The 461,373-nt window shown below is 39.1% G+C and carries 392 protein-coding genes, 7 tRNA genes and 1 pseudogene (1 of these 400 running past the window's edge); 230 read left to right on the top strand and 170 right to left on the bottom strand.

Features of this window, described 5'->3' with window-relative positions:
- Positions 1 to 296: 296 nt before the first annotated feature.
- The 9 genes from BKM32_RS03680 to BKM32_RS03640 all read left to right on the top strand — a co-directional run bounded on the left by BKM32_RS03680 (position 297) and on the right by BKM32_RS03640 (position 9,515).
- Positions 297 to 1,370, top strand: coding sequence for a rhodanese-related sulfurtransferase (locus BKM32_RS03680; protein WP_076662582.1), 1,074 nt, complete (start codon positions 297 to 299; stop codon positions 1,368 to 1,370).
- Positions 1,371 to 1,377: 7 nt separating this feature from the next.
- Entirely contained in the window at positions 1,378 to 2,622 is a 1,245-nt protein-coding gene (locus BKM32_RS03675; RefSeq protein ID WP_076662581.1) for a peptidase U32 family protein, read from the top strand.
- Complete coding sequence (locus BKM32_RS03670; protein ID WP_053976459.1) at positions 2,622 to 2,852, top strand: ferredoxin; 231 nt, start codon at positions 2,622 to 2,624, stop codon at positions 2,850 to 2,852. Before BKM32_RS03675 ends, BKM32_RS03670 begins: the two co-directional genes overlap by 1 nt.
- A gap of 152 nt (positions 2,853 to 3,004) precedes the next feature.
- Positions 3,005 to 3,883 carry a radical SAM protein gene (locus BKM32_RS03665; protein ID WP_253187393.1) on the top strand — a complete coding sequence of 293 codons (879 nt, stop codon included), beginning with the start codon at positions 3,005 to 3,007 and terminating at the stop codon, positions 3,881 to 3,883.
- A gap of 122 nt (positions 3,884 to 4,005) precedes the next feature.
- Complete coding sequence (locus BKM32_RS03660; RefSeq protein ID WP_076662579.1) at positions 4,006 to 5,181, top strand: regulatory iron-sulfur-containing complex subunit RicT; 1,176 nt, start codon at positions 4,006 to 4,008, stop codon at positions 5,179 to 5,181.
- A complete protein-coding gene (locus BKM32_RS03655) occupies positions 5,168 to 5,668 on the top strand; it encodes a gliding motility lipoprotein GldH (protein ID WP_076662578.1) in 501 nt (166 codons plus the stop codon). Before BKM32_RS03660 ends, BKM32_RS03655 begins: the two co-directional genes overlap by 14 nt.
- A 5-nt stretch (positions 5,669 to 5,673) precedes the next feature.
- Positions 5,674 to 8,007, top strand: a complete 2,334-nt coding sequence (locus BKM32_RS03650) for a penicillin-binding protein 1A (protein WP_053976455.1) — start codon at positions 5,674 to 5,676, stop codon at positions 8,005 to 8,007.
- A gap of 150 nt (positions 8,008 to 8,157) precedes the next feature.
- Positions 8,158 to 8,859 carry a CoA transferase subunit A gene (locus BKM32_RS03645; RefSeq protein WP_076662577.1) on the top strand — a complete coding sequence of 234 codons (702 nt, stop codon included), beginning with the start codon at positions 8,158 to 8,160 and terminating at the stop codon, positions 8,857 to 8,859.
- A gap of 2 nt (positions 8,860 to 8,861) precedes the next feature.
- A complete protein-coding gene (locus tag BKM32_RS03640) occupies positions 8,862 to 9,515 on the top strand; it encodes a 3-oxoacid CoA-transferase subunit B (RefSeq protein WP_076662576.1) in 654 nt (217 codons plus the stop codon).
- A 379-nt stretch (positions 9,516 to 9,894) separates the two neighbouring features.
- Here BKM32_RS03640 and BKM32_RS03635 read toward each other — a convergent pair whose 3' ends face one another.
- The 13 genes from BKM32_RS03635 to hemA all read right to left on the bottom strand — a co-directional run bounded on the left by BKM32_RS03635 (position 9,895) and on the right by hemA (position 23,451).
- Positions 9,895 to 11,586: an ABC transporter ATP-binding protein gene (locus BKM32_RS03635; RefSeq protein ID WP_076662575.1), complete on the bottom strand. Its 1,692-nt coding sequence runs from the start codon at positions 11,584 to 11,586 to the stop codon at positions 9,895 to 9,897.
- A gap of 3 nt (positions 11,587 to 11,589) precedes the next feature.
- Positions 11,590 to 12,303, bottom strand: a complete 714-nt coding sequence (locus BKM32_RS03630; RefSeq protein ID WP_076662574.1) for a 3'-5' exonuclease — start codon at positions 12,301 to 12,303, stop codon at positions 11,590 to 11,592.
- Positions 12,293 to 13,450, bottom strand: coding sequence for a serine hydrolase (locus BKM32_RS03625; RefSeq protein WP_076662573.1), 1,158 nt, complete (start codon positions 13,448 to 13,450; stop codon positions 12,293 to 12,295). Before BKM32_RS03625 ends, BKM32_RS03630 begins: the two co-directional genes overlap by 11 nt.
- A 36-nt stretch (positions 13,451 to 13,486) precedes the next feature.
- Positions 13,487 to 13,960: a methylated-DNA--[protein]-cysteine S-methyltransferase gene (locus BKM32_RS03620; protein ID WP_076662572.1), complete on the bottom strand. Its 474-nt coding sequence runs from the start codon at positions 13,958 to 13,960 to the stop codon at positions 13,487 to 13,489.
- A gap of 5 nt (positions 13,961 to 13,965) precedes the next feature.
- Complete coding sequence (locus BKM32_RS03615) at positions 13,966 to 15,039, bottom strand: CNNM domain-containing protein (RefSeq protein WP_076662571.1); 1,074 nt, start codon at positions 15,037 to 15,039, stop codon at positions 13,966 to 13,968.
- 215 nt (positions 15,040 to 15,254) lie between these two features.
- The gene (gene hemB, locus BKM32_RS03610; RefSeq protein ID WP_053976447.1) at positions 15,255 to 16,247 is read right to left on the bottom strand and encodes a porphobilinogen synthase; all 993 of its coding nucleotides are present in this window, start codon (positions 16,245 to 16,247) and stop codon (positions 15,255 to 15,257) included.
- Positions 16,248 to 16,260: 13 nt separating this feature from the next.
- Positions 16,261 to 17,304 carry a DUF4421 family protein gene (locus tag BKM32_RS03605; RefSeq protein WP_076662570.1) on the bottom strand — a complete coding sequence of 348 codons (1,044 nt, stop codon included), beginning with the start codon at positions 17,302 to 17,304 and terminating at the stop codon, positions 16,261 to 16,263.
- On the bottom strand, positions 17,295 to 18,197 hold the full coding sequence (hemF, locus tag BKM32_RS03600) for an oxygen-dependent coproporphyrinogen oxidase (RefSeq protein ID WP_076662569.1): 903 nt from the start codon (positions 18,195 to 18,197) through the stop codon (positions 17,295 to 17,297). Before hemF ends, BKM32_RS03605 begins: the two co-directional genes overlap by 10 nt.
- Entirely contained in the window at positions 18,187 to 18,726 is a 540-nt protein-coding gene (locus tag BKM32_RS03595; protein WP_076662568.1) for a GNAT family N-acetyltransferase, read from the bottom strand. The genes hemF and BKM32_RS03595 overlap by 11 nt, the downstream gene beginning before the upstream one ends.
- Positions 18,727 to 19,485 carry an EI24 domain-containing protein gene (locus BKM32_RS03590; RefSeq protein WP_076662567.1) on the bottom strand — a complete coding sequence of 253 codons (759 nt, stop codon included), beginning with the start codon at positions 19,483 to 19,485 and terminating at the stop codon, positions 18,727 to 18,729.
- A gap of 48 nt (positions 19,486 to 19,533) precedes the next feature.
- Positions 19,534 to 20,559: a uroporphyrinogen decarboxylase gene (hemE, locus tag BKM32_RS03585; protein ID WP_076662566.1), complete on the bottom strand. Its 1,026-nt coding sequence runs from the start codon at positions 20,557 to 20,559 to the stop codon at positions 19,534 to 19,536.
- Positions 20,560 to 20,618: 59 nt separating this feature from the next.
- Positions 20,619 to 22,196, bottom strand: coding sequence for a hydroxymethylbilane synthase (gene hemC, locus BKM32_RS03580; RefSeq protein WP_076662565.1), 1,578 nt, complete (start codon positions 22,194 to 22,196; stop codon positions 20,619 to 20,621).
- A complete protein-coding gene (gene hemA / locus BKM32_RS03575) occupies positions 22,189 to 23,451 on the bottom strand; it encodes a glutamyl-tRNA reductase (RefSeq protein WP_076662564.1) in 1,263 nt (420 codons plus the stop codon). The genes hemC and hemA overlap by 8 nt, the downstream gene beginning before the upstream one ends.
- A gap of 191 nt (positions 23,452 to 23,642) precedes the next feature.
- Between hemA and BKM32_RS03570 the strand changes: the two genes are divergently transcribed.
- The 8 genes from BKM32_RS03570 to BKM32_RS03535 all read left to right on the top strand — a co-directional run bounded on the left by BKM32_RS03570 (position 23,643) and on the right by BKM32_RS03535 (position 31,680).
- Complete coding sequence (locus tag BKM32_RS03570; RefSeq protein WP_076662563.1) at positions 23,643 to 24,563, top strand: helix-turn-helix transcriptional regulator; 921 nt, start codon at positions 23,643 to 23,645, stop codon at positions 24,561 to 24,563.
- Between the two features lie 2 nt (positions 24,564 to 24,565).
- Entirely contained in the window at positions 24,566 to 25,162 is a 597-nt protein-coding gene (locus BKM32_RS03565) for a hypothetical protein (protein ID WP_076662562.1), read from the top strand.
- A gap of 29 nt (positions 25,163 to 25,191) precedes the next feature.
- Positions 25,192 to 26,226 (top strand): ferrochelatase, encoded by a 1,035-nt coding sequence (gene hemH / locus BKM32_RS03560; RefSeq protein WP_076662561.1) that lies wholly within the window; start codon positions 25,192 to 25,194, stop codon positions 26,224 to 26,226.
- Entirely contained in the window at positions 26,226 to 27,575 is a 1,350-nt protein-coding gene (locus tag BKM32_RS03555) for an MATE family efflux transporter (RefSeq protein WP_076662560.1), read from the top strand. Before hemH ends, BKM32_RS03555 begins: the two co-directional genes overlap by 1 nt.
- Before the next feature lie 9 nt (positions 27,576 to 27,584).
- Entirely contained in the window at positions 27,585 to 28,133 is a 549-nt protein-coding gene (locus BKM32_RS03550; protein ID WP_053976435.1) for a CopD family protein, read from the top strand.
- A gap of 54 nt (positions 28,134 to 28,187) precedes the next feature.
- Positions 28,188 to 29,642, top strand: a complete 1,455-nt coding sequence (locus BKM32_RS03545; RefSeq protein ID WP_076662559.1) for an ATP-binding protein — start codon at positions 28,188 to 28,190, stop codon at positions 29,640 to 29,642.
- A 55-nt stretch (positions 29,643 to 29,697) separates the two neighbouring features.
- Positions 29,698 to 30,480: an enoyl-CoA hydratase/isomerase family protein gene (locus BKM32_RS03540; RefSeq protein WP_076662558.1), complete on the top strand. Its 783-nt coding sequence runs from the start codon at positions 29,698 to 29,700 to the stop codon at positions 30,478 to 30,480.
- 126 nt (positions 30,481 to 30,606) lie between these two features.
- Positions 30,607 to 31,680 (top strand): PA0069 family radical SAM protein, encoded by a 1,074-nt coding sequence (locus BKM32_RS03535; RefSeq protein ID WP_076662557.1) that lies wholly within the window; start codon positions 30,607 to 30,609, stop codon positions 31,678 to 31,680.
- Positions 31,681 to 31,759: 79 nt separating this feature from the next.
- Here BKM32_RS03535 and BKM32_RS03530 read toward each other — a convergent pair whose 3' ends face one another.
- On the bottom strand, positions 31,760 to 32,368 hold the full coding sequence (locus BKM32_RS03530) for a hypothetical protein (RefSeq protein ID WP_076662556.1): 609 nt from the start codon (positions 32,366 to 32,368) through the stop codon (positions 31,760 to 31,762).
- Between the two features lie 207 nt (positions 32,369 to 32,575).
- On the opposite strand from BKM32_RS03530, the gene BKM32_RS03525 reads away from it, so the two are divergent.
- Positions 32,576 to 33,448, top strand: coding sequence for an AraC family transcriptional regulator (locus BKM32_RS03525; protein ID WP_053976430.1), 873 nt, complete (start codon positions 32,576 to 32,578; stop codon positions 33,446 to 33,448).
- Positions 33,449 to 33,450: 2 nt separating this feature from the next.
- Here the strand turns inward: BKM32_RS03525 and BKM32_RS03520 are convergent, their stop codons facing one another.
- The 5 genes from BKM32_RS03520 to BKM32_RS03500 form a co-directional block, all read right to left on the bottom strand.
- Positions 33,451 to 34,104 (bottom strand): HD domain-containing protein, encoded by a 654-nt coding sequence (locus tag BKM32_RS03520; RefSeq protein WP_076662555.1) that lies wholly within the window; start codon positions 34,102 to 34,104, stop codon positions 33,451 to 33,453.
- A 66-nt stretch (positions 34,105 to 34,170) separates the two neighbouring features.
- Positions 34,171 to 35,160 carry an acyl-ACP desaturase gene (locus BKM32_RS03515; RefSeq protein WP_076662554.1) on the bottom strand — a complete coding sequence of 330 codons (990 nt, stop codon included), beginning with the start codon at positions 35,158 to 35,160 and terminating at the stop codon, positions 34,171 to 34,173.
- Between the two features lie 25 nt (positions 35,161 to 35,185).
- Positions 35,186 to 35,920: a 1-acyl-sn-glycerol-3-phosphate acyltransferase gene (locus BKM32_RS03510; protein WP_076662553.1), complete on the bottom strand. Its 735-nt coding sequence runs from the start codon at positions 35,918 to 35,920 to the stop codon at positions 35,186 to 35,188.
- Positions 35,921 to 36,010: 90 nt separating this feature from the next.
- On the bottom strand, positions 36,011 to 36,421 hold the full coding sequence (locus tag BKM32_RS03505; RefSeq protein WP_053977081.1) for a BrxA/BrxB family bacilliredoxin: 411 nt from the start codon (positions 36,419 to 36,421) through the stop codon (positions 36,011 to 36,013).
- 86 nt (positions 36,422 to 36,507) lie between these two features.
- Positions 36,508 to 36,915, bottom strand: coding sequence for a hypothetical protein (locus BKM32_RS03500; RefSeq protein WP_076662552.1), 408 nt, complete (start codon positions 36,913 to 36,915; stop codon positions 36,508 to 36,510).
- A gap of 121 nt (positions 36,916 to 37,036) precedes the next feature.
- Here BKM32_RS03500 and BKM32_RS03495 point away from each other — a divergent pair, with 121 nt between their 5' ends.
- Positions 37,037 to 37,807 carry a molecular chaperone DjiA gene (locus BKM32_RS03495; protein WP_053977080.1) on the top strand — a complete coding sequence of 257 codons (771 nt, stop codon included), beginning with the start codon at positions 37,037 to 37,039 and terminating at the stop codon, positions 37,805 to 37,807.
- Positions 37,808 to 37,811: 4 nt separating this feature from the next.
- Here the strand turns inward: BKM32_RS03495 and BKM32_RS03490 are convergent, their stop codons facing one another.
- Complete coding sequence (locus BKM32_RS03490) at positions 37,812 to 40,064, bottom strand: TonB-dependent receptor (RefSeq protein WP_076663041.1); 2,253 nt, start codon at positions 40,062 to 40,064, stop codon at positions 37,812 to 37,814.
- Positions 40,065 to 40,158: 94 nt separating this feature from the next.
- Here BKM32_RS03490 and BKM32_RS03485 point away from each other — a divergent pair, with 94 nt between their 5' ends.
- The 3 genes and pseudogenes from BKM32_RS03485 (at position 40,159) to feoB (BKM32_RS03475) (ending at position 44,036) form a co-directional block, all read left to right on the top strand.
- Entirely contained in the window at positions 40,159 to 40,812 is a 654-nt protein-coding gene (locus tag BKM32_RS03485) for a metal-dependent transcriptional regulator (RefSeq protein WP_053976423.1), read from the top strand.
- Between the two features lie 3 nt (positions 40,813 to 40,815).
- A complete protein-coding gene (locus tag BKM32_RS03480; RefSeq protein WP_083702077.1) occupies positions 40,816 to 41,841 on the top strand; it encodes a DtxR family transcriptional regulator in 1,026 nt (341 codons plus the stop codon).
- 2 nt (positions 41,842 to 41,843) lie between these two features.
- Positions 41,844 to 44,036 (top strand): annotated as a pseudogene (feoB, locus tag BKM32_RS03475) (ferrous iron transport protein B).
- 19 nt (positions 44,037 to 44,055) lie between these two features.
- On the opposite strand, the gene BKM32_RS03470 reads toward feoB (BKM32_RS03475), so the two are convergent.
- From BKM32_RS03470 to BKM32_RS03455, 4 genes are all read right to left on the bottom strand, one after another.
- Positions 44,056 to 44,190 carry a FeoB-associated Cys-rich membrane protein gene (locus BKM32_RS03470; RefSeq protein WP_076662551.1) on the bottom strand — a complete coding sequence of 45 codons (135 nt, stop codon included), beginning with the start codon at positions 44,188 to 44,190 and terminating at the stop codon, positions 44,056 to 44,058.
- A gap of 30 nt (positions 44,191 to 44,220) precedes the next feature.
- Complete coding sequence (gene feoB, locus BKM32_RS03465) at positions 44,221 to 46,320, bottom strand: ferrous iron transport protein B (RefSeq protein ID WP_076662550.1); 2,100 nt, start codon at positions 46,318 to 46,320, stop codon at positions 44,221 to 44,223.
- Positions 46,313 to 46,546, bottom strand: a complete 234-nt coding sequence (locus BKM32_RS03460) for a FeoA family protein (protein WP_076662549.1) — start codon at positions 46,544 to 46,546, stop codon at positions 46,313 to 46,315. Before BKM32_RS03460 ends, feoB (BKM32_RS03465) begins: the two co-directional genes overlap by 8 nt.
- A gap of 73 nt (positions 46,547 to 46,619) precedes the next feature.
- A complete protein-coding gene (locus BKM32_RS03455; protein ID WP_076662548.1) occupies positions 46,620 to 47,291 on the bottom strand; it encodes an SCO family protein in 672 nt (223 codons plus the stop codon).
- A 154-nt stretch (positions 47,292 to 47,445) separates the two neighbouring features.
- Between BKM32_RS03455 and BKM32_RS03450 the strand changes: the two genes are divergently transcribed.
- From BKM32_RS03450 to BKM32_RS03430, 5 genes are all read left to right on the top strand, one after another.
- On the top strand, positions 47,446 to 49,383 hold the full coding sequence (locus BKM32_RS03450) for a M1 family aminopeptidase (RefSeq protein WP_076662547.1): 1,938 nt from the start codon (positions 47,446 to 47,448) through the stop codon (positions 49,381 to 49,383).
- 71 nt (positions 49,384 to 49,454) lie between these two features.
- Positions 49,455 to 50,795: an RIP metalloprotease RseP gene (gene rseP / locus BKM32_RS03445; RefSeq protein ID WP_076662546.1), complete on the top strand. Its 1,341-nt coding sequence runs from the start codon at positions 49,455 to 49,457 to the stop codon at positions 50,793 to 50,795.
- Between the two features lie 71 nt (positions 50,796 to 50,866).
- Positions 50,867 to 50,940: transfer RNA gene (locus BKM32_RS03440), tRNA-Asn, on the top strand.
- 218 nt (positions 50,941 to 51,158) lie between these two features.
- A complete protein-coding gene (locus BKM32_RS03435) occupies positions 51,159 to 51,554 on the top strand; it encodes a DUF1398 domain-containing protein (protein WP_076662545.1) in 396 nt (131 codons plus the stop codon).
- Positions 51,555 to 51,747: 193 nt separating this feature from the next.
- Complete coding sequence (locus BKM32_RS03430) at positions 51,748 to 52,518, top strand: oxygenase MpaB family protein (protein WP_076662544.1); 771 nt, start codon at positions 51,748 to 51,750, stop codon at positions 52,516 to 52,518.
- 15 nt (positions 52,519 to 52,533) lie between these two features.
- On the opposite strand, the gene BKM32_RS03425 is transcribed toward BKM32_RS03430, so the two are convergent.
- Complete coding sequence (locus BKM32_RS03425; RefSeq protein WP_076662543.1) at positions 52,534 to 54,264, bottom strand: M14 family metallopeptidase; 1,731 nt, start codon at positions 54,262 to 54,264, stop codon at positions 52,534 to 52,536.
- A gap of 3 nt (positions 54,265 to 54,267) precedes the next feature.
- Entirely contained in the window at positions 54,268 to 55,905 is a 1,638-nt protein-coding gene (locus BKM32_RS03420; RefSeq protein WP_076662542.1) for a M14 family metallopeptidase, read from the bottom strand.
- Positions 55,906 to 56,031: 126 nt separating this feature from the next.
- On the opposite strand from BKM32_RS03420, the gene BKM32_RS03415 reads away from it, so the two are divergent.
- The 4 genes from BKM32_RS03415 to BKM32_RS03400 all read left to right on the top strand — a co-directional run bounded on the left by BKM32_RS03415 (position 56,032) and on the right by BKM32_RS03400 (position 59,920).
- Positions 56,032 to 56,108 (top strand) — tRNA-Pro (locus BKM32_RS03415).
- Between the two features lie 468 nt (positions 56,109 to 56,576).
- Positions 56,577 to 57,110 carry a hypothetical protein gene (locus BKM32_RS03410; RefSeq protein ID WP_076662541.1) on the top strand — a complete coding sequence of 178 codons (534 nt, stop codon included), beginning with the start codon at positions 56,577 to 56,579 and terminating at the stop codon, positions 57,108 to 57,110.
- A 140-nt stretch (positions 57,111 to 57,250) separates the two neighbouring features.
- A complete protein-coding gene (locus BKM32_RS03405) occupies positions 57,251 to 57,715 on the top strand; it encodes a (2Fe-2S)-binding protein (RefSeq protein ID WP_053991912.1) in 465 nt (154 codons plus the stop codon).
- A gap of 6 nt (positions 57,716 to 57,721) precedes the next feature.
- Positions 57,722 to 59,920 carry a molybdopterin cofactor-binding domain-containing protein gene (locus BKM32_RS03400; protein WP_076662540.1) on the top strand — a complete coding sequence of 733 codons (2,199 nt, stop codon included), beginning with the start codon at positions 57,722 to 57,724 and terminating at the stop codon, positions 59,918 to 59,920.
- Position 59,921: 1 nt separating this feature from the next.
- On the opposite strand, the gene BKM32_RS03395 is transcribed toward BKM32_RS03400, so the two are convergent.
- From BKM32_RS03395 to BKM32_RS03365, 7 genes are all read right to left on the bottom strand, one after another.
- On the bottom strand, positions 59,922 to 60,512 hold the full coding sequence (locus BKM32_RS03395) for an NTP transferase domain-containing protein (RefSeq protein ID WP_076662539.1): 591 nt from the start codon (positions 60,510 to 60,512) through the stop codon (positions 59,922 to 59,924).
- Positions 60,513 to 60,525: 13 nt separating this feature from the next.
- Entirely contained in the window at positions 60,526 to 61,548 is a 1,023-nt protein-coding gene (locus tag BKM32_RS03390; RefSeq protein WP_076662538.1) for an XdhC family protein, read from the bottom strand.
- Between the two features lie 323 nt (positions 61,549 to 61,871).
- Entirely contained in the window at positions 61,872 to 63,641 is a 1,770-nt protein-coding gene (locus tag BKM32_RS03385) for a DNA mismatch repair protein MutS (protein WP_076662537.1), read from the bottom strand.
- Positions 63,642 to 63,724: 83 nt separating this feature from the next.
- Positions 63,725 to 64,471, bottom strand: a complete 747-nt coding sequence (locus BKM32_RS03380; RefSeq protein ID WP_076662536.1) for a succinate dehydrogenase/fumarate reductase iron-sulfur subunit — start codon at positions 64,469 to 64,471, stop codon at positions 63,725 to 63,727.
- A gap of 10 nt (positions 64,472 to 64,481) precedes the next feature.
- Positions 64,482 to 66,494, bottom strand: coding sequence for a fumarate reductase/succinate dehydrogenase flavoprotein subunit (locus BKM32_RS03375; RefSeq protein ID WP_076662535.1), 2,013 nt, complete (start codon positions 66,492 to 66,494; stop codon positions 64,482 to 64,484).
- A 14-nt stretch (positions 66,495 to 66,508) separates the two neighbouring features.
- Positions 66,509 to 67,186, bottom strand: a complete 678-nt coding sequence (locus BKM32_RS03370) for a succinate dehydrogenase cytochrome b subunit (protein ID WP_053976399.1) — start codon at positions 67,184 to 67,186, stop codon at positions 66,509 to 66,511.
- 112 nt (positions 67,187 to 67,298) lie between these two features.
- Complete coding sequence (locus BKM32_RS03365; protein WP_076662534.1) at positions 67,299 to 68,168, bottom strand: hypothetical protein; 870 nt, start codon at positions 68,166 to 68,168, stop codon at positions 67,299 to 67,301.
- Positions 68,169 to 68,318: 150 nt separating this feature from the next.
- Between BKM32_RS03365 and BKM32_RS03360 the strand changes: the two genes are divergently transcribed.
- Positions 68,319 to 69,611 carry an aminopeptidase P family protein gene (locus BKM32_RS03360; protein ID WP_076662533.1) on the top strand — a complete coding sequence of 431 codons (1,293 nt, stop codon included), beginning with the start codon at positions 68,319 to 68,321 and terminating at the stop codon, positions 69,609 to 69,611.
- A 65-nt stretch (positions 69,612 to 69,676) separates the two neighbouring features.
- Here BKM32_RS03360 and BKM32_RS03355 read toward each other — a convergent pair whose 3' ends face one another.
- Positions 69,677 to 71,002 (bottom strand): aspartate kinase, encoded by a 1,326-nt coding sequence (locus BKM32_RS03355; protein WP_053976396.1) that lies wholly within the window; start codon positions 71,000 to 71,002, stop codon positions 69,677 to 69,679.
- A 107-nt stretch (positions 71,003 to 71,109) separates the two neighbouring features.
- Here BKM32_RS03355 and BKM32_RS03350 point away from each other — a divergent pair, with 107 nt between their 5' ends.
- The 3 genes from BKM32_RS03350 to BKM32_RS03340 all read left to right on the top strand — a co-directional run bounded on the left by BKM32_RS03350 (position 71,110) and on the right by BKM32_RS03340 (position 72,926).
- Entirely contained in the window at positions 71,110 to 71,766 is a 657-nt protein-coding gene (locus tag BKM32_RS03350) for a hypothetical protein (RefSeq protein ID WP_076662532.1), read from the top strand.
- Positions 71,767 to 71,823: 57 nt separating this feature from the next.
- Positions 71,824 to 72,600 (top strand): alpha/beta fold hydrolase, encoded by a 777-nt coding sequence (locus BKM32_RS03345; protein ID WP_076662531.1) that lies wholly within the window; start codon positions 71,824 to 71,826, stop codon positions 72,598 to 72,600.
- 62 nt (positions 72,601 to 72,662) lie between these two features.
- Positions 72,663 to 72,926, top strand: coding sequence for a hypothetical protein (locus BKM32_RS03340; protein WP_053976393.1), 264 nt, complete (start codon positions 72,663 to 72,665; stop codon positions 72,924 to 72,926).
- A 441-nt stretch (positions 72,927 to 73,367) separates the two neighbouring features.
- Here BKM32_RS03340 and thiL read toward each other — a convergent pair whose 3' ends face one another.
- Complete coding sequence (thiL, locus tag BKM32_RS03330) at positions 73,368 to 74,414, bottom strand: thiamine-phosphate kinase (protein WP_076662530.1); 1,047 nt, start codon at positions 74,412 to 74,414, stop codon at positions 73,368 to 73,370.
- Between the two features lie 175 nt (positions 74,415 to 74,589).
- Here thiL and BKM32_RS03325 point away from each other — a divergent pair, with 175 nt between their 5' ends.
- The 12 genes from BKM32_RS03325 (at position 74,590) to BKM32_RS03270 (ending at position 85,026) form a co-directional block, all read left to right on the top strand.
- Positions 74,590 to 74,919, top strand: coding sequence for an iron-sulfur cluster assembly accessory protein (locus BKM32_RS03325; RefSeq protein ID WP_053976390.1), 330 nt, complete (start codon positions 74,590 to 74,592; stop codon positions 74,917 to 74,919).
- A gap of 17 nt (positions 74,920 to 74,936) precedes the next feature.
- A complete protein-coding gene (sufB, locus tag BKM32_RS03320; RefSeq protein WP_053976389.1) occupies positions 74,937 to 76,385 on the top strand; it encodes a Fe-S cluster assembly protein SufB in 1,449 nt (482 codons plus the stop codon).
- Between the two features lie 54 nt (positions 76,386 to 76,439).
- Positions 76,440 to 76,847, top strand: a complete 408-nt coding sequence (locus BKM32_RS03315; RefSeq protein ID WP_076662529.1) for a hypothetical protein — start codon at positions 76,440 to 76,442, stop codon at positions 76,845 to 76,847.
- A 2-nt stretch (positions 76,848 to 76,849) separates the two neighbouring features.
- The gene (sufC, locus tag BKM32_RS03310; protein WP_053976387.1) at positions 76,850 to 77,602 is read left to right on the top strand and encodes a Fe-S cluster assembly ATPase SufC; all 753 of its coding nucleotides are present in this window, start codon (positions 76,850 to 76,852) and stop codon (positions 77,600 to 77,602) included.
- Between the two features lie 46 nt (positions 77,603 to 77,648).
- A complete protein-coding gene (gene sufD / locus BKM32_RS03305; protein WP_053976386.1) occupies positions 77,649 to 78,962 on the top strand; it encodes a Fe-S cluster assembly protein SufD in 1,314 nt (437 codons plus the stop codon).
- A gap of 102 nt (positions 78,963 to 79,064) precedes the next feature.
- The gene (locus BKM32_RS03300) at positions 79,065 to 80,279 is read left to right on the top strand and encodes an aminotransferase class V-fold PLP-dependent enzyme (protein ID WP_076663038.1); all 1,215 of its coding nucleotides are present in this window, start codon (positions 79,065 to 79,067) and stop codon (positions 80,277 to 80,279) included.
- A gap of 54 nt (positions 80,280 to 80,333) precedes the next feature.
- Positions 80,334 to 80,792: a hypothetical protein gene (locus BKM32_RS03295; RefSeq protein ID WP_076662528.1), complete on the top strand. Its 459-nt coding sequence runs from the start codon at positions 80,334 to 80,336 to the stop codon at positions 80,790 to 80,792.
- A gap of 37 nt (positions 80,793 to 80,829) precedes the next feature.
- Complete coding sequence (locus BKM32_RS03290; RefSeq protein WP_076663037.1) at positions 80,830 to 81,252, top strand: SufE family protein; 423 nt, start codon at positions 80,830 to 80,832, stop codon at positions 81,250 to 81,252.
- 1 nt (position 81,253) lies between these two features.
- A complete protein-coding gene (locus tag BKM32_RS03285) occupies positions 81,254 to 81,580 on the top strand; it encodes a DUF59 domain-containing protein (protein ID WP_053976383.1) in 327 nt (108 codons plus the stop codon).
- Positions 81,581 to 81,652: 72 nt separating this feature from the next.
- Positions 81,653 to 83,488 (top strand): ABC transporter ATP-binding protein, encoded by a 1,836-nt coding sequence (locus BKM32_RS03280; protein WP_076662527.1) that lies wholly within the window; start codon positions 81,653 to 81,655, stop codon positions 83,486 to 83,488.
- Positions 83,489 to 83,505: 17 nt separating this feature from the next.
- Positions 83,506 to 84,009, top strand: a complete 504-nt coding sequence (locus tag BKM32_RS03275; RefSeq protein WP_076662526.1) for a DUF2480 family protein — start codon at positions 83,506 to 83,508, stop codon at positions 84,007 to 84,009.
- A gap of 81 nt (positions 84,010 to 84,090) precedes the next feature.
- Positions 84,091 to 85,026, top strand: a complete 936-nt coding sequence (locus BKM32_RS03270) for a DUF3078 domain-containing protein (protein WP_076662525.1) — start codon at positions 84,091 to 84,093, stop codon at positions 85,024 to 85,026.
- 52 nt (positions 85,027 to 85,078) lie between these two features.
- On the opposite strand, the gene hflX is transcribed toward BKM32_RS03270, so the two are convergent.
- A complete protein-coding gene (hflX, locus tag BKM32_RS03265) occupies positions 85,079 to 86,305 on the bottom strand; it encodes a GTPase HflX (RefSeq protein ID WP_076662524.1) in 1,227 nt (408 codons plus the stop codon).
- Positions 86,306 to 86,415: 110 nt separating this feature from the next.
- On the opposite strand from hflX, the gene BKM32_RS03260 reads away from it, so the two are divergent.
- The 4 genes from BKM32_RS03260 (at position 86,416) to BKM32_RS03245 (ending at position 93,034) form a co-directional block, all read left to right on the top strand.
- Positions 86,416 to 87,354 (top strand): endonuclease/exonuclease/phosphatase family protein, encoded by a 939-nt coding sequence (locus BKM32_RS03260; protein WP_076662523.1) that lies wholly within the window; start codon positions 86,416 to 86,418, stop codon positions 87,352 to 87,354.
- 425 nt (positions 87,355 to 87,779) lie between these two features.
- Positions 87,780 to 90,158, top strand: coding sequence for a gliding motility-associated C-terminal domain-containing protein (locus tag BKM32_RS03255; RefSeq protein WP_083702076.1), 2,379 nt, complete (start codon positions 87,780 to 87,782; stop codon positions 90,156 to 90,158).
- A 33-nt stretch (positions 90,159 to 90,191) separates the two neighbouring features.
- Positions 90,192 to 91,100 carry a type IX secretion system membrane protein PorP/SprF gene (locus tag BKM32_RS03250; RefSeq protein WP_076662521.1) on the top strand — a complete coding sequence of 303 codons (909 nt, stop codon included), beginning with the start codon at positions 90,192 to 90,194 and terminating at the stop codon, positions 91,098 to 91,100.
- Positions 91,101 to 91,120: 20 nt separating this feature from the next.
- A complete protein-coding gene (locus tag BKM32_RS03245; protein WP_076662520.1) occupies positions 91,121 to 93,034 on the top strand; it encodes an OmpA family protein in 1,914 nt (637 codons plus the stop codon).
- A gap of 499 nt (positions 93,035 to 93,533) precedes the next feature.
- Here BKM32_RS03245 and BKM32_RS03235 read toward each other — a convergent pair whose 3' ends face one another.
- Positions 93,534 to 94,970, bottom strand: a complete 1,437-nt coding sequence (locus tag BKM32_RS03235; RefSeq protein WP_253187391.1) for a DUF5689 domain-containing protein — start codon at positions 94,968 to 94,970, stop codon at positions 93,534 to 93,536.
- 11 nt (positions 94,971 to 94,981) lie between these two features.
- Complete coding sequence (locus BKM32_RS03230) at positions 94,982 to 97,741, bottom strand: carboxypeptidase regulatory-like domain-containing protein (protein ID WP_076662518.1); 2,760 nt, start codon at positions 97,739 to 97,741, stop codon at positions 94,982 to 94,984.
- A 137-nt stretch (positions 97,742 to 97,878) separates the two neighbouring features.
- Between BKM32_RS03230 and BKM32_RS03225 the strand changes: the two genes are divergently transcribed.
- Complete coding sequence (locus BKM32_RS03225; protein WP_076662517.1) at positions 97,879 to 98,937, top strand: endonuclease; 1,059 nt, start codon at positions 97,879 to 97,881, stop codon at positions 98,935 to 98,937.
- 38 nt (positions 98,938 to 98,975) lie between these two features.
- Here BKM32_RS03225 and BKM32_RS03220 read toward each other — a convergent pair whose 3' ends face one another.
- Positions 98,976 to 99,410 carry a hypothetical protein gene (locus BKM32_RS03220; RefSeq protein ID WP_053990034.1) on the bottom strand — a complete coding sequence of 145 codons (435 nt, stop codon included), beginning with the start codon at positions 99,408 to 99,410 and terminating at the stop codon, positions 98,976 to 98,978.
- A gap of 113 nt (positions 99,411 to 99,523) precedes the next feature.
- Between BKM32_RS03220 and BKM32_RS03215 the strand changes: the two genes are divergently transcribed.
- A complete protein-coding gene (locus BKM32_RS03215) occupies positions 99,524 to 99,760 on the top strand; it encodes a T9SS type B sorting domain-containing protein (protein ID WP_076662516.1) in 237 nt (78 codons plus the stop codon).
- Between the two features lie 10 nt (positions 99,761 to 99,770).
- Here the strand turns inward: BKM32_RS03215 and BKM32_RS03210 are convergent, their stop codons facing one another.
- Both BKM32_RS03210 and BKM32_RS03205 read right to left on the bottom strand, forming a co-directional pair.
- Entirely contained in the window at positions 99,771 to 100,076 is a 306-nt protein-coding gene (locus BKM32_RS03210) for an antibiotic biosynthesis monooxygenase (RefSeq protein ID WP_076662515.1), read from the bottom strand.
- Positions 100,077 to 100,087: 11 nt separating this feature from the next.
- On the bottom strand, positions 100,088 to 100,819 hold the full coding sequence (locus BKM32_RS03205) for a YqjF family protein (RefSeq protein WP_076662514.1): 732 nt from the start codon (positions 100,817 to 100,819) through the stop codon (positions 100,088 to 100,090).
- Positions 100,820 to 101,072: 253 nt separating this feature from the next.
- On the opposite strand from BKM32_RS03205, the gene BKM32_RS03200 reads away from it, so the two are divergent.
- The 3 genes from BKM32_RS03200 to BKM32_RS03190 all read left to right on the top strand — a co-directional run bounded on the left by BKM32_RS03200 (position 101,073) and on the right by BKM32_RS03190 (position 104,260).
- Positions 101,073 to 102,626 (top strand): aldehyde dehydrogenase family protein, encoded by a 1,554-nt coding sequence (locus tag BKM32_RS03200; protein WP_076662513.1) that lies wholly within the window; start codon positions 101,073 to 101,075, stop codon positions 102,624 to 102,626.
- 190 nt (positions 102,627 to 102,816) lie between these two features.
- Positions 102,817 to 103,719, top strand: coding sequence for an OmpA family protein (locus BKM32_RS03195; RefSeq protein ID WP_076662512.1), 903 nt, complete (start codon positions 102,817 to 102,819; stop codon positions 103,717 to 103,719).
- Between the two features lie 16 nt (positions 103,720 to 103,735).
- Complete coding sequence (locus BKM32_RS03190; RefSeq protein WP_053976365.1) at positions 103,736 to 104,260, top strand: hypothetical protein; 525 nt, start codon at positions 103,736 to 103,738, stop codon at positions 104,258 to 104,260.
- Between the two features lie 248 nt (positions 104,261 to 104,508).
- Here the strand turns inward: BKM32_RS03190 and BKM32_RS03185 are convergent, their stop codons facing one another.
- Both BKM32_RS03185 and BKM32_RS03180 read right to left on the bottom strand, forming a co-directional pair.
- On the bottom strand, positions 104,509 to 105,642 hold the full coding sequence (locus tag BKM32_RS03185) for an ATP-binding protein (RefSeq protein WP_076662511.1): 1,134 nt from the start codon (positions 105,640 to 105,642) through the stop codon (positions 104,509 to 104,511).
- An 18-nt stretch (positions 105,643 to 105,660) separates the two neighbouring features.
- A complete protein-coding gene (locus BKM32_RS03180; protein WP_053976363.1) occupies positions 105,661 to 106,413 on the bottom strand; it encodes an SDR family NAD(P)-dependent oxidoreductase in 753 nt (250 codons plus the stop codon).
- A 311-nt stretch (positions 106,414 to 106,724) separates the two neighbouring features.
- Here BKM32_RS03180 and BKM32_RS03175 point away from each other — a divergent pair, with 311 nt between their 5' ends.
- The 15 genes from BKM32_RS03175 (at position 106,725) to BKM32_RS03105 (ending at position 123,450) form a co-directional block, all read left to right on the top strand.
- Positions 106,725 to 107,786, top strand: coding sequence for a DUF4382 domain-containing protein (locus BKM32_RS03175; protein WP_076663035.1), 1,062 nt, complete (start codon positions 106,725 to 106,727; stop codon positions 107,784 to 107,786).
- Positions 107,787 to 107,939: 153 nt separating this feature from the next.
- Positions 107,940 to 108,941, top strand: a complete 1,002-nt coding sequence (locus BKM32_RS03170; RefSeq protein WP_076662510.1) for a MoxR family ATPase — start codon at positions 107,940 to 107,942, stop codon at positions 108,939 to 108,941.
- Between the two features lie 97 nt (positions 108,942 to 109,038).
- On the top strand, positions 109,039 to 109,905 hold the full coding sequence (locus BKM32_RS03165) for a DUF58 domain-containing protein (protein WP_076662509.1): 867 nt from the start codon (positions 109,039 to 109,041) through the stop codon (positions 109,903 to 109,905).
- A gap of 15 nt (positions 109,906 to 109,920) precedes the next feature.
- Positions 109,921 to 111,624, top strand: coding sequence for a BatD family protein (locus BKM32_RS03160; protein ID WP_076662508.1), 1,704 nt, complete (start codon positions 109,921 to 109,923; stop codon positions 111,622 to 111,624).
- Positions 111,625 to 111,635: 11 nt separating this feature from the next.
- Entirely contained in the window at positions 111,636 to 112,640 is a 1,005-nt protein-coding gene (locus tag BKM32_RS03155; RefSeq protein WP_076662507.1) for a VWA domain-containing protein, read from the top strand.
- Positions 112,641 to 112,688: 48 nt separating this feature from the next.
- The gene (locus BKM32_RS03150; protein ID WP_076662506.1) at positions 112,689 to 113,726 is read left to right on the top strand and encodes a VWA domain-containing protein; all 1,038 of its coding nucleotides are present in this window, start codon (positions 112,689 to 112,691) and stop codon (positions 113,724 to 113,726) included.
- Positions 113,727 to 113,859: 133 nt separating this feature from the next.
- Positions 113,860 to 114,705: a tetratricopeptide repeat protein gene (locus tag BKM32_RS03145; RefSeq protein ID WP_253187390.1), complete on the top strand. Its 846-nt coding sequence runs from the start codon at positions 113,860 to 113,862 to the stop codon at positions 114,703 to 114,705.
- 36 nt (positions 114,706 to 114,741) lie between these two features.
- Positions 114,742 to 116,517, top strand: a complete 1,776-nt coding sequence (locus tag BKM32_RS03140) for a BatD family protein (protein WP_076662504.1) — start codon at positions 114,742 to 114,744, stop codon at positions 116,515 to 116,517.
- Position 116,518: 1 nt separating this feature from the next.
- The gene (locus BKM32_RS03135) at positions 116,519 to 117,277 is read left to right on the top strand and encodes a tetratricopeptide repeat protein (RefSeq protein WP_076662503.1); all 759 of its coding nucleotides are present in this window, start codon (positions 116,519 to 116,521) and stop codon (positions 117,275 to 117,277) included.
- 56 nt (positions 117,278 to 117,333) lie between these two features.
- Positions 117,334 to 117,636, top strand: a complete 303-nt coding sequence (locus BKM32_RS03130; protein WP_076662502.1) for a hypothetical protein — start codon at positions 117,334 to 117,336, stop codon at positions 117,634 to 117,636.
- A gap of 83 nt (positions 117,637 to 117,719) precedes the next feature.
- On the top strand, positions 117,720 to 119,312 hold the full coding sequence (locus BKM32_RS03125) for a SulP family inorganic anion transporter (RefSeq protein ID WP_053976354.1): 1,593 nt from the start codon (positions 117,720 to 117,722) through the stop codon (positions 119,310 to 119,312).
- Positions 119,313 to 119,318: 6 nt separating this feature from the next.
- The gene (locus BKM32_RS03120) at positions 119,319 to 120,110 is read left to right on the top strand and encodes a universal stress protein (RefSeq protein WP_076662501.1); all 792 of its coding nucleotides are present in this window, start codon (positions 119,319 to 119,321) and stop codon (positions 120,108 to 120,110) included.
- Between the two features lie 38 nt (positions 120,111 to 120,148).
- Positions 120,149 to 120,778, top strand: a complete 630-nt coding sequence (locus BKM32_RS03115; RefSeq protein ID WP_076662500.1) for a carbonic anhydrase family protein — start codon at positions 120,149 to 120,151, stop codon at positions 120,776 to 120,778.
- A 177-nt stretch (positions 120,779 to 120,955) separates the two neighbouring features.
- Positions 120,956 to 122,815: a SulP family inorganic anion transporter gene (locus BKM32_RS03110; RefSeq protein ID WP_076662499.1), complete on the top strand. Its 1,860-nt coding sequence runs from the start codon at positions 120,956 to 120,958 to the stop codon at positions 122,813 to 122,815.
- A gap of 8 nt (positions 122,816 to 122,823) precedes the next feature.
- Complete coding sequence (locus BKM32_RS03105) at positions 122,824 to 123,450, top strand: carbonic anhydrase (protein WP_076662498.1); 627 nt, start codon at positions 122,824 to 122,826, stop codon at positions 123,448 to 123,450.
- Between the two features lie 75 nt (positions 123,451 to 123,525).
- Here the strand turns inward: BKM32_RS03105 and BKM32_RS03100 are convergent, their stop codons facing one another.
- Both BKM32_RS03100 and BKM32_RS03095 read right to left on the bottom strand, forming a co-directional pair.
- On the bottom strand, positions 123,526 to 124,617 hold the full coding sequence (locus tag BKM32_RS03100) for an HmuY family protein (protein ID WP_076662497.1): 1,092 nt from the start codon (positions 124,615 to 124,617) through the stop codon (positions 123,526 to 123,528).
- A 13-nt stretch (positions 124,618 to 124,630) separates the two neighbouring features.
- Positions 124,631 to 126,763 carry a TonB-dependent siderophore receptor gene (locus BKM32_RS03095; RefSeq protein ID WP_076662496.1) on the bottom strand — a complete coding sequence of 711 codons (2,133 nt, stop codon included), beginning with the start codon at positions 126,761 to 126,763 and terminating at the stop codon, positions 124,631 to 124,633.
- Between the two features lie 73 nt (positions 126,764 to 126,836).
- Between BKM32_RS03095 and BKM32_RS03090 the strand changes: the two genes are divergently transcribed.
- From BKM32_RS03090 to BKM32_RS03075, 4 genes are read left to right on the top strand one after another with little or no spacing between them, the layout of a single operon-like run.
- On the top strand, positions 126,837 to 127,742 hold the full coding sequence (locus BKM32_RS03090; RefSeq protein ID WP_076662495.1) for a DUF6607 family protein: 906 nt from the start codon (positions 126,837 to 126,839) through the stop codon (positions 127,740 to 127,742).
- 4 nt (positions 127,743 to 127,746) lie between these two features.
- Positions 127,747 to 129,228 (top strand): ankyrin repeat domain-containing protein, encoded by a 1,482-nt coding sequence (locus BKM32_RS03085; RefSeq protein ID WP_076662494.1) that lies wholly within the window; start codon positions 127,747 to 127,749, stop codon positions 129,226 to 129,228.
- A gap of 12 nt (positions 129,229 to 129,240) precedes the next feature.
- Entirely contained in the window at positions 129,241 to 129,726 is a 486-nt protein-coding gene (locus BKM32_RS03080) for a DUF2271 domain-containing protein (protein ID WP_076662493.1), read from the top strand.
- A gap of 11 nt (positions 129,727 to 129,737) precedes the next feature.
- The gene (locus BKM32_RS03075) at positions 129,738 to 131,930 is read left to right on the top strand and encodes a PepSY domain-containing protein (protein WP_076662492.1); all 2,193 of its coding nucleotides are present in this window, start codon (positions 129,738 to 129,740) and stop codon (positions 131,928 to 131,930) included.
- On the opposite strand, the gene BKM32_RS03070 is transcribed toward BKM32_RS03075, so the two are convergent.
- A complete protein-coding gene (locus tag BKM32_RS03070; protein WP_076662491.1) occupies positions 131,927 to 132,466 on the bottom strand; it encodes a CvpA family protein in 540 nt (179 codons plus the stop codon). The two genes, BKM32_RS03075 and BKM32_RS03070, sit on opposite strands and share 4 nt — an antisense overlap.
- 110 nt (positions 132,467 to 132,576) lie before the next feature.
- Between BKM32_RS03070 and BKM32_RS03065 the strand changes: the two genes are divergently transcribed.
- From BKM32_RS03065 to BKM32_RS03030, 8 genes are all read left to right on the top strand, one after another.
- Positions 132,577 to 132,933, top strand: coding sequence for a hypothetical protein (locus BKM32_RS03065; RefSeq protein ID WP_076662490.1), 357 nt, complete (start codon positions 132,577 to 132,579; stop codon positions 132,931 to 132,933).
- Positions 132,934 to 132,968: 35 nt separating this feature from the next.
- Positions 132,969 to 133,988 carry a phenylalanine--tRNA ligase subunit alpha gene (pheS, locus tag BKM32_RS03060; RefSeq protein ID WP_053976341.1) on the top strand — a complete coding sequence of 340 codons (1,020 nt, stop codon included), beginning with the start codon at positions 132,969 to 132,971 and terminating at the stop codon, positions 133,986 to 133,988.
- 121 nt (positions 133,989 to 134,109) lie between these two features.
- Positions 134,110 to 134,610: a GbsR/MarR family transcriptional regulator gene (locus BKM32_RS03055; protein WP_053976340.1), complete on the top strand. Its 501-nt coding sequence runs from the start codon at positions 134,110 to 134,112 to the stop codon at positions 134,608 to 134,610.
- A 22-nt stretch (positions 134,611 to 134,632) separates the two neighbouring features.
- Positions 134,633 to 135,760 carry an efflux RND transporter periplasmic adaptor subunit gene (locus tag BKM32_RS03050; RefSeq protein ID WP_076662489.1) on the top strand — a complete coding sequence of 376 codons (1,128 nt, stop codon included), beginning with the start codon at positions 134,633 to 134,635 and terminating at the stop codon, positions 135,758 to 135,760.
- Between the two features lie 18 nt (positions 135,761 to 135,778).
- Positions 135,779 to 138,919, top strand: a complete 3,141-nt coding sequence (locus BKM32_RS03045) for an efflux RND transporter permease subunit (RefSeq protein ID WP_076662488.1) — start codon at positions 135,779 to 135,781, stop codon at positions 138,917 to 138,919.
- 4 nt (positions 138,920 to 138,923) lie between these two features.
- Entirely contained in the window at positions 138,924 to 140,339 is a 1,416-nt protein-coding gene (locus BKM32_RS03040; RefSeq protein WP_076662487.1) for an efflux transporter outer membrane subunit, read from the top strand.
- A gap of 17 nt (positions 140,340 to 140,356) precedes the next feature.
- The gene (locus BKM32_RS03035) at positions 140,357 to 140,950 is read left to right on the top strand and encodes a TetR/AcrR family transcriptional regulator (protein WP_076662486.1); all 594 of its coding nucleotides are present in this window, start codon (positions 140,357 to 140,359) and stop codon (positions 140,948 to 140,950) included.
- Positions 140,951 to 141,005: 55 nt separating this feature from the next.
- Positions 141,006 to 141,401, top strand: a complete 396-nt coding sequence (locus tag BKM32_RS03030) for a hypothetical protein (protein ID WP_053977074.1) — start codon at positions 141,006 to 141,008, stop codon at positions 141,399 to 141,401.
- A gap of 6 nt (positions 141,402 to 141,407) precedes the next feature.
- On the opposite strand, the gene BKM32_RS03025 is transcribed toward BKM32_RS03030, so the two are convergent.
- Positions 141,408 to 142,409 (bottom strand): NAD(P)H-dependent glycerol-3-phosphate dehydrogenase, encoded by a 1,002-nt coding sequence (locus BKM32_RS03025; protein WP_076662485.1) that lies wholly within the window; start codon positions 142,407 to 142,409, stop codon positions 141,408 to 141,410.
- Positions 142,410 to 143,034: 625 nt separating this feature from the next.
- Here BKM32_RS03025 and lysM point away from each other — a divergent pair.
- Positions 143,035 to 143,520, top strand: coding sequence for a peptidoglycan-binding protein LysM (gene lysM, locus BKM32_RS03020; RefSeq protein ID WP_053976334.1), 486 nt, complete (start codon positions 143,035 to 143,037; stop codon positions 143,518 to 143,520).
- Between the two features lie 42 nt (positions 143,521 to 143,562).
- On the opposite strand, the gene BKM32_RS03015 is transcribed toward lysM, so the two are convergent.
- The 3 genes from BKM32_RS03015 to mfd all read right to left on the bottom strand — a co-directional run bounded on the left by BKM32_RS03015 (position 143,563) and on the right by mfd (position 149,162).
- Complete coding sequence (locus tag BKM32_RS03015) at positions 143,563 to 144,867, bottom strand: TlpA disulfide reductase family protein (protein ID WP_076662484.1); 1,305 nt, start codon at positions 144,865 to 144,867, stop codon at positions 143,563 to 143,565.
- A 69-nt stretch (positions 144,868 to 144,936) separates the two neighbouring features.
- Positions 144,937 to 145,800, bottom strand: coding sequence for a DMT family transporter (locus BKM32_RS03010; RefSeq protein ID WP_076662483.1), 864 nt, complete (start codon positions 145,798 to 145,800; stop codon positions 144,937 to 144,939).
- Entirely contained in the window at positions 145,797 to 149,162 is a 3,366-nt protein-coding gene (gene mfd, locus BKM32_RS03005) for a transcription-repair coupling factor (protein ID WP_076662482.1), read from the bottom strand. Before mfd ends, BKM32_RS03010 begins: the two co-directional genes overlap by 4 nt.
- Positions 149,163 to 149,491: 329 nt before the next feature.
- On the opposite strand from mfd, the gene BKM32_RS02995 reads away from it, so the two are divergent.
- On the top strand, positions 149,492 to 149,923 hold the full coding sequence (locus tag BKM32_RS02995; RefSeq protein ID WP_053976329.1) for a TerB family tellurite resistance protein: 432 nt from the start codon (positions 149,492 to 149,494) through the stop codon (positions 149,921 to 149,923).
- Positions 149,924 to 149,973: 50 nt separating this feature from the next.
- On the opposite strand, the gene fbp is transcribed toward BKM32_RS02995, so the two are convergent.
- Entirely contained in the window at positions 149,974 to 150,987 is a 1,014-nt protein-coding gene (gene fbp / locus BKM32_RS02990; protein WP_076662480.1) for a class 1 fructose-bisphosphatase, read from the bottom strand.
- Between the two features lie 123 nt (positions 150,988 to 151,110).
- On the opposite strand from fbp, the gene BKM32_RS02985 reads away from it, so the two are divergent.
- The 3 genes from BKM32_RS02985 to BKM32_RS02975 are packed head-to-tail and all read left to right on the top strand — an operon-like array spanning position 151,111 to position 154,706.
- The gene (locus BKM32_RS02985) at positions 151,111 to 151,590 is read left to right on the top strand and encodes a GNAT family N-acetyltransferase (protein WP_076662479.1); all 480 of its coding nucleotides are present in this window, start codon (positions 151,111 to 151,113) and stop codon (positions 151,588 to 151,590) included.
- Position 151,591: 1 nt separating this feature from the next.
- The gene (locus tag BKM32_RS02980) at positions 151,592 to 152,842 is read left to right on the top strand and encodes an aspartate kinase (protein WP_076663034.1); all 1,251 of its coding nucleotides are present in this window, start codon (positions 151,592 to 151,594) and stop codon (positions 152,840 to 152,842) included.
- A 22-nt stretch (positions 152,843 to 152,864) separates the two neighbouring features.
- Positions 152,865 to 154,706, top strand: coding sequence for a lysophospholipid acyltransferase family protein (locus tag BKM32_RS02975; RefSeq protein WP_076662478.1), 1,842 nt, complete (start codon positions 152,865 to 152,867; stop codon positions 154,704 to 154,706).
- Positions 154,707 to 154,731: 25 nt separating this feature from the next.
- On the opposite strand, the gene BKM32_RS02970 is transcribed toward BKM32_RS02975, so the two are convergent.
- From BKM32_RS02970 to BKM32_RS02920, 11 genes are all read right to left on the bottom strand, one after another.
- Positions 154,732 to 155,184, bottom strand: a complete 453-nt coding sequence (locus tag BKM32_RS02970) for a TM2 domain-containing protein (protein ID WP_076662477.1) — start codon at positions 155,182 to 155,184, stop codon at positions 154,732 to 154,734.
- 100 nt (positions 155,185 to 155,284) lie between these two features.
- Positions 155,285 to 155,671 carry a VOC family protein gene (locus BKM32_RS02965; RefSeq protein WP_076662476.1) on the bottom strand — a complete coding sequence of 129 codons (387 nt, stop codon included), beginning with the start codon at positions 155,669 to 155,671 and terminating at the stop codon, positions 155,285 to 155,287.
- A gap of 17 nt (positions 155,672 to 155,688) precedes the next feature.
- Complete coding sequence (locus BKM32_RS02960) at positions 155,689 to 156,147, bottom strand: DUF1801 domain-containing protein (protein WP_076662475.1); 459 nt, start codon at positions 156,145 to 156,147, stop codon at positions 155,689 to 155,691.
- A gap of 77 nt (positions 156,148 to 156,224) precedes the next feature.
- Positions 156,225 to 157,160 carry a 2-hydroxyacid dehydrogenase gene (locus tag BKM32_RS02955; protein WP_076662474.1) on the bottom strand — a complete coding sequence of 312 codons (936 nt, stop codon included), beginning with the start codon at positions 157,158 to 157,160 and terminating at the stop codon, positions 156,225 to 156,227.
- 8 nt (positions 157,161 to 157,168) lie between these two features.
- The gene (mgtE, locus tag BKM32_RS02950) at positions 157,169 to 158,542 is read right to left on the bottom strand and encodes a magnesium transporter (RefSeq protein WP_083702075.1); all 1,374 of its coding nucleotides are present in this window, start codon (positions 158,540 to 158,542) and stop codon (positions 157,169 to 157,171) included.
- Positions 158,543 to 158,553: 11 nt separating this feature from the next.
- Positions 158,554 to 159,336, bottom strand: coding sequence for a 16S rRNA (adenine(1518)-N(6)/adenine(1519)-N(6))-dimethyltransferase RsmA (rsmA, locus tag BKM32_RS02945; protein ID WP_076662473.1), 783 nt, complete (start codon positions 159,334 to 159,336; stop codon positions 158,554 to 158,556).
- Positions 159,337 to 159,387: 51 nt separating this feature from the next.
- Complete coding sequence (locus tag BKM32_RS02940) at positions 159,388 to 159,714, bottom strand: DUF4286 family protein (protein ID WP_076663032.1); 327 nt, start codon at positions 159,712 to 159,714, stop codon at positions 159,388 to 159,390.
- Between the two features lie 170 nt (positions 159,715 to 159,884).
- On the bottom strand, positions 159,885 to 161,663 hold the full coding sequence (locus BKM32_RS02935; protein ID WP_076662472.1) for a tetratricopeptide repeat protein: 1,779 nt from the start codon (positions 161,661 to 161,663) through the stop codon (positions 159,885 to 159,887).
- Between the two features lie 394 nt (positions 161,664 to 162,057).
- Entirely contained in the window at positions 162,058 to 163,326 is a 1,269-nt protein-coding gene (serS, locus tag BKM32_RS02930; RefSeq protein WP_076662471.1) for a serine--tRNA ligase, read from the bottom strand.
- Positions 163,327 to 163,371: 45 nt separating this feature from the next.
- Positions 163,372 to 164,685: an HTTM domain-containing protein gene (locus BKM32_RS02925; RefSeq protein ID WP_076662470.1), complete on the bottom strand. Its 1,314-nt coding sequence runs from the start codon at positions 164,683 to 164,685 to the stop codon at positions 163,372 to 163,374.
- Positions 164,678 to 165,610: a bifunctional riboflavin kinase/FAD synthetase gene (locus BKM32_RS02920; protein WP_076662469.1), complete on the bottom strand. Its 933-nt coding sequence runs from the start codon at positions 165,608 to 165,610 to the stop codon at positions 164,678 to 164,680. The genes BKM32_RS02925 and BKM32_RS02920 overlap by 8 nt, the downstream gene beginning before the upstream one ends.
- A gap of 280 nt (positions 165,611 to 165,890) precedes the next feature.
- On the opposite strand from BKM32_RS02920, the gene BKM32_RS02915 reads away from it, so the two are divergent.
- On the top strand, positions 165,891 to 168,614 hold the full coding sequence (locus tag BKM32_RS02915) for a reprolysin-like metallopeptidase (protein WP_076662468.1): 2,724 nt from the start codon (positions 165,891 to 165,893) through the stop codon (positions 168,612 to 168,614).
- Between the two features lie 51 nt (positions 168,615 to 168,665).
- On the opposite strand, the gene pth is transcribed toward BKM32_RS02915, so the two are convergent.
- From pth to BKM32_RS02900, 3 genes are all read right to left on the bottom strand, one after another.
- Positions 168,666 to 169,232: an aminoacyl-tRNA hydrolase gene (pth, locus tag BKM32_RS02910; RefSeq protein WP_123812052.1), complete on the bottom strand. Its 567-nt coding sequence runs from the start codon at positions 169,230 to 169,232 to the stop codon at positions 168,666 to 168,668.
- Positions 169,233 to 169,370: 138 nt separating this feature from the next.
- Positions 169,371 to 169,982 (bottom strand): 50S ribosomal protein L25/general stress protein Ctc, encoded by a 612-nt coding sequence (locus BKM32_RS02905; protein WP_053976313.1) that lies wholly within the window; start codon positions 169,980 to 169,982, stop codon positions 169,371 to 169,373.
- A 12-nt stretch (positions 169,983 to 169,994) separates the two neighbouring features.
- Entirely contained in the window at positions 169,995 to 170,936 is a 942-nt protein-coding gene (locus BKM32_RS02900) for a ribose-phosphate pyrophosphokinase (RefSeq protein ID WP_076662466.1), read from the bottom strand.
- A 148-nt stretch (positions 170,937 to 171,084) separates the two neighbouring features.
- On the opposite strand from BKM32_RS02900, the gene BKM32_RS02895 reads away from it, so the two are divergent.
- Positions 171,085 to 171,166 (top strand) — tRNA-Leu (locus BKM32_RS02895).
- An 86-nt stretch (positions 171,167 to 171,252) separates the two neighbouring features.
- Here BKM32_RS02895 and BKM32_RS02890 read toward each other — a convergent pair.
- The 3 genes from BKM32_RS02890 to BKM32_RS02880 all read right to left on the bottom strand — a co-directional run bounded on the left by BKM32_RS02890 (position 171,253) and on the right by BKM32_RS02880 (position 175,345).
- The gene (locus BKM32_RS02890) at positions 171,253 to 173,457 is read right to left on the bottom strand and encodes a heavy metal translocating P-type ATPase (RefSeq protein ID WP_076662465.1); all 2,205 of its coding nucleotides are present in this window, start codon (positions 173,455 to 173,457) and stop codon (positions 171,253 to 171,255) included.
- 260 nt (positions 173,458 to 173,717) lie between these two features.
- A complete protein-coding gene (locus BKM32_RS02885) occupies positions 173,718 to 174,491 on the bottom strand; it encodes a DUF6090 family protein (protein WP_076662464.1) in 774 nt (257 codons plus the stop codon).
- Positions 174,492 to 174,538: 47 nt separating this feature from the next.
- Positions 174,539 to 175,345: a response regulator transcription factor gene (locus BKM32_RS02880; protein ID WP_076662463.1), complete on the bottom strand. Its 807-nt coding sequence runs from the start codon at positions 175,343 to 175,345 to the stop codon at positions 174,539 to 174,541.
- A gap of 285 nt (positions 175,346 to 175,630) precedes the next feature.
- Here BKM32_RS02880 and BKM32_RS02875 point away from each other — a divergent pair, with 285 nt between their 5' ends.
- Positions 175,631 to 176,086, top strand: coding sequence for a hypothetical protein (locus BKM32_RS02875; RefSeq protein ID WP_123812051.1), 456 nt, complete (start codon positions 175,631 to 175,633; stop codon positions 176,084 to 176,086).
- 170 nt (positions 176,087 to 176,256) lie between these two features.
- On the opposite strand, the gene BKM32_RS02870 is transcribed toward BKM32_RS02875, so the two are convergent.
- The 3 genes from BKM32_RS02870 to BKM32_RS02860 all read right to left on the bottom strand — a co-directional run bounded on the left by BKM32_RS02870 (position 176,257) and on the right by BKM32_RS02860 (position 178,689).
- Positions 176,257 to 176,451 (bottom strand): SdpI family protein, encoded by a 195-nt coding sequence (locus BKM32_RS02870; protein ID WP_076662461.1) that lies wholly within the window; start codon positions 176,449 to 176,451, stop codon positions 176,257 to 176,259.
- Positions 176,452 to 176,507: 56 nt separating this feature from the next.
- Positions 176,508 to 178,193: an RluA family pseudouridine synthase gene (locus BKM32_RS02865; protein WP_076662460.1), complete on the bottom strand. Its 1,686-nt coding sequence runs from the start codon at positions 178,191 to 178,193 to the stop codon at positions 176,508 to 176,510.
- Between the two features lie 88 nt (positions 178,194 to 178,281).
- On the bottom strand, positions 178,282 to 178,689 hold the full coding sequence (locus BKM32_RS02860) for a gamma-glutamylcyclotransferase (protein ID WP_076662459.1): 408 nt from the start codon (positions 178,687 to 178,689) through the stop codon (positions 178,282 to 178,284).
- Between the two features lie 158 nt (positions 178,690 to 178,847).
- Here BKM32_RS02860 and BKM32_RS02855 point away from each other — a divergent pair, with 158 nt between their 5' ends.
- The 7 genes from BKM32_RS02855 to BKM32_RS02825 all read left to right on the top strand — a co-directional run bounded on the left by BKM32_RS02855 (position 178,848) and on the right by BKM32_RS02825 (position 186,789).
- Complete coding sequence (locus BKM32_RS02855; RefSeq protein ID WP_076662458.1) at positions 178,848 to 179,246, top strand: DUF302 domain-containing protein; 399 nt, start codon at positions 178,848 to 178,850, stop codon at positions 179,244 to 179,246.
- Positions 179,236 to 179,535: a thioredoxin gene (gene trxA / locus BKM32_RS02850; RefSeq protein ID WP_076662457.1), complete on the top strand. Its 300-nt coding sequence runs from the start codon at positions 179,236 to 179,238 to the stop codon at positions 179,533 to 179,535. The genes BKM32_RS02855 and trxA overlap by 11 nt, the downstream gene beginning before the upstream one ends.
- Before the next feature lie 304 nt (positions 179,536 to 179,839).
- Entirely contained in the window at positions 179,840 to 180,226 is a 387-nt protein-coding gene (locus tag BKM32_RS02845; protein ID WP_053976302.1) for a hypothetical protein, read from the top strand.
- Positions 180,227 to 180,427: 201 nt separating this feature from the next.
- Entirely contained in the window at positions 180,428 to 180,844 is a 417-nt protein-coding gene (locus BKM32_RS02840) for a hypothetical protein (protein WP_076662456.1), read from the top strand.
- A 154-nt stretch (positions 180,845 to 180,998) separates the two neighbouring features.
- Complete coding sequence (locus BKM32_RS02835; protein WP_076662455.1) at positions 180,999 to 182,081, top strand: efflux RND transporter periplasmic adaptor subunit; 1,083 nt, start codon at positions 180,999 to 181,001, stop codon at positions 182,079 to 182,081.
- 21 nt (positions 182,082 to 182,102) lie between these two features.
- Entirely contained in the window at positions 182,103 to 185,345 is a 3,243-nt protein-coding gene (locus BKM32_RS02830; RefSeq protein ID WP_076662454.1) for an efflux RND transporter permease subunit, read from the top strand.
- Positions 185,335 to 186,789, top strand: coding sequence for a TolC family protein (locus BKM32_RS02825; protein ID WP_076662453.1), 1,455 nt, complete (start codon positions 185,335 to 185,337; stop codon positions 186,787 to 186,789). The genes BKM32_RS02830 and BKM32_RS02825 overlap by 11 nt, the downstream gene beginning before the upstream one ends.
- Before the next feature lie 100 nt (positions 186,790 to 186,889).
- Here the strand turns inward: BKM32_RS02825 and BKM32_RS02820 are convergent, their stop codons facing one another.
- Together BKM32_RS02820 and BKM32_RS02815 are read right to left on the bottom strand one after the other, a co-directional pair.
- A complete protein-coding gene (locus BKM32_RS02820) occupies positions 186,890 to 187,372 on the bottom strand; it encodes a hypothetical protein (RefSeq protein WP_076662452.1) in 483 nt (160 codons plus the stop codon).
- A 225-nt stretch (positions 187,373 to 187,597) separates the two neighbouring features.
- The gene (locus BKM32_RS02815; protein WP_076662451.1) at positions 187,598 to 188,047 is read right to left on the bottom strand and encodes a LexA family transcriptional regulator; all 450 of its coding nucleotides are present in this window, start codon (positions 188,045 to 188,047) and stop codon (positions 187,598 to 187,600) included.
- 179 nt (positions 188,048 to 188,226) lie between these two features.
- Between BKM32_RS02815 and BKM32_RS02810 the strand changes: the two genes are divergently transcribed.
- The 3 genes from BKM32_RS02810 to BKM32_RS02800 all read left to right on the top strand — a co-directional run bounded on the left by BKM32_RS02810 (position 188,227) and on the right by BKM32_RS02800 (position 191,115).
- Positions 188,227 to 188,817, top strand: coding sequence for a HupE/UreJ family protein (locus BKM32_RS02810; protein ID WP_053976291.1), 591 nt, complete (start codon positions 188,227 to 188,229; stop codon positions 188,815 to 188,817).
- A gap of 230 nt (positions 188,818 to 189,047) precedes the next feature.
- Complete coding sequence (locus BKM32_RS02805) at positions 189,048 to 189,482, top strand: dCMP deaminase family protein (RefSeq protein WP_076662450.1); 435 nt, start codon at positions 189,048 to 189,050, stop codon at positions 189,480 to 189,482.
- A gap of 40 nt (positions 189,483 to 189,522) precedes the next feature.
- Positions 189,523 to 191,115 carry a S41 family peptidase gene (locus BKM32_RS02800; protein WP_123812050.1) on the top strand — a complete coding sequence of 531 codons (1,593 nt, stop codon included), beginning with the start codon at positions 189,523 to 189,525 and terminating at the stop codon, positions 191,113 to 191,115.
- A gap of 4 nt (positions 191,116 to 191,119) precedes the next feature.
- On the opposite strand, the gene BKM32_RS02795 is transcribed toward BKM32_RS02800, so the two are convergent.
- The 3 genes from BKM32_RS02795 to BKM32_RS02785 are packed head-to-tail and all read right to left on the bottom strand — an operon-like array spanning position 191,120 to position 192,524.
- Positions 191,120 to 191,722 (bottom strand): NAD(P)-binding domain-containing protein, encoded by a 603-nt coding sequence (locus BKM32_RS02795; protein ID WP_076662448.1) that lies wholly within the window; start codon positions 191,720 to 191,722, stop codon positions 191,120 to 191,122.
- On the bottom strand, positions 191,722 to 191,925 hold the full coding sequence (locus tag BKM32_RS02790) for a hypothetical protein (RefSeq protein ID WP_053976287.1): 204 nt from the start codon (positions 191,923 to 191,925) through the stop codon (positions 191,722 to 191,724). The genes BKM32_RS02795 and BKM32_RS02790 overlap by 1 nt, the downstream gene beginning before the upstream one ends.
- An 11-nt stretch (positions 191,926 to 191,936) precedes the next feature.
- Positions 191,937 to 192,524, bottom strand: a complete 588-nt coding sequence (locus tag BKM32_RS02785) for a MarC family protein (protein WP_076663031.1) — start codon at positions 192,522 to 192,524, stop codon at positions 191,937 to 191,939.
- 125 nt (positions 192,525 to 192,649) lie between these two features.
- Here BKM32_RS02785 and BKM32_RS02780 point away from each other — a divergent pair, with 125 nt between their 5' ends.
- Positions 192,650 to 193,225: a DUF3109 family protein gene (locus tag BKM32_RS02780; RefSeq protein ID WP_053976286.1), complete on the top strand. Its 576-nt coding sequence runs from the start codon at positions 192,650 to 192,652 to the stop codon at positions 193,223 to 193,225.
- Here BKM32_RS02780 and BKM32_RS02775 read toward each other — a convergent pair whose 3' ends face one another.
- Both BKM32_RS02775 and BKM32_RS02770 read right to left on the bottom strand, forming a co-directional pair.
- Complete coding sequence (locus BKM32_RS02775; protein WP_083702074.1) at positions 193,226 to 195,217, bottom strand: tetratricopeptide repeat protein; 1,992 nt, start codon at positions 195,215 to 195,217, stop codon at positions 193,226 to 193,228.
- Position 195,218: 1 nt separating this feature from the next.
- Positions 195,219 to 195,953, bottom strand: a complete 735-nt coding sequence (locus tag BKM32_RS02770) for a LytTR family DNA-binding domain-containing protein (protein WP_053976284.1) — start codon at positions 195,951 to 195,953, stop codon at positions 195,219 to 195,221.
- Positions 195,954 to 196,649: 696 nt separating this feature from the next.
- Here BKM32_RS02770 and BKM32_RS02765 point away from each other — a divergent pair.
- Both BKM32_RS02765 and BKM32_RS02760 read left to right on the top strand, forming a co-directional pair.
- Positions 196,650 to 197,630 carry a ribonucleotide-diphosphate reductase subunit beta gene (locus BKM32_RS02765; protein ID WP_053976283.1) on the top strand — a complete coding sequence of 327 codons (981 nt, stop codon included), beginning with the start codon at positions 196,650 to 196,652 and terminating at the stop codon, positions 197,628 to 197,630.
- 207 nt (positions 197,631 to 197,837) lie between these two features.
- The gene (locus tag BKM32_RS02760; protein ID WP_076662446.1) at positions 197,838 to 200,315 is read left to right on the top strand and encodes a ribonucleoside-diphosphate reductase subunit alpha; all 2,478 of its coding nucleotides are present in this window, start codon (positions 197,838 to 197,840) and stop codon (positions 200,313 to 200,315) included.
- Between the two features lie 72 nt (positions 200,316 to 200,387).
- Here BKM32_RS02760 and BKM32_RS02755 read toward each other — a convergent pair whose 3' ends face one another.
- Together BKM32_RS02755 and BKM32_RS02750 are read right to left on the bottom strand one after the other, a co-directional pair.
- Positions 200,388 to 202,703, bottom strand: coding sequence for an inorganic phosphate transporter (locus tag BKM32_RS02755; RefSeq protein ID WP_076662445.1), 2,316 nt, complete (start codon positions 202,701 to 202,703; stop codon positions 200,388 to 200,390).
- A gap of 78 nt (positions 202,704 to 202,781) precedes the next feature.
- Positions 202,782 to 203,987: a porin gene (locus BKM32_RS02750; RefSeq protein ID WP_076662444.1), complete on the bottom strand. Its 1,206-nt coding sequence runs from the start codon at positions 203,985 to 203,987 to the stop codon at positions 202,782 to 202,784.
- 389 nt (positions 203,988 to 204,376) lie between these two features.
- Here BKM32_RS02750 and BKM32_RS02745 point away from each other — a divergent pair, with 389 nt between their 5' ends.
- Positions 204,377 to 204,730: a toxin-antitoxin system YwqK family antitoxin gene (locus BKM32_RS02745; RefSeq protein WP_076662443.1), complete on the top strand. Its 354-nt coding sequence runs from the start codon at positions 204,377 to 204,379 to the stop codon at positions 204,728 to 204,730.
- 73 nt (positions 204,731 to 204,803) lie between these two features.
- Here the strand turns inward: BKM32_RS02745 and BKM32_RS16540 are convergent, their stop codons facing one another.
- Positions 204,804 to 207,020, bottom strand: a complete 2,217-nt coding sequence (locus BKM32_RS16540; protein ID WP_076662442.1) for a hypothetical protein — start codon at positions 207,018 to 207,020, stop codon at positions 204,804 to 204,806.
- Between the two features lie 122 nt (positions 207,021 to 207,142).
- Entirely contained in the window at positions 207,143 to 209,953 is a 2,811-nt protein-coding gene (locus BKM32_RS02735) for a TonB-dependent receptor (protein ID WP_076662441.1), read from the bottom strand.
- A 180-nt stretch (positions 209,954 to 210,133) separates the two neighbouring features.
- Here BKM32_RS02735 and BKM32_RS02730 point away from each other — a divergent pair, with 180 nt between their 5' ends.
- Positions 210,134 to 211,477 carry a deoxyguanosinetriphosphate triphosphohydrolase gene (locus BKM32_RS02730; protein ID WP_076662440.1) on the top strand — a complete coding sequence of 448 codons (1,344 nt, stop codon included), beginning with the start codon at positions 210,134 to 210,136 and terminating at the stop codon, positions 211,475 to 211,477.
- 192 nt (positions 211,478 to 211,669) lie between these two features.
- Complete coding sequence (locus BKM32_RS16450; protein WP_157503105.1) at positions 211,670 to 211,840, top strand: hypothetical protein; 171 nt, start codon at positions 211,670 to 211,672, stop codon at positions 211,838 to 211,840.
- Here BKM32_RS16450 and BKM32_RS02725 read toward each other — a convergent pair.
- A complete protein-coding gene (locus tag BKM32_RS02725; protein ID WP_076662439.1) occupies positions 211,818 to 213,599 on the bottom strand; it encodes a 1-deoxy-D-xylulose-5-phosphate synthase in 1,782 nt (593 codons plus the stop codon). The two genes, BKM32_RS16450 and BKM32_RS02725, sit on opposite strands and share 23 nt — an antisense overlap.
- Before the next feature lie 59 nt (positions 213,600 to 213,658).
- Here BKM32_RS02725 and BKM32_RS02720 point away from each other — a divergent pair, with 59 nt between their 5' ends.
- Positions 213,659 to 214,108, top strand: a complete 450-nt coding sequence (locus tag BKM32_RS02720; RefSeq protein WP_076663030.1) for a nucleoside deaminase — start codon at positions 213,659 to 213,661, stop codon at positions 214,106 to 214,108.
- 68 nt (positions 214,109 to 214,176) lie between these two features.
- Here BKM32_RS02720 and BKM32_RS02715 read toward each other — a convergent pair whose 3' ends face one another.
- The 8 genes from BKM32_RS02715 to BKM32_RS02680 all read right to left on the bottom strand — a co-directional run bounded on the left by BKM32_RS02715 (position 214,177) and on the right by BKM32_RS02680 (position 225,056).
- Positions 214,177 to 214,368 carry a cold-shock protein gene (locus BKM32_RS02715; RefSeq protein ID WP_053976275.1) on the bottom strand — a complete coding sequence of 64 codons (192 nt, stop codon included), beginning with the start codon at positions 214,366 to 214,368 and terminating at the stop codon, positions 214,177 to 214,179.
- Between the two features lie 90 nt (positions 214,369 to 214,458).
- Entirely contained in the window at positions 214,459 to 214,689 is a 231-nt protein-coding gene (locus BKM32_RS02710) for a hypothetical protein (protein WP_076662438.1), read from the bottom strand.
- 3 nt (positions 214,690 to 214,692) lie between these two features.
- Positions 214,693 to 216,480 (bottom strand): chloride channel protein, encoded by a 1,788-nt coding sequence (locus tag BKM32_RS02705; RefSeq protein WP_053976273.1) that lies wholly within the window; start codon positions 216,478 to 216,480, stop codon positions 214,693 to 214,695.
- 46 nt (positions 216,481 to 216,526) lie between these two features.
- Positions 216,527 to 218,281, bottom strand: a complete 1,755-nt coding sequence (gene aspS / locus BKM32_RS02700) for an aspartate--tRNA ligase (RefSeq protein WP_076662437.1) — start codon at positions 218,279 to 218,281, stop codon at positions 216,527 to 216,529.
- Positions 218,282 to 218,367: 86 nt separating this feature from the next.
- Positions 218,368 to 221,904 (bottom strand): efflux RND transporter permease subunit, encoded by a 3,537-nt coding sequence (locus BKM32_RS02695; RefSeq protein WP_076662436.1) that lies wholly within the window; start codon positions 221,902 to 221,904, stop codon positions 218,368 to 218,370.
- Positions 221,905 to 221,914: 10 nt separating this feature from the next.
- Positions 221,915 to 223,087, bottom strand: coding sequence for an efflux RND transporter periplasmic adaptor subunit (locus BKM32_RS02690; RefSeq protein ID WP_053976270.1), 1,173 nt, complete (start codon positions 223,085 to 223,087; stop codon positions 221,915 to 221,917).
- Positions 223,088 to 223,116: 29 nt separating this feature from the next.
- Positions 223,117 to 224,451: a TolC family protein gene (locus BKM32_RS02685; protein ID WP_076662435.1), complete on the bottom strand. Its 1,335-nt coding sequence runs from the start codon at positions 224,449 to 224,451 to the stop codon at positions 223,117 to 223,119.
- Complete coding sequence (locus BKM32_RS02680) at positions 224,451 to 225,056, bottom strand: TetR/AcrR family transcriptional regulator (protein ID WP_053976268.1); 606 nt, start codon at positions 225,054 to 225,056, stop codon at positions 224,451 to 224,453. Before BKM32_RS02680 ends, BKM32_RS02685 begins: the two co-directional genes overlap by 1 nt.
- Before the next feature lie 122 nt (positions 225,057 to 225,178).
- Between BKM32_RS02680 and BKM32_RS02675 the strand changes: the two genes are divergently transcribed.
- Together BKM32_RS02675 and BKM32_RS02670 are read left to right on the top strand one after the other, a co-directional pair.
- Positions 225,179 to 226,153: a polyprenyl synthetase family protein gene (locus BKM32_RS02675; protein ID WP_076662434.1), complete on the top strand. Its 975-nt coding sequence runs from the start codon at positions 225,179 to 225,181 to the stop codon at positions 226,151 to 226,153.
- The gene (locus BKM32_RS02670; protein WP_076662433.1) at positions 226,153 to 226,503 is read left to right on the top strand and encodes a hypothetical protein; all 351 of its coding nucleotides are present in this window, start codon (positions 226,153 to 226,155) and stop codon (positions 226,501 to 226,503) included. The genes BKM32_RS02675 and BKM32_RS02670 overlap by 1 nt, the downstream gene beginning before the upstream one ends.
- On the opposite strand, the gene BKM32_RS02665 is transcribed toward BKM32_RS02670, so the two are convergent.
- Positions 226,500 to 227,045 (bottom strand): alpha-ketoglutarate decarboxylase, encoded by a 546-nt coding sequence (locus tag BKM32_RS02665; protein WP_076662432.1) that lies wholly within the window; start codon positions 227,043 to 227,045, stop codon positions 226,500 to 226,502. The two genes, BKM32_RS02670 and BKM32_RS02665, sit on opposite strands and share 4 nt — an antisense overlap.
- Positions 227,046 to 227,159: 114 nt before the next feature.
- On the opposite strand from BKM32_RS02665, the gene BKM32_RS02660 reads away from it, so the two are divergent.
- Positions 227,160 to 229,916: a 2-oxoglutarate dehydrogenase E1 component gene (locus tag BKM32_RS02660; protein WP_076662431.1), complete on the top strand. Its 2,757-nt coding sequence runs from the start codon at positions 227,160 to 227,162 to the stop codon at positions 229,914 to 229,916.
- 28 nt (positions 229,917 to 229,944) lie between these two features.
- On the top strand, positions 229,945 to 231,159 hold the full coding sequence (gene odhB, locus BKM32_RS02655; protein ID WP_076662430.1) for a 2-oxoglutarate dehydrogenase complex dihydrolipoyllysine-residue succinyltransferase: 1,215 nt from the start codon (positions 229,945 to 229,947) through the stop codon (positions 231,157 to 231,159).
- 690 nt (positions 231,160 to 231,849) lie between these two features.
- Here odhB and BKM32_RS02650 read toward each other — a convergent pair.
- Together BKM32_RS02650 and BKM32_RS02645 are read right to left on the bottom strand one after the other, a co-directional pair.
- The gene (locus tag BKM32_RS02650) at positions 231,850 to 232,473 is read right to left on the bottom strand and encodes a response regulator transcription factor (protein ID WP_076662429.1); all 624 of its coding nucleotides are present in this window, start codon (positions 232,471 to 232,473) and stop codon (positions 231,850 to 231,852) included.
- Positions 232,474 to 232,538: 65 nt separating this feature from the next.
- Positions 232,539 to 232,982, bottom strand: coding sequence for a TIGR02281 family clan AA aspartic protease (locus BKM32_RS02645; RefSeq protein ID WP_076662428.1), 444 nt, complete (start codon positions 232,980 to 232,982; stop codon positions 232,539 to 232,541).
- Between the two features lie 51 nt (positions 232,983 to 233,033).
- Between BKM32_RS02645 and BKM32_RS02640 the strand changes: the two genes are divergently transcribed.
- The 8 genes from BKM32_RS02640 to BKM32_RS02605 all read left to right on the top strand — a co-directional run bounded on the left by BKM32_RS02640 (position 233,034) and on the right by BKM32_RS02605 (position 238,233).
- Positions 233,034 to 233,801, top strand: coding sequence for a TatD family hydrolase (locus BKM32_RS02640; RefSeq protein WP_076662427.1), 768 nt, complete (start codon positions 233,034 to 233,036; stop codon positions 233,799 to 233,801).
- A gap of 1 nt (position 233,802) precedes the next feature.
- Complete coding sequence (locus BKM32_RS02635; RefSeq protein ID WP_053976259.1) at positions 233,803 to 234,834, top strand: asparaginase; 1,032 nt, start codon at positions 233,803 to 233,805, stop codon at positions 234,832 to 234,834.
- A 73-nt stretch (positions 234,835 to 234,907) separates the two neighbouring features.
- Positions 234,908 to 234,995 (top strand) — tRNA-Ser (locus tag BKM32_RS02630).
- A gap of 73 nt (positions 234,996 to 235,068) precedes the next feature.
- Positions 235,069 to 235,848 (top strand): MotA/TolQ/ExbB proton channel family protein, encoded by a 780-nt coding sequence (locus tag BKM32_RS02625; RefSeq protein ID WP_053976258.1) that lies wholly within the window; start codon positions 235,069 to 235,071, stop codon positions 235,846 to 235,848.
- A 22-nt stretch (positions 235,849 to 235,870) separates the two neighbouring features.
- Positions 235,871 to 236,320: a hypothetical protein gene (locus BKM32_RS02620; protein WP_053976257.1), complete on the top strand. Its 450-nt coding sequence runs from the start codon at positions 235,871 to 235,873 to the stop codon at positions 236,318 to 236,320.
- A gap of 2 nt (positions 236,321 to 236,322) precedes the next feature.
- Positions 236,323 to 236,925, top strand: a complete 603-nt coding sequence (locus BKM32_RS02615; protein ID WP_053976256.1) for a biopolymer transporter ExbD — start codon at positions 236,323 to 236,325, stop codon at positions 236,923 to 236,925.
- A gap of 21 nt (positions 236,926 to 236,946) precedes the next feature.
- Positions 236,947 to 237,429, top strand: a complete 483-nt coding sequence (locus BKM32_RS02610; protein WP_053976255.1) for a biopolymer transporter ExbD — start codon at positions 236,947 to 236,949, stop codon at positions 237,427 to 237,429.
- Positions 237,430 to 237,537: 108 nt separating this feature from the next.
- Positions 237,538 to 238,233, top strand: coding sequence for a porin family protein (locus tag BKM32_RS02605; RefSeq protein ID WP_076662426.1), 696 nt, complete (start codon positions 237,538 to 237,540; stop codon positions 238,231 to 238,233).
- On the opposite strand, the gene BKM32_RS02600 is transcribed toward BKM32_RS02605, so the two are convergent.
- The 16 genes from BKM32_RS02600 to BKM32_RS02525 form a co-directional block, all read right to left on the bottom strand.
- Positions 238,228 to 238,785 carry a hypothetical protein gene (locus BKM32_RS02600; RefSeq protein ID WP_253187388.1) on the bottom strand — a complete coding sequence of 186 codons (558 nt, stop codon included), beginning with the start codon at positions 238,783 to 238,785 and terminating at the stop codon, positions 238,228 to 238,230. The genes BKM32_RS02605 and BKM32_RS02600 overlap by 6 nt on opposite strands.
- Positions 238,786 to 238,963: 178 nt before the next feature.
- Positions 238,964 to 240,430 (bottom strand): RNA polymerase factor sigma-54, encoded by a 1,467-nt coding sequence (gene rpoN / locus BKM32_RS02595; RefSeq protein WP_076662424.1) that lies wholly within the window; start codon positions 240,428 to 240,430, stop codon positions 238,964 to 238,966.
- Between the two features lie 93 nt (positions 240,431 to 240,523).
- On the bottom strand, positions 240,524 to 241,957 hold the full coding sequence (asnS, locus tag BKM32_RS02590; RefSeq protein ID WP_053976251.1) for an asparagine--tRNA ligase: 1,434 nt from the start codon (positions 241,955 to 241,957) through the stop codon (positions 240,524 to 240,526).
- 239 nt (positions 241,958 to 242,196) lie between these two features.
- A complete protein-coding gene (locus BKM32_RS02585; RefSeq protein ID WP_123812049.1) occupies positions 242,197 to 242,514 on the bottom strand; it encodes a hypothetical protein in 318 nt (105 codons plus the stop codon).
- Between the two features lie 242 nt (positions 242,515 to 242,756).
- The gene (locus BKM32_RS02580; protein WP_076662422.1) at positions 242,757 to 245,150 is read right to left on the bottom strand and encodes an RND family transporter; all 2,394 of its coding nucleotides are present in this window, start codon (positions 245,148 to 245,150) and stop codon (positions 242,757 to 242,759) included.
- 73 nt (positions 245,151 to 245,223) lie between these two features.
- Positions 245,224 to 246,498, bottom strand: coding sequence for a hypothetical protein (locus tag BKM32_RS02575; RefSeq protein ID WP_076662421.1), 1,275 nt, complete (start codon positions 246,496 to 246,498; stop codon positions 245,224 to 245,226).
- A 63-nt stretch (positions 246,499 to 246,561) separates the two neighbouring features.
- Positions 246,562 to 247,119 carry a ribosome recycling factor gene (gene frr, locus BKM32_RS02570; RefSeq protein WP_053976248.1) on the bottom strand — a complete coding sequence of 186 codons (558 nt, stop codon included), beginning with the start codon at positions 247,117 to 247,119 and terminating at the stop codon, positions 246,562 to 246,564.
- Positions 247,120 to 247,169: 50 nt separating this feature from the next.
- On the bottom strand, positions 247,170 to 247,877 hold the full coding sequence (gene pyrH, locus BKM32_RS02565; protein ID WP_053976247.1) for a UMP kinase: 708 nt from the start codon (positions 247,875 to 247,877) through the stop codon (positions 247,170 to 247,172).
- A gap of 193 nt (positions 247,878 to 248,070) precedes the next feature.
- A complete protein-coding gene (tsf, locus tag BKM32_RS02560; RefSeq protein ID WP_076662420.1) occupies positions 248,071 to 249,045 on the bottom strand; it encodes a translation elongation factor Ts in 975 nt (324 codons plus the stop codon).
- A 91-nt stretch (positions 249,046 to 249,136) separates the two neighbouring features.
- Complete coding sequence (rpsB, locus tag BKM32_RS02555) at positions 249,137 to 249,907, bottom strand: 30S ribosomal protein S2 (protein WP_053977069.1); 771 nt, start codon at positions 249,905 to 249,907, stop codon at positions 249,137 to 249,139.
- A gap of 143 nt (positions 249,908 to 250,050) precedes the next feature.
- Positions 250,051 to 250,437 carry a 30S ribosomal protein S9 gene (rpsI, locus tag BKM32_RS02550; RefSeq protein ID WP_053976245.1) on the bottom strand — a complete coding sequence of 129 codons (387 nt, stop codon included), beginning with the start codon at positions 250,435 to 250,437 and terminating at the stop codon, positions 250,051 to 250,053.
- The gene (rplM, locus tag BKM32_RS02545) at positions 250,437 to 250,892 is read right to left on the bottom strand and encodes a 50S ribosomal protein L13 (protein WP_053976244.1); all 456 of its coding nucleotides are present in this window, start codon (positions 250,890 to 250,892) and stop codon (positions 250,437 to 250,439) included. Before rplM ends, rpsI begins: the two co-directional genes overlap by 1 nt.
- Positions 250,893 to 251,156: 264 nt before the next feature.
- Positions 251,157 to 252,242 (bottom strand): acyltransferase family protein, encoded by a 1,086-nt coding sequence (locus BKM32_RS02540; protein ID WP_076662419.1) that lies wholly within the window; start codon positions 252,240 to 252,242, stop codon positions 251,157 to 251,159.
- 11 nt (positions 252,243 to 252,253) lie between these two features.
- Positions 252,254 to 253,582: a sugar MFS transporter gene (locus BKM32_RS02535; protein WP_083702073.1), complete on the bottom strand. Its 1,329-nt coding sequence runs from the start codon at positions 253,580 to 253,582 to the stop codon at positions 252,254 to 252,256.
- A 21-nt stretch (positions 253,583 to 253,603) separates the two neighbouring features.
- Positions 253,604 to 254,326, bottom strand: coding sequence for a LytTR family DNA-binding domain-containing protein (locus BKM32_RS02530; RefSeq protein WP_076662418.1), 723 nt, complete (start codon positions 254,324 to 254,326; stop codon positions 253,604 to 253,606).
- Positions 254,323 to 255,363, bottom strand: a complete 1,041-nt coding sequence (locus tag BKM32_RS02525; RefSeq protein WP_253187386.1) for a sensor histidine kinase — start codon at positions 255,361 to 255,363, stop codon at positions 254,323 to 254,325. Before BKM32_RS02525 ends, BKM32_RS02530 begins: the two co-directional genes overlap by 4 nt.
- Positions 255,364 to 255,603: 240 nt before the next feature.
- On the opposite strand from BKM32_RS02525, the gene BKM32_RS02520 reads away from it, so the two are divergent.
- From BKM32_RS02520 to BKM32_RS02500, 5 genes are all read left to right on the top strand, one after another.
- A complete protein-coding gene (locus BKM32_RS02520) occupies positions 255,604 to 258,693 on the top strand; it encodes a SusC/RagA family TonB-linked outer membrane protein (RefSeq protein ID WP_076662417.1) in 3,090 nt (1,029 codons plus the stop codon).
- Positions 258,694 to 258,699: 6 nt separating this feature from the next.
- On the top strand, positions 258,700 to 260,289 hold the full coding sequence (locus BKM32_RS02515) for a RagB/SusD family nutrient uptake outer membrane protein (RefSeq protein ID WP_076662416.1): 1,590 nt from the start codon (positions 258,700 to 258,702) through the stop codon (positions 260,287 to 260,289).
- Between the two features lie 94 nt (positions 260,290 to 260,383).
- Complete coding sequence (nagB, locus tag BKM32_RS02510; protein WP_076662415.1) at positions 260,384 to 262,312, top strand: glucosamine-6-phosphate deaminase; 1,929 nt, start codon at positions 260,384 to 260,386, stop codon at positions 262,310 to 262,312.
- A gap of 69 nt (positions 262,313 to 262,381) precedes the next feature.
- The gene (locus BKM32_RS02505; RefSeq protein WP_253187384.1) at positions 262,382 to 264,361 is read left to right on the top strand and encodes a beta-N-acetylhexosaminidase; all 1,980 of its coding nucleotides are present in this window, start codon (positions 262,382 to 262,384) and stop codon (positions 264,359 to 264,361) included.
- 1 nt (position 264,362) lies between these two features.
- On the top strand, positions 264,363 to 265,226 hold the full coding sequence (locus BKM32_RS02500) for a BadF/BadG/BcrA/BcrD ATPase family protein (protein WP_076662413.1): 864 nt from the start codon (positions 264,363 to 264,365) through the stop codon (positions 265,224 to 265,226).
- On the opposite strand, the gene BKM32_RS02495 is transcribed toward BKM32_RS02500, so the two are convergent.
- The 3 genes from BKM32_RS02495 to BKM32_RS02485 all read right to left on the bottom strand — a co-directional run bounded on the left by BKM32_RS02495 (position 265,219) and on the right by BKM32_RS02485 (position 267,777).
- Positions 265,219 to 265,767, bottom strand: a complete 549-nt coding sequence (locus BKM32_RS02495) for a YceI family protein (protein ID WP_053976236.1) — start codon at positions 265,765 to 265,767, stop codon at positions 265,219 to 265,221. The genes BKM32_RS02500 and BKM32_RS02495 overlap by 8 nt on opposite strands.
- An 83-nt stretch (positions 265,768 to 265,850) precedes the next feature.
- Positions 265,851 to 267,143, bottom strand: coding sequence for a hypothetical protein (locus BKM32_RS02490; protein WP_076662412.1), 1,293 nt, complete (start codon positions 267,141 to 267,143; stop codon positions 265,851 to 265,853).
- 40 nt (positions 267,144 to 267,183) lie between these two features.
- Positions 267,184 to 267,777 (bottom strand): YceI family protein, encoded by a 594-nt coding sequence (locus tag BKM32_RS02485; protein ID WP_053976234.1) that lies wholly within the window; start codon positions 267,775 to 267,777, stop codon positions 267,184 to 267,186.
- A 174-nt stretch (positions 267,778 to 267,951) separates the two neighbouring features.
- Here BKM32_RS02485 and BKM32_RS02480 point away from each other — a divergent pair, with 174 nt between their 5' ends.
- From BKM32_RS02480 to BKM32_RS02470, 3 genes are read left to right on the top strand one after another with little or no spacing between them, the layout of a single operon-like run.
- Positions 267,952 to 269,052 (top strand): SGNH/GDSL hydrolase family protein, encoded by a 1,101-nt coding sequence (locus BKM32_RS02480; RefSeq protein ID WP_083702072.1) that lies wholly within the window; start codon positions 267,952 to 267,954, stop codon positions 269,050 to 269,052.
- 6 nt (positions 269,053 to 269,058) lie between these two features.
- Entirely contained in the window at positions 269,059 to 270,057 is a 999-nt protein-coding gene (mgrA, locus tag BKM32_RS02475; protein WP_076662411.1) for an L-glyceraldehyde 3-phosphate reductase, read from the top strand.
- Positions 270,050 to 271,417 (top strand): sialate O-acetylesterase, encoded by a 1,368-nt coding sequence (locus BKM32_RS02470; RefSeq protein ID WP_083702108.1) that lies wholly within the window; start codon positions 270,050 to 270,052, stop codon positions 271,415 to 271,417. Before mgrA ends, BKM32_RS02470 begins: the two co-directional genes overlap by 8 nt.
- Positions 271,418 to 271,453: 36 nt before the next feature.
- On the opposite strand, the gene BKM32_RS02465 is transcribed toward BKM32_RS02470, so the two are convergent.
- The 6 genes from BKM32_RS02465 to BKM32_RS02440 are packed head-to-tail and all read right to left on the bottom strand — an operon-like array spanning position 271,454 to position 279,708.
- Positions 271,454 to 272,761, bottom strand: coding sequence for a beta-mannanase (locus tag BKM32_RS02465; protein ID WP_253187382.1), 1,308 nt, complete (start codon positions 272,759 to 272,761; stop codon positions 271,454 to 271,456).
- 46 nt (positions 272,762 to 272,807) lie between these two features.
- Positions 272,808 to 274,355, bottom strand: a complete 1,548-nt coding sequence (locus BKM32_RS02460) for a glycosyl hydrolase (protein WP_076662408.1) — start codon at positions 274,353 to 274,355, stop codon at positions 272,808 to 272,810.
- Positions 274,356 to 274,359: 4 nt separating this feature from the next.
- Complete coding sequence (locus BKM32_RS02455; RefSeq protein ID WP_076662407.1) at positions 274,360 to 275,547, bottom strand: AGE family epimerase/isomerase; 1,188 nt, start codon at positions 275,545 to 275,547, stop codon at positions 274,360 to 274,362.
- Complete coding sequence (locus BKM32_RS02450) at positions 275,547 to 276,734, bottom strand: glycosidase (protein ID WP_371328770.1); 1,188 nt, start codon at positions 276,732 to 276,734, stop codon at positions 275,547 to 275,549. The genes BKM32_RS02455 and BKM32_RS02450 overlap by 1 nt, the downstream gene beginning before the upstream one ends.
- A 1-nt stretch (position 276,735) precedes the next feature.
- Positions 276,736 to 278,574, bottom strand: coding sequence for a sodium:solute symporter family protein (locus BKM32_RS02445; protein WP_076662406.1), 1,839 nt, complete (start codon positions 278,572 to 278,574; stop codon positions 276,736 to 276,738).
- A gap of 3 nt (positions 278,575 to 278,577) precedes the next feature.
- Positions 278,578 to 279,708 (bottom strand): glycoside hydrolase family 26 protein, encoded by a 1,131-nt coding sequence (locus tag BKM32_RS02440; protein WP_076662405.1) that lies wholly within the window; start codon positions 279,706 to 279,708, stop codon positions 278,578 to 278,580.
- 158 nt (positions 279,709 to 279,866) lie between these two features.
- Between BKM32_RS02440 and BKM32_RS02435 the strand changes: the two genes are divergently transcribed.
- The 7 genes from BKM32_RS02435 (at position 279,867) to BKM32_RS02405 (ending at position 291,756) form a co-directional block, all read left to right on the top strand.
- A complete protein-coding gene (locus BKM32_RS02435) occupies positions 279,867 to 280,745 on the top strand; it encodes an AraC family transcriptional regulator (protein ID WP_076662404.1) in 879 nt (292 codons plus the stop codon).
- Positions 280,746 to 281,096: 351 nt separating this feature from the next.
- On the top strand, positions 281,097 to 284,198 hold the full coding sequence (locus BKM32_RS02430; protein WP_216349592.1) for a TonB-dependent receptor: 3,102 nt from the start codon (positions 281,097 to 281,099) through the stop codon (positions 284,196 to 284,198).
- An 11-nt stretch (positions 284,199 to 284,209) separates the two neighbouring features.
- The gene (locus tag BKM32_RS02425) at positions 284,210 to 285,793 is read left to right on the top strand and encodes a RagB/SusD family nutrient uptake outer membrane protein (protein WP_076662402.1); all 1,584 of its coding nucleotides are present in this window, start codon (positions 284,210 to 284,212) and stop codon (positions 285,791 to 285,793) included.
- A gap of 10 nt (positions 285,794 to 285,803) precedes the next feature.
- On the top strand, positions 285,804 to 286,886 hold the full coding sequence (locus BKM32_RS02420) for a hypothetical protein (RefSeq protein ID WP_053976223.1): 1,083 nt from the start codon (positions 285,804 to 285,806) through the stop codon (positions 286,884 to 286,886).
- 51 nt (positions 286,887 to 286,937) lie between these two features.
- Positions 286,938 to 289,421, top strand: a complete 2,484-nt coding sequence (locus tag BKM32_RS02415; RefSeq protein ID WP_076662401.1) for a glycan-binding surface protein — start codon at positions 286,938 to 286,940, stop codon at positions 289,419 to 289,421.
- An 86-nt stretch (positions 289,422 to 289,507) separates the two neighbouring features.
- A complete protein-coding gene (locus BKM32_RS02410; RefSeq protein ID WP_076662400.1) occupies positions 289,508 to 290,713 on the top strand; it encodes a glycoside hydrolase family 27 protein in 1,206 nt (401 codons plus the stop codon).
- 32 nt (positions 290,714 to 290,745) lie between these two features.
- Positions 290,746 to 291,756, top strand: coding sequence for a LacI family DNA-binding transcriptional regulator (locus BKM32_RS02405; RefSeq protein WP_053976220.1), 1,011 nt, complete (start codon positions 290,746 to 290,748; stop codon positions 291,754 to 291,756).
- A 37-nt stretch (positions 291,757 to 291,793) separates the two neighbouring features.
- Here the strand turns inward: BKM32_RS02405 and BKM32_RS02400 are convergent, their stop codons facing one another.
- Positions 291,794 to 292,795, bottom strand: a complete 1,002-nt coding sequence (locus BKM32_RS02400) for a glycoside hydrolase family 5 protein (RefSeq protein ID WP_076662399.1) — start codon at positions 292,793 to 292,795, stop codon at positions 291,794 to 291,796.
- A gap of 427 nt (positions 292,796 to 293,222) precedes the next feature.
- On the opposite strand from BKM32_RS02400, the gene BKM32_RS16445 reads away from it, so the two are divergent.
- From BKM32_RS16445 to BKM32_RS02390, 3 genes are all read left to right on the top strand, one after another.
- Positions 293,223 to 293,390 carry a hypothetical protein gene (locus BKM32_RS16445; protein ID WP_157503100.1) on the top strand — a complete coding sequence of 56 codons (168 nt, stop codon included), beginning with the start codon at positions 293,223 to 293,225 and terminating at the stop codon, positions 293,388 to 293,390.
- Positions 293,391 to 293,640: 250 nt separating this feature from the next.
- Entirely contained in the window at positions 293,641 to 295,563 is a 1,923-nt protein-coding gene (locus BKM32_RS02395; protein WP_083702071.1) for a sensor histidine kinase, read from the top strand.
- A gap of 4 nt (positions 295,564 to 295,567) precedes the next feature.
- Positions 295,568 to 296,239 carry a response regulator gene (locus BKM32_RS02390; protein ID WP_053976217.1) on the top strand — a complete coding sequence of 224 codons (672 nt, stop codon included), beginning with the start codon at positions 295,568 to 295,570 and terminating at the stop codon, positions 296,237 to 296,239.
- A gap of 229 nt (positions 296,240 to 296,468) precedes the next feature.
- Here BKM32_RS02390 and BKM32_RS02385 read toward each other — a convergent pair whose 3' ends face one another.
- Positions 296,469 to 296,969 carry a DUF456 domain-containing protein gene (locus tag BKM32_RS02385; protein WP_076662398.1) on the bottom strand — a complete coding sequence of 167 codons (501 nt, stop codon included), beginning with the start codon at positions 296,967 to 296,969 and terminating at the stop codon, positions 296,469 to 296,471.
- 326 nt (positions 296,970 to 297,295) lie between these two features.
- Here BKM32_RS02385 and BKM32_RS02380 point away from each other — a divergent pair, with 326 nt between their 5' ends.
- On the top strand, positions 297,296 to 297,703 hold the full coding sequence (locus tag BKM32_RS02380; RefSeq protein WP_253187380.1) for a hypothetical protein: 408 nt from the start codon (positions 297,296 to 297,298) through the stop codon (positions 297,701 to 297,703).
- A gap of 10 nt (positions 297,704 to 297,713) precedes the next feature.
- Positions 297,714 to 298,208, top strand: a complete 495-nt coding sequence (locus tag BKM32_RS02375) for a hypothetical protein (protein ID WP_076662396.1) — start codon at positions 297,714 to 297,716, stop codon at positions 298,206 to 298,208.
- An 8-nt stretch (positions 298,209 to 298,216) separates the two neighbouring features.
- Here BKM32_RS02375 and BKM32_RS02370 read toward each other — a convergent pair whose 3' ends face one another.
- The 3 genes from BKM32_RS02370 to BKM32_RS02360 are packed head-to-tail and all read right to left on the bottom strand — an operon-like array spanning position 298,217 to position 301,031.
- Positions 298,217 to 299,098: a hypothetical protein gene (locus BKM32_RS02370; protein WP_076662395.1), complete on the bottom strand. Its 882-nt coding sequence runs from the start codon at positions 299,096 to 299,098 to the stop codon at positions 298,217 to 298,219.
- Between the two features lie 53 nt (positions 299,099 to 299,151).
- Positions 299,152 to 300,276 (bottom strand): glycosyltransferase, encoded by a 1,125-nt coding sequence (locus tag BKM32_RS02365; protein WP_076662394.1) that lies wholly within the window; start codon positions 300,274 to 300,276, stop codon positions 299,152 to 299,154.
- Positions 300,273 to 301,031 (bottom strand): hypothetical protein, encoded by a 759-nt coding sequence (locus tag BKM32_RS02360; protein ID WP_253187378.1) that lies wholly within the window; start codon positions 301,029 to 301,031, stop codon positions 300,273 to 300,275. Before BKM32_RS02360 ends, BKM32_RS02365 begins: the two co-directional genes overlap by 4 nt.
- Before the next feature lie 240 nt (positions 301,032 to 301,271).
- Between BKM32_RS02360 and BKM32_RS02355 the strand changes: the two genes are divergently transcribed.
- The 8 genes from BKM32_RS02355 (at position 301,272) to BKM32_RS02320 (ending at position 306,917) form a co-directional block, all read left to right on the top strand.
- Positions 301,272 to 301,910, top strand: a complete 639-nt coding sequence (locus BKM32_RS02355) for an outer membrane beta-barrel protein (RefSeq protein WP_076662392.1) — start codon at positions 301,272 to 301,274, stop codon at positions 301,908 to 301,910.
- 7 nt (positions 301,911 to 301,917) lie between these two features.
- On the top strand, positions 301,918 to 302,469 hold the full coding sequence (gene ruvC, locus BKM32_RS02350; RefSeq protein WP_076662391.1) for a crossover junction endodeoxyribonuclease RuvC: 552 nt from the start codon (positions 301,918 to 301,920) through the stop codon (positions 302,467 to 302,469).
- A gap of 37 nt (positions 302,470 to 302,506) precedes the next feature.
- Positions 302,507 to 303,643 carry a radical SAM family heme chaperone HemW gene (gene hemW, locus BKM32_RS02345; RefSeq protein WP_076662390.1) on the top strand — a complete coding sequence of 379 codons (1,137 nt, stop codon included), beginning with the start codon at positions 302,507 to 302,509 and terminating at the stop codon, positions 303,641 to 303,643.
- Positions 303,644 to 303,751: 108 nt separating this feature from the next.
- Entirely contained in the window at positions 303,752 to 304,498 is a 747-nt protein-coding gene (locus BKM32_RS02340; protein WP_076662389.1) for a cyclase family protein, read from the top strand.
- Between the two features lies 1 nt (position 304,499).
- Positions 304,500 to 304,847, top strand: a complete 348-nt coding sequence (locus tag BKM32_RS02335) for a DUF4260 domain-containing protein (protein ID WP_076662388.1) — start codon at positions 304,500 to 304,502, stop codon at positions 304,845 to 304,847.
- Positions 304,848 to 304,849: 2 nt separating this feature from the next.
- Positions 304,850 to 305,209, top strand: a complete 360-nt coding sequence (locus tag BKM32_RS02330; protein ID WP_076662387.1) for an MmcQ/YjbR family DNA-binding protein — start codon at positions 304,850 to 304,852, stop codon at positions 305,207 to 305,209.
- A 209-nt stretch (positions 305,210 to 305,418) separates the two neighbouring features.
- On the top strand, positions 305,419 to 306,246 hold the full coding sequence (locus BKM32_RS02325) for a hypothetical protein (protein ID WP_076662386.1): 828 nt from the start codon (positions 305,419 to 305,421) through the stop codon (positions 306,244 to 306,246).
- Positions 306,247 to 306,338: 92 nt separating this feature from the next.
- Positions 306,339 to 306,917: an alkylphosphonate utilization protein gene (locus tag BKM32_RS02320; RefSeq protein WP_076662385.1), complete on the top strand. Its 579-nt coding sequence runs from the start codon at positions 306,339 to 306,341 to the stop codon at positions 306,915 to 306,917.
- On the opposite strand, the gene BKM32_RS16440 is transcribed toward BKM32_RS02320, so the two are convergent.
- Positions 306,918 to 307,061, bottom strand: a complete 144-nt coding sequence (locus tag BKM32_RS16440) for a hypothetical protein (protein WP_157503095.1) — start codon at positions 307,059 to 307,061, stop codon at positions 306,918 to 306,920. It abuts the gene before it with no gap.
- Positions 307,058 to 307,909 carry an AraC family transcriptional regulator gene (locus tag BKM32_RS02315; protein WP_076662384.1) on the bottom strand — a complete coding sequence of 284 codons (852 nt, stop codon included), beginning with the start codon at positions 307,907 to 307,909 and terminating at the stop codon, positions 307,058 to 307,060. Before BKM32_RS02315 ends, BKM32_RS16440 begins: the two co-directional genes overlap by 4 nt.
- Positions 307,910 to 308,051: 142 nt before the next feature.
- Here BKM32_RS02315 and BKM32_RS02310 point away from each other — a divergent pair, with 142 nt between their 5' ends.
- The 6 genes from BKM32_RS02310 (at position 308,052) to BKM32_RS02285 (ending at position 315,049) form a co-directional block, all read left to right on the top strand.
- Positions 308,052 to 308,963, top strand: coding sequence for a dihydrodipicolinate synthase family protein (locus BKM32_RS02310; protein WP_076662383.1), 912 nt, complete (start codon positions 308,052 to 308,054; stop codon positions 308,961 to 308,963).
- A 1-nt stretch (position 308,964) separates the two neighbouring features.
- The gene (locus tag BKM32_RS02305) at positions 308,965 to 310,548 is read left to right on the top strand and encodes an aldehyde dehydrogenase (NADP(+)) (protein ID WP_076662382.1); all 1,584 of its coding nucleotides are present in this window, start codon (positions 308,965 to 308,967) and stop codon (positions 310,546 to 310,548) included.
- A gap of 1 nt (position 310,549) precedes the next feature.
- Complete coding sequence (locus tag BKM32_RS02300; protein WP_076662381.1) at positions 310,550 to 312,307, top strand: DUF885 family protein; 1,758 nt, start codon at positions 310,550 to 310,552, stop codon at positions 312,305 to 312,307.
- Positions 312,308 to 312,320: 13 nt separating this feature from the next.
- Positions 312,321 to 313,331, top strand: coding sequence for a 4-hydroxyproline epimerase (locus tag BKM32_RS02295; RefSeq protein WP_076662380.1), 1,011 nt, complete (start codon positions 312,321 to 312,323; stop codon positions 313,329 to 313,331).
- A gap of 10 nt (positions 313,332 to 313,341) precedes the next feature.
- Positions 313,342 to 314,589 carry an FAD-binding oxidoreductase gene (locus tag BKM32_RS02290; protein WP_076662379.1) on the top strand — a complete coding sequence of 416 codons (1,248 nt, stop codon included), beginning with the start codon at positions 313,342 to 313,344 and terminating at the stop codon, positions 314,587 to 314,589.
- A gap of 175 nt (positions 314,590 to 314,764) precedes the next feature.
- Positions 314,765 to 315,049, top strand: a complete 285-nt coding sequence (locus BKM32_RS02285) for a lipid asymmetry maintenance protein MlaB (RefSeq protein ID WP_053976194.1) — start codon at positions 314,765 to 314,767, stop codon at positions 315,047 to 315,049.
- Here the strand turns inward: BKM32_RS02285 and BKM32_RS02280 are convergent, their stop codons facing one another.
- Both BKM32_RS02280 and BKM32_RS02275 read right to left on the bottom strand, forming a co-directional pair.
- Positions 315,050 to 316,153 (bottom strand): DUF4407 domain-containing protein, encoded by a 1,104-nt coding sequence (locus BKM32_RS02280; RefSeq protein WP_076662378.1) that lies wholly within the window; start codon positions 316,151 to 316,153, stop codon positions 315,050 to 315,052.
- A gap of 228 nt (positions 316,154 to 316,381) precedes the next feature.
- Complete coding sequence (locus BKM32_RS02275; RefSeq protein WP_076662377.1) at positions 316,382 to 317,770, bottom strand: dipeptidase; 1,389 nt, start codon at positions 317,768 to 317,770, stop codon at positions 316,382 to 316,384.
- Positions 317,771 to 317,884: 114 nt separating this feature from the next.
- On the opposite strand from BKM32_RS02275, the gene BKM32_RS02270 reads away from it, so the two are divergent.
- Positions 317,885 to 317,966: transfer RNA gene (locus tag BKM32_RS02270), tRNA-Leu, on the top strand.
- Between the two features lie 268 nt (positions 317,967 to 318,234).
- Here the strand turns inward: BKM32_RS02270 and BKM32_RS02265 are convergent.
- Both BKM32_RS02265 and BKM32_RS02260 read right to left on the bottom strand, forming a co-directional pair.
- Entirely contained in the window at positions 318,235 to 318,792 is a 558-nt protein-coding gene (locus BKM32_RS02265) for an ImmA/IrrE family metallo-endopeptidase (RefSeq protein ID WP_076662376.1), read from the bottom strand.
- 57 nt (positions 318,793 to 318,849) lie between these two features.
- Positions 318,850 to 319,197, bottom strand: a complete 348-nt coding sequence (locus BKM32_RS02260; protein WP_076662375.1) for a helix-turn-helix transcriptional regulator — start codon at positions 319,195 to 319,197, stop codon at positions 318,850 to 318,852.
- Positions 319,198 to 319,688: 491 nt separating this feature from the next.
- Between BKM32_RS02260 and BKM32_RS02255 the strand changes: the two genes are divergently transcribed.
- The 7 genes from BKM32_RS02255 to BKM32_RS02225 all read left to right on the top strand — a co-directional run bounded on the left by BKM32_RS02255 (position 319,689) and on the right by BKM32_RS02225 (position 325,737).
- Entirely contained in the window at positions 319,689 to 319,943 is a 255-nt protein-coding gene (locus BKM32_RS02255; protein ID WP_076662374.1) for a hypothetical protein, read from the top strand.
- Positions 319,940 to 320,431: a hypothetical protein gene (locus BKM32_RS02250; protein ID WP_076662373.1), complete on the top strand. Its 492-nt coding sequence runs from the start codon at positions 319,940 to 319,942 to the stop codon at positions 320,429 to 320,431. The genes BKM32_RS02255 and BKM32_RS02250 overlap by 4 nt, the downstream gene beginning before the upstream one ends.
- A complete protein-coding gene (locus BKM32_RS02245; RefSeq protein ID WP_076662372.1) occupies positions 320,397 to 320,987 on the top strand; it encodes a Mov34/MPN/PAD-1 family protein in 591 nt (196 codons plus the stop codon). The genes BKM32_RS02250 and BKM32_RS02245 overlap by 35 nt, the downstream gene beginning before the upstream one ends.
- Positions 320,980 to 322,365 carry a ThiF family adenylyltransferase gene (locus BKM32_RS02240; protein WP_171971842.1) on the top strand — a complete coding sequence of 462 codons (1,386 nt, stop codon included), beginning with the start codon at positions 320,980 to 320,982 and terminating at the stop codon, positions 322,363 to 322,365. The genes BKM32_RS02245 and BKM32_RS02240 overlap by 8 nt, the downstream gene beginning before the upstream one ends.
- Before the next feature lie 357 nt (positions 322,366 to 322,722).
- Positions 322,723 to 323,808: an efflux RND transporter periplasmic adaptor subunit gene (locus BKM32_RS02235; protein ID WP_076662370.1), complete on the top strand. Its 1,086-nt coding sequence runs from the start codon at positions 322,723 to 322,725 to the stop codon at positions 323,806 to 323,808.
- Positions 323,798 to 325,063 carry an ABC transporter permease gene (locus BKM32_RS02230; RefSeq protein WP_076662369.1) on the top strand — a complete coding sequence of 422 codons (1,266 nt, stop codon included), beginning with the start codon at positions 323,798 to 323,800 and terminating at the stop codon, positions 325,061 to 325,063. The genes BKM32_RS02235 and BKM32_RS02230 overlap by 11 nt, the downstream gene beginning before the upstream one ends.
- Positions 325,063 to 325,737, top strand: coding sequence for an ABC transporter ATP-binding protein (locus tag BKM32_RS02225; RefSeq protein WP_053976189.1), 675 nt, complete (start codon positions 325,063 to 325,065; stop codon positions 325,735 to 325,737). Before BKM32_RS02230 ends, BKM32_RS02225 begins: the two co-directional genes overlap by 1 nt.
- Before the next feature lie 14 nt (positions 325,738 to 325,751).
- Here the strand turns inward: BKM32_RS02225 and BKM32_RS02220 are convergent, their stop codons facing one another.
- The 4 genes from BKM32_RS02220 to BKM32_RS02205 form a co-directional block, all read right to left on the bottom strand.
- Positions 325,752 to 326,741 (bottom strand): thioredoxin family protein, encoded by a 990-nt coding sequence (locus BKM32_RS02220; protein ID WP_076662368.1) that lies wholly within the window; start codon positions 326,739 to 326,741, stop codon positions 325,752 to 325,754.
- Positions 326,742 to 326,798: 57 nt separating this feature from the next.
- Positions 326,799 to 327,326: a hypothetical protein gene (locus tag BKM32_RS02215; RefSeq protein ID WP_076662367.1), complete on the bottom strand. Its 528-nt coding sequence runs from the start codon at positions 327,324 to 327,326 to the stop codon at positions 326,799 to 326,801.
- Between the two features lie 149 nt (positions 327,327 to 327,475).
- On the bottom strand, positions 327,476 to 329,911 hold the full coding sequence (locus tag BKM32_RS02210) for a DUF4982 domain-containing protein (protein ID WP_076662366.1): 2,436 nt from the start codon (positions 329,909 to 329,911) through the stop codon (positions 327,476 to 327,478).
- A gap of 12 nt (positions 329,912 to 329,923) precedes the next feature.
- The gene (locus tag BKM32_RS02205) at positions 329,924 to 331,066 is read right to left on the bottom strand and encodes an arabinogalactan endo-1,4-beta-galactosidase (protein ID WP_076662365.1); all 1,143 of its coding nucleotides are present in this window, start codon (positions 331,064 to 331,066) and stop codon (positions 329,924 to 329,926) included.
- Between the two features lie 124 nt (positions 331,067 to 331,190).
- Here BKM32_RS02205 and BKM32_RS02200 point away from each other — a divergent pair, with 124 nt between their 5' ends.
- From BKM32_RS02200 to BKM32_RS02180, 5 genes are read left to right on the top strand one after another with little or no spacing between them, the layout of a single operon-like run.
- The gene (locus tag BKM32_RS02200) at positions 331,191 to 332,189 is read left to right on the top strand and encodes a GntR family transcriptional regulator (protein WP_076662364.1); all 999 of its coding nucleotides are present in this window, start codon (positions 331,191 to 331,193) and stop codon (positions 332,187 to 332,189) included.
- A 12-nt stretch (positions 332,190 to 332,201) separates the two neighbouring features.
- On the top strand, positions 332,202 to 333,083 hold the full coding sequence (locus BKM32_RS16435) for an aldose 1-epimerase (protein ID WP_076662363.1): 882 nt from the start codon (positions 332,202 to 332,204) through the stop codon (positions 333,081 to 333,083).
- Positions 333,084 to 334,232, top strand: a complete 1,149-nt coding sequence (gene galK / locus BKM32_RS16430) for a galactokinase (protein ID WP_076662362.1) — start codon at positions 333,084 to 333,086, stop codon at positions 334,230 to 334,232.
- 12 nt (positions 334,233 to 334,244) lie between these two features.
- Positions 334,245 to 335,273, top strand: a complete 1,029-nt coding sequence (locus tag BKM32_RS02185; RefSeq protein WP_076662361.1) for a UDP-glucose--hexose-1-phosphate uridylyltransferase — start codon at positions 334,245 to 334,247, stop codon at positions 335,271 to 335,273.
- A gap of 16 nt (positions 335,274 to 335,289) precedes the next feature.
- Positions 335,290 to 337,881, top strand: coding sequence for a cellulase family glycosylhydrolase (locus BKM32_RS02180; protein ID WP_083702069.1), 2,592 nt, complete (start codon positions 335,290 to 335,292; stop codon positions 337,879 to 337,881).
- A 61-nt stretch (positions 337,882 to 337,942) separates the two neighbouring features.
- On the opposite strand, the gene BKM32_RS02175 is transcribed toward BKM32_RS02180, so the two are convergent.
- From BKM32_RS02175 to BKM32_RS02155, 5 genes are read right to left on the bottom strand one after another with little or no spacing between them, the layout of a single operon-like run.
- Positions 337,943 to 340,840 (bottom strand): alpha-amylase family glycosyl hydrolase, encoded by a 2,898-nt coding sequence (locus BKM32_RS02175; RefSeq protein ID WP_076662360.1) that lies wholly within the window; start codon positions 340,838 to 340,840, stop codon positions 337,943 to 337,945.
- 55 nt (positions 340,841 to 340,895) lie between these two features.
- Positions 340,896 to 342,707: a SusE domain-containing protein gene (locus BKM32_RS02170; RefSeq protein WP_076662359.1), complete on the bottom strand. Its 1,812-nt coding sequence runs from the start codon at positions 342,705 to 342,707 to the stop codon at positions 340,896 to 340,898.
- A 6-nt stretch (positions 342,708 to 342,713) separates the two neighbouring features.
- On the bottom strand, positions 342,714 to 343,769 hold the full coding sequence (locus tag BKM32_RS02165) for a SusE domain-containing protein (protein ID WP_076663022.1): 1,056 nt from the start codon (positions 343,767 to 343,769) through the stop codon (positions 342,714 to 342,716).
- Between the two features lie 12 nt (positions 343,770 to 343,781).
- Complete coding sequence (locus tag BKM32_RS02160; protein WP_076662358.1) at positions 343,782 to 345,362, bottom strand: RagB/SusD family nutrient uptake outer membrane protein; 1,581 nt, start codon at positions 345,360 to 345,362, stop codon at positions 343,782 to 343,784.
- Between the two features lie 11 nt (positions 345,363 to 345,373).
- Entirely contained in the window at positions 345,374 to 348,319 is a 2,946-nt protein-coding gene (locus tag BKM32_RS02155) for a TonB-dependent receptor (RefSeq protein ID WP_076662357.1), read from the bottom strand.
- Positions 348,320 to 348,548: 229 nt separating this feature from the next.
- Here BKM32_RS02155 and BKM32_RS02150 point away from each other — a divergent pair, with 229 nt between their 5' ends.
- From BKM32_RS02150 to BKM32_RS02040, 23 genes are all read left to right on the top strand, one after another.
- Positions 348,549 to 349,589, top strand: coding sequence for a LacI family DNA-binding transcriptional regulator (locus tag BKM32_RS02150; RefSeq protein WP_053977062.1), 1,041 nt, complete (start codon positions 348,549 to 348,551; stop codon positions 349,587 to 349,589).
- 133 nt (positions 349,590 to 349,722) lie between these two features.
- Positions 349,723 to 351,072 (top strand): MFS transporter, encoded by a 1,350-nt coding sequence (locus BKM32_RS02145; RefSeq protein WP_076662356.1) that lies wholly within the window; start codon positions 349,723 to 349,725, stop codon positions 351,070 to 351,072.
- Positions 351,065 to 351,721 carry a beta-phosphoglucomutase gene (gene pgmB, locus BKM32_RS02140; protein WP_076662355.1) on the top strand — a complete coding sequence of 219 codons (657 nt, stop codon included), beginning with the start codon at positions 351,065 to 351,067 and terminating at the stop codon, positions 351,719 to 351,721. The genes BKM32_RS02145 and pgmB overlap by 8 nt, the downstream gene beginning before the upstream one ends.
- The gene (locus BKM32_RS02135) at positions 351,718 to 354,027 is read left to right on the top strand and encodes a glycoside hydrolase family 65 protein (RefSeq protein WP_076662354.1); all 2,310 of its coding nucleotides are present in this window, start codon (positions 351,718 to 351,720) and stop codon (positions 354,025 to 354,027) included. The genes pgmB and BKM32_RS02135 overlap by 4 nt, the downstream gene beginning before the upstream one ends.
- A 48-nt stretch (positions 354,028 to 354,075) precedes the next feature.
- Positions 354,076 to 356,190: a glycoside hydrolase family 97 protein gene (locus tag BKM32_RS02130; RefSeq protein ID WP_076662353.1), complete on the top strand. Its 2,115-nt coding sequence runs from the start codon at positions 354,076 to 354,078 to the stop codon at positions 356,188 to 356,190.
- Positions 356,191 to 356,195: 5 nt separating this feature from the next.
- Positions 356,196 to 358,100: a glycoside hydrolase family 13 protein gene (locus BKM32_RS02125; RefSeq protein WP_076662352.1), complete on the top strand. Its 1,905-nt coding sequence runs from the start codon at positions 356,196 to 356,198 to the stop codon at positions 358,098 to 358,100.
- 92 nt (positions 358,101 to 358,192) lie between these two features.
- The gene (locus BKM32_RS02120) at positions 358,193 to 360,001 is read left to right on the top strand and encodes an alpha-amylase family protein (RefSeq protein ID WP_253187377.1); all 1,809 of its coding nucleotides are present in this window, start codon (positions 358,193 to 358,195) and stop codon (positions 359,999 to 360,001) included.
- Positions 360,002 to 360,004: 3 nt separating this feature from the next.
- The gene (locus BKM32_RS02115; RefSeq protein WP_076662350.1) at positions 360,005 to 361,663 is read left to right on the top strand and encodes an alpha-amylase family glycosyl hydrolase; all 1,659 of its coding nucleotides are present in this window, start codon (positions 360,005 to 360,007) and stop codon (positions 361,661 to 361,663) included.
- Between the two features lie 61 nt (positions 361,664 to 361,724).
- A complete protein-coding gene (gene msrA / locus BKM32_RS02110) occupies positions 361,725 to 362,273 on the top strand; it encodes a peptide-methionine (S)-S-oxide reductase MsrA (protein WP_076662349.1) in 549 nt (182 codons plus the stop codon).
- Positions 362,274 to 362,329: 56 nt separating this feature from the next.
- Positions 362,330 to 363,196, top strand: a complete 867-nt coding sequence (locus BKM32_RS02105; protein ID WP_076662348.1) for an acyl-CoA thioesterase II — start codon at positions 362,330 to 362,332, stop codon at positions 363,194 to 363,196.
- Complete coding sequence (locus BKM32_RS02100) at positions 363,193 to 364,422, top strand: NAD(P)/FAD-dependent oxidoreductase (RefSeq protein WP_076662347.1); 1,230 nt, start codon at positions 363,193 to 363,195, stop codon at positions 364,420 to 364,422. Before BKM32_RS02105 ends, BKM32_RS02100 begins: the two co-directional genes overlap by 4 nt.
- Positions 364,419 to 364,949: a DUF1697 domain-containing protein gene (locus BKM32_RS02095; protein WP_076662346.1), complete on the top strand. Its 531-nt coding sequence runs from the start codon at positions 364,419 to 364,421 to the stop codon at positions 364,947 to 364,949. The genes BKM32_RS02100 and BKM32_RS02095 overlap by 4 nt, the downstream gene beginning before the upstream one ends.
- Before the next feature lie 9 nt (positions 364,950 to 364,958).
- Positions 364,959 to 366,044, top strand: a complete 1,086-nt coding sequence (locus tag BKM32_RS02090) for a diphosphomevalonate/mevalonate 3,5-bisphosphate decarboxylase family protein (protein WP_076662345.1) — start codon at positions 364,959 to 364,961, stop codon at positions 366,042 to 366,044.
- A gap of 58 nt (positions 366,045 to 366,102) precedes the next feature.
- Positions 366,103 to 366,450, top strand: a complete 348-nt coding sequence (locus BKM32_RS02085) for a four helix bundle protein (RefSeq protein ID WP_076662344.1) — start codon at positions 366,103 to 366,105, stop codon at positions 366,448 to 366,450.
- A 36-nt stretch (positions 366,451 to 366,486) separates the two neighbouring features.
- The gene (locus BKM32_RS02080; RefSeq protein WP_053976165.1) at positions 366,487 to 367,416 is read left to right on the top strand and encodes a mevalonate kinase; all 930 of its coding nucleotides are present in this window, start codon (positions 366,487 to 366,489) and stop codon (positions 367,414 to 367,416) included.
- 12 nt (positions 367,417 to 367,428) lie between these two features.
- A complete protein-coding gene (locus BKM32_RS02075; protein WP_076662343.1) occupies positions 367,429 to 368,343 on the top strand; it encodes a geranylgeranylglycerol-phosphate geranylgeranyltransferase in 915 nt (304 codons plus the stop codon).
- Positions 368,344 to 368,387: 44 nt separating this feature from the next.
- Positions 368,388 to 369,227, top strand: a complete 840-nt coding sequence (locus BKM32_RS02070; RefSeq protein ID WP_053976163.1) for a pseudouridine synthase — start codon at positions 368,388 to 368,390, stop codon at positions 369,225 to 369,227.
- A gap of 320 nt (positions 369,228 to 369,547) precedes the next feature.
- A complete protein-coding gene (locus BKM32_RS02065) occupies positions 369,548 to 370,948 on the top strand; it encodes an arginine decarboxylase (protein WP_076662342.1) in 1,401 nt (466 codons plus the stop codon).
- Entirely contained in the window at positions 370,938 to 371,882 is a 945-nt protein-coding gene (gene speB, locus BKM32_RS02060) for an agmatinase (RefSeq protein WP_076662341.1), read from the top strand. Before BKM32_RS02065 ends, speB begins: the two co-directional genes overlap by 11 nt.
- Positions 371,866 to 372,846, top strand: a complete 981-nt coding sequence (locus BKM32_RS02055) for a deoxyhypusine synthase family protein (protein ID WP_053976160.1) — start codon at positions 371,866 to 371,868, stop codon at positions 372,844 to 372,846. Before speB ends, BKM32_RS02055 begins: the two co-directional genes overlap by 17 nt.
- 2 nt (positions 372,847 to 372,848) lie before the next feature.
- Positions 372,849 to 373,172: a hypothetical protein gene (locus BKM32_RS02050; protein WP_076662340.1), complete on the top strand. Its 324-nt coding sequence runs from the start codon at positions 372,849 to 372,851 to the stop codon at positions 373,170 to 373,172.
- Positions 373,173 to 373,369: 197 nt separating this feature from the next.
- The gene (locus tag BKM32_RS02045; protein ID WP_076662339.1) at positions 373,370 to 373,780 is read left to right on the top strand and encodes a VOC family protein; all 411 of its coding nucleotides are present in this window, start codon (positions 373,370 to 373,372) and stop codon (positions 373,778 to 373,780) included.
- A 2-nt stretch (positions 373,781 to 373,782) separates the two neighbouring features.
- Positions 373,783 to 374,562 carry an RMD1 family protein gene (locus BKM32_RS02040; RefSeq protein ID WP_076662338.1) on the top strand — a complete coding sequence of 260 codons (780 nt, stop codon included), beginning with the start codon at positions 373,783 to 373,785 and terminating at the stop codon, positions 374,560 to 374,562.
- Here BKM32_RS02040 and BKM32_RS02035 read toward each other — a convergent pair.
- On the bottom strand, positions 374,559 to 375,302 hold the full coding sequence (locus tag BKM32_RS02035; protein ID WP_253187375.1) for an alpha/beta hydrolase: 744 nt from the start codon (positions 375,300 to 375,302) through the stop codon (positions 374,559 to 374,561). The genes BKM32_RS02040 and BKM32_RS02035 overlap by 4 nt on opposite strands.
- Before the next feature lie 88 nt (positions 375,303 to 375,390).
- Complete coding sequence (locus BKM32_RS02030; RefSeq protein ID WP_076662336.1) at positions 375,391 to 376,203, bottom strand: purine-nucleoside phosphorylase; 813 nt, start codon at positions 376,201 to 376,203, stop codon at positions 375,391 to 375,393.
- A 155-nt stretch (positions 376,204 to 376,358) separates the two neighbouring features.
- On the opposite strand from BKM32_RS02030, the gene BKM32_RS02025 reads away from it, so the two are divergent.
- A complete protein-coding gene (locus BKM32_RS02025; protein WP_083702068.1) occupies positions 376,359 to 376,877 on the top strand; it encodes a peroxiredoxin-like family protein in 519 nt (172 codons plus the stop codon).
- Positions 376,878 to 377,017: 140 nt separating this feature from the next.
- On the opposite strand, the gene BKM32_RS02020 is transcribed toward BKM32_RS02025, so the two are convergent.
- Positions 377,018 to 378,847, bottom strand: coding sequence for a DUF885 family protein (locus BKM32_RS02020; RefSeq protein WP_076662335.1), 1,830 nt, complete (start codon positions 378,845 to 378,847; stop codon positions 377,018 to 377,020).
- Positions 378,848 to 379,100: 253 nt separating this feature from the next.
- Here BKM32_RS02020 and katG point away from each other — a divergent pair, with 253 nt between their 5' ends.
- Positions 379,101 to 381,374 carry a catalase/peroxidase HPI gene (katG, locus tag BKM32_RS02015; protein WP_076662334.1) on the top strand — a complete coding sequence of 758 codons (2,274 nt, stop codon included), beginning with the start codon at positions 379,101 to 379,103 and terminating at the stop codon, positions 381,372 to 381,374.
- Between the two features lie 65 nt (positions 381,375 to 381,439).
- On the opposite strand, the gene BKM32_RS02010 is transcribed toward katG, so the two are convergent.
- From BKM32_RS02010 to BKM32_RS01975, 8 genes are all read right to left on the bottom strand, one after another.
- On the bottom strand, positions 381,440 to 382,123 hold the full coding sequence (locus tag BKM32_RS02010; protein ID WP_076662333.1) for a methyltransferase: 684 nt from the start codon (positions 382,121 to 382,123) through the stop codon (positions 381,440 to 381,442).
- 18 nt (positions 382,124 to 382,141) lie between these two features.
- Positions 382,142 to 382,639 carry a DinB family protein gene (locus tag BKM32_RS02005; RefSeq protein ID WP_076662332.1) on the bottom strand — a complete coding sequence of 166 codons (498 nt, stop codon included), beginning with the start codon at positions 382,637 to 382,639 and terminating at the stop codon, positions 382,142 to 382,144.
- A 136-nt stretch (positions 382,640 to 382,775) separates the two neighbouring features.
- A complete protein-coding gene (locus BKM32_RS02000; protein WP_123812047.1) occupies positions 382,776 to 383,435 on the bottom strand; it encodes an outer membrane protein in 660 nt (219 codons plus the stop codon).
- A 128-nt stretch (positions 383,436 to 383,563) separates the two neighbouring features.
- Positions 383,564 to 384,133, bottom strand: a complete 570-nt coding sequence (locus BKM32_RS01995; protein ID WP_076662330.1) for a DUF4256 domain-containing protein — start codon at positions 384,131 to 384,133, stop codon at positions 383,564 to 383,566.
- A 79-nt stretch (positions 384,134 to 384,212) separates the two neighbouring features.
- A complete protein-coding gene (locus BKM32_RS01990) occupies positions 384,213 to 386,333 on the bottom strand; it encodes a T9SS type B sorting domain-containing protein (RefSeq protein ID WP_076662329.1) in 2,121 nt (706 codons plus the stop codon).
- Between the two features lie 192 nt (positions 386,334 to 386,525).
- Complete coding sequence (locus tag BKM32_RS01985; protein ID WP_076662328.1) at positions 386,526 to 387,038, bottom strand: TrmH family RNA methyltransferase; 513 nt, start codon at positions 387,036 to 387,038, stop codon at positions 386,526 to 386,528.
- Between the two features lie 235 nt (positions 387,039 to 387,273).
- Positions 387,274 to 387,444: a DUF1059 domain-containing protein gene (locus BKM32_RS01980; RefSeq protein WP_076662327.1), complete on the bottom strand. Its 171-nt coding sequence runs from the start codon at positions 387,442 to 387,444 to the stop codon at positions 387,274 to 387,276.
- Positions 387,445 to 387,538: 94 nt separating this feature from the next.
- On the bottom strand, positions 387,539 to 388,330 hold the full coding sequence (locus BKM32_RS01975; RefSeq protein ID WP_083702066.1) for a DUF2490 domain-containing protein: 792 nt from the start codon (positions 388,328 to 388,330) through the stop codon (positions 387,539 to 387,541).
- A 285-nt stretch (positions 388,331 to 388,615) separates the two neighbouring features.
- On the opposite strand from BKM32_RS01975, the gene BKM32_RS01970 reads away from it, so the two are divergent.
- Positions 388,616 to 389,170: a YceI family protein gene (locus tag BKM32_RS01970; RefSeq protein WP_076662325.1), complete on the top strand. Its 555-nt coding sequence runs from the start codon at positions 388,616 to 388,618 to the stop codon at positions 389,168 to 389,170.
- A 9-nt stretch (positions 389,171 to 389,179) separates the two neighbouring features.
- On the opposite strand, the gene BKM32_RS01965 is transcribed toward BKM32_RS01970, so the two are convergent.
- Positions 389,180 to 391,405, bottom strand: a complete 2,226-nt coding sequence (locus BKM32_RS01965; protein ID WP_076662324.1) for a BamA/TamA family outer membrane protein — start codon at positions 391,403 to 391,405, stop codon at positions 389,180 to 389,182.
- Positions 391,406 to 391,480: 75 nt separating this feature from the next.
- Entirely contained in the window at positions 391,481 to 396,547 is a 5,067-nt protein-coding gene (locus BKM32_RS01960; RefSeq protein WP_253187374.1) for a translocation/assembly module TamB, read from the bottom strand.
- Between the two features lie 146 nt (positions 396,548 to 396,693).
- On the opposite strand from BKM32_RS01960, the gene BKM32_RS01955 reads away from it, so the two are divergent.
- A complete protein-coding gene (locus tag BKM32_RS01955) occupies positions 396,694 to 397,305 on the top strand; it encodes a fumarylacetoacetate hydrolase family protein (RefSeq protein ID WP_076662322.1) in 612 nt (203 codons plus the stop codon).
- Positions 397,306 to 397,378: 73 nt separating this feature from the next.
- Here the strand turns inward: BKM32_RS01955 and BKM32_RS01950 are convergent, their stop codons facing one another.
- Together BKM32_RS01950 and BKM32_RS01945 are read right to left on the bottom strand one after the other, a co-directional pair.
- Complete coding sequence (locus tag BKM32_RS01950; RefSeq protein ID WP_076662321.1) at positions 397,379 to 398,302, bottom strand: L,D-transpeptidase; 924 nt, start codon at positions 398,300 to 398,302, stop codon at positions 397,379 to 397,381.
- A 12-nt stretch (positions 398,303 to 398,314) separates the two neighbouring features.
- Complete coding sequence (locus BKM32_RS01945; RefSeq protein WP_076662320.1) at positions 398,315 to 399,115, bottom strand: patatin-like phospholipase family protein; 801 nt, start codon at positions 399,113 to 399,115, stop codon at positions 398,315 to 398,317.
- A 174-nt stretch (positions 399,116 to 399,289) separates the two neighbouring features.
- Between BKM32_RS01945 and BKM32_RS01940 the strand changes: the two genes are divergently transcribed.
- The 3 genes from BKM32_RS01940 to BKM32_RS01930 are packed head-to-tail and all read left to right on the top strand — an operon-like array spanning position 399,290 to position 401,798.
- A complete protein-coding gene (locus BKM32_RS01940) occupies positions 399,290 to 400,042 on the top strand; it encodes an MlaE family ABC transporter permease (RefSeq protein ID WP_371328754.1) in 753 nt (250 codons plus the stop codon).
- Positions 400,039 to 400,806: an ABC transporter ATP-binding protein gene (locus BKM32_RS01935; protein ID WP_076662318.1), complete on the top strand. Its 768-nt coding sequence runs from the start codon at positions 400,039 to 400,041 to the stop codon at positions 400,804 to 400,806. Before BKM32_RS01940 ends, BKM32_RS01935 begins: the two co-directional genes overlap by 4 nt.
- Positions 400,803 to 401,798 carry an MlaD family protein gene (locus BKM32_RS01930; RefSeq protein ID WP_076662317.1) on the top strand — a complete coding sequence of 332 codons (996 nt, stop codon included), beginning with the start codon at positions 400,803 to 400,805 and terminating at the stop codon, positions 401,796 to 401,798. Before BKM32_RS01935 ends, BKM32_RS01930 begins: the two co-directional genes overlap by 4 nt.
- Positions 401,799 to 401,873: 75 nt before the next feature.
- Here the strand turns inward: BKM32_RS01930 and BKM32_RS01925 are convergent.
- Positions 401,874 to 401,949 (bottom strand) — tRNA-Phe (locus tag BKM32_RS01925).
- Between the two features lie 185 nt (positions 401,950 to 402,134).
- Between BKM32_RS01925 and BKM32_RS01920 the strand changes: the two genes are divergently transcribed.
- The 7 genes from BKM32_RS01920 (at position 402,135) to BKM32_RS01890 (ending at position 410,015) form a co-directional block, all read left to right on the top strand.
- Positions 402,135 to 402,863, top strand: coding sequence for a type III pantothenate kinase (locus tag BKM32_RS01920; protein WP_076662316.1), 729 nt, complete (start codon positions 402,135 to 402,137; stop codon positions 402,861 to 402,863).
- The gene (locus BKM32_RS01915; RefSeq protein WP_053976131.1) at positions 402,864 to 404,138 is read left to right on the top strand and encodes a hypothetical protein; all 1,275 of its coding nucleotides are present in this window, start codon (positions 402,864 to 402,866) and stop codon (positions 404,136 to 404,138) included.
- 25 nt (positions 404,139 to 404,163) lie between these two features.
- A complete protein-coding gene (locus BKM32_RS01910; RefSeq protein ID WP_076662315.1) occupies positions 404,164 to 405,546 on the top strand; it encodes a M48 family metallopeptidase in 1,383 nt (460 codons plus the stop codon).
- On the top strand, positions 405,547 to 406,134 hold the full coding sequence (gene lptC, locus BKM32_RS01905) for an LPS export ABC transporter periplasmic protein LptC (RefSeq protein WP_076662314.1): 588 nt from the start codon (positions 405,547 to 405,549) through the stop codon (positions 406,132 to 406,134).
- 53 nt (positions 406,135 to 406,187) lie between these two features.
- Positions 406,188 to 406,376 (top strand): hypothetical protein, encoded by a 189-nt coding sequence (locus BKM32_RS01900; RefSeq protein WP_053976128.1) that lies wholly within the window; start codon positions 406,188 to 406,190, stop codon positions 406,374 to 406,376.
- 6 nt (positions 406,377 to 406,382) lie between these two features.
- The gene (locus BKM32_RS01895) at positions 406,383 to 407,672 is read left to right on the top strand and encodes a hemolysin family protein (RefSeq protein ID WP_076662313.1); all 1,290 of its coding nucleotides are present in this window, start codon (positions 406,383 to 406,385) and stop codon (positions 407,670 to 407,672) included.
- A 192-nt stretch (positions 407,673 to 407,864) separates the two neighbouring features.
- Complete coding sequence (locus BKM32_RS01890) at positions 407,865 to 410,015, top strand: SurA N-terminal domain-containing protein (protein ID WP_076662312.1); 2,151 nt, start codon at positions 407,865 to 407,867, stop codon at positions 410,013 to 410,015.
- A 70-nt stretch (positions 410,016 to 410,085) separates the two neighbouring features.
- On the opposite strand, the gene BKM32_RS01885 is transcribed toward BKM32_RS01890, so the two are convergent.
- Together BKM32_RS01885 and BKM32_RS01880 are read right to left on the bottom strand one after the other, a co-directional pair.
- Complete coding sequence (locus BKM32_RS01885) at positions 410,086 to 411,015, bottom strand: GYDIA family GHMP kinase (RefSeq protein ID WP_076662311.1); 930 nt, start codon at positions 411,013 to 411,015, stop codon at positions 410,086 to 410,088.
- Between the two features lie 2 nt (positions 411,016 to 411,017).
- A complete protein-coding gene (locus tag BKM32_RS01880; protein ID WP_076662310.1) occupies positions 411,018 to 412,334 on the bottom strand; it encodes a hydroxymethylglutaryl-CoA reductase, degradative in 1,317 nt (438 codons plus the stop codon).
- 228 nt (positions 412,335 to 412,562) lie between these two features.
- Between BKM32_RS01880 and BKM32_RS01875 the strand changes: the two genes are divergently transcribed.
- The 3 genes from BKM32_RS01875 (at position 412,563) to BKM32_RS01865 (ending at position 416,880) form a co-directional block, all read left to right on the top strand.
- Positions 412,563 to 414,095 carry a peptide MFS transporter gene (locus BKM32_RS01875; protein WP_076662309.1) on the top strand — a complete coding sequence of 511 codons (1,533 nt, stop codon included), beginning with the start codon at positions 412,563 to 412,565 and terminating at the stop codon, positions 414,093 to 414,095.
- 40 nt (positions 414,096 to 414,135) lie between these two features.
- The gene (locus tag BKM32_RS01870; RefSeq protein WP_076662308.1) at positions 414,136 to 416,244 is read left to right on the top strand and encodes a peptide MFS transporter; all 2,109 of its coding nucleotides are present in this window, start codon (positions 414,136 to 414,138) and stop codon (positions 416,242 to 416,244) included.
- A gap of 87 nt (positions 416,245 to 416,331) precedes the next feature.
- Positions 416,332 to 416,880, top strand: coding sequence for a thioredoxin fold domain-containing protein (locus BKM32_RS01865; protein WP_076662307.1), 549 nt, complete (start codon positions 416,332 to 416,334; stop codon positions 416,878 to 416,880).
- A 5-nt stretch (positions 416,881 to 416,885) separates the two neighbouring features.
- Here BKM32_RS01865 and BKM32_RS16315 read toward each other — a convergent pair whose 3' ends face one another.
- The 6 genes from BKM32_RS16315 to surE form a co-directional block, all read right to left on the bottom strand.
- Positions 416,886 to 417,386 carry a hypothetical protein gene (locus BKM32_RS16315; RefSeq protein WP_083702065.1) on the bottom strand — a complete coding sequence of 167 codons (501 nt, stop codon included), beginning with the start codon at positions 417,384 to 417,386 and terminating at the stop codon, positions 416,886 to 416,888.
- Positions 417,387 to 417,442: 56 nt separating this feature from the next.
- Positions 417,443 to 418,924, bottom strand: a complete 1,482-nt coding sequence (locus tag BKM32_RS01860; RefSeq protein ID WP_083702064.1) for a ComEC/Rec2 family competence protein — start codon at positions 418,922 to 418,924, stop codon at positions 417,443 to 417,445.
- Positions 418,925 to 418,950: 26 nt separating this feature from the next.
- A complete protein-coding gene (locus BKM32_RS01855) occupies positions 418,951 to 419,451 on the bottom strand; it encodes a C40 family peptidase (RefSeq protein ID WP_076662306.1) in 501 nt (166 codons plus the stop codon).
- 131 nt (positions 419,452 to 419,582) lie between these two features.
- The gene (gene lpxB, locus BKM32_RS01850; RefSeq protein ID WP_053976118.1) at positions 419,583 to 420,695 is read right to left on the bottom strand and encodes a lipid-A-disaccharide synthase; all 1,113 of its coding nucleotides are present in this window, start codon (positions 420,693 to 420,695) and stop codon (positions 419,583 to 419,585) included.
- Positions 420,696 to 420,702: 7 nt separating this feature from the next.
- The gene (locus BKM32_RS01845; protein WP_076662305.1) at positions 420,703 to 420,987 is read right to left on the bottom strand and encodes a hypothetical protein; all 285 of its coding nucleotides are present in this window, start codon (positions 420,985 to 420,987) and stop codon (positions 420,703 to 420,705) included.
- A complete protein-coding gene (gene surE / locus BKM32_RS01840) occupies positions 420,980 to 421,756 on the bottom strand; it encodes a 5'/3'-nucleotidase SurE (protein ID WP_076662304.1) in 777 nt (258 codons plus the stop codon). The genes BKM32_RS01845 and surE overlap by 8 nt, the downstream gene beginning before the upstream one ends.
- 156 nt (positions 421,757 to 421,912) lie before the next feature.
- Between surE and BKM32_RS01835 the strand changes: the two genes are divergently transcribed.
- Both BKM32_RS01835 and BKM32_RS01830 read left to right on the top strand, forming a co-directional pair.
- The gene (locus tag BKM32_RS01835; RefSeq protein ID WP_076662303.1) at positions 421,913 to 424,099 is read left to right on the top strand and encodes a carboxy terminal-processing peptidase; all 2,187 of its coding nucleotides are present in this window, start codon (positions 421,913 to 421,915) and stop codon (positions 424,097 to 424,099) included.
- Between the two features lie 5 nt (positions 424,100 to 424,104).
- Positions 424,105 to 425,199 (top strand): ABC transporter permease, encoded by a 1,095-nt coding sequence (locus BKM32_RS01830; RefSeq protein WP_076662302.1) that lies wholly within the window; start codon positions 424,105 to 424,107, stop codon positions 425,197 to 425,199.
- 2 nt (positions 425,200 to 425,201) lie between these two features.
- On the opposite strand, the gene yihA is transcribed toward BKM32_RS01830, so the two are convergent.
- Positions 425,202 to 425,816, bottom strand: a complete 615-nt coding sequence (yihA, locus tag BKM32_RS01825; protein WP_076662301.1) for a ribosome biogenesis GTP-binding protein YihA/YsxC — start codon at positions 425,814 to 425,816, stop codon at positions 425,202 to 425,204.
- Between the two features lie 9 nt (positions 425,817 to 425,825).
- On the bottom strand, positions 425,826 to 426,590 hold the full coding sequence (locus BKM32_RS01820) for an alpha/beta fold hydrolase (RefSeq protein WP_053976113.1): 765 nt from the start codon (positions 426,588 to 426,590) through the stop codon (positions 425,826 to 425,828).
- Positions 426,591 to 426,970: 380 nt separating this feature from the next.
- On the opposite strand from BKM32_RS01820, the gene mraZ reads away from it, so the two are divergent.
- The 15 genes from mraZ (at position 426,971) to BKM32_RS01745 (ending at position 443,133) form a co-directional block, all read left to right on the top strand.
- Positions 426,971 to 427,438, top strand: coding sequence for a division/cell wall cluster transcriptional repressor MraZ (gene mraZ / locus BKM32_RS01815; RefSeq protein WP_076662300.1), 468 nt, complete (start codon positions 426,971 to 426,973; stop codon positions 427,436 to 427,438).
- Positions 427,425 to 428,321, top strand: coding sequence for a 16S rRNA (cytosine(1402)-N(4))-methyltransferase RsmH (gene rsmH, locus BKM32_RS01810; protein WP_076662299.1), 897 nt, complete (start codon positions 427,425 to 427,427; stop codon positions 428,319 to 428,321). The genes mraZ and rsmH overlap by 14 nt, the downstream gene beginning before the upstream one ends.
- A complete protein-coding gene (locus tag BKM32_RS01805; protein ID WP_076662298.1) occupies positions 428,318 to 428,635 on the top strand; it encodes an FtsL-like putative cell division protein in 318 nt (105 codons plus the stop codon). The genes rsmH and BKM32_RS01805 overlap by 4 nt, the downstream gene beginning before the upstream one ends.
- 58 nt (positions 428,636 to 428,693) lie before the next feature.
- Complete coding sequence (locus BKM32_RS01800; protein WP_076662297.1) at positions 428,694 to 430,649, top strand: penicillin-binding protein; 1,956 nt, start codon at positions 428,694 to 428,696, stop codon at positions 430,647 to 430,649.
- On the top strand, positions 430,649 to 432,112 hold the full coding sequence (locus tag BKM32_RS01795) for a UDP-N-acetylmuramoyl-L-alanyl-D-glutamate--2,6-diaminopimelate ligase (protein WP_076662296.1): 1,464 nt from the start codon (positions 430,649 to 430,651) through the stop codon (positions 432,110 to 432,112). Before BKM32_RS01800 ends, BKM32_RS01795 begins: the two co-directional genes overlap by 1 nt.
- 10 nt (positions 432,113 to 432,122) lie before the next feature.
- Complete coding sequence (gene mraY, locus BKM32_RS01790) at positions 432,123 to 433,364, top strand: phospho-N-acetylmuramoyl-pentapeptide-transferase (RefSeq protein ID WP_053976107.1); 1,242 nt, start codon at positions 432,123 to 432,125, stop codon at positions 433,362 to 433,364.
- Positions 433,365 to 434,696 carry a UDP-N-acetylmuramoyl-L-alanine--D-glutamate ligase gene (gene murD / locus BKM32_RS01785; RefSeq protein WP_076662295.1) on the top strand — a complete coding sequence of 444 codons (1,332 nt, stop codon included), beginning with the start codon at positions 433,365 to 433,367 and terminating at the stop codon, positions 434,694 to 434,696.
- A gap of 26 nt (positions 434,697 to 434,722) precedes the next feature.
- Positions 434,723 to 435,925 (top strand): FtsW/RodA/SpoVE family cell cycle protein, encoded by a 1,203-nt coding sequence (locus BKM32_RS01780; protein WP_053976105.1) that lies wholly within the window; start codon positions 434,723 to 434,725, stop codon positions 435,923 to 435,925.
- Positions 435,925 to 437,019: an undecaprenyldiphospho-muramoylpentapeptide beta-N-acetylglucosaminyltransferase gene (gene murG / locus BKM32_RS01775; protein WP_076662294.1), complete on the top strand. Its 1,095-nt coding sequence runs from the start codon at positions 435,925 to 435,927 to the stop codon at positions 437,017 to 437,019. The genes BKM32_RS01780 and murG overlap by 1 nt, the downstream gene beginning before the upstream one ends.
- Entirely contained in the window at positions 437,020 to 438,375 is a 1,356-nt protein-coding gene (gene murC / locus BKM32_RS01770) for a UDP-N-acetylmuramate--L-alanine ligase (protein ID WP_076662293.1), read from the top strand.
- Positions 438,365 to 439,084 (top strand): cell division protein FtsQ/DivIB, encoded by a 720-nt coding sequence (locus tag BKM32_RS01765; RefSeq protein WP_076662292.1) that lies wholly within the window; start codon positions 438,365 to 438,367, stop codon positions 439,082 to 439,084. The genes murC and BKM32_RS01765 overlap by 11 nt, the downstream gene beginning before the upstream one ends.
- 3 nt (positions 439,085 to 439,087) lie before the next feature.
- Positions 439,088 to 440,431 (top strand): cell division protein FtsA, encoded by a 1,344-nt coding sequence (gene ftsA, locus BKM32_RS01760; RefSeq protein ID WP_076662291.1) that lies wholly within the window; start codon positions 439,088 to 439,090, stop codon positions 440,429 to 440,431.
- A 30-nt stretch (positions 440,432 to 440,461) separates the two neighbouring features.
- Entirely contained in the window at positions 440,462 to 442,426 is a 1,965-nt protein-coding gene (gene ftsZ, locus BKM32_RS01755) for a cell division protein FtsZ (protein ID WP_076662290.1), read from the top strand.
- Positions 442,427 to 442,590: 164 nt separating this feature from the next.
- A complete protein-coding gene (locus BKM32_RS01750; RefSeq protein WP_076662289.1) occupies positions 442,591 to 443,040 on the top strand; it encodes a GatB/YqeY domain-containing protein in 450 nt (149 codons plus the stop codon).
- 19 nt (positions 443,041 to 443,059) lie between these two features.
- A tRNA-Arg gene (locus BKM32_RS01745) sits at positions 443,060 to 443,133 on the top strand.
- A 166-nt stretch (positions 443,134 to 443,299) separates the two neighbouring features.
- Here the strand turns inward: BKM32_RS01745 and BKM32_RS01740 are convergent.
- Positions 443,300 to 448,357, bottom strand: coding sequence for a BspA family leucine-rich repeat surface protein (locus BKM32_RS01740; RefSeq protein WP_076662288.1), 5,058 nt, complete (start codon positions 448,355 to 448,357; stop codon positions 443,300 to 443,302).
- 748 nt (positions 448,358 to 449,105) lie between these two features.
- Between BKM32_RS01740 and BKM32_RS01735 the strand changes: the two genes are divergently transcribed.
- Entirely contained in the window at positions 449,106 to 449,807 is a 702-nt protein-coding gene (locus BKM32_RS01735; RefSeq protein ID WP_253187373.1) for a zinc-dependent peptidase, read from the top strand.
- On the opposite strand, the gene BKM32_RS01730 is transcribed toward BKM32_RS01735, so the two are convergent.
- From BKM32_RS01730 to BKM32_RS01715, 4 genes are all read right to left on the bottom strand, one after another.
- Positions 449,804 to 450,844, bottom strand: coding sequence for a nucleotidyltransferase family protein (locus BKM32_RS01730; RefSeq protein WP_076662286.1), 1,041 nt, complete (start codon positions 450,842 to 450,844; stop codon positions 449,804 to 449,806). The two genes, BKM32_RS01735 and BKM32_RS01730, sit on opposite strands and share 4 nt — an antisense overlap.
- A 31-nt stretch (positions 450,845 to 450,875) precedes the next feature.
- A complete protein-coding gene (locus tag BKM32_RS01725) occupies positions 450,876 to 451,790 on the bottom strand; it encodes a hypothetical protein (protein WP_123812046.1) in 915 nt (304 codons plus the stop codon).
- 238 nt (positions 451,791 to 452,028) lie between these two features.
- Positions 452,029 to 452,211 (bottom strand): hypothetical protein, encoded by a 183-nt coding sequence (locus BKM32_RS01720; RefSeq protein ID WP_076662284.1) that lies wholly within the window; start codon positions 452,209 to 452,211, stop codon positions 452,029 to 452,031.
- Between the two features lie 64 nt (positions 452,212 to 452,275).
- Complete coding sequence (locus tag BKM32_RS01715; protein WP_076662283.1) at positions 452,276 to 455,848, bottom strand: T9SS type A sorting domain-containing protein; 3,573 nt, start codon at positions 455,846 to 455,848, stop codon at positions 452,276 to 452,278.
- Positions 455,849 to 456,362: 514 nt separating this feature from the next.
- Between BKM32_RS01715 and gmd the strand changes: the two genes are divergently transcribed.
- The 5 genes from gmd to BKM32_RS01690 all read left to right on the top strand — a co-directional run.
- Positions 456,363 to 457,481, top strand: coding sequence for a GDP-mannose 4,6-dehydratase (gmd, locus tag BKM32_RS01710; protein WP_076662282.1), 1,119 nt, complete (start codon positions 456,363 to 456,365; stop codon positions 457,479 to 457,481).
- 9 nt (positions 457,482 to 457,490) lie between these two features.
- The gene (locus tag BKM32_RS01705; RefSeq protein ID WP_076662281.1) at positions 457,491 to 458,447 is read left to right on the top strand and encodes a GDP-L-fucose synthase; all 957 of its coding nucleotides are present in this window, start codon (positions 457,491 to 457,493) and stop codon (positions 458,445 to 458,447) included.
- Positions 458,448 to 458,451: 4 nt separating this feature from the next.
- A complete protein-coding gene (locus BKM32_RS01700) occupies positions 458,452 to 459,843 on the top strand; it encodes a UDP-glucose 6-dehydrogenase (protein ID WP_053976091.1) in 1,392 nt (463 codons plus the stop codon).
- 221 nt (positions 459,844 to 460,064) lie between these two features.
- Positions 460,065 to 461,129, top strand: a complete 1,065-nt coding sequence (locus tag BKM32_RS01695) for an NAD-dependent epimerase/dehydratase family protein (RefSeq protein ID WP_076662280.1) — start codon at positions 460,065 to 460,067, stop codon at positions 461,127 to 461,129.
- 3 nt (positions 461,130 to 461,132) lie between these two features.
- A protein-coding gene (locus tag BKM32_RS01690) for an NAD-dependent epimerase/dehydratase family protein (protein ID WP_076662279.1) crosses the window boundary here: on the top strand, positions 461,133 to 461,373 show its 5' portion. It continues 830 nt past the right edge of the window; only the first 241 of its 1,071 coding nucleotides appear in the window; it begins with the start codon at positions 461,133 to 461,135; the stop codon falls past the right edge of the window.

Raw genomic sequence — 461,373 nt, 5'->3', positions numbered from 1 at the left:
ACTTTATAATTAGGGGAAATCTTGCTATGAAATTCTTTAAGAAAACAATTGTTAACACCGCATTGGGCGTTTCGGTTGCCATTACTTTTAATAGCAGCTGTAAAGCCGATGGAGGCTAACTCGGACGTATATTTTTGAGTTTAAACAACAAATAAAAAAGTATCAAATCGAGTTAGTCTGTAAAAAGCACTTTAGGCAATCTAAAGTGCTTTTTTCTTTGTTATGGCGCAATGATTTAAAAATAGTACCTTTGCGGCATTAAAATAAAATCTTTAACCTTAAAACATTAGTATAGCATGCAACTGTACAATAAATTAAGTGCTAAAGAGCGAGCGGAATTAATCGATCAGGCAGGTAAGAATCGATTAACGCTTTCTTTTTACCAATACGCGAAAATTCAAAATCCTCAAGAATTTAGAGATCAATTGTTTATTGTCTGGGACCGTTTAGAGGTCTTGGGTCGAATTTATGTGGCTCACGAAGGCATCAACGGACAATTGTCATTGCCAGCCGATCGTTTCAACGAGTTCAAGACACATTTGGATACCATTGATTTCTTGAAAGACATCCGATTGAATGTTGCTGTGGAACAGGACAATAAATCGTTCTTGAAGCTGAAAGTGAAAGTGCGCGATAAAATTGTTGCCGACGGATTGAACGACGACACCTTCGATGTAACAAACAAAGGAATTCACTTAAAAGCGGAAGATTTCAACCGCTTCATTGAAGACGAAAATACCGTGTTGGTAGATATGCGTAATCATTACGAAAGTGAAATTGGTCATTTTAAAAATGCGGTGACGCCAGATGTGGATACCTTTAGAGAATCGTTAGATATTATTGAAAATGATTTAAAAGATCATAAAGAAGATAAAAACCTTGTAATGTATTGTACTGGTGGGATTCGCTGTGAAAAGGCAAGTGCTTACTTTAAACATAAGGGGTTTAAAAATGTTTATCAACTTGAAGGTGGTATTATTGAATACACCCGTCAGGTGAAAGAACAAAACTTAGAAAATAAGTTTTTAGGTCAGAATTTCGTGTTCGATGAGCGTCGTGCCGAACGTATTAGTGATGACGTCATTGCACAATGTCACCAATGTGGAGAGCCTTTTGATGCGCATACCAATTGCGCTAATGATGCGTGTCACTTGTTGTTTATCCAATGTCCGAAATGTCAGGAAGAAATGGAAAACTGTTGTTCTACCACCTGTATGGAGATTAACAGATTGCCATACGAAGAGCAAAAGGCATTGCGTAAGGGACAGGGAAATAGTAACGATATCTTCAAAAAAGGGCGTGCCGACCACTTACCTTTCAAAAAGGATTTAAGAAACATTTTCGAGCATTTTAAACAAGAAAAAGCCTAGTTGTATTATGCAAAAGATTGAATTAATGGCCCCTGCAGGGAATTTTGAATCGCTGCAAGCGGCCCTAGATAATGGTGCAGATTCTGTTTATTTTGGTGTAGAGCAGCTTAACATGCGTGCTAGAGCATCTATTAACTTTACTTTGGACGACCTTCCAGAAATTTCCAGAAGATGCCAGGAAAAAGGTGTTAGAACTTATTTGACCTTAAATACGATTATTTACGATCACGATTTATCTATCGTAAAAACTTTGGTTAAGCGTGCCAAAGAAGCAGACATTACAGCTGTGATTGCCATGGACCAAGCTGTGATTATGGTGGCTCGTGAGTTGGGGATGGAAGTGCATATTTCTACGCAAATCAATATCACCAATATTGAAACGGTGAAGTTTTATGCCATGTTCGCAGACACTATGGTAATGAGTAGGGAGTTGAGTTTGCGTCAAGTAAAGAAGATTGCCGAACAAATTGAAAAGGAGCAAATCAAAGGCCCTTCAGGGAAATTGGTGGAGATTGAGATTTTTGGTCACGGAGCACTCTGCATGGCGGTTTCTGGAAAATGTTATATGAGTTTGCATTCGCATAATTCTTCGGCAAACAGAGGCGCTTGCAAGCAAAACTGTAGAAAGAAATATACGGTGGTTGATCAAGAGACTGGCTTCGAAATGGAATTGGATAATGAGTACATCATGTCTCCAAAAGACTTGTGTACCATCGATTTTTTGGAAGAAGTAATCGATGCCGGAATTACCGTGTTGAAAATAGAAGGTCGTGGACGAGCGCCAGAATATGTGGCCAATGTCATAAAGTGTTACCGTGAGGCGATTGATAGTATTGAAAATGGAACCTATTCCAAAGAGAAAGTAATTGGTTGGATGCAGGAATTGGAGAAAGTTTACAATAGAGGGTTTTGGAGTGGCTACTATTTAGGACAGAAATTGGGAGAATGGAGCAAAGGTTCAGGATCTCATGCGACTCAGAAAAAAGTGTATATCGGTAAAGGGGTGCACTATTATCCAAAAAGTAGCATTGGTGAATTTAAGATTGAAGCCTACGATTTGTCTTTGGGTGACACCATTTTAATTACTGGACCAACTACAGGTGCTAAGGAAATGACAGTGGACACTATGTTGGTTAACGATGAGCAGTTGGAAAAAGGTATAAAGGGAGATTCGGTAACCTTTCCAATACCCTTTAGAGTGCGTCCTTCGGATAAACTTTATAAGATTGTAGAAAATAAAGTTGAGGCTTAATGGTTGTTGTAACTCTTCAGAGAAATAAATGTATTGGTTGTAATTATTGTGTAGAATTGGCTCCTGAGCAGTTTCAAATGTCCAAAAAGGATGGGAAAACGGTGCTTTTGAGAAGTCAGGAGAAAAAAGGTTTTTTTACCTTAAAATCTCCAGACGAGGCTATTTTGGATCCTTGCGATCAGGCAGCAAAAGCTTGTCCCGTTAAAATAATTTCGGTAAAAAGCGTTTAAGTATTAATGTCTTAACTATCTTGCAGTGGATGGATTTTTACAAGCTATTGCAGTTAAATAGAAAGGTCAAATGTCATAGGGTAAAGTTTTTTGGGCTTTACTTACTGCATAAATTGAATAAGCGGTATTTGGCAGTGAATCTGGATCCTGTTATGGCATGTAATTTACGCTGTAAGATGTGTTATTTTACGGATGCTGATTATGTAAAGACGCTTAAAGGACAATTTAAGCCAGAGGAGTTGAAAGCTGTGGCAAAGGCAATTTTTGGAAGAGCATTGAAATTGCAGATTGGATGTGGAACAGAGCCTACTTTGTATAAAAATTTAGCGGATCTTGTAGCGCTGGGCAAGGACTATAAAGTGCCCTACATTTCCTTGACGACCAATGCTAATTTGTTGACAGAGGAAAAGATAGAAGAGTTGTTGAAGGCGGGCTTAAATGAGTTCACAATTTCTTTGCATGGCGTGACCAGGGAAACCTATGAAGGCTTTATGAAAAAGGCCAATTATGAAAAGTTTCATGATGCCTTTAAGGCTTTTGTCGAATTGAAATCTAAATATGATTTTAAGGTGCGTATCAATTATACTTTCAACAAGGATAATTTCTATGAGTTGCAGGAGTTTTTTGAACACTTCGATCCCAAGAGTTTTGATATTCTTCAAATAAGACCAATTCAAAAAATAGGGAATACCGAGTATAATGATTTTGACATCTCAACTTTGGTTGGGGATTATCCCAAGATTATTAAGGGAATTAAAGAAACCTGCAAGTCTAACGAGATTACACTTTTGGCTCCTGATGAATTATCTGTATTGGCAGGTGAGAACCAATCTAGTTTTATTTTCGACTATACATTTTGCTATATTTCTCCGAAGCAATTTTGGAAAGAGAGGTTTAATTGGCGTGAAGTGAGTTTTAATGACTTTTCCCGTGAAATAGGTTGGAGCTCAACGTTGTTGTCCAATGTTTTTAAGTCAAAAAAAACGTTAAAATCCCTCTCCAACAGACTGAATTATGAGATCGAGATTTAATTAATTCCCAATAAAAACAGTGATGTTTTTATGTCATTAGAATAATCTTATCTTTACATTTTAGAAAACAAATTATTAATCTCCATTTGCTAGTCTAGATTAGCAAATTATATATAAAATTTATGGGTTGTAACAGTTGCTCAACTGGTAAGGATGGTCAACCAAAAGGATGCAAGAACAATGGAACTTGTGGAACCGATAGCTGTAACAAGCTAACGGTTTTTGATTGGTTGTCCAACATGTCCCTTCCTCAGGGACAGGAACCTTTTGATGGGGTGGAAGTACGTTTTAAGAACGGAAGAAAACAGTACTACAGAAATACAGAAAATTTATCATTGAATATAGGCGATATTGTCGCTACACAAGCCCAGTCTGGGCACGATATTGGTATGGTAACGCTTACAGGTGAATTGGTTAGAATTCAAATGAAGCGTAAAAAAATAGATGTCAATAACCAAGATGAGGTTCTGAAGATTTACCGAAAGGCCAATCAGCGAGATATCGATGTGTGGTCTAAGGCTAGAGATAAGGAAGAGCCTATGAAGGTTAAGGCAAGGCAGTTTGCCATTGATTTGAAACTGAAAATGAAAATCTCCGATATCGAATATCAGGGAGATGCCAGCAAGGCGACCTTTTACTACACAGCCGAAGAGCGTGTAGACTTTAGGGAACTTATTAAGTTGTTTGCCAAAGAGTTTAGAACCCGTATCGAAATGAAGCAGGTTGGGTTCCGTCAGGAAGCTGCAAGACTTGGAGGAATTGGGTCTTGTGGACGCGAATTGTGCTGTTCCACTTGGTTGACAGATTTTAGGTCTGTAAGTACTTCCGCGGCAAGATACCAACAGTTGTCATTGAATCCGCTTAAGCTTGCGGGACAATGTGGAAAACTAAAGTGTTGTCTTAATTATGAATTGGATGCCTATTTGGATGCTTTAAAGGATTTTCCAAAAACTGAAATCAAGTTGTATACCGAAAAGGGTGTTGCCTTGTGTCAAAAAACGGATATTTTTAAAGGTGTGATGTGGTATGCCTATGAAGGCGAATGGATGCATTGGCATAAACTAACCGTTGAACAGGCCAATGAAATCATCGAAAAAAACAAGAAAAAACAAAAGGTTGCCAGCCTCGAAGAATACGCGGCAGAACTAGTGGAAGACACTAAAACCGAGTTTGAAAATGTTGTAGGACAAGATAGTTTAACAAGGTTTGATAGTCCAAAAGGCAAAAGAAAACGTAAAAATAATAAGAGGAAACCTAGAAGAAACAACAATAAGTCTCAAAATAATGCCAAAAAATAGTTATTGGTTAGTTCTTTTAATGGGCATACTGTATTTGTCATGCGATTCCAATCAAGTTTATGATGAGTACCAAACCGTACCCAACAAGTGGCATAAAGATGCTGTCATTTCTTTTAAGGTAACGCCTCCAGATTCGTTGAACAACTACAACCTGTTTGTAAACCTTCGAAATACTAGTGACTACAAGTACAGTAATTTGTTTTTGATTGTAGGAATGGAATATCCTAACGGAAAGATAACCAAGGACACTTTGGAGTATGCCATGGCGAAGCCTAACGGAGAGTTTTTGGGAACTGGATTTTCGGATGTTAAGGAAAATAAGTTGTGGTACAAAGGTTACGAGAGTCCTTTTGTCTTCGATGAATCAGGGGAATATACCATCAACATTCAACAGGCCATGAGAGAAAATGGTCATCTGGAAGGAGTAGAAGAGCTGGAAGGTATTACCGATATTGGTTTTAGAATAGAACACGCAAACACTAAATAATTATTATGGCTAAAAAGGCAACAAATAAGAAAAACGCAGCACCTGATTTTTCTAAGTATATCCGTTGGTTTTGGATTACTTTCACGGGCGGTTTGCTTTTTGTAGTGCTGTTATTTTTATTGGCATCTTTTGGGGTGTTTGGAGAAATGCCAGATCACACCGTATTGGAGAATCCTAAAACCAATTTGGCCACAGAAATCATTTCTTCCGATGGGAAAACGTTGGGTAAATTCTACTACAATGATAACAGAACACCTGTAGATTACAGTGAGTTGCCTCAGAATTTGGTAGATGCCTTAATCGCTACGGAAGATGCCAGATATAAAGAACATTCAGGAATCGATGCTATAGGTACGTTAAGAGCCGCTGTTTTTCTTGGAACTAAGGGAGGAGCAAGTACCATTTCCCAGCAGTTGGCCAAGCAGTTGTTTCATAAAAGGGAAAATGCCAATATCGTTGAGAAATTATCACAGAAGATAAGGGAGTGGATTATAGCTATTCGTTTGGAGCGTCAGTATACCAAAGAAGAAATCATGGCTATGTATTTCAATATCTATGACTTTGGTAACAATGCCGATGGTATCCGCAGTGCTTCCCGTATTTATTTTGGAAAGGAGCCTATTGATTTAGAAACTAAAGAGTCGGCCATGTTGGTGGGGATGTTTAAAAATTCTTCCCTATACAACCCAAGAAGGAATGAGGAAGGGGTAACCAATAGACGTAACACTGTTTTGGGACAAATGGTGAAATATGGATATCTTGATGAACAAGTTTCGGATTCCCTTCAGAAAACAGGTTTGGACTTAAACTATTCACCAGAATCGCACAGAGAGGGAATTGCTACTTATTTTAGAGAGTATTTGAAGCAATTCATGAAAGAATGGATTGCTGAAAATCCTAAGGCAGATGGCGAAAAATACCACCTTTATAATGATGGGTTGAAAATATATACTACGATAGATTCTCGAATGCAACAATATGCGGAGGATGCTGTGCAAAAACACATGGCAAGGCTACAGGCGGAATTTGATCATCAAAATACACCAGATCGTAACCCTACGGCACCTTTCTTGGATTTGAATAATAGTGAGATAGACGCCCTAATGAAACGTTCCATGAGACAAAGTGAGCGTTGGAGGCACATGAAGTATGATCTTAAAAAATCGAATGATGAAATTATAGCTTCTTTCGATGTCCCTACAGATATGAAAATTTTCTCATGGAGTGGTGAAATCGATACTATTTTGAAACCTATTGATTCCATGAGATACTATAAGTCATTCTTACATACAGGGATGATGTCCATGGATCCACAAACAGGTCACGTTAAAGCTTGGGTTGGTGGTATCAATTACAGGCATTTTCAATACGATCACGTAAAACAAGGGAAACGCCAAGTAGGGTCTACCTTTAAGCCATTTGTATATGCTTCGGCTATAGACCAATTACATTTGTCTCCTTGCGATACTTTACCAAATACACCAATTACCATTGAGGCCAATAAGTTTGGGAATCCAGAACCTTGGACGGCCAAAAACTCTGATGGTAAATACAGTGGTTTTATGACATTAAAGAATGCTTTGGCAAATTCCATAAATACCATTACAGCTAGATTGATGGACAAAATTGGACCGCAACCAGTAATCGATATGGCTAAAAATTTGGGAGTAGAGGAAGATATTTTGCCAGTTCCAGCCATTGCCTTGGGGACGCCAGATTTAAGTGTATATGAAATGGTTGCAGCGTACTCAACGTTTGCTAATAAAGGTGTTTATAATAAGCCTGTTATGGTAACGCGTATTGAGGATAAGAATGGCACAGTATTGTATCAGTTTACGCCAGAGTCTCGCGATGTGTTGAGTGAAGAGGTGGCTTATGTAACTGTAAATTTATTGGAAGGGGTAACACATGGTGGTTCTGGAACCCGTTTGAGAACTACAGGAGCCGATAAATACAGTGCAGCTTATCGCGAAATTATTACGGGCTACCCTTACGAATTTACCAATCCTATTGCAGGAAAAACTGGGACAACCCAAAACCAAAGTGATGGATGGTTTATGGGGATGGTGCCTAACTTGGTAACTGGTGTTTGGGTTGGTGCCGAAGATAGAGCGGCGCACTTTAAAACCATTACTTATGGTCAGGGAGCGGCTATGGCCTTACCTATTTGGGGGCTGTATATGAAGAGCTGTTATGCCGATGAGGACCTTGGAATTTCAAAAGAAGATTTTGTAAGACCTGAAGAGTTGTCCATCCGTGTAGATTGTAATGCTAGTGAAGAAGGTGAAGAAGCTGAGATGCTTTTGGAAGAAGATGAGGACCTTGGTCTCGGATTTTAATATTTTGGAATATTGACATTAAAACGCTTGAATTATTGTTGATTGCAAAATATTAGCTAAAAAATATTACTCTTATCAAAAAAAACCGAAGTTATTCTTTTTAGAATCGCTTCGGTTTTTTGTATTTTACCCCTATAAAATTCTTAGCAAATGATTAATAAAAAAGTAGCAAATGTGTCGGAAGCACTTGAGGGTGTTTCGGATGATATGACCTTTATGCTTGGAGGCTTTGGGCTTTGTGGTATCCCTGAGAATGCTATTGCAAAGTTGGTGGACCTTGGAGTGAAAGGGCTGACGTGTATTTCCAATAATGCCGGGGTTGACGATTTTGGCCTTGGACTTCTTCTTCAAAAAAAACAAATTAAAAAAATGGTGTCCTCTTATGTGGGTGAAAATGACGAGTTCGAGCGTCAGATGTTGAGTGGAGAATTGGAAGTGGAGTTAATTCCTCAAGGAACGCTTGCTGAGCGTTGCAGAGCTGCCCAAGCTGGGATTCCTGCTTTTTTTACACCTGCAGGATATGGTACTGAAGTCGCCGAAGGAAAGGAAACCCGTGAATTCAATGGTAAGATGCATGTATTGGAAAATGCTTTTAAAGCAGATTTCTCGTTTGTTAAGGCATGGAAGGGTGACGAGGCTGGTAACTTAATATTTAAGGGAACAGCACGCAATTTTAACCCTGTTATGTGTGGAGCTGCAAATATTACAGTGGCTGAGGTGGAGGAATTGGTTCCGGTAGGCACTTTAGATCCTAATGAAATACATATTCCAGGAATTTTTGTACAGCGTATTTTCCAAGGGGAAGTATATGAAAAGAGAATTGAACAACGAACCGTTAGACAAAGAGATTAATTATGTTAGATAAAACAGGAATAGCAAAACGAATTGCCAAAGAAGTAAAAGATGGCTATTATGTGAATCTTGGAATAGGAATTCCAACGTTGGTGGCTAATTATGTAAGACATGATATCCAAGTAGAATTCCAAAGTGAAAATGGTGTGTTGGGCATGGGGCCTTTTCCCTATGAAGGGGAAGAAGATGCCGATATTATCAATGCGGGGAAACAAACAATCACAACCTTGCCGGGAGCTAGTTTTTTTGACTCCTCTATGAGTTTTTCCATGATTCGTGGGCAACACGTAGATCTGACCATTTTGGGAGCCATGGAAGTCTCTGAAAACGGTGATATTGCCAATTGGAAAATTCCGGGTAAAATGGTGAAAGGTATGGGAGGTGCTATGGACTTGGTAGCCAGTGCCGAAAATATTATTGTAGCAATGCTGCATACCAATAAAGCAGGTGAATCCAAATTGCTTAAGGAGTGTACTTTGCCGCTTACGGGTGTAGGTTGTGTTAAAAAGATTGTGACTAATCTAGCGGTAATAGAAGTTACCGATAAAGGTTTTAAACTTTTGGAACGTGCACCAGGTGTTTCAGTTCAAGAAATTCAAAATGCAACCGAAGGGCATTTAATTGTGGAAGGAGAGATTCCAGAAATGCAATTATAGCATTTATAGATGTTTAGAGAAGCTACTTTATAAAGTAGCTTTTTTTTGATAGATACATTAAATTTGTAGGAAAAGTATTTTGTTTTAGGTGTAAATGTTAAAAAATAATGCGTTTTATCGATTTTTAATGTATTTAAACTGATTTTTAAAAAAAAATGTTTCATATTAGCTAAACCAAATCGAGACAAGGTAATTTACCAAGTCTATCATAAACTTAATTTATGGTTTGCCCCAAATTTATCATGAATTTATGCTTATGGAAAATGTTGCCCCAAATCTACCAAGACCTACTTATTTTGAAAACAGGATACTTACTGTAATTCAAAATACTTTAAGCCTACTTAAGAATATTTTTGCCCTAATTAAAAAATTATTCATGCTATAACCCCTTCGGGATGGCATGAATTAATTTTTTGGTGTATTCCCTTTTTGGATTGTTGTAAATTACATCGGCATCATCCAATTCTTCAATTTGTCCTTTGTTCATCACCAATAACTGATCCGACATATATTTTACCACAGCGAGATCATGAGAAATGAAAATATAGGTAAAGTTATAATTGGACTTCAATTCGTTAAGCAAATTCAGTACTTGTGCTTGCACAGAAATATCCAAGGCAGAAACAGATTCGTCACAAACAATCAATTTAGGCTGTAAGGCAATGGCTCTGGCAATCCCCACACGTTGACGTTGTCCTCCAGAAAATTCATGCGGGTATTTATAAAAGGATTCTTCTGTTAAGCCTACTTTTTCCAAAATTTCTAAAACCAATTGCTTTCTTTCCTTGTCGGAATTACCAATGTTATGTACTGTCATGGGTTCCATGATGGCCTTTCCAATAGGCATTCTGGGATTGAGTGAAGCAAATGGATCCTGAAAAATAATCTGTATGTCTTTTCTAAGGGCTCTAACCTGTTTCTTAGATAGTTTGTTGATGTCCGTTCCTCTGTAGAAGATTTCTCCCGAAGAGGCTTTGTCCAATAATAAAATGGCATTGCTCAAAGTCGATTTTCCGCAGCCGGATTCCCCAACTAGACCAAGGGTTTCACCTTCGTAAAGTTGAAAGCTAACATTGTTAACAGCTTTAAAGGCTTCAGGTTTTGAAAACCAACCTGATTTTGAAACATAGGTTTTGTTGAGATTCTTCACTTCCAATAAGGGCGTTTTGCAGTAAAGCTCTTTATGAAAAGCTTTTCGGTCTTCCGCAGAAATGATGCTGCTATCTACCAAATCATTAATGACATCCTTAATGGTCGGCAACCTTTTAAGGCGAACATCCAAGGATGGCTTGGATTGTAACAGGGCTTTAGTGTAGGTGTCTTTAGGTGCTGTGAATACTTCGTTGGCAATACCTTGTTCTACAATATTTCCTTGGTACATCACCAAAAGTCTATCGGCAATTTCGGAAACTAAGGACAAGTCGTGGGAAATGAAAATAATGCTCATTTTCTCTTCCTGCTGGAGTTGTTTCAACAAGAGAATAATCTCCTTTTGAACGGTTACATCCAAGGCGGTTGTAGGCTCGTCCGCAATTAATATTTTAGGTTTGCAGGCAATGGCCATGGCAATCATTACCCGTTGCTTTTGTCCACCTGAAATTTCATGAGGATAGGCATCATAAATGCGTTCTGGGAGCGGTAATTTCACTTTCTCAAAAAGAGATAAGGTTTCAGTTTTGGCTTCCGTTTTGGAAAGCGAGGTGTGCTGCAATAAAATTTCCAGAACCTGTTTGCCGCATTTCATGGATGGATTTAAGGAACTCATGGGTTCCTGGAAAATCATGGCAATCTCATTTCCTCTTATGTTTTGAAACTGTTTTGCAGGAAGCGTTGTTAAATCTTGACTGTGAAATAAGATGTGTCCATTGTTGACTTTTGAAATTTTTGGAGGTAACAATCCCATAAGGGCTAATGAAGAAACGGACTTTCCAGATCCCGATTCTCCTACGATTCCTAAAATTTCATTCTCAAACAAATCATAGCTGATATGATGTATGATTTCCTTTTCGGATTTATTGGATATAAAGGAAATGCTAAGCTCTTTTACAGATAAAAGGGGTGGTGTGGCCATGTACTAAACACTAATAATTTCATTGTCATGTAACAGTTCGTCGCCTCGCAATCGTAAAAATATTTGGGCTACGGCTACTGTATCTTTTTCGCAATAGGTGACAATTCTGTCAATATCATTTTCTTCGTAATACACTCGTCTTACTTCGCTGCCATCAATATCGTCTTTTGGTGATGGAATACCAAGAACATTGGTAAGCAGCTTAAGAGAGGTAAAGTGTTTGTAATCTCCAAATTTCCATAATTCCAAAGTGTCTAAATGGGGCACTTCCCAAGGCTTTTTGCCAAAAAGATTGAGTTTATATGGCAATTCAATGTTGTGGATGATCATTCGTCTCGCAATGTATGGAAAATCGAATTCCTTACCGTTATGGGCGCACAATACATGTTTGGGTTGTCCAAAATGGGTAGACAATAAGTTTTTGAAGTCCTGAAGAAGTTTAATTTCGTCCCCAAAAAATGAGGTGACCCGAAACTGTCTCATGTCTCCCTGAAAACTAAAATAGCCTACAGAAATACATACAATCTTACCGAATTCGGCCCAAATACCTGCGCGTTCGTAAAATTCCTCGGCGGTATATTCGTCCCGTCTTTGGTATTGCGATTTGGCATCCCACAAATATTGTTTGGTAGTGTCCAAATCTGAAAAATGTTCAGTTTCCGGAACGGTTTCAATGTCTAAAAATAATATGTTTTCCAGTGGTAGTTTAGAGATCATATCCTAACATGTTATAGGCTTCTTCTATGTAAATTGAAATATCATCAGTAAAAGTGGCTACAGCCGATCCATCGCCTTTTGAGTGTCCTAAGCGCACAATAATGATATTGTCATTTGGTTCTACAATCACGTACTGCCCAAGGTGACCTCGCATCATAAAAAAGTGCTTGTCCCCAACATCTTTTAACCACCAGCCATAGCCGTATTCAGGGCTTGCAGCAAATCTTGGGGTAATAGACTTTGCAATAAAAGCGGAGTCCAACACTTGTTGGCCATTCCATTTACCATGGTCTTTATAGAGTTTTCCCATTCGGGCAAAATCCTTTGCATTGGAGGCGATACAGCAATACGCCTTAACTAAATTATGGTCTTCGCTGTCTACTTGCCAAAGGGCTTGGTTTTCGCAGCCCAAAGGTTGCCAAAAACTTTCGGTGAGATAGTCGTATAGTTTCTTGTTGGTAGCTCTTTCAATTACCATTGCCAACAATTGGGTGTCGCCACTAGCATATTTATAAGCTTTTCCAGGTTCGTCTACAACTTTTAAGCCTGTAATTACTTTTTCCAAATTATCATCAAAATAGGCGCGAGTGGTAATGGAGAAGGGAGAGTAGTAAGCTTCATCCCAATTGGTGCCGGATGACATGCTTGACAGATCTCCAACAGTCATTTTTGCTGCTAAACCATCACAAAATTCTGGAACAAAATCGCAGACAGTTTGATCCAAACTTTTAATATAACCATCCATGATAGCCTTTCCCAACATAGCCGACACATAACTTTTGGCCATTGAGAAGGAATTACTTTGGGAGTTGCTGTGAAATCCATCAAAGTAGTCTTCAAACCAAATGCTATCATTTTTTATGATAACATAGGCTACACTACCATTTTCTTTATGGATGGTGCTTAAAAGTTCTGTGGCCTTTGCTGTGTTGTAATCTTTGTGATTTGGCCAAGGTTGAGGTAGGCCTTGATCAATGACCTTGTTATCAAATTCTTTATAATCGTTCAAGTAGGCAGTGGTATGCCCATTTAAATAAATGGTACGAAACGCTTTAATTAAATAATCGGTATCTGTGGCATACAATGCAATTACAAGGATACCGCATAGGATTGCTGTCCATTTAAGGAGATTTTTAAGGAATTTCATGAGAGCTAATTTAATAACTAAATATAGGAGAATTTTTTAAAAAAGGCGCTGTTGTTTATATTGGCTTTCGTGTTCCAAAAGCCATTGTTTCCTGCGTAATCCACCTGCATAACCAGTGAGGCTGCCATCACTTCCAATAACCCTATGACAGGGAATAATGATCCAAATGGGGTTTTTGCCATTGGCATTGGCCACGGCTCTTATAGCCTTGATGTCTCCCAATTGTTTGGAGAGTTCTAAATAGGAAGTTGTTTTTCCGAAAGGAATTGTTGCCAATTTATTCCAGACTGTTTTTTGGAATTCAGTGCCTTCTGGGTTTAGTTGAAGGTTAAATTGTTGACGCTTGCCATCAAAATATTCCTGTAGTTGATAAACGCAATCTTCCAAAGCTTCGGGAATAATATCCGTAAGCGTTTCGTCACTGTCTAAAATTGTAACCGTCGTAATGCCATCTTGGTCGCCAGAAATTTTTGCAAATCCCAAAGGGGTATTGATGATACAGGTGTCCATAAACTTTAATCTTCAATAAGTCCAAGGCGTTTGGCTCTATCTTCCCAACTTTTTCTGGCCAATAATTGCAAGTCGGCAATGTTGTCGCTTTCGTCCATAATTTCAAGTCCCAAAAGGGTTTCAATCACATCTTCCATAGTTACCAAACCACTTATAGATCCGTATTCGTCAACTACCAAAGCCATATGGTTTTTGCTTTCAACCAAGAGTTCAAAGAGTTTAGGAATAGGCATGTTCCTATTGATGATGATGATGTCACGCTTGATATCCGAAAGAATTTTGTCTCCATGGCCAAAGGCCATTTCTCTAAAAGCTTCGTCTTTAAGTACTAGGCCTGTAATATTATCTGCTTCGTTGGAATACACAGGGATTCTAGAAAATCGGATGTTTGAGTTTCTTTCGAAGAATTCTGCGACGGTTTCACTTTCATTTTCAATTTTCATGACGGTTCTTGGCGTCATGATATCTTTGGCCTGAACGTCCTTAAAGGTCAAAAGGTTTTTAATTACTTTACTTTCAGATTCCAAAAAGACACCTTCTTCCTCTGCTAAATTGGTCATGGCATGAAAATCTTCACGACTTAGAACGCTGCCATGATGCCCTTTACCTCCAATAAGTTTGGTGGTGAGTTGCAGTAGCCATAAAAGGCCAGTCCATTTTAAAGGAAAGATTAGGATTGTTAAGGCTTTGGCTGTAAAATTGGCCAGTTGCTTCCAATAGGTGGCACCAATGGTTTTAGGAATAATCTCCGAAACGACTAGAATCAAAAATGTCATGATAGCGGAAACCACGCCAACCGTATTTATTCCAAAAAGTTCAATTTTAAAGGGTAATTTTTCAGCTTGAATCCCTACCATCATAGCTCCTAATGTATGAGCAATGGTATTGAGTGTCAAAATGGAAATGAGAGGTTTGTCGACGTCCTTTTTTAAGTTTTCCAAGGTTTCAGCGTAGTGCTTCCCTTCCTGTTTTTTAATGTTGATAAAGGTTGGTGTTACGCTCAACAAGACGGCTTCCAAAATGGAACATAAAAAAGAGAAGAAAATGGATATGGTAGCCCAAAAAATTAATGCGCTCATAAAATGGCTTTCGTTTTACTCGATTCTCGAATTCATTTGTTTGGAACTCGAATTTTTGAATTACTACCTCGTGGTGACCCGCGAGGTAGTTCACTAATTTACGAAATCCAACGAGTTAAGCACATAAAATATGAATTTGTGTGATTTTATGACTTTCAAAAGAAAGGCCCTGGTCATTTCTAAAGTTGACCAGGGCCTTTATAAATTGAAGTAGTTTATCGATTTAAAATTTTTACCACATCCTTTGCAAAATAGGAAGCGATAATGTCGGCGCCAGCACGCTTGATGGCGGTAACCTGTTCCATCATCACGGCATCGTGGTCCAACCAGCCTTTTTCGGCAGCGGCTTTTACCATGGCATATTCCCCAGAAACTTGATAAACAGCCACAGGCACATCCACTTCATTTTTGATTTCGCGAACAATATCCAAATAGCACAAGCCTGGTTTTACCATCACGATATCGGCACCTTCATCGATGTCCATTTCGGTTTCTCGAATGGCTTCAAAGCGGTTGGCGTAATCCATTTGGTAAGATTTTTTGTCCTTTGGGATATCTATCATGTCCACTGGAGCGGAGTCTAAAGCATCTCTAAAAGGTCCATAAAAGGCGGAAGCATATTTGGCAGAATAGCTCATGATACCTGTATTGAAATAGCCTTCGTCCTCCAAAGCTTCCCTGATGGAAAGGATACGACCATCCATCATGTCACTTGGGGCCACAAAGTTGGCGCCAGCTTCGGCATGCGAAAGGCTCATTTCTGTTAGAATCTCTACTGTGTCATCATTCAAAATTAAACCATTTTCTATAATACCGTCATGGCCGTAAGAAGAATAAGGATCCAAAGCCACATCGGTCATCACCAACATGTCTGGGCAGGCATTTTTTACAGTTTTTACGGCGCGTTGCATCAAACCGTTTGGATTGATGGCCTCTGTACCTTTGTTGTCTTTTAGATTGTCAGGCACTTTTACAAACAATAACACCGATTTCAATCCTAGTTTCCACAACTCTTTCACTTCTTTTTCCAAAAGGTCCAAACTGTACCTGAAATAGTTGGGCATGGAAGGGATTTCTTCCTTCACATTTTTGCCTTCTACAACAAACAGTGGCACTAGAAAATCGTTGGGGGTAATTATGGTTTCGCGAACCAAAGAGCGTATGGCTTCATTGGTGCGCAGTCTTCTATTTCGTCTTAATGGGTACATTATGATTTGTGTTTTAAATTTTCAATTTTTTATTCATCTTATTCTGCATATCATCAGCAAATCCTACCAAAGATTTGGGTGCTTTAAAGCGATAACCTACAAATATTTGAAAATACGGAATATTGTCTGCTGCACGTGATGAGCTATCGGCCGAGTGGTTCAAAATTAAATAGCTGTAATGGGCTCCTAGGTATAAGTTGTCAATATCGTAGGTGGCGGCGGCTCTAAAATTCAATTCGGTCAATAAAGAGTTGAGGGCATCTTCTCCTTCCGATTTTGAGTGGTTCAACCCAATCCCGGCCGAAATACCACCGGACAGAAGAAGGTTATTTGTGGGAACATAATTGTAATAATAGGAAGGGGCAAAAGCAATATCAAAGGAATAGTAACTGAAATCAATATAGTCGCCAGTTTCAGTGCTATTGCCTTCCAAATTGAATTTTGAATAATAGTAGATAATTCTAGGAATGAAACTTCCGGTACTTTTCAATTGTTTTTCGTCCTGAGAAGTGATGGCTCTAAATGAAAAATTCTCATTCCATATATAGGATGTGGCACCTCCAATTTTAAAGTTTTTGGAATGTGGTAAGTAAACAGAAATATCATCACTATTATTAAACTTCAGGTAGAATCCTTTCTCTTTAAACAGTTCGAAGGTTTGCATGAAATGGTTTCCAAAGAAGGTCCTAAAACCTAAAGTGAACAGTTTGGAGTCTTCATTGTCCTTATTGGTCCCCATAAAATCGGGCGCAAAAGAGTAAGAGCCTGAAATACCTCGAAATGAAACTGAAGCTCCAATCCTGTTTTGTTTATTGGGTTCAAGATTGAAGAAATCATCCGAGTTGCGATCTTTGATTTTTAAGTCGTTGGATGTGTTTACATAAAAAGCACGTGCCGTAATCCTATTGGGGTAGGAGGCCTTGTATTCCGAAGCCTCTTTGTAAATAATGTTTGTGGCCGTAGTGTCCTGAACAATTTCTTCAGGAGTAATTTGGGCCCAAACAGAGGCTCCTGTAAGGCCTATCAAAAGGTTAAGTGTGCCTAATTTTAAACCCATGCTTTTGGTAGTTTTAAAACGGAGAGCAATGCTGCTTCCGGGCTGCCCTCTTCTGGATGGTGATCATATACCCATTGGACATGAGGAGGTAAACTCATCAAAATACTTTCTATACGACCGTTGGTTCGCAATCCGAACAAAGTGCCTTTGTCATGTACTAAATTAAATTCTACATAACGCCCGCGACGTATTTCTTGCCAAGTTCTGTTGGCTTCCGTATAAGGAAGATCCTTACGTTTTTCAACAATTGGTACATAGGCTTCCAAAAAACTATTGCCAACTTCGGTGACAAAATTATACCAATTTTCCATGCTCATTTCTTCTGTGGCTTTACAGTAGTCAAAGAACAAACCGCCAACGCCTCTGGCTTCATTGCGGTGGCTGTTCCAGAAATACTTATCGCATTTCGTTTTATATTCTTGGTAGAAGTCTGGATGGTGTTTGTCGCAGGCTGTTTTGCAGGTGTTATGAAAATGGATTGCGTCTTCTTCAAATAAGTAATACGGCGTTAAATCCTGTCCGCCGCCAAACCATTGATCCACAATTTCACCTTGTTCATTGTACATTTCAAAGTAGCGCCAATTGGCATGTACGGTTGGCACCATTGGACTTTTTGGATGTAATACCAAACTAAGGCCACAGGCAAAAAAATTGGCATCCTTTACACCGAAATAGTTTTGCATGCTCTCCGGAAGTTTGCCGTGAACCGCTGAAATATTCACGCCGCCTTTTTCAAACACATTACCGTTTTCAATGACTCTGGTTCTTCCGCCGCCACCTTCAGGGCGTTCCCAAAGATCTTGACGAAACTTGGCCTTGCCATCAATGGTTTCCAAAGTTGAGGTGATGCTGTCTTGAAGGTTTTGTATGTATGTATAAAATTTATCTTTCATTATGTATTTGGTAAAGTTCCATATCCAGCGGTCCTTTTGCGGTGGATATATAATCGTTTTCTAATGTTTTTGCCCATGAAAACCCACATCTTTTGGCCACATTAACACTAGGCGTGTTGCTATTGTGAACCAAGATGTTTAAGGTTTGAAGGCCAAGTGTATCAAAGGCAAATTCCATACAGGCTTTTAGGGCTTTGGCCATCCATCCGTTGCCCGTATAATGGCTCCCAAGGCAATAGGCAAATTCCCCTTCCTTTTGGTTCCAGTTAAGGTTTTTAAGAATAACCAATCCTGCAACTTTAGAGGTTTCCAAGTCTTTAATGGCAAAGGTGTATTCTGTTTGATTTTCTATGGCTTGCCTTTGTTGGGAGATATAGTCTTTGGAAGCGTCTTCCGAAATATTCTGCGCTAAGGTTTTGGGTAGATACAACTGAAAGCGCCTTCCGTTGGTAATCATCAGCTGGCTTAAGCTAGAAGCGTCTTCGGGTTTCAAAGTAGCCAATTCAAATGTGTCTTTTACCAAAACCATTTATTGTACGTTTTCTTTTGAATTATTTAGCTCCAAAAGTCTAACGGTTTCTTTGGAAGCTGCTGTTACTGAAAGTGGTAACACGATCATTAAGCCTAAAATAGGAATTAAAAGGCAAAGTAAAAACACAATTCCGTTTCCAATTGCGGTGCCTTTGTTCTTCTTTACAAATTGAATGCTCTCTCTGTAATTGAAATGCCGCTCCAAAGTGTAGTCCATATTTCCAAAACCGGCATAATAGGCTTGAATTAAAAAGAGTAACACAGAAGAAGCAATACCAATAACGGGGATAAAACCAATTAGAAGTACAGGAATAGTTAGTGTGAGTTCCTTAAAAAGGTTACGCAAGTTGATTTTAATACCTCGCGATAATTGCGAACCGAAAGAGCTTTTGTTGTTGCTTGGTAAGAGGCTATTGGCTATATGGGCTTCAATCCGTTCGGAAACGGGACTCATAAAAGGAGCTGAAAGGGCCATGACAATATGTTTGTAGAGTAATAGGCCGATTGCAACAATCGCCAACCCAATGAAGATTTCAAATAGATTTCTTAACCATGAAGTGGAATTCCAACTAGGGAAAATGCTCAGGATGTAGTCAAAAATATTATCTGATAGGCCATAAGCGGTCAAACCAATGCTAATGGCAGTCAAAAGACTGATGACAATTGGGATTGCAAAATATTTCCAAAGCCCAAGTTTTGAGATTAGAGCAAAGGCTCCAAAATAGGCTTGTATGGCTTTGAAAATATTTTTTAGCATCTATAAGTTGGTTCCTGTGCCAATTGAATTGGCAAGGTTTTTAAAGATCTATGCTTTGTATTCCTTTACAGCATCAATAAATGCCTTGGCATTATCTAATGGAATATTTGGCAAAATACCATGCCCTAGGTTGACAATATATCTGTCCTTTCCAAATTCATCAATCATTTGGTGTACCATCTTTTTGATGACGTCTGGAGGCGATAATAGTCTAGCTGGGTCGAAATTTCCTTGAAGGGTAATTTGTCCACCAGTTAAATAACGGGCATTTTTAGGAGAACAGGTCCAATCAACTCCAAGGGCAGAGGCATTGGATTGTGCCATTTCATGGAGGGCAAACCAACAACCTTTTCCGAAGGCAATTACTGGAGCGTCATCTTTCAAGGCTTCAATAATTTGATTGATATACTGCCATGAAAATTCATGGTAATCGGTTGGAGATAACATACCTCCCCAAGAATCAAACACCTGAACCGCGTTAACACCAGCTTTTACTTTTTCCTTTAGATAAGCAATAGTAGTATCGGTGATTTTTTGCAATAATTGGTGGGCTGCAATAGGATTGGTAAAACAAAATTCCTTGGCTTTGTCAAAGGTTTTGCTGCCTTGGCCTTGTACGCAATAGCACAAAATGGTCCAAGGAGATCCTGCAAATCCAATAAGAGGAATTTCGTCATTCAATAATTCTTTGGTGGCTTTTATAGCTTGGTAAACATAATCCAATGCTTCCGTCACATCTGGCACAACTACATTGTCCACATCTTTTTGGCTGCGAACAGGGTTAGGTAAGTATGGACCAAAATTTGGCTTCATTTGCACCTCGATGTTCATAGCTTGTGGAATCACCAAGATGTCAGAAAACAAGATGGCGGCATCCATACCGTAGCGACGAATAGGTTGAACCGTAATTTCGCTTGCCAATTCAGGAGTACGGCAACGTGTAAAGAAATCGTATTTTTCGCGAATTGCCATAAATTCTGGTAAATAGCGACCTGCTTGACGCATCATCCACACTGGTGGGCGTTCAACAGTTTCTCCTTTTAGGGCTCTTAAAAATAAATCGTTTTTTATCATGTTTATTCCGCTGAAAAGCGACTCTATTTAATTCAACTTTGTTAATTCAAACCTAAAGATTAGGCGTAATGTTCATTTACTAGTTCGATGACACTTTCTACAGTAGGAACCTTGGCGACACGAACATCCTTGAAATATTTTTGGGCTTCCTTGGCAGTGGTTTCTCCTATACAGAAAGCAATGCCGTTGGGTTTATTTTGTTGGATAAAACTTTCCACGGTTGAAGGGCTGTAAAACATAATACCTTCAATATTGTCCTCCACTTTTTCCGAATCGTAACGGGTTTGGTAGGCTTCAATTTCCTCTACCTTGATGTGGTTGTCCTTTAAAATGGTAGGCAAATCGTCCAATCTCAAATTGCTGCAGAAATAAGTAACCTCTGTACCGTCAATATAATCAACTAAATATTCGGCCAAGGTTTTTGCGTTTTTGGCAGCATGTGCTACAGGGCCTATTTTTTGTTCGATAAGGCGTTTGGTGCGGCGACCTACACAATAAATATTTTTAAAATTTAAGTCTTCCGAAGGGCAATTGGTAAGAATGGCATCTACGGCATTTTGACTCGTAATTACCACATTTTTAAATGGTGTTTTGAGTTTGCTTAGCGGAATTCTGTTGGGGTTGGTTTTGATGGCATCGTTGCTCTTTACAACCAAACTGTCGTTTAACAGAAACTGTTGATCTTCGGTTAGGGATTTGGTGGAATAGATATTGGTTTGCTTCCCTGAATGTTTAATGCCATCCATCAAGCGTTTGCCACCACGTTCAATAACATTTTCGGCACATTGCTGCGCTAAATCTTGATGTCTTCCTAATTTTACGGAACGGGAAACTTCAATTTTTTTGGTTCCGTCAGGACTTAATAAAACTCCAGTAAAACTGATTTCTTCATTTTTGATAGTTGCTAAGGCGCCAATTGGGGCAGAGCAACCTCCTTCTAAAACTCTTAAGAAATTACGTTCTATAGAGGTGCAGATTTCTGTTTCTTCGTGGTTGATCTCACGGCAGATTTCCAGAATGTCCTCATCTTTTTCCAAAGCAGTTACCATCACAGCTCCTTGAGCAGGGGCAGGAATCATCCAATCTAAATTGAGGGCGTTTTCGGGGCGAATTTGCAAACGGCCTAAACCTGCCGCCGCAAAAATGGCACCGTTCCAATCTTCGTTGTCTTCCAGTTTTTGAAGGCGTAAATTCACATTGCCTCGTAACCCAACTACAGTGTGTGTTGGGTAGCGGTTGAGCCATTGTGCTCTTCGACGTAAACTTCCGGTGGCAATAATACCTTCTCTATGCGAAAGAAATTCTTCGTTATGTTTAAAAACCAACATGTCCTTGTTGTTGCCACGCTTTAAAACCGCGGCTTGAACAATCCCATTTGGTAAAGCTGTAGGGACATCTTTTAAGGAATGTACCGCAATATCGATATCACCATTGAGCATGGCAATGTCCAATGTTTTGGTGAAAACTCCAGTAATTCCCAACTCATAGAGAGGTTTGTCCAAGACTAAATCTCCAGTTGATTTTACAGGAACAAGGACAGTTTTGTGGCCCAAGTGTTCCAGTTGGCGTTGTACAGTTTTGGCTTGCCATAGCGCCAATTGGCTATCGCGGGTACCAATGCGAATAATTTTAGACATGTTTTGTGGATTCTTCTAATTGAAACACCTTCTTAATTAATTCCAGGCTTTCATCAGTAGAAATGCCATCCTCTCTTAAATGATGCGCAAAGTGATTGGTAATCTTTTGAATGATATTGTTACTGATCAATTCGGCCTGTTCTTCATTGAAATTAGACAGCTTTTTACGTTGCGTGTCCAATTCTGCATTCTTAAAATCGGTCAGTTTTAGTTTTAGGGCCTTAATGGTAGGAGCAAATTTTCGGGTTTCCAACCAGGTGTTGAATTCCGCTTTTACTTCTTCAAGAATGGCCTCTGCTATTGGGATGTGCGCCTTTCTCTTCTCTAAAGTTTCATCCGTAATTTGGGAAAGGTCGTCCAAGTGAATTAAAGTGACATTGTCCAATTCGGTAACGTTGTGGTTCACGTTTCTAGGAATGGACAAATCCAAAATCAACAACGGTTTTTTGGTTTGAATCAAAAATTTGTCGACGGTCGGATTTTGAGCGCCAGTGGCTACAATCATAACGTCAGACGCGTTGATTTCTTCCTGTAAATTGGCGTAGTCTTTTACCAACAAATTAAACTTTCCAGCAATTTCCTGTGCCTTTGTTTTAGTTCTGTTGATAAGGGTGATGTGCTCATTTTTAGTGTGCTTCACTAAATTTTCGCAAGTGTTACGCCCTATTTTTCCAGTTCCGAAGAGTAAAATATTTCGGTTTGAAATATCTTCAATATTGTTCAAGATGTAATGTACCGAAGCAAAAGATACCGAAGCGGCACCTGATGAAATATCGGTTTCCGTTTTAATACGTTTACTGGCTTGGATTACAGCATTGATCAAACGCTCCAAGTATGAATTTAGCAAACCTACTTTTTTGGAGTCCTTGGCGCTAGACTTTAATTGACTGATGATTTCAAAGTCACCAAGAATTTGACTGTCCAAACCAGAACCTACTTTAAACATGTGGGCAATAGCTTCTTTGTTTTTGTAGATGTAGGCAACTTCCTGAAACTCTTCAACAGTTCCTTTGGTGTTCTCGCAAAGTAACTTAATAAGCTGGTAAGGATGCTCGGCAAAACCGTAAAGTTCAGTACGGTTACAGGTAGAGGTTACAATAAGGCTGTCAATGCCATTTGCCTTGGCTTGGGTATATAGCAATTGCTTACCATCATTATCCAAGCTAAAGTGGCCTCTTATATCTGCATCGGCTTTTTTGTAGCTTAAGCCAATGGCGTAAAAATATGTTGTTTTCGACTTAGTGTTGTATTCCATTAAATAACGTTGGAAATTCGGCAACAAAAATATATTTATGCAAATTAAAAAAATAACGCTAAAGGAACAATAAGTATCGCTGGTGGTTTTTTTGGCTTGTTTTTCGAATTAATGTAAATAATATCATACTTTTGCAGTTGAAACAACGTGTTTGACGAAGTTTGTTTAGAACAGGTCTAAATAGTTTTGAGATGGATTCGAGTTTTGACGCAGAAAAAAATATCGCCATAGGTTCTTTAAATACGGCCATAGATTCTTTTAATGAAGTAGAGATAGAAAAGGATTTTTATGTGCTGACCTACCAAAACGAAACCGATAAAGTGGTGACTCTTGAAAGGGAAATTGATAGTAGTTTTATTCAATTTCACTTTTGTTTAAAGGGCATTTGTAAGTTTATTTTCAATAATGGTCGTTATGCTTTGAATATCGAAGATGAAAATTCATTGCTTCTTTATAATCCACAACAGGATTTGCCTCTTCATATGGATTGCCAACCACAATCTTGGTTGGTTTCGGTGATTATTTCTATTAAAAAATTTCACGGATTGTTTTCTCAAGAAGCGGATTATATAACGTTTTTGAGTGAAGACAATAAGGATAAGAAGTACTATGATGACGGGAAGATTACACCGTCAATGGCCATTGTGCTTACCCAGTTGATTAATTTTAATCTTAATAATTCCATTAAAAATCTCTACTTCAAAGGAAAGGCTTACGAGCTTTTGAGCTTGTATTTTAACCGAAGTGAAGATGCCAATGTGGAGCAATGCCCATTTTTGGTAGATGAATCCAATGTCATCAAAATTAGAAAGGCTAAGGATATCATCATTTCCCGAATGACCGAACCGCCAACCTTACAGGAGCTTTCAGAGGAAATTCAGTTGAGTTTAAAGAAATTAAAGGAAGGCTTTAAAGAAATTTACGGAGATTCTGTCTATAGTTTTCTGTTTGATTATAAAATGGAAGTCGCTAGAAAGTTATTGGAGTCTGGTAACCACAATGTCAATGAAGTTGGTCTAAGGGTGGGGTACAGTACGGCGAGTCATTTCATATCTGCCTTTAAAAAGAAATACGGAACAACCCCCAAAAAATACATACAATCAATATTATGAACATGAAACACTTATTGCGAATAGCCATATTATTTATAAGTATCCTTGCTCAAGCACAATCGGATACAGAAGGTGTAAAAGTTGAGTTGCTGAAGTACTTTGATTATGTGGAAGCCAATAATTCCGATGGTGTGATTGGCTATATGCATCCTAAAGTATTTGAAACCATTTCCAAAGAGCAGATGAAGGCGGGAATGGATCAGATGCTACAGAATGAACAGATGAAAATCGAGTTTTTGAGTACGGAAATCACCAATATTTCAAAAATTATAACTCTTGGGGATAGTCAATACAGTCTTATTGATTATTCCAACGATATGAGAATGACATTTCTTTCCGTAGCAGATAAGTCCTTGGAAGAAAAACAGACCTTCATGGATTTTATGACGCCTACGATAGAAGAGCAGTTTGGAGAGGGCAATGTGAAGAAAGATGTAGAAACGGCTTCTTTGATAATTCATGTGGAAAGTAATATTTACGCTGTTAACAATGTTGACTTTGGTGGTTGGAAATTTTTGGCCAACGATCCAAATATGGCAACGGTTGTGAATGGAATCATTCCTGCGGAAGTGAGAAATGAATTGACAAAACAAAACTAAAATAGGTTAATAACGGCTTTATAGGATTTATGAAAAAGGGAATTTTACTTGTTAATTTAGGGTCGCCAGACAGTCCAGACCCAAAAGATGTGAAAAAATATCTTGGTGAATTTTTAATGGATGAACGCGTGATCGACGTTCCGCTTTGGGCAAGAAACTTGTTGGTAAAGGGCATTATTTTAAATACCCGTCCTAAAGCTTCTGCAGAGGCTTACGGTAAAATTTGGTGGGAAGAAGGTTCGCCGTTAATTGTGATCTCTGAACGCGTAAAGGCAGGAATTCAAAAGCAAGTAGATGCTCCTGTAGCTTTAGCCATGCGTTATGGAAGCATGACCATTAAAAAAGGCTTGCAGGAATTGGTGGATCAAGGAGTGGAAGAAGTGTTTATTGTGCCATTATATCCGCAATTTGCCATGGCAACTACAGAAACCATTTTGGTGTTGGCTGAAGAGATAAGAAAAGAGCACTTCCCGAATTTGAAATTCTCCGATTTAAAGGCGTTCTATAACCGTCCCGATTATATTGAGGTCCTTTCCAATAGTGTGGCGAGACATTTGGAAGGACAACCGTTTGAGCATTTATTGTTCTCATATCACGGAGTGCCTGAGCGTCATATTAGAAAAAGAGATGTCACCAAGTCTCATTGTAAAATTGATGGAAGCTGTTGTGCTACACCTTCCAAAGCCCATGAATTTTGCTACAGACACCAATGTTTGGAAGTGACGCGATTGGTTGCTGAAAAATTACAGTTGGCCGAAGGAACCTATTCTACTTCGTTTCAATCAAGATTAGGTTTTGATCCGTGGTTATTGCCTTATACTGATAGAACCATTGAGGCATTAGGTAAAAAAGGATTAAAAAGTATGGCCATTGTAACACCTGCCTTTGTGAGTGATTGCTTGGAGACTTTGGAAGAAATTGCCATGGAAGGAAAGGAGATTTTTGAAGAGATGGGGGGTGAGCATTTTACAACCGTGCCTTGTTTGAATGATGACAAAGAGTGGATTGACTTGTTGTCTAAATGGATGAATGAATGGCTAACATCAGAAACGGTTAAGGCGTAATGGCGAAAATTTCTGCCCAAGAATTAGGTTCGCAGCCTATTGGGAAATTGTTAATTAAACAGGCGGTTCCTGCGTCTATAGGTATTTTGGTAATGTCCTTGAACATTCTCGTAGATACCATTTTCGTAGGGAATTGGATTGGGCCAACGGCCATTGCCGCCATTAACGTGGTATTGCCGGTATCCTTTTTCATTGCGGCTTTGGGAATGAGCATTGGTGTAGGTGGTTCGTCCATTATTTCTCGAGCACTTGGTGCCAACGATCATGAAAAGGCACTGAAAACATTCGGAAATCAAATTACACTTACCTTATTGTTTAATGTTACGCTCGTAACCTTAGGGCTGACATTTGTGGATGGCATTATTCCTGCTTTTGGAGGGAAAGGAGCCATTTTTGATCCTGCCAAAGTGTACTATATCATCGTGCTGTATGGAGTGCCGTTTTTGGCCTTGTGCATGATGGGGAATACGGTGATTAGGGCGGAGGGAAAGCCTAAATTCGCCATGTATGCTATGATGATCCCTTCGGTTGGAAATTTGATTTTTGACTATATTTTTATCAACCTAATGGATTTGGGCATGGAAGGTGCCGCTTGGGCTACCACGGGCTCTTACATGCTTTGTTTTGTATTCATTATTTGGTTTTTTATGTCCAAAAATTCCGAGCTAAAGATAGGGTTGTTCCATTTTGGCTTGAATTCAAAAATTGTATCCGAAATAGGGTCTTTGGGCTTCGTGACTTTGGCTAGACAAGCTGTAGTAAGTATCACCTATCTGTTCATGAACAATATTCTATATAACCTGGGAGGGGAAGTTTCCGTCACAGCTTATGCCATTGTTGGGAGGATGCTCATGTTTGCTTTGTTTCCTGTTTTTGGAATTACCCAAGGGTTTCTGCCCATTGCAGGTTTTAATTATGGAGCATCCCAATTTGATAGGGTTAGAGAAACAATCAATACCGCCATTAAATATGCCATTCTGTTGGCGACGATTATATTTGTTGCTTTGATGGTATTTCCTGAGGCGATTACAAGATTGTTTACAGATGATGCTGAGGTACTCAAAGAAACGCCAAGTGATATGCGCTGGGTATTTGCTGCCACACCAATTATTGCCATTCAATTGATTGGGGCAGCCTATTTTCAGGCCATTGGTAAAGCAAGACCGGCCTTGCTATTGACATTGACTAGGCAGGGATTCTTTTTTATTCCCCTTATTTTAATATTGCCTAAATTTTTTGGCGAACTTGGGGTATGGATTTCCTTTCCAATTTCGGATGTTTTGGCAACCATTGTGACTGCTTATTTTCTACATATAGAAGTCAAAAAAACACTCATTAGTGAAACTTAAATAGCTGTTATGGAATACTACAACTACATCAAGGCGCTGCACCTTATTTTCGTGATTACTTGGTTTGCAGGGTTGTTCTATATCCCGAGATTGTTTGTGTATCAAATAGAGGCTTTTCATAAACCCTCGCCAGATAAGGAAATTTTGGGAGAACAATTGAAGCTTATGGCCAAACGACTTTGGAATATCATTACTTGGCCTTCTGCTATTTTAGCAACAGTATTTGCAATTTGGTTGATTGTTTTAATGCCAAGTTGGTTGCAGCAGGGGTGGATGCACGTGAAATTGGCTTTCGTGGTATTATTGATTATCTATCACTTAAAAACACATCAATATTTCAAACAGTTGCAACGCGATGAGGTGAAAAAAACATCCAGCTATATGCGTTTATGGAATGAAGGAGCGACCTTTATTTTGTTTGCGGTGGTGTTTTTGGTAATCCTGAAAAATGCCATGAATTGGATTTTTGGAGTTGTTGGCATTGTGGTGTTAGGAATCTTAATCATGTTGGGCTACAAAATCTACAAGAACATTAGAGCTAAAAATCCAAACGCGTAAACAAATCTGTTTTGGTGTGATTATTGTTATATTTATCGCACTAGAAAATTTCAAATGAAATTAAAAAAGCTTTCCCTTCGCGTCCGCATTTTCCTGGCCATGATTTTATTGGTGTTGATTGCTTCCATTCTTATTGTGGCGGTTACCGTGTACCAATACAATGAAGAGGCGTTGGACTACCATAGGGATCGCTTGGATAAAAAGGAGGAAAACATTAAAAGTAGTATTGATTTCACCATCAAGGAAACTACCTATCCCGTTACAACTGAAAATATTCCCAAAATTTTTAAGGACAAGATTTATGAAATTGCCGCTATTCACAAGCTGCAGGTAAACTTGTATGATTTGGAAGGAGGTTTGCTTAAAAGTTCCCGTCAGAGTATTTCCAACGATACTATCGCCAAATGTATCAATGCTGAAATTTTAAACACCTTGGCCAATACAGCCGAACACCGGCATGTGACAAAATACGTGGAAAACGGAAAGATCATCCAGTCTTCCTATACTTACATTACAGACCAGAAATTTAAGCCTTTGGGTATCCTGAATTTGCCATATATGGAAGACGACAAGTTTATGGATAAAGAGCTGTACGACTTTCTGGAGCGTTTGGTTTATGCCTATATTTTCATGATGTTGATTGCAGTGGCCTTGGCTTATTTGTTGTCAAAATACATTACGAAATCACTCAAGACCATTAGTGACAAGATTAACGAAACCCGACTTGAAAAACGCAACAAAAAAATTGACATAGAGTCTTCGAGTGAAGAGATAGTGACCTTGGTACATTCATATAATACTATGATTGACCAATTGGAGGAGAGTGCTGTAAAGTTGGCTACTAGCGAGCGTGAGCAGGCTTGGAGAGAAATGGCAAAACAGGTGGCTCATGAGATTAAAAACCCGTTAACACCTATGCGTTTGACTGTTCAGAATTTCCAAAGAAAGTTCGACCCGCAGGATCCTGATATCTATAAAAAGGTGAATGAATATTCCAAAACCTTGATTCAGCAAATCGATACCATGAGTTCCATTGCTTCCGCATTTTCAAATTTTGCCAAAATGCCTGCGCAGGAAAAGGAAACCCTTAATGTAGTGAAAATCGTAAAACTTGGATTGGATATCTTTAGTGAGGACTATATCATGTTTACTTCCGAAAAAGAAGAAATCATGGCTAAGTTTGATAGGACTCAACTCATCAGGGTGATTACCAATTTGGTGAAAAATGGGATTCAGGCCATACCAGATGAACAGGAGGAGAAGAAGATTGTAGTAGCTGTTTTAGACGATCATTCGAATGTAATTATTACCGTGGCTGATAATGGTCAGGGTATAACTGAAGCAAACAAACAAAAAATCTTCGAACCTAAGTTTACTACAAAGTCAAGCGGTATGGGACTTGGGCTTGCTATGGTAAAAAATATTGTGGAAACTTATAATGGAAGTATTACCTTTACCTCTGAAAAAGGAAAGGGCACTGTTTTTAAGGTGATTTTTCCTAAAGTATAACCTCTCTAGGCCTGTTGAGTTTTTTTAATGTTAGGCCTTTTTAATCTTCTTTACGATGAATTACGATAATATTATTTCTGAAGTAAATAATGGCATTGCCACTATTACCATAAACCGACCAAATAAGTTGAACGCTTTAAACAAAGCTACCATACAAGAACTACACGATGCTTTTAAGGAAGCAGATGACGACAATGGAGTTAAGGTTATTATCGTTACGGGCTCAGGAGAAAAAGCCTTTGTAGCTGGGGCCGATATTAGCGAATTTGCTGATTTTAGTGTAGCTCAGGGAAAGGAATTGGCGGCTAAAGGACATGAATTATTGTTCGATTTTGTGGCAAATTTATCCACTCCGGTTATTGCCGCAGTGAATGGTTTTGCACTTGGTGGCGGATTGGAGTTGGCCATGGCGGCACACTTTAGAATTGCCAGTAGCAATGCTAAAATGGGATTGCCAGAGGTGTCTTTGGGAGTAATTCCAGGATATGGTGGAACGCAAAGATTGCCACAATTGGTAGGGAAAGGACGTGCTATGGAAATGATCATGACAGCGGGAATGATTGATGCGCAAACTGCCTTGTCATATGGATTGGTGAATCATGTAACGGCTCAGGAGGAATTATTGGATTTGGCAGAGAGTATTGCTGCAAAGATCATGAAAAATTCTTCTGTGGCCATTGGTGCAGCCATTGCTGCCGTTAATGCTAATTATGAAGATGGTGTGAATGGTTTTGAACAGGAAATTCAGAAATTTGGGGAGGCTTTCGGTACGGAAGATTTCAAGGAAGGTACTACGGCGTTTTTAGAAAAACGTAAGGCCGAGTTTCCAGGAAAATAAAATTGATATTAAATAAGTTATAGAAAATGGGTTTGTTAAAAACCCATTTTTTATTTAACAGTTTTAGAGAGGCAATCTTCGTAAATTTAAAAACACTCGTTTTTATAACTCGGTTAATTATTACTTATGGATTCAAAGGCTATCATTAAAGGAAGAGGGGCGCAAGTAAATGTGTCCAATCGCTTTTTTGAGTTAAGCCATGAACTTCGTGATGATTTTTTGGAGTATTGTGCACAGGAGGGAGAGGCCGTTGATCCAAATAAAACAAGATATTTGGAGGTGTCCCCTAAAACCATTGTCAACAAGGTGGATAGCCCAGATGTAGGCATGGGCTATTCTATGAATATGTACCAAGGCTGCGAGCATGGATGTGTTTATTGTTATGCACGCAACAGTCACGAATATTGGGGCTATAGTGCAGGGTTGGATTTCGAGCGACAGATTTTGGTGAAAAAGGAAGCGCCTAAATTATTGGAAGCCTTCATAAAAAAGAAAAGTTGGAAGGCCCATACCATTGTGTTGTCTGGCAATACAGATTGTTATCAGCCTGCTGAACAGCAATTTGGAATTACAAGGAGGTGTCTTGGGGTTTTCTTAAAATATAAGCATCCAGTGGGCGTTATTACCAAAAATGCTTTGATATTAAGAGATCTGGATGTATTGCAGGAATTGGCCAAAGATAATCTGTTAGCTGTAAATATTTCCATTACTTCCCTTTCGGAAGAAACTAGGCGTATTTTGGAACCAAGGACGACCACTATTAAGAAGCGTTTAGAGACAGTAAAAGTATTGAGTGAGCATGGTATTCCTGTTAATGTGATGATCGCTCCAATTATTCCATCCATTAATAGTCACGAAATACTACCTTTGGCCAAAGCGGCGGCTGATGCGGGAGCTTTATCTATAGGGCATACCATTGTACGATTAAACGGTGCTATTGGGGAAATTTTTACCGATTGGATTAAGAAAACTTTGCCAGATGGGGCTGATAAAGTATTGCATCAAATTGAAGATTGTCATGGTGGTTCTCTTAATGATAGTAGATATGGTACACGGATGAGGGGTGAAGGGAAAATTGCGGAACAAATAAATGACTTGATTAAGCTGGCTCGAAATAAATACTTCAAGGATAAAAAAATGCCTGGTTTAAATCATGATCTTCACGAGCAATATAAGGATGGGCAATTAAAATTGTTTTAAAACGAAAAGAGCAGCCTTAAAGCTGCTCCCTTACTAACTAACATTCTAACATTATCTAATAATCAAACTTGTAAATGGGTTATATTTTCATGGAATGTGTAAATTCTCTACCTTCAGTAGTCACAACAATTCTATAATCCCCTTTTCTGCTTTTATCCAATTTGTAAATACGCTCTACCACTTTTTCGTTTTTAATGGTTTCAGAGTGGATAGATTCAAACTCGTCATCGTGGTCGTAAGAATCGTCATAGTAAATGTCTACTTCAACAGGAGTTAATTCCAAATCCAATTTAGAGAACATGATTTTGTTGCCTTCTACTCTAAAAATAGGCTTGTAGAATTTGGTCTCTTTTTGTTTGTTGAATTCCACTTCGTGGGATTGTACTTTAAATGGAATGATCTCAATGGCTACGTCCTTGTCTATTTCAAAGAAATAATTCCCGTTTGGAAGTTCTGTAAGGTCGAACAAGTTGGTATAAGTTCCAGAGCTTGTAATGGTTTCTTTATAAAGTACCAATCCGCTTAAATCTCTGATCATTAATTTTTGTCCCTGTTTTACATCTTCCAAAGTCAACATTGTTTTTTTTGCCGCCTTCATTTCTAAGGAAGAAATGTTTGTGTTCGCATAACCGCTCATGGCTGCAATTAATGCTACCATAAGGATACTGTTTTTAATTGCTCTTTTCATGACACATATTTTTTAAGTTATTTGATATTCCAAAAGTAGGCGCAATTTCAGGGGAGAAAAACATCAATTTTTTCCAATTTATATGTTTAATTAACATTAATGCGTGTGTTAAGAAATTATTAAGTTAATTTAGCATAGATAATAGTTAAAATGGCATATACGTTAGGTTTCCATTAATATTAATTTTGTATTTAAATTGCTGTTCCAATGAAAATTAAGCCTACATATGAGAAGGTAAGCCCTAGTTTTGGTAACTCTATACTTGTTAGCCAACATACTGAAGCCGCGACCAATAATAATGGGAAGTGGCATTTTCATCCAGAAATTGAATTGGTATATGTAAATCAAGGAAGAGGAAAGCGCCATATTGGTAATCACCTATCCTATTTTAACAATAGTCAATTGATTTTGTTGGGGTCTAATCTGCCTCATTATGGCTTTACCGATCGTTTAACCAGTAAGGGTTCTGAAACTATTATTCATTTTATGCCCGATTTTTTGGGAGATTTGTTTTTTCAGAAACCAGAAATGGCTGCTATCAATCAATTGTTGGAACGTGCCAAAAGTGGCATTCTGTTTAAACCGGATACTAAAAAGATTGTGGGGCCAAAAATTGAAAGCTTGATTGAATATGAAGGTTTCAATAGAATAATGAAGCTTTTGGAAATCTTAAATGATTTGGGTCTGTCTAAAGACTATACCTTATTAAACGTAGATGGGTTTGCTTTTGAAACGGAGCCCAAAGACAGTGACAAGCTCAATATTATTTTTAAATATATCAATAACCACTTTATGGCTCCTATTCCCTTGGAAGATATCGCAGATAGGGTGAGTATGACGGTACCTGCCTTCTGTAGGTATTTAAAAAAGGCCACTGGAAAGACTTTTACCAGATTGGTAAATGAATACCGAGTGGTGCACGCAACAAAATTATTGAACGAAAGTCAGTTGAGTATTGCCGATATCTGTTTTGAAAGTGGTTTCAACAACTTCTCACATTTCAATAAAACCTTTAAGGAGATTACTGGTAAAAGTGCCTCAAAATACCGTGCCGAAATCAAGCACGTTATTCAATATTAGACTTATTTTTCGCCATCCCATTCTGCATAGAATTGCTGTAAGTATGCTTCCATAAAAGCATGGCGCTGCTCTGCAATTTGTTTGCCTGTTTGGGTGTTCATGCGATCTTTTAGCAGTAATAGCTTTTCATAAAAATGATTGATGGAAGGCGCTGTGGAAGCTTTGTACTCTTCCTTGCTCATGTTGAGGTTGGGTTGAATTTCAGGATCGAACAGCTTTCGGTTTTTGAAACCTCCATAATTAAAGCATCGGGCGATCCCAATAGCGCCAATGGCATCTAGTCTGTCGGCATCTTGTACAACATCCAATTCAGGAGACTTGAATACCTGTGCTTCATTGCCGCCTTTAAAGGAAATATGGGAAATGATATTGACGACATGCTCAATTATAACAGAATCTACATTTTGATTGAACAGAAATTCTCTGGCAACTTTTGGTCCTAAGGTTTCATCACCGTCATAAAACTTACTGTCGGCAATATCGTGCAGTAAAGCACCTAGTTGTACTACGAACAAATCTACATTTTCGGTGTTGCCAATATGTACGGCATTGTTGTAAACTCTTAAAATATGAAACCAATCGTGTCCGCCTTCGGCTTTGGAAAGTTGTTCTTGGACAAAGGTTTTGGTGTTGGCAATAATCTGTTCTGTATTCATATGCTGTAAAACTAAAAATTCCTTCTAGAAAACTAAAAGGAATTTATATGGAGTTAGATTGGTTTATTATTTCAATGCTGCTGGCTCTACCCATTTAAATTGGTATGAGTTTTCTGGAACTCTCATACGCTCTGATAAACGCGTTAACCTTGCAGGTAACTTCATTAAGTAATCTCTTGCTTTTTCTGCCTCATCATTAAGATTGGTAATCTTATCGATTTCCCAACGTTTTATAAGCTTTTCTAATATTTCCACGTAATCTGTAGAGGTGTAAACCCCGATACGTTGTGCTGTATTCGAAAATTCTTCAAAAGCCGTAGAAATTTTATCTCCAGATTCTCTTAGGAAATGTGCTGGCATGGTGATTTTTTTCTTCATCATGTATTGAAAAGCCATCATCATTTGGCTAGGATCTACCTTAAAAATACGGTCCACAAAATCACAGTAAGCGTGGTGGTGACGCATTTCGTCTCCAGAAATGATTTTACACATTTTGGATAGTTGCTTGTTGCCTTTGTCTTTGGCAATCTTCGCTACGCGGTTATGTGAAATATAAGTTGCCAATTCCTGGAAACTGGTGTATAAGAAGTTTTTGTAAGGATCTCTATCGGTTCCAATGTCAAAACCATCGGCAATTAAGTATTGCGTGGTTTTTTCAATTTCTTTCATGTTTACGCGACCAGAAAGGTAAAGGTATTTGTTAAGCACATCTCCGTGGCGGTTCTCTTCGGCCGTCCAATGGCGCACCCATTTTCCCCAGCCATTACGCCCCACTTGGTCTACTCCTTCTACGTCCATTAACCAGGATTCGTAGGTTGGTAAGGCTTCTTCAGTAATCATGTCACCTACTAAAACTACCCAAAAATCATAAGGAAGTTCTTTGGATAATTCACGGATTTCTTCTACTTCTGAGAAAAAAGTGTCGGATTCCGAATCTGGCAAAAAGTCTGTTGGTTGCCAGATGGTTTCTATTGGGAGAAGGTACTTATCTATCAAGGAATCAACGTCTTTTTCCAAAAACTTCATGACTTCCAATCGTACATTTTTTAAAGACATAATAATATGTGTTAATTGTTTGGTGTTAAGGTTGAACGTGTGAGGTAATTGTGTGTTCTACGCTATCAATCAGCTCATCGGTATTTGCAAAGGTAGCGATTTTAAGAGGCTTATGCACCGTCAAGGTAATATTTGCTCCCAATCCCATAGGGAATTTACCGTAACGTAAAGTCTTCCAAGAGTTATTTATGGTTAGCGGCACTACTGTAGCTGTAGGAATATTTTTGATCAAAGTTTGTAATCCACGTCTTTGAAATGGTTTTGGATGCCCATTTTTACTGCGTGTCCCTTCTGGGAAAATAACCGCAGCATAGTTGGTTTCGTTGATGAATTTTGAAAAGTCACTAATGGCTTTAATGGACTGTCTAGGGTTTTTACGATCAATCAAAGCCGAACCTCCGTGTCGTAAATTGTAAGAGACACTAGGAATGCCTTTTCCCAATTCAATCTTACTTATAAACTTCGGGTGATGCTTTCTCATAAACCACATTATTGGCGAAATATCATACATGCTCTGATGGTTGGCCACAATGATAACGGGAGCATCAGTATCGATATTGTAAGGGTTGTTATAGGTAAAGCGGGTGCCAAGAATGTTCAAACAGCGTAACAAACAAAATTGAAGGATGTTTACGGTTTTTTCAAGGGTGTGGTAACCAAAAACACGGTGACTGATCCATAGGATGGGGTGGAATATCAAGAGTGTCAATCCAAAGGCAATAAAGTAAAGAACCGTTAGAGGGTATGCTAGGATTTTCATTTAGTAGCTAATAGGTTTTAAATTAAGGTCCAAAATTACACATAAAAAAACCACGCAAAAAGCGTGGTTTGCAATATTTGGAAAAGTTGTTTAGCAAAACTCGTTGTAGGCGTCCACAAGGTTTTCGGCAATCATTTCGGCCGGACGTCCTTCAATGTGGTGACGCTCTAGCATGTGTACCAATTCTCCATTTTTAAATAGCGCCATAGAAGGGGAGCTTGGAGGAAATGGAATCATATATGAACGGGCTTTGTCCGTTGCTTCTTTATCTACACCTGCAAAAACAGTTACCAAGTGGTCTGGGCGTTTTGCATTTTGCAAACTTTGTCTTGCTCCAGGTCTTGCATTGGCTGCGGCACATCCGCATACAGAATTTACTACCACAAGGGTGGTTCCTTCTTTTGCAATTGCAGCGTCTACAGCTTCTACGGTGTGTAGTTCTTCAAAACCAACTTTGGTTAAATCTTCGCGCATTGGTTTTACTAATTCTGCTGGATACATATGTTTAAGTTTTTTTGTTAAAAATTCATTCGATGCAAAGTTAATCAAAAATAGGGCAAAAAAGGCTTGGCAAATATATGTTCGTGTTAATCTTTGTTAAAGGTAAGGAGAAACCCATCGGCGGCAACATTGTCATCTAGAGTCATTTGGTTACTAGAGATGTTGAGCTGTCCATTCAGCATGTTTTCAACAGTAATATATTCTCTTTCTTCAGTGGTGCTTAGGTTATAACTGTATGTACCGGTGGGTAGTCCGTCATAAATAGTGTTCTCTGTATTGTTGTTGGTAACAGTTATGGTGGTGTTGGATGTATTGAAATCCCAAACAATGAGGCCCGGTTCAAATTCGTCATCTACACCAGCAAAGCCACCAGTAACTTTTACTAAGTTCCAAGAGCCTTCTAAAGTGTTGGTGTTGGCATTGTCATCGTCAGAATTGCAACAGGAGTATAAACTGCTGAAGAATAGGAGTGCAATTAAAAGTTGGGTTTTCATAAAGCGTGGTTGTGTGTTGTGATTTATAGATGATGAAAATGTCTAAAGGTTGCGTATTCCAAAGTAAAAAGCCTCAATGAAAAATTGCAAAATAGTATCTTTGGAATTCAAAACGAAACAGATGAGTTTTTCAAAATGGATTGGGGCTTCCTTGGGGTGGTCTATTGGTGGCCCAATAGGAGCTATTATTGGTTTGGCACTTGGCAGTATGGTGGATGCTGCGGTTAATGAAAATAGAGATACCTTACTGGGGGAAGGCAAGGGACGAAAAAGGCCTCAATATTCTACCGAAACACATACTAGGCCACAAACGCAATCGGGGGATTTTGAAGTGAGTTTGCTGGTGTTGGCTTCGGTAGTCATCAAGGCTGATGGCAAACAAGACCAACGTGAATTGGATTTTGTGCGCCAGCAGTTTGCCAATATGTATGGAAAAGAGCGTGCCAATCATGCTTTCAAACTTTTTAAAGGCATTAGCAAACAGAATATTTCTACACGACAGGTCTGCGGACAGATTTATAGAATGATGGACCATCCATCACGTTTGCAGTTGTTGCATTTTCTCTTCGGAATCGCCAAAGCAGATGGGCATGTTACCGAAGCTGAAGTCACGCAAATCTATACCATTTCGGGGTATTTGGGTATTAGTGCCCGCGACTTTGAAAGTATCAAGGCCATGTTCTATAACAGTACCGATAATGCCTATAAAATCTTGGAAATTGAGCAGTCGGCTTCTGTGGAAGAGATTAAGGCTGCGTATCGTAAAATGGCCAAAAAGTACCACCCAGATAGAGTGATTCACCTAGGGGAAGAGCATCGAAAGGGAGCAGAAGAAAAGTTCCGTCAGGTGCAGGAGGCCTATGAACAACTTCAAAAGGAGAAGGGGTTTTAGGTTCTTACTTTACATTAAATCTAACACCAATAAAGAAACGTCTGCCTTGATTAGGTGCAAAGACATAGGAGGGATCAAAAGTTAAAGCGTATGGGTTGTCTGCAGTTGGGACAACATTCCCGTCATTATCAAATGCTACGTTTTCATCAAACGGATCATGGGCTCTAGCGATAATAAACGGATTGCCTTTGTTTGGGGTCCAATTGAGAAGGTTTTTAATACCGGTATAAAATTCAAAATTAGTCAACCCGTCATAGGTAAGTTGAATATTTTGAATGCTCCATACGGGAGAATATGCACTTCTAGGGTCTAGGTCTCCCAATAATGGAAGCCGCATGGGACCATAGAGGTTTCCGGTATAATCCAAACTGAGGTTGGTTGGGTAATTTTTGTAGGTAAGCGCCCAGGTGCCTGAGAATTTTTCGGTTAGGATTTGCTCGATTTTTTGACCATCGCGCTGCTGGGAGACATCTTGAAAGGTGGCTCCTAAAAGCGCTTTTAAGCCACTGGCAAAGGAGGCGTCTATATTTATGCTAATTCCTTTTGAAGTGGCATATCCGTCTAGGTTTTTATAAATGATCTGATTGGGGTTACTGTCATAATCTGGTATAATGGCATTGGTAAAATAAGTGTACCAAATAGAGGTGTCGAAGTTGAACATCATATCGTTATTGGTGTAAAGTTTTTTGAGATAATTCAAGTTGATATTGAAGGAGCGTTCGGGTTTGAGCGTTTCTTCAATAATGACCTCTCGAGATCCCGTAAGGGCAGCGTGTTCCTCAGTAAATAAGTTGACAACCCTAAAGCCTGTGCCTGCATTTAAGCGAAGGATATCAGTGTCTGTAGGATTGAATTTGTAGGCAATTCTAGGTGTAAGAATGGAGCCGTGTCGATGGTCATAATCGTAGCGTAGGCCTAACAATAGTTTTTGTTTAGTTGCAATTTGAATTTCATCTTGTGCAAATACAGAAGGAATCAACACTTCGTCTGCTGTAATGGTGGCGGGCGTGTTGTCGTTGTAAAAATTATAACGGGCCGCTACACCAAATAATAAGTTGTGTTTTTGGAGTGGTTTGTCCCAAACCAATTGGGTAAATCCTATGTGTTGCTGCGCAAGGTAGGGCGAGTTCCCATACACTGAATTTTGATCGTGATCGGCATAAGAAAATTGTAGGTCGAGCAATTCGGTGGTTGGCAATTGATAATTTCCTAAAAGTTCAAAGCGTGTAGTATAGATGCTTTCTCCGTAGATTTCATCGCCTCCTCGGTAACTTTTATTCCATTGCATTTCACCGCCCCAACGGTCTTCATAAAAAAAACGTCCTGCAATAGACAATTGTTTATTGCTATTGCGTTTAAAATGCCATTTTTGAAAAACGGAAATCCGATCTTGTAGAGTAACATCGGTAAAATTATCGTGGTTGTTGTCAATAGGGTTACTGTAATTGTAATAGTTTGCTCCAGTGAGTAGCGATATTTTTTTGCCGAGATTTAATTTCAATCCCAAATCCAAATTAGACTCTCCCCAACTGGTTACAAAACCATCGGTGGCAATGGTTGAGGCTGAACTTGGATGCTTGGTGATGATATTGATAAGTCCTCCAACCGCTTCACTTCCGTAAAGGGATGAAGCGGGGCCTTTGATGATTTCAACCTGTTCAATCAAGGAATTTGGAATTCCGGATAGGCCATACACGGTAGATAAACCACTTACAATAGGCATCCCGTCGATAAGCACCAAAGTGTAAGGGCCTTCCAAGCCATTAATGTGAATATCCCCGGTATTGCAAACATTGCAATTGAGTTGAGGTCGTACACCATTCACATTTTGTAAAGCTTCAAAGATGTTGGGAGTTGGGTTTTTCTTGAGAAAAGTGGTGGAATAGACTTCAACAGGTACGGGGCTCTCCAATCGGTTAACAGGTTTTAGGGTGCCGGTTATGACTATTTCGTCCAAGGATTCGGTTTCTTCCAATTCAAAGGAAAGATGAAGGTCTCTGTCTTTTAATTCAATTTGTCTTTGTTGGGTTTTATATCCGGTAAAGGAAACAACTATTGTGTATGCGCCAGAAGGGATATTGTTCAATTGGTAAGTCCCTTTGTCATTGCTGGTAGTTCCTTTTGAAGTATTTTTTAAGTAGATGTTGGCAAAGGGTAATTGGACTCCGTTGGAAGTAATCACGCCGTTGATGTTATAGGTATGCTGGGCAGCTGCCGTTACAGTGAGAAGATATATAAGGATGATTGAGAGTCTCATGTTGTTAATTTCTGCAAAGGTAAACATAAATTTAGATAAGACTAAAAATTAATTTATATGAACAAAATCCTTATCTTTGTAAAAAATTAATAACATGTTAAGCCTTGCAGAGGAGAATTATTTAAAAGCTATTTATCATTTAGGGAAGTTTGGAACTATTTCTGTCAGTACCAATGCCATTGCCGAACAGATGCAAACCAAGGCCTCATCGGTGACGGATATGATTAAAAAATTGGCGGAAAAGGATCTGGTTATTTACAAGCGTTACCAAGGCGCCAAGCTGACTTCTGCTGGTAATAAAATAGCAGCTTCTGTAGTGAGAAAGCATAGGCTTTGGGAAGTATTCTTGGTGGAGCATCTCAGCTTTTCTTGGGACGAGGTGCATGAGGTGGCTGAGCAATTGGAGCATATCAAATCCGAAAAATTGATCAATCAATTGGATGCCTTTTTGGAATTTCCAACCCATGACCCTCACGGTGATCCTATTCCCGATAAAAATGGACAAATACAAAAAACAGACAAGGTGTTGTTGTCACAAATTGACGAGGCCGAGTCTTGTATGTGTGTGGGAGTAAAAGATTCTTCCAGTGAATTTTTGAAATACTTGGATAAACATAAAATTGCCTTGGGCACCGAATTGAAGGTGCTGTCCAAAGAGTCTTTTGATGAGTCCATGATTTTGGAAGTGCATCAAAAACCATTAAGTATTTCCAAAGTGGTTTCCAATAATCTGTTCGTAAAAAAATAGAGTATGAATGTAAGCGGGCCATTATTTAATCTGTTAGTGTTTTTAGGAGTGTTGGTCTTGGCATATGTGCTTTTTAGGCCAACTAAGGGATGGTTTTGGCTTGTTGCCAACAGTGTGAAAACGAACCAAAAGGTCATTACTGAAGATGTTTTAAAACAGCTCTATACCTTGGAAAACCAAGGAGAGCATATTTTAAAGAAGGAGGTTGTTAATAGTTTGCAATATAACGATAGTACTTTGGAAGGTGTCATTGCCACAATGGCTGAAAATGGATTGGTGGATGAACCAAGTCAAGGAGAAATTAGGCTGACTGCTTTAGGACGGGACTATGCCCTTAAGATTGTGAGAGTGCACCGTCTTTGGGAAAAATATTTGGCCGAGAAGACGGGGTTTGATAAAACTGAATGGCATGCCAGAGCCGAAAAGATGGAGCACCAATTGAGCCATGAGGAAACCAATGTTTTGGCTACGGAATTGGGAAATCCAATCTACGATCCGCATGGGGATCCTATTCCTTCGCATTCTGGGGAATATGCAGATATTGATGGAGCACATTTAAATGATTTGCCTGTGGATACCGTTGGTAAAATTGTTCATGTAGAAGATGAGCCAGAGGTGTATTACCGACAAATATTGGCAGAGAATATTCATATTGGTTCTGTCATCCGTGTGGTAGAAAATACTGATAGACGTGTGTTGTTTTACGCGGAAGGGGAAGAGTTTATCCTTGCGCCAGAAGTAGCGCGTAATTTGACCATAGAAGTGTTTGAAACCCAAGAAGAACTTGAGGAATTGGCTGTAAGGCTATCTGCTTTAGGAACTGGGGAAAAAGCTGAGATCTTGGGAATTTCAAAAGAATGTAGAGGTGATAGCAGAAGGCGTTTATTGGATTTGGGGTTTGTAAAAGGAACCCCCATTCAGATAGATTTGGTGAGTCCACTGCAGAACCCAAAGGCCTATTTGGTGAAGGGAACAACAATTGCTCTAAGGGATGATCAGGCGGCCAAAATTCTAATTAAAAAGATGTAAGGATGGGAAAGAATTTAGTATCGAGTGCTTGTGAAGTATGTCCACAATACAATCCGGATGGTTTGAAAAAGTTGGGAGTTAATGTCGAAAATACCGATTATGTGGTGGCTTTGGCAGGGAATCCCAATACGGGAAAGAGTACCGTGTTTAATGCCTTAACAGGTTTGCGTCAGCATACGGGGAATTGGCCGGGTAAAACGGTAACGAGGGCAGAAGGCGCTTTTGGATATAATGACAAAACCTATAAGTTGGTGGATCTGCCGGGAACCTATTCTTTGTTATCCACTTCAGAGGATGAGGAAGTCGCTAGGAATTTTATTCTCTTTGGAAAGCCTGACGTAACGGTGATTGTGGTAGATGCTGGACGTTTGGAGCGCAACCTTAATTTGGTGTTGCAAATTCTTGAAATTACCGATAAGGCAGTGTTATGTCTCAACCTCATGGATGAGGCCAAACGCAACCATGTAGAAGTGAATGAACGGGCTTTGGCCAAACGTTTGGGAGTTCCTGTGGTGGCAGCCAGTGCCAGATTCAACAAAGGAATTCCAGAATTGATTGATGTGATTTCACAAGTGGCCACAGGGAAGATTGCCTGTAAGCCCCATCGTATTACCAATGTTCCTAAACATATCAATGATGCCGTTAAAAAATTGAGTGATCAAATCAAGCAACGGTTCCCGAATGTTCCCAACAGTCGTTGGATTGCTTTTAGGTTGTTGGACGGTGACCAAAGAATTATTGAGGCCTTACGTGAAGGCGAATTTGAATTGCAATAATTGATGAAAGATAGCGTAGAAGATATTATAGAACTTTCCAACGATTTGCGTTGGAAAATGGGTGGTGATTTTCATGATCAAATTACCGAAAGTATTTATGCCGATGCCTCGGAAATTGTAGAGGCTACGGTGACCACCGATAGCAGAAAGGGACGTAACGCTGTAGATGTGACTATAGACAGGATTGTGACCAGCAGAAAATGGGGGTTTCCAATCATGTTTTTGGTGTTGGGGGTGGTGCTTTGGCTGACCATTATTGGGGCTAATTACCCATCGGGTTTACTGGCAGAATTGTTGTTGGATACCATTCATCCAGCCTTGAAAAGTGGGGCTGCCAGTTTGCATTTCCCATGGTGGCTAAGCGGTTTTTTAATTGACGGGGTCTACCTAGCTTTGGCGTGGGTTATTGCGGTAATGTTGCCACCTATGGCTATTTTCTTTCCCTTGTTTACGTTGCTTGAAGATTTCGGGTATTTGCCAAGGGTTGCCTTTAATTTGGATAATCTCTTTAAAAAAGCAGGGGCTCATGGTAAACAGGCTTTGACGATGAGTATGGGATTTGGCTGTAATGCAGCGGGTGTTGTGGCTACAAGAATTATAGATAGTCCACGTGAACGATTGATTGCGATTATCACCAACAACTTTTCCTTGTGTAATGGGCGCTGGCCTACACAGATTTTAATTGCTACTATTTTTGTGGGGGCGGTGGTGCCTAAAGCCTTGTCTGGAACTGCGGCGGTACTTTCTGTAATTGGGATTGCGGTGTTGGGAATGGCCTTTATGTTTACCAGTTCTTGGTTATTGTCCAAAACAGTCTTGAAAGGGCAGGTGTCTACCTTTAATTTGGAATTGCCTCCCTACAGACCACCGCGATTTTGGAAAACCCTTTATACCTCATTAATTGATAGAACCTTGATCGTGTTGTGGCGGGCCATTGTATTTGCAGCCCCTGCAGGTGCGGTGATTTGGTTGATTTCCAATATTATGATTGGGGAACATAGTATTGCCTATTGGATGATAAATTCCTTGGACGGTTTTGGATGGTTGATTGGTTTGAATGGGGTGATTTTGGTCGCTTATATTGTGGCAATTCCAGCCAATGAAATTGTCATTCCTACGGTTTTAATGTTGACGGTTTTGGTAACTGGAATGTCAGGTGGTGAAGGTGCTGGTGTCATGTTTGAACTAGACTCGGCCAATGCAACGGGGGAAATTTTAAAGACGGGAGGTTGGACCTTATTAACAGCCGTAAATTTAATGTTATTCAGTTTGTTGCACAATCCCTGTAGCACGACTATTTATACTATTTATAGGGAAACCAAAAGTGTGAAATGGACGGCAGTGGCCACCTTGATGCCTTTAATTATGGGGTTTGTAGTGACCTTTTTGGTAGCTCAGGTTTGGCGATTATTAACTTAAATTAGTCTAGAAAGATGGCTTAATGACAGCCACAATCATCCTTACCACAACTTTTAGTAGGGGCTTTTTTGGTCCAAAAGAACTTCTTGACCAAGAAAGCAACCGCCAAGACTAAGGCGGTAATGACTAATATGTTTTGAATAAGGGTATTCATGGTTGTTTAGTCTTTATTTTAGTGGCTCCCTTACTTAAGCACTTGGAAAGCGATTAGGGCTACTATATAGGCAAAACTACTCATTGCTGCCAATTGTAACGTGGGCCATTTCCAACTATTCGTTTCGCGTTTTACCACTGCCAAGGTACTCATACATTGCATAGCGAAAGCGTAAAACAGTAATAGGGAAATTCCTGAGGCAAAATTGAACAATGGCGTGCCCAAAATAGGGTTGACCTCGCCAGCCATTCGGTTTTTTATAGTGTCTTCCTCGTCGCTTCCTACACTGTAGATGGTGGCCAAGGTGCCTACAAATACTTCACGGGCAGCAAAGGAACTTACAATGGCAATACCAATCTTCCAATCATAACCCAAAGGTTGTATTAAGGGTTCAATGGCGCGACCAGTAAGGCCAATAAAACTGTGTTCTAATTTATAAGAAGCAATGTGTTGTTGCAGGGTTTCGGTATCCAAATTTTCTTTTGAATATTGAGAGGTCACAATGGCTTCTGCATTGTTGAAATCGTCACCTGGACCATAGGAGGCTAAGAACCATAAAATGATGGAGATGGCCAAAATAATTTTACCGGCACCAAATACAAAGCTCTTGGTTTTTTCAATCACCGTTAGGGCTACGTTTTTAAACAGCGGTAGTTTGTAATTGGGCATTTCAACCACAAAAAAGGAGCGGTTTTTAATTTTTAGGACCTTATTTAAAATGTAGGCGGCACCAATGGCAGCTCCAAAACCAATCAGGTATAACAGCATTAAGGTCATGGCTTGATAGCCCAATCCTAAAAAGCGGCCTTTTGGAATGACCAAAGAGATGATGATGAGGTATACCGGTAGCCTAGCTGAACAAGTGGTAAAAGGGGTTACTAAGATGGTAATCAAGCGTTCTTTCCAACTTTCAATATTACGAGTCGCCATAACCGCAGGGATGGCACAGGCAGTTCCTGAAATAAGAGGGACCACACTTTTTCCGCTTAACCCAAAACGGCGCATGATGCGATCCATAAGGAATACCACGCGGCTCATATACCCCGTTTCTTCCAAAATGGAAATAAAGAGGAACAAAAAGGCAATTTGTGGAATAAAGATGACAATTCCACCCAGTCCCGGAATAATGCCTTCGGCAATCAAATTGGTGAATTGTCCCTGTGGTAAATGGTCTTTGGTCCATTCGCTCATTGAGGCGAAGAGGCCATCGATAAAGTCCATTGGGATGCTGGACCAATCGTAGATGGCTTGGAACATCAATAGTAAAATCATAAAGAACACCACATAGCCCCAAACTTTGTGAGTAAGGATACGGTCTAGCTTGATGCGTAAATCTTTGGCGGTGGCCAAGTCTATGGTTTGCCCTTTTTTAAGGGTATTGTTTATGAATTGATAGCGTTTGATGGTTTCCTTCTGTTGAAGTCTTTTAAGATCGCTTTTACTTTTGGTTTTAAAATCGTCAAGAGCGTCTACTTCCTTTCGGCTCACGTTTCCAAAATTGACATCTTGGGTAATCACCAACCAAAGTTTGTAAAGTAATTGGTTAGGAAATGCCGATTGAAGTCTTGTAAAATAATCGGGGTCAATTTCGCTGGCGTTAAGACAAGGTTGTGTTGGTAAATCCCTGAAATTGGTGATGAGGTTTTTAAGCTCATCGATGCCTGTTTTTTTGCGAGTGCTTACCAAGGCAATCTTGGTGTTCAGTTCTTTCTCCAAAACATCGATATCCAATGAAATGCCCTTGTAAGCCATTCTATCGGCCATATTGATGACTAAAATGGTCGGGATTTCGAGGTCTTTGATTTGGGTGAACAAAAGCAGGTTACGCTTTAGATTTTCTACATCGCTTACCACCACGGCGACATCCGGAAAATCCTTGTCGTTTTTGTTTAACAAGAGTTCAATTACCACATTCTCATCCAAAGAAGAGGCGTTCAAACTGTAGGTTCCCGGTAAATCGATGATATGGGCTTTGACACCGCGTGGTAATTTGCAGACGCCTTCTTTCTTTTCAACGGTAATTCCTGGGTAGTTTCCAACCTTTTGGTTAAGCCCTGTAAGGGCATTGAATACGGAGGTTTTACCGGTGTTGGGGTTTCCTATTAAAGCGACATTGATCTGCTTACCCATTGGTGATCTCAATTAATATGTGTGTTGCGGTTTCTTTTCTAATGGCCAAATGCGATCCGTTGATATTTAGATATAAGGGGTCGGAAAAAGGGGCAACCTGTACCAGTTCTACCATATTTCCTGGTAAACATCCCATTTCAAGGAGTTTTAGGGGAATGTGTATGGAAGAGACATCGTTGATGATGGCGCTTTGTCCTCGTTTTAATTGTGCTAAAGTAACCTGCAAGCTTATTTAGATTTATTTTAAAGAAGCAAAAATAGGGCAAATATTCAGGGTAGAAAAATTGTGCCCTATAAAACTAATGGTATTCTTGTTTAAGGGTTTGGATGTCTTCCAGCAAGCGCTGGATGTCTTCCTGTTTGGTACCATCATAAAAACCACGAATCTGACGCTTTTTGTCGATGAGCATAAAATTCTCGGTATGGATCATGTCGTAGGCATCCCCATTGCCATCGGTTTTTACGGCAAGGTAACTTTTGCGTGCCAGTTCATAGATTTGTTTTTTATCTCCTGTAACCAAATTCCATTTGGCATCATTTACACCTTTTTTAAGGGCATAGCGTTTCAACTGTTCCACACTATCTATTTGCGGCGTTACCGAATGGGATAACAACATTACGTCGTTGTCATTTTTTGTGGCTTCTTGGATTTGCGCCATATGGTCTGTCATGATGGGGCATATGGTTTGGCAGGTGGTAAAAAAGAAATCCGCCACATAAATTTTGTCCTTATAGTCGTCTTGGGTAATTGTTTGCCCGTTTTGGTTGATCAGGCTAAAATCGGCAATTGTATGGTATTTCCTTTGGTGCTGAATGGAACTGTCGACCATTTCATAATTGACCATGGCGGGTTGAAATACAGGCAGTACTTTTTTAGGTTTCAGAATGGAATAAAAAATGGAAATCATGATAATGGAAAGTACCAAGAGGGCGATTCCAAAGTTTTTATAGGCTTTTAAAAAGGATAACATCAATAAGTCGTATTTGGGCGTTACCGTAAGATTTGAGAGCAAAAATACGACACAATCATAAGAAAATACTATTTTTAACAGCAATATTAGCCCGTTAAGACGCTGAGTTAGACTATGCGTCCAATCAGTTACAGTGCTATAAATTTTATTGCCAATGAAACGATTTTTACCCTTGTACTTTTTTTTAGGTTCCATCATGTGTTTTGCCCAAGATTTTGATGCCACCTTGAAAGAGATTAGTACCATGGAGGCTAAGGCAGCCCTTACCCAACTCATGTCGGTTTCCAGTGTTAATACGGGCAATTACGATTTGAAATACCATCGGTTGGAATTTACGGTTGATCCCCAAGTGGCGTTTATAGAAGGAGAAGTGACGACTTATTTTGAGGCCAAGGAAACCTTGACGCAAATTTATTTCGATTTAGTGGATGATATGGTTGTAACTGAGGTATTGAAGAATGGGGTGTCGCAGACTTTTACCCAAGACGCCAATGACGAATTGGTAATCACCTTATCGGAAACTATCAATGCAGGGGTATTGGATTCATTAACCATTAGCTATTCTGGTAATCCGGAGAATACTGGTTTAGGAGCATTTGAACAGTCCAGCCATAATGGAGATCCCATTATATGGACGCTATCTGAACCCTATGGGGCCAAGGGCTGGTGGCCCTGCAAGCAGGATTTAAATGATAAGGCCGATTCTTTGGATGTGTTTATTACCACGCCAAAATTCAACCCCAATAATGAAGCTTATATTGCTGTGGCCAATGGAGTGGAACAAAGTCAAGTGATGGATACTGAGACCAAGACGACCCACTTTAAACACCGTTACCCAATTCCAGCTTATTTGGTGGCTATGGCCGTGACCAATTATGAAGTGTATAACCATACTGTTGAAAATAACGGCGCTCCTTTTGATATTGTAAATTATGTGTACCCTGAAAATTTGGATTCGGCGCAAGTGAATACAGAGGTTACGGTAGATATCATGGAGCTGTTTACAGAGTTGTTTGAAGAATATCCTTTTGCCCTTGAAAAATATGGACATGCCCAATTTGGTTGGAGTGGTGGTATGGAACATACAACCGTTTCCTTTATGGGGAGTTTTGGAAGGAATTTGATAGCCCATGAGTTGGCCCACCAATGGTTTGGCGATAAGATTACTTGTGGTAGTTGGAAGGATATTTGGCTGAATGAAGGCTTTGCAACCTATTTATCGGGGTTGGTGATTGAAGATATGGATGAGCCTGCTGATTTTGTGACCTGGAAGGCTCAACGCGTCAACTCCATTACCTCGTTGCCGGACGGTGCAGTATACCTTTCGGATGCTGACACTTTGAGTGTAAATCGTATTTTTAGCAGCCGTCTTTCTTATAATAAAGGAGCGATGGTGTTGCATATGCTTCGTAAAAAGGTGGGAGATACCGATTTTTATCAAGGCTTAACCAATTATTTGGCCGATGAAGACCATGCCTATGCTTATGCCAAAACTGTAGACTTTATTGAGATTATGGAAACAGCCACAGGAGAAGACCTTACGGAGTTCTTTGACGACTGGGTGTATAATGAAGGGTATCCTACCTATACTTTAAATTGTTCCCAACCGACTGAGACAACATTCGAAATAGAAGTCAATCAAATTCAAAGCGACCCTAGTGTGTCCTTTTTTGAAGCGCCAGTGCCCGTCCGATTGATAGGTACACAAGGAGAAGTCTTGGATTTGGTGCTGGATAATACCAGTGATGGGCAAGTATTTACGGAATTGGTTGACTTTACCGTAAGCGAAGTGCTGTTTGATCCGGAATCGGACCTGATCAGTAAAAACGATAATGTCACCCTGGGTGTTGCCGATTTGGCATTGGCATCGCAATTGCGTTTATATCCTAATCCAACCAATGCGGTTTTGTATATTGAAAAACCTGATAATGTTGTTGTTGAGCAGGTGGATGTATACAATCCGTTAGGGCAATTGGTCTTAAAGAGTGCTGAAACATCCAGCATTGACCTGACACCTTATAGTGTTGGTATGTTTTTTGTGAAACTCACGACTAATAAAGGCATCATTAATAAATCGGTGTTAAAAAACTAGTGAAACCCCTACTGAATTTTCTAAATAGCACTAAAAGACTATTTTTGTTCCTTAAATTTTTATAGACATACATGGAATTTGTTATCAAGATCTCTCAATTTTTATTGAGTTTATCCCTACTTATCGTACTTCATGAGTTAGGGCATTTTATCCCAGCTAAATTATTTAAGACTCGCGTAGAGAAATTCTACCTCTTCTTCGATATAAAATTTTCACTGTTTAAAAAGAAAATAGGCGAAACCGTCTATGGTATTGGCTGGTTGCCTTTGGGTGGCTATGTAAAGATTGCCGGTATGATAGACGAAAGTATGGATACCGAACAAATGGCACAGGAGCCACAGCCATGGGAGTTCCGAAGTAAACCGGCATGGCAGCGTTTGATCATCATGTTGGGCGGTGTGACCGTGAACTTTATTTTGGCCTATGTCATTTATGTGTTTTTGTCCTTTGCCTTTGGTGATATAGATATCGATGCCAAGAGTGTACAGGACGGCTATGTGGTGACCAATCCAATCTTGACGGATTTGGGAATAGAGACAGGAGATAAGGTAGTCGCTATAAATGGGGAGCCTATACAATATGTGTCTGAAATACGTAGAAAAGTGATTTCCGCAGAAACTTTGACCATTGAAAGAAATGGGCAAACGAAAGAAGTGGCCTTGCCAGAAGATTTTTTAGGAAAACTTAGCGATGGGGAAAGCAAGAGCTTTTTTGGTTTGCGTTTTCCGTTTGTGGTAGGGAAATTGCCGGATACTTCCATTAATAAGGGAGCCGGATTATTGCCAAAGGATATCATTACCGAATTGAATGGGGTCCCATTAAAGTATTATGACCAGATTGAAAGTGTGGCAGGTCAGTTTAAAGGACAAACTGTTACCGCCGATGTGTTGCGTGAAGGGAAAACTATCCAGAAGCAATTACAAATTAGTCCTGAAGGTAAGATGGAAATCTTGGCAGGAGGGGATTTAAGTGATATTGAAGCGGCAGGTTATTACCATATCATTAAAAAAGAATATGGTTTTGGAGAGAGCTTTGGTGTAGGGTTTACAAAGTTCAAGGACCAAATCTCTGGCTATGGCGAGCAATTGAAAAAGATTTTCAATCCTAAAACAGGTGCCTATAAAGGTGTAGGAGGCTTTAAGGCTATTTATGATGTATTCCCGGATACTTGGAGCTGGCAGGACTTTTGGGCCTTGACCGCATTCCTATCCATTATGCTTGGTGTTTTGAATTTATTACCAATTCCAGCCTTGGATGGAGGGCATGTGATGTTTTTGTTGTACGAAATGGTTTCAGGGAGAGCGCCAAGCGAAAAATTCTTGGAGCGTGCGCAAATGGTTGGTTTCTTTATACTTATAGCGCTGGTTTTATTCGCGAATGGGAACGATCTTTTTAAAGCGATATTTAAATAAAAATTTTTTAAAAAAAGTTTGCGCGAATCAAAAAAAACCTCTTATATTTGCACTCGCAAAGCGAATAACACTCCTCCTTAGCTCAGTTGGTTAGAGCATTTGACTGTTAATCAAAGGGTCCTTGGTTCGAGCCCAAGAGGGGGAGCAAGCTTAGAGAAAGCCATCAGAAATGATGGCTTTTTTGTTTTTAGATTCGTTTATAAAGACTCCTCCCTTCTTAAATTTCTTCAATTCAAATTTCTTAAATTAGTGTAAGGTTCACAGACTGTTTCGTTTCCCAAATATTTTATAGGAGTATTTGAACCGCGCCTGATTGTTTGGGATAGAATAAGTTTCCTTAATAATATTTAATGAGATACTGAAATGTTTACAATAGAACAAATTCATGAAGCCTTTGGAAAGGTTAAAAGTGGGGCCGACTTTCCGCAATTTGTACAGGACCTCAAGGCCATTGGGGTGACGCACTACGATAATTTTGTGACAGATGGGCGTACCATATATTACGGGTTACAGGAGTTTACGCTTGATGCGTGTTCCAAATATCCTGAGCTACCGGTGAGTGAGGCAAGTTCTTCAGAAGCTTTGAAACAAGCACTGAAGATCCATCAGCAGGGGCAAACAGATTATCCTACCTTTTGCGAGCAGGCGGCCGCTGCGGGAGTTTACAAGTGGACGACCCATATGATAGAGATGAACGTTAGCTATTTTGATACCAAAGGTTCTCTATTGGTGGTGGAGAAGATTCCGGAAGTATCATAGCGCTGCAGGGTTTAAGACTGAAAGCTCTTTTGAGGTGTTTGAAATCATTGGCATCCTGAGGCGCTATTTCTTAATTTTTGGCTTCTGATGGAATTTAAGTGAGCTGTTTAGATGGGGTTTCTTACTTTTTGGACTTGCTTGTTATCCAATTCTCTTTCCAATATTCCGTACCTTAGAGTCTCAACACAAGGCTATGGACTATTTCGTTTCAAAAGCATCGGTGGTGCGGCGTATCTGGGGCAAGAGCGATACCATACTATTTATTTTTGCGGGAGCCTCTGCTGAGTTTGCCTTGAACAAGGCGGTGGATTGGCTGTACTTTACGGGGAAGTTGCCACAGGACCCTTTGGGGCGGTTGTTTTCTACGGTGGCCTATGCCCGTAACATTGTGTTTTCTTCAACGCCTGAGGCGCACCGTGCTATTGATACCATGAGGAACATCCACACAGCGGTGGAGCAAAGCCGTGGCGATACTATTCCAGATTGGGCCTATCGGGATGTGCTGTTTATGCTCATCTATTATTCTATTGCGGCCTATGAGCTGTTGGAGCGGCCCTTAACACCCGAGGAACAGGAAGAGGTGTATAACGTATTTTATAGGGTAGGCCTGCGTATGGGGCTTAAGGAACTGCCGCCCAATTATAAGGCTTGGTTGCCCGTGCGGGAAGAACATTTAAAAAACGATCTACAACAAAGTAGCTACACTAAGGATCTGTTTATGCAGTACCGCAAACACTTGGGCAATTTCAGATATCAAGTTTTGTTGGAAGCCCAAAAGTTGGTAGTGCCTACTCAGGTGAAACAGTTATTAGGGTTCAGGGATATTGCTTGGTTAAGACCTGCAGTGCCTATATACCAATTCAGTAGACATCTACATGTAGATGGACTTATCAAGAGCGTATTGCTTCCTAAAGCTTATAAGGCACAAATTAGCGCTATGGATATTTGGGCAGGGGTGTCCTAATACTATATTATTGGTTTATTTCACCCACTCCGCAAGGCCTCCTTTGGCAGAATTAACATTAATACGGTAGTTGCCGTTGCCGGAAACAATCCAACGTACTTTAACGGTTTCCATTCCTGGGATGTTGCTTACCTTGATTTTTTCCGGATGCTCCACTTGCTCGGTGACCTTGTTGAAATCTTCGTCGACTACTACCATACCGGCCACCACGTTTACCTTATCAATACTTACCCAATCTGGGCGCTCAATATTATACTTTAGGTCTTGGCTGGAGTGGGTAGGGATGAGGCGCTCGTTATATATAGTGGCGGTAATTTCCCTTAAACCATTGCCCAAGCTTTTTTCTGCCACGTCCGTCACGCTTAATTTCGGGGTGTGATAAGCATGGTAAATGGTGAAGGCCATATTCCTATGGGCATCCTGTTCCATTAGGAAACCTGGGTGTGCCCTGCCAAAGTTCTTTTTAAAACCGCCAATTTCTATGGTGCCATATTGGGGGTGTTGGTATTCTTTCCAATCTACAAAGGCATCGCCGAAAGTTAAGTATTGGTCCGCTTTTAATTCTTCCTCTCGGTTACCGCGACCTTCGTTTTTATGGAAATATAAGTAAGAGTTCATGAGCTCGTTGGAATAGCAGAAGATTCCCCTGCCGCCGTAAAACCAATCCAACTCGCCACCGAATACCGAGTAGAGGTCTTTGTATACTACCAGATATTTATAACCGGTAATGATTTCCTCGCCTTTATGGGCAATGGCATCGTAGATTTTCACGTCCGATTTGTTATAAGTATCCAAATCTTCTTCGGCTCCTGGGCCCCTTAAAATCATACCACCATAGTTGTGGTAGGTCTGTGCCCCTGCAATATTGGGATGGGACATGACAAATTCCATAATACTGCGGCTTTCAGGAAGGCTGAAAGGATACTTATAGGCACCCCGTTGGATATAGTCTGGTTGCCAGTTCCAGCCCCAATCCCTATTCGGGTCGTAATAACCAATGCCATCTTCGTTAACATCGCCATCGCCGTCGTTATCCAGTCCCTCATAGCCTAGAAATTCGTATTCCCCGCGTTGCTCGGGTTCTACCTTTATTAGGTGTTTTGGATTGAGAGGGTCTTTAATATAATTGCCATCGGGCGATTTGCGAATCATATAGGTAATGTGGTTGTCTCCATTGAGATCGTCATAACCATCCTCTCCTGCTTGTCCGTCCAAATCATTGTCCAACACAATCATTCCTGAACGGGGCGAATGTGGTGTGTTGGGTTCATTCATGAAGTTATTCCGCGCATCGGGATTGATGGTTGGGATGATGTAAAAGGTTTTGTCCTTGAGCAGTTGGTTGATAAAGTCCAATTCGCCAAACATTTCGGTGAGGTACCAAGCGGTATAGAGTGAAAATTCAGCCCCCTGTATTTCGTTGGAATGGATGTTCCCGTCTATATACATGGCTGGTTTTGTATCGGGGTCCCCTGTTTTAAAATCGGAAATGGTCAACATCAACATGTCCCTGCCTTGGTAGGACTTGCCAATACTGTGCAATTTTGCCAAATCTGGATAGGCCTGTGCTATCTGTTGCATAATGTCCCTAAGGCCCTCATAGGTGTAGTAGCGGTTCCAGCTTACCTGTACTTTGGGCTTATGGGGTGTGCCAATGGCCCTAAAAAACTTTTCCTGTGCTTGCCCGTACTGCAGGGCTGCCAGACATAAAACAATGCTAAGGGTGTTACGAACTATGGTCTTCATCTTTTAAAGTTTTAAGGCATTGGTTGCGTATGCTGTATGTGGGGCTCCTGCTGTAAGGGTGACATTTCCTGAGCCCTTAACAATCCAGGTTAGGGTCTTTTTTTCATAGGCCTTAAGATGGTCTATAAGCTGTGTAGGATTGCCCGCTACCAATTGTTCTTGGGGTTTGCTGATGCTTACCTTTAGCTTTTGTAGCCATCTGGATTTTGAACCCAATTGTGAGTGGGTGGGCAGTGGCGCATTGTTGTAGAGGTCGGCAGTGATGCGTACCAAGCCGCCATCCAGTTTTTGGGTGCGTACATTGTGCCATTCCAGTTTGGGCTGAAGTTTGGTAAATTCCACAATAAAATTGGTATGGCTTATGGCTATGCTATCTACCATTCTAAAGGGAGGTGTGGTGGTAGCAAAGGGTTTTAGTCCGCCTACTTCCACAGTTTGGTTGGGGAAGTCGGGGTGGGTAATGGGGTGCCAAGGCACAAATAGTTCCTGGAGCCCTTCCTGTTCGACCCACTTCATGACGTTCACTTCATAAGGCAGTGCGTCGTCTTTGTCTTTTTTCTCTTTGGAATCCCCGCCCTCTTTAGCTTCGGTTTTTATTTCTGGAATCCACCATGCGGGAGTGCTGAAACTAAACCTTCCGAAGTGAAAATAGGCCCATTGAAACAGGTCGCCACCAGTGCCTTGATTGGTCTGTTTATAAGGCTTCGCCTTCACATTGGCATTGTATAGGTCGGACACCATTTTATTCACGGTAGCATCTTCTTCCAAAATGGAGCTTATAATTTTTTTGTCATTGCCCTGTTTGTTATAAGCTAGTGGGGTAGACAGGTTGTTTTGGGGCCCAAAACAGATAAAGGCATAAATGTTGGGCTGGGTAAAGAGGTAGTCTATAAAGTAGCGGGTTTCCTTTTGCGAAGCGGCGTAATCGCCTGCAAAGGGTTCAAATATGGGGAATTTATAGGTGAAGGTTTTGTTGAAGGCAATGCCCTCGGCAGGGTCTTCGTTCCATTGGTGGTCCTTGTCGTTGTCAATCCCTTCGGTGTAGACCAAATAGGTTCCCGCTTCACCTTTGGCCCGGTCGGCCTTTACCAACATGCGGTTGTCTTCCGCAGCGGGAATGTAAGTACCCAAGGCGCTCTTTACACGCATTTGGGTGATGAGGCCATCCCCATTCAAATCCTCATAAGGGTCTTCGCCCTTGCTGCCATCGCGGTCGTGGTCTGATGTTACGGCATTGCCCAAGCGCTCATATTTTAGGGCAGCGTGGTACTGTGCATAGGCATCTGGCGACATGTTGGGGAACACATAAAAGGTGGTGTGCTCCAAAACGTTTGGATGGTCTGCCAATAAGCGTTCGGCAAACTGAAGGGCCAATTCTACCCCAAGCACATGAGGGCCCTCGGTACCGCCCACTATGACAATGCCCGGTTTTTGGTCTTCGTTGTCGCTTCCCAATGTCAACAGCCAGATATCTTGGTTGCCCTCGGTTTTTCCCAAGGAACTTAGGTTGGCATTCTTGCTGGATTTGGCAATGGCCTGAAGGCGTTTATGGATGTCGTTGTTGGTGGGATAGTCCTGCGCCATTAGGGCATGGCAAGTAAGGAAAAGGCAATAAAGGAGGCTTGCATAAAGGGTTTTCATAGGCCGCAAAGGATTGGTTACAAGGGTTTCGCTATTAAATGTAATAAATTTTGATGATTTTATGTTTTGAAGAGAAGGGGCAGTTGATTATTTTTGGTCGCTGATTTCAAAATCAACAGGTCACAACGGGATGTAGCGCAGCCTGGTAGCGTACTAGCATGGGGTGCTAGGGGTCGCTGGTTCGAATCCAGTCATCCCGACCAAGTGAAAGCCGAACTTATGTTTGGCTTTTTTGTTTTGTAGAGATTATAGAAGTTTTCATATTGCTTCTGTTCATTTTCTTTGCTCGTCCAAAGAAAACGAACCAAAAGAAAAGACGCCCTGTCAGTAGGCATTTTTGTGCTTCTTCCAGAATCCCAAAACCGTTCACAAATTCCTAAACTTGGTCCAAGGCTTCCCAAGTTCTTAACGGAATTTGCTCTCTATGCTAATGACAGGTTTTTCCGCCCATGGCGGAAGTGGGTTTTTAAACCACATTTCCCTCCAAACCATTCTACAGAAGCACCCTCGAGGGAAATACGAACCAAAGACAAGCCAAGCCTTAACAAGGGTTTAGTTTGTATGGATTGATGGAGGGCATTGTTGGGGTGCAGAGATGCGCTTAAATTCTGGAATTTTAAGTGTTGAAAAAATGGTTATATTGCCCTATAATTACAAACCAACCGCGTCTTATGGGCGCTTGCTTAACCCCTTTTATGGCCAGATGCCCCAATTGCAACCACAGTATTGGTTTGATGCCTACATGGTTTCTTCACGATCCCAAAATTAGGTTGCAATGTCCTTCTTGCAACACTTTTTTGAAATTGCAAAAAGCTTCTTTGGATGTGTTTTTCATGAGTTGTGTGGTGGTGTTTGTTGCGGTACTTAAAGGAACTGAGGACTGGTTGGATTCCGCTAATTCCGATCGTTTAATTCCTTTGGGGATTGGTGTGTTTTTACTCTTGTCCTTTTTGTTTTATCTGCAAGTGCGTTTGGAGTTGCATCCCAACCAAAGTACTAAGGAGGGGTATAGAGGGAGGACCGGAAAAGTGAATCGGTACCTGTTTTTGGACGATGAACGCGTAAGGTATTTAATGGGAAAGTTTGCCAACAGAACCAATGGTGAATTACGCCGCATCATGAACGATTCCTGTAGATTACCCGAAGCTCATGAAGCCGCTAGACAGGTATTGGCTGGAAGAAAGGGCAGTAGGAAGACATATTAACTTTCGTAAAGCCTACATTCCTCAATGTAAATCTACATTGCCGAACAATGTTACCATTCGTTAAAATTCTGCTAAGGCTTCCTAAAAACCGTTAAAATTTTTATAACTTTAATTCTTTAGCAATCACTAAACTGCACACTATGCCACAATACAGCTTGCACATAAATGGGGCCATACATCAGGTTGATGTGGACGCCGACACCCCCGTACTTTGGGTCTTGAGAGACCATTTGCAATTGGTGGGTACCAAGTACGGCTGCGGCATTGGGCAGTGCGGGGCCTGCACCATTCACTTAAACGGTAACGCGATACGCTCGTGTTCCTTGCCGGTTAGTGCTGTGGCCAATGAGGGCATGAAGCTTACCACCATCGAAGGACTTTCCAAAGATGGTACGCACCCGGTACAAAAGGCTTGGTTGGAAGTAGATGTGGCCCAATGTGGCTACTGCCAAGCAGGGCAGATTATGAGTGCTGCCGCCCTATTGGAGCGCAATCCCAATCCTTCCGAAGACGATATTCGCAATGCCATGACGGGCAATCTGTGCCGTTGCGGCACCTATACCAGAATCAATAAGGCCGTTGCCATGGCCGCCAAAGAACTATAAGCAGCCATGACACATATTAAAACCCATTTCAATAGACGTTCGTTTTTAAAGGTTTCCGCGGTGGGTGGGGCCGGTTTGATGCTGCAGTTCAGTTGGCTTTCGGGCTTGGCGCACAGTAGCAGCAATGCCGAAGCGGTTGAGGGCCTCTTCAATATCAACGCGTTTATTAGGATGAATGAAGACGGGACAGTGACCATCATGTCACCCAACCCCGAAATAGGACAGAACGTCAAGACCTCGATGCCGCTTATTGTGGCCGAGGAACTGGATGTGGACTGGGACCAAGTTCAGGTAAAACAGGCGCCCTTGGACACCGAAAAATACACACGCCAATTGGCGGGAGGGAGTCAATCCATCCGTCAAGGTTGGGATAGCCTGCGCATGGCGGGGGCTACCGCGCGATATTTAATGCTGGCTTCGGCAGCCAAACTATGGAACATGTCTCCCGATGAATTGGTGACCGATAAGGGTATGGTAAAACATTTGCCTAGCGGAAAAAGTATTGCCTATAAAGACCTCTTGCAGGAAGCAGCCACCATTGAAGTACCCGAAGAGGTGCCGCTAAAAGACCCTAAAGATTTTAAGTTGATTGGGACTTTTGTGAAGAACGTGGACGGCAAGGGCATTGTTACTGGGAAGCCCCTGTTTGGTTTGGATTATATGGAAAAGGGCACGGCCATTGCCATGATTGTGCATCCGCCCGCTTTTGGAATGCAGTTGGATGGCTTTAATGCCGACAAGGCCAAGAGTATGCCGGGAATTAAAAAGATATTTACCGTGAATACGGCTTTGGATAAGCCACAGTGGTCTGATGTGAATGCCTTTAATGAGCTCTTGGTAGTGGTAGGCGACAGCACTTGGCAGGTGATGAAAGCCAAAGAAGCCCTCGAGGTACGTTGGAAAACCGTAAGCACTTTGGAAGCCACTTCGGCACATTTGGACAGTTTTAGCAATGTATTTGATAAGAGTGAAGGAGAGGTAGGCCGTAAAGATGGCGACCCCGATGGGGTATTTGCTTCGGCAGATAAGGTGGTGGAACGTGGATATACTGGCGCTTTTTTGGCCCATAATACTATGGAACCCATGAACTTTTTTGCGGATGTTTCCGCAGATAAGGCACGATTGATTGGCCCGATACAAACCCCAGAACAGTTGCGGCAATCGGCTGCAATGTTGTTGAACATGCCAGAGTCCAAGATTTTTGTAGATATGACCCGTATGGGTGGCGGCTTTGGAAGACGCCTTTACGGGAACTTTGGTTTGGAGGCGGCCGCTATTTCTAAAGCTTATGGTGGCCCTATAAAATTAATCTATACCCGAGAAGATGATATGACGCAGGGAACCTACCGTCCGTCGTATCACATACAATACCGAGCCGCTTTGGACAAGAAGGGGAATCTAACCGCTTTTGAGGTGAAGGGATCTGGGATTCCTTCGAGTCCCTTGTTTCCGGATAGGTTTCCGGCAGGTACGGTAGAGAATTACAAGGCCACGCATTATGGTATTGATACCAATATTTCTACCGGGGCTTGGCGAGCACCAAGGTCCAATTTTGTGGCGGGAGCTGAACAGTCCTTTTTGGATGAAGTGGCGGAAGCTACGGGGAAAGATCCTATCGAGTTTAGGTTACAGTTATTTGATAGAGCCATCAAAAATCCGGTGGGTGAACGTAATGATTACGATCCTGAGCGCTATGCAGGCGTCCTGAAATTGGTACGCGAAAAGAGCAATTGGGGTACTAAATTGCCCAATGTGTACCGTGGGGTAGCGGCCTATTATTCGCATAATTCTTATGTGGCCCAAGTATTCGATTTGGAAAAGGTGGACGATGCCAATATTCGCATTAAAAAAGTGTGGTGCGCGGTAGATTGTGGGATTGTGGTGAACAAGGAAGGGGCCATTAACCAGATTGAGGGAGGTATCATTGACGGCATAGGCCATTGTATGTATAGCCAGTTGACTTTTGAAAAAGGGGCCACACAACAGCAAAACTTTGATGGGTATCATCTTATTAGAAACAATGAGGCGCCTTTGGAAATAGCCGTGTTTTTTGTGGACAATGGTATGGCACCTACAGGCCTTGGAGAGCCTTCGTTGCCTCCTGTGGCGGGAGCTTTGGCCAATGCGCTTTACAAAGCTACGGGCACACGTTACTACAGGCAACCCTATATGGTGGTGCCACAACAGCCTAAATTTGTGGGCTAGTTTACAGTTTTAAAATCTTTTGATAGGCTTTTGGCGTGTCTACATCCAAATTCTCGAAGTTGGGTGTCACTGCAATCACTTCCGATTGGTGTTCCTTAAGAATGCTTTTGGCACCGGTTTCTCCTTGTAATGACTTTAGCATTTCAAAATAGCGCTTCGGGAATAGGGCAGGAACGCCTATGGAAGTTCCGTAGTTGGTAGCTATAATGGAGGAAGGATGCTCTTGTGACGTTTTCAGCATTAAATTTAAATAGTCGGTGGTGACCAAGGGTTGGTCCGCTAAAGTGAAGAGTACATTGCTGACTGTTGGCAAGTATTGTGACAGATACTTTATAGCTACTGCAATGCTGCTTCCCATACCTTCTTTCCAATGTATGTTTTCTATAGGTATGACGTTATTCGGAAGCCCATGCTCTAAGATCTCTAGGCTATGGGCGCCCAATACACAAAAGGTGTGATTGGTTTGAGTGCTAAGCGCGGTCGTAAGGGCATGTTCTAAAAGCGTCGTGCTTTTGTAGGGCAACAATTGTTTGATTTGCTGCATGCGGCTTCCTTCTCCTGCAGCTAAAACGATGATGGCACTGTGTGACATAGATCTTGTAGTGTTAAGGATGGATATTCGGGAGATAGGAGCGAAGGGAGGGCACTTCCCGATGGCGCTTTACTGCAATGATTTCGCTTAGAATGGAAAGGGCAATTTCCTGCGGGGTGATGGCACCAATGGCAATGCCAGCAGGACTAAAGATAGTGTCCAAAAACTCCGAATCGATATCGGGTTGACGTTCTATGAGTTCATTGAGTAGCTTTTCCTTACGATGATGGGAGCCCAAAATGCCGATATAAAAAGGTCGGGTTTGGGACAGCTGTAACACAAAATGCAGATCGCGGGCATAGTTGTGGGTCATGAGCACAATGGCCGTATGCGCATCGATAGGCAGGGGCCATTGCTGCTCTGGGTTGAGGTGGTATATGTTGGAAACGCCTTGAAAATCTATGTCGTTCTTGGGGTCGTTAGGGGAGGCTATTAAAAGGACTTCCCAACCCAATTGGGCAGCTGCTTTACAAAGCTGTACGGCATCGTGTTCGGCACCAATAATAATCAAACGGGAGAGAGGGGTAAACTCTTGTTGAAAGCTGAGGTTGTCAGTTTGTAAGCTCACTTCATCTACGTCCGTCCTAAACCTTATGTGCGTACCATCTTCAAGCCTTAACACCGAACCAAACGAGGCATCTGTTTTGTCTTCCTTTTGAAAATAGGAAGTCCATTGCATGGGCCTACGTGTTGATAGTTCTTTTTGTATGGTTTTAAAAGCTGCTTCTGTGATGCTAAAGGGTTCCAAAAGAATGAAAAGAGTGCCTTCACAACCCAATCGGTAGCGGCCGTCATAGGTCATCACTTTGGGCATTCCCTTCTTAAACACCGATAGCGATTGCAGCACGACTTCCTTTTCCACACAGCCACCACTGACGGCACCTGTGATATGGCCGTTTTCATCAATGAGCATCTGTACGCCGGGTTTCCTGTAAGAGGAGCCGTCTAGAGCCACCACGGTTGCTAAGACGTGTTTTAGGTGCCTTTTTTGATTGCTATGGGTCTGTTCTAGGATGTTTTTGAATTCATGGGTCATCGTTTAAAAGTACGAAATCTTGGGGTAGGTTGAAAGGGATTTTGTGTGGTTCGTTTTTGTAGGATGCCTGTTCATTTTCTTTGCTCGTCCAAAGAAAACGAATCAAAAGAAAAGACGCCCTGTCAATAGGTCTTTGTGTTGTACCAACACAACCGGAAGAGGATTCCTAAATGTTCTCCAAGGCTTCGAACATTTTTAACAGAGCCCTCTTCCTAGACTTACGACAGGTTGTTCCGGCTTTGCCGGAAGTAGGTTTTAAAGTATTTTAGTAATGGGTGGATGTATTTTTTAATAAAGTTTATTATTGCTGTATTAAACGTGTACTACACAATCCCCATTTTCTGTAATAGGAAGCTGGCATTCATGTTTTGGCAGATGCCTTTTTTGAGCTTATAATCGAAAAATAGTTCGTTATTCACTATTTGGGCATCAAAGTAATAGTTGGCAACGGGGGACAATTCCTTCTCAATTTCACATAAACTTAAGTCGTGGGTGGCAATGATGCCCGTAGCATGGGTGGCTACGAGTTTTTCTACAAACTTGCGGGAGCCTATGGCTTTATCGGTGCTATTGGTGCCTTTTAGGATTTCGTCTAAGATTATGAAGTAAGGTTCGTTTTGGATCGCGTCTACGATATATTTTAATCTGGTCAACTCTGAAAAGAAATAACTGCTGTCATCGGTCAAGGAATCGGTGGTGCGCATGCTTGTAATCAACTTGATAGGGTGATAGCTGCTTTCTTGGGCGCATACCGGAAGCCCAACATTGGCCATCACGATGTGCAGGGAGACGGTACGTAGAAAGGTGCTTTTCCCCGCCATGTTGGCGCCAGTGACAATAATAAACTGTTGGTTGTTAATGATGAGGTCGCTTGTGATGCGCTTGTTGGCATCCAATAATGGGTGGCCCAAACCTGTGGCATGGATAAGGGATTGGTCCTGCACAATTTTAGGGTACACAAACTCAGGTTGATTAAAGGCGTAATTGGCCAAAGAGTTATAAGCTTCAAAAAAGGAAACGACGTCGAACCATTCTTTGGTCACTTCCTTATAAGTTGCAATCCAATGTTCAATATGGTAACTGTGCTTGAGGTCGGTTAAGAACAGACCGTTGCCAAAAATGGCGGAGATCAAATTGTTTCTATTATCCAAAGCATCGAGGTATCCAGACAATTGTCCAAATATGTCCGACGCCTTTTTATGATGGGATTGAATCTGTTCTTGTTTCTCGGTAAGGCATTTCGATTGGAACGTTTGCGCTTCAATTTGTTGCAATAATTGTGCATACTGACGAAACGTGTCTTTTACTTTATCGGTATGAGCGGCAAGTATGTTTATTTTCTTTAAATGACGTCCCGTGATCATGAGTCCTAATAACAACCAATAGCCACTGATGGACATGGGGATGAGCTTGAATACCGTTAATGCCAATAGCGCTAAGGATGCTATGCTAAAGGATATGGGAAGGTATTTTAATAGTTGGTTTGCAAAGGGTTTGTATTGCTGAAGCCAATTAATGATGTCCTTGTTTGGTGTTTCCACATGAATTAAGGAGGCTAAAGCCGCAAAGTTTTGACGCCATTCGGGGAGCTTGGTGAGTTCCTTAATGGCTTCTTGGCGTTTGGTGATGTTTTCAATGTTATTGGTGGTTAAGGTATTGGCCAAAAACTGTTTGCCTTCCTTGGTTTTAGTGCGGTTTATGGTTTGGAAGAAGGAACCTTTTCCAAAAAGGTCTATATCTAGGCTATAGGCATGGTGCGGATCTAGAAATTTTTCTCCAGTAGGCTGTTTGTCATAGTTGCCAGAGAGCATTTGCAATTCAGCTTCATTGATGTTGATCAAGGCTTTGGTTAAGGTACGCTGGCGTTTTAAATCGGTGTATTTGGATAGCAGGAATACAAATAGAATGGTTCCTATAACTCCTATTGTCAAGGCTATTTGCCATGTGCTGAAAGTAAAGTAAATGCAGGCGGTAGCAACCAAAAAGACCGTGAGGCGCAGAGAGCTTAAAGCTACTAATTTTTTATTGAATTGCCTTAAGTGATTTTGATGGTTTTCTAATTGGGTTTTATAGAAGGATGTAGGTTGTTTCATGGGTTGTAAATGAATGCTAAAGAAACAAAAAAAATCCTAAGCAGTACAGCTTAGGATTTTTAATATCAATCGCTATGAAAGGCTTATCCTTTTATAGTAGCTTTTAAGAATTCTCTGTTCATACGAGCAATGTTCTCTAATGAAATGCCTTTAGGACATTCAATCTCACAAGCTCCTGTGTTGGTACAGTTTCCGAATCCTTCTAAATCCATTTGTCTTACCATGTTCAATACACGGTCTGTTGCTTCTACCTGTCCTTGTGGCAATAAGGCATATTGAGATACCTTGGCCCCTACGAATAACATTGCAGAAGAGTTTTTACAAGTGGCAACACAGGCACCACACCCGATACAGGTGGCGGCGTCCATGGCTTCATCGGCAGCATGCTTAGAAATAGGAATAGCGTTCGCATCTTGCGTATTTCCAGACGTGTTTACCGAGATGTACCCTCCAGCTTGCTGAATGCGCTCAAAAGAAGTTCTGTCTACAACTAAATCCTTAATTACAGGGAATGCCGCAGCTCTCCAAGGTTCGATGGTAATGGTGTCACCGTCTTTGAACATGCGCATGTGCAATTGACAGGTAGTAACCCCACGGTCTGGACCGTGCGCTTCACCATTAATGTAGAGCGAACACATTCCGCAAATACCCTCACGACAATCGTGATCGAAGGCTACTGGCTCCTCTCCGGTGTTTACCAATTGTTCGTTCAAAACATCCATCATTTCAAGAAAAGACATATGCTCTGAAATATCAGTAACTTTATAATCGACCATTTGACCCTTTGCATTTGAGTCTTTCTGTCTCCAAATTTTAAGTGTTAAATTCATAATGTCAATCTTATTTGTATGAACGTTGTTTTAGTTCAATATCTTTAAATTCTAGTTCTTCTTTATGTAGTACTGCATCTGCTGGTTCTCCTTTGTATTCCCATGCTGCAACAAAGGCGAAGTCTTTATCGTTACGTTTTGCTTCTCCTTTTTGCTCACCGCTTTCTTCAACAGATTCTTCTCTAAAGTGACCACCACAAGACTCTTCTCTCATTAAGGCATCCTTAGCGAACAACTCACCCAATTCCAAGAAATCGGCCACACGACCTGCTTTTTCCAACTCAGGGTTCATTTCGTTAGCGTTTCCTGGTACTTTTACGTCTTTCCAGAATTCCTCACGAATTTGTTTAATTTCAGCCATGGCTTCTTTTAAACCTTGTTCGTTACGAGCCATCCCTACTTTGTCCCACATTACTTTACCAAGACGTTTGTGGAAGTGGTCTACAGATTTGGTTCCGTTATTATTGATAAAGAAGTTGATTCTGTCTGTAACAGCTTTTTCAGCTTCTTCAAACTCTTTAGAGTCTGTTGGGATTTTTCCGGTACGAATATCGTCAGCCAAATAATCTCCAATCGTGTATGGTAATACGAAGTAACCATCAGCCAAACCTTGCATTAAGGCTGAAGCTCCAAGTCTGTTTGCTCCGTGATCTGAGAAGTTGGCTTCCCCAATACAGTAACATCCAGGAATGGTCGTCATCAAGTTGTAGTCTACCCAAACACCACCCATGGTATAGTGGGTTGCAGGGTAAATCATCATTGGAGTTTTGTACGGATCTTCGTCAACGATCTTTTCGTACATCTGGAATAAGTTACCGTATTTAGCTTCTACGATTCCTTTTCCTAACTCGTATATTTTAGCCGCTGTTGGGTTGTCAATATTGTGAATTTTAGCCTGCTCCTTACCGTAGCGTTCTATAGCTGAAGCAAAATCCAAGTACACGGCTTCTCCAGTGGCATTTACACCGTAACCAGCATCACAACGCTCTTTTGCGGCACGAGATGCTACGTCACGTGGCACCAAGTTTCCGAAAGCTGGATAACGACGTTCTAAGTAGTAGTCTCTTTCGTCTTCCGATAAATCGGTAGGCTTCTTGCGACCTTCACGAATGGCCATGACATCTTCCATGTTTTTAGGTACCCAAATACGTCCGTCGTTACGCAGGGATTCCGACATCAAGGTCAACTTAGATTGGTAATCACCTGAACGAGGAATACATGTTGGGTGGATTTGCGTAAAACAAGGGTTTGCGAAATACGCTCCTTTTTTGTGGATTTTCCAAGCAGCCGTAGCGTTGGATCCCATAGCGTTGGTTGATAGGAAATATACGTTTCCGTAACCTCCAGAAGCAATTACAACCGCGTGTGCAGAGTGGCGCTCTATTTCACCGGTAATAAGGTTTCTGGCAATAATTCCTCTGGCCTTACCGTCTACAATCACCACGTCTAACATTTCGTGTCTGTTAAACATTTCAATTTTCCCACGAGCAATCTGTCTGTTCATGGCAGAGTAAGCTCCTAGCAATAACTGTTGTCCTGTTTGTCCTTTGGCGTAAAACGTTCTGGATACCAAAACCCCACCGAACGAACGGTTGTCCAACAATCCACCATAATCTCTAGCGAAAGGAACCCCTTGCGCCACACATTGGTCAATGATATTTGCTGATACTTCGGCCAAACGGTATACGTTCGCTTCACGAGAACGGTAATCGCCCCCTTTTACGGTGTCGTAAAATAATCTATAAGTAGAGTCACCATCACCTTGATAGTTTTTGGCGGCATTAATCCCCCCTTGTGCGGCAATGGAGTGCGCACGACGTGGTGAATCTTGGTAGGCAAAAGCCTTTACGTTATATCCTAATTCGGCTAAGGTTGCTGCAGCAGAACCTCCTGCTAAACCTGTTCCAACCACGATAACATCAATGTGACGTTTGTTGGCAGGATTAACCAAGTTGATTTTATTTTTATAGTCTGTCCATTTATCTTTAATTGGACCCTTTGGTACTTTTGAATCTAAAGCCATTTGTGTATTTAAGATTAATGGTTAAAGTGGTGGAATAAAGCGATAATGATAAATCCTAGAGGGATAATTACAGAGTACGCTTTCCCTATTTGTTGCATCGTTTTTTTACGTCCTGCAGTCGCTCCCATAGATTGGAAGGCCGATGTAAATCCATGTGCCAAGTGTAAGCCTAAAAGCACGAAAGCAATTACATAGGCTCCTACACGGATAGGAGATACAAATTTGTGTTGCAGTTCTTCAAAATAACGGTAGCTTTCACCATCTGGCAATAATCCAGACATATCGCCATGGATGTATTTTACGTTAAGTTCAGGAATCCAGAAGTCGATGAAGTGAAGCAAAATAAATGCTAACACGACAACACCACTGATGATCATGTTTCGGCTCATCCAAGTGGAATTGGCCGCACCATTGTTTTGTGCATATTTTACGCCAATGGCTTTTCTGTTTTTTAATTCCAATACAAACCCCATCACAAAGTGGAATACAACACCAAATATCAATACCGGTTGTAAGGCCAATTGCACCAAAGGATTTGTTCCCATGAAATGTGATAATTCATTGAATAAATCAGGACTAAAAAGTGATGTGATGTTTACCGCTAAATGAATTATTAAGAAAAACATTAGGAAGAAGGCCGAAAGTGCCATGGCCACTTTTCTTCCTATCGAAGATTTAAGAAATCCGCTCATTTTTTTGAAGTTAATTTTTATCGAACAAAGATACACTTCAAAAGAGATTTAGGCAAAGGGCTGTAGTTTAAATTAAGTATTTAGAATGATTTTAAACAGATTGAAAAGTCCCTTAATTTGATACCGTTGGGATTAAGCCTCTTAGGCCCATATCGACCACTTGTTCGCCAGCTGCGGGTTCATATTTTCCATCAAAATTTACTTCGTTCCACTCAAAACTGTTATTGATGGAAAATGATAGGGTAACTTCAATATCTTGTGTTTCGTTTCCGGTTATGGTGAAGCCTTCTTCAAACTCACCGGTTACTACACAAGATCCCTGTGGAATAGGAGAGGAATCGAACAATGGATTTGGGACTGTTGTGGCTCCTTCTGGGGCTTGCCCTTCAGAGGTGTAGCCTTCTACTTCAAAAGCCCAAAATCCTTGGAGACGGTTATCGTTTATATCAAAAGTACTGCCGTTCAAATTGAAGGAAGTGATGTAGGTGTTGTAGCCTACAAAACTTGCCAAAGTTCCTGTGTATTCTGCTCCATTTACAAGTAAATCAATCTCTCCTTCTTGGTAGGCTAAGGATACGCGCACCCATTCGTAAGTTCCTGAAGTAACTTGGCTTAGGGGAATGCTCAAAAATACATCGCCATCTGCGCCAAACGTAGCATTTTGAAAATCGATAGCATTGGCGCCTCCAGCCGTGGTTTCTGGGCCCATAAAAATGACTTCCCCTTCTCCTAATGGCGTATAAGGGTCTGGGGCAAATTCAATGTAATTGGCGCTCATTCGGCTGATGGTTGGAGATTGGGCTGCATTGCCCTCTGGGATGCTGGCGGGTTGTCCTAAATTGTTGAGACGTTCCTGGGTAGGATCGAATTTCAACTTAATAATTAGGTTGGGTTCAGTACTTTGGATGTTGTCGTCTTGGTCTTCGCTGCAGGATAGCATCATTGTAATTACAGCTAATATGCTAAGTTTTAAAAATTTCATAAGATTGGGGTTTTTTGTATATAACTCGAAAGCTTTAAAAATAGTATAATTTTTGAGAGTTGACTTAAGAGACTGCTATTTGTAACAAATGCTTATTAAGTTGATATCCTGATAGAATCTATTTACTTTTGTTATCTAAATTTTTATTTTATGAAATACTTACCTATAGATCGCGAATTGTTTATTAAAAACCGTAAAAACTTTGCCGCTCAAATGGAGCCTAAAAGTTTGGCGATTTTTAATTCCAATGATATTTACCCAATTAGTGCCGATAGCACCATGCCTTTTGAGCAGCACCGAGATATTTTTTATTTAAGTGGGGTTGATCAAGAGGAGAGTGTTTTGGTAATCTTTCCAGATTGTCCAAATCCTAAGAACAGAGAAGTGTTGTTTTTGAAAGAAACCAATGAGCATATTGCAGTTTGGGAAGGGGAAAAGTTGACCAAGGAAAAAGCGTTTGAAACTTCAGGAATTAAGACGGTGTATTGGTTGAAGGACATGGAAAAAGTGTTGTTTGAATTGATGACCCAATGCGATACGGTGTATATCAACACCAATGAACATTACAGGGCCAATGTTGAAACTGAAACACGCGAAGCTAGATTTGCCAAATGGCTTAAGGATAAATATCCTGCGCACCGCGTTGCCAAGAGCAATCCTATTTTGCAGCGTTTACGTTCCGTAAAAGATCCTGTTGAAATTGCCTTGATGCAAAAGGCCTGCGATATTACTGAAAAGGGATTCCGTCGCGTTTTGGATTTTGTGAAACCAGGTGTTTGGGAATTTGAAATTGAAGCTGAGTTTATGCATGAGTTTTTGCGTAACCGTTCCAAAGGTTTTGCGTATACGCCTATTATTGCTTCGGGTAACAATGCCAATGTGTTGCACTACGTTGAGAACAACCAAAAGTGTAAAGCTGGGGATTTAATTTTGTTTGACGTAGCTGCTGAATATGCTAATTATTCCAGTGACTTGAGTAGGACGATTCCTGTTTCTGGGAAATTTACCAAAAGACAAAAGGAAGTCTACAATGCTGTTTTGAAGGTGAAGGATGAGGCGACCAAATTATTGGTGCCTGGAACGCTTTGGGCGGAATACCATGTGGAGGTTGGAAAATTGATGACTTCAGAACTTTTAGGACTCGGTCTTTTGGATAAAGCCGATGTGCAAAATGAAAACCCAGATTGGCCAGCTTATAAGAAATACTTTATGCACGGTACCAGTCACCATATTGGTTTGGATACGCATGATTATGGTATTTTAACTGAGCCTATGCAACCAAATATGGTGTTTACTGTTGAGCCGGGAATTTATATTCCGGATGAAGGATTTGGAATACGTTTGGAAGATGATGTGGTAGTGCAGCCAAGTGGAGAACCATTTAACTTAATGGCTAATATTCCGATAAAAGCTGAGGAAATCGAAGACTTGATGAACCAATAATTGCTCATAATTTGAAATAAAAAAAAGGACGTTGAAAAACGTCCTTTTTTTGCTTTGAGATTTGGTTAGTCGACCATTTCAGTCTCAAAAATATAGCGGTTTAGTTTTCTTAGGGTTTCTATCTTGTCGCTGGTATTGATCAGTAACGAAATGTTATTGTTGCTACCACCATAGGCAATCATTCTGATGTTGACATCCTGAAGGATTTGGAACAATTTAGGCGTATCCGGATGGTATACGATATTGTTTCCAACGGCACATACAATCGTTCTGTATTCGTCTACTTCCACGGAAGAGAATTTTTCCAATTCCTCTACAATATGAGATAGGTTTGTGGTGTCGTCAATGGTCAAGGATACTGCAATTTCCGAAGTAGTAATCATGTCGATGGACGTTTCGTATTTCTCGAAAATTTCAAATACTTTTTTCAAGAAACCGTGTGCCAACAACATTCTGCCTGATTTGATTTTGATGGCGGTAATTCCGTCTTTAGCAGCGATGGCTTTGATGCCTTCACCGTGGATTTTATTTGTAATTAAAGTTCCGTAAGCGGCAGGTGCCATGGTGTTTTTTAATCTTACCGGAATATCCAAATCTCGTACGGGCATTACGGTTTGTGGGTGCAGGATTTTTGCGCCAAAATAGGCTAATTCCGCAGCTTCGTCAAAAGATAGGTTTGAGATGGCGTGGGTGTCCTGCACAAATCGAGGGTCGTTGTTGTGGAAGCCATCAATATCAGTCCAAATTTGAACTTCTTCAGCTCTTACGGCAGCACCAATAATGGTAGCGGTATAATCGCTTCCGCCTCGTTGTAGGTTGGCAACTTCTCCTTCGGCATCGAGACAAATAAACCCTTGGGTGATATAAATGTCGGCTTCTGGAAGTTCTCCTATAATTCTATTGAGGTTTTGTTTGATATAGAAGTTATCTGGCTCGTGTGCTTTGTCAATTCGCATGAATTCCAAAGCTGGAATCAATTGAGCGTTGATACCTTCTTGTCTTAGGAATTGTGTGAACAGGAAAGTGGATAACAACTCACCTTGCGATACAATAATATTGTATAGAAGTTCGCTATGTTTCTTTTCGGTGCAAGACAAAAGCAGTTCTATGACGCTAAGTATGTAAGCTTGTGCTTCAGAGGCTAGGGTGTCGTTTTGAAGTAATTCGGCAATAACATCTTGGTACTTGTCATTTAGCGCAGCAATTAATTGCTTTGCTTCACTGATGTTGTTGGCTTTTATAGTTTCTGAAATTTCCACCAAAGCATTGGTTGTTCCAGACATGGCCGATAGCACTACAACTTTTTTGTTGCCATCGTTAATGATATTTTTAACATTGGTCATGTTGGTTACAGAACCAACTGAAGTCCCTCCAAACTTTAATACTAACATAGTCTTATACTTTTTTTGATGGGGCAAAGGTATTTATAAAGTGCTGTTGTAGAATGAAAATAAAAATATTATGCTAAATTTGCACATCACGTTAAATAATTAACAAAATGAAAACTATTGCTTCCTGTGTCAGTGAATTGTTAGTGTCTCAACCTTTTTTGGAAGAGGCCTTAGCAAGGAATATTATTAATTATAGTGCCTTGGCTGAAGAATTGGTACCATCTGTAAGTGATATGCTGAAAAAGCCGGTGAAGTCAGGTGCTATCATGATGGCGTTGAGACGCTATAGTCCGCCGCAAAATTTGACTAATTCTGTGAAGTTGAAAAAAGTCTTGGAAGGTTTGGGAGATATTACCGTACGTTCTAATTTAACGGATTTTACCTTTCAGAATTCCAAAACGCTTATTCATAGTCACTCTAGGATTTTGGAGCATGTTGGATTGAATAGTAGTATTTTTTATGCCTTCACTAGGGGGATTCATGAAAGTAATATTATCATTTCCAGTTCTGAGGCATCTAACGTTGTGGAGTATTTTAGTGAAGAACAACAAATAGGAATGGTTGATCAATTGTCGGCAATCAGCATCAGTTTGCCGCAGGACAACTCTAGGGTGACTGGTTTGTACTATCAAATTTTTAAGAGGTTGGCTTGGGAAGGGATTTCCTTGTACGAGGTGGTTTCTACTACCAACGAGTTCACGGTGCTTATTGAGGATCATTTAATAGATAAGGCATTTTCTGTAATTAAGAGGTTGAAGGGGTGATTGTGTTGGTAAGTCAACTTGAAATAAGGTTATCTTTGCATTTAAATTATTGTAGATATGACGATTCAATATAAGGAGATTTCTGTGCATTTTGAAGTTTCTGGTGAAGGGAAGCCAGTGGTATTGTTGCATGGGTTTTTGGAGAATGCCAAGATGTGGCAGCATCTCACAAAAACTTTAAATTCCACTTGTAAGGTAATTGCTATTGATTTGTTGGGCCATGGTGAAACGGAATGTTTGGGTTATATCCATACTATGGAAGATATGGCCGAAATGGTATGTGCGGTTCTGGATTACCTGGGTGTTTCAGAGGCTACGGTCATTGGGCATTCCATGGGAGGTTATGTGGCGTTGGCTTTGGCAGATTTGTATCCTGATAAAGTGTCTGCAATGTGCTTGCTGAACTCAACTGCTGAAGCAGATAGTGAAGAACGACAGTTGAACAGGGGTAGGGCGGTAAAAGCTGTCAAGCAAAACTATAAGTCTTTTGTAAGCATGGCCATTGCCAATTTGTTTGCGGAAGATAATAGAGAGCGTTTGTCTGAATCTATAGCTCAAGTGCGTGCCGAAGCACTAAAAACACCGTTGCAAGGAATAGTGGCAGCTTTGGAAGGTATGAAAGTGAGGAAGGATAGGAGGGTGCAATTTGTAAATGGTTCTTATAAAAAGTTGTTGGTAATTGGTTTGAAGGATCCTGTTTTGGATTATGAAACTGTTATGGCTTATGTGGCAAATTCAAGCATTGAAGTGGTTGAATTTCCGGATGGGCATATGAGCTATATTGAAGATAAAGAGGAATTGGATTACAAAATATTGCAGTTTATCGAAAAATAGGTTATTTCAGCGAATTTAATTTGTTTTTTTCATTAAGTTTAACTGTCTCAAATTAAGCGATTATGAAAAAAACAACTAACCCTAATTCAGCAGCTAAATTATATTGTGGTGTTTTTGGCCATAATTATGAAGTGACCAAAAAGGTAACTATGCATGTAAAGGAATATACATGTAAATGCTGCAAAAGACAACTCACTACCGATAGCGATGGGCATTTAAGAGAACTCACTCCTAAGTATCAAGAGATAAATAGCTTATTGGAGCAAGTTTATACCAGACGCATGATGCGTATGCAGTCTAAAACTTTGGGATCTGCTGCTTACTAAGGAAAACTCTTTCTTTGCTTTTTAACTTTTAGTTGTTTTTCAATCTTCTTCCGAAAAACGATTTAAACTTTTATTTTGCTGATATTCAGTTATTTTTCGCTAGATATTTCATCTGCTTCTTTTGAAAGAAAAAACCTGTTAATTTATTAACGTTAAAGTGCTTGCTCAATTCAATTTTTTTACTAAGTTAGGAGTCCCTAATAATTAATTGAATAGCGCTTTGAAAACTTTAATTTGTAAACTTTTCGATCATCATTTTGTGATGAAAAAAGAGGTTACGCTCTATGTGAAAGAGTATGAGTGTAAGTTCTGTAAAAAACAAGTAACAACAAGTGATACTGGTACCCTGACACCATTGACCGATACCCGAAAGGAAATCAATGAATTGCTTGGTCAACTTTATGAAAAAAGGACCAAGCGAAAATTAGAGCATCACTGTTCTTAACTGTTTAGAGCATTCCATCCCTTTGCAATAATAGGGATTGCCTCTTCTCCACGCGTGATTAAATGCATGCCACGGCTTTCTTCGGTTATATAGCCAATAATCGACAGGTTAGGATTGGCCTTAATTTTAGGAAAGTCCTCTTGAGAAATCGTCATCAACAATTCGTAATCCTCACCGCCATTTAAGGCAATGGTTGTACTGTCAATTTCAAATTCCTCACAGGTAGAAATAACCTGCGGATCTAAAGGTATTTTGTTTTCGTAAAGTTCTACGCCCACTTTACTGTTTTTGCATAAGTGCATGATTTCTGAAGACAAACCATCGCTGATATCAATCATGGAAGTTGGTTTAACATCCAAGTCCTTCAATAATGTAACAATATCTTTTCTAGCTTCTGGTTTCAGTTGTCGCTCAATAATATAAGTGTAAGCGTCCAAATCTGGTTGGTTGTTTGGGTTCACCTCAAACACTTTCTTTTCGCGTTCCAAAACTTGAAGTCCCATATAGGCGCCTCCCAAATCTCCGGTTACTACCAATAGGTCGTTCGGTTTGGCGCCACTGCGGTATACAATATCTTCTTTGTTGGCAGTTCCAAAAGCAGTTACTGAAATAAGCAGGCCTTTGGTAGATGACGTCGTATCTCCGCCCACAACATCAATCCCGTAAATCTTGGCAGCCGTTTCAATACCGGCATATAATTCTTCCAAAGCTTCCAAAGGAAATCTGTTGGAAACAGCAATGGACACGGTAATCTGACTGGCCATGGCATTCATGGCATATACATCGGAAAGATTCACCATAACGGATTTGTATCCCAAGTGCTTCAATGGCATATAGCTCAAGTCGAAATGCACATTTTCCACCAATAAATCTGTGGTGATCACTACTTGCTGGTTGCCAAAATCGCAAACAGCGGCGTCGTCACCAATGCCTTTGATGGTAGATTCATGAGTGATTTTAAAGTTCTTGGTTAAATGGTCTATAAGTCCAAATTCTCCAAGTTCACTAAGTGGGGTACGGGCTTGATTCTTGTCTTCTATCATGCTGCAAATTTAAGGATAATTGGATGATTTGTGGAATCATTTTTAAGATAATGGACAGCGCCCTAGGGCATCAATAGTTTCTATAGACCTATTTGCTAATATAATGTTAGGTTCGCTTGATTAAGCCTACTTATATTGTATATTTGCAGTCTATTTAGATGTAATCTACATTATTATGATAAAAGTATCAGAAGCGGCTAAAAAGAAAGTTGTGGAATTAATGGCTGAAGATGGCTATAATTCTGCTACTGATTTTGTTCGGGTAGGTGTGAAAAGCGGAGGGTGTTCTGGTCTGTCTTACGACTTAAAGTTTGACAAGGAACAGCAAGGCGATGATAAGGTGTTTGAGGACAATGGTGTAAGAATCATCGTGGATAAAAAGAGTTTTTTATACCTGATAGGTACCACCTTGGAGTATTCCGGAGGTTTAAATGGAAGCGGTTTTGTATTCAACAACCCAAATGCTAACAGAACTTGTGGTTGTGGTGAGTCGTTTTCACTGTAAATTGAAGCGTAAAGAGAATGAGTAAGTATACTGAAGACGATTTAAGAGAAGAGTTAAAAACCAAAGAATACGAGTACGGTTTTTATACAGACATAGAGTCCGAAACCTTTCCCGTTGGATTGAACGAGGAAATTATTAGGGCTATTTCCAAAAAGAAAGAAGAGCCAGAGTGGATGACCGATTGGCGGTTGGAAGCGTTTAGAGCTTGGGAAGATATGGTAGAGCCAGAGTGGGCCAATGTTCACTATGAAAAACCAGATTTTCAGGCGATTTCCTATTATTCTGCCCCGAACAAAAAGGCGAAATATAATAGCTTGGATGAAGTAGATCCTGAGTTGTTGGCTACGTTTGAGAAGTTGGGAATTTCTTTGGATGAGCAAAAGAAATTGGCGGGTGTTGCTATGGATGTGGTTGTGGATTCCGTTTCGGTTGCGACTACTTTTAAAAAGACGTTGGCTGAAAAGGGAATTATCTTCTGTTCCATTTCCGAAGCTATTCAAGAGCATCCAGAATTGGTGAAAAAATACATTGGAACTGTCGTGCCACAAAAGGATAACTTTTATGCGGCATTGAACAGTGCTGTGTTTAGTGATGGTAGTTTCTGTTATATTCCAAAAGGTGTGAAGTGTCCAATGGAATTGTCTACCTATTTTAGAATTAACCAAGCAGGAACTGGGCAGTTTGAACGTACCTTGGTCATTGCCGATGAGGGGAGTTACGTAAGCTATTTGGAAGGATGTACCGCTCCAAGTAGGGACGAAAACCAATTGCATGCTGCGGTGGTGGAATTGATTGCTATGGACGATGCCGAAATCAAATATTCCACAGTGCAAAACTGGTATCCAGGAAACTCCGAAGGAAAAGGAGGGGTTTTCAATTTTGTGACCAAACGTGGATTGTGTGAAACCAATGCCAAGATTTCTTGGACGCAGGTAGAAACGGGTAGTGCCGTGACTTGGAAATACCCAAGTTGTGTATTGAAAGGGGATAATTCGGTAGGAGAATTTTATTCTATTGCGGTGACCAATAACTTCCAACAGGCAGATACTGGAACGAAAATGATTCACTTAGGTAAGAATACCAAGTCTACCATTATTTCCAAAGGTATTTCTGCAGGAAAATCCCAAAACTCCTATAGAGGTTTGGTTCAGGTGCATTCAAGAGCAGAAAACGCGAGAAACTTTTCACAATGTGATAGCTTGTTGATGGGTAATGAGTGTGGCGCCCATACCTTCCCATACATCGAAGCTAAAAATAAAACGGCTCAAATAGAGCACGAGGCCACAACCAGTAAAATTGGTGAAGACCAAATTTTTTACTGTAACCAACGTGGTATCGACACTGAAAAAGCGATTGCACTTATCGTAAACGGATTCAGTAAGGAGGTGTTGAACAAATTGCCAATGGAGTTTGCGGTTGAGGCCCAAAAACTATTGGAAATTAGTTTGGAAGGTTCCGTAGGATAAGCATTAGATTAGACTAGAAATTAAAAGTGTAACATCCAAAAAGTGAATTCATATATGAAAAACATCTTCACATTATTATGTATAGCCGGATTGGCTTTAAGCTGTAAAAACGAATCAAAGCCTGTTGAGGCAACTGGAGACGTGGTAACCGAAACTGCCCAAAAAAGTGACGGGTATGTGGAAATGACCGGCGAGTTTGTTTACTATGCCGATGCCGCTGTGTTGCACACGCCGTCTGAGGTTTATGCGGTTGTGATTAATGAGAAGATGCATGAGTTGGATGATATGGCAAAGGCCTATAAGGTAGAACCAACCGATTATGTAACTGTTCAGGTGAGAGGGGTGATTACTCCAAAACCGGAAGGGGAAGAAGGTTGGGACAACCGTTTTGATATAAAAGAAATTATTAAAGTTATGGCATCTAACAAGGAAAAGGATGTTATTAAATTAGGAGCAGAATAAGTATGTTAAAGATTACCAATTTACACGCAAGTGTTGAGGATAAAGGAATTCTTAGAGGAATTAACCTAGAAGTAAAACCTGGTGAAGTTCATGCCATCATGGGGCCTAACGGTTCTGGAAAAAGTACCTTGGCTTCGGTTATTGCAGGGAAGGAAGATTATGAAGTAGAAGAAGGCGAAATCCTTTTGGAAGGAGAAGCTATTGACGAGCTTTCGGCGGAAGAGCGTGCCCATAAGGGAATCTTTTTGTCTTTTCAATATCCTGTTGAAATTCCTGGTGTTTCGGTGACCAACTTTATGAAAACGGCCATCAACGAAACCCGTAAGGCGAAAGGCTTGGAAGAAATGCCAGCCAACGAAATGCTGAAATTGATTCGTGAGAAATCCGAATTATTGGAAATCGATAGAAAATTCTTGTCACGTTCCTTAAACGAAGGGTTTTCTGGAGGAGAGAAGAAACGTAACGAAATTTTCCAAATGGCTATGTTGGAGCCTAAATTGGCCATCCTAGACGAAACAGATTCAGGGTTGGATATCGACGCCCTTCGTATTGTTGCCAATGGGGTGAACAAATTAAAAAACAAGGACAATGCTGTGGTAGTTATTACGCACTACCAACGTTTGTTGGACTATATCGTGCCAGATTATGTGCATGTATTATATAAAGGTAGAATTGTAAAATCAGGAGGCAAGGAATTGGCTCATGAATTGGAAGAAAAAGGGTACGACTGGATCAAAGAAGAAGTAAACGCCTAAACTTGGAAAACCGTTGTTTTCTTACTGATTATTGAAGATTGAACCTATGGATTTAAAAGAAAAATTAGTTGCTTCTTACTTTGCATTTGAGGATAACCTCGAGGATCACTCACCTTTGCATGCCATAAGAAACAATGCTATAAAAATATTTGAGGAAAATGGCTTTCCTTCCAAAAAGGATGAGGCTTGGAAATACACGTCTTTAAACACGGTTTTAAAGCATGATTACAGCCTGTTTTCCAAAGGGGAAAAAGCGATAGAATACAAGGATATCAAACCGTATTTGATTCATGATATCGATTCGTATAAAATCATTTTTATCGATGGAAAGTATTCTTCGCATTTATCACAAACTACCCATGAAGGTGTAGATGTTTGCTTGATGTCGTCTGCCATTACCAAGCCAAAATACCGCTTGGTAATTGAAAATTATTTCAACAAGGCAGCCAAAGATGATAGCATGACGTCTTTGAATACGGCCTTTTCAAATGAAGGAGCCTATATTCATATTCCAAAGAATAAAATTGTTGAAAAGCCTATTCAAATTGTGCATTTTTCAACTGGTAACGAAGCGGCTTTAATGTTGCAACCTCGTAACTTGATTGTGGTTGATGAAAATTCACATGTTCAAATTATCGAGCGTCACCAAAGTTTGACGGACAACCCTGTGTTGACCAATAGTGTTACTGAAATTTTTGCCAATAAAAGAGCAATTGTAGATTATTACAAACTACAGAACGACAATGAAAATGCGTCTTTGATTGACAATACGTTTATCAAGCAAAAACAGGAGAGTCACGCGTCGGTGCATACGTTTTCATTTGGAGGGAAATTGACAAGAAACAACCTTAATTTCTTCCAACATGGAGAACGTATCGATTCTACCCTAAAAGGAGTGACCATCATTGGTGACAAACAACATGTAGACCATAGTACTTTGGTACACCATATTGAACCAAATTGTGAAAGCCACCAAGATTATAAAGGTATCTATGGCGACAATGCTACAGGGGTGTTCAACGGTAAGGTGATTGTTGAAAAAGAAGCGCAAAAAACCAATGCTTTTCAGGCTAACAACAATATTTTGGTGAGCGATAAGGCCACTATCAACACCAAACCACAGTTGGAGATTTTTGCAGATGACGTGAAGTGTTCGCATGGATGTACCATTGGAGCATTGGACGAGAGCGCGATGTTCTATTTGCGTTCAAGAGGAATTCCAGAAAAGGAAGCTCGTGCACTGTTGATGTACGCTTTCAGTAACAATGTATTGGATTCCGTTAAAATCCCTGAAATTAAAAAACGTATTACAAAATTGATTGCCAAAAAACTGGGTGTCAATATTGGATTTGACTTATAAAACAAAAATTAAGGGAAGGGCCAATATGTAAAACCCTTCCCTTTTTTGTTGAAATGGGTCAATGTTAGCCTATGGGCTATTATAAAAAGAGAGATCATTACCATGTTTAAAGTAGAAGCCATCAGACAAGATTTTCCCATTCTTAACCGTCAGGTGAATGGAAAACCTTTGGTGTATTTTGATAATGCCGCCACATCCCAAACACCGCAACAGGTGATTGATGTTATTGTTGATTATTACAGTCATTACAATGCCAATATTCACAGAGGAGTGCACAGTTTGAGCCAAGAGGCAACAGATAAATATGAGCAGGCGAGGCATACCATTCAAACACATTTTAATGCCAAACATCCCTATGAAATCATTTTTACTTCAGGGACCACGCATGGTATTAATTTGGTGGCCAATGGATTTTCTGCCTTGTTGAAGAAAGGAGACGAAATTATTGTCTCTGCCCTTGAGCACCACAGTAATATTGTGCCTTGGCAGATGTTGTGTGAGCGTACTGGAGCTACTTTGAAAGTGATTCCTATGAATGATGAAGGCGCTTTGGTGATGAGTGCTTTTGAAGAACTTTTAAGTGCGAACACCAAATTGGTGTTTGTTAACCATATTTCCAATGCTTTGGGAACTATCAACCCTATTGAAACCATTATTGAAAAAGCCCATGCGGTAGGCGCAGCAGTTTTGATTGATGGTGCTCAGGCATGTCCACATATAAAACCGGATGTTCAAAAATTGGATGTGGATTTTTATGTGGCTTCGGGACATAAAATGTGCGGACCAACGGGAGTGGGCATGCTGTATGGAAAAGAAGAATGGCTGAAAAAATTACCACCTTATCAAGGAGGAGGTGAGATGATTGCCGAGGTGACCTTTGAAAAAACAACTTATGCGGACTTACCTCATAAGTTTGAAGCAGGGACGCCAAATATTTGTGGAGGGATTGCCTTTGGAGCGGCCATAGACTATCTAAACGCGATAGGTTTTGATGACATTGCCACTTATGAACATGAGTTGTTGGAGTACGCCACTGAAAAATTGCTGGAAATTGAAGGTTTAAAAATCTATGGAACTTCCGAAGAGAAAACTTCAGTGATTTCCTTTAATTTGGAAGGTATCCACCCATATGATGTGGGAACTATTTTGGATAAAATGGGCATTGCAGTCCGTACAGGACATCATTGCGCACAACCGATTATGGATTACTTTAAAATTCCTGGAACGGTGAGGGCTTCCTTCGCTTTTTATAATACCAAGGAGGAAATCGATGCCTTGGTAGCGGGGGTTAAAAAGGCTAAAATGATGTTATCATAACCAATTTGGCTTCTTTTTTGTAATCATTCTATCGTAATTTAAAATTAGTTATCTGTGAATAAGCTATTGTTAGTTTTAAATCTTTTTGTGTTGTACAGCTGCTGTGGTACCAAAGCGCAGGCAAATGAAGAAGTCAAATTGCAAGAGCAAGAGAAGCACCAGTACATTGTTGAATATTCGGCGTTGACGCGAGGGGCTTACAAACGAATTGTATTGGAAGGCGATTTGTTGACTGTGCAACTGGATAGAGCTCAAGAGCTAAAAGTTGTGGAGTGTACCTCGCAAGAGTTGGCTTCAATTTATGCCTTGGTAGATAAAATAGACTTAAACGAACTGCAAAATTTGGAAGTACCCTCCAAGGCACATCAGTATGACGGAGCCTTGATTGCTGTTCTGAAAATCACTAATCAAGGAACCTTGTACCATAGTCCTTCTTTTGATCATGGTAATCCTCCAAAAGAAATCGAACCGCTTGTTCTTCAATTACTATCCTTGGCGGAAAAAGTTGAATAACGGCTAACTTTTGTATTTTTGTATGAAAATAAACGACGTGAGTATACAGGATATTCAAAATGACATTATCGACGAGTTCTCAATGTTTGACGATTGGGAAGAACGTTATCAATATATGATCGATTTGGGCAAGACCTTGCCATTAATCGATGAGCAATATAAAACCGATGACAATATCATTAAAGGTTGTCAAAGTAAGGTTTGGGTACATGCCCAATTGGAAGATGAAAAGGTGGTGTTTAGCGCCGATAGTGATGCTATCATCACCAAAGGAATCATAGCCATCCTTATTAGGGTGTTTTCAAACCAAAGCCCTTCGGATATTATTGCAGCCAATACCGATTTTATAGATGAAATCGGTTTGAAGGAACATCTATCGCCAACCCGTGCCAATGGTTTGGTGAGTATGATTAAACAATTAAAAATGTATGCTATAGCATACCAAACACAGTTAAACTAAGATGAGCGATACTACCATAGATACTAATGCCCTGGGAGAAAAAATTGTAAGGGTTTTAAAAACTATTTTCGACCCTGAAATTCCTGTAGATATCTACGAATTGGGGTTGATTTACGATGTTTTTGTGAATGAGGATTACGATGTTAAAATCCTTATGACACTTACCACTCCTAACTGTCCTGTGGCAGAAACCTTGCCTCTGGAAGTTGAGGAAAAGGTGAAATCTCTTAACGACGTGAAGTCTGCAGAGGTAGAGATTACTTTTGACCCACCTTGGTCACAAGAGTTAATGAGTGAAGAAGCAAAATTGGAATTGGGAATGCTGTAGCATTTCAATATTCATATAACTAAAAAGGACTTAATTAAGTCCTTTTCTTATTTTGTAACAAGATTTACACAAATGGCAAGACATAGACCCAAATCAATTAAGGATGAGGACAAAACCAGCATAAGGTCTTCCTTTAATGCTTTGGTGTATATTCCGCGTTTTTTTAGGGAAATTTGGAATGTCAACAAAAAGCTTTTTGTCTTGTCGGCTGTTTGCCGTTTGATAGGAGCCTTACTTCCCGTGGTCATTTTATGGGTGGGAAAATTGATTATTGATGAGATAATCTCCCAAACGACAATTGAAACCACCGATTATACTCAATTGTGGACCTATGTAGCTATTGAATTTGGCTTGGTAATCCTATCAGATTTCATTAGTAGGGCTATTTCCCTTACCGATGGTTTATTGGGGGATGAATACAATATTGCAACGTCTGTTACGATCATACAAAAGACTAATCAGGTAACCATTAGCCTACTTGAAGATTCGGAGTTTTATGATAAACTGGAACGTGCTCGTACCCAAACTACAGGTAGGGTAGGGTTGATGTCTAATGTGTTGGGACAAGCACAAAGCGCCATTTCCATTGCTACTTTGGTAGCAGGGCTTGTGTATTTTGAACCCTATCTGATTATTTTGTTGGTTCTGAGTATCATTCCTTCCTTTATTAATGAAGTGAGGTTTAGCCAACAGCAGTATTCTTTGGCTAGAAGTTGGACTTCCGAGCGTCGGGAATTGGACTATCTGCGGTTTATAGGGGCCAATGATAAAACGGCGAAAGAAATTAAATTGTTCGGCCTTACCGATTTTATCGTAGATCGATTTCGAAATCTTTCCGAAGAGTACTATCAGCTCAACAAAACCTTGGCCGTGAAACGATCGGCTTTGGGATTTCTGTTCAATGTTTTGGGATCTATAAGTTATTACGCAGCCTATGTGTTTATCATCTATCGTGTGTTGTCAGGGGTGATTACTTTGGGTGAATTAACCTTTTTATCAGGCTCTTTTAATAGGTTGATGAAGAATCTTCAGGAGTTCTTTTCAAGATTTACCCGTATTTCGGAGAGTGCCTTGTATTTAAAGGACTATTTCGATTTTATTGATATTTCAGTAGATGCCAATACTCAAGAAGATGTGCCGCTTCCTAAACATATTCAACAAGGTTTTGAATTTAGGAATGTCTATTTTTCCTATCCAGATTCAGAACATGAAATTTTAAAAGGTGTAAGTTTCACTTTAAAGGCAGGAGAAAAACTAGCTTTTGTTGGGCAAAACGGGGCAGGAAAAACGACGCTTACCAAATTGTTGCTGCGCTTTTATGAGCCCACTTCTGGAGAGATTCTTTTGGACGGTGTGAATATTAACAGGTTTAAGAAGGCGGATTATCAGCAATTCTTTGGGGTAATTTTTCAGGATTTCTTTAGATATGAATTCACGATTAAAGAAAATATAGCCATAGGGGATATTAAGGAACTTGGCAATCAAGAAAAGATTGAAAATGCAGCTCGATTAAGTTTGGCAAACGAAGTGGTGGAAGCTTTGAGCAAAGGTTACGACCAACAGTTGGGGAAACGTTTTGTGAGCGGTCAGGAGCTTTCTGGTGGGCAGTGGCAAAAAGTGGCCTTGGCAAGAGCCTATATGAAGAATGCGGAAGTGATGATTTTGGATGAACCTACTTCGGCTTTGGATGCCAAAGCAGAGAGTGAAGTGTTTGAGCGTTTTATTGGCTTAACCAAAGGAAAGACCAGTATTTTGATTTCGCATAGGTTTAGTACCGTACGGCAGGCCGATAGAATTTTGGTATTGGAAGAAGGCCGTGTGTTGGAAATTGGCACCCATGAAGAACTCATGGCACATCCAAAATTGTATGCCGAATTGTTTACCCTGCAAGCTGAAGGCTATCAATAAAAATGTAATTTTGCGTTATGGCAGATGAAATAATTAACCGCGTAGCCAATAGTAAATTGGTAACTATAGATTTGGAAGACTTTTATCCTAAAGGCGCTCGCGTGCTTTTTGATATCAAAGATTGGTTATTCCAAGAGTTGATTTTAAAGGAAAAGGACTTCCGTGAGCATGTAAAGCAACACGATTGGAGCCAATATCAAGATGGTTATTTGGCTTTGCATTGTTCCGTGGATGCCATTATTCCGTCTTGGGCCTATTTGTTGATTGCAACGCAAGCTTCTTCATATGCTAAAAAGGTGGTTGTTGGAAATCTTCAGGATTTGGAAACCTCTATTTTTCAAGAGATCGTTTCTCAAATGGAGGTAGAAGAATTTCGCGATAAACCTGTTATCATTAAAGGTTGTTCCAATAAGCCTATTCCAGAAACTGCTTATACCTTATTGGTTTCCAGGTTGAATGGGGTGGCCAAATCCATCATGTTTGGTGAGGCTTGTTCTACGGTGCCGCTATATAAAAAATAGACTTCCTGCGCTTTTATTCTAGGAGGGTTTCAGAAAAAACCTATTTTTGTAGGGTATAAACCCTTTTATAAAACAATCAAAATGAAGAAATTACTGTGTTCTTTAGCATTGTTAACCTATGCTATGGTTACCAATGCCCAGACCTTGGATGAATTGAAAGCGGAACAAAAGGCTAAGAAAGATTCTATAAGCGATATTCAAAAGCGAGTGGATGCATTGCAGTCCCAAATTGATGCCTTTCCAGGTTGGAAAATTGGTGCGTTTGGTGTTGTAGGAGGAAGCCTTTCCAGTTTTGAAAACTGGTATTCCCAAGGGACGCCCAATAACTCTTCAGGGAATTTTGGAGGTACAGTAAATGCCTATGCCAACTTAGATAGGGAGAAATACTTTTGGAAAAATGCCTTAAACCTTAATTTGAAATGGGTAAAACTTGATGACAAAGATGATCCAACAGATGATGATAGTTTTCAGCCTACGACAGATGTTTTTAATGTGACGTCTTTATATGGATATAAGATTGCAAAAAATTTGGCAGCTTCTGCCTTGATGGAGTATCGAACTACCATTTTGGACAATTTTAATGATCCTGGATATTTGGATCTTGGGGTTGGAGCTACTTGGACACCGATTACTGATTTGATTGTGGTGGTTCATCCTTTAAACTACAATATAGTGTTCAGTAAAGAGGACACGGTTTTCGAATCGTCTTTTGGTTCTAAAATTGTGGCTGATTATACTAGAAAACTTGGGCCTGTAGATTTTAAAACTAACTTTTCAGCTTTTTTGAGTTATAAAAGTTCGGATTTGTCCAACTGGACATGGACCAATTCCTTCACTTATACCTTATGGAAGAATATTGGAATTGGCTTTGACTTTGGGTTAAGAGGTAACAAACAGGAAGCCTTAAATTATGCGTTGCAGCAATATGATCCACTAGTTGATACTGAGCCTACTTTTGATAATGTAGATAATAAGTTACAAAGCTATTATACTTTAGGCTTGTCTTATAAATTCTAAGGGAGTTCAATATAAAATGAAAAGAGCGCTTATTTTTATAAGCGCTCTTTTTTTATTCTGTGGTGTCCTCGTAATTTTCGTCGTAATCTGGATAAAGAAAATGGTTGTAAGGAAATCTGGTAATGTGAATCTTTCTTACTTCATTATACACACGTTTCCGGAAATCTTCCAAATTCTCTTTGTTAGTGGCAGAAATGAATAAAGCATTGTCTCCAATTTTGCTCATCCAAGTGGTTTTCCACTCGTCTAGAGTATAGTTTACTTTGGTGCGTTCAGCAACTAAATCATTGTCATCAAAAGGTTCCGCTTCGTAGGCGTCAATTTTGTTGAAGACCATAATGGTTGGTTTGTCGGCACTATCTATTTCATCCAAAATTTTATTTACCGATTCAATGTGCTCTTCAAAATTTGGATGGGAAATATCTACTACATGTAACAGTAAATCAGCTTCCCTAACTTCATCCAAGGTACTTTTAAAACTTTCTACAAGTTGAGTGGGCAATTTTCGTATGAATCCTACCGTGTCACTCATCAAAAATGGTAAATTTTTAATCACCACTTTTCTAACGGTCGTATCAAGGGTGGCGAAGAGTTTGTTTTCGGCAAACACTTCACTTTTACTGATGACATTCATTAAGGTAGACTTTCCAACATTGGTATACCCAACTAGAGCAACCCGCACCATTTGCCCGCGATTGCCTCGTTGTACTGCCATTTGCTTGTCGATGGTTTTGATCTTGGCTTTTAAAAGTGCTATTTTATCCCTAACAATCCTACGGTCAGTTTCAATTTCGGTTTCCCCAGGACCACGCATTCCAATACCCCCTTTTTGGCGTTCCAAGTGGGTCCACATTCCTTTAAGTCGCGGGAGCAAGTACTCGCATTGCGCCAATTCCACTTGCGTTCTAGCGTAACTTGTTTGTGCTCTTTGGGCAAAAATGTCCAAAATAAGATTGGTTCTATCCAAAACTTTGCAGTTCAGAAGTTTGCTGATATTGCGCTCTTGGGCAGGGGAGAGTTCGTCGTCAAATATGGCCGTACCAATGTTATGTTCATTAATATAGTCTTGGACTTCTTCCATTTTTCCAGTACCTATAAAAGTACGTGGATTGGGCATGTCCATTTTTTGGGTAAACCTTGCTACGACTTCACCTCCGGCTGTATATGTCAAAAATTCCAGCTCGTCCAAATATTCTTTAGACTTTGCTTCATCTTGATCTTTAGTAATGATTCCTACCAAAACCGCTTTTTCAAGCGAAATGTCTTTCTTTTCTAACATAGATGTAAATAAAGTGCAAATTTACGCAATTGTGAGCATTTTACTTTTTATAATTTAAAGGTTATCTTTGGGAATACTTCTTGATATTTTATAAATCATTTCGTTTTATCATGCAACAGACCATAGCGTTTTACAATATTGAGAATTTATTTGACGTTGAAGACAATCCTTATACCAACGATGACGATTTTTTGCCTGCTTCTGATAGGCATTGGACGAAACGTCGCTATGAAAAGAAAATCTACAAAATAGGCTCGGCAATTGCCAAAATAGGAAAGCAGGAAACCAAGCATCCGCCAGCTATTGTGGGATTGGCTGAAATTGAAAATGATGGTGTTTTGGAAGACTTGATTCAAAGTCCCGATTTAAGGCGGTATGAATATGGTTATGTGCATTATGATTCTCCAGATACGCGAGGAATTGATGTAGCCCTTTTGTATAACAAAAAAGTTTTTGAGCTCTTGTCTTCCGAACGTTTTACGGTTTTTATTGAAGATGACTATGGTGTTCGGGATTATACCAGGGATATTTTGTTGGTAACGGGGCTTTTGGAAGGAGAGGAAATGCACTTTATTGTGAACCATTGGCCGTCGCGTAGGGAAGGAGAAACAAAATCGGCCTATAAGCGGATGGCGGCAGCCAATATGGTTATGGAAATTTTGGAAACTCTAAAGTTAAATTACGAAGATCCTAAAGTTATTATTTTTGGTGATTTTAATGATAATCCGGATAATGAGAGTATCCGTCATTTGGTGAAACACGAACTGCTTTTTAACCCCATGGAAACTTTGTTGGATCTGGATCATGGAAGTATCAATTTTGAATTCCATTGGAACCTATTTGACCAGATTTTATGTTCCATCAATTTTCTGGAAACAATACCTGGAAACCATAAGTTTGATTATGCCAAAATATTCAATGACAAGTTCTTGTCTCAATATAAAGGAAAATACAGTGGGCAGCCTTACAGAACTTATGTAGGGAAAAAATATATGGGTGGTTTTAGCGATCATTTTCCAGTGTATATTCTTGTTAAAAAAATCCTTTGATTACGTTAAAAATTCCGTTAACTCACTTTGTCGAAGATTAGCGCATTTAATCTATTATGCTAGTGTTAATGGTATGTTAAAGAACATTTTTTCTATATTCGGAATCTCAATTTCAGACTTAGTCAATTTTTTGAAATTTAATTGCTATTAATTCATTTGTAGATTCTATTGTAATGTATTTCTAATCAGTATTTTACTGGTTGGGTTTAAGTTCTTTTGATGTAAAGTATTCGATTTTTTTGTAACAACTTGTTGATTTTTAAAGAGAAGAATAATGTGGTCGCGAGGAGAAGAAATCTTAGTGTTTATTTGTTTTTTACGGCCTATTTTGTAAAAATTTCACATTAAGGATGAAGAGTTGTTAATTAAAATCTAATTATGTTATTTTAGCGGCAAAATTAACCTTCAACTATATACTTATATTTATGAGGAAGTTTATATACTTATCTATTTTTTTGTTTTTTTCATTAAAAATATCGGCACAGTTGGTGCCATCCTTTCATGGATCAGCTTCATCTTTGGGAGGAGAATGCTACAGGATTACAAATAATACTACAACTCAAAGAGGTGCGGTGTGGTATAATAATGTAATAGATCTTACTGGGGATTTTGAAATCATCTTTGATGCAAATTTTGGTGATAGAGATGCCGATGGAGCCGATGGGATGGCTTTTGTAATGAAAACCACTGCCGATGTTGAGTACGGAACGCCAGGTGGGGGATTAGGTTATGAAGGTCTTACCGGCACTTTAGCTGTTGAGTTTGATACTTGGAGAAATGGGAATCGAGATGATATAGATGAAGATCACTTGGCTCTTATGATGAATGGTGATACTTATCACACCAGCTCTAATAATCTTATTGGGCCTGTAGTTGCTTCGGCTACATCTGGCAATATAGAAGATGGTATGTATCATGAAGTTAAAATATCATGGAATGCTGCTACTCAAACATTTAGAGTGTTTTTTGATTGCGAAGAACGTATTACTTTTGAGGGGGATATAGTTACACAAGCTTTTGGAGGTGTTTCCAATGTGTATTTTGGATATACAGGTTCTACAGGAGCATCCTATAACGTACAGGAAATTTGTTTTAAATATGTATCCTTTTCAAATACATGGGGATTAGTGGACAGAGAAATTTGTTCAGGTGATAGTATTGGTAATATTAATGCTACTTACAGTGGAGCATCTGCCTATGCTTGGTCTCCTGCGGAAGGGGTGAGTGATGTAACAATTCCTAACCCTGTATTTACTCCTACAGAAGACACTACTTATACATTAACAATTACAGATAATTGTGGGGATACGTTAGCTGATAGTTTTGATGTAGTGGTACTTCCTTTGCCAACGGCTGATCTTACAGTAGCTGGTAATATTATTTGTGATGGTAATGATGCTGAGTTCTTTATTACTGGTGTAAATAATAATGAGGTAACTTATACCTTAAACGGTGGTGCAGAACAAACAATAAAGCTAGACGATACTGGAGCCGCTACAATAGTAGTACCAGCTCCAACAACAGCACAAACGTTGACACTTGTGTCTACAGATTCTCCAAATCCACCAGTTTCAGGGAATGGGTTGTCTGCTTCTGGGGGAGTAAATCCTGATAATACGGTAGGAGCTGTTGAAACTGTTGGCACTTTGGCGACCAATGCCAATTCTGCATATATTTCAACTACTGGTACTACCAATGAGTTGGTATTGGTGTTGGACGATATAGTTCCAGAAGGTTCGGAAATATTCATTAGTTCTGCGAAGAGAAATGGTACTGCGCAAATGGAAGTGACTGATGGTGTTAATTCTCAAATAGTTGATTCGGGAGTTGTACACGAACTTCATCTTGTTTCATTCATTACAGGGAAGGATACCAATACGCTTACATTTGTAGGGGTGAGTGGATATTATTGGATAGATGGTGTTGAATATACTTTTATACCACCTAGTTGTGTAGGAGATTTGTCAGCTTCAGAAACGATTTCGCTTTTACAATTGGACTCAGATATCCATTTGACGGATTATGTTTGTGATGACGAATCTAGAGATGGTATTGAGAGTTTTGATTTAACCTATTTGGAATCTGATATTTTAAGTAATGTAGATGCCTCAATGTTTGTAGTGTCTTATCATACTTCTTTGGATGATGCCAATTCTGGAGATGCTAGTATTAGCTTCCCTTATGAAAATGTAACAAACCCTCAAACAATTTATGTGAGAGTTGAAAGTACTTTTGATCCTGACTGTTATTATTTGGCTGATATTGAGTTGAAAGTGGAAGATATCCCTTATGCAACATTTGATAATGAAGAAACAGAATATGCATTTTGTGCAGGGGATGAAGAGCCTGTAGTAATGTCTTTGGATCTAGACGGATTTTCTGAATCTGATGTAACAATAGAATGGTACTCTGAAGACGAGGGACTTATTGCGGGAGAATCAGGTTTAAGTCTGTCTACAAATAGAGCAGATACTTATACCGCTGTAATTACTAGTAATACAGGGTTGTTAGGGTGTTCGTATGAAGTGTCAACAAATGTGGTTGCTGAAGTGTGCAAAATCCCAGAAGGAATTTCGCCTAATGGAGATACTGTTAATGAATACTTTGAGTTAAGTAGTTTTGGAGTGAAAAAGATTGAGATCTTTAATAGATATGGCACTTTGGTATATTCAAAACACAATTACACTAATGAATGGCGTGGGCAAACCAATGATGGTGAGGATCTGCCAGTAGGGACCTATTTCTATACTATGGAGTTTGGAGAGGGAGAGACACACTGTGGTTGGGTATACCTTAACAAATAATTTAACTAACCTAGAAACAACAAAACGAAACAGATGAAGAGAATATATGTAGCAATGCTTCTGTTGATAGGAGTACAGCTCTATGGGCAACAGGACCCACAATATACACAGTACATGTATAACATGAGTGTGGTAAACCCTGCTTATGCAGGATCCAAAGCTGAAACTTTAAGCTTGGGGTTACTTTACAGATCTCAATGGACAGGTGTGGACGATTCACCCCGTACAGGAACATTTTTCGCAAACGCCCCAATTGGGGGGAATATGGGCCTTGGGATATCGTTTATTAACGATCAGATTGGACCTGTGAAAGAGAATAATGTTTACGCTGACTTTTCTTACACCTTAAGATTGGGTGGTGAACATCGATTGGCATTTGGAATCAAAGCAGGGGCAACCTTCCATGATATAGGTTTGGCAGATTTGGAATTGACCGATGCTAATGACCCTTTCTTTAATGAAAATATCAACAGCGTTACACCAAATATAGGGGCTGGATTCTTTTATTATACAGATCACTACTATTTTGGTTTTTCTGTTCCTAACATGTTGAATTCTGTGCATCTTGATAGTGATGGTTACGAGCTTGGATCGGAAGTAAGTCACTATTTCTTAACGGGGGGATATGTGTTCCAACTTTCGGAGAATACAAAACTGAAGCCTTCTTTTATGGTGAAGTCGGCCTTTTCTGCACCGACATCCTTTGATGTTAATTTAAACGCATTGTTCTTCGAGCGATTTGAGGTTGGTGGTTCTTACAGATTGGATGATTCTTTTGCAGCATTAGTAAATTTTGCGATTACTCCAAATCTTAGGATTGGATATGCGCATGACTTTGTAACGTCTGATATCAAACATTATGCGAAATACTCTTCTGAGTTTATGTTGCTGTGGGACATAAACTTCGTGAAGAAAGTTTCAAGATCACCTAGATATTTCTAAAACTGGATAAGCCAAAAAAAATGAATAACATACATACATATATAACAATATTGATGATGGGAGGGCTTAGCATGAGCGCCCAGAACAATGATACTAAAAAAGCAGATGACCTTTATGCGAGGTTTGAATACATAGAAGCGGCAGATGCTTACGGAAAATTGGTGGAAAAGGGCAAAGGAGATGCTTATGTATACTCTCAGTTGGCAGAAGCTAATTATAACATCTATAACACAGAGCAAGCAGAGCGTTGGTATGCGATGGCAATTGAGGCAGGGAATCAAGATCCTGAAACAATCTACAAATATTCGCAAATGCTAAAAGCCAACGGTAAATACACGGAGTCCAATGCTCAAATGGCTAAGTTTGCCTCTTTGGCTCCAGGAGATGAACGTGCTAAAGCTTATCAATCTACGCCAGATTACATATCGGAGATCAAATCTACACGTAAAAGTTTTGAGGTACAGGATATGGATTTGAATACAAAGTATTCAGAATTTGGAGCGGTTCAGCATGGAGAGGATCTTTATCTTGTTTCTGCCAGAAATACAAAGCGTAAGATCTATGGCTGGAACGGAGAGCCATTTTTGGATGTTTATAGGTTTGCAAAGGCTGAAGACGGAACTTACAGTGAAGGTGAATTGTTGAGTAAGGAAATCAATACTAAATACCATGAGGGAACTGTATCTTTTTCCCCTGATGGAAATGCCATGTACTTTTCAAGGGAAAGCTTTTTTGAGAAAGTATACGAAAAGGAAGATCGTACTAAGATTAGTGTGATCCATTTGTTCCGTTCCAATAAGACGGAATCAGGATGGTCTCAAGCTGAAGGATTTCCTATTAATAGCGATAGCTATTCGGTAAAGGATCCAGCGGTGAGCCCGGATGGCAAGACTTTGTATTTTGCCTCTAACATGCCTGGTGGTATGGGTGGTTTTGATCTTTACCGTGCTGTGATAGAAGAGGACGGTACCTTGGGTGAACCGGAAAACTTAGGTAGTACTGTTAATACGGAAGGACATGAAGTCTTCCCATTTATGAGCAGTGGGGGAGATCTTTATTTTGCATCGAATGGTCATTTGGGACTTGGAGGTCTTGATGTGTTCTATACAAAATATGATGGAGCTGCCTTGGCTTCGGTGCGTAATCTTGGAGTTCCAGTAAACAGTAGTGGGGATGACTTTTCATTTACCATAAATGATGAGACAAGTATGGGGTTTGTATCCTCTAACCGTGCTGGAGGAAAAGGGAATGACGATGTTTACCAGGTAAGAAAAGTAGAAGAGCCTTGCGATACACAATTGATTGTAAAGATTACTGATGAGAAGACAGGTGATGTCATAGTTGGTGCCTTGGCTACTTTGTATGGTGTTAACGGTGCAGAAATGGGAAGTATGACATCGGATGAAGAAGGAATGGTATCTTTTAGTGTTCTTTGTGAAGCAGATACCGAATTGGGTGTAACCGCTACAAATTATATAGGAAAGAGAGTGTCGATCGAGGGAAGCCTTGAGAAGGAAGTTAGAGAGTCTGTTCAATTGGCACCTATTGAGGATCTTATTGTAGCGGACCAAGTGGTACTCAACCCGATCTACTTCGACTTCGACAAATCGAACATCACGGCACAGGCGGCCTTTGAGCTTGACAAGCTGGTACAGGTGATGACCAAGTACCCGGAGATGGTGATCTTGGCCACTTCACATACGGACAGCCGCGGATCTGAGGACTACAACATGTCACTGTCCGACAGACGTGCTAAGTCTACGGCACAGTACGTGATCTCCAAGGGCATCGACAAGAGCCGCATCACTGGAGAGGGCAAAGGGGAGACCAAGCCTAAGGTTGATTGTGGAGCAAACTGCACCGAGGAGCAGCACCAGCTGAACCGTAGATCGGAGTTCATCATCGTAAGCGGTGGACCTAAAACAGCAAACTAACCTAACTGAATAACTAAGTGTTAATTGAGCCCCGTCAGAAATGATGGGGCTTTTTTTATAAAACCTTTAGTAAAAGTATGGATACAAATAGAACTCCAATAGGGAGTAAACAAAGTATCCAGATGCTGTATTGCGGTATTTTGTTATGAATCACTTTAGCATTTTTTACACGTCTTTTCTTTCCGCTGTATTGGATCCAATTTTTGAAATAAAGAATGATGGCCAAAATACCAAACAATGTCCAAGCTTTATAGGATGACATGGTGTTTACTCGCATTTGACTTAAAAATTCTGAAAAGAAAACTCCCAGGAATAGTAGAAAGGAGCATTGCACGATAGTTAGATAGATGGTGCTGATGCGGGTTGCCTTGGTTTTGTGTTTTGTTTTTATGTGGTTAAAGGTGCTATAAAATAGTGCGTCGAAGAAAGTCATATGCGTTAGGTTTTAAACAAAAAAAAGCCGACTTAAAAGTCGGCCGAAAGATAGATATAGTTTTGTTTAGTTTGACGCAATGATGGATAAATCATCAATTTGATAGGCGCCATCCAAGGTGGTATCTGTTCCTGAACCTACCACTTTAAAGGCTACATATAAGGTTCCTGAATAGGAAGAAAGATCAATTAACCCGGAATCCACAAAATCATACCAGTCATCTGATTGCGAGGCAAAATTGGCACTTATAGGTTCCCAAGTTGCAGCAAGTACATCGGTGCCATTGTAGTTGGTGGAAACAAATAGTTCTATAGTGTTTTCAGGAGAATCCAAATGGTGTTGTGCCGTTTTAAAGTTTAAAAATTCATTGTCCTGGGCATCCATGTCGAATGCTGGTGTGACAACCCAAGCAATATTAACAGGACTTCCGGAATTGTAGGTGCTAAATTCAATATAGCCATTTCCTGAATAGGTTTTTTCTCTCCATTTATAATTGCCTTCTTCGTTGAAATTGGTCCATCCTTCAAAATCAAAGTTGGTGTTGTTGATAGCCGTTTGAAAGTCTTCTTCAAAGATTACTGTGAAATCCGAAGGGTCTAAAAGTGAACAACGCTCATCGTTTAGGTTAACGTCTTCAGTTTTATTTAAGGTCAATACCAAGGTACTTCCGTCAAAAGTTTTGTTTACAATTGCTGTTATTAAACCGTTTCCTGTGGGTAATAGGTCGTCTTTGAAATTGGCAAATGAACTTGTCTCTAGAGGAAAGGTGGCGTAACCAAAACCATCACAGGTTTGAAGGGTTCTTTTTGTGTCATAATCTTCAATAGGGTCGAAATAGGTGGCGCCTTCTAGGTTGTCTTCAAATTCTACATTGTCAACACTTATAAGCATTCCAATATTGTCATCGGATATTTGGGAAAAGGTCATTGCTTTAGGGCTAATGGTAGTGGTGTTTTGGGAGCGCAATAAATTAGTCTTGATTTGGTTTTCAGTAAGAGCTACCACAGTGGTCCCGTATTGATCGGTTTCTGTTTTGCCCCCAATGGTTGTGACACCATTGCCTACACGTTCTTCACCAATATATAAGCCTTTTAGATTGATGTAAACTTCTCTTCCTGGATTGAATTGATTATAGGAATCTACTCTGTTCAAAATTACTTTTAAGGCATTGCTAGGGTTTTCTGGAGCGTCTTGAATGAAGAATTCTTTATAAAAATTTCCGGTAAAGTCGGACGAGGTTACATAGCCTTTTATATAAATATCGGAAGTAATTTGTTCGATGACTTCTCCTTCTTGGTACATGGCTTTTACCGTTTCCATGGAAACTTCGGTACCATTTTCCAATAAAGTTTGTAGATTCTGGTTCTCTTCATTGCCAAGACTTGTTGGTACTGAAAAATCGTCATCTTGAACGCAGGAAGTTATAGTGGTTATGAAGGTGAAAACCGTTAAAAGCCTAAGGTATCTTTTCATTTCTGTACGGATTGCTAATTTATTTTTCATAGTTGTTTTTTTTAAAATCTGAAGTAAACATTTACAAAGTAGGTTGTGCCGCGACCGTACCAATATTTTGGTGAAAATACGGGTGTATCGTTACTGGCGTCCTCTTTTAACTCTTGGTAATTGGCGTTTCTTCCTTGTTCAAAACCACCAGTTTTATAGGTCTTGTTCAAAAGGTTGTTGATACTAGCAAAAAAGCCTATGTAATAATCATTGATTTTCCACGATTTACCTCCAATAAGGTTTACTACCATATAGTCGTCAAATCGTTCTCGTTTCAACAGTTGTTTGGCAATTTCTGGGTCGTAATCATTGAAAGGAAGGCCGTCGCTGTCCAAATAGAAGTTTCGGGTTCTAGTCAATGGGCTAATATCTACATAGGTGTTTGTAAAAAAGTTGGAAGTGGCTCCTACCCACCAATAATCTGGATCTCGATATTCAAATCCTAGGGAATAGGCTTTTTGTGGGCCTCCTGCTATTTTATAATTTTTTAGGTTGGATTGACCAAAATCAATACCGTTTTCATTGGTGAAACTTGAAGATGTTAGGTATAAATTTGGGTTGTTGTCGTAAGTGTATTGCCCTATGGATGCGACTCCCTTAAGCTTGATGGTTGGGGTGACTTGGGCTTCGATGCCAATTTCGGTGCCTAGGTGTTTTTTGTCAATTCCCTGTAGGATTTCCTGAACAAAGGCAGAGGAGTCATTGTCTTCAATTTCAAAACTGCTAATCCCATCGGCATAATAAAATGAGATTTCGTTGGCGTCTTCAATTTTGGTGTAGAAAGCAGTGATGCGAGCCTTAATAATTGGAGATCTAAAAATGTAGCTAGCATCAACAGAAGTTATTTTTTCTTCTTCAATACTTCTTACAACGGCATCGTTTTCACGGGCGTTGGAATAGGTGTTTCTCAATGAAGGCGCTTTGGTAATGTAACCAGCGTTAACATCCAATAAATGCTTTCCTGTAATTTTATAGGTGAATCCACCTTTGGCTCCAAAGCCATTAAAGGTGAGCTTTTCGCCTTTCCCGAGCGAGTTGTCCTGATAGCGTTCATGCTGCCAAAGGCCTTCACGTTGGTATGTGGTGGTGCTTAAACTTCCCGAAAGGTAGAAATCTATTTTATTGTATTTGAACAGTGCCTGGGTATATCCCGAAACCACAGAGGCCAAAAGGTTGTAGTTGTAGCGAATTTTTCCGCCTTCGCCCACAATTCTATCAGGGTTTTGAAGGTCATACTGAAAATTGTCAAAACTGTCCAAGTTTAAATATCCGGATCCTCCCAAGAGATCCATAATTTCTGCAAAGTTTTCCGAATTTAAATTTTTGTAGTCGATGCGGGCATTCAGTAGAATGTTCTCTGAAATCTCGGAAGAGAAAATGGAGTTCACCGTAAGTTGCTGGTCGTCGCTTCGGTCCTCATACAGCACATAAGCGTTTGGGGTGCCTATGATATTGTTGGTAAGGTTGGCGTCATAAATCCGGTTCCAATCTATTTGGCCGTTATTCAAGAAATTTTGTTCCAATTGGTAGGCGGTGTCGTAGTCTGGTCCGTCAGGATCTGCCAAGGCATAGCTTGGCAATAACTGATAATAGGTGGGACTTGGATTGGCGCCACCCGAATAATCCAATCTACTATTTCCTAACTTTCCAAATTGGTAAGCAATGTTGGTATTCAATTTGGTTTTGTCGCTAATGTCCCAATAATGATTCAACATAAGGATGGGCTCTACCACTTCCTTGATCCGCGAGTTGCGTTTTTCTCCATCGTGATAGCCCCAATACTCGTTGTATCTGATGTCTTTTAAATCGTAAACCTCCTGTGTGTTTGGTGATGATTTGCCTCTTCTGTTTGGGGCATAAATGGAAGTGAAATTAAGACTGTGCTTGTCGTTGATTTTCTTTTCAACAGACGCGAATATGGAATTGGCATCGTAAAATGTGGCATCCTGATAGCCTTCATTTCCCCAGCGTCTGCCCACAGATATGGCATAGGCCCAATCGCCTTTTACCAATCCTGAGGCGTATGTACCCATCACACGATGGGTGTAACTTCTGTTGGAAGAGGAATAGGTCACACGGCCACCTCTTCTATAGCTCGAGGCTCTTGTATTAATATTGTTAGTTCCTAAAATGCCACCAAATGTATAGTTGGAAGGCGCTAGGCCTGTTGTGAGTTCTTGGTTGCGGACCACGTCATTTAGTCCGCCCCAATTACTCCATTGCGGCCTGCCGTTGAAGAGTTTGTTCATTTCGATCCCGTTAATCAGTACCGAGCCATTCTCCGAATCCAAACCTCTTACCTTAAAAAAAGAGGAACTGAACTCAAAAGCAGCTGTACGTTGAAATACATCCTGTGAAGACTGTAGCAGGCCAGAAATATTGTCGGAAGCACTGGTGTCATCATTTAATTCGTCATCTGAAAGTGTGATAGTAAATAGATCGGCAGAATCTGAGACATCAATCGCCATAGTCATATCAGAGATGTCTACTGTTTTTCCGGTTTTGATAACAATGGGGTAGCGTTTGGTAATATACCCTGTCTTTTCAATTTTAAGGACTTGTTCTCCCAAAGGAAGGTTTTCGGAGAATTCAAAGGTTCCAAGGGCATCGGTTAGTGTAGTTTGTAGGCTGGATTCAATGGTAACGGTAACACCGGGGATGGGCTCAAATGTGGCTACGTCTTTTACGCTTCCTTTAACGAGGGTTTGTTGGGCAATCAATAAAATAGGAGAACAAATGGTAACAATGAGGGCAAGTAGTTTTCTTTTCATACTTATGGTTAGTGTTAAAATGCTCTTGTTTGTTAAGTAACAGTTATTTAAAGCTAACTAAAATACATTATTTATAAGAAATAAATAAATTTGAATTTGAAACTGTTAGATATTAATCAAAATATAACGTTCACTAAATGAAAAGTTTAAATTACTGGTTGTTTTTGCTGTTTTTAAGTGCATCATTGGTCATAACTGCCCAGGAAAAGAAGAAATTTAAAATCCACACGGTTGCCTTTTACAATCTGGAAAATCTCTTCGATACTATCAATGACCCGGTAAAGTTTGATGAGGCCAGCCCAATTTTGGAAATGAAAACTGATATCAAGGAGGTATATATGAAAAAGGTTCATAATATGGCCAGAGTGATTTCTGAAATCGGGACAGATATTTCCAATAATTCTCCTGTGATAATTGGCGTTTCCGAAGTGGAGAACCGTCAAGTTTTGGAGGATTTGGTAAACGATTCCTTGCTTATAGGTAAGGACTACGGAATTGTACATTTTGATTCGCCCGATGCACGGGGTATTGATGTGGCACTACTTTATCAAAAGGATGTATTTAGGCCGCTTCATGATGCTTCCTATGAATTGAAAATTTATGATGATGAGAGTCAGAAGCGGATTTACACCCGAGACCAATTGCTGGTGTCTGGCGAATTGGAGGGGGAACTGATACATATTATCGTAAACCATTGGCCTTCCAGACGTGGAGGGGAGGCCAAAAGTAGGCCGAAACGAGTTGCCGCAGCCAAATTGAATAAGCATATGATTGATTCTTTACAGTCTATAGATCCCTATGCCAAGATCATTACGATGGGCGATTTGAATGACGATCCTACCAATGCCAGTGTGAAAAAGGTGCTGAATGCCAAAGCCAATCGTGAGGATGTGCAGTTGAAAGGTATTTATAATCCGTATGAAGACCTGTTCAAAAAGGAGGGATTGGGAACCACTGCCTACCGTGATGCCTGGAGTTTGTTCGATCAAATATTGATGACCAAACCTTTAATTGAAAAGGATTATTCGTCGTTTAGGTTTTACAAAGCGGGAATTTTCAATAAAAACTATTTGACCAATAAGTATGGTCGGTATAAAGGTTATCCATTGCGGAGTTTTGCGGATGGAGGTTTTACCGATGGATTTAGCGATCACTTTCCTGTATATATCTATTTGATCAAAGAAGTAGCTGAATAAAAAAAAGGCGCCAATGAAAATTGACGCCTTTTTAATTTTTATAACCAGTTGCTCCAAGGGATTCTGGAGAGAATTAATATCAATCCTAAAGAATAAAAAATGGCTAAAGACTTGAATTTTGGTTTCGATGTCAATTTCTTTTTGTGTTTCGAGTAACCAATGGTGATAAAGGTTACCGCCAAAATGGCTACAAATGGATGTTCAACGGCCATAAGTCTGGATAGGCTGTTTAAGCCTCCCATGCCATTCATTTTTATGGTTTGCAATCCGTTGGGAGATACAAAGTATAAAATAAGCCCCAATAATAATTGAATATGGGTCACAATAAGCGTGAATAACGAGATTCTGAAATCTTTAGCAGAGAATTCTTTGTCGCTGAAAAATTTCATCAACGCATTAAAGGTTGCTAAAATTAAAATAATGAGAACCAGATAGGCCCAATATGAATGCAGAAATTTGATTGTACTGTACATTGTATGTATTTAAATAATTGGTTCAACAAATGTAAGCAATTTATAAATGGGAGGAGATTATGGTTTAATTTGAAATTGTGATTTTTCTTTGGGTTTGATTGTCAAATTTGTCCATGACACCAAATTTCGATGGACATAATGACCGTTTTGATTTGGTAGGAATTGAGTCTTTTTCGTCGTCTGAAGTTTATGTGTTTGATCGTTTCGGGAAATTGTTGGTGAGTTCCAAAAATACCTCTTTTGCTTGGGATGGCACCTATAACGATGCCCTAATGCCTACAAGCGATTATTGGTATTTAATCAAGATTGAAGGACAGGTTTTTCAAGGACATTTTACCTTGAAGCGATAATCAACATGTTTTAGAACTCGTATTCACGCTCTACCTTGCAGATTTTTACATTGAACCAGCTGTACCAATGGGTTCTCCCTTTGCGCTGAGCTACCAAATGTTCACTGTGTTGTTTCCATTGTTGGATGCTTTCTAAACTTTCCCAATAGCTAACGGTGATGCCTATGTCATTTCTGGAGCTGTCCATTCCCAAAAAGCCTGGTTGCTCTTTGGCCAGTTGTTCCATTTGTTGGCCCATTTCGGCATAGCCTTCAAGTGTGTTACTATGTTTGGAGGTGAAAATGACGGCGTAATAGGGCTGAAACTTTGTATTCATTTGATTTTGTATTAAGGGTGGGCAATGGGCAATTTACGTTTTCCCCAAGTTAATACCTGTACACCTTTGGAGTAGTGGCTTCGATTTGGAGGCGTCTTTAAAAACATATCGAATTTAGGGTAGTGGACCTCCAATTTTTTGACATTGAGAGTTTGAATGGGCCATTCCAAATGATGGACATCATAGGCGATTAGGTTGTCTCGATAATCCTGAAAAACGGCATAACGCTCCGTTAGCCAAATATCCGTCTCGTCTTTATAATTTAAATACTCGCCAAGCCGATATTCCACATCAAGGTTATTATTTTGTTTGGTGTTTTGTGAATGATAGCTATAATCGTTGCGCTTGATATTGGCATGTTGATAAGGGAACTTCGAAATCATTTTCAAGATACTGCAAGAGGACCTTTTGCTGCCTTCCATACTCAAAAAATAAACGCTTGGTTTTCCATGTCTTTTGACATAAGTACGAAGGTTGATTTCATGAAAATCGGAAATATGGGGTAATTTTGGAACACTCCTAACCCCAATATTGTTCATATCGAACGCTACCAAACTAAGCCATGCTTTTCCATTTATGGTATCTAATTCCAATCCTTGAGGGAGTAGTGGCTCCAATTCCTTAGGTTCGATTTCCCAATGAAAAAAAAGGGCCTTGTTCCATTCTTGATAGAATTTCCAAGGCCTTTTTGGTATGTTAAACGAGCGGTGTTTAGTGTGTTGTAATAGCTCTGTAGCTTTCATTTTAGTGTATTTTCAGAGGGATGTTGGTTCGAAATAGGCTTCCTTAAAAATACGGATTTATTTTGTTTTAACTTTTACATATTTATGGGATTTTAATTGATTTTGAGTGTCTTGTGTTCGGTTATCGTTAAGTGTTGGATTTGTAGTGAAAAAGCAAGAATCTTGATTGGCTGAGTTAGTTGTGTTTTATAAAAGCGACTTATTATTAGTATATTCGCAAAAAAGCAAACAAATAATTCAAAAATTTTAAATTATGCAGGCAGTTGCAATAGATTTCGGGATAGAAAAAGCCCTAGAGGAATTAGGGATAAAAGATATAAATGAAGGGACTTCCACAGGAACTCAAAGTTTTTCAAACGGTGATATTATTGGAAGTTTTTCCCCAGTAGATGGACAACTTATTGCCAAGGTAAAATCTACCACAAAGGACGATTATGAAAGGGTTATGGAGTCGGCAACTTCTGCTTTCAAAATTTGGCGCAGCACGCCGGCGCCTCAAAGAGGGGAGATTGTAAGGCAGTTTGGAGATAAATTGAGAGAGAAAAAGGAAGCGCTAGGAAAATTGGTGTCTTACGAGATGGGGAAATCGTATCAAGAAGGCTTGGGAGAAGTTCAGGAAATGATAGACATCTGCGATTTTGCTGTTGGTTTGTCGCGTCAATTGCATGGTTTGACTATGCATTCGGAACGTCCAGGACACAGAATGTACGAACAGTATCATCCTTTGGGAGTTGTTGGTGTTATTTCGGCCTTTAATTTTCCGGTAGCAGTTTGGTCATGGAACACTGCATTAGCTTGGGTATGTGGTGATGTGTGTGTGTGGAAGCCAAGTGAAAAGGCGCCGCTTTGTGGGGTGGCTTGCCAAAATTTGGCAGCTGAAGTTTTTGCCGCCAACAATTTGCCTGAAGGAATTTCCTGTTTGATAAATGGCGATTATCGCGTAGGGGAGTTTATGACTAAGGATACTCGTGTGCCTTTAATATCGGCCACAGGTTCTACCCGAATGGGAAAAATTGTAGCGCAGGAAGTGGCTGCTCGTTTAGGAAAATCTTTATTGGAACTGGGAGGAAACAATGCGATTATTGTAACGCCAGATGCAGATATTAAAATGACGGTGATTGGCGCTGTGTTCGGGGCTGTGGGAACTTGTGGACAACGCTGCACATCTACTCGTCGATTGATTATTCACGATAGTATTTATGATAAAGTGAAGCAGGCTATAGTGGATGCTTACAAGCAATTGCGAATAGGAAATCCATTAGATCAACACAATCATGTTGGGCCGTTAATTGATAAGGATGCTGTGGCCATGTATGAAGCAGCTTTGGACAAAGTGGTTGCTGAAGGTGGTAATATTTTGGTTGAAGGCGGTGTTCTTTCTGGCGAGGGTTATGAAAGTGGATGCTATGTAAAACCTGCGATTGCCGAAGCACAGCCAGAATTTGAAATTGTGCAGCATGAGACTTTTGCGCCTGTACTGTACTTGTTGAAATATTCTGGAGATGTTGAAAATGCTATTGAGATTCAAAATGGTGTTGCCCAAGGGTTGAGCTCTGCAATTATGACCAATAATTTGCGTGAAGCAGAACGCTTTTTGTCGGTTGCAGGGTCTGATTGTGGGATTGCCAATGTAAATATTGGAACTTCAGGTGCCGAAATTGGAGGTGCTTTTGGAGGTGAAAAGGAAACCGGTGGGGGACGAGAGTCTGGAAGTGATGCTTGGAAAGTGTATATGCGTAGACAAACCAATACCATTAACTATACTACTGAGCTGCCATTGGCGCAAGGGATTAAATTCGACTTGTAGAAGACGAACCATACTTAGAAAAGCTCCAATTAAAAATGGGGCTTTTTTTTGTTTAAAGCCGATTAGATTTACTTGTAAATAATTTCATCTGTTACCTTATTTTAAGTCAGAAAAATTTTCCTTGTTCATTTATGTTAAAAGTTGCTCAAAATTTAGTAATTTCAAGGTTAATTAATTAATCCTTAGCTAGATGAGTAAATTAACGTACCAACTCGGTATTCTGATTACAATCCTTCTTGGCGCATTTTTGAACTATTATTACTGTTGTGATAAGGTGGAGGAAATTGTGGTGGAAGAGATTGTTTCAGAACCAGTAATTGAACCAACCAAAAATCCATTTTTGGTTCAAGATGCCAATGGCAATTTGGATGTAAAGGTTAATGACAATTTTAACTTTAAGACATCGGAAATGACCATTTTAGAGCCACTTTCCGGAAAAGTTACAGACGGGGTGATGCAATTGTCGGCCTATTTGGCTGAAAATCCAGACAAGTCTGTTAGTATTACAGGGTATTACAATAGTGATGAAGTCAACCACACGGCCTACCCCAACTTAGGGTTAGCAAGGGCAGGAGCTGTCAAGAACTATTTTGTGTCCAAAGGAATTTCTTCACGAGTTATTGATACGCATGGCAAAATGTATGATGCCATGGTTCCTGATGCAGACAACATTTATTACGGTCCTGTGGAGTTTGCTGTGGCAACTACTGGGGATCATGGTGATTTGGATGCTTTGGCAGACGAGATCAACAGTAACCCTTTGGTGCTGTACTTTGGAATTGATGAGTTCGTCATTAAGCTAACCGAGGAACAGCGTGAAAAGTTTGCTAAAATCTCAAGATACCTTGACAAGGTGGATGGTGCCACTTGTACCATTGTTGGGCATACTGATACCACAGGTCCAGAAGATCACAACATAGTATTGGGTAAAGAACGTGCCGATTTTGCCAAAACTTATTTGGTAACACATCACATTCCAGAGGCTAAAGTCATGACTGAATCCAAGGGGTCTTCAGAACCTATTGCAGACAATAGTACTACCGAAGGGCGTGCTGCTAACCGAAGAACCATTGTAACTGTTAACAAACCATAAACCAAAAAGATAAATTATGAATATGTGTAGTTTAATTCCAATCATAGTCGGGGCCATTTGTGCCCTGTTAGGGTATCTGTTAGGCAAAATGCTAGGAAAAGGACCTGACAACACCGCTGAAATTCAAGCGTTGAAAAACAAGATTGCCGAGTTAGAGGGCAACCTGAAATCCTGTAAAGATAAACTAGGGGCCATCCAAATGCAGGATAGTCGTATGGCAGCTGCCATGGCGCATGCTGCTATGCCTTTTAATGCTGCGGAAGCCAAGGCAATCTTTGGCAAAGTTGTCAAAGAAAATGACTTGACTATTGTAGAAGGTATTGGTCCTAAAATTCAAGAGTTGTTTCATAAGCATGGCGTGCATACTTGGAAAGCACTATCGGAATGTAGTGTGCCAAAATGTCAAGAAGTATTGGATGATGGTGGTGAAGCCTATAAAATCCATAATCCAAAAACTTGGCCAAAACAGGCTTTATTGGCCTATGAAGGCAAATGGAAGGAACTTTTTGATTGGCAACAAGAACTTGATGGAGGCCTTTAAATAAATTAGAGTGGTGGGGCTGTATGATAAAAGCCGTTTCGATTTTCGAAGCGGCTTTTTTATTTTAAGAAAGTATTTGTTTAAAAAACAAAACCCTATTTCAATGCCGAACTTTTATCGGGAGAAATAGGGTATGTATTTAATTGATTAATAGCTAGGCTAAATTCGTGAAAAAGAAGTTGATGAATTGACGGAAATCTATAATTGGTATCAAAAAATGTATAATCGGTAAAGGTCTAAAAGACCATTTAACTGTACTTCACTTTTCTTAAAATCCGCATGGCATCTTTGTAGGAATCATAGATGCTTTCGCTGTATTGTCTTAAGTAAGGTTTGGCCTCGTTCAATTTGTCAATGGCATTGTGAAACAAGTTGAGATAGCAGATTAAATAGGTTTCAGGAAGGTTTCTTAGGTCGGCAAGTTCATTGGGTGTTAAAGTGAGTCCTTTTTTGAGTTTGGTCAATAAAGTGTTGTTGGTATTGTAGATGTGGTGCAAAACCTTTTTATCGAATTGGGGTGGCTGAAACAATAATTTGGCGTCTATATTGTAATTGGCGTTGTCCTCAAAACTGATAAGCGTTTCTTCCAAAGGGTAGTATCTGTAGGAGTTTTGAAGCCCTAACTTAACGTATTCAATGATTTTGAAACTGCTGTCGTCATAACTGATGGAAACCTCGTCTAGATTGGAAAAAAAAATCCGAACCTGCTCATTCACCAATTCAATATCTACTCTGGAAAAGAATATTTCCTCTTTAACCGTCTTTTTCTTTCCAGACCAGCATAATACGAAGTATTCCTTAAAAACCTTGTACTGCGGGTTGTAATCCTTGCGTTTGTTCATGAAGTCGAACACCCCATCCAAAGTATATTCAATATTGTTTTGGGAATGGTGCTCGATGGCCTCCACAATTTTAGAGTTGACATCTTTGATCTCAACATCGAAAACTTTGGGCATGCTCATGCTGCCTTCTCTAAAAAACACGGAGCCTCCGTAGTATTTCCAAATGTTTTTCCGTAGGGAAGTAATTTTTCCAATAGGCCTAATGGTTACCAAACCCACCACTTTGTTGTCTGGCAAATGAGGAAAAGGAATATTCTCATATTGCACGATGGGTGGGTTGGTTAAATAGGCGTTGATCAGGTTTTGAATCTTACTGTCATCAAAGAAATCCACTCCCCAGATTTTATTGTCTTCATCATCAACACCAATAACGATATACGAGTTGTTTTTGGGGTTGCTATTGGAAAGCGCGCAGATGTGCTTTAAAAATTTGGCCTTTCCTTCCTTTTGGCTAATATCGATTTTACGCTTTTTATCATAAAAACTGTTCTCGTCGTTATGTGCGAGAAGGTTTTTAATGAGTAGGCGCTTATTAATCATATAGCTGTTTCTTAAAGGTTATAGCTCTTTTTTAACGATGGTTGAGGAGGCTTGTGCAGTTGGAAACACCAATAAGTCTGCAACGTTGACGTGTGAAGGGCGTGATACTACAAAATAAATGATGTCGGCAATGTCTTCGGCCTGAAGCGCTTCAAATCCTTTGTAAACGGTATCCGCTACAGGGTCTCCTTTAAAACGCACTTGAGAGAATTCGGTTTCTACCATTCCTGGGTTCACGGCACTTACCTTAATGCCAAATTGGTTAAGGTCAATGCGCATTCCTTCCGTTATGGCCAATACGGCATGTTTGCTTCCGCAGTAAACATTTCCTTTGGGGTATACTTCTTTTCCCGCAGAAGAGCCAATGTTGATAATATGACCAGATTTGCGTTCTGTCATTCCAGGAATTACCGCTTTGCTCACATACAACAGTCCTTTCACGTTAATGTCCATCATAGCGTCCCAATCGTCTAAAGAGCCAGTTTGTATAGGGTCCAGTCCATGGGCGTTGCCTGCATTATTGATTAAAATATCGATATTTTTGAAATCTTCGGGCAAGGAAGCAATGGCATTTAAAGTGGCTTCTTTATCTCTTACGTCAAAGTTTAAAGTAATCACGTTGGTCTCTTTCTTAAGGGCTTCTTCAATAGTGTCCAAACGTTCTTGTCGTCTGCCGCATAATACCAATTGAATGCCGTTTTTGGCAAAAATATGGGCGGTGGCGCGTCCAATTCCGCTGGTTGCTCCGGTGATTAAAGCAGTTTTTTTCATTGATTTTATATTAACTAGGTAATTTTAGCGTTTATGATTTTAGATTATTGCAAAAATGCCTTTCCTAAATTGAGAAATGGCATAAATTTGCAAACTTTTTTGGCGGTACAGGCCTTTAAAAACAAACTAAAGTTACAGAAATGTGAAGGAATAAAGTAAGCTGAAGAAAGCTTATTTGTGAAGTTATGACTGTTTATGTTAAAATATTTCTGTAATCGATTGTTTTTTAGGAATGTATGGTCGGAATTTTGAGTTGAATAATCTAAAAGAAGGATATGCTGCGTATATATAGACAAAACCCCAAATTATTTATGAAGATTTTAAAAACATCCTTTTTATTATTTAGTGCTGTCATATTTTTTACCCTTTCAAATTGTAGTAGCGATTCCTCTACTGGAAATGGCGTGGAAGGCACCTCTTTTATTTCTGTTAAATTATCCGATGAACCTGGCGATTTTGATAACGTCTTTATAGATGTTCAAGATGTTATGGTGAAGGTGAACGATAACAGCGATGGCGAAAGCGGTTGGCAGAGTTTAGGTCCTATCAATGCTGGTGTTTACGACCTTTTGGAACTTACCGGAGGTATCAGTGTATTGTTGGTAGACAATTTTGAAGTGCCTTCTGGCATGTTGAATCAAATTAGATTGGTGTTGGGCGACGATAACACTGTGGTTATTGACGGAGTGACACATGACTTACAAACCCCAAGTGCACAACAATCTGGTTTGAAGATTAAGGTGGATGAAACCTTGGATCCCGGATTTACCTACGAATTCTTATTGGACTTTACTGTTGATGAATCTATTGTAATTGCTGGCGATTCAGGGAATATCAATTTAAAGCCAGTTATCTATGCCAGTGCAGAATATGCTTCTGGAATCATTGAAGGGATGGTTTCCCCATCCAATATTCAAGCGGTCGCTTCTGTTGAAGTAGATGGAAATATTATTTCGGCTTATACAGATGAAGAAGGCGTTTTCAATTTAAATGGCGTGCCTCAAGGAACTTATGACGTTACCATTACCCCTGCAGAAGGTTCTGGATATACGTATACAGTGGTTGAAGGTGTTGAAGTTATCAATGGCCAATATACAGATGTAGGTGTTATCAATTTGCCGTTAATGCCTGGAAGTATCGCGGGAACGGTTCTTAACGAAGGACTTTCCGCTACTGCCTCAGTAATGGTGGAAGGTGAAATGGTTTCTGCTTCAACTGATGAACTTGGAACCTTTTTGTTGGAAGGGATTCCAGCTGGAATATATAATGTTTATGTGGCGCCAGAAGAAGGTTCTGGTTTGGAAACTTCAGAATTTATAGAGATAGAAGTAATTTCAGGTGAAACAACCAACTTAGGGGACATTATGTTATAAAATGTTAGGAGCCTAATAAAAAATTGTTAAAGAGCAGCACAATCCGTGCTGCTCTTTGTTTTTTAACCTACAATTAACAGTTTGGCAGGAAAAATTTCAACAATTTGCAAGCCTCAATTAAGGATACTATATTCGAGTTTAAAAATAAATAGAATGGAACAAACAGGTACAATTGATATCGCGACCATCAATGAGAAAATTGAAAAAGAGAGTGCTTTTGTTGATTTGCTTACCCTAGAAATGAATAAAGTAATTGTGGGCCAGAAACATATGGTGGAACGATTACTTATTGGTTTATTGGGGCAGGGACACATTTTATTGGAAGGGGTGCCTGGATTGGCAAAAACGCTTGCCATTAATACGTTGTCCAAAGCTGTTCACGGTAGCTTTAGCAGAATTCAGTTTACTCCAGACCTGTTGCCTGCCGATGTGGTGGGAACCCTTATTTATAACATCAAGGAGAATGATTTCTCCATCAAAAAAGGACCAATTTTTGCCAATTTCGTGTTGGCAGATGAGATCAACAGGGCACCTGCCAAAGTACAGTCGGCTTTGTTGGAGGCCATGCAGGAAAAGCAGGTAACCATTGGTGATGAGACTTTTGTGTTGGACAAGCCGTTCTTGGTAATGGCTACTCAAAACCCTGTGGAACAGGAAGGAACCTATCCGTTACCGGAAGCGCAGGTAGACCGTTTCATGTTGAAAACCGTAATTGATTATCCTAAGTTGGAGGAAGAGCAATTAATTGTTCGTGCCAACCTAAAAGGTGCTTTTGAAAAAGTGAACCCTGTGGTATCTATCGAGCAGATCTTGAGTGCCCAAAAGGCGGTTCGTGAGGTGTATATGGATGAGAAGATTGAGAAATACATCCTCGACATCATTTTTGCGACCCGTTATCCAGAGAAATATAGATTGGCCGATTTGAAACCGTTGATTTCCTTTGGAGCTTCTCCTCGTGGAAGTATCAACCTTGCCACTGCCGCCAAATGTTATGCATTTATCAAACGCCGTGGGTATGTAATTCCTGAAGATGTTCGTGCGGTGGTTTATGATGTATTGCGCCATAGAATTGGAATTACTTACGAAGCCGAAGCAGAAAATATTACTTCCGTAGATATCATCAATAAAATTGTAAACGAAATTGAAGTGCCTTAGTCGGTGCCTTTATGAGATAGATTTTGTTTCGCAGCAAGGCCTTAGCCAAACTGTGACCAATATTTTATTTGCTGATTGCTAAATACTGTAGGCCAATATGGATACTAAAGAGTTATTAAAGAAAGTTCGAAAAATAGAGATTAAGACAAGACGTTTGTCCGATCATATTTTTGGGGGTGAATACCATTCTACCTTCAAAGGACGCGGTATGACTTTTAGTGAAGTACGGCAGTACCAATTTGGGGATGATGTAAGGAATATTGATTGGAATGTAACTGCACGTTACAACGAACCTTATATTAAAGTATTTGAGGAAGAACGTGAACTTACCATGATGTTGATGGTGGATGTTTCGGGTTCTGAGTTGTTTGGTACGGAACAGCAATTCAAAAACGAAGTGGTTACTGAAATTGCTGCAACCTTGGCCTTTTCGGCCACACAGAACAATGACAAGATTGGCTTGATTTTGTTCTCAGATGAAATAGAGCTTTTCATTCCGCCTAAAAAAGGAAGATCGCATGTACTGCGCATCATTCGTGAGCTTATCGAATTTCAACCAAAAAGCAGACAAACCAATGTGGTGGAAGCCTTAAAGTTCTTGACCAACGTCATGAAGAAAAAGGCCATTGTATTCATGCTTTCAGATTTTATTGCAGACGATTATAAACAGACCCTAAAAATAGTATGTGGTAAACACGATGTTACCGGAATTAGGGTGTATGATCAGCGCGAAGAGGAAATCCCAAATATTGGTATGGTGCAAATGCAGGACGAGGAAACGGGTGAACTGATGTTGGTCAACACACAATCCAAAACCGTACGCCGCAACTACTCTAAATTTTATCATGACAAGGTGGATTACTTTAGGGACAGTTTTACAAAATCTGGAGCAGGAACTATTGACTGCCGCGTAGATGAAAGCTATGTGAAAAAATTGTTGGGATATTTTAAAAGACGCGCTTAAAAAAGATAATAACCTATGAAAAACAGCCTCGGAATTATAAAATTGAACCTCAAAAAAGAACTGCAAGTTTTGGGTGTTTTGTTTTTGGTATTCGGTTTTACAAAGGTTTCATATGGTCAAGTAACTTCAACCGTAGATTCTACCAAAATTAAAATTGGGGAACAGATTACCTATAAAATTGCCGTAGAGGCCGATTCTACAGATTTGGTCGTGTTTCCAGAAGGGCAAACCTTTTCGCCTTTGGAAGTCATTCAATCTTATGAAATAGATACGACAAAACAGGATGCCAAATTCAACCTAATCAAGAAATATGGTTTGACCCAGTTTGATTCTGGGAGTTATATCATTCCAAAACAAAAAATTCTTATTGGCGACAAAACCTTTTTCACCGATTCTTTAAGAGTTGAGGTGAATACAGTCGTGGTGGACACCACCAAACAAGGTTTGTACGACATCAAGCCTTTTATGGAAGTGAAAGAACCATCTAGCAATTGGTGGAAAATCCTCTTGGCCATTTTGGGCATATTTGCTTTGGTAGGTGGTTTGCTATATTGGTTTTTATGGCGAAAAAAGCCATTGACCGAAGAAGAAAAAATAGCGTTGTTGCCGCCTTACGATCGCGCAAAAATGGCCTTGAAAAGCTTGGATGAAAGCGATTATTTGCAAAAGTCAGAATTGAAAGAATACTATTCTGAATTGACTTTCATCATTAGAAGGTATCTGGATGAAAAGGTTTATGACCGCGCTTTGGAAAGTACTACGGACGAGCTTATCGAACGTTTGTATTTGCTTAGGGAAGGCAACCAAATTTCCATAAGCAAAGAAGACATCCAAAACCTGGAAAGTATTTTGAAGCGTGCCGATTTGGTGAAATTTGCCAAGTCTGCTCCAGATGTGGCCTTGGCCGAAATGGATAGAAATACGATTGATTTGGAGATTGATCATGTAAAGGAATCCCTTCCAGAGCCTACCGAAGAAGAGAAATTACTGGATCAACAATACAAGGAAGAACAGGAACGCAAAAAGAAACGTAAAAAAGTAATCATTACGGTCGTTATTGCCTTCTTCTTGATGATGGCTACGGTTGTAGGACTTGGAATAAAATATGGATTTGCCTATGTAAAGGATACGGTTGTTGGTCATGAAAGTAAGGAACTTTTAGAAGGTGAATGGGTGAGTAGCGATTATGGCGTGCCGCCAATAAGCATTTCAACTCCTAGAGTATTGAAGCGCGTGGAGCTGCCGCTTCCAAAGGAAGCTCAAGGCTCGGTAAAAGTGACGGCATTTAGTTATGGAACCCTTTTGGATATGTTCAGTGTAATGGTTAGTACAACAGTGCTGCAACAACCACAAGGACAACAAGCTCAGGGAGCCGATCAAAGTGCTCCAAAGATTGACTTGGCCCAAGCCTCAGAAATGGCTATTGCAGGTATGGAACAAAAGGGTGCTAAGGATATTCTGGTGAAAAGAGAACAGTTTATCACGCCCAATGCGGCCGAAGGTTTAAAAACGTACGGAAGTTTGAGCATTCCATTGCTGAATACAGAAACTTTGGTGCCTGCAAAATATACCATATTGCAATTTACATCAGAAAATGTGTTACAGCAGGTGATGGTTACCTGGCCAGATAATGACGTGTATGCTGATGAAATGATAGATCGCATTATCAATTCTGTGGAATTGGTTAAAAAAGAACAAGAAGCCGAACAGGAGAAATAAACAAGAGCTATATGTTGGAAGGTATAGAGTTTTTAAATAAAGAATTTTTTTGGCTGCTGTTGGTGTTGCCCTTGGCATTGTTGTGGTATGTGTTGAAGCACAAAAAGCAAACCGCCGAACTAAAGATTTCCAGTTTAAAAGGTTTTAAACTTACCAATCCTTGGTTGCCGAAATTGAAGCATTTATTATTCGTTTTGCGACTTTTGGCTTTGGGATTGCTTATTACTGCCTTGGCGCGTCCAAGAACGGTGGATGTGTCTACCAAAACCAAAACTACCCGAGGAATTGACATTGTCATGGCCATAGATGTCTCGGCCAGTATGTTGGCAAAAGATTTACAGCCTAACCGTCTGGAGGCCTTAAAGGATGTGGCGGCAGAGTTTATTAAAGGACGCCCCAATGATAGAATTGGTTTGGTAGAGTATGCAGGGGAGAGCTACACCAAAACACCAATTACCAGTGATAAAGCCATTGTATTGCGCTCTTTGGATGATATTAAGTACAACACCATCATTGAAGGTGGTACAGCCATTGGTATGGGATTGGCGACTTCTGTAAACCGATTAAAAGACAGTAAGGCCAAAAGTAAAATCATCATTTTGTTAACCGATGGGGTGAACAATTCTGGATTCATCGATCCTAAAATAGCAAGTGAATTGGCTTTGGAATACGGCATTAAAGTATATACCATTGGTTTGGGAACTAATGGAATGGCACTTTCTCCAATTGCCATTATGCCGAATGGTAAGTTTCAGTACGGTCGTGTACAAGTGGAAATTGATGAGGCTCTGTTGAAAGAAATCGCAGAGGTTACAGGAGGAAAATACTTTAGGGCAACCAACAATAAAAAGTTGGAAGAGATTTATGCGGAAATCAACAAACTCGAAAAAACGGAAATAGAGGAATTCAAATTTTACAATTACGAAGAGAAATTCCGCCCATTGGTATTGTTGGCTAGCATTTTGTTGCTTGTTGAAGTGCTACTGAGGTCTACTGTTTTTAGAAGTTTTGTGTAATAATAATTAAATGGATAACCTGATAAAGGTTATCAACAAGTATAGAATATGTATCAATTAGACGAAAAAATATGGTTCTGGGGATTATTGGTCATTCCAATAATCATCCTACTCTTTTTGATGCTCCAGGTTTGGAAATACAGAGCCCAAAAGAAATTTGCCAATAAGGAACTATTGCAGCGTTTGAGCCCTAACCAATCCTTGTTTAAATCCATCTTGAAAATCGTGGTATTATGTTTGGCCTTTGCCTGTTTGGCTTTGGCCATGGTGAACCCTAAGATTGGTACCAAACTTGAAACGGTAAAACGTGAAGGGGTGGATGTAGTGTTTGCGGTAGATGTGTCCAAAAGTATGTTGGCCGAGGATATTGCGCCTAATCGTTTGGAAAAGGCCAAGCAGTTGGTCACCCAAATCATCAATAATTTGGCCAGTGATCGTGTAGGGATCATTGCCTACGCAGGGAAGGCCTTTCCGCAATTGCCAATTACTACAGACTATGCTTCGGCCAAGATGTTCCTTCAAAATATGAATACAGACATGTTGTCTTCACAGGGAACGGCTATCGATGAAGCCATCGAATTGGCCAAAACCTATTTTGATGATGAAGAACAAACCAATAGGGTGTTGATCATCATTTCAGATGGGGAAGACCACAGCGAAATGTCTTCACGTGTTGCAGAAGAAGCCAATAAACAAGGCATTCGCATTTTTACCATTGGGGTTGGAGATGTTAAAGGAGGCCCTATTCCTATTAAGAAAAATGGGGTAGTGCTCAACTATAAAAAGGATAACAACGGTGAAACGGTAATTACGAAGTTACATGAGGAAACCTTGAAAAGTATTGCTGAAGAAGCGAACGGAGAATATATAAATGGAAGTAATACGGCTACAGTTGTGGAGACCATCCATGAGATTTTGAACAAGATGGATAAAACAGAGTTTGAATCTAAGGAATTTGCCGATTTCAAAGATCAGTTTCAATGGTTTTTGGGCTTTGGGATTTTCTTTTTGTTCATCGATATTTTCTTATTGGAACGCAAGACTGCATGGTTGAAGAAGTTGAATTTATTCAACGAAAACCTGTAGATTCCCTACTATTTATGTAGCTTGTCGGCATAACGGCAATTTTATAAATTTTTTAACGGACATAAAAAACAGGGTTTTATATCTTGGTATGTCAAATGGTTTAAGACAAAGGTTTTGGCCTTTTAGTTTAATAATGAAGTCACAAATGAAACAATTGGTTTTAGTACTCTTAATGGTCACCACCGGATTTTCCTTTGCGCAGGATAAAGACAAGGAAAAAGAGCAATTAAAGGCGACCCAAAAAGCCAATTCATATGTGTATGATGCCAACGAACTGGTAGAGAAGGAGGATTATACAGGTGCTGAAATGGAATACCGAAAAGCCATTTCCGAACAGCCTACTACTGTATCCGGAACCTATAATTTAGGAAATTCCTATTACGAAAAGGGCAATTACGATGAAGCGCTTTACCGTCACCAACAGGCAGCCAAAAATGCTACAGACAGAGCGGAAAAACACAAAGCTTTCCACAACATTGGAAATATCCTGATGAAAAATGAAAAGTGCCAAGAAGCTGTGGAAGCTTTTAAGAATGCCTTACGCAATGATCCTTCAGATGATGAAACAAGGTATAATTTAGCCATGGCCAAAGAGTGTGCAGAGCGCCAACAGGAAAACAATAAGGACAAGAAGGACGAAGACGAGAATAAAGAGGATAACCAGGATCAGGAGAAAGAAGATCAACAAAATCAGGATCAGCAAAACCAAGATCAAAAGGATCAAGGTGATCAAGATGAAAAAGATGGCGATGATCAAGAGGATGACAAAGGAAAGCCTAAGGACGACAAGAAAGACAATCAGGGAGGTGACGAGAAGGACAAGGAGCAGCAAAAGCCGCAGCCACAGCCTGGACAATTGTCGCCACAGCAGATAAAGAATTTATTGGAGGCCATGAACAATCAAGAGCAGAAAGTTCAGGAGAAGATGAACGCTGAAAAACAAAAAGGCACTCCGGTAAAAGCAGAAAAGGACTGGTAGAACAAATTTTCAAGATTTATAGTTGCAGATAGACACATGAAATTGATCAAACATATCACATTATTGTTATTTGTTTTAAGCACCGCAATAACGGCTGCCCAAGTTAAGTTTGAGGCCAAAGTTAGCAAGACCAAACTTGGGATTAACGAGCGTTTACGCATCGATTTTGAAATGGATAAGGATGGGGACAATTTTACGCCTCCAGATTTTGCAGGTTTTGATGTTGTGGGAGGTCCCAATACTTCTGTAAGCAATTCGTGGCTTAATGGAAAGCGATCATTTTCCAAAACCTACAGTTATTTTTTGGCTCCCAAAAAGCGTGGGAAAATTACCATCAATCAGGCTACCATAGAAATTGATGGGCAAATTTATAAAACCCAAACCGTAGCCGTTGAGGTTACGGAAGCTGTAAAGCGGCCTAACGATCCTTACAATGCCGACAATATTGCGGAAGATAATATTCATTTGGTAGCTGAGGTTTCCAAAACCAATCCTTATCTCAACGAAGCCATTTCCGTAGAATACAAACTTTATGTGTCTGCCAATACAGGTGTGAGCAATTGGAGGGAAATTGACAATCCTAAGTTTAGTGATTTCTGGAGTCAGAACATCGATATTAAAGGGCTTAAGGTAGAAAACGGCACTTATAAAGGCGAAGAATACCGTTATGTCGTGTTGCGTAAAACCGTGCTATATCCGCAGAAAACAGGAAAGCTGGATATTGAACCTTTAAGTTTGGATGTGACGGTTGATGTACCTACCAACCGTCGCGATATTTTTGGTGGACGTTTAATGACCAAGGTGCACCGTACAGTGTCAGCTGGGGCTAAAACGATTACTGTAAAACCGTTACCTGAAGAAAATAAACCTTCGGATTTTACAGGAGCTGTGGGGAATTTTGACTTTAAGTTGAAAGCTTCCAAAAACGAATTGAATGCTACGGAATCCTTGCAATTAAAGGCAGAAGTAACTGGAAATGGAAATTTAAAACTGTTCAAGCTTCCTAAATTGACCGTGCCAAGTTCATTGGAGATTTATGAACCAGAATATACCGAGAATGTAAGAACTACGCTTGCAGGGATGCAAGGGAGTATTTCCGATAGTTATACTGTGGTGCCTCAGTTTAAGGGGAAATATCCAATTCCGAAGGTGTCCTTTTCCTATTTCGATTTAAAAACAGAAAGCTATAAGCGCATCACTTCAGATGAAATTATCATTGATGTTTTGGAAGGTCCAAATAACAATGCCACACAAGATAATAGTCTTACTACAGCAGCGGGCAATAAGCAAAAGGTTATTTTAAGTAACGACCAATTTGCCTTTATAAAAACCGATGCCAATTTAAAGCCTATTAAACCAAAATACTTCTTTAAGTCTATATGGTTTTGGAGTTCTTTATTGCTGCCATTGTTGGCTATTCCATTGGCGATGGTGTACAGAAAGGAACGCGATAAACGTGCGGCAGATGTCTTTGGGAATAAAATCCGTAGGGCCGATAAGTTGGCCAAAAAGTACCTTGGAGAAGCCAAGCGCAATTTGGGACAAAAGGAAGCCTTTTATGTAGCTCTTGAAAAGGCCCTTCACAATTATTTAAAAGCGACTTTGCATATTGAAACCAGCGAGTTCAGTAAGGATAAAATTAGAGAACTCCTCACGTCCAAAAATGTAGAAACTACTGTGGTGGATGAGTTTGTTGGAATTTTAAAGAATTGCGAATTGGCGCGATACACCCCAATTACCAATGTAGAAATGCAGCAGGATTATGAGAAATCTGCCAAGACAATTTCATTAATTGATAAGCAAATTAGTTAAGATGAAAAAGTTATTTCTTATCCTTTTCGTACTGAGCTCTACTTTAGTCTTTGCCCAAAACGATTCATTGTTTGAACAGGCCAATAAGCTTTATAATGAGGGTGATTATGCCGAAGCCATTGAGAAATATGAAGCTATTTTGAATAATGGTAAGCATTCTGCCGAGGTGTATTTCAATTTGGGAAATGCCAACTATAAGCTCAACAATATTGCGCCCAGTATTTTCTATTACGAAAAGGCATTGCAATTGGCACCAAACGATAGGGAGATCCAAAACAACATGGCATTTGCCAAAAATATGACCATAGATGCCATTGATGTAATTCCAGAAGTTGGTCTTTCAAAAATAGTAAATGGTGCCACTAGATCATTGGGATTTGATGGTTGGGCCTATGCAGCAGTGGCTGGGTTATTTGTTTTTGTGGTGCTGTATCTTTATTATTATTTCAGTTATTCCACGGTTACCAAACGTGTCACATTTGTATCCAGTTTTGCTTTCTTGGGAATTAGCCTAATAGCTTTAACATTTGCGTTCCACAGGTATGAATTGGAGCGCAGGGACCAACCTGCCATTGTGTTTGCACAAGAAAGCCAAGTGAAAAGTGAACCTAATTTAAGAAGTGAAGAAGCCTTTAGGTTGCATGAAGGTACCAAGGTTCAAGTTTTGGATACACTTAACGATTGGAAAAAAATTAAACTCTCCGACGGAAAAACGGGCTGGATAAGCGGAAATGACATACGCTTGTTGAAGACTTTTTAAATTATTTAACGAATTTCTTAGTAACGAGTGTTATATTTGTTACTTTACGAATTCTAATGTTTCAAAAGGCCATTACAATTTTCTTTTTATCAGTATTTGTTGCATTTATTGCAGCCCCTACTGTTGTGGCCGTTCTCGATAACGATTTTGATATGACAGCCTTTTTCAGTGTCAATGAAGAAGAGGAAAAGTCTGTAGAAAAAATTAAGGATAACGAAATCAAGTTTTTTGAATTTGATAAAAACGAATTGGTATTTGATGTTTCCAAGGAAAAAAGGATAACGGTATTACCTGTAAAACATTACTCCAAGAAGTTTTTTAAAATCATTTCTCCCCCACCAGAACATACAATAGTTTAAACCCAGTTTGGTCTGGATATACTCATCTAGGCCCACATATTATGTTTAACTATAGCCTTTTTTAAGGTGAAAAAAATTAGCGTATGTTTAAGTTTATTAAGCAAGATTTTCCGGCTAGTATAGTCGTGTTTTTTGTGGCTTTACCCCTATGTTTGGGTATTGCCTTGGCAAGTGGAGCTCCATTGTTTTCTGGGGTCATTGCCGGTATTATTGGAGGAATTGTAGTAGGGTCTTTAAGTGGATCCAATATAGGTGTTAGTGGGCCAGCCGCCGGTTTGGCCGCTATCGTTTTGACAGCTATTGGAACTTTGGGAGGTTATGAAAACTTTCTGGTTGCAGTAGTTTTGGGTGGAGTCATCCAATTAGCTCTTGGCTTTTTGAGAGCGGGAGTAATCGGGTACTATTTTCCGTCTTCGGTGATTAAAGGAATGTTGACGGGAATTGGAATTATCATCATCCTCAAGCAAATTCCACACTTTTTTGGTTATGATGCCGAGCCAGAAGGAGCGGATAGTTTCCTCGAACTTTCGGGAGAAAATACCTTTTCTTCCATCTTTCATATTTTCGATCATTTAATCATTGGCTCCATGGTCATTGGTATCGTTGGACTTGGAGTAATTCTCTTTTGGGACAATGTATTGGCTAAAAAGGCAAAATTCTTTAAGATCATTCAAGGGCCTTTGGTAGCCGTGGTATTAGGTATTGTGTTTTATGTTTTAACACAATCCAACAGTGCTTTAAACATTTCGGAAACCCATTTGGTAAGTGTGCCAATTCCTGATGATTTTAGTTCCTTTTTGGGTCAGTTTACCTTTCCTAATTTCGCAGCCATTACCAATCACGAAGTTTGGGTAACAGCCTTTACAATTGCGTTAGTGGCAAGTTTGGAAACTCTATTGTGTGTAGAGGCCACAGATAAAATAGATCCTCACAAAAATGTAACACCAACTAATAGAGAATTGTTGGCTCAAGGAACAGGAAACATCTTCTCAGGTTTAATTGGAGGTTTGCCAATTACTCAGGTAATTGTAAGAAGTTCCGCCAACATTCAATCTGGAGGGCGTACCAAATTGGCTACCATCATTCATGGATTGCTATTATTGGTATCGGTAGTTCTTATCCCAAGGTTATTGAACATGATTCCACTTTCTGTTTTGGCCGCTATCCTGTTAGTTGTGGGATATAAATTGGCAAAGCCAAAATTGTTCATCGAGATGTATAAGTTGGGCTGGAAACAGTGGTTGCCTTTTATTGTTACCGTAGTAGGAATTGTATTCACCGACCTATTGGTGGGAATCAGTATGGGACTGTTGGTAGGAATTGTAGTCATTCTTCTAAAAAGCTACCAAAACTCACACTTTTTGCATATTGAAGATAAGAGTAATGGTAAGCACCAAATTAAGATGACCCTGGCAGAAGAAGTAACCTTTTTTAACAAAGGTGCCATTTTGAAGGAATTGGATAGCTTACCTCGCGATACGTATTTAGAACTCGATTTGATGAAGACCCGTTATTTGGATCATGATATTATTGAGATTCTTGAGGATTTTACACATAAAGCAAAAGAGCGAAATATTGATGTAAAACTAGTTTCAAAACGTGGTGTTGTTGAAAACCCTCCAAGTTTTGTGAAGTTTTTTAAGGAGCGTCCAAAATCAAAACTAAGTTTAAGCTAAACGGTTATGGAATCCAAGGCACATCATATATTGGTACTTTCAGATTTGGGAGTTGCAACGGAAGCGACCCTGAAAAGTGCAATAAGTTTGGCCAACATGATTCAAGGAAATATTGAGTTGTTTCATGTAAAAAGGGCAGGAGATATTGTGCACAAGGAAAATCAGTTGTCCGCCATGCGTAGCATTAACGAAGAAAAGAGCAGTACTAAGAAAAAAATTCAAGAATTGATCCAGCCCATTTCGGAAGCTTATGGAATTGAGATTCCTTTCAACTTCGCTTTTGGCAATGTGAAGAACGAGATAGCTTCGCATATCAAGGGAAATCGTCCTGATATTATCGTTATGGGCAAAAAGCAGTCCAAATTATTGGGTCTGGGCAGTGATGGTCTCACCCAATTTGTAATGGAGGAGTTCAAGGGTATCTTGATGATTGTAGGTTCTGAGAACAGTTTGGAGCCTAAGCACCCCTTATCATTGGGAGTATTTAATGGTAACTTTCCAAGTTTTGCGGGAAGGTTGTTGGCCTATACCAAGCAGCCATTAAAATCCTTTAAGATTGCGAATGGGGATGTAGCTAAGGAAGAACAAACAGATGCTTACGAAACGGTAGAATATGTGTTTGAGTCAGGAGACCAAAGCATTAAAAATATGTCCAGTTACCTTTCCAAAAGTAACGTAAATCTATTTTGCGTAGACCGTGGAAGGACAAAAACAGGACAAGAAGTAAAAACAAAACATTCAGATATTACTAATATTGTAAACAATTTTAATATATCCCTTTTAATATCAGCTCAATAATTTGATGCTAAACAAGGATATAAAATCAAAATAAAATTATGAAAGCACATACTAAGGAAACACAAGCAACCATGACCCCAGAAAAGTCATTGGCATTTTTGAAAGAAGGAAACCAAAGATTTCAAAATAACCTTAAGGCAAACAGAAATTTATTGGAACAGGTGAATGACACCAGCGAGGGGCAGTTTCCTTTTGCCACCATTTTAAGCTGTATCGATTCTAGAGTTTCTGCCGAGTTGGTATTCGACCAAGGATTAGGGGACATTTTTAGTGTTCGTATTGCAGGAAATTTTGTAAACGAAGACATCCTTGGAAGCATGGAGTTTGCCTGTAAATTGGCAGGAACCAAACTTATTGTGGTGTTGGGGCATACCAGTTGTGGCGCTGTAAAAGGTGCTTGCGACCATGCCGAAATGGGTAATCTAACCAAGCTGATTCAAAAAATTACTCCTGCAGTAGACAGTGTGGCAGAACCTGCAGATAAAAGCTTGAGAAACTCTAAAAATTTAGAGTTTGTAGATGCCGTTTCAGAGAAAAACGTGCATTTAACCATTGAAAGAATCCATGCAGAAAGTCCAATTCTTGATGAAATGGAAAAGAATGGAGAAATTAAGATTATTGGCGCCATGTATGATATCAATACAGGAGCCGTAACTTTCTATGAATAAAACTTAGCATACAACATACGTTAAATTATTATTTGGGCAGCGCCATCACTTAGTTGGCGCTGTTTTTTTTATTCTTTAGTATTTAAAATACAATTTGTTTCAAAGTGTTTTTGAATGCTCTTTTTTCTTTAAATTATTAGAGGTAAATTTAGTGTAGCATTTATAAATAGATAGAAATTGAACAAATTGTTCTCCAATTTTAAAGGTGATGCTTTTGGAGGTGTTACAGCAGGTATTGTGGCACTGCCATTGGCCCTTGCCTTTGGGGTGAGTTCTGGTTTAGGGCCCAGTGCCGGACTTTATGGTGCTATCTTTTTAAGTTTTTTCGCGGCATTATTTGGAGGAACCAATACCCAAATTTCGGGTCCTACGGCTCCTATGACGGCGGTGAGTATGGTGGTTATTGCTGGTATTGTAGCTGCGAACGATGGAGATGTTCAAAAGGCGCTTCCTACTATTTTAATTGTGTTTTTACTTTCTGGGCTCATGCAAATTGGCTTGGGAGTTTTGGGGTTGGGAAAGTACATCCGTTACATACCATATCCTGTAGTTTCTGGATTCATGTCGGCAATTGGGGTAATTATTATTGTGACTCAAATTTTACCTTCTCTCGGATATTACCCAAAAGAGGATGCTGCTTATGTAAATCAATTTAAGCCCGTGGCCGAAGAGGTTATCCTTGAAAATATTTTGAAGGAGGAAGCGGGTGAAGGTATTTTGGTTTTGGAAGATTTCAAAGAAACCATCAATCGAGCAGAACTTATCGATGAAGCCGATATTCTTAAAGAATCAGAAACCTTGGCTGCCAATGATGCTTCTGGGGTTTTGGGGGCAATTAAAGTATTTCCAAGAGCACTCATGAATATTAATTGGTTGGAGCTTGTCTTGGCTTTGGGCACCATTTTTATCATTTATGGATTTAAGCGAATTACTAGGGCAGTGCCAAGCACCTTGGTGGCATTATTGGTAATGTCTGCCATAGCGATTGTTTTTGGATTGGATTACAAACCGATACAACAAATCCCCAGCGGTTTTCCTGCGCCCAATATTAGCATGTTTGCCAATTTTAGTGTTACACAGTTAACACCCTATATTTTTACGGCATTAACCTTATCTCTTTTAGGTGCCATTGACTCTTTGTTGACTAGTATCGTGGCCGATAATATGACGAAAACCAAACACCGTCCAAACAAAGAATTGATAGGGCAGGGCATAGGCAACAGCATTGGGGCGGTTTTTGGTGGCATTCCTGGGGCAGGGGCAACTATTAGAACCGTTGTAAATATTCAATCCGGTGGTAAGACCCGGTTGTCTGGAATGATTGCAGGTTTGGTGTTGCTCATCATTTTGTTGGTATTAGGGCCAATTGCTTCTAAAATTCCAGCAGCGGTTTTAGCAGGAATTCTGATAACCGTAGGAATAGGGGTTATGGATTACAAAGGTTTAAAGGCCATCCCTAGTCTTCCAAGAGATACACGTATTGGTCCATTTTGGGTGAGTTCGGAAGTGTTGATCATGATCGTTGTGTTAGTGCTGTCATCTCTTTGGAATTTGGTGTATGCCGTTGGCATTGGACTTATCATTGCCTCGTTGATGTTTATGAAAAAGATTGGGGATCTCACAGCCGAACGTTCGGATGTGAAACCTTTGGCCAAAGAAACCGCCTGGGATGACGCTCCCAATTTTCCTGAAAAATTAAAAGACGAGGTATTTGTAAAACATGTAAAGGGACCATTGTTTTTCGGTTCAACCAGCGACTTTCAAAGGTTGGCGGCCCAAATCCCATCAAATGCCAAAACAATTGTAATTAGGTTGGGACGTATGCAGTATATGGATCAATCGGGTTTATATGCCTTTGAAGATGTTTTACAGGAATTGAGTAAAAACGGAGTAACCGTTTTATTGGTTGGTCTATTAAGGCAACCTCGTTACATGATGGAGCGCATTGGAATTATACCGGAATTGATATCGGAAGATCGTATTTTTGGTACTTTCAAGGAGGGAACAAATTGGATAAAAAATAACGTGATTTATTAGAGTGGAAAATGGATTTAAACAGAGTTTTTGAAAATAACGAAAAGTGGATTCAGGAGAAATTGGCCAAGGATAACGCTTATTTTCATAAGTTGGGAAAGGGACAAAGTCCCCAGTTTTTGTACATCGGCTGTTCCGATAGCCGTGTAGATGTGGAAGGTCTTATGGGCCTAGAACCAGGAGAAGCTTTTGTGCACCGTAACATTGCAAACATGGTTATTGCTACCGATTTAAACGCGATGTCTGTGGTGGAGTATGCGGTGAACCATTTGAAGGTTGCAGATGTGGTGGTATGTGGACATTATGCCTGCGGAGGTGTAAAGGCAGCCATGTTATCGGAAGATTTGGGACTATTGAATCCTTGGTTGCGTAGTATCAGGGACGTATATCGATTGCACGCCGAAGAACTCAATACCATTGAAGACGAAAATAAACGCTATGATCGTTTAATTGAGCTCAATGTACAGGAACAATGTGTCAATCTAATCAAAACGGCAGCCATTCAAAAGGCAGTTAGGGATCGTGGCTTAAAAGTTCATGGTTGGGTGTTTGATGTGCATTCAGGGAAGCTCATTGACTTGAAAATCGATTTTGCAGCTATATTGGAAAACATTAGGAAGATTTATCATTTAGATTAAAACAAAAAAAGCCACTCAAGTTGAGTGGCTTTTTCATTTAAATACAAAAACTAATTATTCAAATGATAAAAAGTGTTATTGCAACAGTGAGTATACAAACTCGGGGTTTCCTCGTTCACCGGATTCGGTGGACATTGCCAAGAATTTTAGTTTGTAAAGGTTGCCATCGGTATCACTGATGATGTAGAATACATTTTCTTTTACAGAAGGGGAAGCACTAGGACCTCCGCCATTTCTCCAGCTGCTTCCAATAGTTCTTTGGTCATTGTATACAAAATTGGCGTCAACAACATTAGCTAACGTAAATTCATTATAGGTTAATTCTGTTTCAACTTCAGAATCGATCATATAGATGCCTACATTGGCCTTTGTGTTATTCACCACAAAATCGGAATATCCATAAGCACCGTAACCTTCGATTAAGTTTGTGAATACCGTGAAGTTTAAATCCCAATTAACTGAGGCTGGTTCAACATTAACTTCACTGTTGGTATTGAAACTAAAGAAGGTGAAATTGTGTTCGTTGCTTTTTGAAACAACAACTTCTTCGTGGGTAGCATCATCCAAGTTGGCATATTGCAATACATAGTCGTTACCGTCTTTCAAAACGCGAATTTTCATCCATCCTCTTGATTCACCGGTTACTGCAATGGTTCCGGTTTCTGGAGTTTCTGTTCCAACTTCATAGCCCAAGTTCAATAGGTATACTTTGTTGTCGGCATCATTTTCTGAAATCGTTGCAATGGCGGTTTCAGAAATATCACCTGATGGCGCGTCTACAAAGGCTGCACTCGCCGCTTGAAAGGTTCCAACCGCAACTTGAGGTTGTAATTCTTGTACCTCTTGGTTGCTAGAGCTTACCGCATCAATATCTGTTGTAGTTAAAGGGGCAGTTGCCATATAGATAGATCCGTTGATGGTCACTTTGAATTCATCACCAGAATAAAATCCAAGATCCCAAGAATCGCGTTGTACACTAGTGCTGGTGTTGGTGCTCAAATCTACATACACTTGGTTTTGTTGGTTAGGGCCTCCTACCTCTGGGCTTACACTTGCGCCCTCAATTACAATGGAGATTGGGCCAGAGGGTGAATCGTCATCACTACTACAGCTTGTAAAACCCAAGGTAGCAGCTACGCATAATACAGTAAAAAGTTTGTTGATCATAATGGTATTGATTTTAAAAATTCAGATTATATAATAGTTTTAAATAAAATGAGCGTCCGTAACCCAACAGTAGGGATTGACTACCTGAGGAGTGTGTGCCTCCAGAACTGGAATTGCTAATATTCACACTAGTGATGTCCAAAAGGTTTCTAGCTCCTAAAGTGGCTGTTAGTTTTTCTTTAAAAAATGATTTTTTAGCAGAAGCGTCCAGCCAACCATAACCATCGGTTGTTTGTTGGGTGAATAATGCATTCCCGTCTTCATCTTCATTTGATTGGACATATCTTTGAGTGGGGCCCTGATATTTAAAAAGCATGGTGATAAAGGTGTTCCATTCTTTTAGGTGATAGGTACTGCTTGTATTGATTTGGTAGGCATATAGAAAATTGTCATTGCCATTGATTTCATTGTTGTAGACACGTGAAATGCCTTGTAGGGTAGCTCCCAATTTAAGTGTCCAACGGTCTGTGTTTATGGCATTGTCTGAGGTGAGTCCCCATAGTGTATACTTATCTATATTGATGTATTGATATTGAAGAGGAAGAGTGTTTACCACAGCTAGATCAATTTTGTCCTGAACATCTATATAGCTCAATTTTATTGAGTTTAGTAAAGAAGTGTTGTTGATGTAACTGCGTTTTTTTAAGTTTATAAAAGCGGTAATTCCGTTTTCGGGGTCTAAGTTTTCATTTCCCCTAACGTCATGGTTGGAATCCACAAAATAGTAATAGAGCTCTTCAAAATTTGGAGTTCTATAAGAAGTTCCTACATTGGCTCTAAGCTCAAAGCCATGAGGCATTAAATAGCGAGCACTTAAACTAGCTGTAGTTTTGGAGCGGTACTTTGTATTGTACTCGTAACGTAATCCTGGTCTGAATGAAATGGAATTGTTCAGTTGGAATTCCGATGAGCCAAACAAAGCGTAATTCCCTTGAGTATGAGTTTTGTCATTTTGGGTGTAGTCTCCTGAAGCTTTGGTGTCGAATCCTTCAATATAACGGGCCTCATAGCCCAACTGAAAATTGAATGCTTTGCTTTTTAGCAAGTTGCTCATGGTACCTTTAGAAAAGAATACCTTACTGGACTGGTAGGTAGTGTCAGCTTCATCCGTTTTTGTTTCGCTAAGGATGAAATAGGTGAATTGATTTAGGTCACGTTCCTGTTGTTGATAGGAAAGGGAAGCTTGGTAATTTCCTCCAGATTTTAATGTGCCATTAAGGTTTAAATTATTGACTAATCGTTTGGTGGTATATATTTTATCTGTAGACGAAGGGTTTATGGTTTGCGAAGGAACGTCGTAATTGGATCTTACAGCTTGGTCGTAAAAATTTAGGGTCTCACTAAAATATTCAAACTTATAATTGAGGTTGAAACGATTTGTTTTGTAATTGACCATAGCGCCACTAGTAAGTTGGGTTTTAGGTAACCATTCGTAACCACGTAAGCTATCATTTAAATAATGATCTTTTCCTTTTCTATCATTCAAAAACCCTGCAAATTGGTTACGGTTAAAGCCTATTTTAGCGAACCATTTATCAGAGAAATTGTGAGCTAGGTTTAGTCCTTGTATATGTCTTCCTTCATCAAACCAAGCATATTCATCGCTTATGGTTTCTTCTTGGACTAAGGCTTCCAATTTCCAATTGCTGTCAATGGATTTTTTGGTAATGATGTTAATGACACCAGAAACTGCATTAGCACCGTATTCCACACCCATAGCGCCTTCCACAATTTCGATGCGCTCAATATCGTCCAGGTTGATTTGCGTTAAATCAATATTGTTACCAAGTCCGTTATCACTTACCAAAGGAATGTTATCAACGAGAATATTAAAGTATTGGGCATCTAAACCAAAAAATGAAATGGTTGATTTTCCTGTTTGCGAACTCGGTAGAATGGTAAGGTTCAGGTTGAAATTGAGCAAATCGGCTAGATTATTGGCTGCCTGATTGTCTATTTGTTCCCTTTTTATAACTATAACATTGTGCACCGATTTTTTAATAGACTGGGGATTGTACTGCCCTGTAACCACTACTTCGGATAGAGCTTCAACTTGGGTAGAGTCTTGTGTTACTTCCTGTGAAAAGGCGAAGCGGCTTAAAAAAAGTAAAAAATAAACGACAATTTTATTTTTATTTAGACTCATTCTTGATTAGTTTTGCAGTGCAAATATATCAATGTTATTTTAAATCAATCTAAATAAGAATAAAATTTTCTCAATGAAACGTATTTTTCCATTAGTCGCAGTGGCATTATTTCTTAGTGTGAACCTAAATGCCCAAAACAAGAAGAAGCAAGATCAACAAGCCATTAAAGATATGTGTGGTTGTTATAAGGTAAACTTCAATTTTGCCGAAACTTTTGAGTATTCAGGCGATTCAACTTATGTGCCTTCCAAAACAAAACACGATAGAGGTTTGGAGTGGGTACAGTTGGTAGAGGACAGCAAGGATAAAATTTCCATGCAGCATTTATTGATTGTAGGACCTTCGGAGGCTCCTCATATTGTAAAGCACTGGAGACAGGACTGGGAATTCGAAAACACCGATTTGTATGTGTACGACCATAATAATAAGTGGAGCTACCAAAGTTTGTCGAAAAGTGAAGTAAAAGGACAGTGGACGCAAAAAGTATTTCAAGTGGATGATAGTCCTAGATACGAAGGAACCGCATCTTGGGTACACGTAGATGGCAAAAGCTATTGGGAAAATACTACAACTGCGCCACTACCAAGACGTGAGTATACCCAACGTAGTGATTATAATGTAACTGTAAGAAGAAATCGTCACGAAATCACCGATAACGGTTGGATCCACAACCAAGACAACGACAAGTTAGTGCGTGAGGAAGGAAACGAAGATAAGGTTTTGGCTCAGGAAAAGGGGTACAATACCTATGTAAAAGTTGACGATAGCATGTGTAAAGCAGCTCAAGATTACTGGAGTACCAATCAGGCTAAATGGGCTTTGGTAAGAGCTAAATGGGATGAAGTGTTTGCTAGACATAAAGACTTATATTTGGAGGAAAAAGTTGATAACAAAGTATTGTTTAAATATTTGTTTGATGCTGAAAAATACCAAACAGCGGAGGAGATCAATCCGTTAATTGAATCTTTTGTAAAATAAACTTATGAATAGTTGTTTTAAATCCTGTATCCTCGGTGCTATGTTGCTACTGGGGATACAGTCGTTTTCACAGGATAATGCTTTTTTAAGCCGTGACTTCTGGAAATCGCAACCGGATGTAGCATTGGTAAAAGCAAAAATTGCCGAAGGGAATGATCCTGCCCAGGCCAATGCAAATAATTTTGATGGTGTGGTTTATGCCATTTTAGAAGATGCACCATTTAATACCATAACCTATTTGATGGAGCATAAAGGCAATGATGTAAATAAATTGACCCACGATGGGCGTACCTATATTTTCTGGGCGGCTTATAAAGGGAATACAAAAGTCATGGAATACCTGTTGCAACATGGCGCCAAAACAGATATCAAAGATGATAAGGGGAATACCATTTTAAATTTTGCGGCATCTTCAGGACAAAAAAATACCGAGGTGTATGACCTTTGTTTGGCCAATGGTGCTAACCTAAAAAAGGATGTAACTCCAAATGGTACCAATGCTTTGTTGTTGGTGGCTCCTAATGATCAAGATTTTCAATTGGTTGAATACTTTCAAAAAAAGGGATTGGATATCAATAGCGTGGATAGAGATGGAAATGGAATTTTTAATTATGTTGCAAGAACAGGCAATTTGGAAGCTTTGGAAGCTTTACAGGGTAGAGGCATAAAAGGAAACAACCAAGCTTTTATGTTTACGGCTTATGGAACTAGAGGAAAGACCAATGGTATTGAAGTCTATAAGTTTTTAGAAGAACAAGGTCTTAATCCTAATGTTATCAATAGAGAAGGACAGACACCTTTACATATTTTGGCTTCAAGAAGTAAGGATGAAGAATTGATACACTATCTCTTGGAGAAAGGTTTGGATGTGAATGAAGAAGATCATAATGGAAATACACCTTTTATGAATGCCGCTTACCGAAATAATTTGGATATGGTGCAATTGCTGTCCAAAAACTTTAAGGATATTAACCATGCCAACAAAAAAGGACAAACAGCTTTGTTTTATGCTGTGGAAGGAAATACGGTTGAAGTGGTTAATTTCATAATAAAAAGAGGAGCGAAAATAGATGTTCTAGATAAGGAGGGAAATAGTTTGGTCTACGCGTTGGTAAATTCCTATTCAACTAGAAACCCTAAGGAGTTTTTAGAAAAATTAAGCAGCCTAGAGAAACATGGATTGCAGTTGGAGCAAACCCAAAAAAATGGCAATACATGGTATCATATGGCTGTTGAAAAAGGAAGTTTGGAGTTGTTGAAAATGGCTGCTGATATGAAAATAGATGTGAATGCCAAAAATGGAGACGGGAACACTGCTTTGCATTTGGCGGCCATGAAAGCTTCCGATGATAGCATTATGAAATTCTTGGTGGCCCAAGGAGCCAACAAAACCCTTATGACCGAATTTGAGGAAACGGCCTATGACTTGGCCCAGGAAAATGAATTGTTGAAGAGCAATAACATTTCAATAGAATTTTTAAAATAAGACATTTACAGAATGAAGAATATACGTTTGATAGCAGTAGTATTGGTAACGGTTTTTGGGTTGGTGTCGTTTACCAATCAAGGGCCATCTACCAAATATAAATGCATGATCCAATTGACCAATTATACAGGGGAAGGTGCTTATGTTGCCATTTCATTGATCAATCCAGCAGGGGACTATGAGCAAACACTGTTTGTGCAGGGAGATGATAATGAGTGGTACAATACCTTGGAATCTTGGTGGAAGTTTTATGGTAAAAAGCGTAACAATATTGATGCCATTACAGGCGCTACGATCTCTGGGGGAGAGCGCAGTATTAATGTCATCGAAATTGAAGATTCTAAAATTGATGCCGGTTATAGCATTCGTTTTGAAACCGCTGTAGAAGACCAGGAATATTACACGCAGGATGTTGAATTTCCATTAACATCCGAAACCGTAAAAGGTAAAATGGAAGGCACAGGGTTTATTCGCTATGTCCGCATGATGCCCAATTAAACAATCGTAATATGACCATTTCAATTTGGAGATACAGTCACCTTGCATTGGCTGTATCTTCTGTTGTTTTTATCCTTTTGGCTTCCATAACTGGGGCCATTTTGGCATTTCAGCCTATTTCTGAACAAATGGCACCTTACAAGGTTGCCGATTTGGATGAGGTGTCCTTGGCCCAAACCGTTGAGGTATTTAAGGAGACCTATCCTGAAGTTATCGAAATCAAGGTAGATGCCAGCCATTTTGTAATGGCTTCGGTATTCACGGAGGAAGGTGACAACTTGGAAGGGTATTTTAACCCAATTACGGCTGAGTTTTTAGGACAGAAATCGGAGCCTTCCAAATTTTTTCAATGGGTAACTAATTTTCATAGGTCTTTATTTTTAAAGAGTGTCGGCCGTTTTTTTGTGGGACTGTGCTCTTTTTTACTGTTTGTGATTGCTATTACCGGGACTATTCTAATAGTGAAACGACAAAGAGGCATCCAACAGTTTTTTGCTAAGATTGTCAACGAGAATTTTAGTCAGTATTGGCATGTGGTATTGGGACGTCTGTCCTTAGTTCCTATCATTATCATTACCCTTACTGGGGTATATCTGTCTATGGAAAAATTCAATCTGTTGCCAGAAGGCAAGGAAAAGTACAAGATTGATTTTAATACAATTTCAGAGACTCCAAAACGTGATGTTTCTGAATTCCAATTGTTCCAAAACACACCACTTTCTGAAGTTGAAACATTGGAATTTCCCTTTTCAGACGATGTAGAGGATTATTTCACCTTAAAGTTAAAACAGGAAGAGTTGGTGGTGAACCAATACACAGGAGAAGTGTTAAGTAGCTTGAAAGCACCCATGGTGGAAGTGGTTTCCAATTTTAGTATGGCGTTGCATACAGGAAAAGGCAATACGGTTTGGGCTTTTATTTTGGGTTTGGCCAGTATCAACATCTTGTTTTTTATTTATTCTGGGTTTGATATGACCTTGAAGCGTCGTGCGTCAGGATTAAAGAATAAATATAGAAGGGAGGAATGTCAATACATCATTTTGGTAGGTTCTGAAAATGGTTCTACTATGCATTATGCCAATGCGTTTTATAAACAATTGTTGGAAGTAGGTGAAAAGGTATTTATTGCGGAGTTGAATGACTACACCGAATTTTCCCAAGCCGAACAATTTATCATTTTCACAGCAACTTACGGACAAGGAGAAGCGCCTACCAATGCCAATAAATTTTTGGAAGGTTTGAAACAAATTAAGCAGTCTAATAAATGTAGGTATGCAGTAGTTGGTTTTGGGTCTTTGGCCTACCCCGATTTTTGTCAATTTGCCTTTGATGTGGATAAATCTATGGAGCAACATTTTGAAAGAACCATGGAAGTTACGGCTATTCACGACAAATCTCTAGAAGCCTTCCATCAGTTTGTAGGTTCATGGAGCTCTAAAGTAGGCTTGAAATTGGAAATTCCCAAAGAGGAGTTGACTCAACCCCAAAAGCATACAAAAACCTTAAAGGTGGTTGGGAAAACAGAGGTTGCTGATAGTCCAGACAATACCTTTCTTATTAAGTTGAAACCAAAAAAAACACAGCAATTTAGCTCTGGAGATTTGTTAGCCATCTATCCAAAGAATGATTATCGAGAACGTTTGTATTCTATTGGGAAGGTTGATGGAAACATTCAATTGAGCATTAAGTTTTACGAGCATGGTTTGGGTTCTAATTACCTAAATGATTTGGAGGTAGGAGATAAATTCAAGGCTAAAATCATAAAAAATTCGTCGTTTCATTTTCCAGTTAAGGCACCAAAGGTTATCCTTATAGCCAATGGTACGGGAGTAGCTCCCTTTTTGGGAATGCTTCATCAAAATAAAAAGCATAGGGAAACCAAACTCTATTTAGGTTTACGAACTCAGGCATCTTTCAATTTATATAAACCTGAAATAGAAGCCTTGTTGATTGAGAAAAAATTAAGCGACTTTGAGTTGGTGCTTTCCCGTGAAGCTGACCAATGCTATGTGCAGGACAAACTGCATGACAATGCTAGTGAAATAGCTCAAACCCTTTATAGTGGTGGTGTCATTATGATCTGTGGGTCTTTGGCAATGCAAAAAGGAGTCTTGGGAGTTTTGGAATCTATTTGTGTAGAGTTTACCCATAAACCTTTAAGTTTTTATCAGGCACAAGGGCAACTGAAAATGGATTGTTACTAATCGTTACTGTCTTCTTCGGTTTTAGAATCCCCTTCAAGTAGGCCTTCCATTTGGTCTGGATTTAAAAAGGCGGGAAATATCATGGGGGCTAAAGACTTTACAGGGCTGTAAAGTATGGAATCTTCAAATTGCTTTTCATTAGCAAAAGGCATGGAGTTATTCATGCGTTCGTAAACAATCAGAATCACACTTAAGATCAAGCCTATCTTTAAACCTCCAAAAAGGGCGCCTAACAATTTATTGATGATTCCCAAAGCCGCAAAATCGGCTAATTTGGTAAGCGCTTTCCCTGCAAGAGCGATCAACAATACAATCACCACAAACGTAATGGCAAAGGCTGTAATGGTTATGGTGTTTTCATCCCAATCTACCTTACTTTTCAAAAAATTGGCGGCATAGTTGCTAAAATGCATGGCGCCGAAAACACCAGCAACTAGGGCGATCAAAGAGGCTACTTCTACAAAAAGCCCTTTTAGAAAACCTCTAATAATTCCAAAAAGCAGTAAGGCTCCTAAAACAATGTCAATTACACTCATGGGGTCAACAATTTCAACAAATATACACATTTGGGGCACTTATCTTCTTTTTTTGGAAGAGATGTCCTTAGGTAGCACGATGTTTAGTAACTTTGCCCTTTTTAAAAGCTATGTCAAGAGACGAACAATTAAAACAACGATGGGATTTGGTGGTTGAAAAGCTGTCCAAACAATTTGCCGATGGGGATACGTTGGACCTTGATGCTATAATTTATCTTATCGGAGTGCAGGAATTGGGCCAATTGGGGCGCCGATTTAAAAAGGACCATAAAGTGGATTTAATGCATATTGCCATTTGCCGTTTGTTGGAACCTTATGGTTACTACGAATTTGATTATTATGACGAAGATAAATGGCCACATTATAAGGTGAAGGAAGCTTTGCCATTTTTAAAGGCAGGCGAGCAGTCGGTGTTGATGAAGGAAGCCATTGTTAACTATTTTGTGGAAGCAGAATATATAGAATAAGATTTATTAAATTTGCATTCATTTCAAAGGATATCATGATAGAAAAGATTAAAGAATTAATTGCTGAAGCAGAAGAATTTAAGGCGCAATCCAAAGAAGAAGTTGAGGCATTCCGAATTAAATATTTGGGGTCTAAAGGCTTGTTGAAGGAGTATTTTGCAGAGTTTAAAAATGTTGCCAACGACCAAAAGAAAGAATTTGGTCAGGTAATCAATGCCCTTAAAAAAACAGCCGAGGAAAAGGTGAATGCTTTAAAGGAGGAGTTGGAAGCCAAGGAAGAAGTGAAAGGTGTTTATGGCGATTTATCCCGTCCGGGAGAACCCATTGAATTGGGAGCAAGACATCCGGTGTCGATAGTGAAAAATCAAATTATCGATATTTTCTCGCGCATTGGTTTTAATGTAAGTGAAGGACCAGAAATTGAAGACGACTGGCACAACTTTACAGCATTGAATCTTCCAGAATACCATCCGGCACGAGATATGCAGGATACTTTCTTTATTCAAACCAATCCTGATATTCTGTTGCGTACCCACACCAGTTCTGTACAGGTGCGTTACATGGAAGAACACAAGCCGCCTATCAGAACAATTTCTCCAGGAAGAGTGTATAGAAATGAAGCTATTTCGGCGCGTTCTCACTGTTTCTTCCACCAAGTAGAGGGATTGTATATTGATAAGGATGTAAGTTTTGCGGACTTAAAACAGACTTTACAATATTTCACTACGGAGATGTTCGGGAAATCTAAAATTAGATTAAGACCATCGTACTTCCCATTTACCGAGCCAAGTGCAGAAATTGATGTGTACTGGGGATTGGAAACAGAATCTGATTACCGCATCACTAAAGGGACCGGTTGGTTGGAAATTGGAGGCTGCGGGATGGTAGATCCTAATGTTTTAACAAACTGCAACATCGATCCAAAAGTGTATTCTGGGTTTGCCTTTGGAGTTGGGATCGATCGTATCGCAATGTTATTGCATCAAATCAATGATATTAGATTGTTGAGTGAAAACGATGTGCGCTTTTTAGAGCAGTTCAAATCAGCATTTTAAGAAATCACTTATATATGTAGGAAGCCGGTTAGTACCGGCTTTTTTTATTTAACAATTTTTTAACGACTAGTTGGTTCGGTTTTTTCCGAACTAAACTTATTTTTGTGTAAATCTTTTGGTTATGGAAGCAGATTTACTCAAAGAGAAGCAAAGGCTGGTCGAAAAATTAGGGGTGCTTATTGAGAATAATGATAAGTTGGCTCCTGTAGCGGCGCGCATTGTTTCCTATGCCATACTTACTGGGAAATCGGGTTTGACCTTTGATGATCTCGTAACCGATTTATGTGCTAGTAAGAGCACTATTTCTACACATTTAAACCATTTATTGGATTTAAAGAAACTCACCTACTTTACAAAGGTTGGAGACCGCAAAAAATACTATATCGTTAGTAGTGACAGTATTTTTCAGCATATCAATGGACTTATAGATATGTGGTCATCCATCCGTGACTTACACCTTGAAATAAAAACCTATAAAGAAAATGTCAACGCTGTTTCAGAAGAGGAACAAAAAAAGTTCGATCTGGAATTTCACAATAATTATATCATGTTTCTAGATGAGATTATTGGAGCGGTAACAGGTTTAAAAAATAAAATCATAGATAAACAATCAGAAGAGTAGCACTAAACAATTAAATACAAACATGAGAAAAGGAAGAATTACTATACTGTCGTTTACAGTAGCGGCTATATTTTTTTTGGGGTGTGGTAACGATAATAAACAGGCGGCACAGCAGCAACAGCAGCCAAAGCCATTTCCGGTCACCGTCGTACCTCAAAAAACGGTTACTACTTTTGTAACATATCCTACCAGTATAGAAGGAATCATTAGTAGTGAGGTAAGAGCCAAAGTGAGTGGATACATTCAGGAGGTTTTAGTTGACGAAGGCCAAACAGTAAAAAAGGGACAAGCTTTATTTAAACTGGAAACACAATCCCTAAGTCAGGATGCCGATGCTGCCAAAGCTGCGGTTAATGTGGCAAAGGTTGAGGTTGAAAAAATAAAGCCTCTTGTAGAGAAAGGGATTATAAGCAATGTACAATTGGAAACGGCCAAAGCGCAATTGGCACAGGCTCAAAGTGCCTACAATAGCATTAATGCCAATATTGGTTATGCTACGGTAAAAAGCCCAGTGAACGGGGTGGTTGGTGCCATACAATTTAGGGAAGGTTCCTTGGTGAGTGCGACTAGTCAAAAGCCCTTGACCATTGTGTCTGATATCAACCAAATCTACGCTTTCTTTTCTATGAATGAAACGGAATATCTTGACTTTTTACAAAATACTCCGGGTAATACGCTTAAAGAGAAAGTCGCCAATTTTCCAAAGGTGAAACTGACATTGGCCAACGGATTTGAGTACAAAAAGGAAGGGACCATACAAACCGTAACCGGTCAAATCGATGTTAGCACGGGGACCGTTAGTTTTAGAGCCATTTTTGACAATCCTACGGGATTGATTACTAACGGTAACAGTGGAACAATTAGCATTCCCAACGAATACGAAAATGTAGTGGTGATACCGCAATCGGCTACATTTGAGCAACAGGGACAAACTTTTGTATATACTGTAAATGCTGAAAACAAAACTGTGGCAACCCCAATTAGTATTAAGGATAAAAACAATTATCTGTACCTAGTTGGTTCGGGTGTTTCAAAAGGGGACAGAATAGTAGCTAGTGGTACAGGAAAATTAAGAAACAATACAGTTATACAGCCACAGGAAGTGGCTTTCGATAGCGTTGCAAAACCCATTCCCCCTTTATTTCAATAATCTTTTAGAAAAGGACATATGTTAAAAACATTTATAGAGAGACCGGTATTGTCTACCGTAATCTCCATCATCATAGTCATTTTAGGGGTGTTGGGCTTTTTTACACTGCCCGTAGAGCAATATCCTGATATCGCGCCACCAACTATTACGGTAAATACTACCTATCCAGGTGCGAGTGCCGAAACCATTATGGAAAGTGTGATCATTCCTATTGAGGAACAGATTAACGGGGTTGAAGGAATGACTTATATAACCTCGACGGCCTCGAATGCTGGTACAGCTTCTATAACCGTATATTTCGATCAGGAAACCGATCCGGATATTGCAGCGGTTAACGTTCAAAACCGTGTGGCGAGAGCCAATCCGTTATTGCCGCAGGAGGTTATTCAAACAGGGGTGTTAACACAAAAGCAACAAACCAGTGCCTTGATGTTCATGTCTGTTTATTCAGAAAATGAAAATTATAATGCCACCTTTCTTCAGAATTATTTGAAAATTAATGTGATTCCGTCCTTGCAAAGGGTGAAGGGGGTTGGTAATGTAAACGTGTTTGGTAGCCAAGATTATGCCATGCGTATTTGGTTGAAACCAGAAAAATTGGCAGCCTTTAATTTGTTGCCTTCAGATGTCACAGCGGCTTTAAAGGAACAGAGTTTGGAAGCTTCGGCTGGTGCTTTAGGGCAAAACTCAGGACAATCGTTTACCTATACCATTACATATAGCGGCCGATTTAAGTCTGAAGATCAATATAATAATATCGTCATTAAGGCGTTGGACAATGGTGAATATTTGAGATTAAAGGATGTCGCCGAAATTCAGTTAGATGCACAGTCTTACGATTCGTATGGGTTTACGGATGGCTATCCTAGTATCAACATGGGAATTTACCAAACTGCTGGCTCTAATGCCCAAGAGATCATTAAGGAAATTCAATCGGAACTGAAGCGCTTGTCCCAAGATTTCCCAGAAGGGGTGAATTACGTCATCAATTACGACACCAACGAATTTCTTACTGCTTCAATGAACAAGGTAAAACATACCCTTATTGAAGCGTTTATCTTGGTGTTTATTGTGGTGTTTATCTTCCTTCAGGATTTTAGATCCACGTTAATTCCTGCCATTGCAGTACCCGTGGCTATTATCGGTACCTTCTTCTTTTTAGGGGTTTTTGGTTACTCAATTAACTTATTAACCTTATTCGCTTTGGTATTGGCTATTGGTATTGTGGTGGATGACGCCATTGTGGTGGTAGAAGCGGTTCATGCCAAATTGGACGAAGGTGAACCTAGTGCCAAACAGGCAACTTTAAACGCCATGCACGAAATATCTGGAGCTATTATTTCCATTACTTTGGTGATGGCAGCGGTATTTATTCCGGTAACCTTTGTGCAAGGACCAACAGGTGTGTTTTACGAGCAGTTTGGGGTAACCCTTATTGTCGCCATTTTGATTTCGGCAGTTAACGCCTTGACTTTGAGTCCTGCCTTATGTGCCCTGTTTTTGAAAGGTCACGATGAAAACGAACATGAAAAGAAAAGTTTTTTGCAAGGATTTTACGACCGTTTCAACAAAGGTTTCAGTGCCACCACAGCGCGTTATGGTAAGTCTTTACGATTTTTGTATAAAAATAAATGGATCTCTGCAGTTCTTTTAATACTTGCTGCTGTAGGTATTTGGTGGACAGCCAATACCACACCAACAGGATTTGTCCCAGATGAAGATAGGGGAATCATCTTTATGAATGTTGAATTGCCTGCCGGATCGTCTATGGACCGCACCAATATGGTAATGCAGGATATGTACCGTAGAGCTAAAGAAGTGCCGGGAGTAAAAGGGGTAACCGTTATCAACGGTAGAAGTTTGATTAGTGGAACTGGTTCTAACTATGGTTTAGGATTTATAAAACTGGAAAAGTGGGATGAGCGTGAAAACGAAGACGAATCATCTTCTGCTATTGTAGGTAAATTGTTTGGGATTGCAGCAGGCATACCGGAAGCTCAAATTATCTTCTTTGCTCCACCCAGTATTCCTGGTTTTGGATTGTCTTCTGGATTCGAAATGAATTTATTGGATAAATCCGGAGGTAGTTTTGCCGAACTGGAAGCTGCAACCCAAGATTTTATTGGGCGTTTAATGCAGCATCCGGCCATTCAATACGGACAGTCGTCATTCAACACTAAATATCCTCAGTACGAAATGGAGATTAACGTACCGTTGGCCAAAAAATATGATGTGCCTATCAGTTCTATTTTTGCTACTATGCAAGGGTATATTGGTGGAGTTTATGCCGCCGACTTTTCCAGATTCGGAAAGCAGTACCGTGTATATGTTCAAGCGCCGCCGGAAAGTCGTTCGCAAAAGGAATCTCTAAACGAACTGTACATAAAAACGGGTAGCGGAGAAATGACGCCAATTACCCAATTTGTAAAACTGAAGCGAGTGTATGGACCACAATCGGTAACTCGTTTCAACCTTTATAATTCTACAAAAATTTCAGGAGCTTCAAATCCTGGATTTAGTACAGGAGACGCTATTAGTATTATTGAAGAAGAACTGAAAAGTCTGCCAACACAGTACGATGTGGCTTATTCTGGTTTAACACGTGAAGAAGTAAATGCAGGAAACCAAACCGTACTTATTTTCATATTGTGTGTGGTATTTGTATACTTCTTGTTGGCCGCCCAATACGAAAGTTATTTGTTGCCATTAGCGGTTATTTTATCGCTGCCTTTAGGTGTGTTTGGAGCCTTTTTTACTACAAAAATGATGGGCTTACAGAACAATATCTACTTCCAGATTGCCTTAATCATGTTGGTTGGGTTATTGGCCAAGAATGCCATTTTAATTGTGGAGTTTGCGGTACAACGCCGACGTAATGGCGAAAGTATTCCAGATGCCGCTATACATGGTGCCCAAGCGCGTTTAAGACCTATTTTAATGACCTCGTTTGCCTTTATTTTAGGCTTAATGCCATTGGTGTTGGCCAAAGGGGTTGGTGCCGAAGGGAACAATTCTATTGGTAGTGGAGCTGCAGGAGGAATGTTGATAGGAACAATATTGGGGATTTTTGTAATACCAATCCTCTTTATTTTATTCCAATGGCTACAAGAAAAAGTATCCAGTAAGCCAGCAGTAATAGAACAAACTAAAGAAGATTAATTGTATGATATCCATTATAAAACATAAAACCCTAACCAAGGTTGCGCTGATCGTATTCGCTTCTGTAACACTGCAAAGTTGTTTCGTTACGAAAAATTATGAACGCCCAGAGTTAGAGGAAACGGAGCACTTATACAGAACAGATAATTTGCCTACAGATAGTTTGTCCATGGCTGATGTGTCCTGGAAAGAGTTGTTTACAGATACTTATTTGAATCAGTATATCGAAGAGGGACTGAACAACAATTTGGACATAAGAATTGCCATTCAGCAAATGGCTGCGGCAGAATCATATGTCAAACAAGCAAGGGCTAGTTTTTGGCCTAGTGTTGGGGTAGACGCTTCCTTAACGCACCAAGAGTTGGCAAAGAACAGCCAGTTTGGAGCGTTTTTTAACGGCTCGTTGCAACAGTATCAATTATCGACTAACCTTTCTTGGGAAGCTGATATTTGGGGAAAGATTAGAAGTCAAAAAAGGGCCTCACAAGCTAGTTTCTTGCAAAGTGTAGCGGCACACCAAGCCGTAAAAACGAGATTGGTTTCTAGTATTGCTAGTACCTATTACCAGCTTTTGGCTTTGGATGCCCAGTTAGAAGTCACCAAGGCTACCATTGAAAATAGGGAGCACAGTGTAGAAACCATCAAAGCTTTGAAGGACGCTGGGCAGGTGACACAGGTGGCAGTAGACCAAAACATCGCTCAGCTGAATAATGCCAAGGCTTTGCAAGTAGATATTGAAATTGCTATTTTCACTACAGAAAATACCTTGGCTCTTTTATTGGGCAAACAACCCCAACAGTTTGAGAGAAGTCAATTGGAAGGTCAAAGCATCGATACAGAAATGAAATTGGGAGTGCCTTCTTTGTTGTTGAGAAACAGACCAGACGTTATGGCGGCAGAGTATAGCTTGGTGCAAGCCTTTGAAATGACCAATGTAGCTAGAACCAATTTCTACCCATCCTTAACGTTAACAGCTACGGGAGGATTTCAAAGTCTTGAGTTTAATAACTGGTTTGATACGGGATCATTATTTGCGAATCTAGTAGGAGGGTTGACCCAGCCGATTTTCAATCAACGTAAAATTAGGACCCAACAGGAAGTGGCTTTGGCACAACAGGAGCAGGCTTTGTTGAGTTTTAAAAAGACCCTGTTGGTTGCTGGAGGAGAAGTGTCCAATGCACTTTATGCCTATGAAGCAGAAACCAAGAAATACGAATTCAGACAGAATGAAGTAGAAGCTTTACGACAAGCCGAGAGTAACTCTGAAGAATTATTGAACAATGGTTTTGGAACCTATTTGGATTTATTGACCGCCAGAGAAAGCGCGCTTAGTGCGGAGCTGAATGTTATCAATAGCAAGTTGCAGCAATTGCAAACAGTAGTGACGCTTTATGAATCTTTAGGTGGAGGCTGGAAATAAACTTTAAATATGAATCTATGACCTTGAAAAGCGACATCTTAGAATGCTCTATTACAAATTTCACAAAATTTGGAAGCAAGCGTTTTACATTGGATGATCTGGCTGAGGTTATGGGCATTTCCAAAAAAACTATTTATAAGCACTTTAAGAATAAGGAGGAACTGGTAGCTGAGAGCTTATCAGTTTTGGTTGAGAATTACAAAGCAGAAATTAACGAGGTGATTCAGGGTAATATTGATGATCCCATTTTGTGCATTATTTTAATTTATGAAAGAGGGTTTGAGTACTTGAGGTATTTCAAGCCCTCTTTTTTATTTGGTATCAAAAAGTACTATCCAAAGGCAGACCAGGTATTCGCTGATTTTTCCGAAATGTTTGTGTTCGAAATCGTTTACAAATTACTTCAGTCGGCTAAGGAAAAGGGATATATCAAGCCAGGTGTAAATTTAAAGTTGGTCTGCGAACTGTACTTTTTAAGAATTGATGCCATTGCCTTTAGAAATAACAATCTCTTCGAAATTTATAACAAAAGAGAAATCCTAAACCATTTAATTGTATATAACCTTCGTGGGTTTACGGAGCCAAATTATTCAAATCCTTATTTTGAATAGCTTGTTTTTGACTAATTTTGCAAAAATTATCAAGCCTAAAAGAAGAAACAATCTCATGAAAAAAGATATCCAGATACCAAAAGTAGAAGAGGTTTATGTGGCGGTGGTGAACGAATTCAACAAAGTACACCAAACTCAAGATTGGAATGCCTACATCATCAATAATAAAGATGTGGATTTGGATACCGTATTGATTGTTTCCAAAGGGTATAGCGAGAGCAAGGAAACTCCAGTAATGAGACATACCTTAAAAATGCTTCCTGCTAGAAGTTTTGCGAAAATTGAGTTTATGCCAGATGAACTGTTGGCACTTAACAACGAGTTTAAGATTACATTTTTTGAAGGCAATACCATGTTTGACAAAACCTATTTGTTCAGAAAAAATACCATCAACAAAAATGCATTGCAAACCATCCCACTGATGCAGGAAAGAGGTGTTTTGGTAAAATAAGTTGGATTAGTCTAGCTTTTCCGTCAACTTTTTAAAGACCTTTTTAGGCTCTTTTCCTTCGTATAAAATACCATATACGGCATTTATAATGGGGAGATTGGTCTTCTTGTTGTTTTTCTCGTTAAGTAAATGAGCACTTCTGGTGGCGTAATAACCTTCCGCAACCATACTCATTTCCATTTGTGCAGACTTTACTGTATAGCCTTTACCAATCATGTTTCCAAACATGCGGTTACGGGAAAAAACGGAATAACCAGTTACCAACAAATCGCCCAAATAGGCCGAATTGTTGATGTTGCGTTTCATTTTATGCATTTTCTTGATAAAACGTTTCATCTCACGAATGGCGTTGCTCATCAAAACACTTTGGAAATTGTCTCCATATCCCAATCCATGGGCAATACCCGCTGCAATAGCATAGATGTTCTTTAACATAACAGCATATTCAACACCAATGATATCATCACTTATTTTGGTGCGGATATAATCGCTGGATAAGGTTTTGGCAATGGTTTTAGCCTTGCTGGAATCGGCACAGGAAATGGTCAGGTAGGACAAGCGCTCCAAAGCAACTTCTTCGGCGTGACAAGGCCCAGCAATCACGGCTATATTTTCAAAAGGAATATTGTAAATATCGTGGAAATGCTCGCCAACCAATAAACCAGATTCAGGAATGATTCCTTTTACGGCGGAAACCACAATTTTTTCAGAAATATCGGCAGTTAGTTTTTCAAGTTCCGAATGCATGAACGCCGAAGGAATGGCAAAGATCAATACATCGGCATACTCTGCTATTTCATTGATGTCGTTGCTCAATTTCAACTGGTTCAAATGAAACTCAACCGAGCTAAGGTAACTAGGGTTATGTTGTTCTTTTTCAAGATGTCCCTTAATGTAAACACTGCGCATATACCAGCCCACTTCATCTAGGTTTTCGCATAGCATTTTTACTATGGCAGTGGCCCAGCTTCCCGCTCCAAAAACGGCATATTTTAATGGTTTGCTCATGTCATCACAAATTTGTAGGCCAAAAATACATAAAATATAAGTCTTAAATGTTACCAAAGCCTGAAGTCCATTAGCGATAAAATTGCTTTTGATTTGATTTTAAGCTTAAAAAGAGGAGCTAAAGTGGTTTATAACCAGACATTTTTTTGAATTTATATGAGGTTTCCGGAAGATTTAGGAAATTTCCGTACTTTTTTTATAAAAAAATTAGGTTATATTGGTGCAAACTTTACTATATTTAGCTCATTATTTTAGGGTTAAAGTGTTGTGAATGTGGTCGATAATTCGTAACTTAAAACTTTAACATTAGATTATGATTTGTTAAATAACTATTTTGTTTCTTTGGGCGTTCTTAAGATTGAGAGTGCTACTCAAAATATAATTGTTGAACTGGCACTTTTCAAAATAGATTGAAACAACATTTCTAAGCTCATTAGAAAAAAAATATAACGATAGAAACTAAATTTTGGTTGGTTATTTAGTTTCCTAAAACGCTCACTTCGATTTCTTCGAGTGAGCGTTTCTTCTTTTCTTACTTTTTTAGTTAGTAACTTTTATTGGAATTGACTTTTTATTTTTTGAATTTTACATTAATCATTTGTTAATAATTAAAAATCAAATAGTTATGGGGTTATTTTCATTCATTAAAGATGCGGGTGCCAGTGTTTTTGGCATTGGAAAAACGGAGGCTGAAGAAGCAGCCGAAGCTACAGCGGCTAAGTTGGAAGCAGAAGCTGCAGCAGCTAAAAGTTTAGAGGAAACTATTACCGACCTTGACTTGAAGGTGAGTGGTTTAAAAGTGGGTATTTCCGGTGATATGGCAACAGTTACTGGAATGGCCTATGATCAAGCAACTAAGGAAAAGGTGGTTTTGGTAGTAGGGAACACGGCGGGGATTGCTGCGGTGGACGACCAAATGACAGTAGAACATAAGGAGCCCGAAGCTCAGTTTTATACCGTAAAAAGTGGAGATACTTTAGGAAAGGTTGCCAAACAATATTACGGTAATGCCATGAAGTACCCCCTTATTTTTGATGCCAATAAGCCCATGCTCGAAGATCCCGACAAAATTTATCCAGGGCAGGTATTGCGCATTCCCCATTTGAATTGATAAAAGCCTTTATAGAGCAAAAGCCCAATGTAAATTGGGCTTTTATTTTAAGTCCTCTTTAAGTTCCTCCAAGTCATAAGGCTTAGCGGTGATGGTTTTGTCTTTGTTCAATAAGAAATACGAAGGTGTTCCGGTAACATTATAGTCATCGGCTAATTTGTTGTCCCATTTGCCCAATGCCAATACATGGATAAAATTAGGGTAGTTCAATTTTTCAGTCGACCAAGTTTTGTCATCATTTTCCAAGCCAATGGCAATAACCTGTACGTCTTTAGGAATAATGGTTTTTACTTCAGGCAATTCGGCTAAACAATGTGAGCAAGTACTGCTCCAAAAGATGATTAGGTAACGATTGGAAGTATCTAAATCATACAAATTGGTGTTTATTTCCTTATTCCTTTTTGTAAGTGTGATGTCAAAGTTTTGGGCTTTGTTGCCTACGGCATTTTTCTTGTAATTGATAATTTCCCGGCTCAGTTCCCCATTGTTGGTTTGCTCTGCTAGATCTTCCAAATAAGTGTCAATGATGTAATTGGAAACTTCGGCATTTTCCATCATTACAAAACGTTGCCAAATAGTGTTTAACAAGGTGGTCTGCACTTCAGCATCTGTTCCTTTCATTTGAGACATCAAGGAATCTACATTGGCCATATAGACATTGTTGTCGGTACTTGAAGCCATTCCAAAGACATAGGCAAGCACTCTATCGTTCAGGAAATCGGAGCTTAGTAAAAGGGGATTGGAGAAATTTACGTTTTCGAAATAGGTGCGCTTTAAATTTTGTGAGTAAGTAGGCAGATCTTCAAAGCTTGAGGGAATGTATGGGGCGTTGGCTTTAATAAAGGTATTAGCCATAGTGCCTTTTGAAGCATCTTCAAACCCTTTTTGGGTATCTTCCAAAGTTTTGAAAATATCCTTATAAGCTGTTTGATCGGTGCTTTCTTGTGAATAAAAATTGCTGATGGTCATGTTTACCAACTCCATACTCTTGGTGTATGAAGACCATAGTTTGTTTTCATTGGAAGTTGTGAATTCCAACCCTGTTTCAATACTGAAATTGAGGGCTACGTCTTCCTTGCCATTATAAATTAAGTCAAAATTGTATTCTTCCGGAGGAAGGGCATACACAATTTTATAAATGCCAGGTTTTACAGAACTGTCCAGTTGGATATGAAAACTGCCATCCTTCTCAATTTCACTTTTATCTATAAAATTAGTGCCGGTTGGCGTCGCTTCATAAAGTAGGGCATAGGTGTAATCTTTTGCTGGAGTAAATTTGCCGGAAACCTTATGTTGGGCCAAAAGTAGGGTGGGCAACAGGAATAAAAGCTGAGCGATTGTTTTCATAGGATTTTTTTAATTAAGCATTGAAAGTTGGTATGGCAACTTCGGTTCAATAATTGCGCCAAAATAGGCTTAAGCTTGTTTTTTATAGGATCGAAAACTCTCGATCATAACGGTAAATATAATTAATGTTCCTCCAATAAAGGTATTCCAAGTAGGCCTTTCATTCAAAAATAAAAAGGCAATCAAGATCCCGAAAATAGGTTGTGTACTGCTAATGATACTGGCGGTACTAGCCTTAAAAAAGCGCAAACTTTGGATGAACAAAGTATGGCCAATAGCTGTGGTTACCAAGGCAAGCATCAATACATAGGGAAATTGTTCGGAAGCGTTTCCAAAACCAAACAACCCTATAAACGGAAGCAATACGATTGATAAAATAGCTACTTGATAAAACATGAGCATGATGCCATTATAATGAACCACATGTTGTTTTAAAATCAAAATGCGAATGGAGTAGCAAACAGCCGAAGCCATACCAAACAGCGCGCCTTTAAACTGACCACTTTCCAAACTGAATTCTGGGGCTAGCATATAAATGCCAAAACCCACAAGTCCACCTAACAATAGATGTATGGGGTCAAATTTTACTTTGGAAAATAAGGGCTCCAATAATGCCGTAATCACGGGAAAAGTGAACAGGGATAACATTGCAATGGCCACATTGGAAAGCTTTAGGGCATAGAAATACGTAATCCAATGTCCTCCCATGAGTAATCCACTTAGCAAAAAAGTAAACCGGTCCTTGGAATGAACTCCCAAAGGAATCTTTTTTAAATAACAATACAGAAATAAGAACACTGCAGCCAAAATAGAGCGCCACCAAATGATGACCGTTGTGGGCATGTCAATGTACTTGCCCAAAGCTCCTGAAGTGCTAATAAAAATAGTAGCAAGGGTTAGCCAAAAGATATGAGTTACATGGCTTCCTTTCATATGTTTTGTAGCATGCTTAGCGCTTGTTTCACGGTTTTAATATGGTCGAAGGTTAACAACAATCTTAGTCCGGCACGTGTTTCTTTTTCTTTCATTTTGCAGGCCTGTGGATTGGACTGTACATATTGCAATACTTTTGTAAATCCAGGACTTTGGTAGAAGTTGCTTTGTTGGTCGCTGATGAAGTAGCCAATAAGTTTGCCTTTTTTCATCACTACCTTTTCAAGTCCCATTTTGGCTGCAATCCATTTAATGCGAACACTGTTTAAAAGATCCACCACCTGGAATGGCAATTCACCAAAACGATCTACCAATTCGGTTTCAAACTGTTGAAGCGCTTCTTCGGTTTTTATCTCGTTAAGTTGGGTGTAGAGGTTGAGGCGCTCTGTAATGTTATTGATATAATCATCAGGGAAAAGCAATTCAAAATCGGTGTCGATGGTAATGTCCTTTACATATTCTTTTTCCTTGCCATCGTCCGGGTAAAGGTCCTTGAATTCATTTTCCTTAAGCTCCTCAATGGCTTCATGTAATATCTTTTGATAGGTGTCAAAACCAATATCATTGATAAATCCACTTTGTTCACCACCCAACAAATCTCCAGCACCACGGATTTCCAAATCTTTCATAGCAATGTTGAAGCCACTACCCAATTCAGAAAACTGTTCCAATGCTGTAATACGCTTTCGAGCATCAGGGGTCATGGCAGAATATTCAGGGGTAATGAAGTAGCAAAATGCTTTTTTGTTGCTTCGGCCTACGCGACCACGCATTTGATGGAGGTCACTCAATCCAAAGTTATTGGCATTATTGATGAAAATAGTATTGGCATTTGGTACATCCAAACCACTTTCAATAATGGTGGTACTCACGAGCACGTCAAATTCTCCATTGATGAAAGACAACATAAGTTCTTCCAATTTTTTACCGTCCATTTGTCCGTGGCCAATAGCAACCTTCGCATCGGGTACCAAGCGCTGGATCAATCCAGCAACTTCCTTAATGTTTTCAATACGGTTGTGGATGAAGAAAATCTGCCCGCCTCGTTCAATCTCATAGCTCACGGCATCGCGGATGGTTTCCTCACTAAAACGAATGACATGACTTTCAATAGGGTATCTATTTGGCGGAGGTGTTGTAATCACCGAAAGATCCCTAGCAGCCATTAAACTAAACTGCAAGGTTCTAGGGATAGGGGTTGCCGTAAGCGTTAGCACATCTACGTTGTCCTTAAGGGTTTTAAGGCGCTCTTTAACGGCTACTCCAAATTTTTGTTCCTCATCAACAATTAGCAAGCCAAGATTTTTAAACTTCACCGTTTTGTTGGCCAATTGATGTGTTCCAATGATGATGTCAACACCACCACTTTCTAGACTTTCTAGGGTAGTGCGTTTTTCTTTGGCGGTTCTAAAACGGTTCACATAATCTACGGTTACTGGGAAATCTTTTAAACGTTCCCTAAAGGTGCGGAAGTGTTGGTAAGCCAAAATGGTAGTTGGCACCAAAACGGCTACTTGTTTTCCATTATCTATCGCTTTAAAGGCGGCACGAATGGCTACTTCGGTTTTTCCAAAACCAACGTCTCCACAAACTAAGCGGTCCATTGGTCGCTCACTTTCCATGTCCGATTTTATATCAGCTGTAGCGGTACTTTGATCTGGAGTGTCTTCGTAGAGGAAGGAGGCTTCCAACTCATGTTGCAGATAACTATCTGGATTGTATTGGAATCCTTTTTCCAGTTTTCTTTTGGCGTAAAGTTGAATCAAGTTAAACGCAATTTCCTTGACTCTGGATTTTGTCTTTTGTTTTAAGGTTTTCCAAGCTTTACTACCCAGTTTGTGAACCTTTGGCGGCTTGCCATCCTTGCCGTTGAACTTGGTAATTTTATGAAGGGAGTGGATACTCAAGTATAGTACATCTCTTTCACCATAAATGAGTTTAATGGCTTCCTGTTTTTTGCCTTCCACCTCAATTTTTTGAAGTCCACCAAATTTTCCAATACCGTGGTCAATGTGGGTTACATAGTCGCCAATTTCCAAATTGGTGAGTTCCTTTAAGGTAATGGCCTGTTTTTTGGCGTAACCATTTTTAAGTTGGAATTTGTGGTAACGTTCAAAAATTTGATGATCGGTGTAGCAGGTAATTTTATTGTCGTGGTCTACGAAACCTTGATACAAAGACAATACAATGGTTTCGTAATGTACCTCCTGATCCATGTCGTCAAAAATGTCATGGAACCGTTTGGCCTGTTGCTCACTCACGCAGGCAATATAATTGGTGTAACCTTTATTATAGTTAGTGTTCAGGTTGTCTATCAGGACATCAAATTGCTTGTTGAAGGATGGCTGTGGTGTGGTATTGTAAACAATTTCCTTACCGTTGGAACCCGAATTGAAATAGGAAGTCGTACCAAATTCAACAATTGAAAAATCTAAAAGTTGTTTTTTAAACAGGTCGGAATGACAAAACAATTCTTCAGGTTCGGAATGTTTGATTTCTGTGCTTAACTTCTCAAAGGCCTCTTCCGCCTTTTTGAAAAACTCATCGATACGGCCAAAGAGCATGTCGGCATTTTTGATAAATACCACCGATTTTTTCGAGATATAGTTGAAAAAACTCTGGCGACTTTCTTCCAAAAGCTTGTTGGCAACGTTCGGGATGATGGTTATTTTCTTGATCTGTTCTGTCGACAATTGGCTCTCTACATCAAACGTTCGGATACTGTCTACTTCATCACCAAAAAACTCGATACGGTAAGGTTCGTCATGCGAAAAGGAAAACACGTCTACAATTCCCCCTCGCACCGAAAACTCTCCTGGTTCGGTTACAAAATCGACTCGTTTGAATTTATATTCAAACAGGATTTCGTTTACAAAATCAATAGAAAGTTTATCGTTTACCGAAATCTTAAGCGTGTTTTTCTCAAGTTCCTTTCTGGTCACCACCTTTTCAAACAAGGCATCCGGATAGGTGACAATCACAGCCGGTTTTTTTCTGGAATTGATTCGGTTTAAAACTTCGGCCCTCAACAATACATTGGCATTGTCTGTTTCTTCTATTTGGTAGGGGCGCCTATAACTTCCTGGATAGAACAAAACATCTTTATCTCCCAACAGTAATTCCAAGTCGTTGAGGTAAAAAGCAGCTTCTTCCTTATCATTAAAAACCAGCAAAAAGGGAAGGTCTGTTTGTTGAAAGGTTTCGGCAATTACAAACGATAGTGAGGAGCCCACCAAGCCTTTTAAATGGGTTTTGGAAGAACTGTTTTGTTTGTCTGAATTTTGATTTTGGGCAATAGCAGTCTGCAGATTTTGCGTTTGCAACATCTGTGCATAGGTTTGCGAGAGAACGGTTTTACTCAAGGCAGTATATTTTATGCAAATATAAAGGTTAGAATTGAATTAAACCGTAATCTTAAAGGGCCTTAAATGAAGATGAAAATCATCATTTTTCGGTGTGTTTTTGGTGCAAAAAATTCTGTGGAAGGAATAGGAGGATTTGCTTTTTTAAGGAGTGGCAGGCTAATGATTGTGCTGTCTGTTGTGAAAATAGAGTGTTTTTATAGGGTTGTATTGCAGGGTTTTATGTGTGTTTTAGAGGCTTTCGTTAAGTGATTTTAAAAAAGCGAAATTTATGTTTTAAAAGCCTACAAGTTTAACTATATTTGCACGACTTTTAAAAAAGAGAATATATGTCGATTTCAGATTTATTTGACAGTGGATTTAAAAAACGTAATGAAGATCATTTTGCTGCAATTGTAAGAGTTGCCATGAGTGATGGAATTATCAATGAGGAAGAACGTGCGTTTTTAGATAGATTGGCAAGAAACTTAGGTATTGATGACCATGAATATGCAACCATACTTAAGGATTATAAAACACATCCAATTAACCCTCCAACCTCTTACGAATTGCGTTTGGAGCGTTTGTTTGATTTGGCTAGAATGGTATGGGTAGATCACATCCAATCTGCTGACCAAGTGAACATGTTGGAGAAATTTTGTGTAGGTCTTGGTTTTAGACCAGACAACGCCAAATACATTACAGATAAGGCTTTACATTTGGTACAGGAAGGTGTGGACATTGAAATCTTCAAAGATGAAATGAAAGCAATGAACAAATAGTTGCTTACAAATAAATTAAAAAGAGAAGCGAACCAAATGGTTCGCTTTTTTTATTTTGGGTCGGCTAGTTGAACGAATTCTTCTGCTTTTTCTACCATGTGTTTGCTTCCACAAATAAAAGGCACCCGTTGGTGCAATTCGGTAGGCTGGATGTCCAATATTCTGGTGTAACCATCACTAGCTTTTCCGTTGGCTTGTTCAGCAATAAAGGCCATTGGGTTGCATTCGTATAACAAGCGCAGTTTTCCGTTGGTTTTTGGTGAGCATTTCGGGTACATATAAATTCCTCCCTTAATCATATTTCTGTGGAAATCGGATACTAAAGAACCAATGTATCTTGAGGTGTAAGGTCTATCTCCTTCTTCCTTTTGGCAATATTTAATGTAGTCCTTAATTCCTTGTGGGAAGTGAATATAGTTTCCTTCGTTCACCGAGTAAATACTCCCGTCCAATGGGAATTGCATATTGGGATGCGACAAATAAAAAGTTCCAATGGCAGGGTTCAATGTGAAACCATTCACTCCTGCGCCAGTAGAATATACCAACATGGTAGAGGTTCCGTAAACTACATAACCGGCGGCAACCTGTTGATTTCCTTTTTGAAGAAAATCTTCTATGGTTACCGGAGTACCCACAGGGGTAACACGTCTGTAAACCGAAAAAATGGTCCCTACAGACACATTCACATCGATATTGGAAGAGCCGTCCAGAGGGTCAATAAGTACGACATATTTGTTTTGGTTGTTTTTGTCCTGCGAATTGATAGAGATAAAATCTTCTTCCTCTTCACTGGCAATACCGCAAACAATATTTCGTTTGGTAAGAGTTTGAATGAACTTTTCATTGGCTAGAACATCCAATTTTTGTTGGTCTTCACCCTGTACATTGGTGTCGCCAACAGCACCGATGATGTCTACCAATCCGGCCTTGTTCACCTCATGGTTAACCACTTTGGCAGCTAACCTTATGGAGTTGATAAGTCGGGAAAGTTCTCCTGTTGAATATTTAAATGCGGCTTGATTTTCTATGATAAACTCACCTAGAGTTTGATGTTTATGAGACATGAAAGTAAATCCTTTGGTTTGTGCAAATATCGGAGAATTTTACGCAACTACAACGTTTTCGTAAACAATTATCACGGCATATTTTTAAGTTTAAATTATATTTGAAATTAGATATCTAATATTATGAAATGTACAATAAGGGAGGCACTTAAATCCGATATGCCCAAAGTGCTGGAACTCATTCATGAACTGGCAATTTTTGAGAAAGAACCTGATGCCGTGGAAGTAACCGTTGAAGAATTGGAGCAAAAGGGATTTGGGGAAAACCCCGATTTTCATTGTTTTGTAGCCGAAGTGGATGGTGTGGTAGAGGGGATTGCTTTGGTCTATACACGTTTTTCCACTTGGAAGGGGGCGGTGTTGCATTTGGAAGATCTTATTGTAAGGCAAAGCATGCGCGGTCATGGTTTGGGGACTCAACTCCTGGATGAGGTAATCAAGTATGGCAATGCCTTGGGAGTAAAACGAATTTGTTGGGAAGTATTGGATTGGAACACGCCTGCCATCGATTTTTATGAAAGTAAAGGCGCCGATGTAAAACGTGATTGGGACGTAGTGCATTTGGATGAACAAGGAATCGCTAACTACATTTCAAGATTGTAAGATGCAGGTATTTAAATTTGGAGGTGCATCTGTAAAAGATGCGAAAGGCGTTAAAAACCTTGTGTGGGTTCTGAAAGAGGTTGGAATGAAGGATGCCCTGATTGTGGTGTCTGCCATGGGTAAAACCACAAACGCTCTGGAAACGGTGATTCACAATTACTTTAACAAACCTAATGAGCTGCAAAGTTCACTTCAGGACGTCAAGAAATATCACAACGAAATTTTATTGGAATTGTTTGAGCAGGAACAGCATCCTGTTTTTCAAAAAGTAGCGACACTTTTTAATGAACTCTCCGGATTTTTCGATAGGAATAAATCGCCAGATTACAACTATGTGTATGATCAATCTATTGGGTACGGCGAGTTGGTGTCCACTACCATTGTTAGTGAATATCTTAATCATGTAGGAATTAATAATAACTGGTTGGATGTTCGAAACTGTATCAAAACCGATAATTACTATCGAAAAGCCAATGTGAATTGGGAAGAGACGCAGGCGAATATCACGGCACAGGTGAAACCAGATGTTTTGAATATCACCCAAGGATTTTTAGGGAGTGATGCCAATAATTTTACGACCACTTTGGGACGGGAAGGGAGTGATTATACAGCCGCTATTTTTGCTTATTGCCTAAATGCCGAAAGTGTGACCATTTGGAAAGATGTGGCTGGGGTTTTAAATGCCGATCCACGGTATTTTGACCATGCCCAATTGTTGAATCGAATTTCTTACAGCGAAGCTATAGAATTGGCTTTTTATGGGGCTTCGGTGATTCATCCAAAGACCCTTCAGCCCCTGCAGAAAAAGGAAATTCCTTTACATGTAAAATCTTTCTTGGAGCCCAAAAGTAAAGGAACTACGGTTTGTAAGGGAGTTGATATTGAGCCAAAGGTGCCTTGTTTTATCGTAAAGAAAAATCAAGTGTTGATTTCCCTGTCTTCTTTGGATTTTTCGTATATCGTGGAAGATAATATCAGTGCTATTTTCAACTTACTACATACTTACAAAATGAAGGTGGACGTTATCCAAAACTCGGCCATTAGTTTTTCTGTGTGTGTAGATAATTTGTACGATAATTTGGATAAGTTATTACAGGACTTGAAAGCAAATTTCAAGGTCACTTGTTACAAAAACGTCTCTTTGTATACCATACGGCATTACAATAATACGGCGATTGAGGCTTTGGAAGACGGTAAAACTTTGCTCTTGAAACAGTTAACGCAGGATACGGTGCAGATGGTAACCAATTGAACAATTTAGTACATTTGCTATTATGAGTAAACAACAAAATGCTGGTTTGGTAAGTGCTAAGGAAGTAGCCAAAGCCATACAAATGGATAAGTACGGGTTTGTAGGGACTTTCTCGGGATGGGTATTGATGAAGTTGCTGAAAATATCTAAGTTAAACAAGATTTATAATCGTAATAAGCATTTTTCGGACCTTGAATTTTTGGATAAAATCTTGGAGGAATTTCAGATTAAATTTGAAATTCCAGAGGAAGATTTAAAGCGTTTGCCAAAGGATGGGGCCTATATTACGGTGTCCAATCATCCGCTGGGGGGCATTGACGGTATTTTGCTCTTGAAGTTGATGTTGGAGCAGCGCCAGGATTTTAAGATCATCGCCAATTTCCTTTTACATAGAATAGAACCTCTTCAAAAGTATATTTTGCCAGTGAATCCTTTTGAGGATCGCAAGGACGTAAAATCAAGTTTGGCAGGGTTTAAAACAGCCATTAAACATTTAAAAGAAGGCCATCCGCTAGGGATTTTCCCTGCAGGGGAGGTGTCTACGTATAGAGATGGCAAATTGGTAGTAGATAAGCCTTGGGAAGCCGCCGCCATGAAATTGGTAAAGAAGGCAGAAGTTCCCGTGGTTCCTATTTATTTCCATGCCAAAAATAGCAAGTTGTTTTACGAATTGTCAAAAATCAACGATACGTTTAGGACCGCAAAACTGCCGTCGGAGTTATTGACTCAGAAACGTCGTGTGATAAAGGTGCGTATTGGTCGTCCTATTCCTGTTAGTGAACAAAAGGAACATTCAACTTTGGAAAGCTATTCAGAATTTGTACGCCGTAAAACCTACATCCTTTCCAATTCGTTTGATGAAAAGGGGAAGTTCCTCAGCAATATTTCTACAACGCTTAAAGCAACCAAACCACCAAAACGCATTGTGACTCCTATTGCCACAGATGTGATGGTGACGGAAGTGGATGCCTTACGAGAAAATGATATGAGGTTGTTGCAAAGCAAGAATTATGAAGTGTTTTTGGCACCGGCCAATGCCATCCCTAATATTTTAAGGGAGATTGGAAGGCTGCGTGAAATAACCTTTAGGGAAGTAGGAGAGGGAACCAACGAGGCCATCGATTTGGATACTTTTGATACCTATTACCACCATATGTTCCTTTGGGATAATGAGCGCCAGCTGATTGCTGGAGCCTATCGTATGGGATTGGGAGCTGCTATATTCGAAAAGTATGGAATTGATGGGTTCTATTTGCAGGATTTGTTCCGTTTTGAACCGGAACTTTATAAAATGATGAGCCAGTCCATTGAAATGGGGCGGGCCTTCATCATTAAGGAATACCAGCAAAAACCGATGCCTTTGTTTCTTCTTTGGAAGGGGATTGTGCATACCACTTTGAGATATCCAGAACATAAATATTTAATCGGAGGGGTAAGCATTAGTAACCAGTTTTCAAATTTCTCGAAGTCTTTGATGATCGAGTTTATGAAATCGCATTATTACGATCCTTATGTGGCGCAATATGTACGCCCCAAAAAGGAGTTTAAGGTGAAGTTGAAGGATGCCGATAAGGATTTTGTATTTGACGAAACCGAAGCCGATCTGAACAAGTTTGACAAGATTATTGACGAAGTGGAGCCAGGGGCTTTGCGTTTGCCAGTATTGCTGAAAAAATATATCAAGCAAAATGCCAAGTTGGTAGCTTTCAATGTGGATCCTCTGTTCAATAATGCTGTGGATGGCTTGATGTACATTAAAATTGCCGATTTACCCGAAAGTACTGTACGTCCTGTTATGGAGGAGTTTCAAGCTGAGTTAGAGCAAAAACTCTCTGAACAAAACGACGTAGAGAGTGCGGGGTAATAGCATTGTGAACTTTGCTAGGCAATTAAAACCAAGGTTTTTTGCCTAATTGGTAGGTTTTATAGAATTCCCCGTCGGTTTTTGTAAGGTAAATGATACCTTCTATAACGGTAAATACCCAGACCAAAAAGCCCAAGAATCCAAAACTAAGCACGGATAGCACGATGGTTGCTATCAATAGGATGAGCCCTTCTTTGTTGTATCCCAAAACAAATTTATGAATACCAAAGCCGCCCAATAAAATGGCCGTTACGCCAGCGAGTACTTTTTTATTGGTCCCCGTAGTTTTTTCGAAGGCTTCTTTGGCACTTTCTCTAAATTCCCTAGTAGCTTCTTCGGCTTCCTTGCCAAATTCTTTAGCACTGTCCTTGGCTTCTTTACCAAATTCTTCGGCTTTTCCTGCAGCTTTTTTCGCTGTTTTTTTGGCGTCGCCCAACATTTCGTTAAGGTCGTCTCCTAGGCTTTTTTCATCAGACATAGCTCTGTGTATTAATGGTTAGAACTCTAAAAATACTAAAAAATACTATCGTTTTATTTGATTATGTGTGATTTGAGTTCCAAACGAGAATGAGGTTTTGCTATTGGAATGCTTGATCGATAGGTTCCCAAAGTTCAATTTTGTTGCCTTCATTGTCCAAAATCCAAGCAAATTTTCCGTAATCATAGGTTTCCATATCGCCTACAATGGTAACCCCTTCTTCCTTTAAAGCTTTCAGTAAAGCTTCCAAATCCTCAACGCGATAGTTGAACATAAAGTCTTTTTGAGAAGGTTCGTAATACTTGGTATCTTTTGGAAAGGGACTCCATTGGGTGGAGCAATCGTTACCTTCTTTGTCTTTCCACCAAAAGGTACAGCCATAATCGTCTGTATTAAATCCTAAATGCTTGTTGTACCATTCTTTGGTAGCGTTTGGATCGTTGCTTTTAAAAAACAAACCGCCAATACCTGTTACTCTTTTTTTCATTTGATGTGGTTGTGTGATTATTTTTTCTTTAAGGCATTTTCATATACCGAAATCCATGCGTCGGGCGTCATTTTACGGCATAATTCAGCAATAAGCTGCATTGGGATGTCATCAATTCTCTTAAAGCGAATACAGCTTTTACCCATGTCTAATTTGTACTTGCTGTATTTGGGATATTCCTTTACAAACCATTCATGGATTTCCGGGACGGCATAAATACCGCTATGGTAGAGATTGATGGAGTTTTTCTGTGAAGCGAAACTCATAAATGGCAAGGGCTCTTCCGGAGTGCAATGATAACCGTTTGGATAGAGGCTATGCGGTACATAATAGCCTACCATGCCATATTGAATGCCTTCCTCGAATCCTACTGGAAGGTTGTCTTTGATAGTCTGTCTGAGTGTTTTTAAAGCGTTTTGACGTTCTTCTGGAACCTGACTGATATAATCCTCTGGAGAGGTGGCTTTATATTGCATATTGGAATTCTGTCGTGTTATATGCAACTAAAGATAGTATAAAAAGTAGTAATTCTGCTAGGGAACTGAAATGCGGTTTAGTAAAATTCAGCTTTGATTTTGTCAACAATGGTTTGTGCTAACTTCTCTTTACTTTCTACTGTCCAACCGGCAATATGTGGCGTAAGCAATACGTTTTGGGCCTGGATCAAGTATTTAAATGCCTCGGGCATTTCTTCTAAAAACAGATTTTCAAAAGAAGCTTTTTCATATTCCAAAACATCTAAACCTGCACCCAATATATTTCCTGTTTTTAGGGCATCTACCAAATCTTCGGTTACCACACTCTTGCCGCGGGCTGTGTTGATAAACCAAAATGGCTTTTTGAATTCTTTAATGAATGCTTTGTCAATCATGCCTAGAGTGAGAGGTGTTTGGGGTGTGTGAAGGCTCACCACATCTACTTGTTTGCAGAACACTTCAAAAGGAACTTGTTCTGCATTGTTGTCGCCTACACCATCTTGTATGTCGTAGCACAAGACATCTACTTCAAAACCTCTCAGTTTTTTTGCGAAGGCTTTTCCCATGTTGCCATAACCAATAATGCCCACGGTTTTTCCGTCGAGTTCCAAGCCTCTATTGGCTTCACGAAGCCATTTGCCTTGGCGCACTTCACCATCGGCTTTATTGAGGTTGTTGAATAGCGAAAGGAGCATGCCCAAGGCCTGTTCACCTACCGCATTTCGGTTGCCTTCAGGGGCGGCAATCAATGAAATGCCTTTTTGCTCAGCATAATCACAATCTATATTTTCCAATCCTGCACCAACACGACCAATGAACTTTAAGTTTGTTGCGGCATCCAAAAACTGTTTGTCAATGGTGAATCTACTTCTTATAACGATACCTTCATAGTCCTTGATTTTGGATTCAATTTCCGTTTTTGAAGAGGAGTAATCTTCATGATTGGTGAACCCCAAATCATTGAGTTGCTCAATTAACAAAGGGTGATTGGTATCGAGGTGAAGAATGTTCATAATGGGTATTAAAAACCTAAAATCATTTTGGCGATTAGGAAGTAAATTAAGATTCCAAAAATATCGTTACTGGTTGTAATAAATGGTCCTGTAGCAACGGCAGGGTCTACCCCGCGTTTATCTAAAAATATAGGGATAAAAGTACCTACAAGAGCGGCAATTACAATTACGGTAATCAAGGCTACGCAGATTGTAATGGAAACTAAATAAGGAGTTCCAAAAAAGAAATGGCTTATGGGTAGTACGATTAAGGCAATGCCAATACCATTTACCAATCCTAAAAGGAATTCTTTGAAAAGGCGTCTCACTATTTTTCCTTTAACCGTGTCGTTTGCCAAACCTTGCACGACAATCGCAGACGATTGAACTCCCACATTTCCCGCAGTTGCTTGAATAAGGGGAACAAAAGATAACAGGATGGTATATTTTTCCATGGCTGTTTGGAATCCAGAGATAATTGTAGCCGCTCCCAAGCCTCCAAACATTCCAATTAATAACCAAGGCAAGCGCGCTTTGGTCAATTCAAAGATGGTATCATCGGCTTCAACGTCTTGCGAGATACCGGCTGCCAACTGGTAGTCTTTATCAGCTTCTTCACGGATAACGTCTACAATGTCGTCAATGGTAATACGACCGAGTAATATCTGGTTTTCGTCCACAACAGGAATAGCTTCCAAGTCATACTTCTGCATTACTTTGGCTACTTCTTCCACGTCTTCATCCACATGTACAAAATCCACACTTTTAATGTAGATGTCGGCTATTTTTTGATCACTTTTGGCTGTGATTAAATCCTTAAGGGAAAGACGTCCGATGAGTTTTTCCTGTTTGTCAACCACGTAAATGGAATGCACTCTGGTAACATTTTCTGCCTGTCCTCTAATACGGCGTAAACATCCTGCAACCGTCCAAGTAGCATAGACCTTCACAAGCTCTTTGGCCATCAATCCACCGGCAGTGTCTTCATCGTAGGCTAAAAGCTCTGTGATTTCTGCTTTATGGTCTTCGTCCTCAATATTGGAAATAACCTCCAATTGACGTTCTTCGGAAAGCTCTGCAAGGATATCGGCAGCGTCATCGGTGTCAAGCTCCTCAATTTCTTCTGCAATTTCCTTAGCAGAAAGGTTTTTTAGGACTTTCTCCCGGTTGTCCTCATCCAGCTCCATCAACACATCCGAAGTGGTTTCAGAATCGAGCAATTTGATAATATAGATGGCGTCTTCCAGATCTAATTCATCCAGGATCTCGGCAATATCGGCATAATGGAAGTCATGGAGGAGTTTGCGCAGCTCTTTGTTGTTTTGTTCTTCAATGAGTTGCTCAACCTGCTCTATCAGTCCATCTGTCAGTTCAAATTGTATGTGCTCTCTTTCTTCAGGCAACGTGGTATATGTTATTGGTTTTCAATTAGGGATGTGAGTTCGATAAACTCTTGAACGTTGATTTGTTCGGGGCGCTTGTCAAATATAACATTTGCTTTTAAATTTTCTGAAGAAATGAGTGTTTTTAAACTGTTGCGCATGGTTTTTCTACGTTGTTGAAACGCGGTTTTTACCACCTTAAAGAAAAGGGCTTCGTCTACAGGAAGTGTATAGTTTTCTTTGCGTTTTAAAAGCAGTACTCCAGAATCTACTTTTGGTGGAGGGTTGAAGACTGTTGGTGGCACGGTGAATAGGTATTCGGCATCATAAAATGCTTGGGTTAATACCGAAAGGATGCCGTAGACTTTACTGCCTTCTTTGGAACAAATACGTTGGGCGACTTCCTTTTGGAACATTCCCGAAAACTCAGGAATCTGATCTCGCATATCCAAAGCCTTGAACACGATTTGGGATGAAATATTGTAGGGGTAATTACCGATGATGGCAAAAGGTTCGTTCCCGAAAACTTCGCTAAGGTCGTATTTTAAAAAGTCCTTTTCAATAACGCGATCTGCTAGATTGAGGTAGTGGCTTTTAAGATACTCTACAGATTCAGTATCAATTTCAATGACATGTGTAGTGATATTCTTTTTGAGAAGGTATTTGGTAAGGACCCCCATACCTGGGCCAATTTCCAATACGTGCTTGTAGCCTTCCAAGGAAAGGGAATCGGCAATTCGTTCGGCTATGGACTCGTCGGTTAAAAAGTGTTGTCCTAGATGTTTTTTTGCTTTTACCTGATGTTGATGTGCCATAATCGAAATGCTTTTAATAAGAATTTATGTAAGAACTGAGTGAGCTGCGTTTTAGTTGAAATCTACCGTGTATTCATCGATGATTTCCAATTCGGTTCTAAAGGACAGCATCTTGTCTGCAAATTTTTTAAGCCCTTCATTTCTCAATTGCGTGGCAAATACTTCGTAATATTCGTTCAAGGCTTCTTTTGAAAGGGCTCTATATTGAACGGAAAAGGTCAACCCGCCTTTTTCTTCTTCTACCAAAACCCTAGTAAGTTTTGCTTCCTTAAACTTACCTGTGGCCAATACTTGAGGGATGTGCTCCGTTTTCATCCATTGCAACCATTCTTCTTTAATGGTGTCTTCAATATGCGTGGTGACGTTGTAAATAATCATGATTTCGGTAATTTTTTGCAAATAACAGGAGTTCCCCGCCATCTTCAAAAGGTTTTATTCTTTTTTCATAAGATAAGCCTATTTTTTGTAATTCTAATCAAGGATCCGCGAATTGTTCAATTACAAAAAGTAGTGTTGTAGGTGAGAATGTTGCGGCTGAAAAAACGTGTTTAATTGATGGCATCACCACGTAGCATCCTAAACTTTTTTCTGGCATCGACAAAGTAAATACTGTCTTCGTGATTGAAAATGATTTTTTCGTAAAGTTCTTTAGCTTTTTCGGGTTGCGCTAAATGGTTGCTATAGAGTTCTGCCAAATAATAATAGGCATCATCGGCCAGTATATCATCGCGGTAATTGGCAATGATTAATTGATAGTTATTGGCTGCCTTTTCATATTGCTTTTTCTTTTCAAACAATTGGGCTTGTTTAAACAACGCTTGGTCTTCTATGCTTTCTCCTTTGTGCTCTGTTAGGATTTTATCCAATAGGCCGATGGCTTCGTCGTTTTTGTTTTGAAAGGCCATTAAATCGGCTTTGGCGTAAAGTTTTAAAGCCACATGAAGTGAGTCTTCATATTTGTTGTCCGAAATCAGTAGCTTCAAGTCCAAAGCATCATTGGCGATAAGTTGGGAAGTGGAAGCCTTTAGAATTTTCAGTTGGGATTCTGCCCATTCAAAATCTCCTTTGTAATAGCTGGTCTTTGCAACTTTAAAACGGGCTTCCTGTGAAATGGTACTGTTTTTAAGGTTGGCTTGAATTTGTGAATAGAATATCAAAGCTTCATTGAATTTTTCTTGGTAGACCAAAATGTCGGCCAATTTCAATTTAACTGTGGCTTCCTGAAAATCGGAAAGCTCCAATTTTAGGGACTGTTTTAAAAATTTACTCGCCGCTTCAGGCTCATGTTTGTAAAAGGCCAAAAAGTTACCATAGGCAATCTGAAGGGGAACTGTTTGTTCAAAAGTGCCATATTCTTTAAAAACGGCTTGGTATTGGGCATCGATGCTATTGTATTCCTTTGGGGAAGCATTGGCTGTTTTGATGTCCAGTAACAATTGGTGAGCTTTCAAAATACTGGAAATGTCTTGTGAATTTTGAAGGATAAATTCTAAAATTTCAGTGGCTGTTTCATAGTCCTTTTCGGAGGTGGCTACCATGGCCAGTTCCATGATGCGGTCCAAACTTTCTGGATTTCTCTTGTAAAGAGCCTTTTCTTGGGTGAAGGATTTTGAGTAATCTTTTTCCTGAACATAGAGCCAACTCAAGAGTTCATACCAATACACGTCCGGTTGCGATTGGATTTTCTTCAGCAGTAATTTTTTAAGGTAAACATTGTTTTCATTCTCTTTGTTTTCCGAAACAAAATCGCTGAAAGCTCTTTTGGCGTTGTTGAGGAATTCTGGTTTGTCTTCTATGTAGTCGATGTAATTGGAGAACATTTGCTCGACATCTCCTTGTTCACCATAAATTCTTGCCAATTGGATATTGTAATTCTGGTCTGGATTGAGCTCGATGCCGCGTTTGTAAACAATGATAGCTTTGTCTAAAAGGGAATGTTCTTCAAACTGGCGGGCTATACTGCTAACATAAATAGGGCGTTCTTCTATTTTTTGAATGGCTTGATTGTAATAATTATTCGCCAAGGCCATGCTGTCCTGCAATTGGTAATTGTAGCCCATTTCAATTAGTAGGGTAGGGAAAGAACTTCTACTGATACGTTCAGAGAGCATTTGGCCAGCTTTGTCGTACTGTTCTAGCTGCTGATAGGTTTCTACGATTTTGTATAGGTATTTGGTAGAGCCTGGTTTTTCTTCGTCCAATTGCTGGTAGATGATCAGGGCTTTTTCAAAATCACCTTGTTTAAAATAGTTGTCTGCAAGTTGTTCGCTTTGGGAAAAAACCAAAGTGTTCCATAGCGCAATAACAAGTAAAACTATCTTTTTCATAAGGCTAATTTATGTAAATATAAGGAATGCGGCTGCTACTTTGCTGTGAATGTTTTGATAAAAAAAATGCCCGAACCTAGGTTCGGGCATTACCAGCCAAAATAAATGTGCTATTAATCATTATTTTTTAAAATGATTCAATTATTCTGCTGTGGCAATTTTTAATGCTATATGTGGGCTTGTTGTAATTCTTTTTAAAAGAAAATTTTACTCACTAACACAATAAGTGACACAAGTATAATGATGCGCTTAAGATTTTTCATAAGTAGGTTAATTTAATCGCTGTACTAACTTCATACTTATTTACAAAAAATCAAAATAAAACTACAAAAAATCGACGAATGACATGTTTTTTTTGCCTTTCGTCGATTTTTTTAAGTATTTTCCTACTAAATTATATTTTGTCGAAACCTGTATAAGGAATAAGTGCTTCAGGGATGTTGATACCATCTTCGGTTTGGTAGTTTTCCAGTATTCCTGCGAGTACTCTTGGTAGGGCCAAGGAACTACCGTTAAGTGTATGGCATAACTGCTTTTTGCCTTCCGCGTTTTTAAATCTTAATTTAAGGCGATTGGCTTGGAAAGTTTCAAAGTTTGAAACGGATGAAATTTCCAACCAACGATCTTGCGCCGTTGAGAACACCTCAAAATCATAAGTAAGGGCTGAGGTGAATCCTAAATCACCACCACATAGTCTTAAAATACGGTAAGGCAATTTAAGTTCTTGAAGAATGCCTTTAACGTGTTCTACCATTTCATCCAAAGCCTGGTAAGATCTTTCTGGGTGTTCCACACGTAGAATTTCAACTTTATCAAATTGATGCAAACGGTTAAGACCTCTAACGTGTGCGCCATAACTTCCTGCTTCTCTTCTGAAACAAGGCGTATATCCTGTTAAGGCGATTGGTAAATCACTTTCATTTAGCATTTCATCCCTGAAAATGTTAGTGGCTGGAACCTCGGCAGTAGGGATTAAGTACAAATTGTCCTCGGTAACATGGTACATTTGTCCTTCTTTGTCTGGCAATTGGCCAGTACCAAATCCTGAAGCTTCATTTACCAAATGAGGCAATTGGTACTCTGTGTAGCCTGCTTGGGTGTTTTTATCCAAGAAATAGGCAATCAAGGCGCGCTGTAATCGTGCCCCTTTTCCTTTGTACACAGGAAACCCAGCCCCCGTAATTTTATTACCTAGTTCAAAATCTATAATGTCATATTTTTTAGCCAATTCCCAGTGAGGCAATGCGCCTTCCGGAAGTACAGGAACATCTCCTTCACGGTATACTTCTTCGTTGTCCTCATCGGTATTCCCTGCAGGAACAATTGCGTTAGGAACATTCGGTATTTTATACAAAAGCTGATTTAAAGCTTCTGTAGTTTCATTAAGCTGATCTGAAAGGGTCTTTGAATCTTCTTTCAGTTGGCTTGTTTTTTCCTTTAAGGCATTGGCTTCGGCTACTTTCCCCGATTTGAACAACATTCCAATTTCCTTGGAAATACTATTGGACTCAGCTAAAATGTTATCCAATTGTGTTTGGAAACCTCTTCTGTCCTCGTCTAATTTAAGGACGGTTTCTATCATTTCGGTGGCATCGATATTTCGTTTTGACAAACGAGTAATGATATCGGCTTTGTGCTCTCTAATAAAAGGTACTTGTAGCATGTGCTTTAAAATTTAAGGAACAAATTTAAGGAATTAGCTAGAAAATCAATCTTGTTTTGAAGGCAAAATCCAAGAACTGTGTTTGTAAGGTTCCCAAGGCACACTGGCCAAATCTACACTGGAATCAATAAGCTCTTGTCTCGGTTTACCATTGACGCTTATATGGCAGGTAACATAGACTTCTACGTCAAATCCCTTCTCTGCAAAATCCTTTTTTAAATGTTGGGAAAACTGCCAGATGACGTCGGGTTTTACCATGGCTCCCCTTATTTGCTTTCTGGTAAGATAATCACTAAGTCGTACAGGTAATTCTTTGCCTGTTGCCTTGTCAATTACTTTGTAGGTGGCCATGCCATTTTTTGCTCTCAGCATCATACGCCAAGATAGACGATGGCCTTCTTCTGTCCAAAGTACATCATCCTGAATAAAATGATGGCGTAACGGAAGCGCAATTTGGAATAGAAAGTATACAGAAAAGACCCCGATCATAATTTTATGATACTTCGGAATGAAAATCTCTCCTTCGCTATAAAATTGTTTCTTTTTTAAGAATAGCTTTTGAATGGTTTTTGGTTCAAAGAAAAATAGGTTGAAGGCTAAGGATAAATAAGGGAAAATCCCAACTTGAAATACAAATGAATTGAACAGGTGGAAGAAAATGGAAGCAATAAAAGCATATTTTCTAGTCCGTTTCCACAGCATTAATGGAATTACCAATCCATCAAACAAAATGCCTCCATAAGCCAAGCAGAAGTGTACCCATTTTTCTTGTAAAAGTTCACCAACTAAAAAATAGTGTTGTTTAGATTTTAAAATCAGTCCTATGGCAGATGCATTTAACCAATCGGGGTACATTTTAGCAATAGATGCATAGGTGTAAACGATAAACAGTTGCAGTACAAAAATGTATTTGCACCATTGCGGCATGGAATTGCTTTTGAATTCGGGATGTAATTTAGCGTCCAAAGAAAAATATCTGTTGGCGGGTTGAATTACCATAATGGCGCTTAGAAGCATCAATAAATAATAATGATTATTGTAAGATGACTTCTGCATGAAATACGTTCCTGACCACATGATGGTGAAGGCAAGCATGGTCCAACGGTATTTATATCCCAACATGATAAACAATCCCAAAAGTCCCATAATGGCATAATAAACATACATGCCGTTTCCTGGTAAGGGCTGCAGCCATTCAAAACCAATAAACGAAAAAGTGAATTTGGGTTCTATCAAGGTGCGCTTGATCCAGCCTGTAAAGATGGCTCCTATGCTTTCAAAAATTAACAACAACCCAAAAATGGCCCTAAATACAACAAGGGCACTGTTGTCTATATGTTTGAAGAGGATTTTATTCATCGATATTGGCAATGAATTTCAATGAATTTTCTTGATCCAATTTCAACTGTTCTTGCAATAAGGCTACGGATGCAAATTTTTGTTCATCTCGAAGGCGGTGCAATAATTCAACCCGAATGGTTTTTCCGTAAAGATCTTCATTGGTTCTAAATAGATGAACTTCTATGGATTGTGTTTTGCCATTAACAGTGGGATTAGTACCAATGTTCATCATGCCGTATACTGTTTGGTCGTTCCATTGTGACCTAACAACATAAACTCCGTTTTTTGGAATGAGCTTATAATCTTCTTCAATATGAATATTAGCTGTTGGAAAGCCAATTTGCTTTCCTAGCCCTTTGCCTTGTGTGATGGTTCCCGTCAAAAAGTAAGGATAGCCCAAATAAGCATTGGCCGTGGAGATATCTCCATTGTTGAGGGCTGTTCTTATTTTTGTAGAACTTACGGCAACATTTTCAATGTCTTCTGCCGAAATTTCTTCGACTTCAAACCCAAACTGTTCTCCAAAAACCTTTAAATCTTCAATATTGGCGCTTCTATTCTTTCCAAAACGATGGTCGTAACCAATTATAATGTGTTTGGCATGCAATTCATCAACAAGTATTTTTTTTACATAATCATGGGCTGATAAATTGGCGAAATCCTTTGTAAACCTTTTTACGATTAAATGGTCCAATCCAGTTTGCTCCAAGATTTCTTGGCGTTCAGTAATGGTGTTCAAAAGTTTGATATTGGCATCTTTTTGAAGTACCATTCTGGGGTGAGGGAAAAAGGTGAGAATGACAGATTCCAACCCTTTGCCTTTGGCCGTTGCAATGAGGCGCTCAATAATTTTTTGATGGCCAATATGTACGCCGTCAAAGGTGCCTATGGTAATTACGGAAGGTTTGTCTATATATGTTGTTGGAGAATTGTGAAGTTTCAAGCCTGCTTTTTTGTGTAAAAATAGGTATTAAAGCCATGAAAATAAAAAAGGAGGATTGAAAAAATCTATCCTCCCTTTTTAGTGTAGGCAAGGCCTTTATTTTTTAACAAATGGCAATGTAATGTTCTTGGATTTTTTTGAAATTTTGATGAAATACATACTGCTATTTAGAAGTATGAATAAATTTTGGAATGTTAAATTATTAACTGTAAAGTATGTTATTTTTTTTGGTTCATTATTATATGATATATTCGTGTAAGCTCTTAAAATTTAATTAACAATGAAGTTAAATTGTACTAAAGTTTTAATTCTTTTAGTGTTTTGTTTGAATGTGTCAGTTTTGTTTTCACAATCTTATTGGAAAAGGGTGGAGACAAATTCTGTAAGAAAGGCAAGAAAGGAGCAAAGAAGGGTGGAACCAAATGTTTTTAAAGTTTTTGAGTTGGATCTTGAAAAGTTTAAAAGTGTCCTTCGAAAAGCTCCATCAAGAGAAGAAGATTCAAAAAAGTCTAATGCCATTGTTCAGTTTCCAAATGCCAATGGAGAGTTACAGTCGTTTCAAGTTTTGGAGTCTTCAATTATGGATCCTGTATTGGCAAATAAATATCCAATGATTAAAACGTACAAAGCATTTGGAATTAATGATCCAACGGCTTCCATGCGTTTTAGTGTTACGCAGTTTGGTATACATGCCATGATGCTTTCTGGAAAGCAAGGTGCAGTATATATAGATCCTTATACTTCCGATCTAAAATCGTATATGGTTTATGAGAAAGAAGCTTTAGAAGGGGCTTCTCAAGATTTTTCATGCCTTCAGGATGAAGGAGTGTTGTTGGAGTCTATTGAGGTCGATAAATCATCTCAAAGATTTGCTGCTAACGATCAAAAACTAAGGACATATAGATTGGCACTTTCATGTACAGGTGAATACGCTGCTCTTTTTGCTGGATCGGGAAGTGTAACTGTACGTAAGGCTAATGTTCTTTCGCAAATGGTAATAACAATGAACCGGGTTAATGAAATATACGAGAGAGACCTAGCTATTACTATGCAGTTTGTTGCGAATAACGATGATGTCATTTATTTAGATTCGGCAACAGATCCTTGGATGGGTGAATATAATACTAAAACTGCAGAAACTTTAGATGATGTTATAGGAGTTGCTAATTATGACATAGGTCATAATTTTAATACTTCAGGGGGAGGGCATGCGGGATGTATAGGATGCGTGTGTGTATCTACTTCTAAATATAGTAATCATAAAGGGATGGCGTATACGGGAAGTTCAAATCCAGTTGGTGATGCATTCTATATTGACTATGTAGCTCATGAAATGGGACATCAGTTTGGAGCTTATCATATACAATCTAGTATTGAATGTTTTAGTGGAAATGGTGAAAGTGAGGTTGAGCCGGGAAGTGGTAGTTCTATTATGGGGTATGCAGGTATTTGTGATCCAAATGTACAATATCATAGCGACGCTCATTTTAATTATATAAGTGTTAAGCAAATACTCAATTATGTAAAAAATGGTTTGGGTAACGAATGTGCTCAAGAATCCGTTTTAGTTAATCAAGCGCCAATTGCAAACGCAGGTGGAGATTATACCATACCTGCAAGTACGGCATTTGTGTTAACTGGCTCTGCTACAGATGTCGATGGGGTTGAAACCTTGACTTATAGTTGGTATCAAAATGACGCAGCACCATCAGGTAAAGTTGGGAAGCCTCAGTCTACATGGGATACAGGTCCTTTATATCGTTCATTACTGCCTTCAGATTCACCGAAACGATATTTGCCAAAAATCGAGGATGTATTAAATGGTAATTTAACGCCTACTTGGGAAGTCACACCTTCAGTTACTAGAGATTTGAACTTCGCTTTTTTGGTTAGAGATAACGGGAGTGGCATAGGTAATGGGATTGGACAAACTGATGCCGATTTAATGAAAGTTACTGTTAATGCTGCCGCGGGACCATTTACAGTGACTTCGCAAAATGAAGAGGGAATTTTTTGGAGCCATGGTGATACAGAAATTATCACGTGGAATGTTGCTGGTACCACAGCAAATAATATCAACACATCCCGTGTAAATATTTTGTTATCTACAAATGGGGGAGAGACTTTTGATGTAGTTTTGGCAGAAAATACCCCTAATGATGGTGCACAAGAAATTGTAGTGCCAGATACTCCTGCCCTTTCATGTAGAATTATGGTTCAACCAGTAGGGAACATTTATTATGCTGTGAATTCACATCCTTTTGCATTGGATTATGAAATTGTTTGTGTACAATATGATTCTGGCAATCTTGGTTTAGCGATTCAGGATGCTGTTACTAATGGACAACAAGGAGTTGTTTTATCAAGTTCTTTGAATATATCAGATTCTGAAACAATTGAATCGACGGTTGTATATACAGATATAACGCATACATGGGTGGGCGATCTTTTTGTGGAGTTAAAACATCCAAACGGGGAAGTTAAAGCGACACTTTACAATAGGAACTGTAATAATGGACAAGATGATTTGGATGTGGTTTTTAATGATGAAGGAGGTGCAATTACCTGTGCAAATCCAGTAAGTGGAACTTTTTCCCCACAGACTCCTTTAAATGAGTTTTCTGGATTGGGCTCTAATGGGGAATGGAAGTTGGAAATTTCCGATTTCTCACCTATGGATTATGGAACTTTAAACTCTTGGTATATTGAATTATGTACCTTGACAGATAGTTCTTTAGGTGTTGACAAATTTGCTGCCAACAAATTCACTATTTTCCCTAACCCTAATAAAGGAGAGTTTACTATTAAGTTGAATTCCTTATCGGGTAATGACATCAAGGTGGACGTTTATGATGTAAGAGGACGTTTGATCTACAAAAAGTCATTTACCAATTCATCAGATTTTAGTCAGACTATTGGATTAAATAATGTGCAATCTGGAATGTATTTGGTTACGGTAAATGATGGTGAGCGCAGCGCTACCAAAAAGATTATCGTAGAATAATTTAAGAGAAGTTATTTAGGTAAAAAAGGAGCGACATAAGTCGCTCCTTTTTTATTTCCCGTTGAAGGTGTTCATGGTGTTGTTGACGCCTGCCAATCCAAAAGAGGTGATCAATTCTGTGGATTTTTCTAAGCGTTCCGGAAGCTTTTCGGTTTCTTCTGGAGTCCATTCTCCCAAAACATAATCTACTTGTCTGCCCTTTGCAAATGCATCGCTTATACCGAACCTAAAGCGGTTGTAATTGGTAGTTTGCAATTTGTCTTGAATGTCCTTTAATCCATTGTGGCCGCCATCGCTTCCTTTGGTTTTTAGGCGGATGGAGCCAAAAGGAAGATTCAAATCATCGGTTATTACCAAAAGGTTTTCCAATGGAATGTTTTCCTTGGTAAGCCAATACTGAACTGCTTTTCCGCTTAGGTTCATATAGGTATTCGGCTTTAGCAAAATAAATTGTCTTCCTTTGAATTTGTAAATAGCGATATCTCCCAATTTTTGGGTTTCGAATGTTAGGGCTTCCTTTTTAGCCAAAAAATCCAATACCTTAAACCCGATATTGTGCCGTGTTTCGGCGTATTTTTCTCCTATGTTTCCTAAGCCTACAATAAGAAATTTTTTCATGGGGTGAATGTCTTTGTTTTTAACCGAAGGGGTTCTTTTAAAGAAATTAAAAAACTTCTTACACATACCTGATTGTTTGTGTAAAAATAAAAAAGCATCCCACAAATGGAGATGCTTTTTGAATATAAGATTTAAAATCTATTCTTGTGCTTCTGCTGCATCGTCTTCATCTAGATCTTCATCATCGTCAGATACATTCATTGCTGCTCTAGAACGTCTTACTTGACATACTACAGTGTTGTCTGGGTGTAAGAATTTGTAAGCTTCGTTTTCTAAAGCTGTAATGTAAAGCTTGCTTCCAATTCTCAAAGGAGTAATGTCTGCCTCTACGAAATCTGGCAAGTTAGCAGGAAGAGCCTTAACTCTAAGTTTACGCTTGTTTTTACGTAATACACCACCATTCAATACCCCTCTAGAAGTACCGATAATGTGTACAGGAATATCCATAGTGATTTCTTTGTCCTCGAATAACTGATAGAAATCGATGTGAAGGATTTTATCGGTTACAGGGTGAAATTGAATGTCCTGCATTACGGCGTTGAAAGTATCTCCGTTTTCCAAAGCAATCACAACGGTATGCGCATCAGGCGTATAAACCAGTTTAGAGAATGCTAATTCAGGTGCTGAGAAATGAACTGGCTTGTCTCCTCCGTATAATACGCAAGGAACCTGTCCAGCATTACGTAGGGCTTTCGTTGCCTTTTTGCCCACGCTTTCTCTTTGAGATCCATTGATTGTAATTGATTTCATTTGTTGTTTATATTAAATTAAAAATTTATTACTAATTGATTTGTTGTAGTGCACGTTGTGCATTACATCGGCAAATAGTTCGGCGCAAGTCAATACGCGAATCTTTTTGCTTTCTTGTTTTAAAGGAATGGAGTCTGTAACGATCAACTCTTCCAATTTAGAATTTTCCAAACGCTCGTAAGCGCTACCAGATAGGATAGGGTGTGTACAGATAGCACGGACACTTAAAGCACCTCTCTCCATCATCAAATCGGCTGCTTTGGTCAAAGTTCCTGCAGTATCCACCATATCATCTACCAAAACCACATTTTTACCAGTTACGTCACCAATAAGTTCCATGTGTGAAATGAGGTTGGCTTTTGCACGTTGCTTGTAACAGATAACCACATCGCTACCTAATGCTTTGGAATAGGCGTAAGCTCTTTTAGATCCTCCCATATCAGGAGATGCAATAGTTAAGTTATCTAAGTTTAAGCTTTCCAAATAAGGTAAAAAGATTGTGGATGCAAACAAGTGGTCTACCGGTTTTTCGAAGAACCCTTGTATTTGATCTGCGTGCAAATCCATAGTGATGATACGGGTTGCCCCTGCAGCTTCCAACATTTTTGCTACCAATTTTGCAGCAATCGGCACTCTAGGTTTGTCCTTACGGTCCTGTCTAGCCCATCCAAAATAAGGCAATACCGCTGTAATGTGTCTTGCAGAAGCACGCTTGGCAGCATCAATCATCAATAACATTTCCATTAGGTTTTGAGGTCCCGGATGAGTGGATCCAATAATGAAAATGCGAGTTCCTCTAATAGACTCTTCATATGAAGGCTGGAACTCTCCGTCGCTATAAGTTGAGGTAATCACGTTCCCCAATTTAACACCAAAGTTCTCTGCAATTTTTTCAGCGAGCTCCCTGCTTTGTGTGCAGGTAAAAATTTTGGCTTCTGTAGCTACATTAGGCATTGGTAAATGTTTGTTTTGTAACGAATTAAAATTCGGTTTGTTAAATGAGGTGCAAATTTAGGAATTTATTTTAAGTCTAAAAGAATAAAAGTTGCAAATTTTTCTTGTGAGAATGAAAATAATTTATAATTTTGCAATCCGATTTCAAGCCTTGGTGGCGGAATTGGTAGACGCGCTGGATTCAAAATCCAGTTTCTTCGGAAGTGTGGGTTCGATTCCCACCCAAGGTACAAAGACCCGGTTAATCTTAGATTAATCGGGTTTTGTGTTTTTAGTCTTTGTTATAACCTGCCTGCCTTCTTTTGTTTAAACCGATTTAAATTTCATACTTCAACAACCGTAAGGCATTTAGAACGACCACTAATGTTGAGCCTTCATGACCTATAACGGCAGGACCAAGGTCAACCATGCCCAGTATTGTTAATGGTACAAGAATTGCAACCATTCCTAGGCTTATAATCAGGTTTTGCTTTATAATTTTCTTCGCTTTTCGACTAAGTCCAATGGCGAAAGGGAGGTTGTTCAGTTTATCTGCCATTAAAGCAATATCGGCAGTTTCCAAAGCCACGTCTGAACCAGCCGCTCCCATTGCGATTCCTACCGTGCTTTTGGCCATGGCAGGCGCGTCGTTGACACCGTCTCCCACCATAGCGACACTGCCTTTTTCTTCCTCTTTTAATTTTTCAATGGCCGTTACTTTATCTTCTGGAAGCAGGCTACCTAAAGGATCGGTAATACCTATGTTTTTGGCAATGGCATCCGCAACCTTTTGATTGTCTCCTGTTAACATTATCATTCTTTTAATGCCAAGTTCCTTTAAGGCTGAAAGTGTCGCTATGGCTTCTGGGCGTGCCACGTCCATCACTGATATGATCCCTAAATAGTTTTTGTCTTGATGAACAATCATGGCGGTATGTCCCTCGGACTCGAGCTTCGTCATTTTTCGGTCAATTTCAGATGGGATTTCTTTACCTGTGACTTCTGTTAAGAGCCGCCTATTTCCTATATGAATAACGGAACCTACCCAAAAGGCCTTAATGCCTCTTGCTACCAAGGCTTGTAAATTTTCAGCTTCGGAAATGTCAGTTGCTCCCAATTCTTTCTTTCCACCTTCAACAATAGCTGCAGCCAATGGATGGTCGCTCAATGCCTCCACGGCAATGGCAGCCTTCAATAGGTGTTCCTTGGTTGTTTTTCCATAAGGAATGGCGTTGGTCAGTTTAGGTTTGCCTTCCGTTAAAGTTCCTGTTTTATCAAAAGCAATGGCACTCAGTGCGCCTAAGTCTTCTAATGGTCGCCCACCTTTTATCAAAACGCCTTGTCGAGCAGCTCTTGCTATTCCTGCCAAAACTGCACTTGGTGTGGAGATGGCTAGCGCGCATGGAGAAGCGGCAATTAATACTGACACGGCCCTGTAAAAACTTTGCTGAAAGGTTTCGTTAATGATTAAAAACGCAAGTAATAGTAAAACCACCACAATTAAAACTATGGGTACATAATACTTTTCAAACTTGTCTGTTAAATGCTGTGTTGGGGATTTTTGAGTTTCGGCTTCTTTTACTAAAGTGATCAATCTAGATAGGGTACTGTCTTTTGCTTGCTTTAGAACTTTCACTTCCAAGACACCACTGCCATTTATGGTGCCGGCAAACACTCGATTTTCAGGCGTTAACTTATTTATGTCATTTTCATTTATCCATTGTAGGCTTGGACGTTTGTCAATAGGGAGACTTTCCCCTGTAATTGGGGCTTGGTTGACGGCACTTGTTCCTTTTGTTATTATACCATCGGCTGCAATTTTGGTGTTGGGCTTGACCACGATAATATCTCCTATCATTAATTGTTCAACCTTTACTTCTGCCACTTCTTTATCTCTTTTGACCAAAGCTACGGGAGGTGTTAAATCGGAGAGGGCTTGGATAGATTTTCTAGCTTTCTTCATGGCATAGTGTTCCAAGGCATGACCCAAACTGAACAAAAATAGGAGTAACGCCCCTTCGCCCCATTTGCCCAATGCCGCTGCCCCTATTGCAGCAAAAAGCATGAGAAAATCTATTTCAAAATGTCCTTTCAACAAATCTCTTCCTGCGGTGATAAAAGTGAAAAATCCACCCCAAAAACAACTGATAACAAAAAGGGAGGTGGGTATACTTTGGGCAGTATTAAAAAACAGGGAAATGACCAACCCAAATAGCCAGAGTACACCGCTCATTATAGCAAAATATAATTCGGTGTTTTCACCAAAGAATAGCAGTTTTGATGAAATTTCGTGATGCTCAGTCGATTCATTTTTTATGAAGTCACTATGAATCTGCCCGATTTTAAACCCCAATTTCTCTATGGATTGGATGATGGAGGATTGATTGGTCTGACTATTTTTGTTATCCCATTCTAATTGGACAATTCCCGAAGCTGAAACAGACACAAAATTGACGTCAATTTTCTTTCTTAAAATTTGCTCAATTCTACGAGCCTTTCTAGCATGTCTAATTTCTTTTATTTCAATATGTAGCTTTGGCATAATTAAAATATCAATGCTATTGGGTCGTTTTTTTTGCAAAGGCGGAGAGCCGTTTTATAACTGATAGTTATAGGGTAAATTTACTTTAATTTTGGTTTAGAGCGATTATATATTGTTGGTAAATAGTTAGTTGCTTTTAGTTGGTAATCAGGTTAAGAAAACAAAATGGTAAAATTGCGAGGGTTTTCCGTGAGGAAAATTTGAAGTCATGAATTATACATGGTGTTGTAGCGTGTCTGTTCTTCCGAAAATAGTATTCACTACAGTTCTTTATTGATATTCACAATTAATGAATCTGAAAATTGGTGTATTTGTTGAATTTTAATTAGGTTGGTTTTTTGTCCTCTTAGAATTTTTCCTAAAGCAATTTGAAGATTTTGGTATTCATTGCTTTTTTTGTCAAAATACCATGGGTAGTTGGAGATATTAAAATTTTGGTTATCCCGAACGTAATCTTGAATTAACTTGGTTAAAGAGTTTTCCATTAAACGAAAGCCCTCTTTAATGGATTCAGTATTGGCTTTGTTATATAAATCTTCCCGTTCGCAACGTAAATAATAATTCTTAATAGCTGTTTCAATAGATTCTGAACCTATGGTGTACAACTTTCCAGTATTTAATAGTTCATCATAAACACTTCTATACAAGTTTAAATAAGAGCCCCCAGCTGAAATTGGATTATTAATATAAAAGAGTATATCATCTTCTTCTAGTCCGCTATAGGTTTTTTTTAGTAAAGAGTCACAGTTTTTTATAGCCTGTTCCAATCCAATATAGAGGCTTTCTTCGGTAAGTTCGTGATTGGAGAGCATTGACATACGTTTTTTATTAAGCTCAAGTTCGTTTATCATCTTTTCCAAGTACACTCTGTTGGCCTTTTTTAATTTTGAGGTATTGACCCATCCATTAACTTTTACAGCAATCAAAATACCAATTACAACTAATATTATTTCTCCAGTAGCATATTTGAAATACTTTCCAGTTTTACCATCCGATAGTAGCTGTTGTCTAATTTTTCTAAAGAAATTTATCATTTCAGAACTTTGTCTTTTTCAGGAAAATAGTGCATCTATAAATTTATTTAAACTATCATTCCGGCATTGATGCACTGGCTAATCAATTCTACAGTATTACTGGCGCCAGACTTTAAGGCAATATTCCTTCTGTGGGTTTTTACAGTTTCGGCAGAGATGTGTAACAAATTGGCAATGGTTTTGGTGCTTTCCCCTTTTGCCAAATGCTGTATGATTTCCTTTTCGCGTTTGGTGATGCATTCTATCCAGTCCTTTTTCTTGTCAATAGAGTTGTTGGGGCAAAAGCACCCCGATTGGCTACAAATATTATAATAGGACTTTTCCCCATCCAAATGGATGAAGGATACTTCATTTGTTGATTTTACTTTTAGGTGACTAATGTCGGTATGGATACTAATAATATGTTTGGGAAGTATTTCTTCGCTTAGAGCTATGATTGAAGTTTGGACCATCATGGTTTTTATTTGCTCTGATTGATCAACCCGATTGTAAGTAAAAATAATTTTATAAGAAAGAATGTCCCCTTTTGGTAAAAACCGGAAGAAGAAGTCCTGTATGGTCTGCTCCTTTTTTAGGATTTTTTGGAATTCGCATTCTTGAACTTTTTCAAGCATTTTTTCCATGGTGACTTCTTCAGGTGGGATGCCTAAAATTTTCTCAACGCTGGGGGAAATGTAATCTATGGTTAAGGTTTTAAGGTTGAGTATGTAATAGTAGCTGGCTCCGGGAGTAAAAATATTGGCAATTTTAATGAGTTGCTCCGAATTTCGGAAGGTATCATCAAGGGCAATGTTTTTGGTGTAATTTTCTTTCCAAAAGTTTATAATGGTGGCTGGTTGGTTGTTGGTTTCCATTTCATTTAAATTGTTTTAGCTTACTGGGTGTATTTAAATTATAGAGATAAGCTAGTTGCAACAATTATTATAGATGAAGATTAAATTTCATCGACAAAATGCAGTTTGAAGGCTAAAGAAGGGCATAAATTGGATGAATATTTAAATGTGGACTGTTTTAGTTTTTGTTTTGTTTTTTGTTATCAATTGGTATTCATTATGTTACGTGTTTGGTTTCTTTGTTTTTTTAATAAGAAAGCAATAACTTCGTGAGACTAATCGAGATAACTAAAAACATAACAAGCGATGAAAAAGATTATTTTAATTGTAATGCTTTTGTTTGGTTTCCAAAGTTTTGCGCAGAATGCAGAAATGGAAGCCTTTAAAGATTTGTTCAATTCTGAAAAGAAAATGGCTCTTGGCGAATTTTTGGATTTGGAAACATCACAAAGTGCCAAGTTTTGGGAAATCTATAATGATTATACCGAAGAACGAAAGGATTTGGCCAATAGACGGATTGCCCTGTTGAAAAAATATGCTTACCAATATGGAACCTTCACGGACGAACAGGCGTCGGAAATAGTTAAAGAAACATTTTCCATTAGAGACCAGAGCGATAAAATCCTGTGGAAATATTATAAAAAGTATGAGAAGGAATTTGGAGCAAAAACAGCGGCTAAGTTTGTCCAATTTGAACTCTACGTTCAAACGTCTATAGATAATGAGCTACAGACGGCCATGCCTTTAATAGAAACAAAATAAGAGTTGTTGATAATTTTTAAGAACCACCTATTTAAGGTGGTTTTTTGTTTTGTGTTATTTTGATTGAGCAATTTGGGAATTCCTTTTTTAACTTTTCCCAAACTTTCGCTTGATAGCATGTTCTACTTTTAGTAGAATGGCAATTATTGAGACAATTAGCGCAGCGCTGCCTAGGGCATTAGCTGTTTTATGTGTCGGTTCGAACGCAAATCCCAGCGTTCCTGATTTTTCATGGAACTGCCAGTTTTGTAACCGTAAATAGGGTTGATGGTTTTGGGAGGAAACTTAAGCATGATCAAGCCAAGTAACACAAAAATGGTTCCTGAGCTGGCCGGAATTAGAAATAAAGGATTGTCTACTGGCATCTGAAACTTTTTTGTCTAAAATACAATTTTTTCAAAAAGTAAGTAATGCCTTTACTTTAAAAAGGCGCTTCGCAAATGATGGTCATGACCTCTTTGGAAACAGGGTGCGTAAACGTTAAGCGTTCGGCATGAAGGTGTAATCTATCGGTTTTGGTGCCGTACAAATCATCGCCTACGATTGGAACTTGCAGCCCTTTGCTGTGCGCTGCATGGACGCGTAGTTGGTGGGTGCGTCCCGTAATTGGATAGAAATGAATACGGGTTTTCCCGTTTTCTACAGACACTACTTCATACTGTGTTTTGGCAGGCTTTCCGTGGTCGTAGCAAACTAACTGTTGAGGTCTGTTGTCCAAATCAACGCGTAATGGTAAATCTATGGTGCCTTCGGTGGTTGCTAATTCGCCGTCCAAAAGGGCGACATAGCGTTTTTTTACGGTACGTTCTATAAACTGTCTTTGCAGTAATTTGTGGGTGCGCTCGTTTTTAGCTACCAATAACAGACCAGAAGTAGACATGTCCAAACGATGTACTAACAGCGGACCTTTTGCTTTTGGGAGGTATTGTTTCATTTTTGTCAATACCGATTCGTTTTGGGTCTTCCCTGGAACTGACAAAAATTCGTGTGGCTTGTTCACTAATAAAAGATGCTCGTCTTCGAATACAATGTCCAATTCCTTGTCATAGGTTATGGATTGTTCAATGGGATTGTCTTCCACGTTTAAGCCTTGCATCATATGGCCCAAAATGGGTTCGCACTTGCTGCGGCAAGAAGGATAGAACTGTTTGTGTTTGCGCACTTCAGATTTTGGCGAGGCACCCCACCAAAATTCTGCCATGGCAATAGGTTGCAATTGGTTTTCATAGGCGTATTGAAACAATTTAGGAGCGGCACATTCTCCCGATCCTGCAGGGGGAGCAGGGGAAGATGTGTCTTTGAAAATGTCCAATAAATCTTTTGAAAGACCTTCGGCATTTAAAAAGCGGTACTGTTCATGAAGTCGCTTTTGTAGATAAGCCGATTGTGATGCGCGCTGTTCTTTTAGCTCGATTATGGGCGCTGTGACTTTGGCTAAGTTCAACTCGGCATCTTTTATGGCGGTTTCGCAATGTTGTTTTAGTTGTTTTAGCTGGATTTGATACCCGATACTTTCTGTTTTCAACCTTTCAAAAAGGGCTTGAAATTCACTGTCGCTTAAAACTTCTTTGGCTTCATCTCGTTGTTTGTTGCGTTCTTTCTTTTTGGCCTTCATCATGGCCTTAAAGTCTGAAAGTCCTTTTTCTGCGTTTCTTTTACTATCAGCTAGCTGTTCTTTGGCCATTCGTAATTCGTCGGCGCTTTCAAGGGTTTCAATGGTTTTGTTGAGTTCATTAAGCTGAGCTTCTCCTTTTTTGTAAAAACCTTCTTTGTTTAAGGTGTCGTATACGGTTGGAACAAAGCCTTTAAGGTGATTACTTTCGGCCAATTTTCCAGAAAAGGCTGCTAGATAAGCCAATTCGTCCTGTTGGTTTTTAACGACCATCACTCCAAACATTTTTCCAATAACCAAGCCTTGCATTTCTGGAGCTAAACCAAAATTATGCTCAAAATCGGTTTGGTTTTCCAAATAGATTTGCAAATCCTGTGCTGCCTGAATGCATAATGGATGGGGTTGGTAGTAAAATGGAAATGTGAATTTTTCCGGTAAGTCTACTCCCGAATCCGCCTTTAAGGGATGTATCAATGTGTCGCCAAAATGTTGCATAGCTTCTGAAAAAGTGCCGCAAAGAAACGAAATAATAATGAATGTTAGCTTTGTCGTTAAGGGAGGCTAAGGCTTGCAAGTGTGATTTTTAGGGAGTCAAGTAGTTTCCGGAGTGGATCTGTTCTAGGTGCTCTGTGTCTAAATTGTAAATATACACCCAGGATAGCAGTGCGCTGCCATCTTTTAAATAAGTGTTAACTTTTATACGTTTGTAGAGATCCGGTTCTGTGGAACTGGGATCGATGCCTTCGTAACTATCCAAAACTTCAAAAACACAAATGGTATTGCTAAGCTGGTAAATGCTTCCGTAGACTTTATCTTTGGAATCGTCACTTAAAATAGCTCCTGGATAATTGTCTACCTTAAACAGTTTACCGTAAAAATAACCATCGCCTGTCAATTGCGCATGTTCCAGTAAAAAGCGGGACATCTCGTGTCCTGTATCTTTTAATAAAGTACCATAAACAAATAAATGATCTTTTTCTAAGGGAGTCATGCTTATAAGAATGTTGCCTTTTAGATTTTTAAAAATATAAAAAATTGGGTTTGACTTAGTGTAATTTTCTGTTCAAATACTGTAACCTAGGTCACGATAAAAAAGTTGGGTTTTCTTAACTTTGTATTTTAAATAACTGTAAATCAATCGATAAAAATATGAGTTACTATTTTTCAACAAACACAACAGGAACTTTTGATGAGACCATAGATAAAGTAACTGCTTTATTGAAACAAGAAGGTTTTGGTATACTCACTGAAATAGATATGAAGCAAACTTTGAAAAATAAGTTGGATGTGGATATCAAGAAATATAAAATTTTGGGCGCTTGTAATCCGCCATTTGCCTATAAGGCACTTCAGGCAGAGAATAAAATAGGAACCATGTTGCCCTGTAACTTTATTGTTCAGGAGCTTGGTCCTAACCAAATGGAAGTTTCTTGTATCAACCCAATGGTGTCTATGCAGGCCGTGGGTAACGACACCTTGAAGGATGTTGCCCAAGAAGTGAGTTCCAAATTAGAAAATGTGATTAAAAACCTTAACAATGAAGCGTAGTTTTAATGATATTGTCAATGCCGATACCCCTGTATTGGTAGATTTTTTTGCAGATTGGTGCGGGCCATGTAAAATGTTGGCGCCTATTTTGAAACAAGTCAAGGAAAGTCTAGGAGACTCCGTTAAGATTGTAAAAATAGATGTGGATAAGAATAATGCCTTGGCAGCCAAGTATCAGGTTAGGGGTGTGCCTACAATGTTGCTTTTTAAAAATGGGCAACAGGTTTGGCGACAATCTGGAGTGCTTCAGAAGGAAGATATTATTCAGGTGATCAAATCAAATTCTTAATAAAGTGAAATAAAAAAAGGCGTGGGAGCTGAAACCACGCCTTTCATCTCAAGTTCATCGATGTTTTAAGGAGCTATACAAAAGGCAGGCTCCATCGATAGTTATCCAGTTAAAGAGTCGCAAAGAAACTTATTCATGAGTGAAATGAAGGGTTTTTTGGGTTAAGGAATGCTTAACTTTAGTGGTGAAATGTTAACAGATGGTTTTATGGGGTTTGAAAATTTGCCTGTGGATAACTGTCGTATTTGCACTGTTAAAACGAGTATATTTTTTCGTAACTTTCTGATAATTAAATCATAGGGTCATGAAAATCAACAAGGAAAACATCCCCACTACCATGCAGTCTCCAGATGCGATTATGCGTGCTCAGGCCGATTTTGGAGCAATGACCGCTTGTTATAATGAGTTACCAGCCGGAACCGACTTTACACCGCTTTTAGATGGCTTGGACAACAACAGTTGCCATTGCCCACATTGGGGATACATTATTGAAGGGGCACTTTTGGTGCTTTATGACGATGGGAAAGAAGACTTGTTACAAGAAGGCGATGTATTTTATTTGCCTGCAGGTCACACGGCCATAGTTCAGGAAAATGTCAAGTTCATTGATTTTAGTCCTACTAAGGAATACAATGAGGTAATTACCCATGTTGGTAAGAAAATGGCAGAATTGGAAGGAGAGGCTTCCTGATTTCTTTGTGCGTTTGTTGCTTGTGTTTGGTCTTCGATTGATAAGTGTTTGCGATTTATTGTTTTAGGGTTGGTACTTTTTTCAGTATTATTAAATTCAATTATCTAAAATAAGGGAATTCATAAAAGCAATACTTTTTTGCAAATATTTAATGTTTAAAATTTGTTTGGGTTCTTCGCTTCTTTTAGTTTTGCCTCCCAAATGATTAGAACATTCCTCAAATATCTTTTATTTGTATGTGCGGTACTCGTGTTTGGGTACGGCCAAGCCTATGCCAATCTTACGGTGAATGGGCAAGGAGAAATTGTTGCTAATCAATCTCAAACTATCGAGCAACAACATCAGGAAGGAGCATTCGTTACCAAGGGATGGTCCAATTCCGAAAAGGAAACTCCACTATTGGAAGTTTCCATTGCGGAACCTGAAGAAGAAAGTGCTCACCTTTACGATTTTGATAAACTTCTAGAAAGCCAAGGCTACTACTTTGCGGCTATTTGTTTTGCCATAGCCACTGGCTTCATTCTTCTGGAAAAGAAGAAACACCTACCTTTTAGTAAGTGCCATGTGCATTTACCATCCCAAAAAATATCCGTCCTGTACCAAGTTTTCAGGATTTGATTTTTACGTATTAAGGCAATTTAGTATTGCCTAACTTCTGTAATGTGTCCTAAGGATCTAGACCTTTTAGCGGACATATTGCCTATTTCAATTCATACTTTTTTCAAACTATTCAAACATAAAGCCAAGGAGCTTTATACAAACAAAAATTATTATGAAGAGATTCCCAATTTACGTTGGTCTATTGGCCATGGTATGTAGTGTAGGTTGTAACTCGCACAAGGAAGAAAAGCACGAAGAACGGACCTTTCAGGTAACCAATCCTGTGTATAGGGACACTTCCATTACCAAGGAATATGTCTGTCAGGTGCATTCTATTCGAAATATCGAGATCAGAGCCATGGAAAAGGGCTACCTGCAAGACATCAGAGTAGATGAAGGTCAAAAGGTGAAAAAGGGACAAATGATGTTCCAGATCATGCCGAATATCTACCAAGCAGAGCTTCAAAAGGCAAAGGCCGAAAGTGAGGCTGCTTCTATTGAATACCAAAATACCAAATTGTTGGCAGACAATGATATCGTGTCTCCAAACGAATTGGCATTTGCAAAGGCCAATTACGAAAAGTCTAAGGCTGAAGTAGCTTTGGCAGAAACCCATTTGGGATTTACCAATATTAAAGCGCCCTTTGAAGGGATTATGGACCACCTTCATGTACGGGAAGGTAGTATGTTGGAAGAAGGCGAGTTGTTGACAACGCTTTCAGACAACAGTCAGATGTGGGTATATTTCAATGTGCCTGAAGCCGAGTATTTGGATTATGTCATGAGTCAAAACAAAGACGATAAAAAAGAGGTTCGTTTGTTAATGGCCAACAATAAAACATTCAACCAAAAAGGTGTTGTTGAAACCATTGAAGGAGAATTCAATAACGAAACAGGAAATATTGCCTTTAGGGCGACCTTTCAAAATCCTGATGGCATATTGCGTCATGGTGAAACAGGAACGGTCTTGATGACGACGCCTTTAAAACATGCCATGTTGATTCCGCAGAAGGCTACTTTTGAGGTGTTGGATAAACGTTACGTGTTTGTGGTAGATCGGGACCACATTGTTAGACAAAAGGAAATCAAGGTAGGTGCAGAGCTTTCGCATTTGTTTGTGGTTGAAGGTGGTCTTGATGAAAAGGATATCATTCTTTTGGAAGGCATCCGTTTGGTTAAGGACAGTCAGAAAATTACCTATGAGCTAGAGCAACCAGATGAGGTTTTGGCCCATTTGGATGTTTACGCTGAATAATAATCCCAAAAATTTTAGATCATGTTTAAAAAGTTTATTCATAGACCGGTATTGGCTATTGTCATTTCGGTAATGATAGTTTTTTTGGGGTTATTGGCCATAAAGCAGTTGCCTATTTCGCAATTTCCCCAAATTGCCCCAACCACCGTTAACATATTTATTGCCTATCCGGGGTCGAGTGCCGACGTTTTGGTAAAGTCAACCTTGATTCCTTTGGAAACCGCCATTAATGGAGTGCAAGGAATGCGATATATTGCTTCCGATGCCACCAGTGCGGGTGAAGGAACGGTAAGAATTGTTTTCGATCCAGGTACCGATCCCAACGATGCAGTCGTCCGGGTCAAGACCAGAGTGGACCAAGTAATGCCGCTTTTGCCAGAATTGGTGCAAAGGGAAGGGGTGATTATTACGCCGGTTCAGCCTAGTATGTTGATGTATGTAAACCTTTATAGCAAGAAGGACAATACAGATGAAAAGTTTCTTTACAATTATGCGTACACCCGCATAGTCCCGGAGATTCAAAGGATCAATGGGATTGCGAGTGCCCAAATTTTAGGGAGCCGTAAATTTGCCATGAGGGTTTGGTTGAAACCAGATCGTATGCGTGCCTATAATATTTCTGCGGAAGAAGTGCTTGAGGCTATGGAAGACCAAAGTATTTTGGCACGGCCTGGGCGTATTGGTAGAAGTTCGGGGAAAAAATCCCAATCCTTGGAGTATGTATTGACCTATCGTGACCGTTATAACGAGCCTGAAGAGTATAAGGAAATCATTGTTAGAGCCAATTCCGAAGGGGAAATGATTACCCTTGGTGACATTGCCGATGTAGAACTGGGGAGTGAGTTCTTCGATATCTATTCCAATCTCGATGGGGAGCCTTCTGCCTCCATAGTGTTGAAGCAGACCTTCGGAAGTAACGGAAGTGATGTTATCAAGGCCGTAAAGGAAAAATTAAAGGAACTTAAGGAAGATTTGCCTCCAGGGGTGTATTATAAAATCAGTTATGACGTTTCCAATTTCTTGGATGCTTCCATAGAACAGGTATTGCACACGCTTCGAGATGCTTTCATCTTGGTGGCTATTGTGGTGTTCATATTCTTGGGAGACTGGCGTTCTACCTTAATCCCTATTATTGCCGTTCCGGTATCCTTGGTGGGGGCCTTTTTTGTGATGCAAATATTCGGCTTGTCCATCAACTTGATTACTCTTTTCGCCTTGGTATTGGCCATTGGTATTGTGGTAGATGATGCCATTGTGGTTGTGGAGGCCGTCCATATAAAGATGGAAGAGGAACATCTCACACCTTATCAAGCGTCAAGTAAAGTATTGGGTGAAATTGGAGGGGCTATTATTGCGATTACCTTGGTAATGGTTTCGGTTTTCATCCCTATTTCATTTTTGACTGGGCCAGTAGGAGTCTTCTACAGACAGTTCTCCATTACCATGGCAGGTGCTATTGTAATTTCAGCTGTAGTGGCCTTGACATTAACGCCTGTATTATGTGCCATGATTTTAAAGAACAATCATGGGCAGCCTAGAAAGAAGTCTTTGATGAACCGTTTCATTGATAGTTTTAACCGTCTTTTTGAAAGGTTGACGGGACGCTATGTAGGATTCCTGAAGCTTATTGTTCATAGAAGGGTGATTACGTTTGGAGTGCTGATAGCTTTTTGTATCGGGACTGGATTGGTGAATAAAGTGGTGCCTTCTGGATTTATTCCTAGTGAAGACCAAGGGATGATTTATGCCATCATTCAAACGCCACCAGGAGCTACTTTGGAGCGTACTAATGATGTCGCTAGAAAACTTCAGGCGATGTGTGAAGAGATTGAAGGCGTGGAATCGGTTTCTTCTTTGGCAGGTTATGAAATTATGACCGAAGGTCGTGGTTCCAACGCAGGAACCTGTTTGATCAACCTTAAGCCCTGGTCGGATCGTAAGCATTCGGTACACGAGATCATGGAAGAACTGGAAGAGGAAAGCAAGGATCTTGGAGCGGTCATTGAATACTTCGAACCACCTGCGGTACCAGGATTCGGGTCCTCGGGAGGGTTTTCCTTAAGATTATTAGATAAAACCAACGGTACCGATTATCATGAATTTGAAAGAATCAACAACGAGTTTTTGGAAGCTTTGGGACAGCGTAAGGAGTTGAGCGGTTTGTTTACCTTCTTTGCGGCCAATTATCCACAATATGAGTTGAAGATCAATAATAAGGCGGCTATGCAAAAAGGGGTTTCCATTGGGAATGCCATGGAAAATCTCAATATTCTAATTGGTAGTACCTACGAGCAAGGGTTTATCAAGTTTGGGCGCTTTTTCAAAGTGTATACTCAAGCGGCTCCGGAGTACCGTAGCTTGCCAACCGATTTGGAAAAACTTTTTGTAAAAAACGAAGAAGGCGAAATGGTGCCCTATTCTTCTTTCATGACGTTGGAAAAGAAATTGGGACCTAACGAGATTACCCGATACAATTTGTACAATTCTGCAGCCATTCGAGGGTTGCCTTCAAAAGGCTATACTAGTGATGATGCCATTAAGGCCATTCAAGAAGTTGCGCAACAAACCTTGCCTCGTGGGTATGATATTGCTTGGGAAGGTCTTTCCTACGACGAAGCGCAACGCGGTAACGATGCTCTTTATGTTTTCATCGTGGTGTTGATCTTTGTGTACTTTGTATTGGCAGCTCAATATGAGAGTTTCCTATTGCCGTTGGCGGTGTTGTTGTCATTACCAATTGGAGTGTTTGGATCGTTTTTAATGTTGAAGGCCATGGGGCTTTCCAACGATGTATATGCTCAAATCGGGATGATCATGCTAGTTGGATTGCTAAGTAAAAACGCCGTGCTTATTGTGGAGTTTGCGGTGCAAAGGCACAGGCAGGGTGCTACCGTTTTGGAAGCGGCTATTGAAGGAGCCAAAATGAGGTTCCGACCTATTTTGATGACATCGTTTGCCTTTATAGCTGGATTGGTGCCCTTGGTAATTGCTACTGGTGCTGGGGCTATCGGAAATAGAACCATTGGAGGCTCTTCTTTGGGAGGTATGTTAATAGGAACTCTTTTTGGAGTAGTTGTCATTCCGGGGCTGTATTACATTTTTGGAAAAATGGCAGAAGGAAGAAGCTTGATCAAGGACGAGCACCAAGAGCCAATTTCTGAAGAGTTTGTAAGACGTGGTGAAGAAGAAAGTGCTTTAAGGCAGCGTCTGAAAGAGATGAACAAACAAATCAAAAAACTAATGAAAGGAAACAATGAGAAATAAATCAGTTTTTAAAACCATCAATTTCAAAATTGGAGCACTTGTGGGATTTGTGCTGTTCGCTTTTAGCAGTTGTGTGCCCACCAAGGAAGTTAGGGATGAGAACACAGCATTGCCAGAAACTTTCTTAGAGCAGGTTGTGGTAGATACGAGCAATTCTGCCAAGATCAATTGGAAGGAATTCTTCAAAGACGACTATTTAACGGCTTTGATCGATACGGCTTTGGTGAATAATCAAGAGCTTAATATCATGTTGATGAAAGTGGATATGGCTAAGAATGAAATTCGTGCTCGAAAAGGAGAGTATTTACCTTATGTCGATATTCAAGCCGCTGGTGAAGTAGAAAAAGTGGGACGTTATACCAGTCAAGGTGCCAACGATGCCAATACGGATATCAGGCCTGGCGAAGAGTTTCCAGAGCCGTTGCCTAACTTTCAAGTAGCAGCTGTTGCTTCTTGGGAAGTGGATGTGTGGAAAAAGTTACGCAATTCCAAAAAAGCAGCAGTCATGGAGTACTTGTCTTCGGTGGAAGGGAAGAACTTTATGGTGACCAATCTTATTTCTGAAGTGGCGGAATCCTATTATGAGCTTCAGGCTTTAGATAATAAATTGGCCATTATCACTCAAAACTTACAACTGCAGCAAGATGCTTTAAAGACCATTCGTCTTCAAAAGCAAGCAGCCAAGGCCACCGAATTGGGGGTTCAGCGTTTGGAAGCTGAGGTTTTCAAGAACAAGAGTGAACTGTATTCAGTAAAACAGGAAGTGGTAGAGACCGAAAATCGAATCAATTTCTTGATAGGAAGATCGCCTCAACACGTCAATCGCGAATCTGAAGGGTTTATCGATACAGAAATGGACACGATTTTTGTGGGAGTCCCATCGCAATTGTTAGCCAATAGACCCGATATCCGTCAAGCGGAATACGAATTGGCAGCGGCCAAATTGGATGTCAAAGTGGCCAAGGCTAATTTTTACCCTTCCTTTACTATTAGGGCTGGTGTTGGCTTGGAGGCTTTCAGTTTAAAATATCTATTCAATACCCCAACCTCATTGCTGTATACTTTGGCAGGGGATATGGTGGCTCCGCTTATCAATAGAAATGCTATTAAAGCGGAATATTTTAATGCCAATGACAGGCAGGTGCAGGCCATTTTTGAATACGAGAAGTCTATTTTGGGCGCCTACATTGAAGTGGTCAATGGTGTTTCCAAGATTGATAATCTAAGAGAAAGTTACCACTTGAAAGAGCAACAGGTTGAAGCTTTAACAAAGTCTATCGATATTACTAATAAACTCTTTAGGTCGGCGAGAGCAGACTATATGGAAGTGTTGTTGACCCAAAGGGATGCGTTGGAGTCGAAGATGGAATTGGTAGAAACCAAAAAAGAGCAAATGACTGCTTTTGTAACAATGTATAAAGCCCTCGGGGGCGGATGGAATTGATTCCTTGGTATAGGGATTATGGTTGGTTGATGAGAACCCCCATGTGTACTGAAAAGTACAATGGGGGTTTGTTTTTGTTATTTCTTGTCTAATGTGAAGGTTATATCTTTTGGAAAGTCAACGTATCGGTGCCTCCATTGCCTCCACTAACATCGATAAGTTTAATTGTTGTACTGCTATAGGTGTCTATATCCCAATCGTCATTTAGGTCTTCAAAATCATTAGTGTCTGGTACATTAAAAAAGATATTGAAATCAAGATCGTCATCACTGTTATTGTCATCGTCTGTACTATTGCTACTATCGGTAATAGTCCAGATACCTGTATGGGTAGTTGTGCCGTTGGTTGCGGTTAGGGTGCCATTGCTTCCAAAAGTGAAGTTGTACCCTGTGAAATGGCTGGTTTCATCTTCATTAGAATCTATGAATGAAGTTATAATCCAATCCCCAGATTCAGCAATATTTTCAACCTCTTCAATAATTGCATCGTTATTTGAATTATTGTTGTCATCATCAGAGGAGCAACTTGTAAGTACCCAAGAAAACCCTAGTGTAAGAAGCGCCACAAGAAGTGATTTTTTCATAACAATTGAATTAAGGTTAAAGTTTAATCTAATTAGATTAAAGTGTTAAAATATCAATATTTTATGAGAAAGTTAAGAAAATAGTTGTGTTCTGTAAAATAAAATTGAAAAAATGCTATTCAGTCAGAGGTTGACAGGTTAAGGAATCCATGGTTTGGCGGGGCTAACTTTAAGGAAAAAGCCTTAAAAGTTGGTTGGGGGTATAATATGTGAAAATGTTAAAGATTACATTTTTTTGATCACATGGGTTACAATACCCCATATTTGGAAGTTACTTTCGCTAGAAACTTTTATAGGGTCATAGGCGGGGTTTTCGGGCATTAAAAAGATGCCCTCCGAAGTGACGTTAAGGCGCTTTACGGTAAATTCTCCATCAATAAAACACACAGCTATTTTATTGTGCTTCGGGTTTATTCCTCTATCAACCACCAATAGATCGCCGTCGTCCAATCCAGCGCCTATCATGGATTGACCGCTAACTTTTGCATAAAAAGTCGTTTCCTTGTTGCGAACCAAGGTTTTGTCCAGGCTTATTTTAGAGTCGTTGTAGTCCTCTGCTGGAGAAGGATAGCCTGCCGAAATTCCAGTTTGTGCTAGTGTAATTTCAAGAGAATTTTCAGTGTCTGGCGTAAAAAACTCTAGGCTGTTTTTAGGGGTTAAAAACTTTAAGGGCATTTGGCTTAGTTTTGGCTGTTAGCGTTTTGTTGAGTGAACAGAATCACGTTACAAAAGATTTTAAAATTACATTAAAAAGTATAAATATCTAGAAATTTTAAAGAGCTTCTTATGTTAAAATTTGTTTTGCCAGTTCCCCATTAATCGTAACTTTGACTTATCCCAAATTGTAATTAATTATGCTAGCCGATTTTTTGACTCACCTGCAGCAAGGCATGTACCACGTACTGAATATTAAAGCCTACGATCACATTTTGTTTTTAATTGTTTTAATGGTGCCATATGCGTTTAAAGATTGGAAACGTATCCTGCTTCTCATTACGGTATTTACATTAGGACATTCCTTGTCTTTAGCCTTGGCTTCCTATAATGTGGTTAGGGTGAATGCTTCACTCGTGGAATTTTTAATTCCCATTACCATCTTAATTGTTGCATTGTACAATGTGTTTACCTCTGGTAAAAAGGCTCCGAATGAAAAAATAGGGATTTTGTTTTTTGCAACCTTGTTTTTAGGATTGGTCCATGGAATGGGCTATGTTGGGACTTTTGGTAAATTTGTACATGCCTCGGATATGAAGCTGGTGACGCTTTTGGAAATTTCCTTGGGCTTGGAAATAGGTCAGCTCATCATTGCCTTTATTGTATTGTTTTTAGGATTTCTGTGCGAGACTATTTTTAGGTTCTCTAAACGTGATTGGGTCATGGTCATTTCGGCTATGGTTTTGGGAGCCATGCTTCCTATGCTCATGCGTAGCGGTTACCTTTCCTAAATAATGCATGAAATTTAGGGTTTTGATAAAACTTTAACTCTAAACGCATTGCAATTAAAATATGAACCCGTTATCTTCGTTATACCGTTTGCAGTCATGTAGGCGATATCCCTTTTTACCCCTTAAAGATTAATGGGGAAAACCATAATAGAATAAAATTTGTGCAAATATCCTGTACTTTTTTAGATAGGTACGGGAGCAGGCACACCCTGATATTGAAACTAAACTAAATGCCGAAAAAGAAACAGTTACGCTATGACAAGGCGTATTTAAGAATTGCTAAGGAATGGGGGAAATTATCACATTGTAAACGCAAACAAGTTGGAGCCCTAATAGTAAAAGATAGAATGATCATTTCCGATGGGTACAATGGAACTCCCACCGGTTTTGAAAATTATTGCGAAGATGACGAAGGATATACGAAATGGTATGTGCTGCATGCCGAAGCCAATGCTATTTTAAAAGTGGCCTCTTCCACGCAGTCCTGTAAAGGGGCAACATTATATATTACTTTGTCACCGTGTAAAGAATGTAGTAAACTGATCCATCAAGCAGGAATTGTTAGGGTGGTTTACCAACAGCCTTATAAAGATGATTCTGGAATTAAATTTTTGGAAAAGGCAGGGATTGAATTGGAGCTGATAGAAGCTTTGGAAGATTCATAAATTGTTGAGCTAAAAATGAATTGAAACCTCGAGAAGGGATTTGAGTTTTAAGAAAAAGTACATACCGCTTCTTATGGGAATAGCCGTGGCTATTGGCGTATTAATTGGAGGGAAACTGAATTTTGCAGATACCTCCGATAGGCTTTTTACGTCCAATAGCAAAAAGGACAAGCTCAACCGTTTGATAGATTATATTGAATACGAATATGTAGATGACGTTAATACAGACAGCATTGTAGACGTTACCGTGAATGGTATTTTGGATAATCTAGATCCGCATTCCACCTATATTCCCCAAGGGGAAATGGAACGTGTTACGGAGAATATGAAGGGGGATTTTGTAGGGATTGGCGTGAGCTTCTATACTTATAAGGATACGGTAACGGTCATCAGACCTGTGGAAGGCGGTCCTAGTGAAAAGGCGGGTATCAAGGGAGGTGATCGTATTATTGTGGCCGATGGGGATTCTATTTTCGGAAGGCAATGGTCTAACGATGATATCATTCAAAAGCTGAAAGGGGAGAAGAATACCAAAGTGCATCTAACGGTTTATAGAAAAGGGGAGGACGAGCTGCTTGACTTTGATGTGAAGCGTACTGTAATTCCTATCAAAAGTGTGGATGCCGCGTATATGCTTACCTACAAATTGGGCTATATCAAAATCAACCGATTTGCAGAATCTACTTATCGCGAGTTTAAAGTGGCCTTGGATAGACTCCAGGATCAAGGAGCTACTCAATTGGTTTTGGATCTTCGAGACAATCCAGGGGGATTTTTAGGAATTGCAGAGCAGATTGTAGATGAATTTTTGGAAGATGACAAGCTCATTCTGTTTACCAAAAACAAAGCGGGTAAAATTGAACGAAGCTATGCTACGCGCAATGGCGATTTTGAGGAAGGTGAAATCTATATTCTTATTAATGAAAACTCGGCTTCTGCGAGCGAAATAGTGGCGGGAGCTCTTCAGGATAATGATAAGGGGATTATTGTGGGAAGGCGTTCTTATGGTAAAGGTTTGGTGCAACGTGAAATGGCTTTGGGTGATGGTAGTGCCGTTCGCTTGACGGTCTCCAGATACTATACGCCTACTGGGCGCTCTATACAGAGGCCGTACCATAATGGTGGTAATGATGAGTATTACAACGATTACTACAAGCGTTTGCGTAATGGAGAGCTTAATGAAGAACAGAATATTGAAGTGGCCGATTCGTTGAGGTTTGTGACTCCTAAAGGGAAAATTGTGTATGGAGGTGGAGGCATCATTCCAGATATTTTTGTGCCATTGGATACTAGTTTTCAAAATGAAACTTTAAGTTATATCAAACGCAGAGGTTACATCAGTAATTTTGTATTTGAAGAATTGGATCGAGATAGAAGTGTTTATGGAGATGTAGACAAAGAGGATTTTATCAAAAACTTTGAGGTGAGTGACGATATCGTAGTCAAATTTCAGAATTACTTAAATCTCAAGGAAAGTACCAAAATGACCTTTGTGGCTTATCATGATGCCATTAAAAGAATGATCAAAGCAGATTTAGCAGACCAACTATATGGCGGCAATACTTACGAACGTATCATAAATGCCGCCGATGAAATGATCTTGGAAGTCGTTGAATTAAGCGAAGGTCAATAGCTTCTTATAGTTTATCGTGTACGTGGCTATCTTGGCCGTTGTTCCAAAGTGTTAAAATATCTGTAGCTACTTGTGCGCCACTTCCTGCGGCAATATTGAATTGACTTCTCCAACCTGCTAAAGTTCCAGCAGCATAAAGTCCTTTTGTGATAAGGTGGTCTTCATTTTTTAGCCAAATGCGCTCTTTTTCAGCGGCGGCACGAGGATGAGGGCCTACAAATGATTCAAGGCCTTTTATGTTCAAAAGATTGGTGTAGCCAACCGCGATTACGACTAGTTTGGAGGTGTAGCTGAGTTTGTTGGTAATAACCTCAAATCCTTCAGGAAGAGGCTTTATTTCCAAAACTTTTTCACTTTCAATTTGCGCTACATGTGGATATTGCGTGGCGAGTTGTTCCTTTCCTAATTCTAAAACAGATTGCCCAGTAGTTCCTGCTGGGAGCCCCAAAGCATTATTGAATAAAGCGGTTTGCAGATGGGAAGCCTTTTGGTGCATTATGATACCAATATGTTTGTCTTTGGCGTACTCTTTAGTAACCGCGGAACCCAAAACCAAGCCGCAGGACATTCCTGCAGCGCCTCCTCCAATAATCAGGGCGTCAAACATTACTTTTTGTTTTTTAATTGTTTCTCAATGCGCTTGGAAATGCGCAAAATTTGTAGCAAAACTATTCCGCAAAGGGCGGCTAGAATGGTAATCAAAGCAATGATACTTTGTCCTTGAAATGGTGCGCTAAAATCAATTTGGGTAATGTTGAATATGATAAGTGCCGCGGCAATGACTGTAAAAATGATGGTAAATAGTTTCATGATATAAGTGTTTAAGCGAGTTCAAAAAGGGCTTTAATGTTATGGGCAAATAGTTTTACGGCTATGGCCAGCAAAATCACACCAAATATTTTTCTAATAACTGCAATACCGTTTTGGCCAATCATTCGTTCAATCCTTGAAGAGGTCTTTAGTACAATAAAAATCAATAAAACATTCAGTATTACGGCTATGATAATATTCTCGATACGGTATTCTGCTCTTAGGGATAAAAGTGTTGTTAAACTTCCGGGGCCGGCAATCAATGGAAATGCTAAAGGGAATACACTCGCGTTCATGGCATTGCTTTCTTCCTCTTTGTAAAGGGTAATTCCTAAAATCATTTCCAAAGCAATAAAGAATAGTACAAAGGCTCCTGCTACGGCAAAGGAGTTCACTCCAATACCAATAATGGACAAAATGCTTTTTCCTAAAAACAGGAACAGAATCATGATAATTCCAGCGATGATTGAGGCTTTTTCGCTTTGGATGTGGCCTGCTTTTTTTCGAAGGTCTATGATGATTGGAATGCTGCCAATAATGTCTATTACGGCAAACAATACCATAAAGGTGGTGATGATTTCTTTTATGTTGAATTGTATCATGTTATGATGGAAATTTTTGGCAAATTTCGGCATTTACAAATTAATGGGCTTTATAAAGGCTATAAAATTTAATTGCTTTTAAAGGGGTTACTTTTGACGGATTATTGGCTTATCTTTGCGGCATGTTTCAGTTAGGAAAAACCATAGTTTCGGAGGAAATCATAGAGAATGATTTTGTGTGCAATCTTTCTGCCTGTAAAGGGGCTTGTTGTATTGATGGCGATGCGGGAGCGCCTTTAGATGAAGAGGAAGCTGCGATTTTGAAGGAGATTTATCCAAAAGTTAAACCTTATTTGCGTAAAGAAGGTATTGCGGCTATAGAGGCGCAGGGTACTTATATTACCACGGAAGATGACGAATTGGAAACCCCTTTAATAGATGGTGCTGATTGTGCCTACGTTATTTTTGATAAAAAAGGAACGGCCCTTTGTGCTATTGAGGAAGCCTATAATCAAGGAGATATTTCTTGGAAAAAACCGGTGTCCTGTCATTTGTATCCAGTAAGGGTGCAGGATTATAGTGAGTTTTCGGCTGTAAATTACCACAGGTGGCATATATGTGATGATGCCTGTAGTTTGGGAAAGGAACTTCAGGTGCCTGTCTACAAATTTGTGAAGCAGGCGCTTATCCGTAAGTTCGGTGAAGATTGGTACGCTGAATTGGAAAAAGTTGCCGAAAAACTTCAGAAATCTAAATAGTTAGGCGGTTCTAAGTACATTGGATCGTGTTGGGATATGTATGATGACCTTGGTGCCTGTTGGCTTATGGTTGGTGTCGTACAAATCTTCAACTTCAATTTTGTACGGACTTGTATAGGTTTTGTAAAAATTGGATAATCTTGCCTTCGTTAAGGCAATCCCAACCGACTTTCTTTTCAGCAGTTTGTTCTTGTTGATTTTTTCAGATTCTATTCTTCCAATACCGTTGTCTTTGATAGAAATGGTTACGTAGTCATCTGTGGTTTTTGAGGCGTGCAGTACAATTTTCTTGTCTTCTTTTTTGGAGGAAAGCCCATGCCAAAGCGCATTTTCCAAAAAGGGTTGTAAAATCAAAGAAGGAAGCTTTACGTTAGCAGTGTTGATGTTGTCGTCAATTTTAACCTTAAAATCTATTTCATTTGAAAACCGGATATTCTCTATGTTCATATAGAGTTTCATGGTGTCCAATTCGTCTTCCAAAGAGATTTCTTTCTCGGTGGAAGCAATCAAGATCTTTCTGATGAGTTTGGAAAATTTGTTGAGGTAATACACTGCATTTTCCTTTTCATTATTGATAATGTATAGCTTGATGGAGTTTAAGGAGTTGAAAATGAAGTGCGGGTTCATCTGACTTCTAAGCATATCTTGCTCCAAGGTAAGAATCTGTTTTTCCTGTTTTAACTGGCGGTGTCTGTTTACGGTAATAATTCCCCCCGCAATAAGAATTAAGGCAATAAGTGAGTACCAAAATATTTTTTGGTTGCGCAGTAATTTAGATTTTACTAGTTCGTTTTCACTGGCAAGTACTCGTATTTGATTGTTTTTGATTTCACTTTCGTATTGTATAATGATGTCGTTTACATATTGTAGGTTACGTTCGTTTAATATGGTTTCTTCCTCAGCAATGTAGTCTTTATACTTTTCTAAGGCGGCTTTGTAGTTTCCTAGTTTTTGGTAGAGTTCTGAAAGGTGTTTGTTGGCCTCCACTTTGGATCCTTTCAAACCGTATTTTGTGCCAATATCGAGGGCGGTTTTTAAGTTGTTTTCGGCTTCATTATGAAGTCCCAATTCGTTTTGGGCCCAACCTAAGTTGATATAAGAGGACGCAATGTAAAGTTGGTCACCTTCCATAAGGGCCATTTTCAAAGCGTCTTCTATGATTTCTTTTGCTTCTTGGGGTTTTCCTTGTTTAATGTAAATCTGGGCGATGCTATTGTTGCAGATGACACGGCCAATGTCTGAATTAATTTGATTATTGTATTCCAGTGAGGTTTTATAGTCAATCAGAGCCTCGTCCAAAAGGCCTTTGGCTTCGTTGGCATAGCCTATGTTTTGGTAATTGATGGCTAGACCTAAAATATTATCCTGTTCCTTTTCTATGACCAAGGATTTGGTGAACTGTTTAAGGGCCATGTCATATTGGTTCAGGGCTAGGTAAATGTTTCCCATACTATTTTGGGAAACTGCAATACTGTGTTTTAATTCAGTTGTAAGTGGTTGTTGCGAATTGGCTAGATCTAAAGCTTTTTTGTGGTAGTCTAGGGCTGGTTTTACCAAGTCCATCCTTCTGTAAACCACTCCCAGCATGTTAAGACATATTACCTGTAACTCGATATTGTTAGCCGATTCCGATAGTTCGTAGGCTTTCTTGTGGTTTTCAATGGCTATTTCGTAATGAGAGATGTTTCGGTATATAACACCCAAAGAGTTATAGGCGTAACATTCGGCTTCCAAATAATTGGAGGCTTCAGCCATGGTGGCCAAAGTTTTCATTTTAATGCTGTCTCTTCTGAAACTTTTAAAGGCCTCATTAATCTCCTCATAATTCTTTGGAGTTGTTTTCATGAGAGCTGTTGCTGTATCGTAAAAGTCTCCCGAGGACTGGGAATAGGTTTTTATACTAGCAAGCATTAGCAGTCCAAAAAGTACTAAAGTACAGTTTTTAGACAGCAAGAGGGTTCTTGAAAATCCAGAAGAAAATGAAATTGACATTTTAAAATTTCTCTAAAAAATTTGATTTACGTTGCCTTGCTACAGGAATTTTATGGTTGGATTGCATGACAACATATCCATCGTTTTTGATGTATTCCTTAATTCGGTTGAGGTTGATGATAAAAGAGTTATGGATTCTGAAAAAATACTGTTTTGGTAGAATACTGTTCACCTCTTTCAGTTTTTTGGTGATAACGGTTTTCTGTCCGTCGGCCATAACGATGGTACTGTAATTTCCATCAGATTCAATGAAAAGGATATCATCTACAGGGACGAACATGAGTTTTCCATCGGTATTGATGGTGATTTTTTTCTGGTCGAATTTGGTATGAAAATTTATCAATACTTCTTCAATCTTGGAAGAATTGAGTAATCTGTAGTTGAATTTTTTAATGCGTTTGATGGTGTCCTCAAGATCGTCTGAATCTATTGGTTTCAGCAAGTAATCTATGGCCTCATGTTTTAGGGCCTTTATAGCATATTCGTTATAAGCTGTGGTAATTACAATGGCAAAATCCTTGTTTGGAAGTTTGTCCAAAAACTGAAACCCGTCCATTGTAGGCATCTGTATGTCTAAAAACAAACAGTCTGGTGGATTGGTCTCAAGATAGTCTAGGGCGGCCTCCGGAGAGGTGAATGTGTTGACGATTTCTATATCATCGCTAAAGTTTGTCAGTTCCCAGGACAAACTTTGTATGGCTTTTGGTTCATCGTCAACTATAACGGCTTTTATCATAGCTTCAAATATAGTAATATTCTAGTATAGAAGTACATGCTGTTAATAATTTGAAATTAGTTAAAATAAATTGTGAAGAATAGTGTGGATTTTACACTATTTTGTCTAATTTAAAGAGTGTTCCAATTATACAGTTTTTTTAACCAACTATACAAGTAGGGTAATTTAGTTGAATTGAATTAAAGATATTTGAAGTGTTAAAGGGATAAATTTTTTGTAAAGTAAAAGTGATTTTTGTGATTCACTTTTTTGATTATACGCTATTAATCAATTGAAGCCAGAGCAATCTAGTTTCGTCATCACAAAATTTAAGGTAACTATTTCTTTAAAGTATAGTTTTAGTTAGTTTAGTTAATTATTGGGGAAAAGAGAGCTGGTCAGGCTCTCTTTTTATTTGTGCCAATGGTAGATTGGTTTCTTCTCTTTTTATTGACCAAAATTTAATGTTTTGTTGTTGTCAATTGTTTGTGAAATTTGTAAATAATTGGATGGTTGTAAATTATGTAAAGTCTTGCTGTATAAGGGTTTGGTGTTTGTTTTTTGTAAACTTTTGAGTTTTAGGTGATTTCGAACTTGTTAAAAACTTGTTGACAATGTTCATAAAATTAGCTTTCTTTTTCAGCTTCAATTTTGAATATTTGTTAAACCCAAATCAACAAAAATGTTCATTTAAATCATCAAAAAACCAAAACACTAATGTCTCAAACTACTGAACCAATTTTACAAGAAAACAAAGATCGATTCGTAATTTTTCCAATTCAACACCACGATATTTGGGAGTGGTATAAAAAATCTGAAGCCAGTTTCTGGACGGCCGAAGAAATAGATTTGCATCAAGATCTTACAGATTGGCAAAGTAAATTGAATGACGACGAGCGTTACTTCATAAAGCACATCTTGGCATTTTTTGCGGCCAGTGATGGGATTGTGAATGAAAATCTTGCCGAAAACTTCGTTAACGAAGTGCAATACAGCGAAGCCAAATTCTTTTATGGGTTTCAAATCATGATGGAAAACATCCATAGTGAAACCTATTCGTTGTTGATTGATACTTATGTAAAAGACGAAAAGGAAAAGAGCATGCTCTTTAATGCTATTGAAACGTTTCCTGCGATTAAGAAAAAGGCCGAGTGGGCTTTGAAATGGATAGAATCGCCAAGTTTTGCGGAGCGATTGATCGCCTTCGCAGCTGTGGAAGGGATATTCTTTTCTGGAGCCTTCTGTTCCATTTTTTGGCTTAAAAAGCGAGGTTTGATGCCAGGGTTAACTTTCTCAAATGAGCTAATTTCAAGAGATGAAGGTGTACACTGTGACTTTGCGGTTCACCTGCACAATCATCACCTTGTCAATAAAGTGCCAAAGGCACGTATCACCGAAATTTTGGTGGATGCCCTTGATATTGAAAGAGAATTTATCACAGAGTCACTTCCTGTTAGTTTAATCGGGATGAATTCTAAATTGATGACACAATACTTGGAGTTTGTTACAGACCGTTTGTTGAGTGAATTGGGTTGTGAAAAAGTCTATAATACTGCCAATCCTTTTGATTTTATGGATATGATTTCCCTACAGGGGAAAACCAATTTCTTTGAAAAGCGTGTGTCAGAATACCAAAAGGCAGGTGTGCTTAACAAAGAGGAGGAAGAAGATAAATTCAAATTTGACGCTGATTTTTAATATTTGGTGGTTTCTCAAATCTAAAAGAATAACCCTGTTTTAAGGGAATCAAAACTTATTATAAAAAATTAAGCTCTGCAGTTTTTAAGGTGTATTTTCTTGAAAATTCAGGGCCTATCTTACCGAATTTTGAAAGCTTCAGGGTTCGGGCTAACTAATTAACCCATTTTCTGAAGTGATTCAGAAAGCTAAAAACTTGAAAAACATATGTATGTAGTAAAAAGAGATGGCCGAAAGGAACCGGTGATGTTCGACAAAATCACCGCCAGAGTTAGAAAACTGTGCTACGGATTGAACGAATTGGTAGATCCGGTAAAAGTCGCAATGCGCGTAATTGAAGGGTTGTATGATGGGGTTACTACCAGTGAGTTGGATAATTTGGCGGCCGAGATTGCTGCAACCTTGACGACTGCCCACCCTGATTACGCTCGATTGGCGGCAAGAATTTCGGTATCGAATTTACATAAAAATACAAAGAAGACCTTCAGTGAAGTCATGCAAGACCTTTATACCTATGTCAATCCTCGTACTGGAAAAAAGGCGCCTTTGCTTTCAGAGGAAGTGTATAATGTTGTTATGGAAAACCGTGACATTTTGGATTCCACAATCATTTACAATCGCGATTTTGGTTATGATTATTTTGGGTTCAAAACTTTGGAACGTTCTTATTTATTAAAACTCAATGGTAATATTGCTGAACGTCCACAGCACATGTTGATGAGGGTAGCGGTGGGCATCCATCTTAATGATATGGATGCAGTTGTTGAGACCTATGAGTTGATGTCTAAAAAATACTTTACACACGCTACACCTACACTTTTTAATTCTGGGACACCCAAACCACAGATGTCTTCTTGTTTCCTATTGACCATGAAGGAGGATAGTATTGATGGAATTTATGATACGTTGAAACAAACAGCGAAAATTTCACAATCTGCGGGTGGTATTGGATTGGCAATTCATAATGTAAGAGCTACGGGAAGTTATATTTCGGGAACCAATGGCACTTCCAATGGTATTGTGCCTATGCTGCGCGTGTTCAATGATACAGCGCGTTATGTCGATCAAGGAGGAGGGAAGCGCAAAGGTAGTTTTGCTATTTATATCGAAACATGGCATGCCGATATTTTTGATTTCCTTGATTTGAAGAAGAATCACGGAAAGGAGGAAATGCGTGCGCGTGATCTATTCTACGCCATGTGGATTTCCGATTTATTTATGAAACGTGTGCAAGAGGATGGTCAATGGACTTTAATGTGTCCTAATGAATGTCCTGGATTGGATGAAACGCACAGTGAAGCTTTTGAAGAATTGTACTTGAAATATGAGGCTGAAGGAAGAGGACGTAAAACCATTAAGGCTCGTGAATTGTGGGAGAAAATCTTGGAATCCCAAATTGAAACAGGTACGCCTTATATGTTGTATAAGGATGCGGCCAATCGTAAATCCAATCAGCAAAATTTAGGAACTATCCGTTCGTCAAATTTATGTACTGAGATTTTGGAATATACTGCGCCAGATGAAGTGGCTGTGTGTAATTTGGCATCCATTGCCTTGCCGATGTTTATCAAAAATGGAGAGTTCGATCATAAGGAACTGTTTAAAATTACCAAGCGTGTTACCAAAAATCTTAACAGGGTTATCGATAGAAATTATTACCCGGTTATAGAAGCTCAGAACTCCAATTTTAGACATCGTCCAGTTGGTCTGGGAGTTCAAGGTTTGGCAGATACGTTCATTAAATTACGTATGCCGTTTACAAGCGATGAAGCTAAAAAACTGAATCAGGAAATCTTTGAAACTCTTTATTTTGCTGCTATTACCGCTAGTATGGAAGAGGCTATTGCGGATGGTCCTTACCAAAGTTATGAGGGGTCACCTATTAGTAAAGGGGAATTCCAGCATAACCTTTGGGGTATCGATGATGAGGAGTTAAGTGGTCGATGGGACTGGGCGAAACTTAGAAATGACGTGGTGAAACACGGGGTTCGCAATTCGTTGTTGGTAGCGCCAATGCCTACGGCCTCAACCTCCCAAATTTTGGGGAACAATGAGTGTTTTGAGCCTTATACCTCTAATATCTACACCAGAAGAGTGTTATCTGGTGAATTTATTGTTGTGAACAAACATTTGTTGGAAGACTTGGTAGATCTAGGGTTGTGGAATGAAACCTTGAAGCAGGAAATTATGAGAGCGAATGGCTCTATTCAGGATATTGATGGTATTCCAGAGGATATTAAAGAATTGTACAAAACGGTTTGGGAATTGAGTATGAAGGATATCATCGACATGGCGCGTCATCGTGGTTATTTCATCGATCAATCCCAATCATTGAATCTTTTTATGGAGGGAGCCACTATGGCTAAATTGACCTCTATGCACTTTTACGCATGGAAAAGCGGACTTAAGACCGGTATGTACTACTTGCGTACCAAAAGTGCCGTAGATGCCATTAAATTCACCTTAGATAATAGTAAAAAGAAGGAAGAAATTGTTGCTCCTAAAATAGAAACGGAAACCTTGATAGTAGAGCAACAGCAAGAACAAGCTGCTAAAACAGCAGCTAAATTTGTAAAGGAAACTACGGAAGTTGAAGTGGAGCCAATGAGTCCTGAGGAAATGAAAGCCTTGATTGAGGCTGCCAAAGCAAACGAAGGAGATGATTGCCTTATGTGCGGATCTTAATAGTGTGTGTTTTATTGTTAAACAAAAAAAGCCATCTCATTGAGATGGCTTTTTTGATTTGGAGTGTATAATTTATTCTTCTTCGTTTCCAGCAAATAGTTTTCCTAAGGTTGCTGGTTTCACAGAACTGTCATGGGCATTGTGATACTCTTCCAATAAGTTCATAGTGGCATTAAGAAGGTCTTTTGTTTCCAATAGCATACTGAAATAAAGCGTCGTGTTTTTCGGGCTTGATTCTTCAGTTCTAGTGCGTTCTACTTGTTTTTGGATTTTATCCGTTACCAAAGACACAATCTCTTCTTTTCTGTTCAAGATTTTTCCAATTTCAGCAAATGAATGGGATTCAAAAGCATTCTTGGTATTCTTGAAGAAACGCTCAAAACGCTCATCAACTTCCTTCAGCTCCTTAATCTGGCTGAATTTCAATTTCTTGTGATTATTGTTGATGTGCTTATGACTCGCTTTCGAGATATAATCCAAAGACTGGGTCATATCTTGAAGGTAGCCTAAAATATTGATGTAAAAATTACTTGCGCTAACACTGGATTCGTCCAAGTTTTTGATGAAATAGAAGATGTTGTCACGTAATTCATCAATTTCTTCAGATAATTTTACTACCTGCTTTCTGTTCTTTTTAAGCATTGCCAAATCTTGTCTTGCTAAACCGTTGATAGCGTTGGTGTAGATTCTGTTACCTCTCTCTACAACATTAGCAATATTGTTGGCGCTCTCATGGATAACGCCTTGTACAGAACTGCTTTCTGCTTTTAACAGACGGTCTTCAGCTTTAAGTTCTTTGGATTTTTTGTTATGTTTTAGGTAGTTGCGTACCAAGATGATAGTAGCTAATAACAACAATACAGGTACCATTACCTTTACATTCCAGTTTAGGAAGTAGGCAATAACTGCAGCCGATACAAAGGCGATAAGAGCTGTAAAGAACCATCCTCCAATAACATTCAATACTCCTGCTACACGATATACGGCACTTTCTGCTCCCCAAGCTTTATCGGCCAAGGATGTACCCATGGCAACCATAAAGGTTACATAGGTAGTGGAAAGCGGTAATTTCATGGATGTCGCAATAGAGATCAATACAGCGGCAACCATTAAGTTCACGGCAGCTCTTACCAAGTCGAATGCAGGCAATTCGTAGGTTTTGTCCTTTTTAAGGGTAATTACTGGTTTTTCAAATTGCTTGTCAATTTTCTCTTGCCATGATTTCGGTAATATGTAAGAGGAAACTTGAGATGCTACGATAGTAGTTCTAACAAAGATTCTGGATAAGAAATTAGGTTGGAAACGCTCTTTGGTGGCTTCTTGACTTGAAAGGTCCAAAGATGTTTTTACAACGTCTTTAGCTTTGCTAGAGAACCAAAGTGTTACTACCATTACTAAACCTGCGATTACTAATAGGAATGTTGGAGTTGGTACTTTGGAAGCTAAGCTGGCCATTGCAAAGGCATCTGGTGCTGCTCCTGAAGCCGTCCAAGCTTGGAATGACTGCCATCCTGCAATTGGTACACCAATAAAGTTTACCAAATCGTTTCCTGCAAAAGCTAAGGCTAGAGCAAAAGTTCCTACTAGGATTACTAATTTATAGATGTTGGTTTTAGCAAATTTGATCAAAGCTAAAGAGAATAGAGACCAAAATACCAAGCTGATTGCTACAATAAGTAATACTTGGTGCTCTAAAAAGTGGCTAATGGTTTCGCCTCCTAAAACGTCAAAACTTTCTTTGGCATAGTTGGTACCTTTGATACCCTTCATGAAGATGAAATAAGTAATGGCTGTTAGGGCAAATCCTCCGAACAATCCACCTACCCAGGATGCTTTCTTTTCAAAATCGTAAGACAATAAAAGTCTAGAAACCCATTGTACCAAAGCTCCAATAGAGAAAGCTACGACTACCGAGAGCAGAATACCAAATATAATTTCGGTTGCCTTGGAAGTGTTGATGTAGTTAACAACATCTGTAAAGGTCCCGCCATCGTTGGCAATTTTAATCAGTGCCATGGCAACAGAAGCTCCAAGTAATTCAAATACAATGGAAACCGTGGTTGATGTTGGCATCCCGACCGAATTGAAAAAGTCCAGAAGCAGGATGTCCGTTATCATAACGGCCATGAAAATGATCATGATTTCATTGAACATGAACTCTCCAGGGTTGAAAATTCCCTTTCTGGCAACTTCCATCATACCACTGGAAAATATGGCCCCAACGGCTACCCCAAGACTGGCAACAATCATGATGGTTTTAAAGGAGAACGCCTTGGACCCAATGGCTGAGTTTAAAAAGTTTACTGCGTCGTTACTTACCCCAACAATCAAATCGGCTATGGCCAATACGCCTAGGGCAATTATCATTAATAAATAAATGTTATCCATAATTTAACTTCAAATAATTTGCAAATATCTATAGTGTTTTTATTAGGTGCGTTACCTAATTGTTATCATTTTAATTGCTTAAAATTGGATTTCAAATTGCAGTCGGCAAGCAAGCTTGTCTGATTTAATTGCATTGTCTGCATAAGTGATATCTGTTTGGACCTTAAGTTTATGACCTACAATATACTTAGAAACTCCAAGAGTATACTCATTTGTGGTGTCTCTTCCTGTAATTTCTTTAAAATCGGTATTGGAATATCGTCCTGCAAGCTCCCAATTGTTCTTGAATAGGTATCCCGCAGAAAAATTATATCCAGATCCAATTTGTACAATGTCTCCAGTGGGGGTTCCATCGCTGTTAATAGCAACAGGAGAGTCTGCATCTCTGTCGGCATATTCTGCCATAATGGATAAACCGCGGTATTTGAACATAGCATCTACAAATAAGGTTGTGATGTCTGTTTCAAATAAACCAGTGTCTGTTTCCATGTAAGAACCACTATTACTTCTTATTCTCACCGCATTGTCGTTAAAGTCGTAAGATACTCCAAGGGCTAATTTTGGGGTTGCTGTGCGCTTTAGGTCGCTTCCTACATAGTCTTCTTTTCCTTCAAATTTACCAAAAGGATATAACTCTACACGACCTGTATATTGATGACCTCCTAAATTACCGGTAGTAACGTTTCTTCCTTCTCCTTGAGATACAGCCAAAGCTTCGGTAATAACGAATTTCTCCGTTATCGCAATTTGATGGTGTAATTGGATTCCCATATCGCGATCGATGTTAAATCCAGCATTAAGGATAGATCTGTCTACAAATTGTAGGTTAGAAGAAGAAATAACGCGCTCGCGGTTTCCTGGAAGTTTGGTTTGTCCAAACCAAAGCACGAAGTTTCCGTGGAAGTTCCATTTCATTACAGCGTCCATAACAACACGAGGGGTATTGTGGGTATAATAGGAAGCACCAGACATATCACGGTTTGATAGACCCAGTTCTATTTTATACTTAAGTTTTGGGGTTAAAGCAAAACCGTCAAACTTTAAACGGGCACGTCTTAGCAACATGTTGGATTGTGGATTTCCTAAATCTCCGTCATCTTCATTCCAAATCGAAGAACCTAAGAATTGCATTCTGGTGCCAATCTTCATAGACCAGGTACTATCTTTACCTACGAGGTTGAAAAGACCTTTACCAAATTTTGGGCTGTTTGTTTCAGTTTCTTGGGCGTGCGAAGTAAGCACACAACATAGCATAACTGCTAGGGCAGTAAGTTTAAGTTTCATATCAGGGTACTAGTTTTTGTCGGCGGCAAAGAACTGAACTCTATGTTAACTTAATGTTATGTGAAGATTAAGTTTATAACATTAAACAAAAGAGGCTACTAAATTAAAAGTAGCCTCTAGAATTCACTATAATATAGTCGACAAAAACTAATAGATTATATGAATCTCTCATTGTTTGTCATAAGACTCTGCAAATCTGCCATTATAAAATGACTTTAATGTAATGATAATATTAACTAATTATTAATAACATTTAATATTCTCAAAGTCTTAACTGTCAGAAAAACAGTGTTATTACGTTTCAATGTTAATTTAATGTTACGTAAATGTTTATTCAATGTAAATTTTTCGTAACTTTGAGTATATATGAACCTTAAACCCAAAGCAACATGAGAAAGATAGTCGTACTTGCAGCATTGCTTTTTGTAAGTCTTGGATTTGCACAGAGTGAAAGAACATTAACGTTAAATAAAGAAACCAATGTCATTGATGTGGTGTATTATCATGACAACGGAACTATTAGCCAAACGGGTAGTTATACCTTTGACGGCAAACTTCAGGGTGATTGGTATAGTTATGATGTGAATGGAAAGAAGATAGCTGCGGCAAAGTATGATAATGGTGTTAAGACCGGTAAATGGTTCTTTTGGGAAGAAAACACATTAAAAGAAGTGGATTATTTGAACAATAGAGTAGCTAGTGTTAATGAATGGGCTACCAAAAGTACTTTGGCTTCCAAATAATCGTTATATAATTAATTAATAACAAAAAAAGCATCCTGGTTAGGATGCTTTTTTATTTGTATGGATATGGTTATTATAATCCGGTAGTCCAACCTGCAGCCCACTCAGGAGCGTCAGCACCGTTACCAGCACCAGTAGCAGTTCCTTCAGTGTAGAACGCTTGGTTAGCACCAGTATAGTCAGTTGCGATAAATCCTTCAGCAGTGTTATCGAACATTACGTTGGTCATGCTTAAGTCACCGTTCTCAATTCTTACAGCAGCTTCAGCATCTGTATCTTTTACTTTGATACCTAAGTTCACTCCAGTAGTGTAGAAATTATCGATAGTGAAGTTTCCTCCTCCTTCTTTGAAGTAAAGGGCTCCTTCTCCAACAGGTCCTACAATCGTGATGTTAGACAAAGTAGTTGTAGTTGTAGGAGTGGCATTTCCATTATCTCCGTTATTAGATCCTTCAATACCGGCTTTAGCACCACCAGCAATGTACCAGTTAGAACCAGTTCCAGTCCAACCATCAGCAAAGTCGATAGAATCGTCACCACTATTGATAGATACTAAGTAGTTACCTACTACAGATCCACCAAAGAACTCGATACCGTCATCACCACCGTTGTAAGACTGTACATATTCAAAAGTAGTACCAGCACCAACACCGAATAAAGACACACCATTAAACTCTTTGTCGTTAGAGAAAGTAGCACCAGTGTACTCAACTCTTAAGTATTGGATTGATCCTGAACTGTCGTTAGTGTCATTTCCACCGTAGATTAAATCACCTACTTCTGAGGTTACAGAAACACCTTTGTTAGTAGGAGCGTTTCCACAGATTACCAATCCACCCCAGTCACCGGCAGCAGGAGAAGCAGCTCCAGAAGTCATTACTACTGGGTTGTTAGGCTCACCGTTGATGTTGATAGTTCCGTTTTGTGCAACTCCAATAAAGGCAGCAGTACCTCCAGTAGCTTTAATAACAGTTCCGGCAGGAATGTTTAAAGTTCCGTTAGCTTTAACAACCAAGGAGCTAGTTAATAAATATTCAGTATTAGCATTTAAAGTTACAGTTCCTGTAATTTCACCAGCCAAATTTTCAGTAACAGATCCACTGTTGTCCAATCCAATAGTCCAACCTGCAGCCCAATCAGGAGCCGCAGCACCGTTTCCAGCTCCAGTAGCCACACCTTCCGTATAGAAAGATTGATTAGCACCAGTGTAATCAGTAGCCATAAAACCTTCAGCAGTATCAGCAAACTGTAGGTTAGTGATAGTTAGGTCTCCGTTTTCAATTCTTACTGCTGCTTCAGCATCAGTATCTTTTACTTTAACACCAAGGTCAGCATTAGTTACATAAAAGTTGTTGATAGTGAAGTGACCTCCACCTTCTTTGAAGTAAAGTGCACCTTCAGTTACTGGTCCTACAACAGTAATGTTAGAAAGAGTAGTTGTAGTTACAGGAGCAGCATCTCCGTTATCTCCATTGTTTGATCCTTCAATACCAGCTTTAGCACCTCCAGCGATATACCAGTTTGTTCCAGTTCCAGTCCAGCCATCAGCAAAGTCGATAGAATCGTCACCACTGTTGATAGAAACTAAGTAACGACCTTCTACAGTTCCACCGAAGAACTCGATACCATCGTCACCACCGTTGTAAGACTGAACATATTCAAAAGTAGTGCCTGAACCTACTCCAAATAAGGATACGCCATTAAATTCCTTGTCATTAGAAAAGGTAGCACCGGTGTACTCAACTCTTAAGTAACGAATAGAACCAGAGTTGTCATTTGATACATTTCCACCATAAATTAAATCACCAACTTCTGAAGTTACAGACGTTCCTTTGTTAGTAGGTGCATTACCGCAAACTACCAATCCTCCCCAATCTCCAGCAGCTGGAGAATTGGCAGCAGAGGTCATAACTACTGGGTTTGCTGCAGTACCATTTACAAATATTTGAGCTCCTTGAGCAACAGCGATATAAGCTGAAGTTCCACCTGTAGCCTTAATCACGGTTCCGGCGGGAATGGTTAAAGACCCACCGTTAAGAACCACTAAAGCACCGGTTAATTGGTACTCTATAGAAGCATCCAATGTTACATCGTCAGAGATATTTCCTTCCAAAATACTTAAGGTTTCGCAAGGCTCACAATTTCCTCCGCAATCGATACCTGTTTCGTTTCCGTTTTGAATTCCGTCATTACATGTAGCTTGTGCACCATTGTCGTCGTCACTTGAACAAGATACAACTGAAATCAAAGTCGCCACTGTAAGAATTAAGGTAAATAAATTTTTTCTCATTGTGTTTTTTGTTGTTTTAAAAATTTAAAGCGAAATACGGTAACAGCTTTAAATTAAAGATTACAGAATGGTTAACTTAATATGAATATATACTGGTAAATATTTGGTTTGTTAACAATTACTTAAAATTGGTAAGACAAGGATAATTTAAAGTCTCTTCCTTTTTTATAAGTAAGCACGTCAACATCCTGAGTGTCTTGGTAACGCTCTACAGAAGGATTCAATAAATTCTTGAATGAAGCTCCTAAAGTAATGTGCTCATTTACTTGATACTTTGTAATGAGGTCCAAAGTTCCGTAACCTTTGTCTACCATGTTTCCTCTCCCTTGAACTCCCAACGCGTAAATACGATCGGAAAAGTAGTTGAATGCTAATGTGGTCATGAAGTTTCTATCTTCTGAAAAGTCTTTGTTGAAGCTAATGTCGGCATTCATTAAAAAGTCAGAAGCTCCAGAAAGACGATCATTTTTGTTGGTGAACACTGTGTTTATTATGGAATTTTCTTCGGCTACTTTTTCGTCATCCAATTCTTGATCTGTGTACATATAGGCCGCATTCAAACCAGCAGAAAAAACCGTAGCTAAAGTGCTATCGTCTGTTTCAACTTCACTTTTGAATAAGTTCTTGCGTACTTCAAGCTCCGCTCCAATAGCCATAGCATAATCTCCAGAGTTTACCCAGCTAATATCGTTGGATGCAGAGGCGATGGTTACTTGGTTTATTGGATTTTCAATATATTTTCCAAAGGCGCCAAGAGATAAAATCTCGTCTGATTCTGGGAAGAATTCCCAAATAATATCGGCATTGTAATCGGTAGAAGCATATAGGTCTGGATTTCCTATGTAATCCTGGTTTACTTCCTGGTAAAGGAAAGGTGCACGTTCTTTAAACTGTGGCAAGGTATAAGTTTTACTTGCTGCAAATTTTAAGTTATGTTTGTCGTTTACTGCGTACTTTAAAGATAAAGCCGGTAGGATTTCGAAAGTATCAAATTTGTTGTCCTCAGGTTCTGGACTCGAGCTTATGGAAGTGTCCCATCCAATAGTTTGGGTGATGTGCTCTCCTCGAAGTCCTGCAATCACACTGAATTTTGGAGAAAAAGTATATTCAAAATTCACAAATCCTGCGTGAATATTTTGGTCTCCTTTGTAATACTGAGGGTCCAATGCGTTTGGTGTATTTACATTTCCACGGAAGGTCTCGATTCTAAATAAACCGGCGTTCAGATTTTCTTGGGTAAAGTAGGCATCCACGTTGTAAGGGTCTACTACCGGTTGGGTAATAAGGTTGTTGTTAGAGTCTCTAAGTAATATCCTGAAGTTGAATTGGGTGGCTTCAAAATCTACTTTTTTCATTCTCCCGTTGTACCCTAAAGTCACTTTTCCTGCATATTCCTCATCTTCATTTTTGCTGAATTTGAATGTAGTGGCAATGTTTGCGGCTAATTCATCTTCATTCAAATCCTGGTAGAATCTGTGGTTGGCAGATGATGAAGATACCAATTGCATAGATTTCGGTCCATCAGGGTCGTTAGGGTTAACAGGTAACAATGTGGTCTGTCTTCTGTTTGGCACATTGTTGTAAAGCTTGTTATATGATATACCCCAGTTGATATCGAATTGCTCACTTATAGCATGGTCACCCAATAATTGGTTTACGAACAGCTCAGTTCTGTCGAATACCGAACGTTGTATGATACCTCCTCCTTCTGGAGCATCATCAAATACATTGATCACACCGTCATATTCCATTTGCTTTTGACTTGTAGAATTTAGGTAAAGTACATTGTACTTGATAGATTGTTGTTTGTGCTTCAAACCAATATTTCCCATCAAAGTGGTGTTGGTCTTGTACTCGTAATTTTCAAAATCAAAATTACTTAGAGGTACTCCGGATACGTTTACACCTCCTCTAGAAAGTCCTTCTTTGTAAGTGAAGCCATTACTGTAGTTACCTACTCCAAAGAAGCTTAATTTAGTCTCATCTCCTAATCTTAAGGTCTCTCCTCCAACTAACGAGATTCCTGAGTTTACAGGCATAGGTCCTTTTTCTCTATCCCAACTTGTGGTAAAATTGTAGTTGTTAAGTGGGTAATCAGGATAGTCTGTTGTGTAGAATCCGCTATAGTTTGGACCCTCATGTAAATAAAAGTCATCTGTACCAATAGCTTCTGTATTAGCACCAGTACTTAATCCTAATTGTAAGAATCCCGATCCTGTATAGTCTTTTGAGATAATGTTGATATTTGCACCTGCAAAATCTCCGTAGTTAGCCGCATTGTAAGTTTTGTCGATACCAATAAACTCTACAATGTTTGTACTGAAGATATCCAAATCGATATTCTTGTTTGCAGGGTTGTTTGAAGGTAATGGCAATCCATTTAAGGTTGTGATGTTGTAACGGTCTCCTAAACCTCTTACGAATACACTTCCTGAACCTTCTTGTTGAGAGATTCCAGAAACTTTGGTAACCGCAGTTGCTACGTCACCAACACCTTTTCTAGAAAGTTCCTGTGCACCGATGGATGTTTTGATTCCAGTGGCTTTTTTCTGCTCCAATAATAGAGCTGCTTCAGTTTCTTTTCTCGTGGTGGTCGTAATGATGACCTCATCCAAAGAAGCGGCACTCGCACCCATAGGTACATCTACCTGGGTTACTTTGCCTGCAACCACTTCAACTGTTAATTCTTGGGTTTCGTACCCTACGAAGCTAAATATTAAGGTATAACTTCCTGGTTCCAGATTGTCAATGGCATAAAGACCATCAAAATCTGAAGTAGTACCAGTAGTTGTACCTTTGATTAAAATGTTGGCGAAGGCCAACGGTTCATTATTAAAGTCTTTGTCTGTTAATTTTCCCGCCACAGAACCAGTGTTTTGGGCGAAAAAAACGGTGGTGAAAAGCACCGAAAATACTAATAGTAATTGTCTCATATTATAGTTGTTGTAATTCGGTGCAAAGAAACCTTCATACTGTAAAGTCAATGTTAACACATAATTAAAACTAGGTAATAAAAAGGTTAGGCAAATGTTAAGAGATGAGCCTATTTTTGACTTTTGGAAACATTAATTTAACATTGAAAAGAGTATCTTGCGACGACTAAAATTTTTAAAATGAATTGGGAGGACTTACTATCCTTAAAGCGTTATGGCGATACTCATAAACGTTTGCGCAAGGAACAAGATGAAACACGTTTGGGTTTTGAAGTGGATTATGATCGGGTTATTTTTTCGGCTGAATTTAGAAGCTTACAGGATAAAACCCAGGTAATTCCCTTATCCAAAACCGATTTTGTTCACACACGACTTACCCATAGTTTGGAAGTGAGTGTGGTGGGACGTTCCTTGGGTAGAAAAGTAGGTCAAAAGCTTCTGGAGAAATATCCTTATTTGCAAACCGTTCACGGTTATCAAGCCAACGATTTTGGGGCTATTGTGGCGGCAGCGGCTTTAGCTCATGATATTGGAAACCCTCCATTTGGTCATTCTGGTGAAAAGGCTATTGGTGAATTTTTTAGAAATGGTAACGGTGCCAAGTATAAAGCCCAATTGACGGACAAGGAATATCAGGACTTGTGTGATTTTGAAGGGAATGCCAATGGCTTCAAAATCTTAACAGAAAGTAGAAGTGGGAGAGAAGGAGGACTTAGATTGAGTTATGCCACTTTGGGAGCATTCATGAAATATCCCAAGGAATCATTACCCAAAAAACCTACCAAGCATATAGTGGACAAAAAGTATGGCTTTTTCCAATCGGAAAAGGATGTTTTTATGGATGTTGCTACCGATTTAGGCTTGCTTACCCGTGGAGACAAAGGAGAGGTTCGGTTTTCTAGACATCCGTTGGCATTTTTGGTAGAAGCGGCGGATGATATTTGTTACACCATTATAGACTTTGAAGATGGGATTAACTTAGGTTTAATACAGGAAGAGTTTGCATTGGAATACCTCATCAATTTAGTTAGACATTCCATTAACACTGAAAAATACAATGCCCTTCAGAATACTCAGGACCGCATTAGTTACCTAAGAGCGCTTGCTATTAATACATTGATCAATGAAGCTGTGGAGTTGTTTATGGCCAATGAAGAAGCTATTTTGAAAGATGAATTTCCTCAGGCACTTCTTGATAAAAGTCGTTTTGAGGCACAGATTAGTGATATTATAAAAATTAGCATTCAAAATATTTATGAATCTTCCGAAGTGATTGATAAAGAAGTGTCCGGTTATGAAGTAATCAATGGGCTGTTAACAGCGTTTACCGATGCAATTTGCAATACAGCCAATGGCACTGCTTCTAATTACAATAAGTTGATTTTGAAAATGCTTCCCGAAACGGTACAGTCTTCTCAAGTTTCAACTTACGACAGTCTTATGGCGGTGTCCAATTATATTTCAAAGTTATCGGATAGCAATGCTATATTGACTTACAGAAAGCTAAGAGGGGATTATATTTAAGGATTGTTAATAAGCTGTTTGTAACTTCTGGGCTTAAGCGAAAATCTGTGTGATTTTCACTTACATTTGTGCTGTTTTAGAATCTGATAATCAGAGATTTTTTTACATAAAAATGTATTTTGTCGAGGAAATTTGTTTTTTATCGATTAAATGTTATATTTGTCCTGTCGTTTATTTTTTAATTCTACAATGATGAAAAAGAACCTTTTAGGAGCTCTTGTTATTTTCTTTGTTACTGTGGCTTTTTTATTGATGCTTGATGATATGCGATCTAGCAAGAATTCGCAATTGAATGAAAGTGTAGATATTTACAATGCTACGGAGCAGCCTAACATGGCTACTACAGACAGTGACGCTGAATAATCCTTTCTAGTTTTTCTACAATTGCATCTACGTCAATTTTAGTAAGGTGCTGTAAGGTTTCAATACTACCGTGTTCCACAACAATGTCGGGAACGGCCATAACGCTTATATTGTTTTTGTAGTTGTACTGAGCTGCAAATTCCAAAATAGCACTTCCAAAACCTCCTTTTTCGCAACCGTCCTCAATTGTAATTATTTCAGAATAGGAATTGAAAGCTTGGTGTAACATGCTTTCGTCCAAAGGTTTTAAAAAGCGCATGTCAATATGGGCTACATCGTCTTTCATTTCCAGTTTTTCAATGGCCTTTGTGACATTATCGGCAATAAAACCAAGACTTAGAACAGCGATATTGTTCCCTTGTTTTAATTCTATGGCTTTGCCAATTTCAATAGGTTCAAAAGCTTGTTTCCAATCCAAAGTATTGCCCCTTCCGCGAGGATAGCGTATAGCTATAGGATGTTCTAGTCCTAATTGGGCGGTATACATAATGTTGCGTAATTCTACTTCGTTACGAGGTGCAAAAATAATGAGGTTAGGGACACATCTTAAATATGCTAAATCATACAAACCGTGGTGTGTAGCACCATCTTCGCCAACCAAACCTGCTCTGTCCAAACAAAAAATCACGGGAAGGTTTTGAATGGCCACATCGTGAATTACCTGATCGTAGGCTCGCTGTAAAAACGTAGAATAAATATTGCAAAATACCACGGCGCCTTGGGTGGCCATTCCTGCCGCCAAAGTCACGGCGTGTTGTTCTGCGATTCCTACGTCAATGGCCCGATCAGGGAATTGCTCCATCATATATTTTAAGGAGCTGCCTGTTGGCATGGCAGGGGTAATGCCAATAATGGCTTCGTTTTTTTCTGCTAGTTCTACAATGGTGTGTCCAAAAACATCTTGGAATTTTGGAGGTTGCACGGTATCTGGTTTAGGGAAGAGTTCCCCGGTTTTGGCATCAAATTTACCAGGCGCATGGTATTTCACCTGATCCTTTTCGGCTTGTTTTAATCCTTTTCCTTTGGTGGTAATGACATGGAGTAGTTTAGGGCCTTCTATGGTTTTTAATCGCTCCATTTCTGAAATCAAAGCGGCAAAATCATGTCCATCAATAGGACCTGAATAATTAAAGTTTAAGGCTTCAAACACATTTTCGTGTTTCTGTGTGCCTTTTTTAACATTGGTCAGATATTGTTTCAAAGCCCCAACGCTAGGATCAATTCCAATGGCATTATCGTTTAATATCACCAATAGATTGGCATTGGTTACGCCTGCATGGTTAAGGCCTTCAAAGGCCATCCCGCTAGCTATGGAAGCATCACCAATCACAGCTATGTGTTGTTTGGTTGTCTCTCCTTTCAGTTGGGACGCAATGGCCATTCCCAAGGCTGCAGAAATGGATGTGGAAGAATGCCCAACGCCAAACGTATCGTAGGAGCTTTCGCTTCGCTTTGGAAAACCACTTAGGCCTCCAAATTGTCGGTTGGTATCAAAGACCTCTCTTCTGCCTGTCAATATTTTATGTCCGTAGGCTTGGTGGCCAACATCCCAAATCAATAAATCTTCAGGGGTGTTGAATACATAATGTAGCGCAATGGTAAGTTCAACCACTCCCAAACTGGCTCCTAAATGCCCTTCTTTGGTAGCGACAATATGAATGATAAAGTCTCTTAATTCCTTCGCTAATTGGGGAAGTTGATGGGGCTCTAACTGCCTTAAATCCTCAGGAGATTGTATGTGATTTAATAACTTGGACATAATTACAAATGTACCATTTGAAATCGTATTTTTGGGATACAGAATTCAATTTTATACCTATGGAAAATCCTTTTGATGACGTGTATTTTATGAAGAAAGCCTTGCAGGAGGCTGAAGATGCTTTTGAGAAAGGGGAAATTCCAGTAGGGGCCATAATTGTGGTGGATGATAGGATTATTGCTCGGGCACATAACTTAACGGAAATGCTCAATGATGTTACGGCTCATGCGGAAATGCAAGCCATTACCTCGGCTGCTAATTTTTTGGGAGGAAAGTATTTAAACAAATGTACGCTTTATGTGACCTTGGAGCCTTGCCAAATGTGTGCAGGTGCTTTGTATTGGAGTCAAATTGGAAAAATAGTGTATGGAGCAAGGGATGAAGAGCGTGGGTGTATCAATTTAAAAACAAAACTGCATCCAAAAACCAAAATGGTAGGTGGCGTGTTGGAGGAAGAAGCCTCACGTTTGATGAAACGCTTTTTTATTGAAAAACGTAATTTGAATTAAAAAGTATAAAAAAAAAACGCTTAACAAATTTGTTAAGCGTTGAAACTGTGCTTAAAGATATATGCTCGTTAAACCACTTGCACGTTTGCTGCAACTGGTCCTTTTCTTCCTTCTTCTTCTGTGTACTGTACGCTATCGCCTTCACGTAGCTCAATACCGTTCAAGTTTGATACGTGAACGAAAATGTCTTTTCCTGTTTCGTTGTTGGTAATGAATCCAAATCCTTTTGAATCATTGAAAAATTTAACTGTTCCAGTCATGGTAAAAAAAATTATTATTAAAACATAAATGTATGATTAATAATCTTACAATGTGTTAAGTAATTGTATTTTTATTTAAAAAATTGATTATCAGTATTTTTTTTTATGATTTCTCATTTTTTCTAGATTCTCTTTATTAATCATATAGTCTTTCATGTCTTTGTCTTTCCAACGGTGGTATGAAAACAAAGGAAACACTACAAAGAAAAGTCCAACTACCCCAAAACCAATGAGTTTTTGTGAATAGTCAACTTCCAAGAGAAAACCACATGCTATACTAATTAGAGAAAGTATCAAGGATATGGCAATAATGTATTTCATGTTTTAGTGAGTAATATTGATCAATTTGCGGCGGTAGGCTGTCAATAATTTGGATTTGGAAATAAAGCCAACGTATACATTATTTCTAACCACGGGTAGGTTCCAAGCGTTACTGTCCTGGAACTTCTTCATAATATCGGTCATCTTGTCCTTTTCAATATCGATGATTTCCGGAGGGTTTTGCATGACTTCTTCAGCTTTTATTTCATTGTAAAGGCTTTGGTCAAACATTACCTGTCTAATATCGTCCAGTAAAATAATCCCTTTAAGGGTTTGGTCTTTACTTCGAACAACTGGGAAAATATTGCGGCTAGATTTTACCACTGCCTTGTGGACAATGTCACCTAGGTTCATTTCTGGATTCACAGGGATGAAATTGGTTTCAATTACCTTATTGATGTCCATGAGTGTTAACACCGCATGGTCCTTATCATGCGTAATAAGTTCTCCCTTTCTACCAAGCTCCATACTATAAACGGAATGTGGGTAGAAATATTTGGTAATGGCGAAAGAAATAGTGGCCGTAAGCATCAAGGGAATGAAAAGTTCATAACCTCCTGTTAATTCGGCAATCAAGAAAATGGCTGTTAATGGAGCATGCAGTACTCCTGCCATTAATCCGGCCATTCCCACAAGTGTAAAATTACTTTCTGAAACTGGATTGTTGATTAGGATGGTGTGGTTTAAGACTTTTGCAATACAATTTCCCATGATGCTTCCCATAAAAAGGGTAGGGGCGAAAATACCACCAACACCTCCAGCTCCAAAAGTGATGGAACTGGCAATAATTTTGAAAAATACTAATCCGGCCAAAAGCCCAATTACAATCCAAACATTGCTTAGGTCCAAATGGAGGAAGTTATTTACCAAGGCTTTTTCTGGTTTTCCAGCAATGAGGTTGTTCATAACATCGAATCCTTCCCCGTAAAGAGGTGGGATGAAATAAATAAGTACTCCAATGGCGGCACCTCCAACCAAAAGTCTTTTAACTGGCGAGTCTATCTTTTTGAAAAGTTTTTGAATACGTTCATATGCTTCTGTGAAATAAATGGAGGTAAACGCAGCAAAAACACCTAAAATGGCATAAAAGGGGACGTCGGAAGCTTTGAAATGATCTTCAATTCTAAAGGGCAACAAAATGTCGCTTCCAAAGAAAAAGTAAGACGTCATGATCGCCGAAAGCGATGCTAATAATAATGGAAGCATGGACGCGATAGTCAAGTCCAGACTAAATACTTCAATGGCAAATACGATAGCGGCGATGGGCGCTTTGAAAATGGACGATAAGGCTCCGGCAGCAGCACAGCCAATTAACAAGTTTTTGGTTTTTTGGTTCATGTGGAACATGCGTGCGATGTTAGAACTTATCGCCGCTCCTGTAGCCACAGTTGGTCCCTCTAGTCCCACCGATCCTCCAAAACCAACCGTAATAGGCGCTGTTAATATGGACCCAAACATTTGGTATTGTTTCATGATCCCTTTGCGTTTTGCAATGGCAAATAGGGTTGATGGAATACCGTGGCTCACCTTGTTTCTGATTACATATTTAATGATCAGATATACCAAGGTAAACCCGATGATGGGGAATAAAAAGTAAAACGCATGGTGGATGGATTGCACCAAACGCCCTTCCAGTAAATGTTGGATAAAGTGCGTCAAGTTTTTCAGCACTACTGCTCCAACTCCGGAGGTGAAACCAACCAATATACTGAGGAAATAAACAAATTGCTTATGGGAGATGTGCTTGGCTCTCCAGATCAACAAGCTTTTGTACAACGATTTTGCAGGCATAACCTAAAACTACTAAAAAATCCTGCAATTTGCAGGATTTAATTTTTTATGAATTTAGATTTAGTTTTAAGCTTAACTCATCCAGTTGGGCATTGTCTACTGGTGCAGGTGCATCAATCATGACGTCTCTTCCGGAATTGTTTTTAGGGAATGCTATAAAATCTCTAATGGTTTCCTGACCACCCAAAATAGCAACCAATCGGTCAAGACCAAAGGCCAAACCACCGTGTGGAGGGGCACCATATTCAAAAGCATTCATCAAGAATCCAAACTGAGCTTTAGCTTCTTCAGGAGTAAACCCTAAATAGTCAAACATTAAGGACTGAGTTTTTTTATCGTGAATCCTTATAGAGCCTCCACCAATTTCATTTCCATTCAATACTAAATCGTAGGCATTTGCTTTTACTTCACCAGGATTGGTTTCCAGTAATTCTAATTGGCCTGGTTTAGGTGAGGTGAACGGGTGGTGCATCGCGTGGTAACGCTCTGTTTCTTCGTCCCATTCCAAAAGAGGGAAGTCCATTACCCAAAGTGGTGCGAACTCGTCTGGTTTACGTAAGCCTAGTTGCTCGGCCAATTCCATTCTTAAGGCACTTAACTGTGTTCTCACTTTATGGGTATTTCCAGATAAAATACAGATTAGGTCTCCTGGTTTTGCTCCTGTAACTTCAGCCCATTTGGCAAGGTCTTCTTGATCGTAGAATTTATCTACGGAAGATTTGAAAGACCCATCTTCATTGTAACGACAGTACACCATTCCCAAGGCGCCAATTTGTGGACGCTTTACCCAATCGATAAGTTTATCGATTTCTTTTCTGGTGAAGGCATTTCCACCAGGTACAGCAATACCTACTACCAATTCAGCAGCATTGAATACTTGGAAATCTTTATGCTGGGTTACTTCGTTAAGCTCTCCAAATTGCATTCCAAAACGGATGTCTGGTTTGTCGTTTCCATACAAACGCATGGCATCATCATAAAGCATTCTTGGGAACTGGTCAATTTCAACGCCATTGACTTTTTTCAATAAGTGTCTGGTAAGACCTTCAAAGGTGTTAAGGATATCTTCTTGCTCAACAAAGGCCATCTCGCAGTCTATTTGTGTAAACTCCGGTTGTCTGTCAGCACGTAAATCTTCATCCCTAAAACATTTTACAATTTGGAAGTACTTATCCATACCACCTACCATCAGCAATTGCTTAAAGGTTTGTGGCGATTGTGGAAGGGCATAAAACTGTCCGGGGTTCATTCTACTAGGTACAACGAAATCGCGGGCACCTTCCGGCGTAGATTTTATTAAATAAGGTGTTTCAACTTCAATAAACCCTTCTTGTGAAAGGTAATTTCTAACCTCTTGGGTTACTTTATGACGGAAAATCAAACTGTTTTTAACCGGATTACGTCTGATATCAAGGTAACGATATTTCATACGCAACTCTTCTCCACCGTCTGTTTCATCTTCAATGGTGAAAGGTGGTAGTTTGGCACCGTTCAACAGGGTAAGTTCCGAAACCAAAATTTCAATATCACCAGTAGCCATGTTTGGGTTTTTGGAAGCACGTTCTATAACGGTTCCTTTTACCTGAATCACAAACTCACGCCCTAACTTTTGGGCTTGTTCCATAATGGCCTTTGGCGTGCGCTCTTCATCAAAAATAAGTTGGGTAATCCCATAACGATCACGTAAATCTACCCATACCATAAAACCTTTATCTCTTACTTTTTGGACCCAACCAGCAAGAGTAACTTCACTATTGATGTGTGATGCATTCAATTCACCACAATTATGACTTCTGTACATACCTTAAATTTTGAAGTGCAAATTTAATGAAGATAACTGATTAAAAAATAAAAAAGCCCTAACATTTGTCAGGGCCTTCTCCGCTATTAATCAATGCTCGGGTGAGCTTCAACTTTCTCTTGTAACGAAAACGATTCTTCTATTTCGGGCTTAGTAGGTGAGATTTTACTTCTAATCCACATTTTTAACTTCATCGATAGGAAAAACAGTACAGGAACCACAATCAATGTCAAGAAGGTGGCAACGAAAAGTCCAAATATTACGGTCCATGCCAATGGCCCCCAGAAGCGTACGTTATCCCCTCCTATATAAATGTGTGGGTTGAATTCACTAAACAAGCTAAAGAAGTCAATGTTTAGTCCTATTGCCAAAGGAATCAATCCTAAAATGGTGGTAATTGCCGTAAGCAATACAGGGCGTAAACGCGCTTTACCCGCTCTCACGATACTTTCAAATAGATCCTCAACAGTAAGGTATTCATCATCATCCAATCCTCTGTCAATTTTCTTTCTATCAATTAAAAGTTGGGCATAATCCAGGAGAACCACACCATTGTTTACTACAATACCAGCAAGGGAGATGATCCCTACCATGGTCATCATGATTACGAAAGCCCATCCAGTAATTACAAGACCACCAAATACCCCAATGAAACTTAGGAATATGGCCAACATGATGATGGCTGGTTTTGAGATGGAGTTGAACTGGAAAATCAAGATGAAGAAAATCAATCCTAATCCCGTGAAGAAGGCGCCCACTAAAAACTTCATTTGTTTTTGCTGTTCTTCAATTTGTCCTGTGTAATCAATTTTGATGTTTTCAGGCAAGCCTTCATAGGTTTTCATTTCATTTTGAATTTGCGCTACAATGGCTCCAGCATCCGTAAAACCAGGGGACAATGCCGAGTGAACTGTTACCACACGTCTGGTATCTTTGTGTTTTATGGCACTAAATCCAGAGTTGTTTTCATGTTTGGTAACCGCTGATACAGGAATGCTCTTGATTTTTCCAGTATTATCTCTAAAAGTGATATTCTGGTTAAAAAGGGCACTGGTATTGTATCTGTTTTCTTCATTGAAACGCACATAGATGTCGTAATCGTCGCCACCTTCTTTGTAAATTCCGGCTTTGGTACCAAAGATGGAGTTACGCAATTGTTGTCCTACTTGGGCAGCGCTTACGCCAAGTTCTCCCGCTTTTTCCCTGTCGATTACCACCTTCATGGAAGGCTTGTTTTTGTTTACGTCTATTTTAAGTTCGTCAATACCTTGGATATTTTTTGAGTTGATAAACTCTCTCATATTTTCGGCAGTAGCGATCAGTTCGTCATAGTCGTCACCTTCAATTTCAATGTTGATAGGAGAACCTGCCGGTGGTCCGTTGGAATCTTTTTCCACGGAAATCAAAACTCCAGGGTAGATGCCTACTAGTGCTTCTTGAACTTTTTGGCGCAATAGCTCACTATCTTCACCTCTACGGAATTTAAACTCCCTCATGGAAGCGGTAATTTTTGCTTTGTGAGGCATTTCGGCCGAAGAACCTCCATCGGTTTGAGGATTTCCAGCACCTTCACCTACTTGAGATACGGCACTTTCTACCATGAAATTATAGTCGCCGTCTTTATATTGAGTATTGTCCAGAACTTGATAAACGCGCTTTTCAATCTCTTTGGTGATGGCATTTGTTTTTTCAATGGCGGTACCTTGTGGGTATTCTATATAGACAATAATCTGGTTTGGTTTGTTGTCTGGGAAAAATTCTACTTTGGTACGTTGTTCCTTCAATGATATTCCGAAGGCTATAAACGAAGCTATCAATGCAGAAAAAGTAGCAATGGTTATAAATACAGGTTTCTTGCCAGAGAGTGCCCAACGTAATTGTCCTTCATACCAACGTTCCAATTTTACCAACGTTTTTGTTTGGAAACTGTTGGCCCACTTTCTTAGGAATAATCGGTACACCCAAAGCATAATGGCTGTAAATACCATAAGGGTTCCCAAAGATTTGTATGGACCTCCAAAAATAAAGACCAAAATACCTATTACGGCCATTATTGCCGTGAGTTTTATGATCTTGTTCAGCGGCATATCTTTGTCTTCTGTGGTCATAAATTGTGATACCAGCACAGAATTGAAGAAGATGGCTACAAATAATGAAGAACCTAATACAATGGATAGGGTCTGTGGTAAAATCATCATGAATTCTCCCATTAAACCTGGCCATAATCCTAATGGAATAAATGCAGCTACGGTGGTGGCAGTAGAGATGATAATAGGAAAGGCAATTTCTCCAATTCCTTTTTTGGCTGCTTCCAAACGGCTCATGCCTTCTTCATCCATCAGTCGGTATACGTTTTCAACCACTACAATACCGTTGTCTACCAACATCCCTAGCCCCATGATAAGACCAAACAGTACCATGGTGTTTAATGAAATTCCGAAGAAATTTAGGATCATTAAGGACATGAACATAGACATCGGGATGGCAAACCCTACGAAAATAGCATTCTTAAATCCTAGGAAGAACATCAATACCATTACTACCAAGATTACCCCAAAGATGATGTTGTTTACCAAATCGTCTACTTTTCCAATGGTTACGGAAGATTGATCGTTGGCGATGGTAACTTGTAAATCCTGAGGAAACACATCTTTGATGGCGTGGTCTACGATGACATTAATTTGATTGGCAGCGTCCACCATGTTCTTTCCTGCACGTTTTTTAACATCCAGCATGACTACAGGTTGTCCAAATTCGCGAGCATAAGTAGTCCTGTCTTCTTCCTTAAAACTTACAGTGGCTACATCTTTAAGGTAGATGGCATTTCCATTTTCAGATTTTACAACGAAATTTTTCAAGTCGTTTGGAGACTCAATTTCTCCCAACACACGGATGGTTCGGCGCTGTCCACTGGCTTTTAAATTTCCAGCAGAAATGGTGACGTTTCCATTATTGATGGCATTGATAATGTCGGTGAAAGTGACATCGGCGGCCATCATTTTATAGATGTCTACGGCAACTTCCACTTCCTTTTCCTGGGCGCCACGAATGTCTACCTTTTTAATCTCCAATAAATCTTCAATTTCATCTTGAAGGTATTCTCCGTATTCCTTTAATTTTTCAATTGGGTAATCTCCCGAAATGTTAATGTTCAGGATGGGCATTTCTTCTGAAAGGCTCAATTCGAACACATCTGGTTCTACTTTGGCACCATTAAAGGTTGGCCAATCTTCACTTGAGGTTTCCTGATCTATTTCGTCTTTCACCTTTTGTTTGGCTTCTTCAACAGTGATGTTTTCATCAAACTCAACAATTACCATCCCGTAATCTTCTTGAGAGGTAGAGGTTAGCTCAACCAGGTTGCTTACCGTTTTAAGCCTGTCCTCAAGGGGGTCGATGATGAGTTTCTCGATATCTTCAGCAGTATTCCCTGGGAATACAGAGCTTACATATATTTTGGTTTCATTAACCTCTGGGAAGCTTTCTCGAGGCATGTCGAAAAAAGCGCCAACTCCAAGGTAGAAAATCACCACAATAAGGACGTACATTGTGGTTTTGTTGTCGATGGCCCAAGAAGACCAACGGAATTCTTTGTCCACTATTTTTTTGTTCTTTTCTGTCATTGTCGTTGGATTAGTAAGTGATTACTTTAACAGTTTGTCCGTCTTTAACGCTACGGGCACCTTCTTCAATAATTTCAGCACCGTTTTCAATACCTTCCAAGACTTCAATGACGTCTCCTTGAGTTCTTCCGGTTTTGATGATCACTCGGTTGGCCTGTCCTTCACCATTACCATTTTTGTTATTGATGACGTAGATGTACTGCTCCCCATTGGCATTTTCAGAAATGATACTTTGCGGGATCAATAGGGCTTTCTCATTGGTGTAATCGTTGATTTTTAATCGCGCTGTCAAGTTAGGTTTGATAGATTCATCTTTGTTTGGAATGTCAACCTGTACTTTAAACGTTCTGTTGGCAGGGTTGATATAATCTCCTGCTTGGCGAATTTCTGTATTGATTGTTTTGTTCAATAACGGGAATTCAACAATTACTTCTTTGCCTTTGGAAACATCGGTGATGTAGCGTTCTGGGACATCTGTTTCTATGTACATGTCCTTAAGGTTTACCAAACGTATCAATTGCGATTGTCCTGCTGCTACCACACTCCCTTTTTCAGTGATGATGTCGTCAATAGTTCCACTAAAAGGAGCCGTTACTCTTGTTTTAGCAATTTGTTGTTGCAATTGGTTGATGGCTTTGGTTTGTGCTTCGTATGAAGATTTTGCCTGTAGGTACTGCAATTCACTACCAATATTGGCATCCCAAAGGCGTTTTTGACGGTCAAAAGTGGTTTTGGCCAATTCGGCTTGAATTTCCAATTGAGCTAACTGTTGACTCAATCCACCATCATCAATTTTAGCTAAAATTTGACCTTTGGTTACTTGTTGTCCTTCCTTAACATAGATGTCTGTTAAGATTCCGTTGAATTCTGGAGTGATGACCAATAGGTTTTTGGTAGTTACATTACCTTGTATATCCAACATGTGTTTGAACTCTTGTTCTTTTGCCGTAAATGAGGTAATCAGTGGCATGTGTTTTACAGTATCCAATTTGGCAATAGCCTCATCCAATTGTTTTAGTTTGCCAGCAATGACCTGTTGTTCGGCAACAACCTCGGCTCTTTTGGTTCTAATTAATTCTAGGTTGTTTGAGCTTAAAACATTTTCTACGGAATTCTTTTTCTTCTCGCCTCCGCAAGAAACCAAAAGAAATGCTAGTGTTATGATGGAAAATATGTTTTTCATGATTTGAATGTTCTGTGTTTTGTGATTGACTAGTTTATAAGGACTGTGTTAAGTGCTGTTTCCAATTCTGCTTTTGTGTTGATAACCTGCATCATGGCTTGAAGATATTCTTCTTGTGCCGTGTAAAGTTGCGTTTGTGCCTGTCTCAACTCAAAGCTCGAACCAACTCCCTCGAAGAATTTGGTCTCGTTTTTGGTTTCGATACGTTCGGCGAGGTTAAGGTTTTTCTTTTTGTTTTCGTATTCTTCCATTGCCAGTTGATAGTCGCTTTTTGCAGAGGCAATTTGAAGTTTCAGCTGTTGTTCTATTTCTGTAAGGTCGGTTTGTGCTTTTTCGTAGTTGATACGGGCTCTTTGAGTAGAAGCCATTCGCATTCCCGAACTGAAAATAGGGACTTTTAAACTTAGACCGAACAGTGAAGAACCAAACCATTGTTGATCACCTCTTAAAAAGCCAAATTCATCGTTATACCCTGCATATCCTGCGTTGATAAAGGCATTTAGTGTAGGAAGGAATTTGCTTTTTTCCAACTTCAATAATAGTTCTTTTGAAACCATATCGTTTTTGGCAATTTTAAAGTCTATGGTATTTTCTATGTTTTCATCGGCTTGTAAAATGCCCAGGTCCATGTTTTCTTCTGTTAGAATGGCCAAATCGTCTGTTAATGTCGTATTGGAATTTAAGTCGATCCCCAATGTGATGTTGAACATTTGGTAAGCCAAGGTTTTTAAACGTTTGGTATTGTTTAATTGGCTTTCAATGCCGGAAAGGGTGATTTGTAATTGCTCTACACTTTCTTCTTCTTCCAAACCATTCTCAAAGATTTTGGTGGTTTCTTCCAAATTCTTTTGAAGAACCGCTAAGTTTTTGTTCAAAATCTCCAAAGCTTCTTCTGAAAATAGCACATTGACATAGGCATTTATTACGGCTTGTCTCACTTCAAGATCTGTCTTCACTTTTGCGTTTTGGGAAATCTCTAAATACACTTTGGCTGATTGTAATCCCACTAAATAGGATCCGTCAAAGATTTTTTGAGTTGCTGTGGCGGTTGCCGTTAAGGATTGGGGTTGTCCAAGAACAAACTCTTCATAAACACCATCTCCATCAAAATCAACTGGAGTAACTTGTTGTTTCAAAAAGTTTTGGTAATCTACAGTAGCATCAATTTGCGGGAGTCCTGTAGCTGTGGTTTCCCTCTTTTGTTTTTCGGCAGCTTCAATATCTCGCGTGGCGTTTATCGAGGAGCGGTTATGCTCCAAAGCATAGTCTATAGCTTCCTGTAGGCTGAAGACGTGAGTCTCTTCCTGGCCAAAAAAGGTCAGGGAGCACAGCAAGCTAAAAGTTAAGATCAGTTTGTGTTTCATTATGATGGATTTGTGTTTGTGTACTTTTTTAATATTTCCAAGCCCTTTTCGGTACAGATGCCTCTAAGGTGATATTCCAAATAATGGTTCATCAACTCGTGCATGGAGAAATGGTTCAACGGGAACAGTTCTTTGTCCTTTAGGGCCATCATACAGTTAAAATAGATTTTGGTGACAAACTGTATGTTAATGGTGTCTCGGTATAGTCCTTGCTCAACCCCTGCGGTTAAATTGCAGGCCACGCAATCTTCCATAACGCAAAATTGATTGTTCTTCAGGGATTCGAAAATCTTTGGGTAATACTTCTGCAACTGATATTGAGGGGAAGACTTTTCGTCCTTAAGATGTTGCATACTGAACCTTTTAATTTCGAAAATTTCCTCAATAGGGTTGAGTTTTTGTGCTCGTATCTCATTAATACCGTTAGAAATGAGATTGAACATATAAAGGGTCGTGGCCTCTACCAATACGTTTTTGTTTTCAAAGTATTGATAGATGGTTTTTTTGGACATGCCAAGTGCGTTGGCAATTTCGTCCATTGTAACACTCTTAAAACCATAGGTTAGAAAGAGTTCGGAGGCGGTTTTTAAAATATCATCTTTCATAAGAAGCGGCAAATATACTATGGAAACTTTAAAAACAAAAAAAGTTTCCTAGGTTTTAACATAATGATAATAATAAAAGGAAACATTTGTGTCTATTGAGTCAATTGCCTTATTTTTGTCCGATGCAAAACGTGGAATACTACCAAGATACTTTTAGCAAGTATTTACAGACTTTTACGGTTCAAAGAGAGCCTGTTTCTTTATACAATCCTATTAATTACATTCTCAATTTGGGCGGCAAGCGATTGCGACCTGTGCTTACATTGATGACGGCAGAAATGTTTGGTTGTGAAGTGGAGAAGGCCTTGCATGCGGCTTTGAGTATTGAGGTGTTTCATAATTTTTCTTTGGTTCATGATGATATTATGGACGATGCGCCGCTAAGAAGAGGGAATGAAACCGTCCATGAAAAATGGGATTTGAATACCGGTATCTTGTCAGGAGATGCTATGTTGATTTTGGCTTATCAGTTGTTTGAAAACTATGAGCCACATGTGTTTCAAGCCCTGGCAAAATTATTTAGTAAAACGGCTTTGGAAGTTTGTGAAGGACAGCAATACGACATGGACTTTGAGTTAATGGATAATGTGTCCATTCCTGACTATCTAAAAATGATTGAGTATAAAACTGCGGTTTTGGTAGGTGCAGCGATGCAGATGGGAGCGATTGTGGCAGAGGTTTCTTCGGAAGATCAGACAGGTGTTTATGAGTTTGGGAAAAATCTTGGGATTGCCTTTCAATTACAGGATGATTATTTGGATGCTTTTGGGGACCCTAAAAGTTTTGGAAAACAAGTAGGCGGGGATATTATCGAGAACAAAAAGACCTATTTATATCTTAAGGCTTTGGAGTTTTCTTCAGAAAGTGATCGTTTACAACTACAGCATTTATATGGTATCCAGCCTACGGATGCTTCTGAAAAAATTAAAACTGTTAAACAGTTTTTTGAATCAACTGGCGCTGCCCAGGCTACTAAGGAGGCTATAAAACATTATACCAATTTGGCGTTTGCCGTGTTGGAGGAATTGAATATTCCTGCAGATCGAAAAGATGTGTTGCGAGTATTTGGAGAACAGTTAATGGATAGAGAGGTATAATGCAATTACCATCAACATATGATGATTTGATTGCTCAAGCTAATGAGCAAGACCTTTACAAAAAGTTGATAAGGCAGTTAAATAAGGACCTTTTGTACGCCAATATCGATTTGGATTTTGATGAGCAGGTGTTGCCGTCCAGTTTAAAGTTGCTTTTGCAGGAAACGGTCTATAAACTGATCCATGAAAAATTCGCCGACTATTTAAACCTTCTCTATATTATTGATGTTTCCGAGGAGAAAATAAAGCAACTTGATGGTAGTGATACCTTAAAGCTTTCGGAAGATGTCACCTTTTTAATTTTGAAGCGCGAATGGCAAAAGGTGTGGTTTAGAAACAAATATTCTTAAAAATAAACTCTCACAAAAGGTGCCCAAGGGTCGGCATAAATACTTTTGTCCCTATCGTATAATACGTCATATCTAATCCCAATGGTGACATTGTGTGTGCTGTAACCGGCTCCCAAATAAAGGGCGGGATACCAATAGTTGTCATCTTTGTAAATTAAACGGCTGTCATAGTTTCGGCTAATGTTCATTTCTTCAAACTCTGCCGAAAGTTGTATTTGCTCTATTGGTCTAAAAAGGCCTATTAAGCTACCTCCCACAATGGTGGATTTATAAAAATCTTTTTGAGTGTTGTAGGAAAAATTAAGTCCTACACCAAGAGCAAATTGCCAATTGAATTCATAAATAGCACTAGGAGCTAATGTTCCGCTAAAGAAACCATCTCCAAATCCAAGGCCGATGCCGCCACCAAATCTTACATGGCGCCAAAACTCACTTTTCTGTTTAGGAGGGGTTTGCTGAGAGAATCCTGGGACTGAAAAAAGACAAAGGAAAAGTATGGGCAATAGAATTTTCTTCAATGAAATTGAGGTTAAATCCGTCATATTTTAAATTGATGAGGTTATGTGTTATAAATATAATAAAAGCATATCTAATTTTTATAAAAATTGTATTTTTGGACAAATTTTGCAAAAGCGAAAAAGCAGTTAGTACACATAATGGATAAATATTCCTTTTTAAACGCAGCACATACAGCATACTTTGCTGACTTATACGATCAATATTTACAAAACCCAGATTCAGTTGAGCCAAGTTGGAGAGCCTTTTTTCAAGGTTATGATTTTGGTAGTGAAAGCTACGGAATGGAGGGTGAAATCGTTGAAGGGGTTTCGGCCCAAATTCCAGAACATTTACAAAAAGAGTTTCAGGTAGTAAGTCTTATTGATGGCTACCGCTCTCGTGGGCACCTGTTCACCAAGACCAATCCAGTACGCGAGCGCCGTCAGTATGAGCCTACCTTGGCAATAGAAAACTTCGGGCTATCCAAAGCCGATTTGAATACCGTTTTCAATGCAGGAGAGATTCTTGGAATTGGTGCACAACCATTACACGAAATCATAAGACACCTAGAAGCCATTTATTGCGATGCTATTGGTGTTGAGTATATGTATATAAGAAATCCAGAGCGTAAGCAATGGATTCAGGAGCGATTGAACATTAATGACAATCACCCGAAATTTTCTGTAGAACAGAAGAAGCACATTCTTAAAAAATTGAATGAGGCCGTTTCTTTTGAGAACTTTTTGCATACCAAATATGTAGGGCAAAAACGTTTTTCATTGGAAGGTGGAGAATCTTTAATCCCAGCTTTGGATGCCGTTATCGAACGTGCCGCTGAGTATGGTGTTAAAGAATTTGTGATGGGGATGGCCCACCGTGGACGTTTGAGTACCTTGACCAATATTTTTGGGAAATCTGCAAAGGATATCTTCAGTGAGTTTGATGGAAAGGATTATGAAGAAGAAATTTTTGATGGGGATGTTAAGTACCACTTAGGTTGGACTAGTGACCGTGTAACGGATACAGGAAAGAAAATCAATTTAAATATAGCGCCAAACCCTTCGCACTTGGAAACTGTTGGAGCCGTTGTTGAAGGGATTACCCGTGCAAAACAAGACGATAAGTATGCAGATGAACCATCATTGGTATTGCCAATCGTGGTGCATGGAGATGCTGCTATTGCAGGTCAAGGTTTGGTGTATGAAGTAGTGCAAATGGCGCAATTGGATGGTTACGGAACTAGCGGAACCATTCACATTGTAGTAAATAACCAAATTGGTTTCACCACAAATTACCTAGATGCGCGTTCTAGTACTTACTGTACAGATGTTGGTAAAGTAACTTTATCTCCAGTGTTGCATGTTAACGCTGATGATGCCGAAGCTGTGGTGCACGCAATGTTGTTCGCATTGGATTTTAGAATGCAGTTTAAGCGTGATGTGTTTATCGATTTGTTGGGGTATAGAAAATATGGACACAACGAAGGTGATGAACCTAAGTTTACGCAGCCTTTACTATATAAAGCCATTGCAAAACATAAAAATCCAAGAGATATTTATGCTGAAAAATTAATTGGTGAGGGGATTATTACCCAAGATTATGTAACCGAATTAGAGGAGCAGTATAAAGCATCTTTGGAAGAGAAACTTGAAGACTCAAGAAAAGAAGATAAAACGGTAATCACGCCGTTCATGCAAAATGAATGGGAAGACTATGTTTCGGTTAAGGAAGACGAAATGATGAAGAAGGTGGATACTACCTATTCTAGAGAAGGTCTTGAAAAAATTACCAATGTCATTTCTTCTTTGCCAAAAGATAAAAAGTTCATTCGCAAGATTGAGCGTCTAGTGGAATCTCGTAAAACAATGTTTGAAGAAGACAAGTTAGATTGGGCTATGGCTGAACACTTGGCTTACGGAACTTTGTTGGAAGAAGGGTACGATGTGCGTATTTCAGGACAGGATGTGGAGCGTGGAACTTTCTCTCACCGTCATGCCGTTGTGAAAGTGGAAGACAGTGAAGAAGAAATCGTATTATTGAATACCATTAGTGATAAGCAAGGACGTTTCTTTGTGTTCAACTCATTGCTTTCTGAGTATGGTGTAGTGGGATTTGATTACGGGTATGCTATGGCGAGCCCAAAAACCTTAACTATTTGGGAAGCACAATTTGGGGATTTCAGTAATGGAGCCCAAATTATGATCGATCAATACATTTCTGCAGCTGAAGATAAGTGGAAATTACAAAACGGTTTGGTAATGTTATTGCCTCACGGATATGAGGGTCAAGGAGCAGAACACTCTTCAGCACGTATGGAGCGTTACCTTCAGTTATGTGCTAAGGATAACATGTTTGTGGCCGACTGTACAACACCAGCCAACATGTTCCACTTGTTGAGAAAGCAAATGAAGGCCAATTACAGAAAGCCTTTGATCGTGTTTACTCCAAAGAGTTTATTGCGTCATCCAAAATGTGTTTCAACGGTAGAAGAGTTTGCTAATGGAAGTTTCCAAATGTTGATAGACGATGCCGATGTAGCAGTTGAAAACATAAAAACATTAGTGTTCGTAACAGGTAAGTTCTACTACGATTTATTGGAAGAACGTGAGAGCTTAAATAGAAATGACGTTGCACTAGTGAGAATAGAGCAGTTGTTCCCATTGCCAGATAAGGAAATTAGAGAAGTATTGGCTAAATATGACGGTGTAGAGGATGTTGTTTGGGCGCAGGAAGAGCCTAGAAATATGGGAGCTTACAGCCACATGCTAATGCATCTTGATGAAGCTAGAACTTTCAGGGCTGCAACACGTAGACCTTATGGGGCACCGGCAGCGGGAAGTAGCGTTCGTTCCAAAAAACGTCACCAAGAAGTCATTAACTTCGTATTTGATAAAACAAAAAATAACCAGAGATAATAAAATCCAACGATAAAATTATAACACAATGATTTTAGAAATGAAAGTCCCTTCACCAGGGGAATCCATCACGGAAGTAGAAATTGCAGAATGGTTAGTTGCAGATGGAGATTATGTTGAAAAAGACCAAGCCATCGCTGAGGTTGATAGTGATAAAGCAACCTTGGAACTTCCTGCTGAAGCCAGCGGAATTATCACGCTAAAGGCGGAAGAAGGTGATGCTGTTGCTGTAGGTGAAGTGGTTTGTTTAATAGATACCAGTGCGGCAAAGCCGGAAGGTGACGCACCAGCAAAAGAAGCTGTAAAGGAAGAAGCGCCTAAGCAAGAGGCTCCAAAACCAGTTGCAGCTCCTGAAACCAAAACCTATGCAACGGGTTCTGCAAGTCCAGCGGCTAAGAAAATCTTAGCAGAAAAAGGAATGGAAGCTTCTGAAGTTGCTGGTACAGGAAAAGATGGTCGAGTAACTAAAGAAGATGCTGTGAATGCTAAACCTTCTATGGGAACACCAACAGGAGGAAGTAGAGGAGAGACTCGTTCTAAATTGTCTATGTTGCGTCGTAAGGTAGCAGAGCGTTTAGTGTCTGCTAAAAACGAAACCGCGATGTTGACCACTTTTAATGAGGTGAACATGACGCCAATTTTTGAATTGCGTAACCAATATAAAGAGGAGTTCAAAGCTAAGCACGGTGTTGGTTTAGGTTTCATGAGTTTCTTTACTTTGGCAACTGTAAGAGCTTTAAAAGAGTTCCCTGCAGTAAACTCGATGATTGATGGTAAGGAAATGATCACTTATGACTTCTGTGATATCAGTATCGCTGTATCTGGACCAAAAGGATTGATGGTTCCTGTAATTCGCAATGCTGAAAACCTAACCTTTAGAGGTGTGGAAGCGGAAGTAAAGCGTTTGGCTTTACGTGCTCGTGACGGACAAATTACCGTAGATGAAATGACAGGGGGTACCTTTACAATTTCTAATGGAGGTGTATTTGGTAGTATGTTGTCAACTCCTATTATAAACCCTCCACAGAGTGGAATTTTAGGAATGCACAATATTATTGAGCGTCCTATTGCTGTAGATGGTAAGGTTGAAATCCATCCAATGATGTATTTGGCATTGTCTTATGATCACAGAATTATTGACGGAAGAGAGTCTGTAGGGTTCTTGGTAGCCATTAAAGAGGCGCTTGAAAACCCAACTGAATTGTTAATGAACAAGGATGTTAAAAAGGCTTTAGAGCTTTAAAAACATTCCTGATAATATTTAAAAAGGCGCCATTGAAAATGGCGCCTTTTTTTCTTGATAAATAACTAACTAATAACTAAAAAAAATTAACAAGAATATTTACGATTATTATTAAAATGGCACAGCTAACTAAGCTAATGACCACAATTTTATGTTGGTGTTCATAAGAATTCTTCATTGGGACAATGTTTAAATCATTACTTGTTAGGAGTGGTGAAATAAAAGCTCCGAGTCAACAATAAACCCAGAGCTTTTATAATTCTCCCTAAGAACTAATTAATAGCAATGTAAATTTCGCCATTATCTAGATGCGAAACAATACGTAGTTCTACGTATTTTTTGAACTAAAAAAGCGCAAACTTTACATTTGCGCTTTTCTGGGTTGGTTTGGTTTTTGGTTGATTTGATTATTTTTTGATTGATGAACGTTAGGTTAAGTTCAATGAAAACATACAAAGATGTTCATGGAAATAATCAAGACAGAGCTCAAAATTAGGGCAATGATTAACGCAAGGTTAACAAAGGTGAATTTTGATTTCATTTTTACAGGTGTTTATTCCTAAAAGGAAAATTATTAGGAATAAAACCTTGAACTCAATCAAGGTTTTACGACTTCCTAAATAAATTGATTAATAGCTCCGTAAAAGTCTTTAAAAATGTAATGTAAAACAATACGTAGAACTACGTATTTTAGGATAGAAATGATTCGTGCTCCTTTGCAAAAAGAAAAAGGCTTCGAGGTTTAGACTCTAAGTTCAGTTTCTGAATTATATGACTTTTATGTTTTTCAATAGTTCTGCTTGAGCTGAAAAGTACTTCACCAATCTCCTTGGCAGTTTTGTTCAAGGCTATTTGCTTGAGTACTTCTTTTTCGGTTGGAGTTAGGGTAAACAGTTCTTTCGGAACAGTTTCTTCTAAATGAGAAATAAGTTCTGGACTGAAGTATGATTTTCCTTTTTTAACAGATGTTATGCAATTTTCTATTTCTTCCAAGGCAAGTTCTTTTAGCACGTAACCATAAATGTTTAGGTTCTTTGCTTTTTTGTAGATAGCCATATCTTTTTCAAAAGTAATTAAGATGATTTTTGTGGGAAGACTGGCTTCTTTGCACTTGGCTGCAATTTCGAGTCCTGTTAAGCCTGGCATTTGTATGTCTAGGATTGCAATTTGTGGATTAAGTTCGGTAATTAAACGAAAAGCTTTTTCTCCATCTGTTGTACTGCCAATAATGTTGTATTTTTTTTCAGTTAAAAAGTCATTAAGGCCTTTGAGGATTAACGGATGGTCGTCGGCTATAATTATTGAAGCTTTCATTGGTTTAGTAAAAAGGGATAGGTATAAAGATACAAGTTTTTTAAAAACCTTAAAAACTATTGGGACTATGGCAATTTTAAATAGAGATACTTTTTGTCGTAATCTATAATTGCTTTTCCTTTTTTTAGAATATCCGCACCAATGATACCGTCTACTGGTTTTGAATTGTGACTGGTTAAGGCGGTGTTGACATGGGTAAGGTTGAACAGAATGATTGGCACTTTATCTTTTCTCCATTTGCCTATTTTCATTTTATTCTTTTTGGAAATCTGCGTGAGCATGTCTACCGCACCTGCTCCAGCCGCTTTGATTTCAGAATCCTTTACTTTTAAATTGAAGCGTTCAACCGTGTCAAAGCCTACACAGGTACTGGAAGCCCCGGTATCCAAAATAAACAATCCTTTAACACCATTAATAGTGGCTTTTATTTCAAAATGGTTGGTATGCGTTAAGTGCAATTTAATTTTGGTGTATCCTTTTTCCAGTAAAAAATCCTGTAATCTTTCCATTAGTATCTCTTTGGTGCAAAGATAATGATGTAAAACATATATTTTTGCAGCATGATGATTACAGATACCCATACCCATTTATATAGTGAGGCTTTTGATGAAGACAGGGCAGAAATGATGACTAGAGCACTAGAAACTGGTGTGTCGAGATTTTTTATTCCCGCCATTGATTCTTCGTATACAGAAGCCATGTTGGATCTTGAAGCTAAGTTTCCTGATTATGTTCATTTAATGGCAGGATTGCATCCAACTTCGGTCAAGGAGAATTACAAAGAGGAGTTGGCCCATGTGGAAGAGCTTCTGGCTAAACGTTCGTTTTGCGCTATTGGGGAAATTGGTATCGATTTGTATTGGGATACCTCCACGCTTGAAATTCAAAAGGAAGCGTTTCGTCATCAAATTCAATTGGCTAAAAAGTACCAACTGCCAATTGTCATTCATTGCAGGGATGCTTTTGATGAGATTTTTGAAGTGTTGGAAACAGAAAGGGGAGAAGATCTGTTTGGGATATTCCATTGCTTTACAGGAAATTTGGAGCAAGCACAAAGGGCTATTGGTTTTAATATGAAATTGGGAATTGGTGGTGTAGTCACTTTTAAAAATGGAGGATTGGATAAATTTATTTCCGAAATAGATTTGAAACATATTGTTTTGGAAACAGATTCACCATATTTGGCCCCGAAACCTTTCCGAGGTAAACGTAATGAAAGTGCCTATATAATTAAAGTGGTAGAAAAACTATCGGAACTTTATGGTGTTACTCAAGAAGAAATAGCAAATATCACCACGCAAAATTCAAAAGACATTTTTAGTATATAATATGGAACAAGGCCACCCAAATATTCTTTTGATTTATACAGGAGGAACCATAGGGATGATCAAGGATCCCAATACCGGTGCATTAAAAGCTTTCGACTTCAATAATCTACTGAAACAGATTCCAGAATTAAAACTGTTGGATTGTGACATTAATACGGTCTCTTTTAAAGAGCCCATCGACTCTTCCAATATGAGTCCCGAATATTGGGTGCAATTGGCAGAGATTATTGAAGACCATTATCACGAGTTTGACGGATTTGTGGTGCTTCATGGTAGTGATACCATGAGTTATACTGCTTCTGCCTTGAGCTTTATGTTGGAAAATTTGGCGAAGCCTGTTATTTTAACTGGGTCACAATTGCCAATTGGGGATTTAAGAACCGACGCCAAGGAGAATTTGATCACTTCTATTCAAATGGCTTCCTTGCAACATAGAAACCGTCCTGTCATAAGGGAAGTAGGGTTGTATTTTGAATACAAGTTATATAGAGGTAACCGCACCACAAAAATAAATGCAGAACATTTTGAGGCATTTGAATCTTTGAATTATCCACATTTGGCGGAATCTGGAGTGCACCTTAAAATCAATCACGATTATTTGTTTAAACCAAACGCTAGAAAGAAACTGGTGGTACACAAATCTTTCGACACCAATGTGGCATTGATTAAGTTGTTCCCCGGAATTTCGAAGGCTACTTTGGAATGTATGAGCCATAACCCCAATATCAAAGGTGTGATTTTGGAAACTTATGGAGCAGGAAATGCAACAACAGCGCCATGGTTTGTGGATTTTATTAAACAATTGGTGAAAAATGGGGTTCATGTGGTGAATGTGACGCAATGTTCTGGAGGAAGTGTCGCTATGGGGCAGTATGAAACAAGTTCTCATCTTCAGAATATTGGAGTGATTTCAGGTAAGGATATTACTACCGAGGCAGCTATTGTCAAATTGATGTATTTGCTGGGTGAAAAAGTTGCGGTGAAAACATTCAAAACCATATTTGAAACCGCACTGCGTGGAGAATTGTCTTAAAATTAACTCGTAAAATTTTCAGCTTTCAAAAGTTTTTTGGTTATTTGCTAAACTTTATTAAAAAGCAATAAACAGAGAGGTGGCCGAGTGGTCGAAGGCGCACGCCTGGAAAGTGTGTATACGCCAAAAGCGTATCGAGGGTTCGAATCCCTTCCTCTCTGCTCTTATTTTATTTTTAATTACAAATTTTTTATATCTTTAACACTTTAACTAATAAAATTAAGATTAAGAACAATGAAAAGACTATTTTCTATCCTAGCCATAGCAGGAACCATGGCTTTCGGAACTGTTAATGCTAATGCATACACTACTACTAGCGCAGCTACTGCAACTGTTGCCACTGTAACACAAGAGGACGAATCTGCTGCTCCTGCTGAAGAGACTCTTGGATTCCACCAAGAGCTTAAGAAGCGTTTTATTGAAGGTGGTCCTGGATTTATGGGGATTGTATTGCTATGTTTGATCTTAGGATTGGCTATTGCAATCGAAAGAATTATCTTTTTGAACTTATCTACTACGAATACTAAGAAATTAACCAAGAATGTAGAGGATGCTTTACAATCTGGAGGTATTGAAGCTGCTAAGGAAGTTTGTAGAAACACAAAAGGGCCTGTTGCCTCTATCTTCTACCAAGGTTTGGATAGACATGATGAAGGTATCGATGCTGCTGAAAAAGCTGTTGTAGCTTACGGTGGTGTTCAAATGGGACAATTAGAGAAGAACGTTTCTTGGATTTCATTATTTATCGCTTTGGCACCGATGTTAGGGTTCATGGGAACTGTAATCGGGATGATTCAAGCATTCGATAAAATTGAAGCAGCTGGTGATATGCAACCATCATTGGTAGCGGGAGGTATTAAAGTAGCACTTTTAACAACGGTATTTGGACTTATCGTAGCTATCATCCTTCAAATTTTCTACAACTACATTATTGCTAAAATTGATAGCATCGTTAACGATATGGAAGATGCATCTATTACTTTAATGGATATGTTGATCAGATACAAAAAATAATCCGCAATAATTTTTATTAACTATGGGTTTACACAAAATTTTAAGAATACTAGTAGCTATCTTAAGCGTTTTAGGTGTTATTTTCTTGGGCCGTATTATAGGTGAAGGAGATGATGCTATAAAGGCAGCTGCTTTGGAAGGAGATACAGCAATTGTTGACCCTATCGCATATATTGCTTACGTTGTTTTAGGGATTATCTTAGCGTTTGTAGTGTTCTTCGTATTGAAAAACTTAGTAACACACACTGCCTCCCTTAAAGGAACTTTGATAGGAGTTGGACTTTTTGCTGCTATACTGATTGTAGCTTACGCCGTTTCTGGAGGAGATACTACAGTATACAAATACAACAACCAAGTGGCTACAGAAACTGAGTCGCACATGGCGGGCGCTGGATTAATTGCGTTCTACATTCTAATTATCGCTGCAGCAGCATCTATGTTGTTGGCAGGTGTTAAAAAAATGATTAAGTAATTATGGCAAAAAGAGCAGCACCCGAAGTAAATGCAGGATCGATGGCTGATATTGCGTTCTTACTTCTTATTTTCTTCTTGGTAACAACCACTATTGAAACCGATACAGGTTTGAGTAGAAAGTTACCGCCAATAGATGATAGTCAAGTTGAGCCACCAGTAATTAAACAAAAAAACATTTTTACGGTGTTAATCAATAAAAATGATCAATTGTTGGTAGAGGACGAATTGATGGAGTTGAAGGATTTAAGAAAGGCAGCTGTTGAATTTTTAGATAATGGTGGTGGAGCAGGCGAAGATGCTTGTGGCTACTGTAAAGGAAAGAAAGATCCTAAATCTTCTGATAACCCTGATAAGGCAATTATCTCCCTTAAAAATGAGAGAGAAACATCATACGCAATGTATATTTCTGTACAAAATGAATTGGTGGCTGCCTATAACGAATTGAGAAATCGTCGTGCTCAGGAATTGTTTGGAAGACCATTCCACGAAATGGAACTTGCTTACGATGACTCCCGTTCACCGGAATTTAAGAGTGAGAAGTTAAAGGAAAAGATCGAGAAGATAAAACTTGAGTATCCTCAAAAATTATCTGAAGTTCAATAGTAATTTAGAAAACACAATTTTATGTCTAAATTTAAAAAGAAAAAATCAGGCGATTTACCGGCGATCTCAACAGCATCTCTACCCGATATTGTATTTATGCTTTTGTTCTTCTTTATGGTTGCTACCGTAATGCGTGATACTACATTAAAAGTGAAAAACGATCTGCCATTTGCAGACCAAGTTGAGAAACTTGACAAAAAAGACTTGATTATGTATATCTACGCAGGTAAACCATCTGATAGATTTCAAAGCACGTTTGGTAAAGAAGCCCGCATCCAGTTAAACGATAAGTTTGCGGATGTAAGCGATATCCAAGCTTTTATTGAAGCTGAACGCGCTTCTAAGCGTGAAGAGTTAGTGCCTTATTTAACTACTGCATTGAAAGTTGATAAGGACGTAAACATGGGAATTGTTGGTGATATCAAGACAGAACTTAGAAAGGTGAATGCCTTGAAGATTAACTACACAACCAGAAATGGTGATATTTCCCAAAATAAAGATTAAATAATTTTATTTGTTAAAAATATGGAGAACATCCTGGTGCTTGCATCAGGATGTTTTTTTATATCCTGACTTTAACTCTCAAAAGTTTATTCTCCTATATTTGTTACAATGAAACACTTGCTAACCACCTTTTTTATAGTTTGCTTTTCTGGTTTGGGATTTTGTCAGGTCCTTTCCGATTCTGTTGTGGTTGATACCAAGTACAGGGAAGATCAGTTTTATGCTGGGGTAACCTATAATTGGTTGGTCAAGGAGCCTTCTGGTTTGTCACAAACAGGCTTTTCTTATGGATTACATTTGGGCTTTGTTCGCGATATGCCCATCAATAAAAGACGTAACGTAGCCTTTGGTTTAGGACTTGGATTTGCATTTAATAATTACCGTCAAAATATGGCTATAATTAATGAACCAAATCGCGGTTTTAGTTATAGCATTATTGATGATAGCGAAAACCCATATTCAAAAAATAAATTTTCTACTTATGTCATCGAAGTCCCTTTTGAAATTCGCTGGCGTACATCAACAGCCCAATCGTATAGTTTTTGGCGTATTTATACGGGATTTAAGCTGGGGTACGTGTTTTACGATACTTCTAGATACGAAGGAAGCCTAGGGACGTTTAAATACAAAAACAATGATGATTTTAATGCCTTCCAGTATGGGCTTACTTTAAGTGCTGGCTATGACGATTTCAACCTTCATCTTTATTATGGCTTAAATTCTATTTTTGGGGATGTTCGGGTGGACAATGAAGCCTTAGACATGACTACGTTGAAAATTGGCTTAATGTTCTATTTTCTATAGCCAATAATTGAGCATTATCAACTGCGGTAAAAAGCCTATAAAAAATCCAATTAGCAATTCAATCGGCGTATGGGCTTTCATATGAAGCCTAGATGAAGCTATAGCACCTAAAACGATGCACATAAAGGCAATACTTCCATTAATATTTATCTGAAAATGGATCCCAATGGCAACGGCAAACATAAAAAATCCTGCTGCAGCAATCATATGGATACTAGCTTTGATGTCCATGAGGGCCAAAATCAAGCAAGTTAGGGTTGAGCATAGAATGCCGATAAAGAAAAAGTAAAGCTCTGGGATTTCGTTTTGGGGTAATACCCTAGTGAAAATTAAAATGACAATAGCACACTGCAATACCAACGGAAGCACCCTTTCCTTAGTAGTCTCCAAATGAAACGAATCTATTTTCTTAAGTGTTTTTAATAGATAAAATAATAGAATAGGAAGTACAATGGTTAGTATGGTAACGGAAAACAACTTCGCTTTTACAATGGGTTCAGGGATGTACCTTGGCGTTCTGGAAAAGTAAAAAAGTACCCCTAAAAGAGGCATTAGAACGGGGTGAAATATAAATGAAATGGCTCTTAGCATGCAAGGAAGCAGTCTTTGGGTTTGGAATTTCAATTATGGTTACAAGATAGCATTCCTTATTGATTTATAAGAACTCTTGGCAATTGAAATTAATCCAATTAGTTTGATTTTTGGAAAGAGGGAATGTAAACCCTTAGAACTATATTTTTTTACGTAACCTCGCCACAGGAAAATCCAATTGTTCTCTGTACTTCGCGACGGTTCTTCGGGCGATGGGATAGCCTTTTTCCTTTAGAATAGATGCCAATTTTTCGTCAGTAAGTGGTTTGCGTTTGTCTTCTTCTTCTATAACCGTTTCTAGGATTTTTTTTATTTCCTTGGTTGAAACTTCCTCTCCTTGGTCATTGGTCATGGATTCTGAAAAGAATTCTTTGATGAGCTTGGTTCCATAAGGGGTATCTACATATTTACTGTTGGCCACACGTGATACGGTAGAGACATCCATGCCAATATTGTCGGCAATGTCTTTAAGAATCATCGGTTTCAACTTACGCTCATCCCCTGTAAGGAAGTATTCTTGCTGATAATCCATAATGGCACTCATGGTCACAAAAAGGGTTTGCTGACGTTGTTTTATGGCTTCGATAAACCATTTGGCAGCATCCAGTTTCTGCTTAATGAATAGCACGGCATCCTTTTGTTGTTTAGACTTGTCCTTACTTTCTTTATAGCCCTTCATCATGTTGCTGTATTCTCTGGAAACATGTAATTCAGGGGCGTTTCTTCCATTAAGAGTCAATTCCAATTCGCCATCCACAATCCTAATAGCAAAATCTGGCACCACATGTTCCACCATTTTATTGCCGCCAGAATAAGAGCCTCCCGGTTTTGGATTGAGGTGTTCTATTTCCTCTATAGCATCCCTAAGCTGTATCTCGGTAACATCGAATTTTTGAAGCAGCTTTTTGTAGTGCTTTTTGGTGAATTGCTCAAAAGCATTGTCTATAATATCAATGGCCAATTCTACGTCTGGAGTTTTTTCTTTGCGATGAAGTTGAATGCTCAAACATTCCTGTAAATTTCTGGCGCCAACACCTGCGGGATCTAATAAATGGACCGTATGAAGCACTTTTTCTACGGTTTCTACCTCTGTAAAGATATTTTGGGTAAAGGCTAGGTCATCTACAATATCGTTTAAAGAACGTCGTATATAACCACTTTCGTCAATGCTTCCAACCAAGAATTCGGCAATGTCCATTTCTTCATCCGAAAGCCTGAAGGTATTGAGTTGGTTGGTCAAATGTTGTGTAAACGATGTTCCGGCGGCATAGGGCACACTTTTTTCTTCGTCGTCACTACTGTAGTTGTTGCTTTGTGTACGGTAGTCAGGGATGTCATCATCGCTCAGGTAATCGTCTACATTAATGTCTTCTGCGGTGATGGTTTCATTATCATTGATCTCATCGGCAGAATTGTCAAATTCCTCAAAGGTATCCTCGTAATCTTCGTGTTTTTCCTTTCCGCTTTCCAAGGCAGGATTTTCTTCCAGTTCTTGCTTCAAACGCTGCTCAAATGCCTGTGTAGGCAATTGGATCAATTTCATCAATTGAATTTGTTGCGGCGATAGTTTTTGCGATAATTTAAACTGTAAATACTGCTTGAGCATAAGGTAAATTTGCTTTCGGATAAAGGTAAAAAAAACAACCTATATTAAAATGTAAACATAGGTTGTTTTGGGAATTTTTATGCTAATTTTTTATTAAAACTCGGCGTTTTGAGGCGTCCTTGGATAAGGGATGACGTCTCTAATATTGGTCATTCCTGTGGCGAACATTACTAAACGCTCAAAGCCAAGTCCAAAGCCAGAGTGAACCGCAGTTCCGTACTTGCGTAAATCTAAATACCACCAAAGCTCTTCTTCTGGAATGCCAATGGCAGCCATTTTTTGTTTTAATACATCCAGACGCTCTTCACGTTGTGCGCCACCAACAATTTCTCCAATTCCAGGGAATAAAATATCCATAGCACGAACAGTTTTGCCGTCGTCGTTCAAGCGCATGTAAAAGGCCTTGATGTTGGCTGGATAATCGAACAAGATAACAGGGCACTTGAAGTGCTTTTCAACAAGGAAACGCTCATGCTCACTTTGAAGGTCTGCACCCCATTCATCAATGATATAGTTGAATTTCTTCTTTTTGTTTGGTTTCGAATTTCTTAGAATATCGATGGCCTCAGTATAACTTACACGCTTGAAATTGTTGTCTACAACAAACTTCAATTTTTCAATAAGGCTCATTTCGCTGCGCTCGGCTTGAGGCTTGGTTTTCTCCTCGTCCAACAAACGTTGCTCCAAGAATTGAAGGTCGTCTATGTTGTTTTCCAACACGTAGTTGATAACGTATTTCATGAAATCTTCAGCAAGGTCCATGTTGCCTGCCAAGTCCATAAATGCTACTTCTGGTTCAATCATCCAGAATTCTGCCAAGTGTCTTGAAGTATTGGAGTTTTCTGCTCTAAAGGTAGGTCCAAAAGTGTACACTTTCCCTAAGGACATAGCGTAGGTTTCGGCCTCCAATTGACCCGATACTGTCAGATTGGTTTCCTTTCCAAAGAAATCTTTGCTGTAATCTACTTCTCCAGTTTCATTTAAAGGAGGTTTTTTAGAGTCCAAATTGGTTACTCTAAACATTTCTCCGGCTCCTTCAGCGTCACTACCTGTAATAATAGGCGCATGCATATAGTAAAAACCATTCTCGTTAAAGTACTTGTGAATAGCAAATGACAATGATGAACGCAAACGCATCACGGCACTGAACGTATTGGTTCTTGTGCGTAAGTGTGCATTCTCACGTAAGAATTCGAAGGAATGCTTTTTAGGTTGAATAGGATAGGTTTCTGGATCGGAATCTCCTAAGATTTCAATGGTCTTTACCTGGATTTCCACACGTTGTCCTTTTCCTTGGCTTTCTACCAATTCCCCTACAATGTGAACTGCAGCCCCAGTGGTAATGCGTTTTAGGGTAGAAGGATCGATGTTTTCAAAATCCACGACACATTGAATGTTGTGGATTGTAGAACCATCGTTTAAGGCGATAAACCTGTTGGCTCTAAAGGTACGTACCCAACCTTTAATTTCTATGTCATGAAATGTGATATCCTGCGATAATAAGTCGGCAATTGTATGTGATTTCATTTCTAAATCAATATTATTTTAAAGCTTATTTGCATGGAAGCAGTTGTAAACAAGTCGGCTTCAATTGCAAATAGGTTATTGGTTTTAAATTTTGAACTGCAAAGATAAAAAAGCCAAACGGCATTTTTATCGATAATTGCTATTTAAATACTTCAAGGGTTTGTAGAATTATAAAAGTCTCTTTAAACTGTTATTTATTTGATTACAGTCATTAGATAAAATATAACCCAATAATTGTGTTAAGATTTATAATTGAATTTTTTGCCACCATCCTGAACTTCTATTTTTACAATACTGTCCATTGGTATTTGCCTAGTAAGCCCTTGTATAAAACGTGAACGACCTCCTTTTAGGGTATCATTTTCTAAAATAACCGTATCGAAATATACAATGTATTTTTTACCGTTGCGATGAGTCACTCTCATTTCAATTGATGGTGAGTTTTCCAAATACAGCTGATTTCCTTCTTTATCAAATACAATAAGTCTGTCGATGTTATTTGCAGAATATTTGATATTTCCATAAGTCAATGGATTATTTATCATAACATTCTTCATATTCTCAGACTTAGATGTAATCATTTGTTCACGAAAACTATCGGTTGGGATTGTATAAGTTTTACAAGAGATAATCAAAAGTAATACTCCAATTCCGATTATTTTTGAAGTTAGTTTTTTCATTCGAGTAAAGTATAGTTGGATATTTTATAGTTGAAATAATTGGAAACGTGAATACTTAAAACAAGGAATTTGGCTTCCTAAAAAGACAAATTCCAATGTTTATAGTATGTATATAAAGTTTAAATCTGGTCCTCTTCGTCTTCCTCTGGAATAATGTTGATAGAAGGTTCTCTTAAAACTTCCTTGTTGGCAATACTTCTTTCCAAGGATAGCAATAAAGATGGCAGCAGCAATAAATTGGATAACATGGCGAACAACAAAGTGGTGGACACCAATGCTCCTAATGCTACCGTTCCTCCAAAACTTGAAATGGTAAATACCGAGAATCCAAAGAACAATACAATGGAGGTATAGAACATACTCACTCCAGTTTCACGCAATGCTCCAAATACCGATTTTCTGATTTTCCAATGGTTGGCTTGCAATTCCTGTCTGTATTTTGCCAAAAAGTGAATGGTATCATCTACCGAAATTCCAAAGGCAATACTAAATACCAAGATGGTTGAAGGCTTGATTGGAACTCCCAAGAATCCCATCAAACCAGCGGTTACCAACAACGGCAATAGGTTAGGGATTAATGACACTATAATCATCTTGAACGAACGGAACATATAGGCCATAAACAATGATATTAAGAAGATGGCCAAGGACAATGAAATGATCAAGTTTTTCACCAAGTACTTGGTTCCTTTTTGGAATACCAATGCTTTACCTGTAAGGGTTATGGTGTATTGTTCTTCAGGGAATACTTTGTCAATTCTAGTTTGTAAATCTTCTTCAATACGCTCCATTCTGTCGGTGCCAATATCCTTCATGAACGTGGTGATACGGGCATATTGACCTGTGCTGTCCACAAAGTTTTTCATTAAATCCACATCCGAAGATGAGTTTTTGGCATAGGATAGAATGAAATTATTTTCCTGACTGGTTGGCAATTGATAGTATTTTGGGTTGCCATTGTAAAAAGCTTGCTTTGAATATTTCAACAAACTTACTACAGAAATAGGTTTGGACAATTCCGGAGTTTCATTGATGACTTCCTCCAACTCACTCATACGTTTCAGAATGCTCAACTTCATTACCCCTTTTTTGCGTTTTGTGTCCACCATGATTTCCAAAGGCATGATACCATCAAATTCACTTTCAAAGAATCTGATGTCGTCAAAGAATTCGGTGTCCTTTGGCATGTCTTCAATTAAGCTTCCTGAGATTTTAATTTGGTAAATCCCAATAATGCTGGCCATGATCAAAATCAACGAAATGGAATAAATAGCAATATTGTGCTCTTTTACCATACGTACCATCCATTCTACGAAAGTGCCTATCCAACGTTTGTTTAAGTGCTCTAGGTGGCGATCTTTTGGGTGCGGCAAGAAAGTGTAGATAATTGGAATGATCAATAAACATAGCACAAAAATGCCCAAAATGCTTAAAGAGGCTACAATACCAAATTCCTTTAAAAGCTTACTTTCTGTAAGGATAAAGGTGGCAAAACCGGAAGCCGTGGTAATGTTGGTCATCAAGGTGGCATTTCCAATTTTTGTAATGACACGCTGAAGCGATTTTACCTTGTTTCCGTGCAATTTCACCTCATGCTGAAACTTGTTGATGAGGAATATACAGTTAGGAATCCCGATAACGATAATTAATGGTGGAATTAAGGCTGTTAAAACCGTGATCTCATACTTCAACAAACCTAAGAGGCCAAAGGTCCACATTACCCCAATACACACTACGATTAGCGAAATAAAGGTGGCTCTAAAGGACCTAAAAAAGAAAAAGAAGATTACGGACGTTACCAAAAGGGCAGCTCCAATAAACAATCCAATTTCATCAATGATACTTTTGGCATTCAACGTTCTGATGTAAGGCATCCCAGAGACTCTTACATCGAGGTTGTTGGCAGCTTCAAATTCTGCAATTTTTGGTTCCAGAATTTGCTCTATAAAATCTTTTCTAAGAGACGTATTTACAATGTCCTTTTTCATGTAAATGGCCGATCTCACCGTTTTCGTTTCCTTATTGAAAAGGAAATTGTCATAAAAAGGATATTGTTCAAAAAGCTCTTGCTCTAGGGTGTCAATCTGTGACATGGAATGAATGGAATCCTTGATGAAAGGTTCCAAATCAAATTTTTGCTCATCGGTGTTTTTGACAAGCTTTTGAAGATCTTTTATGGAAACTACGGTTTCTACTTCTTCATAAGGCTTAAAACTTTCGGAGAGTTGGTTCCAAGCGTTGAGTTTTTCCACGGTAAACAAGGTGGAATCCTTCACTCCAATTACAATCAGGTTTCCTTCTTCTCCGAAGATGTCAAGAAAATTGTTGTAGGTAATATTTACCTCATGGTCATCTGGCAATAAATTGGCTTCGGTATAGGTGAAGCGCATGTATTTCCATTGATAACTGAAAAACAACGTAACCGCTACAATACCAATTAAAATGGCAACTTTGTTACGTAAAATAAGTCTTGCAATGACTTCCCAAAAGCCTGTTGTAAATAGTTTGAGCATAGCTTGATAAAAACAGGCGACAAAGGTAGGAAAAACCTAAGGAACTGGTTGCAAAATAGGGTATTTAATTCTGTTAAAGGGTGAGGTTGAAAGTAAACTTTACGGCAATGTTATCTTCTTCCCTTGGTAAGTGATAAGCGCCATAGCGATAGGCAAAACTTAGCCCAAAGCCGAACAATAGTTTGTTGATTTCAAGACCAGATTCGGTATAGCCTTTATCCAAAGTTCCAAAAGTAACATTTTGGTGTCGTTCAATATGGTCCATGTCACCGAGGGCATAGCGCGTAATCAATACCAATTGCGGTTGGTAACGTTCAGTGATTTTAAAGGGCTTAAAGAAATGTTTGATTTGAAAGGTTGTAAATCTATCTGAGAAAAACTCATTGAAGTACATGGTCTCAAAACTGTTCAGTCCCGCTACAGAGAAACGTTGTAAAATGGTTTCCTTGGTGATGTTGTTGGGGTAGGTGTGGTACAAATGGGTTAGCGGTGCCTTTCCTTTTGCAATTCCGGCACGCAATGTGAATTTTGTTTCCGAAGCATTAGGATATACAATTTGATAGATACTTCTGAAATCTAATTTTAAGAAATTGAAGTTGCCATCAAAGATGTTCTTGTAACTCTGGGTGTATTGCAGGGTAAACTGTGGAAATCCCTTTTTAAGTTCCCTCAACTTATCGTCAACATATTCGTATCTACTAAATGGACTCCATTGCAGGGATACAATTGAAGTGGTCAAATCGAAATCATGATAGGCCTTGTCATCCACCACAAAGGAATAGCCATAGGTTGGCAAAACATCGGTGCTGGCCAATTGGATTTCTGTGAGCAAGCGTGGCGAAATGCGGTGTTCCAAGGAAATAGTCCGATTGATCAATCGGTGGAACAGATCAATGTTAAGCAATCGTGGTTGAAACAGTTGAAAAAAGCGTTTGTCCGTTAAAAAGGTGGAACTTCCCGTTTCCTGAAGATCGTCTGTGTAGGCCACATTGATCCAAGTGTTGGAACGCGGTCTCACCCTTGTGCCTCCACCAATGCTGTATTTCCATCGGTCGTCTCTAAATCCGTAAGACAGATATCCGGTGGCACGGTATCTGCTTGAAAAGGCGTCATTGGTAACTGCTCCCATACCTGTACGAAAGCCTTCGTATTGGTTAAATTTTACTAAATATCTCAAATCAAAATTGAAATATTTGGTAGGGAAATAACCGTTGCCAATATTGGTTATAAAAGCCTTCCTTTTTATGGAGTCTTGTTTGGTGCTATTTAAGGAGTCTGTTGGTGCGGTTTGCGACTGTACGGCGATAGAGCATAGAACAATAAATAAGGAAATGCAGTGCTTACGCATGTAGAATATCGAAATGGTTATTAAAAGGCATCTAAAAAAAGCGACAATTGATGTCGCTTTCTTTTATACCGTCATGATCTCTTTTTCTTTTACAGCCAAAAGCTCATCTATTTTCTTAACGTACTTATCGGTCATTCCTTGTACATCAATTTCACCATTTTTTTGAAGGTCTTCAGATACTTCAGTAAGTTTTTTGATGTCATTATTGGCATCTTTTCTCGCGCTTCTTACCCCAATTTTGGCATCTTCAGCTTCAGTTTTGGCTTGTTTTACCAATTCTTTACGACGCTCTTCGGTTAAAGGCGGTACATTGATGATAATAGTGTCACCGTTATTCATTGGGTTGAAGCCAATGTTGGCCAACATGATGCCACGCTCAATTTCCTGGAGCATGTTCTTCTCCCAAGGTTGTACCGTAATCGTTCTTCCGTCTGGAGTGTTTACGTTGGCAACTTGGTTTAAAGGTGTTTGAGAACCATAATAATCTACCATAACGCTACCAAGCATTGCAGGGCTTGCCTTTCCTGCTCTAATGTTAACGAATTGCTTTTCCAAGTGCCTAATGGCACCATCCATGGCTTCTTTGGTAGCATCTAATATAAATTGAATCTCTTCGTTCATGTTCTTTGAAATTTAATGTGATTACAAAAAATAAGCTTCGTGGTAAGGGGCTATAGGTTTACTTTGGTTCCGATGTTTTCGCCAGAAATCACTTTTAGCAAATTGCCTTTGGTATTCATATCGAATACAATAATTGGCAATTGGTTTTCTTGGCTAAGGGTAAAGGCTGTTGTGTCCATGACTTTCAAACCTCTTTGTAAAACGTCGTCAAAAGTAATATGGTCGAATTTTACTGCGGTCTCATCTTTTTCTGGATCGGCATTATAAATTCCGTCAACACGAGTTCCTTTAAGGATGACATCGGCTTCTATTTCAATGGCGCGCAATACAGCGGCAGAATCTGTAGTGAAATATGGGTTTCCCGTTCCACCACCAAAAATTACCACACGACCTTTTTCCAAATGACGGATGGCTTTGCGACGAATGAACGGTTCGGCCACTTCATTTATTTTGATAGCTGTTTGCAAGCGTGTAGGAATCCCAGAGTTTTCCAGGGCACTTTGTAATGCCAATCCGTTGATAACAGTAGCCAACATCCCCATGTGGTCTCCCTGTACACGATCCATACCATTGCTGGCACCAGCCACACCTCTAAAAATATTTCCTCCTCCAATAACAATGGCAACTTCAACGCCTTTGTCTGTTATGGATTTAATGTCTTCGGCATATTCGGCCAATCTTACAGGGTCAATGCCGTATTGGCGGCTCCCCATTAGTGCTTCTCCAGATAATTTTAGAAGTATTCTGTTGTATTTCATTAGTTTGAGACGATTTGTTTTAAAGAAGCTGCAAACTTTAAGTGTCTTTTGCTCAGTAGATAAACAAGTTAAGAGCAGCTTATTTACAGTACTTTTTTAAGTTTAGCAAAACTACGTAATTTTTTTGTTTTTGGGTTATAAAAAAAGCTTCTCGTAAGGAGAAGCTTTTTTAAATATTTTGAACAGTACTAGACTATCCTACGCTTACACGTTTGAAATCTGTGATTACTACGTCTCCGTAAGATTCCACATATTTGGCAACGTTCATTTTTTCATCTTTGATGAAGTTTTGATCCAACAAACATTTCTCTTGGTCTAGAGTAGTGTTGTCTGAAATGAAACGCTCCATTTTACCTGGTAAAATTTTGTCCCAAATTTGTTCTGGCTTACCTTCAGCTTTCAATTGCGCTTTAGCTTCTTCTTCAGCTTCAGCCAATGCTTCTGGAGTCAATTGAGCCATAGAGATGAACTTAGGTACGTTTTTAAGGGTTTTACCCAAACGAGCCAACTCTTCGTTATCTTTTTCGATTACTGCAATTCTAGCTTCAGTTTCAGAAGCGATAAAAGCAGGATCGAAATCTTTGTAAGATAACGTAGTTGCACCCATAGAAGCTACTTGCATAGCTACATCCTTAACCAATACATCAGCGTTGTCAACTTTAGCAGACAATCCAACTAAAGCAGCAATTTTGTTGATGTGTACGTAAGAACCAACGTATGGAGCTTCCAATTTCTCAAATCCAGTGATGTCTAGTTTTTCACCAATTACACCAGTTTGCTCAGTTAATTTGTCAGCAACAGTCATTCCGTCGATTGTAGCAGCCAATAAAGCGTCTTTAGAATCTACGGTAAGGGCCAAGTCAGCCAATTGGTTGGCAAGGGCCACAAAGTTTTCGTTTTTACCAACGAAGTCAGTTTCACATCCTAAAACGATCGCAACACCAGCAGTGTTGTCGTCATTTACTTTAGCAACAGCAGCACCTTCAGAAGAATCTCTGTCAGCTCTCTTTTCTGCTACTTTTTGACCTTTCTTACGTAAAACCTCAATGGCTTTGTCAAAATCACCTTCAGCCTCAACCAAAGCCTTTTTACAGTCCATCATACCGGCTCCAGTAGCCTGTCTCAACTTGTTTACTTCAGCAGCTGTAATTTTTACTGTACCTTCCATAAGTATTTGAATTTTTTAAAAAAAAGTCGTTCAATTAATTTTCAACAAAGAAAAGAATTAAACGACTTATTTGTGTTTTGTAAATGTTATCTTATTCTTCTTCGTCACCAGCAACTTTAGCTTTTGCTGATTTCTTTGCTGAAGTTTTACCTTCTTCTTTTACAGCTTTGTCTGATTTTCTTTCAGATAAACCGTCAGCGATTGCTGAAGTAACAAGAGATAAAACTTTATCTATAGACTTTGAAGCATCATCATTTGAAGGAATCAAATAATCAACTTGACGTGGGTCAGAGTTGGTATCAACCATTGCAAAGATTGGAATGTTTAATTTTTGTGCTTCTTTAATTGCAATGTGCTCACGTTTGATGTCCACTACAAACAAAGCTCCTGGCAAACGAGTCATGTCGCTGATAGAACCTAAGTTTTTCTCCAACTTAGCTCTTAAACGGTCAACTTGTAAACGCTCTTTTTTAGATAGAGTGTTGAAAGTTCCATCTTTTTTCATTCTATCGATAGAAGCCATTTTCTTAACAGCTTTTCTGATAGTTACAAAGTTGGTCAACATTCCACCTGGCCATCTTTCAGTGATGTATGGCATGTTTACAGCGCCTGCTTTGTCAGCAACGATGTCTTTTGCTTGCTTTTTTGTAGCTACAAATAAGATTTTCTTTCCAGAAGCAGCAATTTTGTGAAGAGCTTCAGCAGTTTCTTCGATTTTTGCAGCTGTCTTGTAAAGATTGATGATATGGATGCCGTTACGCTCCATGTAGATGTAAGGAGCCATGTTTGGATCCCACTTTCTGGTCAAGTGACCAAAATGTACACCTGCTTCTAATAATTCTTTTACTTCTACTTTTTCCATTTTGTAATAGTTTACGTTCTGTTGATTAGCAATGGGCAAGTGGTCACGCGTTGCGTTCGCCTTGTCCATTTAGATGCTAAACTAAATCCTAGCCTTAACAGGCTATGGACAACAAAAACTGGGTTGTTTCTTTTACTGTGGGATTAACGTTTAGAGAACTGGAATTTCTTACGAGCTTTCTTCTGACCGAATTTCTTACGCTCTACCATTCTTGGGTCTCTTGTCAATAAACCTTCTGGCTTTAAAGTCAATCTGTTTTCTGCATCTACCTCACACAAAGCGCGAGAAATTGCCAAACGGATAGCTTCTGCTTGACCGGTAATACCACCGCCATATACATTAACAGTAATGTCAAAGTTGCCATCATTGTTAGTCATGGTCAAAGGTTGGTTTACTTTGTACTGTAAAGTTGCAGTAGGAAAATAAACCGCCATGTCTTTTTTGTTAACCGTGATGTTCCCAGAACCTTGGGCTACATACACACGAGCAACAGCCGTCTTTCTACGGCCGATTTTGTGAATTACTTCCATTAATTGAATTCGTTTAAGTTAATTGTTTTTGGTTTTTGAGCCTCATGAGTATGAGCTGCACCAACAACAACATTTAGATTACGGAATAAGTTTGCTCCTAATTTGTTTTTAGGCAACATTCCTTTTACTGATTTTTCTACTAACCTAGCTGGATCTTTTCCAAACATCTCGGTAGCAGTTAAACTTCTTTGACCACCTGGGTAACCTGTGTGACGAATGTAAGTTTTGTCGTTCCACTTGTTTCCTGTCAAGTTGATTTTCTCTGCATTGATAACAATTACGTTATCTCCACAATCAACGTGTGGTGTGAAGTTAGGCTTATGTTTACCTCTTAAAAGTTTTGCAACTTTTGAAGCTAAACGACCTAAAGTCTGACCTTCAGCATCAACCAAAACCCACTCTTTGTTTACAGTAGCTTTGTTTGCTGAAATAGTTTTGTAGCTTAATGTGTCCACACTAATTAATTTAAATTAAACATTCCTCTCTCAAAAAGAGTTTGCAAATTTACGATTATATATTTGATTACCAAATAGTGTGGGCTGAAATTTTATCCGTCAATTAAATTGAATTTGTGTTTGAGTTTAACAAAACACTTTCAGGATGTTATGTCTTATGTTGGTGTTTTGATGTTGATAGCTCTTGTTTATGTTGTTTTAGGTTGAACAATCTTTAACGGCGTGATTGTTATTTTAAACAAGTTGCTTTTGCAAGTATGGCTGTTAGACCTTGATGAAAATTTTTCTTTTATAGAGTAAATGGGCCAACGCTATATAACTTAAAACAACCGACAGGGCATAAAGTAAAGATGAGAGTTCCTGCGGAATAGTGGAAAACGTAAAGAACTTTTGGTAAAGCCATGAATGTACATTATGTGATTCGCCAGTAGGAATCAAGTAAAACGACTTTGAAATCAAACTTGATAGGAAGTAAATGACTATGGCGTTCATGCCAACCTGTTTAAATATGGACCCGAAAGATAGTTTCCTCACATCGGTAATATAATATATAATGGTGAGGATAAGTGATCCCCAACCACAGGTGACTAGTACAAAGCTGCTGCTCCATAAAGCTTTGTTGATGGGAATCCAAATACTCAATAAATATCCCGTTGCCAAAAGTATCACAATTGCTCCGGTCAAATATCTTAATGGCGTTGGTCCGTCCAAAAGTTTCCCGATGAGAATACCAGTAACGCAACTTACGATGGAAGGCAATGTGCTCAGTAATCCTTCTGGGTCGTAATCTGCTTGCCACATATGCTGCCCAAAAACTTTAAGGTCTATATAATTGGCCCAATTATTTGGTGCTCTATCCAAGCTAGGCAATGTACCGTTTGGAAAAGGAATCCATCCTGAAAAAATGGAATAGGACAGTAAAATGGCTATGCTGATAAAAAGCAGCGTTCTTGGTTTGCAATTCAGATATAAGATGGAGGAAATCAAAAAGACGATTCCAATCCGTTGTAAAACTCCCGGAATTCTAAAAGTGCTTAAGTCCGTAATAAATGGGAGATATGGGACAAATAGGTTTAGAAAGAGTCCCAAGCCAATCAGTTTTAAACTTCTAATGGTTATTTTTCGATAGGTTGGGACTGTGTTGGGTTTGTTTTTATACGAAAAATAGATAGAGATGCCCACAATAAATAGGAAGAATGGAAATATCAAATCTGTTGGCGTGAGTCCATTCCATTCTGCATGTAACAATGGTTTGTACACATGGTTCCAATCTCCGGGGGTGTTGACCAAAATCATGGCCACAATGGTAAATCCCCTTAAGAGGTCAACGGCTTCAATTCTATTTTTCATCAAAGAAAATATTAGCTGGTTTTGAATCTTATTTTGTGTCCGTAAAGGGCGTAGAAAAGAATCAAAACATAACATGGAATTAAAATCCAATAGCTAGAGGTGGAAGCTTCCGCAGCTGAATTTAAGGCATCCGTACCACTGGCCAATAAAGCCTCCTTTTTATGGTCAACCAAGGTTCCGTACAATGGTGGGATTAAAGCGCCTCCAGAGATCGCCATAATTAAAAGAGCCGATCCGGTTTTGGTGAATTTTCCAAGGCCTTTTAAAGCTAGAGGCCAAATGGCCGGCCATACCAAAGCATTAGCAATTCCTAATGCAGCAACGAACAGCACAGAAGTAAAACCACTGGTCAATAAAATGCAGATGGAAAACAAAATCCCCAATACAGCACTGACTCTTAGGGCAAGTACCTGACTGATGTATTTAGGAATCAAAAAGACGCCTAATGCATAGGTGAATACCATGGCCATTAAGGTGAAAAGCGTGAAGAATTTAGCCTCTTCAACGGGTAGGTTTAATGAAATTCCATAAGAAATGATAGTGTCACCAGCAATTACTTCGGCCCCTACATATACAAAAAGTGCAATTACGCCCAACCATAAATGAGGGAATTGGAAGATGCTTACTTTTGCTGTTTCACCATCTTTTAAATCTTCTGTCTCTGCTTCAACATGTGGAAGGTTTACTTTTCTTATCAATATTCCTAAAATGAACAATACTAGGGCCATGACAATATATGGCATGACCACACTATCGGCCATTTGATTGAGCAAAGATGCTTTTTCAGTGGCATCCACAGTACTTAGTTGTTCCTTGATGTTATCAATTCCTGAAAGTAAAAGTGCTCCAAAAATCACCGATCCCAAAGCGCCAGCAACCTTGTTGGCAATCCCCATAATAGCAATACGTTTTGCAGCACTTTCAATAGGTCCCAAAATTGTGATGTAAGGATTTGAGGCCGTTTGCAATAAAGTCATACCTGCACCTTGAATAAAAATTCCAGTAAGAAAAACCCAATAGGTTCTGGCTTCGGCCGCAGGAATGAATAATAAAGCACCCAAAGCCATGATGATTAGTCCAAGTGACATACTTTTTTTATAGCCAATTTTACCAATGATAAAAGAGGCGGGAAGTGCCATGACCACAAAGGAAATATAGGAGGCCGAGGCCACCAAATAGGATTGGGCATCGGTTAATTCGTTGATGGTTTTCATAAAGGGAATCAAGGCGCCGTTGATCCATGTGATGAATCCAAATATGAAGAACAATCCGGCAATAACCAGGATTGGGAATAAGCTGCTTTGTTTTTGTGCAATGGGCATATCTATAGCTTTAGACATAAGTTAAATTTTAAGTAATAGTTAGGTTTCAATATCTTCAGTGGTATTGAAGATGCGTTCTTTGGTTTGTTTAAGGTAGTTTCTTCCGATAGGTATTTTTTTATTGGAAATCTCAATAGTATTTCCTTCAAGGGCTACAATTTTATTGATTGAAATGGTGTAGGATCGGTGTACCCTGATGAAATTGGATTGAGGCAATTCCTCGCTAATAGCTGTAAGGGATTTGTGAACCACATAATCGCCCATGGTTGTGATGACTTTTACGTAATCTTTAAGGCTTTCTATATATAGAATGTCTCCCAAATTCACCTTGATCAGTTTTTTATTTACCTTAAGAAAAATATGAGGTTCCTGTTGAAGGTTGGAATCATTGCTTACATTGTTAAGATAGACTTGTTGGTACACCTTATTCATGGTTTTTAAAAAGCGAGTAAAAGGGATGGGTTTTACCAAATAATCCAAAACATTGAGTTCGAAACTCTTTACAGCATATTCCCTGTAAGCGGTAGTAATAACAATAAGAGGTTTGTGATTTAGGTTTTCGATAAAAGTGAATCCGGACATTTGTGGCATATTGATATCCAGAAAAACAATGTCTATTTTTTCCTGTTCCAAGAGGCTGTAAGCCTTTAGTGGATTATTGAAAGTGCCCAAAATTTCTACATGGTCAAAGTTTTTTAGGTGACTTTCTATCACTTCAATGGCCAACGATTCGTCATCTATGATTACGCACTTAATTTTCATTGGATAGGAATTTTTAAGTAAATGTTATAAGTGTCGTCTAAAATATCAGTTTCAAGGACATAATCATTAGAAAATAATAAATTTAACCTTCGTTTGGTGTTGGCAATCCCAATGCCATGGTTGTTTTCTTGAACAACTTCTGGGTTAAACGTATTGGATAATTTGAATTCCAGATAGTGTTTATTAAGGATTTCAAAACTCATATTAATCTTGATATTGTCATTCCCTTTTAAACCATGTTTGAAACAGTTTTCAATAAATGATAAAAACAGTAGAGGTGGTACCTGAACGTCTTCAATATCTCCAGTAATATCAAGCTCAGAATCTATACGATCCTTAAAACGAATATGCTCTATGTCGATATAATTATTGATATGGTTGATTTCTTCAAGCAAATTGGCCTTGGAGCTGCTTACTTCATACAGTACATATTGCATAATGTCCGAAAGTTTAATCACCAGCCTTGGAGCGTCATCCGATTTTTGTAAAGTGAGCGCGTAAAGGTTGTTTAAGGTGTTGAAGAAGAAATGCGGCTGTATTTGGGTTCTTAAAAACTTCAACTCCGTGCTCAGTTGTAACTTGGCAAGGTCTTCATTTCTTCTTAGTTCTATTGGCCAATCAATAAGCAATTGTATGGCGGTTACAAAGGCCAAAACATAAAGTTCACCCAAAATTACGGCAATGAGGTGGTTGGTCTCAAGGAACTTTCCGGCCTCTTCGGCTTCTGGCCAAATTTCCTTGGTTACCAAAAGATAGTTGAGTCCCGTTCTTACCAAATAAACTAAGATAAGGATACCAAAGAGCCATGCTATGTAGGTTTTGTATTTCCGCCTTAAAATGAATTTCGGAATGAGATAATATACATTGATGTACACCACAATAATGTGAATAGGAAATTCAACAAGGTTGGATTTTAAGGAGTACCAATAGTCGTTGAAATAGCTTCCCCATCGTACCACATTAAACGAAAAGTACAGCAACCAAAACAGGATATGATACTTTAAAGGAATATTGTTAGCTATTTTTTTGTTAAGCAAGAGTTGAGGTTTTTGTTTTAAATGAATATTTGTGTTGTTGATTCTTTAATTAATTATGACAATTTTAGAAATATATTATGTGATTAGCAATAAAAATGACAATTGTTTATTTGTAGGAAATCGTTTATCGTTAATAGAATGTTGTCTGTGTGTTAATTCTTGTCGTTTATATATTTTTTTTCTTAATATTTTTCATCCTAGTTACTTTGGACATCAATAAACAACTAAACAATTCATTTTATGAAACACAATTTAAAAATGACGTTTTTGTGTTCATTGTTATTTTTTGCTGTAAACTTCTCATTTGCGCAGGAAAAAACAGTGACCGGAACTGTTACTTCCCAGGCCAACGGGATGCCTATTCCAGGTGTCAATGTGTTGGTTGAAGGAACTACCCATGGGACGCAAACAGATTTTGATGGTAATTATACCTTAACGGCATCGGTTGGTGACGTACTTACTTTTAGTTATTTGGGAATGACCACCAAAAAGGTCACAGTTGCAGATAGCAATGTTATAAATGTGCAATTGGCGGAAGATACGGAGATGTTGGGAGAAGTAATTGTTACGGCTTTGGGGATTTCCAAAGAGAAAAAGGCCTTGACCTATTCGGCGCAAGAGGTAAGTGGTGATGAACTTACCAAAGTGAAGCAAACCAACCCTATTAATAGTTTGTCTGGTAAGTCTGCCGGGGTTACCATTTCAAGAAGTTCTTCTGGTTTGGGTGGTGCTGTTAAAGTGGTTTTGAGGGGGAATGCTTCTACAAGTGATAATGATCCGCTATATGTAATTGATGGTATTCCAATGCTTAATAGTGGAAACGGTTCTAACGGAAATGAACCCGGTACAGATATTTTTGGTAGTCAAACAGGAAACCGTGATGGAGGAGATGTCATGTCCATGATCAATCCAGATGATATTGAAAGCATGACGGTTTTAAAAGGAGCTTCGGCTTCGGCTTTGTATGGAAGTCAAGGGGCAAATGGGGTGATTTTAATTACCACTAAAAAAGGTAAGGAGGGAACTTTAACCGTGAACTTCACTTCTAATTTTACTGTTGACAATGTGATGTCTTTGCCTGAGTTGCAATCGGAATACCAAAGTGTTTCTGTTGGACAACCCATAGCTGAAAATGGAAGGGTAGTAGATGCTAAATCTTGGGGAGATAAAGTAGGTGGTTTGTCTAACGACCCTAAAGACTTCTTTAATACAGGATTTACTTCTATCAGTTCCATGTCGCTAACAGCAGGGAACCAAAAGGCCCAAACCTATTTTTCTTATGCTAATACTATTGGAGAAGGCGTGATTCCTGAGAACCGTTTGGTGAGAAATAATATTACTCTTAGGGAAACAGCGAAGTTTTTAAATGAAAAAATTGATGTGTCTGCAAGTATTAATTTATCAGACCAACGTATTTGGAACCGTCCAACCAATGGTTTGTATTCAAACCCATTGACGGGAGTATATTTACATCCTGTAGGGATTGATAGAGATATTTATAAAAACAAATATGAATATTTCAATACGGCTTTGAACCAAATGGATCAATATGCTACGTCTTTTGACGAAAATATTCAACAAAATCCTTATTGGTTAATTCATAGAAGTCCGAGTAAGGATATTGCGCAGCGTGTATATGCAAACCTGTCTGTTAAGTATCAAATTACAAATGCGCTTTCCTTGCAATCTAGAGGAAGTTACGATAAATCGTTTTTCACTTTTGACAAAAGACAATATGCGGGAACAGATCCTGTGAACTCCGGGGATAACGGTCGTTATATTCTTGAGAAAACAGAAAACTCACAACAGTACATCGACTTCATTTTAAACTATAATAAAGATTTTTCGGAGAATTTCACCTTTAGTGGAATTTTAGGATCTAGTTTGACAAAATACACGATCGGTGATCAGGTTTATTTGGATTCTGGAAGAGATGGTGCTGGCTTGATTTATCCTAATGTCTTTACAATTGCCAACTTTGCCAATACCAACAATATTCGCCAATCTGTAGGCAGAAGAGAGGTGCAGTCGGTATTTGGATCGGCCAACTTTGGTTTCAAGGATATGGTATTCTTGGATGTTACTGGAAGAAGCGATTGGTCTTCAACGTTGGTGAATACTGATTCTAATTCCTTCTTTTATCCATCGATTGGTTTGACGACTGTATTGTCTGAAATGTTCGATATGCCGGATGGTATTTCTTTTGCTAAGATTCGTGGATCTTATGCCGAAGTTGGATCGGATATTCCAGTGTATGCTACTATTCCTCTTAACTCTATCAATGCTACTAATACGGGAATTGGAACCGCACCTTTTGCGCCTTTGGAAGGGGAAACATTAGAGCCAGAAAGACAAAAGTCTTTTGAAATTGGAACCGAGTGGCGCTTTTTCAACAATCGCTTAGGATTCGACTTTACTTATTACAATACCAATACCTTCAATCAAATCTTTTATATCCAGGCTGAACCAAATCCAAATGGATATTCACAAAACATTGTAAATGCCGGTGAAATTTCAAATGAAGGGTTCGAAATTGTGTTGAATGCAACGCCGGTACAGACAGATAAATTTTCTTGGGAGTCTTCTGTGAATTTTGCTCAAAACGATAATGAAGTGATTTCTGTACACCCATCTTTACAGGATGGTGAGGCAATTATTACCGCTAGGGGAGTGAATGGATATGAGTATTCCTTAATTGAAGGAGAAGATTTTGGAAGCATTAAAGCGCGTTCCTTGGTAAGAGACGAAAATGGCACACCTGTAATCAATTCTTCAGGAACCTTAATGTCTACCGATTTTGAAACTGTAGCTCACGCCCAGCCAGATTTTACTCTAGGTTGGAACAATACGTTTGAATTTGGGAACTTCACTTTAAATGTTTTGATAGATGGAAAGTTCGGCGGGGATGTCATGAGTGTTACCGAAGCCGTAAATGACAAGTATGGAGTGTCTCAAGCTTCAGCTGATGTTAGAAATACCAACGGAGGGATGGTTGATGTGGTTGATGAAAGTGGTGTGGCTTCTCAAATCACAGCACAGGAGTATTTCAATACTATTGGTGGAAGAGATGGTATGTTGGGTGAGTATGTATATGATGCTACCAATGTGAGCTTAAGAGAATTGTCCTTAGGGTACAAACTTAATCTTCAGGATAAGTTTATTGATGATGTCAGTTTCTCTTTAATCGCCAATAATCTGTTCTTCTTTTATAAAGATGCACCGTTCGATCCTAATGTGGCTGCCAGTACAGGTTTAGGACTTCAGGGAGTGGATATCTATAACCAACCTTCTACTAGAAGCATCGGGTTAAACATTAACGTAAATTTCTAAAATGCTATGAAACACATAACAAAATATACCCTAGCCTCTCTAGTGGCTATGAGTTTGATAAATTGTACTGGGGATTTTGAGGATATCAATACCGATCCAAATGGGATTTCCCAGGCCAGTTTAACGCAGCAAAACAACCATATTGGATCTCGTTTTTCGCCATTGTTTTCAAATGTCATTCGTGTAGAACCAGCTTGGAACTACCAATTGCAACAAAACTTGAATGCCGATGTGTTTTCTGGTTATATGACGGCGCCAACACCTTTTGCAGGAAATATCAATAACCAAACCTACGCCTTGGTAAATGGGTGGAACGGATTTATTTGGAGCGATGCATATGATGCGGCTAACGGAAATGGTGTCATGCCATATGCTCGTGAGATCTGGCAACAAGTGGAATTATCTGGAGATGAGAGTGGCTACAAATTTGTGTATTTGGCAAACATCATTAAGGTAATGGCTATGCATCGTGTTTCCGATGTGTTTGGACCTATTCGTTATACAAAATACAACGATTACGAAACCACTGGGCAATATGATTCGCAAGAAGAAGCTTATGTAGCCTTCTTTGCTGATTTGGATGAAGCTATCGATGGTTTGGAGGCATATGTGGGAGATGCACAATTTGTAGCTTTCGATCAATCCAGTTTTGGAGGAGATATTGCTAAATGGAGAACTTTTGCGAATTCCTTGAGATTGCGTTTGGCAATTAGAGTGTCTAAAGTGAATCCAACTTTGGCACAAACAGAAGGTGAAAAAGCATTTAACAGTAATGCAGGGCTGCTAGATGAAACTATGACCATTGATATGGGAGGTTTTGTTCACCCAATCTATACCATCAGTAAAGTTTGGGGTGATATCTGTATGAGTGCCGAAATGGAATCGATTCTAAAGGGATTCAATGATCCAAGAATTGCTAAGTTTTTTGATGCGCCTCTAGATGAAACCTTAGGTGATTATAAAGGGATCAGACAGGGAATTGAAATTGAAGCGAAAGCACAATACGGAAGCCACTCTTTAATTGGCGAGGCAGTTGAAGGTGATTCAAAAGTATGGATGACGGCAGCTGAAATTCATTTCTTAAAAGCTGAAGCGGCTCTTAGGGGCTGGACTGGTGCAGGAGATGCTCAGGCTAATTATGAAGCGGGTGTGATGGCATCTTTTGCACAATTTGGTGTTGGTGGTGCTGATGCTTATTTAGCGGATGCTACAAGTACTCCAAATGATTTTATAGATGCTTTAAATCCCGACAATGATTATGCATATCCAAGTGACGTAACTGTGGCATTTAATGTGGCGGGAACCAATGAGGAAAAATTGGAACAAATCATTACCCAAAAATGGATTGCCATGTTCCCTGATGGCCAAGAGGCTTGGAGTGAATTTAGACGTACAGGGTATCCTAGAGTATTTCCAGTGGTGGTGAACAACAGTGGTGGTGAAATAGATACAGATGTTCAAATTAGACGTATCAATTTCGTGGATAGCGAAATCAATACCAATGGTGACAATGTGCAAACTGCCATGGGCTATCTTAATGGTCCCGATACAGGAGGGACGCGTTTATGGTGGGATACCGGAGGATCTAACTTTTAAATTTTTTTCATATTCATTTTAGTTAGCAGAAAGGCAAGCGGGAGTTCAATTTTCCGCTTGTTTTATCAACATATCATTTAAAAAGAAATTTAGCATGAAACTGGATATTGCAGATTATAACAGTATCGTATATAGGGAAGCAGGGAAGTTTGAAGAAACCCGTTTTGAAAAAATCCACAACGTTATCTTTAAAACTTCCAATGAGGCCTCCATTTTGGTGGCTCATGAAATTGCTGATTTGATTAGGGGGAAGGCGGCCAAAAACCAACCTTGTGTGTTGGGGTTGGCAACAGGGTCGTCTCCCATTAAGGTGTATGAGGAGCTTGTTCGCATGCACAAAGAGGAGGGATTGAGTTTTGTAAATGTGATTACATTCAACCTAGATGAGTATTATCCTATGGATAAAAGCAATATCCAAAGTTACCATTACTTTATGCATCAGCATTTGTTCGATCATGTCGATATTTTGCCGGAGAATGTTCATATTCCAGACGGTAAAATAAGCCCGGATGAATTGTATCAATATTGTATTGATTACGAGTTGAAAATTAAAGCCGTTGGTGGTATCGATTTTCAGTTGTTGGGAATTGGAAGAACGGGACATATTGGTTTTAACGAGCCTGGATCTCATTATAATTCTGCCACGCGAAGCATCACCTTAGATCATTTAACCAGAAGTGATGCGGCGCATTCCTTTCTTGGAATCGACAATGTTCCAAGAAAAGCCATCACCATGGGCGTGGGAACGGTTAGAAATGCCCGAAGAATCGTCCTGTTGGCCTGGGGTGTGAGTAAGGCGGAAATCATCAAAAAAACTATTGAAGGCGAAATTACCGCCCATGTTCCGGCTACCTACTTACAGGAGCATGACAATACTACTTTTGTGCTTGATGAAGGCGCTTCGGAAGAATTGACGCGTGTAAAAACACCATGGTTGGTAACCTCCTGTGTGTGGACCGAAGAACTTAAACTGAAAGCGGTAGTTTGGTTGAGTGAGTTAACAGGGAAGCCTATTTTGAAGTTAACCGATAAGGATTATAACGACAATGGGATGTCAGGATTACTTACTGAAGAGGGCACAGCATACGATTTGAATATTAAGATGTTCAATAAGTTGCAGCATACCATTACGGGTTGGCCGGGAGGAAAACCAAATGCTGATGATTCCAATCGACCAGAACGTGCTAATATTCCTAAGAAACGGGTCATAATTTTTAGTCCGCACCCTGATGATGATGTCATTTCTATGGGCGGTACTTTTGATCGATTGGTAGAGCAAGGACATGAGGTTCATATTGCTTATCAAACCTCAGGAAACATTGCGGTGTCTGATGAAGAAGCTTTAAAGTTTGCTGAAATTTCCAAAGCCTTGAATTCGTATTCTAACGGAGCTGATATAATCATTGAGTTTTTAAAGAAGAAAACTCAGAATGATGTTGATTCATTGGAAGCGAGAAAGCTCAAGGCTATGATTCGTCGAAGTGAGTCTTTGGCAGCAACTAGGTATTTGGGGTTGCCCGATAATCAAGTACACTTTTTGGACTTGCCGTTTTACGAAACAGGGACCATTAAAAAGAACAATTTGTCCCAAGATGATTTGGAAATCATGTGCAATCTTATAGAGAACATCAAACCGCATCAAATCTATGCGGCCGGTGATTTGGCCGATCCACATGGAACCCACAAAGTGTGTTTGGATGTTTTGTTTGAAGCTCTAGATGTTTTAAAACAAAGGGATTACATGAAAGACTGCTGGGTTTGGTTGTACCGTGGTGCTTGGCATGAATGGGAAACCTATCAAATAGAGATGGCAGTGCCTTTAAGTCCGGACCAAGTACTCAGAAAACGTCATGCAATTTTCTATCACCAAACACAAAAGGATGGGGTGATGTTTCAAGGGGATGACTCCAGGGAATTTTGGGTGAGGGTAGAGGATAGGAACCGATTGACGGCCAAAAAATATAACGATTTGGGCTTGGCGGAATACGCCGCTATAGAAGCTTTTAAGCGATACCACTTTTAGTTTATGAAACAATTATTAAGGATTTTTTTCTTCCTAATGGCCTTTGTGGGATATTCCCAAAATAGCCTTATGGAAACATACAATCTGATGCCTTGGCCATCAGAAATTAGGGAACATAATACTAGGTTGGTTGTTGACTCAGAACTTACTATTTCCATTAACGGAAATAGTAAGGGACGTGTTTATACAGCGGTTACAAAGTTTTTAAGAAGGCTGTCTGGAAGAACAGGTGTGTTTTTGGATAAAGGATTTCCTGTGGAAGATACTCAGGCAACTATTCAAATTTCATTTGATGAGGTTTCCAATTTAACCATTGAAACAGACGAATCCTATTCATTAGAGATTAGTGACAAAAATGTACTCATAAAAGCTAAAACCGATGTTGGTGCTATGAGGGCCCTGGAAACCTTGCTGCAAACAGTGACTTCCAATGAAACTCAATACTACTTTCCTGGGCTTTCCATTAATGACCAACCGCGTTTTGTTTGGCGAGGTTTGATGATTGACGTGGCAAGGCATTTTCAGCCAGTAGATGTTCTAAAGCGAAATTTAGACGCCATGGCTTCCGTGAAAATGAATGTATTTCATTGGCATTTGATCGACGACCAAGGATTTCGGATAGAGTCTAAGGTGTTTCCTGAGCTTACAGAATTGGCTTCAGATGGCTTATTTTATACCCAAGAACAAATTAAGGATGTAGTGGCGTATGCCGATAAGTTGGGAATTCGTGTGGTTCCTGAATTTGATGTACCGGGACATGCTTCGGCTATTTTAACGGCTTTTCCAGAACTAGGGAGCAAGCCTGGGTATGTGTATGAGGTGGAACGTTATTCAGGCGTTTTTGACCCTACCTTGGATCCAACAAACGATAAAACCTATGTGTTCTTGGAGCGTTTGTTTACAGAAATGACTCCTTTGTTTCCGGATGCTTATTTTCATATTGGTGGCGATGAGAATGAAGGCAAACATTGGGATGAGAATGAGCAAATTCAAAAGTTTAAGCAAAAACATAAATTGAAGACGAATCATGATCTTCAAACCTATTTCAATATTAAGTTGGAAGTGATTCTAAATAAATTAGGCAAAAAGTTGATGGGGTGGGATGAAATCATGACCGAGAATATGCCAACAACGGCAGTAATTCATTCTTGGAGAGGTGAAAATGAGGGGTTTTCAAAAGGGGAAACACTTATTGCTGCAGCCAAGTCGGGCTACAATACGGTACTGTCCGATGGATTTTATATCGATAGGATGCAGTCTGTGGTGGAGCATTATTCGGTAGAACCCATTGGCGATACAAAATTGACAGCTGAAGAGCGTAAACGTATTTTAGGTGGTGAAGTAACGATGTGGAGTGAATTGGTAACACCGTTGACAATTGATTCTAGAATTTGGCCAAGAACGGCAGCTATTGCTGAACGATTTTGGTCACCAAAGGAAGTGAATGATGTTGATTTGATGTTACCTCGTCTTGATGATGTGAGTTTTAGATTGGAGGAATTGGGGATCACACATCTCAAAAACCGTCATGTCATTTTAAGAATGATGACCAATAATCAAAATATACAGCCGTTGGTTGAATTATCAAATATTTGTGAGCCTTTGGAAATTTATACAAGAAATGAAAACGGTACCGAGTACAAAACCTATTCGCCATTTACTTTGTTTGCAGATGCTTGTGTTGCCGATGCAGTAGACAAGTTTGCAATTAAGAAAAGTGTTCAAAACTTCGTAGCAAATCCTTCCGAGGAGTCTAAACAAAGTGTGTTGGTTTGGTTGCATATTTTGGGGAAAAACCATCAGGAATTGATGAAAATCGAGAATGCGCCAAATGTTCAGCCGCTTCTTCCTTTGTCTAAATCTTTGAGTGAAACAACTTTATTATTGACTGAAATTCTTGATGATAAACAGGTTTCCCAAAAACAGTTGGGTGAACTAAAAGGATTAATGCAAGCACTTAAAAAGCCTTATGTGGATGTGGAACTTGTCATTGCGGAAGATTTGGAAAAACTGGTACTTTTTTCTGAGCAAAACTACCTAAGAAAATAGCATGGTAGTTATTGCAGATAGTGGTTCTTCAAAATGTGATTGGGTATTTTATGAATCCGGATACGAGCTTATTAAAATTAGAACGCGAGGGCTAAATCCCTCTGTATCCAACAAAGATGCTTTGTTGGATATTTTAAGAAATACGGATGAGGTTTTGTTGCATGGGGAAAAGGTGCGTCACGTTTATTTTTATGGAGCCGGATGCAATACGGTTGAGAGCAAAAATATGATGAAAGATGTTTTGGTGGCAGTGTTTCCTAATGCTGTTTTTGACGTGGAAGAAGATGTAATGGCTGCTGTAAGAGCTACTGTGAAAGGCAAACCTGGAGTTGTGTGCATTTTGGGGACGGGCTCTAATGCGTGTTATTATGATGGTACTGAAATTATCGCCAAAGTGCCATCGTTGGGGTATGTTTTAATGGATGAAGGCAGCGGTAATTACTTTGGTAGGGAGCTGCTTAAAAGCTATTACTATCAACAAATGCCAGATGATTTGAGAACGGCATTTGAAAAGCAGGTTTCTCTGGAGGAGAAGGATGTGCTTCATAGGTTGTATAAGTGTGATGCGCCTAACAAATACTTGGCTCAATTTGCTCCATTTTTGGTGGAACATAAGTCCCATGAGTTTGCACGAGAGCTATTGGTTCAGGGCTTTTCAGTATTTGTTGATAACCAATTGATGCAGTATTCAGAAGAATTGAAAACAAGTCCGCTGCACTTTGTAGGCTCGATAGCGTTCTATGCACAAGAAATCCTTCAGGAGGTTCTTTCTGGATATGGTTTTCAGGTTAGGAGTTTTGTGAAATGCCCTATGGACATTTTGGTGCAGACCATGTTGAACGGCAATTCAGTTCAGCTTAAATAGTGTCGATGTGCAAATTGAAATTGATGGTGATAACATCATCAACTTTAATCAATCCCATAAGTTTTTTTGGGTTTTCCAAATCAAAATCACGAATATTCAATTGCAATTTTCCTGAAATGGATAAGTCGTCTTTTCCGTCATAGGTAACGGGAACGGTATATTCCTTTGTTTTGCCTGCGATTTTGAAATCTACTTTGGCGTTTACCAAGTTTTTGTCAGTTGTAGAAGGAATGACTTCTTTTAAGATAAGGTAAATATCCGGATAGGTTTCTGCTTTAATTAAATCCTGAAAATCTTTATTGATAAGTTTTTTGCCACAATCAAAAAGATAGGTATTCAATTTTAGCTTCGCCTTTTTGAAGTAAATGTTGTCTCCTTTTCTTCGAAATTCAACAGGAATAGGTTCTTCCAAGGTTTTGGAATCGAACCCACAATTAAATTTATTGATGTTTGTGTTACCTACGATAGTTAGCTGGCTGTCTGGATGTATTTTTACATTGATCTTGTATGTTCCGGTTGTGGAAGATACAGTTAGCAACATGCACAAAAAAACTAGCGTAGGTATTACAAACTTTTTCATTAATAGAATTCACTTTAAATTATAGACTTAAGGGTGTTTCTGCTTTAGAAACTTATAACGGCCTCTACCATAAGGCCGTCAAATTTACCGTCTTCAAGTCTTCCAGTGGCCCCGTCATAGTTTTGGGTCACATATTCCAGTTTTGTTAAAATATTTTTGGTCATAAACCAACCTGCGGCAGCCTGAAATCTTTCAACGGTAATGTCAGCGGTATCATCGTATTCTGAATTTACGACGTTATACCGACCGCCAAGATAGAAATTTTCTCTGTGACCAAAACGATAAATTAACTCGGCGGCGTATTGTTGTGCTTTACCATCCTTCTTGGGAGTAATTACAACAACATCATCCACAATACTTGAGCTGGCATTGGTAGATCCAGAAGTATATTCAATAGTTCCGAACAATTCCAGTCCCCCAAATTTAACAAAAGGATTGAACATAAGCGCGGTAATACTGTTTTTAAAACTTGGAGAAAAACGTCCTGATCTAAAAGCGCTGGAACCAGGGGCCTCCAAAACACTATAGTATCTAGATCCAGCACGGTCTGCAGAATATAGATACAGACTTGGTACGTATCCCGTGTTGTACAGCGATCCTGTCAATCTCAGCCTGATACGATCTGTGATTTGGTTGTCGTATCCCAATTTGGCCAAAAAGGAAATACCGCCAGTTTTGCCGTTGGAACCTTCAACAACGGATTGGTTCAATTTTCCGTTGGCAACACCTACCATTCCTATAAAACCATTTCTTTGGTGGTATACTTCGGCACCCACTTCTGTGGTAAAGGAATCCATGATCAAGTTTCCTACAAAAGGGTTATAGATGGCTTGTGCGTTGTCAGTTCTTCTAAAGTGTGCATCCCCATAGTTGTTTTCCATATGCCCAATCCTAATCGTGGTATACTTCATAAAGCCGTCCATAAGGCCGTCACTTAGAAAACTTAAATTGTCAATTTGGAAATACCCGCCTTTTACGTAAGGTTCTGGATGGTGGCGAGAGGATAAATAGGTTCTTAAGTGCATTCTAACTCCAGGTGCTAAAGCTACGTCTAAATCGAGGTTGGCCGTTGCCAAATTGAAGTTGTAGCCGATAGATTCCAATTCCGCTGCTCCTGAATTTTCATGGTCTAAAGCTTGGAATTGCAAAGCAAATGAGCCTCCAACTCTAACTTTGATACCGTCAAAAGTTAAAATGCTGTCCTTAGGGTCTTCAAATACGTTAACCCCTGTTTGGTCTGGATACCTAAAGTTGTCCAGATGTCGGTTTTGGGCATAACTCATTATGCATCCAAAAAATAATGTGCTTAGTAATAAGCATTTGATTGTTGCTTTCATGATGTGATAAATTAGTGTTGAAAAATGGTTGGATGATGGATTATTGGCTTAAGACCGAAGTGAACTTAATAGTCACTTCGTCCCCCGTTTTAACGGTGCCAAAAACCGCTGTAGGAGGATCGATCTTAAAAGTGGACATTTTAAAGGATTTGGCACCATTAAGTTTCACGGTGCTGCCACTTATTTCCATGGTGAAATCCAAATCGGTAGAATTGGTTACTCCGGCAATACTTAAATCTCCCGTAGTGCTCACCTTAAATTTGCCATCGCTTACCTTGGAAATGCTTTTCACTTTGGTAAGCTTAAAGCTGATGTTTTTGTTGGATTTTGTCTTTAAAGCGGTATAGGTGTTTTTGTCCATAGCAGACTTACCGCTTTTTAAACTTTCGGCTTCAATTTCAACCGAAAGGGAACTAATGGAAGGTTCCGAGCCTGAATTGTCAATAACAATGCTGCCTTTTTGCTTTTCCGCAACTTCTTCCCAATCATGTAGACTAGAAGTCCCTTCCACTGTTAATTTGGAAGAAGAATTGTTTAGTGTGAATGTTTGTGCTGAAACATTAAAAGAAATGAAACAGAGGCAAAGTCCAAAAGCAAGACTTAAAATGTTGCTTGTAAGAGTAATTTTTTTCATAACTGATGGATTAAAAGTGTTCTAAAGATAGTAAATATATTGAATACTAGGTATTTGCGTGTTTGTAAATTGTTGTGTAATGATTTGGAAGGTTATCAATATTTTAGGTTTTTGAAGATTTAGAGGAAGGAAAGCTTTGGGCTTTTTTATAGTTTTATAACCTAAAATTTGTCCATGAAACTAAAATATATGTTAGGCCTGTTAGGGCTCATGTTTGTGAGTTGTAAACAGGAAGAAAACAAGGAGGTGAAATTTATGCCTTCCAATCCTCAATTTGAATATAAGGGAAGGGTTGCTATGCATGACAATGGTGATAGAGCCTTGGTTGGTTCGGCGGCTTCAGTGGCCTTTAAAGTTAAGGGGGATTCGGTGACGGTATATTTGAAATCCGAATACAAGCCCCGTAATTATGTAGTGATAACTATTGATGGGGAGTATCAAAAAAGGCACACTATTAAAGGCGATAGTATAAACAAATTGGTGCTTAAATTGGATGGAAAAGAAAGCCATCACATAGAAATTTTTAAAGCGACCGAAGCGGCAAGTGGCGAAGTGATTTTTAAGGGAGTTGAAGCCGAAGCATTGGTTCCTATTGAAAATAAAGCATCCTTATCCATTGAATTTATTGGGGATTCCATTACCTGTGGCGCTTTAGCCGATAATAGTGGCATTCCTTGTAATAAAGGGGAATATATCGATCAGCATAATGCCTATTTGGCTTATGGGCCAAGGGCAGCAAGAGCTTTAAATGCTAATTTTGCGCTGAGTTCTGTATCCGGTATGGGAATGTACCGTAATTGGAATGATGAAAATATAGAAGAGGCTATTATGCCGCAGGTTTACGAGAATTTATATCTCAACAGAGATGCTTCAAAACCCTATGATTTTTCGTTTCAACCAGATTTGGTAAGCATTTGTTTGGGGACGAATGATATGTCCAATGGCGATGGCGTCAAAGAACGTTTGCCTTTTAATGCAGAAAAGTTTACGAACAATTACATTAGCTTCGTGAAAATGATTTATGGCCATTATCCAAATACTAAAATTGCATTGCTCAACAGTCCGATGATTCAGGGTGAAAACAATGATATTTTGGTGGCTTGTCTTGAAAAAGTACAAAGTTATTTCAAGGATAATATGCAAAAGGAGATCGCTGTTTTTCAGTTTGATACTTTGTACGTAAATGGCTGTAATTATCATCCAAGTGTTGAAGAAAATGAAATTATGGCAAAACGGTTAGTGCCATTCTATCAAGAAATTTTGAATAAAAACTAAAAGATCATGTATACGGCTTCCGAAAAAAGATACGATACCATGCAGTATCGCAGATGTGGAAATAGTGGTTTGTTGTTGCCTGAATTGTCGCTGGGTTTGTGGCATAATTTTGGGCATGTGGACCAATTTGACAATGGAAAGCAAATTTTGCACACGGCTTTCGATAAGGGAATTACCCATTTTGATTTGGCCAATAACTATGGTCCTCCTCCAGGATCTGCCGAGGAGAACTTTGGGAAAATCATGAAGAAGAGCTTTGCTCCTTATAGAGATGAAATGATCATTTCTACTAAGGCAGGTTATTTAATGTGGCCAGGGCCTTATGGAGAATGGGGATCGAAAAAGTATTTGGTGGCTAGTTTAGATCAAAGCTTAAAGCGAATGGGCTTGGAGTACGTGGACATTTTTTATAGTCACAGGCCAGATCCAAACACGCCTTTAGAGGAAACCATGGGGGCTTTGGATTTAATCGTAAGACAGGGGAAGGCTCTGTATGTGGGAATCTCTTCTTATAGTGCTGAGGATACCAAAAAAGCGGTTGAAATATTGAAGTATTTGGGGACGCCTTGTTTGATCCATCAGCCTAGATATAATATGATGGACCGTTGGGTTGAGAATGGTTTGTTGGATGTTTTGGAGGATGAAGGAGTAGGTTGTATTCCTTTTTCTCCGTTGGAACAGGGCATCTTGACTTCTAAATATTTGAAAGGGATTCCAGAAGATTCCAGGGCAGCCAAAAGTACAGGGTTCCTTCAGCTGGATCAGGTCACAGCGGAAAAGGTATCAAAGGCTCAAAAACTGAACGCAATTGCTGAAGATAGAGGGCAAAGTTTGGCACAAATGGCGGTTGCTTGGTTGTTGAAGGATGAACGAGTGACTTCTGTTTTAGTAGGGGTTAGTAGTGAAAAACAGTTGTTGGATAATTTAGGGGCTTTGGAAAATAAAACCTTTTCAACTTCGGAATTGGAAGCGATTGAAACAATCTTAAATGGCACAAATGCGTAACCTATTTTTTATTGCAAGTTTTTTGATTGTTCAGAGAATTTGGGCAAATATCAGTTTGCCAGCCATTTTTTCAGATCATATGGTCTTGCAGCAAAATGCCAATGTGAAATTTTGGGGTTGGGCAGCGCCAGATGAAGAAGTGGTGATCCGGCCATCGTGGACTTCCGAAATCTATAAGGTAAAAGCCAATGTTCAGGCGCAATGGGAAATGATGGTTCAAACACCTAAAGCTGGAGAAGGGTATTCTATCACGATTTCGGGATACAATTACATTGAAATTAAAGATGTCTTGATTGGTGAGGTTTGGCTGTGCTCCGGGCAGTCCAATATGGAAATGTCTGCGGCTTGGGGCATTAAAAATAAGGATGAGGTTGCAAAGGCTAATGTGCCTAACATAAGATTTTTTAAGGTGACCAAAACAACGTCTGTTTACCTTCAAAATAACCTGCCTGGGAAATGGGAGGTGTGTACGCCAGAGACTATGAAAAACAACAGTGCCGTGGCCTATTTCTTTGCGCAACAGCTCCAAAGTAAAATACCAGATACTCCTGTTGGTTTGGTGGTGTCCGCTTGGGGAGGAACGCCTATTGAAGCATGGACTCCAGAAGAAACTATACTTGAAAATCCTGTTTTAAGAGATGCGGCTCAAAAGTTAACACCTGTGCCTTATGGGCCAGTGGAGCCTGCACGGATCTTTAATGCTATGATACAGCCTTTGGTAGGCTATCAATTGGCGGGTGCTCTTTGGTATCAAGGAGAAGCCAATGTTGGTGCAGATATCTATGATGCGTCTCTAGAAGCGATGATTCAATCTTGGAGAAAATTGTGGAATGACGAATTTCCATTTTACTATGTGCAAATAGCGCCTTATAACTATGGGGAGGATATCTATTCAGCAGTGAAAATTAGAAATGCCCAACGTAAGGTTTTGGACCGTGTTTCCAATACCGGAATGGTGGTCATTGATGATGTCTCTACAGTAGATGATATCCATCCTAAAGATAAGAAGTCTGTTGGGGTGAGGTTGGCCAATTTAGCTTTAAGCAAGCATTATAATGTAATTGATGAAGTTGCAGAAGGGCCTTTGTTCGAAAGTGTAGATTTTCATGGAAAAAGAGCTATAGTAACTTTCAAAAACAATAATGGTCTCTATCTGTCATCCTCGGAATCTTTATTCGAAATTGCAGGAGAAGATAAAGTGTTTTATAAGGCAAACGTAAAGTTGGTGAATGGAAGTGTGGAATTAAAATCGAAGGAAGTTAAAACGCCAAAATATGTAAGGTTTGGTTGGAACAACTCCTATCAATCCAATTTGTTTAACGGTGCCCATTTGCCGGCATCTTGTTTTACTACTGAATAAAAGAAATCCCCGAATATTTTTCGGGGATTTTTTTATCTATTTAAGTAGGCTGTCATTAGCTTTTTTAATCAATTCCAAGGTGGAAGTGTCCGAGGCAAACACCGAATTCAAACCTTGTGGCTCCTGAGGAGGGTCGGCACTAAAGTCATCGCCATGTTGCCATTTTCCGTTTGAAGGATTTGTTTTGGCGTAGCCTGCAAAGCCCCAAAAATTCAATCCTGCCAATACACCTTGCTTTGCTTTACTGTCCGCAATTCTATTGAAAATGGCATTATAGAAGGTATTTCTATTTTCGATGGAGGCGTCTAGAGAGAGACTTTCCTTTTCTCTTGGAAATCCAAACTCCGACATTACGATTGGTTTTTGTTGTTTTTCAGCAATTGCAATATGTTCATCCATATAGGCATTGGCCTTTTCAATGGATTCTTGGGTGGTTACTTTTTCGTTGTCAATATCATACCATCCCCAGTTTTTTGGCCACATATGCATGGTCAAGTAATCGATATTAGGATTGTCGTGTAATCTCTCATACATCGCAAGATCTTGCAGGTAACTTGCTTTTCCTTCAGCTCCGGTTGAAATGAGGTGTACCGAATCCAAAGATTCCATAAGATCTACCGTTTCTTTAAGCCAACCAGAAAAAGTAGCTTCATGATCTGGAGTCATCAATACACGAGGTTCGTTGGCAACCTGCCAGGACATAATTGTGTTGTCTTGGGTGTATTTTAAGCCAGTATAGGCGTTGGTTCTTCCCATGATGAATTTCACATGCTTGTAAAAAGCTTCTTTACATGGTTCGCAACTGTGGAACTGCTTGGTGTAGTTCATGTATTGGTCCCAAGTATATTGTTCCAAAAATGGGTTAGGAACTTCGCCGTAACCGTTCCATTTCAAGTATTCGGACATCCCTCCGGACCAAATCCAGTTATTGTTCAAATACAAAATAGCGTACATGTTACGCTTGCGCATTTCGGACATAAGGAAATCAAGACCATCCAATAAATCTTCGTTGTAAACACCTTGTTCAGGCTGAAGGGCAGGGTGCACTCTAGAGTCGCCGCCATCACCTTCGGCACCAGCTAAAATTCTTAGGTTGTCAATTCCTATGGATTTCATCAGGTCAAGCTCCTTGATCAGGCGCTCCCTGTCGCCACCATTTTTGGCGCCAATAAGCGGTCCGTACCAATAGTTGGCGCCTACGAAATAGTAAGGCTGGTCTCCTTTGTAAAATTTGGAGTTTTTTACCTGAATTAAAGGCACGTCGTTAAGGGCAATTTCGCTGGTAATATTGTTGTCTTCTGCAACAGCTTGTTCTTTGGCGTTCTCTTTACACGAAAAAGCCATGAGTAATGATAGTAATAGAGTTGGGTAAATTCGCATTGTTTAATGGTTATGGTAATGAATACATGTCTGGAAGTTCGTTTTCCAGCGTAGATTTAGGTTTGTCTGTAAATTCTATAAAATCTGCCACGTCCGATTGTCCAGGCGCAGGGGTGCAATACGTATTTTCGCTATTGCTCCAAAACATCATATAGGCAACATGGTTGTTGTTTTCGGTAATAGCGTTGTACAGATTTGTAGAATAGAAGTTGGAAATTGGATTGTTTTCTCCAGGGGTCACAAAATAGCCGGTTTCCGTAAGGGCGGCAATTTTTACTTTCTCCTTAGCTAAATCCGAAACGATTTTAAGCTTGTTGTTGGCAGCGGTCACACCGCTTTGCCCCTGATTGTTGAAATCGCCATAGTTGTCCATTCCTAAAATGTCAACATAAGCATCTCCCGGATATCTAGACAAATATTCTACGGAAGAATTAAATTGATTATCTGGGGCAAAGGCAAATAAAATGTTGTCCACGCTTAAAGTGTCCTTAAGGTAAGTGACGGTAAACTGCCATGCCGTTTTAAATTCTTGGGCCGTGCAATAGGCTTCTCCCCACCAAAACCAATTGCCGTCAAATTCGTGGAAAGGCCTAAAGATAAATGGGACTTTCTTTCCGTCTGAACCAATCATATTATTGGCCACTTCGGCTACTTTGTTAAGTTTTTCCTTGTAATAGTCATGATTGGCGCCTCCGGGAAGGATGCTTTTAAAGGCGTTGTTTTTTTGGAATTCGGTCATTTCACTAGTGTAGAAATGTTCGCCTTCATAAGGCTCTCTTAGGTGCCATGTAAACCCGACAACCATGCCTTTGTTGTAAGCTTCAATGGCGTGGGAAGTTATTTGTTGTTCCTGTTGGTAGAACCAATTTCCAGAGGAACCATCGTTTTGGTCGTCTGTAATAAACATAAAATCCAGTCCAATTAAACCGGGGTCACTTCCTGTAGTTTTCTTGATATCCGAGTCCCCAGAATTGTTATTGTAAAAACTACTGAAAGCGTCTTGTTGTCCAATAATGAATTTGGTTCTGGATAATGTCTTTAGGTTGTAGAACAAGGCTACAGTTTCGGCCGTGGCATTTGGGTTGACCATGTGATTTGGGGTGTCCTCTGCTTGTAAAATAAAGTCTTCTGGAATTTCCGAAATAGTGATCGTAGCCGAATTTGGATTGCCAATAATTGCATTACTGCTCACCTCTATAATTTCAATTTCTACGGTTTCATCTCCTTCGGTTTCGAGATCGTCGATTATGGTTAAAGGGATGGTGAAACTTGTAGTGTTTGCAGGAATGGTTGCCGTGTTTGAAATGGATTGATAATCTTCTCCGTTGGTGGCGCTCCCGTTGATGCTTAATGTAACCGTGGTGGCGGAACTGGAGGCTCCGGTAAGCGTTAGTTTGAAAGAACTGTTGGTTCCTGGTTCCTCTGCAGTACTGTTCGTAGCTGCAATACTCACCTTTGGAAGGGTGTCTCCATCTCCATCGGAGTCGCTATCCCTTGAACAATTGAACAGGGTCCAAAAGATAGTGGTAAGCATTGCTAATTTGGCAAGTGTTTTCATGGTGTTATGGTTTTGGACTCAACATTATGCAGGCGCGCGATGTGTGGTATGGTGCCTTCCACATGCTAATTTTGTCCTCGTTTTCATAAGGTATTCCTTTGTCATCAACCCTAAAATGCCACTCTCCATTTTTGTGGTCTATCAAATAGGTTTTGGTGAACTCCCAAATAGGCAGGGAAGCTGAAAGATACTTTTGATCTTTGCTTATATGATAGGCATAATTGAGACCAACTAGAGCTTCTACCTGTGGCCACCAATGACGGTCATGGTCAATATGATTGGTGTTTAGATTCTTTTCATTGATAACCGCGCCTTCCTTGTCAATGCCTTCCGCAAGAAAAGCATCCGCTACTTGAATAGCAATGGCTCCACATTCTTTAATCAGTACGTCATCTTCAAGTGCTTTGGCAGCTTCAATTACCAACCAAGCAGTTTCTATATCGTGCCCATAGGAAATGGTGTTACTCAGGAGATTCCACTCTTCATCAAAAAATAAATCGTAGTGATTGGTTTTGTTTAAGAAGGTGTCATTGAACAATCTTATGAGCTCTTGAAGCGAAGCCCTTAAGCTTGGGTGGTCATAAATTTTTAGTAATGAAGTGTAGGCTTCCAAAACATGAAGGTGGGTGTTCATGGTTTTTGCGGCATTCATATCTTTTTCGCTCAAGCGCATGTCTTCAATAGGCGCCCAATCTTCATTGAAAGCTTCTAAATAGCCTTTGCGCTCGTTATCCTTGGCGTGAGTTTCCAACAGTTGAAACAATTCAACGGCCCATTGTTTGGAAGCTTTATCGCCAGTTAATACATAATATTCAGATAGCGCATAAATACCAAATGCTTGTGCATATACCTGTTTACGTTTGTTGATGGGAGCTCCCGTATAATCGAGTTCCCAAAACAAACCTTTGTGATTGTTGTCCTTAAAATATTCGTTTAGGTATGTAAAGGCTCTATCGCAAATGTCTTTATAGTTGTCTGTTTTTAAGTGATTGGAGGCTGCTGAAAATGACCATAAAATGCGCGTGTTCAAAATGATTCCTTTGGAAGCCAATGGGACTAACTCATTGAAATGATTTCTTGTTCCAACGAAACCACCAAATTCCTTATCGAGCGTATTCTTCACCCAATAATTGAGAATTCGTTTCAGTTCAGCAGCAAGCTCCTGTTGTAAATTTTTATATGCCTCAAGCATTATAATGCCTTGTTTTTATTGATGAGGTCAATGATGTTTTGCACTGATCCTGCCGAAATAAAGGTGTCTTCGGGAGTGTTGGTGACATAATCAACCAATTTGTCAACGGTAGAAGTGGCCACATGCATTCTGGTATCTGAAGAAGCATAATAGATATAAACCGTTCCATATGTGTCTTCAATCCAGCCATTTACAAACAAAACGTTGGAAACGTCTCCTACGCGCTCGTTGCCGATAGGTCCCATAAAGTGACCGGCGGGTTGATGCGTTACCTTGGAAATATCATTCAAATCTGTCATGAACATGTACAAGGTATAACGCAGTCCAGCTGCAGTGTTACGAACACCGTGAGCCAAGTGTAGCCATCCTTTGTCGGTCTTGATTGGGGCTGGCCCCAAACCGTTTTTCAATTCGTAAACGGTATGGTATTCTTTATTATTGATGATGGTTTCATTTTCTACCACCGGGTTATTCATGTCTTCAATGAACCCAAGACCAATGCCTCCGCCGCTTCCAACACTGATGAAGCCATCTTGAGGTCTGGTGTAAAGTGCGTATTTGCCATTTACAAATTCTGGGTGCATTACCACATTTCGCTGTTGTCCTGTATTGGAAATAAGGTCAGGCAGGCGTTCCCAAGTCATTAAATCTTTGGTGCGGACAATTCCTGCATTGGCTACCGCTGCACTGGTATCTCCAGCAGGGGCATCAGGGTCTTTGCGTTCGGTACAAAAGATACCGTAGATCCAGCCGTCCTCATGCTGAGTCAAGCGCATGTCGTAGACGTTGGTATCTGGATTGCCTTCAATTTGAGGAATCACGCAAGGTTGGTCCCAAAATTGAAAGTTGTCAATCCCGTTATCGCTTTCGGCCATGGCAAAAAAGGACTTTCTGTCGTTTCCTTCAACTCTAACGCATAACACATATTTGTCCTTCCATTTAATGGCGCCTGCATTAAAGGTGGCATTAAAGCCAATGCGTTCCAAAGCATTTGGATTGGTTGTTTCGTTTAAATCGAATCGCCAATGTAGCGGCACATGGGCAGCTGTTACAATGGGGTTTTTATAGCGGTTGTATATGCCGTTAGAGCTGAAAACAGCCTCGTTTTTTTGAGCGATCAATGCGTCAAATTCCTCCTTAACTTTTTGAAGTTTGGAGCCAACAGGGTAAACATCGTTTTGCATCATCTTAGTCTAATTTTTCTTCTAAATTATTCCACCAATATTTTTTCAATAGGAACACACAAACAATTAAAATGGCTATTGAAATGTATATTGGTAATGTCTGTCTGAAAATGAGATACATTGGAAGAATTACCAAAACCGTTTGGGCAATGGTACCAATAAGCACATTGAACATGTCTCTTCCAAAGTCTGTATTTTTTTTGAATCCAGGAATTTCGGCTTCCAGTTTATCGTGAATTGGTTTCCAGAATCCCCACGGGCGTACGTTTTTGTAGAAAGTTTTCAATACTTCCTCGTCGGTTGGTGGTGCGGAGTAGGTGCCTATTATACATCCTATCAAAGAAATGATTAATAGGAGAGGGAATAGGTAAAGTCCTAAAACATTTGGGAACAGTTCTGGTATGATGGCTGCGGATAACAAACCTGCGGCCATTCCCCAGAAAAAGCCTTCACCATTAAAACGCCACCAGTACCATTTTAGGATGTTGGCACCTACATAGCTTCCGTAAAGTACTGAAACAATCCATTGCAGTACAGAATTAACGTCTTTAGCGAAGAAGCCCAAAACAATACTGATGAGCACTACCAATATACCCGTGATGTAGTTCATGTTTTTAATTTGGTTGGTGCTGGCATTTGGGGCTTTGTATTTTAGGTAGATATCATTTACCAAATAGGCTTGCGCGGCATTCAAAGTTCCTGCGAAAGTGGACATAAAGGCGGCAATTAATCCGGCTAATAAAAGTCCAAGTAGGCCAACAGGTACAAATTGCATGATGGCTGTTGGTAGGATCAATTCAAAATCGATATTTCCAGCGGCATTTTCCAGGTTCAGTTTTTCGTAGTAGATCAAGGCTAAAGCGGCAAACCCGGCGATCATTAAATAACGGATTGGCATTAAAATAACCGATACAAATCCACTCATTTTAGATGCTTCGGCAGGTGATTTCGTGGATAGGATTTTTTGCATGTCGTAGGTTGGGGCAGGCCCAGCAACACTCACCAAAACACCTTTGAAGACCATCATCATAAAGAAAATAGTAAAGAGTCCAAAACCGTCTTCCTTGATTTTTTGATTGACTTCAGGGATGATATTGCTCCAGTCCAAATTAAGTTCCCAACCAAAGAACGGGCTGTCCCATCCTTCAGGAACTGTGAGTCCTTGGGTGCCTACGGCGTGGAATCCTAGATATCCAATAACTAAAGCGGCAATGGTCATGATGGCAAATTGCACCACATCGGCCCACACAATTCCAGACATTCCACCCAAAAGGGAGTAGAATACTGCGAACAGGGTGAAGATGGTTCCGTAGAAATGTGGTACGTATTCTGGGGTTACATTAAATGGCACGTAGTTGCTGACCATTTCCCATGGAATGAAAATTTCGATGAATTTTCCTAGACCTATAAAGCCATAGGCTAGATATCCCAAACACATGATAAGGGCAAAAATCACTACAATAATATGTGAAAGTTTTGCGCCTTTTTTGAATCCAAATCGCGTTCCGATCCATTCGGCACCGGTTGTGGCATTAGATCTCCTAAGCCATTTAGAGAGATACACCATTAAGAATATTTGGTTGAACACGGGCCATAGCCAAGGAATCCACGCGCTTTTAATTCCGTACACAAACATGAGGGTTACCAGCCAAATAGTTCCTGAAATGTCGAACATTCCAGAGGCGTTGGAGAGACCCAACATGTACCAAGGAATGGATTTTCCTCCCAATAAATAATCGTCTTTACTTTTTTGTGCTCTTTTCCTGAGGTAAAGTCCAATAAATACAATGGTTGCCAAATACAATAGGATGATAATAATATCAACGGTGTGCAATAATTTCATAAGTTAGTTTTTTATGTCCTGCAAAAATAAAGTTTTAGGAAGGGCTTTAAAGGTTTTAAAGTCATTTTCGCTAGGGTGGCCCTTGTAGGGCATATAATGATGGTCGGTTCGGGCATTCCTCCAAAACAATACCCATGCAATGCCAGTATTTTCAATGGCTGGGTACAATACTTCGGTAAACCAATTTGGGGTGGATAAGGTTTCTAGGCCTGTTTCGGTAAAAGCATATAGTTTTCCTTTTTTGCTTGCGATATCTTTTACGATTTTTAAATCATTTACCACTGATTTTATATAATCTTCCGAATTTTTAAAGTCGTAAATGTCAATTCCCAATATGTCCACATAATCGTCGCCGGGGTAGTATTTAAGGTAATCGTCTGTAGGGTTGAGTTTGTTTGGGGAATAGGCGTAAAGCAGGTTGTGAACTTCGTGTTTGTCTCTCAAAAGTTCTAGGGTTTCTCTCCAAAGCGTTTTGTAATCTTCGGCGCTGCAGTTTCCTTCTCCCCACCAAAACCAAGAGCCGTTCATTTCGTGGAACGGTCTAAAAATGACAGGAACCATTTCGGTTTCAGTTTTAAGTGATTTCATGAAATCGGCCACTCTGGAAACCCAAAGTTCATAGGTGTCTCTGTGTTTGCCTTCTTTGATGATGTCTTGAACAGCAGATGTTTTATCCCAAGAGTTTCCTCCAGAAGTGGGATTGTCCAAATGCCAGCTTATGGTAATAATACCTCCTTTTTTATGAGCATTAATGATTAGGTCTCTCATTAATTTAAAAGGTACCGAATCCAGATTTCTATCATTACCAAGTTCAAGGTGGCCTATGTCAAAACCATAAACGGCGGGATAGTCTCCGCAGACCTCATAAACGTCACTTTTTATGGTTGTAGGGTTTTGTTCGTAAAGCCATCCTAATCCATAAGAAGTAGCATCTTGGTGTCCTATTGCGAAGCCTTTTTTGGAAGTGGCTTCCAATTTTTGATAAAGAATTTTTACGCTATTTGATACTTTTTTGTCAGAAAGTTGCAATTCTGGTGCTTCTTTGTGTTGGGCTTGCGCACAAGCGAAGTTGAGAGCTGAAAATAGAATTGCAAATTTCTTTATGAATGCATTCTTATTAATGATAATCTGCATTTTTTGTGACCTGATTTAGTTATTTGATATTTTTATGAGGTATAATTGTAAAATATCTATTTTTGTTAAGTAAAAATTACAGTATTCAAAATTAAACATACAGCTAACATATTCATGATATTATTTTATCAATATGTTACAATATAATTGCAAATTAAATGGACATACTTAAAAAGGTGCATCGCGAGATTACGCCCTTATCTCCAGAAGATAGCTTCTTGGTATTTGACAGAATCAAGAATGATTTTGATTTTCCTATTCATTTCCATCCAGAGTACGAGCTCAATTTTATCAGTAATGGTAAGGGGGTAAAACGTGTTGTTGGGGATAGTGTAGAGGTGATTGACGATGTGGAGTTGGTGCTTGTTGGGCCTAATCTGCATCACGGTTGGTTGACTCATGATTGTAAAAGTGAAGCCATTCATGAGGTGACCATTCAGTTTCATGAAAACCTTTTGAACAAGGAGTTGTTGTCCAGAAAAATAATGAAGTCCATTAAGGATATGTTTGAAAGATCTATCCATGGGATCCTGTTTTCCAAAAAGACGGCTGCCGAAATTGGGGAGCGTCTGGGGCAGGTGTCTAAATTGGATGGGATGGACTATTTTTTGGAGTTGGTATCTATTCTTCATGACCTCGCCAACTCTAGAAATCAAAGGCTTTTGTCGACCTATACTGTGAATCGAGACAATTTTGAGAATAGTGATAAGATCAAGATTGTATATGAGTTTGTGCAGGACAATTTTGAAAAGAAAATTTCCCTTTCGGAAGTGGCGGAATTGGTGAATATGAGCAATGTGTCTTTTAACCGTTTTATGAAAAAGAGAACCGGGAAAACCTTTGTGGATTATGTAAATGATGTTAGGATTGGCTATGCCTCGATGTGGCTTTTGGAGAAGGATATGAGTATTTCCGAAATCGCATTTAATTCAGGGTTTAACAACATTGCGAATTTTAATAGGGTGTTCAAAAAGCTTAAAAATTGTACGCCAAGTCAATATAAAAACGAATTCTCAGGTATTAAACGGATTCTGTAAGAAAGGGATGGAAGTTAAAGTGGAGGTGTATGGTGTGATTTTGTTTTAGTGTCTTATTGCTGTTTAAGCTGTTGTGGGTTAGCTTTTTGTGCTCTTTAAAGTGGGTGTAGCTTAATTATTTTAGCTATAGGTGAAATATTTTATAGGTAAATGACAAAATAATATTAACAGTAGCTTAACATTTGAGCTAAATTTGAATATGATAAAAAACTCATTAATTATTTGTATTAATATCAATTATAAGGCATTTAAAATTAAAATTACTTAAATATACTGTACTAACACTTTAACAACATGCGAAAATTTGATCTGAAAAACATTTATAGGTGTACAAAATATTGTTACGCCTTTTTGTTCTTTTTTCTGGCGGGACAATTTGCCTTTGCACAATCTCAAGTCACTGGAACAGTCAGTGATGAAAATGGGATGGCGCTGCCAGGGGTGAACATTTTGGTGAAGGGCACAACGGTTGGTGCTGTTACAGATTTTGATGGGAACTATGCAATTAATGTCAAGCAAAATGCGACTTTAGTTTTTAGTTACCTAGGATTTGTGACGCAGGAAGTTCCTGTAGGAGGAAGGACTGTTGTGAATGTTACCCTTAAAGAAAACTTGGAGAGTCTTCAGGAAGTTGTGGTCATTGGTTATGGGTCACAATTGAAGGAGGACCTCAGTGGTTCCGTAGCAACTGTAGATGCGGAAGCGATCCAAAACATGCCTCAAGTGAGTGTGGACCAGTTGATTCAAGGTCGCGCTTCTGGGGTGAATGTTACTCTTAACTCTGGTCAGCCAGGTAGTGCGGTGTCCGTTAGGATTCGTGGGGTGAATACCATTTCTGGATCTGGTGAGCCGTTGTATATTATTGATGGCGTGCCAATTTCTGGGGATACTAACAATATTGCTACCAGTGGGCGTTCCATTGCCGATAACAATATTGGTCAAGGAGATGGTGCTACAGATGTGAGTCCATTAGCGGCACTGAATCCAAATGATATTGAGACGTTGAACGTTTTAAAGGATGCTTCTGCAACGGCTATCTACGGTTCTAGAGGTGCTAACGGGGTAGTAATCATCACTACTAAAAGTGGAAAAAACAAAAAGGGATCGCTTAAGTACAATACCTTTATGGCTATCCAGCGTCCTACCAACTTTATTGACGTAATGAACTTGCAGCAATATGCAAGATTGCAAAATGAAATTGGTACTATTTATGGGTTGAATCTTCAGCCGGAGTTTGCTAATCCAAGTTTGTTGGGTGAAGGTACCAATTGGCAAAGCGCCATTTTTGATGATGCCTTGATGCAAAGTCATGAACTGTCTTTCTCAGGAGGAAACGACAATATGAATTACTTCATATCTGCAGGGTTTTTGGATCAAGAAGGAACGGTGATCGGTTCTGGGTTTGATAGGATCAATATTCGCTCTAACATATCGGCTAAAGTAACCGACAGAATTACGGTTGGGGCTAACTTGACTGCCAGTAGAACCAATGACAAATTAACATTGAACAACGCGACAAACGGGATTGTTTTCTTATCTTTAATGAACAACCCTGCTACCGCGGTCTACAATCCGGATGGGTCTTTTGCAGGTCCTGATGCTGATGACGACTACAAAAACGAGAATCCTATTGCAAAGGCCTTAAGTCTTAAGAATACCTTGACCCGTAACCGTCTTTTCGGAAATATGTTTGCAGATATCCAATTAGGAAATAAAATTACCTATAGAGCAGAATTTGGTGGGGACTTTGGTTTTAATTTAAGTGACAGATTCCAGCCTACTTTCACATATGGTGAAATTACTGGAGGGGAGAGTTCTTTGAATGTAAGAAGAGAAAATAACGATTTTTGGATTGTTAAAAACTTGGTGACCTATAATGATCGTTTTAATGATAAGCATGATTTAACAGTATTATTAGGGCAAGAAGCTCAGGAGTCCAAATGGGAAGGTGTCATTGGAAGTGATGGAGATTTCGTGAGTAACGATGTGCCAATCTTGGGTACTGGTGATGCCAATGATAACAACGAACAGTATAAAGGTAGCGCTGCTTTGTCTTCTTTCTTTGGAAGGGTGATTTATTCCTTCGATAGTCGTTACAATGTAACGGCTTCCTTAAGAGCGGATGGGTCTTCAAAATTTGCCGATGGCAAAAAATGGGGGTATTTCCCATCTATTTCGGGATCTTGGAGATTGTCCAATGAAAACTTTATGAACGATTTTGATGCCATACAGAACATTAAGCTTTATGGAGGTTACGGAGAAGTAGGTAATCAGGCCATTCCAAACTTTGCCTATGGAGCAAGATTGAATACCATATCCACGGGCTTGGGAACAGGTTTTGAATTTGCCAATTTTGCCAACGAAGATTTAAAATGGGAATCTTCACAACAAACCAATTTTGGTTTGGACTTCTCTTTGTTTGATTCTCGTTTCGGGGCAACAGTTGAAGTATACAACAAGGTATCTAAGGATTTCTTGTACCAATTGGCGGTTACTGATTTTGTTACCGGTGGTAATTCTCCAGGATCCATTGGAGCGCCTTGGGTAAACCTTGGGGAAATGCAAAATAAAGGGGTTGATGTTACCTTAAGCTATAAAACTATTGGAAGCGGGGATTTTTCATATAATTCCTCTTTAACGTTTTCGAAGTATGAAAACAGAGTGAACGAACTTTTGGGTGATTTGACCATTTACGGTACGGTTACCATGAACACTTCCAACCAGATTATAACCATTACCGAAGTGGGTGAGCCAATCGGGATGTTTTACGGATACCAGGTTGAAGGCATGTTTAGAACCGTAGAAGATATGGAAGGCGCTCCAATACAATTCGGACGTCCTTTTGAAGACGCTTTATTCTCGACTACTTGGTTAGGAGACTTGAAGTTTAAGGATGTAAATGGTGATGGCGTGATTGATACCAACGATAGAACCGTGATTGGTAATCCGCACCCAGACTTTACATTTGGATTCCAAAACTCATTCAACTATAAAAACTTAGATCTTTCCATTTTCATGCAAGGATCTTATGGAAATGATGTGTTTAATGCTGTGGCAAGAAACTTAACTGCAGGTAATGCAACACATACCAACCAGTCGCCTTCAGTTTTGGATTATTGGTCAATAGACAATCCAAATGCAAGTTCTCCAAGACTGGCTAGAAATGATACGCCAAACATTAATATTTCCGATCGCTATATAGAAGACGGGTCCTATTTGAGAATTCAAAACGTGACCCTTGGGTATACTTTGCCAGTAGATGTAACAAGATCTGTAGGTATCAACCGATTGAGATGTTATGGAATGATCCAAAACCTTTACACCTTCACCAACTACTCGGGATACGATCCAGAAGTTGGGGTGTATAATCAAAATGCGCTACTTATGGGAGTGGACAACGGACGTTACCCAACCCCAAGGATTTTTACGCTAGGATTTAATTTAGAATTTTAAAAACATCAGCTATGAATACATATACAAACAGACTATTTAAAACGAAACTTGTAGCCGTGTTAACGGTGGTGTTGGGCTTGTCGTCCTGTACGGGAGATTTCTTGGATAGGCCACCGGAGGATTCATATAACGTTGATGAATTTTATCAAACTACCGAGCAGGTCAATGCAGCAACTAATGCGCTTTACACAAGGCCTTGGTATAATTTTGTAACCAATGTGTCTTGGTGTATTGGAGAGATCAGTTCTGGGAACGGACGTACTTGGGATCCTAGAAATGGGGATTTTATGAACTTTGCCATCACCGGAGAGCATGGAACTTTAACCCAAGCTTGGGAGTCTTTATATGCCGTGGTTGCACAAAGTAATGCTGTAATTAACACCTTGCCAGAAAAAGTAGCGGCAGATGTTCCGGTAGATGTAGTTAATAATGCCTTAGGGGAAGCTCGCGTAATTAGAGCTGCCGCTTATTTTTACTTGGTTAGAATTTTTGGTTCAATTCCAATTATTGCGGATAATAACGAATATGTTTTGGAGCCTGTGGTGCCACGTAACCCGGAATCTGATGTGTATGAGTTCATCAAAAGAGATTTGGAGTTTGCCATCGACAATTGTTATGAAAAAGTGAGAGGTTCCAACTATGATGCCAATGCCAAAGTTTCTAGCGGATCTGCTAAAGCGCTTTTGGCGAAGGTATATTTATATGAACAAAACTATACCATGGCTTATCAATTGGCGAGCGAAGTGATTAATTCAGGTGAATTTAAACTTTATGGAGGCGATGCTGAAGATGGGGACCCCGCAGGAAGCTACTACGACCTGTTTCTAACGGCAAATGACAATAATCCAGAATCTATCATTGCCTTACAATGGACCAACACAGGAGTGTGGGCCGAAGGGAATGGATTGCAGTCCTTGTTTGCGCCAGCTGGTGTAACGGGATTCTCCGATGGATGGTCTGCGGTAGGACCTTCAATAGATTTGCAGCAAGCTTATGAGGATACGGAATTGGATGAGAGATATTATGCCACAATTATGGCTCCAGGGGCTTATTATCCAGATTTAAATGATGGATATACAGTTTCTGAAAATATCAGTCACCAAGGAACCAATGCTGGCGTTAAAAAATATGTAGTAGGTAATGCTGCTACCAATGGTGGTGGTGCCGCGCAAAGTTATCCGAACAACACCTATATTTTACGTTATGGAGAGTTGTTGTTAATTCATGCTGAAGCGGCTTTAAGTGGAGGTGGCTCTACAGCCGATGGCATTGCGTCCTTCAATAAGGTGAGACGTAGAGCTGGATTGGCAGATAAGCCAAATCCAACTTTGGATGATGTGTTCAATGAAAGACGAATTGAGTTGGCTTATGAGTCTGAATTTTGGTACGATGTAGTAAGACGTGGGCCAAATTTCGCCTTGAATTTCTTAAGCAATACCGAAAGAGGTACTTATAACAATGATACTGATCCACCTTCTGTTTGGTCGGAAACTTATACAGCAACAATGGATGATTTGTTGTTCCCATATCCAAACAACGAGATTGAGAATAACCCAGCTCTATTGGAGCCACCGGTACCTTACGATTTTGAATAAAAAGAAGACTATGAAAACAATGCATATAAACTTACAGAAGGCAAGATGGTTTATGGTAATGATAATTGCAGCATTGCAGTTAACATCTTGTGAAAATGACTTTAAAGATGCTCCCACGCCTGATGCTTCAAAGCCGCCAGTGATTACTAGTGTGAGTGAAGTAACGGAAGACGTTGCCGTAACTCAAGGAGTTTTGGAGGGCACTTATATTATTAGAGGAAACTATTTAGGTAGCTTGCTCAAAGTATACTTTAACGGATATCAATCAGGATTTAATCCAGCATTGGTAACAGATAATGTTGCGTTTGTAACCATTCCTGAACAAGCACCTTATGTAAACCAACCTAATATTTTGCGTTTGGAAACCTTGGGAGGATCTGTTGAATACGATTTTTCCCTGTTAACCATTACAGACTTTACAGAGGAAACTGTAGACGGTGTAAAATTGGTACACCTAATGGGAGGTGATTTTACTGATACAGATACGGTAACCTTTGTAAGCGGTTCCGAGGAAAATGGAAACCTTGTAGAGTTGGAAGCAGAAATAGTGTCTATTACTCCTGAAGTGGTTACTGTAAAAGTTCCCGACGGAGTGGAGCAGGCCTATATCTATTTGGCAACTACCAGAGGAGCTGTGGCAAGATCGGATTCTTATGGATTTTCATATTCCATTTATATTGATGATCTGCATCCAGATTGGACGGTAGGAGAATGGGGCGGAACCCATGATTTGTATTCTACAGAGCATGCTATCGGGCAATATTCTATCAAGTGTATTAGAGAGGCTTGGTCTGGATTTACTTTCTGGGTGCCAAATATTCCTTTCAATCAGTTTGATGCCATTACCGTATCGGTATATGGTACTGGGGCACCTGGAGATACCGTAACCTTGGCAATCAATGATTTTGATGGCGCTGCAACGCACCAACCTATCCAATTGATTCCAGGAGAGTGGAACAAAGTGGTGATTCCGTTGTCAGATTTCTATCCAAACGGAGCGCCAAGTACAATTTTCAGATTGGATTTCCAAGAGTCATCCAACACTGGATTGGCTGAGTATATTTTTTATATCGATGATTTTGGATTCCTATAATTCATTGTCGGTATTATAATCAACTAAACATATTAATTAAAAAGAATTATAATGAAAGTATCCAAAATATATAACACGTTCTTGTTTGTGGCCTTGGCATGCTTTACGGCATGTAAGGACGACGATGACCAGTTTCCTAGTTTGGGGAATGATCCAAGGAGTATTTCTGAAGTAATTTCTGAAACTCCAGACTTATCGTTGTTGAACGACGCCTTGGCGCAAGCAGGTTTGGATGAAACCTTGGGAACGACATCTACCTATACCGTTTTTGCCCCAAATAACTCGGCCTTTGGAAATATCGATACGTCTTCATTGACGGAGGAAGAATTGGAAAATGCTTTGCTCAACCATGTCATTAGTACAGTGACTCCAGATTTCATCACTACAATGACAACAGGATATAGGAGCACAATGGCAACGGGACCAGATGGTCATAACTTGAGTTTTTTCACGAATGCCAATGCCGAATTGATGTTCAATGGTGTGGCTTCTCTAGTTGATGGTGCTTACGACATAGGAACTACTAATGGGGTGCTTCATACCGTGGATGCTGTGTTGTTGCCTCCTACTGTAGTTGATCATGTTGCTGCAAACCCTGAGTATTCTTCTTTGGTGGAAGCTATTGAATTGGCAGGTTTGGGAGAGGCGTTGTCAGAATCGGATCCTGAAAATGAAAACTATCCATTTACCGTATTTGCGCCAACTAATGAGGCCTTTGAAAGCTTGTTGGCTCAGCTTAACGGTGCTTTTGGATGGACTTCATTGAGTGATGTTCCTGTAGAAATATTGCAGGAAATACTGTTGTATCATGTGGTTGCTGGAGAGAATATATTAGGTGAAGAAGTGAATGGAACTACGCCAACAACGATGCAAGGAGAAACATTTGCTATTAATGATAATTTAATCGATGATGCTTCTTATGATAATGGTGAAATCGTTCTTACTGATGTACAAGCTGTAAACGGAATGGTACATGGCGTGAATAAAGTGTTGATTCCGAATTCCATATTTCAATCGGTGTTGAGTGCAACTTTGAATATTGTAGAGCGTTGCAACGACAGAGGATTTACGTCATTTACTTCGGCTGTTGAAATGGTGGGCTTGACCGAAACCTTAACTACAGATGAATTGACCGTTTTTGCGCCTAATAATGATGCCTTTTTGGCCTTGTTTGCTATTGCTGGTAATTTTGAAAGTTTGGATGATTTTGATACTCCTGAAGAATTAGCGGTATTGACAGATATTGTTAATTACCATTTGCATGTAGGAACATTAATGTCCAGTGAGTTTGTGGATGGTGGAGATATTAGTACGATTTACGGAGATGTTATTTCGGTAGATTTAAGTGGGGATGATCCTAGATTGTTGCCAACTTTTGAGGCTGCAATCCCTTCTTTGGTCGTAAATACAAATATTGGTGCTACTAACGGGATAGTGCATGAAATAAATAGAATTTTGGTTCCTGATGCCTTAACGGGTGCTCTAGGAATTGAAACGGGAGAAAGTGGCCTATGTCCTGTTGGTGATCCAGAATTGGTGTTCTTCGATTGGGATGCTAATGGTCCTTGGTGGGGTAATGTAAATGCAGAAAATGATGCTTCTCTAAGCATTGATGGGTCTAGCTATGGTAGGGCGAACTTCCAAACTGGAGGCACTGGATGGCAGGATTTATTCTGGAGAAACGGGTCTACTTTAAATGGTCAAAATGTCGTTGGAAGTAACGTGAATGATTACGTGTTGAAATTCGATTTGAGAACCATAGAGCCACTTTCAGCTGGAATGTTCAGAATTCGTTTCCATGATGGAGATGGTGTAGATGCCTTTTATAACTGGCAGCCATGGGTGGATACAGGTGAGCCTTTAGAGACAGATGGATGGGAAACTATTGAAATTCCTTTATCTGTTTTGGGAGTTCCGGATTTTAGTTTAGTAGATCAAGAGTTTGGAATGGCCTTTGAAGGTGCCGATGTCTTGTTGAACTTCGCTATAGATAATGTGCGTTTTGATACTGCTGGTTGTGGTGGTGTTGATCCTGTAGATGATACCGATTTGGTATTCTTCGATTGGGATGCCAATGGTCCTTGGTGGGGTAATGTAAATGCCGAAAACGATGCAGCCATTAGTTTGGATGGATCTAGCTACGGTAGAGCCAATTTCCAAACAGGCGGTACCGGATGGCAAGATCTTTTCTGGAGAAACGGTTCCACATTGAACGGACAAAATACTGTGGCTGACAATATCAGTGACTATGTTTTGAAATTTGATATCATGACCATTGAACCACTTACGGCGGGAATGTTCAGGATTCGTTTTCATGATGGTGACGGAGTGGATGCCTTCTATAATTGGCAGCCGTGGGCCGATACCGGAGAAGATTTTGATACCGATGGCAGCTGGACTACAGTCACTATTCCTTGTTCTGTTCTGGGAGTGCCAGATTTTAGTTTGATTGACCAGGAATTTGGAATGGCTTTCGAAGGAGCCGATGTCTTGTTGAATTTCGCCATAGACAATGTACGTTTTGAAGCTCAGTAAATTGATTAATAACACTTATTTGAATTAGTTTTTTTATTCCCTGTAAAATACCTTTGCAGGGAATATTTTTTAAAATATTTATACTTATGAAAAAGATTTTTGCCCTTATTTTACTTTTTGTCACCGTACAGATCCAAGCCCAAAAGTTTGACGGTTTGGCAGAAACACCTCCAATGGGGTGGAACAGTTGGAATACCTTTGGGACCAATATCAATGAGCAATTGGTAAAGGATATTGCAGATAAGTTTGTAGAGCTTGGTTTGAAGGATGCAGGTTACGAATATATTGTGCTTGATGATGGTTGGATGGCCAAAGAGCGCGATGAAAATGGAAATTTGGTGCCAGACCCAGTGAAATTCCCAAATGGAATGAAGGCTGTTGCGGATTATGTGCATTCCAAAGGTTTGAAATTTGGATTGTACAATTGTGCAGGGGCGCAAACCTGTGCGGGATATCCTGGAAGTAGAGGGTACGAGTATCAAGATGCCAGAAGTTATGCGTCTTGGGATGTTGACTATTTAAAATACGATTGGTGTAACACAGAAAAATTAAATGCCGAAGGAGCCTATATGACTATGCGTGACGCATTAAAGGCTGCAGGCAGACCTGTTGTATTCAGTATTTGTGAATGGGGCGATAATGAGCCTTGGAAATGGGCTAAAGATATCGGACATTTGTGGCGTGTTACAGGTGATATCATCAATTGTTGGGATTGTGAGGTAGGACATGGTTCTTGGTCTTCATGGGGAATCTGGAAAATCATTGATATGCGTAAGGACATTCGCGGTGCTGCAGGTCCTGGTCATTGGAATGATTTGGATATGATGGAGGTTGGAAACGGAATGACTGATGCAGAAGACAGAAGTCATTTTGCCATGTGGAGCATCATGACCTCTCCGTTAATTATGGGGAACGATTTGAGAAGTGCTTCCAAGGAAACCATAAAAACGCTTTCTAATAAAGAAGTAGTTGCGATCAATCAGGATAAATTAGGAATCCAAGGATTCCGATTCACCAACGAAAATGGTATCGAAATTTGGTTGAAACCTTTGGCTAACAATGCTTGGGCCATGGTTTTTGTCAATATGAAGAATGAGGAGGTAGAAATTGATTTTGATTTTGCCAAACATGATATTGGGGATGATGTTCACGGTAGAATGTTAGAGCCAAAACACAATGTCTATAGCATTAGAGATTTGTTCAATCACAAGAATTTGGGGGATACTTCAAAAAGCATGAAAGCTAAAATTGGGGTTCACGATGTTCTGATGATTAAACTTGAAAAAAAATAATCACGAATAAAAAGATTTAGTAAATTTAAACCATGGGTACAAAAATAACGCTAAAGGATTTAGCGAAAATATTGAATGTGTCGGTATCAACGGTTTCGAAGGCCTTAAATGACAATCCTGAAATCAGTGTTGAAACCAGGACGAAAATTAAGGAGCTGGCGGAGTCGTATAGATATGTCCCGAATAACATAGCTCAGAGTTTAAAATCTAAATCGACCAAAACTATTGGAGTGGTAATTCCGGCAATCTTGCTGGAATTTTTCTGTAAAGTACTTTATGGTATCGAGAAGGAAGCGACTGCGCGAGGTTACAAGATCATTATCTGTTTGTCCAATGAACTTCAGAAGAAGGAAAGTGAAAGTATAGATACTTTTATTAACGGAAGTGTGGATGGTATTATCCTGTCATTGGCAGAAGAAACGCAGAAAACAAAGAATTACTCGCATTTTTATAAGAGTATGAACTACAACCTGCCTATGGTTATGTTTGATAGGGTCTCTGATGAAATTGAATGCGATAAGGTAACTGTTGATGATTTTCATGGAGCTTATAATGCAGCAAAATTTCTATATGAAACGGGTTGTAGAAACATCGTTTTTGTAAGCCCTATTCCGGATATTAGTGTAGGGCAGGCTCGTGAAAGCGGGTATTTGGAGGCTTTAGAGGAGTTGGGAATTGCACCTAAGATTCTTAATGTGGAAAATTATAATACCATAGAAAGGGAACTGACGGAATTTTTGAAAACCCATAAGGTTGACGCAATTTTGGCTGCCGACGAATATTCTGCTGTGTTGTCTTTGAACGTAGCTAGATTGAATGATTATAAGATTCCTGATCAAATATCAGTCATTGGTTTTACAAACGGTCTTATGGCGGAGCATTCCATTCCTTCCTTAACAGTGGTAAGCCAGCATGCCGAGCAAATTGGAAGAGAGTCTGTGAAAGCGTTGCTTGATAAAATAACAGGTCAGACTACGGAGACAACGCATCATGTTGTAGAAACTACAATTATCCATAGAAATTCTACCAAAAAACTAGCTTAGAACATTTTGAAATAAAATTAACTTCAGGGTTACTTGTTTAATACTTGTAACTCTGAAGTTTCTTTTTAAAATAGGTCCCATGCCTTGATGGGGTGTAATTGTCGTCTGTAAATAGACGAGGCGCCCATTCTTTGTCAAACACCCAAATCATATAAGATATTTCTTTGTCGTCGCAATAATTGGTTATGGCATCCCCGTAGCTTTCATCGCTAATGACGGGTTGATGAGCTCCTGGATCTTCGGGGCCGCAAAAACCAATTTCGGTGAGTATTAATGGATATTTGGCTTTTACAAATCCCCAATCTACTGTCCACTGCTTTTCCCAAGGCTTTTCTCTTTTTTGAGGATAGGGATGGCTCACGTAGGCAATACCTTCAACGTCCAAAGGTGTATCTTTAACAGGGGTTAGGTCGTAGGCCCAATTAAATCCAGCTACCAAGGGAATCCCTTTTCCACCATTGGCACGGATAATGGTAATCATCTCTTTGTTGAATTCAGACCATTGCTCCCAAGTAATAGTGCCGAGTTCATGGTTGTATGTAGTTGGCTCATTAAATAACTCGTAAAAGGCTACTGTTGGATTATTGCCATAACGCTTGGCAATCTTCCTCCAGAAATCATAGGTTTCTTTAGGAGTAGTATCATAAATATCCGATTGATACATTTCGGTTCTAAGATTTCCAATGCTATGCCAATCGATAATAACGTACATCCCCAAGTCTCCGGCCCATTTAATGCCTTCATCCAAAAGTTTCAAGTAGTTCTCGTGTCCACGTTCGTTCCATCGTGGAGGATGCACCGGGAATCTCACTAGATTGGCACCCCAATTTTTGATTTCCTGAAAATAGCTTTTGTTCCAATAGCCGTCTTTTTTGAGTTTGTCTGGATCACTAGTGTTTAGTCCACGGAATATGATAGTGTCGCCAACTTCTGTTATAAAACTATTGCCTTTAACTCCAATTCGGGACATTTTGGATTGGGCATTTAGGTTAAAGTTGAGGCAAATTAAAAGAATAATTGAGAATGTTTTAATTGACATTTTTGTAATTATATAATGTTGAATATGCTCTAAGCAAGTTAGGGGTTTTCTGCGAAAAGCGAACGTATTATTTTGTCAAAGACTGCTATGATATTTCCTATAATTAACATTTATTTGTAGCCTTAGGATTACTTGAATGCATTTCGTCGAATAAATTGATGTGTTTATCGTGTATATTTTATCCGTTACATCATTTGATTATATCTTAGCTATACTTCTTTAAGCCCCAAACACTTATCGAGGTGATTTTAATTCATTGAATCTTATTTTGAGTAACTAAATTTTATTCCCTCAACTAGTTACGATTTGCACAGAAATGTGTATTTGTTAATCCATTCCTCCCTCCAATGGCATTTAACGATGCGTTGTTAATAGTAATTTACTAAACCCAAATATTAACTATTGTTCAACCAAAAAAATAAGAATCATGAAAGCCCTAAAAATTACATTATTATTGTTAGCCGTATTAGTATTAACTGTATCTGGACAACGCAGCGATATTAGCAACGATAATACACCTACCTATAAAGAATACAACAATAAAAACTTATTGGCTCACGAGAGGTCTTTAGGAAAACTAAAAACCAACGGATAAACATATTTCTCCCTGTATAGTTTGTAAAAGCCTTTTATCAAATGTTGATAAAGGGCTTTTTGTTGTTACATAAGTTCAAAATCTGTATTCATTTTCTTAATAATTATTCTAAATTTGAGAATAGATTGTAACAATTGGTATTTTGATAAGGCCCTTTCTTTTTGTTTTTGTCTTTCTATTCTCTCATCCATTTTTTTCTCAGGATAGTAAGAATTCTTCTGTTTTGGATAGTATTATTAAATTAAGGGCAATGTCCCAAGATGAAGAATTCTCTTTGGAGGAAAGGTTGGATTTTGCTTTAAAGTCTTCGCTGATGGCCAAGCAAATAGGGGTGGATTCTACCATATTGGCCAGTAACAGGAAATTGTCCTTGATGTATTTTGAAACGGAACATTATGATGACTATGTCAAGATCAATCAACGAAATGTAAAATTGGCTGAAAAACTAAGGGATACTTCTGCAATGGGAGTAGCTAGTTCTAATTTAGGATATTTCTATCATTACAATAAGCAGATTGATAGTGCCTATTATTACCTCTATAAATCTTTAGACTATGCTCTCGCTTTGAAGGATAAGACTGGACAGGCTGATATTTTGTCCAGTATAGCTGATATACAAGTGGGAGAGAAGGATTATATGAGTGGAGAGGAGAATGCTATTAAGGCTATTAAGCTTTTGGAAAAGCAACCTAAAAGTGAATATAATCTTGGAAATCAATGGATGCTTACCAATTTGATAGGGATAGTCTCCAATAAATTGCAACACTATGATAAATCTATTGAACACTATGATCGTGCTATAGATATTGCAGATAGAATGGAGGACGGTTTTGTTGAAAGATGTATTTCTATGAATAATAAGGCTTTTGTTTATAGAAAAAAGGGAGATTTTGAAACAGCCTTGGAATTATATGAAGGTCTAATGCCTTACAAGAAGGAGTATGAAGATTACGATCCATCTTTTTATGCGCTTATCGTGGACAACATTGCGTATACTAAATTAGAAGCGGGACGTTCGGATTATGATTCTATGGAAGCCATGTTTAAGGAGGCATACAGAATTTCAGATAGTTTGGAGGATCCAGCTACTAAACAGGCTGTATGTTTGGATATTTCTAAGTTTTATGCAGAATTAAAGCAAAAGGACTCCGCTTTGGTTTATGCTAATGAGGCCAGAAAGCTTAGCAAGGAAACTTCCTCCAACGAAATATATTTAGACGCTTTAATGGTGCTTTCGCAATTGAAGGAAGGTGATTCAGGTAAAGCCTATCTCAATGAACATATCAAATTGAGCGATAGTCTACTCAATGTAGAGCGGAATGTACGTAACAAATTTGCGCGAATAGAATTTGAAACCGATCTCATAGAACAGGAAAACCACAGGATTTCGCGAGAACGATTTTGGTTGTTTGTAGTGTCTTTGGTGTTGTTGTTTACGCTTTTTCTGTTGTATGTTATCGCTACCCAAAGAGCTAAAAACAAGGAGTTGAGGTTTAAGCAGGATCAGCAAAAGGCAAATGAGGAAATCTATAATCTCATGTTGTCACAACAGGATAAGGTTGAAGAAGCTAGAGCACACGAAAAGAAGCGTATTTCAGAAGAATTGCATGACGGTATTTTAGGGCGTTTGTTTGGCACCAGACTTAGTCTGGATAGTTTGAGCTTTAGTGAAGGGAAAGAGGCAGCCAAAAGCAGGATAGGGTACATTTCAGAACTCAAGAAAATAGAAGAGGATATCCGAAAAATTTCCCATGATTTGAATACCGATTTCGTTTCAGGTTCTGGATTTATGGATATTGTGGGGGAACTTGTGGAAAAACAGGCCAATGCCTATCAATTGAAATATACCTTTAATTATACCGACGATATTAATTGGGAAAATGTGCCCAATAAAACCAAAATCAATATTTACAGAGTGATTCAGGAGTCACTTCAAAATATTTATAAGCATGCTAAAGCCCAATTGGTGAAAATCAACGTAGATTTAAAGGATGATGTCATTATGTTGTCACTTAAGGATGATGGAAAGGGCTTTGACGTCAACAAAAGCCGAAAAGGAATAGGCTTAAAAAATATTAATTCCAGAGTTGCCGAAATTGAAGGAAAGTTGGGCATCGATTCAGCTCCAAATCAGGGAACAACAATTACAATAGAAATTCCATATATAAATTAAAACTATGATGCAGCAGATAAATATCTTAATGGTAGACGATCACCCAATGATTATTGAGGGCTATCAAAACACCTTAATGGCCACTAAAAATGATGATCAAGTACTTTTAATTGATACTGCAAACAACTGCGATACAGCCAATGAATTGTTACAACGGGCATCGAAAGAACGTCCTTATGACGTCTGTTTTTTTGATATCAGTTTACCTAGTTCGGCAGATGGTGCTATTTCTTCGGGTGAAGACTTGGCAAAAATAGCTCGCGATATCATGCCGCATTCCAAGATCATCATCCTTACCATGTTTAACGAATCCTATCGCATTCATAATATCATAAAGGCTGTGGAGCCTGATGGGTTTTTGATAAAAAGCGACTTGACTTCTATGGAGTTGGCGGAAGCCTTTCAACATATATTGGTGTCGCCTCCCTATTACAGCAGCACGGTAAATAACTACCTTAAAAAATCGGTGACCAGTGATATCTATATAGATGATATCAACCGAAAGATTCTACATTTATTATCACAAGGAATCAAGACCAGGAGTTTAAAGGAGTATATCGACTTGTCCATGAGTGCGATTGAAAAGCGTAAAAAGCAGATGAAATTGTTGTTTTCGGTGGAAGATGGGAAGGACGAAACCCTTTTAAAGGAAGCTCGTGACAAAGGATTTTTATAAAAATGAACTTTTTTTTGATTTTTTGATGGTTTCAAAAAATGCGAGAGGCTTTGCGCATTCTGGGTTTTACGGTTTTTCCACATCAAGTTTGAGGTTTTTCCGCAGTTTTAAAAAGAAGCCTTAACATATATTTGTATCAGTCAACAGAATTAATTAATCCCTCTAAGTAATTTGTTGAATTGATAGCAAAGAACTTAAGCCTGACAACCTACGTCAGGCTTATTTGTTTTTAGGAAATTAGGCTGCCCCAATTGTCAATAAGCATTGCTATAAAAAGCCCTAAGTAAACAAGGGAAATTACAAACTTCATAAAGGTAGATGCCAAAAAGCCCAAAAAGGAGCCCCAAGCAGCTTTCATGGCGGTGTCGAAGGAACTTTTATTAAACAGCTCTCCAACTAAAGCGCCAATAAAAGGCCCAACGATAATTCCAAAGGGTCCAAGAAAAATTAATCCTATAATAAGTCCGATAGTGGTTCCAATAATTCCCGCTTTACTGCCTCCGTATCGTTTGGTACCCACCGCAGGAATGATATAATCCAAAATCATAATGCCAACGGCAATAATAAAAGTAATCACCAAAAAGGTTTGGGTTACTGGAATGCTATTGGTGATACCAATCAATAATAAACCAATCCAGCTTAACAGAGGTCCTGGCAGTACGGGAAGGAAGCTTCCTATTATTCCGAGTAGCATACAGAAAGTTGAAATAACAATCAAAAATATGTCCATGAAGTAATTTAAAATTTAATTGTTTGACGTCTTCACGATCTTAAAGTTACAGTTGTGAAACTTTAAATCCGATGTGTTGAAGAATAATTTGTGAATTTTGATATTGATATTTAGAGAGTTAAGTGTTGAGTTTCCTATGTTTTTAAGAGCAGATGATATTCCTGATATTATTTGTATATTATTGAAGAGATTGAAGTAGTATAATTGTATTTTAAATCCCTGAAAAAATTGTACTTTTCGTGTTCAGTAATATATAAATGAAGCACTTATTACTAGTTTTTTGTGTTGTTTTGTTAACGTCCTGTAACTATTTTGAGCAAAAAAAGATGTCTTCGGATCAGCTTTTAGAAGAAGAGTTGCAAACGTTTAATTGGAAGGATGTAGACGAGTACCCTACATTTGCTTCCTGTGATTCCTCATCGGGGAAATATGTGAAAAAGCAGTGTTTTGAACAAACGCTTCAAAACGTTGTGGCTACGCAATTGTCTAAACAACACATTATAGTTTCACAAGATGTATCGGATACCATTCTACTGAAAATCACCATAGACAATAAGGGGCAATTCACCATTGATGACATCAGTTATAAACCGTTGACAGGACAACAAATTCCAAAGTTAGATAGTTTATTGCGTCATAGTTTCGATTCCTTGCCAAAAATATATCCCGCTATCAAAAGAAGCCAACAAGTGGCGACGCAGTTTAGCTTGCCAATTGTGGTGAATATTCAATAAGAATTAGGGTTTGCTGGATGCTAAAATTACATATAGGATAAATGGCGATTTTAATAGTGGGCTTAAGATATTTTTGGATGATAATTTATTAATGTTTTCTGAAGTTAAACGGAAATGGTTTTCATCAGATATTATCCAGATTTATGCAGAAAATAAAGAATTGCTTCTTGTAATAAAGAAAAAGGGAGTTTTTAAGACATTGTATCATATTGAATTTCAGAATGGCCAATTAATAGATGATGTTAAGTCTATAGAAGAGTCTTTCTTGTCAAGTAGAATCTGTTTTTCAGGAAACAAAAGCATAGAATTAAAAAGTAGTGCAGTTCCATTCATAGGGCCTAATGCTAGAATATTTTATAAGAATGAAGAAATAGGAAATATTAAGATTAAAAAACTAGCAATTAATCTCGATTATACATTAACAATGAAAAAGGCAAATTTTGAATACCTGTCTTATTTGTTTATTCTCTTCTTAGTAAAGGAGTCCAACAGGGATTATGATTAAAGCAAAACCTAAAGTTTAAGTTTGTAACCCAGGGTGAAATCGGAAGAAAAGTGTTTGCCGTTTTCCAGTCTTATCGCAGCAAGATTGTTGTAGCCAAACATGATATAACTGCTGTTGGAAATGCGATAATCGGCTCCAATTCCAAAAATAAAAGGTGCATCAAAAATGGTTTCTTTGTAATTTTTACTCACAACAATATCATTTTCGTCGGTATAGGTATCGACTCTGTTTGAAAGATTTAGTGTTGCAAATTTCACATCTGCATAGATGTCAAGCCTTTTGAATTTAAGAGCCCTAAAGCGGTATCCCAAAGAAATTTCGGTAGTGCGATATTCAAAATCCTTGTTTTCAAAAGTATGTCGAAATTGCAAAAATCCAGAATGTCTCTGTTTTTTGGTATTGGTAATTACTTCCAATTCGGCACCCAAAACCGAAGAGGTGTAATTCTCGGGGTTGTAGATAAAAGGGCTATTGGTAATACCTCCAAACACACCAAGGCGCAATTCTGGTTGGGCTTTGATATCCTGTGTTTGGTAAGACGCATCGGACGAGCTATTATAACTGTCTACAAATTTTTTCAGGCTAGGCAGGGTAAGGTTCACATTTTTTGTGGACAAGCCAGAACCTTGCGTTGCTTCTTGTAAAGTGGTTTTGTATTCGTTTTGATATTTTCGGGTATCTGGATTTTTGGTGTTTTTCAGTTCAACAATATTGTTGTCGGTTGTTTTTATAAAATAGCGGTATGTGCCATTGTCAATGGTCCAAAGTAAATCAAGTGTACCTTCAATTTCTGTTTTGAGTTCCAAGGTTTCTCCATTAAAGGTGTATGAATTTTGGGAATAAATGAGACTGCTAACCAACAGACAAATAATAAGAAGTGCTTGTTTCATTGGGTTGATACTTAATATTGGAGTAAAGCTAGTAAAAATAAACTATAGTCGCCCTATTTTTTGTAGGAGCGACCTTTCCATTTGTATCCTTTAAAAATGGAGTTTACGGCCACGTAGACACTGAAAAAGGGATATAAAAAACTGGAAGGAACATAGGTGCCTAAATATTGTTCTTGTTCAAAAAAGCGGGAGACTTTAAAAATGAGAAGAAAATCAATGCAGAATTTTAAGGTGAACAGATATACAAGTGTTCTTAAGGAGGCAATATCCATGATCCAAAACAGAAATAGACAAACCAAAATGGCATTCATGGAAAAAACCGACAATGCTGTAATTTTTGAAAAGTAACCTGAATATTTTGATGTTTTTGCAGCCCATCGGATACGTTGTTCCAATAGAAGTTTAAAATTTCTTTCGGCTGTCGTGGTCACCATAGCGCCGGAATTTTTTAAATAATGCACATGGTCCAAACCTGTTTTGGTAGCTTTCTCAAGCATAAAAATATCATCGCCACTGGCAATACCGTTGTTGCCTTCAAAGCCATTAAGAGTGTGGAAAAGGTCTTTTTTGTAGGCCAAATTCGCGCCGTTACAAAGAAAGGGTTTGCCAATGCCAAAACCACCAATGGTAGCCCCTTGAAGGCTCAAAATGTCCAAAAGTTGAAATCTGTCCAAAAAGGAGGTTACATGATGATAGGAAACAGGTCCGACAATAAAATTTGTATTGTTGGTTTGGATAAAACTGTCAAAACAATCCAACCAATATTTTGGTACTATACAATCCGCATCAGTGGTAACAATCCATTCTTTTTTTGCCAAGCCTATGGCTGTGGAAATGGCATCTTTTTTGGGTGAATTAGAGCTACGATGGTTCGGAATCACTTTAAAATTAACCTGTTCTCCTGAAAAATAGGTTTCAATAATGCTAACAGAATCATCGGTGGAATCATCATTTACAAAGATGATTTCAAAAAGAGATTCAGGGTAATTTAGATTGTCAATTGATTTTAAAAGTTTAGGCAAGTTTTGGGCTTCATTCCTGAATGGAATGACCATGGAAAATTGTGTTTTAGGACTGTTGTCCTGAAGGTGAAAATCGGGAACCTTGTCAAAACCTACTGTAAGTTTTGAAATGATGATCAAATATACCACGCCAATAAAAAGGGCAATAAAGGTCATAGGGAATATTCGGTTTTGGGTTGTTTGAAAATCAGCACAAAATAACTGCCGATAATAGCAGGGATTGCTAAGTTAAGAATCCACATTAAGGTCGTGATGATGAGAATAGGTAGTTCGGGTACTCCCAATAATCCAAATAGATAAACTGCAACACCACCTTTAATTACTACATCAAAAATGGCAAAACTTGGAATGATGGAGGCCAGAAGATACATGCTCGATACTACTAGCATAGCATTTTCAAATGACAATGAAATACCAAAAAGAGAAAGTAATACATACCATTGAAAGGAAAAGCTGGCATATCTTAGAAATGAAAGCCCTAAGGTTTTTAAGAATACTAATTTTGGAAGTTCTCTTAAAAACTGTAGTGTTTTGCTTTGCTTGGTTGTTGTCAATTTTTTTAAACCAATCAACAAGCCTAAAACGCAACCAACAAGTATTATAAGAAGTAGTGGCCATTTTAAATTATTCGAAACTAAAGGTAAATCACATAGGATTGCAAAGAAGGACAATCCAATGGCACCAAAAATGGTTGTGATACACATTTGACTTAAGTTTCCTATAAGATTTAAGGCCATTATGCGTTTACGTAATGACGGATTGAAATAAATGGCTTTGGCTCCATATTCGCCAATACGGTTAGGAGTAAGCAATGAGGCCGCTAAAGAACCTAAGGTTTGTTCTGCTGAAGCTTTGGCTGAAATAGGTTGAATAGAACTGGCCAAACCTTGCCATTTGTAGATTTCAAACAACCAGTTAAAGCAGCTTAGAACAACCAGAAATAGTAGGTTGTTGAACGAAAAAAAGCTTTTTTGGGATAAAAAGAGGATAAATTCAGTAAATTCAATTGAATTGCTGTTTGCCAGTTTCTGGTGGATAAAATAAAAAACGCCAAGAACCACGCCCAATTTCAGAAGCGCAATGAAGAATTGCTTAGTTTTGTAGGGAAAAGCTATGGTTGGCATAGTACAAATAAAACCAAATATTATCAGATGACTTCAAATTTTAAATACAAAAAATTCCTGTTCATGTTAATGTGTATGGTGTTTGTATCTTCCTTTATGGATGCCCAAAATGCCACTAGTGAATGGAAATTGCAATTGGCTGTGGGATTTAATAACCCCATCGATAATGAATCAGATCCTATTTTTTTTACGGAGTATGTCAATCTTCCAACGGTAAACATTGGGTTGCAGCATATGTTTTCGGAGACTTGGGGAGCTAAATTGGATGGTGGTTTCAACAGAGCCTCCAATGCTGAAAATTCAGAAGAGTTTAAGCTGAACTATACACGAATCAATCTTCAGGCCGTCTACGACTTTAATAGATTGATTTGGTTTTGGCCAGAACCCATTGCCATTGTGGCTCATGCAGGTCCTGGGGTGAGCTTTACCAAGCCTTTGGGCAATTATGCAGATAACACATATACTTTTGTAAACGCCTTGGCAGGTCTGGAAGTGCATTATGGTTTGTCTAGAACCTTGTCTGTTTATGGGGATTTTGGATATGTGTTCTCTTTTTCGGGAGAAGATAAGTACGACCCCGTTATAGACGGTTATTCATTCCATAGAGATATGATGTATGTCACCATAGGAATCTCTATTTCGTTGAGTGGCTGTTCTTATTGTTAATGAATTTATGAAGCAGGAAAAAATTATTTTGGGAATCGATCCCGGAACTACCATTATGGGGTTTGGCCTCATTAAGGTGGTAGGAAACAAGATGTCTTTTTTACAGCTCAACGAGCTTGATTTGAAGAAGTACGAGGATCATTACCTAAAATTGAAGCTCATTTTTGAGCGCACCATAGAGTTGATTGAAACCCATCACCCAGATGAAATAGCGATTGAGGCTCCCTTTTTTGGAAAGAACGTGCAGAGTATGCTTAAGTTGGGCCGTGCCCAGGGGGTTGCTATGGCGGCAGGTTTGAGCAGGGAAGTGCCAATTACCGAATATTCTCCCAAAAAAATAAAAATGGCCATTACCGGAAACGGAAATGCCAGTAAAGAGCAGGTGGCCAAAATGCTTCAAAGTTTATTGGGCTTAAAAACTTTGCCTAAAAATTTGGATGCCACCGATGGACTGGCTGCCGCGGTATGCCATTTTTACAATCAAGGACGTGTGGAGGTTGGAAAAAGTTATTCCGGTTGGGCCAGTTTCGTAAGGCAAAACCAAGATAAAATAGTGTGATTTAAAAGACTTCAGTTTAGGTCAAGTTTATTGAGCAGTGGCAGGTATTTATTTCCATATCCCTTTTTGTAAGCAAGCATGTTACTATTGCGATTTTCATTTTTCAACCTCTTTGAAGAAGAAGGATGAATTGTTGCAGTGCTTGGTACAGGAGTTACAAATGCGTCATGAGGAATTCCAAAATGAAACCATAGAAACCATTTATTTTGGTGGGGGGACGCCTTCGTTATTGACAGAGGAAGAACTCCAATTGCTTTTAAATGCTGTTTATGGGAATTTCAGGGTTGTTGAAACTCCTGAAATTACTTTGGAGGCCAATCCAGACGATTTAACTATTGAAAAAATAGAAGCTATGGCAGCTTCTCCCATCAACCGACTGAGTATTGGAATCCAATCTTTTTTTGATGAAGATTTAAAAGGAATGAATCGTGCCCACAATGCTGCCGAGGCCAAACAAGCTTTGGAATTGGCGACCCAATTGTTTGATAATATCACTATCGATTTGATTTACGGGATTCCTGGCATGGATATTCAAAAATGGGATCAAAACCTGCAAATGGCTTTTGATTTTGGGGTACAACACATTTCCAGTTATGCTTTAACTGTGGAGCCCAAAACTGCTTTGGATTCTTTTGTGAAAAAAGGAACATACCCACCTGTAGATGAAGCTTTGGCTCTTCAGCATTTCAACCATTTAATGGAGCGAACAAAAGTAGAAGGCTTTGTGCATTATGAAATTTCCAATTTTGGAAACCCTGGGTTTTATTCCAAGCACAATACCAGCTATTGGCAGGGAAAACCGTATTTGGGGATTGGTCCTTCGGCGCATTCTTTTAATGGAACAACGCGAAGTTGGAATGTAGCCAATAATTCAGCTTACATTAAATCCATTGAAAAAGATGAGTTGCCATCTACAGTTGAGGAACTAAGTGTAGAAGATCAATATAATGAATATGTCATGACTGGACTACGAACCATTTGGGGTGTTTCATTGGATAAAATTGAAAGAGATTTTGGTTCAAACTTCAAAGAATACATCCTAAAAGCTGCCAAACCTCATTTGGAGCAGGGAGTATTGGCATTTTCATCGGATGAAGGCAATAACTTGCACACCACTTCAAAAGGAAAATTTTTGGCAGACGGCATTGCTTCCGATTTGTTCTTCGTATCCTAAAATTTATGCTTTCAGCCTAGAGGAAATAAAAACAATCCTCAATTAAAAGACTTATATTTGAAACTAAAGCAAAAAACTAAAGAGAATACCTAGTAAAATTGATAATTAATGATTGCAACAATACATTATAATTCCAAAAAATATAAAATAGATTTAACTCAGCCCATAGATATTTCAATACCAATGATTTCGTCTGTAACTAATGTAAATGCTTGGTATTTGGGGCCACCAAAAATTGAGCCCGTTGTAGAGGATGATTGGGTGGCCAGCGTAGAGAAAGGTGCTGTGATAAACTTCAACAATATTTCCTTTAACCCACATTCCCATGGTACGCATACGGAATGTGTGGGGCATATTACCAAAAAGGTACATTCCATTAACCAAAATCTGAAACAGTTTTTCTTCATGGCGGAGGTGATTACTGTAGCTCCAGAAAAATTGGGGGATGATTTTGTGATTTCTTCAAAGCAGATTCAAACGGCTTTGGGCAATAAAAAAAGGGATGCGGTTATCATTAGGACGATTCCAAATACAAAGGAAAAACTGTCTAAACAATATTCGCATACCAACCCTACCTATTTATTGGAGGAAACAGCTGTTTATTTAAAGAAGAAGGGCATTAAACATTTGTTGGTAGATCTGCCAAGTGTGGATAAAGAAAAAGACGATGGCGAGCTTTTGGCTCACAATGCATTTTGGAACACAAGTGGAAAGTTAAGAATGGATGCCACCATCACCGAATTTATTTTTGTGCCAAACCACGTAGAAGATGGTTCCTATTTCTTAAACCTTCAAATTGCGCCTTTTGAAAATGATGCCTCTCCAAGTAAGCCTATTTTGTATAAGATAGAATAGTATGGAACGGTCACTAAAAACTGAAGAATTGCTAATGTTTCTTCTGGGGATATATGCATTTCACACTATATCCTATAGTTGGTGGTGGTTTTTGGTGTTGTTGATGCTTCCAGATATTGGGATGTTGGGCTATTTGGCCAATCCAAAAATTGGAGCCATAACCTATAATTTATGCCACCACAAAGCTATTGCGGTGGCATTATTTTTATTGGGAGTATATTTCGAACTTGAAATACTAAAGTTGGTGGGCATTATTATGTTTTCGCATGCATCTTTTGATCGTATGTTTGGCTTTGGCCTGAAATATTTTGATGACTTTAAAAATACCCATTTGGGAAAATTGAAGTAAGTATGGATATTGAACAGTTGCATAACTACTGCTTGGGCAAACACAAGGCCACAGAGGATTTTCCTTTTGATGCGGACACATTGGTGTTTAAGGTGCTTGGAAAAATGTTTGCTTTGATTTCGCTTGAAAAATGGGAAGCTGGTCAGAAGGCCATCAGCTTAAAATGCAACCCAGAATATGCCATTGAACTTCGGGAGCAATACGATGGTATTATTGTTCCTGGTTTCCATTTAAACAACAAGCATTGGAATACAGTTTACCTTAATGGAGAAATTCCGGTTTCAATGGTTTTAGAGCTTATCGATCACTCTTATGACATGGTTGTAAAGGCTATGCCCAAAAAACTTAGAGAGCAGTTATAAAATTACAGTTTATAACGATACTGAATGATTGCGAGGTGCTAATATGTTAAATGTTAGGAAAATATTGTATATTAGTAAGACAAATCACTTCCCAAAGAATACTGAAATTAAGCTTTTATAACAACTTCCCCCAAAAGTTTGGTTGTCCCAAATTGAGTTTTTTAAGAATTTTTTGTTGTCAATATAGTAATCTTAAAACTTAATTAATTATGAAAACGACCAATCGGATGATGCTCCTTGTGGCATTGTTTTTATTTGTAGGAATGGGCATGGCTTTTGCCCAAGAAACTTCAAAAAGGCCCCAATACGTAACTGTTACCACTATGCATTGGAACATGGATTTAAAGGACTTTAAAATGGAAGAATGGAAAGCTGTTGAAAAGGAGTTTTTGGACAAAGTCACCAGTAAAAATGAACATGTGGTAGCCGCCGGATTTTATTTGCATAGAATGACCCCTGATAATACAGAGTTATTGTACGTCCAAGCATTTCCAACATGGAACGATATTGATTTGGCAGCCAATCGCAATGACGAGTTGATTAAGGAGGCATGGTCTTCTGAAAGTGCTAGAAAAGCGTTTTTCGAAAAGCGAAACAAGTATTATTCGCCGTATCACTCCGATGAAATTTATGCCACGATGCCCAATGCAAAATTATTCAACGATGATAATATGACCGAGGACAAGATCTTGTATGTAAGAACGGGACATTTTGCTTATCCAAAAGATGGAAATGGCGATGAATTTAGAAAGGCTTTCGATGATTATACGTTGAATGTGTTCCATAAAAATGAATACATCAAAGGATATTATCCACAGTCTCATGCATATGGGGCGGATAGAACGGTGTTTGTAGAGGCCTTTTATTTAGATTCTATGGCAGATTTGGAGAAGATGTATGATAGAAATGAAGAACTCTTCAATGCTTATTGGAAGGATGAAGCCGCTAGAAAGAAGATGTCAGATTTGGAAGGGAAGTATTTTACTCCCGTGCATAGCGATGCTATTTATACTGCAGTTGCTGGTTTGCGAAAGTGACCATGATTAAACTTTTATTGTAAAAAGGAGCTTTTTTAAAAGCTCCTTTTTTTATTTAAACACTACTTTTGTGGAAATCTAAACTTGAAACCATGAGCGTATTACAGACATTACAGGAAAGAAGCAATAATACATGCGAATTGTGCGGGGCAACAGAATATTTAAGCCAGTATACCATTCCGCCTTCGTTAAATGAAAATGTTGCCAATGATGTATTGGTTTGTAAGACCTGTTTAGATCAAATTGAAGGCAATGAAGAGATGGATGCCAACCATTGGAGATGTTTAAACGATAGCATGTGGAATGAAAATGTTGCAGTGCAAATTATGGCTTGGAGAATGTTACAGCGCTTACGTGGCCAAGGTTGGCCGCAAGATTTGTTGGATATGATGTATCTAGACGATGAAGCATTGGCATTGGCAAGGGCTACGGGCGAGCATGAAGATGAAAGCAGCAAGATTGTACACCGCGATGCTAATGGCACTATTCTACAAGCTGGAGATTCTGTGGTTTTAATTAAGGATTTAAAGGTAAAAGGCTCAAGTATGGTGGCCAAACAAGGAACTGCCGTAAGACGTATTTCTTTAGATCATGAAAATGCCGAGTACATTGAAGGGAAGGTAGATGGACAGCAAATTGTAATCATCACCAAATACGTCAAAAAGATATAATTATTCGTCATCTTTCTTTCGGTTGAAAAATCCAAAACCGAAAGGAAGGATCAAAAATAGGAAGAAGAACTTTCCACTAATCACACCATAGAGGGTAATAAGTAAGGCAATACCCAAAAGGATATAAAGGTGTTTGGTTTTCATAGGTGTTCTGAAGTGTTTCTAAATTGTTTTGGGGATACTGTTTTCACATTTTTGAACTGTCTGTTAAAATTCGAAATGTTATTGTACCCACACAAATAACTTACTTCGGCAATAGTGTGATGTTTATTAGATTGTAGTAGTCTGCAGGCATTCTCAATTCGCAGTTCATTAAGAAACGTAAAATAGCTTTTGTTGGTTCGTTTTTTAAAATACTTGCAAAAGGCATTTTTGGTCATTTTGGCAATTCCCGAAACCTCTTCCAAACTAATATCCTTCTGGTAATTGTTCACTGTGAATTCCATGATATCGCGCATGCGGGTTCCTTCTGTATCAGTATATGTCTTTTCGTAAACAAAGGAGGAAAGACTTTTAAATTCCGAAGATGATGCTAATTGTAGTAGTTCTAATAAAATCAGGAATCGATTAAGTTTGGAACATTGTTCCAATTGCAAGAACAAATTTTTAGTTTGATTTTGATTGGATGTTACCTTAAATCCATGTTCTGCACGTTTGAAAAATGGATGGAGTTCTTTAAGTTCATCCAATTCAAAAAAGTGTTTTCCAAAGGATGCTTTTGTGAAAAATAAGCTCAGCATATGCGAATCTTTTTCAGCTTGCAGATTGCTTCTAAAGACATGTGGAAGGTTGGTGCCAATGACCAAAAAATCTCCTTTAGAATAATGATTCACACTATCCCCAACTATCAACGTGCCATTTCCCTCAACAATAAAGCTTAGTTGAAATTCTTCATGCTGATGTAGCTGGTCATAAAACACGGGAGCAATGTCAACTTGATATACAAGTGAGTGAAATTCTGGCTTTGGTATTTTGAATGGCAAAACTTTCATGCGGATTTAAAATTACATAAATATTATTCCATTTGGAATCATGATTGGCTTTTTTGGATAATATTATATCGATTTTGGATAGGGTTGCATCATTTGCAAGCGTTTGGTTTGGCTAGTTTTACATTAAACTAAAAACACTATTATGGCAATGGATTGGAAAGGCGTTATGCCTGCTATCACAACAAAATTTACCCAAGATGATGAATTGGATTTGCAGATGTTTGAGCATAATCTTAAAGCTCAATTGGATGCTGGCATCCATGGCATTGTATTGGGAGGCACCTTGGGAGAAGCAAGTACCTTAAATGAAAAGGAAAAACAAACCTTGACCCAACATGCGGTTGAGGTGATTAATGGAAAAATTCCAGTATTGGTGAATATCGCGGAACAAAGTACGAAAGCCGCTATAGCTGCAGCGAAACAAGCAGAAACAGATGGGGCCGATGCTTTAATGATGTTACCGCCCATGCGTTATAAATCATGCGATACAGAAACGGTGGAATATTTTAAGGAAGTGGCCAACAGTACTGCATTGCCCATAATGATTTACAACAACCCAATTGACTACAAAATAGAGGTTACTTTGGATATGTTCGAAGAGCTAATGCAAACCTGTCCCAATATTGAGGCGGTAAAGGAGTCTACACGCGATGTTACAAACATCACCCGAATTAAGAACCGCTTCGGAGACCGATTGAAAATATTGACAGGGGTGGATACCTTGGCTTTGGAAAGTTTGCTATTGGGAGCCGATGGTTGGGTTGCAGGTTTGGTGTGTGCGTTTCCAAAGGAAACAGTGGCCATTTATGAACTTCAAAAGGCTGGCCGAATTCAAGAAGCCTTGGATATTTATCGATGGTTTTTGCCATTGTTAGAATTGGATATAAACCCTAAATTAGTACAGAATATCAAATTGGCTGAAGTCTATACAGGTTTGGGAACAGAAAATGTGAGAAAGCCCAGATTGCCATTGTTTGGAACGGAACGTGCAAATGTCATTCAAATCATAGAAGACAGTTTAAGACATAGGCCAATAGTACCAGAATACAAATAGAATGATTACAGGAAAAAACTATATAGGAAATCAACTTTCGGCGGAAGGTGAAACAAATTACAAAACTTTCAATCCGCAGCTCAATATTGAAAATCCCGTTGAATTTACCGAAGCGACAACTCAAGAAATTGACCGAGCAGTAACATTGGCTTCCGAAGCTTTTAAAGCTTATAGAAACATTTCCGGTCTTAGAAAAGCTGAGTTTTTAGATGTTATTGCCGATGAAATTCTGGATTTGGGTGAGGAACTCATTGAAATGTATTGCTCCGAATCGGGGTTGCCAAAAGGCAGAGCTGAGGGAGAACGCGCACGAACCATTTGGCAATTGCGTTCTTTTGCAGATTTGTTGAAAGAAGGCAGTTGGGTGGAGGCTTCCATAGATACCGCCATCCCGGATAGAACGCCAAACCCTAAACCTGATTTACGAAAAATGTTGGTGCCTATTGGACCTGTGGTAGTATTTGGAGCCAGTAATTTTCCTTTGGCGTATTCAACAGCGGGAGGCGATACAGCTGCGGCTTTGGCGGCAGGATGTCCGGTGATTGTAAAATCCCATCCTATGCATTCTGGAACTGGAGAATTGGTGGCTTCAGCGGTGATTATGGCTGCCGAAAAAACAGGAATGCCCAATGGTGTATTTTCAAATTTAAACAGCAGCGGAATTGAAGTTGGTGTGCAATTAGTGGAGCATCCACAGGTAAAAGCTGTCGGTTTTACAGGCAGTATCAAAGGAGGTCGCGCTTTGTTTGATTTGGCGTCCAAACGTCCCGAACCAATTCCGGTGTTTGCTGAAATGGGCAGTATTAATCCGGTCGTGTTGTTGCCTCAGGCATTGGAGGAAAGAGCTGAAAGTTTGGCGAAAACCTATGCCAATTCGGTGACTTTGGGAACAGGACAGTTTTGTACCAACCCAGGTTTGATTTTAGGAATTAAAAGTTCCGGATTGAACCATTTCATCGAGACGCTTTCTGAAGAAATTTTAAAAATTGAACCTTCATGTATGTTGCATCCCAATATAAAGGGGGCTTACGATAGGAATAAAGAATCGGCAATACAGCAAGATGGTTTAAAGGTGACTGCAAATTATGCTGATGAGGTTCAGGTTAATTATGCGCAACAAACGGTAACCACTGTTGATGGTAAGGTTTTTTTAGAAAATCCTACCTTACATCAAGAGGTATTTGGCCCATTTACAATGGTGGTGCAATGTGAACATATTGAGCAATTGGAAAAATTGATTCTAAAGTTGGAAGGACAGCTAACGGCTACTTTGATTGCAGAGGATGGAGAGGCGGCTGAATATCCACAGATCATTTCAGCTTTACAAAACAGGGTAGGGCGTTTAATTTATAACGGTGTGCCAACCGGAGTTGAGGTTTGTCCGTCTATGGTGCATGGCGGACCTTTTCCAGCCTCTACCGATAGCCGATTTACAGCTGTGGGTGTGAATTCCATCAAGCGTTGGGTGCGTCCGTTTTGCTTTCAGAACTGGCCAGATCAATTGTTGCCCGATGAATTGAAGAATGATAACCCTTTGAATATTTCTAGACTTGTCAATAATATCCAAACCAAAAGCAAATTATAGTATGAATTGTAAATATATCAGCCTCATTTTAATACTTGCTCTTTTGGGATGCCAAAAAGAATCAAGTACATTGACTCAAGTTCCAAAAGCCAAACAAGAGCTGGATACGATTATTAAACACTACGAAGATCATAAGGGCTATGACGAAAAAACATATCCCCTTGGGCTCTATACTAAAACGTACTATCAAGCCGAGGCTGAATTTGCCAAATCACAACTTGAGGAATTAAAGGCATTGGATGTTTCAGGTTTGAGTGAAACAGATCGAATTTCGGCAGAATTGCTGAGTTTCGAACTTCAGGATATTATAGATTATTATGAATTTGAGCAGTACCTCAATCCCTTACTTTCCGATACGGGATTTCACTCCAATTTAACCTACGAAGTAAGACCGTTGACTAATTACGAACAGGTAATGGATTACTTAAATAGGCTGAATGCGATTCCCGAGTTTGTAGATCAACATTTTGACAATCTTCGGGAAGGATTGAAAAAGGGGGTGTCGCAACCATTGGTGATTTTTAAGGGATATGAGTCTACCTATGATGATAATATTGTTGAGAATTTTGAGGATAGTTATTATTATTCGCCCTTTAAAAATTTACCACATGGTTTAACAGCACAGCAAAAGGATTCAGTGTTGAGAGCAGCTCAAACGGCTATTGAAACTAATGTAATTCCCGAATTCAAACGTATCAAGACCTTTTTTGAAACCGAATATTTTCCGGCTACGAGAACTACTTTAGGGGTGTCCGAAACGCCCAATGGCCAAGCTTTTTACCAAAATAGAATCAATTATTACACTACAAGCACTGAATATACAGCAGATGATATCCATGAAATAGGATTGAGTGAAGTAGCTAGAATTACGGCAGAAATGGAGCAAATTATTTCAGACTTGAATTATAAAGGAAGCTTTGCCGACTTTTTGAAATTTTTAAGAACCGACTCGCAATTTTATGCCAAAACACCAAGAGAGTTGTTGATGATTGCCCGTGATATGGCCAAGCGGATCGATGCGCAATTGCCGAGGTATTTTAAAACCTTGCCAAGAAAACCCTATGGCGTGGCTCCAGTGCCCGATGCTATTGCCCCAAAATACACCACGGGGCGTTATATTGGCACCTCAAAAGAAAGCACAGATCCCGGATATTATTGGGTAAACACCTATGATTTACCTAGTAGAACTTTGTATACACTTCCGGCTCTTACGGCTCATGAAGCGGTTCCAGGGCATCATTTGCAGGGCAGTTTGAACAATGAATTGGGAGATAGTATTCCAAAGTTTAGAAGGAATTTGTACCTGTCCGCTTATGGAGAAGGTTGGGGATTGTATTCGGAATACTTGGCTGATGAGATGGGCATTTACACTACGCCATACGAGGAATTTGGAAAATTGACCTATGAAATGTGGCGTGCCTGCAGATTGGTGGTCGATACAGGGATCCATGCCAAAGGTTGGACGAGGGAACAAGTGATGGAATTTATGGCAACTAATACTGCATTGTCGTTGCACGAAATCAACACCGAAACCGATCGTTACATTTCTTGGCCAGGCCAAGCCTTGTCCTATAAAATTGGTGAACTTAAAATAAGGGAGCTTCGTCATAAGGCAGAAGCCGAATTGGGGACTAAGTTCAACATTCGTGATTTTCATGAAGTCATATTGGAGCAGGGAACCGTTACTTTGGCTATTTTAGAAAGTCGGGTGAACCATTATATAGAAAAGACCAAAACAGGGAAGCAAAACTCCAAGTAACGCCAAGGAAGATATGAGTAAACATATTTTTGCGTGTATCGATGCCCATACTTGTGGCAATCCGGTTAGGGTTATTAAAGAAGGGGCGCCGACCCTGAAAGGGAATTCTATGAGTGAAATGCGTCAACATTTTTTGAAGGAATTTGATTGGATCCGCAAAGGATTGATGTTTGAACCTCGCGGGCATGATATGATGAGCGGTAGTTTGTTGTATCCACCACATGACCTCACTAACGACTTTGGAATTATTTTTATTGAAACTTCAGGGTGCTTGCCCATGTGTGGCCACGGAACCATTGGCACCATAACGGTAGCTATTCAGGAAGGTTTGGTTATGCCTAAAACAGAAGGGGTTATTAAAATGGAAGCTCCTGCGGGAGTAATTCATATCGAATATGGGAAAAATGGCGAAAAAGTAGATTGGGTAAAGTTGACCAATGTTACGAGTTATTTGGCTGCTGAAGGTTTAGAAGTAGAGTGCCCAACATTGGGGACCTTGATTTTTGATGTGGCTTATGGCGGAAATTTCTACGCAATTATTGATCCGCAAAAGAACTTTTTTGGAGTTCAGGATTATTCCGGAGCAGAAATTATTCAATTTTCTAAAGTGATTAGACAACGAATCAATGAGTTGTACCCTGATAGTTTTGTACATCCAGAAGATGCTACGATTAGAGATGTTACTCATGTGTTATGGACTGGGAGTCCTATAGATTCTGGTTCCTCGGGAAGAAGTGCTGTGTTTTATGGTGATAAGGCTATTGATAGAAGCCCTTGCGGAACTGGAACTTCGGCCAGAATGGCGCAATTGTATGCTAAAGGTAAATTGAAGGCAGGTGAAGATTATATTCATGAGAGCTTTATAGGGAGTACATTTATTGGGCGTATTGAAGAGGAGGTTCCGTTTCATGGAAAATTAGGGATAGTTCCAAGTATTAAGGGATGGGCAAAAGTTTTTGGGTATAATACCATTGTAATAGATCCAGAGGATGATCCATATGCTCTGGGGTTTCAAGTGATTTAAATAGTAGGCAATGAGCAAAAAGGTGATTGTTATCGGAGGTGGTATTATAGGGCTGTGTTCTGCATACTATCTCCATAAGGAAGGGCATCAAGTGACGGTGGTTGATCAATCCAATATGGACGGAGGTGCTTCATATGTTAATGCGGGGTATCTGTCTCCAAGCCATATTGTGCCGTTGTCTGCCCCAGGTGTTATGAAGCAAGGCTTAAAATGGATGTTGGATCCTGCAAGTCCGCTTTATATCAAACCGCGATTGGATTTCGATTTTCTCAAGTGGGCCTATGCTTTCAATAAAAGCTGTAATTCAAGACATGTTCAAAAGGCAATTCCAGTTATCAAGAAAATTTCTTTGTTGAGTCAGGAGCTTTATAAAGAGCTTAAAGCTTCCGAAGGATTTACATTTCAATTGGAACATAAAGGCTTGTTGATGTTGTGCCAAACGGAAAGGATGTTGGAAGAAGAAATCCATATGGCACAGATGGCAAAAAAGGAAGGATTGGATGCTTCCGAAATTAGTATGGAGGAACTGAAATCTTTAGAGCCCAATGTTGAGATGAATGTCATTGGAGGGACTTATTATAAATGCGATTCGCATAGTACGCCTCATGAATTTATGACTGAGATGAAAACTTATTTGAGTAAAGTTGGTGTTGCCTTTTTGTTGAATGAAAAGGTTGAGGACGTCACTTTGTCTGGATTAAAAATCACCCAGATTCATACTTCAAACCAAAGTCTAAAAGCTGATGAATTTGTTTTAGCTGCAGGTTCTTGGAGCCCCTTGTTAACTAAAAAAATAGGACTGAACATGTTGCTTCAGGCAGGGAAAGGCTATCGTATCAATACCTCTAGGGAGACAGGAATTGGAATTCCAACCATATTGGTAGAATCCAAAGTGGCCGTTACACCTATGAATGGGTTTACGCGTTTTGCTGGTACGATGGAGATTGCGGGAATCAATAATCATGTAAATGAAGTTCGGGCCAATGCAATTGCTAAGGCTGTTCGTCAATACTATCCTAATATTAGTCTAACCAAGACTGAAATACAGGAGGCGGCCTCGGGTTTAAGGCCGGTAACTCCTGATGGTTTACCTTATATTGGCAAATCTTCAAAATGCCACAATTTAACCATAGCTACCGGACATGCCATGATGGGCTGGACCATGGGGACGGCCACTGGTAAATTGATTTCTGAGCTTATTTCTGATAAACAATTATCGATGTCTGTAACTTTTTTTTATCCTGATAGAAAATATTGATTTACAATATGTTAATGTAAAAATAATGGCTTTAGTTTGTCATTTTCCTGTTGTCTAAAGTTGTTGCATTTGGTCGAAAATAATAGATGGTTAGGTTTTAATTTTTGATATTTACCTGTGAGTCAACTGATTAATAGCCCCAGTTTATTTTTTAACCTTTTAAAACCTAATTGTTATGAGTCTAAGAATTACTAGTTGCAACAACTTCTTTAAAGTTAAAGGAGCTCTTACCAAAAGAACCGTTCACTTATTCCATTCAGAATTTCACAATATTTTTGAAAGAATCAATACCATGACCTTAAGTATCGAGGGTGTTGAGGAAATTGATAAATATGGTATTCAAGCCTTGGTGAAATTGCACAATGAAGCATTGGACAAAGGGAAAAACCTTTCCATAATAGGAATGGGGTGCGAGGGTTTGTACAATCACTTTAAATCGGAACAATCTGCGGTAGCTTAATTAGCTTAGGGTTTTCTTTTGATGCTTGAAAAAGGCGTCGGCCTGTAATTGCATCAATTCCCTAGCTTTTTTACGCTTGTAGGTGTAGAGTTCTTCCTCTTCGGCAATGTCGCTGTATACTTTATTGTTAATGGCTTTGTCCGTTTGCAATAACATGGAGCGCTCGTTGACCTTTTGCGTTACCCAGGATTTAATGGCAGTTTCGGCATCTTCCAGTTTGAAATCATATTCGCCTTTAGGGGAAATGAGTTTGGCAAAAATAGGAGCCGTTTCTATGGCCAAAAACAGTAAGAAGATAAAAAAGGAAGGCAGCCATGGAAGTTCTCCTAAGGCATTCACTCTTGCCATCAGGCCATCAAAGCCATCGATGATGGGTTGCGAGTCGCTGACTTGGCTGTTGTAATTGCTTTTTAGCAGTGCAATTTCCGATTCTAAATTTGAAATTTTATTTGCATTATCGGTTTTAAGCTGCTGTAATTCTGCCAACGCGGCATCGTGCTTTTCTCGTTTTTCTTTATACACAGGACCTTTCCCTAAAAGTTTGGTACCCGCTGTTCCTTCAGCTTCGGAGATGTAGGTATCGTAAAGCGCATTTACCTCCTTTTCTTTGCTGGTAATTTGCTGCTGCAGATTGTTAATAGAACTTTCCAACGCCGTGATTTTTGGAGTGTACTGTTCTGCAATTTGGTTTTGGTTGTTGAGAGTCAAGGTATTCTTCTGCTCCAATAATACTTGATTGATTTCCTTTTCAAATATTTTTAGTTCCAATGGTTTTGAAATCACTACAGCAATAATGATGGCCAAAATTATTCTTGGGGTGGCCTGAAGGAACTCGTCAACAGCACTGTTTCTTTTTTTGATGGTCGACACAATAAAGCGGTCCAGATTAAAAATGAGCAAACCCCAGATGAGGCCAAAGAAAATGGAAGCAAAGAGATTGTCGAATACAGTGAAAAGGGCATAAGTCGAAGCAATAAAAGCCATAACTGCCGTGAAAAATACCGTAGCACCAATACCGGCATATTTGTTTTGCTCACCCGAAGAGCAGGTTTCCAAAATATCGCCATCGGCGCCTGAACAGATGATGAAAAATTTTTTTAACATAACGTGTTTGATTTTGATTGATAGACTATTAGAACGTGAAAAGTATAGAAATGTTACAAAAGTGAAGGTTGAATTTTAGCGGGAATATCTGTTTTTGAGTTGATTGGTCAGATGGCGCAGCTATGAAGGTAAATGTAAGTTGTTTTTTGATCCCAATTTTTAAGATATAATATATCCTCAAAAACAAAAAGGTCTAAACTTTAAATTCAGTTTAGACCTTTTTTAGTGTTATTTAGAAAGTTCTGTGAAATATTTGTAGAACAACGGAATGGTTTCAATGCCTTTTAGGTAATTCCAAACTCCAAAATGTTCATTAGGAGAGTGGATGGCATCACTGTCTAAACCAAAGCCCATCAAAATGGTCTTGCTTTTCAGCTCCTGTTCAAACAAAGCTACAATAGGAATACTTCCGCCGCTGCGTTGTGGAATTGGCGTTTTTCCAAAAGTATCGCTATAAGCTTTACTGGCCGCTTGATAGCCAATGCTGTCAATAGGCGTTACATAACCTTGACCACCGTGATGTGGCGTCACTTTTACTTTTACACCAGCAGGAGCAATGCTTTCAAAATGGGTTTTGAATAGGTCTGTGATTTCTTTCCAGTCTTGGTTTGGTACCAATCGCATGGAGATTTTAGCGTAAGCTTTACTAGCAATAACCGTTTTAGCACCTTCACCAATATAACCACCCCAAATTCCGTTCACGTCTAGGGTAGGTCTGATGGAATTACGTTCATTGGTTGTGTAGCCTTCTTCTCCATAAACAGCATCGATGTCCAAAGCTTTTTTATAGTTTTCCAAAGAAAACGGAGCTTTAGCCATTTGGGCACGTTCCTCTTTGCTCAGTTCTTCAACCTTGTCGTAAAACCCAGGAATGTTAATATGGTTGTTGTCGTCATGAATCGAGGCAATCATTTTGGTAAGCACGTTGATGGGGTTGGCCACCGCGCCACCATATAAACCTGAGTGTAAATCTCTGTTTGGACCGGTAACTTCAACTTCAACATAACTCAAACCGCGAAGTCCAGTTGTGATGGACGGCACATCTTTGGCAATCATTCCCGTATCGGAAATTAAAATCACGTCGTTTTTCAATTTTTCGTGATTGGCCTTTACAAAATCTCCTAGGTTTTCACTTCCAACTTCCTCTTCACCTTCAATCATGAATTTTACATTACAAGGCAACTGATTGGTATTGGTCATAAACTCCATAGCCTTCACGTGCATGTACATTTGGCCTTTGTCGTCGCAGGCACCTCTTGCAAAAATGGCACCTTCTGGATGAAGCTCGGTAGGTTTGATAACCGGTTCAAAAGGAGGGGAGGTCCATAACTCTAATGGGTCTGGTGGTTGCACGTCGTAGTGACCGTAAACAAGTACGGTTGGCAAGTTTTTATCAATTATTTTTTCTCCGTAAACAATAGGATAGCCATTGGTCTCACAAATTTCTACTAAATCGCAACCGGCTGCCTCCAATTGTGTTTTTACAGCTTCGGCAGTACTTAGTACGTCTTTTTTGTATGCGGAATCTGCGCTAATTGACGGAATTTTAAGGAGTTCTATGAGCTCACTTAGAAAACGGTCTTTATGCTGATTCACGTAAGATTGAATGTTTTCCATAATTAAATTTGAATTTGATTCAAAAATACAAAAAGCAGAGCGATTTTTTCTTGAAAGAAAGGTTTGTATATTCAAAGTTATTTATATATTTGCATCCCGAAACTAAGACTTATTGCGGGCGTGGTGGAATTGGTAGACACGCTAGACTTAGGATCTAGTGCCGCGAGGTGTGGGAGTTCGAGTCTCCCCGCCCGCACAATAAGAAAATCAAGGCTTTACAAATTGTAAAGCCTTTTTTTATTTCTCAAAATCTAGTAAATCTAGTAAATGTGTATGTAAACGAGTATGTAAACGTGTATATTTGAGAGTTATTTCAATTTTTTAGAGAAAGCAATGAAAATTAATTCACTTTGTTTTTTGGTTAGAATTTGCTTTTAAAAAATAATTTTTTGAAAATGAAAAGGGCTAATTCACATTAGAATTAGCCCTTTTCATTTGTTTCGAATTTATGCTTTGCGAATTAATTAGAAGCCATAATCGTAGTGGCCTAGAGCTTTTAATCTATAATCCATTGCAATTTCGCTAACTTTAAATTTTTCGGATAAACGCTTTAATTTATCGTCATAGTCCAAATTTTCACTTAATTCTAGAATTTCTTTTTCAATTAATTTTTTTGGCATTAACAGATTAGCGGCAAAAAAATTTGCTTGCTTTTCCATTAAAGGATTGTTTCCATTTTTGTTTCTTCTATAAATTTTATCAACATTTTTAGGTCTCAATATTGACCCTTTATAAAAATAGTCGATAAAAAGAGGGCTGTCAGAGTTATGAAGCTTAAAATGTCCTATTTCATGAGCAATCGTAAATCTTTGACGAACTTTGGGGTGGTTTTTGTTCAAGCCAATTATTGTTTTCTCGTCTTTTTTTAAGAGGAAACCAGAAATATCATTGTCTAAAAATTGCGATTCTATTGAAATAGATAATTTATTCGCTAGATCATATAAATCAATAGGGGCTTGAAGCAAGTTGAAATTCAATAGAGTTTCATATGCTAATCTTTCAATTTGGCTATAACTGTACATTTTAAAATTATTTTAAAATTGTGCTACTTAGATAGGGTTTATAAACTAACGAAAAAGTTATTTTGACTCCTTTTTTATTAGGTCCTCGATAAATTTGAAGGCTTTGGGGCTTACCTCTTGAGGGATGTTGTTGTAGGCTTCCTTGAATTCATCTTCTATATTTTCATATACTTTGAAGCGTTCTATGGAGGGCAATAATTGATTTAATTTGCAATTTAAGGCTTCTGCGATTTCATAGATAGTAATAATCGAAGGCTGGTAGGTTCCAGTTTCGATGTTAGAAAGGGAGGACCGGCTTAAAGAAATTTTGTCAGCTAAACCTTGTTGGCCAAGTTTGTTTTCTTTACGGATTCTCTTAATGTTCATTCCAATAGTCCGATATAGAAACTCAGTTTTGCTATTCATATAAATATTATATGTTACAAATATACGTCTTATTTTTGTAATTAACAAGGAAATCCGTTCAAATTGTTTGTTAAACAAGCAAAAATTATCAAAAATGCTTGTTAGACAAGCGTAATTAATTTTCGTTTAATTAATTTGTTTGTTATTTGGTTTTTTTTATATCTTTGTTAAGATTTTACTTTATGGTAGAATCAGAGCAAAAAAAAACCAGGTAGTAATTACCTGATTTGATTTAGAAGTTAATCAAAGGGCTCGCAACCCGATGATAGTGTTCTATGGTTTCGCGACTACAAAAATACTAAAAAACTTCATAAATACAAATCTTTCAGTCCTCTGCTTGGTTGTTGTTGAATTTCAAAACCTTTAAAGCTGCGGTTTAAATTTATTCATTCTTAAAAGTGTCATTCCGTTTTTTGGAAATGATGCGACCTCAAAATGCCTCTTCCGAAGGAGGCGAGAAAATAATTTATAAATTTTAAATTTTAGAACGGATGGAAAGAAATACCCTATCTATCGTAATTAATACTCCCAAAGGAAAATGGGAGACTACTTTTTCGAAAACCTCAAAAATATCTGAAGTTATTTCAGCAACAGTTAGTCATTTCAAATTTGCGAATAATGGCTCTTATGAACTACGAATGGATAAAAATCCTACGCAAGCATTAAAAGCTGAAAGGACTTTGGTTAGTTATAAGATAGAGGATGGTGATGTCCTTGTTTTTATAGACTTTGGACAAGCAGTATGAGTGTAGCTAAAAGCATTTCACTTAGAAAAGTAAATAGGGAATTGGATGCTTGTAGAGACTATGCTAAAAAGTGCGGTTGGCTCATCAGTGATATTGATGAGCCTAACCAATCTTTTACTGTGAAAATGAAGTCTCCAATCGACAATGAGCTATTTATATTGAAAGTGGTGTTTGAGGATTATCCCGAATACCCTTTGATATTGGAATTTTTGGATCCTGATACAGGTGAAGAAGGGACAAGAAAAGCTTATCCCAATGGTAGGGATAGTTTTTTTCATAAAAGGAATCCTCCTTTCATCTGTAATCCGTGTTCTAGAAAAGCATATAGAACTTATAGTCCAAAGCAAGGTCCTCACGGAGATTGGTCTATGACTAATTGGAGAGACAATCCTAAGACAGGTTCTTTAACGACTATTTGTGAAATTTTGAAAGTAATTTATTCAAGGATAAGTAATGAAAGATATTATAATGGAGGAAGGATGGAATAAGCAAGAGGAATTGTTTAAAAGGATAGCTCCAAAAGACAATTTTTTGTATAAAATAAGTTCAAATGTTATCAGTTTTACTGAAAAAGTTTTATCTGAATATGGGAATTTAAAGCCTTCAAATGAAGGGTTTGTTTTTTGGGCGGGCACAATTTGTGAAAATACTTTTATTATAAATACAGTTATTGCTCCTGAAACGGATTCTGATGAGCGAAGAGTGACAATTTTACCTATGGAAAATTTTTACTACGTAAAGGAGCTTTCTAATCTGGATGTAATACATATTGGTCAAGTTCATTCTCATCCTGAAGATTGGGTAGGCCATTCAGAGGGTGATGATGAATGGGCGCCATTTAAGAATGATGGAATGATTTCAATTGTTGTACCAAGTTATTGTGAAAATGGAATGATGCCATTGAGAACTTGTGGAGTTCACCGTTTTCAAAATGGAAATTTTTACAGGTTAACAGATGGATATGTGGATGAACATTTCGAGGTCTCGGATTTTAAAGCAAATTTAATCGATTTAAGAAGGGATGGAGGAGTTAAATATGAATAAGGAAGAATGGTATCATAAAAGAAACGATAGGTCCAATAGGATTGAAGGAGTTTTGCTTGGTCCTTCCGCTAAACGAATTGGAATAAAGATTGGCAATGAGTCGAAATATTCTGTTCAGGTTTTGTCTTTGGTTCTTTTGAATATCATGTCAAGGTGGTGTAGGAGGATTACTGTTGAGTTGATTGATGTTGATTGTGTCTTAAAAAGTAGAGGTGGTATTCGGTTAAAAGAGCTATTAACAGAGACAATGAAGGGTGCGGATCCCTATGGGGATTTCTTATTTGATAAAGTTGAGCATGAATCTTGCGATATTATAATAGATGTTGGGGGAGGTGATTTTGATGGGCATGATAAATTTTGGGTTGATTCGAATGAGTGGATTGCTGGAATAGGCTATGGAGTTAAGAGTAATTCCATTACAAAGGACTCAACTCAGCTACATGGTGCAGCATATGCTGCTGCAATGATTAATTCAATTGTATTTGAAGTCTATCTTGGGTTGGCAAAGAAGGAATCCTTCCAGTATTGGATGACGTTATTTGATTTTGATAGTTCAAGGAATCCAAGTGATTTAAAAAACCCAGTTATTCTTAATTCCATGAATTTTGGAAATATTTGGCAAGTAGGAGCAGGAGCGGTTGGTTCAAATTTTGATTATTTGCTTTCGGTAGCTGAATGCTCATGCAATGTACATATAATAGATTATGATTGTGTAGAGGTATCTAATACAAGCAGTTCGTTGGTATTTAATGCAGAAGATGTGTTGGGTAATCAAAAATTGAAAAAAGTGGATTTATGTGAAAGGGTTTTGGAGAATCATGAAGGGATAAGGGGGATTGCTTTTGATGGAGATTATAATGACTTTATTAAGTTCAGAGAAAGCAAAGAAACTGAAATTGAATACCCTGATGTACTTCTTTGTTTTGCAAACGAAAGAAATATATGGTCGACGATTCAAAACAATGAGCCTCCAATTACTCTTGCAGCTACAACATCTAATAATTGGACGGTCAATTTCTTTAGGCATATGCCTTTTATTGAGAGATGTATTGCTTGTAGTTTTAAGTCTAAGAAAATAGAGGGTAAGTTAATTTGTTCTAGTGGATTAAATATTGATGAGGGTGTTGAAGAAAAATTAGGGAGTTTACCATTCTTATCTTTTGCTGCTGCGGTGTTGATTTATGTGGAATTGATTAAATTAAGTCATTTTCGCGATTCATTAGGGGGTAATTTTGGACAATTCCCTTTTAGGAATTTAATTAAATCAAATATAATTCCAATGCAGTTAGATAAAGGTGATGGTTGTAATATTTGTCGGGACCAGACAAGGGAGAATTATACAGATGAATATTCACTAAGTAAATATTATGTCAAGTGAATGATTTTGCGATTGTTAAAAGCATTTTTGAAGGCAAAAATAGCTTCTGTTTTTTGTGTGTTTTTGCTCTAAAAACGTGTATGTAAACGAGTATGTAAACGTGTATATTTTGCTTTTTTGGGTTTGTAATAAACTGTTTGTGAGCTCTTTAAAAATGGGGGGTTTTCGTATAAATGGCCCTAATAAACTTAGGATCTAGTGCCGCGAGGTGTGGGAGTTCGAGTCTCCCCGCCCGCACAATAAGCAAAAAGCTTCTCAGAAATGAGAAGCTTTTTTTATTTGCATTCTCTTCCTAATGATTTAAATCATTTTATCCCACCAATTATTAGTATATTTTAGAATTGGAAATTATGAGCTATGAAAGCAATATGTTTCTTTTTAGGTGCCTGTCTTTTGGTGTCTTGCGGGAGCGATGACGAAAAAACGCTTCCCAAAAAGCAAGATCTTACCGAGGCAGTGTACTCTTCTGTAGTCATTCAACCGGACAGCCTGTATGAGGCATATGCTATTGTTTCTGGTATTTTGGAAGACAATTTGGTGGAAGAAGGGCAGAAAGTTTCTAAGGGGGATATAATCATTCAAATAACCAACAATGCACCTGAGTTAAATTCTCGAAATGCGAAATTGGCTCTCGATTTGGCAAGGGACAACTACAATGGAAGTGCTGCTGTATTACTGGGGATTAAGGAGGAAATTGCGGCTGCGCAATTGAAATATAAGAATGATTCCATTAATTTTTTCAGGCAAAAAAATCTTTGGGAACAGAATATTGGCTCAAAATTGGAGTATGATACCAAGGAACTTAATTACCAACTTTCAAAAAATAACTTGCAATTGCTGCAAAGTAGGTATGATCGTACCAAAAATGAATTGCAAACAGCCCTAAAGCAGGCTGAAAATAATTATAAAACTTCCCTAATCAATACCACGGATTTCACCATTAAAAGTGAAATAAACGGCATGGTGTACGCGCTTTATAAAAACAAGGGGGAGATTGTCACAACAATGGAGCCGATGGCTTCTATTGGGAGCTCCGATGATTTTGTGATTGAAATGTTGGTGGATGAGGTGGATATTGTGAAAATAGAATTGGGACAAAAGGTCATTGTGAGTTTGGATGCCTATAAAGGTGAGGTTTTTGAGGCTAGCGTGTCTAAAATTTTGCCAAAAAAGGATTTGCGGAACCAAACATTCACAGTTGAAGCGGAATTTGATCGTCTACCTAAGAAGTTGTACTCTGGATTGTCTGGTGAAGCTAATATTATCATTAGGGAAAAGGAAGCGGTACTTACCATTCCAAAGTCTTATTTAACAGATAAGGGAGAAGTCAAAACAGATAACGGCCTTGTTGCTGTAAAAACTGGTCTGGAAAATCTTGAATCTGTGGAAATTTTGGAGGGCATAGATGCCGATACGGCGATATACAAACCAGATGGCAATTAACTGGAAGGTCATATTGGCCATTGCGAAAACGCATCTGCTGAGTAAGATCAAACAGACTTCCGTGGCAGCACTTGGGGTTACTTTTGGCATTGGTGCCTATATTACTTTGGTGTGTTTTATGACAGGTTTGAATAAAATGTTGGATGGCTTGATTTTGAATCAAACCCCACATATCCATATCTATAGCGAAATTGAGCCCTCTAAAGAACAGCCCATTGCAGCCTATGAAACTTTGGAGAATAGTTTTAAGGTAGTCCATTCCATAAAACCGAAGCAAAGCCAAAAAAAGATTCACAATGCCCTGCCGATTATGGCCTATATCAACAAGGATAAAAGGGTGAAAGGTGCTATTCCGCAAATAAAATCCAATATATTTTATATTTCAGGTTCTATTGAGCTTGGTGGGAATTTGAGAGGGGTAGAACCTCTGGAAGAAGCACGTTTATTCGACTTTCAAAATTATGTGGTAAAGGGAAGTCACGAAGATTTACACAAGGTAGATAATGGTATTTTATTGGGTTCTGGAATTGCCAAAAAGATGTCTCTAAAACTGGGAGACAAAATTCAGGTTAGTACGATCAAAGGAGATGTATTCCCTTTGAAAATTGTTGGGATTTATCAAAGTGGCTTGGCAGAGGTGGACGACATTCAAAGTTTCGCGACCATTAAAACGGTCCAGCGTATTTTAGGGGAAGCCGAAAATTATATCACCGATATCAATGTGAAGCTTTACAATATTGAGGAGGCTTATAGTATGGCTCAAGAAATGGAAAATCAATTTGGTTTAAAAGCGGTGGATATCAAAACAGCCAATGCCCAGTTTGAGACGGGTACCTCCATTCGGAATTTAATTACCTATGCGGTTTCTATTGCGCTCTTAATTGTGGCTGGTTTTGGAATTTACAATATCTTAAACATGTTTATTTATGAAAAGATGAATGACATCGCCATTTTAAAGGCAACTGGATTTTCAGGGAAGGATGTGCAATATATTTTTATGTGTCAGGCGCTGATTATTGGTTTGGTTGGTGGTTTGTTGGGGTTGCTTGTTGGATTTGGGCTTACAAGTTTGATCGATACCCTGCCGTTTGAAACTGAAGCGCTCCCAACCATTAAGACCTTTCCCGTGAATTTCGATCCTTGGTTTTATGTCATCGGAATCACTTTCGCGTTAGTCTCTACCTTTTTTGCGGGTTATTTGCCATCCCGAAAGGCTAAAAAGATAGATCCGGTTAAAATAATTAGAGGTCAGTAATGAGTACAGTTCTTGAGACAAAAAATATCAATAAATACTTTAGGAAGCCGGTGTTGTTTCATGTGCTGAAGGATATCAATATGTCTATAAAGAAGGGGGAATTCACGTCTATTATCGGGAAATCTGGCTGTGGAAAGTCAACTTTGTTGTATATCCTATCAACTATGGATACGGAATATGAAGGAGAGCTTTATCTGAACAATGAATTGGTGACTGGACAACATCATAACAAGTTATCCTACTTAAGAAATAAGCACATTGGCTTTGTATTTCAGTTTCATTATTTGTTGTCTGAGTTTTCGGTTTTAGAGAATGTTATGTTGCCAGCCAAAAAACTTGGTGAGAAGTCTTTGGAAGAAATCGAACACGATGCTAGAAACAAGTTGGAAATCCTTAATATAGGGCATTTGGCGGATAAAAGAGCCTCTAGAATTTCTGGGGGTGAAAAACAGCGCGTTGCCATTGCCAGGGCTTTAATCAATAATCCGTCTATTATTTTGGGTGATGAGCCTACGGGAAATTTAGATAGTCACAATTCTGAAAATGTATTCAATGTGTTCAAGCAGCTTTGCGATGAACAAGGTCTATCTCTTTTGATTGTTACCCATGATGAGGATTTTGCAAAGAAGACAGACCGAATTATCACTATGAGTGATGGTGTGATTATTTCATGATTTTTTCAAGATAATTAATAATTAGAACTTTTAGTGTCATTTATTATGGCTTCAAAATTTCCGTTGGAATTTGGGTGAGGCGCATTGTTTGAAGTGATTTTATTTTGATGGTTTAAAATTATGTATCTAGGTATCCAGCTAACTTTTAAATACCTAGCTAAAGAAGAATTCTTTCCGTTAAGGAGATAGAAATTATTTCGAAAGTTTAATGAATTTTTCAAATCATTTGACTTGTTTGACCATTTTTCCTTATCCTCGTCAATTGATAGGTAGATCCACTCAACATTATTTTCTACGGTAAGACGATCTCTAAAATCTTTTGATTCTTCAATTTGGTTCACGCAAGGAGGGCACCAACTAGCCCAGAAGTCTAGAACTTTAATTCTTTTCTTTGAGCGTTGAAATATTTTTTTCAATGTTGTGGTGTCTCCTAATTGGTTAATCATTTTTGATTCTAGGGCTGATTCGGGCAACATTGCATTAAAGGATTTTAGGTCTTCTTTTATTTCGAGTAGAAATTCGTTATCGCTGCTAGTTATATCATCTTCATAAGAGTCTATTAAATTAATCATGAAATTTGCACTAATTATATCATGACCAAACCCTTTTCTGTAGTAATCTAATATCATGTCATTAATAGCTAAATTCCATAAATCGGGATGAAGGTTTTCTTCGATAAATATTTTCTCTGCTAGGAATTTTTCTTTTGAATAATCTGGATAATCAGACTTTTCAAAATAATTTCTAATATAAAGGCCTAGGTTTTGCCGGAAGAAAATGTTGGAAACTAGATCGGGTCTATTAATGTCTTTTAAGGTTACATTGTTAAAATAATCATCATAGGAAAAAAAGTTTTCTTTTCCTCCAAACTCCTTTGATATCAAATATTTTATCCCATCTATCATTTCGGGGGCGTACATTGACATATTAATGTTGTCTAATTGTCTGAATTTTGATCTTGGATTCATTAATTCATACAGATACTCTTGTCTCAAATCATCCATAATAAATTCAATAGTTTTTGAGGATTTAATTTTATTGTCTTGTACGTAATTTTTTAATTACTTGATTTTTTCATTATATATTGATATGGTGTTTTCTTTGTACGAGTAGATATCTGAATAGTAAGGATTGTTTTTATAAGAGGGTGTTTCTTTGTAAAGGTTATGGTAGAAATTGTTTAATTCGGAATTCGGTCCAAAAAACTTTAAATTTCCATTATTAATTGTAAAATGGATAGAATCGCCTGGATTTAGAAATAGTTTTGTTTTGTAAAGGTTTGTATTGCTATTGGCTGTAAAATCTGAAATTTGCGATTTTCTTATATTGTTTAAAAGCAAGACAACTGAATCTCCAGTTTTATTTAGTGTATCTCCTTCATTTTTTCCGAAATAATAAGTGCCGTCGATTATGTTTAAAAAATCTAATGCCTCAATGTCATCCGCTCTACCAGAAATAATTACATGGTTGTTGGGGGCTTTGTTGTGATTGGTCTGTGATTCTGGTAAGGTGTTAGATTTTTGGGTTTTGGTGCAGGATATTGCTCCAAAAAGAATATAGATTGATATAAATTTAATTGACCTATACACCGCTTTTTGATTAAGTAACTCTTGTTTTAAACTTGTTGTAACTAATTCCTTTGATAAATTTAAAATTGATTACTTATTTAATAAAGATAGTGAAAACCAGGAAGTAAGTGATTTTGGTGTTTTTTTAGTCGTTTATTTAATTTTGAATGTTAATATGATTTTAGCTTTATTTTTCCTGTTTTTAAACCTTTTCCACTTACCGTTAATTCGATGTCTCCAGCTTGGGTTGTGGATTGTACCAAGACAACCAATTTTCCACTGAATAATTTCATGGTTGGTAAATGAAATGGCTCAAGCGAAGTAGCATCGCCATTACAGGCTGCACGGTAGGAGCCTTTGCCTTTTACTTTGAACTCTAATTGATTGGTAGCGGTAGGGCATGGAATGCCATTTTTGTCTACAACAGATACAGTTACAAAAGTGATGTCCTCACCGTTGGCTTTGATGGTTTTTACATCGGGCTCTAAAATTAATTGATAAGGCTTGCCTGCCGTTTTAATTTCTTTTTCCGCAGCAGCGTTTCCATGTTTATCAAGAGCTACAACTTTTAAGGTGCCTGGTTGGTATTTGACATCTTTCCACATTAAACGGTATCGGTTTTGGTGTGTTGAGGAATCCTTTTTTTGAATTCCTAGGCTTTTTCCGTTAAGGAATAATTCGGCACTGTCATAACTCGTATACACAAATACCGGTGTAGTTTCTCCTTCTCGCCCTTCCCAATTCCAGTGAGGGAGTATGTGCAACGTTTCGTCTTCTATGTTCCATCTGCTTCGGTAAAGATAGTAACGGTCTTTGGGTAAACCGGCCAAATCATTAATGCCGAAATAGGAACTACGGGAAGGCCAGGCTTCATCGTAGGGCGTGGGTTCTCCCAAATAGTCAAAACCGGTCCAAACAAATTCTCCAATGACCCAAGGCTTGTCATCCTGAAGTACAAAATCGTCGTCAGGCAAATTGGACCAGCTGCAATATTCCAAATCGTAGGAAGAAGATTGAAAATCTGGGTAGGTTTTCATGCTGGCAATTTCTACTGGAAATTTGTAAATACCCCGAGAACTCACGGTGGAAGCGGTTTCAGATCCTAAAATAAACCCTTGAGGAAAGGTTTCGTAAGCTTCTTCATAAAGGTGTACACGATAGTTTAATCCAGGAATGTCCATGATGGCTCCAAAGCCATTTTCCATAACGGCTTTTACTTGGTCCATTCCAACCGTGACAGGGCGTGTTGGGTCTTCTCTATGAAAAATATCCTGTAACCACTTGGCGCGTTTTACACCCTCCGAACCCCATTGGTCCGGCACTTCGTTTCCAGAACTCCACATGACGATCGAGGGATGGTTCCTGGTGGCTCTTACTAAATTCACCACGTCTTTTTCTGCGTAATCATCAAAATAGAGATTATAGCCGTTTTCAACTTTTGGTTTTTTCCATTCGTCAAAACTTTCCGCTAAAAACATAAAGCCCATTTCGTCACAAAGTTCCAATTGTTCCATAGATGGCATGTTGTGGGAACTCCTAATGGCGTTGCATCCCATATCTTTTAAAATTCGCAATTGTCGTCTTAAGGCAGAAGTGTTCACAGCGGCTCCCAATGGCCCTAAATCATGGTGTAAACAAACGCCTTTAAATTTGGTGATTTCACCATTTAGGCTAAATCCAGTATTGCGATCGTATTGGATTCTTCTCACTCCAAATCGGGTGGTGATTTCATCTTTAAGAATATCTCTCGCGTATAATTTGGATACGGCAGTATATAAATAAGGGGTTTCGGGGCTCCATAAGTTGGGGTGTTCCAAAGCAATATTTTGGTCAAATTCATTGCCATATAAAGTTTCGGAAGTGTTTGAGGCAACAGTGTTTCCGTTGGCGTCTAAAATATCGGTTACCAAGCGCAGTTGTGCTCCAGAAACTTTTGTTTTGATATTTACTTTGGCCATTTGGTCTGTAATCATTGGAGTTGTAATGTATGTGCCCCAATGGTCAATGCTCTGTTTGTCTTTTACAATGATTTGAACTTTTCGGTATAAGCCGGCACCTGGGTACCATCTGGAGGATAGTCCCTTATTGCTGAGTTTTACAGCAAGTGTGTTCGTTTTTGAATTGGAAATGTAGTCGGAAATGTCAAAGTAAAAATAAGCGTAGCCGTATTTCCATTCGCCTACTTTGGTGCCGTTGATAAAGACTTCCGGTTCGCTCATAGCGCCTTCAAAGGCAATCAATACTTTTTTGTTTTGGTCAGCATTTGGAAGGGTAAATGAGGTTCGATACCAAGCTTCTCCAATATAGGGGAGGGAGCCGGTGCGCCCTGTTTTTTCAGTAGCTACGGTTTCGCCATTTTGTTCAATAGCGACTACTTGTTTGTCGATTTCCTTATCAAAAGGACCGTAAATAGCCCAGTCATGTGGTACGGTAACTTCTTCCCAGGAATTGTCATTGTACTCCGGGGAAACAGCTTCAGGGTGATGCCCTTTACTGAATTTCCATCCGTTTCTCAAGGTGATAACATCTCTCGTCTGTGCCTTAATAGATATTTGGAATACTAAGGCTAGGAGAATGAGCGATATATGTTTGATGCTGGATTTCATTTTGAAAGTGTATTAATGATTGTAAAACTGCATGCCCAATGTGGCTTTGTTGTCATGGTCAAAAAGTGTGGCGTTGTCCCAATGAGAGCCTTGTCCCCATAATGTTGAGCAGTTGGTAGATACCCAAGCTGGTTCCCAATAAATGAGTCCTTCGCCTCCAACATTTTCTATGATGCTTGTTAATTGATTGAGGTAATCCAATTGTCCTTGTTGTGTTGCAGGATAGCCTAAAATTATTGCGTCTTCACCTAAAATATTATTCGCGCTATCGGCGTTGGTTAAAGTAAAAGGATAAGCGGTTTCAACAATCATCAAGCGTTTGTTATAAGTGTTGATGAGGGTGTTCAATGGAGTTGATACATTGTTAAGTGTGTACTCAGACCAAATAGGGTAATATGACAATCCAATCCAGTCGAAATCGGTAACGCCGTTTTGGGTAGCTTGTTCAAACCACCACAAGGCGTTTTCGGGTTGAGCGATATGTAGCATCACGCCAATCTCTTTTTCTTTTGTTTCAGAAATTGCTCTAACGGCAGCAATCCCTTTATTTAATAAATAGGAATTTCTATTCCAATCTATGGGCCAAATCAAATCACCGTGTTGTAGAATCATGGGGTTGATTTCATTGCCTATCTGTACAATTTCTGGGAGTAAATTCAAGTTGGATAAGGTTTCAAGTGTATTGTAGGTGTAGTTATAAACCAACTCTCCTAGAGTAGTGGTATTGTCTATCTCGTTCAACCAAGCAGCTGGGATTTCCTGTGTCGAGGGATCTGCCCAAGTGTCTGAATAATGGAAATCCAATAGAACGTCCATGCCCTGTGATTTTGCGCGTTGTATAGTGGATGTAACATCCTCTAAATTGGAGTAATTGGTCCAAGTTGGGTTATGCCAAAGTCGAACCCTGACCAAATTGGTTCCTGCATTTTTGAAAATCGTGAAAGGGTCTTGGGTTTGACCGTCGCTGTTTTTGTAAACCGCACCGCAATCTTCCATTTCATTCACGTAGGATAAATCGGCACCATAGTAAAAAGTCTCATTTTCTGGAGGAGTGATAATGCCGTCGTCTGTATTGTCATCGTTGGAATCACTTGAGGAACAGCTTGCCAAAACAATAGATAATGTCAAGAGTATGTGTAGGGCATTTTTTATCATTGTCGTAATTTTAAAGATAAGTGATTGTATTATTGGTAATTGAGTGATTGAATTTCTGCTAAATTACAAAATTTGTCTTAAAATACCATACCAGTACCTACCAGTTTTTGTATCTTTGCGGTCTATGAGTTTGATATCGGTTAAAGATCATATAGGAATTCCTAAGTACAAGCAGATTGTGTCTTCGGTAGAAGATGCTTTGGCGGCGGGTCTTTTAAAGAAAGGCGACCGTTTGCCCTCTATAAATAGTGTGCGAAACAAGTTTGATCTTTCTCGAGATACGGTGATGATGGCTTTCAATGAATTGAAGCGAAGAGGTATTGTAGAGTCGGTGTCTGGGAAGGGCTATTACATCAAAAGCGAAAATATCAACGTTTCCCAAAAAGTGTTTTTGCTGTTTGACGAGCTAAATGCTTTTAAGGAAGATTTGTACAATGCCTTTGTGAACAATCTTGACGAAGGCATTCAAGTGGAAATTTTCTTTCACCATTTCAGTTATGAGGTCTTTTCAAAATTGATTCAAGATAGTTTGGGCAGCTATCATTATTATGTCATCATGCCTGCAAATTTGATAGGAACTGAGGCTGTAATTGATATTTTGCCAGAGGACAAAGTTTATATTTTAGATCAATTGCCAAAAGAATTACGAAGCTATCCTTCTATTCATCAGAATTTTGAAAAAGACATTTTTGATAGTTTGATGGAAATCAAAGAACAGCTTCAAAAGTATCACAAGTTGGTGTTGCTTTATTCTGAAACCAAACAGCCGAAAGGCATTTTGAAAGGCTTTCAAGAGTTTGCTGAAGTTGCTGAAATACCCTGTGAAGTCATTCAAACTTTTGAGAAGAAAACCATAGAACGGGGAGAGGTGTATTTGGTGCTGGATGATCAACATTTAATTGTGCTTATTAAAAAGCTAAAGGAACTTCAAATGGAAGTGGGTAAAGATGTTGGGGTGATTTCCTATAATGAAACCTTGCTTAAGGAAATTGTGGAAGGCGGTATTACGACCATTTCTACCGATTTTAAGGAAATGGGCAAACGTTTGGCGGAAATGATCCTTAAAAATGAAAAAGAGAACATAGAAAACACCAGAAGGTTAATCATAAGAAAATCATTATAAATAACAGTCAAGATGTTTACAGTAGAGCATATAAAGGAGAACTCGGCTAGCGTTTTGGAAATTAGAAATGCTGATAAAGCCTTGTTGGCATTGGTCAATTTGAAGTCGGGCGGGAGTTTGGATGTGCTGGAATTGGAAGGCGCAAAGATTATTTCCAACGAAGGCGCTTTGCCGTTTGCATCGTCCGTTTTGTTTCCTTTCGCCAATAGAATAGCCAAAGGACAATACACTTTTGAGGGACAAACCTATCAATTGAAAAAAGGAGAGGTAGACCCCAATAATGCCATCCATGGTTTGATTTATGACAAAGAATTTGAGGTGGTTAATCAAGAGGTTACTAGTGAAAAAGCTACGGTAACAATGAGGTGTGAGCAAGCTGCTCCTCAAGAAGGATTTCCGTTTTTGTATTCCGTGGAGCTAACATATGCAGTTAGCAATTCCGAATTGACATTGACTGTTGATGTAGAAAATATAGGCAATCAATCCTTTCCATTCACCTTGGGTTGGCATCCCTATTTTGAGTCCAAAAATCTTTGGGAAAGTCACCTTATAATGGACTGCAAAGGAAAGCTGAAAGTAGACGAATTTATGATTCCTGTGGAAAAGGAAGCATTGCAATTACCTTCAGAATTACAAATAGGCGAGCAGCAGTTTGACGATTGCTTTCTTTTAGGAGATACCACCGTTGGTTTTAAAACACCGGATTATCACATTGCAATTGCAACCACTTCAAAAGAAAATTATTTGCAGGTATATACGCCTCCCGGAAGAAAGTCTATGGCCATAGAACCGCAAACAGGTCCTGCCAATAGCTTCAATAGCGCGATGGGTTTACAGGTTTTGCAACCTCAGGAACGATATAATTTAAGTTGGAACATACAAAAGATTGGATAGATGAATACAGAATTGATTACGGCAATACAGGACACTTTTAAAGAAAAGTTTGGAGACAATTATTTAATGGTAAGTTCTCCGGGAAGGATAAATTTAATAGGAGAACACACCGACTATAATGAAGGCTTTGTGTTTCCGGCAGCCATTGATAAAGGCATTATCACGGCCATTGGAAAAAGTGATTCGGAAACTTGCTCGGCAGTAGCTTATGATTTAAAGGAGCAGTTTGAGTTTACATTGGATGAGGTTGAGGCTATTCCAAAAGGGAACTGGAGAAATTACATTTTGGGCGTCGTTGGCGAGTTGCAAAAGAAAGGCATTGAAGTGCCTCCTTTCAATGTGGTTTTTGGGGGCGATGTTCCTAATGGGGCAGGTTTATCCTCTTCCGCAGCATTAGAAAACAGCATCGCATTTGGATTGAATGAATTGTTTGGTCTGGGGCTTACAAAGCACGAAATGATTTTGGTATCCCAAAAGGCGGAGCATAATTATGTAGGTGTACGCTGTGGAATTATGGACCAGTTTGCCAGTATGTTTGGAGAAGAAAATCAAGCCTTGTTGTTGGATTGTAGAACCCAAACCGCAACATCCTATCCTATAGATTTTAAGGATTATGAATTGATGCTTATCAATTCCAACGTGAGCCACAATTTGGTGGAAAATGAGTATAACGATAGACGCCAAGTGTGCGAATATGTAGCGCAACTACTTGAAGTTCCTTTTTTACGTGATGCTACCGAAGAAGATTTGTTGAAAGTCAAATCACAACTTTCCGAAGCCGATTATCAAAAGGCATTGTATGTGGTTCAGGAGAATGACAGGGTGATGAAATTTGCCAAAGCCATCGAAGAAAACGATGTGGAGCAGTTGGGAGCTTTCCTTTTGGAAGCCCACCAAGGTATGCAGCACCAATTCAAAATTAGTTGTGACGAATTGGACTTTTTGGTAGAACAGGCCAAAGCGCATCCAAGTGTGGCTGGTGCTAGAATGATGGGAGGCGGTTTTGGTGGCTGTACCATCAATATTGTTAAAAAAGATGCTTTGGAAAACTATGCCAAAACGGTTACCGAAAACTATAAAAATACCTTTGGGATTGACTGCAGTGTACACTTTGTAAAACTGTCTCAAGGAACACATTTAATAAACTAAAATCAAAATAAGATGAACTCAGATATACATGATTATTCACATAAACGATTAAATATCCTAACTGGAGAATGGGTTTTGGTATCTCCGCATCGTGCTAAAAGACCTTGGCAAGGGCAACAGGAAGAAACGACTCCAGATGTGCGTCCAAGCTATGACGAAAGTTGTTATTTGTGTGCCGGAAATGTTAGGGCCAATGGAGAAGTGAACCCGTCTTACAATGACGTTTTTGTATTTACCAATGATTTTTCGGCCTTGCAAAGTGACTCCAAGGAATTCACTGTAAACGAAGGTCTGTTACAGGCGCAAAGTGAGCAGGGCATTTGTAAGGTGATTTGTTTCAGTCCAGATCACTCCAAAAGTTTGGCGCAAATGAGCGTAGAGGGAATTGAAAAAGTTGTGCATATTTGGCAGGCAGAATATGCTTCTTTGGGAAATGAGCCGCACATCAACTACGTGCAGATTTTTGAGAACAAGGGAGCCATTATGGGGTGTAGCAATCCGCATCCTCATGGGCAGATTTGGAGCCAGTCTTCTTTGCCAAACGAAGTGGTTAAGAAGGATGCTCGCCAATTGGAGTATTTCAAAGCGCATAACAGAACCTTGCTTTCAGATTACTTAAAGCAAGAATTGGAACTTAAAGAGCGTATCATTTTTGAAAACAAAGCTTTCGTTGTATTGATTCCGTTTTGGGCAGTGTGGCCTTATGAAGCGATGATTGTGCCTAAAACATCTCAAAAGAGTATTGGTGACATGGCTCAGGAAGAAACCTTGTTGTTTGCCGAAGCCATTTCGGTATTGACCAAAGTTTATGATAAGTTGTTCAACTGTTCTTTCCCATACTCTAGTGGGATTCACCAAGCGCCTACCAATGGCGAAGCTAATGAGCATTGGCATTGGCACATGAGTTTTTATCCGCCGTTGTTGCGCAGTGCAACCGTGAAGAAATTCATGGTGGGTTATGAAATGTTTGCAAGTCCACAGCGTGATATTACAGCTGAAAGTGCTGCTAAAACATTGAGAGGCCTGTCAGAAGGACTCTAATTTTAAAACTGGTAATATGAAAGTAAATGGAATTATTCCATTGGTAATGGCATTGTGTTTGGGTATGTTTCAGTGGTCTTTGGCACAGGGAACATCCCAAAAAAGCAATGTGGTTATTGATGGCAATGGGGTGATGCGATGGGAATCCACCAAGGAAGAAGTGTTTGGTTTTGGTGTTAATTATACAGTGCCCTTTGCTCATGCTTATCGTTCGGCCAAACGTATGGGAATCGATCCCAAAAAGGCCATCGATAGTGACATTTACCATTTTACCCGCTTAGGTTTCAATTTGTACCGAATTCATGTTTGGGACACTCAAATAAGCGATGTTGAAGGAAATCTTTTAAATAACGAATATTTAGAGACTTTTGATTATTTGTTGAGCAAACTAAAGGCCCATAACATTAACTATGTCATTACGCCCATAGCGTTTTGGGGTGATGGTTGGCCAGAACCTGATGGCGATACTCCTGGGTTTTCGCATACATATGGAAAAGCAGAGTGCTTGACCAATACAGAAGCTATAAAAGCACAGCAAAATTACCTCTTTCAGTTTTTGAATCATGTGAATCCTTATACGGGAGTAGCTTATAAGGATGAGCCTAATATCATTGCTTTTGAAGTGAGTAATGAACCACACCATCAAGGTACGGCTGCAGAGGTGACAGCTTTTGTGAAAGGCATGGTAGAAGCGATGCGGAAAACAGGAACGCAAAAACCTATTTTCTATAATATGAGCCATGCCGTACATTTTATGGATGCCTATTTTGAAGGAGGAGCTCAGGGAGGTACTTTTCAATGGTATCCTACGGGGCTTGGTTATGGTAAGGAACTTTTTGGAAATGTACTGCCCAATGTAAATGATTATGACATGCCATTTGAAGAGGTGATTAAAAAACATCATGGCGCCAAATTGGTCTATGAATTTGATGCGGCCGATGTAGGGAAGTCCTATGTGTATCCTGCTATGGCTCGAAGTTTTAGAAGTGCCGGAATGCAAATAGGGACCCATTTTGCGTACGACCCGACGTATTTGGCTTATGCCAATACCGAATATAATACGCATTATATGAATTTGAATTACACGCCTTCCAAGGCTTTGGCCTTAAAGATTTGCTCGGAAGTGTTTCATGAAATTCCCCTGTATGCCGAATTTGGAAAGTACCCAGAGAACACCTCGTTTGGCAATTTTAAGATAGATTACAAAACAGATTTGGCGGAGTATAGTTCCGAAGAAAAGTTTTTCTACACAAATACGACTTCTTCAACTCCCAGAAATCTTAAAAAATTGGAGGAGATTGCTGGTTATGGCAGATCACCTATCGTGGCATATGATGGGCTGGGGGCTTATTTTTTGGATAAGATTTCCAAAGGCGTTTGGCGTTTGGAAATACAACCGGATGCTATTTGGGTCGATAATCCGTTCGGAAAAAACAGTCCGAAGAAGACCGTGGCAGTTATCAATTGGGAAACCCATTCAATGTCTGTTGATTTAAAGGATTTAGGGGAGGGATTTTCCATTGAAGCTATTAATGAAGGGAATGGTTTTCAGTCTCAGGTAAGTGGTAAGTCGTTTTCAATTCAACCGGGAACTTATATCCTCAGTAAAAAAGGTACCAAAAAGACTTGGTCTGTTAATGATGCTTTTAAAACCAATAAGCTCAACGATTTTTATGCGCCTAAAACTACGGTTGATAAACCATGGTTGACACATGAACCGATAAAAGAAGTGACTGGAAATACTGCTCTGCAATTGGAAGTGCAGTATGGAGCACTAAACAAGCCAGAGAGCATTCAACTACAAGGGTATTCTTCAAAAGGGCGTTTTCAGGTGGATTTTAAAAACATTCAAGGGTATATTTATTCAGCAACCCTACCTTCAGAATATCTGCAGACAGGTTTTGTGCATTACAATATTGTGGTGAAAAGCGGAGGTGTCTTTAGATCCTATCCCGCTGATATGGAAGGCAAATTTTTGGATTGGGATTTTTACGATACCGAAGATTATGTGGTTAAAGTAGTCCCTGAAAGCAATCCTATTTATTTGTTTGATGCTGAAGAGGACACCAATGATTTGGTGCGTCCTTGGCGCAGGGGTTTTAAATTGGTGCCAACAGAAGAGAATGGACAATCGGAGTGCCAAATGAACTTGGAGCAATTGTTTGTTGAAGATTCTGAAAACAGGGATGCACCACCTATCTACGATTACAGTTTTAAACACTTTATCATCGATGAAATTGATGGGAGACAATCTAGTTTAAAGGATAAAACGACTTTGGTCTTTAAAGGGCGATCGTTAACTGATAAACCGTTGCCCTTGCAAATTGCCTTTGTCATGGCAGATGGCTCTAGTTATGGAGGTATGTTGACTTTGGAACCCAAAATGGGAGACTATACTTTGTTACTTTCAGAGTTAAAACCAGTAAAAACGGTAACGCTTCCAAGGCCGTATCCTAGCTTTTTGCCGTACTATTTGGAGCATAAAATCACTACTGAATTCGATATCAACAACGTAGAGAGCCTTCAGTTTTCTATTGGTCCTGGAATCCCAGAAAACCAATTGCAGGAGCCCCATGGTATTGGAATGGTAAGTGTGCGTTTAGAATAGAAAAAGCTTCCCGCAAGGAGAAGCTTTCACTCAAACTTAAAAACAAAAAACTCAAATAAAATTATAGTTTTATCAACTTAGAAGTAGCTATTTGCCCTTCTTCATTTTTTAGTTTTACCATATAAATACTTGGCATCAGGTTTGAAATATCAAATCCATGGCCTTCTTGGAAGTCGCCCGAAAATGATTTTACCAATTTCCCTGTGATATCATAAATCGCAACCTGGGTTGTGGCTTTATTAATTTGGAAACTGTTGTTGGTTGGGTTAGGGTATACCTTAATTCCTTGAGATAAAACATGATCTTCAATACTCAAGGTTGCGGCCAAGTTCCCATAGATTTTAAAGGTTCCAGGAGCCATATTAATCGTGGCTGTTGTACTGCTTACTTCCATGGTTGTGCTGCCGGTATTATCCATTAAATCATACCAAGTTCCTGTATATGGGAAGTTAGGCACCATGTTCTGTGCCACCACATCGAAATTGGCTAAGATGACCACGTTCTTCAGTTCAGTTGATGGAAGTGTATCATCCCAAATGTAAATTTTAGGAGTCAAGTTTCCGGACTCAATGGTGTAGTTGCCTTCAAAAACATCTTCTTGGATTTTCAAAGCATTGATACGTGCCCAGTCTTCATAAATTTGGCTTCGGTTAGCATCGCCAAGCCAATTGTTGGACCATTGTGGCTGAGGCTTGGTATCCAGTTTGCAATCACCAGTGCCATCACTGTCATTATCCGGTAAATTTACAGTACCATCATTACATGTATAGATTGAGTTTTCCATGCCCAATTCTCCAAAATGCCAAATCATTTTAGGTCCAGGAATGGTTAAACTTACGGCGCCAAGTGCGGACATACGCTCTAGGGCTGTGTTAAGTTCAGTAACATCATAACTGCCATTGGAGTTTCCATATTGAATGTTTTTAAACATCAAACGCTCTTCGTCGTGGCTCTCGGCATAGCCTACCAATCTAGGTTGGTCAAAGCCTCTGGAAGTATGTCCCATAGAAGTGATGTTGGCAGTGTAACCCATGGTCAATTCGTTGTATTGGTGATTCAAGTTCCCCCATAACATGATCCCCTTTCCTTCACCGATGTGGTAGTTGGCCCATTCTATTTCTTCATCCAATGAGGTCTGACCATCATTGTTGGCATCCCAATCGGTTCCTAGGTGTTCAAAGATGACATAATGATTGGCGTCCAAGTCCCAACTGAAGTCGGCATACTCCTTAAGTATGGCCACACGATCGGCATTATAATCATTAGTACAGCCCTCGTTGTTGGCGCAATTTTGAGTGAATCCTTTGGTAAGGTCCCATCTAATACCGTCAATTTTGAATTCTTCAATCCAATGTTCCACAACACGCTCTGAGTAGTATTGTGTACGTTCCTGTTGATGGTTAAAATCTGATCCCACATTATACGAATGTGCAGGTGTTTGGTTGAAATAAGGGTTGTCGGCGTTGATGTTCCCTGAATTGTCTGACCACATACGCACCATTGGGTTTCTTCCAAAGGCATGGTTTAAGGCAATGTCCAAAATTACAGCAATGCCATTTTGGTGGCAGGTATCGATAAGTTCTTTCAATTTAGCTTCGGTTCCATAAAACTTATCCAAGGCCATATGGAAAGATGTATTATAGCCCCAGCTTTCGTTGCCTTCAAATTCCATCACAGGCATCAGCTGGATAGCATTTACATTTAAATCTTTGAAATAGTCAATCTTGTCAATAATATCTTGAAAGTTCCTGTCGCTGTCAAAATCACGGATCAAGACTTCATAAATTACCAAGTCTTCTTTTTTAGGTTTTGTGAAGTTGGTAACCTGCCAATCATATACTGGTTGGGCCGTTTGCAATACCGTTACTTCATAACTTTGCCCAGCAGGGTAGTCAGGAAGGTTAGGGTAGGTGTCTTCTGGAATATACGGATCATCCCAAGGTGATAATACCAAGGTTGAAAATGGATCGGCTGTTTTTACTTCACTTGGTGAATTGGTTGCCGGCGAATTGGTGTAGGTCCAGTATTGATAGGTATAAATTTCACCAGAAGTTAGACCGTTCAGTTCTATCCAAAATTTGGAAGAGGATGCGTCCTTCTTCATTAAATAGGTGCTTGAATAGGGATTCCAGTCGTTAAAGCTTCCTGCAGCATATACAAAATCTTTGTTTGGAGCATCTAAAACTAAAGTTGCTTTAGTGGCATCTTCGGAATCGTAATTGATGCCGTTTTCCATGCCTTCTGGAAGAGCTTCCACTACCGAGCTGGCTATAATGATTTCAAAAGAAGATTGCCCAGATTCTGTGGAGCCTGAAGGTGTTCCAATAACTGTTACAGTTCCAGATTCTGTTACATTGGTCAAAGTCGTGCTATAGGTTGGAAATCCTTGCCCTGTAGCTACAGAGACATTGTTGTAAAGGACTTCAAATGCGCCTACTTGGGTAGTTCCAGCTGATTGCATATAGGCACTAATGGATAGGTTGCCTCCAGATTCCACAATCACAGGGTTGTAATTTGGACTGTTAAAAACGACCGTTACAGCGCCTACATAGTATAATTCATCTTGGGATTGTTGGCTACCATCGTCGCTTTTGACCAACATTCCTAATTGACCAATGCCGGTATCTTGATACAGCTCGGTTGGTGTCATAGTGAATGAGTAGGTGCCATCACCATTGTTGGTGAATTTTTGAGCTTCGTTGGAATTACTCCAATCGCCATTGGTGGGGGAATCTCCTGCTTGATTGCCATTGGTGTCGAAATACCAGGTCCAAAGGTATAGGTCTGCTCCATTGGTACTGCCCCAAATGTCGGCATCCAAATTGGAGACTGTTATGGTGATTTCATCGGTTTCCTCAAATGGAGAAGGGCTAATGTCAAAGCTAACGTCGCTTTGTGTTTGCCCATATGAGAAGACATACAATGAAATAAACAGTAATGAGAGTAATGTGTGTTTCATAGCTATTTTATATTAAAATGGGCTATGATTTCTCATAGCCCATTTGTAAAACTTCTTATTGAAGGGTTATGGTTTTGTTGACGGTGTCCATGGTGAGCGTATACGTCCCAGGGGTTCCTACAAAACTGAAATTACTATCGCCATCATTGGCATTTGCAAAGTTGGCATCGATGGTGTAACCTTCTCCTTCATAATATGGATAATTCAATCCAGACCCCCAATCGGCATTTACCGTGAAGAATCTGAAGGCGTCGTTTGTAAACGTTACTTCTGCAGAATATACTCCGGCTCCCGTACAAGGGAAGGCTACCGGTGTATCCCATCCCCAACCTGCGTCAGGCACTCCTGCGCCAACAATCCAAAGGGTTTCATATTCGCACTCAATTTGAGCTTCACCCAAAGTAATGGTTTTATTGATGGTATCTACACTTAAGTAATACTCTCCAGGAGTTCCTGTAAAACTAAAGTTGCTGTCACCATCATTAGCATTCGTAAAGTTACTGTCGATGGTATAACCTGCACCTTCGTAATATGGATAGTTCAATCCAGATCCCCAATCTCCTTCTACAGTAAAGAATCTAAAGGCATCATTGCTGAAGTTTACATTTCCAGAATACACGCCGTTTCCAGTACATGGTAATGCAACTGGTGTGTCCCATCCCCAACCTGCGTCAGGAACACCAGCACCTACCAACCACAATTGGTCGAACTCACAGTTAGGACCAACTACTGGAGGGCCTAAAGTAATGGTCTTGTTTTCCATGTCAATCTCAAGGAAATACTCTCCTTCCGTTCCTACAAATTGGAAATTGCTGTCACCGTCATTGGCATTTACCAAGTTTTCGTCAATGGTAAACCCTCTTGACTCATACCAAGGATAGTTAAAGCTAATTGGGCCCCAATCTTGTTGTCCAAAGAATCTGAAATTACCGCCATTATCAGGAGATAACATGACATTTCCAGAGTATACACTTCCTTGAAGTAGGAATTCTGCAGGAGAATCCCATCCCCAACCAGCGGTTGGAATCCCAGCACCAACACCGTAGATTACAGGTAGAAGTGCAGTTTCATAAGTTGTAACGGTAATGGTAATAACATTTGAATTACGTTCTAAATCTCCAGCAGCAGTTTCAATTACCGAACGGATTCTAATATCGATTGATCCTGTTGTTTCAGGTTCAATTCCCAAGTTAAGGGCTACATCGTTCAATTCACCATGGGTCATTTCCAACATAGTGTCCTCTGTAGTCCCTAAGTTTTCAACAGTTGCAAAATCAGTTCCTGCAATGGCGCCTTCAACATAGTAGTTGATGGTAGCTGTAGGATTCTCTGAAAAATCAGGATCATTCCATTCAATGGTCGTTGCAAGATCATCTTCGGAAATGTCTGTAAGTACGATTTCAAAAGAACTATCAGGACTCGTAATTACAGGATTGTTTTCAGGGTAAGAACTCACCTTCATTTTTAGCACTTCTGAAATGTCACTTCCTCCTAAGATTCTGAAAAACACATCAGACTCTTCAAAGGCTTGAATGTTATTGTTCAATAATACAGCATTAAGTTCTCCTACTGTCATTGAGAATGAAAGCGAGGTAGAAGTTCCTAAGACAATAGGTGCTGTAAATTCTTCATCGGCAGCCATTTCAACAGTGTAATTGTCAGCTCCTGAAATGTTGTCCTGCCATACCAAGGTAAGTGCCACATTTTGGGTGTTGGCACCATCCAATAACAAGGCTGCATTTTCATTTGGAGAAACAATCTTGAAACTTTCGGCTGGATCGATGAATGTAAAATCATCGGAATTGTTGCAATTTACAGCTACAAGCAGTAGTGCAAAGGCAGAAAATATTTTTAATAAATGTTTCATCTTAAATTAGTTTTGAGTTAGAGAATAAGTGTATTCCCTTGGGTTGGACAGGTCTAAAACTACGTGGTAGTTTCCAGCAGTACCATCGAAGGTTAGGTCTCCTCCAGCTTGAAGGAAGCCATCATCGTTAAAGGATCCTAATTCAATAGACCATGCATTGTTTGCTCTAAACTTAAATGGACCAGGTTCAAGGTCAATATCTATTTCCAAAGTTCTGGTAGAACTATTATAAACCATGTCGGTATCTGAATCCCATCCTGTAGGTGTGGCTTCACCAATGATACCCCAACTTACGGCGGTGGTTGCATAAGTAAGCTCTCCGGTATTGGCCTGCACAAAGTAATACCCAGCTGTAGCTGTACAATCGGTTTCATCATCGGCAACTAGAATTCCTGTAGAAGTACCATCGTCTCCCCAATCGGTGTTACCCCATTGGAAGGCACCGGCCGCATCAGGAGCCAAGAATTTGTAACCTCCATCTAGCCAAACATACCCTTCGTAATCGGTTTCTCCAAACGCAGACGACGCTAAAAGCGGTGCTGTTGGAGGATCCCATCCTTGGTGATTTCCAGGAACAGCCAATTTAGGCAATGCCGTAGTGAAAGGTGTTACAGATACTGAAATGGCATTGGAATAAAGTGGCATATCACTTTGGTTTCCAATGGTTGATTTCACTCTAATATCCAAACTTCCTTCGGTAAAAGGAAGCAGTCCTGCTCCTACTGCATATCCGTTGAAGGTTGCAATGTCCAAAGACAATACATTGGAACTGGTAGTTCCTATGACAACGGGTTCTTCAAAATCGGTACCACTTTGAGCCGCTTCTACGATATAACTTATTTGGGTTGGTACACCGTAATCGGCGCTTTCCCAAGTAATCGTAATGGCTGTGTTTGTTTGATTTTCAAAAGGGTTTAAGGTGTAGGATTGCCCGTCGTTGGGCGTTAAAATATCTCCAAACGTTCCTTCGGTAATTTGGAAATCACCGTGACCGTCATCACTGCTACAGGCAACGAAAAACATGGTGGCCACGATTAAACAATAATTTATAAGCTGTTTCATTTTCATCTGTTTTTAGTATCCTGGGTTTTGAGTAAGGTTAGGATTGGTCGCTAAGTTATTGTTAGGAATAGGGAATAGGTTTCTGTAAGAATCCACAGAAATTCCGTTAGGTTGATCCCCTTTCCAAGGCCATAAATAACTACCTGTAGTAAACTGGTTGTAACGAATTAAATCGGTACGTCTTAACAACTCCCAGTACAATTCTCTAGATCTTTCATTCAAAACAAAGTCTAAGGTAAGGTTGCTGGAAGTTATGTTTCCTGTATTTCCACCAAAGGCTCTGCTTCTTATTTCGTTGATTTTTTGAACCGCAGTACTCATATCACCATTACCACCTCTTAAGGTAGCTTCGGCATAGGTAAGGTAGATTTCTGCCAAACGGATCAATGGTAAATCATTGTCTGTTCTTAAATCTTGACCAGAACCAACTCCAGGGTTACCGTTGGTGTCGATGTTCTTGAATTTGGTCACGGCATAGCCATTACTGAACTGAGCAATTTCTTCAATTTCCAAAGATTGACCATCGGTATAGAACATAGCTCTCATATCGCCAGCTTCAAACTGGTTTACCAAGCTACTGGTAGTTCTTAAACCGGCCCAACCACTGTCTACACCATAATCGGCAGGCACCATAGAGCCTCCAATTTGTGCATGCACCAAGAAAGTTGTTCCCCCATAAGTTTGGGTTTGTACACCATCAAAATTCAAAGCGAAGATGAATTCGTTTTGAGCCCCGTTACTATCGTTATCAGCCAAGAACAATTCATCATAAGCAGTTCCGTTGCCGTTACCGTCACTCATGTTGAGAGAGTACGAAGAGTTCATAACTTCATTACAATAAGTGATACAGTCGTTATAACGGTTCTGACCTACATATACTTCTGCATTAAGATATAATCTAGTTAACAGTGCCCAAGCGGCTACGCGGTCTACACGCCCATATTCGTTGGCTCCGCTAGCAGGTAACAAGTCTTTCACTTCCAAAAGTTCAGCTTCTACAAAATTGAAGACTTCTTCACGAGTGTTTTGTGAAGGTAAGGTTGTTGCTACAGTAACTTGGATTGGTACATTTCCGTATAAATCCATTAAGTTGTAGTAGGCATAAGCTCTAAGGAAACGCGCTTCAGCAATGAAGGTTTGTACTTCCTCATCGGTTAGTTGTCCTGCATTTTCAATAAATGAGTTACAGAAAGATACTTCCTGTCCCAAACGGTTGTACATAGCGTTGGTAAAGTCATTACTACCTGTCCAGTACATTCCGTGCATGTCTGCAACACCAGCATCACCCCAACCTAATACGGCGTGGTCTGTAGTCAATTCGTTTAGGTAGAACAATGTTCTGGTGAATTGCGAAAACCCTTCGTCAATGTCGTTAGGATCTAAATCCGGATTTCCAGCAGGTCCTTGCTGTCCTGTAACTGCAAAACCAGCATACAGTTTTGCAAGGGCACTTTTGGCTTCATCTGCATTGGCATATACATCTTCTTCTGTAAAACTATCTGGATCGATTGGAGATTGGTCCAAATCGCTATGACAGCTTACCATTGCCAAGGCTATAAAAGCGTATGATATTTTATTAAAGATATTTTTCATAGTTACAATTTTTAAAAGTCAATATTAACACCAAACACAAAGGATCTTGGTCTAGGGTAAAAACTGTTGTCGATACCACCATTGATTTCAGGATCCAAACCATCGTAATTTGTAAACACCGCTACGTTTTGAACAGAACCGTAAAGTCTGATAGTAGTGTCTTTAATAGCATGGTTTAAAGTGTGTCCTAGAGTGATATTGTCTATTCTAAAGAATGACGCATCCTGAATAAAGTAGTTGCTCAACAAGGTGTTGTCTGTAATTTGGCTGAATCCTGAACTCAGATATTCTGAGTGAATATTGCTCAAATAATTGTTACTTGAAGGAACCACATTGTTAAGGTAAGCATTTCCTGAAGCTACGTTATTGTAGGCGTAGTTTCCAAGGCTAGCTCTTGTTTGTACAGAAAGATCCCAGTTTTTGTAGTATACATTGGTGTTCAATCCCATCAAAACATCGGCATAAGGATCTTTGTAGATGAACTTATCGGCGTCATTGATTACATTATCTCCGTTACGGTCTACAAAGGCACCTTCAATTGGCTTACCGTCTTCGTCGTAAATTTGTTGGAATACCAAGAAGCTGTAAGGTGCTTCACCTTCCACGTGTGTTTGAATGTTGTTTCCAACACCTCCCGAAATACCACCTACATACTGTTGGTCTGGCATACGAGTTACTTCATTGTCGTTGAAAGAAACGTTGTAGTTTACGGACCATTCAAAATCTTCAGTTCTCACTGGGATAACGGTTACGTCAAATTCTACCCCTTTATTCTCCATATCACCAATGTTGGCAGCAATTCTGTTAGAGAAGTTGGTAAAAGGGTCTACGGTAGAAGTTGCAATCAAATCATTACTTTTTCTCATGTAAGCATTTACAGACCCTTTAATTCTGTTTTCAGCAAAACCATAGTCCAAACCTACGTTGAAGGTTTCACTAACCTCCCATTTAAGGTCTTTGTTAATGGCATCTGGTCTGTAGGTTGGATAGTAAGTGCTTCCAAAAAGATAGGTTGCAAAAGAGTTACTTCCTGTATATCGGGTAAGGAACAAGTAATCTCCCAATCCGTTTACGTTACCTACGGTACCGTAACCAACTCTAAGCTTTAATTCTGTAACCCCACTGTCTTCCATAAACTCCTCTTTTTTGATGTTCCAAGCTAAGGCTGCAGATGGGAAGTATCCCCAACGGTCATTGGAGTTAAGTTTTGAAGAGGCATCCGCTCTAAAGGTTGCGGTTAATAAATAACGTCCTTTATAGTCATAGTTCACTCTTCCGAAGTAAGATAATAAGACACTTTTACTTCTGTCTATATATTCAAATTGGATATCAGCATCTGGATTTTCGATAGCATTTTGCTCGTCAATACTGCTGTAGCTATAACCATCATACTCAAACGACTGGTAAGAGTAACCAGCAACCGCATTTAAGTTGTGGGTGTCTTCGTTAAAAGATGTGTTGTAGGTTAGATAAGCATCCAATAATTTGTCTGTTCTTTCTTGGGAATATTCATTTCTAGATCCAATCCAATCTGGGTCTGTAGATGGATAGTCTTCAGAGGTAACTGTTCTTCCGTTACTGTTGGATTTGTCCAAACCTACGTTAACCGTAGCAGTAAGGTCTTCTAAAAAATGGAAATTGTAGTCTACTTTGGCATTTCCTAAGAAACGTCTAACTTCAGAAGTATCGTCCACCAAGTTTAACTGTGCCACAGGGTTGATTGGAGAAAGACTGATGTGTGTACCGTTAGCATCTGTCCAATCAAAGTAGCCTCCGTATTGAGAATTGGAATCATAAACTGGCTGAGTTGGATCATAAACGTTTGCTGATCCAATAGCACCTCTGTTTCCGAAGAAATTTTCAGTGTATTGCCCTTTGGCGTTCAATTCAATTTTTAAATGATCATCCAATAACTTTGGAGTCAAACTTAAGGCTCCAGTAGTTCTTTTGAAGTTATCTCTTCTAAGGATACCATCGTGGTCTGAATACCCTACAGAAGCTCTCATTGGTACTCCCCAAGCACTTCCCAAGGCACTAAAGTTGTGGTCTTGTCCAAAGGCGTTGTTGTAAATTTCATCCTGCCAATCGGTGTTGGCATTTCCAAGTAATGCTATTGTAGCTTCATTGGCACGAGGATGGTTTGTGACAACCTCTCTAAATTGATCTGCAGAAAGAACGTCTACAGTGGCACTGGATGTGTGGTGTGTAGTAGAAGAATTTAGGTTGAATTTAAAATCGTTGTCCTTTCCTTTTTTAGTGGTAATCAAGATAACCCCGTTACCTCCTCGAGAACCATAGATGGCTGTTGCCGAAGCATCTTTTAAAACCACCATGCTTTCAATGTCGTTAGGGTTTACAAGGTTCAATGGGTTTCTTGCCCCTCCAACAGCATCGTTGTTGATTGGAATACCGTCTATTACTATTAATGGATTACTGCTTAAGGATAGAGACCCCGTACCTCTAATACGGATATCTTGCCCTTCTCCAGGAGCCCCACTACCAGAAGTAATGGATACCCCGGCTACCTTACCGGTAATTAATTGTTGGGCAGATACAATAGGACCTTTGTTGAAATCCTCAGAAGTTACCATATCTGCTGTTCCAGTAAGGTCGTCCTTTTTCACAGCACCATAACCAATAATAACAACTTCATCCAATTTGGCGGCATCCTCAACCATACTAACGTTTAGGGTGCTCTGTCCAGTGTAAGTGATTTCTTGGGTGATGTACCCTACATAGGAAAATACAATGACGTCTCCATTATTGACATTCAGTTGGTAATTTCCATCAAAATCGGTTGCCGTTCCCGAGGTAGTACCCTTAATCAGGACATTAACTCCAGGTAGTGGCAAGGATGAAGATTCTTCCGTTACTACTCCCGATAGTTGGGTCTGCGCAAATAGGAATGAAGGCAGCATGCAACACAGGAATAATAAGTAATTTAGCGTTGTTTTCATACAATTCTTTTGAATTAGTTTGTTAACTTTATTTAGTTATATTTTCACTTCTCAATGATAAAACTAGGTAAATTTTATGTCAATTTTTATGATATCCATTTTATAGGGGTTGCGCAAACGTTTTCGTGTTGAAAACTTTAGCTCAAAATATGAAATAAATGAATATCGGACCAAGAATTTAACAGATTATCAATTTAGAAGTATATTTATTGCCGGAAAAGAAAAATTTATGAAGAGAAAGGTTACGCTAAAACAGATTGCGAAAGAGTTGGATGTTTCGATTGGAACCGTATCTAAAGCCCTTAGAAACAGTAAGGAAATTAGTGAAGATACGCGTGAAAAAATTCAGGCGTTTGCGAAACTCTATAACTATAAACCAAACAATATTGCTCTAAGTTTAAAAAACAGGAAAACCAAGACCATTGGGATTATCATTCCGGAGATTGTGCACCACTTTTTTTCCAAGGTCATTATGGGGATTGAAAAGGTGGCCAACAAGCGAGGTTACAATGTTATTGTAGGGTTGTCTAACGAGTCCTTTGATAAGGAAGTTATCAATATGGAAATGTTGGCCAATGGGAGTATTGATGGATTCATTCTTTCTATTTCCAAAGAAACTTTGCTGCAGCAGGATTATCACCATTTTAAGGAAACCATTGCACAAGGAATGCCTATTGTCATGTTTGATAGGGTGGTGAATGAAGTGAATTGCGATAAGGTGATTGTGGATGATTTTCAAGGGTCTAAAAATGCCGTAAAAAAATTGATAGCTAATGGTTGCAGGCATATAGCCATTATTACCACTAAAGACTATGTTAGTGTTGGGCGCTTACGAACACAGGGGTATTTGGAAGCACTGGAAGAACATAAGTTTGAGCCGGAATCTGGTTTGATATTGAAAATTGTAGAAGAATTGGATGCCGAAGATCATTTGGAGGAATTGGAAAGGGAGATAGAATATCTCTTCAAGGATAATCCAGAATTGGATGGCATTTTTGCGGTGAATGAGCTTTATGCACTTACAGCAATGAAAGTGGCAAGACGCTTGAATAAGAATATTCCAGAAGACTTACAGGTGATAGGGTTTACCGATGGAGTTCTGTCCAAACACGCTACACCAGGTTTGACTACGGTAAGCCAACATGCCTTGCAGATAGGGGAGAAGGCTGCTGAACTTTTGATAGATAAATTGGAAGGTGAAACCGAGGAGGAGAGCTATCAAACCGTGGTTTTGGAAACTGAATTAATAGAGCGCGAATCCACCAAATAAAAAAGTTAACACCTAGGTAAAGATCTTTTTATTATCTTTACACCCGATCAAAACTTATATTTTCACTTCTCACCTATAAGTTTTGATAAGTTAACGCTTATCAAAATAGTATCAATTAAAATGTACTATTTAAATGAAAAAGCGTGTATTAGGCTTTTGGGAAATCTGGAACATGAGTTTTGGGTTTCTCGGAATTCAAATGGGGTTTGCCCTTCAAAATGCCAATGCCAGTAGGATTTTACAAATTTTCGGAGCAGACGTTCACGAATTGTCATGGTTTTGGATTGTAGCACCTCTTACCGGATTAATTGTTCAACCCATAATTGGGCACTATAGTGACAAAACCTGGACTAGATTAGGTCGAAGGCGACCTTATTTTTTAGTGGGGGCTTTGTTGGCTGCACTGGGGTTGGTTTTAATGCCTAATGCAGATATGTTCACCGCATTTATGCCTGCCATTTGGGTAGGTGCTGGAATGTTGATGATCATGGATGCTTCTTTTAATGTAGCCATGGAGCCGTTTCGCGCTCTGGTTGCAGACAATCTTCGAACAGATCAAAGAACCTTAGGGTTCAGTATTCAAACAGTTTTAATAGGTATAGGTGCTGTGGTTGGTTCATGGTTGCCTTATGCGCTTACTAACTTATTTGGGGTTTCCAATTCCAGAAATGATGGTGGTGTGCCACTTCACTTATTACTGTCCTTTGGAATAGGGGCGGCTATTTTGGTTGGAAGTGTCCTTATTACGGTGTTTAGAACCAAAGAATACTCTCCCGAGGAATTAGTCCTAATGTCAGATGAAGCAGAAATCCCTGAAGATGAAAAATCCAGCTTGATGGATATTTTTACAGATTTTGCTAAAATGCCTCAAACTATGAGGCAATTGGCTTGGGTGCAATTCTTCTCTTGGTTCGGTCTTTTTGGAATGTGGGTGTTTTCTACCCCAGCTTTAGCACATCATATTTACGGATTACCGGTTAGCGATACGCATAGTGAAGCGTATCAAGATGCAGGTGACTGGGTAGGGGTGCTATTTGGGGTGTACAATTTGGTTTCTGCAATTTTCGCCTTCTTTTTACCCGTTATAGCGGCAAGAATTGGTAGGAAGCGAACTCACGTAATCTCTTTAATTATTGGAGGAATTGGTTTAATATCAATGTATTTCTCTCCAAATGAATATTGGTTGATATTATCAATGGTGGCCGTAGGAGTTGCCTGGGCTAGTATCTTGGCAATGCCTTACGCCATTTTGGCGGGGTCTATCCCTGCTAGAAAAATGGGAGTTTATATGGGGATTTTCAACTTCTTTATCGTAATCCCTCAAATTATTAATGCCTTTATAGGCGGACCTATCGTAAAATATTTTTACAACGAAAATGCCATGTTGGCTTTGGTAACTAGTGGAGTGAGCTTTTTAATTGCGGCACTTTTAGTGAGAAGAGTAAAGGATGTGGATGAAATAATAGAAACAGCAAATGAATAAGAAAGGATTTATTTTCGACCTAGATGGTGTAATTGTAGACACTGCAAAATACCATTTTTTGGCTTGGAAAAAGTTGGCCAATAGTATTGGCGTGGATTTTACCGAAACACAAAACGAACAATTGAAAGGAGTGAGTCGTGTAAAATCGTTGGAAAAGATATTGGCTTGGGGCAATAAAACGGTTTCCGAAGCAGAATTCAAGGAACTTATGGATTCCAAAAATACCGATTACCTGAACTACATCGAGCAGATGAATGCTTCAGAAATTCTACCGGACGTTCCTAAAGTTCTCAATTACCTTATCGAGAACAAACAGGGAATTGCCTTGGGCTCGGCCAGTAAAAATGCTACGGTTATTTTGGAAAAGGTCGATTTGCTTTCAAAGTTCGATCAAATTGTGGATGGTAACCATGTGGTAAAAGGAAAACCAAATCCAGAAGTGTTTTTGAAAGGGGCGAAAGCTCTTGGAATAGAACCTGAACACTGCATAGTGTTTGAAGATGCGTCGGCAGGAATCGAGGCGGCCAAGGCAGCCCAAATGATTGCCATTGGCATAGGAGATAAAACGGTATTGGGAGATGCCGATTATGTATTTAATGATTTTACAGAAATCTCAACAGATTTTATTAAAGAACTAATTGAAAAATGAATCAAGATTATATAAAACCAGACAATTGGTCCATTATTGAGGAAGGGTTTGAGCCAGATCGCGTTAAATCCTCAGAGAGTTTATTTAGTATTGGAAATGGAGCCATGGGCCAACGTGCCAACTTTGAAGAGCAGTACTCCGGTCCAACATTCCAGGGCAGCTATATCGCTGGGGTTTATTATCCTGATAAAACCCGTGTGGGCTGGTGGAAAAATGGCTATCCAGAGTATTTTGCCAAAGTATTGAATGCTCCTAATTGGATAGGGATTAATGTGTATGTGGATGGCGAGGCTTTGGATTTACACCTTTGTACAGAAGTGAAGGATTTTATTAGGGAACTGAACATGAAAGAAGGTTGGTTATCTAGATCCTTTACGGCAACACTTCCAAATGGAGTGGAAGTACAGGTGGCTTCCAAAAGGTTTTTAAGTCTTGATTTAGATGAAGTGGGTGCCATCAATTATTCGGTGACACCACTCAATAAGGATGTTACTATTGTTTTTGAACCTTATTTGGATGCAGGAATCACCAATGAAGATTCCAACTGGGATGACAAATTTTGGAACATTACCAACATTACCCACAATGGCGTACAAGCCTTCGTAGAGGCTCACACAATGAAAACGCAATTCCATACCTGTACGTTTATGGAATCGCAATGTTTGGTAAATGGAAAAGCACTTGCTTTAACCCCAAACATTTCTCAAAACGATACCAGAATCAGTTTTGAATACGCTTCAGATGTAAAGGCAAATGACACCTTTACTATCAATAAAATGGGAGGTTATGTGGTAGATAGAAATCACGATAAAACCCATTTAGTTGCCGCAGCCAAAAGTGCCTTGCAAGAGGCGTATAATTTAGGTTTTGAAGGTTTGTTGGCAAAACAAAAAGAGGCTTGGGCCAATATTTGGGCTATGGCCGACATCACCATAGAAGGCGATGTAAAAGCACAACAGGGAATCCGTTTCAATATTTTGCAATTGAACCATACTTATTTAGGGAAGGATGCACGCTTGAATATTGGACCAAAAGGATTTACCGGTGAAAAATATGGAGGTAGTACCTATTGGGATACCGAAGCTTATTGTATCCCGTTCTACATGGCTACCAAAGATCAAAATGTAGCGAGGAGCTTGTTGGAATACCGTTACCATCATTTGGATAAAGCCATTGAAAATGCTGAGAAATTAGGCTTTTCAAATGGAGCGGCTTTGTATCCTATGGTAACCATGAATGGAGAGGAATGCCACAATGAGTGGGAAATCACTTTTGAGGAAATCCACCGTAACGGAGCCATTGCCTTTGCCATTTTTAACTATTACAGATATACTGGCGATTACAGTTACATTCCAGAAAAAGGATTGGAAGTATTGATTGGGATTGCCCGTTTTTGGCATCAACGCGCGACCTTTTCAACAGCGAAAAATAAATATGTCATCTTGGGCGTAACAGGTCCGAATGAATACGAAAACAATGTCAACAATAATTTCTACACCAATTACATTGCGCAATGGTGTATTAATTATGCTTTGGAAAACATTGAAAAGGTAAAAAGCGAGTATGCCGAAGATTATTCCAGAATCATGGACAAAGTCCAATTGGGAGCTGAGGAACTAAAAGCTTGGAAAGATGTGTCTGGCAATATGTATTTTCCATATTCCGAAGAGCACCAAGTATATTTGCAACAGGATGGCTTCTTGGATAAGGAATTGATAACGGTTGCCGATTTGGATAAATCCGAGCGTCCAATTAACCAAAAATGGTCTTGGGACCGCATCTTGCGTTCACCTTATATCAAACAGGCGGACACTTTACAAGGGTTCTACTTTTTTGAAGACCATTTTTCTACAGAAGAATTAGAACGTCATTTTAATTTCTACGAGCCTTTTACGGTTCACGAAAGCTCCTTGTCGCCATGCGTGCACAGCATTCAAGCTGCAAAATTGGACCAAATGGAAATGGCTTATACCTTTTACTTGAGAACATCGCGTCTCGATTTGGACGATTATAATAAAGAAGTTCACGAAGGACTTCACATTACGTCCATGGCAGGGACCTGGATGAGTATTGTGGAAGGTTTCGGAGGGATGCGCGTGAAGGAAGACAAGTTGTTCTTTGAACCGAAAATTCCTAAGGAATGGACCAGTTATTCTTTCAAAGTCAACTTCAGACATCAAATTTTGAAAGTGAATGTATCCCAAAAGCAAACAAGCTTTGAATTGGAAACGGGTGAAACTTTGGACATTTTGGTGAATGATCAAGCAATTACAGTAACAAAAGGAACTACAACAACTTTGGGATAGCCCAGAGTTTGGAATAAAAAGTAAAGAATCGGTATTAAAGGAAAAAAGATGAAGAGAGTTAGTATATTATTTTTAGTGTTGTTTTTGGCCTTTCAGGGCATTTGGGCCCAGATGCTCCAATCGCCAAATGGGGCCTTGGAAATGGAATTTTCGTTAAAACAAAACGGCACGCCAACCTATCAATTGTCCTATAAAAACAAGGCTGTTGTAAAACCAAGTAGTTTGGGCTTGGAGCTCAAGGATGATAAAGCATCCTTGTTGAATGGCTTTGAAATTGTAAATACCGAAACAGCAACTTTTGACGAAAATTGGACACCTGTTTGGGGTGAGGAACAAACCATTAGAAACCATTATAATGAATTGGCTGTAACTCTAAAGCAAACCGAAACGGATCGCACCATGCGCATCCGTTTTCGTTTGTTTGATGAGGGCTTGGGCTTTCGATATGAATTTCCATCGCAGCCAAATTTGGTGTATTTCGTCATCAAGGAAGAACGTACCCAATTTGCAATGGCGGGAGACCATACCGCGCTATGGATTCCTGGAGATTATGATACCCAAGAATACGATTATACTAAATCAAGACTATCTGAAATCAGAGGAAAGTTTGATGCAGCTGTAACAGGAAACGCTTCACAGGAACAGTTTTCTAAAACAGGTGTTCAAACAGCTTTGATGATGAAAACCGATGACGGTTTGTATATCAATATTCATGAGGCTGCCTTGATCAATTATTCCTGTATGCACTTGAATTTGGATGATAAAAACTTGGTGTTTGAATCTTGGTTAACGCCAGATGCCAATGGGGACAAGGGCTATATGCAGGCCCCTTGTAATACGCCTTGGCGTACAGTGATGGTAAGCGATGATGCAAGAGATATTTTGGCGTCAAGAATTACCTTGAACTTGAACGACCCTTGTGAAATTGAGGATACTTCATGGATTAAGCCCGTGAAATACATTGGTGTTTGGTGGGAAATGATCACGGGTAAAAGTTCTTGGTCCTACACCAATGATTACCCTGCAGTGCAGTTGGGCGTAACCGATTTTTCCAAAGCAACGCCTAATGGAACTCATGCCGCCAACACGAAGCATGTTAAAGATTATATTGATTTTGCTGCTGCGCATGGTTTTGATGCCGTTTTGGTGGAAGGTTGGAACGAAGGTTGGGAAGATTGGTTTGGAAAGTCGAAGGATTATGTCTTCGATTTTGTAACCCCATATCCTGATTTTGATGTGGAGGGCATTCATCAATATGCCAAATCCAAAGGTGTTGAAATGATCATGCATCATGAAACTTCAGGATCGGTTCGTAACTACGAGCGCCATATGGAACAAGCGTATCAATTTATGAACGACCATGGGTATACAGCCGTAAAAAGTGGCTATGTGGGAGATATTTTGCCTAGAGGGGAAAACCACTATAACCAGTGGATTGTTAACCATTATCAATATGCTTTGGAACAGGCAGCGGAACATAAAATCATGATCAATGCTCATGAGGCCGTGAGGCCTACAGGAGTGTGTAGAACATGGCCTAATTTAATTGGGAATGAATCGGCAAGAGGAACCGAATACCAAGCTTTTGGAGGTTCAAAACCTAACCATGTGACCATTTTACCATTCACGCGTTTAATTGGAGGACCGATGGATTATACTCCAGGTATTTTTGAAATGGACATCAGTAAGCTTAATCCTGCCAATCAATCGCATGTCAATAGTACTATTGCCAACCAATTGGCATTGTACGTTACCATGTACAGTCCGTTGCAAATGGCTGCCGATTTACCAGAACATTACAAGCAGTTTATGGATGCTTTTCAATTTATAAAAGACGTGGCTATAGATTGGGAGAAAAGTGTGTATCTGGAGGCCGAGCCTGGAGAGTACATCACCATTGCAAGAAAAGAAAAAGGGGGTAGCAGTTGGTTTGTTGGAAATGTAAACGGCGTGGACGGCAGAACAGCCGACATCAAATTGGATTTTCTAGAAGATGGAAAAAAATATTTGGCCACTATTTATGCCGATGCTAAAGATGCTCATTACAAAACCAACCCACAGGCTTACACGATTAAGGCTAAAAAAGTGACCAGTAAATCTAAATTGACGCAGTATTCTGCTCCAGGAGGAGGTTTTGCCATTAGTATAACAGAGATTAAATAAGAATCATGAAACAAGTGTTGGGGATATTTTTTGGAAGGCTAAAGCATACAGTTATTTGTGGTGCTTTTCTTGGGCTGAGTCTTTTTACAAATGCTCAAATTGAAAGGGTGGAACCACCCAACTGGTGGGTAGGTTTTAAAAACCCATCCGTGCAATTATTGGTGAAGGGACCAGATGTTGGTGAGCTTACACCAAGTGTAGAAGCTTCGGGAATTTCCATTGTTAAAGTCCATAAAGCCGATAGCCCCAATTATTTGTTTATCGATTTGAACATTGCGCCTTCGGTGAAAGCAGGGAGTTTTGATATCGTCTTTAAAAATGGCAGAAAGGAAAAGGAACGCATCACTTATGAACTGAAACAACGTGACAAGTCTTCGGAGCAATTTGAAGGTTTCAACAGCAGTGATGCCATTTACTTGATTACGCCGGATCGCTTTGCCAATGGGAATACATCTAATGATGTGCGTGCCAATATGAATGAAAAAATCATCGATCGTAAAAACGATTATGGTCGACATGGAGGGGATATTGAAGGGATTATTCAGCATTTGGATTATATAGAAAGCATGGGCTTTACCGCCATTTGGCCAACGCCCTTGTTGACCAACGATATGCCAGAATCTTCATATCATGGTTATGCCATAACCGATTTTTATGAGGTAGACCCAAGGTTTGGGACTTTGGATGATTACAAAACACTTTCACAACAAGTATCTCAAAAGGGGATGAAACTCATCATGGACATGGTAGCGAACCATTGCGGAAGTTACCACTGGTGGATGAAGGACTTACCTTTTAAGGATTGGGTGAACCAACAAGAAGCTTATGAGACTACTGGAAAGGTGAAAAACTCCAATCACAGACGTACGACCAATCAGGATTTGTACGCCTCCAAAATTGATAAAAAGGAAATGAGCGAAGGTTGGTTTGTACCTGCAATGCCAGATTTGAACCAGCGCAACCCTTTCATGGCTAATTATATCATCCAAAACAACATTTGGTGGGTAGAAACCCTTCAGTTGGGAGGCCTCAGACAGGATACGTATCCATATCCCGATAAGGAATTTATGGGGAAATGGGCCGGTGCCATCATGACCGAATACCCTAATTTAAATATTGTTGGGGAAGAATGGAGCGTCAATCCTCTCTTGGTAAGATATTGGCAAACTGGAACACCTAATAAGCAAGGCTACGAATCACATTTAAAATCTACGATGGATTTTCCTATGCAGGAAGCCATTGTGAAAGCTTTGAATGAAGAAGAAACTTGGGGAACAGGTTTGGTGAAAATGTATGAAGGACTGGCCAACGATTTCGTCTATACCAATCCAGAATCCATAATGGTGTTTCCAGATAATCATGATATGGATCGTGTGTTCACACAGTTAAAGGAAAACATTCCGCACACCAAAATGGCTTTAGCTTACATGGCTTTGATGCCTCGTACGTTTCAAATGTACTATGGTACAGAAATTTTAATGCAGAACACAGCCAAACCTCATGATCATGGACTGATTAGAACAGATTTTCCTGGGGGGTGGGATACTGATGCAGTGAATGCCTTTACAGGAAATAGTCTGTCTGCTGAGAAGACAGACATGCAGCAGTTTGTAAAATCCCTAATGAATTATCGCAAGCAAAGTAAGGCGATCCATGACGGAAGTACCATGCATTTTGCTCCTGAAAATGGTGTGTACTTACTGTCCAGAAACTTTGGGGATGAAACTGTAGTTTTAATCATTAATAAAAACGACACGGCGCAAACTATTGGCTTGGATCGTTTTGCAGAACTAGGACTTGAAGGGAAATCTATAACAAACATTCTTTCCAAAGAAACAATAGTTTGGGAACGAAATGTAACATTACCTGCAAAGGGAATGCTGCTTTTATCAACATTAAATACATTTTAAAATACTTTGTGGTTATGATTTTCAGTCGTTTATGTTATTTTGCAGTAGCGCTTCTTCTCGTTTTGGGATGCAAGGAAAAAACAGAGACTCCTATGACAAATGAAACACAACCAATTTCAGTTGATGCCCCTAAAAAAGAAGTCGTTTATCAAGTGTTTACACGACTCTTTGGGAATACCAACGCTACCAACAAGCCCTGGGGAACGATTGAAGAAAATGGTGTTGGAAAATTTAATGACTTTTCAGATAAAGCCCTTCAGGAAATTAAGGGTTTAGGGGTGACCTATATTTGGTATACCGGCGTGCCTCACCATGATGTCATCACCGATTATACCGCTTATGGAATATCCAACGACGATCCCGATGTGGTGAAAGGTCGTGCCGGCTCTCCTTATGCCGTGAAAGATTACTATAATGTGAATCCTGATTTGGCAGAAGATGTTTCCAAACGTTTGGAAGAATTTGAAGCCTTAATTGAGCGTACACATAAAAATGGATTAAAACTCATCATCGATATCGTGCCAAATCACGTGGCAAGAAATTACCAAAGCATCACAAATCCTGAGGGAGTAGAAAGTTTCGGAGCTAAGGATGATACTTCAAAAGCTTACAGCGTTAACAATAATTTTTATTACATCCCGGGTGAAGCTTTTAAAGTGCCAGTTCCCGAGAATAATTATCAGCCTTTGGGAGGACAGCCCAATCCTTTGGCAGATGGGAAGTTTGATGAAAACCCAGCCAAGTGGACTGGAAATGGATCGCGTTTGGCGCAGCCCAATTTTCACGATTGGTACGAAACTGTAAAAATAAATTATGGGGTAAGTCCAGATGGACACAAGGATTTTCCCGAGTTGCCGGAGGGTTTCGAAAATCACGACTACAAAGCACATTATCAATTTTGGAAAGATAAAACAGTGCCGGATTCTTGGGTGAAATTCAAGGATATTGCCTTGTATTGGTTGGAAAAGGGAGTGGATGGTTTTAGATATGATATGGCGGAAATGGTTCCAGTGGAATTCTGGAGCTATATGAATTCAGCAATAAAAATGAAAAACCCTGAAGCATTTTTATTGGCAGAAGTATACAATCCAGATTTATACAGAGCTTATATCCATAAAGGGAAAATGGACTATCTGTATGACAAGGTTCAGTTGTATGATACCCTGAAGCATATCATGCAAGGTCATGGCAAAACCGATAATATTCCGCCAATTCAAGACTACTTGTCCGACATAGAACACCATATGTTGCACTTTTTGGAAAACCACGACGAGCAGCGTATTGCGAGCCCTGAATTTGCAGGAGATGCCCAAAAGGCAAAACCTGCGATGGTGCTATCCGCAACCATCAGTACGTCTCCAACCTTGATTTATTTTGGTCAGGAATTTGGAGAGCCTGGAGCTGAAGATTTAGGTTTTGGGGATCCTTCCCGAACTTCCATTTTTGATTATGGAAGTGTCCCTACCCTGAGGCGTTGGGTAAACGACAAACAATTTGATGGAGGCAAGTCGACACCTGAAGAGCTGGAATTGCGTGATTTTTACAAGCGCTTGCTGAATTTTACTATTTCCAGTGACGCTTTAATGGGGGAATATGAAGAATTACATACCTACAATACCCATCATACCGAGCACTATGGCTTGAAACAATTTTCTTTTGCGCGTTGGAATGCTAATGAAAAATTGATAATTGTCTCTAATTTTGATCCTTATTTCGGTACGGAATTCGATTTGAAATTACCAGAGTCTGTTATACAAAAATGGCAATTGCAAGCGGGTGATTACAATTTGAAAGATCAACTTTATAATGATTTTGAAACGACATTGCATGTCTCGGATTCCAGTGCCACGGCAAGAATTCCATTGAAACCATTACAGTCTTTTATTCTTAAATTACAGTAGTTTATGAAACACTTTCTATGTATCTTAGGTCTATCAATTTTAATGATGAATTGTCAAGAGAAAAAAGTTGAGACTTTAACTGTAAAGCCCGAAGCTCCATTTGTATGGGAAGCGGCCAATGTCTATTTCCTATTGACCGATCGTTTCAATAATGGCGACCCTTCAAACGATGTCAATTTTGGTCGTAACAATATTACTGGTTTTCTTCGTGGTTTTGAAGGAGGTGATTTGAGAGGTGTCATCCAAAAAATAGAAGAAGGCTATTTTACAGATTTGGGCATTAACGCCATTTGGATGACTCCTATAGTGGAGCAGATACATGGAAGTAATAATGAAGGTACCGGAACTACCTATGCATTTCATGGTTATTGGACCAAAGATTGGTCGGCTTTGGATCCTAATTTTGGAACCAAGGAAGATTTGCATGAATTGGTAAAGGTGGCTCACGAACATGGTATTCGTATTTTGTTGGATGCTGTCATTAACCATACGGGGCCAGTGACAAATATGGATCCTGTTTGGCCAGATACTTGGGTGAGAACCAATCCGCAATGTTCCTATAAAGATTATGGAACTACTGTTGAATGTACTTTGGTAGCCAACCTTCCGGATATCAGAACGGAGAGCAATGATAATGTAGAGTTGCCTCCGCAGCTTGTAGAAAAGTGGAAGGCCGAAGGGCGTTATGAAGAAGAAGTGGCAGAGTTGGATGCTTTTTTTGAAAGAACAGGTCATCCAAGAGCACCGAGGTTTTATATCATGAAATGGCTCACCGATTACATTACCGAATTCGGGATTGATGGTTATAGGGTGGATACTGTAAAGCACACCGAGCCTTATGTTTGGCAAGAATTTAAAAAAGAATGCGATTATGCCTTTGCTCAATGGAGAATGAACCATCCAGAAAAAGTGTTGGATGATAATGAGTTTTATTTAATTGGAGAGGTTTATAATTACGGGATTAGTGGTGGAAAATACTTCGATTTTGGAGATCAAAAAGTGAACTACTTTGATCATGCCTTTAATAGTCTAATCAATTTTGAAGCCAAATGGAATGCCAAGCAAATGGACTATGAGAGTATGTTCAAAAAGTACTCAGATAGCTTGAATTCTGTTTTAAAAGGTTACAGTATACTCAATTATATGAGTTCCCATGACGACGCTCAGCCGTTCGATCCAAAGAGAGAAAAACCTTTTGAGACAGCCAATAGGTTGCTGTTGTGCCCAGGAGCTTCCCAAGTGTATTATGGGGATGAATTGGCAAGACCTTTAGTGATTGAAGGGACCATGGGTGATGCTACTTTAAGGTCTTTTATGAATTGGGAAGACCTACAAAGTAATCCTAAGGCAGCAACTATTTTAGCTCATTGGCAAAAATTGGGGCAATTCAGAAGAAATCATCCTGCAGTAGGAGCTGGAACACACCAGATGTTATCCAAAGAACCTTATGTGTTTGCCAGAACCTATTCGAAAGATGGGCTTAATGATGAGGTGGTTGTTGGCATTTATTTGAATAAAGGACCAAAGGAATTGAATGTGTCAAATATCTTTGCAGAGGGTGAAACCTTATATGATTTTTATTCAAATCAAGAGGTTACGGTTGTATCTGGAAAAGTAACTGTAGATTCCAATTTTGATACGGTGTTATTGGAAAGGCTGTAATGTTATCGCTTTAATGTAAAGTGGCCTAGGTAAAAGGTGGGGGAGTATGTGAAATTATAGAATGAATAATAATCAATATGAAATAGCCACTTTGGGTGGCGGATGTTTTTGGTGTACCGAAGCTGTGTTTCAGGAGCTTGATGGCGTTGAGGCCGTTGTTTCAGGGTATATGGGTGGAACCGTTCCAGGAACTCCAACCTATCGGGAGGTCTGCTCTGGTTTGACGGGGCATGCCGAAGTGGTGCAAGTAACATTCAATCCTTCTAAAATTTCATTTAAGGAACTTTTGGAAGTCTTCATGACCACTCACAACCCAACAACTTTGAACCAACAAGGCGCTGATGTTGGCACGCAGTATCGTTCGGTGATTTTTTATCACGACGACCGTCAAAAACAAATAGCGGTGGAAGTGTTGCGAGATATGGCGGAGTATTTTGAATCTCCTATCGTAACTGAAATTACCGAGTTGCAAGCATTCCATAAAGCAGAGGACTACCATCAGAATTATTATCGTAACAATCCCGATCAGGGGTATTGCAGTTTTGTGATTGCTCCAAAATTGTCCAAATTAAGACAAATGCATACATCCCGGCTGAAGTCTAAGACATAATTGTAGGGTTTTGCGTAATTTTTAAGACCTTTGTGGGTGTCTTTAAAGCCAATCGTATGACTTCAGTAAACGACTTATTACAATTACTTCATTTAGATTCTAATTCTGAAAACCAATTTCAAGGTCTCAGTAAAACTGTAGGGAGTCCCAATGTGTTTGGAGGTCAGGTGTTGGCTCAGGCCATAAATGCTGCATATCGAACTATTACTAATCAACGGGTATTGCATTCCATGCATGCCTATTTTTTGGAAGCTGGTAATTTGGAATTGCCCATAACTTATGATGTTGGTAGTATGAGGGACGGTGGAAGTTTTTCGGTAAGACGTGTTACAGCTAGCCAGAACGGAACGGTTATTTTTATTTTATCGGCTTCTTTTCATAAAAAGGAGGAAGGTTACGATCATCAAATTGAAATTCCTAAGAATATTAAACAGCCAGAGGAATTGTTGAGTTGGAGTGATATGTTGGAGCAGTTTGGTGAAGCCATTCCGCCAAGAACTAAAGGCTTTTTGCAAATTGAGCGGCCTGTAGAATTTAAACCGGTTGAGGTTGTAGACCCATTCAATAAAAAGGATTTGCCACCTTCCACCAATGTTTGGTTCAAGCTGAAGGGAGACAGTTCCAACTTGGACTTGTCTCAAAAACAGCAGATCCTAACCTATATTTCCGATTATAATATTTTGGCTGCCGCTATGAACAGGCATGCCAGTAAGGCCCATTGGGGGAATACCCAAACGGCTAGTTTGGATCATTCCATGTGGTATTTTAGGGATTTCGATTTTGACGATTGGTTGCTTTATGCCATTGAGTCTCCAAATGCGTCCAATGCCCGAGGGTTTGCTAAAGGGAATATTTTCACCAGAGATGGTAAATTGGTGGCTTCTGTAGCGCAAGAAGGTTTAATGCGTCCTTTAAAAAAATGAGGCATTTCGACGTCATAATAATAGGAGGTGGCGCAGCTGGTTTTTTTGCTGCCATCAATATTGCAGAGCAAAATCCTGCGCTGCAAATCTGCATTCTGGAAAAAAATAAGGAAGGACTTCAAAAGGTAAAAGTGTCTGGAGGTGGTAGGTGTAATGTTACGCATGCAGAGTTCATTCCGCAGGAATTGGTGTTGAATTATCCTAGGGGTGAAAAGGAACTTTTGGGGCCGTTTCATCAATTCATGACTGGCGATACCATTGAGTGGTTTGAAAAACGTGGTGTGGAACTTAAAATTGAAGAGGACGGAAGAATGTTTCCAGTTTCCGATTCATCACAAACCATTATCAACTGTTTTTTATCAGAAGCTGAAACATACGGAATTGAAGTGCTTTACAGTCAAAACGTAACCAGTTTGGATGTTGAAAAGAGTATTGATGGTGAAATGGAAGGTTTTAAAGTTCAAACTAAAGAAATGGACTTCGCTTGCGATAAACTTTTGATAGCCACAGGAAGCAGCGTGAAGTTTTGGAAACTTTTGGAGCGCTTAGGACATACTGTGGTTGCTCCGGTACCCTCTTTGTTTACTTTCAATATAAAAGATAAACGCATTGCAGACATCCCTGGAGTCGTAGCTTTGGATGTGGAGGTAACTGTTTTGGATTCCTATTTAAGAAGCGAAGGGCCTTTATTAATTACCCATTGGGGCATGAGTGCGCCTTCAATTTTAAAACTCTCGGCATTTGGGGCCCTTGAGTTGGCAGAAAAGAACTATCAATTTCAAATAGAAGTCAATTTTATAAAACAATCTTTTGAAGACTGCTTGGCAATGTTAAAGGATTTGAAGCAGTCCTTAGCAAAAAAAACAGTCTATAAATTAGCGCAATATGAATTGCCCAAACGTTTGTGGCAACAGTTGGTGTTGACTGCCAATATCAATCCTGATACCCGTTGGGCCGATTTGAATAAGGAACAATTGGACGCATTGGCTTCACAACTTACCAAAGCCGTTTTTGAAGTAGATGGCAAAAGCACGTTTAAAGATGAGTTTGTAACGGCTGGAGGTGTAGATTTGAAAGAAGTCAATTTTAAGACCTTTGAAAGCAAGTTGTTTCCGGGACTGTTTTTTGCAGGGGAAGTGTTGAATATTGATGCTGTTACTGGTGGTTTCAATTTTCAGAATGCTTGGACTGGAGCTTATTTAGCATCTAAAGCGATGTCATCATGAACACTTACATTGCATTATTAAGAGGGATTAACGTGAGCGGACAGAAAAAAGTTCCCATGGCTCAATTGAGGGAGCTTCTAACCGCTTCCGGTTTGGAAGAAGTGCAAACGTATATTCAAAGCGGGAATGTGGTTTTTAAGTCTTCAGAAGCCAATCTTTTGAATTTGCAGGAGAAAATTCAATCTGCCATTCAATCGGAGTTCGGTTTTGAGGTCCCTGTTTTGGTGGTATCACCTGGGAAGTTGCAAAGCGTTTTTGATGCTTGCCCTTTTTCCGAAGAGAAAAAACAAAACGGCTATTTCACCTTGCTATTTGAAACCCCGGATGAAACATTGGTAGCGGAAGCTTCGCAAGTATCCTATCCCAATGAAGAATTTGTCATAATAGGAGATTGCATCTATTTTTATTGTGCTACAGGTTATGGAAGAGTCAAATACAGTAATAATTTCTTTGAACGGAAATTAAAGGTTACTGCCACAGCAAGAAACTATAAAACTATGCTAAAGTTGTTATCTTTGTCGGCATAAAATGAGCAAATGACAGCAAACGATTTTATCCCAAAGCCATACAGTAATCAAGTAGCAAATGGGAAGGTGACTTGGGAGTCGCCAAGTAACATTGCATTGGTGAAATATTGGGGGAAAAAGAAAAATCAAATTCCGGAGAATCCATCCATCAGTTTTACGTTGAACAATTGTAAAACCATTACCACCCTTACATATACAGCCAAAGATAATCATGATGATTTTGAGTTTGAGGTGTTTTTGGATGGCAAGCAAAAGGAGGATTTTAAACCGAAAATTGCTACGTTTTTTCAGAGAGTAGAAAGCTATTTGCCATTTTTAAAGCGTTTTCAATTTAAGATAGAAACCTCCAATACGTTTCCGCATAGTTCTGGGATTGCTTCTTCGGCCAGTGGTATGAGTGCCTTGGCATTGTGCCTTATGAGTATAGAGAGGGAATTGAATCCTGAAATTTCAGAGGAAGAGTTTAAAGCCAAAGCCTCTTTTTTGGCGCGTTTGGGATCGGGAAGTGCCTGCAGAAGTATAGAAGGCGATTTGATTGTTTGGGGAGAAAACGAAACGGTTGAAGGTAGTACCGATTTGTTTGGTGTAAAGTATCCATATACAGTTCACGATAATTTTAAGGAATACCAAGACACGATCTTGTTGGTAGATCGAGGTGAAAAACAGGTGAGCAGTACGGTTGGACACAATTTGATGCATGGTCATCCTTTTGCGGCACAGCGTTTTGAACAAGCACATGAGAATCTAGCAAAATTAAAGCCGATTCTGGAAGTTGGCGATTTAAAGCAATTCATTGCCCTCATAGAAAGTGAGGCGCTTACGCTTCACGCCATGATGATGACGAGCATGCCTTACTTCATTTTGATGAAACCAAATACGCTTGAAATCATCCAAAAGATTTGGGCTTTTAGGGAAAAAACAGGCCTTCACATAGGATTTACCTTGGACGCTGGTGCTAATGTACATGTATTGTATCCAAAAGCAGAAGCAACCCATATTTTGGAATTTATTAAGGACGAGTTGGTTGGCTATTGTCAAAATGAGCAATATATTTGCGACCAAATTGGTTTTGGCGCCAAATTAATTGATAATTAAAGGTGAAAAATGAATAATTTAAGGGACAAAACTTAGTTTAGACTTAAAATTATTCCATATGAAACCCAACCCTATCAAAGAGAAAAGCTTCGACTTTGCTGTAGGAATAGTGAATCTGTATCAAGAATTGACAACTGAGAAAAAGGAATTTGTCATGTCAAGGCAACTTTTAAAGTCGGCAACATCTATAGGGGCGAATGTGCGGGAGGCCGAATTTGCTCAAAGTAAGGCAGATTTCACCAATAAAATGTCGATTAGCTTGAAAGAAGCCAATGAAACCGATTATTGGTTGGATTTATTACACGCCACAAATTATTTGGATTCAAAAGAATTTGATAAATTTAAGCTTAAATCTCAGGAACTGTTAAGGTTGTTGGTGAGTATAGTAAAATCATCTAAACTTTAATTATTAACTTTGCATTAATAATTTTTCATTAAACGAATGAAAGGACCTCTATTTTACTCTAAAATATTACTCTTCGGAGAATATGGAATCATCAAGGATTCCAAGGGATTATCAATACCTTATAACTTTTACAACGGAGCTCTTAAAGTGGCCGATGTGCCAACCGAAGCTTCTAAAAAATCCAATCAAAATCTACGCGACTTTGTAACGTTCTTGGGGCAGTTGGCTTCAGGCTTGGTAACTTTTGATCTGGAAACGTTAAAAAAGGATATTGATGCCGGGATGTATTTTGACTCTTCCATTCCTCAGGGATATGGAGTAGGGAGTAGTGGCGCTTTGGTAGCAGCTATCTATGATAAGTATGCCCAAGATAAAATTACGGTTCTTGAAAATTTAACCAGAGAAAAGCTCTTAAAGCTGAAACTTATTTTTTCTGAAATGGAATCCTTTTTCCACGGAAAATCTTCTGGACTTGATCCTTTAAACAGTTATTTGAGCTTACCAATTCTTATCAATTCCAAAGACAATATTGAAGCTACTGGAATTCCGTCGCAGAAAACCGATGGAAAGGGAGCTGTGTTTTTATTGGATAGTGGTATTATTGGGGAAACCGCGCCTATGGTGCAGATTTTCATGGAAAACATGAAGCAGGAAGGGTTTAGAAACATGATCAAAGATCAGTTCATTAAACATACCGATGCCTGTGTGGAGGATTTCTTGAAAGGTGATTTTAAATCTTTGTTCAAAAACACCAAGCAATTGTCTAAGGTGGTTCTGCATCATTTTAAACCGATGATCCCAAAACAGTTCCATGACCTTTGGAAACAAGGGATTGAAACCAACGATTACTACCTCAAATTATGTGGCTCTGGTGGCGGAGGCTACATTCTTGGATTTACGGAAGACTTAGAAAAGGCGAAACAGGCACTTAAGGGACATAAGCTGGAGGTTGTTTATAACTTTTAAACAGAGCCCTTAATGCTATCCAGAAAACAAAAACATATCCTGCTAAAGTTTTTTAGCATGTTTTCTGTAGTTCGAGGTTACAATATCTTGATGATGGTTGTAGCCCAGTACTTGGCTTCTATCTACATTCTGGCCCACGACAAGTCTGTCAAGGAGGTTATTTTCGATGTGAATTTGTTGATGTTGGTATTGGCTTCTTCAGCGGTGATTGCCGGTGGCTACATTATCAATAACTTTTACGATTCTGAAAAAGATTTGATTAACCGTCCGCAAAAGTCTATGCTGGATAAGTTGGTGAGTCAAAATACCAAATTGTCATTTTACTTCGTCCTTAATTTTATCGCAGTGATTTTGGCTAGCTATGTGTCGTTTAAGGCAGTGTTGTTCTTTTCGGTGTATATTTTTGCCATTTGGCTGTATTCACATAAGTTGAAACGTTTGCCTTTTATTGGGAATTTAACGTCTGCTGTACTTACCATTACGCCTTTTTTCGTGATTTTTATATATTATAAAAACTTCGAGCATGTCATCTTTGTCCATGCCATGTTTTTGTTTTTGATCATATCCATGAGGGAGCTTACCAAGGATCTGGAAAACATTAAAGGCGATTTGGCACAAAACTACCATACCATCCCAATTGTGTATGGTGAAAAGGCTTCCAAATTGATGTTGACGGCCTTGGGAATTTTGACTTTGGTGCCTGCATTATTGCTTATCTATAAGTTTCAAATAGGTAAAATGAGCTACTTTTTTTATTTCAGTTTGGCACTGCTTATGGTCTTTCAATTATTGTTATGGCGCTCGCATTCCAAATTGCAATATTTGATTTTGCATAACATTTTGAAGGTTATCATATTAGCTGGAGTTGTGAGTATTCCTCTTATTGATATTTCCTTGGTTTTGGATAAAATCACTTTAATTGTTTAAGCAAACAATTATCGTCTATCTTTGCAAAGTAAAATTTAGTAACCATGAGCAGAAAACAGGGGAGTGATAAAAAGGGAGGACCTTCAGGAAGAGGTGGAAGAACTAGCCACAAAAAGAGCTATGCAAGAGGCAATGCACCAATAAAGCAGCAATCCAAACCAAACACTGTTTCCAATCCAGATGAGATTAGGCTCAATAAATATATTGCCAATTCAGGAATATGTTCTAGACGCGATGCCGATATGAACATTGCTATGGGATTGGTTACTGTAAATGGCAAAGTGGTTACAGAAATGGGCTATAAAGTGAAATTGGAGGATGAGGTACGCTTTGATGGCGCCCGCATTAATCCAGAGAAAAAAGCCTACGTACTTTTAAACAAGCCTAAGGGGTTTGCTACTACTACAAGTAACTCCAAAGGAATGACCGTAATGGATTTGGTGGCCAACGCTACTTCTTCACGAGTGAAGCCTATTGGGCGTTTGGGACGCAACTCTACAGGGCTGTTGTTGTTTACCAACGATGAGTCTGTTGTAAAGAAATTTACCAACTCCAAAAATGGGGTGTCAAGGTTGTTTCAAATCGATTTGGACAAGAACTTGAAGTTCGAAGATTTGAAAAAAATTCAAGAAGGCCTTAAGATTGATGATAAGCTTGTAGCTGTTGAGGAAGTAAGCTATATCGAAGGGCAGAGCAAGAACCAAATAGGTCTAAAAATCAAGAACACAGGTAATACCATCATACGAACAATTTTTGATCATTTGGGTTACGATATTATTAAAATTGACTGTGTGGCCATTGCGCATCTTACCAAAAAGGACCTTCCTAGAGGACATTGGAAACATCTTTCGGAACAGGAGGTTAATCTCCTGAAAATGATGTAGTTAAAAATTTATAATTTTTTCTAAAAAAAGGGTTTTAATTCAAAATTTTATATTTCATTTGTACTTCTTATAGCTGAACAAATGAGTACTGTTTTTATGTTCGGGCTTTTGAAAATTAGGAAGTCATATTCAAAAGTAACTCATAAGATGAGTATCCGAATTTTAAAGCTAACTTCCGCCCGAAACCCTCTGGTGAGCCAACATTGTTATGGCTTTATTCCTACAACCGAAGCTCAATTACAGCTTTGATATTCTTTTTTTATTCTTAATTTAATATTGAATTAGACCATAATTCACACCTTTAAACTTTAAAATAAAAAATGAATACAAAATATATTGATTTAATCAATCAGTCCTTTTATTTTCCGCAAGAAGAATTTAAACTGGAAGGAAGCAACCTGCAGTTTCACGATATAGATTTAATGAAGTTGGTGGAGGCCTATGGTGCTCCATTAAAATTCACCTATTTACCACAAATTTCAAATAATATTAACAAGGCCAAACAGTGGTTTGCTGCTGCTATTAAAAAGCATGATTACAAGGGCAAGTACAACTATTGTTACTGTACCAAGAGTTCGCACTTTAAACATGTGTTGAACGAGGCTTTGAAGAATGATATTCATATTGAAACCTCTTCGGCATTTGATATTGATATTGTGGAGTCCCTAAAAAAGGAAGGGAAAATTACCAACAAGACCTATGTGATCAGTAATGGGTTCAAACGAGCACAATACATTACCAATATTGCAAGATTGATCAATGAAGGTCACAAAAACTGTATTCCAATTATCGATAATTATGAAGAATTGGATTTGCTTTCCCAAGAAATCAAGGGGAAGTATAAAGTTGGAATACGCATTGCCTCTGAGGAGGAGCCAAAATTTGAGTTTTATACTTCTAGATTAGGGATTGGCTACAAAAATATTGTGCCTTTTTACAACAAGCAGATCAAGGATAACAAGAAGGTAGAGCTAAAAATGTTGCATTTCTTTATCAATACGGGAATTCGCGACAATGCCTACTATTGGAACGAGCTTGCTAAATGTTTGAAGGTATATGTTAACCTGAAGAGAGTTTGTCCAACCTTGGACAGTTTGAACATTGGTGGTGGTTTCCCAATTAAAAATTCATTGGGATTTGAGTTTGATTACGAATACATGGTTGATGAAATCGTTAACCAAATCAACTTATTCTGTCAAGAAGAAGAAGTAGACGTTCCTAATATATTTACTGAATTTGGAAGCTTTACCGTTGGTGAAAGTGGAGGTGCCGTTTACGAAGTGTTGTATCAAAAACAACAAAACGATCGTGAAAAATGGAACATGATCAACTCTTCGTTCATCACGACCTTGCCTGATACCTGGGCCATCAATAAGCGTTTTGTGATGCTGCCGGTAAATAGATGGAACGATACCTATGAGCGCGTATTACTTGGTGGTTTGACCTGCGATAGTGATGATTATTACAATAGCGAACAACACATGAATGCGATTTATCTGCCTAAGTACAACAAAGATAAACCGCTGTATATAGGGTTCTTTAACACAGGTGCCTATCAAGAAACCATTGGGGGATTTGGAGGGTTGCAACACTGTTTGATCCCTTCGCCAAAACATATATTAATAGACAAAGACGAAGATGGCAACATCACAACAAAATTATTTAGTGAACAACAAAAAAGTGAAGACTTACTTAAAATTTTAGGTTACCATGAGCAATAAATCTTATGCTGGGATTTCTGAGGAATATTCCAAGTTAGACAGTTCAAAAATTGTGTTGATCCCTGTACCTTATGAGGGTGCAAGTACTGGGCAAACAGGTGCCGACAAAGGCCCTGAAGCCTTTTTGAATGCTTCGGAACATATGGAACTTTATGACATAGAAACCGATACCGAAGTATACAAACAAGGAATTTATCTTTCAAATCCCGTAACTGAAAATGCTTCTCCGGAAGCCGTGGTGGAGGCTGTTCATGAAGCCACAAAAAAGTATATTAAGCGCAATAAATTTGTAACTTTGTTTGGAGGGGAGCATTCCGTTTCCATTGGAAGTGTTAGAGCTTTCAACGAGCTTTTCGATAACCTTACGGTTTTGCATATCGATGCCCATGCCTCTTTGCGTAAGTCATACAATGGTTCCAAATTCAATCAGGCTTGTGCCATGTACGAAGCGAGTCAAAATACAAATTTGATTCAGGTTGGTATTCGTTCTATGGATATCAAGGAAACTTCCGTAATGGATGAAGAAAAAATCTACTTTGCCCACGAAATGGCTGTAGATGATGCCTGGATGGACAACGTAGTCGATCAGTTAACTGATAATGTATTCATTTCTTTCGATTTGGATGCTTTAGACGTTTCCATTATGCCAAGTGTAGGCAAGCCACAACCAGGAGGCTTGTTTTGGTACGAAACCTTGGAATTCTTGAAACAGGTGTTTGAAGAGCGCAACGTGGTTGGTTTTAATATTGTAGGGCTTTGTCCAAATGAAAATAGCAAAGCTTCGGACTTTTTAAGTGCGACTTTGTGTTATAAAATGCTGTCTTACAAATTCTTAGGAAGCGAGGCTGATGAAGATTTTGATAATAATTTTAACGAGAATAGTTTAGGTATAAATAAATTTTCTAAATTTAGTGATAATGACGACGACAACTAAAGGACATATTTCACAGTTCATTGAAAAGTACTATTTACATTTCAATGCGGCTGCTCTTGTAGATGCTGCAAAGGGTTATGAAGAACAATTAAACAAGGGAGCCAAAATGTTGGTGTCCTTGGCTGGAGCCATGAGTACGGCAGAATTAGGTAAGATATTTGCCGAAATGATTCGCCAAGATAAAGTACAGATTATTTCTTGTACAGGTGCCAACTTGGAAGAGGATATCATGAATTTGGTGGCACATTCCCACTATAAAAGAGTGCCAAATTATAGAGATTTGACGCCTCAGGAAGAATGGGATTTATTGGAGCAAGGGTTGAATAGGGTAACCGATACTTGTATCCCAGAAGAAGAAGCGTTCAGACGTCTTCAAAAGCATATTCATAAAATTTGGAAAGATGCGGAAGACAATGGCGAACGTTATTTTCCTCACGAATTTATGTATAAAATGCTGTTGTCTGGAGTCTTGGAAGAATACTACGAAATCGACCTAAAAGATTCTTGGATGTATGCGGCTGCGGAAAAGAATTTGCCTATTATTGTACCAGGTTGGGAAGACAGTACCATGGGTAATATCTTTGCAAGCTACGTTCTTAAAGGTGAGTTGAAAGCCAGTACAATGAAGTCTGGAATTGAATACATGACCTTCTTGGCCGATTGGTATACAGAGAATTCTGAAAACGGAATTGGGTTCTTCCAAATAGGAGGAGGTATCGCTGGAGATTTCCCTATTTGTGTGGTGCCAATGCTGTATCAGGATATGGAAAGAACAGACACCCCGTTCTGGAGTTATTTCTGCCAAATTAGTGATTCAACCACCAGTTATGGGTCTTATTCAGGCGCTGTTCCTAATGAGAAAATAACTTGGGGTAAATTAGATATCGATACACCAAAATATATAATAGAAAGTGATGCAACCATCGTTGCACCTCTAATTTTTGCCTATTTATTAGACATGTAATTATGAATAAGAAAGACAATAGAAAACGTGTAATAGTTGACTTTAAAAAGCTAACCCCTGAAATTTTGTCCCTTTTGGTACAAAAGTATCCTGATGGATATGATGACGACCAAATTATATCTTTCAAGAATGCCAAAAATGAATGGGTAGAATGTGTGGAGGTGTCAACAGAGGATACTAAGTACTTGGTAAAAGTAAGTACCAAGCTTGCCGTGACGATGGAAAACTATGATGAAGATGATTATGAAGATTACGACAGCAATGATCCAGAAGCTGTTCAAGATCCTGAGCTACCGATAGAGGACGAGAGTAGCGACGAGGATTAAAACGTCATAATTCATCTGTGAAATAAGGTCTTTCAAAAAGGTGGAATATTTCAAAATACAGAAGAAGCTGCTCAATTTGGGCAGCTTTTTTTATCCCTAGTTTTAGAGAAGTTTTTTGTGTTTTCTAAGGTCTATTTTTTGTTGGCAACTGCACTGTGTGTCAAAAAATACTCTAAATTTATATAAATCAATGGTCTATGGAAACTCAATTTCACCTCTCATTGCCCTGTTTGAGTATTAGTAAAACTAGAGCGTTTTATACAGACGTATTGGGCGCCAAAGCTGGGCGTTCTTCCCAGAATTGGGTAGATATCGATTTGTTTGGTCACCAAATTACCTTTACCAAAAGTGGCCCCTTCAATTTTGATTACAAAAACTACAGTTTTGGAGGGCAGGTATTGCCTTCGTTTCATTTTGGAGTGATATTAGATCGCCGATCATGGAAAGTGCTGTTCCAAAAATTAAGTCAAAAGGAGGTGCTGCTACAATCCGAACTAGATTTTCTCTCTGGGAAATCAGGTGAGCACCAATCGTTTTTTATAAAGGATCCCAATGATTACACAGTAGAGTTTAAATGTTTTACAAATCCAGACGAAATTTTTAAATAGTAATGTATACTGTAATTGCCTACCAAATAGCCGCGGCTATTCAGATTAGGGAGTGTAGGAATAGGTTGGGTTGGCGACTGTTGTTTTCAGACAGCGATGAACTGTTCTATCGTGTTGCCGAAACGAAATTCTTTTATATTTTCCAATATGGCATGGTGAGTTTTTTCAATATGTCTTCACAGGAAATTGAAGATGCTTTGGAGAAGATCAAACCTTTCTGTAGGGATTTCATGGACGATAGAATCTCTGAAGAAGTTGAAGTGGTTATTCAAGATGGAATTTTGAAGGTGGAATTTGAGCAGGTAATACTTCCAGAGATCAATAGTGAAATGGTTCGGTTGGTCATGCTCAATGCTTCACAATCTGTGGCTTTAAACCGTTATTCTGAAATTACCGAAGAATTGCTTATCGAAACCAATAGGCATACCCAATATTTGGAGACCAATGGTAAATTGGACATTTCTGGAAACAAATTGAAACGCTTTATTGGGAAGGTACTGAACATTAAAAACAGGATTTCCGAAAACCTCTATATTTTTGATGCACCCATAATAACCTGGGAAAACGAACAGCTCAACAAACTTAACTACGACTTAAAACAATCCTTCGATTTAAAGGATCGCTATAACCTTATTCACGACCGCATTGAAATCATCAAAGAAAATTTGGAGCTTTTCAAAGATATCATGGACCACAATGAAAGCAGTAGGTTGGAGTGGATCATCATCATTCTTATTGTGATAGAAGTAGTCGATTTGTTTATTGCCAAATTAATCCTCTAAAGGATCTTTTTTAGCGCGTCGTAGTACTGTTTAGAAATGTGAATGCTATTGTGGGAGGCGTCTTGTATAAGAGTCAACTCAATATTGTTGGGGTTGAGTTGCTGTAATTTTTGAGAATTCGTTTCAGTCTTAATCAAGAAATCCTTAGTGCCATGGAACATGTAAATAGGGCACTTAATATCCTTGATGAATTGATAGGTTGGTATGTCATATTTCAATAGAAACTTTGGCACGGGTGGTGCAATTTCTTCCGTGATCAAGGTTTGCCAAGAGTAATAGGGAGCATTTAAGATGAGCATTTTTGGATGGTTATTGGCTGCTAGGTAAGCCGCTAGGCCAGAGCCCAAAGAAAAGCCCAATACTACAATGTTATCTTCAGAATAATGTGTTTTGGTAAAGTCGTAGACCTTTTGCACATCGTTGAAAAGTTGGTCGCTGTTAGTGTATTCCCCATCACTTTTTCCATAGCCTCGATAATCCACAAACAGAATGTCGTAACCATTACCTAAGTAAAGTGGTGCCCGTTTTCCCCAATCATGGATGGCTCCGGCATTGCCGTGCAGATACAAAATAACACCTTTTGGATTAGGGGTTTTAAACAAGACAGCATTCAAGGAAATATGGTCTTCCACTTCAATATTTAACTCTTCAAAAGGTTGTTTGAACTTAAAGGCATAGGCCTTGTCCAAAAGTTTAGGATTGAAGAAAAAACGTTCCTGTTTAAAGTATAAAAAGGTCAAAGTGGCAAAATATAATATTACCAGCCCCAGAAGGATGCGTAGAAATCGCCTGAGTATTTTCTTTGGATTTATTTTCAATGTAAGAGAACTAAAGAGAAGCTATAAAAGCCTTGGTAAGGACAATTAAATTGGGCTCGGCCAAAGCGGCTGTGGCAATTATATCATCAATATTCACAGGCTGTAGATTGTCCGGATCACCTTCATCAGTCAAGACAGAAATAGCCACCGCACGTAATTTTAAATGGTTGGCCACAATAATTTCAGGAACGGTACTCATACCAACAGCATCGGCTCCTAAAATCTTCAACATACGGTATTCGGCCTTGGTTTCTAATTGTGGTCCCAATACACTGGCATAAACACCTTCGTTCAATTTAATGTTATGTTGTTGTGCCAAAGTTCTAAGGGTATTGTTCAATTCTTCATCATAGGGTTGGCTCATATCGGCAAAACGTTCTCCTAATTGTGACACTCCTTTAAACGCTAATGGAGAATTTCCCAACAAGTTAATATGGTCTGTAATGAGCATCAATTCACCTTTCTTAAATTCAGGATTGATGGCACCAGAAGCATTAGAAACTAAAAGGGTGTGGATGCCCAGTTTCTCCATGATGCGTACCGGATACGTAACGTCTTGTAACGAATAGCCTTCGTAAAAGTGAAAACGCCCCTGCATGATCACTACTTTTTTGCCTTCCAGTTCTCCATAAATCAATTTTCCTTTATGGAATTCAACCGTGGCGGTGGGAAAATTAGGGATGTGGTTATAGCTTACTTCCTTTAAAATGGTGACGTCGTCAACTAAGGCTCCCAAGCCAGTTCCTAAGATGATACCCACTTCGGGAGCGTCAAATCCTTTTTCCTTTAAATACTCAACGGTTTCAGTGATGTAGTTAATCATGTGCAGTACGTTTATTACTTTCAAAAATATCCATTATACCACGAATTTCAAACAATTAAATAGCTAAATTGTTGCTAAATGTAAGGCGTAGGTCATTGCCAAGACCAATGAAGGAAATTGTAATAATACACCTATAAACCAAATTGAAATAACACATGACTTCCAAATTATTCATTCTATTTTGTTGTTTTACCTTAATGGTTCAGTCACAAATTCCTAAACAAGCCGAAGATGTTAGTCCTTTACTTGTAGGAGAAACCATTCCAAAAGCCAAGGTTTTGGATCTTAATGGGGATGAAGTGTCTCTGCAAAATTTGATAAAGGAAAAGCCAACGGTTCTGGTATTTTATAGAGGAGGCTGGTGTCCTTATTGTAATACACAGCTGGGGGCTTTGGCTGAGACGGAAAAAGAAATTTTGGATTTGGGTTACCAAATAATTGCAATAAGCCCAGATCATTTCAAATATTTGAAGCCGACAGTTTTTACGCATGCCATGAATTACCAAGTGTATTCCGATCCTGAGGCCAAGTTAATACAGGAGCTTGGTATTGGTTTTAAAACTCCCGACATGACAAAAATGTACATCGCCAATAAAACTAAATTGGACGCTACGAATATTTTGCCTGTGCCTTCTGTTTTTTGTGTTGAATACTTCCGGCGATATTCTGTTTGAATATATCAATCCTAATTATAAGGTGCGGTTAAGTACGCCCTTATTGCTAGCCGTTTTGGAAGCTTTAAAAGAGGAATAAAAATACAAAAGCCGAGACAATTACATCTCGGCTTTTTTTATCTAGGATTATTGTTTTTTGATTATTCTTTGGAGGCAATCCATTCGTTAACCAAATCTTCCAACACGCTTAAAGGAACGGCTCCATTGGTCAATACCACTTCATGGAATTCTCTAAGGTCGAACTTATCTCCCAATTTTTCCTTGGCCATCTTACGCAATTCCAAAATCTTGAGCATGCCAATTTTGTAGGCTGTAGCCTGGCCTGGCATCACAATATGGCGCTCTACCATGCGCACACATTCGCGGTCACTACCAGAAGTATTGGTCATATAATAATCGATACCTTCTTGTCTAGTCCATTTTTTGGCATGGATTCCCGTATCGACAACTAAGCGGCAGGCTCTCCAAAGTTCCATGGCCAAACGCCCATAGTTGGAGTAAGGATCTTCATAGAAGCCCATTTCCTTCGGGATGAATTCGCTGTAAAGTCCCCAACCTTCAACATAAGCAGTGTAGCTTCCAAATTTTCTGAATTTAGGAATCCCAGTTAGCTCTTGAGCAATGCTTCTGTCCATATGGTGACCAGGAATACCTTCGTGATACGCCAAGGCCTCCATTTCAAACTTAGGCATGTTTTTGGTGTTGGCTAGATTGGCATAGTAAGTTCCAGGACGTGACCCGTCTGGGGTTCCTGAATTGTAAAAAGCTTTTCCGGCTGAGTTTTCACGGAAGGCTTCTACACGTTTCACTTGGATTTCAGCTTTAGGTTTGGTGATAAAAATGTCGTCCAAACGTCCGCGCATCGTATTGATGATATCCGTTGCTTTAGCAATATATTCCGCTTTGCCTTCTTCGGTATTTGGATAGTAAAACTGCTCGTCTTCTTTTAAGAATTTAAAGAAGTCCTGTAAGCTGCCTTCAAAGTTTACCTCTTTCATGATTTCCTTCATCTCACCATGAATACGAGCCACTTCTTTCAATCCTATTTCATGGATTTCATCAGCAGTTAGATTGGTGGTGGTAATGCGTTGTAAACGGTTTTGGTAAAATGCTTCGCCTTCAGGGAATTTCCAACAACCGTCATCTGTAGTAGCTCTGGTAGCTTGGGATTCCAAAAATGCGATGAGTTTATCATAGCCTGGTTTTACGCTGGTTTTTAATGCTTCTTCTGCATCATTGATCAAAGCTGCTTTATTGGTGTCAGCAATAGTCAAGGCATTTACTTTGGTTTCAAAATCATTAAGAAGGGTAGAAGGCGAACCTGTATCAAAAGGAGCACCTTTGATAATATTTTTGCAGTCTTCAATGACTCTTGGGAATACAAATTTTGGAGTTACAATACCGTTGGTTTCACGAATTTCCAAATTCTTAATCAATTGGTCAAATAAGGGTTCAACCCCTTTCAGTCTGGAAATGTAGGCAACTGCATCACTGGAATCTGCTACTGAGTGAATGTTGATTAAGAATGAAGGGATTTCTGAGTGCATCCCATGCATTTGGTTGACAGGATAGTTGTAAAAACGCCATTTGTAATCTGCAATGTTATGCTCCAAGCCTTCAACAAATAATTTATAGCTCAGTTTTGTTTGGGTATCTAAAGCTTTGGGATCAATGGAATCTTTGGCGTATTGCAATTCTGTTTTGGCAATTTCCAGAGATTCATCCAAATGTTCTGGAGAAATATCATCCCATTTATCGTAGTCTTTTTTTATGCCCAAGTAACTTTGTTCCATTGGGGAGCGATCAAGGCCAAGATCGAAACTTTTATCAAAAAAGGCATTGGCTTTATCTGAATTCTCTTTAATGAGATCTACTGTGAACTCCGTTTTATCTTTTTGCGCTTTGTCTTCTCCACAGCCCGCAAGACTTATCAAGGCTAGGGAAGCAAGGGTTAATCGTAAAGTTTTCATAAATAACTTATGTGTTTTAAAATCATGATGGTTGTAAAACTAATCTTTTTTTACAATAAGCAGGTATTTCATTAAGAATCCCCTTTGTAAGGCATTTCTAACTATAAGGGTTTAAGGTTCTTATTTAAAATCGTGAATCTGTATTGATTTTAATGATGGTAAAATAAAAACTATTGATGGTACTTATAGTGTTGACCATTGTTATATGGAGTATTCTTGCACCGTAAAATCTCATTAACTAAGCATAAAGGATATGAAAAAAACACTAACACGTGCCTTATTGGTAGCCATAGGTGTAACTATGGTGGCCTGTCAAGGAAACTCAGAGCACACAGCTCAAGTGGATGCCAGTTCTGGTGCCACTAAGAAAAGTAGTTCCAATATGAAGGCGACCAGCAACAGCGATTGGTGGCCAAATCAATTGAACTTGGGGATTCTTAGACAAAATTCAGACTTGTCTAACCCAATGGAGGAAGACTTTGATTACATTGAAGAATTCAACAGCCTAGACTATAACGCTCTTAAAGGAGATATTAGAAAAGTTTTGACAGAGTCTCAAGATTGGTGGCCAGCAGATTTTGGTCACTATGGAGGATTGTTCATCCGTATGGCTTGGCATAGTGCCGGGACCTATCGTTCTGCCGATGGTCGTGGAGGATCACGTGCGGGACAACAACGTTTTGCACCGCTTAACAGTTGGCCAGACAACGCGAACTTGGATAAGGCGAGACGTTTAATTTGGCCAATCAAACAAAAGTATGGTAAGAAGATTTCTTGGGCCGATTTAATGGTATTGACAGGAAACGTTGCCTTGGAAGATATGGGCTTTGAAACTTTTGGTTTTGCTGGAGGTAGAGAAGACATGTGGGAACCAGAAATTGATGTATACTGGGGAGCTGAGAAAGAATGGTTAAGTGACGAAAAGCGTTACTCCGGAGAACGTGAATTAGAAAATCCTTTGGCAGCAGTACAAATGGGATTGATTTACGTAAACCCAGAAGGACCTAACGGTGTGCCAGATCCATTATTGGCAGCAGACGACATTCGCGCTACGTTTGGTAGAATGGGAATGAATGAAGAGGAAACAGTAGCACTTATCGCTGGTGGACACACTTTAGGGAAAGCCCACGGAGCAGGACCTGCAACTCATGTAGGAGCAGATCCAGAAGGTGCTGGAATCGAGGAGCAAGGTTTTGGATGGAAGAGTTCTTATAAGTCTGGAAAAGGTGCCGATGCCATTACTTCTGGTTTGGAAGTAACGTGGACTGCTACGCCTACAAGATGGAGTCATATGTTTTTCTTCAGTTTGTTTGAAAACGAATGGGAATTGACTAAAAGTCCAGCAGGAGGTCACCAATGGGTAGCCAAAGGTGAGCCTAAAATGATGGTGCCAGATGCTTACGATTCTGAGAAGAAGCACAAGCCTACTATGTTCACTACCGATTTGTCTTTAAGAATGGATCCTAGTTTTGAAAAGATTTCTAGAAAATTCTATGAGAACCCAGAATCATTCAACGAAGCTTTTGCTCGTGCATGGTTTAAGTTGACCCACAGAGATATGGGACCAAAAACAACCTATTTAGGTCCTGAAGCGCCAACTGAAGATTTGATTTGGCAAGATCCAATTCCTGCGGTTAACCACGAATTGATCAACAAAAAGGATATTGAAAGCTTGAAAGCTAGCATCCTTAACTCAGGATTGACCATCAATGAAATGGTAACGACTGCTTGGGCTTCTGCATCTACTTATAGAGGTTCAGACAGAAGAGGTGGTGCCAACGGTGCGAGAATTAGATTGGCGCCTCAAAAAGATTGGGAAGTAAATAACCCTAAGCAATTGGCTAAAGTATTGGGAGTTCTTGAAAACATTCAAGCGGAATTCAATGCTAAGTCTGGAGCTAAGAAAGTATCTATGGCCGATTTAATTGTATTGGCTGGAGCAGCAGGAGTTGAGAAGGCAGCGGCTAACGCAGGACATAGCGTAAATGTACCATTTGTACCTGGACGTATGGATGCCGTTCAAGACCAAACCGATGTAGAATCTTTCGGATTGTTGGAGCCAATGGCTGACGGATTCCGTAACTACTTGAAAACGCAATACACCATTTCAACAGAAGAATTGTTGGTGGACAAAGCACAATTGTTAACCCTTACAGCTCCTGAAATGACTGTGTTGGTTGGTGGAATGAGAGCTATGGGAGCTAACTATGACGGTTCTAAGCACGGAATTTTCACAGATAGCAATGAACAATTAAACAATGGATTCTTTGTAAATCTATTGGATATGAGCACTGAGTGGAAAGCTATCAACGACACCAAAGAAACCTTCGAAGGAAGAGACAGAGCTACTGGTGAGTTGAAGTATACTGCTACTCGTGCCGACCTTATCTTTGGTTCTAACTCTGAGTTAAGAGCCTTGGCAGAAGTGTACGGAAGTGCCGATGCTGAAGCTAAGTTTGTAAAAGACTTCGTGGCAGCTTGGGATAAGGTAATGAAGTTGGATCGCTTTGATTTGATCTATAAATAAATAGTTCCTTTAATTAGAATGAAAGAGGCTGACCTTAGGGTTGGCCTTTTTTGATTAAACGGTTTTTATCCATAGATTTTTACCATGTCTGGCTTCTCCGTAGTGTAGTAATGTACCCAAATGTATAAATGATTGAAGAAGGCAAGCCATAAGGCCGTCTTCGATTCCCAAAGCAAGCCAGGAATCCAAAGTAGAAAGAAACCAAAAACATACATACCATTGCTGGTGTATTTAAAAATACCTTGGCTAACAATAGGGGTGTTTTTGTATTGTTCGGGGTGGAAGTGATCAATGCCAAAGGCTCTATCAATTCCAAAATATGTTTTTACAGAATAAAACAAATACGCTGCAGGAATAAACAAGACGAAGGATGCTGCCAGCGAAAGCCACCTTGGCCAATGTAAGGTATGGGCATTGGAGATAGCTAAAAGAATCAAGCTTATGGGGCGCAAGACAATAAGAACTGCAAAGCCAATTTTATAAAGTTGAAACCCTTTGGAACCAAACCATTTGGAAAGACTCTGAAAATATAGTTCGAAACGCCAGCATAAGAGTACATATACTTGATGCACAATGGGTACGGCAATAGCTAGAAGGCTCCAAGTTTTTGTTGAAATCCCCCAAAGCTGGCCTTCGCTTAATTCGGGGAGATTACTGAAAAGCAGCGATAAAACCATCAAAAGGCCTAAAAGAAAGGCCAAGTGCCAGAATTGCCTTTTAAATATTGGGTTGTAGCTGCTTTTGATCATTTTGGGTTGTTTTGTTGGTTAGGGAAGTGTCATGATTTCGGCTTCCAAGCCTGGTTTGGTTAATCCTAATTGTTCAATACTGAACAAATGAACATGATCTACATTCAAGGTATGGGTAAGTAACAACTGCGTATTGTAAGGCGTAAAGGCATCGTGGGTACCACTTTTTTGCCAATAGCTATCATCAAAACCTTTAAGCATTGTCACCAATTGGTTTCTTAGCCTTGGGAATGCTTCGAGGGCTGATTCCAAGTTTTGTTGAAGGTAATAATCATGAGGTCTTTTTGCGTCAGGGATGTAACTTTGGATGTGTGGGTGTTCTTCTGTTTCAAATTTTTTAAAACGCTCTATCAAGATTGTCTGTGCTTCCACCAAATGGCAAACTTGCTCATGAATGCTCCATTTGTTTTCCACACGTCTAAGTTTGTACAAGTCTGTAGGGATATAATTCAACAAGTTTTGGAGGATTACAGGGGTGTGTTCCAAACTGCTTATAAAATGTTCAATAGCCACCATTTTTTTAGTTTTTTATGGGCTCTATATGGTAATTACAAGTTACAAAAAAGCCACTGTATTATTGCAGTGGCTTCTGTGCTTTGTACTATAAATTAAGTTCTGACTTTTTGGGACAATTGTTTACTCCTTACCCTTTTTAGATAAGCCAGACGATACCAAAATATAAATTGGATGATTTTAATGAGAATGCAAAGGAATTACTTTTTGTATTATCCTCGCCATCTCTTTTGGATTTGGTAGAGTTATATCCTAAAGCGCCTATGTTTGCTTGCATCAAAAAGTTTTTTGATAAACTATAGGAAATACCAGGTCGCAGCCCTATAAATATGTCATGGGATTCTGTGCTATAGGATACTTCGGTTGATACATGTTCAGTGCTTGGTTTATATTTTGAATATCTAGCTTCACCTTGAATGTGCAATGCTAATTTTTTGCTAAGAGGGAAGTGTTTTTTTATATATGGAAATATACCATATTGTTTGGTTGTATTTGTAGAGTTTTCAGAGGGGTCTTCTCTTTGAGATTTGTATTCACGATGGTCATACCCTACGCCTAACCCCAAAATTAAATTGTTGCTAATAGTGTATCCAACCTTAGGGGAAATGGCAAAGCCGTATCCTGTGGATTCTCCTACATAATTTTGGAGGTTCTCACTTTTTCCATAATTAAAGGAAACATCCCCTTCAATGCTCCAAATACCCTTGTCTATTTGGAAGTTGTTGTTGTCCTGTGGACTTTCTTGTGCACTTAAAGCACCGTGGAGTAATACTGTGAAGATCATCAATACTTTTTTCATAATTAAATTTTTAAGATTGTAATCTTCTTCTTTCAATGTTTGTGCCAACAAAAGCACTTAACAACTTATTGGCAATTTCTTAACATTGAAAGCGTTTTCAGCAAAGCGAATAGCTAATGTAAAGATGTCTAAACGTGAAGGCAGCCTCTAAAACCACGGGCGGCATAGTAGCTTTCGGCACCATTGTGGTACACAAAAACGGTATCGTACCTATAATCGGCAAAGAGGGCACCACCTAGCTTTCTGATATTTTCGGGTGTTGCAATCCAACTGGAGGTTTTGGCATCAAAATGCCCTAAGGTTTGTAGGTGTCGGTATTGGGTTTCGTTGAGCAATTCAATGCCCATATCCGCAGCAAGATCTTGGACGTTGTGTTCGGGTTTGAACTTTTTGCGTGACTCTTGGGCCGCCCTGTCGAAGCAGGCGCTTCGTCTGCCTTTTGGACTTTCGGGAGCGCAATCCACAAACAGGTAAGTATCTGTAGAGGAATCGTAATCAATCGCGTCTGGTTCGCCTCCTGTTTCTTCCATTTGGAACAAAGACCACAACTTGCTAGGGCTGTCCTGAAGTTTAGACGCTATATGTTGCCATTCCAAATTGTGGTGACGATGCTTATTCGCTTCAAAGCGTTGTTGCAAGGTGTTTAATATAGATTCTGAAGCTTCGGTGGATAGCTGTTTTATTTGTGGGTTTGTCATCCTGGACTCTTGTTTCTAATTGCAGTGTCCTAAAGATACATATTTGCCCTTAACTTAAGAGGAACTAAAAATAGATGAGTTATCGTTTCAAGGTAAAATGACCTGTGTGGGTTTTGCCGTTTGCCCGTGTTACCACAAACCAATAGTCATTGGATGGCATCATACAGCCATTAAACGTGCCGTCCCAAGCATCGTCTGCCCCCAGGTGTGTCAAGAGCTTACCATATCGGTCATAGATTTTGGTGGTTAATGTGGGCTCTTCGTCGGTAAACTCAATGCTCCAAGTGTCATTGTAGGTATCGCCGTTGGGGGTGAAAAACTTTCTGTAATAAAGTAGATATACCACTTCCGAAGCATTTCCGCAGCCATTTTTCTCCTGTACATATACCATATACTCGCCACTTGGCAGGTCTGTAAACACATTGCTGTCCTGAAATATAAAACCATCTATAGAATATTCATAATTCCCAATATTGCTGTCTGTAAGATTGACGGTTATGGTATTTTGGGAATCGCTCCAATCGTCAATAACAATGTTATCAATGGTAGGGGCATTGCCCAAAACCACGTCAATGTCTAGAGTTAACGAACAGAATATATCACCCAAATCTTGGGTTACCGTTACCGAATAAGTGCCGATCTCGGAAACCATTATGGAAGAAGTAGTTTCTCCAGTGGACCATAGATAGTCATAGAAGCCTGAACCCGCATCCAGAGTAAGTATGGCATCTTCGCAAAGGACCATAGTTTCCTCTAAGGGAGTCTCCGGAGTACTTTGTAATTGCAAGTTCAATTGGGCTATTTGGTAGCATTTATCTGAAGAATCGATTCTAACATATATTGTTTCATCTTCTGAAGTCAATTCATAGGCTTCAGGTGAGCTAATCTGTGAATCTAGAGACGCATTTTCGGCGCCTTCCAAAGAGGTGAAATAGCTGAAGACACAATCGGCACAGGTGGCCAATTCGGCTTCATAATTGGTGATGTTAATAGTTTCTACGCCATCGTTCAAATCATCACAAAAAATATCATACACATCATTGACGGTAAGAGTAGGGGGAAAGATTGTTACGGTTATGCCTAAACGCTCATCACTTTCACAGCCGTTTACGGTTTCTTGGGCCGCATAATACGTCATGCCACTAACCAACGAGGCAGTTTCCATAAGCTGGTTGCCTCCTTCCAAACTGTCGTACCAAACAGCCGAGCCGTTCACTTCCAAATCTGATACGGTGGGCTGTTGTGTTGTGCAAAATTCTTGCACTGTTTCACCGGTCAAAACCACTGGGGTTTCCAATACTTCAATGGTAATGATCTCCGAAACTATCCTACAAGCCGCCGAATCAATATTCCCTTCATCGGCAACGGCCAATCGATACATGTAGGTACCCGGTGTTGAGCTTACCGTAAACGTATAGTCAATAGCTGTGGCTCCCGGAATATCTATCCAGGTACTTCCCTCGTCAGTACTTGTTTGCCATTGGTACATGGGGTTGGTATATCCGGAGGAAACGGTTCCCTGCAAGGTATAGTTTACCGTTTCATTTTCGCACACTGTTAAGGTAGCGTTGGATTCATCTTCCACGGCTGTGGTGACTGTTGGCCCGCAGGGACGAAAAGTAATATCATCTAAGGCAATGTCGTTTCCAGGTGCAGCACCTACCTTGTTGTTGCGCATTCGTATTACAACTGTTTCAATATCGGCGGGTGTGGTAAAGTAGAATCCATACTGTTTCCAAACCGCGCTAGACTGCAAGGGGATGTCCCCAGTGTTGTATGAATTGAGAATTGTGCCATCTTGCTGTTCAATAGTTAGGGTAATGTTTGGCAAGCTATTATCGGCACTGCGAAGCAGGTTCATGATCCAAACCGCAAACTCGTAGGTAGTATTAGGGCAAAGTCCAGTTACGGTTTTCTTATAAAAATAATCGGTGATGGAAAAACTGGCATTCACCACCATCATGTACCCACCTCCCGTATGGTCTGTGGTGGTCCACCAAGTGTTTGGGGTATTGGTGGTGCTTTCGATGGTATAGTAGCCGTCCTGTGGAAAATCGGCCGTAGTCCAACTATAACTGGTGATATCACTGCCCAAAGGCGATCCATGGGTAGCGGTTCCTGAACCAAAATCTATATTTACAATAGGGTCTCCCAAACTGCCCTCGCACAGTTGAGCGTTTACCGAACAGACTGCTGCCATGACAAACAGCAAAAAATAAAGCGATTTTGTAAACAAGGTCTTTTTGTTTACAAATTAGCCTAATGTACTGATGTCCTCAAAAAGAGATCTACTGTTGCGGAAAAGCCATCTACAAATCCCCAAAAACTATCGACCATTAATTGCTGGATGTGCCCAGAGTTTCAAACAGAAGTATATTGTTTTGTGGGAACTTTAAGTTGTCATGTTCCGGCGTTGCCTTTGGGCTTCGTAAAGGACAATACCGGTTGCGGTGGCCAAATTCAAACTTTCTACATTACCCATCATATCAATGCTAATACAAAATTGGCAGCGTTGCAGGACCGTATCACTTAGGCCATTGGCCTCATCGCCAAACCAAATGGCCAATTGAGGTTGGGTTAATGGGCTTTCCGGAAGGCGGTAATGCTGTACTCCGTGGCTATGAGGAGAAGTGCCCACATTGCAAAATCCTTGTTTTTCCAAAAAGTTAAGGCATTCATCAGAAGTGTCAAAGCGTTTTACATGGGTGTATTTTATGGCGCCTTTGGAGTGTTTTAAAATTGATTTGCGTTGGCGCAGTTGTTCCAAATCGCTTTCAAGGCGGTTAAGGCCGTCAATAACGTAAAGCTTATCTACGCCAAGGGCATTAACGTTCCTTATTACGGTGCCAATGTTCATGATATAGTTGGGGTTTTCCAAAACGGCGATAAGTTGCGGAGTGCTCACAGGTTGTTACAAGTTAGGGTATCCAATTTATGCGAAGGTATTACAAATTAAAAAGCCAGTCACGTTTTTATGGTCACTGGCTTTGAATGTTATGGCTAAAATAAATTATGTGCTTAGGAAGGGAGACACTTGCTAGCGCGATTATCAAGACGCTACTGTTTCAAAGGAAGCCCTATACTTCAATTATGTTTTAGTAATGTATGGAGGGCAAAATCCTTGTGGTATTGCTTAAGTGTCAAGTCATCACCGATTTGATTTTTTCAACCACTTCGGGTGTAATCTCGGTTAAGCCGTGAACAGATTTGGCGTGTTCGGCTGCCATTTTTAGGGCTTCTTCCTCTGAGCTGGCTTTGATAACGCCATCACAGTCAAACCCTACGTCCCTGCATTTAATTGTTTTTTCCATGAGTACTTAATTTATATTGATTGTTTAAGTTTCTCTTTGCTAGGGGCGTGTGGTTTAATTTAAGAAAAAATATTGAGGTATAAGGCTTTATGCTTTAAAACTTCTTAAACACCTTCAGTCTAAAAACGATATCGTTGGTGCGTTCATAAACCTCATATTTGGTGTAGTGGTAGGCGGCATTGGCTTCAATTTTAAACCCTTTGTTGATTTTATATCCTATGCCAGGGGTTATGCGAATAACATCGTTAAACTGGGTAGACTTTATCAAATTGAAGAAGAACTCTATTTCCAAGGGCACATAAAAGCCCTGTTCCTCTCCAAAGCCAACACCTTCCAAGCCAATGGTACCCTTTACCTTGTAGCGCAAACGCATCCCAAACACATGGTCATCGTCTAATTCTGTAAACATAAAGCGTTCTTCGAGTTGCAGGGACTGGGCAAATTCAAAACGCGGTGCCCAATAAAAGGCAAAGGTATACCCTTGGTGAGGGCGTATCTCGAACGAATTGATGTCATTTTTGGAACTTAGAAAAAACAGACCAGCTCCTGCATACAGGGTTTCTTTGTGTTTAAAGGCTTTAAACAGCAAGGTATCTGTTGTGTATTGGTAATGGAGCCGGGTAACAAAGCGGTGCCAATGTTTGGGCCAAATGGTGCGGTAGCCAACTTCCAAAGTAAAGCGCTGGTTGTTGCCAATATTCCAATAGGGCCTGAAATCTACCCATAGCTGTCGGGTGAAGTCTGAGGTGTCTTCTTCCTGAGGTTCCTCGGTTTGTGCATATAGGTTTGTAGTGGCATACAAGCAACAAAACAGTACTGCCAACCATAGCTTTGAAGGGCACAAGAAATATTTAGCCTTAGGAAGGAAACACTTGTATGCTGCCATATGTTGCTGTTTTGAGACCTGTAGCAATGCCCTTGCAGCATTGCTTTAAACGCTTAAAAGCGTTGTGATAAACTATTGCGCTCTATAAAAATATCAAGAAATTGGAAAGGAAGCGTATATGATGGGGAGATATTTTTATTCAATTCAAAAGTATGTTAGGTGATGTATTAAAAAATGTTGGAGTAATTATTTTAAATTATTTCGGACTTTTTGGGAATTATTTTCCAGTCTCTTTTTTAGCTAATTATGCGTAACTTTAATAAAGCAATTTTTTAAAAATGTATTATGAAACTATGTGTTAAAACCTTACGTATACTGTTGATAGGATTCTTGTTGTGCAGCAGTTATATTATGAAATCCCAGACCTATGATGTGGCCAATGGAACAGCTTTCTTCAAGGCGAAAATTTCCATTAACTCTTATACGGGGGAGTCTAAAGAATTAAAAGGACATTTGGATGTTGATACCGGGGAATTTGAGTTTCATGTAGCTGTGAATTCCATAGATACAGGAATCAATAAGCGAAATGAACACATGTTTGAACTGTTAAAAAGCAAGGAATATACTTATGTGACGTTTAAAGGAACTTTGGGGCAACCTTTAGATGTGGAATCTCTAGGTTCGCAAACCATTACTGCCCGAGGTACGTTTACATTGGTGGGCACTTCCAAGGAGGTAAGTATTCCACTGGAATTTAGCAAAGAAAAGGATGGCATACGTTTAAAAGCCTCTTGGAAGCTGTTGATTACAGATTATAATCTTGAACCGCCTACAAAAGCATTGATGAAAGTGAAGGATGAGCATGAAATGGGGGTAGATGCCCTGTTGCGAAAAGATTGATGTTAATAGTTAGAAAGGGTAGCCAATGGCGAAGTTAAAAATAGGCTCGTCAATTCTAAAATCGTAGCGTTCGCCTTCGGGTAGGGATGGGTCGTGAAATGGTGCTGCCAAATCAAATCTAACCACAAAGCCTTGGATATCAATTCGAGCGCCAATTCCGGCACCCATTCCCAATTCATTGATAAAGGAGCTGCTGAACTTTCCTCCAGGAAGGGTTTCATTTTCTTTGGAATTCCAAATGTTACCGGCATCCACAAAAACGGCTCCTTTTAAGAAGGAAATAATAGGAAAGCGATATTCAATATTGGCTTCCAACCTGATATTTCCAGCTTGATCTATATAAGTGTCGTCATTATCGGTTTCTTCACTAAAAGTTCCCGGGCCCAAAGAGCGTATTCTAAAAGCTCTAACGCTATAAGGCCCTCCTGCATAATATTGTTTCACAAAGGGGAGGATGTTTGAATTTCCGTATGCCAATCCGTAGCCGCCGAACAATCGGGTGGCAATCACCTGATGTTTTCCTATGTCCAAATGGTAATGAAAATCCAAATCTAGTTTGGCGTATTGTGCATAGGCTAGACCCAAAAAAGTTTTGGGCTGATTCTCCCCATGGTCTTTTCCAAATAAACTAATCGAATTTCCTGCAATGTCAAAAGTGGCATTAAAATAAAATTGGTGTTTGTCTTTGGCATTCACCATGCCGTTGTATGTAAAGGAATACATAAGCCCTGAAATAAACTCTTGATCAAAACTTTCCTGTAAATAAGGGTTTTCATCCAGAATCTGTTCAAATTCTGGAGAGGTGTTCAAAAGTTGGGTGTAGTTGACCGTGACAGGATTAATTTCGTGAGTCACAAACTTGTTGGCATCCCAAGTATATCCAAACTTTACATTGCCTGATAGCAGGGCGTACAAATTACTTCGGCTTAAATAGTCAAGGCCCAATGAGGTTTTGGTTTTTGGGATGGAGTATTTAAAATAATTGTCGTCAAATTTTATGGGGAAGAGCATGCGAGGGACTACCAGTTCGCTTTTGATTCCCAATTCGGTACTGTTAAGACTGTTGCTGTTGCCGCTGGCAATTTGCTTTTCAAATCCTAATTTTCCACTAACACTAAAGGTTTCGCCTCCGCTAAAAATGTTGCGGTTGGTATAGGTAATGGCCAAAGCAGGTCCCGCAAAATTATTGGATTTGGACACGGCCTGCAGTTCGGTTCTTAAACTTCGTTTGTTCAACGGCGATAAATAAATGTCGGCTTGTAAATGCCCAAGGGAATCATTGGTGAGCGAGTCTATTTCTTTGTACTGAATGTTCACATATTTATAGGCGCCTATGGTAGAGAGGCGTCTGGCGGTATTTCTAGAGTTTTGTGGGTTGTAAAGTTGCCCTTCTTCCAGAGTGACGAATGGGTCGAGGTATTTGGGCTTGAAAAACGGTTCCGTTTCTATAAAATTTTTGTTGTTGAACCTCGTAGGGTTTGAAACCAAAGAGTCCTTCTCCAAATCATAATTGGAGTAGATGTTCACCTTGGTGATTTTGTAAGGAACTTGAGCCTTTTGAGGCACTTCCTTTTTCAGTCGCAGATAAAGATCGAAGCGTTTGTTTTTGTAACGATTGGTGTCTGCTTCAAAAATTAAAAATTGAGCGTTGAAGTTGTAATAGCCTTTTTGCTTTAGTTCGGCATCAATTCTACTGCGCTCCAATTCAAAATTGGAAAGGTCAAAGCGCATGCCTTTTTTGAAAGGGGTGTTGTTAAGGGTTTTGGCAATTTCGGAATAGATGGGGTCTGAGAACGAATCCAATTCATAGCGTTCCATGGTATAAGGCGGTGCAATTCTGGTAGTATAATGGATAGAACTTTTGTAGTCTTTTTCAGTTATTTCCGAATCGGCACTACTGTAAAAGAAACCACGGTTTTCCAATCGGTTTAAGATAAGATTCCGTACTTCGGAAGGTTCAACATCCGATTGGTAGACAGGTTCTTCTCCATATTTTTTGTATAGCCACCGGTTGATAAATCCGGGATGTTTCTTTTGCATTTTATAATAATAGTATAAGCCTAGGTGCATCCCTAAAAAGGTGGAGTTAGGCTCGGGCAAAAGCACTTTTTCCAATTCGTCCTTGAGTAGGGGTTCGTTGGTAATTGTAGAATCCGATTCCATTGAAATCGTGGCACCTGTGTAAAGATGTTCGCCTTCAGGAATGTGCTTTGTAATAGAGCAGGATTGAACCATCCAAATCGATAAAAGTAGGATGTAGTAATGGCGATATTTTGAAATCGTGTTCAAGTGGATACTATACTTTATATTTTAGTTGTTGGCTTCTTTTTTTGTATTCTCATTCTTTTCATTTTCATCCTCTTTTGGTTGTGGATGGACAAGGGCGTGCCAAAATTCACTGAATTTATTAAATTCCAAGGTAAAAATTAAGGCAATGCCGCTTACCATGGTTTGGCCATCAATCACATTTTCAAATTCATTGCGTCTAAATCCTTTTATTCTATAGCGGCCATTTTTGGTGAGCATATATTCCAAGGTCACATTCCCAATGATGGGGGCTTCTTCGTCTTCGGGGTTGCTGCCCTGTATGTCAACTTCGCTTCCTACTTGTACTGTTAGCCTGTCGTTGAAAAGTTTCTTCTGTGCAGCGATATCCAATTGGGTACGGTCTTGTGGTGTACTGCCCTGATAGTCGGTGAAACTGTCCAAGCCAAAATTGAGTTCGAAACCGGTATTTCCCAAAAGCTTGTCCGAAAACATATTTAGCTGATCGGATACGGCATCGTTGAGGTTATCCCGTGCGATTGTGGCCATTCCACCGGAGCTTCCGTCACTGCCGGGTTCTGGATAAAAACGGTTTAAAACCAAAAGAGAAAACACCTGTTTGTTGAGTTCCTCTTCCTGTCGGTTTACTTGTTGGATACGTCCGTAAACCTGTCCGTCAATGGCTCCCTGTTCATCTTCGGGCATGTCGATATCAAAGGAAATGACAGGTTTCATCAGTTCGCCATCAATATTCAGAAAGACTTCAAAAGGCAATACTTCTCGGTATTTGCTTTTCACCGAAGGATCGGCGTTGGAAGTTTGGGAGGCCATTAAAGGTCCCGCTGAAGTTTTTAATTGGTACATGGCACGAATGTCCAGTTGGGCATCAAAAGGATCCCCGGACCAAGTCACGCGACTTCCTGGAGTGAGTTCAAACTTGCGGTTGACCAAATTATACAGGCTCATTTCATAATGGCCATCTGTGACGTCATAGACTCCAGAAAGATTCATTTGTCCGTTGGGTTTCATCGTAAAATTAAAGTCACCTTCACCTGAAACCATAAAGTTGTCGTTGGTGCTTTCATTGATAATAATGGTGACTGCGGCCTCTTTGTCCACCTTGATAAGGGCCTTGACATCAAAGCCTTTAACAGTAGCGGTTTTTTCTTCTTTTTGGGTTAGAATGGCATCGGGATTGTCGCGATTTACAAAAATGACTACGCCATCACGCTGTTCCATATTTACAGAAGCAGAAGGCATAATGTATTTAATATTGGTCTCTTTGCCCAAAGTTGCGGTTACGTTCAATTTAGGGATTTGAAGGTCGCCTGTTAACTTGGCCTCGGCATCAAAAACGGCTGTTCCGTATATAAGATCGTTATCCTCGCGTGAGGCATTCAATACTTGGAAATTGTCTGCCTTTAAATCTAAATTTAAAGTGGGATTGGCTAAATCGTTGGTGCCAATATCACCGGAGACGACAAGGATATTATTGTTGGCATCCTTGACGGTGAAATTGTCCATTGAAATCAGGTCGTTTTGAATTGAGACCGTTTCATTATCCATAGAAAAACTAGCATTGAACTTGGTAATTTCAAAACCAGCATCTTTAAAATTAAGTTGCCCTTGGTAATTAGGGCTTGCCGTTGGGCCATTTACTGTAAATTTTCCAGAGAGCTCGCCTTTGGTTTCAGAAATCTCGCCTAGACTAAAACCTTCCAAAGCCTTCATTTGAAATGAATTGATAGTTAAGTCTAAATCCATGGTTGGATTCGCTTCACTGGCCATATAATCCCCTTTCATATCCAAATCAACATCACCTTCCTTTAATGAAGTGGTGAAATTGTAAGCGTTGTTGCCTTGTGGAGTGGCTTCCAGGCTTAATCTCCCCAAATCGACGTCAAGGGCGTTCAGTTCTGTGATGTCCAGATTGGCAATCAATCCCATTTCTTCAAAGGGATTAACCAAAACAAGATTACCATTCAAATATCCAGAAGCAATGCTTTTGTTTGGGTTGAGGTAGCTAAGTAATTCGTTTAGGTTGAAATTGGAAAAATTAATGGCTACGTGGTCTTTAGTGATATCGGGCTGTTGATGAGTAAGCTCGACAAGTTCGTTGTTATTGCTGAGTTGAAAGTCTTGAAACTCTAACTTTTTATCACTATAACGGATGAAGTTTGATTCTGGAATGTTCCAAGCTTCTTTGTTGATGGTAAGGTTTGAGGGAATTGTCTGCAATTCTAAAATATTGGCATTCGAAGTGATTTTGGAATCGATATTTATGAGCGTCTCATCATTATCTTGAGCCAAAAACTTTAGGAGCATCTCTCCGTTTTGCTGCTTGCCGTTAAAACTGGTTTTGGGAATCGCTAATGGGCCGGTTGTAAATTCTTTAAAGTTGAGGCCGAACTCAAAATTATCCACATCGGTGTCTATGGAAAAAGCCAGGCTATCCAATTCAAAACTGCCATAGTTAATTCGTGGCGCCGAAATATTCGCATTTAAAACTTTAGCATTTTCGTTGAAATCCATGGCCATTTTAATGGTGTCAAGGTCTTTGAGGTTGACCAAAAAGACGTCGTTCATCAATGAGGACGGATTGATGGTTCCTTTGAATGTTAAGTTTACGGGACGCTCCAAAGTGTCTACCAGTCGCACGTCATCAAAAAAGTAACTTTGAATATGATGTTTTAGAGCCTTGCTAAATATTTGCGGGTTGGTGTTGGAGGCCAATTCTGCATCCAGAAGTTTGTTATGGACTTCAACCGAAGTGGTATCGATGCTTACATGTGCAATGGCATTGAGGTCACCAATTAAATAGGATTTATTGTCATAAACTACAACGCCTTCCGTAAGGTTGGAGGTTAGATCAAATGTTTCGGAATTGCCTTTGAAATCAGCTTTTAACTGAAAACCCGTGCGGATGTTCCGTTCCATAAGTCCTAAGGCATTGAGGTTGGCTCCCTTTAGGTTCAGGTCAATTGAGGCTTGTGGAGCAATGGAGTCTAAAGTGACCAATGCATTGAGGTCAAGATCGAGGTTATCGTCTTTGTATACCGAACTCACAGTGCCGCTTCCGTCTACAATGGTTCCTGAGAGTTTTAAATCGGTAATGTTGTATTGTTTTAGGGCAAATTGAGAAATAACCGCGTCGAAATTCGCATTAAATTGGTTAATGTTGTCGCCTGAGCCATCCGCTGTAATGCTTAAGCTAAGTGGCCCCAATTCCTCATTTTTTAGGAGTTCGTCCAATCTGTACTGGTCAACATTCGCTTCAACTTCAAAAGATAAACTGCTCTCATTGTTGTAATGACCATCTATGTTGGCAAGCCCTTGTGAGGAGTTGAGCTCAGCTTTGGCTATTATATCCTTTAAATTGCCTTTGACGGTTCCCGTAAGTTGTATGCTGTCTGGAAATTGAATGCCAAGAGAGTCTTCAGTTACAAATTTGATAAGGTCTGAACGGGTAGTTCCTGCCGAAAAAGAAGGAATGTCAAACTGGATACTATCCGTTTTAGTGATATTTTGAATGTTGCCTTTGGCAGTTAATTGTGTGTCTTTTCCCCAATTGATGCCAAGATCTGAAATGTTTAGTGACGCTAAGGTGCCATTCACGTTCAAGTGCCCTTTTATTGTATTTTGGCTTACAGTTTGTAAATAGGGGTTGTCTTTTAAAGTGGGTTGGAATTTAAAAATATCGTTTGGGTCTAGTTGTATTTGGGGTAGGTTTAAGTCGATGGTGGAAAGTTCTGGAGAGCTCAAGAACTGTGACAATTCAGAATAACTAATCGCTAGCGATCCCTTTAATTTGTTTTGGTTGACGCTGGCATGAAGTTGCTCAATGTTTAGACTTTGGTCATTGGCACTTAACTTCAGACCAAATTCATTTAGGTTGATTCCGGAGGCTTCCTGAAATTGGATGGTTTCCAGTTCAAGTCCTGCAGTTTTATCTTTAAGGAAGATCTCATTGGCTTTGAAGTTGACATGTTTTAAAGCCAAGGCATTGGGATTAAAGTTGTCCTTTTGAGGTGTGTTGTCTCCTGAAAAAAAGGAGAAGCTGTTGTCTTCAAACTCAATATTACCAATGTCAATATTCAGGTCTGGCCAGTTAAACTCGCTAGAATTTGTAGTGTTTGAATCAAGTTCTGTCGGTGGACTATTGTTGGTGTTAGTATGAACCACAATGTTGGATTGCTGTAAGTTGATGTCTCCAATTTTATAGGAATTGTGTGCAAGGTCAATGGCCTCTAGTTCGGTGTAAAACTTATGAATGTTGGCTTCGACCTTGATGTGACTGATGGAAGATTCGTAATTGGCAATGACGTTTCTCAGGGTAATTTCATCGGCAGCTAGAAAGGGGAGTGTGGTACTTTCCGATTCGCTGGATGGTGCTGAGTCCGTTTGAATAAAGTTGATATTGGCATCGCTGAGTGTCAATTCCGAAGCTTTAAATATCATGTCTTCCAAATTGGTGTCATCCATGTCTAGTTGAAATTCCTTAAACACAAAATGGCTCTCAATACCTGTTACAGCATCGTTGTAAACAATGTCAAAATCATTAAGATTGAGTTTGCCAAGGACTAAATTGAGTGGTTTGGTAATAGTATCTTTTGGGATTTCGTTGTCTTCTTCTGAAGCAAAAGCATCGATTAAAAATTGAAAATTGAAGCCTTCAATACTGTCGTTTCTGATAATGTTGGCTCGCAATCCATCCCATTGCAGGTCATCAACTCCAACCCCTTTTCCAGTAATCAAGGCCCAAAGGGGCATGTTAACTTCCAATGATTTGGAATAGACTAAGGTGTCGCCTTTAGGGGTTTCCAAATAGAATTGTTCCAATTGAATGTCACCATCAAATGTGACGAATAGTTTTTCAATGTCAATTTTGGTATGGGTCTTTTTGGAGATAAAATTCACGGCTTTGCCAACAATAATGTCTTGGCCCCATGGACTTCTAACAAAAAGGACGAGCAGGAAAAATAACAACAGGATACCCAAAAGCAATTTACCTAGAATGCGCAATGCTCGGTATTTCTTTTTTGGGGATGGCGTAGGTTTGTGTGCTGTCTGTGCTTCCTTCAATTGATAGATTGTTCTTACAAATGTAACCAAGTGTTAAGATACTATTTCCTTTGTAATTAATTGGTTTCTAAGGAGGAAATTAACAGGGAGGGATTATGGTTTTTAGGGATTGCTTTATTGTTTAGTGTGTGGGGAAATTCTTTATCTTGCAATGTAAATTAATTAGTAAACCACATATGAAAATAATAGGAATAGGGAAGAATTACGTAAGTGATCTTTCTGAAATGCCTTCGGAAAAAGGCATGCCCGTGATCTTTACAAAACCAGAAAGTAGTATCCTAAAATCGGGGGAGACCTTGCATTTGCCAAAAGTATCCAACGAGGTTTGGTACGAAATTGAATTGGCGTTTAGAATTGGTAAGACGTGTAAGAATGTATCTCGTGAAGAGGCTATCGATTATATTGATGGCGTTACCCTTGCTAATGATTTAACAGCTAAGGATGTATTGGCCGCTAGTAGAGAAAGCAAAGGGCCTTGGGCTTTGGCGAAAGGCTTTGATGGCGCAACGCCACTAGGGGAATTTGTGTCTATGGAAGGCTTTCAAGACTTGGGCAATATCAATTTTACTTTAGAAATCAATGGCGAGGTGGTGCAAACCGGGCATTCGTCGTTAATGATTTATTCCCTGGGAGAGGTTGTTGAAGTAGTGTCCTCATTTATGACGCTTGAACCTGGAGATGTTATTTTAACCGGAACGCCAGCTAAAGGTGTTGGATTGGTAAAATCTGGCGACCATATGCTAGCCCATTTGGAAGGTGTGAAGACCTTGGAAACGGTTGTGGCGTAAAAGCATATGAGGGATAGATTGTAAAAAGCTGAACAGATTTGTTCGGCTTTTTTGTTGGTTTTAATTCAAGGTTTTAGTCCTTTTTCTTATAAATATCCTTTAAGATCAAGGTGTCTCCTTCCTTGTTGACTGTTTCTAAATCGTATCTCACCTGAATAGGTGTACCTATAGGAGCATAGTAATAAATAATCCAAGCGTCTGATTCTCGGGTGCCAATGCAGCCATTGGAATAGGCTTTCCCTAAAGTAACCGGATTGGTGGTGGGATGGATCATTTGCCCGTATTTCTGGCCATCCAGTTGGGTTTCTGTAAATGGAATCAAGGGCAATTTAGTGACCTTGTTGTCGTCTCGTCTTGTTACAAAATATTCGTGGTTGGTGGCCGGGTTGACGTAGCGTGGATGTTTGTTGTGGGCTACAATATGACCTTCACCAGTTTTGGTTCGCAGGTCTTCAATTTTGTCGGACATCTTTAGGTACTTTGTTTCGTGTCTTCCTACTCTTACGGGAAATTCATAAAGCTCTGTTTCTCCCTCGTAAATTCGGAGTTTGAATTCGGGGATGTTCACATCTATGCGGGAGTTTTGGAACGCCGTAAGAAGGCCCTTGGCAGTTAGGGAATCTGGAACCTTAAGCGTATTTCCCCTGGGCAAGGCAATCATTTTCTTTTGGTCGTAGGTAAAAGAATCGCGTGCTTTCATTCGGTAGTAATCGGTGTTGTATAAGGTGTCGATTACCCAGGGATTGGCCCGTATTAATAGGTGTTCTGTAAGTGGGTATTTTGTTAAAGAGTCGTATTGCTTTACTAGGGAATCTACATATTGAAAATAGTTTTCAATGGTAATATTGCGATCAATCTTGATAGTCCGCCATGCTTTTTCGGTGGAAATCGTGTCTTTTCGGGTATTGAGCTGTGATAAAAAGAAATTTTTCTCTTGAAAAAGAGAGCTCTTTAACAGGATTCCGAGAATTAAAATTGCCAATACTTTATAGCTCATTTTAGGTACGTGCTACAATTGTTTGTTGTTTAGAACTAAGGCAGCTGTTTGCTGAAGGAGCGCTTCATTGTTGTTTAGAATTTCTTTTGTTCTGTGATAACCTATATTAAAAATCTCATCAACATACCTCTTATCGAAAGTGCCATATTTGCTGAGTTCTTTTGGGTACACAACCACATCGCACAAATTGAATTTACTGTAATCTTCCTGAAAGGATTTTAGTTTAATGGCGCGCTCCATGATGTGGAACATGTGCTTGACATCGGTGATGTTTATGGAGTCAATGCCATTCACGTAGCTTCCAATGATGCGGTCGCAATGGGGTTTTAATAATTCAGCAGGAAAATTATTGAGTGTCCCTCCATCAATATAATAATCGTCTTGTATTTTCACTGGGGCAAAAATCCCGGGAAAGGCTGCAGAGGCCAGTATGGGCATGATCAATTTTCCTTGGTTGAATATTTCAAGGTTGCCATCCAAAATATTGGTAGCCGTTATGCTAAGTGGTATTTGTAGCGCTTCAAAACTGTCTTCCTTTAAGTAGTTCTTGAATTCAGCATAAAACTTTTCGGTATCAATTAGGCCTGGTTTTCCTTTGGCGTACTTGGTGACGTCGAAAATTTGAAACTTTTTAAAAAAATGAAGGATATCACTCCAATGATGTCCGTAGGCATACAATGCGCCTACGATAGCACCAATACTGGTGCCTGAAATTTGTGTTGGGAAAATACCGTGTTCTTCAAGGGCTTTTATGGCGCCTATATGGGCTGCGCCTCTAACACCCCCGCCAGAAAGTACTAAACCTATGTTCATAAAATAGATGTAATGGAAAGTATTGCTTAAATATACAATGATATTTGGTTTTTTGAAATGAGAATTGTCAATGTTGATAATTGACTTACATCATATTGCGGATGCTTTCAATTTCATATCTTTAATAGATATTTGTGGGGTAATATGGTTAAATCCAGTAATATAAGTTTGCATGTGAAAGACTTTCTGATGGAGGTAGGGGATATGACTTATTTTACTTCTAGGTTTTTTAAGGAGTTGTTTAAGAAGCCTTTTGAGTTTAAAGAGCTCTTGCGGCAATGTTACAATATTGGAAATCGTTCCTTGCTGTTGGTGGTTATTACAGGCTTTATTATTGGTTTGGTTTTGACATTGCAAACACGTCCCACCTTAATGGAATTTGGCGCAGTGTCCTGGATGCCTTCTATGGTGGGGATTTCCATCGTAAGGGAAATTGGTCCCATAATTACGGCTTTGGTATGTGCAGGGAGAATAGGCTCTGGAATTGGAGCAGAGTTGGGCTCTATGCGGGTTACAGAACAGATTGATGCCATGGAAGTTTCGGGAGCCAATCCTTTTAAATATTTAGTGGTTACCCGTGTGCTGGCTGCTACCTTAATGCTGCCTATTTTGGTGATTGTTGGAGATGCTGTTGCGCTATTTGGTTCTTATTTGGTGGAGAACGTTAAAGGGAATGTGTCATTTATGTTGTATTTCAATCAGGTGTTTGATGCTCTGGAGTTTAGCGACATTTTTCCAGCGACGATAAAAACCTTTTTTTTTGGTTTGGCCATTGGGCTTGTTGGGTGTTATAAAGGGTATTTCTGTAATAAAGGAACTGAGGGTGTTGGGATGGCAGCCAATTCGGCGGTGGTCGTGACCTCTTTAATGTTATTTATTATCGACTTTGTAGCGGTTTTGGTGACTGATATTTTCTATGATTTATGATGGAGCAGAATCACATAGAAGAGTCTAGAGTGGTCTTGGAGGTGAGAGATCTTCACAAGAGCTTTGGTGATAACCATGTATTGAATGGGTTTAACATGCAGCTCTATCAAGGGGAAAATCTGGTTATTATGGGGAAGTCGGGTTCTGGGAAATCTGTAATGATAAAATGTTTGGTGGGTTTGATGGAGGCCGACAGTGGTTTTATTTCGGTGATGCACAATGATATTACGAAGTTGGACCATGAATCATTAGATATTTTAAGACGGGAAATTGGCTTTTTGTTTCAGGGTAGTGCTCTTTATGATTCCATGACGGTAAGGGAAAATCTTAAATTTCCTATGCGTTGGCATACCAAGAAGTTTGGAGGAGAGGAGAATCAAGAGAAGTTGGTTGTAGAAGCCTTGGAAAATGTTGGTTTGGCAAAGGCTATCGAGTTGATGCCTTCGGAATTATCGGGAGGAATGAAACGGCGTATTGCCTTGGCAAGGACCCTAATCATGCAGCCAAAAATCATTATTTATGATGAGCCCACCAGTGGTCTGGATCCTATTACGGCGAAGGAAATTGTTATCTTGATGCAAAAAGTGCAGAAGCAGTACAATACTTCGTCGCTAATTATTACCCATGATGTGGACTGTGCCCGGGTGATTGCTGATAGGATGGTATTGTTGATAGATGGCGTGGATTATGCGGTTGGAACTTTTGCTGAGTTGTCCAGTTCCAAAGACCCAAAAGTGAAGGCATTTTTTAAAGAAGAAGTATGAAAACGATGGATTCAAAGAAAATACAATTAGGGCTTCTTGTAGTCATAGGGTCTGTTTTATTTGTGGCAGCGGTCTATCTTATCGGGCAACGTCAGGAACTGTTCAAAAAAACATTTACCATAAGTGCACAATTCAGAAATGTCAACGGTTTAAAGAATGGAAATAATGTGCGTTATTCCGGTTTGGATATTGGTACCGTGAAAAAAGTCTATATGGTCAATGACTCTATGATACGTGTAGATATGGCTTTGGATGAAAAAATAATAGGGCACATCAGGAAAAATGCCATTGCAACCATTGGGGCTGATGGCCTTGTAGGGAATATGGTGGTGAACATCGTTCCGGGAAAGGGAAGTGCTCCCGTGGTTGATAATGGTGATATTTTAGAGTCTTATAGTAAAATAAGTGCCGATGATATTTTGAATACCTTAAGTACGACCAATGAAAATGCTGCAATTCTCACTTCGGATCTGTTAAAAATTACCAATAGAATTGTGGATGGAGAGGGGACCATTGGTGTCTTGCTAAATGATACCGTCATGGCTAAAGAATTAAAGCAAACCATTGCCAATTTAAATCTAGCCAGTAAAGGGGCGTCTGCTACCGTGAACAAATTAAATGGCTTGGTGGAAACTTTGAAAACTAATGATGAATCGGTGTTGGGAGTATTGCTGAACGATACTATTTCGGGAGAAAGGTTAAAAACAGTAGTGCAAAATATGGAAAGTTTGAGTGTGGATATGGAAAGTGTGGTTGGTAATATCAATAAAATGGTTTTGGATATTCAATCTAGTAAGGGAACCCTCAATTATATTTTAAACGACACTACTTTGGTGCGGGATTTGAAAACTTCGGCAGACAATATCAAACAGGGGACAGATAAGTTTAATGAAAACATGGAAGCGCTAAAGCACAATATATTGTTTAGGGGCTATTTTAAGAAATTGGAACGGGAACAGGAGCGAGAGGCTAAAAAAGCAAATAAAAATTGAATAGCGTTTTTGAGCTCTTTTCAATATAAAACCGTTAAAACCAAAAAACCCGAACAAAGTTGTTCGGGTTTTTGCTGGTGGTGCCTCCAGGAATCGAACCAGGGACACAAGGATTTTCAGTCCTTTGCTCTACCAACTGAGCTAAGGCACCAGTCGCTTAATTGCGGATGCAAATATAAGGGCAATTTTGATATTCGCAAAGATAATTTTAGAAAAAATTTAATTCTTTTATTCTTGTCGCTTTTAGGGCTTAAATTCTAGCGATTTAGGAATAAATTTTTTTTGCCTTTTTAAACTGTTACATACTTGTTTTGTAATTTTACCCTTTTTAAAGCTATGAATTTAATTGTCGACGTTGGCAATACCTTTGTAAAGTTTGCCATTTTCCAGCAGGAGGAGATTATTTTTAAGTGCAGTTTCGATCTTGCTCATTTTGAAACCGAGTTTGAGGGGCTTTTTGAAAATTATGAAAGCATTCAGAAATGCATTCTTTCTTCGGTGGGCGATTTGGACAATGGCATGCTGAAATTGATTCAGTCAAAATTGCCAGTCTTGGTTTTGGATGCGGAGACTAAACTTCCCTTTGTAAATGCTTACAGTACGCCGCATACTTTAGGGGTAGACCGTGTGGCCCTAGTGAGCGCGGCCGTTAAAAATTTTCCTCAGCAAAATGTCTTGGTCATCGATGCGGGCACCTGTATTACCTACGATTTTACAGATACCGAAAGTACCTATAAAGGAGGCGCTATTTCTCCAGGAATCCGGATGCGCTACAAGTCGTTGAACAATTTAACGGCGAATTTGCCGTTACTTGAAACAGAGATGCCTAGAGGTCTAATTGGAGATTCTACCATTACTTCCATACATTCGGGTGTTGTTGGCGGTGTTTTAAAAGAAATTAATGGAGTAGTTGATGATTATCGTCAGGAATATAGAGATTTAACAGTTATTTTAACAGGTGGCGACTCAGATTTCTTGTCAAAACAATTAAAAAATGGCATATTTGCCAACTCTAATTTTCTTTTAGAAGGTTTAAACTTTATATTAGAATATAATTTGTACTAAATGATAAAAAAACTTGTAGTAGTTTTTATAGCTTCTTTTGCATTGCAGTTACATGCACAACAAGGTACAGTTTCACCCTATTCGTTTTTTGGAATTGGAAGTTTAAAGTTCAAGGGAACTGTTGAAAACAGAAGTATGGGAGGCTTGAGTATTTATACCGATAGTATCCATGTTAATTTAAGAAACCCTGCAAGTTACGCAACCCCAAACCTAAAGTCATTTAAAGAGGAAAGCCGTCCAGTGAAATTTGCCCTTGCCGGAAGCCAACAAAGTTTGAATTTGCAAAGTGATAGTGGAAGCGACAGATCTTCTGCAACCACTTTTGACTATTTGGCCATGTCTATCCCAATGGGGAAATTTGGTTTTGGCTTTGGTTTGTTGCCTTATACATCGGTGGGTTATAAAATTCAGTCTAAAGATGAAGAGGGGAATATCACCAATAAATATACAGGAGAAGGTGGTTTAAATAGAACTTATCTTGGTCTGGGATATGCCGTGACACCAAAATTGAGTGTTGGTGTTGATTTAAGTTATAACTTTGGAAATGTTAGAAATAACGTTCAGGAGTATTTCTTTGATGAAGGAGATTATATCCAATATCCTACTTTAGAGAGAAACCGTTCCAATTTAAGTGGGTTTACGGTGAATTTTGGAGTGACTTATAAAACCATGATTAAGGAAAAGTTTGAATTGGTAACTTCTTTAACCTATGCGCCAGAAGGGAGCTTGACTTCGAAAAATACCAGAACGATATTAACTGGAGATGGAACAAGTCTTGAGGCCGATTTGGAATCGCAGGGATTGGATGAAACCGATTTGACGATGCCGTCACGTTTGTCTTTTGGAGCAGGAATTGGGCAACCAAGAAGATGGTTTGTTGGGGCGGAATATACTACCCAAAACATAAGTGCGTTCTCAAATCCGTTTATGGACAGTAATAATACTAACTTTGTAGATGGATCGAATTTCTCATTTGGAGGATTTTTTATTCCTGAGTATGATTCTTTTTCAAAATACTGGAAACGAATCACCTATAGGGCTGGAATGCACTTTGAGCACACAGGTTTGAAAATAAGTGATGAGGATATTAAGGAGTTTGGCATATCTTTTGGAGCAGGGTTTCCAGTGGGAGGTGTGTTTTCCAATGCAAACCTTGGGTTGGAGTTCGGAAAAAGAGGAACCACAAACCAAAATTTGGTACAGGAAAATTTCGCCAATATCCTAATCAGTTTGTCTTTAAACGACAGATGGTTCCAGAAATTAAAATATAACTAAATTTACAGTAATTAATAATTAAACAATGAAAGCGAGAATAACTTTAGTATTAGTTGCCCTGTTTTTGAGCGTTAACATCGGGTTTGCTCAACAAGACGAAGAGTGCATGACTAACCTAATGATCTTTTCAGACTATGTAAAGAGCAAAAAATACGATGAGGCATATGAGCCATGGATGAAGGTGCGTAACAAATGCCCAAAGTTTAATTATGCTATTTACGGGTATGGTGAGAAAATTCTAGACCATAAAATCAAGAATTCTTCAGGTGCAGATAAAGCGGCTTTTGTGAATGATAAAATGAAGTTGTTGGATGAAGGTCTTGCTAATTTCCCAAATAAGTACGAAAAAGGAGAAGTACTTAATGATAAAGGGTTATTGATGTATGATAACAAAAAGGAATTGGGAGTTTCAAATCAGGAAATCTATGATATGTTTGATAGAGCATATAAGGAAGATTTGAAAAATTTTAAAAACCCTAAAGGATTGTACGTGTACTTTTCTACAGCGGTAGATTTGTATAACGAAGGGAAATTACCCCTTCAGTCTGTATTTGATAAATATGATGATGTATCTGATAAAATTGGTACTGAGGTAGAAATCTGCACAGAAGAGTTGAACAAATTAGTTCAAAAGGAAGAGGCAGGGCAAACATTGACTTCTAAGGAAGAGAAATACAGAAAATACTATACTAACTACCTTGAAAACTATGAGAAAATCGGCGGTAGTATCGATAGCAAATTAGGGCAATTGGCAAATTGTGAAAACTTAATTCCATTGTACAAAAAGGATTTCGATACTTATAAGAATGATGCCGTTTGGTTGAAGAGAGCTGTAAGCAGAATGTACAACAAAGAATGTACAGACGATCCTCTTTATATCGAGTTGGTAAAAGCTTATGATGCTACAGCACCATCTGCAGATACTAAATACTTCGTGGCAACTATTTTGTTTAAGCAAAATAAAGATAGCGAAGCTGTAAACTACTTAAAGCAAGCTTTCGATTTGGAAACTGATAAGTACAAGAAAGGAAGATTGGCTGAGAGAATTGGTGGGATCTTAAAGAAAAAGGGTCGTTATAGCGAAGCTAGAAACTACTACAGAGAGTCTTTGAAGTTGAACCCTTCAAACGGAAGACCTCACTTGAACATTGCTGCAATGTATGCAGCTAGTGCGAACGATTGTGGTGCTGATAGTTTTGATAAAAGAGCCGTATTCTGGTATGCAGCCCAAGAAGCTAGAAAAGCAGGGAAAGTAGATGCTACTCTAACTAGTGTAGCTAACCAAACAGCTGCTAGCTACGAAGGTAATGCGCCTACAAAAGGGGATATCTTTACTAAAGGTAACGCAGGACAAACTATTAAAATTGGTTGTTGGATCAATGGTAGCGTAGTGGTGCCAAGTTTGTAAATGAAACAGAAACATTTATATAATAACATAAAACTGGTCACAGCAATTGCTGTGACCTTGTTTTTTTCGTGTCAAAACAACTTAAAGGAAGTCCAGAAAATTGGGATTTCCCAAAACAAACCTATTGGCGAAGCGGAGCATATCAATTTAAAGTATACCGAAAAATTGAGCGATACTGCAAAAATGAAAGCCAATTTGGTGAGTCCAAAAATGTTGGACTTTTCAAACCGAAAGTTTTCCTTTACGGAGTTTCCTGATGGTATTCATCTTACGGTCTTTGATGACGATTTCCATAAAAATGTTATCGTATCAGATTATGCCATTGTGTACAATGACACAGACCTTATAGACCTTCAAGGGAATGTGGTGATATCTACCTACTCCAAGGACACGCTTTATGCAGACCAACTGTACTACGATCAAAAAAATGAATGGTTGTTTACCAATGGTGAGTTTACCCTTCGCTCAGGCTCGGAACTTACCAAAGGGCAAGGTCTAGATTCCGATTCCAATTTCGAAAACTTCGAAATTACCGAAATGAGTGGCGTATTGTATCTAGATGATACCGAAGAATCCCCCTCAAACTAAATCCTACACTTAAATAATTAGCTATCTTTGTGAGGTAATTAACACCAAGATTCATGAAATTAATGAAGATTTTTCAATACGCTTATATTGTGTTTGCGGTATTGTTTACTTATGATGGGATTTCAAAATGGGACACCAACCGTAATGGAGCCTATACCTCTTTGCTATTGGCAGCTTTGGCGGTTTTTATGTTTTTCTTCAGGAGCCGTTTCAGAAAGAAGTTTGAAGACAGAAACAAGTAATGCCCAATGGACATTAACGGAGTCATCATTGTAGTTTCCTTATTGCTTTCGGCGTTTTTCTCCGGAATGGAAATAGCCTATGTTTCGGCCAACAAAATCCATATTGAAATTGAGAAGAAGCAAGGCGACTTCTTGGCCAAAATATTAAAGCGTTTAACCGAAAAGCCTTCCAAGTATATCGCTACCATGCTTATCGGTAACAATATTGCTCTGGTTATTTACGGTTTTGTGATGGGAGATGTGTTGATGGAGTGGTTCCAATCCATTTTACCCACCAATTATGGTTTTATAAACTATCTACTCTCCGATTTAAGTTTGCTTTCGCAAACAGTAATTTCTACGCTGGTCATCTTGATCACTGCTGAGTTTTTACCAAAGGTGTTTTTTCAGATTTACGCCAATTCCTTTTTAAAGATTTTCGCTTTTCCAGCCTATCTATTCTATTTGTTGTTTTGGTTTATTTCCTCTTTTGTAATGTGGATTTCAGACAGTGTTTTGCGTCGTTTTTTTAAAACTGATGGCGATGATGTTAGATTGGCCATGACTAAAGTGGAATTAGGGAATTACATCAGTGAACAAATGGAATCGGTGGAAGAGCATGATGAAGTAGACAGTGAAATCCAGATCTTCCAAAAGGCTTTAGAATTTTCCGAAGTAAAGGCGAGAGAAGTAATGGTGCCAAGAACCGAAATTATCGCTGTTGAAGTGCATGATACCATCAAAAATATCAGTGGACTGTTTACAGCTTCTGGACTTTCCAAAATTTTGGTTTACAAAGATTCTATTGATGATGTGTTGGGTTATGTGCATTCCTTTGAATTGTTCAAAAAGCCAACTTCCATAAAATCCATAATTCTTCCGGTAGAGTTTGTGCCGGAAACTATGTTGGTAAAGGATGTGTTGAACATCCTTACTAAAAAGCGTAAGAGTATTGCGGTGGTAATTGATGAATATGGTGGAACAGCAGGAATCATGACTGTGGAGGATATTGTAGAGGAGTTGTTTGGTGAAATTGAGGACGAACACGATACCATTGCCTTGATAGAGGAAAAAATTGATGACAGGAATTATAAATTCTCTGCACGTCTGGAAGTAGACTATATTAACGAAACCTATAAATTGGATCTGCCAGAAGGGGAAAATTATGAAACTTTGGGTGGTTTGATTGTGGATGAAACGGAGGAGATCCCACAATTGAATGATCAGGTCATGATTGAAAACTATCTGTTTACTATTTTGGAAGTCTCTTCAACCAAAATTGACGTGGTCTCTTTAAAAGTTCTGGAGGAAGAATAGTTTTTAAAAATCTACTATTCCTTTTTACTTCAAATAAAAGTCTGTCTGTAAGGTTTTATCTTTTGTTTTTCGGTAGGTTTTATTGGGTATAGTCTCTATATTTAAAATCTACAATAAAACCTAATATATCTTTTATTATTTCATATAAAACGTTATTTTCGCGAACTTATATTTTTTAACGTATACAATAAAATGGCAGTTTTAAGTAAAATTAGACAACGTTCACTCTTTTTAATTCTAATCATTGCATTAGCATTATTTTCCTTCGTTTTATCAGATCTTTTTAGAAATGGATCCGCGGCTAGTGCCCAAGATGTGGTAGCAACCGTAAACGGAACCGATATCGATAGGGTAGAGTTCATGCAAAAAGTGGAAAATGCACAAAGAATGCAAGGTCCAGGTGCTTCATCTACACAAACTATGAACAGGGTGTATGAGCAGGAAGTGAGAAAAGCTGTGTTGGAAGGACAGTTTGAAGAGTTGGGATTGTCTGTTGAGAAAGACCAAATGAGAGATTTGTTGAAGCAAAACTTTTCGTCTTATCCAGAATTCAGCAATGAGGCTGGGATGTTTGACGAAAACAAGTTGAACGAATTCATTGCAAACTTAAAGGCTATTCAAAATAATACTCCTAATCGTGCCCCTCTTGGAAACTTCCAAATTAACTACAACGAGTGGGTAAACAACGAAGCTGCTATTGCAGAGCGTGCAAAGGAGCAAGTATATTTCAATATGATCAAAGCTGGTGTGGCAAGTACTTTGGCTGAAGCTGAAACAGATTATTTGTTGGAAAACGAAACTGTAGATTTAAAATACGTTAGCATTCCTTATACTACTATCTCCGATAGTTTAGTGGAAGTTACCAAGGCTGATATTTCTAAATATATTAGCGAGAACAAAGGTAAGTACGAAGTAGAAGAGAGCAGAGATATTGCCTTTGTAGAGTTTGAAGAAGTAGCTTCTGTACAAGACGAGGAAGCTATCAAAGCCAATTTGGTGAAATTGTTGGATGACCATGAGGAATTCAACAAAGTAACTAAAGCCAATGAAACTGTATACGGATTCAAGAACACTAAAAATATCGAGGATTTTGTAAACGCAAATTCTGATATTAAATACAACGACAACTTTGTGTTTAAATCGGCGTTGCCAACGGTAGCTGCGGATAGCATCTACAACTTGCCTGTTGGAAGTTTTTACGGTCCTTACAAAGACAACGGATTCTTTAAGTTGAGCAAAGTAGTTGCTGAAAAGCAAATGCCAGACTCAGTAAAAGTAAGACACATTTTGGTGCCTTTTATTGGAGCTACAAGAGTTGATCCTTCTATTACAGATACTGAAGAAGAAGCAGAAGCTACGGCTGACAGCATCTTGAACTTGATCAAGACTAAGCAAAGCAAATTTGTTGATTTGTTGGAATTGTCTTCAGATAAAGTAAGTAACGAAAAAGAAGGAGTTATCGAGTTTGGTTACAACCAATCTTTTGCTCCAGAATTCAAAGCATATTCTTTCGAGAACAATATTGGTGATATCGACGTAGTAAAAACGTCTTTTGGATACCACATCATCGAGATCTTAGATCAAAAGAACAAATCTAGAGCGGTTAAGGTGGCTACTATTGCTCAAAAAATCGAGCCTTCAGAAGAAACTATTGATGACGTATTCAACTCTGCTTCTAAATTTGAAGTAGCTATCCAAAAAGGAGATTTCCAAGCGGTAGCAAAAGAAAATAACTATACTGTAAAGCCAGTTAGCTTAAAAGTATTGGATGAAAATATCCCAGGTTTGGGAAGTCAAAGATCAATGGTACGTTGGGCATTTGATGCTGAAACTAAAGTTGGAGATTACAAACGTTTCTCTATTCCTGGTGGTGGTTATGCTGTTGTAGAATTGGTAAAAGTAACTCCAGAAGGTTTAATGTCTCCTGAGAATGCTTCTGCTACTGCAATTGCTGAAATTAGAAATGAGAAGAAAGCGAAGATGATCCGTGAGAAGATTTCTGCATCTACAGTTGCCGACGTAGCGAAAGAGCAAAGTGTAAGTACGCGTACAGCTTCAGCGGTAAATATGAAAAACCCAACCTTGTCTGGTGCTGGTTTGGAGCCAAAAGTAATTGGTGTAGCCTTTGGATTGAAAGAAGGAGAAACTTCAAAATTGATCGACGGTAACAAAGGTGTGTATATGGTTGAAGTTACTAAAGTAACGCCAGCTGCAGGTTTGGATAACTACCAACCAATTGCAAACAGATTGACAACTACAAGAGTGAATGCAGTTCAAGCTAAAGCCTACAATGCGCTGAAAGATGCTGCAGACATCGAAGATAACAGAGCTAATTTCTATTAATTGAAATAGTCTCTTAGGTATAAAAAAAGCTCCACTGAAAAGTGGAGCTTTTTTTATTTATAAAGTTTTTTTACTTGAGTATCATTTCGGAAAAAGGCAAGACGGTTGTAAAGCCTTTGGAGCTCAAATAAGGTCGAGGGTCAACTTCAGAGGTGAGCATGATAAAATCTCCTCCCCATGCTCCCAAGCTCTTAACAGCCCCGTTAAAATTGTGAAATAAACGGTCTTTTACTGTTGGTTGTTTGGTAAGCTTGGAGATAATACTTTCATGAGTCTCGAGAAGCGTTTCGAAATCAATTAAATTATCACATTCTAAAAATCCTTCAGTAATATCGCTAATCTCAGAAATGGCCGAAGAATTCTTTCCTCTGTGGGCTTTATAATGCGCAATACCCTCTCTGCTGTCTTGTTTTTGGTTCAAGTGAACAAAGTATAAATGCGAGCTAAATGCAGGATTAAAAGTTACCGGGGTAATCTTTCTTTCCTTAGGATTATTTTCTGATAATTGATATAAAATAGGGGTGTCATGACTAGCACAGGCGATGTCGTAACCACTACCTCCAAAAGTAGTGTCCAAAAGTTGATAAGGATCGACTTTTGCCCAGTTTGAAATATTGTTAATTAAGGTAGAAGAGGTGCCAAGTCCCCAATTGTTTGGGAATTCCAAAGTGGTGGTTACTTCAAAACCATTTGAGGTATTGAGGAACTCTGGATTTAATTTCTTAGCAGTATCCAAAATTTGCATCAAACGATCATTAACATTTTGATTGGTATGTTGAATAGATTCTATTTGATTGTTCTCAATTTTGAATTTGCCTTCAAACCAAACTTTACCTTCATGGTCTAAGCTTTTCCAATGAAGGATTGGTTCTTCAATGGGTTTTATAATTAAACCTTGCCCAAACTTAGTTGGAATGGCCAAAGACAATGCGCCATCCAAAACCACATATTCTCCTGTTAGCAATAATTTGCCGTGACTGTAATACTTGAACGAATCCACGTTTATTGTCTCAAATTATTTAAGGCTTCTACTACAGCACTATGGGTAACCACGTTGGTTTTAAAATGTTCTACCAAGTGCGCTTTTTCTTCATTGCTTGCCTCAAACTGATTTAAAATATTCATCAAGTGCATTTTCATGTGACCTTCTTGAATACCGGTTGTGGTTAGTGATCGTAATGCTGCAAAGTTCTGTGCCAAACCAGCAACGGCCACAATTTGCATCAGCTCTTTAGCTGACGGTTTGTGTAACATCTCCAAGGCTAATTTTACCAATGGGTGTAAACTTGTAAGGCCGCCCACTGTACCTAGCGCCAATGGGATTTCTATCCAAAATTTAAAGATGCCGTTTTCAATACTAGCATGGGTGAGGCTTCCATATTGTCCGTTTCTTGAGGCATAGGCATGGACACAAGCTTCAACAGCCCTGAAATCGTTACCTGTTGCCAAAACTACTGCATCGATACCGTTCATGATACCCTTGTTATGGGTGACGGCTCTAAATGGCTCGATTTCGGCTATCTTCACGGCTTGAATGAATTTTTTGGCGAACTCATCGGCGGGGATAGAAGGATCTTCCTGAAGGTCTTCTACTTTGCAGCTTACTTCCGCTCTTACCAAGCAATCTGGAACATAATTGGAAAGAATGCTCATGATTATTTGGATGTCCAAATCGGTATTGGCAATAACCTCGAAATCGGCAATCTCCGAAACAAAGGTCTTGGCAAATTGCTCCAAGCAGGAATTGATGAAATTGGCGCCCATGGCGTCCAAGGTTTCAAAAGTGGCATGTAATTGAAAGTAGCCTTCCAATGTGTCGCTTTTATCCTGTAATTCAATATCAAGAATACCTCCACCACGGGTTTCCATGTTTTTGGTAATAGGTTTTGTGGCTTCTATAAGTTTTGGTTTCACCCATTCAAAATACTTTTGAAGAGTCTCCAATTCACCAGAAAAATTGAAATGTACCTGACCTATTTTTGTAGTAGAAATAACTTCGGTTTTAAAACCTCCACGGGTTGCCCAAAACTTAGCCGCTTTACTTGCTGCTGCCACCACAGAGCTCTCTTCAATAGCCATTGGGATGGTATAGGTTTTCCCATTGATGATAAAATTAGGGGCGACACCCAAAGGCAGGTAATAGTTGGAAATGGTATTTTCAATAAACTCGTCATGCAGTTGTTGCAGCTTGTCATTGGAGTTCCAATATTGCTTTAAAACTGTTTTGGCAGCTTCTTTATTTGAAAAGTAGGTTTCTACCAACCAATCGATTTTTTTGGATTTGGACAGTTTGGAAAAACCGGAAATCGTTTTACTCATCAGGTCATGTTTTAACACGCAAAGATACTATTATAAGCGTTAATATTCAGGCAGCGGACCGCAATACTGATTTATCTGTTAATACTGATGGCTTTTTGCTTTATTTTTAGTAAACTTGGCAATATTTTGTCAAAAATTTAGAGGCCAACACCTAACTCCCTAATGCAGGTGTTGTTTCTTGTTTAAAATCAAAGAATTAACTAATAGTTTTTAATTAATACTAAAATTATGTCGAGCACAACTTTAAAACCGCACCAAAAAGAACTTTTTGGACAGCCAATAGGCCTTTACATATTGTTCCTTACAGAAATGTGGGAACGTTTTTCATATTATGGGATGAGAGCCATATTGGTACTGTACATGACTGCTTCCACTATGGGAGATGATCCAAGAGGTGCCGGTTTGGGTTGGACAAGTCAAGAGGCTTTGGCTTTGTATGGCTGGTACACTATGTTGGTATATGTCATGTCGATTCCAGGAGGGATGATTGCTGATAAATTGATAGGTCAAAAGAAAGCCGTTTTATGGGGAGCGATTATTCTGTGTTTAGGACATGGCGTTTTGGTACTTACCGATACTTGGGCCTTTTACACAGGTCTCGGCTTGGTGATTCTCGGGGTTGGTTTGTTAAAACCGAATATATCCACAATGGTTGGAGGACTTTATAAAGAAGGGGATATCCGTAGAGATAAAGGATTCAGTATTTTCTATATCGGAATTAACTTAGGGTCTTTATTGGCAACCCTTATCGTGGGAATTGTTGTGAAGTTCTATGGATGGCATGCAGGTTTCGGATTGGCCGGAGTTGTGATGTTATTAGGATTGTTGAATTATTTATATGGGCAAAAGTACCTATCTCAAGTAGGAAACCATGAGCCAAGTACTGGAGGAGATGATGAAGTTTCTTATGGTGAATTGTATGGGAAATTGGGAAGTTCACCTAAGCAATTGGTGATTACTTTGGTTCTGTTATTGGTTTCTCTTTATGGATGGTATGCCTTAGGTTGGGGATATGGATTATTGTTTGTATTCCTTACGGCTATCACAGCATTGTTGATGATGATTTATAAAGATTTGGATTCTCAAGTTTATAAAGACCGTTTCTTGGTATTGTTGCTTTCTTTTATCATGGTAATTGTGTTTTGGGGAGCCTTTGAACAAGCAGGAGGTTTGATGAACTTATATACTGATACTAAGACTGACCGCATGTTGTTTGGTTTGGAAATTCCAACAATCATGTTCCAAAGTTTAAATGCTGGATTTATTATCATTTTTGCAACTATTGTAGCTTCTATATGGGCGAAACGTAAATTGAAAGGAAAAGAAGCTTCTTCACTTTTTAAAATGGCTTTGGGGATTATCATTATGGGATTTGGATTCTTATTTATGGTATTTGCAGCTATGCAATTTGAAAAATCAGGAAGTTCAAGTATGCTTTGGTTGGTAATGGCTTATTTGTTCCATACCATTGGAGAGTTATGTTTATCTCCGGTAGCATTGTCTTTCATAACAAAATTAACGCCAATAAAATATGCGTCTTTAATGATGGGGGTTTATTTTGCAGCCACTGGATTAGGTAGTAAAGTAGCTGGAATTGTTGGAGAATCTGCTAGTGATTTTGGAGAATACACGGTGTTTTTAGGGATTTTAATATTTACCATCATCGTTGGAACTTTGTTTATCCTCATCTTAAAACCGTTAAAACGCTTAACGCACGGAGCGGAAGATAATGAAAGAATGATGCACAGCGACGAAGCCTAGTCTTCTTGCGATACCGAACTATACTAAGCTAAATTTACATATGAATACGGATATTGAAAACCTTTTTAAGGATAAGGTGCTAGGGCACCCAGCAGGATTGTTTGTACTGTTTTTTACTGAAATGTGGGAACGTTTTTCCTTCTATGGAATGCGTGTGCTTTTGGTGAATTTCTTGACTATGGCATTGATAGGTTACAATCCAGGTTGGCAGTGGTCAGTTGAAAATGCGGGGGCTCTTTTTGGAACTTATGCAATGTTACTTTATATCACTCCAATTCTTGGAGGAATTGTTGCCGATAAGATTACAGGGTATCGTGGGGCGGTAATTATTGGAGCCCTTATTATGACCCTTGGTCATGCTTCCATGGCTTTGGAGACTGAGTTCTCTCTCTATTTAGGACTTGCCTTATTGGTAATAGGGACTGGATTTTTTAAACCGAATATTACTTCCATTATTTCAGGAATGTATAAAGATAATCCTGAGAAAAAGGATGGTGCCTACACAATCTTCTACATGGGAGTGAATGCTGGTGCCTTTTTTGGAATGATGCTTTGTGGTTATCTAGCTGAAAAAATAGGATGGTCCTATGGATTTGGATTGGCGGGAGTATTCATGTTATTGGGTACTTTACAATTCGGTTTGTCTGGGAAACTCTTTGGAGCAATTGGAGCGAAACCTTCAAAAAAAGATAAGCTTGTTGAAAATATTAATGATCCCGCAAAGGAACTAGGAGAGGAAGCTAATGTTGGTAAAGAAAATCCATTTACGCTTTTAGATAAAATATTGATTGTAGTATGTACAGTTATTGGACTAGGTTATGCCATTAACGATCCAATGTCCAAAATTGCAGGAATAGATATGTTCTCAGCATTCAGAATAGGTAACTTGGAAGGACAGTATACTGCAATTTTGTTTGCTTTGGCGTTGTTCTTGGTGTTGGTTATTGGTCGTATTATGAGATATACACCAGTAGTTAGGGATCGTATGTTGGCCTTTATCATTTTCGCCTTCTTTACGGTATTTTTCTGGTTGTCTTTTGAGCAGGGAGCTTCTTCATTGGTAATTTTTGCAAGAGACAATGTAGATAGAATGTTAAGTGGTGGAGCTGCTACAACGTTTAATATTATCAATACCTTGCTTACAGTAGTTCCTTTATTGATTATTTCTTGGGTATTGGTTTTACTTTGGAAAAAGACATTTCATAAAATTCCGGGATCGAATATTGTATTAGTGATATGTTTTGTCTTCATGTGGGGTATTGTAGGTTGGATGTTGAACAGAGATTTTAACACTACAGCTTATGATGTGAAATATGCGGCGATTGAACGTCCTGTTTTAGATGAGAATGGAAATCAATCTAAAGATGAAAAGGGCGAATTGCAATTTGAATATATTGCTATTGGAGAAGGAACAAAGGTCTTAGATACTGATAAGGTTGTTGAGCGTACCGTTTCTATCGCTGAGCCAATTGATTTTATGTTGGGAGATGAAATACATATGATAAGCAAGAACAATGAAGGAACTGCTTTTGGGTATTTAGACGAAGAGCGATTGGAGTCTGTTAGGCTTCAAGCTGAAGCAATGAACAGAGAGTCTTCAGTGGTTAAAGCTAAAGTGGCGCAAATTAAAGAAAGCGAGGTAGAGATTACTGTTTCTTGGTTTAGTATTCTTAATTCATTCTTCATCATTGTGTTTGCTTCATTCTTTTCAAAATGGTGGGAGAGTAAATATAACCCTTCGGCGGCTGCAAAATATGCACTTGGTTTAATAATCATGGGTGTAGGATTTGGACTTTTGGCCTGGGGGTCTAGTGGTGTTGAAGGTACTATGAAAGTAAGTATGATTTGGTTGATCTTGGCTTATCTATTCCATACCTTGGGGGAACTTTGCTTGTCTCCAGTAGGGCTGTCTTATGTTAGTAAGTTGGTGCCGGCAAGAATGATTGCCTTAATGTTTGGTATGTGGTATTTGGCTATTGCTATCGGTAACAAGTTGGCGGCAGTTCTAGGTGGCCAAATTGAGAATATTACTGAGGCATACAGCTTGTCTACGTTCTTTTTGATATTTACAATTGTGCCAATGGTTGCAGGAGCCTTGGTATTCGCTTTGAATCCAGTTCTTAAAAAACTAATGCACGGAGTGCGATAATCGATAAAAAAGTTAAATTACCTGTAAAATGCTCCTTACGAGGAGCATTTTTTGTAAGTTACAACGAATTAATACAACAAAGGATTTATGAAGAAACTAGGATATATTGTACTATTGGCTCTGTTGACTTCTGTAAGTAGCATTGCCCAGGAAATTAATTGGATTAGCTTGGATGAAGCACTTCAATTACAAAAAAAGAACCCCAAAAAGATTATGATGGATGTGTATACCAATTGGTGTGGTCCATGTAAAATGTTGGATAAAAACACCTTTCATAATTCTGATGTGGTTAAGTATGTGAATGAAAATTATTACGCTGTTAAATTTAATGCGGAGGGAAATGAAACTGTTAATTATGATGGTAAAACATTTTCCAATAAGAATTATGACCCTGCTCTGACAAATCGTAGGAATGGTGTACATGAGTTAACGTTATATCTGCAAGTGAGTGCCTACCCAACTGTAGTGTTCTTTGATGAAGAAGGGAAAATTTTGGCTCCAATTAGAGGATATCAGAAACCGCAACAATTGGAGTTGTACTTAAAATTGTTTCATAACAATGACCATGTAAATATGAATTCTCAAGAGGATTTTAATGAATATTACAATGCTTTTACACCAGAATTTAAAGGATAAAATATTTAGTCTGTGATTATAAAAGCTCCCTTTTTGCCTGTATGGTGAAAAGGGAGCTTTTCTTTTTGGCAGGTCGCTTCCCAAGTTTCAATGTAAGATTTGTAATTGCTCCCATCTGCAATGATGTATTTAGGATGAATGGAATCGATCAATCGCTTAAGGTTGATTTTTGGCGAATTCCTCAAAAGAATGTAATGCGGTTTGAACTTTGGTACGTTGTAGACTCCCAAACTATCAACTATCAACAAAGGCTTGTCGTTGATCATGTATAGGTCTTTAATAGAAGCTTCTTCAATTTTGGAAACGAAATTTTCAACCGCATAGTTTTGCAATAGTTTTTCTTGTGAAATATTTGTCGGGTCTAGGTTATGGTGTATGCTAGGTTGGTTGATTTTATGGAAACCTAGAATACTGCTTCTACTTTTATGAAAGATTATAAATGCGTCCTTATTTGATTTGTGTTTGTTGTAGATGAATGTTATTTGTAATAAAATTACAGATGCCATTAGCCATGAAATACGCCGCAAACTTTTCTTTCCGAAAAGTCTGACTGTTGATATGATTAATAAGTAAAAAGCAAGAACCATAAAACACTTAAGGGAATGTCTCTGATGATTAAATCTTCTTTATCAGCAGTCCAAGCAATCACAGATTGCATGTATGTTATCAAATAATGGAATGCTTCTGTAAAAAGGCTGTATGAGGTGTTTAAAAGTGATAGAATGATTATTACGATTCCTAGGCTTAGGACGAGTCCTAAAATAGGGATTACTAACAAATTTGACACAAAGAAGAGTAAGGGGAATTGATGGAAGTAGTAGATGCTTAAAGGCAGGACTCCAATTTGAGCAGCTATGGTTACAGTAATTACATTCCAGAGAGATTTGTCAAGTTTAGTTTTTGGTTTGTAAACCTTGTAAAGCAGTGGTTGTATGGAGACAATAGCAATTACGGCTAAATAACTTAGCTGAAAACCAACATCAAAAATGAATAAAGGTTTACAGAGTAGAAGAATGAACACAGAAACGGCAATACTATTGTAGATATTGCTTGGGCGTTTAAGGTTCATACCTATAGCTAGAACACTAAACATTGTCACGGCCCGGGTTACTGAAGCAGAGAGTCCAGTGATGATAACAAAGCCCCAAAGCATGATCAAAATAAGAATGGTTTTATAGAAGCGTCCCTTGGGCAGGTGATCAAAGGGTTTTAAAACAAAATTTAGTATCAAAAGTATGATTCCTATATGTAAACCCGAAATTGCCAAAATATGAATCACTCCCGCATTGCTGAATTGCTCATAAGTTATCGGGTCTATGTTTTGTCGTTGCCCCAACAAAAGAGCGCTTAGTATGGCAAAGTCGTCCTTTTCAAGATGGATGTTATTTAATTTACTTAAGATGTGCTCCCTGATACTTGCGGCATATCCAAGTAAAGTATATGGTTTTGAGTTTAGGGTAAAAATCTCTTGGTTGTTTGTGAATAACTGATGATAAATGTATTGTTTCTCTAAATACGCTGTATAGTCAAATTGATTTGGGTTTAAAGGAGGGATGATGTCTTTTAAAGTTGATTGCGTTACAATAATATCATCAACTTTGAAAGGTGAGGAAAGAGAATCAATCTCAATATTCAATAAGGCTTTTCCTTGAACTGGAATGGAATCAATTTTAATAAGGTTTACAACATATTTGTCATGATACATCCCAGTTTTTAGTTGTTCTCTAACCCTGAGTGTTAACAGGGACGATTTTGTTTCGGTATTTTTTATGTGATGAGAATAGTGCTTTTTGAAATTCTTTTGGTCATGAAGATGGTAGGTAAGAGAGCCTAAAAAGAAAGTCGTTATAAGTACCGTTGCCCCAAACCATATGTTCTGTTGAAATTTAGATTTGGAAATTCGATAGAGTATAAAAAGTAGAAGAAGTCCCAGAAAAGTAGTGCAAGTAGCATTATGAAAAGGGATATGGAGGAAATAGGAAGTTACAATGCCCAAAATAAGGCAAACTGTAAGCTTAATAAGGGTAAAATTTAGTAACTTCATACTGAAAGTTACCAAATTTTAACAAATTATAAGACTCTACGAGCTTGAACAAAAGCATAATACCAATAACGTTCGGCTAAATTTGAAATGATAACCCCTTTACTGGTGCTGGCATGGATGAATTCTACGTAGGCGCCTCTTGCTTCAGTAACCAAAGCAACATGGTTGACTTTTCGGCTGTTTTTACTTGTGGCAAAAAAAAGTAAATCTCCTTTTTGAACTTCTTTTAGATCAATCCAGTCCCCAGTTGTGGCCATCGAACCTGTAGTCCTTGGTAATTGAATATTCTCACTTTGAAAAACAGTAGTTACCAAGCCAGAGCAGTCCATTCCCTTTTTTGTAGTTCCTCCATATTTGTATCTTACGCCATCAAACTGCATGGCGTATTTTACAATTTTATCGGCAGTTTTTGAGTCGGTAGTTTTTGTTGTTTTGGTTGTTTTTGGAGCGCTGTTTTTAGCGCGTTTGGAAGATTTACAACTACTGAAACTGATAAGGAGAATTAATAAAAGGGCAATTTTTTTCATTCAGGGACTTTTAATTTTTTAAAAATATCAATTTCTCCTAAAATGAAAGAGAGTGAAACATAAAATTCTTTTCAAATGAAATTTTTTAGTTTAAATCTTATTCTTTTTTGCTATTGCAAAGATTTCCTGATTTAGGTTATATCCTTAAAAATTAACTCTGCAGTATTTTGACTTGCTCCTTTTCCTCCCAATTTTTTCTCTAGATCGTAATAATCCAAGAAGAATTTTACGCGCTCATAATCATCAAGGATACTGTTCAGTTCATTTTTTAATCGGGTAGAACTAAAATCGTTTTGGATAAGCTCGGTAACCACTTCCTTGTCCATGATCAAGTTAACTAAAGAGATGTATTTGATGTGCTTTACCAAGCGTTTCCCTATTTGGTAGGAAAGCCAACTTCCTTTGTAGCACACCACTTCCGGAACTTTAAACAGTGCTGTTTCTAAAGTGGCAGTGCCTGAAGTTACCAATGCGGCATAGGACACACTGAGTAAATCGTAGGTTTCGTTGCTCACAAAGGCTACATTGGCCTTTTTGATGAAACCTTGATAAAAGCTGCGTTCTTGGCTGGGTGCGCCAGCAATTACAAATTGGTACTCTGGAAAATCATCAACCACACTAAGCATTACCGAAAGCATTTTTTTGATTTCCTGTTTTCTGCTTCCCGGTAGTAAGGCTATAATAGGCTTATCTGTAAGTCCGTGTTCTGCCCTAAAAATATACTCGTCCACCTGTGTGCGATCATTGATGGCGTCAATTAGTGGATGGCCTACAAATTCAACTTTGTATTCATGTTTTTTGTAAAAATCCTTTTCAAAAGGGAGGATGACATACATGTTGTCCACATCGCGTTTGATGGCATGGATTCTATTTTCTTTCCAGGCCCAAATTTGAGGCGAAATGTAGTATTGGGTTCTAATCCCTTTATCTTTTGCCCATTTGGCAATGCGCATGTTGAATCCAGGGTAGTCAATAAAAATGATGGTATCCGGTTGATAGGCTTCAATATCTTTTTTGCAAAAGGACAGGTTGTTGGCAATGGTGCGCAAATTCATTACTACTTCGGCAAAACCCATAAAGGCCAAGTCTTTGTAGTGCTTCACTAAATTACCGCTCACTTGCTGCATTAAATCCCCTCCCCAAAACCTGAATTCGGCATTGACATCCAATTGAGACAATGCTTTCATTAGGTTGGATCCATGAAGATCTCCCGAGGCTTCTCCTGCAATGATGTAGTATTTCATCCTAGAATTACCAAAATTTTAATAAAAATGTAAATACAGCGACAAGTATGGTGGCAAGTAGCACACCTCTTGCTCTGTAATCTTGTTTCTTTTTGATGAAAATAAAAAAGGCAACTAAGTTTAGGATAGCACCTATACTCACTAATTTACTAAAAAAACCTTCAGCCATGGCTTGGTTGATTGTGGTTGTAAAACCTTCTCCGTTTCCAAAAATGTAGACTGCCAATAACAGTCCTAAAAAATTGGCCGCAAATCCAGTTACAAGACCAATGATAACTTCTTTTTTAATCATTAAAATTCCAAGTGTTTAAATTTTGAATACAATGGTGTGCCGTTAAATCAAACTGAACGGGAACTACCGAAACATAACCGTGTTCAAGTGCCCATTCATCCGTGTCTTCACCATGGTCCAAATTTACAAATTTGCCCGTTAACCAATAGTACTCCCTTCCTTGTGGACTGTGACGTTTGTCAAATTCTTCCTCCCAATTGGCTCTGGCTTGTCTACAAACCTTTATGCCCTTGATTTCCTTTTCTGGTAAATTGGGGAGGTTGACATTGAGAACCACGTCTTTAGGGAGTTTTTCTTTCAAAACATTCTCAACAATGGTTTTTATATAACGTTTGGTACCTTCAAAATTGGCATTCCAATTATAGTCCAATAACGAAAACCCAATAGCGGGAATTCCCTCTACACCGGCTTCAATGGCAGCACTCATAGTTCCTGAATAAATCACATTTATGGATGAATTGGAGCCGTGGTTGATGCCCGATACGCAAAGGTCTGGTTTACGCTTTAAAATCTGGCGGTTGGCCAGTTTTACACAATCGGCTGGAGTTCCTGAACAGCTATATTCCGCTTGGGGACCATTGTCAACTACCACTTTTTCAACAAAAATGGTCGAATTCACAGTAATGGCATGTCCCATACCACTTTGCGGGCTGTCTGGGGCTACCACAACTACTTCGCCAATTTCGTTCATAATACTGATTAAAGTTCGTATTCCTGGGGCTGTAATGCCATCGTCGTTAGTGACTAAAATGAGCGGTTTTTTTGTCATGAAAGGTTTACATTTTTTCAAAATACTAAATTACATAAAATCATCTGGAAACTCCCGTAAATTCTGGTTTAACAAAAAATTAGTAGCCTTCGGTTTCTATGGCATAGTTTTTTCTTTTACTTTAGTGAAAAATAAAGTATGCAATTTTATAGAATCATGAGAAGGAATTATAAGCTTTTATTGTTGGTTTTGCTCTTGGCCTTTGCGTCTTGTAGCTTTACAACCAAGACTTTTGACGACCCGAATAAAGATAGATTGCTAGTACAGTTGATTAGTTACGTGTTGGAAAATGGACATTTTCAACCTAAAGATATTAACGATGAATTTTCAGAACAGGTCTTTGAAGATTATCTGAAACAACTAGATCCTTTCAAACGTTATTTTTACGAATCAGACATCAAGGAATTTATGCTTTACAAGGATAAATTGGATGATCAAATCAAGGTGTATGATGTGTCTTTTTTCAATTTGACACATGAGCGTTTATTGCAACGTATCAAAGAATCTGAAGACATTTACAAAGAAGTATTGGCGCAGCCTTTTGATTTTTCTGTCGATGAGGAAATTTCTACAGATTACGATTCCATGCCGTATGTGACTTCCAAAAAGGAAATGAAAGAGCGTTGGAGAAAATTGTTGAAATTTTCAACAATTGCCAACTATGACAATTTGGTTACAGAACAGGAAGGTGGAGCAGTTCATAAAGAATGGGAGACAGACTTCTCAGGAGAAACTGAAAGTGACAAAGATGTTTCGGCTGAGAAAAAGGAAATCAAAACCAAAGCTCAAATGGAGCAAGAGGCTAGAGAAGCAACACTTAGTTCTTTAGATGAACTTCATGAGTTTATCAATGACAGACAACGAGAGGATTGGTTTTCTGTTTACATTAATGCTATTGTTGAAGAGTTTGATCCCCATACGTTCTACTTTGCGCCAGAGGAGAAAGATCGTTTTGACGTTGCCATGTCTGGAAATTTTGAAGGTATTGGAGCTAGATTGCAAAAGAAAATGGATGCCATCATTGTAAATGAAATCATCAGTGGAGGACCTGCATGGAGACAAAATAAGTTGGAAGTAGGAGATCAAATCATGAAAGTAAGACAGGAAGGTGAGAAGGATGCGCTTAGTATTATTGGAATGCGTTTAGACGATGCGATTAAATTTATAAAAGGCCCTAAAGGAACCAAAGTAACCCTTACGCTTAAAAAAGTTGACGGTACCGTTGAAGATATCACCATAACTCGTGATGTGGTAGAAATCGAAGAAACTTATGCTAAGTCTTCTACGGTTGAAAAGGACGGGAAAACTTTTGGGGTAATCAATTTGCCAAAGTTTTATGTTGATTTTGAAGACTACAATAAAAGAAACGCAGCTTCTGATATTAAAAAGGAGGTGATTAGACTGAAAGATGCCGGTGCACAAGGACTTGTGTTGGATTTAAGAAATAACGGAGGTGGTTCTCTACAGACTGTGGTAGATATGGTTGGATTGTTCATTAAGGATGGTCCAGTTGTGCAAGTGAAAACTGCAGGGGAAGAGAAAGAAGTGCTTAATGATAGAGATAAATCTATTGTATGGGATGGCCCATTGGTAGTATTGGTAAATGAGCTTTCAGCGTCTGCTTCCGAGATTTTAGCAGCGGCAATGCAAGATTACAAACGTGCCATCATTATTGGAAGTAAGCAAACTTATGGTAAAGGAACCGTTCAAAATGTATTGGACCTTAACCGTATGGTGAGAAACAGTTCAAGTGGCGATATGGGAGCCTTGAAATTCACGACCCAAAAATTCTATAGAATCAATGGGGGTTCCACGCAATTGGAAGGTGTTAAAAGTGATGTGGTTGTGCCTGACAGATATAGCTATATCAATATAGGAGAGAAAGATCAGGAAAACCCGTTGGCTTGGGATAAGATTGATGCGGTTGATTATGATGTTTGGAAGAATTATTACGATTATGATGTAACCATCAAGCAAAGTAAAGAGCGTATGGCTAACAATGAGCAATTAAAGTTGATTGATGCCAATGCGCAATGGGTGAAGAAAATTAGAGATCAGGAAGTGTACTCGCTTAACTACGATAAGTACAAAGCGGAATTAAAACTTAACGAAGAAGAGGCGAAGCGTTTTGAAAAGATTTCGGATTACAAAACAGATCTTACCTTTAACTCCCTTCCTTATGAGCAAGAACTTATGGCTAAGGATACTGTATTAAAAGAGAAAAGAGAGCGTTGGCATGAAAATTTAAGTCAGGATGTATATATTGAAGAGGCAATTCATGTCTTGAATGACTTGAAAATGACATACGATGTTAAAACCAAAGTTGCGACGGTAAAAGATTAATATAGGTGAGTATACATAATAACTCATTATCTCAATTGGCGCTCCAAAAGTTCAAAAGTAACTTTTGGGGCGTTTTAAGTTTGGGTGTGGTCATTATAATAGGACTTATTGCTGTGTTTGCCTATGTGTTGGCGCCTGATGATAGTCAAAGTGCCAATCAGATGCATTTGGCTATTCATTCTAAGAAGCCTGGATTCAAGGTGACCATGCTTACCATTCCTTCGGAAGTCCAATCCAATCAGTCTTGGTTTTCTAAAGCGTTTTTCGGAGTGCAAAATGCCGATTCTGAAATCCCGATTTCAGCTTACGAAGTCGTCGATGACCGTTTGGTATATACCGAATACGCTTCGGATGGGCTTGAAGGCATCGTTAAAGAAATTCCGTTGAATAAATTTCCCGCCAATGAATATCTCCATTATATAAAGGAGCGCCGTTTTCTTTTCGGAACCGATAAATATGGAAGGGATTTGTTGAGTAGAATTTTAATAGGTTCTCGTATTTCATTTTTTATAGGCTTTGTAGCGGTATTTATTTCTTTGATTATTGGAATTTTCATGGGAAGTATTGCTGGTTATTTTGGAGGGAAAATAGACGCTGTAATTATGTGGCTCATAAATGTTACTTGGTCTATCCCAACGTTACTTTTAGTAATCGCGATTACCTTGACCTTGGGGAAGGGCTTTTGGCAAGTGTTTATTGCGGTTGGATTGACCATGTGGGTAGAAGTGGCTCGTGTGGTAAGGGGACAGGTGATAGGTGTGAAGGAAATGCAATATGTAACAGCGGCAAGAGCTTTAGGTTATACCGATTTTAGAATCATTTCCAGACATATCTTGCCTAATATCATGGCGCCAATTATCGTGATTTCTGCAGCTAACTTTGCAGCGGCTATATTAATTGAGAGTGGTTTGAGCTTTTTGGGAATTGGTGCGCAACCGCCTATGCCTAGTTGGGGAGGCATGATTAAGGACCATTACAATTATATTATTCTAGGAAAGCCATATTTGGCCTTGATCCCAGGAGTGTGCATCATGATTTTGGTAATGGCATTTATGCTTATTGGGAATGCCTTCAGAGATGCCTTGGATGTAAAAAGCTAGTATTATTGGTTTTTTAAATTATTGATTTCTGTATTGGTCTCTTGAATAAAATTTAAGAGTTCGTCACGACCAATAGTTTTGCTGGAGGATGTAATGAAATAAGGAGGCATTTCTTCCCAAACTTTGAGCATTTCTTTAGTGTATGCTTCAACGTTTCTTTCAATGGCCATTGGCTTAAGCTTGTCGGCTTTTGTGAAGATAATAGAAAATGGAATGCTATTTTCTCCCAAGTACTCCATGAACTCCATATCAATTTTCTGGGGTTCATGACGAATGTCTACCAGTACAAATGCCGATACCAATTGTTGACGTTGCTCGAAATAGTTGGTAATAAACTTTTGAAATTTTTTCTTAGCTGTTTTGGAGACTCTAGCGTAACCGTAACCAGGTAAATCTACCAAAAACCAATTCTTGTTGATCAAAAAGTGATTGATCAATTGTGTTTTTCCAGGTCTTCCAGAAGTCTTTGCGAGACTTTTATGGTTGGTAAGCATGTTGATCAAAGAAGATTTTCCAACATTACTTCTTCCAATAAAAGCGTATTCTGGAATAGGGTCCTTCGGACATTTGGAAACGTCGGAATTACTGATTATAAATTCAGCGGTTTTGATTAACATTACTTCTTTTTAAAAATTTCTTTCAGTAAGCCATTTGTCTAAAATGGCATTGAATTCAGTTGGATGCTCCATCATAGCGGCGTGGCCACATTTGTCAATCCAATATAGGGTAGAGTCGGGTAGGAGGGAGTGAAATTCCTCTGCAACTTCAGGAGGAGTAACCGTATCGTTTTTTCCCCAAATAATGCAAGTAGGTGTTTCCATGTATGGTAGGTCTTTAGCCATATTGTGTCTGATGGCACTTTTGGCAATGGCTAAAGTTTTTACCAGCTTATTTCTGTCGTTTACCGTTTCGTAAACTTCATCAACAATTTCTTTAGTAGCAACTTCTGGATCGTAAAATACATCCTGTGCTTTTTTCTTGATTACTTCGTAGTCACTTCGCTTGGTATAACCACTTCCCATGGCGCTTTCGTAAAGTCCAGAACTTCCTGTGATGATAAGTGCTTTTACTTTTTCAGGGAAAAGTTTGGTGTGGTATAACCCAATATGGCCTCCTAGGGAGTTGCCTAGCAAAATCACTTCGTCAAGTTGTTTGTGTGCTATAAAATCATGTAGATACTTTGCAAAACTCTTAACATTGGTTTTAAGTAAAGACATGGTGTAAATTGGTAGCTCGGGGATGATGACCTTGTAGCCTTTGTTGCTAAAATGGCGGGTAACAGCGTCAAAATTGCTAAGTCCACCCATTAACCCGTGTAAAACAACTATAGGCTTTCCTTCTCCAACTTCAATGTAATTATAGTTTTTCTCTGTTTTTAAAAGGTGCTTCATGTATATAGGTTAGTCATCTTCATCAAAAGCAAATATAGGTATTTATCTGATTATTCGTACTGTTTTTTGATTATGAAATCCTGTAAAATTCAATTACGGTTTTCTCTGTTTTTTTGCGGTTGGAATATAGGGATGTATGGAGGTTGAAGTGGAGAAAAATGGTGTTTTATTGTTAACATTTTAGGGCTGTCGAAAGTCAAATGTTATGAACAATTCAAGGGCTTGAAGCTAAAATATTTAGCTGTTTTACCTGTCTGCGCTTTGACGGTTAAATGCTTCATAATATAGAAATTATTAACAAAAGTGGTAGAATGTGGTAAAATGTGGTAAATTTTTCAATATATTTGAATTGTTATCGTTTGCAGTATAAGCCGGTCGTTTTGAATTCATTAATAGGAACATACGAATGTAAAGTTGATGCCAAAGGTAGGCTTATGTTGCCTTCTGCGCTGAAAAAGCAGCTTTCTCCATTGTCTCAGGACGGTTTCGTGCTTAAGCGAGCGGTATTCGATTCTTGCTTGGAATTGTATCCAATGTCGGAATGGGAAGCGCTTATGCAAAAGGTAGGCAAACTTAACAGGTTTAAGAAAAAGACCAACGATTTTATTAGACGTTTTACGGCGGGTGTGAAAGTAGTTGAGGTGGATGCTGCGGGCCGCTTGCTTATTCCGAAGGATTTAATTGTGTTCTCAGGTATCTCTAAAGAGGTGGTTCTGTCTTCGTCAATTAATATCATTGAAATTTGGGATAAGGATAAGTATGAACAATCTATAAACGAAGCGGCTGATGATTTTGCGGATTTGGCTGAAGAGGTAATGGGACAAGATGACGAGTATGGAATATCATAATCCGGTATTGTTAAAGGAAACTGTTGATGGCTTAAATATTAAGCCTGATGGTGTATATGTGGATGTAACCTTTGGCGGAGGAGGGCATAGTAGGGAGATTTTGAGTCGTTTGGGGCCGGACGGGAAGTTGTTTGCTTTTGATCAGGATCAGGACGCTTTGGCGAATGCTGTTGATGATCCTCGGTTTACGTTGATAAATGAGAATTTTAGATTCATCAAGCGTTTTTTAAGGTTTTACGGCGTGAAGGAAGTAGATGGTGTTTTGGCAGATTTTGGAGTGTCTTCTCATCAATTTGATGTGGCGGAACGCGGGTTTTCTACACGTTTTGAAGCGGACCTTGATATGCGCATGAACCAAAAGGGAGTGCTTTCGGCATATAATGTGGTGAATGATTATGAGGAGGAAGAAATAAAGAATGTGCTTCTTCAGTACGGGGAGTTGCGTCAAGCGCCTGCAATGGCAAGAGTCATTGTGGAGGCGAGAAAAAGTGAGCCTATAAAAACAAGTGAGCAACTAAAAGAAGTGTTGAAGCGTTTCTTGGGGCATAAAAATGAGAATAAAATGTTGGCTCAAATTTATCAGGCCATTCGTATTGAGGTGAACCAAGAGATTGAAGTGTTGAAGGAATTGTTGTTGCAAATGCCTGAGCTGTTAAAACAAGGTGGGCGTTTGAGTTTTATATCCTATCATTCTTTGGAAGATAGGTTGGTGAAGCGATTTATAAGAAATGGACTTTTTGAAGGAGAGCCAGAGCGTGATATGTTTGGGAATTTTGAAGTCCCATTAAAAAAAGTAGGCGGGTTGATTGTACCAACGAAAGCAGAGATAGCTCAGAATAGTAGGGCCAGGAGTGCTAAATTAAGAATTGCGGAGAAACTATGAAGAACAACGTTTATAGTATTCTGAAAGGGAAGTTTTTGGTGAGTGATGATTCTTTTAAAAATTGGAGAGTTATCATTTTTATTTCTGTCTTGGCGCTAGTTATGATTGCAAGTTCTCACAGTGCCGATAAGAAAGTGCATGAGATTGCGCGTTTGAATAATGAGGTAAAGGAATTGCGCTCGGCATTTGTAGATGGGCGTTCGCAATTAATGAGATTGAAGATGGAATCTTCCATAGTAAAGGAAATGGCAATAAAAGGAGTGGTGCCTTCAGAAATCCCTCCAAGAAAAATAAAAGTAAAATCGCAGGAATAGTTTAGTGGCAGTGACGGAAAAGAACATATTGAACAGATTGTATTTTGTGGCGGGGACCATGTTTGTCTTTGTGCTTGCCGTGGTGTTCAAACTGTTTGTGATTCAGTTTGTCCAAGGGGAGAAGTACCGTGATTTGGCAGAAAAGCGAACCGTAAAGAATGTTGAAATTCCAGCAAACAGGGGTAATGTATATTCTGCAGATGGTAGTTTGTTGGCAACCTCAATTCCTAAGTACGATATTAGGTTTGATGCCTTGACGCCATCAGCGCGTACGTTTGAAAAGTATTTGATTCCGCTTTGTGATTCCTTGGCAAAATATTCGGGGAAACCTTCGGCCTTGTATCAAAACTCATTAAGGAAGGCGCGAGCCAATAAAAATCGCTACTATTTAATAGCTCGAAATATTAGTTACTCCAATTATACCAGAATTAGGAATTTTCCAATGTTAAATCTTGGAGCTTATAAAGGAGGATTGATCGTAGAGCAAACTACACGTCGCGAGCACCCAATGGGTGCTATTGCACATCGTTCTATTGGGTATGAAAAAGTTGATAGTGACGGGAACGTAACGAGAGCGGGGATAGATGGAGCGTACGGGGAAGAGTATCTAAGTGGTGTTAACGGTCACAGACTTAAACAAAAAATTGGCAACGGACAATGGAAGCCTATTGCTGATTATAATGAGGTGGAGCCTCAGGACGGTTATGATGTGTATACAACTATAGATGTGAATATACAGGATATTGCACATCATGCCTTATTGGAGCAATTGGAAAAATATAAGGCAGATCATGGTTGTGTCGTAGTGATGGAGACTAAAACGGGAGAGGTGAAAGCTATTGCTAATCTTGGAAGAAATCCAGAGGGATATTATTATGAGCGTAGGAACTATGCGGTTTGGGAATCGCATGAACCGGGGTCTACTTTTAAATTGATGGCGGTTACGGCGGCTTTAGAGGATAAGGTGATTGATACTAGTGATGTGGTGGATACTCAAAACGGTGTGTTGTCATTTTATGGGAAAAAGGTGAGGGATTCTAAAAGAGGGGGCTATGGGAAAATCTCTATAGCGAAAGCTTTTGAGGTCTCTTCCAATACGGGAATTGTGTCGGCAATCGATAAGCATTATCGTAAGAATCCTAAGAAGTTTGTGGAGCGTCTTTATAGTATGAATCTGAACCAAAAGCTAGGGTTGCCCATTTCCATTTCGGGGGAAGGTGAGCCTGTTATTCCGCATCCGGATGACAAGAATAGATGGAGTGGAATTGCTTTGCAATGGATGGCTTATGGATATGGGGTGTCGTTTACGCCTTTACAGACATTGACATTTTATAATGCCATTGCTAATGGAGGGGAAATGGTGAGGCCTCAGTTTTTGAAGGAAGTGAGAGAGTTTGATAAAACCATCGTTCCTTTTAAGAAGGAGGTAATTAATCCTCAAATATGTTCTGAAGAAACAGTGGCTAAGGTGACTCAGTTGTTGAAGAATGTAGTAGAAAAAAGACATGGTACAGGACATGGATTGTATTCTCCAAATTTTTCCATGGCTGGAAAAACGGGGACGTGTCAGAAGGATTATAGAAATAAAGAGAAGCTGAATTATATATCTTCTTTTGCTGGTTTTTTTCCTGCAGAGAATCCGAAGTATTCATGCATTGTGGTGATTCATGAGCCAGATAAAAGCGTAGGGTACTATGGGGCAGATGTTTCTGGTCCGGTGTTTAAAAAGATTGCACAGAAAATCTTTACCGATACGCCTTTGATAGATGAAGTTGAGCAATTGGAGTTTGCCGATGCAAAGGCTGAAAAGGATTTTGAAACGTACTATGAAGTAGCTAAAACCTATAAAACAATCATGCCAAATGTGGTAGGGATGCCGGTCATGGATGCCATGGCACTTTTGGAAAATATGGGATTAAAAGTGAAGGTTGACGGTGTTGGGGATGTGAGAAAACAGTCAATTAATAAGGGTGTGAAAATAGCACCTAACCAAACGGTCGTATTGAATATTTAATGATAGAGCTAAAGGACATATTATATAAAGTGACCATAAACGCAGTGGTAGGAAGTACTACGGTGGAGGTGGCTGAAATTCATTTTGATTCTCGTAAAATCAAGAAGAATGATGTGTTTGTAGCTATCAAGGGGACCGTAGTTGACGGTCATGAGTTTATTGAAAAGGCAATTAATGATGGTGCGGTAGCGGTTGTTTGTGAGGCCTTGCCAAAGGAGTTGAAGGAGAGTGTTACTTATATAGAAGTCGAAAATGCCAATAAAGCTTTGGCTTTTATGGCGGCCAATTATTACGGTAATCCATCCGAAAATTTGAAGTTGGTTGGGGTAACAGGAACTAACGGAAAGACTACCGTGTCTACCTTATTGTATCAGTTATTCAAAAAGGCAGGCTTTAAAGTGGGTTTATTGTCTACAGTGAAAATTTTGGTGGATGATAAGGAATATAAGGCGACCCATACAACACCTGATTCTCTGACTATCAACAAGTATTTGAAGGAGATGAATGAGGAAGGTGTGGAGTTTTGTTTTATGGAGGTGAGCTCTCATGGAATCCATCAAAGCAGGACGGTAGGGCTTCATTTCTTAGGGGGGATTTTTACAAATCTTACCCATGATCATTTAGACTACCATAAAACATTTGCTGAATATCGCGATGTAAAAAAAATGTTCTTCGATCAGTTGCCAAAAACGGCCTTTGCCTTGGTGAATATTGACGATAAAAATGGCTTGGTAATGTTGCAGAATACCCAAGCTAAAAAATATACATACGCTCTAAAATCGTATGCTGATTTTAAAGCGAAAATATTGGAAAACCAATTTGGAGGTTTGTTGTTGAAACTGGATGACAATGAAGTGTGGACACGTTTGATTGGGAATTTCAATGCCTATAATATTTTGGCTATTTACGGAACTGCCAAACTTTTGGGATTGGAAACGGTTGAGGTGCTTCAGTTGGTGAGTCAGTTGGAGAGTGTTAGTGGACGTTTCCAATATTTTGTTTCCGAAGATAAAATCACGGCTATTGTAGATTATGCGCATACGCCTGATGCCTTGAAAAATGTGTTGGAAACCATCAATAGTATCAGAACCAAGAATGAAGAGTTGATTACGGTTGTGGGCTGTGGTGGCGATAGGGATAAAACCAAGCGTCCTAAAATGGGACATATTGCTTCGGCTTTAAGTACCAAGGTCATTTTTACAAGTGACAACCCTAGAAGTGAGGTGCCAGAAACCATTATCGAGGAGATTGAAAAAGGTGTGGAGCCGCAAAATTTCAAAAAAACCCTGTCTGTTGTAGATAGAAAACAAGCCATAAAAGCAGCATGTCAAATGGCGCAGCCCAACGATATCATCTTGGTAGCTGGAAAAGGGCATGAAACCTATCAGGAAATCAAAGGCGAGCGCTTTGATTTTGATGATTACGAAATAGTGAAGGATTTTTTAAAACAGTTGAAAAAATAAGAAGTTACCAATGTTGTATTACCTATTCGAATATTTAGAAAAAGAATTCCAGTTTCCTGGGGCATCACTCTTTGGGTATTTAACATTCAGGGCAGCTATAGCTATTATTTTGTCTCTGTTGATTTCTACCATTTATGGAAAGCGCATTATCAATTTCCTTCGTAGACAGCAGGTAGGTGAAACCATTAGGGATCTAGGTCTAGAAGGGCAAGTTGAAAAGGCGGGAACACCAACTATGGGGGGAATCATTATCATTATGGCGACTTTGATTCCAGTGCTCTTACTGGCCAAGTTGGATAACGTTTACATTTTGTTGTTGATCGTCACCACGGTTTGGATGGGAACAATAGGGTTTATTGATGATTATATCAAGAAATTCAAAAACGATAAAGAAGGGTTAAAAGGCCGTTTTAAAGTGTTGGGGCAAGTGGGTCTTGGGATTATTGTAGGAACCACGCTTTACTTTAATGACCATGTTACTATTAAGGAGAAATTGCCGGTTGCTCAACAACAGGAAATTTTGATGGAAGATCCAAATGTGCTGCCTTCAAAATTATTTCAGGAAGAAGAGAAATCAACTAAAACTACGATTCCTTTTGTGAAGGGTAACGAGTTTGATTATGCCGATTTGATTACTTGGATCCACCCAGATTTAAAGCAATACGCTTGGATAGTGTTTGTAATCGTAGCCATTTTTATCATTACAGCAGTATCCAATGGTGCTAACCTTACAGATGGGATTGATGGTTTGGCAGCGGGAACTTCGGCCATCATAGTGCTCACTTTGGGAATTTTTGCATGGGTGTCGGGTAACATTATTTTCTCCGATTATCTCAATATAATGTATATCCCAAGAGTAGAAGAAATCACTATTTACATTACAGCATTTGTTGGAGCGTTAATTGGTTTCTTGTGGTACAACACCTATCCAGCACAAGTGTTTATGGGGGATACCGGTAGTTTAACCATTGGAGGAATTATAGCTGTGATTGCAATTGCAGTAAGAAAGGAGTGGTTGATTCCTGTGTTGTGTGGAATTTTCCTTGCTGAAAATTTATCTGTGGTATTGCAGGTAAGTTATTTCAAATATACCAAGAAGAAATTTGGTGAAGGTCGACGCATTTTTAAGATGTCGCCTTTACATCACCACTATCAAAAGTCAGGATATCATGAAAGTAAGATTGTAACCCGATTTTGGATTGTGGGAATATTGTTGGCCATTCTGTCCATAGTGACCTTGAAAATTAGATAGATGAAACGATTGGTCATTCTTGGAGGCGGCGAAAGTGGCGTAGGGACGGCACTTTTAGGGAAAGCGAAAGGTTTTGAAGTATTTGTTTCCGATAAGGGAAAAATAAAAGAAAAATATAAACAGGTTCTTATACATCATGAGATTGATTGGGAGGAAGAGCAGCACACCGAGGCTAAGATTCTCAATGCAGACCTAGTAATGAAAAGTCCAGGTATTCCTAATAAAGTGAATTTGGTAGGACGATTAATAGCAGCCAGCGTTCCCGTGATTTCGGAAATAGAATTTGCATCAAGATATACGGATGCAACTATTGTCGGAATCACAGGGAGTAATGGTAAAACAACCACCGCGTCGTTAACCCATCACATTCTCAAACAGGAACTGGAAATAGGATTGGCAGGAAACATAGGTGATAGTTTTGCAAAACAGATTTTGGAAAAAAACTATCCAAACTATGTTTTGGAGATTAGTAGTTTTCAACTGGACGATATCGTGGATTTCAAACCGCATATTGCCGTGATCACCAACATTACACCTGATCATTTGGATAGATACGATTATAAGTTTGAAAATTATATCGCTTCCAAATTTAGGATTGTCATGAATCAGACCAAGGACGATTACTTAATCTACGACGCCGATGATGAAGTAATCAATGAATGGTTGGAGAAGCATCCTGTTCAATCAAGATTATTGCCGTTTTCTTTGACGAAGACTCTAGAGAATGGCGCCTATTTAGACAATGAAAATATTATAATAACAATTGATAACAACCCTATTATTATGCCTACAAAAAGTATAGCGCTGGAAGGTAAACACAATGTGAAAAATGCCATGGCGGCATCAACAGTAGCACATTTATTAAGAATTAGAAAACAAACGGTACGTGAAAGTTTGGAGAACTTCCAAGGTGTAGAACATCGTTTGGAGAATGTGCTTAAGATAAATAAGGTGCAATACATCAATGACTCTAAAGCGACCAATGTAAACGCTACCTACTTTGCTCTAGAAAGCATGGATGCGCCTACGGTATGGATTGTTGGAGGTGAAGATAAAGGGAATAATTACAATGAGTTGTATCGTTTTGTAAACGAAAGGGTAAAAGCTATCATTTGTTTGGGGGTTGATAATCAAAAGTTATTGGATAGTTTTTCGGGGATGGTTGATGTTATTGTAGAAACTCAAAGTATGACCGAAGCGGTTAAAATGGCCTACAAATTGGCTGAAGCTGGAGATAATGTATTGTTGTCGCCTGCTTGCGCTAGTTTCGATTTGTTCGAAAACTACGAAGACAGAGGGCGTCAATTTAAAGAGGCAGTAAGAAATTTATAGAATAAAGAATAAAAAGTAGCAGTAACGTGCAAAAGTTGTTTAAAAATATAAAAGGAGATCGTTTAATATGGGCTATTGTGGCCCTGTTGGCAATTTTCTCATTCCTTCCTGTATACAGTGCGTCCAGTAATTTGGCGTACTCTGTAGGTGGAGGAGGCACGTTTACATTTTTTGTGAAGCATTTTGTGCATTTGTTTCTGGGCTTTGTAATCATGTATGGTACGCATAAGATTCCGTATCGCTATTTTAGGGGCTTGTCCATGGTAATGTTGCCGGTGGTTTTGGTGTTGTTGGTGGTTACTATGTTGCAAGGAACTACTATTGAGGGCGCTAACGCGAGTAGATGGATACAGATTCCTCTTGTGGGAATGTCATTTCAAACTTCAACCTTGGCCTTTGTGGTGTTGATGGTGTATGTAGCGAGATACCTTTCGAAAATTCAGGATAAAAAAGTAGCCTTTAAGGAAAGTATTTTGCCGCTTTGGATGCCTGTTTTTTTCGTATTAATATTAATTTTGCCGGCGAATTTTTCAACAACGGCCATAATGTTTGCAATGGTATTGGTGCTCACCTTTATTGGCGGGTATCCCATAAGGCATTTGGCGGTTATAGTAGGTTCTGGAATTTTAGGGTTAGCATTCTTTGTTTTGGTAGCGAAAGCATTCCCCGATTTAATGCCCAACAGGGTAGATACGTGGATAAGCCGAATAGAAAATTTCTCCAATGGTGAAGACACCGAAGAAGATTATCAAATAGAAAAAGCCAAAATAGCAATTGCTTCTGGAGGTATCCAGGGGGTTGGTCCTGGTAAAAGTGTTCAAAAGAACTTTTTGCCACAGTCGTCATCCGATTTCATCTTTGCAATTATCATAGAAGAGTACGGCCTTTTAGGCGGGTTGTTTTTGTTATTAATGTACTCATGGTTTTTGTTTAGGGTGGTAATTGTATCCCAAAAGTCGGATACTGTGTTTGGAAAATTATTGGTCTTAGGTGTTGGTTTACCAATCGTATTTCAGGCCTTGATCAATATGGCGGTTGCCGTAGAATTGTTTCCGGTAACGGGACAAACGTTGCCATTGATAAGTAGTGGGGGAACCTCTATTTGGATGACCTGTTTGGCGGTAGGAATCATTTTGAGTGTAAGTGCTCAAAGGGAAGAGATAAAAGTGCAGGAAGAAGATATAAATATTGAAGAAAATCCACTTGAAATTTTAAGTGAAGCGATATAATGGGGAACTATAAAATCATATTGTCTGGAGGCGGTACAGGAGGTCATATCTATCCTGCCATTGCCATTGCAAATGAATTAAAGTCCCGTTACCCGAAGGCTAAATTCTTGTTTGTAGGTGCCAATGATAGAATGGAAATGGAGAAGGTGCCCCAAGCTGGGTATTCTATCGAGGGACTTTGGATTTCCGGAATTCAACGCAAGTTGACTTTGAAAAATGCAATGTTTCCTTTCAAATTGGGACTTAGTTTGTTGCGTTCACGGAAAATTATCAAAACTTTTAAGCCAGATATCGTTATTGGTACTGGTGGATTTGCAAGTGGGCCGTTACTGTATGTGGCGTCTTCCAAACATATTCCAAGTTTGATTCAAGAGCAGAATTCCTTCCCGGGAATCACCAATAAGCTTTTGGCAAAGAAGGTGGATAAAATATGTGTGGCCTATGATGGTTTGGAACGTTTTTTTCCAAAGGAAAAATTGGTAAAAACGGGCAACCCAATCCGCCAGGATTTATTGGAAATTGACAATAAAACAATTGAAGCTAAGGACATCTTCAAATTAAAGCATGGTAAACATACCTTGTTGGTTTTGGGAGGAAGTCTTGGGGCTAGAAGAATAAATGAATTGGTGGAAAGTCAACTGGAGTATTTGCAAGAGCAAAATGTCCAGATAATTTGGCAATGTGGCAAGTTGTATTATCAACAATATAAACGCTACAACGAAATGGAAGGTGTACAGGTGCATCCATTTTTGAACAATATGGATATGGCTTATGCCACTGCAGATGTCATCATTTCAAGGGCTGGTGCAAGTTCGGTGTCGGAATTGTGTGTGGTTGGGAAACCAGTAATTTTTATCCCGTCGCCAAATGTATCGGAAGACCACCAAACCAAAAATGCCATGGCCATTGTTGAAAAACAGGCCGCGGTAATGATAAAAGAACAAGATTTAGATAACGACTTTCAGTCTGAGTTCTCAAAATTATTGAGTTCAAAAGAGCAAAGAGAGTCGTTGAGTAAACATATAAAAACACTGGCTTTGGTAAATGCTACCAAGGACATTGTGGATGAAGTTGAAAAACTTTTGAAGAAATAAATGGAATTTAAACACATACATAACGTCTATTTTATAGGAATTGGAGGCATAGGCATGAGTGCTTTGGCACGATATTTTGCAGCCAACAATAAGTATGTGGCTGGGTATGATAAAACCAAGACCGAAGTGACGGTTGCCTTGGAAGAACTCGGCATTAAAGTACATTTTGAAGATGCTGTGGATCAAATTGAAGCGCGTTTTCTGAATCCTGAAAATACCTTAGTGGTATATACACCTGCGGTGCCAAAAAATCACAAAGAATTGGAATATTTCAAATCCAATGGTTTTATGGTAATGAAGCGTTCTGCGGTGTTGGGAGAAATTACCAAGCAAACCTTCTGTCTAGCTGTGGCGGGAACTCACGGGAAAACCACAACCACTAGTATACTTGGGCATTTGTTGAAGGAATGTGGGGTGGAAGTAACCGCTTTTTTGGGAGGAATCAGTCAAAACTATAATTCCAACTTGATTTTGGAAGGAACTGAGGTAACAGTTGTTGAAGCCGATGAATTTGACAGATCCTTTTTAACCTTGTTTCCTAATATGGCTTGTATCACCTCCATGGATGCCGACCATTTGGATATCTATGGAGAAAAGGAAGCACTTCAGGAATCGTTTGTTCAGTTTACAAAGCAATTAAAACCAGAAGGGAAACTGTTCGTTAGAAATGGTTTGCCTTTAAAAGGAATAACATACGGTATAGAGGATGATTCCGACTATGCTGCACAAAATATTAGAATAGAAGAAGGAGCCTATGTGTTTGATGTAAAAACACCTAACGGAACCATTCTTGAAGATTTCAAATTTGACCTACCTGGTAGACACAATCTGTCGAATGCGTTAATTGCCTTGGCGATGTCTGCAGAATATGGAGTCCCTCGCCAGCAGCTCGCCAAAGCATTAGCGTCTTATAAGGGGGTTAAACGCAGATTTACCTATCATTTAAAGACAAATGATAAGGTGTTGATTGATGACTATGCGCATCATCCGGAAGAAATTAGAGCGGTTTATGAAGCTGTGAGAGAAATGTATCCAGGGCAAAGGGTCTTGGCTGTATTTCAACCTCATTTATTCAGTAGAACCCGTGATTTTGTGGATGAATTTGCCGAGCAGTTGTCAAAATTTGATGAATTGATATTATTGGATATCTATCCAGCTAGAGAGTTGCCAATTGAAGGGGTAACTTCTCAATGGTTGTTGGATAAAGTAGCAAATAACCATAAGGCTTTGGTTGAAAAATCGGAGTTGATTTCGGCTATAAAAACATCGGAAGCTTCAGTGGTTTTAACATTGGGAGCTGGCGATATAGGAGAAGAAGTACAATCTATAAAACAAGCGTTAAGCGTTGCGAATTAACAAAGGACATATAAAGCTGATGATCCTGCTCATTATGGTGAGTGGGCTGTTTGCATTTTCCTCTGTAAGAAATGCCAAACGCAAGGTGAGTGCTCCACAAATCAACTTTGTTGGAGATGATAATTTATTCATTACGCATCAGGCTGTTAGTAAGTTGTTAATACAAAATGAACAGCCAATTGCAAACAAACCTAAAGAAATTATAGATTTGAAATACCTAGAGACTGCCCTGAATTCTAACCCATTGATTAAGGAGGCTCAAGTATTTATGAGTGTTGATGGAGTGATCACCACAGAAATTGAGCAAAAACAACCTATTGCAAGAGTAAATACAAACGCATCCTACTATATAGACACCGAAGGCTCCTACATGCCTTTGTCTGCAAATTATTCCGCAAGAGTGCCATTAGTGACAGGTACCATTGTAAAGAATGATTTACAGAACGTTTACAAGATTGCTAACAAGGTTTATGCAGATGAATTTTTAAGACAGCACGTTGTAGAAATTCACCAGAACGAAGACAAATCCATAGAACTAAAATTTAGATTGAACGACTTTGTAGTGAAGGTTGGAACCTTAAAACAACTTAACAAAAAAATAAACAATCTCAAGGCCTTTTACCAATTGGCCTATAAAGATAAAACACTTGACAGTTATAGAGCGGTGAACTTAAAATTTGATAACCAGGTCATCTGCACCAAAAAGTAAGGAATGGAAAATAATAAGATTTCAGTAGGATTAGACATAGGGACCACAAAGATTGTGGCCATGATAGGTCGTAAAAATGATTACGGAAAAGTTGAGATTCTTGGAATTGGAAAATCCAAAAGTTTAGGTGTGCACAGAGGTGTGGTTAACAACATTACCCAAACCATTCAGTCCATTCAGCAAGCGGTTCAAGAAGCCGAAGCGGAATCTGGATATAAAATTGAAGGGGTAACTGTAGGTATTGCAGGACAACACATTCGTAGTTTGCAACATAGCGATTATATCACTAGAACAAATTCCGATAAGGTAATTGATGATGATGATATTGACATGTTGATCAATCAAGTGCACAAATTGGTGATGTTGCCGGGTGAAGAGATCATTCATGTATTGCCTCAAGAGTACAAAGTTGATGGTCAAGCCGAAATCAAAGAGCCAATCGGGATGTATGGTGGACGTTTGGAAGCCAACTTCCATGTAGTCGTTGGGCAAGTGTCCTCTATCAGAAATATTGGTCGATGTGTAAAAAGTTCCGGGTTGGAGTTGGAAGGCATCACTTTGGAACCCTTAGCATCTGCTAATGCCGTTTTGAGCCAAGAAGAAAAGGAAGCAGGAGTCGCACTTATCGACATAGGGGGTGGTACTACCGATTTGGCGGTTTTCAAGGATGGAATCATCCGTCATACGGCGGTAATTCCTTTTGGAGGAAACGTAATTACAGAAGATATCAAGGAGGGCTGTTCAATTATTGAAAAGCAGGCCGAATTGTTGAAAATAAAATTTGGATCGGCATGGCCAGGTGAAAACAAGGATAATGAGATTGTGTCCATTCCAGGATTGAGAGGAAGGGAGCCAAAGGAAATTACTTTGAAAAACCTATCAAAGATCATCCATGCACGCGTGGTTGAAATCATAGAACAAGTCTATGTTGAAATCAAAAACTACGGCCACGAAGAGCAGAAAAAGAAGCTGATTGCAGGAATTGTGTTGACGGGTGGAGGTGCCCAATTAAAGCACTTAAAGCAATTGGTAGAATATATCACAGGAATGGATACCAGAATTGGGTATCCTAACGAGCATTTAGCTGGAGACAGTGACGAAGATGTGGCGAGCCCTCTATATGCTACAGCTGTTGGTTTGGTGATGGACGGCTTAAAGCGTCAAGAGCGCAGACGGATTGAGGAAGAAGTTGTTGAGGAAGTGGTTGAAGAACCTGAAGTAGATCCGACTCCTGCTGAAGATATTGTTGAGGAAGAGCAACCTCAGGAGCCGCCAAGAAAGGAGCGAAAATCCTTCTTGGATAAACTAACAGAACGAGTAAAAGATTTTTTAGATAACGCAGAATAATTAATATAAATCCAGTAAAGAACTAATTATATGAGCAACATTAACGAATTTGGGAATATTGCATTCGATTTACCAAAAAACCAATCCAACGTTATCAAGGTGATTGGTGTTGGAGGTGGAGGAAGCAACGCCATCAACCACATGTTCCAGCAAGGAATTAAGGGCGTTGACTTTGTGATTTGTAATACAGACTCTCAAGCACTGCAAAATAGCGGTGTCCCAAACAAGATCCAATTAGGGGTAAATTTAACCGAAGGATTAGGAGCAGGTGCCAACCCAGAAGTTGGGGAGCAGGCTGCTTTGGAAAGTTTAGAAGATATTAAACGCATGTTGGATACCAATACAAAAATGGTATTCATTACTGCAGGAATGGGCGGTGGAACTGGTACTGGAGCAGCTCCTGTAATTGCCAAATTATCGAAAGAACTGGATGTTTTAACTGTAGGAATTGTGACCATGCCTTTCCAATTCGAAGGAAAGACAAGAAACGAGCAAGCCCAAAGAGGAATTGAAAAACTGAGAAGTCATGTAGATTCTTTGATCGTTATCAATAACAACAAACTGCGTGAGGTTTATGGTAACTTAGGGTTTAAGGCTGGATTCTCAAAGGCTGATGAGGTCTTATCCACCGCGTCTAGAGGGATAGCGGAAGTAATTACGCATCACTATACCCAAAACATCGATTTACGTGACGCCAAAACCGTATTAAGCAATAGTGGAACTGCTATAATGGGGTCTGCTTCTGCTTCCGGTAAAACGCGTGCACAGGAAGCTATTATGAAAGCTTTGGATTCGCCATTGTTGAACGATAATAAAATTACTGGAGCCAAAAACGTATTGTTGCTTATCGTTTCTGGATCTCAGGAAATTACTATCGATGAAATTGGAGAAATCAATGACCACATTCAAAACGAAGCTGGGCATGGTGCCAATATCATTATGGGGGTAGGTGAAGATGAATCGCTTCAAGAATCTATCTCTGTAACCATCATTGCTACTGGATTTAACATTGATCAACAACACGAGATTTCCAATACCGAAATAAAGAAAGTGGTTCACGCCCTTGAAGATGATAAGGATGAAGTAAAGGTGAAGGAACAAGATCCTGCGATCATTACTCCTGACATTGTTTTGGAAAAGGAAGAGCCTAAGGCTCCAAAAATGGTAGTTCATACTTTGATGGATGAAGAAGAGGATGAAGTGGCTCCAACTAAGCCGCATTCTGAATTGATTCCAACAACCGAGTTTATCAAGAATATCAATGTTTCTTACGAAGAGGTTTTGGACCACAAAACGATGAGTGAAGAAGATTTTATCATCACTCCGGTTCAAGAGGCTAAGGAAGAGAAGAAGATTACAAGGGAATATGAGCAAGAAGAGCAGATTTCCTTGACCTTCGATTTGCCTTTAAGTACACCTCCAAAACAGGAAGAGAAGCCTAAGCATGGTATGGGAAATGAGCCTAAAATGTTGTTCAATCTTGATGATGAAATACGAAGCATTAGAGAGATCAAAAATATTAAGGTAAATGACCATATTGAAGTTGTTCCAGTAACGGAAGCCAATGAACATGGTGAAAAACGTTACGCTTTGGACGACTTTATGGATAATGATACATCTAGCAGTCAAGCTAAGTTGAAAAGAGAAACTAAAGTTGAAGAGGATATCATTTTTGAACGTAAGGTAGTAGAACCAGAGCAACCTCAAAGACGTGAAGTAGAAGAAGTGGATCCTATGAATAGTCCTATCTCTGACCTTCTAAAAGAGCGCGCTGATGAGAGACGACGTAAAATGAAGGATTTCAACTATAAATTCAATACAGCAAAGATTGACGAAATAGAAAAAGAACCTGCTTACAAACGACAGGGTGTGAATTTGGCAGAGTCTCAGCACTCTTCTGAAACCAATGCTTCCAGAATGTCTGTTGGAACTGACGACAACGATGACATTCAATTAAGGAGTAACAATTCATTTTTACACGACAACGTAGATTAATAGCAAATTTAGTTTAGTGTATCACACTTGTGTCAAACCCGGGAGGTATTATGGTGGCTTTCCGGGTTTTTTATTTTTGTAAAACAAGTGGTTTTTCAATCCCAAAACTGACAGATGCAATCTTAATTTTTTATTATCTTCGCAGTTCAATAAAACACCCTATTATGAGTTTACAGGAAGAAGTAATGGTTGCTATGAAAACGGCAATGAAGGCTAAAGATCAAACAGCTTTGGCGGCTTTGAGAGCTATTAAATCTGAGATTTTGTTGGCGCAAACCGAATCAGGATCTGCAGAAGGTCTAACCGAAGAGCAGGAATTGAAAATTGTTTCTAAACTTGTAAAGCAACGTAAGGATAGTGCCACTATTTTTATGGAGCAAAATAGAGAGGATTTAGCTGAGCCAGAATTGGCGCAGGCAGAAGTTATCAGTCAGTTTTTGCCGGAGCAATTGAGCGAGGAAGAGGTAGAAGCTGTAGTGGTTGCTACTATAGCAAAAGTTGGTGCAGAAGGAATGAAAGATATGGGGAAAATTATGGGAGCTGTTAATCAAGAATTGGCTGGAAAAGCTGATGGAAAAACTATTGCAAGTATCGTTAAGGCTAAATTGTCTTAGTAAGAAATAAAGTAATATTGGCTGCGTAGTTCAACTGGATAGAATATCAGATTTCGGCTCTGAGGGTTGGGGGTTCGAATCCCTCCGCGGTCACTTTGAGTAAAGGCTATATTGTTAAAATATAACATTATAGCTTTTTTTTGTGTCTCAATTTTATGTAAATGGTACAATTTGTGGTACAATCGTGTTTTTTGAATGCTTATTGAAAATAATATTGTGTCAATAGCTTTCTTATTAATTTTTATAGTCTTTGAGGAAATTATCTAATTAAACTAAAATGACCTTTTAGGGTATTACCATTCTTATCTTCGATTAAATACCAATAATCACTTGAAGGAAGAGTTTTTCCGTTGTAAAAGCCATCCCATCCATTTGATGAATTTTCTACATCACCAATTAACTTTCCATATCTGTCGTAAATATGGATTTTAAGGATAATGTTATTTGGGTCTGAAATTTTCCAATAATCATTATATCCATCATTGTTAGGACTGAAAAAACTAGGAATTGCAAACTTTTCTACCTCTTCAGTGGTAAAGGATTCCTCGGTACATCCCGTAGCAGTTCCTGCACCATTGTAGGGCACTATCATCACGTATATGGTTGTGTTTTCAGGGAGGTCTGAAGGGAGGTCGTAGTTGATTGTATTGCCAACATCAACAGCATTAAGTATATCGTTTCCTCCTGGGGTAGTCCCTATAGTAAGATAATAGCCGGTGGCATCGTCCACATTTGTCCAGCTGAGATTGGCTGCAATGGAAACGTTGGTGTCACCGTTCAAAGGGCTTGTCAGTTCGACACATGCCGTTGGAGGGTCCAGTATCTCTTGAGTGGTAAAGAATTCCTCGGGACATCCCTTAGCATTCCCTGCGCCGTTGTAGGGCACTATCATCACGTATATGGTTGTATTTTCAGGGAGGTCTGAAGGGAGGTCGTAGGTAGTTGCATTGCCAACATCGACGGCATTAAGTATATCGTTTCCTCCTGGGGTAGTCCCTATGGTAAGATAATAGCCGGTGGCATCGTCCACATTTGTCCAGCTGAGATTGGTTGCAATGGAAACGTTGGTGTCACCGTTCAAAGGGCTTGTCAGTTCGGCACATGCCGTTGGAGGGTCCAGTATCTCTTGAGTGGTAAAGGATTCTTCGGGACATCCCGTTGCATTCCCTGCGCCGTTGTAGGGCACTATCATCACGTAAATGGTTGTGTTTTCAGGGAGGTCTGAAGGGAGATTGTAGGTAGTTGTATTGCCAACATCAACTGCATTAAGTATATCGTTTCCTCCTGGGGTTGTTCCTATGGTAAGATAATAGCCGGTGGCATCGTCCACACTTTTCCAGCTGAGATTGGCTGCAATGGAAACGTTGGTGTCCCCGTTCATCGGGTTTGTCAGTTCGGCACATTCAGTTGGAGGGTCCAGTACCTCTTCAGTGGTAAAGGATTCTTCGGGACATCCCGTAGCATTCCCTGCGCCGTTGTAGGGCACTATCATCACGTATATCATTGTGTTTTCAGGGAAGTCTGAAGGAAGATTGTAGGTAGTTGTATTGCCAACATCAACTGCATTAAGTATATCGTTTCCTCCTGGGGTTGTTCCTATGGTAAGATAATAGCCGGTGGCATCGTCCACACTTGTCCAGCTGAGATTGGCTGTAATGGAAACGTTGGTGTTCCCGTTCAAAGGGCTTGTCAGGGTGGCACATGCTGTGGGAGGGGCCAGTACCTCTTCAGTGGTGAAACTTTCTTCAGCACATCCTTGTGCATCGGTATAAGAATTATATGGCTGTATTAAGACATAAATTAGGGTATTGTCTGGTAGTTCATTAGGTAAGTCATAATTAGTAACATTGCCAACATCAACAGCATTAAGTATATCGTTTCCCCCTGGGGTTGTCCCGACGGTTAGATAATATCCAGTGGCATTTTCAGAGCTATTCCAGGATAGATTTGTACTTGTTGAAACTCCTATTTCTAAATCTAGAGGGTTTGTCAAAGAAGTACAATTTGGGATGGGATGAATAATTAATTGGAAATCTTCTTCATCACTACATTCAGGAGAGTATTCATCATAGATGTAAATAGTTATTGGGTAATTAGCAAAATCTGTATAATTAATTTGATCTCCTGGATAATACACGGATCCTGAACCATTAGACTCTGTATAGTAAGCTTCATTTCCTGAAAGGTTAATGCCTGTAATAGCTGGAAAAGTAAAACTCCCTAAAACAGTTTGGTCTGGGATGTCATTAATCATTGGGCCGGCTTTGCCTCCGTCTAATATGTTCCATCCATCGCTAGCAATCATATTGGCTCTTGCAGCTTCTCCTGCACAATATTGGCTATAACCACCATGAAAATGGTCTATATTGGGATTTAAATTTTGAGCATTCCATCCAATTAACAAACTGTCGTAATTTGGGATAGATAATGTTGCAGAGTAGAACATTAAATCAAAATCAGTGACATTTTCTACATTCCAACCTCCTAAATCTTGATCAAATGATGTTGCGCTATCAAAAGTACGACTCATCATGGTTACATTTTTAGTGTTCCAATCACCAATATCCTGATTGAAAGCATAGGCATATCCAAACATGTATCCTATATTAGCAACGTTACTTACATCCCAATTGCCGATATATTGATTAAAAGTTTCAGCATGAGCAAACATACTGCTCATGCTTGTAACATTACCTGTGTTCCATGATCCTATATTCTGATTAAAATTAACAGCATGATTAAACATGCCTCCCATCTCAGTAACCTTACTTGTATCCCAATTACCAATATCTTGATTAAAAGCCGTTGCATTAGAAAACATTACCCCCATAGAAGTTACATTTCCTGTATGCCAACTTCCAATATCTTGATTGAAACTTATAGCGAAAGCAAATACCCCAACCATTTCAGTAACCTTGCTTGTATTCCAGTTGCCAATATCCTGATTAAAATTTGAGGCCTCATTAAACATAAAATTCATGTTAAGCAAACTGCTTGTGTCCCATGTTCCGATATTTTGATTAAAATTGGTAGCCTGCTCAAAAGTATGCTCCATATTGATAACATTCTTAGTATCCCAGTTGCCAATATCTTGATTAAAATTAGCTGCAGCTTTAAACATACCATAGATAGTTGTAACCTTACTTGTATTCCAGCCTGTTATATCTGAATTAAAATTAGTCGCATCTTGAAATACATATTGCATATTATTTATATTGCTAGTATCCCAGTTCCAATTCCCTGTGCCTCCGCCTAAGGTTGTACATCCCCAAAACATAGCCTGAATAGAAACAACCTTCGAAAGATCGGGAGTGTCTTTTGCATTTATGACTAAATTGGAACAATATTGGAAAGAGGAAACCATGTTTTCCCATTGTTGACACCCCCATTGCTCCACCGAAAGTATTTTGGCTGCATTTGTAGGAGACTGTCCAAAGTAGAGATAAGGTAAGTTTTCTGAAATGCTAACCTGATATGTTCCTGGGGTAGCATAGATATGTGAAGCATATCCAGTTTCATTAGTTGTGGTTGTTCCATCTCCCCAATCAACATTGTAATTGTAGGTAAAGGCCCCTGATATTGGAATTTGTATAGACTCATTAGCTGTAGTTGTTCGCCAAGTAGTTATAAAGGCGCAGGCATTATCTTCTTCAATTGTTAACAAGAACTCCTGAATGTCGCTACAACCGGGATAGGCTTCATCGTAGATGTATATCGTTACGGGATAACTCGGGAAGTCTGAATAGTTAGCCACATCACCTGCATTGTATTTTATACCCGTGACACCTGTTTCTATGTAGTAGGCTTCGTTGCCGGACAAATTAGAACCTGTTATAGCTGGAAAGGTGAAACTGCCTACAGCTGTTTGGTCTGGGAGGTCATTAATCATTGGACCTGCTTTGCCTTCATCTCTAATATCCCATCCAAAATTTGTAATTATACTTTCCCTAGCCTCTTCACCTGCGCAATATTTACTTGTAACATCAAGCCTTCTACTTGGTTGTAAGTTTTGTGTACGCCAACCGATTAACAAACTATCATAGTTGGCAATGCTAAGTGCTGTGTTTACTAAAAAAAATCGAAAATCCATTCCTTTTTCAACATTCCAATTTCCTAAATCTTGATTAAAGGAAGAAGCGTTGGAAAACATCCCTTCCATAGTTGATACATTACCCGTATCCCAATTACCAATGTCTTGGTTAAAATTAGTAGCTCTATGAAACATATTTCTCATATTGGTAACGTTTGAAGTATCCCAATTGCCAATATCCTGATTAAAACTGGTTGCCTGAGAAAACATATTTTCCATAGTGATAACATTACTTGTATCCCAATTGCCAATATTTTGGTTGAAAGCATAAGCTTGATCAAACATTCCATGCATATCGGTTACACTACCGGTATTCCAACTATTCAAGTTTTGATTAAATAGTTGTGCATTATTAAACATATTTCTCATGGTGAACACATTCCCTGTGTCCCAGCTATCTATATTTTGATTAAAATTTAGTGCATTTCTAAACATTTGCTGCATATTCACAACATTGCCTGTGTTCCAAGTGCCTATATCTTGATTGAAACTAGATGCACCAGAAAACATACTATTCATATCTGTAACATTCTTGGTATCCCAACCTCCAATATCTTGGTTGAAATTTGTACAAGACCCAAACATAAAACTCATATTGGTTACATAACCAGTATTCCAATTGCCAATATTTTGATTAAAAATGCCCGCACCATGAAACATGTTATTCATATCTGTAACTTTACTAGTGTCCCAGGGGCCAATATCCTTATTAAATTGGTTAGCTTCCAAAAAAAGAGAACTCATATTCTCAACATTACTCGTGTCCCAGTTCCAATTCCCTGTGCCATTACCGATAGCTGTATTCCAAAACATTGAATTCATATCTGTTACATTGGATAAATTAGGCGTGTCCGTTGCATTTATAGCAGATAGATTAATACAATCACGGAACATATTAGCCATCGTTTCCCACTGACTGCACCCCCATTGGTCAACAGAAATCAATCCGCTATAATGCGATAAGGTTAGTTTGGTTAAATTACCTGAGATAGCAATCTGATACTCTCCCGGTAAGGTATATGTATGAACATTTGTTCCATCACTAGTGATTATACCATCGCCCCAATCTATACTGGTTACTGTTCCATTAAGATTTAAACCTATTTGTTGATTAGCAGTAGTGGTTTGCCAAGTAGTTATAAATTTGCAATCTGTAGATTGTGAATAAAACTTTATTGTCGAAAAGAGAAAAAATAAAATTACCTTAAAAAATAGTTTTGCACTCATGTTGGTTTGTGTTGGTTAACACCATGCATAAGTGGGAATAATGTGGAATTTGGGAGGTTTGATTAATGTTTAATCTTAATTAAGACTTTTTAAGGTCGTAATTATCTGATTGTCATTATGTTAAATTATGTTTTATTGATGCGGGGATAGAAAAAAGACGATAAATGACTTATATTTCCGATGAAGAAATGATTATATAGTTCTTAAAAGCGGGTGTTTTATGGAACAACTTTTATCGTTAATTCTAATAAGAAAATCGATTTATATTTTTTTTTTTTTTATAAAAATTGTTATTGATTTACAGTTGGTTGCATTGGTGTTTCGTTTTGTGGAAAGTGAAGCTGATATTAGTGAAAATTTTAATTATATGTATAAATAAGTACTCGTGAGATTAGGTAGGCTTTTACATGTCACAAAATTAGGGGTGATACATATAATTCTTAAGGTGGCCCAAAATAGAAAAGTCAAAAATAGGGTAGGGTATTGAATTTTGAGTTCCTTGAGATTTTTTAACTTTTTTGTTGTTGCTGAACGATGGATAAAAAATGTTAAGTTAATGTTTTTTATAATCAATCAAAGTATTTCTCGTTATTTGTGAAACTAATTATCAAATCTTTATAATATTTTGTCGGGAGTAGATTCAACTGTAATGGGCATTTTTTTAGTCGGACTTTTTTTTATGCTTATGTACTTTGCATGGAGAATGTTTGAATTTAGATATGTTATTAGATACAAAAGGCCTTTGTACGTGCATGTTCCTTTTTTGTTGAAGTCATTAAATAAGAAACAGCTTTCCATTCTTCGAAATAAATTCAGTTTCTACAAAAAGTTGTATCCCAAACAACAGCGTTTTTTTGAGCATAGGGTGGCCTCTTTTATCTCGGATAAGGATTTTATTGGAAGAGATGGGGTTGAGGTGACAGAAGAAATGAAAGTGCTTATTTCTGCTACTGCTGTTATGTTAACCTTTGGATTCCGGGATTTTTACATTGGGCTTATTGACAAAATATTTATTTATCCAGAAGCCTTCTATTCCAAAATTAATGATTCCTACCATAAAGGAGAATTCAACCCTAAATTGCAAGCATTGGTATTGTCATGGAAAGATTTTGAAGCGGGTTATGAAATTGAAAATGACAATTTGAATTTGGGGATCCATGAATTTGCACACGCCATTCATTTGAATAGTTACAAGGAAGGGGATGTTAGTTCTGCAATTTTCTCCGATTCATTCAAGGAGTTGATAGACTTATTGTCAAATGATGAAGGGTTACGAAAATCATTGGTAGAATCAGAATACTTCAGAAATTATGCTTATACCAATCAATTTGAATTTATAGCTGTAATTATTGAGACTTTTATCGAAACACCTCAAGAGTTTAAATCTCTATTTCCTGAGATCTATGCCAAGACCAAGCAAATGCTCAACTTCCACTTTGCTGGTTACTAGGTTTTCTTCCTCTTGAAAAATTTATTTTTGAGAATATGGCTTCTATAGCTTTTATTGGTAGCAAAGGTAACCACTCTTTCTTTTGTGTTTACATAAGCATATTTTAGGGTGTAATCAAGTCTGGCATAGCGTTGATGGCTTAAGGTGTATAGGTATTTTTTTTGTTTAAACTTTAGGCTTCCAACAAATTTAATCTGGTCATATTCTTTAAACAAAGCTGTATTTAAGGAAATGTAAGCGGCACATATATTAATTGAAAGTAAAGAGTTCAATAGCTTTTCATCTTTATTAAGACCAAGAACGAGGCTGTCATAACTATTTTTAAGCGATAAACGGTTGTAGAAGTAGGCATGGTCATTTATTTGCCAACTTAGGATGGTATGCAGATTGAGATAATAATTATTAGGAATCGAGATACCATTAACCAATTGTTTGGTTTGAAGCATTTCGTCAAGGTTAATTAATTTCCTGTGTTGAAATTGTAGCAGCTCTGTGTGTAATTCTACAGCAGCCAATTTACCATCCGACACTTGTCTTGGGAAATGTCTGTGGTTTTTGACTTGGTAACTGAAGGTGTAATATTTGTTATAGCCTTCCTCTTGTAGTAATTTAAAAGCTTGTTCAATTTGGTTTTCCTGAACCAATATATCAATATCTCCAATCATCCGCTCAGACAAGCTTTTGTACACACCACTTGCCAACAAGGCTGTGCCCTTTACGAAAACATGGTTTATTTGATGTTTGGTAAGAAGTTGACAAATAAATTGAACTTCCTTGAAGATCTGTTTATTTCTTTTTAGATTTAAGCTGTTAATTTCCTCTAGGTATTCAATGAGTTCTTTGGGAAGTGTGTCCAATAATTGTTTTGCTTGTAGTCTGTTGTAAATTGCCGGGAGTATGAGGTGGCTGCTGCCAACTCTCACCAAATTGTCCCAGTCCATTTCAGGGGAAGAAAGGGATTGTCGTAATTGAGAATCATTAGATTCAAAGCTTAAGATCTCCGCAATCCTTAAAAATGTCGATTTTAGGGAAGGCATGTGCTGTAATTAGTGAGTTGGTAATATACGATTAATTAGAAAACAACGATTTAAATTTTAAAATGGCTTCTTCGTTATTATTGTAGGTTAGCGAGTAAAACTCTACTGTTTCTAGCCAATTCAAAAACAATTTAGCATGTTTGGGGTCTGGTGAAATCCAAGATTCAGGGATGAGGGTTTCTAGTGCTTTTGCAGGATTTAGTTCCGCTAGTACAGTGTTAGGAGCATTTTGGTCGTATTTTACCAGGACAATTTTATTGCATGGAAAATCAAACTTTGTAGGCTTGATGTTGGTAGGAGGAATATACTTCACATATCCTTTGCTCTCGTTGATGAAAACTTCATCATAGGCGTCCATTTCTGGAAAGAATGGCTTTACTATTTTAAAGGCTCCTTGTTTTATGGAAATAGCATTCGGGTTTCTGTAGATATGTAAATTATCAGCTAACATAGCCGTAATGTCATCCGAAATGAGATCCAAACCATGAGCCATCAGAAGTGCACTTAAAGTACTTTTTCCATTACCGGAATCACCTATAAGCATGATCGCTTCTTTTCCATTTCCCAAGGTTGATGCATGGAAGGTGCCTAACCAATTGCGTTCTTCTTTGTTGTAAAGCTCACATAGCAACAAGAAGTTGAATTTTCCTTGAAGGAGGTGGTAGTCCTTTTTAGGGAAGGCATATTGAAGTTCTTGATTTTTGTAGAGTAATAGATTGTTCTTATCATTTAGAATGTCAAAGCGACAATCAAGTCGATTCCTTTTTTTGGCTATAAGATGGCTAATATTTGGGTGTAAATAGGATTTTAGAGTTTTTGTAGCGTGGTTGACCTCAATTGTCTTTCCTTGGATGGAGTATAGAAGTGAATTATTTGTTTTATGGCTACAATCAAGATTTGGATAAGCTGAGGTGATTGGGGTAACCTCTTTTTGGATGCAATCCATTAGAAAGTTTTCTATATCTCTGTAAAGCTCTTTTGAATTGATTTTATGATTGGATATTTGTTTTTCAAAATTATCAATAGAGTCGCAGATCAAATACAATTTTATATAATTGTATGTGGATTTGTTAACAATAACATACCTATTACTGTTAAAAAACCAAAGCACGATAGATTTTCCTATCGTGCTTTTATATTTAGGTTGTAGATTTTCTTTCAAAAAAATGATAAAAATAAGTTTGTTATCCCCCTAGACCTCCAAAAGGATTTCCTCCAGGATCAGAAGGGTCTGTAACTGATTGGGCCTGAGATTTTTGAGGGTTAAGGATCAAAAAGGTTCCCACTGCCGTTAAAGCTGCGTATTTCCCCATTTTGGACATAGCCTCTTTTCTTGTTATGTTGTTTTGTTGTTTCTCTTTTTTCATAAGACAATCGAGTTGAGTCAAAAGTACTAAATAATTATAGTTAGCAAATTGTTTATGACTAATATTATAGAATTAGTTTTTTAGTTTTTTTACCATTTTCATTTTCAATTTGTATCACATAAGTGCCGTGACTTAAGTTTGATGTGTCCATAGTATGCGAAGTTGTAGCTTTAGGTGTGTTTTCACTTAAAACCAGCCTACCTTGTATATCATAAACTTTTAGAGAAGTATTCCGAATTATATCTCCAACTACTCTAATGGAGTTACTGTTGGAATAAATTTTTAAAGTCTCCAAAAGGTTATGTTCAATTCCTAAAGCATTAGCTGAAAGGTGAAGATAAAACCTTCCTACACCACTAAGGTCAGCATCAGTTGTCAAAGAGTAGTTTGAAGTATTAAGTAGAGTCCAAGTATTTTTTACATTGTCTTCCAAATATACTTCAGCACTTGGGTCTAATGTAGAATTGGAAAGAGAAAAATTGATTTGTTGCCCTTGTTTTGCTTCTACTCCTAACGGAATTGTTATGCTTTCTGAAATAGTCCCTGGGAGTGATTGAATGCCTAAAGGGGAATTATCATTGCCTTCTACTAAATTTGAATAAACCGAGAATGAGGGAATATTGCCGAAAAGTGCCGAATCATAATTTTGGTCAAAGCTAAGAGAGGCATTGTCATTTAAATAGAATTCGGTTTGGTAAAAACTGTTTTCATTAAAAAGCTCAATACTGAAAAAGGCCTTATGTGGGCTAGTATTGTCCATTCTACCCGCAATAAAATCATCCGTGGTGCCTGTAGTTCGCATTGATGTTGTAAAATTAATATTAGCGGAACTAGTAGCACAGGATACGTAAAAACCTTGACCAGGAGTTATCTTTGCATTTACGTTGGCATCGGAATAGGCTTGGTTCCATATGGCCCAACCATCTTGGGCATTACCGTCATAACCATAAACACCTGATTTAATGGAATTGAATTTGCTGTTATTAGCGCTTAAAAAATCTGACAATTTAACATATGAAGGATAGGGGTTACCAATTAAATTCCAAATAGAATAGGAGGGGCCGTTGTTAGTTATAGGTATGTTTATGTCTTCTGTAATTACATTTCCTTCGAAAGCAAAGGTAGATCCGCCTGTGTCAGATGATGCTGCTCGATAACCAGTTCCTGTCATTAACATAGTGTTTGCATTGTCTACTGAATCATAAAGAAGATAGGTGCCCGATGATTTTTCAAACGGACCAAAAAGCTTTTGACTTGGAATGGAAGGGTTTGAAAAGATGTTTGAATTGTTTGCTGCAAACTCCCCAAAAGTTTGACCTGCTAATGGAGGGGCAATCAAATCATTTCCTCCTACACTTTGGTTTTCATTAACATGTCGGTTGTAAATTACCTCACCGTTAACAGTACCGCTTACAATTAAGCTTGAATACGAAGTTGAAGCCGAATTGAGCTCTAAAGTTCCATTGTTGATCATGTTGCCGTTCAAGGTAAGTGATTGTCCCAGGGAAATAGTGACAGCTGCATTTTCATTGATTAAAAGATGATTTAACCCAACATTGGTGCCTACGTTATAAGTTCCACTAAGTATAAAGGCGTCTTCAGCATTCGTAGTGCCATCTGGAGCCTCGGAGTTTAGCCAGTTGTTGTTACTGTATACTAAACCGTCAAAAGCTGTTTTTAGTTTGAAATTATCAAAACCAGCAAAGTCATTTAGATTATTGTTGCTAATTTGGATTTGTAAGCCTACCGACGATGCTGAATCAGGAATAGAAATGGCTTCAGAGCCTGAGGCATCTGTAATAGAGCTACTACTGTTTCCATCAAAAAGAAATTGGTAGCCTTGACCAACTCCATCAATGATTAATTGATATTGGACATCATCATCATCATTATTAAAGCCAACTACTTCCCAGTCAAAGGTCAGAATAATATTATCAAAAATAGTTACATCCACATCTTCAAAAGTAATAGTAGCGTAGGTAGTTGGCGTTGTCCCGTCGCTTAAGTCATTTAACCCCAGTATATTGCTTGAGAACTCAGGTTTGCTTAATGGTGTAGCGGTAGATGTATCTACAATTCCGTAATAAGCTTCTCCCCAAGTAGAACCAAAGAAAGCCAAATCTGTTGTATAAGGCCACTCTGGATTGCTACCGTCAAAATCTTGTTGGGCTATCGTAAACAAAGGACCACTAACATTAAAAAGTTCAGAATAGGCCGTAAAAGATGGAATAGGGGGTGTGCCAATAGTTACTGTGAGCCAAATATCTGAGCCTTCAGCAGTAAACATTATTTCATCAAGTATAGCAATCCCGTTTACAAAACTATATGCTCCTGCAGGAGGTTCCATGCTGCCAGAAGATGATACTGTAAATGATTCAGCATAGTCTAGGTCTACATTTAGATTATTGTCCACTGCTAGTAGAGTGGGGTATGGAGTCATGGTTACATAAATATTTGTGTCAGTAGGTTGTTGGTCAAATACAATTTGAACAGCGGTAACTTCTATGCGGTTGTCATCTCCAGTAACAGGTGTTTCAGCTCCCCCAGCATCTATACTGGCAAAATTTGAGCCGTTAATAGCATCTGCTGCAGCGTCTGTAATTGTGACTTGTATTTGATCATTATCTGTTACCTGTGTCTTGAATGTAGCATACAAGCTAAAGGTATTGGATTCGTCATCTTCTGTTTGTAAGCCTGAGATATCCAAAAACTGTGTATTTTCACCAACAGAGGTTATTTCCGCGATGTTAGTTCCAAGAGCGTCCATAAGTGCCAAGGTTGCAATATTCTCGTAATTGGAAATGGTGAATCCTAGATCGGTTAGAATGGTAGGTTGATCATCTGCATCTGGTGCAGAAGCTCCACCATCTCGTATTTCAAACTCCCCAATCTGTAATGCATTTTCTATAGTCAGTCCCGAAGTAACATTGTATTCACTGTAATAGAAATTGTCTGATGGATTGAAGTCAGTACTTACAATATCAGATTGAGTACTGTTGGTAGTGTTGGCTGTTACTGTTCCGGTGATAAGAGCACCAGGACTCTCTATGCCTAACTGGTCCCAAGCGGCTGGTCCAGCCATAATGCGCAACCAGCCATTCGTGTTTGTTGCTCCCCAGGCATATAAGCGGAAGGTTATGGTGCCACCTGTGCCAGATGGTATGCCCAATCCTGTGAATTCTGGGTTGTAAGTAGCATCAGAACCTGCACTAGCATCTAGGGGAAGCGTTCCGCTACCGGCAGTAGTACCTGGCGTAGCAAAGTTGTCGGTACTATATTGGATTTCATAATTATCTGGACCAGGAGACGTTCGTCTTAATAAGATTTCAATACCATTTACAATGACGTCATAGCCAGGATCTGCAGTTAAGGACCATTCAATATATTCAGTGTCATTTGCTTCTGTTCCGTTTGCTGTCCAATTAATGGTTGTAAAGGCTGGTATAGTTGGTGTGCCTTGTGAAACACCTGTTCCTCTTGTGAATCCCACAGAGGATAATGAGAGAGCGTTTCCTGTTGAAGTGGGGGTCGTTGCATTGTTTTCTTGATCAATTGCTACCAAGGTGATGTCGTCTTGAGCGAAACCTATAGTGGCAGATAATAACAATATTAAGAACGAAAAAGTAATTTTTCCCATAATTTCTAAGATAAAAAAGTTGATTGTTCTGCAAATATGCACATAAAGATACTAATTTTGAATGATTAATCATACAAATTTTGAGATGTAACTTTGTGTCGAATTTATAGGTCTTTAAACGATGAAAATGGATTTTTGTAATATGATTAAGGGGGTTAGGTTAGATGTGGCGTAATCGCAAAAAAAGATGTAAAAATAGAGGATTATGATAATTTAACTGCTTGATTATTGAAAATTTAATGTTTTCGATGTATAATTTTTTTGGTTGTCCGATTCGGTTTATTTTTACAAAGAAAAAGGAAGAATTAAATTGAGGAGGTTTCAATTGCATGATGAATATGTGGAATTGGAAAATGTAGTGAGAATTTGACGTTTTATAATTGACGGTTAATGAGTTTGTTTTGGTGTTTTGTGTCTTGTTGATTTTGAAGTGCGTCTAGGTTGATCTAATGAGAGAAGAATAATTAATAATTGTACTTTTCGTTTTGAATATTTATAACAGAAAATAAACTGCATGAAGCAAAAAATAGCTTTTATTACCGGAGTAACAGGTCAAGATGGCGCTTATTTAAGTGAATTCTTGTTGAAAAAAGGGTATGTCGTACACGGGTTGAAACGTCGCTCTTCTTTATTCAATACTGATAGAATTGATCATTTGTATCAGGATCCACATGAATCCCATAGAAATTTCATTCTTCATTATGGAGATATGACGGACAGTACAAACTTGATTCGTTTGATTCAAGAGATTCAGCCAGATGAAATTTACAATTTGGCGGCGATGAGTCATGTACATGTGTCATTTGAAGTGCCCGAATATACTGGTAATGCAGATGGTTTAGGAACCTTAAGGATTTTAGATGCTGTTCGTTTATTAGGATTGGAAAAGAAAACGAGAATTTATCAAGCTTCAACATCTGAGTTGTATGGAAAGGTGCAAGAGGTCCCGCAGTCGGAGGTAACCCCTTTTTACCCACGTAGTCCTTATGCAGTTGCCAAAATGTATGCTTATTGGATTACTGTAAACTATCGTGAGGCCTACGGAATGTATGCTTGTAATGGTATTTTATTTAATCATGAATCTCCAATTAGAGGGGAAACGTTTGTGACTAGAAAGATTACCAGAGCCGTTTCAAGGATTGCCTTAGGGTTGCAGGATAAATTCTACTTAGGGAATCTTGATGCGCAGCGCGATTGGGGACATGCCAAGGATTATGTGCGGATGATGTGGATGATTTTACAGGCAGATGAGGCCGAAGATTGGGTGATTGCTACTGGAAAGACTACAAAAGTACGTGATTTTGTACGTTTGGCATTTGCCGAAGTTGGTGTCACTTTAGAATTTAAAGGTGTAGGTGTTGAAGAAAAAGCTTATGTAGTGTCCTGTGATAATCCGGAATATCAAATTGAAATAGGGAAAGAAGTTCTTGCGGTAGATCCTAAATACTTTAGGCCAACTGAGGTAGATTTGCTTATTGGAGATGCATCTAAAGCAAATAATAAATTAGGTTGGACTCCAAAATATGATTTGAAGGATTTGGTGAATGATATGATGCAAAGTGACCTGAAATTAATGAAAAAGGAACAGTACCTTAAAGAAGGAGATTATCAAATTTTAAATTATTTTGAATAGTTTTTAAGAATGGATACATCTTCAAAAATATATATTGCAGGCCATAAAGGTATGGTTGGTTCTGCTGTTTGGCGAGCATTGGAACAAAAAGGATATAATAATTTGATTGGTAAATCTAGTGAAGAATTGGATTTGCGCTATCAAAGCGCAGTTATACAGTTTATTGCTAAAGAGCAACCAGATGTTATTGTTGACGCTGCAGCTAGGGTAGGTGGTATTTTGGCTAACAATGATTTTCCCTACCAATTTTTAATGGAGAACTTACAAATTCAAAACAATCTTATAGATGCAGCGCATAAACATAATGTCGCTAAATTTGTGTTTTTAGGAAGTTCTTGTATTTATCCAAAGCTGGCGCCGCAACCTTTAAAGGAGGAATATCTTTTAACGGATAGTTTGGAGCCGACAAATGAGTGGTATGCCATCGCTAAAATTGCAGGTGTAAAGGCATGTGAGGCGATCAGAAAACAATACAAAAAGGATTTTGTAAGTTTGATGCCTACCAATTTGTATGGCTCAAATGATAATTTCGATTTAAAAACCTCCCATGTGCTACCGGCTATGGTTAGAAAGTTTCATGAAGCCAAATTAAATGATAATTCACCTGTAACTTTATGGGGGAGTGGAGAGCCAATGCGTGAATTTTTGCATGTAGACGATATGGCCAAATCAGTGGTGTTTGCAATTGAAAATGAACTTTCGGAGCATTTATATAATGTTGGTACAGGGACGGATATCACAATTAAAGAATTGGCGCTGACTATTCAGGGAATAGTAGGGCATCAAGGGGAGATTATTTGGGATACGACCAAACCTAATGGAACCCCTAGGAAATTATTGGATGTTTCTAAATTGAACCAACAAGGTTGGCAAGCCTCTATTCCTTTGAAAGAGGGGATAGCAGAAACCTATCAATGGTTTTTAGAACACATAGAAGATATAAAGCAAGTAAAACTTTCAAATTAAAGTAATGACAATAAAAAATATATGCTGTATAGGGGCTGGTTATGTCGGTGGTCCTACAATGGCTGTAATTGCCCAAAAAAATCCTAATGTAAAAGTAACGGTTGTAGATCTTAATAAGGCTAGGATTGCAGCTTGGAATGACGAAGATTTGTCGAAATTACCGGTTTACGAACCTGGTTTGGATAAAGTAGTAGAAGAGGCAAGAGGAAGAAATCTCTTTTTTTCTACTGAAGTAGACAAGGCTATCGAAGAGGCTGAAATGGTCTTTATTTCAGTAAATACGCCTACCAAAACCTACGGAGAAGGAAAAGGAATGGCCGCCGATTTAAAATATGTAGAATTGTGTGCACGTCAAATTGCTAGAGTAGCTAAGGGAGATAAGATTGTTGTTGAGAAGTCTACCCTTCCCGTAAGAACAGCTCAAGCGGTGAAAAGTATTTTAGCGAATACAGGAAATGGTCATAAATTTTCTATTTTATCCAATCCTGAGTTTTTAGCTGAAGGTACTGCAGTGGAGGATTTGCAAAGTCCAGATAGAGTGCTGATTGGAGGAGAGGATACTCCTGAAGGTAAAGAAGCAATGCAAGCTTTAGTGGATATCTATGCTAGCTGGGTTCCAAAAGAACAGATTTTAACAACCAATGTATGGTCTTCTGAGTTATCCAAATTGGTAGCTAATGCTTTCTTAGCTCAGCGTGTGTCTTCTATTAACGCTATTTCGGAATTATGCGAAGCTACCGAAGCAGACGTAGAGGAAGTATCTAGAGCAATTGGGAAAGATTCTAGAATTGGACCTAAGTTTTTAAAAGCCTCTGTTGGTTTTGGAGGCTCTTGTTTTCAAAAGGATATTTTAAACTTGGTATACATTTCCAAATCTCTAGGACTAAATGAGGTGGCTAATTACTGGGAGCAGGTCATCATCATGAATGATTACCAAAAGTATCGTTTTGCTAAAAAGATCATTACAACTTTATATAATACTATTGCAGATAAAAAGATCGCCTTTTTGGGGTGGGCTTTTAAAAAGGATACTAACGATACTAGGGAGAGTGCGGCCATTTATGTGGCAGAGCACTTACTTCAAGAACAGGCCAATATCGTCGTGTTTGATCCTAAGGTTACCGAAGAACAAATATATTCCGATTTAGAATATTTAGGAACGCTGTCTTCCGAAGAAATAAAAAATAGAGTAACAGTGGTCGATAATCCATATGACGCTATGGAACAAGCACATGCCGTAGCTGTGTTGACAGAATGGGATGAGTTTAAAGCTTACGAATGGGACAAGGTATATGAGAATATGATGAAGCCGGCATTTGTGTTTGATGGGCGTACTATTTTGGATTATGGGAAATTAGACGCTTTGGGGTTTGATGTTTACGTGATAGGAAAGTAAAAGAGTTATATTTTGATAGGGTTGTGCTAAAGTTGCATAGCGGCATTTAAAGGACAATTTTAATAGCTTGTAAAGCTATATTTAATATTTATGAATTCACTTGATTTATAGTAGAATTCATTTAAATTTGAGAGTTGTAAAAATGTAATGTCTCTGATTGTCAGTTGTATTGATGGTTGGTTGAACTGAATTTAGAAACACAGATAAGAAATATTTAGGATATGAAAAAATTAATAGTAACAGGATCATCGGGATTGGTTGGGTCTGAGGTTTGTAAGCACTTTGATAAATTGGGTTGGAAAATCTATGGCATCGATGCCAATCAAAGAGCTGTCTTTTTTGGAGAGAAAGGCGATACGCGTTGGAATCAAGCTAGATTAGAAAAAGAATTGAACGCTTTTACGCATGTAGAGTTGGATATTCGCGATCGCGAAGGGGTCTTGAAAACCATTAAAGACATCGCTCCAGATGCCATCGTGCACACCGCTGCACAACCAAGTCATGATCGTGCGGCAGACATTCCATTTGATGATTTTGATACTAATGCTGTAGGAACGTTCAATATGTTGGAAGCGACACGTCAATATTCTACAAATATTCCTTTTGTGCATTTGTCCACTAATAAGGTTTATGGTGATGCTCCTAATAGAATTCCAATGGTAGAATTGGAGACGCGTTGGGACTATGCGGCTGAAAAGTATTTGACTGGAATTGCTGAAGATTTTACCATAGACCAAAGTAAACACTCTTTGTTTGGAGCCTCTAAAGTTGCTGCTGATATTTGTGTGCAGGAGTATGGAAGGTATTTTGATATGCCAACTTGTGTGCTTAGAGGAGGCTGTTTAACTGGTCCAAATCATACAGGTGTAGAACTTCATGGCTTCTTGAGTTATTTGGTGAAATGTAATTTGGATGGGACACAGTACACTGTTTTTGGTTATAAAGGAAAACAAGTAAGGGATAATATTCATTCATATGACATCTCAAGATTCATTGAAGAGTTTATAAAGGCTCCGAGAGTTGCCGAGGTATATAATTTAGGAGGAGGAAAGGATAATACCTGTTCTATTTTGGAAGCATTTAAAATTGCTGAAAAGTATTCAGGTAAACCTATGAACTACGTGTATTCTGATAAGAACAGAGAGGGTGACCACATCTGTTATTACAGTGATTTAAGAAAAATGAAAGCACACTATCCTGATTGGGATATTACAATCTCCTTAGATGAAACCATAAGACAGATAGTTGAGTCGTGGAAAACACGTTTGGTAGAACAAGAAGGGTAATATATGAAGATTTTTATTACAGGAATCTGTGGGTTTGTTGGATCTACCATTGCTAGGCATTTGAAAAAAACAAATCCGGATTTCGAAATTTTCGGGTTGGATAGTTTTATTCGCACTGGGAGTTGGACCAATCTGAAACCTATGCAGGATTTGGGTATTACGGTATTTAAAGGCGATATTAGGAATGCTAGTGATTTGGAAGTGATTCCCCAAGCTGATTTTTTAATTGATGCCGCGGCGAATC

The organism is Mangrovimonas sp. DI 80 (genome assembly GCF_001975575.1).
Classification (GTDB): Bacteria; Bacteroidota; Bacteroidia; order Flavobacteriales; family Flavobacteriaceae; genus Mangrovimonas_A; species Mangrovimonas_A xylaniphaga.
Note: the sequence above shows the minus strand (reverse complement) of the source record. Positions and strands in the feature narration are given on the sequence as shown.

Excerpts from the sequence above, each read along its gene's own strand:
- BKM32_RS02815 (WP_076662451.1), bottom strand. The coding sequence starts at position 188,047 with ATGCCCTTAAAGTTTTTAACCCCTAAAAACAGCCTAGAGTTTTTTACG.
- BKM32_RS02690 (WP_053976270.1), bottom strand. The coding sequence starts at position 223,087 with ATGAAAAACATATTTTCCATCATAACACTAGCATTTCTTTTGGTTTCT.
- BKM32_RS02155 (WP_076662357.1), bottom strand. The coding sequence starts at position 348,319 with ATGAAAACAACGCTAAATTACTTATTATTCCTGTGTTGCATGCTGCCT.
- BKM32_RS02580 (WP_076662422.1), bottom strand. The coding sequence starts at position 245,150 with ATGCTCAAACTATTTACAACAGGCTTTTGGGAAGTCATTGCAAGACTT.
- BKM32_RS02725 (WP_076662439.1), bottom strand. The coding sequence starts at position 213,599 with ATGTCCAAGTTATTAAATCACATACAATCTCCTGAGGATTTAAGGCAG.
- BKM32_RS03555 (WP_076662560.1), top strand. The coding sequence starts at position 26,226 with ATGGCGAAAATTTCTGCCCAAGAATTAGGTTCGCAGCCTATTGGGAAA.
- galK (WP_076662362.1), top strand. The coding sequence starts at position 333,084 with ATGAATACAGAATTGATTACGGCAATACAGGACACTTTTAAAGAAAAG.
- BKM32_RS01900 (WP_053976128.1), top strand. The coding sequence starts at position 406,188 with ATGAAATTAATGAAGATTTTTCAATACGCTTATATTGTGTTTGCGGTA.
- BKM32_RS02115 (WP_076662350.1), top strand. The coding sequence starts at position 360,005 with ATGAAACACTTTCTATGTATCTTAGGTCTATCAATTTTAATGATGAAT.
- BKM32_RS02395 (WP_083702071.1), top strand. The coding sequence starts at position 293,641 with ATGTCCCAAGATGAAGAATTCTCTTTGGAGGAAAGGTTGGATTTTGCT.
- BKM32_RS02915 (WP_076662468.1), top strand. The coding sequence starts at position 165,891 with ATGAAGTTAAATTGTACTAAAGTTTTAATTCTTTTAGTGTTTTGTTTG.
- BKM32_RS03650 (WP_053976455.1), top strand. The coding sequence starts at position 5,674 with ATGGCTAAAAAGGCAACAAATAAGAAAAACGCAGCACCTGATTTTTCT.
- BKM32_RS03510 (WP_076662553.1), bottom strand. The coding sequence starts at position 35,920 with ATGAAAATCCTAGCATACCCTCTAACGGTTCTTTACTTTATTGCCTTT.
- BKM32_RS02450 (WP_371328770.1), bottom strand. The coding sequence starts at position 276,734 with ATGATGCAAAACGATGTTTACCCTGTTGGCTCCAAACTTCAAAAAGTT.
- BKM32_RS02585 (WP_123812049.1), bottom strand. The coding sequence starts at position 242,514 with ATGAAGAATGTTATGATAAATAATCCATTGACTTATGGAAATATCAAA.
- BKM32_RS02735 (WP_076662441.1), bottom strand. The coding sequence starts at position 209,953 with ATGAGACAATTACTATTAGTATTTTCGGTGCTTTTCACCACCGTTTTT.
- BKM32_RS02210 (WP_076662366.1), bottom strand. The coding sequence starts at position 329,911 with ATGAAATCCAGCATCAAACATATATCGCTCATTCTCCTAGCCTTAGTA.
- frr (WP_053976248.1), bottom strand. The coding sequence starts at position 247,119 with ATGAACGAAGAGATTCAATTTATATTAGATGCTACCAAAGAAGCCATG.
- BKM32_RS02160 (WP_076662358.1), bottom strand. The coding sequence starts at position 345,362 with ATGAAAAATATCTTTAATAAAATATCATACGCTTTTATAGCCTTGGCA.
- BKM32_RS03350 (WP_076662532.1), top strand. The coding sequence starts at position 71,110 with ATGAAAACTATTGCTTCCTGTGTCAGTGAATTGTTAGTGTCTCAACCT.
- BKM32_RS02635 (WP_053976259.1), top strand. The coding sequence starts at position 233,803 with ATGGAACAAGGCCACCCAAATATTCTTTTGATTTATACAGGAGGAACC.
- BKM32_RS01950 (WP_076662321.1), bottom strand. The coding sequence starts at position 398,302 with ATGAGCTATAAAGTATTGGCAATTTTAATTCTCGGAATCCTGTTAAAG.
- rpsI (WP_053976245.1), bottom strand. The coding sequence starts at position 250,437 with ATGGAAGTAATTCACAAAATCGGCCGTAGAAAGACGGCTGTTGCTCGT.
- fbp (WP_076662480.1), bottom strand. The coding sequence starts at position 150,987 with ATGTCTCATAAACATCAAACTCTAGGTGAGTTTATCATAGAAAATCAA.
- BKM32_RS02020 (WP_076662335.1), bottom strand. The coding sequence starts at position 378,847 with ATGAAAACTTTACGATTAACCCTTGCTTCCCTAGCCTTGATAAGTCTT.
- BKM32_RS03400 (WP_076662540.1), top strand. The coding sequence starts at position 57,722 with ATGACACATATTAAAACCCATTTCAATAGACGTTCGTTTTTAAAGGTT.
- BKM32_RS02620 (WP_053976257.1), top strand. The coding sequence starts at position 235,871 with ATGGGTTTACACAAAATTTTAAGAATACTAGTAGCTATCTTAAGCGTT.
- BKM32_RS02050 (WP_076662340.1), top strand. The coding sequence starts at position 372,849 with ATGAATAAGAAAGACAATAGAAAACGTGTAATAGTTGACTTTAAAAAG.
- surE (WP_076662304.1), bottom strand. The coding sequence starts at position 421,756 with ATGACAAAAAAACCGCTCATTTTAGTCACTAACGACGATGGCATTACA.
- BKM32_RS02925 (WP_076662470.1), bottom strand. The coding sequence starts at position 164,685 with ATGAATAAAATCCTCTTCAAACATATAGACAACAGTGCCCTTGTTGTA.
- BKM32_RS02175 (WP_076662360.1), bottom strand. The coding sequence starts at position 340,840 with ATGAAACACACATTACTCTCATTACTGTTTATTTCATTGTATGTCTTC.
- BKM32_RS02025 (WP_083702068.1), top strand. The coding sequence starts at position 376,359 with ATGACTTCCAAATTATTCATTCTATTTTGTTGTTTTACCTTAATGGTT.
- BKM32_RS02640 (WP_076662427.1), top strand. The coding sequence starts at position 233,034 with ATGATGATTACAGATACCCATACCCATTTATATAGTGAGGCTTTTGAT.
- BKM32_RS03345 (WP_076662531.1), top strand. The coding sequence starts at position 71,824 with ATGACGATTCAATATAAGGAGATTTCTGTGCATTTTGAAGTTTCTGGT.
- BKM32_RS02185 (WP_076662361.1), top strand. The coding sequence starts at position 334,245 with ATGAACTCAGATATACATGATTATTCACATAAACGATTAAATATCCTA.
- BKM32_RS01855 (WP_076662306.1), bottom strand. The coding sequence starts at position 419,451 with ATGAAAAAAATTGCCCTTTTATTAATTCTCCTTATCAGTTTCAGTAGT.
- BKM32_RS02465 (WP_253187382.1), bottom strand. The coding sequence starts at position 272,761 with ATGGCTTTTTCGTGTAAAGAGAACGCCAAAGAACAAGCTGTTGCAGAA.
- BKM32_RS03260 (WP_076662523.1), top strand. The coding sequence starts at position 86,416 with ATGCAACAGACCATAGCGTTTTACAATATTGAGAATTTATTTGACGTT.
- BKM32_RS02985 (WP_076662479.1), top strand. The coding sequence starts at position 151,111 with ATGAAATGTACAATAAGGGAGGCACTTAAATCCGATATGCCCAAAGTG.
- BKM32_RS02290 (WP_076662379.1), top strand. The coding sequence starts at position 313,342 with ATGAGCAAAAAGGTGATTGTTATCGGAGGTGGTATTATAGGGCTGTGT.
- BKM32_RS03395 (WP_076662539.1), bottom strand. The coding sequence starts at position 60,512 with ATGTCACACAGTGCCATCATCGTTTTAGCTGCAGGAGAAGGAAGCCGC.
- pth (WP_123812052.1), bottom strand. The coding sequence starts at position 169,232 with ATGAAAAAATTTCTTATTGTAGGCTTAGGAAACATAGGAGAAAAATAC.
- BKM32_RS03495 (WP_053977080.1), top strand. The coding sequence starts at position 37,037 with ATGAGTTTTTCAAAATGGATTGGGGCTTCCTTGGGGTGGTCTATTGGT.
- BKM32_RS03195 (WP_076662512.1), top strand. The coding sequence starts at position 102,817 with ATGAGTAAATTAACGTACCAACTCGGTATTCTGATTACAATCCTTCTT.
- BKM32_RS03525 (WP_053976430.1), top strand. The coding sequence starts at position 32,576 with ATGAAAATTAAGCCTACATATGAGAAGGTAAGCCCTAGTTTTGGTAAC.
- BKM32_RS03015 (WP_076662484.1), bottom strand. The coding sequence starts at position 144,867 with ATGAAAACAATCGCTCAGCTTTTATTCCTGTTGCCCACCCTACTTTTG.
- BKM32_RS02260 (WP_076662375.1), bottom strand. The coding sequence starts at position 319,197 with ATGAATAGCAAAACTGAGTTTCTATATCGGACTATTGGAATGAACATT.
- BKM32_RS03230 (WP_076662518.1), bottom strand. The coding sequence starts at position 97,741 with ATGAAAAGAAAACTACTTGCCCTCATTGTTACCATTTGTTCTCCTATT.
- BKM32_RS16540 (WP_076662442.1), bottom strand. The coding sequence starts at position 207,020 with ATGAGAAAAAATTTATTTACCTTAATTCTTACAGTGGCGACTTTGATT.
- BKM32_RS02135 (WP_076662354.1), top strand. The coding sequence starts at position 351,718 with ATGAATCAAGATTATATAAAACCAGACAATTGGTCCATTATTGAGGAA.
- BKM32_RS02745 (WP_076662443.1), top strand. The coding sequence starts at position 204,377 with ATGAGAAAGATAGTCGTACTTGCAGCATTGCTTTTTGTAAGTCTTGGA.
- BKM32_RS01945 (WP_076662320.1), bottom strand. The coding sequence starts at position 399,115 with ATGAACATAGGTTTAGTACTTTCTGGCGGGGGTGTTAGAGGCGCAGCC.
- BKM32_RS03165 (WP_076662509.1), top strand. The coding sequence starts at position 109,039 with ATGGATACTAAAGAGTTATTAAAGAAAGTTCGAAAAATAGAGATTAAG.
- mraY (WP_053976107.1), top strand. The coding sequence starts at position 432,123 with ATGTTGTATTACCTATTCGAATATTTAGAAAAAGAATTCCAGTTTCCT.
- BKM32_RS03155 (WP_076662507.1), top strand. The coding sequence starts at position 111,636 with ATGTTGGAAGGTATAGAGTTTTTAAATAAAGAATTTTTTTGGCTGCTG.
- BKM32_RS02880 (WP_076662463.1), bottom strand. The coding sequence starts at position 175,345 with ATGGAAACCAACAACCAACCAGCCACCATTATAAACTTTTGGAAAGAA.
- BKM32_RS02275 (WP_076662377.1), bottom strand. The coding sequence starts at position 317,770 with ATGGAAAACATTCAATCTTACGTGAATCAGCATAAAGACCGTTTTCTA.
- gmd (WP_076662282.1), top strand. The coding sequence starts at position 456,363 with ATGAAGCAAAAAATAGCTTTTATTACCGGAGTAACAGGTCAAGATGGC.
- BKM32_RS03625 (WP_076662573.1), bottom strand. The coding sequence starts at position 13,450 with ATGAAATTCCTTAAAAATCTCCTTAAATGGACAGCAATCCTATGCGGT.
- BKM32_RS03385 (WP_076662537.1), bottom strand. The coding sequence starts at position 63,641 with ATGAAACAACCTACATCCTTCTATAAAACCCAATTAGAAAACCATCAA.
- BKM32_RS02665 (WP_076662432.1), bottom strand. The coding sequence starts at position 227,045 with ATGACGGATTTAACCTCAATTTCATTGAAGAAAATTCTATTGCCCATA.
- BKM32_RS02165 (WP_076663022.1), bottom strand. The coding sequence starts at position 343,769 with ATGAAACAGCTTATAAATTATTGTTTAATCGTGGCCACCATGTTTTTC.
- BKM32_RS02330 (WP_076662387.1), top strand. The coding sequence starts at position 304,850 with ATGGATATTGAACAGTTGCATAACTACTGCTTGGGCAAACACAAGGCC.
- BKM32_RS02685 (WP_076662435.1), bottom strand. The coding sequence starts at position 224,451 with ATGAAACACAAACTGATCTTAACTTTTAGCTTGCTGTGCTCCCTGACC.
- BKM32_RS02180 (WP_083702069.1), top strand. The coding sequence starts at position 335,290 with ATGAAAGTAAATGGAATTATTCCATTGGTAATGGCATTGTGTTTGGGT.
- BKM32_RS02955 (WP_076662474.1), bottom strand. The coding sequence starts at position 157,160 with ATGAACATTCTTCACCTCGATACCAATCACCCTTTGTTAATTGAGCAA.
- BKM32_RS02425 (WP_076662402.1), top strand. The coding sequence starts at position 284,210 with ATGAATACATATACAAACAGACTATTTAAAACGAAACTTGTAGCCGTG.
- BKM32_RS03080 (WP_076662493.1), top strand. The coding sequence starts at position 129,241 with ATGAAGAATATACGTTTGATAGCAGTAGTATTGGTAACGGTTTTTGGG.
- sufD (WP_053976386.1), top strand. The coding sequence starts at position 77,649 with ATGGATTTAAAAGAAAAATTAGTTGCTTCTTACTTTGCATTTGAGGAT.
- BKM32_RS01980 (WP_076662327.1), bottom strand. The coding sequence starts at position 387,444 with ATGGAAAAAACAATTAAATGCAGGGACGTAGGGTTTGACTGTGATGGC.
- ftsA (WP_076662291.1), top strand. The coding sequence starts at position 439,088 with ATGGAAAATAATAAGATTTCAGTAGGATTAGACATAGGGACCACAAAG.
- BKM32_RS02975 (WP_076662478.1), top strand. The coding sequence starts at position 152,865 with ATGAGTAAACAACAAAATGCTGGTTTGGTAAGTGCTAAGGAAGTAGCC.
- BKM32_RS03420 (WP_076662542.1), bottom strand. The coding sequence starts at position 55,905 with ATGAAAACCCTTTATGCAAGCCTCCTTTATTGCCTTTTCCTTACTTGC.
- lptC (WP_076662314.1), top strand. The coding sequence starts at position 405,547 with ATGAAACAGAAACATTTATATAATAACATAAAACTGGTCACAGCAATT.
- BKM32_RS01965 (WP_076662324.1), bottom strand. The coding sequence starts at position 391,405 with ATGGTTCAATCCTGCTCTATTACAAAGCACATTCCTGAAGGCGAACAT.
- BKM32_RS02440 (WP_076662405.1), bottom strand. The coding sequence starts at position 279,708 with ATGCAGATTATCATTAATAAGAATGCATTCATAAAGAAATTTGCAATT.
- BKM32_RS03540 (WP_076662558.1), top strand. The coding sequence starts at position 29,698 with ATGAATTACGATAATATTATTTCTGAAGTAAATAATGGCATTGCCACT.
- BKM32_RS03105 (WP_076662498.1), top strand. The coding sequence starts at position 122,824 with ATGGATTTAAACAGAGTTTTTGAAAATAACGAAAAGTGGATTCAGGAG.
- BKM32_RS01860 (WP_083702064.1), bottom strand. The coding sequence starts at position 418,924 with ATGAAGTTACTAAATTTTACCCTTATTAAGCTTACAGTTTGCCTTATT.
- BKM32_RS02865 (WP_076662460.1), bottom strand. The coding sequence starts at position 178,193 with ATGCAACATTTTGGCGACACATTGATACATCCCTTAAAGGCGGATTCG.
- BKM32_RS02205 (WP_076662365.1), bottom strand. The coding sequence starts at position 331,066 with ATGATAAAAAATGCCCTACACATACTCTTGACATTATCTATTGTTTTG.
- BKM32_RS03220 (WP_053990034.1), bottom strand. The coding sequence starts at position 99,410 with ATGTACAGTACAATCAAATTTCTGCATTCATATTGGGCCTATCTGGTT.
- BKM32_RS02940 (WP_076663032.1), bottom strand. The coding sequence starts at position 159,714 with ATGATTATTTACAACGTCACCACGCATATTGAAGACACCATTAAAGAA.
- BKM32_RS03180 (WP_053976363.1), bottom strand. The coding sequence starts at position 106,413 with ATGAAAAAAACTGCTTTAATCACCGGAGCAACCAGCGGAATTGGACGC.
- BKM32_RS02295 (WP_076662380.1), top strand. The coding sequence starts at position 312,321 with ATGAGTAAACATATTTTTGCGTGTATCGATGCCCATACTTGTGGCAAT.
- BKM32_RS03530 (WP_076662556.1), bottom strand. The coding sequence starts at position 32,368 with ATGAAAAGAGCAATTAAAAACAGTATCCTTATGGTAGCATTAATTGCA.
- BKM32_RS02885 (WP_076662464.1), bottom strand. The coding sequence starts at position 174,491 with ATGATAAATTTCTTTAGAAAAATTAGACAACAGCTACTATCGGATGGT.
- BKM32_RS02145 (WP_076662356.1), top strand. The coding sequence starts at position 349,723 with ATGAAAAAGCGTGTATTAGGCTTTTGGGAAATCTGGAACATGAGTTTT.
- nagB (WP_076662415.1), top strand. The coding sequence starts at position 260,384 with ATGAAACTGGATATTGCAGATTATAACAGTATCGTATATAGGGAAGCA.
- BKM32_RS01895 (WP_076662313.1), top strand. The coding sequence starts at position 406,383 with ATGGACATTAACGGAGTCATCATTGTAGTTTCCTTATTGCTTTCGGCG.
- BKM32_RS02935 (WP_076662472.1), bottom strand. The coding sequence starts at position 161,663 with ATGAAAAAGATAGTTTTACTTGTTATTGCGCTATGGAACACTTTGGTT.
- BKM32_RS01845 (WP_076662305.1), bottom strand. The coding sequence starts at position 420,987 with ATGATTAAAAAAGAAGTTATCATTGGTCTTGTAACTGGATTTGCGGCC.
- BKM32_RS02070 (WP_053976163.1), top strand. The coding sequence starts at position 368,388 with ATGAGCAGAAAACAGGGGAGTGATAAAAAGGGAGGACCTTCAGGAAGA.
- BKM32_RS03255 (WP_083702076.1), top strand. The coding sequence starts at position 87,780 with ATGAGGAAGTTTATATACTTATCTATTTTTTTGTTTTTTTCATTAAAA.
- BKM32_RS03435 (WP_076662545.1), top strand. The coding sequence starts at position 51,159 with ATGTTTACAATAGAACAAATTCATGAAGCCTTTGGAAAGGTTAAAAGT.
- BKM32_RS02710 (WP_076662438.1), bottom strand. The coding sequence starts at position 214,689 with ATGAAATACATTATTGCCATATCCTTGATACTTTCTCTAATTAGTATA.
- BKM32_RS03645 (WP_076662577.1), top strand. The coding sequence starts at position 8,158 with ATGATTAATAAAAAAGTAGCAAATGTGTCGGAAGCACTTGAGGGTGTT.
- BKM32_RS03175 (WP_076663035.1), top strand. The coding sequence starts at position 106,725 with ATGAAGATTTTAAAAACATCCTTTTTATTATTTAGTGCTGTCATATTT.
- rsmH (WP_076662299.1), top strand. The coding sequence starts at position 427,425 with ATGGAATATCATAATCCGGTATTGTTAAAGGAAACTGTTGATGGCTTA.
- ruvC (WP_076662391.1), top strand. The coding sequence starts at position 301,918 with ATGAAGCAGGAAAAAATTATTTTGGGAATCGATCCCGGAACTACCATT.
- BKM32_RS03115 (WP_076662500.1), top strand. The coding sequence starts at position 120,149 with ATGAAAGCACATACTAAGGAAACACAAGCAACCATGACCCCAGAAAAG.
- BKM32_RS01930 (WP_076662317.1), top strand. The coding sequence starts at position 400,803 with ATGAAAACGATGGATTCAAAGAAAATACAATTAGGGCTTCTTGTAGTC.
- BKM32_RS03675 (WP_076662581.1), top strand. The coding sequence starts at position 1,378 with ATGCAAAAGATTGAATTAATGGCCCCTGCAGGGAATTTTGAATCGCTG.
- BKM32_RS02005 (WP_076662332.1), bottom strand. The coding sequence starts at position 382,639 with ATGGTGGCTATTGAACATTTTATAAGCAGTTTGGAACACACCCCTGTA.
- BKM32_RS02100 (WP_076662347.1), top strand. The coding sequence starts at position 363,193 with ATGAGGCATTTCGACGTCATAATAATAGGAGGTGGCGCAGCTGGTTTT.
- sufB (WP_053976389.1), top strand. The coding sequence starts at position 74,937 with ATGAGTAAGTATACTGAAGACGATTTAAGAGAAGAGTTAAAAACCAAA.
- rsmA (WP_076662473.1), bottom strand. The coding sequence starts at position 159,336 with ATGGCACATCAACATCAGGTAAAAGCAAAAAAACATCTAGGACAACAC.
- BKM32_RS03550 (WP_053976435.1), top strand. The coding sequence starts at position 27,585 with ATGGAATACTACAACTACATCAAGGCGCTGCACCTTATTTTCGTGATT.
- BKM32_RS02790 (WP_053976287.1), bottom strand. The coding sequence starts at position 191,925 with ATGAAACTATTTACCATCATTTTTACAGTCATTGCCGCGGCACTTATC.
- BKM32_RS03505 (WP_053977081.1), bottom strand. The coding sequence starts at position 36,421 with ATGTATCCAGCAGAATTAGTAAAACCAATGCGCGAAGATTTAACCAAA.
- BKM32_RS03235 (WP_253187391.1), bottom strand. The coding sequence starts at position 94,970 with ATGAAAAATAAATTAGCAATCCGTACAGAAATGAAAAGATACCTTAGG.
- BKM32_RS02675 (WP_076662434.1), top strand. The coding sequence starts at position 225,179 with ATGCAAAACGTGGAATACTACCAAGATACTTTTAGCAAGTATTTACAG.
- hemF (WP_076662569.1), bottom strand. The coding sequence starts at position 18,197 with ATGAAAGATAAATTTTATACATACATACAAAACCTTCAAGACAGCATC.
- BKM32_RS03485 (WP_053976423.1), top strand. The coding sequence starts at position 40,159 with ATGTTAAGCCTTGCAGAGGAGAATTATTTAAAAGCTATTTATCATTTA.
- BKM32_RS02505 (WP_253187384.1), top strand. The coding sequence starts at position 262,382 with ATGGAAACATACAATCTGATGCCTTGGCCATCAGAAATTAGGGAACAT.
- rpoN (WP_076662424.1), bottom strand. The coding sequence starts at position 240,430 with ATGCTCAAGCAGTATTTACAGTTTAAATTATCGCAAAAACTATCGCCG.
- BKM32_RS02605 (WP_076662426.1), top strand. The coding sequence starts at position 237,538 with ATGAAACACTTGCTAACCACCTTTTTTATAGTTTGCTTTTCTGGTTTG.
- aspS (WP_076662437.1), bottom strand. The coding sequence starts at position 218,281 with ATGTACAGAAGTCATAATTGTGGTGAATTGAATGCATCACACATCAAT.
- BKM32_RS02385 (WP_076662398.1), bottom strand. The coding sequence starts at position 296,969 with ATGGACATATTTTTGATTGTTATTTCAACTTTCTGTATGCTACTCGGA.
- BKM32_RS03055 (WP_053976340.1), top strand. The coding sequence starts at position 134,110 with ATGGAAGCAGATTTACTCAAAGAGAAGCAAAGGCTGGTCGAAAAATTA.
- BKM32_RS02500 (WP_076662413.1), top strand. The coding sequence starts at position 264,363 with ATGGTAGTTATTGCAGATAGTGGTTCTTCAAAATGTGATTGGGTATTT.
- BKM32_RS03355 (WP_053976396.1), bottom strand. The coding sequence starts at position 71,002 with ATGTTAGTATTAAAGTTTGGAGGGACTTCAGTTGGTTCTGTAACCAAC.
- BKM32_RS02280 (WP_076662378.1), bottom strand. The coding sequence starts at position 316,153 with ATGTTAAAAAAATTTTTCATCATCTGTTCAGGCGCCGATGGCGATATT.
- BKM32_RS01865 (WP_076662307.1), top strand. The coding sequence starts at position 416,332 with ATGAAGAAACTAGGATATATTGTACTATTGGCTCTGTTGACTTCTGTA.
- BKM32_RS02455 (WP_076662407.1), bottom strand. The coding sequence starts at position 275,547 with ATGCTTGAGGCATATAAAAATTTACAACAGGAGCTTGCTGCTGAACTG.
- BKM32_RS02625 (WP_053976258.1), top strand. The coding sequence starts at position 235,069 with ATGAAAAGACTATTTTCTATCCTAGCCATAGCAGGAACCATGGCTTTC.
- BKM32_RS02010 (WP_076662333.1), bottom strand. The coding sequence starts at position 382,123 with ATGATCAAAAGCAGCTACAACCCAATATTTAAAAGGCAATTCTGGCAC.
- BKM32_RS03630 (WP_076662574.1), bottom strand. The coding sequence starts at position 12,303 with ATGATCTCTAAACTACCACTGGAAAACATATTATTTTTAGACATTGAA.
- BKM32_RS02705 (WP_053976273.1), bottom strand. The coding sequence starts at position 216,480 with ATGCCTGCAAAATCGTTGTACAAAAGCTTGTTGATCTGGAGAGCCAAG.
- BKM32_RS03070 (WP_076662491.1), bottom strand. The coding sequence starts at position 132,466 with ATGAGTGTAATTGACATTGTTTTAGGAGCCTTACTGCTTTTTGGAATT.
- BKM32_RS02905 (WP_053976313.1), bottom strand. The coding sequence starts at position 169,982 with ATGAAATCAATTACAATCAATGGATCTCAAAGAGAAAGCGTGGGCAAA.
- BKM32_RS02480 (WP_083702072.1), top strand. The coding sequence starts at position 267,952 with ATGAAACTAAAATATATGTTAGGCCTGTTAGGGCTCATGTTTGTGAGT.
- BKM32_RS01975 (WP_083702066.1), bottom strand. The coding sequence starts at position 388,330 with ATGGCAGCATACAAGTGTTTCCTTCCTAAGGCTAAATATTTCTTGTGC.
- BKM32_RS02770 (WP_053976284.1), bottom strand. The coding sequence starts at position 195,953 with ATGATAAAAGCCGTTATAGTTGACGATGAACCAAAAGCCATACAAAGT.
- BKM32_RS03365 (WP_076662534.1), bottom strand. The coding sequence starts at position 68,168 with ATGAAATTTTTAAAACTTAGCATATTAGCTGTAATTACAATGATGCTA.
- BKM32_RS02460 (WP_076662408.1), bottom strand. The coding sequence starts at position 274,355 with ATGAAAACACTTGCCAAATTAGCAATGCTTACCACTATCTTTTGGACC.
- BKM32_RS03665 (WP_253187393.1), top strand. The coding sequence starts at position 3,005 with ATGGCATGTAATTTACGCTGTAAGATGTGTTATTTTACGGATGCTGAT.
- BKM32_RS02795 (WP_076662448.1), bottom strand. The coding sequence starts at position 191,722 with ATGTTTGACGCCCTGATTATTGGAGGAGGCGCTGCAGGAATGTCCTGC.
- BKM32_RS03275 (WP_076662526.1), top strand. The coding sequence starts at position 83,506 with ATGGCAGATGAAATAATTAACCGCGTAGCCAATAGTAAATTGGTAACT.
- BKM32_RS16315 (WP_083702065.1), bottom strand. The coding sequence starts at position 417,386 with ATGGCATCTGTAATTTTATTACAAATAACATTCATCTACAACAAACAC.
- BKM32_RS03315 (WP_076662529.1), top strand. The coding sequence starts at position 76,440 with ATGAAAAACATCTTCACATTATTATGTATAGCCGGATTGGCTTTAAGC.
- BKM32_RS01875 (WP_076662309.1), top strand. The coding sequence starts at position 412,563 with ATGTCGAGCACAACTTTAAAACCGCACCAAAAAGAACTTTTTGGACAG.
- BKM32_RS03250 (WP_076662521.1), top strand. The coding sequence starts at position 90,192 with ATGAAGAGAATATATGTAGCAATGCTTCTGTTGATAGGAGTACAGCTC.
- BKM32_RS01955 (WP_076662322.1), top strand. The coding sequence starts at position 396,694 with ATGAAAATAATAGGAATAGGGAAGAATTACGTAAGTGATCTTTCTGAA.
- trxA (WP_076662457.1), top strand. The coding sequence starts at position 179,236 with ATGAAGCGTAGTTTTAATGATATTGTCAATGCCGATACCCCTGTATTG.
- BKM32_RS01920 (WP_076662316.1), top strand. The coding sequence starts at position 402,135 with ATGAATTTAATTGTCGACGTTGGCAATACCTTTGTAAAGTTTGCCATT.
- hemE (WP_076662566.1), bottom strand. The coding sequence starts at position 20,559 with ATGATAAAAAACGATTTATTTTTAAGAGCCCTAAAAGGAGAAACTGTT.
- BKM32_RS02305 (WP_076662382.1), top strand. The coding sequence starts at position 308,965 with ATGATTACAGGAAAAAACTATATAGGAAATCAACTTTCGGCGGAAGGT.
- BKM32_RS02825 (WP_076662453.1), top strand. The coding sequence starts at position 185,335 with ATGAGAAATAAATCAGTTTTTAAAACCATCAATTTCAAAATTGGAGCA.
- msrA (WP_076662349.1), top strand. The coding sequence starts at position 361,725 with ATGAATAATAATCAATATGAAATAGCCACTTTGGGTGGCGGATGTTTT.
- BKM32_RS03450 (WP_076662547.1), top strand. The coding sequence starts at position 47,446 with ATGAAACGATTTTTACCCTTGTACTTTTTTTTAGGTTCCATCATGTGT.
- BKM32_RS03095 (WP_076662496.1), bottom strand. The coding sequence starts at position 126,763 with ATGAGTCTAAATAAAAATAAAATTGTCGTTTATTTTTTACTTTTTTTA.
- BKM32_RS02085 (WP_076662344.1), top strand. The coding sequence starts at position 366,103 with ATGAAACCCAACCCTATCAAAGAGAAAAGCTTCGACTTTGCTGTAGGA.
- BKM32_RS16440 (WP_157503095.1), bottom strand. The coding sequence starts at position 307,061 with ATGAAAACCAAACACCTTTATATCCTTTTGGGTATTGCCTTACTTATT.
- BKM32_RS01730 (WP_076662286.1), bottom strand. The coding sequence starts at position 450,844 with ATGCCTTCCCTAAAATCGACATTTTTAAGGATTGCGGAGATCTTAAGC.
- BKM32_RS03605 (WP_076662570.1), bottom strand. The coding sequence starts at position 17,304 with ATGGGTTTAAAATTAGGCACACTTAACCTTTTGATAGGCCTTACAGGA.
- BKM32_RS03500 (WP_076662552.1), bottom strand. The coding sequence starts at position 36,915 with ATGAAAACCCAACTTTTAATTGCACTCCTATTCTTCAGCAGTTTATAC.
- BKM32_RS03225 (WP_076662517.1), top strand. The coding sequence starts at position 97,879 with ATGAAAAGTTTAAATTACTGGTTGTTTTTGCTGTTTTTAAGTGCATCA.
- BKM32_RS01890 (WP_076662312.1), top strand. The coding sequence starts at position 407,865 with ATGGCAGTTTTAAGTAAAATTAGACAACGTTCACTCTTTTTAATTCTA.
- BKM32_RS02040 (WP_076662338.1), top strand. The coding sequence starts at position 373,783 with ATGTATACTGTAATTGCCTACCAAATAGCCGCGGCTATTCAGATTAGG.
- BKM32_RS02855 (WP_076662458.1), top strand. The coding sequence starts at position 178,848 with ATGAGTTACTATTTTTCAACAAACACAACAGGAACTTTTGATGAGACC.
- BKM32_RS02320 (WP_076662385.1), top strand. The coding sequence starts at position 306,339 with ATGAGCGTATTACAGACATTACAGGAAAGAAGCAATAATACATGCGAA.
- BKM32_RS02065 (WP_076662342.1), top strand. The coding sequence starts at position 369,548 with ATGAATACAAAATATATTGATTTAATCAATCAGTCCTTTTATTTTCCG.
- BKM32_RS02830 (WP_076662454.1), top strand. The coding sequence starts at position 182,103 with ATGTTTAAAAAGTTTATTCATAGACCGGTATTGGCTATTGTCATTTCG.
- BKM32_RS03455 (WP_076662548.1), bottom strand. The coding sequence starts at position 47,291 with ATGTTATCCTTTTTAAAAGCCTATAAAAACTTTGGAATCGCCCTCTTG.
- BKM32_RS02575 (WP_076662421.1), bottom strand. The coding sequence starts at position 246,498 with ATGCGTAAGCACTGCATTTCCTTATTTATTGTTCTATGCTCTATCGCC.
- BKM32_RS02045 (WP_076662339.1), top strand. The coding sequence starts at position 373,370 with ATGGAAACTCAATTTCACCTCTCATTGCCCTGTTTGAGTATTAGTAAA.
- BKM32_RS02240 (WP_171971842.1), top strand. The coding sequence starts at position 320,980 with ATGAATAAGGAAGAATGGTATCATAAAAGAAACGATAGGTCCAATAGG.
- BKM32_RS02960 (WP_076662475.1), bottom strand. The coding sequence starts at position 156,147 with ATGCAATATAAAGCCACCTCTCCAGAGGATTATATCAGTCAGGTTCCA.
- BKM32_RS03160 (WP_076662508.1), top strand. The coding sequence starts at position 109,921 with ATGAAAAACAGCCTCGGAATTATAAAATTGAACCTCAAAAAAGAACTG.
- BKM32_RS03200 (WP_076662513.1), top strand. The coding sequence starts at position 101,073 with ATGCAGGCAGTTGCAATAGATTTCGGGATAGAAAAAGCCCTAGAGGAA.
- mgrA (WP_076662411.1), top strand. The coding sequence starts at position 269,059 with ATGTATACGGCTTCCGAAAAAAGATACGATACCATGCAGTATCGCAGA.
- BKM32_RS03215 (WP_076662516.1), top strand. The coding sequence starts at position 99,524 with ATGACACCAAATTTCGATGGACATAATGACCGTTTTGATTTGGTAGGA.
- lysM (WP_053976334.1), top strand. The coding sequence starts at position 143,035 with ATGGGGTTATTTTCATTCATTAAAGATGCGGGTGCCAGTGTTTTTGGC.
- murG (WP_076662294.1), top strand. The coding sequence starts at position 435,925 with ATGGGGAACTATAAAATCATATTGTCTGGAGGCGGTACAGGAGGTCAT.
- lpxB (WP_053976118.1), bottom strand. The coding sequence starts at position 420,695 with ATGAAATACTACATCATTGCAGGAGAAGCCTCGGGAGATCTTCATGGA.
- BKM32_RS16445 (WP_157503100.1), top strand. The coding sequence starts at position 293,223 with ATGAAAGCCCTAAAAATTACATTATTATTGTTAGCCGTATTAGTATTA.
- BKM32_RS03100 (WP_076662497.1), bottom strand. The coding sequence starts at position 124,617 with ATGATCAACAAACTTTTTACTGTATTATGCGTAGCTGCTACCTTGGGT.
- BKM32_RS02750 (WP_076662444.1), bottom strand. The coding sequence starts at position 203,987 with ATGAAACTTAAACTTACTGCCCTAGCAGTTATGCTATGTTGTGTGCTT.
- BKM32_RS01995 (WP_076662330.1), bottom strand. The coding sequence starts at position 384,133 with ATGACAAACCCACAAATAAAACAGCTATCCACCGAAGCTTCAGAATCT.
- BKM32_RS02535 (WP_083702073.1), bottom strand. The coding sequence starts at position 253,582 with ATGTCTAAAGCTATAGATATGCCCATTGCACAAAAACAAAGCAGCTTA.
- BKM32_RS02300 (WP_076662381.1), top strand. The coding sequence starts at position 310,550 with ATGAATTGTAAATATATCAGCCTCATTTTAATACTTGCTCTTTTGGGA.
- BKM32_RS03640 (WP_076662576.1), top strand. The coding sequence starts at position 8,862 with ATGTTAGATAAAACAGGAATAGCAAAACGAATTGCCAAAGAAGTAAAA.
- BKM32_RS02365 (WP_076662394.1), bottom strand. The coding sequence starts at position 300,276 with ATGACCTTTATTGCCCTTTTTATTGGCGTGGTATATTTGATCATCATT.
- BKM32_RS01880 (WP_076662310.1), bottom strand. The coding sequence starts at position 412,334 with ATGAGTAAAACGATTTCCGGTTTTTCCAAACTGTCCAAATCCAAAAAA.
- feoB (WP_076662550.1), bottom strand. The coding sequence starts at position 46,320 with ATGGGTAAGCAGATCAATGTCGCTTTAATAGGAAACCCCAACACCGGT.
- BKM32_RS02760 (WP_076662446.1), top strand. The coding sequence starts at position 197,838 with ATGTATGTAGTAAAAAGAGATGGCCGAAAGGAACCGGTGATGTTCGAC.
- BKM32_RS02325 (WP_076662386.1), top strand. The coding sequence starts at position 305,419 with ATGAAAACGACCAATCGGATGATGCTCCTTGTGGCATTGTTTTTATTT.
- BKM32_RS03325 (WP_053976390.1), top strand. The coding sequence starts at position 74,590 with ATGATAAAAGTATCAGAAGCGGCTAAAAAGAAAGTTGTGGAATTAATG.
- BKM32_RS03680 (WP_076662582.1), top strand. The coding sequence starts at position 297 with ATGCAACTGTACAATAAATTAAGTGCTAAAGAGCGAGCGGAATTAATC.
- BKM32_RS03065 (WP_076662490.1), top strand. The coding sequence starts at position 132,577 with ATGTCAAGAGACGAACAATTAAAACAACGATGGGATTTGGTGGTTGAA.
- BKM32_RS02840 (WP_076662456.1), top strand. The coding sequence starts at position 180,428 with ATGATTAGAACATTCCTCAAATATCTTTTATTTGTATGTGCGGTACTC.
- BKM32_RS03615 (WP_076662571.1), bottom strand. The coding sequence starts at position 15,039 with ATGAGCGCATTAATTTTTTGGGCTACCATATCCATTTTCTTCTCTTTT.
- BKM32_RS03655 (WP_076662578.1), top strand. The coding sequence starts at position 5,168 with ATGCCAAAAAATAGTTATTGGTTAGTTCTTTTAATGGGCATACTGTAT.
- BKM32_RS01695 (WP_076662280.1), top strand. The coding sequence starts at position 460,065 with ATGAAAAAATTAATAGTAACAGGATCATCGGGATTGGTTGGGTCTGAG.
- BKM32_RS03040 (WP_076662487.1), top strand. The coding sequence starts at position 138,924 with ATGATATCCATTATAAAACATAAAACCCTAACCAAGGTTGCGCTGATC.
- BKM32_RS03285 (WP_053976383.1), top strand. The coding sequence starts at position 81,254 with ATGAGCGATACTACCATAGATACTAATGCCCTGGGAGAAAAAATTGTA.
- BKM32_RS02520 (WP_076662417.1), top strand. The coding sequence starts at position 255,604 with ATGAAACACAATTTAAAAATGACGTTTTTGTGTTCATTGTTATTTTTT.
- BKM32_RS01800 (WP_076662297.1), top strand. The coding sequence starts at position 428,694 with ATGTTTGTCTTTGTGCTTGCCGTGGTGTTCAAACTGTTTGTGATTCAG.
- BKM32_RS03340 (WP_053976393.1), top strand. The coding sequence starts at position 72,663 with ATGAAAAAAACAACTAACCCTAATTCAGCAGCTAAATTATATTGTGGT.
- BKM32_RS02485 (WP_053976234.1), bottom strand. The coding sequence starts at position 267,777 with ATGAAAAAAATTACTCTTACAAGCAACATTTTAAGTCTTGCTTTTGGA.
- BKM32_RS02490 (WP_076662412.1), bottom strand. The coding sequence starts at position 267,143 with ATGAAAGCAACAATCAAATGCTTATTACTAAGCACATTATTTTTTGGA.
- BKM32_RS03565 (WP_076662562.1), top strand. The coding sequence starts at position 24,566 with ATGAAACACTTATTGCGAATAGCCATATTATTTATAAGTATCCTTGCT.
- BKM32_RS03590 (WP_076662567.1), bottom strand. The coding sequence starts at position 19,485 with ATGCTAAAAAATATTTTCAAAGCCATACAAGCCTATTTTGGAGCCTTT.
- BKM32_RS03135 (WP_076662503.1), top strand. The coding sequence starts at position 116,519 with ATGAAAAAGTTATTTCTTATCCTTTTCGTACTGAGCTCTACTTTAGTC.
- BKM32_RS02530 (WP_076662418.1), bottom strand. The coding sequence starts at position 254,326 with ATGAAAATTAAGTGCGTAATCATAGATGACGAATCGTTGGCCATTGAA.
- BKM32_RS03125 (WP_053976354.1), top strand. The coding sequence starts at position 117,720 with ATGTTTAAGTTTATTAAGCAAGATTTTCCGGCTAGTATAGTCGTGTTT.
- BKM32_RS02090 (WP_076662345.1), top strand. The coding sequence starts at position 364,959 with ATGACAGCAAACGATTTTATCCCAAAGCCATACAGTAATCAAGTAGCA.
- BKM32_RS03210 (WP_076662515.1), bottom strand. The coding sequence starts at position 100,076 with ATGAATACAAAGTTTCAGCCCTATTACGCCGTCATTTTCACCTCCAAA.
- BKM32_RS02695 (WP_076662436.1), bottom strand. The coding sequence starts at position 221,904 with ATGACAGAAAAGAACAAAAAAATAGTGGACAAAGAATTCCGTTGGTCT.
- BKM32_RS02245 (WP_076662372.1), top strand. The coding sequence starts at position 320,397 with ATGAAAGATATTATAATGGAGGAAGGATGGAATAAGCAAGAGGAATTG.
- BKM32_RS02315 (WP_076662384.1), bottom strand. The coding sequence starts at position 307,909 with ATGAAAGTTTTGCCATTCAAAATACCAAAGCCAGAATTTCACTCACTT.
- BKM32_RS01750 (WP_076662289.1), top strand. The coding sequence starts at position 442,591 with ATGAGTTTACAGGAAGAAGTAATGGTTGCTATGAAAACGGCAATGAAG.
- pheS (WP_053976341.1), top strand. The coding sequence starts at position 132,969 with ATGATAGAAAAGATTAAAGAATTAATTGCTGAAGCAGAAGAATTTAAG.
- BKM32_RS02000 (WP_123812047.1), bottom strand. The coding sequence starts at position 383,435 with ATGAAAAAAGTATTGATGATCTTCACAGTATTACTCCACGGTGCTTTA.
- BKM32_RS02860 (WP_076662459.1), bottom strand. The coding sequence starts at position 178,689 with ATGACTCCCTTAGAAAAAGATCATTTATTTGTTTATGGTACTTTATTA.
- BKM32_RS02650 (WP_076662429.1), bottom strand. The coding sequence starts at position 232,473 with ATGAAAGCTTCAATAATTATAGCCGACGACCATCCGTTAATCCTCAAA.
- BKM32_RS02715 (WP_053976275.1), bottom strand. The coding sequence starts at position 214,368 with ATGACTGGAACAGTTAAATTTTTCAATGATTCAAAAGGATTTGGATTC.
- BKM32_RS02660 (WP_076662431.1), top strand. The coding sequence starts at position 227,160 with ATGGATAAATATTCCTTTTTAAACGCAGCACATACAGCATACTTTGCT.
- BKM32_RS02980 (WP_076663034.1), top strand. The coding sequence starts at position 151,592 with ATGCAGGTATTTAAATTTGGAGGTGCATCTGTAAAAGATGCGAAAGGC.
- BKM32_RS03410 (WP_076662541.1), top strand. The coding sequence starts at position 56,577 with ATGGGCGCTTGCTTAACCCCTTTTATGGCCAGATGCCCCAATTGCAAC.
- BKM32_RS03405 (WP_053991912.1), top strand. The coding sequence starts at position 57,251 with ATGCCACAATACAGCTTGCACATAAATGGGGCCATACATCAGGTTGAT.
- BKM32_RS02235 (WP_076662370.1), top strand. The coding sequence starts at position 322,723 with ATGAAAGCAATATGTTTCTTTTTAGGTGCCTGTCTTTTGGTGTCTTGC.
- BKM32_RS03480 (WP_083702077.1), top strand. The coding sequence starts at position 40,816 with ATGAATGTAAGCGGGCCATTATTTAATCTGTTAGTGTTTTTAGGAGTG.
- rpsB (WP_053977069.1), bottom strand. The coding sequence starts at position 249,907 with ATGGAAAAAGTAGAAGTAAAAGAATTATTAGAAGCAGGTGTACATTTT.
- BKM32_RS02610 (WP_053976255.1), top strand. The coding sequence starts at position 236,947 with ATGTCTAAATTTAAAAAGAAAAAATCAGGCGATTTACCGGCGATCTCA.
- BKM32_RS02250 (WP_076662373.1), top strand. The coding sequence starts at position 319,940 with ATGAGTGTAGCTAAAAGCATTTCACTTAGAAAAGTAAATAGGGAATTG.
- BKM32_RS02335 (WP_076662388.1), top strand. The coding sequence starts at position 304,500 with ATGGAACGGTCACTAAAAACTGAAGAATTGCTAATGTTTCTTCTGGGG.
- BKM32_RS02890 (WP_076662465.1), bottom strand. The coding sequence starts at position 173,457 with ATGCCAAAGCTACATATTGAAATAAAAGAAATTAGACATGCTAGAAAG.
- BKM32_RS02730 (WP_076662440.1), top strand. The coding sequence starts at position 210,134 with ATGAATTGGGAGGACTTACTATCCTTAAAGCGTTATGGCGATACTCAT.
- BKM32_RS02075 (WP_076662343.1), top strand. The coding sequence starts at position 367,429 with ATGCTATCCAGAAAACAAAAACATATCCTGCTAAAGTTTTTTAGCATG.
- BKM32_RS01700 (WP_053976091.1), top strand. The coding sequence starts at position 458,452 with ATGACAATAAAAAATATATGCTGTATAGGGGCTGGTTATGTCGGTGGT.
- BKM32_RS02780 (WP_053976286.1), top strand. The coding sequence starts at position 192,650 with ATGTTTCAGTTAGGAAAAACCATAGTTTCGGAGGAAATCATAGAGAAT.
- BKM32_RS03300 (WP_076663038.1), top strand. The coding sequence starts at position 79,065 with ATGTTTAAAGTAGAAGCCATCAGACAAGATTTTCCCATTCTTAACCGT.
- tsf (WP_076662420.1), bottom strand. The coding sequence starts at position 249,045 with ATGGAAGGTACAGTAAAAATTACAGCTGCTGAAGTAAACAAGTTGAGA.
- hemB (WP_053976447.1), bottom strand. The coding sequence starts at position 16,247 with ATGTACCCATTAAGACGAAATAGAAGACTGCGCACCAATGAAGCCATA.
- BKM32_RS03660 (WP_076662579.1), top strand. The coding sequence starts at position 4,006 with ATGGGTTGTAACAGTTGCTCAACTGGTAAGGATGGTCAACCAAAAGGA.
- murC (WP_076662293.1), top strand. The coding sequence starts at position 437,020 with ATGGAATTTAAACACATACATAACGTCTATTTTATAGGAATTGGAGGC.
- BKM32_RS02900 (WP_076662466.1), bottom strand. The coding sequence starts at position 170,936 with ATGCCTAATGTAGCTACAGAAGCCAAAATTTTTACCTGCACACAAAGC.
- ftsZ (WP_076662290.1), top strand. The coding sequence starts at position 440,462 with ATGAGCAACATTAACGAATTTGGGAATATTGCATTCGATTTACCAAAA.
- BKM32_RS16450 (WP_157503105.1), top strand. The coding sequence starts at position 211,670 with ATGAAAAAGAACCTTTTAGGAGCTCTTGTTATTTTCTTTGTTACTGTG.
- BKM32_RS03470 (WP_076662551.1), bottom strand. The coding sequence starts at position 44,190 with ATGAATACCCTTATTCAAAACATATTAGTCATTACCGCCTTAGTCTTG.
- thiL (WP_076662530.1), bottom strand. The coding sequence starts at position 74,414 with ATGATAGAAGACAAGAATCAAGCCCGTACCCCACTTAGTGAACTTGGA.
- serS (WP_076662471.1), bottom strand. The coding sequence starts at position 163,326 with ATGCTACAAGTACCTTTTATTAGAGAGCACAAAGCCGATATCATTACT.
- BKM32_RS02095 (WP_076662346.1), top strand. The coding sequence starts at position 364,419 with ATGAACACTTACATTGCATTATTAAGAGGGATTAACGTGAGCGGACAG.
- BKM32_RS03670 (WP_053976459.1), top strand. The coding sequence starts at position 2,622 with ATGGTTGTTGTAACTCTTCAGAGAAATAAATGTATTGGTTGTAATTAT.
- BKM32_RS03190 (WP_053976365.1), top strand. The coding sequence starts at position 103,736 with ATGAATATGTGTAGTTTAATTCCAATCATAGTCGGGGCCATTTGTGCC.
- BKM32_RS02170 (WP_076662359.1), bottom strand. The coding sequence starts at position 342,707 with ATGAAACATTTATTAAAAATATTTTCTGCCTTTGCACTACTGCTTGTA.
- BKM32_RS03370 (WP_053976399.1), bottom strand. The coding sequence starts at position 67,186 with ATGAGCGGATTTCTTAAATCTTCGATAGGAAGAAAAGTGGCCATGGCA.
- BKM32_RS02810 (WP_053976291.1), top strand. The coding sequence starts at position 188,227 with ATGCTAGCCGATTTTTTGACTCACCTGCAGCAAGGCATGTACCACGTA.
- BKM32_RS03145 (WP_253187390.1), top strand. The coding sequence starts at position 113,860 with ATGAAGTCACAAATGAAACAATTGGTTTTAGTACTCTTAATGGTCACC.
- BKM32_RS03390 (WP_076662538.1), bottom strand. The coding sequence starts at position 61,548 with ATGACCCATGAATTCAAAAACATCCTAGAACAGACCCATAGCAATCAA.
- BKM32_RS03535 (WP_076662557.1), top strand. The coding sequence starts at position 30,607 with ATGGATTCAAAGGCTATCATTAAAGGAAGAGGGGCGCAAGTAAATGTG.
- BKM32_RS03635 (WP_076662575.1), bottom strand. The coding sequence starts at position 11,586 with ATGGCCACACCACCCCTTTTATCTGTAAAAGAGCTTAGCATTTCCTTT.
- BKM32_RS03570 (WP_076662563.1), top strand. The coding sequence starts at position 23,643 with ATGGATTCGAGTTTTGACGCAGAAAAAAATATCGCCATAGGTTCTTTA.
- yihA (WP_076662301.1), bottom strand. The coding sequence starts at position 425,816 with ATGTTAATCAAAACCGCTGAATTTATAATCAGTAATTCCGACGTTTCC.
- BKM32_RS03185 (WP_076662511.1), bottom strand. The coding sequence starts at position 105,642 with ATGATTAATAAGCGCCTACTCATTAAAAACCTTCTCGCACATAACGAC.
- hflX (WP_076662524.1), bottom strand. The coding sequence starts at position 86,305 with ATGTTAGAAAAGAAAGACATTTCGCTTGAAAAAGCGGTTTTGGTAGGA.
- BKM32_RS03360 (WP_076662533.1), top strand. The coding sequence starts at position 68,319 with ATGAAATACTTACCTATAGATCGCGAATTGTTTATTAAAAACCGTAAA.
- BKM32_RS02105 (WP_076662348.1), top strand. The coding sequence starts at position 362,330 with ATGACTTCAGTAAACGACTTATTACAATTACTTCATTTAGATTCTAAT.
- pyrH (WP_053976247.1), bottom strand. The coding sequence starts at position 247,877 with ATGAAATACAACAGAATACTTCTAAAATTATCTGGAGAAGCACTAATG.
- BKM32_RS02445 (WP_076662406.1), bottom strand. The coding sequence starts at position 278,574 with ATGAAATTATTGCACACCGTTGATATTATTATCATCCTATTGTATTTG.
- BKM32_RS03150 (WP_076662506.1), top strand. The coding sequence starts at position 112,689 with ATGTATCAATTAGACGAAAAAATATGGTTCTGGGGATTATTGGTCATT.
- BKM32_RS03430 (WP_076662544.1), top strand. The coding sequence starts at position 51,748 with ATGGACTATTTCGTTTCAAAAGCATCGGTGGTGCGGCGTATCTGGGGC.
- BKM32_RS02405 (WP_053976220.1), top strand. The coding sequence starts at position 290,746 with ATGGGTACAAAAATAACGCTAAAGGATTTAGCGAAAATATTGAATGTG.
- BKM32_RS02720 (WP_076663030.1), top strand. The coding sequence starts at position 213,659 with ATGGAAAATCCTTTTGATGACGTGTATTTTATGAAGAAAGCCTTGCAG.
- BKM32_RS03545 (WP_076662559.1), top strand. The coding sequence starts at position 28,188 with ATGAAATTAAAAAAGCTTTCCCTTCGCGTCCGCATTTTCCTGGCCATG.
- murD (WP_076662295.1), top strand. The coding sequence starts at position 433,365 with ATGAAACGATTGGTCATTCTTGGAGGCGGCGAAAGTGGCGTAGGGACG.
- BKM32_RS02670 (WP_076662433.1), top strand. The coding sequence starts at position 226,153 with ATGCAATTACCATCAACATATGATGATTTGATTGCTCAAGCTAATGAG.
- BKM32_RS03050 (WP_076662489.1), top strand. The coding sequence starts at position 134,633 with ATGAGAAAAGGAAGAATTACTATACTGTCGTTTACAGTAGCGGCTATA.
- BKM32_RS02255 (WP_076662374.1), top strand. The coding sequence starts at position 319,689 with ATGGAAAGAAATACCCTATCTATCGTAATTAATACTCCCAAAGGAAAA.
- BKM32_RS02285 (WP_053976194.1), top strand. The coding sequence starts at position 314,765 with ATGAGTCTAAGAATTACTAGTTGCAACAACTTCTTTAAAGTTAAAGGA.
- BKM32_RS02200 (WP_076662364.1), top strand. The coding sequence starts at position 331,191 with ATGAGTTTGATATCGGTTAAAGATCATATAGGAATTCCTAAGTACAAG.
- BKM32_RS02150 (WP_053977062.1), top strand. The coding sequence starts at position 348,549 with ATGAAGAGAAAGGTTACGCTAAAACAGATTGCGAAAGAGTTGGATGTT.
- BKM32_RS03010 (WP_076662483.1), bottom strand. The coding sequence starts at position 145,800 with ATGAAAGGAAGCCATGTAACTCATATCTTTTGGCTAACCCTTGCTACT.
- BKM32_RS01915 (WP_053976131.1), top strand. The coding sequence starts at position 402,864 with ATGATAAAAAAACTTGTAGTAGTTTTTATAGCTTCTTTTGCATTGCAG.
- BKM32_RS03245 (WP_076662520.1), top strand. The coding sequence starts at position 91,121 with ATGAATAACATACATACATATATAACAATATTGATGATGGGAGGGCTT.
- BKM32_RS03140 (WP_076662504.1), top strand. The coding sequence starts at position 114,742 with ATGAAATTGATCAAACATATCACATTATTGTTATTTGTTTTAAGCACC.
- asnS (WP_053976251.1), bottom strand. The coding sequence starts at position 241,957 with ATGAAATCACATACAATTGCCGACTTATTATCGCAGGATATCACATTT.
- BKM32_RS03170 (WP_076662510.1), top strand. The coding sequence starts at position 107,940 with ATGGAACAAACAGGTACAATTGATATCGCGACCATCAATGAGAAAATT.
- BKM32_RS02130 (WP_076662353.1), top strand. The coding sequence starts at position 354,076 with ATGAAGAGAGTTAGTATATTATTTTTAGTGTTGTTTTTGGCCTTTCAG.
- BKM32_RS02870 (WP_076662461.1), bottom strand. The coding sequence starts at position 176,451 with ATGCCAGTAGACAATCCTTTATTTCTAATTCCGGCCAGCTCAGGAACC.
- BKM32_RS02845 (WP_053976302.1), top strand. The coding sequence starts at position 179,840 with ATGAAAATCAACAAGGAAAACATCCCCACTACCATGCAGTCTCCAGAT.
- BKM32_RS03120 (WP_076662501.1), top strand. The coding sequence starts at position 119,319 with ATGGAATCCAAGGCACATCATATATTGGTACTTTCAGATTTGGGAGTT.
- BKM32_RS02230 (WP_076662369.1), top strand. The coding sequence starts at position 323,798 with ATGGCAATTAACTGGAAGGTCATATTGGCCATTGCGAAAACGCATCTG.
- BKM32_RS02420 (WP_053976223.1), top strand. The coding sequence starts at position 285,804 with ATGAAAACAATGCATATAAACTTACAGAAGGCAAGATGGTTTATGGTA.
- BKM32_RS02080 (WP_053976165.1), top strand. The coding sequence starts at position 366,487 with ATGAAAGGACCTCTATTTTACTCTAAAATATTACTCTTCGGAGAATAT.
- BKM32_RS02765 (WP_053976283.1), top strand. The coding sequence starts at position 196,650 with ATGTCTCAAACTACTGAACCAATTTTACAAGAAAACAAAGATCGATTC.
- BKM32_RS02755 (WP_076662445.1), bottom strand. The coding sequence starts at position 202,703 with ATGGATAACATTTATTTATTAATGATAATTGCCCTAGGCGTATTGGCC.
- BKM32_RS03205 (WP_076662514.1), bottom strand. The coding sequence starts at position 100,819 with ATGAAAGCTACAGAGCTATTACAACACACTAAACACCGCTCGTTTAAC.
- BKM32_RS03025 (WP_076662485.1), bottom strand. The coding sequence starts at position 142,409 with ATGAGCAAACCATTAAAATATGCCGTTTTTGGAGCGGGAAGCTGGGCC.
- BKM32_RS02875 (WP_123812051.1), top strand. The coding sequence starts at position 175,631 with ATGAAAAAGATTATTTTAATTGTAATGCTTTTGTTTGGTTTCCAAAGT.
- BKM32_RS03130 (WP_076662502.1), top strand. The coding sequence starts at position 117,334 with ATGTTTCAAAAGGCCATTACAATTTTCTTTTTATCAGTATTTGTTGCA.
- hemH (WP_076662561.1), top strand. The coding sequence starts at position 25,192 with ATGAAAAAGGGAATTTTACTTGTTAATTTAGGGTCGCCAGACAGTCCA.
- BKM32_RS02380 (WP_253187380.1), top strand. The coding sequence starts at position 297,296 with ATGTCTTCGGATCAGCTTTTAGAAGAAGAGTTGCAAACGTTTAATTGG.
- BKM32_RS02600 (WP_253187388.1), bottom strand. The coding sequence starts at position 238,785 with ATGCCTCTTTTAGGGGTACTTTTTTACTTTTCCAGAACGCCAAGGTAC.
- BKM32_RS02370 (WP_076662395.1), bottom strand. The coding sequence starts at position 299,098 with ATGAAACAAGCACTTCTTATTATTTGTCTGTTGGTTAGCAGTCTCATT.
- speB (WP_076662341.1), top strand. The coding sequence starts at position 370,938 with ATGAGCAATAAATCTTATGCTGGGATTTCTGAGGAATATTCCAAGTTA.
- BKM32_RS02470 (WP_083702108.1), top strand. The coding sequence starts at position 270,050 with ATGCGTAACCTATTTTTTATTGCAAGTTTTTTGATTGTTCAGAGAATT.
- BKM32_RS02995 (WP_053976329.1), top strand. The coding sequence starts at position 149,492 with ATGTCGATTTCAGATTTATTTGACAGTGGATTTAAAAAACGTAATGAA.
- BKM32_RS03490 (WP_076663041.1), bottom strand. The coding sequence starts at position 40,064 with ATGAGACTCTCAATCATCCTTATATATCTTCTCACTGTAACGGCAGCT.
- BKM32_RS03425 (WP_076662543.1), bottom strand. The coding sequence starts at position 54,264 with ATGAAGACCATAGTTCGTAACACCCTTAGCATTGTTTTATGTCTGGCA.
- BKM32_RS02775 (WP_083702074.1), bottom strand. The coding sequence starts at position 195,217 with ATGTCAATTTCATTTTCTTCTGGATTTTCAAGAACCCTCTTGCTGTCT.
- BKM32_RS01740 (WP_076662288.1), bottom strand. The coding sequence starts at position 448,357 with ATGAGTGCAAAACTATTTTTTAAGGTAATTTTATTTTTTCTCTTTTCG.
- BKM32_RS02400 (WP_076662399.1), bottom strand. The coding sequence starts at position 292,795 with ATGTCAATTAAAACATTCTCAATTATTCTTTTAATTTGCCTCAACTTT.
- BKM32_RS02435 (WP_076662404.1), top strand. The coding sequence starts at position 279,867 with ATGGACATACTTAAAAAGGTGCATCGCGAGATTACGCCCTTATCTCCA.
- BKM32_RS01820 (WP_053976113.1), bottom strand. The coding sequence starts at position 426,590 with ATGAAGCACCTTTTAAAAACAGAGAAAAACTATAATTACATTGAAGTT.
- BKM32_RS02805 (WP_076662450.1), top strand. The coding sequence starts at position 189,048 with ATGCCGAAAAAGAAACAGTTACGCTATGACAAGGCGTATTTAAGAATT.
- BKM32_RS02265 (WP_076662376.1), bottom strand. The coding sequence starts at position 318,792 with ATGTACAGTTATAGCCAAATTGAAAGATTAGCATATGAAACTCTATTG.
- BKM32_RS02965 (WP_076662476.1), bottom strand. The coding sequence starts at position 155,671 with ATGAAAAAAAGAGTAACAGGTATTGGCGGTTTGTTTTTTAAAAGCAAC.
- BKM32_RS02820 (WP_076662452.1), bottom strand. The coding sequence starts at position 187,372 with ATGAAAAAATCACTTCTTGTGGCGCTTCTTACACTAGGGTTTTCTTGG.
- BKM32_RS03375 (WP_076662535.1), bottom strand. The coding sequence starts at position 66,494 with ATGGCTTTAGATTCAAAAGTACCAAAGGGTCCAATTAAAGATAAATGG.
- BKM32_RS03030 (WP_053977074.1), top strand. The coding sequence starts at position 141,006 with ATGAAAAAAGATATCCAGATACCAAAAGTAGAAGAGGTTTATGTGGCG.
- BKM32_RS03045 (WP_076662488.1), top strand. The coding sequence starts at position 135,779 with ATGTTAAAAACATTTATAGAGAGACCGGTATTGTCTACCGTAATCTCC.
- BKM32_RS03090 (WP_076662495.1), top strand. The coding sequence starts at position 126,837 with ATGAAACGTATTTTTCCATTAGTCGCAGTGGCATTATTTCTTAGTGTG.
- BKM32_RS02495 (WP_053976236.1), bottom strand. The coding sequence starts at position 265,767 with ATGTTGCTAACTGTATCTTCCACAACCGGAACATACAAGATCAATGTA.
- BKM32_RS01935 (WP_076662318.1), top strand. The coding sequence starts at position 400,039 with ATGATGGAGCAGAATCACATAGAAGAGTCTAGAGTGGTCTTGGAGGTG.
- BKM32_RS03270 (WP_076662525.1), top strand. The coding sequence starts at position 84,091 with ATGAAGAAATTACTGTGTTCTTTAGCATTGTTAACCTATGCTATGGTT.
- BKM32_RS03620 (WP_076662572.1), bottom strand. The coding sequence starts at position 13,960 with ATGGACACCTGTATCATCAATACCCCTTTGGGATTTGCAAAAATTTCT.
- hemA (WP_076662564.1), bottom strand. The coding sequence starts at position 23,451 with ATGGAATACAACACTAAGTCGAAAACAACATATTTTTACGCCATTGGC.
- katG (WP_076662334.1), top strand. The coding sequence starts at position 379,101 with ATGAAAAAAACACTAACACGTGCCTTATTGGTAGCCATAGGTGTAACT.
- BKM32_RS02970 (WP_076662477.1), bottom strand. The coding sequence starts at position 155,184 with ATGTCTGATGAAAAAAGCCTAGGAGACGACCTTAACGAAATGTTGGGC.
- hemC (WP_076662565.1), bottom strand. The coding sequence starts at position 22,196 with ATGTCTAAAATTATTCGCATTGGTACCCGCGATAGCCAATTGGCGCTA.
- BKM32_RS02030 (WP_076662336.1), bottom strand. The coding sequence starts at position 376,203 with ATGATTAACTACATCACTGAAACCGTTGAGTATTTAAAGGAAAAAGGA.
- odhB (WP_076662430.1), top strand. The coding sequence starts at position 229,945 with ATGATTTTAGAAATGAAAGTCCCTTCACCAGGGGAATCCATCACGGAA.
- BKM32_RS03035 (WP_076662486.1), top strand. The coding sequence starts at position 140,357 with ATGACCTTGAAAAGCGACATCTTAGAATGCTCTATTACAAATTTCACA.
- BKM32_RS02220 (WP_076662368.1), bottom strand. The coding sequence starts at position 326,741 with ATGGATGATTTGAGACAAGAGTATCTGTATGAATTAATGAATCCAAGA.
- BKM32_RS01990 (WP_076662329.1), bottom strand. The coding sequence starts at position 386,333 with ATGGCAGCAGTCTGTTCGGTAAACGCTCAACTGTGCGAGGGCAGTTTG.
- BKM32_RS01715 (WP_076662283.1), bottom strand. The coding sequence starts at position 455,848 with ATGGGAAAAATTACTTTTTCGTTCTTAATATTGTTATTATCTGCCACT.
- BKM32_RS02410 (WP_076662400.1), top strand. The coding sequence starts at position 289,508 with ATGAAAAAGATTTTTGCCCTTATTTTACTTTTTGTCACCGTACAGATC.
- BKM32_RS01870 (WP_076662308.1), top strand. The coding sequence starts at position 414,136 with ATGAATACGGATATTGAAAACCTTTTTAAGGATAAGGTGCTAGGGCAC.
- BKM32_RS01795 (WP_076662296.1), top strand. The coding sequence starts at position 430,649 with ATGATAGAGCTAAAGGACATATTATATAAAGTGACCATAAACGCAGTG.
- BKM32_RS01970 (WP_076662325.1), top strand. The coding sequence starts at position 388,616 with ATGAAACTATGTGTTAAAACCTTACGTATACTGTTGATAGGATTCTTG.
- sufC (WP_053976387.1), top strand. The coding sequence starts at position 76,850 with ATGTTAAAGATTACCAATTTACACGCAAGTGTTGAGGATAAAGGAATT.
- BKM32_RS02515 (WP_076662416.1), top strand. The coding sequence starts at position 258,700 with ATGAAACACATAACAAAATATACCCTAGCCTCTCTAGTGGCTATGAGT.
- BKM32_RS02310 (WP_076662383.1), top strand. The coding sequence starts at position 308,052 with ATGGCAATGGATTGGAAAGGCGTTATGCCTGCTATCACAACAAAATTT.
- BKM32_RS02615 (WP_053976256.1), top strand. The coding sequence starts at position 236,323 with ATGGCAAAAAGAGCAGCACCCGAAGTAAATGCAGGATCGATGGCTGAT.
- BKM32_RS01720 (WP_076662284.1), bottom strand. The coding sequence starts at position 452,211 with ATGAAAAAAGAGAAACAACAAAACAACATAACAAGAAAAGAGGCTATG.
- pgmB (WP_076662355.1), top strand. The coding sequence starts at position 351,065 with ATGAATAAGAAAGGATTTATTTTCGACCTAGATGGTGTAATTGTAGAC.
- BKM32_RS16435 (WP_076662363.1), top strand. The coding sequence starts at position 332,202 with ATGTTTACAGTAGAGCATATAAAGGAGAACTCGGCTAGCGTTTTGGAA.
- rseP (WP_076662546.1), top strand. The coding sequence starts at position 49,455 with ATGGAATTTGTTATCAAGATCTCTCAATTTTTATTGAGTTTATCCCTA.
- BKM32_RS02055 (WP_053976160.1), top strand. The coding sequence starts at position 371,866 with ATGACGACGACAACTAAAGGACATATTTCACAGTTCATTGAAAAGTAC.
- BKM32_RS02225 (WP_053976189.1), top strand. The coding sequence starts at position 325,063 with ATGAGTACAGTTCTTGAGACAAAAAATATCAATAAATACTTTAGGAAG.
- BKM32_RS03085 (WP_076662494.1), top strand. The coding sequence starts at position 127,747 with ATGAATAGTTGTTTTAAATCCTGTATCCTCGGTGCTATGTTGCTACTG.
- BKM32_RS03515 (WP_076662554.1), bottom strand. The coding sequence starts at position 35,160 with ATGTCTTTAAAAAATGTACGATTGGAAGTCATGAAGTTTTTGGAAAAA.
- BKM32_RS01805 (WP_076662298.1), top strand. The coding sequence starts at position 428,318 with ATGAAGAACAACGTTTATAGTATTCTGAAAGGGAAGTTTTTGGTGAGT.
- BKM32_RS01725 (WP_123812046.1), bottom strand. The coding sequence starts at position 451,790 with ATGGATTGCATCCAAAAAGAGGTTACCCCAATCACCTCAGCTTATCCA.
- BKM32_RS03380 (WP_076662536.1), bottom strand. The coding sequence starts at position 64,471 with ATGAATTTAACACTTAAAATTTGGAGACAGAAAGACTCAAATGCAAAG.
- BKM32_RS02645 (WP_076662428.1), bottom strand. The coding sequence starts at position 232,982 with ATGGAAAGATTACAGGATTTTTTACTGGAAAAAGGATACACCAAAATT.
- BKM32_RS02835 (WP_076662455.1), top strand. The coding sequence starts at position 180,999 with ATGAAGAGATTCCCAATTTACGTTGGTCTATTGGCCATGGTATGTAGT.
- BKM32_RS02355 (WP_076662392.1), top strand. The coding sequence starts at position 301,272 with ATGACTTCAAATTTTAAATACAAAAAATTCCTGTTCATGTTAATGTGT.
- BKM32_RS02120 (WP_253187377.1), top strand. The coding sequence starts at position 358,193 with ATGACAAATGAAACACAACCAATTTCAGTTGATGCCCCTAAAAAAGAA.
- BKM32_RS02680 (WP_053976268.1), bottom strand. The coding sequence starts at position 225,056 with ATGAAAGATGATATTTTAAAAACCGCCTCCGAACTCTTTCTAACCTAT.
- BKM32_RS01705 (WP_076662281.1), top strand. The coding sequence starts at position 457,491 with ATGGATACATCTTCAAAAATATATATTGCAGGCCATAAAGGTATGGTT.
- BKM32_RS03280 (WP_076662527.1), top strand. The coding sequence starts at position 81,653 with ATGGCAAGACATAGACCCAAATCAATTAAGGATGAGGACAAAACCAGC.
- BKM32_RS01835 (WP_076662303.1), top strand. The coding sequence starts at position 421,913 with ATGAGAAGGAATTATAAGCTTTTATTGTTGGTTTTGCTCTTGGCCTTT.
- BKM32_RS03520 (WP_076662555.1), bottom strand. The coding sequence starts at position 34,104 with ATGAATACAGAACAGATTATTGCCAACACCAAAACCTTTGTCCAAGAA.
- BKM32_RS02390 (WP_053976217.1), top strand. The coding sequence starts at position 295,568 with ATGATGCAGCAGATAAATATCTTAATGGTAGACGATCACCCAATGATT.
- BKM32_RS03595 (WP_076662568.1), bottom strand. The coding sequence starts at position 18,726 with ATGGTTTTGGTAAAAGACACATTTGAATTGGCTACTTTGAAACCCGAA.
- BKM32_RS02415 (WP_076662401.1), top strand. The coding sequence starts at position 286,938 with ATGAAAGTATCCAAAATATATAACACGTTCTTGTTTGTGGCCTTGGCA.
- BKM32_RS02540 (WP_076662419.1), bottom strand. The coding sequence starts at position 252,242 with ATGAAAAATAGAATTGAAGCCGTTGACCTCTTAAGGGGATTTACCATT.
- BKM32_RS01910 (WP_076662315.1), top strand. The coding sequence starts at position 404,164 with ATGAAAGCGAGAATAACTTTAGTATTAGTTGCCCTGTTTTTGAGCGTT.
- BKM32_RS03075 (WP_076662492.1), top strand. The coding sequence starts at position 129,738 with ATGACCATTTCAATTTGGAGATACAGTCACCTTGCATTGGCTGTATCT.
- BKM32_RS02125 (WP_076662352.1), top strand. The coding sequence starts at position 356,196 with ATGAAACAAGTGTTGGGGATATTTTTTGGAAGGCTAAAGCATACAGTT.
- BKM32_RS02340 (WP_076662389.1), top strand. The coding sequence starts at position 303,752 with ATGATTGCAACAATACATTATAATTCCAAAAAATATAAAATAGATTTA.